General features: G+C 38.1%; 387 protein-coding genes, 11 tRNA genes, 3 rRNA genes, 50 pseudogenes, 3 riboswitches and 1 other annotated feature (1 of these 455 running past the window's edge). Of the genes and pseudogenes, 246 read left to right on the forward strand and 205 right to left on the reverse strand.

What is annotated here, in order from left to right; genetic code table 11:
• The 7 genes and pseudogenes from rlmB to cysQ form a co-directional block, all read left to right on the forward strand.
• A protein-coding gene (rlmB, locus tag AACL31_RS02135) for a 23S rRNA (guanosine(2251)-2'-O)-methyltransferase RlmB (RefSeq protein ID WP_310511520.1) crosses the window boundary here: on the forward strand, window positions 1–174 show its 3' end. It extends 564 nt beyond the left edge of the window; 174 of the gene's 738 nt are visible here — the last part of the coding sequence; the start codon falls outside the window, past its left edge; the stop codon is at window positions 172–174.
• 210 nt (window positions 175–384) lie between these two features.
• On the forward strand, window positions 385–777 hold the full coding sequence (gene rpsF / locus AACL31_RS02140; protein WP_032114365.1) for a 30S ribosomal protein S6: 393 nt from the start codon (window positions 385–387) through the stop codon (window positions 775–777).
• A gap of 8 nt (window positions 778–785) precedes the next feature.
• The gene (gene priB / locus AACL31_RS02145; protein ID WP_310511565.1) at window positions 786–1,103 is read left to right on the forward strand and encodes a primosomal replication protein N; all 318 of its coding nucleotides are present in this window, start codon (window positions 786–788) and stop codon (window positions 1,101–1,103) included.
• Between the two features lie 4 nt (window positions 1,104–1,107).
• On the forward strand, window positions 1,108–1,335 hold the full coding sequence (gene rpsR, locus AACL31_RS02150; protein WP_310511519.1) for a 30S ribosomal protein S18: 228 nt from the start codon (window positions 1,108–1,110) through the stop codon (window positions 1,333–1,335).
• A 38-nt stretch (window positions 1,336–1,373) separates the two neighbouring features.
• Entirely contained in the window at window positions 1,374–1,823 is a 450-nt protein-coding gene (rplI, locus tag AACL31_RS02155; RefSeq protein WP_310511518.1) for a 50S ribosomal protein L9, read from the forward strand.
• Between the two features lie 408 nt (window positions 1,824–2,231).
• The gene (locus AACL31_RS02160; RefSeq protein ID WP_310511517.1) at window positions 2,232–2,852 is read left to right on the forward strand and encodes an FKBP-type peptidyl-prolyl cis-trans isomerase; all 621 of its coding nucleotides are present in this window, start codon (window positions 2,232–2,234) and stop codon (window positions 2,850–2,852) included.
• Window positions 2,853–2,935: 83 nt separating this feature from the next.
• A pseudogene (cysQ, locus tag AACL31_RS02165) lies at window positions 2,936–3,675 on the forward strand (3'(2'),5'-bisphosphate nucleotidase CysQ).
• A 12-nt stretch (window positions 3,676–3,687) separates the two neighbouring features.
• Here cysQ and AACL31_RS02170 read toward each other — a convergent pair.
• Complete coding sequence (locus AACL31_RS02170) at window positions 3,688–4,248, reverse strand: YtfJ family protein (protein WP_310511516.1); 561 nt, start codon at window positions 4,246–4,248, stop codon at window positions 3,688–3,690.
• Between the two features lie 313 nt (window positions 4,249–4,561).
• On the opposite strand from AACL31_RS02170, the gene AACL31_RS02175 reads away from it, so the two are divergent.
• From AACL31_RS02175 to AACL31_RS02200, 6 genes and pseudogenes are all read left to right on the forward strand, one after another.
• Window positions 4,562–4,768 (forward strand): DUF1107 domain-containing protein, encoded by a 207-nt coding sequence (locus AACL31_RS02175; RefSeq protein WP_026821849.1) that lies wholly within the window; start codon window positions 4,562–4,564, stop codon window positions 4,766–4,768.
• Window positions 4,769–5,144: 376 nt separating this feature from the next.
• Window positions 5,145–7,142, forward strand: a complete 1,998-nt coding sequence (locus tag AACL31_RS02180; RefSeq protein ID WP_339053719.1) for a M13 family metallopeptidase — start codon at window positions 5,145–5,147, stop codon at window positions 7,140–7,142.
• 132 nt (window positions 7,143–7,274) lie between these two features.
• Window positions 7,275–8,189 carry a carbon-nitrogen hydrolase family protein gene (locus tag AACL31_RS02185; RefSeq protein WP_310511514.1) on the forward strand — a complete coding sequence of 305 codons (915 nt, stop codon included), beginning with the start codon at window positions 7,275–7,277 and terminating at the stop codon, window positions 8,187–8,189.
• Window positions 8,190–8,741: 552 nt separating this feature from the next.
• A pseudogene (gene tamA, locus AACL31_RS02190) lies at window positions 8,742–10,485 on the forward strand (autotransporter assembly complex protein TamA).
• Window positions 10,482–14,255: a translocation/assembly module TamB domain-containing protein gene (locus AACL31_RS02195; protein WP_339053720.1), complete on the forward strand. Its 3,774-nt coding sequence runs from the start codon at window positions 10,482–10,484 to the stop codon at window positions 14,253–14,255. Before tamA ends, AACL31_RS02195 begins: the two are co-directional and overlap by 4 nt.
• Before the next feature lie 2 nt (window positions 14,256–14,257).
• On the forward strand, window positions 14,258–14,608 hold the full coding sequence (locus tag AACL31_RS02200) for a gamma-glutamylcyclotransferase (RefSeq protein WP_310511512.1): 351 nt from the start codon (window positions 14,258–14,260) through the stop codon (window positions 14,606–14,608).
• A 62-nt stretch (window positions 14,609–14,670) separates the two neighbouring features.
• On the opposite strand, the gene ppa is transcribed toward AACL31_RS02200, so the two are convergent.
• The 3 genes from ppa to argR all read right to left on the reverse strand — a co-directional run bounded on the left by ppa (window position 14,671) and on the right by argR (window position 16,987).
• Window positions 14,671–15,201 carry an inorganic diphosphatase gene (gene ppa / locus AACL31_RS02205; RefSeq protein ID WP_310511511.1) on the reverse strand — a complete coding sequence of 177 codons (531 nt, stop codon included), beginning with the start codon at window positions 15,199–15,201 and terminating at the stop codon, window positions 14,671–14,673.
• Between the two features lie 139 nt (window positions 15,202–15,340).
• Window positions 15,341–16,348: a class 1 fructose-bisphosphatase gene (fbp, locus tag AACL31_RS02210; protein ID WP_310511510.1), complete on the reverse strand. Its 1,008-nt coding sequence runs from the start codon at window positions 16,346–16,348 to the stop codon at window positions 15,341–15,343.
• A 168-nt stretch (window positions 16,349–16,516) separates the two neighbouring features.
• Entirely contained in the window at window positions 16,517–16,987 is a 471-nt protein-coding gene (gene argR / locus AACL31_RS02215; protein WP_032114376.1) for a transcriptional regulator ArgR, read from the reverse strand.
• 401 nt (window positions 16,988–17,388) lie between these two features.
• Here argR and mdh point away from each other — a divergent pair, with 401 nt between their 5' ends.
• Complete coding sequence (gene mdh, locus AACL31_RS02220) at window positions 17,389–18,327, forward strand: malate dehydrogenase (protein WP_310511509.1); 939 nt, start codon at window positions 17,389–17,391, stop codon at window positions 18,325–18,327.
• 58 nt (window positions 18,328–18,385) lie between these two features.
• On the opposite strand, the gene AACL31_RS02225 is transcribed toward mdh, so the two are convergent.
• Together AACL31_RS02225 and AACL31_RS02230 are read right to left on the reverse strand one after the other, a co-directional pair.
• Window positions 18,386–18,661, reverse strand: a complete 276-nt coding sequence (locus AACL31_RS02225) for a helix-turn-helix domain-containing protein (RefSeq protein ID WP_032114572.1) — start codon at window positions 18,659–18,661, stop codon at window positions 18,386–18,388.
• A gap of 251 nt (window positions 18,662–18,912) precedes the next feature.
• Window positions 18,913–19,878, reverse strand: a pseudogene (locus AACL31_RS02230) (IS110 family transposase).
• Window positions 19,879–20,394: 516 nt separating this feature from the next.
• Between AACL31_RS02230 and AACL31_RS02235 the strand changes: the two are divergent.
• Window positions 20,395–20,787: a DNA-binding protein gene (locus tag AACL31_RS02235; protein ID WP_310511370.1), complete on the forward strand. Its 393-nt coding sequence runs from the start codon at window positions 20,395–20,397 to the stop codon at window positions 20,785–20,787.
• A gap of 21 nt (window positions 20,788–20,808) precedes the next feature.
• On the opposite strand, the gene ispB is transcribed toward AACL31_RS02235, so the two are convergent.
• The gene (gene ispB, locus AACL31_RS02240) at window positions 20,809–21,780 is read right to left on the reverse strand and encodes an octaprenyl diphosphate synthase (protein ID WP_310511117.1); all 972 of its coding nucleotides are present in this window, start codon (window positions 21,778–21,780) and stop codon (window positions 20,809–20,811) included.
• 278 nt (window positions 21,781–22,058) lie between these two features.
• Here ispB and rplU point away from each other — a divergent pair, with 278 nt between their 5' ends.
• From rplU to cgtA, 3 genes are all read left to right on the forward strand, one after another.
• On the forward strand, window positions 22,059–22,367 hold the full coding sequence (gene rplU, locus AACL31_RS02245) for a 50S ribosomal protein L21 (RefSeq protein WP_026821838.1): 309 nt from the start codon (window positions 22,059–22,061) through the stop codon (window positions 22,365–22,367).
• Between the two features lie 19 nt (window positions 22,368–22,386).
• Window positions 22,387–22,644, forward strand: coding sequence for a 50S ribosomal protein L27 (rpmA, locus tag AACL31_RS02250; protein WP_310511369.1), 258 nt, complete (start codon window positions 22,387–22,389; stop codon window positions 22,642–22,644).
• Between the two features lie 133 nt (window positions 22,645–22,777).
• A complete protein-coding gene (gene cgtA / locus AACL31_RS02255) occupies window positions 22,778–23,941 on the forward strand; it encodes an Obg family GTPase CgtA (protein ID WP_310511368.1) in 1,164 nt (387 codons plus the stop codon).
• A 50-nt stretch (window positions 23,942–23,991) separates the two neighbouring features.
• On the opposite strand, the gene dacB is transcribed toward cgtA, so the two are convergent.
• Entirely contained in the window at window positions 23,992–25,440 is a 1,449-nt protein-coding gene (gene dacB / locus AACL31_RS02260; RefSeq protein WP_310511367.1) for a serine-type D-Ala-D-Ala carboxypeptidase, read from the reverse strand.
• A gap of 264 nt (window positions 25,441–25,704) precedes the next feature.
• Here dacB and greA point away from each other — a divergent pair, with 264 nt between their 5' ends.
• A complete protein-coding gene (gene greA, locus AACL31_RS02265) occupies window positions 25,705–26,181 on the forward strand; it encodes a transcription elongation factor GreA (RefSeq protein WP_032114383.1) in 477 nt (158 codons plus the stop codon).
• A 113-nt stretch (window positions 26,182–26,294) separates the two neighbouring features.
• Here the strand turns inward: greA and yhbY are convergent.
• Window positions 26,295–26,575 (reverse strand): annotated as a pseudogene (yhbY, locus tag AACL31_RS02270) (ribosome assembly RNA-binding protein YhbY).
• 134 nt (window positions 26,576–26,709) lie between these two features.
• On the opposite strand from yhbY, the gene rlmE reads away from it, so the two are divergent.
• From rlmE to AACL31_RS02350, 17 genes are all read left to right on the forward strand, one after another.
• Window positions 26,710–27,339: a 23S rRNA (uridine(2552)-2'-O)-methyltransferase RlmE gene (gene rlmE / locus AACL31_RS02275; protein ID WP_310511366.1), complete on the forward strand. Its 630-nt coding sequence runs from the start codon at window positions 26,710–26,712 to the stop codon at window positions 27,337–27,339.
• Window positions 27,340–27,398: 59 nt separating this feature from the next.
• Window positions 27,399–29,342: an ATP-dependent zinc metalloprotease FtsH gene (gene ftsH / locus AACL31_RS02280; RefSeq protein WP_310511365.1), complete on the forward strand. Its 1,944-nt coding sequence runs from the start codon at window positions 27,399–27,401 to the stop codon at window positions 29,340–29,342.
• A gap of 84 nt (window positions 29,343–29,426) precedes the next feature.
• The gene (gene folP, locus AACL31_RS02285; protein ID WP_339053721.1) at window positions 29,427–30,275 is read left to right on the forward strand and encodes a dihydropteroate synthase; all 849 of its coding nucleotides are present in this window, start codon (window positions 29,427–29,429) and stop codon (window positions 30,273–30,275) included.
• The gene (glmM, locus tag AACL31_RS02290) at window positions 30,268–31,605 is read left to right on the forward strand and encodes a phosphoglucosamine mutase (protein WP_032114573.1); all 1,338 of its coding nucleotides are present in this window, start codon (window positions 30,268–30,270) and stop codon (window positions 31,603–31,605) included. Before folP ends, glmM begins: the two co-directional genes overlap by 8 nt.
• Before the next feature lie 240 nt (window positions 31,606–31,845).
• Window positions 31,846–32,184 carry a preprotein translocase subunit SecG gene (secG, locus tag AACL31_RS02295; RefSeq protein ID WP_310511363.1) on the forward strand — a complete coding sequence of 113 codons (339 nt, stop codon included), beginning with the start codon at window positions 31,846–31,848 and terminating at the stop codon, window positions 32,182–32,184.
• Window positions 32,185–32,240: 56 nt separating this feature from the next.
• Window positions 32,241–32,330 (forward strand) — tRNA-Leu (locus tag AACL31_RS02300).
• Window positions 32,331–32,389: 59 nt separating this feature from the next.
• Window positions 32,390–32,466 (forward strand) — tRNA-Met (locus AACL31_RS02305).
• 190 nt (window positions 32,467–32,656) lie between these two features.
• Window positions 32,657–33,109 (forward strand): ribosome maturation factor RimP, encoded by a 453-nt coding sequence (gene rimP, locus AACL31_RS02310; protein WP_032114389.1) that lies wholly within the window; start codon window positions 32,657–32,659, stop codon window positions 33,107–33,109.
• Window positions 33,110–33,132: 23 nt separating this feature from the next.
• On the forward strand, window positions 33,133–34,647 hold the full coding sequence (nusA, locus tag AACL31_RS02315) for a transcription termination factor NusA (protein ID WP_310511362.1): 1,515 nt from the start codon (window positions 33,133–33,135) through the stop codon (window positions 34,645–34,647).
• A gap of 21 nt (window positions 34,648–34,668) precedes the next feature.
• A complete protein-coding gene (infB, locus tag AACL31_RS02320; RefSeq protein WP_310511361.1) occupies window positions 34,669–37,359 on the forward strand; it encodes a translation initiation factor IF-2 in 2,691 nt (896 codons plus the stop codon).
• 264 nt (window positions 37,360–37,623) lie between these two features.
• The gene (gene rbfA, locus AACL31_RS02325) at window positions 37,624–38,040 is read left to right on the forward strand and encodes a 30S ribosome-binding factor RbfA (RefSeq protein ID WP_310511360.1); all 417 of its coding nucleotides are present in this window, start codon (window positions 37,624–37,626) and stop codon (window positions 38,038–38,040) included.
• Complete coding sequence (gene truB, locus AACL31_RS02330) at window positions 38,040–38,981, forward strand: tRNA pseudouridine(55) synthase TruB (RefSeq protein ID WP_310511359.1); 942 nt, start codon at window positions 38,040–38,042, stop codon at window positions 38,979–38,981. Before rbfA ends, truB begins: the two co-directional genes overlap by 1 nt.
• A gap of 122 nt (window positions 38,982–39,103) precedes the next feature.
• Window positions 39,104–39,373 carry a 30S ribosomal protein S15 gene (gene rpsO / locus AACL31_RS02335; RefSeq protein WP_310511358.1) on the forward strand — a complete coding sequence of 90 codons (270 nt, stop codon included), beginning with the start codon at window positions 39,104–39,106 and terminating at the stop codon, window positions 39,371–39,373.
• 293 nt (window positions 39,374–39,666) lie between these two features.
• Window positions 39,667–41,793: a polyribonucleotide nucleotidyltransferase gene (gene pnp / locus AACL31_RS02340; protein WP_310511357.1), complete on the forward strand. Its 2,127-nt coding sequence runs from the start codon at window positions 39,667–39,669 to the stop codon at window positions 41,791–41,793.
• 123 nt (window positions 41,794–41,916) lie between these two features.
• Complete coding sequence (gene nlpI, locus AACL31_RS02345) at window positions 41,917–42,795, forward strand: lipoprotein NlpI (RefSeq protein ID WP_310511356.1); 879 nt, start codon at window positions 41,917–41,919, stop codon at window positions 42,793–42,795.
• A 110-nt stretch (window positions 42,796–42,905) separates the two neighbouring features.
• Window positions 42,906–42,977: a protein YrbN gene (gene yrbN, locus AACL31_RS20885; protein ID WP_366212778.1), complete on the forward strand. Its 72-nt coding sequence runs from the start codon at window positions 42,906–42,908 to the stop codon at window positions 42,975–42,977.
• Window positions 42,970–44,799 carry a DEAD/DEAH family ATP-dependent RNA helicase gene (locus tag AACL31_RS02350; RefSeq protein WP_310511355.1) on the forward strand — a complete coding sequence of 610 codons (1,830 nt, stop codon included), beginning with the start codon at window positions 42,970–42,972 and terminating at the stop codon, window positions 44,797–44,799. Before yrbN ends, AACL31_RS02350 begins: the two co-directional genes overlap by 8 nt.
• Window positions 44,800–44,885: 86 nt before the next feature.
• Here the strand turns inward: AACL31_RS02350 and btsR are convergent.
• Together btsR and AACL31_RS02360 are read right to left on the reverse strand one after the other, a co-directional pair.
• Window positions 44,886–45,588 (reverse strand): annotated as a pseudogene (gene btsR, locus AACL31_RS02355) (two-component system response regulator BtsR).
• Window positions 45,589–45,590: 2 nt separating this feature from the next.
• Window positions 45,591–47,288: a sensor histidine kinase gene (locus AACL31_RS02360; protein WP_310511354.1), complete on the reverse strand. Its 1,698-nt coding sequence runs from the start codon at window positions 47,286–47,288 to the stop codon at window positions 45,591–45,593.
• Between the two features lie 286 nt (window positions 47,289–47,574).
• Here AACL31_RS02360 and AACL31_RS02365 point away from each other — a divergent pair, with 286 nt between their 5' ends.
• From AACL31_RS02365 to AACL31_RS02375, 3 genes are read left to right on the forward strand one after another with little or no spacing between them, the layout of a single operon-like run.
• On the forward strand, window positions 47,575–48,504 hold the full coding sequence (locus AACL31_RS02365) for an HlyD family secretion protein (RefSeq protein WP_339053722.1): 930 nt from the start codon (window positions 47,575–47,577) through the stop codon (window positions 48,502–48,504).
• Window positions 48,505–49,656: an ABC transporter permease gene (locus AACL31_RS02370; RefSeq protein WP_310511353.1), complete on the forward strand. Its 1,152-nt coding sequence runs from the start codon at window positions 48,505–48,507 to the stop codon at window positions 49,654–49,656.
• The gene (locus tag AACL31_RS02375) at window positions 49,656–50,816 is read left to right on the forward strand and encodes an ABC transporter permease (protein WP_339053980.1); all 1,161 of its coding nucleotides are present in this window, start codon (window positions 49,656–49,658) and stop codon (window positions 50,814–50,816) included. The genes AACL31_RS02370 and AACL31_RS02375 overlap by 1 nt, the downstream gene beginning before the upstream one ends.
• A gap of 3 nt (window positions 50,817–50,819) precedes the next feature.
• Here the strand turns inward: AACL31_RS02375 and AACL31_RS02380 are convergent, their stop codons facing one another.
• Together AACL31_RS02380 and ubiU are read right to left on the reverse strand one after the other, a co-directional pair.
• Window positions 50,820–51,698 carry a U32 family peptidase gene (locus tag AACL31_RS02380; RefSeq protein ID WP_310511352.1) on the reverse strand — a complete coding sequence of 293 codons (879 nt, stop codon included), beginning with the start codon at window positions 51,696–51,698 and terminating at the stop codon, window positions 50,820–50,822.
• 13 nt (window positions 51,699–51,711) lie between these two features.
• Window positions 51,712–52,707, reverse strand: a complete 996-nt coding sequence (ubiU, locus tag AACL31_RS02385; protein ID WP_310511351.1) for a ubiquinone anaerobic biosynthesis protein UbiU — start codon at window positions 52,705–52,707, stop codon at window positions 51,712–51,714.
• A 251-nt stretch (window positions 52,708–52,958) separates the two neighbouring features.
• Between ubiU and ubiT the strand changes: the two genes are divergently transcribed.
• Both ubiT and AACL31_RS02395 read left to right on the forward strand, forming a co-directional pair.
• The gene (gene ubiT / locus AACL31_RS02390; RefSeq protein ID WP_310511350.1) at window positions 52,959–53,477 is read left to right on the forward strand and encodes a ubiquinone anaerobic biosynthesis accessory factor UbiT; all 519 of its coding nucleotides are present in this window, start codon (window positions 52,959–52,961) and stop codon (window positions 53,475–53,477) included.
• Window positions 53,471–53,977 (forward strand): N-acetyltransferase, encoded by a 507-nt coding sequence (locus AACL31_RS02395; protein WP_339053723.1) that lies wholly within the window; start codon window positions 53,471–53,473, stop codon window positions 53,975–53,977. Before ubiT ends, AACL31_RS02395 begins: the two co-directional genes overlap by 7 nt.
• Here the strand turns inward: AACL31_RS02395 and AACL31_RS02400 are convergent.
• Window positions 53,936–54,259, reverse strand: a complete 324-nt coding sequence (locus AACL31_RS02400) for a GIY-YIG nuclease family protein (protein ID WP_409013895.1) — start codon at window positions 54,257–54,259, stop codon at window positions 53,936–53,938. The genes AACL31_RS02395 and AACL31_RS02400 overlap by 42 nt on opposite strands.
• Window positions 54,260–54,574: 315 nt before the next feature.
• Between AACL31_RS02400 and AACL31_RS02405 the strand changes: the two genes are divergently transcribed.
• Together AACL31_RS02405 and AACL31_RS02410 are read left to right on the forward strand one after the other, a co-directional pair.
• A complete protein-coding gene (locus tag AACL31_RS02405) occupies window positions 54,575–54,823 on the forward strand; it encodes a DUF1471 domain-containing protein (RefSeq protein ID WP_310511348.1) in 249 nt (82 codons plus the stop codon).
• A 105-nt stretch (window positions 54,824–54,928) separates the two neighbouring features.
• Window positions 54,929–55,369 carry a YhbP family protein gene (locus AACL31_RS02410; protein WP_310511347.1) on the forward strand — a complete coding sequence of 147 codons (441 nt, stop codon included), beginning with the start codon at window positions 54,929–54,931 and terminating at the stop codon, window positions 55,367–55,369.
• Here AACL31_RS02410 and nrdG read toward each other — a convergent pair.
• The 5 genes from nrdG to pyrB all read right to left on the reverse strand — a co-directional run bounded on the left by nrdG (window position 55,366) and on the right by pyrB (window position 60,274).
• On the reverse strand, window positions 55,366–55,830 hold the full coding sequence (nrdG, locus tag AACL31_RS02415) for an anaerobic ribonucleoside-triphosphate reductase-activating protein (protein WP_310511346.1): 465 nt from the start codon (window positions 55,828–55,830) through the stop codon (window positions 55,366–55,368). The two genes, AACL31_RS02410 and nrdG, sit on opposite strands and share 4 nt — an antisense overlap.
• Before the next feature lie 5 nt (window positions 55,831–55,835).
• Window positions 55,836–58,034 carry an anaerobic ribonucleoside-triphosphate reductase gene (gene nrdD / locus AACL31_RS02420; RefSeq protein WP_339053724.1) on the reverse strand — a complete coding sequence of 733 codons (2,199 nt, stop codon included), beginning with the start codon at window positions 58,032–58,034 and terminating at the stop codon, window positions 55,836–55,838.
• 346 nt (window positions 58,035–58,380) lie between these two features.
• Window positions 58,381–58,764 (reverse strand): RidA family protein, encoded by a 384-nt coding sequence (locus tag AACL31_RS02425; protein ID WP_310511099.1) that lies wholly within the window; start codon window positions 58,762–58,764, stop codon window positions 58,381–58,383.
• 98 nt (window positions 58,765–58,862) lie between these two features.
• Entirely contained in the window at window positions 58,863–59,327 is a 465-nt protein-coding gene (gene pyrI, locus AACL31_RS02430) for an aspartate carbamoyltransferase regulatory subunit (RefSeq protein ID WP_310511344.1), read from the reverse strand.
• A gap of 11 nt (window positions 59,328–59,338) precedes the next feature.
• Window positions 59,339–60,274, reverse strand: a complete 936-nt coding sequence (pyrB, locus tag AACL31_RS02435) for an aspartate carbamoyltransferase (protein ID WP_032114414.1) — start codon at window positions 60,272–60,274, stop codon at window positions 59,339–59,341.
• A gap of 807 nt (window positions 60,275–61,081) precedes the next feature.
• On the opposite strand from pyrB, the gene rraB reads away from it, so the two are divergent.
• Window positions 61,082–61,504 carry a ribonuclease E inhibitor RraB gene (gene rraB / locus AACL31_RS02440; protein WP_409013900.1) on the forward strand — a complete coding sequence of 141 codons (423 nt, stop codon included), beginning with the start codon at window positions 61,082–61,084 and terminating at the stop codon, window positions 61,502–61,504.
• 136 nt (window positions 61,505–61,640) lie between these two features.
• Here the strand turns inward: rraB and AACL31_RS02445 are convergent, their stop codons facing one another.
• The 3 genes from AACL31_RS02445 to pepA form a co-directional block, all read right to left on the reverse strand.
• Complete coding sequence (locus AACL31_RS02445; RefSeq protein ID WP_310511343.1) at window positions 61,641–64,538, reverse strand: valine--tRNA ligase; 2,898 nt, start codon at window positions 64,536–64,538, stop codon at window positions 61,641–61,643.
• A 16-nt stretch (window positions 64,539–64,554) separates the two neighbouring features.
• Window positions 64,555–65,004 carry a DNA polymerase III subunit chi gene (locus tag AACL31_RS02450; protein WP_032114416.1) on the reverse strand — a complete coding sequence of 150 codons (450 nt, stop codon included), beginning with the start codon at window positions 65,002–65,004 and terminating at the stop codon, window positions 64,555–64,557.
• A 63-nt stretch (window positions 65,005–65,067) separates the two neighbouring features.
• Entirely contained in the window at window positions 65,068–66,576 is a 1,509-nt protein-coding gene (pepA, locus tag AACL31_RS02455) for a leucyl aminopeptidase (protein WP_310511342.1), read from the reverse strand.
• Between the two features lie 290 nt (window positions 66,577–66,866).
• Here pepA and lptF point away from each other — a divergent pair, with 290 nt between their 5' ends.
• Both lptF and lptG read left to right on the forward strand, forming a co-directional pair.
• Complete coding sequence (gene lptF / locus AACL31_RS02460) at window positions 66,867–67,964, forward strand: LPS export ABC transporter permease LptF (RefSeq protein WP_310511341.1); 1,098 nt, start codon at window positions 66,867–66,869, stop codon at window positions 67,962–67,964.
• Complete coding sequence (gene lptG / locus AACL31_RS02465; protein WP_310511340.1) at window positions 67,964–69,040, forward strand: LPS export ABC transporter permease LptG; 1,077 nt, start codon at window positions 67,964–67,966, stop codon at window positions 69,038–69,040. The genes lptF and lptG overlap by 1 nt, the downstream gene beginning before the upstream one ends.
• A 77-nt stretch (window positions 69,041–69,117) precedes the next feature.
• Here the strand turns inward: lptG and ampH are convergent, their stop codons facing one another.
• The 22 genes and pseudogenes from ampH to AACL31_RS02570 form a co-directional block, all read right to left on the reverse strand.
• Window positions 69,118–70,410 carry a D-alanyl-D-alanine-carboxypeptidase/endopeptidase AmpH gene (gene ampH, locus AACL31_RS02470; protein WP_339053725.1) on the reverse strand — a complete coding sequence of 431 codons (1,293 nt, stop codon included), beginning with the start codon at window positions 70,408–70,410 and terminating at the stop codon, window positions 69,118–69,120.
• Between the two features lie 295 nt (window positions 70,411–70,705).
• The gene (locus AACL31_RS02475) at window positions 70,706–71,917 is read right to left on the reverse strand and encodes an IpaD/SipD/SspD family type III secretion system needle tip protein (RefSeq protein ID WP_339053726.1); all 1,212 of its coding nucleotides are present in this window, start codon (window positions 71,915–71,917) and stop codon (window positions 70,706–70,708) included.
• A 116-nt stretch (window positions 71,918–72,033) separates the two neighbouring features.
• Entirely contained in the window at window positions 72,034–72,858 is an 825-nt protein-coding gene (locus AACL31_RS02480; protein WP_310511337.1) for a hypothetical protein, read from the reverse strand.
• A 13-nt stretch (window positions 72,859–72,871) separates the two neighbouring features.
• Complete coding sequence (gene sctE / locus AACL31_RS02485) at window positions 72,872–74,452, reverse strand: type III secretion system translocon subunit SctE (protein WP_339053727.1); 1,581 nt, start codon at window positions 74,450–74,452, stop codon at window positions 72,872–72,874.
• Window positions 74,436–74,864 (reverse strand): hypothetical protein, encoded by a 429-nt coding sequence (locus AACL31_RS02490; protein WP_310511335.1) that lies wholly within the window; start codon window positions 74,862–74,864, stop codon window positions 74,436–74,438. Before AACL31_RS02490 ends, sctE begins: the two co-directional genes overlap by 17 nt.
• The gene (locus AACL31_RS02495) at window positions 74,861–74,998 is read right to left on the reverse strand and encodes a hypothetical protein (RefSeq protein ID WP_310513267.1); all 138 of its coding nucleotides are present in this window, start codon (window positions 74,996–74,998) and stop codon (window positions 74,861–74,863) included. Before AACL31_RS02495 ends, AACL31_RS02490 begins: the two co-directional genes overlap by 4 nt.
• 7 nt (window positions 74,999–75,005) lie before the next feature.
• Window positions 75,006–75,521 (reverse strand): type III secretion system translocator chaperone SicA, encoded by a 516-nt coding sequence (gene sicA, locus AACL31_RS02500; RefSeq protein WP_310511089.1) that lies wholly within the window; start codon window positions 75,519–75,521, stop codon window positions 75,006–75,008.
• Window positions 75,522–75,605: 84 nt separating this feature from the next.
• Window positions 75,606–76,682 (reverse strand): EscU/YscU/HrcU family type III secretion system export apparatus switch protein, encoded by a 1,077-nt coding sequence (locus AACL31_RS02505; RefSeq protein WP_310511334.1) that lies wholly within the window; start codon window positions 76,680–76,682, stop codon window positions 75,606–75,608.
• Window positions 76,682–77,449, reverse strand: coding sequence for a type III secretion system export apparatus subunit SctT (sctT, locus tag AACL31_RS02510; protein ID WP_310511333.1), 768 nt, complete (start codon window positions 77,447–77,449; stop codon window positions 76,682–76,684). Before sctT ends, AACL31_RS02505 begins: the two co-directional genes overlap by 1 nt.
• A 5-nt stretch (window positions 77,450–77,454) precedes the next feature.
• Entirely contained in the window at window positions 77,455–77,715 is a 261-nt protein-coding gene (gene sctS, locus AACL31_RS02515; RefSeq protein WP_032114424.1) for a type III secretion system export apparatus subunit SctS, read from the reverse strand.
• Window position 77,716: 1 nt separating this feature from the next.
• Window positions 77,717–78,394: an EscR/YscR/HrcR family type III secretion system export apparatus protein gene (locus AACL31_RS02520; RefSeq protein ID WP_339053728.1), complete on the reverse strand. Its 678-nt coding sequence runs from the start codon at window positions 78,392–78,394 to the stop codon at window positions 77,717–77,719.
• A 5-nt stretch (window positions 78,395–78,399) separates the two neighbouring features.
• The gene (locus AACL31_RS02525) at window positions 78,400–79,296 is read right to left on the reverse strand and encodes a FliM/FliN family flagellar motor switch protein (RefSeq protein ID WP_310511331.1); all 897 of its coding nucleotides are present in this window, start codon (window positions 79,294–79,296) and stop codon (window positions 78,400–78,402) included.
• Window positions 79,293–80,486 (reverse strand): hypothetical protein, encoded by a 1,194-nt coding sequence (locus AACL31_RS02530; RefSeq protein WP_310511330.1) that lies wholly within the window; start codon window positions 80,484–80,486, stop codon window positions 79,293–79,295. The genes AACL31_RS02525 and AACL31_RS02530 overlap by 4 nt, the downstream gene beginning before the upstream one ends.
• Window positions 80,479–80,928 (reverse strand): hypothetical protein, encoded by a 450-nt coding sequence (locus AACL31_RS02535; RefSeq protein WP_310511329.1) that lies wholly within the window; start codon window positions 80,926–80,928, stop codon window positions 80,479–80,481. The genes AACL31_RS02530 and AACL31_RS02535 overlap by 8 nt, the downstream gene beginning before the upstream one ends.
• Entirely contained in the window at window positions 80,912–82,210 is a 1,299-nt protein-coding gene (sctN, locus tag AACL31_RS02540; RefSeq protein ID WP_310511328.1) for a type III secretion system ATPase SctN, read from the reverse strand. The genes AACL31_RS02535 and sctN overlap by 17 nt, the downstream gene beginning before the upstream one ends.
• A 6-nt stretch (window positions 82,211–82,216) precedes the next feature.
• A complete protein-coding gene (locus AACL31_RS02545; RefSeq protein WP_310511327.1) occupies window positions 82,217–82,633 on the reverse strand; it encodes a type III secretion protein in 417 nt (138 codons plus the stop codon).
• 19 nt (window positions 82,634–82,652) lie between these two features.
• A pseudogene (locus AACL31_RS02550) lies at window positions 82,653–84,700 on the reverse strand (EscV/YscV/HrcV family type III secretion system export apparatus protein).
• A gap of 22 nt (window positions 84,701–84,722) precedes the next feature.
• Window positions 84,723–85,799 (reverse strand): type III secretion system gatekeeper subunit SctW, encoded by a 1,077-nt coding sequence (gene sctW / locus AACL31_RS02555; RefSeq protein WP_310511326.1) that lies wholly within the window; start codon window positions 85,797–85,799, stop codon window positions 84,723–84,725.
• A gap of 5 nt (window positions 85,800–85,804) precedes the next feature.
• On the reverse strand, window positions 85,805–86,104 hold the full coding sequence (locus AACL31_RS02560) for a hypothetical protein (RefSeq protein WP_310511325.1): 300 nt from the start codon (window positions 86,102–86,104) through the stop codon (window positions 85,805–85,807).
• A gap of 23 nt (window positions 86,105–86,127) precedes the next feature.
• Entirely contained in the window at window positions 86,128–87,486 is a 1,359-nt protein-coding gene (gene sctC, locus AACL31_RS02565) for a type III secretion system outer membrane ring subunit SctC (protein WP_310511324.1), read from the reverse strand.
• Entirely contained in the window at window positions 87,476–87,748 is a 273-nt protein-coding gene (locus tag AACL31_RS20890) for a helix-turn-helix domain-containing protein (RefSeq protein ID WP_422389279.1), read from the reverse strand. Before AACL31_RS20890 ends, sctC begins: the two co-directional genes overlap by 11 nt.
• Window positions 87,745–88,230: a hypothetical protein gene (locus AACL31_RS02570; RefSeq protein WP_310511323.1), complete on the reverse strand. Its 486-nt coding sequence runs from the start codon at window positions 88,228–88,230 to the stop codon at window positions 87,745–87,747. Before AACL31_RS02570 ends, AACL31_RS20890 begins: the two co-directional genes overlap by 4 nt.
• Window positions 88,231–88,467: 237 nt before the next feature.
• Here AACL31_RS02570 and AACL31_RS02575 point away from each other — a divergent pair, with 237 nt between their 5' ends.
• From AACL31_RS02575 to AACL31_RS02655, 17 genes and pseudogenes are all read left to right on the forward strand, one after another.
• Entirely contained in the window at window positions 88,468–89,124 is a 657-nt protein-coding gene (locus AACL31_RS02575) for a hypothetical protein (protein WP_310511322.1), read from the forward strand.
• Window positions 89,125–89,219: 95 nt separating this feature from the next.
• Window positions 89,220–89,525 carry a hypothetical protein gene (locus tag AACL31_RS02580; protein ID WP_310511321.1) on the forward strand — a complete coding sequence of 102 codons (306 nt, stop codon included), beginning with the start codon at window positions 89,220–89,222 and terminating at the stop codon, window positions 89,523–89,525.
• 40 nt (window positions 89,526–89,565) lie between these two features.
• Complete coding sequence (locus tag AACL31_RS02585; RefSeq protein WP_339053729.1) at window positions 89,566–89,787, forward strand: EscF/YscF/HrpA family type III secretion system needle major subunit; 222 nt, start codon at window positions 89,566–89,568, stop codon at window positions 89,785–89,787.
• A 9-nt stretch (window positions 89,788–89,796) separates the two neighbouring features.
• A complete protein-coding gene (gene sctI, locus AACL31_RS02590) occupies window positions 89,797–90,063 on the forward strand; it encodes a type III secretion system inner rod subunit SctI (RefSeq protein ID WP_339053730.1) in 267 nt (88 codons plus the stop codon).
• A gap of 2 nt (window positions 90,064–90,065) precedes the next feature.
• A complete protein-coding gene (locus AACL31_RS02595; RefSeq protein ID WP_310511318.1) occupies window positions 90,066–90,491 on the forward strand; it encodes a hypothetical protein in 426 nt (141 codons plus the stop codon).
• 23 nt (window positions 90,492–90,514) lie between these two features.
• Window positions 90,515–90,817 (forward strand): hypothetical protein, encoded by a 303-nt coding sequence (locus tag AACL31_RS02600; protein WP_310511317.1) that lies wholly within the window; start codon window positions 90,515–90,517, stop codon window positions 90,815–90,817.
• Between the two features lie 17 nt (window positions 90,818–90,834).
• On the forward strand, window positions 90,835–91,392 hold the full coding sequence (locus AACL31_RS02605; RefSeq protein ID WP_310511316.1) for a hypothetical protein: 558 nt from the start codon (window positions 90,835–90,837) through the stop codon (window positions 91,390–91,392).
• Window positions 91,373–92,074: a hypothetical protein gene (locus tag AACL31_RS02610; protein ID WP_310511315.1), complete on the forward strand. Its 702-nt coding sequence runs from the start codon at window positions 91,373–91,375 to the stop codon at window positions 92,072–92,074. The genes AACL31_RS02605 and AACL31_RS02610 overlap by 20 nt, the downstream gene beginning before the upstream one ends.
• Window positions 92,075–92,172: 98 nt before the next feature.
• A tRNA-Leu gene (locus AACL31_RS02615) sits at window positions 92,173–92,257 on the forward strand.
• An 879-nt stretch (window positions 92,258–93,136) separates the two neighbouring features.
• A complete protein-coding gene (locus tag AACL31_RS02620) occupies window positions 93,137–93,316 on the forward strand; it encodes a hypothetical protein (protein WP_310511314.1) in 180 nt (59 codons plus the stop codon).
• Between the two features lie 13 nt (window positions 93,317–93,329).
• On the forward strand, window positions 93,330–93,902 hold the full coding sequence (locus tag AACL31_RS02625; protein ID WP_310511313.1) for a restriction endonuclease subunit S: 573 nt from the start codon (window positions 93,330–93,332) through the stop codon (window positions 93,900–93,902).
• A gap of 6 nt (window positions 93,903–93,908) precedes the next feature.
• The gene (locus AACL31_RS02630) at window positions 93,909–95,432 is read left to right on the forward strand and encodes a type I restriction-modification system subunit M (RefSeq protein WP_310511312.1); all 1,524 of its coding nucleotides are present in this window, start codon (window positions 93,909–93,911) and stop codon (window positions 95,430–95,432) included.
• Window positions 95,422–96,600 (forward strand): restriction endonuclease subunit S, encoded by a 1,179-nt coding sequence (locus AACL31_RS02635; protein ID WP_310511311.1) that lies wholly within the window; start codon window positions 95,422–95,424, stop codon window positions 96,598–96,600. Before AACL31_RS02630 ends, AACL31_RS02635 begins: the two co-directional genes overlap by 11 nt.
• Complete coding sequence (locus AACL31_RS02640; protein ID WP_310511372.1) at window positions 96,597–97,640, forward strand: virulence RhuM family protein; 1,044 nt, start codon at window positions 96,597–96,599, stop codon at window positions 97,638–97,640. Before AACL31_RS02635 ends, AACL31_RS02640 begins: the two co-directional genes overlap by 4 nt.
• Window positions 97,637–100,921 (forward strand): type I restriction endonuclease subunit R, encoded by a 3,285-nt coding sequence (locus tag AACL31_RS02645; RefSeq protein WP_310511310.1) that lies wholly within the window; start codon window positions 97,637–97,639, stop codon window positions 100,919–100,921. The genes AACL31_RS02640 and AACL31_RS02645 overlap by 4 nt, the downstream gene beginning before the upstream one ends.
• A 3-nt stretch (window positions 100,922–100,924) precedes the next feature.
• Window positions 100,925–101,674, forward strand: a complete 750-nt coding sequence (locus tag AACL31_RS02650) for a SprT family zinc-dependent metalloprotease (protein WP_310511309.1) — start codon at window positions 100,925–100,927, stop codon at window positions 101,672–101,674.
• 175 nt (window positions 101,675–101,849) lie between these two features.
• A pseudogene (locus tag AACL31_RS02655) lies at window positions 101,850–101,936 on the forward strand (hypothetical protein); the annotation flags it as partial.
• Window positions 101,937–102,000: 64 nt separating this feature from the next.
• Here the strand turns inward: AACL31_RS02655 and AACL31_RS02660 are convergent.
• The 4 genes from AACL31_RS02660 to AACL31_RS02675 form a co-directional block, all read right to left on the reverse strand.
• Window positions 102,001–102,918: a restriction endonuclease gene (locus AACL31_RS02660; RefSeq protein WP_310511308.1), complete on the reverse strand. Its 918-nt coding sequence runs from the start codon at window positions 102,916–102,918 to the stop codon at window positions 102,001–102,003.
• 1,167 nt (window positions 102,919–104,085) lie between these two features.
• On the reverse strand, window positions 104,086–104,889 hold the full coding sequence (locus AACL31_RS02665) for a nitrilase-related carbon-nitrogen hydrolase (protein ID WP_310511307.1): 804 nt from the start codon (window positions 104,887–104,889) through the stop codon (window positions 104,086–104,088).
• The gene (locus AACL31_RS02670; protein WP_310511306.1) at window positions 104,886–106,184 is read right to left on the reverse strand and encodes a cytosine permease; all 1,299 of its coding nucleotides are present in this window, start codon (window positions 106,182–106,184) and stop codon (window positions 104,886–104,888) included. The genes AACL31_RS02665 and AACL31_RS02670 overlap by 4 nt, the downstream gene beginning before the upstream one ends.
• 21 nt (window positions 106,185–106,205) lie before the next feature.
• Window positions 106,206–106,886: a PAS and helix-turn-helix domain-containing protein gene (locus tag AACL31_RS02675; protein ID WP_052044779.1), complete on the reverse strand. Its 681-nt coding sequence runs from the start codon at window positions 106,884–106,886 to the stop codon at window positions 106,206–106,208.
• A gap of 1,163 nt (window positions 106,887–108,049) precedes the next feature.
• Between AACL31_RS02675 and AACL31_RS02680 the strand changes: the two genes are divergently transcribed.
• From AACL31_RS02680 to AACL31_RS02690, 3 genes are all read left to right on the forward strand, one after another.
• Window positions 108,050–109,684 carry an SIR2 family protein gene (locus AACL31_RS02680; RefSeq protein ID WP_310511305.1) on the forward strand — a complete coding sequence of 545 codons (1,635 nt, stop codon included), beginning with the start codon at window positions 108,050–108,052 and terminating at the stop codon, window positions 109,682–109,684.
• Between the two features lie 5 nt (window positions 109,685–109,689).
• The gene (locus AACL31_RS02685) at window positions 109,690–110,436 is read left to right on the forward strand and encodes a hypothetical protein (protein ID WP_339053731.1); all 747 of its coding nucleotides are present in this window, start codon (window positions 109,690–109,692) and stop codon (window positions 110,434–110,436) included.
• A 61-nt stretch (window positions 110,437–110,497) separates the two neighbouring features.
• Window positions 110,498–110,674 (forward strand): hypothetical protein, encoded by a 177-nt coding sequence (locus AACL31_RS02690; protein ID WP_339053732.1) that lies wholly within the window; start codon window positions 110,498–110,500, stop codon window positions 110,672–110,674.
• A gap of 122 nt (window positions 110,675–110,796) precedes the next feature.
• Here the strand turns inward: AACL31_RS02690 and AACL31_RS02695 are convergent, their stop codons facing one another.
• The 9 genes and pseudogenes from AACL31_RS02695 to AACL31_RS02735 form a co-directional block, all read right to left on the reverse strand.
• Entirely contained in the window at window positions 110,797–111,429 is a 633-nt protein-coding gene (locus AACL31_RS02695; protein WP_310511303.1) for a M10 family metallopeptidase C-terminal domain-containing protein, read from the reverse strand.
• On the reverse strand, window positions 111,420–111,674 hold the full coding sequence (locus tag AACL31_RS02700) for a hypothetical protein (RefSeq protein ID WP_310511371.1): 255 nt from the start codon (window positions 111,672–111,674) through the stop codon (window positions 111,420–111,422). Before AACL31_RS02700 ends, AACL31_RS02695 begins: the two co-directional genes overlap by 10 nt.
• An 86-nt stretch (window positions 111,675–111,760) precedes the next feature.
• A pseudogene (locus AACL31_RS02705) lies at window positions 111,761–112,756 on the reverse strand (M10 family metallopeptidase C-terminal domain-containing protein); the annotation flags it as partial.
• A gap of 534 nt (window positions 112,757–113,290) precedes the next feature.
• Window positions 113,291–114,657 (reverse strand): annotated as a pseudogene (locus tag AACL31_RS02710) (NCS2 family permease).
• Window positions 114,658–115,062: 405 nt separating this feature from the next.
• Window positions 115,063–117,932, reverse strand: a pseudogene (locus AACL31_RS02715) (molybdopterin-dependent oxidoreductase Mo/Fe-S-binding subunit).
• Window positions 117,929–118,708, reverse strand: a complete 780-nt coding sequence (gene ygfM, locus AACL31_RS02720; protein ID WP_310511301.1) for a molybdopterin-dependent oxidoreductase FAD-binding subunit — start codon at window positions 118,706–118,708, stop codon at window positions 117,929–117,931. Before ygfM ends, AACL31_RS02715 begins: the two are co-directional and overlap by 4 nt.
• 50 nt (window positions 118,709–118,758) lie before the next feature.
• A complete protein-coding gene (gene ssnA, locus AACL31_RS02725; protein WP_339053733.1) occupies window positions 118,759–120,081 on the reverse strand; it encodes a putative aminohydrolase SsnA in 1,323 nt (440 codons plus the stop codon).
• 2 nt (window positions 120,082–120,083) lie between these two features.
• A complete protein-coding gene (ygfK, locus tag AACL31_RS02730) occupies window positions 120,084–123,182 on the reverse strand; it encodes a putative selenate reductase subunit YgfK (protein WP_339053734.1) in 3,099 nt (1,032 codons plus the stop codon).
• A gap of 287 nt (window positions 123,183–123,469) precedes the next feature.
• Entirely contained in the window at window positions 123,470–124,111 is a 642-nt protein-coding gene (locus AACL31_RS02735; protein WP_310511298.1) for an NTP transferase domain-containing protein, read from the reverse strand.
• 18 nt (window positions 124,112–124,129) lie between these two features.
• Here AACL31_RS02735 and yqeC point away from each other — a divergent pair, with 18 nt between their 5' ends.
• The gene (gene yqeC / locus AACL31_RS02740) at window positions 124,130–124,900 is read left to right on the forward strand and encodes a selenium cofactor biosynthesis protein YqeC (RefSeq protein WP_310511297.1); all 771 of its coding nucleotides are present in this window, start codon (window positions 124,130–124,132) and stop codon (window positions 124,898–124,900) included.
• Here the strand turns inward: yqeC and AACL31_RS02745 are convergent.
• Entirely contained in the window at window positions 124,863–125,000 is a 138-nt protein-coding gene (locus AACL31_RS02745; RefSeq protein ID WP_339053735.1) for a hypothetical protein, read from the reverse strand. The two genes, yqeC and AACL31_RS02745, sit on opposite strands and share 38 nt — an antisense overlap.
• Window positions 125,001–125,123: 123 nt before the next feature.
• Between AACL31_RS02745 and AACL31_RS02750 the strand changes: the two genes are divergently transcribed.
• A complete protein-coding gene (locus AACL31_RS02750; protein WP_339053074.1) occupies window positions 125,124–126,092 on the forward strand; it encodes an IS110 family transposase in 969 nt (322 codons plus the stop codon).
• Window positions 126,093–126,285: 193 nt separating this feature from the next.
• Here the strand turns inward: AACL31_RS02750 and AACL31_RS02755 are convergent, their stop codons facing one another.
• From AACL31_RS02755 to fruB, 5 genes and pseudogenes are all read right to left on the reverse strand, one after another.
• Window positions 126,286–128,541 carry a pentapeptide repeat-containing protein gene (locus AACL31_RS02755; protein ID WP_310513138.1) on the reverse strand — a complete coding sequence of 752 codons (2,256 nt, stop codon included), beginning with the start codon at window positions 128,539–128,541 and terminating at the stop codon, window positions 126,286–126,288.
• A gap of 62 nt (window positions 128,542–128,603) precedes the next feature.
• Window positions 128,604–128,840, reverse strand: a pseudogene (locus AACL31_RS02760) (PfkB family carbohydrate kinase); the annotation flags it as partial.
• Between the two features lie 157 nt (window positions 128,841–128,997).
• Window positions 128,998–130,210: pseudogene (locus AACL31_RS02765) on the reverse strand (IS91 family transposase).
• A gap of 88 nt (window positions 130,211–130,298) precedes the next feature.
• Window positions 130,299–130,661 (reverse strand): annotated as a pseudogene (locus AACL31_RS02770) (PfkB family carbohydrate kinase); the annotation flags it as partial.
• Window positions 130,658–131,761 (reverse strand): annotated as a pseudogene (gene fruB, locus AACL31_RS02775) (fused PTS fructose transporter subunit IIA/HPr protein). The pseudogenes AACL31_RS02770 and fruB, both read right to left, overlap by 4 nt.
• Here fruB and AACL31_RS02780 point away from each other — a divergent pair.
• The gene (locus AACL31_RS02780; RefSeq protein WP_339053736.1) at window positions 131,732–132,562 is read left to right on the forward strand and encodes a heparan-alpha-glucosaminide N-acetyltransferase domain-containing protein; all 831 of its coding nucleotides are present in this window, start codon (window positions 131,732–131,734) and stop codon (window positions 132,560–132,562) included. The pseudogene fruB and the gene AACL31_RS02780 sit on opposite strands and share 30 nt — an antisense overlap.
• Window positions 132,563–132,881: 319 nt before the next feature.
• Here AACL31_RS02780 and AACL31_RS02785 read toward each other — a convergent pair whose 3' ends face one another.
• Complete coding sequence (locus AACL31_RS02785) at window positions 132,882–135,317, reverse strand: pentapeptide repeat-containing protein (protein ID WP_339053737.1); 2,436 nt, start codon at window positions 135,315–135,317, stop codon at window positions 132,882–132,884.
• Window positions 135,318–135,915: 598 nt separating this feature from the next.
• Between AACL31_RS02785 and AACL31_RS02790 the strand changes: the two genes are divergently transcribed.
• Window positions 135,916–135,991: transfer RNA gene (locus AACL31_RS02790), tRNA-Ile, on the forward strand.
• Between the two features lie 389 nt (window positions 135,992–136,380).
• On the opposite strand, the gene rpoD is transcribed toward AACL31_RS02790, so the two are convergent.
• The 3 genes from rpoD to rpsU all read right to left on the reverse strand — a co-directional run bounded on the left by rpoD (window position 136,381) and on the right by rpsU (window position 140,483).
• On the reverse strand, window positions 136,381–138,228 hold the full coding sequence (gene rpoD, locus AACL31_RS02795) for an RNA polymerase sigma factor RpoD (RefSeq protein ID WP_310511218.1): 1,848 nt from the start codon (window positions 138,226–138,228) through the stop codon (window positions 136,381–136,383).
• A 181-nt stretch (window positions 138,229–138,409) separates the two neighbouring features.
• A complete protein-coding gene (dnaG, locus tag AACL31_RS02800) occupies window positions 138,410–140,155 on the reverse strand; it encodes a DNA primase (RefSeq protein ID WP_310511219.1) in 1,746 nt (581 codons plus the stop codon).
• Between the two features lie 112 nt (window positions 140,156–140,267).
• The gene (gene rpsU / locus AACL31_RS02805) at window positions 140,268–140,483 is read right to left on the reverse strand and encodes a 30S ribosomal protein S21 (protein ID WP_026821546.1); all 216 of its coding nucleotides are present in this window, start codon (window positions 140,481–140,483) and stop codon (window positions 140,268–140,270) included.
• A gap of 325 nt (window positions 140,484–140,808) precedes the next feature.
• Here rpsU and tsaD point away from each other — a divergent pair, with 325 nt between their 5' ends.
• Window positions 140,809–141,849 (forward strand): tRNA (adenosine(37)-N6)-threonylcarbamoyltransferase complex transferase subunit TsaD, encoded by a 1,041-nt coding sequence (gene tsaD, locus AACL31_RS02810; protein WP_310511220.1) that lies wholly within the window; start codon window positions 140,809–140,811, stop codon window positions 141,847–141,849.
• Between the two features lie 29 nt (window positions 141,850–141,878).
• On the opposite strand, the gene plsY is transcribed toward tsaD, so the two are convergent.
• Complete coding sequence (plsY, locus tag AACL31_RS02815; protein ID WP_032114515.1) at window positions 141,879–142,535, reverse strand: glycerol-3-phosphate 1-O-acyltransferase PlsY; 657 nt, start codon at window positions 142,533–142,535, stop codon at window positions 141,879–141,881.
• A 360-nt stretch (window positions 142,536–142,895) separates the two neighbouring features.
• Here plsY and folB point away from each other — a divergent pair, with 360 nt between their 5' ends.
• Entirely contained in the window at window positions 142,896–143,252 is a 357-nt protein-coding gene (folB, locus tag AACL31_RS02820) for a bifunctional dihydroneopterin aldolase/7,8-dihydroneopterin epimerase (RefSeq protein WP_310511221.1), read from the forward strand.
• A gap of 6 nt (window positions 143,253–143,258) precedes the next feature.
• Here folB and AACL31_RS02825 read toward each other — a convergent pair whose 3' ends face one another.
• The gene (locus AACL31_RS02825) at window positions 143,259–144,497 is read right to left on the reverse strand and encodes a multifunctional CCA addition/repair protein (protein ID WP_310511222.1); all 1,239 of its coding nucleotides are present in this window, start codon (window positions 144,495–144,497) and stop codon (window positions 143,259–143,261) included.
• Window positions 144,498–144,507: 10 nt separating this feature from the next.
• A complete protein-coding gene (locus tag AACL31_RS02830) occupies window positions 144,508–145,131 on the reverse strand; it encodes a TIGR04211 family SH3 domain-containing protein (RefSeq protein WP_310511223.1) in 624 nt (207 codons plus the stop codon).
• A gap of 482 nt (window positions 145,132–145,613) precedes the next feature.
• Here AACL31_RS02830 and AACL31_RS02835 point away from each other — a divergent pair, with 482 nt between their 5' ends.
• From AACL31_RS02835 to hldE, 3 genes are all read left to right on the forward strand, one after another.
• Window positions 145,614–146,456, forward strand: a complete 843-nt coding sequence (locus AACL31_RS02835) for an inorganic triphosphatase (RefSeq protein WP_310511224.1) — start codon at window positions 145,614–145,616, stop codon at window positions 146,454–146,456.
• A gap of 122 nt (window positions 146,457–146,578) precedes the next feature.
• Window positions 146,579–149,422, forward strand: a complete 2,844-nt coding sequence (gene glnE / locus AACL31_RS02840; protein WP_339053738.1) for a bifunctional [glutamate--ammonia ligase]-adenylyl-L-tyrosine phosphorylase/[glutamate--ammonia-ligase] adenylyltransferase — start codon at window positions 146,579–146,581, stop codon at window positions 149,420–149,422.
• A gap of 107 nt (window positions 149,423–149,529) precedes the next feature.
• Entirely contained in the window at window positions 149,530–150,957 is a 1,428-nt protein-coding gene (gene hldE / locus AACL31_RS02845; RefSeq protein ID WP_310511226.1) for a bifunctional D-glycero-beta-D-manno-heptose-7-phosphate kinase/D-glycero-beta-D-manno-heptose 1-phosphate adenylyltransferase HldE, read from the forward strand.
• Window positions 150,958–151,009: 52 nt separating this feature from the next.
• Here hldE and ubiK read toward each other — a convergent pair whose 3' ends face one another.
• Window positions 151,010–151,276 carry a ubiquinone biosynthesis accessory factor UbiK gene (ubiK, locus tag AACL31_RS02850; protein WP_310511227.1) on the reverse strand — a complete coding sequence of 89 codons (267 nt, stop codon included), beginning with the start codon at window positions 151,274–151,276 and terminating at the stop codon, window positions 151,010–151,012.
• Window positions 151,277–151,513: 237 nt separating this feature from the next.
• Window positions 151,514–151,679: riboswitch (FMN riboswitch) on the forward strand.
• Window positions 151,680–151,799: 120 nt separating this feature from the next.
• On the opposite strand from ubiK, the gene ribB reads away from it, so the two are divergent.
• The 3 genes from ribB to AACL31_RS02865 all read left to right on the forward strand — a co-directional run bounded on the left by ribB (window position 151,800) and on the right by AACL31_RS02865 (window position 154,501).
• A complete protein-coding gene (gene ribB / locus AACL31_RS02855; protein ID WP_310511228.1) occupies window positions 151,800–152,453 on the forward strand; it encodes a 3,4-dihydroxy-2-butanone-4-phosphate synthase in 654 nt (217 codons plus the stop codon).
• A gap of 257 nt (window positions 152,454–152,710) precedes the next feature.
• Complete coding sequence (locus AACL31_RS02860; protein WP_310511229.1) at window positions 152,711–153,607, forward strand: hypothetical protein; 897 nt, start codon at window positions 152,711–152,713, stop codon at window positions 153,605–153,607.
• A 93-nt stretch (window positions 153,608–153,700) separates the two neighbouring features.
• Window positions 153,701–154,501, forward strand: coding sequence for a hypothetical protein (locus tag AACL31_RS02865; protein ID WP_339053739.1), 801 nt, complete (start codon window positions 153,701–153,703; stop codon window positions 154,499–154,501).
• Between the two features lie 132 nt (window positions 154,502–154,633).
• Here the strand turns inward: AACL31_RS02865 and AACL31_RS02870 are convergent, their stop codons facing one another.
• The 3 genes from AACL31_RS02870 to tolC all read right to left on the reverse strand — a co-directional run bounded on the left by AACL31_RS02870 (window position 154,634) and on the right by tolC (window position 158,125).
• Window positions 154,634–155,794 (reverse strand): glutathionylspermidine synthase family protein, encoded by a 1,161-nt coding sequence (locus tag AACL31_RS02870; RefSeq protein WP_310511231.1) that lies wholly within the window; start codon window positions 155,792–155,794, stop codon window positions 154,634–154,636.
• A gap of 5 nt (window positions 155,795–155,799) precedes the next feature.
• Window positions 155,800–156,528 (reverse strand): DUF1190 family protein, encoded by a 729-nt coding sequence (locus AACL31_RS02875; protein WP_310511290.1) that lies wholly within the window; start codon window positions 156,526–156,528, stop codon window positions 155,800–155,802.
• Window positions 156,529–156,739: 211 nt separating this feature from the next.
• Window positions 156,740–158,125 carry an outer membrane channel protein TolC gene (gene tolC / locus AACL31_RS02880; RefSeq protein ID WP_310511232.1) on the reverse strand — a complete coding sequence of 462 codons (1,386 nt, stop codon included), beginning with the start codon at window positions 158,123–158,125 and terminating at the stop codon, window positions 156,740–156,742.
• Window positions 158,126–158,345: 220 nt separating this feature from the next.
• Here tolC and nudF point away from each other — a divergent pair, with 220 nt between their 5' ends.
• From nudF to folA, 8 genes are all read left to right on the forward strand, one after another.
• Window positions 158,346–158,993 carry an ADP-ribose diphosphatase gene (gene nudF, locus AACL31_RS02885; protein WP_310511233.1) on the forward strand — a complete coding sequence of 216 codons (648 nt, stop codon included), beginning with the start codon at window positions 158,346–158,348 and terminating at the stop codon, window positions 158,991–158,993.
• A 104-nt stretch (window positions 158,994–159,097) separates the two neighbouring features.
• A complete protein-coding gene (gene cpdA / locus AACL31_RS02890; protein ID WP_310511234.1) occupies window positions 159,098–159,937 on the forward strand; it encodes a 3',5'-cyclic-AMP phosphodiesterase in 840 nt (279 codons plus the stop codon).
• Window positions 159,937–160,521, forward strand: coding sequence for an esterase YqiA (yqiA, locus tag AACL31_RS02895; protein WP_310511235.1), 585 nt, complete (start codon window positions 159,937–159,939; stop codon window positions 160,519–160,521). The genes cpdA and yqiA overlap by 1 nt, the downstream gene beginning before the upstream one ends.
• 96 nt (window positions 160,522–160,617) lie before the next feature.
• Window positions 160,618–162,513, forward strand: coding sequence for a DNA topoisomerase IV subunit B (gene parE, locus AACL31_RS02900; protein WP_310511236.1), 1,896 nt, complete (start codon window positions 160,618–160,620; stop codon window positions 162,511–162,513).
• 36 nt (window positions 162,514–162,549) lie between these two features.
• Complete coding sequence (gene parC / locus AACL31_RS02905) at window positions 162,550–164,805, forward strand: DNA topoisomerase IV subunit A (RefSeq protein ID WP_310511237.1); 2,256 nt, start codon at window positions 162,550–162,552, stop codon at window positions 164,803–164,805.
• A 50-nt stretch (window positions 164,806–164,855) separates the two neighbouring features.
• A complete protein-coding gene (locus tag AACL31_RS02910) occupies window positions 164,856–165,590 on the forward strand; it encodes a 1-acylglycerol-3-phosphate O-acyltransferase (protein ID WP_032114531.1) in 735 nt (244 codons plus the stop codon).
• A gap of 209 nt (window positions 165,591–165,799) precedes the next feature.
• Window positions 165,800–167,215, forward strand: coding sequence for a cell division protein FtsP (gene ftsP, locus AACL31_RS02915; protein WP_310511238.1), 1,416 nt, complete (start codon window positions 165,800–165,802; stop codon window positions 167,213–167,215).
• A gap of 219 nt (window positions 167,216–167,434) precedes the next feature.
• Window positions 167,435–167,929, forward strand: coding sequence for a type 3 dihydrofolate reductase (gene folA, locus AACL31_RS02920; RefSeq protein WP_310511239.1), 495 nt, complete (start codon window positions 167,435–167,437; stop codon window positions 167,927–167,929).
• 258 nt (window positions 167,930–168,187) lie between these two features.
• Here folA and apaH read toward each other — a convergent pair whose 3' ends face one another.
• From apaH to lptD, 6 genes are all read right to left on the reverse strand, one after another.
• The gene (gene apaH / locus AACL31_RS02925) at window positions 168,188–169,006 is read right to left on the reverse strand and encodes a bis(5'-nucleosyl)-tetraphosphatase (symmetrical) ApaH (RefSeq protein ID WP_310511240.1); all 819 of its coding nucleotides are present in this window, start codon (window positions 169,004–169,006) and stop codon (window positions 168,188–168,190) included.
• A 2-nt stretch (window positions 169,007–169,008) separates the two neighbouring features.
• Window positions 169,009–169,386 carry a Co2+/Mg2+ efflux protein ApaG gene (gene apaG / locus AACL31_RS02930; protein WP_310511241.1) on the reverse strand — a complete coding sequence of 126 codons (378 nt, stop codon included), beginning with the start codon at window positions 169,384–169,386 and terminating at the stop codon, window positions 169,009–169,011.
• A gap of 23 nt (window positions 169,387–169,409) precedes the next feature.
• Window positions 169,410–170,219 carry a 16S rRNA (adenine(1518)-N(6)/adenine(1519)-N(6))-dimethyltransferase RsmA gene (rsmA, locus tag AACL31_RS02935; RefSeq protein ID WP_310511242.1) on the reverse strand — a complete coding sequence of 270 codons (810 nt, stop codon included), beginning with the start codon at window positions 170,217–170,219 and terminating at the stop codon, window positions 169,410–169,412.
• A complete protein-coding gene (pdxA, locus tag AACL31_RS02940) occupies window positions 170,212–171,207 on the reverse strand; it encodes a 4-hydroxythreonine-4-phosphate dehydrogenase PdxA (RefSeq protein ID WP_310511243.1) in 996 nt (331 codons plus the stop codon). The genes rsmA and pdxA overlap by 8 nt, the downstream gene beginning before the upstream one ends.
• Before the next feature lie 5 nt (window positions 171,208–171,212).
• On the reverse strand, window positions 171,213–172,514 hold the full coding sequence (gene surA / locus AACL31_RS02945) for a peptidylprolyl isomerase SurA (RefSeq protein ID WP_310511244.1): 1,302 nt from the start codon (window positions 172,512–172,514) through the stop codon (window positions 171,213–171,215).
• 83 nt (window positions 172,515–172,597) lie between these two features.
• Complete coding sequence (lptD, locus tag AACL31_RS02950) at window positions 172,598–174,937, reverse strand: LPS assembly protein LptD (protein WP_310511291.1); 2,340 nt, start codon at window positions 174,935–174,937, stop codon at window positions 172,598–172,600.
• Between the two features lie 182 nt (window positions 174,938–175,119).
• Here lptD and djlA point away from each other — a divergent pair, with 182 nt between their 5' ends.
• Window positions 175,120–175,938, forward strand: a complete 819-nt coding sequence (gene djlA / locus AACL31_RS02955) for a co-chaperone DjlA (RefSeq protein WP_032114539.1) — start codon at window positions 175,120–175,122, stop codon at window positions 175,936–175,938.
• Between the two features lie 40 nt (window positions 175,939–175,978).
• On the opposite strand, the gene rluA is transcribed toward djlA, so the two are convergent.
• The 6 genes from rluA to thiB form a co-directional block, all read right to left on the reverse strand.
• Window positions 175,979–176,626, reverse strand: coding sequence for a bifunctional tRNA pseudouridine(32) synthase/23S rRNA pseudouridine(746) synthase RluA (rluA, locus tag AACL31_RS02960; protein WP_310511245.1), 648 nt, complete (start codon window positions 176,624–176,626; stop codon window positions 175,979–175,981).
• Window positions 176,627–176,677: 51 nt separating this feature from the next.
• Entirely contained in the window at window positions 176,678–179,584 is a 2,907-nt protein-coding gene (gene rapA / locus AACL31_RS02965; RefSeq protein WP_310511246.1) for an RNA polymerase-associated protein RapA, read from the reverse strand.
• Window positions 179,585–180,127: 543 nt separating this feature from the next.
• On the reverse strand, window positions 180,128–180,475 hold the full coding sequence (locus AACL31_RS02970; RefSeq protein WP_310511247.1) for a hypothetical protein: 348 nt from the start codon (window positions 180,473–180,475) through the stop codon (window positions 180,128–180,130).
• A 1,219-nt stretch (window positions 180,476–181,694) separates the two neighbouring features.
• Complete coding sequence (thiQ, locus tag AACL31_RS02975; RefSeq protein WP_310511248.1) at window positions 181,695–182,396, reverse strand: thiamine ABC transporter ATP-binding protein ThiQ; 702 nt, start codon at window positions 182,394–182,396, stop codon at window positions 181,695–181,697.
• Window positions 182,389–183,993 (reverse strand): thiamine/thiamine pyrophosphate ABC transporter permease ThiP, encoded by a 1,605-nt coding sequence (gene thiP, locus AACL31_RS02980; protein ID WP_310511249.1) that lies wholly within the window; start codon window positions 183,991–183,993, stop codon window positions 182,389–182,391. Before thiP ends, thiQ begins: the two co-directional genes overlap by 8 nt.
• Window positions 183,966–184,955 carry a thiamine ABC transporter substrate binding subunit gene (gene thiB, locus AACL31_RS02985; RefSeq protein ID WP_310511292.1) on the reverse strand — a complete coding sequence of 330 codons (990 nt, stop codon included), beginning with the start codon at window positions 184,953–184,955 and terminating at the stop codon, window positions 183,966–183,968. The genes thiP and thiB overlap by 28 nt, the downstream gene beginning before the upstream one ends.
• A 99-nt stretch (window positions 184,956–185,054) precedes the next feature.
• Window positions 185,055–185,166, reverse strand: a riboswitch (TPP riboswitch).
• A 112-nt stretch (window positions 185,167–185,278) separates the two neighbouring features.
• Between thiB and rppH the strand changes: the two genes are divergently transcribed.
• From rppH to AACL31_RS03050, 13 genes are all read left to right on the forward strand, one after another.
• On the forward strand, window positions 185,279–185,809 hold the full coding sequence (gene rppH / locus AACL31_RS02990; protein ID WP_180816234.1) for an RNA pyrophosphohydrolase: 531 nt from the start codon (window positions 185,279–185,281) through the stop codon (window positions 185,807–185,809).
• 236 nt (window positions 185,810–186,045) lie between these two features.
• Window positions 186,046–186,945: a prolipoprotein diacylglyceryl transferase gene (gene lgt, locus AACL31_RS02995; protein WP_310511250.1), complete on the forward strand. Its 900-nt coding sequence runs from the start codon at window positions 186,046–186,048 to the stop codon at window positions 186,943–186,945.
• Window positions 186,946–187,011: 66 nt separating this feature from the next.
• Window positions 187,012–187,863: a thymidylate synthase gene (locus AACL31_RS03000; protein WP_310511251.1), complete on the forward strand. Its 852-nt coding sequence runs from the start codon at window positions 187,012–187,014 to the stop codon at window positions 187,861–187,863.
• A 267-nt stretch (window positions 187,864–188,130) separates the two neighbouring features.
• Window positions 188,131–188,610 (forward strand): prepilin-type N-terminal cleavage/methylation domain-containing protein, encoded by a 480-nt coding sequence (locus AACL31_RS03005; RefSeq protein ID WP_310509574.1) that lies wholly within the window; start codon window positions 188,131–188,133, stop codon window positions 188,608–188,610.
• Window positions 188,604–189,227: a prepilin peptidase-dependent protein gene (locus AACL31_RS03010; protein ID WP_339053740.1), complete on the forward strand. Its 624-nt coding sequence runs from the start codon at window positions 188,604–188,606 to the stop codon at window positions 189,225–189,227. Before AACL31_RS03005 ends, AACL31_RS03010 begins: the two co-directional genes overlap by 7 nt.
• 68 nt (window positions 189,228–189,295) lie before the next feature.
• Window positions 189,296–189,688: a YgdB family protein gene (locus AACL31_RS03015; RefSeq protein ID WP_310513266.1), complete on the forward strand. Its 393-nt coding sequence runs from the start codon at window positions 189,296–189,298 to the stop codon at window positions 189,686–189,688.
• The gene (locus tag AACL31_RS03020) at window positions 189,685–189,846 is read left to right on the forward strand and encodes a type IV pilus modification PilV family protein (RefSeq protein ID WP_339053741.1); all 162 of its coding nucleotides are present in this window, start codon (window positions 189,685–189,687) and stop codon (window positions 189,844–189,846) included. Before AACL31_RS03015 ends, AACL31_RS03020 begins: the two co-directional genes overlap by 4 nt.
• Complete coding sequence (locus AACL31_RS03025) at window positions 189,819–190,076, forward strand: hypothetical protein (RefSeq protein WP_310511255.1); 258 nt, start codon at window positions 189,819–189,821, stop codon at window positions 190,074–190,076. Before AACL31_RS03020 ends, AACL31_RS03025 begins: the two co-directional genes overlap by 28 nt.
• Entirely contained in the window at window positions 190,054–193,446 is a 3,393-nt protein-coding gene (gene recC, locus AACL31_RS03030) for an exodeoxyribonuclease V subunit gamma (RefSeq protein WP_339053742.1), read from the forward strand. The genes AACL31_RS03025 and recC overlap by 23 nt, the downstream gene beginning before the upstream one ends.
• 4 nt (window positions 193,447–193,450) lie before the next feature.
• Window positions 193,451–196,345: a pitrilysin gene (gene ptrA / locus AACL31_RS03035; RefSeq protein ID WP_310511257.1), complete on the forward strand. Its 2,895-nt coding sequence runs from the start codon at window positions 193,451–193,453 to the stop codon at window positions 196,343–196,345.
• Complete coding sequence (gene recB, locus AACL31_RS03040; protein ID WP_310511258.1) at window positions 196,342–199,950, forward strand: exodeoxyribonuclease V subunit beta; 3,609 nt, start codon at window positions 196,342–196,344, stop codon at window positions 199,948–199,950. The genes ptrA and recB overlap by 4 nt, the downstream gene beginning before the upstream one ends.
• On the forward strand, window positions 199,950–201,788 hold the full coding sequence (gene recD, locus AACL31_RS03045; RefSeq protein ID WP_310511293.1) for an exodeoxyribonuclease V subunit alpha: 1,839 nt from the start codon (window positions 199,950–199,952) through the stop codon (window positions 201,786–201,788). Before recB ends, recD begins: the two co-directional genes overlap by 1 nt.
• A 282-nt stretch (window positions 201,789–202,070) precedes the next feature.
• Window positions 202,071–202,454 (forward strand): hypothetical protein, encoded by a 384-nt coding sequence (locus AACL31_RS03050; protein ID WP_310511259.1) that lies wholly within the window; start codon window positions 202,071–202,073, stop codon window positions 202,452–202,454.
• On the opposite strand, the pseudogene argA reads toward AACL31_RS03050, so the two are convergent.
• Window positions 202,440–203,576: pseudogene (argA, locus tag AACL31_RS03055) on the reverse strand (amino-acid N-acetyltransferase); the annotation flags it as partial. The gene AACL31_RS03050 and the pseudogene argA overlap by 15 nt on opposite strands.
• Window positions 203,577–203,823: 247 nt before the next feature.
• On the opposite strand from argA, the gene amiC reads away from it, so the two are divergent.
• Window positions 203,824–205,074, forward strand: coding sequence for an N-acetylmuramoyl-L-alanine amidase AmiC (amiC, locus tag AACL31_RS03060; RefSeq protein WP_310511260.1), 1,251 nt, complete (start codon window positions 203,824–203,826; stop codon window positions 205,072–205,074).
• A 60-nt stretch (window positions 205,075–205,134) separates the two neighbouring features.
• Here the strand turns inward: amiC and AACL31_RS03065 are convergent.
• Both AACL31_RS03065 and AACL31_RS03070 read right to left on the reverse strand, forming a co-directional pair.
• Window positions 205,135–205,211, reverse strand: a tRNA-Met gene (locus tag AACL31_RS03065).
• A 26-nt stretch (window positions 205,212–205,237) separates the two neighbouring features.
• Window positions 205,238–205,314 (reverse strand) — tRNA-Met (locus AACL31_RS03070).
• Window positions 205,315–205,840: 526 nt separating this feature from the next.
• On the opposite strand from AACL31_RS03070, the gene tcdA reads away from it, so the two are divergent.
• On the forward strand, window positions 205,841–206,653 hold the full coding sequence (gene tcdA, locus AACL31_RS03075) for a tRNA cyclic N6-threonylcarbamoyladenosine(37) synthase TcdA (protein WP_310511261.1): 813 nt from the start codon (window positions 205,841–205,843) through the stop codon (window positions 206,651–206,653).
• Between the two features lie 17 nt (window positions 206,654–206,670).
• On the opposite strand, the pseudogene AACL31_RS03080 reads toward tcdA, so the two are convergent.
• A pseudogene (locus AACL31_RS03080) lies at window positions 206,671–207,545 on the reverse strand (aminotransferase class V-fold PLP-dependent enzyme).
• A gap of 506 nt (window positions 207,546–208,051) precedes the next feature.
• On the opposite strand from AACL31_RS03080, the gene AACL31_RS03085 reads away from it, so the two are divergent.
• The 3 genes from AACL31_RS03085 to rlmM are packed head-to-tail and all read left to right on the forward strand — an operon-like array spanning window position 208,052 to window position 210,509.
• A complete protein-coding gene (locus tag AACL31_RS03085) occupies window positions 208,052–208,975 on the forward strand; it encodes a transcriptional regulator GcvA (RefSeq protein WP_310511262.1) in 924 nt (307 codons plus the stop codon).
• Between the two features lie 48 nt (window positions 208,976–209,023).
• Window positions 209,024–209,419: a DUF423 domain-containing protein gene (locus AACL31_RS03090; protein WP_310511263.1), complete on the forward strand. Its 396-nt coding sequence runs from the start codon at window positions 209,024–209,026 to the stop codon at window positions 209,417–209,419.
• Complete coding sequence (gene rlmM / locus AACL31_RS03095; RefSeq protein WP_310511264.1) at window positions 209,412–210,509, forward strand: 23S rRNA (cytidine(2498)-2'-O)-methyltransferase RlmM; 1,098 nt, start codon at window positions 209,412–209,414, stop codon at window positions 210,507–210,509. The genes AACL31_RS03090 and rlmM overlap by 8 nt, the downstream gene beginning before the upstream one ends.
• Before the next feature lie 40 nt (window positions 210,510–210,549).
• On the opposite strand, the gene xni is transcribed toward rlmM, so the two are convergent.
• Genes xni through queF form a run of 3 tightly spaced genes read right to left on the reverse strand, consistent with a single transcriptional unit; the run spans window position 210,550 to window position 213,557 of the window.
• Window positions 210,550–211,308 carry a flap endonuclease Xni gene (gene xni / locus AACL31_RS03100; protein WP_310511294.1) on the reverse strand — a complete coding sequence of 253 codons (759 nt, stop codon included), beginning with the start codon at window positions 211,306–211,308 and terminating at the stop codon, window positions 210,550–210,552.
• 22 nt (window positions 211,309–211,330) lie between these two features.
• Window positions 211,331–212,701, reverse strand: a complete 1,371-nt coding sequence (gene ppnN / locus AACL31_RS03105) for a nucleotide 5'-monophosphate nucleosidase PpnN (RefSeq protein WP_310511265.1) — start codon at window positions 212,699–212,701, stop codon at window positions 211,331–211,333.
• A 10-nt stretch (window positions 212,702–212,711) separates the two neighbouring features.
• Entirely contained in the window at window positions 212,712–213,557 is an 846-nt protein-coding gene (gene queF / locus AACL31_RS03110; RefSeq protein WP_310511266.1) for an NADPH-dependent 7-cyano-7-deazaguanine reductase QueF, read from the reverse strand.
• A 186-nt stretch (window positions 213,558–213,743) separates the two neighbouring features.
• On the opposite strand from queF, the gene syd reads away from it, so the two are divergent.
• From syd to truC, 3 genes are all read left to right on the forward strand, one after another.
• On the forward strand, window positions 213,744–214,307 hold the full coding sequence (syd, locus tag AACL31_RS03115; protein WP_310511267.1) for a SecY-interacting protein: 564 nt from the start codon (window positions 213,744–213,746) through the stop codon (window positions 214,305–214,307).
• 784 nt (window positions 214,308–215,091) lie between these two features.
• Window positions 215,092–215,433, forward strand: coding sequence for a YqcC family protein (locus tag AACL31_RS03120; RefSeq protein WP_310511268.1), 342 nt, complete (start codon window positions 215,092–215,094; stop codon window positions 215,431–215,433).
• The gene (truC, locus tag AACL31_RS03125) at window positions 215,426–216,181 is read left to right on the forward strand and encodes a tRNA pseudouridine(65) synthase TruC (protein WP_339053743.1); all 756 of its coding nucleotides are present in this window, start codon (window positions 215,426–215,428) and stop codon (window positions 216,179–216,181) included. Before AACL31_RS03120 ends, truC begins: the two co-directional genes overlap by 8 nt.
• Before the next feature lie 98 nt (window positions 216,182–216,279).
• On the opposite strand, the gene AACL31_RS03130 is transcribed toward truC, so the two are convergent.
• From AACL31_RS03130 to map, 4 genes are all read right to left on the reverse strand, one after another.
• The gene (locus tag AACL31_RS03130; RefSeq protein ID WP_310511270.1) at window positions 216,280–216,651 is read right to left on the reverse strand and encodes a DUF3461 family protein; all 372 of its coding nucleotides are present in this window, start codon (window positions 216,649–216,651) and stop codon (window positions 216,280–216,282) included.
• Between the two features lie 99 nt (window positions 216,652–216,750).
• Window positions 216,751–217,575, reverse strand: a complete 825-nt coding sequence (gene dapD, locus AACL31_RS03135) for a 2,3,4,5-tetrahydropyridine-2,6-dicarboxylate N-succinyltransferase (protein ID WP_032115718.1) — start codon at window positions 217,573–217,575, stop codon at window positions 216,751–216,753.
• Between the two features lie 26 nt (window positions 217,576–217,601).
• On the reverse strand, window positions 217,602–220,262 hold the full coding sequence (glnD, locus tag AACL31_RS03140) for a bifunctional uridylyltransferase/uridylyl-removing protein GlnD (RefSeq protein WP_409013892.1): 2,661 nt from the start codon (window positions 220,260–220,262) through the stop codon (window positions 217,602–217,604).
• A 139-nt stretch (window positions 220,263–220,401) separates the two neighbouring features.
• Complete coding sequence (gene map / locus AACL31_RS03145; protein ID WP_310511272.1) at window positions 220,402–221,199, reverse strand: type I methionyl aminopeptidase; 798 nt, start codon at window positions 221,197–221,199, stop codon at window positions 220,402–220,404.
• 607 nt (window positions 221,200–221,806) lie between these two features.
• Between map and rpsB the strand changes: the two genes are divergently transcribed.
• From rpsB to tilS, 18 genes are all read left to right on the forward strand, one after another.
• Window positions 221,807–222,532 (forward strand): 30S ribosomal protein S2, encoded by a 726-nt coding sequence (gene rpsB, locus AACL31_RS03150; RefSeq protein ID WP_310511273.1) that lies wholly within the window; start codon window positions 221,807–221,809, stop codon window positions 222,530–222,532.
• Window positions 222,533–222,686: 154 nt separating this feature from the next.
• The gene (gene tsf / locus AACL31_RS03155; RefSeq protein WP_310511274.1) at window positions 222,687–223,538 is read left to right on the forward strand and encodes a translation elongation factor Ts; all 852 of its coding nucleotides are present in this window, start codon (window positions 222,687–222,689) and stop codon (window positions 223,536–223,538) included.
• Window positions 223,539–223,828: 290 nt separating this feature from the next.
• Entirely contained in the window at window positions 223,829–224,578 is a 750-nt protein-coding gene (gene pyrH / locus AACL31_RS03160; RefSeq protein ID WP_339053744.1) for a UMP kinase, read from the forward strand.
• Window positions 224,579–224,674: 96 nt separating this feature from the next.
• Window positions 224,675–225,232, forward strand: coding sequence for a ribosome recycling factor (gene frr, locus AACL31_RS03165; protein ID WP_290605906.1), 558 nt, complete (start codon window positions 224,675–224,677; stop codon window positions 225,230–225,232).
• Between the two features lie 145 nt (window positions 225,233–225,377).
• Complete coding sequence (gene ispC, locus AACL31_RS03170; protein WP_310511275.1) at window positions 225,378–226,580, forward strand: 1-deoxy-D-xylulose-5-phosphate reductoisomerase; 1,203 nt, start codon at window positions 225,378–225,380, stop codon at window positions 226,578–226,580.
• 220 nt (window positions 226,581–226,800) lie between these two features.
• On the forward strand, window positions 226,801–227,556 hold the full coding sequence (uppS, locus tag AACL31_RS03175; RefSeq protein WP_310511276.1) for a polyprenyl diphosphate synthase: 756 nt from the start codon (window positions 226,801–226,803) through the stop codon (window positions 227,554–227,556).
• 9 nt (window positions 227,557–227,565) lie between these two features.
• A complete protein-coding gene (gene cdsA / locus AACL31_RS03180) occupies window positions 227,566–228,426 on the forward strand; it encodes a phosphatidate cytidylyltransferase (protein WP_310511277.1) in 861 nt (286 codons plus the stop codon).
• Between the two features lie 5 nt (window positions 228,427–228,431).
• A complete protein-coding gene (gene rseP, locus AACL31_RS03185) occupies window positions 228,432–229,787 on the forward strand; it encodes a sigma E protease regulator RseP (protein ID WP_310511295.1) in 1,356 nt (451 codons plus the stop codon).
• A 33-nt stretch (window positions 229,788–229,820) separates the two neighbouring features.
• On the forward strand, window positions 229,821–232,229 hold the full coding sequence (gene bamA, locus AACL31_RS03190) for an outer membrane protein assembly factor BamA (RefSeq protein ID WP_310511278.1): 2,409 nt from the start codon (window positions 229,821–229,823) through the stop codon (window positions 232,227–232,229).
• Between the two features lie 60 nt (window positions 232,230–232,289).
• Window positions 232,290–232,781 carry an OmpH family outer membrane protein gene (locus AACL31_RS03195; protein WP_032115730.1) on the forward strand — a complete coding sequence of 164 codons (492 nt, stop codon included), beginning with the start codon at window positions 232,290–232,292 and terminating at the stop codon, window positions 232,779–232,781.
• Window positions 232,782–232,784: 3 nt separating this feature from the next.
• On the forward strand, window positions 232,785–233,813 hold the full coding sequence (gene lpxD, locus AACL31_RS03200; RefSeq protein WP_310511279.1) for a UDP-3-O-(3-hydroxymyristoyl)glucosamine N-acyltransferase: 1,029 nt from the start codon (window positions 232,785–232,787) through the stop codon (window positions 233,811–233,813).
• 113 nt (window positions 233,814–233,926) lie between these two features.
• On the forward strand, window positions 233,927–234,379 hold the full coding sequence (fabZ, locus tag AACL31_RS03205; RefSeq protein WP_032115732.1) for a 3-hydroxyacyl-ACP dehydratase FabZ: 453 nt from the start codon (window positions 233,927–233,929) through the stop codon (window positions 234,377–234,379).
• A gap of 14 nt (window positions 234,380–234,393) precedes the next feature.
• On the forward strand, window positions 234,394–235,191 hold the full coding sequence (lpxA, locus tag AACL31_RS03210; RefSeq protein ID WP_310511280.1) for an acyl-ACP--UDP-N-acetylglucosamine O-acyltransferase: 798 nt from the start codon (window positions 234,394–234,396) through the stop codon (window positions 235,189–235,191).
• 49 nt (window positions 235,192–235,240) lie between these two features.
• Entirely contained in the window at window positions 235,241–236,389 is a 1,149-nt protein-coding gene (gene lpxB / locus AACL31_RS03215) for a lipid-A-disaccharide synthase (protein WP_310511296.1), read from the forward strand.
• A complete protein-coding gene (gene rnhB / locus AACL31_RS03220; RefSeq protein ID WP_290605887.1) occupies window positions 236,386–236,988 on the forward strand; it encodes a ribonuclease HII in 603 nt (200 codons plus the stop codon). The genes lpxB and rnhB overlap by 4 nt, the downstream gene beginning before the upstream one ends.
• Window positions 236,989–236,992: 4 nt before the next feature.
• Window positions 236,993–240,475 (forward strand): DNA polymerase III subunit alpha, encoded by a 3,483-nt coding sequence (gene dnaE, locus AACL31_RS03225; protein ID WP_310511281.1) that lies wholly within the window; start codon window positions 236,993–236,995, stop codon window positions 240,473–240,475.
• Between the two features lie 11 nt (window positions 240,476–240,486).
• Complete coding sequence (gene accA / locus AACL31_RS03230; RefSeq protein WP_310509607.1) at window positions 240,487–241,446, forward strand: acetyl-CoA carboxylase carboxyl transferase subunit alpha; 960 nt, start codon at window positions 240,487–240,489, stop codon at window positions 241,444–241,446.
• A 235-nt stretch (window positions 241,447–241,681) separates the two neighbouring features.
• On the forward strand, window positions 241,682–243,025 hold the full coding sequence (gene tilS / locus AACL31_RS03235) for a tRNA lysidine(34) synthetase TilS (protein ID WP_310511282.1): 1,344 nt from the start codon (window positions 241,682–241,684) through the stop codon (window positions 243,023–243,025).
• 35 nt (window positions 243,026–243,060) lie between these two features.
• On the opposite strand, the gene rof is transcribed toward tilS, so the two are convergent.
• The gene (gene rof, locus AACL31_RS03240) at window positions 243,061–243,327 is read right to left on the reverse strand and encodes a Rho-binding antiterminator (RefSeq protein WP_032115737.1); all 267 of its coding nucleotides are present in this window, start codon (window positions 243,325–243,327) and stop codon (window positions 243,061–243,063) included.
• Between the two features lie 269 nt (window positions 243,328–243,596).
• Here rof and AACL31_RS03245 point away from each other — a divergent pair, with 269 nt between their 5' ends.
• Window positions 243,597–244,259, forward strand: a complete 663-nt coding sequence (locus AACL31_RS03245) for a copper resistance protein NlpE N-terminal domain-containing protein (protein ID WP_310511283.1) — start codon at window positions 243,597–243,599, stop codon at window positions 244,257–244,259.
• Window positions 244,260–244,320: 61 nt separating this feature from the next.
• Here the strand turns inward: AACL31_RS03245 and proS are convergent, their stop codons facing one another.
• The 6 genes from proS to metN form a co-directional block, all read right to left on the reverse strand.
• Entirely contained in the window at window positions 244,321–246,036 is a 1,716-nt protein-coding gene (proS, locus tag AACL31_RS03250) for a proline--tRNA ligase (RefSeq protein WP_310511284.1), read from the reverse strand.
• 107 nt (window positions 246,037–246,143) lie between these two features.
• Window positions 246,144–246,857 carry a tRNA (N6-threonylcarbamoyladenosine(37)-N6)-methyltransferase TrmO gene (gene tsaA, locus AACL31_RS03255; RefSeq protein WP_339053745.1) on the reverse strand — a complete coding sequence of 238 codons (714 nt, stop codon included), beginning with the start codon at window positions 246,855–246,857 and terminating at the stop codon, window positions 246,144–246,146.
• Window positions 246,850–247,110 carry an Rcs stress response system protein RcsF gene (gene rcsF / locus AACL31_RS03260; RefSeq protein WP_310511286.1) on the reverse strand — a complete coding sequence of 87 codons (261 nt, stop codon included), beginning with the start codon at window positions 247,108–247,110 and terminating at the stop codon, window positions 246,850–246,852. Before rcsF ends, tsaA begins: the two co-directional genes overlap by 8 nt.
• A gap of 285 nt (window positions 247,111–247,395) precedes the next feature.
• Window positions 247,396–248,217: a MetQ/NlpA family lipoprotein gene (locus AACL31_RS03265; protein ID WP_310509613.1), complete on the reverse strand. Its 822-nt coding sequence runs from the start codon at window positions 248,215–248,217 to the stop codon at window positions 247,396–247,398.
• Window positions 248,218–248,262: 45 nt separating this feature from the next.
• A complete protein-coding gene (metI, locus tag AACL31_RS03270; protein ID WP_310511287.1) occupies window positions 248,263–248,913 on the reverse strand; it encodes a methionine ABC transporter permease MetI in 651 nt (216 codons plus the stop codon).
• On the reverse strand, window positions 248,906–249,937 hold the full coding sequence (gene metN / locus AACL31_RS03275) for a methionine ABC transporter ATP-binding protein MetN (RefSeq protein ID WP_310511288.1): 1,032 nt from the start codon (window positions 249,935–249,937) through the stop codon (window positions 248,906–248,908). The genes metI and metN overlap by 8 nt, the downstream gene beginning before the upstream one ends.
• A gap of 171 nt (window positions 249,938–250,108) precedes the next feature.
• Here metN and gmhB point away from each other — a divergent pair, with 171 nt between their 5' ends.
• From gmhB to rrf, 6 genes are all read left to right on the forward strand, one after another.
• Window positions 250,109–250,672 (forward strand): D-glycero-beta-D-manno-heptose 1,7-bisphosphate 7-phosphatase, encoded by a 564-nt coding sequence (gene gmhB / locus AACL31_RS03280; protein ID WP_310511289.1) that lies wholly within the window; start codon window positions 250,109–250,111, stop codon window positions 250,670–250,672.
• 412 nt (window positions 250,673–251,084) lie between these two features.
• Window positions 251,085–252,628, forward strand: a 16S ribosomal RNA gene (locus tag AACL31_RS03285).
• Between the two features lie 66 nt (window positions 252,629–252,694).
• A tRNA-Ile gene (locus AACL31_RS03290) sits at window positions 252,695–252,771 on the forward strand.
• A 67-nt stretch (window positions 252,772–252,838) separates the two neighbouring features.
• Window positions 252,839–252,914, forward strand: a tRNA-Ala gene (locus AACL31_RS03295).
• A 336-nt stretch (window positions 252,915–253,250) separates the two neighbouring features.
• Window positions 253,251–256,154 (forward strand): 23S ribosomal RNA (locus tag AACL31_RS03300).
• A 154-nt stretch (window positions 256,155–256,308) separates the two neighbouring features.
• A 5S ribosomal RNA gene (gene rrf, locus AACL31_RS03305) occupies window positions 256,309–256,424 on the forward strand.
• The 16S, 23S and 5S rRNA genes sit together here with 2 tRNA genes alongside, the layout of an rRNA operon.
• A 112-nt stretch (window positions 256,425–256,536) precedes the next feature.
• On the opposite strand, the gene pssA is transcribed toward rrf, so the two are convergent.
• Both pssA and AACL31_RS03315 read right to left on the reverse strand, forming a co-directional pair.
• Complete coding sequence (gene pssA, locus AACL31_RS03310) at window positions 256,537–257,898, reverse strand: CDP-diacylglycerol--serine O-phosphatidyltransferase (RefSeq protein WP_339053981.1); 1,362 nt, start codon at window positions 257,896–257,898, stop codon at window positions 256,537–256,539.
• Between the two features lie 193 nt (window positions 257,899–258,091).
• Window positions 258,092–260,724 (reverse strand): annotated as a pseudogene (locus AACL31_RS03315) (bifunctional acetate--CoA ligase family protein/GNAT family N-acetyltransferase).
• A gap of 533 nt (window positions 260,725–261,257) precedes the next feature.
• Between AACL31_RS03315 and AACL31_RS03320 the strand changes: the two are divergent.
• Genes AACL31_RS03320 through AACL31_RS03330 form a run of 3 tightly spaced genes read left to right on the forward strand, consistent with a single transcriptional unit; the run spans window position 261,258 to window position 263,499 of the window.
• Window positions 261,258–262,490, forward strand: coding sequence for a pentapeptide repeat-containing protein (locus AACL31_RS03320; RefSeq protein WP_339053746.1), 1,233 nt, complete (start codon window positions 261,258–261,260; stop codon window positions 262,488–262,490).
• A complete protein-coding gene (locus AACL31_RS03325; protein ID WP_310512919.1) occupies window positions 262,457–263,131 on the forward strand; it encodes a hypothetical protein in 675 nt (224 codons plus the stop codon). Before AACL31_RS03320 ends, AACL31_RS03325 begins: the two co-directional genes overlap by 34 nt.
• A 23-nt stretch (window positions 263,132–263,154) precedes the next feature.
• Complete coding sequence (locus AACL31_RS03330; protein ID WP_310512922.1) at window positions 263,155–263,499, forward strand: hypothetical protein; 345 nt, start codon at window positions 263,155–263,157, stop codon at window positions 263,497–263,499.
• A 291-nt stretch (window positions 263,500–263,790) separates the two neighbouring features.
• Here the strand turns inward: AACL31_RS03330 and AACL31_RS03335 are convergent, their stop codons facing one another.
• Together AACL31_RS03335 and AACL31_RS03340 are read right to left on the reverse strand one after the other, a co-directional pair.
• Window positions 263,791–264,192, reverse strand: a complete 402-nt coding sequence (locus AACL31_RS03335) for a hypothetical protein (protein ID WP_310512920.1) — start codon at window positions 264,190–264,192, stop codon at window positions 263,791–263,793.
• Window positions 264,189–264,527 (reverse strand): hypothetical protein, encoded by a 339-nt coding sequence (locus AACL31_RS03340; RefSeq protein ID WP_339053747.1) that lies wholly within the window; start codon window positions 264,525–264,527, stop codon window positions 264,189–264,191. The genes AACL31_RS03335 and AACL31_RS03340 overlap by 4 nt, the downstream gene beginning before the upstream one ends.
• Window positions 264,528–264,650: 123 nt before the next feature.
• Between AACL31_RS03340 and AACL31_RS03345 the strand changes: the two genes are divergently transcribed.
• The gene (locus AACL31_RS03345) at window positions 264,651–265,619 is read left to right on the forward strand and encodes an IS110 family transposase (protein ID WP_339053748.1); all 969 of its coding nucleotides are present in this window, start codon (window positions 264,651–264,653) and stop codon (window positions 265,617–265,619) included.
• 159 nt (window positions 265,620–265,778) lie between these two features.
• Here the strand turns inward: AACL31_RS03345 and AACL31_RS03350 are convergent, their stop codons facing one another.
• A complete protein-coding gene (locus tag AACL31_RS03350; protein ID WP_310512714.1) occupies window positions 265,779–266,153 on the reverse strand; it encodes a CesT family type III secretion system chaperone in 375 nt (124 codons plus the stop codon).
• Between the two features lie 351 nt (window positions 266,154–266,504).
• Between AACL31_RS03350 and AACL31_RS03355 the strand changes: the two are divergent.
• Window positions 266,505–267,041: pseudogene (locus AACL31_RS03355) on the forward strand (RNA methyltransferase substrate-binding domain-containing protein); the annotation flags it as partial.
• Here AACL31_RS03355 and mprA read toward each other — a convergent pair.
• The 8 genes and pseudogenes from mprA to nrdH form a co-directional block, all read right to left on the reverse strand.
• A pseudogene (gene mprA / locus AACL31_RS03360) lies at window positions 267,036–267,401 on the reverse strand (transcriptional repressor MprA); the annotation flags it as partial. The pseudogenes AACL31_RS03355 and mprA overlap by 6 nt on opposite strands.
• Before the next feature lie 518 nt (window positions 267,402–267,919).
• Window positions 267,920–268,909 carry a glycine betaine/L-proline ABC transporter substrate-binding protein ProX gene (gene proX / locus AACL31_RS03365; protein WP_310512715.1) on the reverse strand — a complete coding sequence of 330 codons (990 nt, stop codon included), beginning with the start codon at window positions 268,907–268,909 and terminating at the stop codon, window positions 267,920–267,922.
• 74 nt (window positions 268,910–268,983) lie between these two features.
• A pseudogene (proW, locus tag AACL31_RS03370) lies at window positions 268,984–270,028 on the reverse strand (glycine betaine/L-proline ABC transporter permease ProW).
• Window positions 270,021–271,219 (reverse strand): annotated as a pseudogene (gene proV / locus AACL31_RS03375) (glycine betaine/L-proline ABC transporter ATP-binding protein ProV). Before proV ends, proW begins: the two co-directional pseudogenes overlap by 8 nt.
• Before the next feature lie 547 nt (window positions 271,220–271,766).
• Window positions 271,767–272,732 (reverse strand): class 1b ribonucleoside-diphosphate reductase subunit beta, encoded by a 966-nt coding sequence (gene nrdF / locus AACL31_RS03380; protein ID WP_310512716.1) that lies wholly within the window; start codon window positions 272,730–272,732, stop codon window positions 271,767–271,769.
• A 16-nt stretch (window positions 272,733–272,748) separates the two neighbouring features.
• Window positions 272,749–274,877: pseudogene (nrdE, locus tag AACL31_RS03385) on the reverse strand (class 1b ribonucleoside-diphosphate reductase subunit alpha).
• 19 nt (window positions 274,878–274,896) lie between these two features.
• Window positions 274,897–275,310 carry a class Ib ribonucleoside-diphosphate reductase assembly flavoprotein NrdI gene (gene nrdI, locus AACL31_RS03390; RefSeq protein ID WP_310512721.1) on the reverse strand — a complete coding sequence of 138 codons (414 nt, stop codon included), beginning with the start codon at window positions 275,308–275,310 and terminating at the stop codon, window positions 274,897–274,899.
• Window positions 275,311–275,319: 9 nt separating this feature from the next.
• Window positions 275,320–275,547, reverse strand: a complete 228-nt coding sequence (gene nrdH, locus AACL31_RS03395) for a glutaredoxin-like protein NrdH (protein WP_310512717.1) — start codon at window positions 275,545–275,547, stop codon at window positions 275,320–275,322.
• 285 nt (window positions 275,548–275,832) lie between these two features.
• On the opposite strand from nrdH, the pseudogene AACL31_RS03400 reads away from it, so the two are divergent.
• Window positions 275,833–276,316 (forward strand): annotated as a pseudogene (locus tag AACL31_RS03400) (methylated-DNA--[protein]-cysteine S-methyltransferase).
• Between the two features lie 195 nt (window positions 276,317–276,511).
• Window positions 276,512–276,721 (forward strand): transcription antiterminator/RNA stability regulator CspE, encoded by a 210-nt coding sequence (cspE, locus tag AACL31_RS03405; RefSeq protein ID WP_032116217.1) that lies wholly within the window; start codon window positions 276,512–276,514, stop codon window positions 276,719–276,721.
• Between the two features lie 29 nt (window positions 276,722–276,750).
• Here the strand turns inward: cspE and lipA are convergent, their stop codons facing one another.
• From lipA to AACL31_RS03445, 8 genes and pseudogenes are all read right to left on the reverse strand, one after another.
• Window positions 276,751–277,725 (reverse strand): lipoyl synthase, encoded by a 975-nt coding sequence (gene lipA, locus AACL31_RS03410; RefSeq protein WP_310512718.1) that lies wholly within the window; start codon window positions 277,723–277,725, stop codon window positions 276,751–276,753.
• Between the two features lie 128 nt (window positions 277,726–277,853).
• Entirely contained in the window at window positions 277,854–278,483 is a 630-nt protein-coding gene (lipB, locus tag AACL31_RS03415) for a lipoyl(octanoyl) transferase LipB (RefSeq protein WP_310512719.1), read from the reverse strand.
• Between the two features lie 154 nt (window positions 278,484–278,637).
• Window positions 278,638–278,901, reverse strand: a complete 264-nt coding sequence (gene ybeD, locus AACL31_RS03420; RefSeq protein ID WP_032116219.1) for a DUF493 family protein YbeD — start codon at window positions 278,899–278,901, stop codon at window positions 278,638–278,640.
• A 152-nt stretch (window positions 278,902–279,053) separates the two neighbouring features.
• Window positions 279,054–280,265: a D-alanyl-D-alanine carboxypeptidase DacA gene (gene dacA / locus AACL31_RS03425; RefSeq protein ID WP_310512722.1), complete on the reverse strand. Its 1,212-nt coding sequence runs from the start codon at window positions 280,263–280,265 to the stop codon at window positions 279,054–279,056.
• 148 nt (window positions 280,266–280,413) lie between these two features.
• The gene (gene rlpA, locus AACL31_RS03430) at window positions 280,414–281,367 is read right to left on the reverse strand and encodes an endolytic peptidoglycan transglycosylase RlpA (protein ID WP_310512723.1); all 954 of its coding nucleotides are present in this window, start codon (window positions 281,365–281,367) and stop codon (window positions 280,414–280,416) included.
• Window positions 281,344–281,634 (reverse strand): annotated as a pseudogene (locus AACL31_RS03435) (ABC transporter permease); the annotation flags it as partial. The gene rlpA and the pseudogene AACL31_RS03435, both read right to left, overlap by 24 nt.
• A gap of 9 nt (window positions 281,635–281,643) precedes the next feature.
• Complete coding sequence (locus AACL31_RS03440; protein ID WP_310512720.1) at window positions 281,644–282,801, reverse strand: ABC transporter permease; 1,158 nt, start codon at window positions 282,799–282,801, stop codon at window positions 281,644–281,646.
• Window positions 282,798–283,617: pseudogene (locus AACL31_RS03445) on the reverse strand (ABC transporter ATP-binding protein); the annotation flags it as partial. The pseudogene AACL31_RS03445 and the gene AACL31_RS03440, both read right to left, overlap by 4 nt.
• Before the next feature lie 176 nt (window positions 283,618–283,793).
• Here AACL31_RS03445 and AACL31_RS03450 point away from each other — a divergent pair.
• A complete protein-coding gene (locus AACL31_RS03450) occupies window positions 283,794–284,762 on the forward strand; it encodes an IS110 family transposase (protein WP_339053074.1) in 969 nt (322 codons plus the stop codon).
• Window positions 284,763–284,784: 22 nt separating this feature from the next.
• Here the strand turns inward: AACL31_RS03450 and AACL31_RS03455 are convergent.
• A pseudogene (locus tag AACL31_RS03455) lies at window positions 284,785–285,702 on the reverse strand (ABC transporter ATP-binding protein); the annotation flags it as partial.
• Between the two features lie 10 nt (window positions 285,703–285,712).
• Complete coding sequence (hlyD, locus tag AACL31_RS03460) at window positions 285,713–286,708, reverse strand: secretion protein HlyD (RefSeq protein WP_310512470.1); 996 nt, start codon at window positions 286,706–286,708, stop codon at window positions 285,713–285,715.
• A gap of 248 nt (window positions 286,709–286,956) precedes the next feature.
• Between hlyD and AACL31_RS03465 the strand changes: the two are divergent.
• The 3 genes and pseudogenes from AACL31_RS03465 to AACL31_RS03475 all read left to right on the forward strand — a co-directional run bounded on the left by AACL31_RS03465 (window position 286,957) and on the right by AACL31_RS03475 (window position 289,674).
• Window positions 286,957–288,253, forward strand: a pseudogene (locus tag AACL31_RS03465) (DEAD/DEAH box helicase).
• Window positions 288,254–288,260: 7 nt separating this feature from the next.
• Window positions 288,261–289,202, forward strand: coding sequence for a tRNA dihydrouridine(16) synthase DusC (dusC, locus tag AACL31_RS03470; protein ID WP_339053749.1), 942 nt, complete (start codon window positions 288,261–288,263; stop codon window positions 289,200–289,202).
• Between the two features lie 220 nt (window positions 289,203–289,422).
• Window positions 289,423–289,674: a GlsB/YeaQ/YmgE family stress response membrane protein gene (locus tag AACL31_RS03475; protein WP_026822154.1), complete on the forward strand. Its 252-nt coding sequence runs from the start codon at window positions 289,423–289,425 to the stop codon at window positions 289,672–289,674.
• A 72-nt stretch (window positions 289,675–289,746) separates the two neighbouring features.
• Here AACL31_RS03475 and sseA read toward each other — a convergent pair whose 3' ends face one another.
• Window positions 289,747–290,529, reverse strand: a complete 783-nt coding sequence (gene sseA, locus AACL31_RS03480) for a 3-mercaptopyruvate sulfurtransferase (protein ID WP_339053982.1) — start codon at window positions 290,527–290,529, stop codon at window positions 289,747–289,749.
• A 58-nt stretch (window positions 290,530–290,587) separates the two neighbouring features.
• Window positions 290,588–291,298: pseudogene (locus AACL31_RS03485) on the reverse strand (EamA family transporter); the annotation flags it as partial.
• A gap of 273 nt (window positions 291,299–291,571) precedes the next feature.
• Here AACL31_RS03485 and AACL31_RS03490 point away from each other — a divergent pair.
• Window positions 291,572–291,919, forward strand: a pseudogene (locus AACL31_RS03490) (TIGR00730 family Rossman fold protein); the annotation flags it as partial.
• 101 nt (window positions 291,920–292,020) lie between these two features.
• On the opposite strand, the gene moeB reads toward AACL31_RS03490, so the two are convergent.
• Window positions 292,021–292,782 (reverse strand): molybdopterin-synthase adenylyltransferase MoeB, encoded by a 762-nt coding sequence (gene moeB / locus AACL31_RS03495; protein ID WP_339053750.1) that lies wholly within the window; start codon window positions 292,780–292,782, stop codon window positions 292,021–292,023.
• Between the two features lie 2 nt (window positions 292,783–292,784).
• Window positions 292,785–294,026: a molybdopterin molybdotransferase MoeA gene (gene moeA / locus AACL31_RS03500; RefSeq protein ID WP_310512468.1), complete on the reverse strand. Its 1,242-nt coding sequence runs from the start codon at window positions 294,024–294,026 to the stop codon at window positions 292,785–292,787.
• Window positions 294,027–295,049: 1,023 nt separating this feature from the next.
• Between moeA and folE the strand changes: the two genes are divergently transcribed.
• Both folE and AACL31_RS03510 read left to right on the forward strand, forming a co-directional pair.
• The gene (gene folE, locus AACL31_RS03505) at window positions 295,050–295,718 is read left to right on the forward strand and encodes a GTP cyclohydrolase I FolE (RefSeq protein WP_032115368.1); all 669 of its coding nucleotides are present in this window, start codon (window positions 295,050–295,052) and stop codon (window positions 295,716–295,718) included.
• Window positions 295,719–296,396: 678 nt separating this feature from the next.
• Window positions 296,397–296,869, forward strand: a pseudogene (locus AACL31_RS03510) (DUF418 domain-containing protein).
• 6 nt (window positions 296,870–296,875) lie between these two features.
• Here the strand turns inward: AACL31_RS03510 and sanA are convergent.
• The 4 genes and pseudogenes from sanA to metG all read right to left on the reverse strand — a co-directional run bounded on the left by sanA (window position 296,876) and on the right by metG (window position 301,242).
• Window positions 296,876–297,571: an outer membrane permeability protein SanA gene (sanA, locus tag AACL31_RS03515; RefSeq protein ID WP_310512471.1), complete on the reverse strand. Its 696-nt coding sequence runs from the start codon at window positions 297,569–297,571 to the stop codon at window positions 296,876–296,878.
• A gap of 355 nt (window positions 297,572–297,926) precedes the next feature.
• Window positions 297,927–298,621, reverse strand: a pseudogene (locus tag AACL31_RS03520) (CidB/LrgB family autolysis modulator).
• A 5-nt stretch (window positions 298,622–298,626) separates the two neighbouring features.
• A complete protein-coding gene (locus tag AACL31_RS03525; protein ID WP_310513374.1) occupies window positions 298,627–299,079 on the reverse strand; it encodes a CidA/LrgA family protein in 453 nt (150 codons plus the stop codon).
• A gap of 135 nt (window positions 299,080–299,214) precedes the next feature.
• On the reverse strand, window positions 299,215–301,242 hold the full coding sequence (gene metG, locus AACL31_RS03530; RefSeq protein WP_310512465.1) for a methionine--tRNA ligase: 2,028 nt from the start codon (window positions 301,240–301,242) through the stop codon (window positions 299,215–299,217).
• A gap of 218 nt (window positions 301,243–301,460) precedes the next feature.
• Between metG and apbC the strand changes: the two genes are divergently transcribed.
• The 4 genes from apbC to asmA all read left to right on the forward strand — a co-directional run bounded on the left by apbC (window position 301,461) and on the right by asmA (window position 306,015).
• The gene (gene apbC / locus AACL31_RS03535; RefSeq protein WP_310512464.1) at window positions 301,461–302,576 is read left to right on the forward strand and encodes an iron-sulfur cluster carrier protein ApbC; all 1,116 of its coding nucleotides are present in this window, start codon (window positions 301,461–301,463) and stop codon (window positions 302,574–302,576) included.
• 187 nt (window positions 302,577–302,763) lie between these two features.
• Entirely contained in the window at window positions 302,764–303,405 is a 642-nt protein-coding gene (gene udk / locus AACL31_RS03540) for a uridine kinase (protein ID WP_310512463.1), read from the forward strand.
• A gap of 43 nt (window positions 303,406–303,448) precedes the next feature.
• The gene (dcd, locus tag AACL31_RS03545; RefSeq protein ID WP_032115375.1) at window positions 303,449–304,051 is read left to right on the forward strand and encodes a dCTP deaminase; all 603 of its coding nucleotides are present in this window, start codon (window positions 303,449–303,451) and stop codon (window positions 304,049–304,051) included.
• 140 nt (window positions 304,052–304,191) lie between these two features.
• Entirely contained in the window at window positions 304,192–306,015 is a 1,824-nt protein-coding gene (asmA, locus tag AACL31_RS03550; protein WP_310512462.1) for an outer membrane assembly protein AsmA, read from the forward strand.
• A 52-nt stretch (window positions 306,016–306,067) separates the two neighbouring features.
• Here the strand turns inward: asmA and AACL31_RS03555 are convergent, their stop codons facing one another.
• Entirely contained in the window at window positions 306,068–307,657 is a 1,590-nt protein-coding gene (locus AACL31_RS03555) for a TerC family protein (RefSeq protein WP_310512461.1), read from the reverse strand.
• Window positions 307,658–307,890: 233 nt separating this feature from the next.
• Between AACL31_RS03555 and gndA the strand changes: the two genes are divergently transcribed.
• The gene (gene gndA, locus AACL31_RS03560; RefSeq protein WP_310512460.1) at window positions 307,891–309,303 is read left to right on the forward strand and encodes an NADP-dependent phosphogluconate dehydrogenase; all 1,413 of its coding nucleotides are present in this window, start codon (window positions 307,891–307,893) and stop codon (window positions 309,301–309,303) included.
• 648 nt (window positions 309,304–309,951) lie between these two features.
• Here gndA and AACL31_RS03565 read toward each other — a convergent pair.
• Entirely contained in the window at window positions 309,952–311,157 is a 1,206-nt protein-coding gene (locus AACL31_RS03565; protein ID WP_310513469.1) for an IS91 family transposase, read from the reverse strand.
• A gap of 219 nt (window positions 311,158–311,376) precedes the next feature.
• On the opposite strand from AACL31_RS03565, the gene AACL31_RS03570 reads away from it, so the two are divergent.
• Window positions 311,377–312,849 carry a DASS family sodium-coupled anion symporter gene (locus AACL31_RS03570; protein WP_310512776.1) on the forward strand — a complete coding sequence of 491 codons (1,473 nt, stop codon included), beginning with the start codon at window positions 311,377–311,379 and terminating at the stop codon, window positions 312,847–312,849.
• 144 nt (window positions 312,850–312,993) lie between these two features.
• Window positions 312,994–313,683, forward strand: a pseudogene (locus AACL31_RS03575) (aldo/keto reductase); the annotation flags it as partial.
• A gap of 82 nt (window positions 313,684–313,765) precedes the next feature.
• On the opposite strand, the gene AACL31_RS03580 reads toward AACL31_RS03575, so the two are convergent.
• From AACL31_RS03580 to AACL31_RS03615, 9 genes are all read right to left on the reverse strand, one after another.
• The gene (locus AACL31_RS03580) at window positions 313,766–314,854 is read right to left on the reverse strand and encodes a glycosyltransferase (protein WP_310512777.1); all 1,089 of its coding nucleotides are present in this window, start codon (window positions 314,852–314,854) and stop codon (window positions 313,766–313,768) included.
• Window positions 314,855–315,118: 264 nt separating this feature from the next.
• Window positions 315,119–315,664, reverse strand: a complete 546-nt coding sequence (locus AACL31_RS03585) for a DUF924 family protein (protein WP_310512778.1) — start codon at window positions 315,662–315,664, stop codon at window positions 315,119–315,121.
• Between the two features lie 423 nt (window positions 315,665–316,087).
• Entirely contained in the window at window positions 316,088–316,183 is a 96-nt protein-coding gene (locus AACL31_RS20895; RefSeq protein WP_409013950.1) for a PsiF family protein, read from the reverse strand.
• Complete coding sequence (locus AACL31_RS03590) at window positions 316,180–316,398, reverse strand: PsiF family protein (RefSeq protein WP_310512779.1); 219 nt, start codon at window positions 316,396–316,398, stop codon at window positions 316,180–316,182. The genes AACL31_RS20895 and AACL31_RS03590 overlap by 4 nt, the downstream gene beginning before the upstream one ends.
• 199 nt (window positions 316,399–316,597) lie before the next feature.
• On the reverse strand, window positions 316,598–317,455 hold the full coding sequence (locus tag AACL31_RS03595; protein ID WP_310512780.1) for a hypothetical protein: 858 nt from the start codon (window positions 317,453–317,455) through the stop codon (window positions 316,598–316,600).
• A gap of 57 nt (window positions 317,456–317,512) precedes the next feature.
• Window positions 317,513–318,097: a chorismate mutase gene (locus tag AACL31_RS03600; protein WP_310512781.1), complete on the reverse strand. Its 585-nt coding sequence runs from the start codon at window positions 318,095–318,097 to the stop codon at window positions 317,513–317,515.
• An 82-nt stretch (window positions 318,098–318,179) separates the two neighbouring features.
• A complete protein-coding gene (locus tag AACL31_RS03605) occupies window positions 318,180–318,917 on the reverse strand; it encodes a DJ-1/PfpI family protein (protein WP_310512782.1) in 738 nt (245 codons plus the stop codon).
• A 321-nt stretch (window positions 318,918–319,238) separates the two neighbouring features.
• Window positions 319,239–319,715: a hypothetical protein gene (locus AACL31_RS03610; RefSeq protein ID WP_310512783.1), complete on the reverse strand. Its 477-nt coding sequence runs from the start codon at window positions 319,713–319,715 to the stop codon at window positions 319,239–319,241.
• A 789-nt stretch (window positions 319,716–320,504) separates the two neighbouring features.
• Window positions 320,505–320,804 (reverse strand): phage holin family protein, encoded by a 300-nt coding sequence (locus tag AACL31_RS03615; protein WP_032116003.1) that lies wholly within the window; start codon window positions 320,802–320,804, stop codon window positions 320,505–320,507.
• A gap of 437 nt (window positions 320,805–321,241) precedes the next feature.
• Here AACL31_RS03615 and AACL31_RS03620 point away from each other — a divergent pair, with 437 nt between their 5' ends.
• Window positions 321,242–321,637: a winged helix-turn-helix domain-containing protein gene (locus AACL31_RS03620; protein ID WP_310512784.1), complete on the forward strand. Its 396-nt coding sequence runs from the start codon at window positions 321,242–321,244 to the stop codon at window positions 321,635–321,637.
• Between the two features lie 1,479 nt (window positions 321,638–323,116).
• Entirely contained in the window at window positions 323,117–323,914 is a 798-nt protein-coding gene (thiD, locus tag AACL31_RS03625) for a bifunctional hydroxymethylpyrimidine kinase/phosphomethylpyrimidine kinase (RefSeq protein WP_339053751.1), read from the forward strand.
• A 266-nt stretch (window positions 323,915–324,180) separates the two neighbouring features.
• On the opposite strand, the pseudogene AACL31_RS03630 reads toward thiD, so the two are convergent.
• The 4 genes and pseudogenes from AACL31_RS03630 to hxpB form a co-directional block, all read right to left on the reverse strand.
• Window positions 324,181–324,630: pseudogene (locus AACL31_RS03630) on the reverse strand (cation:dicarboxylate symporter family transporter); the annotation flags it as partial.
• Window positions 324,631–324,896: 266 nt separating this feature from the next.
• Window positions 324,897–325,792 (reverse strand): annotated as a pseudogene (locus AACL31_RS03635) (cation:dicarboxylate symporter family transporter); the annotation flags it as partial.
• Window positions 325,793–325,994: 202 nt separating this feature from the next.
• A complete protein-coding gene (locus AACL31_RS03640) occupies window positions 325,995–326,546 on the reverse strand; it encodes a metal-dependent hydrolase (protein ID WP_310512786.1) in 552 nt (183 codons plus the stop codon).
• Window positions 326,547–326,733: 187 nt separating this feature from the next.
• A complete protein-coding gene (gene hxpB / locus AACL31_RS03645) occupies window positions 326,734–327,399 on the reverse strand; it encodes a hexitol phosphatase HxpB (RefSeq protein WP_310512787.1) in 666 nt (221 codons plus the stop codon).
• 179 nt (window positions 327,400–327,578) lie between these two features.
• Here hxpB and AACL31_RS03650 point away from each other — a divergent pair.
• Window positions 327,579–328,147, forward strand: a pseudogene (locus AACL31_RS03650) (YniB family protein).
• On the opposite strand, the gene AACL31_RS03655 reads toward AACL31_RS03650, so the two are convergent.
• Entirely contained in the window at window positions 328,098–329,066 is a 969-nt protein-coding gene (locus tag AACL31_RS03655; protein WP_339053403.1) for an IS110 family transposase, read from the reverse strand. The pseudogene AACL31_RS03650 and the gene AACL31_RS03655 sit on opposite strands and share 50 nt — an antisense overlap.
• Window positions 329,067–329,189: 123 nt before the next feature.
• On the opposite strand from AACL31_RS03655, the gene AACL31_RS03660 reads away from it, so the two are divergent.
• A complete protein-coding gene (locus tag AACL31_RS03660) occupies window positions 329,190–329,552 on the forward strand; it encodes a hypothetical protein (RefSeq protein ID WP_339053752.1) in 363 nt (120 codons plus the stop codon).
• 439 nt (window positions 329,553–329,991) lie between these two features.
• On the opposite strand, the gene AACL31_RS03665 is transcribed toward AACL31_RS03660, so the two are convergent.
• Genes AACL31_RS03665 through AACL31_RS03680 form a run of 4 tightly spaced genes read right to left on the reverse strand, consistent with a single transcriptional unit; the run spans window position 329,992 to window position 333,540 of the window.
• Window positions 329,992–330,855, reverse strand: coding sequence for a metal ABC transporter permease (locus AACL31_RS03665; protein ID WP_310512105.1), 864 nt, complete (start codon window positions 330,853–330,855; stop codon window positions 329,992–329,994).
• The gene (locus AACL31_RS03670) at window positions 330,848–331,738 is read right to left on the reverse strand and encodes a metal ABC transporter permease (RefSeq protein WP_310509129.1); all 891 of its coding nucleotides are present in this window, start codon (window positions 331,736–331,738) and stop codon (window positions 330,848–330,850) included. Before AACL31_RS03670 ends, AACL31_RS03665 begins: the two co-directional genes overlap by 8 nt.
• Before the next feature lie 3 nt (window positions 331,739–331,741).
• Window positions 331,742–332,626 carry a manganese/iron ABC transporter ATP-binding protein gene (locus AACL31_RS03675; RefSeq protein WP_032115975.1) on the reverse strand — a complete coding sequence of 295 codons (885 nt, stop codon included), beginning with the start codon at window positions 332,624–332,626 and terminating at the stop codon, window positions 331,742–331,744.
• 2 nt (window positions 332,627–332,628) lie between these two features.
• Window positions 332,629–333,540, reverse strand: a complete 912-nt coding sequence (locus AACL31_RS03680; RefSeq protein WP_310512104.1) for a metal ABC transporter substrate-binding protein — start codon at window positions 333,538–333,540, stop codon at window positions 332,629–332,631.
• 245 nt (window positions 333,541–333,785) lie between these two features.
• Between AACL31_RS03680 and AACL31_RS03685 the strand changes: the two genes are divergently transcribed.
• The 18 genes and pseudogenes from AACL31_RS03685 (at window position 333,786) to AACL31_RS03765 (ending at window position 351,515) form a co-directional block, all read left to right on the forward strand.
• Window positions 333,786–334,445 carry a transglycosylase SLT domain-containing protein gene (locus tag AACL31_RS03685; protein ID WP_310512103.1) on the forward strand — a complete coding sequence of 220 codons (660 nt, stop codon included), beginning with the start codon at window positions 333,786–333,788 and terminating at the stop codon, window positions 334,443–334,445.
• 445 nt (window positions 334,446–334,890) lie between these two features.
• The gene (gene thrS, locus AACL31_RS03690) at window positions 334,891–336,813 is read left to right on the forward strand and encodes a threonine--tRNA ligase (protein WP_310512102.1); all 1,923 of its coding nucleotides are present in this window, start codon (window positions 334,891–334,893) and stop codon (window positions 336,811–336,813) included.
• Window positions 336,814–336,816: 3 nt separating this feature from the next.
• Window positions 336,817–337,356, forward strand: coding sequence for a translation initiation factor IF-3 (gene infC, locus AACL31_RS03695; RefSeq protein ID WP_310512109.1), 540 nt, complete (start codon window positions 336,817–336,819; stop codon window positions 337,354–337,356).
• A gap of 87 nt (window positions 337,357–337,443) precedes the next feature.
• Window positions 337,444–337,641, forward strand: coding sequence for a 50S ribosomal protein L35 (rpmI, locus tag AACL31_RS03700; RefSeq protein WP_026821653.1), 198 nt, complete (start codon window positions 337,444–337,446; stop codon window positions 337,639–337,641).
• 43 nt (window positions 337,642–337,684) lie between these two features.
• Entirely contained in the window at window positions 337,685–338,041 is a 357-nt protein-coding gene (gene rplT / locus AACL31_RS03705) for a 50S ribosomal protein L20 (protein WP_026821652.1), read from the forward strand.
• A 93-nt stretch (window positions 338,042–338,134) separates the two neighbouring features.
• Window positions 338,135–338,257, forward strand: a sequence feature (Phe leader region).
• The gene (pheM, locus tag AACL31_RS20900; protein WP_225507512.1) at window positions 338,139–338,183 is read left to right on the forward strand and encodes a pheST operon leader peptide PheM; all 45 of its coding nucleotides are present in this window, start codon (window positions 338,139–338,141) and stop codon (window positions 338,181–338,183) included. It overlaps the preceding feature by 45 nt.
• A 65-nt stretch (window positions 338,258–338,322) precedes the next feature.
• On the forward strand, window positions 338,323–339,291 hold the full coding sequence (pheS, locus tag AACL31_RS03710) for a phenylalanine--tRNA ligase subunit alpha (protein WP_310512101.1): 969 nt from the start codon (window positions 338,323–338,325) through the stop codon (window positions 339,289–339,291).
• A 14-nt stretch (window positions 339,292–339,305) separates the two neighbouring features.
• Window positions 339,306–341,693, forward strand: coding sequence for a phenylalanine--tRNA ligase subunit beta (gene pheT, locus AACL31_RS03715; protein WP_339053753.1), 2,388 nt, complete (start codon window positions 339,306–339,308; stop codon window positions 341,691–341,693).
• A 4-nt stretch (window positions 341,694–341,697) separates the two neighbouring features.
• Complete coding sequence (gene ihfA, locus AACL31_RS03720; RefSeq protein WP_032115967.1) at window positions 341,698–341,994, forward strand: integration host factor subunit alpha; 297 nt, start codon at window positions 341,698–341,700, stop codon at window positions 341,992–341,994.
• A 382-nt stretch (window positions 341,995–342,376) separates the two neighbouring features.
• Window positions 342,377–343,522 (forward strand): UDP-4-amino-4-deoxy-L-arabinose aminotransferase, encoded by a 1,146-nt coding sequence (gene arnB, locus AACL31_RS03725; RefSeq protein WP_310512099.1) that lies wholly within the window; start codon window positions 342,377–342,379, stop codon window positions 343,520–343,522.
• Entirely contained in the window at window positions 343,522–344,514 is a 993-nt protein-coding gene (gene arnC / locus AACL31_RS03730; RefSeq protein ID WP_339053754.1) for an undecaprenyl-phosphate 4-deoxy-4-formamido-L-arabinose transferase, read from the forward strand. Before arnB ends, arnC begins: the two co-directional genes overlap by 1 nt.
• Entirely contained in the window at window positions 344,514–346,514 is a 2,001-nt protein-coding gene (gene arnA / locus AACL31_RS03735) for a bifunctional UDP-4-amino-4-deoxy-L-arabinose formyltransferase/UDP-glucuronic acid oxidase ArnA (protein ID WP_310512097.1), read from the forward strand. Before arnC ends, arnA begins: the two co-directional genes overlap by 1 nt.
• Complete coding sequence (arnD, locus tag AACL31_RS03740; RefSeq protein ID WP_310512096.1) at window positions 346,514–347,407, forward strand: 4-deoxy-4-formamido-L-arabinose-phosphoundecaprenol deformylase; 894 nt, start codon at window positions 346,514–346,516, stop codon at window positions 347,405–347,407. The genes arnA and arnD overlap by 1 nt, the downstream gene beginning before the upstream one ends.
• A 6-nt stretch (window positions 347,408–347,413) precedes the next feature.
• Window positions 347,414–349,078: a lipid IV(A) 4-amino-4-deoxy-L-arabinosyltransferase gene (gene arnT / locus AACL31_RS03745; protein ID WP_310512108.1), complete on the forward strand. Its 1,665-nt coding sequence runs from the start codon at window positions 347,414–347,416 to the stop codon at window positions 349,076–349,078.
• Window positions 349,075–349,413: a 4-amino-4-deoxy-L-arabinose-phosphoundecaprenol flippase subunit ArnE gene (arnE, locus tag AACL31_RS03750; protein ID WP_310509140.1), complete on the forward strand. Its 339-nt coding sequence runs from the start codon at window positions 349,075–349,077 to the stop codon at window positions 349,411–349,413. The genes arnT and arnE overlap by 4 nt, the downstream gene beginning before the upstream one ends.
• Window positions 349,410–349,802 carry a 4-amino-4-deoxy-L-arabinose-phosphoundecaprenol flippase subunit ArnF gene (gene arnF, locus AACL31_RS03755; protein ID WP_290607529.1) on the forward strand — a complete coding sequence of 131 codons (393 nt, stop codon included), beginning with the start codon at window positions 349,410–349,412 and terminating at the stop codon, window positions 349,800–349,802. Before arnE ends, arnF begins: the two co-directional genes overlap by 4 nt.
• A gap of 142 nt (window positions 349,803–349,944) precedes the next feature.
• On the forward strand, window positions 349,945–350,427 hold the full coding sequence (locus AACL31_RS03760) for a C40 family peptidase (protein ID WP_310512095.1): 483 nt from the start codon (window positions 349,945–349,947) through the stop codon (window positions 350,425–350,427).
• A gap of 71 nt (window positions 350,428–350,498) precedes the next feature.
• A pseudogene (locus AACL31_RS03765) lies at window positions 350,499–351,515 on the forward strand (lipoate--protein ligase).
• 139 nt (window positions 351,516–351,654) lie between these two features.
• Here the strand turns inward: AACL31_RS03765 and AACL31_RS03770 are convergent.
• The 10 genes and pseudogenes from AACL31_RS03770 to pabB all read right to left on the reverse strand — a co-directional run bounded on the left by AACL31_RS03770 (window position 351,655) and on the right by pabB (window position 360,494).
• Complete coding sequence (locus AACL31_RS03770) at window positions 351,655–352,011, reverse strand: helix-turn-helix domain-containing protein (RefSeq protein ID WP_026821639.1); 357 nt, start codon at window positions 352,009–352,011, stop codon at window positions 351,655–351,657.
• Window positions 352,012–352,383: 372 nt separating this feature from the next.
• Window positions 352,384–352,947: a manganese efflux pump MntP gene (gene mntP / locus AACL31_RS03775; RefSeq protein ID WP_310512094.1), complete on the reverse strand. Its 564-nt coding sequence runs from the start codon at window positions 352,945–352,947 to the stop codon at window positions 352,384–352,386.
• A gap of 47 nt (window positions 352,948–352,994) precedes the next feature.
• Window positions 352,995–353,147, reverse strand: a riboswitch (yybP-ykoY riboswitch).
• 139 nt (window positions 353,148–353,286) lie between these two features.
• On the reverse strand, window positions 353,287–353,745 hold the full coding sequence (locus tag AACL31_RS03780; protein ID WP_310512107.1) for a DUF986 family protein: 459 nt from the start codon (window positions 353,743–353,745) through the stop codon (window positions 353,287–353,289).
• A gap of 116 nt (window positions 353,746–353,861) precedes the next feature.
• Complete coding sequence (locus AACL31_RS03785) at window positions 353,862–354,719, reverse strand: PTS mannose transporter subunit IID (RefSeq protein WP_310512093.1); 858 nt, start codon at window positions 354,717–354,719, stop codon at window positions 353,862–353,864.
• A 15-nt stretch (window positions 354,720–354,734) separates the two neighbouring features.
• Window positions 354,735–355,535: a PTS mannose/fructose/sorbose transporter subunit IIC gene (locus AACL31_RS03790; RefSeq protein ID WP_310512092.1), complete on the reverse strand. Its 801-nt coding sequence runs from the start codon at window positions 355,533–355,535 to the stop codon at window positions 354,735–354,737.
• Between the two features lie 73 nt (window positions 355,536–355,608).
• Window positions 355,609–356,576, reverse strand: a pseudogene (gene manX / locus AACL31_RS03795) (PTS mannose transporter subunit IIAB).
• Window positions 356,577–357,024: 448 nt separating this feature from the next.
• Window positions 357,025–358,389 (reverse strand): L-serine ammonia-lyase, encoded by a 1,365-nt coding sequence (locus AACL31_RS03800; RefSeq protein ID WP_310509148.1) that lies wholly within the window; start codon window positions 358,387–358,389, stop codon window positions 357,025–357,027.
• Window positions 358,390–358,558: 169 nt separating this feature from the next.
• Window positions 358,559–358,795: a hypothetical protein gene (locus AACL31_RS03805; protein ID WP_310512091.1), complete on the reverse strand. Its 237-nt coding sequence runs from the start codon at window positions 358,793–358,795 to the stop codon at window positions 358,559–358,561.
• Window positions 358,795–359,139, reverse strand: coding sequence for an NUDIX domain-containing protein (locus AACL31_RS03810; protein ID WP_310512090.1), 345 nt, complete (start codon window positions 359,137–359,139; stop codon window positions 358,795–358,797). The genes AACL31_RS03805 and AACL31_RS03810 overlap by 1 nt, the downstream gene beginning before the upstream one ends.
• Complete coding sequence (gene pabB / locus AACL31_RS03815; protein WP_339053755.1) at window positions 359,133–360,494, reverse strand: aminodeoxychorismate synthase component 1; 1,362 nt, start codon at window positions 360,492–360,494, stop codon at window positions 359,133–359,135. Before pabB ends, AACL31_RS03810 begins: the two co-directional genes overlap by 7 nt.
• Before the next feature lie 124 nt (window positions 360,495–360,618).
• Between pabB and AACL31_RS03820 the strand changes: the two genes are divergently transcribed.
• Both AACL31_RS03820 and yebF read left to right on the forward strand, forming a co-directional pair.
• Window positions 360,619–360,789, forward strand: a complete 171-nt coding sequence (locus AACL31_RS03820; protein WP_310512088.1) for a YoaH family protein — start codon at window positions 360,619–360,621, stop codon at window positions 360,787–360,789.
• 111 nt (window positions 360,790–360,900) lie between these two features.
• The gene (gene yebF / locus AACL31_RS03825) at window positions 360,901–361,272 is read left to right on the forward strand and encodes a protein YebF (protein ID WP_339053983.1); all 372 of its coding nucleotides are present in this window, start codon (window positions 360,901–360,903) and stop codon (window positions 361,270–361,272) included.
• A 56-nt stretch (window positions 361,273–361,328) separates the two neighbouring features.
• On the opposite strand, the gene AACL31_RS03830 is transcribed toward yebF, so the two are convergent.
• A complete protein-coding gene (locus AACL31_RS03830; RefSeq protein ID WP_310512086.1) occupies window positions 361,329–361,553 on the reverse strand; it encodes a DNA polymerase III subunit theta in 225 nt (74 codons plus the stop codon).
• Window positions 361,554–361,815: 262 nt separating this feature from the next.
• Between AACL31_RS03830 and ftnA the strand changes: the two genes are divergently transcribed.
• Together ftnA and AACL31_RS03840 are read left to right on the forward strand one after the other, a co-directional pair.
• On the forward strand, window positions 361,816–362,319 hold the full coding sequence (gene ftnA, locus AACL31_RS03835) for a non-heme ferritin (RefSeq protein ID WP_032115947.1): 504 nt from the start codon (window positions 361,816–361,818) through the stop codon (window positions 362,317–362,319).
• 183 nt (window positions 362,320–362,502) lie between these two features.
• Window positions 362,503–362,850, forward strand: a complete 348-nt coding sequence (locus AACL31_RS03840; RefSeq protein WP_310512085.1) for a YebY family protein — start codon at window positions 362,503–362,505, stop codon at window positions 362,848–362,850.
• A gap of 386 nt (window positions 362,851–363,236) precedes the next feature.
• Here the strand turns inward: AACL31_RS03840 and AACL31_RS03845 are convergent, their stop codons facing one another.
• Entirely contained in the window at window positions 363,237–363,470 is a 234-nt protein-coding gene (locus AACL31_RS03845) for a DUF1480 family protein (protein ID WP_032115945.1), read from the reverse strand.
• A gap of 556 nt (window positions 363,471–364,026) precedes the next feature.
• Between AACL31_RS03845 and AACL31_RS03850 the strand changes: the two genes are divergently transcribed.
• From AACL31_RS03850 to prc, 3 genes are all read left to right on the forward strand, one after another.
• The gene (locus AACL31_RS03850; RefSeq protein WP_334468467.1) at window positions 364,027–364,524 is read left to right on the forward strand and encodes a GAF domain-containing protein; all 498 of its coding nucleotides are present in this window, start codon (window positions 364,027–364,029) and stop codon (window positions 364,522–364,524) included.
• 95 nt (window positions 364,525–364,619) lie between these two features.
• Window positions 364,620–365,342: an RNA chaperone ProQ gene (gene proQ / locus AACL31_RS03855; protein ID WP_032115943.1), complete on the forward strand. Its 723-nt coding sequence runs from the start codon at window positions 364,620–364,622 to the stop codon at window positions 365,340–365,342.
• A 19-nt stretch (window positions 365,343–365,361) separates the two neighbouring features.
• Complete coding sequence (gene prc / locus AACL31_RS03860) at window positions 365,362–367,404, forward strand: carboxy terminal-processing peptidase (protein WP_310512083.1); 2,043 nt, start codon at window positions 365,362–365,364, stop codon at window positions 367,402–367,404.
• A gap of 298 nt (window positions 367,405–367,702) precedes the next feature.
• Here prc and AACL31_RS03865 read toward each other — a convergent pair whose 3' ends face one another.
• The gene (locus tag AACL31_RS03865) at window positions 367,703–368,044 is read right to left on the reverse strand and encodes a hypothetical protein (protein WP_310512082.1); all 342 of its coding nucleotides are present in this window, start codon (window positions 368,042–368,044) and stop codon (window positions 367,703–367,705) included.
• A gap of 60 nt (window positions 368,045–368,104) precedes the next feature.
• Window positions 368,105–368,533: a hypothetical protein gene (locus AACL31_RS03870; RefSeq protein ID WP_310512081.1), complete on the reverse strand. Its 429-nt coding sequence runs from the start codon at window positions 368,531–368,533 to the stop codon at window positions 368,105–368,107.
• A gap of 672 nt (window positions 368,534–369,205) precedes the next feature.
• Between AACL31_RS03870 and htpX the strand changes: the two genes are divergently transcribed.
• Window positions 369,206–370,090, forward strand: a complete 885-nt coding sequence (gene htpX, locus AACL31_RS03875) for a protease HtpX (RefSeq protein ID WP_032115940.1) — start codon at window positions 369,206–369,208, stop codon at window positions 370,088–370,090.
• 39 nt (window positions 370,091–370,129) lie between these two features.
• On the opposite strand, the gene AACL31_RS03880 is transcribed toward htpX, so the two are convergent.
• Window positions 370,130–370,351: a DUF2594 family protein gene (locus tag AACL31_RS03880; protein WP_310512080.1), complete on the reverse strand. Its 222-nt coding sequence runs from the start codon at window positions 370,349–370,351 to the stop codon at window positions 370,130–370,132.
• A 348-nt stretch (window positions 370,352–370,699) separates the two neighbouring features.
• Between AACL31_RS03880 and AACL31_RS03885 the strand changes: the two genes are divergently transcribed.
• From AACL31_RS03885 to AACL31_RS03900, 4 genes are all read left to right on the forward strand, one after another.
• Window positions 370,700–371,128, forward strand: coding sequence for a universal stress protein (locus AACL31_RS03885; protein ID WP_026821621.1), 429 nt, complete (start codon window positions 370,700–370,702; stop codon window positions 371,126–371,128).
• A gap of 140 nt (window positions 371,129–371,268) precedes the next feature.
• Window positions 371,269–371,706, forward strand: a complete 438-nt coding sequence (locus AACL31_RS03890; protein WP_310509158.1) for a universal stress protein — start codon at window positions 371,269–371,271, stop codon at window positions 371,704–371,706.
• Window positions 371,707–371,941: 235 nt separating this feature from the next.
• Entirely contained in the window at window positions 371,942–372,739 is a 798-nt protein-coding gene (locus AACL31_RS03895; protein WP_310512079.1) for a threonine/serine exporter ThrE family protein, read from the forward strand.
• Complete coding sequence (locus tag AACL31_RS03900) at window positions 372,730–373,200, forward strand: threonine/serine exporter (protein ID WP_310512078.1); 471 nt, start codon at window positions 372,730–372,732, stop codon at window positions 373,198–373,200. The genes AACL31_RS03895 and AACL31_RS03900 overlap by 10 nt, the downstream gene beginning before the upstream one ends.
• Here the strand turns inward: AACL31_RS03900 and AACL31_RS03905 are convergent.
• Window positions 373,197–373,373: a hypothetical protein gene (locus tag AACL31_RS03905; protein ID WP_187290960.1), complete on the reverse strand. Its 177-nt coding sequence runs from the start codon at window positions 373,371–373,373 to the stop codon at window positions 373,197–373,199. The genes AACL31_RS03900 and AACL31_RS03905 overlap by 4 nt on opposite strands.
• A 246-nt stretch (window positions 373,374–373,619) precedes the next feature.
• Between AACL31_RS03905 and AACL31_RS03910 the strand changes: the two are divergent.
• The 4 genes and pseudogenes from AACL31_RS03910 to AACL31_RS03925 all read left to right on the forward strand — a co-directional run bounded on the left by AACL31_RS03910 (window position 373,620) and on the right by AACL31_RS03925 (window position 380,404).
• Window positions 373,620–374,575, forward strand: a pseudogene (locus tag AACL31_RS03910) (endonuclease).
• 457 nt (window positions 374,576–375,032) lie between these two features.
• On the forward strand, window positions 375,033–375,824 hold the full coding sequence (gene phoH / locus AACL31_RS03915; RefSeq protein ID WP_310512077.1) for a phosphate starvation-inducible protein PhoH: 792 nt from the start codon (window positions 375,033–375,035) through the stop codon (window positions 375,822–375,824).
• Between the two features lie 366 nt (window positions 375,825–376,190).
• Window positions 376,191–379,094, forward strand: coding sequence for a filamentous hemagglutinin N-terminal domain-containing protein (locus tag AACL31_RS03920; protein ID WP_339053756.1), 2,904 nt, complete (start codon window positions 376,191–376,193; stop codon window positions 379,092–379,094).
• Window positions 379,085–380,404 (forward strand): hypothetical protein, encoded by a 1,320-nt coding sequence (locus AACL31_RS03925; protein WP_339053757.1) that lies wholly within the window; start codon window positions 379,085–379,087, stop codon window positions 380,402–380,404. The genes AACL31_RS03920 and AACL31_RS03925 overlap by 10 nt, the downstream gene beginning before the upstream one ends.
• Window positions 380,405–380,413: 9 nt before the next feature.
• Here the strand turns inward: AACL31_RS03925 and AACL31_RS03930 are convergent, their stop codons facing one another.
• Window positions 380,414–381,382, reverse strand: coding sequence for an IS110 family transposase (locus AACL31_RS03930; RefSeq protein WP_339053074.1), 969 nt, complete (start codon window positions 381,380–381,382; stop codon window positions 380,414–380,416).
• Window positions 381,383–381,505: 123 nt separating this feature from the next.
• On the opposite strand from AACL31_RS03930, the gene AACL31_RS03935 reads away from it, so the two are divergent.
• From AACL31_RS03935 to AACL31_RS03945, 3 genes are all read left to right on the forward strand, one after another.
• Complete coding sequence (locus AACL31_RS03935; protein ID WP_339053758.1) at window positions 381,506–381,796, forward strand: DUF637 domain-containing protein; 291 nt, start codon at window positions 381,506–381,508, stop codon at window positions 381,794–381,796.
• 32 nt (window positions 381,797–381,828) lie between these two features.
• Window positions 381,829–382,374 carry a DUF637 domain-containing protein gene (locus AACL31_RS03940; RefSeq protein WP_310512146.1) on the forward strand — a complete coding sequence of 182 codons (546 nt, stop codon included), beginning with the start codon at window positions 381,829–381,831 and terminating at the stop codon, window positions 382,372–382,374.
• A 626-nt stretch (window positions 382,375–383,000) separates the two neighbouring features.
• The gene (locus AACL31_RS03945) at window positions 383,001–384,092 is read left to right on the forward strand and encodes an SGNH/GDSL hydrolase family protein (protein WP_310512145.1); all 1,092 of its coding nucleotides are present in this window, start codon (window positions 383,001–383,003) and stop codon (window positions 384,090–384,092) included.
• 123 nt (window positions 384,093–384,215) lie between these two features.
• Here AACL31_RS03945 and ychF read toward each other — a convergent pair whose 3' ends face one another.
• On the reverse strand, window positions 384,216–385,307 hold the full coding sequence (gene ychF, locus AACL31_RS03950) for a redox-regulated ATPase YchF (RefSeq protein ID WP_310512144.1): 1,092 nt from the start codon (window positions 385,305–385,307) through the stop codon (window positions 384,216–384,218).
• Between the two features lie 119 nt (window positions 385,308–385,426).
• Window positions 385,427–386,017, reverse strand: a complete 591-nt coding sequence (pth, locus tag AACL31_RS03955) for an aminoacyl-tRNA hydrolase (RefSeq protein ID WP_290604572.1) — start codon at window positions 386,015–386,017, stop codon at window positions 385,427–385,429.
• 295 nt (window positions 386,018–386,312) lie between these two features.
• Between pth and ychH the strand changes: the two genes are divergently transcribed.
• Complete coding sequence (ychH, locus tag AACL31_RS03960) at window positions 386,313–386,570, forward strand: stress-induced protein YchH (RefSeq protein ID WP_310512143.1); 258 nt, start codon at window positions 386,313–386,315, stop codon at window positions 386,568–386,570.
• 107 nt (window positions 386,571–386,677) lie between these two features.
• Here the strand turns inward: ychH and prs are convergent, their stop codons facing one another.
• The 3 genes from prs to lolB are packed head-to-tail and all read right to left on the reverse strand — an operon-like array spanning window position 386,678 to window position 389,207.
• Window positions 386,678–387,625, reverse strand: a complete 948-nt coding sequence (gene prs / locus AACL31_RS03965; protein ID WP_310512142.1) for a ribose-phosphate diphosphokinase — start codon at window positions 387,623–387,625, stop codon at window positions 386,678–386,680.
• Between the two features lie 53 nt (window positions 387,626–387,678).
• Window positions 387,679–388,557 carry a 4-(cytidine 5'-diphospho)-2-C-methyl-D-erythritol kinase gene (gene ispE, locus AACL31_RS03970; RefSeq protein ID WP_310512141.1) on the reverse strand — a complete coding sequence of 293 codons (879 nt, stop codon included), beginning with the start codon at window positions 388,555–388,557 and terminating at the stop codon, window positions 387,679–387,681.
• Window positions 388,554–389,207 carry a lipoprotein insertase outer membrane protein LolB gene (gene lolB / locus AACL31_RS03975; RefSeq protein ID WP_052044920.1) on the reverse strand — a complete coding sequence of 218 codons (654 nt, stop codon included), beginning with the start codon at window positions 389,205–389,207 and terminating at the stop codon, window positions 388,554–388,556. Before lolB ends, ispE begins: the two co-directional genes overlap by 4 nt.
• 244 nt (window positions 389,208–389,451) lie before the next feature.
• Between lolB and hemA the strand changes: the two genes are divergently transcribed.
• Genes hemA through AACL31_RS04005 form a run of 6 tightly spaced genes read left to right on the forward strand, consistent with a single transcriptional unit; the run spans window position 389,452 to window position 395,283 of the window.
• The gene (gene hemA / locus AACL31_RS03980) at window positions 389,452–390,714 is read left to right on the forward strand and encodes a glutamyl-tRNA reductase (protein ID WP_310512140.1); all 1,263 of its coding nucleotides are present in this window, start codon (window positions 389,452–389,454) and stop codon (window positions 390,712–390,714) included.
• Between the two features lie 28 nt (window positions 390,715–390,742).
• Window positions 390,743–391,825 carry a peptide chain release factor 1 gene (gene prfA, locus AACL31_RS03985; RefSeq protein WP_310509170.1) on the forward strand — a complete coding sequence of 361 codons (1,083 nt, stop codon included), beginning with the start codon at window positions 390,743–390,745 and terminating at the stop codon, window positions 391,823–391,825.
• A complete protein-coding gene (gene prmC, locus AACL31_RS03990) occupies window positions 391,825–392,676 on the forward strand; it encodes a peptide chain release factor N(5)-glutamine methyltransferase (protein ID WP_310512139.1) in 852 nt (283 codons plus the stop codon). Before prfA ends, prmC begins: the two co-directional genes overlap by 1 nt.
• Entirely contained in the window at window positions 392,660–393,469 is an 810-nt protein-coding gene (gene sirB1 / locus AACL31_RS03995) for an invasion regulator SirB1 (protein WP_310512138.1), read from the forward strand. The genes prmC and sirB1 overlap by 17 nt, the downstream gene beginning before the upstream one ends.
• Window positions 393,470–393,515: 46 nt before the next feature.
• A complete protein-coding gene (gene kdsA / locus AACL31_RS04000) occupies window positions 393,516–394,370 on the forward strand; it encodes a 3-deoxy-8-phosphooctulonate synthase (protein ID WP_310512137.1) in 855 nt (284 codons plus the stop codon).
• 10 nt (window positions 394,371–394,380) lie between these two features.
• A complete protein-coding gene (locus tag AACL31_RS04005; protein ID WP_310512136.1) occupies window positions 394,381–395,283 on the forward strand; it encodes a TIGR01212 family radical SAM protein in 903 nt (300 codons plus the stop codon).
• Between the two features lie 44 nt (window positions 395,284–395,327).
• On the opposite strand, the gene AACL31_RS04010 is transcribed toward AACL31_RS04005, so the two are convergent.
• A tRNA-Ser gene (locus AACL31_RS04010) sits at window positions 395,328–395,417 on the reverse strand.
• Window positions 395,418–395,639: 222 nt separating this feature from the next.
• Here AACL31_RS04010 and AACL31_RS04015 point away from each other — a divergent pair.
• Window positions 395,640–396,185: a molecular chaperone gene (locus tag AACL31_RS04015; RefSeq protein WP_310512134.1), complete on the forward strand. Its 546-nt coding sequence runs from the start codon at window positions 395,640–395,642 to the stop codon at window positions 396,183–396,185.
• A 76-nt stretch (window positions 396,186–396,261) separates the two neighbouring features.
• Here the strand turns inward: AACL31_RS04015 and AACL31_RS04020 are convergent, their stop codons facing one another.
• Together AACL31_RS04020 and mdtH are read right to left on the reverse strand one after the other, a co-directional pair.
• A complete protein-coding gene (locus AACL31_RS04020; protein ID WP_310512133.1) occupies window positions 396,262–396,822 on the reverse strand; it encodes a lipoprotein in 561 nt (186 codons plus the stop codon).
• A 44-nt stretch (window positions 396,823–396,866) separates the two neighbouring features.
• A pseudogene (gene mdtH, locus AACL31_RS04025) lies at window positions 396,867–398,069 on the reverse strand (multidrug efflux MFS transporter MdtH).
• A gap of 124 nt (window positions 398,070–398,193) precedes the next feature.
• On the opposite strand from mdtH, the gene rimJ reads away from it, so the two are divergent.
• The 3 genes from rimJ (at window position 398,194) to murJ (ending at window position 401,214) form a co-directional block, all read left to right on the forward strand.
• Complete coding sequence (gene rimJ, locus AACL31_RS04030) at window positions 398,194–398,772, forward strand: ribosomal protein S5-alanine N-acetyltransferase (RefSeq protein ID WP_310512132.1); 579 nt, start codon at window positions 398,194–398,196, stop codon at window positions 398,770–398,772.
• Between the two features lie 130 nt (window positions 398,773–398,902).
• The gene (locus tag AACL31_RS04035) at window positions 398,903–399,514 is read left to right on the forward strand and encodes a hypothetical protein (protein WP_310512131.1); all 612 of its coding nucleotides are present in this window, start codon (window positions 398,903–398,905) and stop codon (window positions 399,512–399,514) included.
• Between the two features lie 164 nt (window positions 399,515–399,678).
• A complete protein-coding gene (murJ, locus tag AACL31_RS04040; protein ID WP_310512130.1) occupies window positions 399,679–401,214 on the forward strand; it encodes a murein biosynthesis integral membrane protein MurJ in 1,536 nt (511 codons plus the stop codon).
• A gap of 124 nt (window positions 401,215–401,338) precedes the next feature.
• Here the strand turns inward: murJ and AACL31_RS04045 are convergent.
• The 3 genes and pseudogenes from AACL31_RS04045 to AACL31_RS04055 form a co-directional block, all read right to left on the reverse strand.
• Window positions 401,339–401,415: transfer RNA gene (locus AACL31_RS04045), tRNA-Val, on the reverse strand.
• Between the two features lie 25 nt (window positions 401,416–401,440).
• Window positions 401,441–401,517: transfer RNA gene (locus AACL31_RS04050), tRNA-Val, on the reverse strand.
• Window positions 401,518–401,683: 166 nt separating this feature from the next.
• A pseudogene (locus AACL31_RS04055) lies at window positions 401,684–403,059 on the reverse strand (MATE family efflux transporter).
• Between the two features lie 197 nt (window positions 403,060–403,256).
• On the opposite strand from AACL31_RS04055, the gene AACL31_RS04060 reads away from it, so the two are divergent.
• The 4 genes from AACL31_RS04060 (at window position 403,257) to AACL31_RS04075 (ending at window position 407,195) form a co-directional block, all read left to right on the forward strand.
• The gene (locus AACL31_RS04060; protein WP_310512129.1) at window positions 403,257–403,868 is read left to right on the forward strand and encodes a riboflavin synthase subunit alpha; all 612 of its coding nucleotides are present in this window, start codon (window positions 403,257–403,259) and stop codon (window positions 403,866–403,868) included.
• A 766-nt stretch (window positions 403,869–404,634) separates the two neighbouring features.
• On the forward strand, window positions 404,635–405,237 hold the full coding sequence (locus tag AACL31_RS04065; protein ID WP_339053759.1) for a thiamine pyrophosphate-binding protein: 603 nt from the start codon (window positions 404,635–404,637) through the stop codon (window positions 405,235–405,237).
• A complete protein-coding gene (locus tag AACL31_RS04070) occupies window positions 405,137–406,234 on the forward strand; it encodes a thiamine pyrophosphate-dependent enzyme (RefSeq protein ID WP_310512128.1) in 1,098 nt (365 codons plus the stop codon). Before AACL31_RS04065 ends, AACL31_RS04070 begins: the two co-directional genes overlap by 101 nt.
• Window positions 406,227–407,195 carry a 3-oxoacyl-[acyl-carrier-protein] synthase III C-terminal domain-containing protein gene (locus AACL31_RS04075; protein WP_339053760.1) on the forward strand — a complete coding sequence of 323 codons (969 nt, stop codon included), beginning with the start codon at window positions 406,227–406,229 and terminating at the stop codon, window positions 407,193–407,195. Before AACL31_RS04070 ends, AACL31_RS04075 begins: the two co-directional genes overlap by 8 nt.
• Window positions 407,196–407,385: 190 nt before the next feature.
• Here the strand turns inward: AACL31_RS04075 and punC are convergent.
• Window positions 407,386–408,596 (reverse strand): annotated as a pseudogene (gene punC, locus AACL31_RS20905) (purine nucleoside transporter PunC).
• Window positions 408,597–408,716: 120 nt separating this feature from the next.
• Here punC and punR point away from each other — a divergent pair.
• Window positions 408,717–409,622 carry a DNA-binding transcriptional activator PunR gene (gene punR / locus AACL31_RS04090; protein ID WP_310512124.1) on the forward strand — a complete coding sequence of 302 codons (906 nt, stop codon included), beginning with the start codon at window positions 408,717–408,719 and terminating at the stop codon, window positions 409,620–409,622.
• Between the two features lie 19 nt (window positions 409,623–409,641).
• Here punR and purR read toward each other — a convergent pair whose 3' ends face one another.
• Both purR and argS read right to left on the reverse strand, forming a co-directional pair.
• Entirely contained in the window at window positions 409,642–410,667 is a 1,026-nt protein-coding gene (gene purR, locus AACL31_RS04095; protein WP_310512123.1) for an HTH-type transcriptional repressor PurR, read from the reverse strand.
• A gap of 450 nt (window positions 410,668–411,117) precedes the next feature.
• Window positions 411,118–412,866: an arginine--tRNA ligase gene (gene argS, locus AACL31_RS04100; protein ID WP_310512122.1), complete on the reverse strand. Its 1,749-nt coding sequence runs from the start codon at window positions 412,864–412,866 to the stop codon at window positions 411,118–411,120.
• 522 nt (window positions 412,867–413,388) lie between these two features.
• On the opposite strand from argS, the pseudogene cutC reads away from it, so the two are divergent.
• Window positions 413,389–414,128, forward strand: a pseudogene (cutC, locus tag AACL31_RS04105) (copper homeostasis protein CutC).
• Between the two features lie 41 nt (window positions 414,129–414,169).
• Here cutC and cmoB read toward each other — a convergent pair.
• The 3 genes from cmoB to AACL31_RS04120 form a co-directional block, all read right to left on the reverse strand.
• Window positions 414,170–415,141 carry a tRNA 5-methoxyuridine(34)/uridine 5-oxyacetic acid(34) synthase CmoB gene (gene cmoB, locus AACL31_RS04110; protein WP_310512121.1) on the reverse strand — a complete coding sequence of 324 codons (972 nt, stop codon included), beginning with the start codon at window positions 415,139–415,141 and terminating at the stop codon, window positions 414,170–414,172.
• On the reverse strand, window positions 415,141–415,896 hold the full coding sequence (gene cmoA, locus AACL31_RS04115; protein WP_310512120.1) for a carboxy-S-adenosyl-L-methionine synthase CmoA: 756 nt from the start codon (window positions 415,894–415,896) through the stop codon (window positions 415,141–415,143). Before cmoA ends, cmoB begins: the two co-directional genes overlap by 1 nt.
• Before the next feature lie 127 nt (window positions 415,897–416,023).
• A complete protein-coding gene (locus AACL31_RS04120) occupies window positions 416,024–416,422 on the reverse strand; it encodes an MAPEG family protein (RefSeq protein WP_310512119.1) in 399 nt (132 codons plus the stop codon).
• Between the two features lie 263 nt (window positions 416,423–416,685).
• On the opposite strand from AACL31_RS04120, the gene aspS reads away from it, so the two are divergent.
• The 9 genes and pseudogenes from aspS to AACL31_RS04170 all read left to right on the forward strand — a co-directional run bounded on the left by aspS (window position 416,686) and on the right by AACL31_RS04170 (window position 423,888).
• The gene (gene aspS / locus AACL31_RS04125) at window positions 416,686–418,449 is read left to right on the forward strand and encodes an aspartate--tRNA ligase (protein WP_310512118.1); all 1,764 of its coding nucleotides are present in this window, start codon (window positions 416,686–416,688) and stop codon (window positions 418,447–418,449) included.
• A gap of 5 nt (window positions 418,450–418,454) precedes the next feature.
• Window positions 418,455–418,892, forward strand: coding sequence for a dihydroneopterin triphosphate diphosphatase (gene nudB, locus AACL31_RS04130; protein ID WP_310510632.1), 438 nt, complete (start codon window positions 418,455–418,457; stop codon window positions 418,890–418,892).
• 30 nt (window positions 418,893–418,922) lie between these two features.
• Window positions 418,923–419,666 (forward strand): YebC/PmpR family DNA-binding transcriptional regulator, encoded by a 744-nt coding sequence (locus AACL31_RS04135; protein ID WP_310512117.1) that lies wholly within the window; start codon window positions 418,923–418,925, stop codon window positions 419,664–419,666.
• Window positions 419,667–419,755: 89 nt separating this feature from the next.
• On the forward strand, window positions 419,756–420,277 hold the full coding sequence (gene ruvC / locus AACL31_RS04140) for a crossover junction endodeoxyribonuclease RuvC (RefSeq protein WP_310512116.1): 522 nt from the start codon (window positions 419,756–419,758) through the stop codon (window positions 420,275–420,277).
• 71 nt (window positions 420,278–420,348) lie between these two features.
• Window positions 420,349–420,948 carry a Holliday junction branch migration protein RuvA gene (ruvA, locus tag AACL31_RS04145; protein WP_310512115.1) on the forward strand — a complete coding sequence of 200 codons (600 nt, stop codon included), beginning with the start codon at window positions 420,349–420,351 and terminating at the stop codon, window positions 420,946–420,948.
• A gap of 21 nt (window positions 420,949–420,969) precedes the next feature.
• Window positions 420,970–421,986, forward strand: coding sequence for a Holliday junction branch migration DNA helicase RuvB (ruvB, locus tag AACL31_RS04150; RefSeq protein ID WP_310512114.1), 1,017 nt, complete (start codon window positions 420,970–420,972; stop codon window positions 421,984–421,986).
• 401 nt (window positions 421,987–422,387) lie between these two features.
• A pseudogene (locus AACL31_RS04155) lies at window positions 422,388–422,995 on the forward strand (lytic polysaccharide monooxygenase).
• A gap of 332 nt (window positions 422,996–423,327) precedes the next feature.
• Window positions 423,328–423,465, forward strand: coding sequence for a hypothetical protein (locus AACL31_RS04165; RefSeq protein ID WP_339053761.1), 138 nt, complete (start codon window positions 423,328–423,330; stop codon window positions 423,463–423,465).
• Between the two features lie 60 nt (window positions 423,466–423,525).
• A complete protein-coding gene (locus AACL31_RS04170; protein WP_339053985.1) occupies window positions 423,526–423,888 on the forward strand; it encodes an Ail/Lom family outer membrane beta-barrel protein in 363 nt (120 codons plus the stop codon).
• Between the two features lie 109 nt (window positions 423,889–423,997).
• Here AACL31_RS04170 and znuB read toward each other — a convergent pair whose 3' ends face one another.
• Entirely contained in the window at window positions 423,998–424,783 is a 786-nt protein-coding gene (znuB, locus tag AACL31_RS04175; protein WP_310512112.1) for a zinc ABC transporter permease subunit ZnuB, read from the reverse strand.
• Window positions 424,776–425,540 (reverse strand): zinc ABC transporter ATP-binding protein ZnuC, encoded by a 765-nt coding sequence (znuC, locus tag AACL31_RS04180; protein WP_310512111.1) that lies wholly within the window; start codon window positions 425,538–425,540, stop codon window positions 424,776–424,778. Before znuC ends, znuB begins: the two co-directional genes overlap by 8 nt.
• A 74-nt stretch (window positions 425,541–425,614) precedes the next feature.
• Here znuC and znuA point away from each other — a divergent pair, with 74 nt between their 5' ends.
• Both znuA and mepM read left to right on the forward strand, forming a co-directional pair.
• Entirely contained in the window at window positions 425,615–426,571 is a 957-nt protein-coding gene (gene znuA, locus AACL31_RS04185; RefSeq protein ID WP_310512110.1) for a zinc ABC transporter substrate-binding protein ZnuA, read from the forward strand.
• A gap of 14 nt (window positions 426,572–426,585) precedes the next feature.
• Entirely contained in the window at window positions 426,586–427,944 is a 1,359-nt protein-coding gene (gene mepM, locus AACL31_RS04190; protein ID WP_409013925.1) for a murein DD-endopeptidase MepM, read from the forward strand.
• A 44-nt stretch (window positions 427,945–427,988) separates the two neighbouring features.
• On the opposite strand, the gene AACL31_RS04195 is transcribed toward mepM, so the two are convergent.
• A complete protein-coding gene (locus AACL31_RS04195) occupies window positions 427,989–428,957 on the reverse strand; it encodes an IS110 family transposase (RefSeq protein ID WP_339053762.1) in 969 nt (322 codons plus the stop codon).
• Between the two features lie 123 nt (window positions 428,958–429,080).
• Here AACL31_RS04195 and AACL31_RS04200 point away from each other — a divergent pair, with 123 nt between their 5' ends.
• Both AACL31_RS04200 and lpxM read left to right on the forward strand, forming a co-directional pair.
• The gene (locus AACL31_RS04200) at window positions 429,081–429,215 is read left to right on the forward strand and encodes a hypothetical protein (protein WP_339053763.1); all 135 of its coding nucleotides are present in this window, start codon (window positions 429,081–429,083) and stop codon (window positions 429,213–429,215) included.
• A 93-nt stretch (window positions 429,216–429,308) separates the two neighbouring features.
• Entirely contained in the window at window positions 429,309–430,280 is a 972-nt protein-coding gene (gene lpxM / locus AACL31_RS04205; protein ID WP_310512549.1) for a lauroyl-Kdo(2)-lipid IV(A) myristoyltransferase, read from the forward strand.
• A 186-nt stretch (window positions 430,281–430,466) separates the two neighbouring features.
• Here the strand turns inward: lpxM and AACL31_RS04210 are convergent, their stop codons facing one another.
• The 3 genes from AACL31_RS04210 to hexR all read right to left on the reverse strand — a co-directional run bounded on the left by AACL31_RS04210 (window position 430,467) and on the right by hexR (window position 434,326).
• A complete protein-coding gene (locus tag AACL31_RS04210; protein WP_310512548.1) occupies window positions 430,467–431,570 on the reverse strand; it encodes a filamentous hemagglutinin N-terminal domain-containing protein in 1,104 nt (367 codons plus the stop codon).
• Between the two features lie 275 nt (window positions 431,571–431,845).
• The gene (pyk, locus tag AACL31_RS04215) at window positions 431,846–433,288 is read right to left on the reverse strand and encodes a pyruvate kinase (RefSeq protein ID WP_310512547.1); all 1,443 of its coding nucleotides are present in this window, start codon (window positions 433,286–433,288) and stop codon (window positions 431,846–431,848) included.
• Window positions 433,289–433,480: 192 nt separating this feature from the next.
• Complete coding sequence (gene hexR / locus AACL31_RS04220; protein ID WP_310512546.1) at window positions 433,481–434,326, reverse strand: transcriptional regulator HexR; 846 nt, start codon at window positions 434,324–434,326, stop codon at window positions 433,481–433,483.
• A gap of 341 nt (window positions 434,327–434,667) precedes the next feature.
• Between hexR and zwf the strand changes: the two genes are divergently transcribed.
• The 4 genes from zwf to AACL31_RS04240 all read left to right on the forward strand — a co-directional run bounded on the left by zwf (window position 434,668) and on the right by AACL31_RS04240 (window position 437,694).
• Entirely contained in the window at window positions 434,668–436,143 is a 1,476-nt protein-coding gene (gene zwf, locus AACL31_RS04225) for a glucose-6-phosphate dehydrogenase (protein ID WP_310512545.1), read from the forward strand.
• Between the two features lie 425 nt (window positions 436,144–436,568).
• Window positions 436,569–436,979: a multidrug/spermidine efflux SMR transporter subunit MdtJ gene (gene mdtJ / locus AACL31_RS04230; RefSeq protein WP_310512544.1), complete on the forward strand. Its 411-nt coding sequence runs from the start codon at window positions 436,569–436,571 to the stop codon at window positions 436,977–436,979.
• A gap of 1 nt (window position 436,980) precedes the next feature.
• Window positions 436,981–437,313 carry a multidrug/spermidine efflux SMR transporter subunit MdtI gene (mdtI, locus tag AACL31_RS04235; protein WP_310512543.1) on the forward strand — a complete coding sequence of 111 codons (333 nt, stop codon included), beginning with the start codon at window positions 436,981–436,983 and terminating at the stop codon, window positions 437,311–437,313.
• Window positions 437,314–437,436: 123 nt separating this feature from the next.
• Window positions 437,437–437,694 (forward strand): M10 family metallopeptidase C-terminal domain-containing protein, encoded by a 258-nt coding sequence (locus AACL31_RS04240; RefSeq protein ID WP_339053764.1) that lies wholly within the window; start codon window positions 437,437–437,439, stop codon window positions 437,692–437,694.
• Between the two features lie 168 nt (window positions 437,695–437,862).
• Here AACL31_RS04240 and AACL31_RS04245 read toward each other — a convergent pair whose 3' ends face one another.
• On the reverse strand, window positions 437,863–438,138 hold the full coding sequence (locus AACL31_RS04245) for a Rid family hydrolase (protein ID WP_310512541.1): 276 nt from the start codon (window positions 438,136–438,138) through the stop codon (window positions 437,863–437,865).
• A gap of 242 nt (window positions 438,139–438,380) precedes the next feature.
• On the opposite strand from AACL31_RS04245, the gene AACL31_RS04250 reads away from it, so the two are divergent.
• From AACL31_RS04250 to AACL31_RS04275, 6 genes and pseudogenes are all read left to right on the forward strand, one after another.
• Window positions 438,381–440,216 (forward strand): ATP-dependent DNA helicase, encoded by a 1,836-nt coding sequence (locus AACL31_RS04250; RefSeq protein WP_339053765.1) that lies wholly within the window; start codon window positions 438,381–438,383, stop codon window positions 440,214–440,216.
• Between the two features lie 114 nt (window positions 440,217–440,330).
• Window positions 440,331–441,026 (forward strand): tRNA (adenosine(37)-N6)-threonylcarbamoyltransferase complex dimerization subunit type 1 TsaB, encoded by a 696-nt coding sequence (tsaB, locus tag AACL31_RS04255; protein WP_310512539.1) that lies wholly within the window; start codon window positions 440,331–440,333, stop codon window positions 441,024–441,026.
• A 40-nt stretch (window positions 441,027–441,066) separates the two neighbouring features.
• Window positions 441,067–441,669: a Slp family lipoprotein gene (locus AACL31_RS04260; protein WP_310512538.1), complete on the forward strand. Its 603-nt coding sequence runs from the start codon at window positions 441,067–441,069 to the stop codon at window positions 441,667–441,669.
• 373 nt (window positions 441,670–442,042) lie between these two features.
• Window positions 442,043–443,763 (forward strand): annotated as a pseudogene (gene fadD, locus AACL31_RS04265) (long-chain-fatty-acid--CoA ligase FadD).
• A gap of 75 nt (window positions 443,764–443,838) precedes the next feature.
• Window positions 443,839–444,963, forward strand: coding sequence for a ribonuclease D (rnd, locus tag AACL31_RS04270; protein WP_032115993.1), 1,125 nt, complete (start codon window positions 443,839–443,841; stop codon window positions 444,961–444,963).
• Between the two features lie 247 nt (window positions 444,964–445,210).
• Window positions 445,211–446,365, forward strand: a complete 1,155-nt coding sequence (locus tag AACL31_RS04275) for a filamentous hemagglutinin N-terminal domain-containing protein (RefSeq protein WP_310512537.1) — start codon at window positions 445,211–445,213, stop codon at window positions 446,363–446,365.
• Window positions 446,366–446,442: 77 nt separating this feature from the next.
• Here AACL31_RS04275 and minE read toward each other — a convergent pair whose 3' ends face one another.
• From minE to minC, 3 genes are read right to left on the reverse strand one after another with little or no spacing between them, the layout of a single operon-like run.
• Complete coding sequence (gene minE, locus AACL31_RS04280; RefSeq protein WP_310512536.1) at window positions 446,443–446,709, reverse strand: cell division topological specificity factor MinE; 267 nt, start codon at window positions 446,707–446,709, stop codon at window positions 446,443–446,445.
• A 3-nt stretch (window positions 446,710–446,712) separates the two neighbouring features.
• Window positions 446,713–447,525, reverse strand: a complete 813-nt coding sequence (gene minD, locus AACL31_RS04285) for a septum site-determining protein MinD (RefSeq protein ID WP_310510657.1) — start codon at window positions 447,523–447,525, stop codon at window positions 446,713–446,715.
• A 22-nt stretch (window positions 447,526–447,547) separates the two neighbouring features.
• Window positions 447,548–448,234, reverse strand: a complete 687-nt coding sequence (gene minC / locus AACL31_RS04290) for a septum site-determining protein MinC (RefSeq protein ID WP_310512551.1) — start codon at window positions 448,232–448,234, stop codon at window positions 447,548–447,550.
• Window positions 448,235–448,368: 134 nt separating this feature from the next.
• Here minC and AACL31_RS04295 point away from each other — a divergent pair, with 134 nt between their 5' ends.
• The 5 genes from AACL31_RS04295 to AACL31_RS04315 are packed head-to-tail and all read left to right on the forward strand — an operon-like array spanning window position 448,369 to window position 451,147.
• Complete coding sequence (locus AACL31_RS04295) at window positions 448,369–448,671, forward strand: YcgL domain-containing protein (protein WP_032115884.1); 303 nt, start codon at window positions 448,369–448,371, stop codon at window positions 448,669–448,671.
• Between the two features lie 37 nt (window positions 448,672–448,708).
• Window positions 448,709–449,731, forward strand: coding sequence for a lytic murein transglycosylase (locus AACL31_RS04300; protein ID WP_339053766.1), 1,023 nt, complete (start codon window positions 448,709–448,711; stop codon window positions 449,729–449,731).
• Window positions 449,732–449,769: 38 nt separating this feature from the next.
• Window positions 449,770–450,429, forward strand: coding sequence for a fumarylacetoacetate hydrolase family protein (locus tag AACL31_RS04305; RefSeq protein WP_310512533.1), 660 nt, complete (start codon window positions 449,770–449,772; stop codon window positions 450,427–450,429).
• A 20-nt stretch (window positions 450,430–450,449) separates the two neighbouring features.
• Complete coding sequence (locus AACL31_RS04310; protein ID WP_310512532.1) at window positions 450,450–450,881, forward strand: YcgN family cysteine cluster protein; 432 nt, start codon at window positions 450,450–450,452, stop codon at window positions 450,879–450,881.
• A 14-nt stretch (window positions 450,882–450,895) separates the two neighbouring features.
• Complete coding sequence (locus AACL31_RS04315; RefSeq protein WP_310512531.1) at window positions 450,896–451,147, forward strand: hypothetical protein; 252 nt, start codon at window positions 450,896–450,898, stop codon at window positions 451,145–451,147.
• A 16-nt stretch (window positions 451,148–451,163) separates the two neighbouring features.
• Here AACL31_RS04315 and AACL31_RS04320 read toward each other — a convergent pair whose 3' ends face one another.
• The 4 genes and pseudogenes from AACL31_RS04320 to ydgH form a co-directional block, all read right to left on the reverse strand.
• Window positions 451,164–451,751: a YjaG family protein gene (locus AACL31_RS04320; protein ID WP_339053767.1), complete on the reverse strand. Its 588-nt coding sequence runs from the start codon at window positions 451,749–451,751 to the stop codon at window positions 451,164–451,166.
• Between the two features lie 74 nt (window positions 451,752–451,825).
• Complete coding sequence (nfi, locus tag AACL31_RS04325) at window positions 451,826–452,494, reverse strand: deoxyribonuclease V (RefSeq protein ID WP_310513629.1); 669 nt, start codon at window positions 452,492–452,494, stop codon at window positions 451,826–451,828.
• A 120-nt stretch (window positions 452,495–452,614) separates the two neighbouring features.
• A pseudogene (locus tag AACL31_RS04330) lies at window positions 452,615–453,164 on the reverse strand (amino acid permease); the annotation flags it as partial.
• 74 nt (window positions 453,165–453,238) lie between these two features.
• Window positions 453,239–454,213, reverse strand: a complete 975-nt coding sequence (ydgH, locus tag AACL31_RS04335) for a DUF1471 family protein YdgH (protein ID WP_339053768.1) — start codon at window positions 454,211–454,213, stop codon at window positions 453,239–453,241.
• A gap of 380 nt (window positions 454,214–454,593) precedes the next feature.
• Between ydgH and pntA the strand changes: the two are divergent.
• Window positions 454,594–454,872: pseudogene (gene pntA / locus AACL31_RS04340) on the forward strand (NAD(P)(+) transhydrogenase (Re/Si-specific) subunit alpha); the annotation flags it as partial.
• Window positions 454,872–455,294 (forward strand): annotated as a pseudogene (locus AACL31_RS04345) (NAD(P)(+) transhydrogenase (Re/Si-specific) subunit beta); the annotation flags it as partial. The pseudogenes pntA and AACL31_RS04345, both read left to right, overlap by 1 nt.
• 44 nt (window positions 455,295–455,338) lie before the next feature.
• Here AACL31_RS04345 and AACL31_RS04350 read toward each other — a convergent pair.
• Window positions 455,339–455,701: pseudogene (locus AACL31_RS04350) on the reverse strand (universal stress protein); the annotation flags it as partial.
• 216 nt (window positions 455,702–455,917) lie between these two features.
• Here AACL31_RS04350 and AACL31_RS04355 point away from each other — a divergent pair.
• The 4 genes and pseudogenes from AACL31_RS04355 (at window position 455,918) to ahpF (ending at window position 460,057) form a co-directional block, all read left to right on the forward strand.
• Window positions 455,918–456,934, forward strand: a pseudogene (locus AACL31_RS04355) (NAD(P)H-quinone oxidoreductase).
• A 72-nt stretch (window positions 456,935–457,006) separates the two neighbouring features.
• Window positions 457,007–457,624, forward strand: coding sequence for a hypothetical protein (locus AACL31_RS04360; protein ID WP_310512910.1), 618 nt, complete (start codon window positions 457,007–457,009; stop codon window positions 457,622–457,624).
• A 217-nt stretch (window positions 457,625–457,841) separates the two neighbouring features.
• Window positions 457,842–458,429 (forward strand): alkyl hydroperoxide reductase subunit C, encoded by a 588-nt coding sequence (ahpC, locus tag AACL31_RS04365; RefSeq protein ID WP_339053769.1) that lies wholly within the window; start codon window positions 457,842–457,844, stop codon window positions 458,427–458,429.
• 70 nt (window positions 458,430–458,499) lie between these two features.
• Window positions 458,500–460,057, forward strand: a pseudogene (gene ahpF / locus AACL31_RS04370) (alkyl hydroperoxide reductase subunit F).
• Window positions 460,058–460,275: 218 nt separating this feature from the next.
• Here ahpF and AACL31_RS04375 read toward each other — a convergent pair.
• Entirely contained in the window at window positions 460,276–461,049 is a 774-nt protein-coding gene (locus AACL31_RS04375) for a hypothetical protein (protein ID WP_310512912.1), read from the reverse strand.
• Window positions 461,050–461,373 lie beyond the last annotated feature (324 nt).

Genomic DNA, 461,373 nt, shown 5'->3' on the forward strand with positions numbered 1-461,373 from the left:
GGGGCGGTTGCATTGGTGATGGGTGCTGAAGGTGAAGGTATGCGTCGTTTAACAAGGGAACATTGTGATGAACTGATTAGTATTCCAATGGCCGGTATGGTTTCGTTTTTAAATGTCTCTGTTGCGACCGGCGTTTGTTTATTCGAAGCAGTACGTCAACGGCACAGTTATTGAGAAAAAAGTAAGAGCATTGATAATCTTGGCAAGATTACTTAACCCAATTCAATGGCGATAAGTGATGATTTAATCTATTGCTTGAGTTTTAACTAAAGGATAGGTATAGTTACGCGTCGATTTTTCAGCCGCACTTAAATAAGTTCCTTGCCTCCATGGGATGCGGCTGACCCTGACAGGAGGCTGATTAATCCGTAAGGAGCAAAACTCATGCGTCATTACGAAATCGTTTTTATGGTTCATCCGGACCAAAGCGAGCAAGTTGCAGGTATGATTGAGCGTTATAGTAGTTCTATCACCGAAGCGCAAGGTCAAATCCATCGCTTGGAAGACTGGGGTCGCCGTCAATTGGCTTATCCAATCAATAAATTGCACAAAGCACACTATGTTCTGATGAACGTTGAAGCGCCGCAAGAAGTGATTGATGAGTTAGAAACAAACTTCCGCTTCAATGATGCCGTTGTCCGCAGCATGATTATGCGTGTTAAGCATGCGGTTACTGAAGCTTCTCCAATGGTTAAAGCCAAAGACGATCGTCGCAGTCGTGATTTGGTTGATGAAGACCTGGAAGGAATTGAGGTTGCTGAGGATTCTGAAGAGTAAATTTGGTTGTGAATACTAATCGATTGGTGCTGTCAGGCAAAATCTGTAATGCGCCGATAAGAAAAGTCAGTCCAGCTGGGGTTCCTCACTGCCAGTTTGTGCTCGAACATCGTTCACAGCAGCAGGAAGCCGGTTTTGATCGGCAAGTATGGTGTAGAATAACCATCATCGCCAGCGGACAAAAATTACAACAGTTTACTCACAGTATAACGGTCGGTAGTTGTATCACAGTTATCGGTTTTATTAGTAGCCATCAGGGCGCTAATGGCTTGAATAATTTGGTGCTTCACGCCGAGCAGATTGAATTGATAGATTCTGGAGACTAGCCAAATGGCACGTTATTTCCGTCGTCGTAAGTTCTGCCGTTTCACAGCGGAAGGCGTTCAAGAGATTGATTATAAAGATATTGCAACGCTAAAAAACTATATCACTGAAAGTGGTAAAATTGTACCAAGTCGTATCACTGGTACTCGTGCAAAATACCAGCGTCAGCTCGCTCATGCTATCAAGCGCGCGCGTTACCTGTCTCTGTTGCCATATACTGATCATCATCAGTAATTGGTACGGTCCATTAACGACTTAAAGAGGATAAGGTAATGCAAATTATTCTACTGGATAAAGTAGCAAACCTGGGTAGCCTGGGTGACAAAGTTGATGTTAAAGCGGGTTATGCTCGTAACTATTTAGTTCCGCTGGGAAAAGCTGTTCCTGCAACTAAAAAGAATGTTGAATTTTTTGAAGCACGCAGTGCCGAATTAGAAGCTAAATTAGCCGATGTTCTGGCTGTTGCGGAAGGGCGCGCTGAAAAAATTAATTCATTAGCAACAGTAACCATCGCCTCTAAAGCCGGTGATGAAGGTAAACTGTTTGGTTCGATCGGGACTCGTGATATTGCTCAGGCAGTCACTGCTGCCGGTGTTGAGGTTATGAAAAGCGAAGTTCGCTTACCAAATGGTGTATTGCGTACTGTTGGTGAACATGAAGTTCATTTCCAAGTGCATAGTGATGTATTTGCAAAACTGAATGTGAATATTATTGCTGAATAATTGCTTTCTGATTATTATGCACAAACAAAAACACCAGCTGATGCTGGTGTTTTTGTTCCGATTTCTATCAGCTAAATCATTGTTGCTATTAATCAATCGTACAAAGTCAATTGTTTTACTTTTTTATCTCTGCCGAGTGTTAGAGGAATTTTTGGCTGGTAGTCGATAATTTTAATTCATGAAATTGTCACTGTTCATATATTATCATTTATAGATATTATATTTAGGAATAAAATTTATTTTTCAAACTGAAATCCCACCTTTAGGTTTTTAGTATTATAAAATTAATGAATTGATATAAAATTAGAATATTATTTTTAACTAGATTTATTTTATATGGTTATTTACCCATTTATTTGAGACTGTTATTCTTTATTATTATTTATAATTTAATAAATAGGAGCTGTTATGACAGATCAGGCATTTGATTCAATTGAAACTCAGGCAAGTTATGGCATTGGTCTTCAAGTTGGTCAACAGCTTTTAGAATCAGGCTTGGAAGGCATTCAGCCAGAAGCTTTACTTGCGGGTTTATGTGATGCATTACATAGTAAAACGCCGGTGGTTCCTGTTGAAGCTTTGCATAGAGCATTACGAGAGATCCATGAACGCGCGGATGCTCAGCGGCGTGAATTTCAGCAAGCTGCGGTGGTGGAAGGACAAAATTTTTTGGACAACAATCAGCAACGTGAGGAAGTCAATACTACGGAATCAGGATTACAATTTAGTATATTAAAACAAGGTGAAGGCCCGGTCCCGGCTAAAGCAGATCGGGTTCGTGTTCATTATACTGGTCGATTAATCGATGGTACGATTTTTGATAGTTCAAAAGATCGAGGGCAACCAGCAGAATTTCCTGTTAATGGTGTTATTGCTGGCTGGATTGAGGCGTTAACATTGATGCCTACAGGATCAAAGTGGGAACTTTATATTCCGCATAATTTAGCCTATGGTGAATGTGGTGCTGGTGCCGCTATTCCACCTTTTAGCACGTTAATATTCGAAGTTGAATTACTAGAAATTATATAATTAAGTTTTACTTGTCATCGAGTTAGTTGGTGTATTAATAAGATAATTCGATAAATAATCTATGCCGTTTTCCGAGATATATTATGCTTGAGCAAATATGTGATTTGGCGAAAGAAGCAGGTAGCGCAATTATGACTATCTATGAAAGTGCACAACAACTTGCTGTTAAGCACAAAAAAGATAGCTCACCGGTGACTGAAGCCGATCTTATTGCTCACCAAATTATTAAAACTGGATTGACAAGTATAACGCCACATATTCCGCTACTCTCTGAAGAAGATCCACCGGCTTGGCAAGAGTGCTGTCATTGGGAAAGCTATTGGTTAGTGGATCCGCTCGATGGAACTAAAGAGTTTATTCATAGGAATGGTGAATTTACCGTTAATATTGCTTTGATTCAGTCGGGTTCTCCTGTTATGGGGATTATTTATGCGCCAGCAAAAAATGTGCTTTATGCTAGTGAGCAAGGGGCGGCATGGAAAATAGTGGATGGAGTAAAACAATTACTTCATGTTGCTAATGGGCATCCCCCGCTAATTGTTATTAGCCGTTCTTATCAGGATAAAGAATTGACTGATTATTTAGCACAAATGGGGCAGCATGAAATTATGTGATGGGTTCTTCACTAAAATTTTGCCTTATTGCTGAAGGCAAAGCACAGCTTTATCCGCGATTTGGTCCCACTCATATTTGGGATACTGCCGCAGGACATGCGATCGCCCAAGCGGCAGGTGCTAAAGTGACGGATTGGAATGGTAGAACATTAGACTATTCCCCCAGAGAATCATTTATTAATCCGGGATTTAGAGTGTCAATATTCTGATGGTTTAATTAATTATTTTTTTAATTGTGTTTCAATCAATTTAATAACGTTATTTGTCTCTTCAGATGTTAGAGCACCATCTTTAGCAAATAATACGTCACCCTTTTTATTTAATACGATGATGGTAGAACTCTTGGGTTTTAGCTGCCAGGTTTTTTTAACTACACCATTATTATCCACAATAATTTGAGAAAACGGGAATTCTCGCTTACTGTCTTCAATACTACTGCGAACAAAAAAACCGGTTCCAAGAATTGTATCATCAGTATTTATTATTGTTGTTGTCTGATATTTTTTCTGATCAAATTTCTTTTGTTTAATTGCCTCTATTAATGGCTCATTCAGCTCTTTAGCGGAAAGGCGCCCGGCAATATGCAGGATCGTTCTTGTTTTGCCAACAAGTTCCTTGCTGCGCCAATCTTGATAAATAAGTTTACCCTTTTCGTTTAACAAAAGTTCACCTCGATCGGTGACAGTTACGGCAGGCACCGGCTTATTAATTTGTAAGGTGGCAGTTAATGCAGAAAAAGGGTGAGTTAATAAAATTACTATTGGTATGATCTTTTTTAACATAGTACTCCTCGTTAATTTTTTCTAAACTGGTTATTGATGATTATCCTCGTTTATTAGCATAGTCAATCTTAAATATAATGTCTTTGTTATAGAGAGCTGCTTTAGCACATACAGCAAAAGTTGTTAAGGCTTCAAATGAAAAATATTGTAATGATTATTCAAAACTATTTAACCCGTTATCATGTTATGTAAAATCGTTAAATCTTATTGGAAAAGGAGAACTAAAGCTTGTAACCAGAGTCTATGATTATAAAATGTGTCATGAATCACATTTTTGTGACTTCAAGATCAACAAAGGGGAGGAAAAAGTTGAATGAAGATTTTTCACCGTTATAACCCACTGAAGATTGCGCGTTACGTTAAGATATTATTTCGTGGTCGATTGTATATCAAAGATATGGGAGTATTTGAATTTGACAAAGGAAAGATATTACCCCCTAGAATTAAAGATAAGCGGCATTTCAACATAATGAATGAAATCAATAAAGAAGTCCTTATCCTCCAGACAGAAATAGGTTAACTCATCTGATAAGTTGTGCGCCACATCCTCAGTGGCGCAAATAAAATATAAACTAATCATGACCTAACAATTTTAATCCATAAGTTTTACGACAGATCGGATTAGCAAAAAGTGTTTTACTATACTTCGCTTTACTCGCTTCATGTTAAATTTAATGCTTACCAACCACATTTCATTTTGTGGCTGGCGTTTAATAATTTGGTCTTGGATCTGTCAACAGCGATGTTTTGATTAGTATAAAGATTATAACTTTAAACAAAATTAAATTTATGTGTGCGTTTTTGTTAAAAAATTGAAGTAGTATATATACTTTATCAGCTTATCAACACTTGTTGATGGAACATATCAATCTCAAAGAAGAGAAAGGTTTTCTCCTATGCAAAAAACTGTTTTAGCACTACTTATTAGTCTGTCTGCTCTGACAGTCTCCTCCTTTGCTGTTGCCAAAGACGTTACTTACGGTGAACAAAAAATCATACTGTCTGATTCCATTTCTCCGGGTAATGATTTTTATCAATATGTTAATCAAGATAGGATAGCTCATACAAAAATCCCAGCTGGAATGTCACGTATTAATTCCTTTGTTGAGTTATATCTCAAAACAGAAAAACAGCTGCAAGCACTGATAAATAAACTTGAAGTTCAACCGGAAAGTGAGCTTAATCATAATCAACGCAATATTCGTAATCTTTATCGCAGTTATTTAAATGAAACGGCAGTTGAAAAAACAGGTTTAACGCCGGTACAAAATGCCCTGAATGCTATCAAGCAGGCAAAAACTCACGCTGATATTACTAATTTGATGGCAAAACCAGGTTATATGCCATTTATTTCCTATTGGGTTGGATTGGATGCAAAAGTACCTGATACCTATGTTCTTTATCTGGGACAAGGTGGTTTAGGCCTACCAAATAGAAATTACTATCTGGATAACACTAAACAGATGGAGACTATCCGTCACGATTACGTCGCTTATATTGCCACTATTTTACATTTAGCGGGAGAAGGCGAAAAAGAAGCACAGTTAAAGGCTAAGCAGATTTTTGCGTTAGAAAAATCGTTGGCAAAAGTTCATTGGACACCAGAAGCTGAACGTGACACGTTGAAAAATTATCATCCGATGACGCTTAGCCAATTGAAAAAGTTTACGCCAGATTATCAATGGCAGGGGTTTATTCAACAATGGAAACTTTCAGATGAACAGCTGGCAAAAATATTGGCTAATACCCCGCTATCTACCCTACAAGACTACTTAGTTTTCCATTATCTGAGTAGTAAAGCCAATTACTTGAATCAAGCGTTTTCTGATGCTCGATTTAATTTTTATTCAACTCGATTAAATGGTATTAAACAGCAGCGTTCACGTAAAGAACGGGCATTGGAAGTCGTGAATAAACTACAAGGGGAGCCGTTGGGGCAGCTTTATGTTGCAACATATTTTGATCCTGATGCTAAAAATAAGATCCAAAATCTGGTGAGTTATGTTAAAGGAACGTTTAAAACACGTTTGCAAAATAATGACTGGATGGATAAACGGACTTGCCAAGAAGCACTCAAAAAGCTTAACCAATTTACGGTTAAAATTGGTTACCCTGAAAAATGGCATGATTTTAGTACGTTGCATTTGCAACCAGATACATTATTCGACAATTATCTGCAAGTACAAAACTGGCTCTATCAAGATAATATGAGCCGGATCGGTGAAAAAGTCAGAAAGTGGGAATGGGGGATGACGCCACAAACAATTAACGCTTACTATAATCCAGTTCAGAATGAAATTGTTTTCCCGGCGGCTATTTTGCAAGCGCCATTTTTTGATCAAAATGCTGATCCTGCTTATAACTATGGTGCCATTGGTGCGGTGATCGGGCATGAGATGGGACATGGTTTTGACGATCAAGGCCGTCTTTATGACGGAACAGGGCAATTAAGAAACTGGTGGTCAACGGCTTCACAGCAGCATTTTAAAGAAAAAACCGCCAAACTTATTAAGCAGTATAACGGGTTTAAAATTGATGGTTTAGCTGTTAACGGTAAACTTACCCTAGGTGAAAATATTGGTGATCTCGGTGGATTAAATATTGCCCTCAATGCTTATAAGCAATTTTCTAAAGAACATTATCCGAATGATGAACCGCCGATTATCGATGGAATGACGGGATTACAACGCTTCTTTATAGCCTGGGCGAGAACTTGGCGCGAGTTAGCTAATAAAGAGTCAGAGCGTAATAAGATTATGGCTGATCCCCATAGTCCGAACCCCTATCGCGCCAACGGTGTGGTACGCAATATGGATGATTGGTATGCAGCATTTAATGTAGAAAAAGAGCATAAGCTTTATCTGGCACCTAAAGATCGAATCCATATCTGGTAGACTTCAATATCAGGCTCTATAGCGTAGAGCCTGATAAACTTGCTGCTTTCGGGTAATAACGTTAGAAACACTTCATTTGTATAATCGCAAACATAAACGATATGTGATATTCAACAATGAGGTGAATTAATAATGGATAAATCAATCACTGTTGCTTGTGTACAGGCAGCTCCTGTATTTATGGATTTGGAAGGAACTATTGATAAAACTATCGATTTAATAAAAGAAGCGGCCAGTAGAGGGGCGGAATTGATCGCTTTTCCGGAAAATTGGCTACCTGGTTATCCTTGGTTTCTTTGGTTGGACTCACCTGCCGCATTAACTCCATTGGTTTATCAATATTATCAAAATTCTTTAGTATTAGGCAGTGAACAGGCAAAGCGTATCGCTTCGGTTGCTAAAGAGAATAATATTTGGTTGCTATTGGGCTTGAGTGAAAGAGATCATGGTACGCTTTATATGGCTCAATGGCTCATCAGTAATACGGGGGAAACGGTCGGTGTGCGGCGAAAACTTAAACCGAGTCATGTTGAGCGCACTCTATTTGGTGAAAGTGATGGTTCATCGCTAAAAACGTTTACCACTGAATTAGGTGTGATTGGGGCATTGTGTTGTTGGGAACACATACAACCGTTAACGCGTTATGTTATATATGCTCAGCATGAGCAAATTCATATTGCGTCTTGGCCTAGTTTTAGCCTTTATCGCGATATAACAGCTGCTTTGAGCCCTGAAGTCAATATCGCGCTTTCACGATCCTATGCAGTAGAAGGGCAATGTTTTGTTATTGCATCGTGTGCCATTGTGTCAGAGCAGATAATTGAACAGTTATGTACAGATAAAACTAAACGGAACTTGTTAAAAGCAGGTGGCGGCTATGCACGTATATTTGGTCCAGATGGCAGTGAGCTAACAACCCCCTTGGCAGAAAATGAGGAAGGATTACTGTTAGCTACGCTTGACCCTGCTTCAATTACCTTCGCCAAAGCGATCGCCGATCCGGTCGGGCATTATTCACGTCCAGACGTAACTAGCTTACTTATTTAATCCTGCGGCTAATCGCCCGTTATCGATTAAAGCCGCTTCTTTTATTGAACTAATAGATACAAAACAGATTGTACTGCCAGGGAGTGAAGAAGTTCAGGAGAATTAGAATATTCTGACTGTTAATTGAATAAATGTAGTGATCAATTCTAATATATCCACTTGACTGTATTTATCTGTTTTAACGGTGAGATAGTGACTAAAATTTGTGGTTAGGTGGTAATTATTTTTTCAGTCTATCTTCTATTTATATGCCTTTCTAAACTTTTTCATGGTTAAGAAAATTTTTGCATTTCGTTTTTTTGCAAGAAAGTTGCTATTTTTTAATAAGGTATTTCGTGCATAAATTTTGGCTTGACGGTATAAAAATAAACAGACCGATAGTCTTATCAGTTAAAAATGTTTTAGCGTGCTATTCAATAGCCATTATTGGGGCTTAAATGGACAGAGAAAGATTGCATTATTTATTATTAATGTCTTGTATATCTTGTTTAATTTAACCAAAATGAGTGAGTTTTTTATCGTTATAAAGTCTATTTTCCATTAGGAGTTGGCGTGCCAAGATATTCTTTGCTTTGTTTTCTTTGTATGTCGATGGTAGTGTCAGTTGCCAATGGTGCCAATCTTCGTTTAAAAGTTGAAGGATTGACAGGAGAACTTGAAAAAAACGTTCGTATTCAGCTCTCAAATATCACTCAGGATGAAATTGCCCCAGATGGCCGTTTCCAGGTCAGAGTTGATAAAGCAATTCGTTTAGGGTTAAGGCCGTTAGGTTATTGTGAACCCACCATTGAATTTTCTTATCAGGAATTTAAGCTTCCTTCTCGACCCGTTTTGACAGCTAAAGTTGATCCTGGAAAACCTATTCGTGTTGAAAATGTTAGTATAACGTTAAATGGGGAGGCTAAATATGATAAAGATTATGCGGAAATGATAGCTCGCAATACGCCACCAAAAGGAATTATTCTTAATCATGGCGATTATGAAGATTTGAAACAGGGATTTAGTCGGCTAGCGGTGCGTAAAGGTTATTTTGATGCAGAAATGGAGAAAAGTCAGTTAGGGGTCTCATTGGTTCACAGGGCTTCTTACTGGATATTTAATTTCAATAGTGGCGAGCGTTATCGCTTCGGTGCCATCAAATATGAAGGCTCTCAAATTCGCGAAGATTATCTAAATAATATTGTTCCCTTTAAACAGGGAGACTATTATGCCTCTGAACAATTGGCTGAATTCAATCAACGGTTAGTCAATACCGGTTGGTTCAATTCCGCAATTGTGACCCCTGATATTACTAAAGCTCGTGAAAAAGGCACGCATATTCTTGCCAATGGACGCAGTATTAACGCCACGTGCGCGTAATCATGTTGAATTAGGTGGTGGTTATTCGACCGATGTAGGTCCCCGAGTCAAAGCTACTTGGAATAAACCCTGGATTAATTCTAGAGGACAGAGTTTTACTTCCAGCCTTAGTCTTTCGCAACCTGAACAAATTATTGATGCCAGCTATAAAATTCCGCTAAAAAAGAGTCCATTAGAACAATATTATGCCGTTCAAGCGGGCTTTAAACGTACTGATCTAAATGATACTTAATCTGATACCACAACGCTGAATTTATTAAGGAATTGGGATTATTATAAAGGTTGGCAATATGGCGTTAATTTGCGCTGGAGTCTTAGCCATTTTACCCAGGCAAATATAACCAATACTACTATGCTTCTGTATCCTGGAGCCAGCCTTAGCCGGATGCGACAGCGAGGTGGTGCTATGCCCTATTGGGGGGATAGCCAGCGATATACTATTGATATTTCTAATACTACTTGGGGTTCAGATATCGATTTTGTGGTATTACAAGCACAAAATGTTTGGATAAGAACACCCTGGAAAGGGCATCGTTTTGTGGTAAGAGGCCATCTTGGTTGGATAGAAACTAATCGATTTGACAAAGTCCCACCTGATCTGCGTTTTTTTGCTGGTGGTGATCGCAGTATTAGAGGTTATGGTTATCAAAAAATTTCACCCACCAATAGCCAAGGAAAATTAACCGGTGCTTCAAAATTAGCCGTTGGCTCACTGGAATATCAATATAATGTGACAGGTAACTGGTGGGGCGCAATATTTGTTGATGGTGGTGAGGCGGTAAATGATTTTAGTAAAGATGATTTTAAAGTTGGCGCTGGCGTTGGTATTCGCTGGGTTTCACCGGTTGGGCCTATTAAACTGGATATTGCTGCGCCGGTCGGTGATCCTGATTATAGCAAAGTACAATTTTATATTGGGTTAGGTGCTGAGCTATGAAATGGGTAAAACGCATTAGCCTGGTCTTATTGTTTTTGTTACTAATATTATTAACGATGATTGGTTGGATAGTTACCACCCAATCAGGCTTACATTTTGCCCTTAATACAGCAGTGCGTTGGTTGCCAGGATTAGAAATTGCGACCATTTCCGGTGGCTGGAGTGATTTAAATTTGCAGGGAGTTCGTTATCGAACCAAGGGTATTAATGTTGATGTTGATAAGTTTAATCTTTCACTCGAAGTTAACTGTTTAAAACGTTTTCAATTGTGTGTTAATAATATTTCAACTGACGGCGTCGATGTTAAGATTGATAGCAAAGCCTTTGCATCTACCGAAGAGCCGGCCAACTCAACTCCATTGACTAAATTGTCAACGCCCTATCCTATTTTGTTAAATCAGTTAACACTAAAAAATATCAATATTCAGCTCGATAACAGCCAGATTTCGCTGGCTGAATTAACCATGGCGGCTGATTGGCAAGCTAATCTGTTAACAATTAAACCAACGACAATTAATAGATTAGTGGTTAATTTGCCAAAAACTTTAGTGGAAGAAAATAAAGCGACAGCAAAAGCAGTAATAAAAACCAGCGATGAAGTAGCCGATAAATCACCTGCGGAAACATTAAAAGCATTATTTGCTGAGCCTTTATTAGCTAACTTACCTGAAGTCGTTTTACCTATCGATATTAATATCGAGCAGATCCGAGGGGTAAGCTGGCATTTAAGTGGTGATACTAAGGTGGCAATTGATAATTTGACATTAATGGCGAGCGTACAAAATCAGCAGATAGCTATCAAACAATTTGTTGTTGTGATGCCTGAAGGCAAGATCACTATTACCGGTGATGCTAATTTGGCTCAGCAGTGGCCGGTCAATATTGCTGTTCAAGCTGAATCCTATCTTAACGATCTTAAAGGGCAACAAGTTGATTTAAAACTGGAGGGGGCTTTATTACAACAACTTAAATTAATGTTAAGTTTAACGGGTCCCATCAAGGCTAATTTGGTCGCTGAAGCAGCCTTGTCACAGGCAGGATTGCCAATTCAATTAACCTTAGAGAGTCAGCAGCTTAATTGGCCACTACAAGGTGAGCCAGAATATCGTTTAAAAGATCTACGTTTACGTTTAAATGGTATGGTGACAGGTTATGATCTCTCATTCCGAACTGATATTAATGGACGGGATTTGCCACCGACGTTGTTAACGCTTGATGCTAAAGGGAATGAACAACAGTTTCGGTTAACGCGTTTGCGATTGAATGCGTTGCAGGGAAAAACAGAATTAACCGCTATTATCGATTGGAGTAAAGCGATAAGTTGGAATGGGTTATTAACTTTATCCGATATTAATACTGCAAAACAGTGGCCACAATGGCCAGCTAAATTGCAGGGTAAAATCGTCACGACTGGCAGTTTACATGGTGGTAGCTGGCAATTAAAAATTCCTGAAATTACCCTTGATGGTAATGTAAAAGGTCATTTATTACGCACACGCGGACAGATAAGTGGCAATGCCACAGGTCAATGGAACATTCCCGTTTTCAATATCTTACTCGGACGCAACAAATTAGATATTAATGGACATCTGAGTGACAGCTGGCAACTAGATGGGATAATTGATGCGCCAGCTCTCGATGGTGTATTACCTGGTTTAGCCGGAGTAATAAAAGGACAATTAAAATTACGAGGTGATTTAAAGTCACCTCAATTACTGGTTGATATCGCAGCTCATAGCGTTAAATGGCAAGATAACTTAGCTATCGATAAAGCAACTATTCAAGGTGATATCCGTTCTGATAAACAGATCCATGGCCAACTAACCGCTGCTGTTCAGCAGTTGAAACAGGCAGATTTAGTTGTTCATAATTTCACCTTGGATGCTAAAGGTTATGAACAGCAGCATAGTGTTAACATCAATATCGATGGAAAACCCATTTCAGGTCACTTAACCCTGAAAGGCAGTTTTGATCGACAGAAAGCGTTATGGCAAGGTGTGTTAGATAATACGTTATTTAACACCCCGATCGGTGAATGGCAGTTAAGTCGGGCGGTGTCAATTGAGTATGCCAATCAGCAACAGGAAGTCACAGTTTCACCTCATTGTTGGCTAAATACTAAAGGGCACTTTTGTTTGTCTAAAATGGCTAAAATTGGTAAATCCGGTAATGCAGATATTCTGCTACAGCAGTTTGATTTAGCACTACTCAAACCCTTTTTGCCAGCGGAAACTCAGCTAACTGGCAGTTTTGATGGTGATGCGAAAGTGAGTTGGTATGCCGATGGGCATTCGCCGCAGGTGAAAGTAAATTTGTTTGGTAATGGCGTCAAAATTAAACAATTGATTGAAGGATCATTGTTACCCGTTGAATTTCAAACGCTAAGCTTGAATGCAGATATGAGTAATGGTAAGGCAGTATTACAGTGGTTAATACAAATTACCAATAATGGCAAATTTTCAGGCAATATACGGATTGACGATCTGGAACAAAGTCGTAGATTATCGGGTAGTATTAATATTAACGATATTTCATTAGCCTTAATTCGTCCAATTTTAAGTAATGGTGAAAGGTTAGATGGCAATTTGAATGCCGATTTAAGGTTATCTGGCAATATGAAGCAGCCGTTATTAAATGGTAATTTGGCGCTTTCTAATGTAGCAGCAAAAGGACACTGGTTTCCATTTGATATCAATCAGGGGTTCCTCAAACTGGATTTTATGGGAACTCGCTCTCAATTGACAGGACGTATTAATACACCTGAAGGTTATTTGAAGTTAGTTGGAGAAGCGGATTGGCGTAATATTAAAGCCTGGCAAGCGAGAATTTCTGCCACAGGTAACAAATTGCGGATAACATTACCGCCAATGGTTCGTATTGACGTGGAGCCGGATATTGTTTTTGAAGCTACGCCTAATTTATTAAGTCTCAATGGCAATGTAAATATTCCTTGGGCACGTATTACGGTACAAGAATTACCAGAATCAGCAGTTGGCGTTTCATCAGATGAGGTGATGTTAGATGCAAATTTACATCCAATTGAGAAAAAAGGTATATCAATTCCGATATTAACTAATCTACAGATTAAAATTGGAAATGATGTTCGTTTGTATGCATTTAGCTTAAAAGCGCGATTAACAGGAATATTGAAAGTTATCCAAGATAAGCAAGGGCTGGGTTTAAATGGCCAGATTGATATTCCTGAAGGTCGATTTCATGCATATGGGCAAGATCTAATTGTGCGAAAAGGACAAATTTTATTTTCCGGCCCCGTTGATCAGCCATTCTTAAATGTAGAAGCGATCCGCAATCCAGATAGTACCAATGATAATGTGATTGCGGGGGTAAGAGTTACAGGCTTGGCTGATAAGCCAAAAGCAACGATTTTCTCTGAACCAGTTAAATCGCAGGAGGAAGCTCTGTCTTACTTACTGAGAGGTGAAGGGTTAAATAGTAGTGGGGCAGATAGTACTCATATGGCTGCTTTGCTGATTAGTCTGGGAGTTTCCAAGAGCGGAAAATTATTGGGAAGTATTGGTGAAACATTTGGTGTTTCCGACTTAGCATTAGATACTCAGGGCGTTGGTGACCAATCTCAAGTTGTCGTGAGTGGTAAAATAACTAATGATTTGCAAGTTAAATATGGCGTAGGGATATTTAATTCTCTTGCTACATTAACACTACGCTATCGTTTGATGCCAAAATTGTATCTAGAAGCTGTGTCTGGCGTGGACCAGGCACTAGATCTGCTTTATCAGTTTGAGTTTTAATTATGCGTATAATTGTTTATGGTAGTTTAAGGCGTAATCAGGGAAATCATCATTGGATGACTTATGCTCAGCTGTTAGGAGAGTATAGGTTGGAAGGTTATGAGATTTATGACTTAGGTTATTACCCTGCAGTAATGCGTGGTGAAGGGACGATAGAGTGTGAAGTTTATCGTATTACACCATCCATTTTGACTGAACTTGATGAATTAAAAAGGAACTCTCAGGATTATGTAAGAGAATTGATACCTACACCTTATGGTAATGCATGGATTTATCTTTATAAACTTTCGGTAGATGGTTTACGCCGAATTGAAAGTGGTGATTGGCTAAAGCGTGATGGAAAAAGCAAATAAAATTTTCTAACCAGATCCCATTTATCGCTGATAAAGGGGATCTAATTAAAACTCTATAATGGTTATTTTTTAGCTGTGCGTTCAAAAGAAGAAAGAATTTCAGCTTTTGCCGCATCAACATTTTCCCAACCATCCACTTTTACCCATTTGCCTTGTTCTAAATCTTTATAGTGTTCAAAGAAATGTTTAATTTGAGCGCGTAATAATTCAGGTAAATCGTTAATATCTTTAATATGATCATATTCTTTAGTTAATTTAGAATGAGGCACCGCAACCAATTTTGCATCTTCACCCGATTCATCGGTCATTTTTAATACCCCGATTGGGCGACAACGAATTACTGCTCCTGGTTGTAGCGGATAAGGTGTTGGAACTAAAACATCAACGGGATCGCCATCCAGGGAGAGAGTATGATTGATATAACCATAATTACAGGGATAAAACATAGCGGTAGACATAAAACGATCGACAAAGATGGCGCCAGATTTTTTATCTACTTCATATTTTATCGGATCCGCATTCGCGGGAATTTCTATAATAACATAGATATCTTCAGGCAGCTCTTTCCCTGCCGGTACATTATTTAGGCTCATAAAAAATGTCCTTTATTTAAAGCTAAAAATTGAGTAGCGGTTATTATAGCCGTAAACGAAACAAAAACTCATTATCACTATAAAAATAAGCTTAACAATAAAGGCCGGATCGTTTGCCTTTATTGCGTATGATAGGATGTTATTCATTAACTGAAAATTCAAGCATAAAGCTTTCGGCTTTTTCTACCATAGATTTTGTTCCAACAAAGAAAGGTACACGTTGATGTAGTTGTTCTGGGACGATATCTAAAATTCGATTAGTACCATCACTTGCTTTACCTCCTGCCTGTTCGGCTAAAAAGGCGATCGGATTGCATTCATATAGCAAGCGTAATTTACCTTTAGGGTGACTTGCTGTACTTGGATAAATATAAATCCCACCTTTTAGTAAATTTCGGTGAAAATCTGCCACCAAAGAGCCAATATAGCGGGTGGTATAAGGGCGAAGCGTTGCGGGATCTTGTTCCTGGCAATATTTTATATATTTTTTTACCCCTAATGGAAATTTACTATAATTTCCTTCATTGATTGAATACATATTGCCTTGTGGTGGAAACATCACTTTTTCGTGAGATAGACAGAAGACGCCCAGAGAAGGATCATAGGTAAAGGCATGCACACCATAACCGGTTGTGTAAACCAGCATGGTTGAAGAACCATAGACAACGTAGCCGGCAGCGACTTGTTGATGGCCCGGTTGTAAAAAATCTGCTTTAGTAACCGATTGGCCAATTGGTGTAATACGGCGGTAAATAGAGAAAATAGTTCCAACGGAAACATTTACATCGATATTTGATGAACCATCTAATGGATCCATTAGCACAACATATTTGGCATTTTCTGCCCGATCACCAGCAAAAATTACGATTTCGTCTTCTTCTTCGGAGGCAATGCCAGCAACCTCTCCTCGCGCTTTCAAAGCGGCTTTTAATTTTTTATTAGCGTATAGGTCAAGTTTCATTTGAACTTCGCCTTGAGTATTAGAGGCACCACTTGCGCCTAAAATATCCACCAAACCGGCTTTATTAATATCGCGGTGAATGATTTTTGCACCTAATTTAATTGCTGATAATAATGCGGTAAGTTCACCCGTAGCATGAGGAAAATCATGTTGTTTTTCAACGATAAATTCGTCTAATGTTTTCATGACCAAGGTCCTGAGTCTAATTTTATAGAGATTTTGTAAGGAATCGTGTTCCTTGTGTGCGTGCAGTTTAGCCAAATTAGGCCAAGATTAATAGTTGGATTATTTTTACTGATCAAGAGAACGATTCATTTCATATTATCGCGCTGATCAGCGCGATAACTTTGGCTTTTACAACTCTTGTTCAAACAAATTCAAGATGGCTTCATAAAGTTGTTCGGTGGAAAATCCCAAAGTTGGGGTAGAAAAAATGGTATCATCGCCGGCGATACTACCTAAAATTCCTTCTGAAGTTCCTAACGAATCTAATAAACGAGCAATGAGCTGTGCAGCGCCAGGACTAGTACGAATAACCACAATTGATTGATTGTAGTTAACATCTAATACCAAATTTTTTAGCGGGCTAGTTGTTGTGGGAACAACCAGTTCAGCAGGTAGGCAATAAACCATTTCCATTTTAGCATTACGGTTACGCACCGCACCAAACTTTGTCAGCATTCTAGAAATTTTTGACTGGTTTATATTTTCAAAGCCTTGCTCTTGAAGTGCTATAACGATCTCACTTTGGGAGCTAAATTTTTCTTCCTTGAGCAAAGCTTTAAAAGCTTTCACGAGATCTTCTTGTTTAGAAGAAACATACATAAATCACCTTTTTCAAGACGTTAAGTAGAGCGGTATTATGTATAAAGGTGAATTTTTATGCAACAAGCAGTTCTAGCCTGGTGCTATGAAAATAATAAAAATAGCAATAATAAAAATTATTAGTCAGTTATTTGCCTACTTTGTGGAAATTAGCGATAAATTATTGTTTAAAAAATGGCAGTCGTGCCTCTAAATTACGCTGCTACCTAAGCAATATTAAAAAAGTGCCCCTTATCGCATTAGTCGATAAGAATTTTATTTAAAATGAAAGAAAAAATTTACAAGATTTATTTATTAACAAGAATTAATCGTAATTAATAGACTGTGTTATGAATAACGTATGTAATAGGTTGAAAGTTTTTAAGCCATTTTGAAGTGTCATCATATAAAGGAGTATCAGCATGAAATTAGCTATTCTTGGAGCAGCAGGTGGTATCGGCCAAGCACTTGCACTTCTTCTTAAAAACCAGCTTCCATCAGGCTCAGAGCTTTCTCTTTATGATATTGCTCCTGTGACCCCTGGTGTTGCTAAAGATTTAAGCCATATTCCAACAGATGTAAAGGTAATTGGTTTTGCTGGTGAAGATCCGACACCCGCACTTGACGGTGCTGATGTAGTATTAATTTCGGCAGGTGTTGCCAGGAAACCAGGTATGGATCGTTCAGATTTGTTTAATATCAATGCCGGTATCGTTCGTAATCTGATTGAAAAAGTTGCTCAGAGCTGTCCTAAGGCGTTAATTGGTATTATTACTAATCCGGTTAATACTACTGTTCCGATAGCAGCAGAAGTATTAAAAAAGGCCGGCGTGTATGATAGAAATCGATTATTTGGTGTAACAACCTTAGATATTATTCGTTCTAATACTTTTGTTGCTGAATTAAAAGGTAAAAAACCTCAAGAAATCGAAGTGAAGGTTATTGGTGGTCATTCTGGCGTAACGATCCTACCGTTACTCTCTCAAATTGCCAATGTTAGCTTTACCGAGCAGGAAGCTGAGGAGCTAACCAAGCGTATTCAAAATGCCGGCACTGAAGTTGTTGAAGCAAAAGCTGGTGGCGGATCAGCGACACTTTCTATGGGCCAAGCCGCTGCACGTTTTGGTTTATCATTAATTAACGCTTTAAATGGTAAAGAAAATATAATCGATTGTGCATATGTGGAAAGTGATGGTGAATATGCTCGTTTTTTTGCTCAGCCAATACGTTTAGGTAAAAATGGGATTGAAGAAAGATTACCTATTAATATTATGAATAAATTTGAAAAAAATAAATTGGAAAATATGTTAGAGACACTCAATAAAGATATTAAATTAGGCGAAGATTTTATTAATAAATAATATTATTAACTTCATTAAATAATAAACCACAGATATGAGTCTGCGGTTTTTTTATAATTTATTCGTTATTTTTATTAGTAGGCCGACGAATATTTCGTTCTAATAATTCTCCTGTATTGAAATCGTAATAACGGCTTGGCCATATTTCAGAAGGATGAAGGTTTAAAAAGTTCGCAATTATCCATTCTCCTTTTGGCCAGGGCCGAGATAATGCATTGGCTAGTGTTGAAGAGCTTAAACCTGCTTGTCTTGATATAGCTGCTAATGTTGTTCCGCGTTTTCTTAGCGCTGCAATAATATCCGCAGGATGCCAATCAGATTTCTGTGAAATCATTTTTAATCCTTTTTTTATTAAATATATTGCTGTATTAGTGGTATAAATAACAGATAGTTCTGACATGTATTTCGAACTAGAACTTGTTATTAGAAATAAAATAACATTTTTTTTCTTTAATAGTTTCTTATTTTTTTCTTAAAAATCTCTTTTTTGAACTTGATTACAAAAAATAGAGAAATTTTACAGATATTTTAAGAAATATAGTGAGGCTCTCTTCAATTTATTAGCAACTGTCTTGAACGTTAAAATTATGGAGAAACGTGATGGTACGACTCATTCCATTCTTCGTTCTTTCTGAGCATCGCGTTCAGGATAGTCAGCAGCTTGCGCATACAGGCGACCAGCGCCACTTTTTTGGCTTTTCCCGCTGCAAGCAGACGCATGTAAAAGGCTTTTATCACCGGATTAAAGCGAGTTGCTACAAGCGCGGCCATATAAAGTGCTGTTCGGACTCCGTCCCTTCCGCCAAATATGGTTCGCCGACCACGCATGGTACCCGAGTCCCGGTTTATGGGGGCAACGCCTATAAGCGCGCTAATAGCTCGCCTCGAGAGGCTGCCCAGTTCGGGAAGCTCCGCCAACAACGCAGCAACTGTCATGGTACCAACCCCTTTAATGCTGCTCAGCCTAGCGGCCAGATCCTTAAAGTGGTTCCTTATGTGGTTGTTCATATCCTCATCGATTCTGGCAAGTTCATCTTCCAGCGCCTTGATGATGATGATGCTTTTTCTATTCTGTGGATGTGCGGTATACAGCCTATTACGTTCTGCCACCAACATTGTAATCAACTGGCGTCTGCGTACGACCATCGCAGCAAGAACCTGACGTTATGCATTTGGCAGAGTCCGGATAAAGCGCTCTCGCTCCGGATGTCGATTAATAACCTCTGCCATTTGTGCAAGCACTTTGGCATCAATACGGTCAGTTTTTGCCAGATAGCCCATAGCGCGGGCAAAGTCTCGGGATTGTCTGGGATTGATCACAGTGACGTCAAAGCCTTCAGCCTGGAGCGAGCAGGCCACAGTAGCTTCAAGCCCGCCAGTTGCCTCCATCAGAACCAACACCACCGAATGCTTTCTCAATTCGGCGATAATGGCATCAAAACCGTCAGAGTCATTACTGACCGTAAACTGTGCAATATCACAGCTGGCTGCTATGTCCAGCGTTGCTTTAGAAACATCAATACCCACACAAAGTGGATTTGGCTGACTCATGATTACCCATCCTTGCAAATGCGTTATGGAGTACGGACAACTGTTCGGGTTTCAGATGAGTGGCTCAGTGTATGCGCCGGTCGCTAATTAACGGGCTTAAAACCCTAGGAGGAATCGGGCTGCATGCACCTTGCCAAATCTAATCGTAACTATTTTAAACCGTTTTCAAGATACAAGGAGTATAAATAATTAATTCTAGTTATGTTAATTCAGTATAATAGAATGACAAAAATAAAAATCTTTAATTTATATTAATTCCTTAGAATTAATATAAATTAAATAATTTGTCCGATATTAATAGAAAAAAAATTAGTTAATAATGATAGTGAAAAGGAGAACAATATTTGCAAGAGATAAAAAAAGAAATAACCCTACAATTTTATTCAATGCTTTTTCTATGGTTAGAAAATTGGGAGGATTTTAAAAGAAAAAAATAATCTAAAAGGCCACCATTTTTAACAATTAGATTTGCAGAATTAGGTTATGTATTAATACCAAAAGTGATGCGAGAAAATTATGAAAAAAGAATGGTATACCGCGAAAGAACTCGCTGGATTGGTTGGTTTGCCTTCATCACCACAAGGTATCAACCTAATGGCTCGCAGGGAAGGATGGGAGCAACGTCGAAAACGTGGGGTTCAAGGCAAAGCTGTTGAATATCATGTTAGTAGTCTACCTGAAGATGTATTTAATGTATTATCGCTAAATGATAACTCTATTGATTATCGCGACAAAGGAAAACGACAAGATGCTTTTTTAATTTGGGTCGAAGCTTATAAACAATTAACAAAAAAAGAGCGTGAAAAGATTATTAAATTTATTTTACGGGAAGGATTGGAAAAGTTAATTGGTTATATCAATTGTTGTGAAGCGATATTGGTGGAAGAAGATAACTCTGGAACAGGATGAGCTGTTCCAGAGAAGTTTTTATTACGAGGGGCGTTGAACGGAAATGCAAGCCAAGCTGATTAGAGCATCTTTATAAGATGTATCAGGTAAGATATCGAGAGCTTTAATTGCTTTATCAGCTTCCTCTCTAGCTCGGCTGCGGGTATATTCAAGAGAGCCACAGCGTTTCATGGTAATTAATATGATACTGAGTAAATGGCGCCCATTACCTTTTTCTATTGAGTTACGAATAAGTGCAGATTCTTCTGCGCTGCCTTTTTTCATTGCATGAAGTAGAGGTAGTGTTAGTTTTCCTTCATCCAAATCATCGCCAATATTTTTGCCAATAGTGGTACTATCCGCGTCATAATCCAGAAGATCATCAATCAGTTGGAAGGCAGTACCAAGATAACGGCCATAATCTCGTAAGGCTTGCTGTTGGATTTCATTGGCACCTGATACGATCGCTGATGCGTGTGTCGCTGCTTCAAATAGGCGTGCAGTTTTACTATATATTATTTGCATATAGGTACTTTCGGTGATGTCTGGATTATTACAATTGATTAATTGTGAAACCTCACCTTCTGCGATGATATTTGTTGCATCAGACATCAGCTTTAAAACAGGCATAGAATCAAGCTCTGTCATCATTTGAAATGATCGGGTATAAATGAAGTCTCCTACTAATACACTGGCAGCATTACCAAAAACAGCATTTGCTGTTTTTTTACCGCGCCGCAAGGTGGACTCATCAACAACATCATCATGTAGTAGTGTTGCGGTATGAATAAATTCAACCAATGCTGCTACATTAATGTGTTTTTCTCCTTGATATCCTAAAGCCCTTCCAACCAGGATAGCAATCATGGGCCGAATTTTTTTTCCACCACCGCTAATAATATAGTGACCCAGCTGATTAATGAGATGGATATCTGAATTTAATTGATTCAAGATTGCTTTATTAACCGCTTCCATGTCTTTTGCGGTTAGATTTATAATTGATTCTAAATTCATTTTATAAATTCTTTTATCAATTTGGTTTTACCTAAACATAATATTTAGTCAAGTGATTTCGTGCTGTTAATCTGCCGCTAATTGTACTGTAAAATTAATTACAAATGAACGGCTACGGAATAAAAATACACTTCAGAAAGTAGATTTTTTATTATTAGATTGAATTCTAGGCTTGTCTTCTGATGCTTTTTTGCGTAGAATTCGCGCCCTATTGTGAATATTTATAAAATGCACTCTGAAATCAAATATGCTAAGGGAGTGTGTTAAGCGGAGTTTATATGTACGCGGTTTTCCAAAGTGGTGGTAAACAACACCGAGTCAGCGAAGGCCAAACAGTTCGCCTGGAAAAGCTAGACATTGCGACAGGTGAAACTGTTGAGTTCGATCAAGTATTGATGATCGCCGACGGTGATGATATTAAAATCGGTGCTCCTGTCGTTGAAGGCATCAAAGTTAAAGCTGAAGTTATTGCGCATGGTCGCGGTGAGAAAATTAAAATTGTTAAATTTCGTCGCCGTAAACATAGCCGTAAACAACAGGGCCACCGTCAGTGGTTTACTGATGTTAAGATCACTGGTATTGCTTAAGAATTAGGAGAGCAGATTAATGGCACATAAAAAGGCTGGCGGCTCAACGCGTAACGGTCGCGATTCCGAAGCAAAACGCCTAGGTGTAAAACGTTTTGGTGGTGAATCTGTGTTGGCAGGTAGCATTATTGTTCGTCAGCGTGGTACGAAATTCCATGCTGGTAATAATGTTGGTTGTGGTCGCGATCATACCCTATTTGCATTGGCTGACGGAAAAGTTAAATTTGAAATTAAAGGACCAAAAAATCGTAAATATATCAGTATCGAAACTGAATAAGTTTTTTTGATCTTTAAATAGCGTTTAAAAAAGCCCTGCAATTTTGCGGGGCTTTTTATATTACCTTATGTGATACCATCTCTGGGTAAAACTACCATCTAGCGTATAATGTCTAGTATGCGGAGAAAAGATAATGAAATTTGTTGATGAAGCCAAAATATTAGTTACAGCTGGCGATGGTGGCAATGGCTGCGTTAGCTTCCGCCGTGAAAAATATATCCCTAAGGGCGGGCCTGATGGTGGAGATGGTGGAGATGGTGGAGATGTTTATCTGTTGGCTGATGAAAATCTTAATACGTTGATCGATTATCGATTTGAAACAATCTTCCAGGCTGAGCGGGGACAGAATGGTCAAAGTCGTGATTGTACTGGCAAACGTGGTCAAGGTAAGACCATTAAAGTCCCGGTTGGCACGCGAATACGTGATTTTTTAACCAGAGAAATCGTTGGTGATATGACGCGTCACGGGCAACGTTTAATGGTTGCGAAAGGTGGATTTCATGGTTTAGGTAATACCCGATTTAAATCATCAGTCAACCGCGCTCCCCGTCAAAAAACGATGGGAACGAAAGGTGAAACAAGAGAATTGCTACTTGAATTGATGTTATTGGCTGATGTAGGCATGCTAGGTATGCCGAATGCTGGTAAATCGACTTTCATTCGCTCAGTCTCGGCGGCAAAACCCAAAGTTGCTGATTATCCATTTACTACTTTGGTGCCGAGTTTGGGCGTAGTACGCATGGATAGTGAGCAAAGCTTTGTTATTGCTGATATCCCTGGCTTAATTGAGGGAGCGGCAGAAGGAACAGGTCTTGGCATTCGTTTCTTAAAGCATTTGGAACGTTGCACGATACTTCTGCATCTTATTGATATTTGCCCTATTGATGGTTCTGATCCGGCTCAAAATGCCAAAATAATTGATGCGGAACTGGAAAAATATAGTGAGAAATTAGCACAAAAACCGCGGTGGTTAGTTTTTAACAAAGTTGATCTTTTGACCCCCGAAGAGGCTAATGACCGTATAAAAGCCATTGTTGAAGCATTAGGATGGCAAGATAAGTATTATCAGATTTCTGCGGTAAATCAGCTAGGTGTTAAAACACTTTGTTGGGATATTATGACGTTTATCCAAGCCCATCCTCAAAATATATCGGTAGATAGTGCAGGATCCGATAAAGCTGAATTTATGTGGGATGATTATCACAAAGAACAACTACTTGATAATGAAACGGATCTGGATGATGACGATTGGAATGAAGACGATGAACAGGGAATCGACTTCATTTATAAGCGTTAATTAATGCGAATTATTTTTTAGCGGGTATCGAATAGATACCCGTTTTTCTATTAGTAATTACGATAAAGATCTTTATAGAGATGGCTTTCAAAACGGACAAGCGGAATACGGCGACTATTATATTGCGCTGGTGGCAAGCTATAAGCTGAAATAAACTGCACGAAAGCGATACGCTGACCACTTTGCGCGGTAATGAAGCCGACGAGATTATATACTCCCTGCAAAGCACCGGTTTTAGCTGAGACCTTACCATTAACGCCTGCATTGTCTAAGCCTCCACGATAACGTAAAGTGCCATCATGACCAGCTAATGGTAACATGGCAATAAAGTTCAGTTGACTATCATGTTTAGCAATATATTGCAAAATAGACATCATAGCCGTTGGTGTAATTAAATTGTGACGAGATAGTCCTGAACCATCTACCATAATCGTATTGGCTAAGTTAATATTGGCTTTCTGTTTTAAAATCTGGCGGATAGCATCGGAGCCAGAAGACCAAGTACCCGGGACACCATAATATTCACGGCCTATGGTTCTAAAGATCGCATCAGCTATCATATTATCAGATTTTTTTAACATTATTGTCAGCAAATGGTGTAGCGGTTTAGATTTTGTAGTGGCCAGGATATTTCCTGCTATGGTAGGCAAGTGGCGTTGTTTAATGTGCCCGGTAAGCGTGATTTTGGCATCTATCAGGTTAGTTTTTATAATAGCTCCTGCATAGCTTGCGCCGTTTTGAACGGCAAATGCTAATGGTAGCGGTTCAGCGCGTTGAGTTAAGCAACCCGTTAATATATAACGGTTTAGTTCTCCTGGTATAACGTCTAATGCGCAATAACGTGCATCAGTTGAACCTTTTGCTAGCGTAATAACTTGACTGAACATATTAATAGGGTAAAAAAAGGCAGTATGGACATGTGCGATATCGCCAGGTTTCTGACCACTATGTAAAGTGGCTGAAAAACAGTTTTTATCGATAATAGCGGCGCTTGGTGGAGCACTAAAACATTGTGTCATATCATTCCATACCCACCCTGGAGCCTTATCTTGGCCAGCGAAGGCTGATATATCGATGATTAAATCGCCGTCAACTTGTTCAATACCAAGTTGCTTTAATTCAGCTACCATGTTGCGAATTTGTTGGCGTGTTAAGGTTGGATCGCCAGTGAAGCGTACAACCAAATTACCTTTTAAACGATGATCGATAATTTTTCCTTCAGTTTCGAAATGGGTGACAAATTGATAATCGCGACCTAATTGAAGTAATGCAGCTAGTGCGGTAATAATTTTTTGAGTACTTGCAGGTAGTGCCATTTGTTGGCTATGGTAATCGAACAATGGAGTATCACTCCCCACTTTTTGCGCGATAAAAGAGAGATTTGTACCTGCAGGCAGATAATTAATATAGTTTTCAATTGGCGCTGATAGCGCCTGATTGAATATGAAAAGTAGGTTAAATAACCAATATGATCTTCCAATTTTTTTTAAAAAAGCCATAAGTGCTGTATATAAAAGTAGACATAATAGACATACTAAAGTGTAATGCAGAAAAAAGTAAACGGTGACCTAGCATTAAGTGTGCGTTAGAATGGTTAATTAAATGATAGAATAATAAAGTTATAAATTAATAGTTAACAAGGTTTGCCCCCTTTTTTGTTTGCCCAGAATGTTGTTTTGTCAGAAGTGCTAATTTGCTTTAATGACAGAAAAATCAGGAAGATATTTAATTTTTATTTAGGAAAGAATCAGAGGCATTTATTAATGAAACAGATTCCAATGACGGTACGTGGTGCAGACAAGCTGCGTAAAGAGTTAGAATTTTTAAAGAATATTCGCCGTCCTGAAATTATTGCTGCTATTGCAGAAGCACGTGAACATGGTGATTTGAAAGAAAATGCAGAATATCATGCAGCGCGTGAGCAGCAAGGGTTTTGCGAAGGGCGTATCCAAGAAATTGAGGCTAAATTGTCTCATGCGCAAGTTATTGATGTAACAAAAATGAAAAATGAGGGCCGTGTAATATTCGGCGCGACAGTTACCGTATTTAATGTAACGACAAATGAAGATCAGATTTATCGTATTGTGGGTGATGATGAAGCCGACATCAAAGAAAATCTCATTTCTGTTAATTCACCAATAGCTCGAGGCCTGATCGGTAAGACTATGGATGATGTGGCAGTTATCAACACCCCTGGCGGTGAAGTTGAATATGAAATTTTACGAGTGGAATATATTTGATTTTCATTTTATCTTAAAGTGTTATGTTCTTGAGTTAATTCAAAAGTAAAAGAGGCCAAAGCGGCCTTTTTTACCCTGAAGTGGGATGGCATTTTTGTATAAATGTAGAAAACTTATTTAGGTAAAATGATCTTGCGTGCTTCAGAAGGGCGATAGAGTATCAAAATTTTACCAATAATTTGCACATTGATAGCATCGGTTTCTCGAACAATAGCGTTAGCTATCAAATTTTTGCTTTCGCTATCTTGATTTTAATAAGTTCATGATATGACAAAGATTGTTCGATTTCAGCTAAAACACCTTCAGTTAAACCATTGTTACCTATCATTACAACAGGGTTTAGATGATGAGCAAGGCTTTTTAGATATTGTATTTGCTTTTTATTAAGAGTCATTGTTTTTTGCTTTAGTGGGATTGAAAACGGTACATTCTACCGCCATCTTTTAGTTATCACCATAAATTCTATAATTTTGGTATATCGAAAATGGTAGAGATCAGTGTTATTTTATAAGTATAGTTGGAAAAACAATGGCTAATAAAAAGCGTTCAGCAAGCTCTAGTCGTTGGTTGCAGGAACATTTTAGTGATAAATACGTTCTTCAAGCACAAAAAAAGGGGTTTCGCTCGCGTGCATGGTTTAAATTGGATGAGATCCAGCAGAGTGATAAAATATTTAAACCTGGTATGACCGTTGTTGATTTAGGGGCAGCGCCTGGTGGTTGGTCTCAATATGCAGTAAGCAAAGTTGGCCAGACGGGGCGGGTTATTGCATGTGATTTATTACTAATGGATCCCATCGTAGGTGTTGATTTCTTACAAGGAGATTTTCGGGATGAGCAGATATTGAAGGCATTACTTGAACGAGTTGGTGATAAAAAAGTCCAGGTTGTTATGTCTGATATGGCTCCCAATATGAGTGGGACACCTGCGGTCGATATTCCTCGATCCATGTATCTGGTTGAGCTAGCGTTGGATATGTGTCGCGATGTACTGGCTACTGGGGGAAGTTTTATTGTTAAAGTATTTCAGGGAGAAGGCTTTGATGAATATCTGAGGGAAATTCGCTCTCTATTTTTGAAAGTTAAAATTCGTAAACCAGATGCTTCACGGTCACGTTCACGTGAAGTGTACATTGTAGCGACAGGACGCAAAATATAGTACCCTGTACGTTATTTATTTAACATAGTTGTAATGAAGAGGTTCATCCCTTGAGTGACATGGCGAAAAACCTGATTCTCTGGGTAGTCATTGCGGTAGTCCTGATGTCTCTATTCCAGAGTTTTGGTCCTAGCGATTCGAATAGTCGCAGGGTGGATTATTCTACCTTTATGAATGAGTTAACTCAGGATCAGATACGTGAAGTGCGGATTTCTGATCGTGAAATTAGTGTTAAGAAAACGGATAACAGTCGTTATACGACTTATATTCCAGTGAGAGAGGATCCAAGATTGTTGGATACCTTGCTTGAAAGGCGTGTCACCGTCATTGGTGAACCACCTCAAGAGCAAAGTTTCTTAGCGACTATTTTCATTTCCTGGTTCCCAATGCTATTACTAATTGGGGTTTGGATCTTTTTTATGCGTCAGATGCAAGGAGGAGGTGGCAAAGGTGCTATGTCCTTTGGTAAGAGTAAGGCGCGCATGCTGACAGAAGATCAAATTAAAACCACTTTTGCTGATGTTGCCGGTTGTGATGAAGCGAAAGAAGAAGTTGGTGAACTAGTTGAATATTTGCGTGAACCGGGTCGTTTTCAAAAATTAGGTGGTAAGATTCCTAAGGGAATTCTGATGGTAGGGCCACCGGGAACAGGTAAAACTTTATTGGCAAAAGCCATTGCAGGTGAAGCAAAAGTTCCCTTTTTTACTATCTCCGGTTCAGATTTCGTAGAAATGTTCGTTGGTGTTGGTGCTTCTCGAGTTCGTGATATGTTTGAACAAGCAAAGAAAGCCGCGCCTTGTATCATATTTATTGACGAAATCGATGCGGTTGGCCGCCAACGTGGCGCAGGTTTGGGAGGAGGGCACGATGAACGTGAACAAACTCTTAACCAAATGTTGGTAGAGATGGATGGATTTGAAGGTAATGAAGGTATTATTGTTATTGCTGCTACCAATCGTCCCGATGTGTTAGATCCGGCATTATTGCGTCCTGGACGTTTTGATCGGCAGGTTGTTGTGAGTTTACCTGATGTACGTGGTCGTGAGCAGATTTTGAAGGTTCATATGCGCCGTGTACCTTTAGATCCTAGTGTTGATGCTTCAGTATTGGCACGAGGCACACCTGGTTTTTCTGGTGCTGATTTAGCTAATTTAGTTAATGAAGCCGCCCTTTTTGCAGCACGCGGAAATAAGCGTGTTGTCACGATGGTGGAATTCGAAAAGGCAAAAGACAAGATCATGATGGGTGCTGAACGTCGCTCTATGGTGATGACAGAGGAACAAAAAGAATCTACGGCTTATCATGAGGCTGGCCATGCAATTATAGGACGTATTGTTCCAGAACATGATCCTGTTCATAAAGTGACAATTATCCCACGAGGTCGTGCGTTAGGTGTCACATTCTTCTTGCCAGAAGGTGATCAAATTAGTGCCAGTCGGCAAAAGCTAGAAAGTCAAATTTCTACGCTTTATGGCGGCAGATTAGCTGAAGAAATTATTTACGGTTCAGAAAAGGTATCTACTGGCGCGTCAAACGACATTAAAGTAGCAACTAATCTTGCTCGTAATATGGTGACGCAATGGGGTTTTTCTGAGAAATTAGGGCCATTGCTCTATGCCGAAGAAGAAGGTGAGGTTTTCCTGGGCCGCTCGGTTGCTAAAGCTAATCATATGTCAGACGAAACTGCGCGAGCAATTGATGAAGAGATCAAGGCAATTATTGATCGTAATTATAAACGAGCTCGTCAGATTTTGAATGAACACATGGATATTTTGCATGCGATGAAGGATGCATTGATGAAATATGAAACCATTGATGCACCTCAAATTGATGATTTGATGAATCGCCGTCCAGTTAGAGCTCCAGCTGGCTGGGATGATAATGATAGTAATCTTACTACAACATCCTCATCACAAGGAGAGCCAGAAAAGAATATTTCTGCCGCTCAGGGTGAAGATAATGTGCAAGAAAATGATAATGGAAGTAACACAGAGAATCGTTAATGATCATTGATTCTCTATGTGAAATGAATAAATGATTGAAACCCCAGGACAACCTGGGGTTTTGTTTGGTTGAGTAAGGTGATTATGAAAATTACTGCCCGAAAAATAGAGCTTGATCTTAATTGTCCTGTTGTTATGGGAATATTAAATGTTACTCCAGACTCTTTTTCTGATGGTGGTATATACAATCGTTATGACTATGCGCTCAAGCATGTAGCTAGTATGGTTAACCATGGTGCGGCAATTATCGATATTGGTGGTGAATCAACCCGTCCGGGTGCTAGTGAAGTCAGTCTACAGCAAGAACTTGATCGAGTTATCCCAATAATCGAAGCAGTAACTGACCGTTTTGATGTTTGGGTTTCTGTTGATACATCTAAAGCTGTTGTCATGACAGAGGCAGCTAGAGCAGGTGCGCATATTATTAATGATGTTCGGTCGTTACATGAACCGGGTGCATTAGAAGCTGCGGCTGAAACAGGATTACCAATCTGTATTATGCATATGTTAGGTCAACCTAAGACAATGCAACAAACACCCGATTATAAAAATGTGGTTGTAGAAGTAAAACAGTATTTATCAGATGAAATTGAACGCTGTGAAGTGGCTGGCATTGCGAAAAATCGTTTGATTATTGATCCAGGTTTCGGTTTTGGTAAAAACTTGGTGCATAATTATCAATTATTAGCGAAATTGAATAAATTTCATGCTTTCGGAGTGCCACTACTAGTTGGTATGTCACGTAAATCTATGATTGGTGAACTATTAGATGTACCACTAGAGGAACGGCTTATTGGCGGTATCGCATGCGCAGTTATCGCAGCTATGCAGGGAGCACAGATTATTCGTGCTCATGATGTGAAAGAAACTGTACAGGCTATGAAGATTGTTCAAGCAACCCTTTCAGTAAAGGAAACAGATGATTATGAGTAAGCGCAAATATTTTGGCACCGATGGTATTCGTGGCAAAGTAGGAGAAAACCCAATTACCCCTGATTTTGTTTTGAAATTGGGTTGGGCAGCGGGTAAGGTTTTAGCGCGTCATGGTTCTCGTAAAATAATCATAGGTAAAGATACACGCATTTCAGGTTATATGTTGGAGTCATCTTTAGAAGCGGGTCTTGCAGCAGCGGGGTTATCAGCTGCATTTACAGGTCCTATGCCTACACCAGCGATTGCTTATTTAACACGCACATACCGTGCTGAAGCGGGCATTGTTATTTCTGCTTCCCATAATCCCTATTATGATAATGGTATTAAATTTTTTTCGATTGATGGCACTAAATTACCTGATGATGTAGAAGAAGCAATAGAAGCTGAGATGGAAAAACCACTTACTTGTGTTGAGTCTGCCGAATTAGGACGAGCGAGTCGCATTGTTGATGCTGCTGGGCGTTATATAGAGTATTGCAAAGGGACGTTTCCCAGTGACCAAAGTTTAAGTGGATTAAAAATAGTTTTAGATTGTGCTAATGGCGCAACCTATCATATTGCCCCGAATGTTTTAACTGAGCTTGGTGCGGAAGTCATCGCAATCGGCTGTGAACCAAATGGACTGAATATTAATGAGGGCTGTGGCGCGACTGATGTTACGCTATTGCAAAAACGTGTGGTAACAGAAAAAGCGGATATTGGTCTTGCTTTTGATGGTGATGGTGATCGGGTAATAATGGTTGATCATCGTGGTAATAGAATAGATGGTGATCAAATTCTTTATATTATTGCGCGTGATGCACTTCGACAAGGTCAATTGCACGGTGGAGTTGTTGGCACTTTAATGAGTAATATGGGATTAGAATTAGCCCTGCAACAGTTGGATATACCTTTTATCAGGGCAAAAGTTGGCGATCGTTATGTTCTCGAAAAATTACAAGAGCAAGGATGGCGGCTTGGTGCTGAAAATTCAGGCCATATTATTTTGTTAGATAAAACGACAACAGGTGATGGAATTATTGCTGGTTTACAAGTTCTAAGTGCGATGCTCCGTAATAATATGAGCCTTTATGATCTCTGTTGTGAGATTAAATTGATGCCTCAAGTATTAATAAATGTGCGTTTTTCCGGTAGCCATAATCCATTGGCCACAGAAGAAGTTTTAAATGTGGTAAACCAAGTGGAAAAAGAACTAGCAGGTAGAGGACGGGTTTTATTGCGTAAATCAGGTACCGAGCCTTTAATTCGTATCATGGTGGAAGGTGAGAATGAAAAGCAGGTTACCGCAATGGCTAATCGCATTGCTGAAGTTGTCAAGCAAGTGAAATAGGTCAAATATTTTTATAAAAGATCATATGGTTGTATAAGTATTGTGTCATTTTTCGTCAACTGGCTTTGGAGAACAACTTTTGTTGTTTTTTTCTACAAATAGTACGATGAGATAAAAATAATCTTGCTTGTCAGCTAAGGTTTGGTTAGTATTCAAAACCGCTCCTTAAAGTAACGACTTAAGGAGCAAGTTGCAGTAGATAGGTTTTTCCGAACTTTATTGTCAAATAGGTAGTTAGCTATGTACATAACCCTTTTGGTTATCTTTTTATTAGTCTCAATTGCGCTGATTGGTATGGTCATGCTGCAACAAGGGAAAGGTGCTGATATGGGAGCTTCATTCGGTGCAGGTGCTTCTGCAACATTATTTGGTTCATCAGGATCAGGTAATTTTATGACGCGGATGACGGCTATCTTTGCAACATTATTCTTTGTTATCAGTTTAATTTTAGGGAATTTAACTGCTAATAAAAGTGTGACTGGAAGCAAATGGGAAAACATTGGTGAACCTGTTAAAGTTGAGAAACCAGTGGGAGTTCCTACAGCGCCTGTAGCACCAACAAGTGATATCCCTAATTAATTAAGCAACAGTTTGTGTAGTGAGGCGGTTTTATTAAAAAATTGTCTTACTGGTGTGCCGAGGTGGTGAAATTGGTATACACGCTACCTTGAGGTGGTAGTGCCTATAAAACGGGCGTACGGGTTCAAGTCCCGTTCTCGGCACCATTTTAAAAGATAGCTTGCGTTTCGCATATTATCAGCGTAAAATTTGCGGAATTTCCGAACGCGGGATGGAGCAGCTTGGTAGCTCGTCGGGCTCATAACCCGAAGGTCGTCGGTTCAAATCCGGCTCCCGCAACCACTTCTTAGCATATGATCTATTTCAGGCGTCTTATTGGATTATTTTCGTTTGGAAGAGTGCTGAGTCAGGGGTTAAACCTACTGGCAGTGTATAGGGTCCAGTTGCATAAAGCCCCGGTTTTCGGGGTTTTTTGTTATTTAAAACAGAATTACTGGGCTTTTAGCCCTTTTTTTATGTCTGGGGGTGGGGTTTGTCCACGTTAGAGCAAAAATTAATATCGATGATTTCAGTGCCGGTAGAAGCTCTAGGTTTTGAATTTGTTGGTCTGGAGTTTATTCGAGCACGGGTTTCGACATTACGCGTTTATATTGATAACGAAAATGGTATTACCGTTGATGATTGTGCCGAAGTTAGCCACCAGGTCAGTGCAGTACTGGATGTTGAAGATCCGATATCAGAGCTCTATAACCTGGAGATATCTTCACCAGGACTTGAGCGTCCACTCTTTACTGTTGCACACTATCAGCATTTTATTGGTAAAGAAGTGAATTTAATATTAAGAATAGCAATGCAGAACCGTCGTAAATGGCGAGGTATAATTAAAGCTGTTGATGACGAAATGATTACGGTTACTGTGGATGGCAAGGACGAAGTGTTTGCACTAAAAAACATCCAGAAAGCTAACCTGGTACCCCACTTTTAATAAAGTTCAATGAGGCAACTAGGATGAATAAAGAAATTCTGGCTGTTGTGGAAGCGGTTTCTAATGAAAAATCGCTTCCTCGCGAAAAAATCTTTGAAGCGCTTGAAACCGCATTAGCAACAGCTACTAAGAAAAAATATGAACAAGAGATTGATGTTCGCGTTAATATTGATCGTAAAACGGGAGATTTTGATACATTTCGTCGTTGGTTGGTGGTTGAAGAAGTTACACAGCCGACACGGGAAATTACTTTAGATGCGGCAAAATTTGAAGACTCAGAGATTAATTTAGGCGATTATGTAGAAGATCAAATAGAGTCTGTTACCTTTGACCGCATTACCACTCAAACTGCAAAACAGGTTATTGTTCAAAAGGTACGTGAAGCTGAGAGAGCGATGGTTGTCGAGCAATTTCGTGAGCAGCAAGGTGAAATCATTACCGGGGTGGTAAAAAAAGTCAATCGTGAAAATATTACCTTGGATTTAGGTAATAATGCAGAAGCGGTAATTTTACGGGAAGATATGTTACCACGTGAAAACTTTCGACCAGGTGACCGTGTGCGTGGTGTATTGTATGATGTACGCCCAGAAGCGCGTGGAGCGCAGCTGTTTGTTAGCCGTTCTCGTCCTGAAATGTTAGTAGAATTATTTCGCATAGAAGTACCGGAAATCGGTGAAGAAATTATTGAAATTAAAGCCGCTGCTCGTGATCTAGGATCGCGGGCAAAAATTGCCGTAAAAACGAATGATAAACGCATCGATCCAGTAGGCGCTTGTGTTGGGATGCGTGGTGCAAGGGTGCAAGCAGTATCAAGCGAACTTGGAGGAGAGCGTATTGATATTGTTTTGTGGGATGATAATCCTGCACAATTTGTGATTAATGCGATGGCGCCAGCTGACGTTGCCTCTATTGTCGTTGATGAAGATAAATGTACGATGGATGTTGCCGTTGAAAGTAGTAATTTGGCTCAGGCAATTGGCCGCAATGGACAAAATGTTCGCTTAGCTTCCCAGTTACTGAAAAAGCATCGTGGAGATGACAGATGGGAATTGAATGTAATGACCGCGGAAGAACTTGAAGCTAAACATCAAGCAGAGGCACATGCATCTATTGATTCTTTTGTTAAGCACCTTGATATTGATGAAGAATTCGCTACTGCTCTCGTTGAAGAAGGTTTTTCTACATTAGAAGAATTAGCTTATGTACCAATCAACGAACTATTAGAAATTGAAGGTCTTGATGAGACAACGATTGAAGTTTTGCGTGAAAGAGCGAAAGCAGCGCTGACGACATTAGAATTGGCTCAAAAAGAGAGTATGGGTGATAATCAGCCAACTGAGGATCTGTTAAATCTACCAGGTATGAATCATGCTTTAGCAATGAACCTAGCTGCTCATGGTATTTGTACATTGGAAGATCTTGCCGAGCAGGGGATCGACGATCTGAGAGATATTGAAGAAGGGCTGAATGATGAACAGGCTGGTGAAATTATTATGGCTGCGCGCAATATTTGCTGGTTTGGCAACGATCCAAAATAATTTGTAGCAGGAAGGAACAGAATGGCAGATGAAACTGTAAAATCATTGGCAGCAGAGATTCAAACTTCAGTTGAACGCCTGGTACAGCAGTTTGCTGATGCCGGGATAAAGAAAACTGAAAATGATGCTGTTACTCAAAATGAAAAAGAAACTTTACTTGCATACTTAAATCGTGAAGATGGGACGACAGGTAACCAGACTGGCAAATTAACACTACAGCGAAAAACTCGCAGCACACTAAGTGTGCCGAGTACTGGCGGAAAAAGTAAATCAGTCAACATTGAGGTCCGTAAAAAGCGCACATATGTTGACCGCGATGCCTTGGAAAAAGCGAAAGCTGAAGAACAAGTGAAGCATGAAGCGGAAGAGCAAGCAAAGCGCGAAGCAGAAAAAAAAGCAAAACGTGAAGCTGAAGAGAAAAAAGCGAAACGTGAAGCAGCTGAAAAAGCAAAGCGCGAAGCAGCGGAAAAAGAGAAAGTGAAACAAAGTAAAAATAATCCAAAAACAGCTAAATCCAGTCAAGATTCGGCTGCTTATACTGAAAAACAGCGTCGCGAAGCTGAGGCAGCAGAGCTTAAACGTAAAGCTGAAGAAGAGATGCGACGTAAGGTTGAAGCGGAAGCTAAACGCGTTGCCGAAGAAGCTCGTCGTATGGCAGAGGAAAACTCCAATCGTTGGAGTAGTAATGACGAAACGGAAGATAATGTAGATTATCATACTACGACTTCTCGTCATGCTCGTGAAGCAGAAGATGAAAATGATGCCCAAGAAGAAGGCCGTCGCGCCCGAAATCGAGCTGGAAAGGCTACTCGGCAGAAAAAAAATAATAAACATTCTGAAAAAGCTGATCGCGAAGAAGAGCGAGCGGTTGGTCGTACGAATAAAACCAAAGGTAAACAGAAAAAAACCAGTTCATTCCAGCAAAGCTTCACAAAACCGGTTGCGGTTATTAACCGTGATGTCGTGATTGGCGAAACTATCTCGGTTGCTGAATTAGCGAATAAGATGGCAATCAAAGGCTCACAAGTTGTCAAGACCATGATGAAAATGGGCGCTATGGTGACCATCAATCAGGTTGTTGATCAAGAAACAGCGCAACTTGTGGCAGAGGAAATGGGGCATAAAGTTATTTTACGGCGTGAAAATGAGCTGGAAGAAGCGATTTTAAATGATCGTGATACCGGTGAAGCAGTTGCAGAACCTCGGGCGCCAGTCGTAACCATCATGGGGCATGTTGACCATGGTAAAACTTCATTACTTGACTATATTCGTTCAACTAAAGTTGCATCGGGTGAAGCTGGCGGCATTACGCAGCACATAGGTGCCTATCATGTTGAAACAGATAAAGGCATGATTACCTTCTTAGATACACCAGGACATGCTGCATTTACTTCAATGCGTGCCCGCGGTGCTAAAGCAACGGATATTATTGTTTTGGTCGTTGCGGCGGATGATGGTGTGATGCCTCAGACGATAGAAGCTATTCAGCATGCCAAGGCCGCTAATGTGCCGGTTGTCGTTGCAGTTAATAAAATTGATAAACACGAAGCTGATCCTGATCGCGTCAAAAATGAGCTGTCGCAATATGGTGTTGTGGCTGAAGAGTGGGGTGGCGAAAATCAATTTATCAATGTATCTGCCAAAAAAGGGACAGGGATTGATGAATTATTAGAAGCTATCTTATTACAAGCTGAAGTATTAGAACTCAAAGCGGTTCGTACTGGAATGGCAAGTGGTGTTGTTATCGAGTCTTATTTGGACAAAGGTCGCGGTTCGGTTGCGACGATTTTAGTTCAGGAAGGCACCCTTAATAAAGGTGACATTGTACTATGTGGTTTTGAGTATGGCCGTATTCGTGCAATGCGTAATGAATTAGGTGAAGATATTCAGTCTGCAGGGCCATCAATTCCGGTTGAAATTCTGGGGTTATCAAATGTACCTTCAGCAGGTGATGAAGCAACGGTTGTCCGTGATGAAAAGAAAGCGCGTGAGGTTGCACTTTATCGTCAAGGTAAATTCCGAGAAGTAAAATTGGCACGCCAGCAGAAGTCAAAACTAGAAAACATGTTTGCTAATATGGAAGATGGTAAGATTTCTGAGTTAAATATTGTATTAAAAACCGATGTACAAGGTAGCTGTGAAGCCATTACTGATTCGTTGCAAAAATTATCAACTGATGAAGTGAAAGTGAAAATTATTGGTTCAGGTGTAGGTGGTATTACAGAAACCGATGTTACATTGGCTGCTGCTTCTAATGCAATTATCATTGGTTTCAATGTTCGCGCCGATGCTGCAGCAAGACGCATTGTTGAAAGTGAAAATTTGGATCTACGCTATTATTCGGTTATTTATAGTCTTATCGATGAGATCAAACAGGCGATGAGTGGTATGTTGGCGCCTGAATATAAACAGCAAATTATCGGATTAGCCGAAGTCCGTGATGTGTTTAAATCACCTAAGTTTGGGGCCATTGCTGGTTGTATGGTTGTTGAAGGCATAATCAAGCGTAATAACCCTATCCGTGTATTGCGGGATAATGTGGTTATTTATGAAGGTGAATTGGAATCATTACGTCGCTTTAAAGATGATGTCAACGAAGTACGCAATGGCATGGAGTGTGGTATTGGTGTGAAGAATTATAATGATGTACGTCTAGGTGATATGATAGAAGTATTTGAAATCATTGAAGTGAAACGTTCTATTGATAATTAATGCCTGCTTTATTGATGCTTATTAAAAGGCCATAACTGATGTTATGGCCTTTTAGTTAAAGAGTTATAGATAACCATTTAGATCGGGTATATTGGTTATCGATTGTTGCGATGGGATTAATTCTATTATGATAAATAATAGTTAATATTTATTTTATATAAAAATCAAATAGATATAAGTATTGAATTTTATTTTTCTAATATATATATCATAATAATTAATGGTCATTATATTTTAGTTTTACCCTTGTGAGGAGATATCATAATGGCAAGAGAGTTTGGTCGTGCTCAGCGTGTTGCCCAGGAAATACAAAAAGAGATCGCCATTATTCTTCATCGAGAAATTAAAGATCCACGTGTTAAAATGGCTACTGTCTCAGGGGTGGAAGTTTCTCGTGATTTGGCTTATGCCAAAGTGTTCGTGACTTTTTTAAACATATCAGCAAAAGAACATGAAACAGATATGGTTAAAAATGGTATTAAAGTATTGAATGGTGATATGGCGAAACATATTCGTTCTTTGTTGGGTAAAGCGATGCGTTTACGTATTGTTCCTGAATTAACTTTTTTTTATGATAGCTCTTTGGTGGAAGGTATGCGTATGTCTAATTTAGTTAGCAACGTGATCCGTGATGATGAAAAGCGCCGTTATACTACAAAAGATGATAAAGAGAGGAAGTAATGAGGCGTCGTCGTGGTCGTGAGGTTCACGGAGTATTGTTATTAGATAAACCGGCAGAACTTTCATCTAATGACGCTTTGCAGAAAGTACGTCGTTTATTTAATGCAAAAAAATCCGGTCATACAGGAGCACTCGATCCTTTAGCAACCGGCATGTTACCGATTTGTTTGGGTGAAGCAACCAAATTTTCACAATTTTTGCTTGATTCTGATAAACGCTATCGGGTTATTGCTCGTTTAGGACAGCGTACTGATACTTCAGATGCGCATGGTAAAATAATTTGTCAACGCCCTATCGAAATAACACAGCTGCAACTTGATAAAGCATTAGATAAATTTCGTGGTAATTTAATCCAAATACCGTCTATGTATTCTGCGCTTAAATATCAGGGTAAGCCACTTTATGAATATGCCCGTCAGGGGATTACTATTGAACGTGAAGGCCGACCGATTACTGTTTATGATTTACAATTTGAGCGCTGGCAAGAGAATGAACTGGAATTAACAATTCATTGTTCTAAAGGAACTTATATACGAACTATTATTGATGATTTAGGTGAATTGTTGGGTTGTGGTGCTCATGTGATTAATCTAAGGCGCTTACAGGTAGCTAGTTATCCCAGTGAACGTATGGTAACAATAGAACAATTATATACGCTTAAGCAGCAAGTGGAATTAGGGACAACTTCTCTGGAGGCACAATTAGATCCTTTATTATTACCAATGGATACAGCAGTTAATCATTTTCCTGAAATCAATATTTCATCGATTGTTGCAAGCTATTTTAAACAAGGGCAAGCGGTTGTTGTTGCTAACCATCGGCTTTCCGAAGGTAATAAAGTTCGCGTAACAGAAGGTGATATGCATAAATTTATTGGTATTGCTGAGATCGATGAACAAAATAGGATAGCACCTCGTCGTTTAGTGGTGGAAAGTGTTTGATAGGATTTAGATGTAATCTTGCGTTATGATTAATTGAAGCGTAAAATAGGTGAGCATTTGTTCGGGAAGGCTGAATTAGAGATTGGCTTTCCTTATGTTTAATGGAAAATTTGGAGTTATTTATGTCTCTAAGTACTGAAGCGAAAGCGCAAATTATCTCAGACTATGGCCGTGATAAAAATGACACGGGTTCTAGTGAAGTTCAAGTTGCTCTATTGACTGCGGAGATCAATCATTTACAAGGTCACTTTGTAGAGCACAAGAAAGATCACCACAGCCGTCGAGGGCTGTTGCGTATGGTTGCTCAGCGCCGTAAGTTATTGAACTATCTTAAGGGTAAAGATGTTGCTCGTTATACCACACTTATTGAGCGCTTAGGATTACGTCGCTGATTAGTTGGTTTCAAAAGAAAAGGGGCCAGTAGGCCCCTTTTCTGCTAGAAAGCGGAAAAAATTTTTAGAATTGGTTTACACTTACAAAATGATTTTAGGAAATAGATTTTTGTCAATTTATTTCTAAATAATGTGAGCTTCTTTAGCTACAACCGGTTCGCGCGGCTAATGAGAATACTGATATTCACAAAATAAGTAAAAATATTCAGTATTGTCATTAGTCGCGAGGATGTAGCAAGAAAGGAAATATTGGTGTTGTTATATAAATAAACAGCTATTAAAAGGGTATTATTTTGCTTAATCCTATTGTTCGTAAATTTCAATATGGCCAGCATACCGTCACTATCGAAACGGGTATGGTGGCGCGTCAGGCGACTGCTGCAGTTATGGTTAATATGGGTGATACAGCCGTATTTGTCACTGTTGTTGGGCAGAAAAAAGTGAAAGAAGGGCAGGATTTCTTTCCACTGACAGTTAACTATCAGGAGCGATCTTATGCTGCCGGCCGGATCCCCGGTAGTTTTTTTCGTCGTGAGGGTCGTCCTGGTGAAGGTGAAACACTGATAGCCCGGCTGATTGATCGTCCACTTCGTCCCTTGTTTCCAGAGGGATTTGTCAATGAAATACAAATTATTGCTACGGTTGTATCCATTAATCCGCAAGTGAATCCAGATATTGTTGCTATGATCGGCGCCTCTGCTGCATTATCTATATCGGGTATTCCATTTAATGGTCCAATTGGTGCAGCTCGTGTTGGTTATATTGATGACCAGTATGTTTTAAATCCCACCGTTGATGAATTGAATAGCAGTCGCTTAGATTTAGTTGTCGCAGGTACGTCGAGTGCGGTATTAATGGTAGAGTCTGAAGCTGATTTATTGACGGAAGAGCAAATGCTTGGTGCGGTTGTTTTTGGTCACGAGCAACAGCAAATCGTGATTGATAATATTAATGCCTTGGTAGCCGAAACAGGTAAAGAGAAATGGGATTGGCAGCCTGAAGCGATTAATGAAGAATTACATAATCGTATTGCTCAATTAGCTGAAGAGCGCTTAGGTGATGCTTATCGTATTACTGAAAAACAAGAACGTTACACTAACGTTGATGCAATTAAAGAAGATGTCGCTAATGCGCTTTTGGCAGAAAATGAATCTTTAGATGTTGCTGAGATAAACGACATTCTTTCCGGTTTAGAGAAAAAAGTTGTCCGTACTCGGGTATTAAAAGGTGAACCGCGGATTGATGGGCGAGAAAAAGACATGGTACGTGCACTTGATGTCCGTACGGGTGTATTACCTCGTACCCATGGTTCAGCATTATTTACGCGCGGAGAAACGCAGGCGTTGGTCACGGTAACTCTTGGTACTGAACGTGATGCGCAAGTTATTGACGAGCTGATGGGTGAATATACCGATCGTTTTCTATTCCATTATAATTTCCCTCCTTATTCAGTAGGTGAGACAGGCATGGTCGGTTCGCCAAAAAGGCGTGAAATTGGCCATGGGCGTTTGGCTAAGCGTGGAGTATTGGCGGTGATGCCGAATCAGTCAGAGTTTCCCTATACTGTACGTGTAGTGTCTGAAATCACTGAATCTAATGGCTCTTCTTCTATGGCTTCCGTCTGTGGGGCATCACTAGCATTAATGGATGCCGGTGTTCCAATTAAGGCAGCGGTAGCAGGTATTGCAATGGGATTAGTGAAAGAAAACGATGATTTTGTTGTGCTTTCCGATATCTTGGGTGATGAAGATCATTTAGGCGATATGGATTTTAAAGTCGCGGGTAGTCGTGAAGGTATTAGTGCTCTGCAAATGGATATCAAGATTGAGGGCATTACGCGTGAAATTATGCAAGTTGCGTTAAACCAGGCAAAAGGGGCTCGTTTACACATTTTAAGTGTTATGGAAGAGGCTATTAATGGCCCTCGTGAAGAGATTTCTGAGTTTGCGCCACGTATTCATACTATCCACATCAATCCTGATAAGATCAAAGATGTAATAGGTAAAGGTGGTTCTGTCATTAGAGCATTGACTGAAGAAACCGGTACTACGATTGAAATTGGTGATGATGGTACCGTAAAAATTGCTGCTACCGATAGTTCTAAAGCAGAAGCGGCTATTCGTCGTATTGAAGATATTACCGCAGAAGTTGAAGTTGGTCGTATCTATCAGGGCAAAGTCACACGTATCGTTGACTTTGGTGCTTTTGTTGCCATTGGTGGTGGTAAAGAAGGGCTGGTGCATATCTCTCAGATAGCAGAAAAACGCGTTGAAAAAGTTACTGATTACTTACAGTTAGGTCAGGAAGTGCCAGTCAAAGTATTGGAAATTGATCGGCAGGGTCGTATTCGCCTTAGTATTAAAGAGGCGGTTTCTGCTGAAAAGCCGGCTGAAACAGAAACACAGATTTCTGCAGAATAATTTGACGTAAGGCTCGGTGTCCTGTAAAAAGAGCACCTACTCAGTTTTTTTAATAGCTGAGTCTCCGGTAATTGTGGGGATTGACGGGATATATTGATTAGTTTCTGTCTTTGGGAGAAGGAAATGAATTCTTTTCTGCGCTGGCTTTATACTGCTGCTATTGTTTATATTGTCGGTTGCAGCAGTGAAAACTGGCGTAAAAATGAAGTCTTTGCTGTCCCATTGCAACCCACATTGCAACAAGAAGTAATATTGGCTCGTATGGAACAGATCCTTGCGAGCCGGTCGTTGTCCGATGATGAATATGCACAGCTTTTATATGAACGCGGTGTGTTGTATGATAGTCTCGGATTGAGGGCGTTAGCGCGCAATGATTTTACCATGGCGCTAGCTATACGTCCTGATATTCCGGAAGTTTTTAATTTTCTGGGAATATATTTTACACAGGCAGGCAATTTTGATGCTGCCTATGAAGCGTTTGATTCTGTTTTAGAGCTTGATCCAACTTACAATTTCGCGCGTATGAATCGGGGTATTGCACTGTATTATGGTGGGAGATATCGATTGGCGCAGGGTGATCTGCTGGCGTATTATCGACAAGATCCAAATGATCCTTTCCGCAGCTTATGGCTTTATTTAGTGGAGAAAGAGATAAAACCAAAAATGGCGCAAGCCAATTTGTTATCTCGTTATAACCAAGCGGAAAAAGGGCAATGGGGCTGGAATATAGTTGAATTCTATTTAGGTAAAATCAGTGAAAAAACATTGATAGTTCGTCTGAAAGAGAATTCAACAGATAACACTTCGCTCGCTGAGCATCTTAGTGAAACTAACTTCTATTTAGGTAAATATTACCTAAGTCTGGGGGATAATGATAACGCTATAGCGTTATTCAAGCTTACGGTAGCTAGCAATGCACATAGCTTTGTTGAGCACCGCTATGCTCTGTTGGAACTGGCTTTGTTAGGTCAGGCACAAGACGACCTTTCAGAATCAGGCTAACAGTAGCGACGAACATATCATCACTGCTTTTTTAAGTCTTCATCGATTGTGATGAGGGCTTGTTGTTCTTTTAATAACATAATTTGAGCCAGTTCACATTTTAAATGAAAATGACCGAAATTTTTTTCGCAGAGTTATGTAAACTGGCCGCCATAATAAATGAGGCACTTTTGCATGATTAATGAGACTGAAATCTCTTTTGCTGATTTAGGTTTATCAACACCGATTCTTTCTGCACTAAATGACCTTGGTTATGAAAAACCATCGCCAATCCAGCAGCAATGTATCCCCTATTTATTAGATGGGTGTGACGTATTAGGTATGGCACAAACCGGTAGTGGTAAAACCGCCGCTTTTAGTTTACCGCTATTACATAATATAGATATCACATTGAAAGCCCCTCAAATCTTAGTGTTGGCACCAACGCGTGAGTTAGCCGTACAAGTTGCGGAAGCCATGGGTGAATTCTCCAAACACATGCGTTCAGTAAATGTAGTCGCACTTTATGGTGGGCAGCGTTACGATTCGCAACTACGCGCACTAAGGCAAGGCCCGCAAATTGTAGTAGGAACTCCGGGCCGCTTATTAGATCACTTGAAACGAGGGACGCTAAATTTATCCCATTTACGTGGCTTGGTTCTTGATGAAGCGGACGAAATGTTACGTATGGGGTTCATTGAAGACGTTGAAAATATCATGAGTCAGATCCCAACCGAGCATCAAACGGCACTATTTTCTGCCACAGTGCCGGAAGCGATCCGTCGTATTACCCGTCGTTTTATGAAATCACCAAAAGAGATCAGCATTCAATCCAGTGTGACGACGCGTCCAGACATTACCCAAAGTTATTGGTCTGTCTATGGCATGCGTAAAAATGAAGCATTAGTTCGTTTTTTGGAGGCTGAAGATTTTGATGCGGCAATTATTTTTGTACGCACTAAAAATGCCACATTAGAGGTTGCTGAAGCGCTTGAACTTAGTGGCTATAATAGCTCGGCTCTAAATGGCGATATGAATCAAGCTCTACGTGAGCAAACTTTAGAGCGTTTGAAAGATGGCCGTCTTGATATATTAATTGCCACCGATGTCGCAGCACGTGGTCTAGATGTTGAACGTATTAGTTTAGTTGTTAATTATGACATACCGATGGATGCAGAATCTTATGTGCATCGAATTGGTCGTACCGGTCGAGCAGGTCGAGCTGGGCGTGCTATTTTGTTTGTCGATAATCGTGAACGTCGACTACTACGCAATATTGAACGTACCATGAAGCAGCCAATTGCCGAAGTTGAGTTACCAAGTTCTGTGCTTTTAAGTGAACGTCGCCAAGCTAAATTTGCTGAAAATATTCAAAAGCAATTAGAAAGCGGTGATTTAGAAAAATATCGTGCATTACTGGCTAAATTAGTTGTTGATGATGATCTGGATATGGAAACCTTAGCTTCAGCACTATTAAAAATGGCGCAAGGTGATCGGCCGCTAATATTGCCACCTGATCCTGTTCGTCGTGCAAAACGTGAATTTAATTCACGTGATGAGCGTCGTCGCAGTAACGGCACTTCTGAACGTAGTCCGCGTCGCGAGCGTCGTGATGTCGGTGATATGGAATTGTACCGTATTGAAGTTGGTCGTGATGATGGCGTTGAAGTTCGCCACATTGTCGGTGCAATTGCTAACGAAGCAGATATTAGTAGTCGTTATATTGGTAATATTAAATTGTTTGCTTCACACTCAACAATAGAGTTACCAAAAGGTATGCCAAATGAATTACTTAATCATTTGACACGTACACGTATTTTGAATAAGCCAATGCAAATGCAATTGTTAGGTGAAGCACAACCGTTTGAACGTCGTGGTAACGGTGGGCAGCGTAATGGTGGTGAATTACGTGAGCGAGGACGTCGCTTTGGTAATGAACGTCGTAGTGAGCGTGAACAGTTCCGTGGTCGTAACGAAGGGAATAATAACGCTGGATTACGCCGTCGTAGCAATCACAATATCTAATGTAATAGGATTATTGTCCTATTTAGCGCCAAAAGCTGAATTCAATTGAATTCAGCTTTTTGTTTATTAAAAGGTTATCAACCGAATTAGCATAATCCTAACGCTTCTTTAAAGACTTTCAGGTAGCGACGGCTGATCGGAATATGTTGACCATTACTTAATACCAGTTTTGCCTGATTATTTTCAGTAAAAGTAATTTCTTTTAGTTGGGCCATATTGATCAAATATTGGCGGTGGCAACGAACCAATGTGGTACGCATTTCAATAGTGCGTAGTGTCAGCTCGGTAAATCCTTCTTGATTTTTGTTATTCATAACATATACACCATTCATACGAGATGTAATGTAGAGCACTTCGCCAAGGGGTATCAACCAAATACGATTGTGGCCTACACAGGGAATGTATTTAAGGGAGATATTACTCGACAATTGTTCAATATTCTGTTTTTGTCGATAGTGATGTAACCGCTGAAGGGTTTTTGATAAACGGTTTTAGCAAATAGTCAAAAACGTGCTCCTCAAAAGCTTGAATAGCGTATTCGTCGAAAGCGGTAACAAATATAATATAAGGCCGATGTTGCGGACCGAGCATTTGTACCATTTCAAGTCCTGTAATGCGAGGCATTTGAATATCAAGGAAAACAACATCCGGTTTTTTATGATGAATAACCCTGAGCGCTTCAATGGCATTAGAGCATTCGCTAATAATATCAATATTGGCTTCCTGCTCTAATAGGTAACGTAAATTCTCGCGTGCAAGAGGTTCGTCATCAACAATTACAATCTTCATTGTTAAGCCGCCTGGTTTGTTACGTTAATATCGGGGATACACAGCCTGACACAAGTAAATTGTTCTGGTTGGCAGAAGATATTGATACCATATTGTTCACCGTAGTGGAGTTTCAGACGCTTATCTACCAGCTTTATGCCTAATCCATCATTTATTTCCGCAGGTTGATATAATCCTGTATTATCTTTAATTTCAATATAAATATGCCCATGTTGTTGAAAGGCACGAAGGCTAATTCGGCCAGTATTTAATAAATGTGCGGTTCCATGTTTGATCGCATTTTTAACTAGGGGTTGTAGTGAAAACGTCGGTAATTTAGTGACTTGCAATTTTGGCGGGATCTGGATTTTAATTTGCAGATGCTCACCAAAACGCGCTTTTTCAATTTGTAAGTAAGTGTTTACATGTTCAATTTCGTCATACAATGTTGTTATCGTTTCAGGGCGTTTTAAATTTTTACGCAAGAAGGTAGAGAGTGAGTTTATCAGTTCAATAGCTTGTTTGCGGTCGTTACGTATCACGGCTTGTAGGGTATTGAGTGCATTAAATAAAAAATGAGGATTAACTTGTGCATGAAGCAATTTTATTTCTGACTTTAACAAAGATTGTTTATTTCGTTCATATTGGCCGGATAGAGTTTGGGCGGATATGAGGCTAGCAATAGCCTCTCCTAAAGTAAGATTAATTGAACTAAATAATCGATTTTTTTCCTCATAAAGCTTAATGGTACCAATAACTTGTTGATTTTCTGCTCGTAACGGGATCACTAAAACTGAACCAATTTTACAGTTGATACTCATTGAGCATTGATAGGGTTCTTCATTTCCGTCTGCGTATACCACCTGATTATTTTTAATCGCACGCATTGTTGGTTTAGAAGTAAGTTTAGCTCCGGCAATATGATGATCAGAGCCAATGCCAACAAAAGCGAGATTTTTTTCTGTATCAGTGATTGCAACCGCACCAATTTGTAATTGTTGATAAATAATATTAGCAACATGCATACTATTATGAGTATTAAATCCTTGGCGCAATATTCCTTCGGTATGAGCCGCAATTTTTAACGCTTGGGTAGAAAAGGCCGTGGTATATTTTTCAATAATAGCTCGCCTATCCAACAAAATACGAATAAATATCGCTGCACCAATGCTATTGCTAATAATCATCGGCAGGGCAATATTTTTAACCAGGGCGATAGCGTTAGCAAAGGGTTTTGTTAGTAATAAAATGATTAACATTTGCAGAATTACAACTAAAAAAGTCACACTGGCAGCAGTATAGGGATTAAACAGCTTGTTGATTTGCATCTGTTTTATGTAATAACGATGTACCAGTCCGCCAATTAAACCCTCCATAATCGTTGACAGCATGCAACTAGTTGCTGTTGCACCACCGAGTGAATAACGGTGTATTCCGCCGGTAATACCAACCAATATTCCCACACTGGGACCGCCGAGGAAACCGCTTAATACGGTACCGATGGCGCGAGTGTTAGCAATTGCATCACCAATATATAACCCCAAATAGCTACCGATAATTGAAAAAGCAGCAAAGATAACATAACACATCAGCTTATGAGGGGTAAAAATCGTGACTTTTAATAATGGAATAATGAGCGGGGTTTTACTAAGTATCCAGGCGATAATTAAATAAACACATATTTGTTGGAGTAATAATAGTAATAAATCAAAGGCATACATAGTTAATCCAGTAAAAAATACATTTCATGGTATCGCATAACTGAATGAGCAAGACTAAAATTGAATGGTTACTAGTCAAAATATGCGTAGGATAAAGATTAGATTGTACAATAGTAAAGGTATACCGTCTGTTTTATGCGATTTAGAGCACGAATTTATTAACAACTTACATTTTAAAAGCGCATACTGAATTGTTTGTTAATTGCAAACAGTATAGTTGCATGTGAAATAGTTATGGTATGTTATAGTTAATAAGAAAAGAAGAATCTCATTTTTAGTGCTACTGATGCTGATCGTTGTTGCGATTGCTGTGTTGCTTTATACACAGAATAAGCACCTTTTGTTACAAGGGGAGGTAGATGCACCTGAAGTCATCGTTACCTCTAAAGCTAGAGGACGTGTAATTGAGCGTCATATTGAACGCGGTGACATGGTACAAAAAGGACAATTATTGATCACCTTGGAAAGCCCGGAGTTGCAAGCGCAACTAGCGGCATTGAAGGCAGTACGTGATCAAGCTAAAGCGCAACTTGATTTATCTTTAAATGGTACTCGCGAAGAGACGATCCGTAATGTTCAAGCTGTATTAAAACAGGCCCAATCCCAATATACCAATGCAAATAACGAATATATCCGACTGAATAATTTATCGGGTAAAGGCTATGTTTCGGCTAATGAGTTAGATAAAGCACGGCGGGCGAAAGATGTCGCTTTCCATCAGGTAAATAGCGCTCAGGCGCAATTAGATGAAGCTAAAAATGGTGATCGCATTGAATTGCGGAATAAATATGCTGCTGCATTACGGCAAACCGAGCAACAAATGATTGAGTTGCAGGTGCAAGTTGATGATTTACTTGTTAAAGCACCGGTTGATGGTGAAGTTGGCCCCATACCGGCCGAAGTTGGCGAATTATTTAATGCCAATAGCCCACTGCTGACACTTGTTCGTTTGCCACAGGCCTACTTTATTTATAATTTACGCGAAGATATTATGGCCTACGTTCGTAAAGGCGATAAGGTATCGATACGTGTTCCTGCTTTACAGGACAAAATTATTGTAGCGGAAATACTCTATATTGCACCAATGGGAGACTATGCAACTAAACGCACAACTGGAGACTTTGATTTAAGAATATTTGAAGTACGCCTTTATCCACTAGAGCCTATTGATGGATTGCGTCCTGGGATGAGCGCACTGTGGGCTTGGGATAAATAGATGTTTTTTATAACAATAAAAGCAATATGGGCTAACTTTAGTTTTGCTTTTAATCAAGAAATGCAGATTGCTGTTCGTAGCCCGATCCTACACTGGTTAAGTTGGATATTTCCATTGCTTCTGTTTATATTAGTAAGCGCTAACTTTTCTGAAGGAACCTTGTTAAATCTTCCTGTTTCAGTGGTTGATCATGACCATAGCCTATTATCAAATAAGTTAATTCGTAATTTAAATGCAGCGCCACATGCTGATATTAAAGCGATTGATGGCACAATCAATACTTCGTTATTACGTTTAGGCAGTGCTAAAGATTATGCTTTGCTCTACATTCCCTCTCATTTTGAAAAGGATGTTCTTACGGGTCGGCAACCGACAGTCAGAATGTATTATAATGCCTTATTTTATGCCTCTGGCAGTTATGCCATCCAAGATTTTAGCGGGGTAATCGCTCAACTGAATGCACAATTCCGTCCAATATTAGCTTCATCAATGGGGCGTAGTATACCTCCTTTGGCCAGAGTTACTCTCTCTTATGATAGTCTGTTTAACCCTAGTGGAAACTATATCTATTATCAGCAATTTGCTGCTACTATCCATATGTTACAGTTGTTTGTTATCACTTGTACTATCTATATTATGTCGCGTGGCACGGCATTATTAACCAACAAAACATTTACCAGTGCATTATTAGGCAAATTGGCGCCTTACACCCTGTTTTTTACCACATTATTATTAATTGAAATTGCTGCTCTCTCTTTTTTCTTTGACGCCAAAATTACCGGTAACCCATTTTACCTTTTGCTGGTGGGCTTTTTTTATGTCATTGCCGCCCAGAGTGTCGGTATGTTGTTATTCGTTTTTACCAAAAGTATTTTTACTGCCTATAGTTTGATCGGCATGCTGGTTAGCCTGGCATTAGCTTTTTCCGGTTTTGCCATGCCAATAATGGCAATGGCTTGGCCCGCGCAGATTGTGGCAAATATTCAACCACTTACTCATGCATTAAATGTGATGTTTGATATTTTTTTGCGAGAGGTTTCTTTGCTACGCGTCATGCAAGTCTGTTTAATGTTACTAATTTACCCTGCTATTTGTGCCTTTTTGATCCGTAATCGCCTGTTAACAAGGCTAAGAATGCAGGAGGCCTTTTGATAAAGCTATATTTGCGGACTTTTTATCGGGTATTACTTGGCATGTTGGCAAAGCCTATGTGGTTATTGTTGTTGATTTCGTTATCGATTATGAGTCTGGTTTATATTCGGCCAGTACTGTGGGATTTGCCGGTAGCAATTATTAATCAAGATCATAGTTCTGCTAGCCGCTTACTGATGAACCGATTGGATACGATACCAAAAATAAAATTACACAGTTATGATGATTTGGCCAGAGCAAGGGCTGATATGCGTGAACGGAAATTGTTTGCCATTATTCTTATTCCTATCGATTTTGAAAAGCGTTTACTCAATGGTAAAAATATTACGGTACCCGTTTATGGTGATGGTACTAATCGACTTGCCAGCGGCCAAATACAGCAAGAAATTTCCTCTGCTTATATTCAGTTGTTAAACGAATATAATACTCAACGGCTAAGAAATGCAGGGTTTACTGATCAACAGGCCAGTACATTATTAACACCCATTAAAGGAATAACAGAACCTTTATTCAATCCGGGCCCGAGTTTTGCTGCGATTGTTTTTCCAGGTTTATTGGTCATGTTATTACAACACTCATTGTTAGTCGCTTGTGTGAAAGCCTATATTGACGTTTACAAAGCGGCAAACGGCAAAATTTCATCCGCTGTTTATCTGGGGGCATGGTCAGCGTTGCTACCCATTTGGTTATTCCTGTCGGCCATCTTTTTTGCACTTTGGCCTTGGGTATTGGGTTACCGACAAGAAGCACCACTTTATCAGCTTGTGATCGTCACCTTACCATTCTTATTGGCGGTTTTAGGATTAGGTAAGTTTGTTACCGAATTTTTACGTAGTGTCGAAATGATTTATCTAACACTGGCTTTTCTAACCACGCCGGTATTTTATATTTCAGGCGCTATTTGGCCATTACAAGCAATGCCGGATTGGGTAAGAATGGTTGCTTATTCCTTACCTTCAACATGGGCAATCAAAGCGATAGCGGGTATTAACCAACTTGATTTAAGTTTATCTGACGTAGGTATTGATATCTTGATGATGCTAATGTTAGGCACAATTTATGCGTTACTGGGCATATTGATCAATATGTTACGTAGTGGCGAACTGCGCCAGTTCAGCCACCATTTGCGTTGTTTATTGAAAAGAAAAAAACGTTATTAATTTTTATGGTATAAGCGATAAACCGGCGGCGCGCCGCCAAAAGCCGTTACAGTTTGTATCATTAGTTAATGTTAGTGGATACTGACCTTGCTGATTAGCTCTAAATTGTTCCAAAATACTGAGTGAATCTAGATTTTCAGCGGAGATCCGCACGATATCGACTAATCCGGCTATTGACGTTTGTTCATTGCCTAGATTATAGCAGTAGCCACTTTGCGTCTGGGTACCATTTAGGGTAAAGAGTAATTGGTTTTCCTGCGAAAAGATTTTTCTACCCTGGGGATATTTTTCACAACAAGTATCACAGTTATCTTTATGGCGATTTTCTGAGCGGGCAGTAAAACAGCGAGCTGACAGTGCTAGTGGTAGATGTCCATAACCAAATACTTCGACTTCAAAATTGTGGCGAAATCCTAGCTGTTCACATTGATAAAGCAGATCTTGTAACCAATCACGAGAAAGTTCAATCGGTAAGCACCAACGTATCATTCCTTGGCGATAAAGCAGGCGTAAGGTATAGGCATTGTAGCAATTGAGTCCATATCCTGCCATAAAGGGTATTTTTTGCTCAATAAGCTTATTAACGACACCGAAATCGTGTGCTTCAACTAAAAATTCACCATTATCGACCAATTTAGCTATTTGTCGAAGCTCGGCCGCGTTTTGCAATAAAGATAAACTAGAGATTACTACTTGTTTACCGTGTAAAGTTATTTCTTTTGCCAGTTCAAGCCAGTCTGCTGCTTGCATTTCTCGACGCTTACTACAAACCGTTTCACCAAGATAAATAATATCGGCGCTACTGTTCATCGCTTGTTGATAAAACTGAATTAATGTTTCTTTTGACCAATAATAAAGTACTGAACCTAAGGAATATTTCATTTTTCGCCTTATCCTATTGCCATTTACGATGATAAGCACCTAATGTGGTCTGTTTACCTTCAGAGAGATTTTCCAATACATTGCTCCAGTTTTGATTGGTAATGAATTTTTTAGGATCATTTTTGCAATAATCAATAGCTTGCCGCCAGATATGGGTAACGTCGCCAACATAAGTTGGGCTTCGCTGGCGGCCTTCGATTTTGACAGCGGCAATATCTGCCAGCATCAATTCTGGTAACAATTCCAGCGTATTTAGGCTAGTAGGCTCTTCTAATACATGATATTTTTTTCCATTGAGACAGTATCTTCCTTTACAAAGAGTTGGGTAACTAGCATTTTCATTATTTGAATAGCAATCGATTAAAATGTTATTTAAGCGCGACTCCATACCTTGGTCGGTTTGTTGCCAGCGTACAAATCGGGCTGGAGAACAAGCCCCCACGGTATTGGGTGATTCTCCTGTCAGATAAGAAGAAAGATAACAGCGTCCCTCCGCCATGATGCAAAGGCTGCCGAAAGCAAAAACTTCCAATGCTACCGGGCTGGTTTTGGCTAACTGTTTAACTTGATGTAATGATAGAACACGAGGAAGCACTATTCGTTGGACAGCGAAATTACGGTGATAAAATTCAATCGCTGCAATATCTGTCACTGAAGCTTGAACGGAAACATGACGTTCAATATGGGGATATTTATTGGCCGCATATTCTAAGATAGCCAGATCAGCCAGGATCAGCGCATCAACACCGATTTGCGCAGCCATATCAACGGCGGATAGCCAGCGATTAAAACCATTGGGGTGAGCAAAGGTATTGATAGCAACATGTAATTTGCAATTATGATCATGAACGTATTTGACGGCTTCAACCAATTTTTTTTCGCTAAAATTTAAACCAGCAAAATGACGTGCATTAGTGTCATCTTTAAAACCAATATAGACCGCATCGGCGCCATTATCGACAGCTACTTTTAAGGCAGGTAGGTTGCCTGCCGGACATAATAATTCCATTGATGATCCTAGCGTATAGTTAGATGTCTATCGATTGTAGTCAAGGTGTAATATGGTTGTTTTGACTTAAACCAGATTACTTTCTTTTGTGAATTGATTTTGCTAGATGGAGCATAAAATTGAACGGACTTAATCGATTGTTGGTTAAATTTTGATGTGGATTCAAGGATATTAATTAATAATTTGGCAGAATGGATGATTATCATTAATGCTTAAAAATATATCATAAAAGTGTAAGAGGAATTTGCAACGTGTTAAAAAAAATTCGCCAGCAGATTATCCAACAAGGGCCTAAATTGATGCGTTTACCATTAAAAGCTACGCCTTTTATATTAGAGCGTCAAATTCTGGAGCAATTACTAAGTTGGCAATTTCAGCAGGCATTAAACGATGGCGAACTGGATTTTTTGCAGAATAAATGGCTAAGAGTTGAGGTGCAAGATGTACAACTTGTTTGGTATATTAGCCTGCAGGCAGGTAAAATCATAGTTAGTAGGGATCAACAAGCAGATGTCAGTTTTTGTAGTGATGCGAATGATTTAATTTTAATTGCCGCGCGTAAAGAAGATCCTGACACCTTATTTTTCCAACGTCGATTGCATATTGAAGGTGATACAGAACTTGGTTTGTATGTAAAAAACCTGTTAGATGCATTTGAGTTAGAGACCATGCCGGCAATTTTACGTTTTGGTTTATTGCAATTAGCCGATTTGATTAAACTAGTACAAAATGAAAATATTGATTATAAAGAGCGTGCATTATCATGCTAATTCGAGTTGAAATTCCTATTGATGCGCCAGGTATTGATCAATTATTACGTCAAACTTTTCCCACCGATGCTGAGGCTGATTTGGTGCAGAAATTGCGTCAGGACGGTTTATTGGTATTGGGAATGGTGGCGACTGATGATAAAGGAAAAATTATTGGCTATATCGGTTTTACGTTAGTAGATGTCAACGGTGATAAGGAGTGTCAATGGGTGGGGTTAGCGCCATTAGCTGTTGATAGCGCTTATCAACGACAAGGTATTGGGGCAAAATTGGTTTGTGAGGGATTAGATAGTCTAAACGAATTTGGTTATAAAGCGGTAGTAGTGTTGGGTGATCCAGACTATTACCGTCGTTTTGGTTTTACGCAGGCTTTACCGCATCAATTAACATGTAAATGGCCTGGAATGGAGGCCTATTTTCAAGTTTATGCGTTAGATAATGGTAATTTAGCCGATTATTCAGGATTGGTAAATTTTTCGTCTTATTTTGATGATTGCTAATTTGGCAAGATAACCAACCAGATCTAAAGGTTGGTCTGCGACAAGTTGTTCTTTTTGTGCTTTGGTTAATTGTTTTATTTGATATTCTAAGGACAATGCCTCTGAATGACTTGTTAGTTGGCATTGGTAGACTAATAAAAGAGGGGGTTTACCTCTTAAAGCTTTAGCACCTTTGCCTAAGAGATGTTGTTGTAGGCGGCGCTCGATATCTGTGGTGATACCAGTATAAAGCGCATTTTGTCTATTTCTTATCAAGTAAATTGACCAATGCTTTTTCATCATATTGGTTTGATTAAATTAGGTTTTAGTTAATTTTATAGAAAAAATAAGTCAATTTTCTATACTGATTTTGTGGTGATTATGTGCCCTGTAAGGTGTGTAAACGCTATTTTAACAAAATTAAAAGAATTATTTTTTATATGTTATTCATTTTTTTTGAAAGACAGCAACAAAAAAAACTAATCCAAAATTTTAACTAGTGCCTATACTATGATCTATATCACAGGAATAACCAATAATATTTCTGAATGATAATAATCAATTAAGGAGTTTATGATGAAAAAATTACCAGCTGCTTTAATTTAGGTTTTAGGTGCGTTGTCATTCGGTACAATCGCTGATGAGGCAAAACAAGTCATGCAATTTCCTGCTCAGCAGCCAATGGATGTTGTCTCTGTTGTTGTGGGAGAAACGCCTACTAGTGCCGTTGAGCAGTTAGCTAAAGAAGCTACCAAAAAAGGGGCAACTAGCTATTATGTTACCTTTTTAGCCTATACACAAAATAAAGTACAAGCTAATGCCCGCATCTATGGTAACAGTCAAGCTACTTCTCCAGCCTATAGATAATTGGTAGTATAAATTATCGGATGATGATAGCGCTTTAATTTTTGATAAAAACACGCTGAAGAGTTATTCTCAGCGTGTTTTTACTTAAGGATATATATTACGACTATGTTAGCTGATCAATCATCATTAGCTATTATGCAACAATATCTTTCGCGTCAGCATGTTTTTTCGCTATTTACCTCTTTTCAGTCAGATGTCTGGCCTGCCATTTGTTTTTATACCTTTAACTCCCAAACGATGTCGTTATATTTTTTGACTGAAACCAGTACTTGCCATGGGCAACTGATGCTTAAAAACCCGCTTGTGGCTGGCACTATTTGTTGTCAAAACAAAACAGTGGCCAACATACAAGGAATACAATTTATCGGTAAAGTCGATTCTCTAACCGGCAAAGAAGAAAAGCAAGCCAGGCAAGATTATAATCGACGATTTCCAGTCGCTATGGCAGCCAGTATCCCTATTTGGCAATTATATTTACAACAGATCAAAATGGTCAATAATAAGTTAGGTTTTGGCACTAAACTGGTCTGGCATCGTGATAGTTAATTCAGTCTATGGATCACTTGATTATGACTACCTCGCCATAATAGATTGGGGTCATAGCGCGCTTGAATAAATTTACCATCAACTAATACATCAAGATAGTTAACCACGGCTCGTTGATTATCAGTTAATTGGTTAAGGGTATAACCGGTCCACAACCAAATATCTTTATCTGGGCATTCGTGTTTAATGCGTTTAACCAGTTGTAAAATCGTCTCTACATTTTGTGGATGTAATGGGTCGCCGCCAGAGAGGGAAAGTCCCTGACGAACGATCCTTTGGTCTTGCAAATCAGTGATGATTTGATTTTCTATTGCTTGGGTAAACGGTTTACCCGAATCAATTTTCCAGGTGCTTTTGTTGTAACAACCTTTGCATTGATGGAGACAGCCAGCGACAAATAACGTACAACGTGTTCCTGGGCCATTGACCACATCAACCGGGTAATATCGATGATAATTCATAATCATTATCCAAGTTGACCATTTTTCAAATGTTTAACGCGTCGTTTGACTTCTTCTTGTTTACCGCTATTGAATGGTCTAGCATCGGGACTGCCAAGATAACCACAAACGCGGCGAATAACCGAAACGCGGGTTGGATCATGATTGTCGCAAGATGGGCAGACGAATCCTTTACTGGTACAGGCAAATTCACCTGCAAAACCACATTCATAACACTCGTCAATTGGGGTATTGGTGCCATAATAGGGGATATGGTGGTAACTGTAATCCCAGACATCTTCTAATGCTTTTAAGTTATGCTGTAAGTTTGGATATTCACCGTAGCAGATAAAGCCGCCATTGGCTAAAGCTGGGTAAGGGGCTTCAAAGTCAATTTTATCGTAGGGATTGACTTGTTTTTCGACATCCAGATGAAAACTATTGGTATAGTATCCTTTATCAGTAACCCCCTCGATTAAACCGAATTCAGCCACATCTAAGCGACAAAATCGGTCACATAAATTCTCACTGGGGGTACTATATAAGCTAAATCCATAGCCGGTTTCAGCTTTCCAGTGATCTGTCGCTGCACGTAGCTGCTTAATGATCTGATAGGATTTTTGTCGCAGAGTTTGATCATCAAAAACATGTTGTTGCGTACCATAAAGTGCATTGATTGTTTCATGCAGGCCGATATAACCTAAAGAGATCGATGCACGACCACGTTTAAATATTTCAGCAATATTGTCTTCTGCTTCTAAACGAACGCCACAAGCACCTTCCATATAAAGAATTGGGGCGACACGCGCTTTGACATTTTCCAGTCTGGCGATACGCGTCATCAGTGCTTTTTTGGTAATTGCCAATCTGTTATCCAATATTTGGTAAAATCGTTGTTCGTCACCTTTTGCCTCAATTGCTATCCGGGGCAAGTTAATACTGATCACACCGAGATTATTACGTCCTTCATGAATAGCTTGACCTTGCTCTTCATAAACGCCCAAGAAACTGCGGTAACCCATCGGTGTTTTGAAAGAGCCCGTGACGTTTACCACCTGCTCGTAGTTAAGAATATCTGGATACATCCGTTTACTGGCACATTCAAGTGCAAGCTGTTTAATGTCGTAGTTGGGATCGCCATATTGGTGATTGACCCCCTTACGGATAGCAAAAACTAATTTTGGAAATACCGCGGTTTTACGATTTTTACCTAATCCAGCTAAACGATTTTGTAAGATAGATTTTTGGATTAATTGTGACTCTTTTGAGGTTCCTAAGCCAAACCCAAAGGTAACAAAAGGTGTTTGGCCATTTGCAGTGTGCAGTGTATTGACTTCATATTCTAGTGATTGAAAAGCGTCATAACACTCTTTTTCTGTTCTGCTCTCAGCATAGGCAAATTGGTCGGCAATTTGCCATTCTTTGGCAATTTTTAAGTGTTTTTTATAGCTCGCCTGAACAAATGGAGCCAGCACTTCATCGATACGATTAATGGTAGTACCACCATAAATATGGCTGGCCACTTGGGCTATAATTTGTGCTGTGACGGCGGTGGCGGTTGAAATTGATTTTGGTGGCTCAATTTCAGCATTGCCCATTTTAAAACCTTTGGTTAACATGCCTTGCAAATCGATCAGCATACAGTTAAACATTGGAAAAAATGGTGAGTAATCCAGATCATGATAGTGAATTTCACCACGTTCATGCGCCATAACGACATCACGCGGTAAAATATGTTGTTTAGCATAATGTTTAGCATAATGTTTAGCATAATGTTTAGCATAATGTTTAGCATAATGTTTAGCATAATGTTTAGCAACAATACCTGCTAATAAATCGCGTTGAGTTGGAATAACCTTACTGTCCTTATTCGCATTCTCATTAAGTAACGAAACATTACTTTGCTCAATTAAGCCGCGAATTTCGTGAGTAAGACGGCTACGTTGTTCTCTGGCAATGTCCCGTTCATGGCGATATTCAATGTAATTTCTGGCCAGATCTTTATAAAGACCCGCCATCAGTTGATTTTCAACTGCATCTTGAATTTCATGAATATCAACGGCTTGGCGGTTGCCTAATTGTTGTTCGACGACTGAGGCGACAACTGCACAATATTGATCATCGCAAATCCCAGTGGTAGTGGCTGCACGCATGACGGCTTCTTTGATCCGATTTTTATCAAAAACGACCTGACAACCATCGCGTTTAATAACTACTGTTTTCACAATAGGCTCCTCCAATTATTATCCACAACTTAATCACAATTAATCAGGTAGCATTAAATTGTGGATAACTTGTCTATAAATTCTATATCTAGTACTTTTAAGTATATTAAAGCACAATATATAGTATCTGGAGGTTATTTAGCAGGGCTTTTATTGATCTAAAACAAAGAAGTTTGATGTTGTTTGCTTTTTAGCTAAATGTTAATAACAACAGAGAGGTTTAAGTTGCTAATGATTTAAAAATCTTTATAGAAAAAGTTTCTATAAAGATTTGGTTAAGTAAATGGTTAAATCACAAGCGTTAGCTAAGTTTGATTAGGCATAATATCAAAGTTAGGGGTTTTTATTAACGAATAGCTATCGCTTCAATTTCAATGCCAACATCTTTTGGTAAGCGAGCAACTTCGACGCAAGAACGAGCAGGATAAGGCGCATTATGTTGGTTAAAAAACGCTTCATAAGTGGCATTTACGCTCGCAAAATCATTCATATCTTTAACAAAAACGGTAGTTTTAACAATATTAGCCACACTGAGCCCCGCTTTTTCTACGATAGCCTGAATATTTTTCAGTGACTGTGTTGTTTGGGCAATTATGTCTTCAGCTATTTCACCGGTTTTCGGATCAATCGGAATTTGGCCGGATGTAATAAGCATGTTGCCAAGATCAACACCTTGCACATAAGGGCCGATAGCTGCTGGTGCATTTTCAGTTTTAATTTCGTATGACATAAGTTGTTATTTACCTTGTAGTCTAAAAGTTAATTATAAATTTACTACCACCACTATTCTAGTGGTCGACATGAATGAGAGGGTTATATAATACTGCATTACATATTATTAATTACCGCATGTCGATCAAAGGTTTTTTCACAATATTTGCATGTCAGAATGACTTCATTATGTCGCTGCTTAATGGTAAAACTGCTACTGACCGGTTCATTATTGCTAATGCAGTTACTGTTAGGACAGATCAAAACTGCATCAATTTGCTCAGGTAAGGTAATTGATAGCTTTTTTTCCACTTTATAGTCTTTAATACAGTTAACGGTGGCATGGGGAGCATACATTGCCAGTTCGTTTGCTTGTTCAGGGGTGAGAAAGGTATTTTCAATTTTAATCAGATCTTTTTTACCTAAGTGATTAGAAGGTAGATTTAAACCTATGGTAATACGCTGATCAGTTTGCGTTAATTTAAACAACGAAAGTAATTTAAAACCCATTTGGGCAGGAATATGGTCGATAACGGTGCCACAGCTAATTGCTTCTACTTGTAATTTGTGGTTATTTGCCATAATTGAATGCCTCAGAAATTAATGGTTTTATTTAAGATCAGTGCTAGAAGTGCTTGTCGTGCATAAATACCATTACCGGCTTGCTGAAAATAGTAAGCATGGGATGTTTTATCAACATCTGTAGTAATTTCGTCCATGCGTGGTAGAGGATGTAAAACTTTCATGCCAGGTTTAGCGACGGCTAATTCATGGCTGTTTAAAATGAATTGGGCTTTAACATTAGCATATTCAGAAGGATCTAAACGCTCTTTTTGCACTCGAGTTATATAGAGAATGTCCAGTTTTGGCAAGACCGCCTCTATGTTGTCATGTAAGCTATAAGTTACCCCTTTTTCTTCTAGCAGATGAAGGATATGAGCTGGCATCGATAAAGCTTCAGGTGCAATAAAATAGAGATGATTATTATCAAACTTCGATAATGCTTGGGTTAATGAATGAACGGTTCGGCCATATTTTAGGTCACCAACCATCGCAATATGCAAATTATTTAAGCTGCCTTGGCTCTCTTGAATGGTGAATAGATCGAGTAATGTCTGGGTAGGATGTTGGTTGGCACCATCACCGGCATTGATCACGGGAATTTTTCCTGAAAATTGAGCCGCTAAACGTGATGCACCCTCTTGTGGATGACGGATAACAATGGCATCAACATATTGGCTAATAACCGATATCGTATCTGCCAAGGTTTCGCCTTTTTTACCTAACGAAGTATTATTACTGTCGGAAAAACCCACCACCGAAGCACCTAAGCGGTGAATGGCTGTTTCGAATGAAAGGCGTGTACGGGTGGAAGCTTCAAAGAAACAACTGGCAATCACTTTATGTTTTAGCAGATTCGGTTGGGGATGTTGTTTTAGTGATGTAGCAACTTCAAGTACAGTGAGTAGATCTTCACGCTTTAAATCATTAATCGAGATTATGTCTCGAAGATACAACGGATTAACCATCGTGTTGTTCCTCCTTTCTTTGTACCATATCTAAGTATTGTTATGCCAAAAAAAAAGCCCCTCATTGAGGGGCTTGAATAAATAGGGTTAATTGAGGAGGAAATGCAATAACTAAATAGCCCAATGGCAGCAATGCATATATTGATTCTTTTAAGCATTGGTTATGCATTTCTTCTCCCACAAAAATTTTGGCGTATTATACGCCGCTCTGTCAGTATAGCAAGTGATTACAGAAAGAAAATTGAAAAAAATGGTTAAAAATATAATGCATTGAATTTAGAAAAAATTTTTTGCGCGGTAACAAAATAATTGTTACTGAACCTACTGAGGAATATTTTGGCAACATTAAACCTACAATTCTTAGCTGCCAATAATCAAATGGGTGGTCTATTTTTCGTTATCTGCTAATCGAAAATCAATTTTTTTTGTTGATATTCACTTAAATAATCATACCCGAGTTGCTTTTTATTAAACAGAACTCGGTAATTTTACTTATTTTTTTATATTGAACTTATATTCAAATCATGATCATAAAAAATCCAAATCAATCTGAATATAAATTTCTTTGTTGTAATAGTAGCTCTCCTTCGTTGGCTATGGGAGAATGCAAAAGTTACTGTCATATTAATACAGAGGGAGCGCGACATGGTTAATAAAAAAGTACTAGGAGAGCAGCACGCAGATACCCGTTTGGATGTTGAAAATGTAGCGACGGATAGCAGTGATCCTAATGTGTTTTATGAAATAGAGCAGTACCTTTCAGCTGAAGAGTTGACGTTGTTTAAAAAAGCATTATCAGAACAGCAAATTTCCACAGAAAATTTGTTACTGGAGCAAAAAGCAGTTGCAGAGCAGCGAGCAGAAACGCATTCAATCATCGAAGAATTATTGGAAGATGGTAGTGATCCGAATGCTTTGTATGAAATAGAACATCACTTTTCGGCCAAAGACTTTAAGTTATTGGAAAAAGCGGCAATAGTGGCATTTAAATTGGGTTATGAAGTGCATGATGCTGAAGAGCTAGAAATTGAAGATGGTACAGTACTGATGTGTTGTGATGTCTATCGAGATAGCGCGCTTGATGCAGAATTAATTGATAAGCAAGTCGTACAATTGATGATGTTAACTGAGAAAATTGGCATTAACTACGATGGTTGGGGTACTTTCTTTGAAGATCCTAATTATGATGATGCGGAAGAAAAAGACGTTGAACCGAAGGAATTACACTAGAATCAAATTGTTAGAATAGAAAGGACAGGGATTATAAATCAGCTGATGATGCATATTGAGTTGAGTAAGTAGGGTGGTTAGAGTAAGTTTGTCAGCTAACAACACTGCTATATAAGGTAGCAGTGTTGTTTCTTATTTAAAGTGAGCTAATAGTTACTTTTTGATTAGTCAGTTTTTGTTTTGCTGCTAAATGTCCCGCCAGGCGCTCTCGTTCTTTTTCAACAGCAGCAGCAGGTGCTCGGCCAACAAAACTATCGTTAGCTAATTTGTTTTCAATCGCCGCTATCTCTTTGGTTAATTTATCCAGCTCTTTATCAAGCCGCGCTAATTCGGTATCTTTATCGACTAAATCTGCCATTGGGATCAACACTTCTGCTCCATCTATCAGTTTAGTTACAGCAAGTGGTGTTGGTTGCTGTTCATCCAAAATAGTAATAGAACTAAGGCGGGCCATTGCTTGAATAAAATTCAGATTTTCTGTAATACGTCGTTTGGTTGCATGATTAGCACCGCGTAGTAGCAGATCTAATGGCTTACCGGGTGAGATATTCATTTCTGCCCGAATGTTACGTATGGCAATAATCAGTTCTTTGATCCATTCCAGATCATAACGCGCCTCTTCATCAACTTTGGCTGGTTCAAAGATTGGGAAAGGCTGTAACATGATAGTGTCTTGTTGGATGCCTTTAATCACTTTCACCCGTTGCCAAATCGTCTCGGTAATAAATGGAATAATAGGATGTGCCAGCCGTAATAGGCTTTCCAGTATTTCAATCAAGGTATAACGTGTGGCACGAATTTCTGCCTCATTTCCTTTATGGATAGCCGGCTTAGACAGTTCTAAGTACCAATCGCAGAACTGGTTCCAGGTAAACTCATACAAAATATTGGCAGCGATATCAAAGCGATAAGTATCCAATGCTTCACGATACAATTTTACCGTTTGGTTAAATTCTGCCATGATCCAGCGATCAGCCAGCGAAAAAGTCATTTCCCCACCATGCTGACCACAATCTAGACCTTCTGTATTCATCAGGACATAACGACTGGCATTCCAAAGTTTATTACAAAAATTGCGATAACCAGTAAGACGTTTCATATCCCAATTGATGTCTCGCCCGGTCGATGCTAATGCTGCAAGCGTAAAGCGTAAAGCGTCAGTACCATGCGCTTCGATGCCTTGCGGATATTCTTTACGGGTACGTTTAGCAATTTTTTCGGCTAATTGGGGTTGCATCATATTGCCAGTACGTTTTGTCAGTAAATCTTCCAGCGAGATACCATCGATCATATCCAATGGATCGATGACATTGCCTTTGGATTTTGACATTTTTTGCCCTTCTTCATCGCGGATCAGGCCTGTCATATAGACGGTTTTAAAAGGAATTTGCCCTTGGCCATTTTCATCTTTGATGAAATACATCGTCAGCATGATCATGCGGGCTATCCAGAAAAAGATAATATCAAAGCCACTAACCAACACATCCGTTGGATGGAAAGTTTTTAACGCCTCGCTATTTTCTGGCCAGCCTAATGTTGAAAAGGTCCACAGACCAGAAGAGAACCAGGTATCTAATACATCTTCATCTTGATGTAGGCTAATATCAGCGCTGAGGTTGTTCTCTCGACGAACTTCCTCTTCGTCATGTCCGACATAGACGTTACCGTCTTTATCATACCAGGCGGGTATTCTATGTCCCCACCATAATTGGCGTGAAATACACCAATCTTGAATATCCTGCATCCAGGAAAAATACATATTCTCATACTGTTTAGGAACAAACTGAATACGGCCATCTTTTACCGCCGCAATGGCTTGCTCTGCTAATGGTAGGGTACGAACATACCATTGATCTGTCAGCATGGGTTCAATAACAACACCGCCACGATCGCCATAAGGGATGGTAAGTTGATGCGGCTTTACGGCAACTAATAATCCTAATTTTTCTAATTCGCTGACCATCGCTTTACGGGCAGCAAAACGTTCTATTCCCTGATAGTTTGCAGGGATTGTTGTGGTATAAATAGTGCTAGGGTTGCCTGCTTTGTCGAATACTTCAGCTTGTTGGCGGATATGGCCATTGAAATCGAAAATATTGATCATTGGCAACTGATGACGTTTTCCCACTTCATAGTCGTTAAAATCGTGTGCTGGTGTGATCTTCACACAGCCGGTGCCTTTTTCCATATCGGCGTGTTCATCACCGACGATAGGAATACGGCGATTAACCAATGGCAGTATAATTTGTTTGCCGATTAAATCCTTATAGCGCGGATCAGCGGGATTAACTGCAACACCCGTATCACCAAGCATGGTTTCTGGTCGAGTCGTGGCAACAACCAGATAATCTTGGCCTTCGGCAGTTTTTACCCCATCAGCAAGGGGATAACGTAAATGCCACATAAAACCGTTAACTTCTCGATTTTCAACTTCTAAATCGGAAATTGCGGTATGTAGCTTAGGATCCCAGTTAACTAATCGTTTACCGCGATAAATAAGATCATCTTGATAGAGCCGAATAAATGCTTCTTTTACTGCTTTCGAGAGGCCTTCATCCATGGTAAAGCGTTCACGTTGCCAATCAACAGAGTCACCCAGTCGTCGCATTTGCTGAGAAATATTACCGCCAGACTCGGCTTTCCATTGCCAAATTTTTTCAATAAACGCTTCTCTGCCATAGTCATGACGAGTTTTATTCTCTTCTACATCAATTTTGCGCTCAACAACCATTTGAGTGGCGATCCCCGCGTGATCTGTGCCACTTTGCCATAGGGTATTTTTCCCTTGCATGCGCTGGTAGCGAATTAAGGTATCCATGATCGTTTGCTGAAAAGCATGCCCCATATGCAGGTTACCCGTGACATTAGGCGGCGGGATCACGATACAAAAACTCTCTTTGCTGTTATCACCGTGTGGTGCAAAATAGCCGTTTTTTTCCCAGTGTGCATATAAAGGTTGTTCAATTGCAGCTGGCTGATAAGTTTTGTCGAGTGATGGCTCAGACTGAGTTTGATTTGCGGGTTTCTTTTCCATCTTGCTTCGTTATTTATTAAGTGGTTGGAGGTGGTGCCATGATCAAATTAAAACCCATACTGCGATAAGTTTTGTATCTTTCACGTGCCAACTGTTTCAAATTTTCATCAATGGGTACAAAGTCTATCACTTCATGGAAGGCTGTGGCAAAGTTTGCAAATGTTGATTGTAGATTTATCAATATATCTCTTGCTGAGCTACCACGTTTTGTTGGCCAACAAAGCTCAACCGGCGCCCCATAGCGAGGGCCCTCACCGGCTAAATTGTGTGGGACAAATTGATAAGGTTCTCTTTGCCAAAGTATTTCATCCAATTTTTCGGCTTGTATTTGATCCTCACAAGCAATTAAAACACGTTTACCCATCCGCCAGTTTTCTGCTGCTAGCTGACAGGCTAACCATTCATGACTTTCAAGTTCTGCTTGTGAAGATAGCTGCGCTATTAAATAGAAAGTTGCTTTTTTCATCGCATTACTATTATAGAAAAAGGGTATTGCTTACAACACCCTATTATAAATTCACTGGTGCGATTATTCGTCACAGTTTATATAAGCACGATTTAACAGAAATTGAGCAAGTAAAGCCACCGGGCGGCCTGTTGCTCCTTTTGCTTTTCCTGATTGCCAAGCTGTTCCTGCAATATCTAAATGTGCCCAGTGATATTTAGTAGCAAAATGTTCCAGGAAACAGCCAGCGGTAATTGCACCACCAGAACGGCCGCCTATATTGGCAAGATCTGCAAAATTTGATTCTAACTGCTCAGAGAACTCTTCAGCCAGAGGCAGTCGCCATGCTTTATCGCCTGCTTGCTTAGCGGCATTCAGTAATTCATGTGCTAAGGGATTATGGTTTGACATTAATCCACTATAGTGATTACCAAGTGCAATAATACAGGCTCCGGTTAAAGTTGCAACATCAATTACCACATCAGGATCAAAACGTTCTACATAAGTTAGTGTGTCACAAAGAACCAATCTTCCTTCCGCATCAGTATTAAGGACTTCTACTGTCTGCCCTGACATGGTGGTTAAAATATCACCAGGGCGATAAGCTTTACCGCTCGGCATGTTTTCACAGCCGGCCAACACTGCGGTGACGTTAATCGGCAGTTTTAGTTCGGCCACAAAGCGCATAACGCCATAAACAGTTGCGGCTCCACACATATCGTATTTCATTTCATCCATGCCATCGGATGGTTTAATAGAAATCCCACCAGAGTCAAAAGTTAATCCTTTACCGACCAACACAATCGGTTTAGCCGTTGGATCGTCACTTCCTTTATATTGCATGATCGACATTAGCGATTCGTTTTGTGAGCCTTGGCCTACGGCTAAATAGGCATTCATCGCCAGTTCTTTCATCTGTTCTTCGCCGATCACTTTGGTGATAAGATTTTCATAATCATCGGCTAATTGACGTGCTTGTGAGGCTAAATAGGCTGCATTGCAAATATTGGGCGGCATGTTAGCCAGATCTTTGGTTGATTTTATACCCAGCGCGACAGCCAGGCCGTGTTGAATAGCGCGCTCGCCATTAGGTAAATCACGGCGTGTTGGAACATTGAAGACAATTTTACGTAATGGCCGTCGTGGCTCGCTCTTATTGCTTTTAAGTTGGTTAAATACATATAATGTTTCTTTTGCAGTTTCTACTGCCTGGCGAACTTTCCAATAATTATTGCGGCTTTTTACATGCAATTCAGTTAGAAAGCAGACGGCTTCCATTGAGCCGGTTTCATTCAAGGTATTAATTGTTTTTTGGATAATCTGTTTATATTGACGCTCATCGAGTTCACGTTCTTTACCGCATCCAACTAACAGAATGCGTTCAGATAATATATTAGGAACATGGTGAAGTAATAGCATTTGGCCAACTTTACCTTCCAGTTCTCCGCGGCGTAGTAAGGCACTGATATAGCCGTCACTGATCGTATCCAGTTGTTCGGCTATAGGGGATAAGCGGCGAGGTTCAAATACCCCAACAATAATACAGGCGCTACGCTGTTTCTCTGGGCTACCGCTTTTTACACTAAACTCCATGCATTCTCCTGAATTTTAAAGACAAAGATTAATACTATCGCTAAAATTAACGAACAGTATAAATTTACCTTATGAAATAGCTGCTTTATATTAAACTAACCGAATGGTTTACGGATAGTAATAGGTAACGATTAAGCATATTCTGTTTGGTGATCGAATAGTTAATGCTGCATTTATCATCATGATACATTGTAACCATTAAGAAAACCAAAATATTGTACGTAACTGTAACTATACGACGAAGTTAGCTATTTTGCTGCAAAAAACAAATTTTCACAGGTGTAATTAGTGTGATTATAATTCGATACTTAGTTAAGGAAACGCTGAAAAGTCAAGTTGCAATACTTTTTATCCTGATTTTAATTTTTTTTAGTCAAAAAACAATCAATATATTAAGTTCAGCGGTTCAGGGAAATATTCCTTCCGATTTAGTTTTTCCTCTTCTGGGGCTTGGAATTCCTGAAATGGCACAATTGATTTTGCCATTAAGTCTGTTTCTTGGCCTGTTAATGACCTACAGCAAACTCTATATCGATAGTGAAATTACTGTCATGCATGCCTGTGGCTTAGGTAAACGGGTATTAGTGACAGCGGCTTTAATTTTGGCATTATTTACCGCTCTGATTGCGGCAATAAATGTAGCCTGGATGTTACCCTGGTCGGCAAAATATCAAGAGCAAGCATTAGCCGATGCGAAAGCCAATCCTGGTTTGGCCAGTATGGTTGAGGGACAGTTTAAAACCACTAAGGATCAAAATATTGTTCTTTATATTAGTGATGTAAAAGGCAAAAATTTTACTGATGTTTTTATGGCGCAATTACGCCCGGTTAATAACCAACGTCCTTCCGTGGTGATTGCTGAAAGTGGACGTATCCGAGAGGATCAAAACGGTAATCAAATTGTGGTATTAGATAAGGGAACCCGCTATGAAGGTACAGCACTATTACGTGATTTTCGTATAACGGATTTTAAAGATTATCAGGCGGTAATCGATCATAAAGAAACCGCAGTTACAGGCGATAAAATCGAGCAAAAGGATATGTTGCAATTGTGGCGTGCTACAGATGCTGAATCAAAATCAGAATTTCACTGGCGCTTAACATTAGTCGTTTCGGTACTTATTATGGCCTTGATGGTTGTGCCACTAAGTGAAGTTAATCCCAGACAGGGACGAGTCTTAAGTATGTTACTTGCGATGTTGCTTTATTTAATTTTCTTTTTATTACAAAGTACCCTGCACTCTAATGCTGAGAAAGGTGAAATTGATCCCAGAATAACAATGTGGCTAGTTAATGGGGCTTTTTTGCTATTAGCTATCATATTGAATATTTGGGATACCGTTTCGATGCGTCGAATACGTGCTAAGTTCTTTAAAGGAGTCGTCTGATGTTTGGTGTATTAGATAAATATATTGGGCGTACTATTCTTTCCTCGATCCTAATGACCCTTTTTATGTTGGTTTCATTATCGGGCATTATTAAATTTGTTGAGCAATTAAGAAAAGTCGGTGATGGTGACTATACCACCTGGAGTGCCGGAATTTTTACTTTATTAACCGTTCCGAGAGATATTGAAGTATTTTTTCCGATGGCAGCACTGTTAGGCGCATTACTTGGATTAGGAACCCTGGCAACCCGTAGTGAATTGGTAGTGATGCAGGCGGCTGGTTTTTCTCGCTTACAGGTTGCGATGTCAGTGATGAAGACCGCGATCCCTTTAGTGATTTTGACGATGGTTATTGGTGAATGGGTTGCGCCTGCAGCAGAGCAGTGGGCACGTAACTATCGGGCTGAAAAGATTGTCGGTCGATCGCTAATGGTGACAGATCGTGGATTATGGGCTAAAGATGGTAATAATTTTGTTCATATTCAGCGCGTTATCGATCAAAATGACATAAAAGAAATTTCTATCTACCAATTTGATGCGCAGAAAAAACTGCAAGCGGTCATTTTTGCCGCTTCAGGTCGCTATAATTCTGATACTCACCAGTGGCAATTGTCACAAGTAGATAAGTCATTGATTAACAATGAAAAAGAAATTACTGGCTCTCAGAGTTTATTGATGGATTGGAAAACCAACCTAAGCCCAGAAAAATTAGGGGTAGTTTCTCTGGAACCTGATTCGTTAGCAATCAGGGGCCTGTATAAATATGTTAAATATCTTAAGGAGAGTGGTCAAGAAGCATCAGTCTATCAACTAAGTATGTGGAAGAAAATCCTGTCACCACTTTCTGTCGCTGTTATGATGTTAATGGCACTATCATTTATTTTTGGCCCGCTGCGCAGTGTCGCAATGGGGGTAAGGGTATTGATCGGTATCTCAGGGGGATTTATTTTCTATCTGCTAAATGAGGGCTTTGGTAACCTAAGTTTAGTCTATGGTGTTCCTCCTCTGATAGCAGCAATGTTACCTAGTGTATTATTTCTGGGATTTAGCATTTTATTATTAATGCGACGCCAATAATTAGTTTTGACAGCATGGTTAGGTATATTTTCAATGCGCTACCATGCTGATAAAAAATTTATTTCTTATTATTTGGCTTAACCATGATCAGGGCTTTCTAGCAGTTTTTTGACCAGATTTGCCGCAAAATCTTGTTTGGTTGGCTGGAAAGGATTGTTATTGTGATTTATGGTTAACGCGGCAGTTAAATCATTAACTCCTTCGGTTAACCGACTAAATTTACTGCCTTTTTTGCGTGAAATCACGGCAAATATACCAATACGTTGTTGTGGGATCATGGTCATATAGGTATTAAAACCACCACCGCCACCCGTTTTTTGATAGATGCCGGGAATGCCATCGCGGGGATTCATATAAACCCATCCAAGGCCAATACCATCGGCATGTCCAGCGACGTCCATACCTTTAATGTCGGTAAGCATATCGCGAGCAAAATAGATCGCTTGTTCACGTTGAGCGGTTTTTTTACTTACTTGTGTATGGGTTGACAGAAATTGTTGCATCCATCTTTGCATATCAGCTGGCGTTGAATAAACCCCTCCACTACCGGCGGCAGCTAAGGTACTAATACATGGACTGGATTTATAACCCACCATTAGGTGAGAACATTGATTGGTAGTTGGTGTAAAGGTGGTATCATACATTTCGGCTGGTAAGGTAATTTTTTCGGCAAATAGTTGCTTATAAGATTTTCCTGCCGCTTTTGCCAAGGCATCGGCTAATAGATCATAAGCCAGATTAGAATAAGCAGCTTTGGTTCCTGGTAAGCATTTAATTTTTGCCTTTTTGAGCCATGTCCAACGGTTTGATTGGGTTGGCCAAACAAATACCGGCCGGCCGATTTTACCGCCAGGTTGCTCTCTTGGTAAACCACTGGTATGACTCGCTAGGTGATATAATCGAATAGGCTGTTTGCCATGATAAATAGGAATATGAGTACCGAAATAGCTGTAGTTTTGTAGGGGATCAGTAATACGTAATTTTTTATCCGCTTCTAATTTGATCATGACTTCACTGGTCATTAGTTTGGTTAATGAAGCAATGCGGATCAGTGAATTAGGGCCCGGCTTTTGTCGCGCTCCGGGGGCAGTTTCACCGTAATAGCGGGTCACTATCTGATCATTATCGATGACAACGATTGCCATCCCTTGTGGATTTGTTTCAGCAAAAATTTGGCTAGCAAAACGATCAACCAAATCAGTGGTTTTTTCTGTAGCGGGTTGATGACGATTAAGAATTTCTAGTGCTGTTGGTGAAATTGATGAAGTTTTGGCTGAAGGAAGCTTTGTTTCTGTTGTCGATGACGAGCAACCAGTGAGCGATAAAAATAGTGTCAAGGCTGAAAAGAATTTTAGGCAAAATAGTTGCATTCTTAATAAACCAGTATCAATAAATTTTTATAAACAATCGCCTGATAAATACTTAATTTTTCATTAACGCCTTCATCAGGCAGCAGGAAAAAATAGATTATGTTATCGATGCTAAACGTATTATATAATATAACTCTCTAATTATAGAAAAATTGTGAATATAAGCTACAAAACTATTTTCTAATGTTTTATTGACAGCACAAAAATCTAATTCTTATAGTGGTTAATATTGAATCGATAAAAGAGTAGCCATAACACACTACTCTTTATTATTTAATTGGAAGCTGGTAAGGGATTAACGTAAAAAACTTTTGGCACTATCTAACATAGCATTGATGGTACTGCTTAAAATTTTAACGAAGTTATCATAGTTATCATAGTTATCATAGTTATCATAGTTATCATAGTTATCATAGTTAGCATTGGCGGTATTATAGCGTTGTGACATTTCATCTAGCATGGCTTGATAATCTTTTTTAGTGGTATCAATGGAGGTATTAATCAGATTGAAACGAGCCTGGGAGATCTCAAGATTATCTCTAGTTGGTTGTTGCAGATTTTTCACTACTTCTATAACACGTTCTAGTGGCTTGATATCAATTTTAATTGTAATACCTTGAGTTAAACTATTGGCATTGATTTGATCCAAATTGGGTGCTTCAATCAAAGTGCCAGTAACTTTTTGTTCAAATGATTGGCGATAGCTTTGCATCAGTGCCAATGCTTGTGCTTCGGTGTAACGCACATTGCTGTCATCGCCAACTTTTTGATAATCTCCATCCGCATGTTGAATAAATTTAATTTCTTGTTGATAGATGATCCCCTCGGGCTCTTGCGATAATTTAGTTTTCAATTGTTGGAAATCATCCAATATTTTTTGCTGTTTAAGAGTGATAAAGTTATCTTTTGAGCTTTCGTTAACATAGTTACTGACTTCGGAAAGTAAGCCACTAATTTCCTGGAATTTTTCCATACTATTTTTAAACACATCGCGATAACTATGCAGATAACTTTTATTAGCATCTCTAATAGTTTGCTGAATATCATTAAACATCACAATTAATGAGTGATAGCTATTTTCATCTAATGTGTGTTGCGCTTGCGTGAGTTTTTGTTGGCTAGCGGCTAATAACGCCTGATGTGACTGTTGATAACTTTTTGCAACAGGCGCAGGATTTTCATCAGATAATAGTCGGTTAAGGTTAATTAGGCCGTTATCTCTTAGTGCTTGACCTTGCTCTACTAATGTTTGGCCGTTTTTTATTAATGTCTGATCTTTATTTATTTTTCCACTTATTATATTTTGAGTCCCATTCTCTATATCTCTATTACCATTTTTTATATCGTTTAGTGATCCCTCTATGACATAAAAATAGAAATTTTGTTTGTTTTGCAATTTATCATCTGGCTTAAGGTAAATGAGATGATCTTTTATTATTTCAGGCGGTAAAATAGTCAAACTTGCCGGTAGAATAGGTTGAGTATCGGTTTTGATAAATGCAGACACAGTGTTTTTGTGCTCTATACTAGACGAAAACCCGGCAGAATGTGACGTGGAATAATTTATTGCTGTGACCATAAAAATTCTCGTTTCAATCATCGATTATTAAGTAAACGCTAATATTAAGCTCTAATATTGCCTGAAATAGTGGATACAGTTTGTTGACTATATTCGATCATTTTATTAAGAATTTGTATCAGTTTGTTTTTTACCTCGTCATTGATATTTTCTTCCCGCTGATGGGTCTCTCCGGTGGCATTATTAATTTGTTGCTCAGTTTCTAAAATACGTTGGTTACCCTGTTCTTTGACTTGTCCAGAAGCTAGGGGTTGTTGCGCAATTTGGCTGATTGGGTTTGATAAGCTGCTAATGGCATTTCCAGCTAACAGGGAGCTATTTTGTAGGGTGCCAACATTATTGGTGGTGGTTTGCGACAACCCTTTATAACTGATCCCTGCGCCGGCGATTGTCATTCCCAGACTTAAAGAGCTACCCGCGATAGCACTTGTCAATAGTGAACCGGCTTCGGTGTACTTACTATCTTTGACTTTTTCGCTGGATTGTAGGGTGGTGATTTTTAGTTGGTCTCCGTTGTTACGGCTTTTGGCGTTAAGTTCTCTTAATGTAGCTGATATTTTGTTCAATAACGATAGCAATTGCACATCAGTAATTCCTAATAAATTCATTACGGTAGGCAATAATTTTGTTAAACGATCGATTAACGCTTGCTCATCTTTTTCCACTGTTGGTGGTGTAAGTAGCGGTAAATTGGTTTGATTGATTTGCTCTTTGGTTGTCTGTTCAATCTGTAGCTGTGCTGTTTTGTTAGCTAAATGCTGAGAGACTAATTTGTCAGAAACTTGATTAGATTCCGTCGCGTTTTTAGCATCCTTTACCGCTAATGACGGAATAAAATTTTTAGTTACTGAAGGAGTAATAGTTGTCATGGTTAAGTCCTTTTTATGCCATAGTGTTTAAATTATGAGTAATATATTTACCGGTATGCAGGCTTTGGCTGCCCATTTCGCCTATTTTACGCATTAACTCAGCGATCGTTTCCATCTCTTTGGCAAAGTTATCCATCACTTGGCTAAGCAGTTTATCCAGTTGAGCCATTATTTGATTAATGACGGTCAAATCACCTAATCGTTTAATAACATCGACTTCCAGATCAGTGGCGTGGAGATTTAAGGCAGCATTTGTGCTGGCATTGGTAACGGAAAGGCCAAGCAGACTTTTTTGCATCGCTGAGGCACTGATATGTTGGGCTAATTTATTTTTCATGGTATGAATTAATGAATTATTGATGGTTTTATCCAGCAAGTTATTGAATGCTTGTTTGATAGCGATAGCAATCATTTTGCTGGTATTGTTGCTTACCATACGTGCTAAGTTAGTTAATAGATTATTGATCATTTTGTCCAGCAAGTGATTTAGGGCACGTTTAAGCTTGTCAGCGATAATTTTACCGATCATTTTACCGGCTACACTGGCTAATTTCGCTGAGCCAATGGCGGCAGCAACCATTGTTACTGTAACGATAATGGTAGCAACAATGTCGGTTATTTCCTTGGTCTGTTTTTTCAGCTCGGCGATTTCACTTTCTGATGCTCCCCGTAATTTAGCTTCGCTAATTGCGATATTGCATAAAAAGTTGGAGATCTCTTGAGCTATTTTCATCATCAACTCACCGACTGGCGCTAATGCTTTATTCATAAAGGAGCCGCCTCCTGCTGCCTGGCTGATGGTATCAGCAGCGAGTAAGGCGATGCCGACTGCGGCTAGCGCCAGGCTGGCACCACCGGTAAAGACGGCGGCAACCACCCCAACCGCGGCAATTAGCCAGGAAAAAATTTGGCTGCCAATCGCCAACCATTTACGCGCTTCTTCTGCTTTACGGATTTTTTCATCAATATCCTGCGCTCGTTTTTCTGCCTGAATTTCAGTCATTCGTTGCATTTCTTGCAAAATTTCCCGTTGACTATTCATACTTTCTAGGGTGAGGGAACCGAGCAATTCACGCATTTTGGCCATTAGATAAGTGAGTTTGGCGCTGCTTGGCAAATGCTGTGATTCCAGCTCGATTAAGGTTTTAAAGCTAGCTAGTTTTAAACTGAATAGGCTTTTTTCTGCTTCATCAAGTTGGTTAACGATGTTAGTGTCGTTTTTGAGATCAGCCAGTCGAACACGCTGATGTTCGGTATCTCGCACTAGGCTTTTGTAAGCGCCTTGGGCGACTGAGATAGAATATAATTTCCGTTTATCCTCATCCATCGAGTAGAGAACAGCGTTATACCATTCGGTATAGATAACACCATTATCACGCCATTTTTTATCGGTTTGGCTGGTGCTATCGCTAAAGATAGGTTTCAGACGATTACGTTCAATGCCTTGGAGGAATTGCGTGATGGCGAGTTTTTTTTGCTTGAGTTCATCAACTGACAGTTTGATATTAGTTAAATCTAACTTAAGCCATGGAAACTCTTGCTCTAACAGGTTGCTCATCTCTTGCCGGTCAGTGAGTCTATTTTTTTCCTGCAATAGCCTGCCTAAACTGTTCGCTGAGTCCTTGATTTTCAAACAGATTGGCCAGTGCATTAGTATCAGCCTCGGTTTGTTCATGTAACTTTTTGGCGACATGCAGCCAGCTGTCGATAAAATCATCTCGATACTGGCTGAGATTTTTTTCAATTTTCAGGTAGATTTGTTCCACTTTTTTAGCTTGTTGAATCTGATTATTCAATTGGGCTTGAATTTTCCACTGAGTTAGATTTTCGCGTAGATTTTTAATCTCATTTTTACCGATAACTTGTTGATATTGTTTAATAAGTAACAGTAGTTGGGCATTATTATCTGCGTTAGATAAAAGATTATCTGCCGGTGGAGTAAGGATAGGTATATCTTTACCAGATTGATTTTGACTGGTGGTCTTTTTTTGTTCGTTTTCAATCACACTATTGACTTGTTGAGTAATTTTTTTTGTAGCGTGGTTAACTGGTTGACTAGATTATTATCTACAATTATATCTTGCTTTTCGGCAGTAAACGGGTGTGTTTTGTTGGCCGTTAGTCGACTAATGTCTATCATCTTTAGGTCATCCTTGCTTATCGTCATTTGCTAAAGAGCTTGCTAAGAATTCAATGTAGGCTTGTGCTCTATGCTTTAATTCTTGATCGTTGGCATGTTGATAGACTTTCTGAAAACAGTATTTAGCTTTCTCTTTTTCACCGATGATAAGATTACATTGACCACCGTAGAACATCGGGCGATAGTCATTATCACCATGTACATAAGCTAGAGCGTAAAGATCAAGCGCTGTTTCATACTGTTTCTGTAACTGCTTAACCGCTGCTAACCCCATAATGTAATCACTATTATTGAAATCATATAAGCAGAGAAAACGAAAAAAAGTCTCAGCTTCTTCCAGTTTACCTTGTTGATAAAAATCATAAGCAAAGCGGTAAACACCATCCATCAGTTCATCAGGTATGCCTTCTAAATCTTTTAGGCTGGCACCTTGCTGAAGGGCTTCTGTCACCAGTTCAGTATACTCATTCAGTTGAGCATCCATGTTATTATCATTTGTGTTGGTCGTATTTTGCTGTTCCATAGCATCTTCTCGCTTTATTTATGACAGAGTAAATGAATTTAAGCGGTTTAACTTGCAAAAATCCGCCAAGTTAAAGCATAAATATTAAGGTTTTTGCTCACGGTTTTCTGTTTCTATAGGTGAATTTTCAAGTACGGCAGCCATTTCTACCTGCTTTAACCAGATAAAAATATCAATCACATCCAGTAAATCTTGTTTTACCACGGTTTCGTACAATCGATAGCGGTGATAAATTTGGCGTGCCAGTTTAATGTTACGCACAATTGGGATACCGATCTCTTTGGCATAGGCTTGTACCGCCAGTGCATATTGGTTCGCCATGCGAACTGCCACCAGCGGTAATATGCTATTGTCAGGATCAAAATAAATACCGACAGCAATATGGGTCGGATTGGCTAATATCATTGATGATTGTGCTATTGCTTGTTTGGTTTCAGCGTTGAGTAGTTCTTGATGAGCTCCGCGACGGGCCGATTTTATTTCTGGATTACCTTCATTTTCTTTGTATTCTCGTTTTACTTCATGCTTTTCCATTTTCATATCGTTGTGATGGAGAAAATATTTACACAGGGCATCTAACAACAAAATAGGTAGTGAAAATAGCAAAAAAAACAAAACAAATTTCAGCGTTAAGATACGCCAATCATAAATAATATGCCAAATCATTTTTCGTTGGGTGAATAATAGTGTCGATTGATATGATTGAATGAAAAAATAACAACTACTGATAAAAATAGTTAAAAATAGTAATGCTTTGAGCAGGTTTTTGAGCGCTCGTTTATCTACTAGCCGTTTTATTCCTTGCACGATATCCAGTTTTTTAAAATCTAGTTTAATAGCTTCGGTTGCCAGGATAAATTTTGCTTGGATCAATGATGGGATAATGGCAGCTAATGCACTGATAAAAATTACCGGTAGGACAGTCGATAAAAATAATGATATTAATGCATTGAAAAAACTTTGCGGGTTAATATTGTATGGATTTAACAAAATATGTTGATAAAAATTAATAAATTGCTCAAACTCGAGATAAAACCCTAATACACAGATGCCAGCAAAATAGGCACAAGCGGAAACTAAATCTTTGCTTTTAAAGGATTGTCCTTTTTTAGCTGAATCACGTAATTTTTTGGCCGTTGGTTTTTCTGTTTTTTCTGCCATCAGTTACCCACTATGATTATTGATGAAATTGACGGCGGGAGCACCGAAATAAGTGTTTGTGGTAGCGTCGTATTGAACAGAATAAATAGCAGGCTAAAAGCCACGATGCTTTTAACAGTCAACGATAAAGAGAATGCGTTTAATTGCGGGCAAAATAATGAATAAACACCCAAGCCGATTTCTAGTATAAATAGAGCGATTAATATCGGCGCTGATAGGGTTATTGCTAACATAATGAAACGGGTTAACCATTTGCCTAAAGCGAATAAATCAACATGATCAATTGGGCGGCCGATAGGTAATTGTTGGTAACTTTCGGTTATTGTGGCGATGAATTCGAGCATACCGCCTTGATTGAGAAACCATGCAACACAGAACATATTGATTAATGACGCAAGTGAAGAAGATTCAGAACCGGTCGCTGGATCAAGCATATCGCCAATACTGGCTCCCCTTTGATTATCAATGAATTCACCTATCGCTGAGGCTAGCCAAAAAGGTGCCGCCATCAAGATACCCATAGTTAAACCGATAAATAGTTCAACAACAGATAATGCAATGAATTGACTGGTTGATTGCCATGTTGGGATAACTATCAATGGCGATAAACAGAGGGTAAGTAATAAAATGATAATTCCTTTTAAGGATAAATTGGTCAGTATGCGATCACTCAAAAAAGGCAACATAAAAAATAGTGGTGCCAACCGGGCAAAAATTAATAAATAATTGAACAATGAATTTTGTAGTTGTAGATAGAGTTCTATCATTGCGGTCAGATCCCAGTGGTGAGACCTAAATTGAACATTTCAGTGGCATAAGCGATCACTTTTTCCGCCAACCAACCGGCTTGCATTAATAAGCAGATAAAAACAGCCACTAGTTTTAAACCAAAAGGTAATGTTTGCTCCTGGATCTGGGTGACGGTTTGTAATAGTCCAATCAGCAAGCCGATAGCAGTAGCAACCAGCACAGGTAATAATGACAGGATCAGAATCAAATAGAGGCCTTTACTCATTGCATAGCTCATGTCCATATTATTTGACCGCCATTAAATCTAAGTATTGCGAAATAAGCCCTTTTGATAATAAAGACCAGCCATCCATCGCGACAAATAAAATCAGCTTAATAGGTACCGATAGGGTAATCGGGCTCATCATCATGCCTAAAGCTAGTAGAATACTTGATACAACTAAGTCAATGACCACAAAGGGTAAGTAAAGATAAAAGCCGATGATAAATGCGCTTTTGATTTCACTCAGCGCATAGGCGGCTAATAGAGGGATAAAAGCACCATTTTCTATCGAATCATCGATTTGGCTTTCTGGTTGGGGAGTATGTTTTTGCGCAGCGACAAAAAAATTAACCAGTTCTGGATCGGCGTATTTGCGTAAATAGTGGCGATAATCCTGTAAACTTTCATCTAAAAACTGATCGAGTAACACTGGATCAGCAAAACCATGCGGGTTTTCTGTTTGAAAATTAACACTACAGAGATAAAAATTTTTAGCTAATGGTGCCATGATAAATAGTGACAAAATTAAATCAATCGCATTTAACACCATATTGGATGGCACTTGCTGTACCCCTAAGGCATTCCTCACCATAACAAACACAATGGAAAACTTTAAATAACAAGTTCCTGCTGCTATCAAAAAGGGAAGTAGCGTGGCAATTGACAGCAGGATGATGATAGAAACAGGATTATCTGTCATGGTGGCTAACCTTCTCGTTCGGTAGATAACAGGGTGTGTAATTCAACCGCAAGTTGTTCGCCGACCTGGATCAATTCTCCTTTAGCGAATGGTTGACCGTTAATTTCCAAAGCGATTGCACAATGTGCATCACTATTAAGTATCAGTTGTGTGCCGCTTTGCCAGGATTTTATCGTATTCAAACTAAAGGTCTGGCGTTGTAAGATAAAATCCACTTTTAACGGTAACTGATTTAAATCAAAAATAGTCGCAGAGGATTCAGGGCTGGCATTTTGAGCATCCTGATCAGAGACAATAGGCTGTTCTAACATAATATTTCCTTTAGGTTGCCAGGTGTAATGAAATAGCGGTAACGTTTCTACGCTAAGAGATGTTTGGGATTGTTGCAGTAATAAAATATCATCCGTTTGTAAAGTGCGAAAAAGTTGCTGTTTTAATCGACTATAGCCAATAGAAAATCTGACCTGTAAAGGTAAATTGGCATAGCCATTCTCTTTTAACGGTGCAGTGCCATTGGCGTCAACAATCAATATCTGGCCTAGCGAACTTGTTATTCTAATCGCATCAATCGGTTCTTGCAGACAGGCAAATTGTGTGACTTGAATTTGAAATTCACCTAATTGTGGAATTGAAATAGTGGTTAGTTGTTCTTGTAGCAATTCAATTAGATAGCTGGCAGGAATAGAAAGCCAGGGCAGTGATGCTAACATCGTTAAGTATTGACTGAGTGCGACCTCAATCGGTAAATAAACGGTTAACTGTAATTTCGGTTGTTGTAACACTAATACGAAGTGGTGGCTATCAGTAACAATTTGTTCGTTGGGGTAATGGGCTGTAAGTGCGACAAATAACGCGCTTTTATCTACATATCTGCTGGTTCTAAGTGATAATTTGCCTTTCATGATGATGGCTCACCTGATTCTTCACTATTATCGAGTACTTCATTGAGTGTGATATTAAGTGTGTCAGATAAAGATACTGACCGTGCAGATATTTTCTCGTTTAAATGGCGCTGAAGTATCGACATAACATAGTTATTTGATGCCATAAGTTGAAGATGGTGATCTGCAATTCGGTAAATATCAACGTGATGAGTACCTTGCCATTGAGTGAATGTATAACGTAATTCTGCTTCAGGTGATGGATGGCTAAATGGTACAGCGATTGTTGCCGTTTTGGCGGCTGGTTCTGCCGCTATGTCACTTTGGTAGCCGGCTGAGGCTTGGAAGGTTGGCCAGCCAGCCAAAGGAAGTGCACTATCGTTATTAGCTAAGTTATTACTATCTATAGGAGAGCGGTAATTTTCTTGCGCTGCTGGTTCTATGCTATTTAACTCATTTGCAATCGTTGGTGATAAATTGTGTTCTGTTACCGTTTTATGGCTAGTGTTTTTCAAATGAGCACTGTTAGCGGTTAAAGTAACTATTTCTGTGTCAGCAGCTTTGTTGTCATATTGTTGTTTGACTCCGATTGTTGATTTAACTTTTTCGCTGATTTGATGGTTTTCCTCAATATCGAGGACGATGTCATTTTTTTTCATCAATGGGCGATTAACTGGATAATTGTTTTTATCGGTATCGACTATTGTGGAATAGTGTTGATAGTGTGACTGAAGGAGATCAGTGGTTATTTCAGTGGTGGAGAACGGCGGATTGATGGGGATTATTATGTCGGTGGTAACTAACACTTCCTGCTGTGCTGGTTGCTGTTTTTCATAACTCGTGTTTATTGGATAATTGTTTTTATTGGTATCAACGATTGTGGAATAGTATTGATAGTGTGACTGAAGGAGATCAGTGGTTATTTCAGTCGTGGAGAACGGCGGATTGATGGGGATTATTATGTCGGTGGTAACCAACTCTTCCTGCTCTTTTGGTCGCTGTTTTTCATAAGTCGTATTTTCGGCTGGTAGCGCTGTGGCAAGAATAGAGTGTAATAAGGTTAATTTTTCATCAATTGCTATTGAGAAATCGGCATTATTAATCTGTTCATCATGGCTATCCGATAAAGAGCAGGTGGTGGACGGATTATCTGGTAAATAAGAGAAACTACTAATAATCCGTTGGCTTTGATGAGTAACAATATTAACCATAAATTGCTAATTCCTGTAATTGTATCTCTTCTCGCGAAGCGGTTTTTAAACGGTGGCATTTTTTTGCCTGCTGATAGCAATGGCTTAATTTTTTCTCTTTTTTTATCAATTCGAACTGCTGTTGTTGAAGTAAGCTTTTTTGTTGTTCCAATTGGGCTATCTTCTGGTCGATTAGTGCTATTTCTGCCTGCACTTGATTGGTTTGTGCTTTAACTATCGCTTGCTTCCTTTTTCCATCAAATAAGGCGTTATAGGCTAATTGTCCAGCAGGCTCTAAGGTCTTCGCTTGTTCGATTAGTTGAGTAAATAAAAAATAAGATTGTTGCTGTCGCTGCTGTTCATTGGCTATTTCTCCTTTAATTTGGACGATGGCTGACGCTACTCTAGTTTGCTTTTGTTGAAGCAGTTTGATCGGAGTTTCAAATTTACGCCACGATGTCATAAAGCTCCTTAACGGATTGAGAAAACGAATAAGATTGTTGCCATGATTGTTGCAGAAACTGCTCGATGGCATTTTTCTTATTGATGATTTGGTCATGCTCACGATTTTCTCCCGCGCGATACTCGCCCAACTCCCGTAACAGTTTTAATGATTCTAACTGGGTAAGATAATGACGAAAATTTCGTGCCGCTGTTTGCTGTTGTTGCTCAGTGATCTGTTGAAACAACCGACTGGTACTACGCAAAATGTCGATGGCCGGGTAATGCCCTTGTGCGGCTAATTGTTGAGAAAGGTAAATATGACCATCCAGAATAGAGCGTATTTCATCGCCGATCGCATCGGGTTCTTCTTCATTTTCCAGTAAAATGGTATAAAAAGCGGTTAATGCACCTTTTTGGGTATTGCCGGGCCGTTCAAGCAATGAGGGTAGCTGCTCAAAAACCGAAGCTGGAAAACCTTTACGAGCAGGTAGTTCACCTGAAGCCAGGGCCACATCACGCAAGGCACGGCAATAACGGGTAATGGAATCGATAAAAAGAACGACATATTTATTTTGGTCACGAAAATATTCTGCCACGGTGGTAGCTACTAAGGCGGTATTGCAGCGATCAACCGCCGGCTGATCGGAGGTTGAACTGATAAGAATAGTTTGGCTGCCACGTGCTGAACGCTTTAATTCATCAACAAATTCAGTAACTTCTCGTCCTCTTTCACCAATCAACGCGATAATGAAGATATCCGCTTGTGCATAATTGATTAGCATATTCATTAACATGGTTTTGCCACAACCTGCGGCGGCAAATATGCCTAATCTTTGCCCTATACCGCATATTAATAGCCCGTCAATCGCCCGAATACCGGTGGCAAAATAGTTGGTGATAGGTTTTCTACTTAAAAAATCAGGGGCGTTGGCATTAACTGAGCGTCGACAGCTAGTAGTTGTAGATGCAATTGGTGGCGCAAAACGTAAGATTGGTTGGCCCGCAACATCTAACATGGTTCCTAATAGCGTTTCATTTAATTGAATGGAGAGCGTATTGCCTGTTGGCTCAATGACTGTCGTTAAAGAAAGGCCATACGAAGAACCCATTAAGCTAAGTAATGCTTGTTGTTGATGAAAACCGATTACTTGAGCTTGTCCAATAGTTTTAAGACTGCCAGGATAGGGTTTTAATAAGCAAATCTCGCCGATAAAAACTTTTCTTAATGGTGCCTCAATAATATTTCCCTGAATGCGTACCGGATAGGCAGCTTGATAGAAAGGCGTAAAGTTACTATTCATTGCCAGTTAACCAATAAACAATGTGTTGATAGTGAGCATATGTTGGAAAAAATTGTCGATGGCTTCGGTAAATTGCGTCGCATTTTCTAGCGCTGTGATTGAGAAGGTTGCACGCAACTCAAGCACATTTTTATCATTGAGAAAATAAGCGGGTTGTCCTGGATAAAAAAAGGGCGAATGGTTACTAATCATCGTCTCGAATAAGCGTTCACTTAATTGTGGGATAACATTTGGCTCTACATATCCAAGATTAGTCCATATCATCGGTAAATCATTTATCATAGCGATATGAATATCAGGTAATTCTTCTAATTCAAGCGTGATAGTAGAATGATTATTGAGTTGATGCCCTTGGGGAAATAAATGCGGTTTTCCCATTATTTTTATTGCATCGGTGACAAGTGAAGCAAGATCCATTTGCATAATTCAGTCCTTGAATTTATTAAATTGTTTTTATGATATTGACCTCAGTTCCTTCTGTGATCTCGGAAAACGAGAGGACATTCAGTTCCGGGTAATGTCTGGCTAAAATTTTTGTTATAAAACGACGTACATCAACTGAGCAGAGTAAAACTATCTTAGGAATAGTATAATTTTCTTTAATTGCGACTAATAACCTATCTTGTACAACATCTAATTGAGCAGGTTCGAGATTTAAAAAAGAGCCTGACGAAGTTTGTCGTATTCCTTGGCGAATAATCTCTTCTAGTTCTGCTGAAACGATTAGTACATGCAATTTTTGTTGAAAGATAAAACTAGCTGTAATGTAACGTGCTAAAAGTGCTCGAATTTGTTCAACTAACATAATCGGATCTTTTTCTTTCGGCCCCCATTGCACCAGCCCGCCTAAAATTATCTTAATATTACGAATCGATATCTGTTCTTGAAGTAGACGTTGTAATACTTCGGTAATTCGTTGGATCGATACATGGCGGTAGCACTCTTTCAATAATTCAGGATATTTCTTTTCTAATTGATCCAATAAATCTTTCGTTTCTTGAATACCAAAAAACTCACCGATATTACGGGTTATTACCTGACTGAAGTAACCGTAAAATTCGTTGATATCACTTTCAAACAGATAGTCTAGCGGTTCTAATCTATTTTTTTCTTTTTGTTGTACCCAGTAGCAAGTTTTGCCTTGTTTCAGGGTTATTTGGCTGTTAAGACCCAACTGAGCAAATTCACTGCTTTTATTGAGCACTCGATAACTTTCAAAGATAATATCAAATTCTGCGCTTCTAACTTCATTGACTAAGACAATGACTTTATAGGGTTCTAATTCGGTAGAATAGTTGATAATAAAGTCAGGTAATAACAAACCATATTGAATTAGGATCTGATTTTTTAACCACTGGGTTAATCGATTATTTTCAATATAATTTTCATGCTGCTCTGAGATTGAAATAATCAATGGCAGCGCTTCATGATAAGAGACATCTACATTAGATTGCGATTGAATATTATTTTCTCTGTTACTAATACTACTATGCTGGCCACTAGTTTTTTTCTGATTTTTAGCCTTTTTTTATTAAGTAAGGTTTTTCTTAAATAGGAACCGCTGATTAATATTGATAGTAAAATAAATATCAGTGTTGGAAAACCAGGTAAGAACCCCATAATAAACGTTAGAGCCGCGGTAATAATTAAAGAAAAATCATGAGAAAACAGTTCTTTGATAATATTTTGACCCAAATTTTTCTGCGTGCCTCCCACTCTGGTGACGATAAAACCGGCACTAATCGAAATGAGTAAAGCGGGGATCTGGGCGACTAACCCGTCACCGATGGTTAGCATGGTATAAGTTGTCAATGCTTCACTGAAACTAAAACCCATCTGCACCATTCCAACTGAAATGCCACCTAAAAAGTTGACAAAAATAATCACAGTGCCAGCAATAGCATCTCCCTTAATAAATTTCATTGCACCATCAAAGGCGCCATATAATTGACTCTCCTGCTCAAGTTCTATGCGGCGGTGTTTGACACCTTCATTGTCAATAATGCCAGATTTTAAATCAGCATCGATGATCATCTGTTTACCGGGCATGGCGTCAAGAGAAAAACGGGCAGCAACTTCGGCTACCCGTTCAGAGCCTTTGGTGATTACGATAAACTGTACTACGGTTACGATAGCGAAGATCACCAATCCCACGACTAGATTGTCACCAATCACAAATTGACCAAAGGAAGTAATGATGTCGCCGGCATCGGCATCGAGTAAGATCAGACGGCTAGTGCTAATAGATAATGCCAATCGAAATAAGGTAGTAATCAACAACAGAGCTGGAAAACTGGTGAAATGAATGATTTTGGTAATATAGAAAGAACTCATTAACACTAATAGTGAAATGACAATGTTTAAGCCTATCAACAGATCAACAATATACGTAGGCAATGGCAGTATTAGCATGGCAATCCCTAAGATCATGATACCAAGAACGATAAGTTCAGGCTTGTTTCTAATTTGCAACAAAACTGATTGCAACATATTGCTTTCCCTGCTTTGAAAATTAAAGGCGACGTAAGGTTTTTTCTTTTTGATAAAGTAAGTCAAGTAATGAAAGTAATTGTGATAGTGTTTTTTCCCTGATTTCTGCGCTTAAGTAGATTTCTATGGTTATAGATTTAAATGCTGCAATAAGTTGTTTAAGCAACATAATATGTTGGCTGATAACAATATTTAGCTGTTTATTAGCGATAATATCTTGAATGATAACCATCATCGCTTCTGGATCACTTAATCCCTTAATAAAAATGGTTAACCAACTAACTTGAACCTTCGGCTGTATTAAAAAGGGTAGATTAGAGCAGTAAGCGAAAAAGATTTTGTCAGCAGAAGAGAGTTGTTTGATCCGGCCTAAAGAGGATAGATAGACAGCAAATTCGGGCATAAAAGAGCAACTAGGTGACAACGCTTGCATATCACAGAGTAACGACTGCAAAACAAAATCAATAATTAAAAAACGTTTATCATAGCCATATTGATTAACCCACTCCTCATAAAACCATAGCGGCTCAATATCTTGGCTAATAAAATCACGGTATAACTGGCGCAATTGCATGGCACTTAATGCCGTTTGATAGCTAAATTGTTTAGCTTTTAGTGCAATATTGATACCCGCTCGGGTTGCTTTTGCTCGTTGATTAGTACCCTGGCAAAGTGAATTGATTTCGGCTTCAATCTCAATGGCCAATGAGGCAGAAAAATAGCGTCGGCGTAAAAGCTCTTTTAGCACTGAGACAAAGTCACTATCATCAGGAAAAAACTGGCGCAGTAAGGCTAAAATATCGGCTAATTTATTCTTTTGGTTGTGTAATAATTTGATCACGGTGGCCAGTTTTCTATCTGCATTATCTTCCAATATACGGCTATTTATTTCGCTACTATCCTGTTGTTTCTTTTGTAGATCTTGTCGGCGATTAAATTGACTCATAGCCATTGACATATCATCCATAATATCTAACAGCTGGTGGTGGTGGCTTACTACCATTGGCGTAGGTTTAGCTGTTTCAATGTCAGATAAATGTTGGGTTTTTGGTTGCTGGTGCAACAAAACTGATGAATTAATTTTATTGATATCTACCATTTTTATTACCTATTCTCTCCATTGATATAAGTATAAAGCAGGTCAATAGCAGCCTGTGTTTGCGGATCAACCGGCTGAAATGGATTTTTTCCCAGCGAATCATTCAATAGATTTTTTTCTTTAACCAACCTGGGTTGCAGCATAAAAATACGTACCATTTTTTTATTGGTTGTACTGCTATAGCGAAATAATCCACCTATCCATGGAATATTGCCAAGTAATGGGATCTTACTCTCGCTGGCATCGATATCTTCTCTGGTATAACCGCCAATCAGCAAACTATCGCCTTGGGTAACACGAGCCACTGTACTGATATTGGTGCGATTAATTACTGGCAGCGCATCGATTTTTTCTGTTTCACCGTTGTTGGTTTTTTTTCAGCGCCATCTTCTAAATTGATAACCATCTCAATTTCATTGCCGGCGGGAGAAAGGCGAGGGAGGACACTGATCATAGTACCAAATGTGGCTGACTCTAAGGTGGCAGTACGCTCTCCACGTACTTGAGTATAGAATGTGGTGCTGTTATCAAAGATGGCAGGCGTATTTTCTTGCGTTAGGATAATCGTGCGGGAAACCATTTGAGCATTTCCTTCCAGACTCATTGCTCGTATTTTGGCTAAAAAATGTACCCCGGCCGCAGCACTAATATCGCTGGTATTAAGTAAAAAGTTACCGTGTTTAGTGTGGTAACTGCTTTGCCAATCAATACCCAGGAGATCAGCTTCATGTTTGGCAATATCGATGATCCACAATGACAGCTCAATTTGTCGTTTTGGTTGATCAAGCCGTTGGATCATTTCATTGATCAATTGAATACCTTGAATACTGCCTTTGGCTAACAGACTGCTAGAACCGGGTAAAGGCATTAACTCGATTGATTCTTTGCCAACACGGGTAACAAAGGAGGGTTCAGGTTGATATTGTTCGTCAATGTTAGCAATTTTTGTATCCGTTTGACTTGCCCTTTGTTTGTTGGATTGAAAAAGTTGTTGTAAAACGGTACTGATGCCAGGTAAGACTAATTTTTCTCCCCGGATAGAGTAGCTTCTATCGGTGACAAAGGTATTTTTTAAAGCAAAGATGTGAACATAATCATTACCAAAGCGTTTTTCTTCAATAATATCCTGTTTTAACTGCCGTGCTTCTTGATCCAGATATTCTGCCGCAGCTTGAACTAACTTCACATAAATTGGTGGCTCAGAGACATAAAAGGTTTTGTTATTGCTGCCACCACGTAAGGGATAACGTGGATCGTAAAGACCGATAGCATGCAAATACTCTTTTACGCGCTTGAAATCGATCTTTTTTAGATTCAGCATCTGTTGTTTCATTTCACTGCCATCGTAAACATAAATGACGTTACCATCATTAAAATAGATAAATGCCATTCTACGTATGAAAGTATCAAAAGCGGTTTTGGGGGACGAAACATCAAATCGACCTGAAATTCGCTTCTTTTTCACTGCGGAACTAAGAATAAAAGGTTTATTTAATTTATCGGATAATACGTCAAAAAATTGTTCAACCCGACTATCAACGGCAATAAAAAGATCATTGTCCTGTTCAATATGATCTTTAACTAAAACGTCTTCTTTTAAATTTGAAAATGTCGTTGCTTGATTAGGAAAAACAATCAATAGAAAACAACATGAAAGGATGGCCTTAAATAACGGGCTAATCTTCATAAAACGACTTCCTTATCAATCTAAATGACTTAGGTGTGGCGCCAAAAATAACTTTTATCTCTTTTGATAGGTGTGAAGCGGAACTAAAACCGTAATCCAGCGCTATATTGGTTAGCGGTTTATTTTTTAGAATAATTGATAAGATTGCTGAAGTAGCTCGCCATGAACGTAGCTGTTTTTTACCACATAGACCTAAATATTGATGACAAAGGCGCCGAAAGTGAGTCTCTGAAACGCCATACTTCAGGCGAATTTCCGTTATATTATAACGTTTTGTTTCATTTGATTAAGTAAGTGATGGGTTATCCAGTAGCATTCATGATTCCTCATCGCTTCAATTAATGGCCGCAATGGTGTCTGATAAGGAGTTAGCAGTGAATTGATAAGTAAAGTTTGAATATCCTTTCCGATGCTAGAATCGAGAATAAACATATGATTTTTAGTTATTATTGATTGGTTAGAATAATGAGGAAGATTGTGGTTAGTTAACGCATAATCGATATAAGCAACCAGTTTTATACAAGAAAAAATATCTGATTTTTCTATTGTCCAATGATTATGAATTGGTTTTATTGTTGAGACTTGTTCCAAGGATAAAAATATTTGTTTATCAGTTAAATGATAATATTGATTCTGTTTGTCTTTTATAATTCCAAATGAATTATTATGGATATATAAAAATAAAAAACATTTGATATTTATATTATTAATATTTATTTTATTTTTAGGTATAAAATAATTCATATACTCCTTCCCTGATAAATCTAATTTATAATATAAGTGATTTGTATAATATGATGTTTAACTTGTTAGCTTTAAATTTTTTGGTAAAATGATACACTACTCCGCATAAGAAAAAAATATAAATAAGTATATAAATAAAAAATAAAATTTAGTCTTTAAAGTATTTTCTTTATTTATAACATCTCAAATTAAATAATCATAAAAGTATATTTAATTACTTTAAAATAGATAAATCCCATGAATATAAATAATAACTATATGATTCGTTTTTTTACTGGAAAACTCAGTGGTATGGTCTTTTCGCTAATACCCGGTCACTATCAAATTATTGTTGGTAGTGATCAATGTATTCAACAATGGTCTGAGCAACATGATAAAAATGATGATGATTTTATACAACTCTATGTACCCATCAATCAGCAAAATAAGCTGATTATTATTGACACTATCTTGCCTGAAGTGGATAACCAACGAGATAGTTTTGGCTATACTTTAAATGAACAAAATGAATCTATTAAGTCATTTGAAGCTAAATTTAATTACTCGACTTTCTGGCAGAAAATACCACTATTTGCGATAAAGCGAGTCGATGAAGAATGGTGTGATGAGTGTGAGAATTTGTCTTATTTAATTGAGAAATCAGATAAGTCAAATAAGAATCACTTGATAAAAATAGGAGCCATTTTTTTATTGCTTGTTTTATTTTTATTCTGTTATTATGTGTTCTCTTATGAAGTCAATATTAATAAGAAATCTTTATTTCCTAATGAAGCCATTAATAACTCACTGCCATTTGATTGTGAACAATTTTTGAGTAAAAAAAATAATATAAAAAAATTATTGATGAAATTAATAGATCGATTCCTAATACTGAATATTTTTATTTCCATATAATAAATTATAATAGTGTTTCTTTTATTTATAAAAATAAACAAACAAAGAAAATAATTGAAGAATTATTTAGCTAATATCAATTATGTCAATTTAATATGAATGCTATTTTATTATCTGATTTAATTGATTATGTGAATAATAAAATTTCAAATAAAGTAAAAAATTATAAATTATGGTTATCAGAAAAAGGATTAATAATTCAGTTGAGTGAAATGTTGACGGAAGATGAGATTTATCAATTGAAATTACAATTAAAACCTTATCAAGCTCAACTGGGAAAAAGTTTTTTTCAATTTCTATTACCTGAAGAGCGGGAAATAGAATCAGAAAAAACGCAACTTAAAAGTACCAAGGGATATATTTTTGTTCAACCGGAGCACCGATACTTTCCCGCTGGTTAATTATTAACATTATTGGAAAGGAGATCCTTTATGGCAGTCAATGATAGTACTATCGGGGAAATACTTAAAGAGACTCAAGCAACATCTGATGAATATCAAAAAAGTATTAAAGATACTATTGAAAAAAGATCCATCTAACTCAGCAGATTTGGCTGAATTTCAGGCAGCGATGGCGGCACATAGTGTTTTACTGAATTTCATGTCAACAACCATTAAAGCATACAAAGAGAATGCACAGACTATATTAGGTAATATGCGTTAAGGATAAATGATGAATATTAGTAGCATAAATAATATTTCTGTTCTGACTGAATCAGCAGAGGGTGGAGCGATGACGTTACAGCAAGCCATTAGTCAGCTATATCGACAACATAATCAAGTTGAACAGCAAGTTACTGATACATTACAAACAGGCGATCTCTCTTCACTGCTTGCTATTCAGCGAACTACAAGTGATTATCAGGTTGAAATGTCATTGCTAAGTACATTAGCACGTAAAGCACTAACAACTGTTGAAACAGTTATAAAGGCGCAATAACAGTGACAATACTCTTTCGCCACCTATACTTTTTTATCACCATATCTCTTTTCACTTTTCTTTTATCAGGTTGTCATGATGAAGCGTTACTTAATTCGCTGAATCACCGACAGGCAAATGAAGTACTGGCAGTTTTACAAAAGCATCAAATTATGGTCAGTAAAAGTGCACAAGGAAAAGGGCTCTATAAAATTAATGTGGCGAAAGAGGACTTGTCGGCTGCGGTACAGTTATTACAAGAATATCAATTACCTTCACCAGAACGGCTTGAGATCTCTCAATTATTTCCTGCTGATGCCTTAGTTAACTCGCCGCAAATTGAAAAAGCCAGATTAATTTCAGGTATTGAGCAGCGGCTTGAACAATCTTTAATGGCACTGGACACCATCGCTGATGCGCGGGTACACCTCACAGTTACCCTATTGTAGTTAATAGCCGCAGTCAGACACCGATGAAAGCCTCTGTCATCGTATTTTATCATGATGAAAAGCAAGATATTGATGAATTTAAAATGGGTATAAAAGCATTTATTAAAAATGCGATTAGTGAATTGGAACCTCAATATATTACGGTATTTTTAATTCATAAAATATCACCACCAATTTCTTCTCAGCCGAAAAAAAATACATCAGGTGAGGGATATTATTTTTATATATTATTGCTTTTTATCTTAATTATCGGTGCTGGGCTAATATATTGGGCAATTAAACGTAAAAAGCTCGCGCAATCAATAATAAAATCTCAACAGCAATGAAACAGCAAACTTTTAATTTGATAAAAACAATAATGTATCAACCTGCCAGTTATATTCATCACTCATTTGGCTACCCACCATATGATAAGCTAACAATGGCTGAAAAACGGATATATGACCAACAGGTAATGATGCACTTTCAATTGCCAACCACGGTCGATTTTGAATTTGCTGATAACTTACACGTACAGTTATATATTAATTATTGGTCTAGGCTACCAATAGCAGCTTTATACTTAGGTGGATTATATCAATCACCACAGCTGATGATCGCCAATCAACTCAAACAGTTACCAGAGCCATTCAGTCAATTTTTATCCTGGGCTAAGTTACTGTTACCGCCACAAAAACAACAAATTATCCCGATAACTGCCACGTCCTATTTACAAGATGAACTAACAAAGTTCGGCATGTGGGCAATGAAACCATTAATTGAAAAATGCTCTTTGGCATTAGCTGCTCGTTTTAGTCTACTGTTTAATAAAAATTATCCACAGTGGCAACTTGCTACCATTTTACCGATTAATTACTCATTATTAAAAACAACGCTTAATTATGTTACCTACACGACCTGAAAAATTATTGACTCAAGCGATAGATAATGTCTTGATCCGCGCTAAGTCCAAACAGAGCCATGATTATCATCAACTACTTATAAGCCAGGCCAAAAAACAGGCGAAGAAAATAATTATTGCTGCGCAAGCAGAAAAAGAACAAATATTTAGCCAGGCTAAAATCCACGGTTATTGCCAAGGGATCAGCCAGACATCTACTGCGCTTGCCTTATTTATTCAGGCATACCAAACCATCAACCACAACCTTTATAACGATATAATTAAACAAATAGAGCAAACATTAATTCAATTTCTATTAACAGAACCGGTGATTGAGCAGCTACTGTGTAATTTAGTGGCCAAAGTTGACCTCCAGCAGCAAAGCAAAATTTACCTACCGGAAAAGCTGGCAACCACATTATCTGAGCATTGGTCAGACAAATTTAGCAATATCAAACTCACTAGCCACCAACAAAATTGCATAATGCTAGAAATGGGTAATGAAATTCTTTACTTCTCGCCGGAAAAAAGTGTTACCGAGATGATGAAAAGTATCATTGCAGATAAACAGATCGCCGCCAGCAACCAGCAACAAATAGCCTGCATCACTGAACTGAAAGATAACTTCGTTAAAACGCTACAACAACAGTTTGAGCACTATCTGACAGCCAGCGACCAAAGCTTGCCTGAAGCAGATAGATGATTGCTTTTTAAGCACTTAATGTCATTGGTGAACAATAACAGTTGCGCCTGACGAGATGACAAGTATAATGGCGCCGTTTTCCGCGATTCTCCCTCAATGCCGAAGTGGCGAAATCGGTAGACGCAGTTGATTCAAAATCAACCGCCTTCGGGTGTGCCGGTTCGAGTCCGGCCTTCGGCACCATAAAACATTTCTGGACATCAGGTGATGTCTTTTTTTGTGTTTGGAATCCTAGTTTTACCAAACGTTCAATCGATTATAACTCCCAAAATATGGCCGATTCATCTCAGCAGCTAAACAAAGAGATAGAGCAGCACTAAAACTTAAACGCTTAGCTGAATTTTTATAGCGAATTGATAGCTATATAAGCATGCGTGTTAATCTCACTGGTTGTCAGACTCATTTTATGATTATTTATTTGTTCCTTTGAGCTAATATTTATCGATGAACATGCTCTCATAAGCCGATGGTTCAAAAATATTGAATAAGGTACTTCAAGTTATAGATTATGAGACTAAAGTCAAAGTTTGTGGCATGGTTTCAGGACGATGGCCTGTGATTAGTTGATTGAGTTAAATTTGTGGTCTAGGAAGCGGTAAAGCGGCAGATGTGGTATTAGGAATGAAGCTCAAAGCGTGTGGATTTTGTTAATGATACGCAGCATCTGGGTAAGCGCAAGCCTTATGCTGCAGTGGTACAGGGATTATCTGGATGTGGTTCGGAAAAAAGGGTTATTCCGTAGAATATTGATAAGCTTAATTCTTAATTTATATCATTAATGATGCTAACCCAATTTTGTTAGATGCCTTAATTAGTGATTGTGGTTACTTTGTCACAAGATTAGCGGCCGCTGTTATTTTTTGTTCCTTACTCTAAATTAGTGTTATGCTATAGAGGTTCTACTGCGTTTATTTTCTTGACTCAGTGAAAAGTTTGCACGATAATTAATGTTGTTTTATTTTTATCTCTGTAGCAGTTCTATAGAGTTAAGCAAAGTGATGCTACAGGCGGCCACCTGTAACTATCACTTAAACTCCAACTTGCCAGAAGGAAATAGAAGTTATGTCAGTATATCAAATTAATTACCATTTGCCTAAGCAGCGTGACTATTCGTCTCTTATCGAACGTATCCAACCCTATGGAGCCTGGTGCCTTCTCTCAAATCGGCCTGGATTATCGTCACCGAGTAAATCGCAGACCGGTTCGTGGATTACCATATTGCTGCAACAAATAGCGCAATAACTAAGAGGTAAGCATGCCGACAAACTTAGTGAACCTGGAGAAAATTGCCGATGTCCGTTCAGGCTTTACCTTGCGCGAGGCGATAAAACCAAGCTCAGGGGGCGACGTTCGTATTTTGCAGATCAAAGATCTCACCCAGGGTTTGCAAATAGAACCAAATGCGCTGCCAGCAGTGGTGTGGGAGCAGAATTCTACTCCCCCGTTACTTGAACCGGGGGAGATCGTCGTTGCTGCGCGCGGCAATCGCAATATTGCCGCGGTTTATAGCGCTAAAGTGCCCGTTGTGGCGACGAATCAATTTCTTATCATCAATATCAAAACAAAAACGGTGTTGCCTGAGTATCTGTGCTGGATCATCAATCAGCCAAAGATCCAGCAAATGTTTCATCGTAGTGGCACAAATATTCAGCTACTGACAAAATCTGCGCTGCTCAAGGTGCAACTGCCCATGCCGCCAATAGAAACTCAGCGCAGTATCATTGGCTTACAGCAGGCATGGGAACAAGAAGATCAACTGATTAATCAGCTACAGACCAGTCGTCAGAAGCTGCAATGCGGAATTTTGCAAAATTTATTTAGGGATTAATCCATTATGAGCAACAAGATAGACCAGAATCGTATTAATAGCGTGTTATGGAGTGTTTGCGACATTTTTCGCGGCACTATCAGTCCGGACACTTATAAAGATTTTATTCTTACCATGCTGTTCCTCAAATACATCTCGGACGTGTGGCAGGATCATTACGATAACTATAAGGCTGAGTATGGTGATGAGCCGGAGTTGATCGAAGAGATGATGAAGAACGAGCGTTTCGTTCTGCCAAAGAAAGCCAGCTTTTATACGCTTTTTCAGCACCGCAATGAGCCAGGCAACGGTGAGCGTATCGATCAGGCGCTGCACGCGATTGAAGAAGCCAACGGTACCAAGCTGAAAGATGCGGGAAAAAGCGTGTTTCAGGATATCACTTTCAATACCGACAAGTTGGGTGAAGAGAAGCAAAAGAACGGCATTCTGAAAGACCTTTTGGCAGAATTTGCCAGTGCTGAACTTGACCTGAAACCCAGCCGGATAGGTGGTTTGGATGTCATCGGTAATGCCTATGAGTACCTGATTGGTAAGTTCGCGGCTAATAGTGGTCAGAAAGCCGGTGAATATTATACCCCGCCGGAAGTGTCCGATTTGATGGCAGAATTACTCGATCCGCAACCGGGCGATACCATTTGCGATCCGGCCTGCGGATCTGCCTCGTTATTGATGAAATGTGGCCGAAAAGTGGTACAAGATCACGGCAGCAAGCAGTATGAGTTGTATGGCCAGGAAGCGATTGGTTCGACCTGGTCGCTGGCGAAAATGAACATGTTTTTGCACGGCGAGGATAACCACAAGATCGAATGGGGTGACACTATTCGTAACCCTAAGCTACTGGATAAAAACGGTAACTTGAAGCTATTTGATATTGTCACCGCTAACCCGCCGTTCTCGCTGGATAAGTGGGGGCACAGCGATGTGGAAAGCGATAAATTCGGCCGTTTCCGCCGTGGTCTGCCGCCGAAAACCAAAGGCGATTATGCCTTTATTTCACATATGATCGAAACACTAAAACCGAAAACCGGGCGAATGGGCGTTGTGGTGCCGCACGGTGTGCTGTTTCGTGGCTCCAGTGAAGGTAAAATTCGACAAAAGTTGATTGAAGAAAACCTGCTGGATGCAGTGATGGGCCTGCCGGAAAAGTTATTTTTTGGCACTGGTATTCCAGCTGCGATTCTGATCTTTAAAAAGCAGAAAGTGGACAATAAAGTATTGTTTATTGATGCTAGTCGTGAATTCAAGTCAGGTAAGAATCAAAATCAACTGATTCCAGAAAACATCTCTAAGATAGTTAAAATATATAGAGAAGGAGATAGTGTAGATAAATATTCTTATCTTGCTAGCCTTCAAGAGATCAGTGATAACGATTATAATCTAAATATTTCCCGTTATGTTGATACTTTCGAAGATGAAGAAGAAGTTGATTTGATTGAAGTACGTACCGAACGAGAAAAGTTGAAAATGCAATTAGCTGAACTTGAAATTCAGATGGCTAAGTATCTAGAGGAGCTTGGTTATGGTGCCTGATGGATGGAGGTTAACAGGACTTGATGGAGTTAGAGCCAGTATAATTGATGGTGATAGAGGGAAAAGCTATCCCAAGAAAGATGATTATCTTTCGAATGGGCACGCCTTATTTATTGGCGCTGAAAATATTGCTAATGGATATTTTTCTTTGAATAAGACGGTTTTCATTTCAAAAGAAAAGTATGAGGAGATGCGTAAGGGTATAGTACAGGATAAAGACATTATTCTAGTTATGAGAGGTAATGGAACAGGTAGGTCTTGTATATTTTTTTCTGATAAAATTCATGGAAAAGTTGCAAGGATAAATTCAGGTCTTGTCATCATAAGGGCAAGCGAAGAATATACGGATGTAAACTTTTTACATCAGTTATTTCTTTCTGATATAATAAAAAAACAATTTGATGGTTTTATTTTTGGTAGTGCCCAGCCGCAGTTAACCGTAAGTTTGCTTAAATCTTTGGTTATTCCAATTCCTCCGTTTTATGAGCAAGTTAAAATTGCTTGTATACTCTCTGTTTGGGATAAAGCGATTGCTACCACTGAGCAACTGCTTGCTAATAGTCAGCAACAGAAAAAAGCATTAATGCAGCAATTGCTTACTGGTAAGAGACGTTTTTTGGATTTTAGTGGGGAGTGGAATCAGGTTTACTTGGGAGATATTTGTCAGCCCCGGCAATGGGCAACCATATCATCGTCCGATTTGATTGATAGTGGGTATCCTGTATATGGTGCGAATGGTTTTATAGGATATTTTACCGAATTTAATCATCCGTTAGAAACGGTTGCAATCACTTGTCGAGGCTCAACTTGTGGTGAAGTTTCATTAATACCAAAAAAAAGTTATATAACTGGGAATTCAATGTGTTTAGATGAGATAGATACAGATAAAAATCATCATCTTTTTATATTTTATCTTTTGAAATATAGAGGATTTAATGATGTGATATCTGGATCGGCTCAGCCTCAAATTGTAGGAAAAGCAATAAAAAAGATAAAAATCACTGTGCCTGAACTTGAAGAGCAAAATAAGATTGCATCTGTTTTAGCTATTGCAGACCAAGAAACCCAAACCCTAAAACAAAAACTCCACCACCTAAAACAAGAAAAAAAAGCCCTGATGCAGCAACTGCTTACCGGTAAACGCCGGGTGAAAACGGAGGCGGCATAATGGATAAACAGTTGGCCCCGGCGGGTGAATTTCTGTTATTTCAAAGTGACGATGACCGTGTGCGGGTTGAATGCCGATTTGAAGCGGAAACGCTCTGGCTCTCTCAGGCAACAATGGCAGAGCTATACGCTAAAGATGTGCGCACCATCAATGAACATCTGGTCAACATTTTTGCTGAAGGTGAACTTGCTCAAAATTCAACTCTCCGGAAATTCCGGATAGTTCGTTTAGAGGGTAAGCGGCAGGTTGCCAGGGAAATCGACCACTACAATCTTGAAGCTATATTGGCCGTCGGTTACCGTGTTCGTTCCACTCGTGGTACCCAGTTTCGCCAATGGGCCACTCAAATCTTGCAGGAATATCTGATTAAAGGTTTTGTGATGGACGATGAGCGGCTGAAAAATCCGCCGATCGGCTCATCGATAATACCCGATTACTTTGGTGAGATGCTGGAACGCATCCGTGATATTCGTGCCAGCGAGCGACGTGTTTATTTGCGGGTACGGGAAATCTTTGCCCTGGCGGCGGACTATCAGCCCTCACTGAAAAAGACGAGCCGTTTTTTCCAGGCCATTCAGAATAAGCTGCATTTCGCTTGTACAGGGAAAACGGCTGCTGAGCTTATCCATCAGCGGGCCGATGCTAGTCTTCCGCATATGGGGCTGACCAGTTTTAAAGGTGGCGAAGTGCGTAAAGGAGATGTGACTGTCGGCAAAAATTATCTCAATCAAGATGAAGTTAATGAACTAAACCGGGTGGTCAATATGTGGCTGGATTTTGCCGAAGATCAGGCCAGACGACGGCAGCAGATATTTTTACCTGACTGGCAGGAAAAGCTGGATCAATTTCTGCAATTTAACGATCGCGAAGTGTTGCAAGGTGCAGGCTCAATCAGTAAAAAAATGGCAAACAACAAAGCCCAGACTGAATATGAACATTTTGCTGAACAGCGGCGTCGTTTAAAAGAGGCTGAAGGCGAGCGGGATATCAGCGAGCTATTGCAGTGGCAAGCTAAACCAAAAGCTAAGGATGAGTCATGAATATACAGCACCCGCCAAAATTTCAGGAGGAGTTCAGCGCTAAAATTCCGGCGCTGGCATTGCTTTCTAATCTCGGCTGGTCATATCTTACACCTGAAGCGTCGCTGATTGTCCGAGGTAATAAGCCAGATCAAGTGTTATTAAGCCAAATTTTGCGTCAACAACTGGCGAAGCGTACTTTTACCTTTGCCGGTCTGGACTACCCACTTTCTGATAAATCCATCGATAACTTGGTAGCCGAAGTAAATAGTCCGGCATTAAATGAAGGTTTGCTCACTGCCAATGAGCGGCTCTATAACCACCTGATGTACGGCATTTCTGTCACTGAATTTATCGACGGTAAAAAGGCTAATCCTACGATTGCTCTGATTGACTGGCATAATCCGACCAATAATAGCTTTGTGTTTACTGAAGAGTTCAATGTCACCCGTGCCAGCGGGATTGAATCACGCAGGCCGGATATTGTTTGCTTTGTTAATGGTATTCCTCTAGTTGTGATTGAAGCCAAGCGGCCTGATGGCAATGCTAAAAAAGGGCCAACTATTGATGAAGGGATTTCGCAAAGCCTGCGTAATCAGCGCCACGATGAAATCCCGTATTTGTTTGTCTATAGCCAGTTGCTGTTATCCATCAATGGTCATGAGGGTCGCTATGCTACTTGTGGTACGCCTGCCAAGTTCTGGGCAAACTGGCGCGAAGAAGACATCTCCGACGCGGAAATGTATGCCATCAAGAATCGCTCCTGCTCTACTGAACAATTCACTAGGTTGTTCAGGCATCGTTCAGCTGAGGTTGTGGCCTGGTATCAACAACTGGTTTCTAATGGTGAATTGGCTGTCACCGGCCAGGATCAGATGTTAATCAGCCTGTTGTCGCCTACTCGTTTGTTGGAGATGACGCGTTTCTTCACTCTGTTTGATAAAAAAGTGGGTAAAGTGGTAGCCCGTTATCAACAGGTGTTTGGCATAAAGCGCCTGCTTGAACGTATCAATACTCATCGACCTGATGGCGGCCGTGGAGGCGGAGTTATCTGGCATACCACCGGTTCCGGAAAATCATTCACTATGGTTTTCCTGAGTAAGGTGCTGATCCTGCATGAAACTCTAAAGCAGTGCCGTATTGTGGTAGTGACTGATCGTATCGATCTGGAGAAACAACTCAGTCGCACTTTTATTTCGGGTGGCGAACTGTCAGGGAAGCGAGATAAAGCGTCAGCTATCGCTACCTCCGGCACGCGGCTGGCGGAGCAGATTGGTAAAGGGACTGAGCGCATCATCTTTTCGTTGATTCAGAAGTTCAATACCGCCACCCGGTTGCCTGAATGCGTTAATACCAGCTCGGATATCATCGTATTGATTGATGAAGGCCATCGTAGCCAGGGGGGTGAAAATCATATCCGAATGAAGCAGGCGCTGCCTAATGCTGCCTTTGTTGCCTTCACCGGCACGCCGTTGTTGAAAGAAGATAAAACCACCAATAAGTTTGGCCCTATTGTGCATGCCTATACCATGCAGCGAGCGGTAGAGGACAAAACGGTCACCCCACTGCTTTACGAAGAGCGTATTCCTGATCTTGATGTTAATGAACGCGCAATTGATAGCTGGTTTGAACGTATTACCGAGGGTCTGAGTGACGAACAAAAAACTGACCTTAAGCGTAAGTTTGCCCGAAAGGGGCAAATTTATAGTACCGACGATCGTATCCGCCTGATTGCACTAGATATCGCCAATCACTTCGTGAAGAACATTGACGATGGTTTAAAAGGCCAGCTGGCCTGTGACAGCAAAGCTTCTGCTATAAAATATAAAAAGTACCTTGATGAAGCCGGGCTATTTGAATCGGCGGTTGTCATCAGTCCCCCTGATAGCCGTGAAGGCAATACTGAGGTTGATGAATCTACCACGCCTGAAGTGACTCAATGGCGGAAAGATAATATCGGTTCGCAGAATGAGCAAGTTTATACGCAGCATGTTATTGAACGTTTTGAAAAAGACGACACGTTGAAAATGCTGATTGTGGTCGATAAGTTACTGACTGGCTTTGATGAGCCGAAGAATACGGTGCTCTATATCGACAAGCCGCTAAAAGGTCACAACCTGATCCAGGCGATTGCTCGTGTTAACCGTCTGCATCCGCAAAAGAAGTTTGGCTTGTTAATCGATTATCGTGGCATTCTTAGCGAGCTGGATACTACGATTGAGAAATATCAGAAGCTTGCATCCCGCACCCAGGGCGGTTACGACATCAACGATCTGGTAGGCCTTTACAACCAGATGAGCACGGAATACAAACGTTTGCCCCAACTGCATAAAAACCTGTGGGCGATTTTTGCGGCTGTAAAGAATAAACATGACATTGAGCAACTGCGCCAGGTACTGATACCGCATATTGAAGAACATGACGGCGAACTGGTGGATATCCATCTTAAGGTACGTGAAGATTTCTACGAAGCGCTGACGGCGTTTGCCAGTTGCCTTAAGGTGGCGTTGCAATCTGCCACTTTCTTTGAGGATAAGAGCTTTAGTGATGACGATCGCCGTCTCTATAAGGAGACGGTGAAGCAGTTCTCCAGCTTGCGTCAGCTAGTGCAGCAGGATGCTGGTGAACGCATTGATTACGACGTGTACACTGAGCAGGTGAAAAAACTGTTGAATAAGCATGTGGTTGGCGTGGAAGTCCGCGAGCCCGATGGGGTATATGAAGTTAGCCTAATGGGGCAACGTCAGCAACCAGAAGAGTGGAGTGAGGAGAAAACCCGCAACGAAACCGATATTATTAAAACCCGCGTCACCCGGATGATCGAGCAGCAACTATATGACGACCCCTACGCGCAGGAGGCTTTTTCTAAACTGTTGCGTCAGGCAATTGAGGAAGCAGAAAAGCTTTTTCACCATCCGCTGAAACAATATTTGCTGTTCCGTGAGTTCGAAGAGCAAGTGCAGAGGCGTCAGCTTAGTGATATTCCCGATGTGTTTTGCGGTAATCATCATGCTCAGGCTTATTTTGGCGTATTTAGAAAGATTTTGCCGGAGGTTTTCACCATTTCCGACCCCCAGATACAGGAAAAGTGGGTGAAGTTGGCATTTACCCTCGATCAACTTGTTGATCGTTCGGTTGCAGAAAACTCGATTAACCCACAAAACATTGAGGCGGATATTCGTAAGAAGCTGCTGCCATTGATGTTTAAAGAGTGCAAAGTTATTGGTGGCGGGATGGAACAAGCCAAAAAGATTGTGGAAATGATCGTGCAAATTACCCGTGTCGGGTTGAGTGGGGTTTAAGTTTTGTCTGTTCAATGTTCACCGCGATCAATGTGTTTTCTCTATGGTGATGAGCGAATTTACTTCGACTGCATTCCCCGCCACCAGGTAACCGAGCGCGTGTTAATTAAAGTGCACCCGAATTGCCGGGTGATAGTTTCCGCCCCTGAGGGAGCCGACGATCAGGCAGTACTAAATGCAGTGAAAAAACGTCGCCGTTGGATTTATCAGCAATTGCGTGATTTTCGCCAACAGCTGGCTTACATCACTCCACGCAAATATATTAGTGGGGAAAGCCACTATTACTTGGGTAAACAATATCAGTTAAAGGTTTTGGAAGAGCCCGCCAGTACACGGGGCGTAAAAATGCTACGAGGCAAACTGGAAGTCATTTCGCACCATCGGGACGCAGAAAAGGTCCGGCAGTTGTTGACTCACTGGTATAAAACCCGAGCTAAAGAGGTCTTTAGCAGACGATTGGATGCGATGCTTGAGCAGGCGCTATGGGTAAGTGAACGTCCTCAACTGCGCCTTTTAACCATGCAGACTCAATGGGGCAGTTGTTCATCTAATGGTCGGCTGACACTAAATCCCTATTTAGTCAAAGCTCCGCGCGAATGCATCGATTACGTGATCCTGCATGAGTTGTGCCATATCGCCGAACATAATCACAGCGAGCGCTTTTATCGGTTAATGGGGCAGGTTATGCCGGAATGGGAAATTATAAAAACGCGACTGGATGAGATGGCGGGGGTGATATTTTCTGATTTATGATGTGGAGATTAGATTTTCCCTTGGTCAGCAAAATGGGGAACAGTGGTTTATATGTTCATCTTCGTCTTCATCTTCTTCATAAGTTGCAAGTATATTTAGTTGCTGAGCAACTAACTAATTTATATCTGATTGGTTTGATAACCAATCTAATAAAAACATTATCAGGGATGTATCTATGGCCGTTCCTACTTACGATAAATTTATTGAGCCAGTACTCCACTTTCTGGCTGGTAAACCTGATGGTGTGCCGGCTCGCGATCTTCAATATCTTTTATGTTAGACCTACAGTCATCTTTATTAAGCTTTGAAGGAATTGATAGTTAAAATTATTGTTCAAAATAATCCATATCAAGTTTTGGCAGTTTAATTAGTTGTGAGCTAACGCCAACTTCATTATCCATCATTAAATTAACCAAACGCTTGCCATCAATTAGCACTAATCCTTCAACCGATTTGGCAAAATCGATAGCATGAGCGGTATAGCCTGAGGTGGTAATAAAAATACCACGTTTCGCTTTTTGCCTTGCAAGGGCTCCATAGAATGCTTGTAGTTCAGGGCGTCCGACAGTAGTTTGCCAACGTTTCGCCTGTACATAAACTCTTTCCAGTCCTAGCTTATCCAGCGAAATAATACCATCGATGCCAGCATCTCCTGTGCCACCTACACGCTGTAGGTCATCGCGATGACCACCATAGCCAAGCTTGTGAAGAACATCTAAAACGATCACTTCAAATCGATTAGAAGATACTTGAAGTAAATTTTCCAGTAAATCAATGGCTATCGCATCGCGAATTTCTTTTACTGCATCTGCTAAGCGATCATCTGGGCTACTAACTTGTCGCGAACCATTTGCTTTTACTGGTGTATCTTCATCTAAGGGTACTGCATCTGGATTTGTTTTTAATCTCACGTCTATAAAATCAAAGGCAAGGTGGTCGATCTGCTCTTTACTAAGAGGAAAAGGGTTGTTTTTAATCCATTCTAAACCTGCATCCGTTAAACACCATTTTCCGCGTGATAAACTTTGTGAAAGTCCAGCGCGTTTTAGTCGATCGTGTGCCCAACCTGAACGATTTTTATAAATGAGTTGACCACTGGAAACAAGTTCAGAGCGTTGGTTTTCATCAAGTCCTAAAAGTTCTGCTGCACCTTCATGAACCACTTTCGCGGCTACGCCTTCAGGATGATGTTTTAAAAAACACAATACAGGCTCAATAAATTTATCATAAGTTGGGACCGCCATAGAAATCCTTTATCAAGGTGATACTTAACGTTAATTTCTCTACTATGACATCTAATTTTTCTGATGTTAAGTTTGATCTTTGTTTTTGAAAGAATTAAATGGGAATATTCATCTAGAAATTTTATTTAATATATTGAATGGTAAAACTATTTGGCGGTCTTCGGTTAATATTCATCCATTATATTACTTGCTTGAATATTCTCAATACCTTAATCACAAAGTAGTATGTAGTACCACTTTACTGAGTTTTTATTTACAACATCAAAATATTGTTATCTTGCTCCAGTTTGTGTAAGAGATAATTATTTTTTTAGAAGAAGTGTTATCAACCAAAAAACACATACTCATCCATAATCCAAGTCAATCTAAAGTATCCGGTTTAGCTTCCAATCAGCCCTGTCACCAACTGCTATTCAATTATCATTTTCAATCTATTAGGCCAATTGGCTAATGGGAAGTTTAGCGGCAAACTATGCCAACGTAGCTACATCAGCTTAGTACGTTAGTTAAAAGCGATAAAGACAATCAAGCCTAGTAATAAACGGATAAATTAGCTGCAACTGGAGGATTATATTTAATCTAAGGGGAATTTTGAAAACTAACATAATTAACCCAAAAGCTTGATCAAAAAGAGATCAAATCATTAAAGTAGATTGAGTATTACTATTTTTTAGCAATCAATAAGCTAACTTTTATTTAATTAAACTAGATAAAAACATAAGTGCATAAACGGAGGTATTTTATTTTAAATTATATAGTACTGTTAATTAACGAATCAATTTGATAGATAAGCAGTGATATATGTTGTGAAGGATCATATCCAGCAATTTTTTTGTACAATACTTATTACAAATATCGTGTTATTAATAAAATTTATTAAATTAAAATAAATAAGTGATATTTAATTTGATTAAATAAAATAAATAATACATATAAGTTATAATAAAGATTAATTATTAATCTTTATTATTTTTATTTTTGTGATAATGAATTTAATAGACAGGCTATTTCATAATATAAATAAAAAGTTTAAATAGCTAAAAGCAATAATATGCATTTTAGCTATTAATTTATAACTAATTATATTAATTTTATTATGTTTTTATGCTCTACATATACTACAGTGTAAAAATATGAAAGCGATAAAAGAGAACATCTTTTAGACTATTATAAATAGGTTGTATAGTTTATTTTTTTATCTTTTAAGTAGTTTAATGACTTTCTGATCTCTGTTTGCGTTGTTAAATCTATTTCATAACTGATCATGTCTTCTGCTTTTTCCGAGGCGTTGGCAACAACCGTTCCTCTGGGATCGATAATTCGGCTGCCGCCAAATAGGTTTATATCACCTTCTTTGCCCCATCGATTGACTGCTACCAAATGCGTTGTATTCTCTAAAGCACGACAAGGCGTATTTATATACCAAAGATCTTTATCTTGTTGTGACCAAGCCGATGGCATAAATAAAATATCTGCCTTTTTAGTTGCCAAAATTCTGGCAACTTCAGGAAATCCTGCATCGTAACAAATTATTATTCCAATACGACAAATACCAATATCAAAAACTGGCAAGCTATCACCGGGTGTAAACCATAGTTTTTCATGATGAAATAGATGCATTTTCCGATATACAGCTAACCAGTTTTTTCTATTTGGAATCCAAATACCGGCAGAATTATAAATTTTACCGGTTGGATCATCTCGTTCTATAAAACCACAAATAATAACTAAATTAAGTTTGCTGGATAATTGGCTAAATAGCTTATCTGTCTGTTCATTTTGGGTTTCACTAAGTGAATAATATTGTTCTCCTAGTATTGATGGTGAATATCCAGTAGTCGCTAATTCAGGAAAACAGATAATTTGCGCATTGTTTTCCTTAGCCTTATAGCAATAGTTTTCTAAACATCGTAAATTTTCATCTTTGTCACCTAAAATTGCGTCCGTCTGAGCTATTGTAACTTTGATCATTTTTTATCTCTTTGGGTTTTATTGAAAAAATTCTTTAAAATAGACAAGCAGAAATATATCACAGTAGAGATAAATATCGAGTTAACTGATGGAATACCCATAGTTATGGTCATCCCAGCGATAGAGCCTAAAGCCCAAGCAATGAGAGATGGGTAATTTATCCATGGTGTAGCAGCATTATTTGGCAACTTGCCATCTTTACGCGTTGAATCAAGTAAATCTCTATTAGTACGAAGGATATAGTAGTCAGTGAGCATAATCCCAGTTATTGGTGGGAAAATAACACCCGCTATTATCAAAAAATTAATAAAATTATCTAAAATACCGATAACGGTAAAGAAAGTTCCTATACTGCCCGCGATTAGCGTTAATGTAACATAATTGATTTTCTTGCCTATCATACACTCAATAACATTGCTCATGCTAAGCGAGACACTATAAAGATTAATATCATTTATTTTAACCACCGCTAAGATGGTACAAATGACGCCGATCCAGCCTGCATTTTGAATAAGGATATTAACCACATCATCGGTACCCATCGCTTTAGCGATCAATATAGAAACGCCATTAACAATAAATTCACCAACAATGATTGAAATTGTTAACATCCAAAAAACATCTTTTGAATTCTGACAATATCGACTGATATCAGGTGTTATTAGCATTGCAACAATACACCCACCGGCGACCATTGTTGCTCCAGCGCTTAATGTCATCGAGTCCTGCTCTGCTGGAATGATATTGATTAATTCTTTAATGTCGATGGTGGTTAATGAATTAAATGTCACGCAAATCATAACAGCAAAAAATAAAGGTACCGCTATTTTGGCGGTTAGACTTAATCCTTTAAATCCGTATGCAACTAATACGGTAATAAATATGCCTGAAATTGTGGCACACCAGCCGAAGTCAAGCTTGCCGTTTAATGCATATTCTAAAGCTTTGGCACAAACTCCATTTTGTACGCCGAACCAACCGAGCGAGCTTATCGCAATAGCAAATCCGATCATGGCAGAGCCTATTCGCCCAAAGCCGCACCATCTGGACAGAATGCTGGTAGGTAGCCCTTCCCGACATCCTATAAGACCCAATCCTAGCCCTACAAATTCAAGAATTAAGCTACCCAAAAGTGTTGCTAACATTGCCTGCCAAAATGTCATTGCATGGCCTAATGTAGCACCCAGTATAAACTGCGATAGTGCAGTATTGGCGCCGATACGAATTAAAACAATAGAAAATAAATCAGAGCGTGCTGAAGGTGGAATCCTTTCAAGGGAGTGTTCTTTATCCATGTTTATATTTCTCTATATTATTTAGTTAAATAAATAGCTGCGCGGTCTGAGAAATCGCATCGGTATTTTATTATGAATATTTTTATGAATACAATATTCTATAAGTTGTTCCCGAAAGCTAATCCCCAATTTTTGGTAGATAGATTGTAATTTATTGTTAACGGTATGATGACTAACACAAAGCATTTTAGAAATTTCTTTTGGGTTAAATGAATGTGCTACCAGAAACATTATTTCTAATTCTTTTTTGGTAAATTTTGTTTCAATCAGGCAATCTGTTGTTCCATGAATTTTACCAAAATTTTTAAATTTCCTAAAAGGCATTAGTTCCATCTTTCTTGAATGAAACATAACGCCAACACATTCTCCGTCGACAATAAACGGAAATTTTTCACAAATGTAAGGTTGTAATAGTGAATCTTCACCATAAGGATAAATATCAATCGAAATGATATTTCTTTTTTGTTTCAATGTTTCAAAATCATGTGCTTGAAAGTTTTCTGAAAATTCAGCTGTGGGATGAGGTATTTCGCTATCATTTTTGCCGTATAAGTTAAAATTTGTAGATAAATTAAATAACCTGTAGTTTTGTGGATTGCTATAAAAATGAATAGATTGGTCGCCGTCAAATATTTTTATTCCCCACGGATCGCTATTGTTTTCAAACATAGCAATAAGTTGAGGTGATATTTTCACATCCATTATTTCCTCCCGCCGATAGGACTCAATAATACTCATGAATTACCTATAAACAATCTGTTTATTCCTTGTAGAATAGCGTCTTAATATAAATAAATTCTGGACATAATGGAAATTTTTCTAGCAAATTATTTGTCTGTTATTTCAATAACATTATGTAAATAATTGTTTTTATTTAATTATTTTTTATTAAGTCGGATAATTTGATATCAGACAGATTAATGAATTTATCTGAACTATTAAAACAATATATTGACCAATTTTTAGCCGAATAAATACCTATATAATCAGCAAAATGAATAAAAAAATAATGCTTCAGTTCACTAAGAGAAGACCAATAAAAAGTCACTATCCATTGCTTATGACAAGAATAAATTGCTGCAAAATTTAGTTGTTTATTATCTGCAATGACAATGACAATGAAAATAAAATATTAACTAGAAACATATAAAACCAATATTGAAAAAATACTCACTACAGGTGTGCAGCGAAATAATATTTTTCGAATGGCTAATTAATCAAATAATGACTAATAGAGTAAATTAAAAATGTCATTATTGGTGAAGAAGCAGAGGGCTGGTTATTTTCACTTATTACATAAAATTGAATAAAAACCAGTCAATATAATATGGCGAAATTAATTTGGCGGCAAATACGAATATCGAGCACAAAAAATCGCATGATAAAAAATTATTATATGGTATGTAACTAAGCGGTGTTTGGGGTTGGTTTTTGGCTCTGATAGTATATTTTTACTATTGGCTCATATTCACAAATTTCTATAAAAACGAGATAAATAAAAATGTGGTACCTAGCCCTTATATTTATCACAATTTACCTATCGTTAATTTCCTTCATATAAGTATGCTCGATACTTGTACTTTAAGAGTACATTATTTAATAAATTCTATAACTTATTCATACGATAGAAAATATGATGTAGCACAAAGAACATTACTATGAACTAACGTTATTATGGATTATACAGTTCAAACGGTGATGTCGGGTTTAATTTTTCTAAGACTAACCCTCAATTTAGACAAAAAATATTAATAAAATTGTATGGTTAATATGTTTTTGTATCTCTATTTTTCAACTTATTGATTTTTATTAATATAAAAAATTATTTGTTATTTTATTTCTTTGTGTATATGAGGTTATAACGCATGGTTGCCAAATATGATTTACAAGCAAAATTAAAAGCAAAAAAGAGAACAATTAGAGATTTAGCTGAGTATATAAAAATAAATCCCGGGACAACCCCTAATTATTCTCTTTTTTTGGGGGCCGGTGCGTCTGTTACATCTGGTATTAGAACAGCTTCTGATCTGGTGGATGAATGGCGAGAAGAAATTTATAAGAGGTTATCATCGGCTGAATATTCTGGAAAAGAAAATGCAATTGAATGGTTTAAACAAAACCATACTGATTGGTTCGATTCATCGAATGAATATTCATCTTTGTTTGAAATGAAGTTCGATTTAGCATCACAGAGAAGAAGGTTTGTTGAAATTCAAGTTGATAAGAAACTACCATCAATCGGCTATGCTTATTTGGTTGAGCTTTTTGAAACAAACTATTTTGACACGGGATTTACCACTAATTTTGATGATCTTATAAATGAAGCTTTCTACCAATTTTCTTCTAATAGACCCTTATTGTGCGCTCATGATTCATCTATTAAAGGAATATCAATAAGTTCTGCAAGGCCAAAAATTATTAAATTACATGGAGATTATCTATTTGATAGTATAAAAAGCTCGTTAAAAGAGACCGAGAATTTAGAAGCCAATACTAAAGAAAAATTAATGGATTTTGCGAAAGAGTATGGAATTATTTTCGTCGGATATGCAGGTAATGATAATTCTATTATGAAAGTTTTGAAATTCCTCCTTAAACAAGATGATTATTTAAAGAATGGGGTATATTGGTGCAAAAGAGCTGGTGATGAGTTTTCCCCTGAGGTCTTAAAGTTACTTAATAATGATAGAGTATATTGGGTCGAAATAGATGGTTTCGACGAGTTCATGGCTGAATTGACACACAAGCTCGGTGTTGAGCTTTCTCTCGGAGGGAATCAGAAATCAACAAAAAGGGAAAAGATGATAACTAACTTTATTGATGATGAATATCGTCTTACTAATAATGAGGTAATAAGCACAGACATCAAAAAGCTAAAGAAACATGCTTACACTCAAGATATATCATCGTTAATTAATGAATTATCTGATAAAGAGTTTGATGATTCAAAAGTACCTGAGAACGAATTCAAAAAACTACTTTCTGTTGATTCTTTAATAAAAAATAAATCTTATGAACAGGCAGAACTCAAAATTATAAAGCATCTATCAACTGATCTGAGTGAAGGTATTTATGTAAAGTATGTGCAGAGACTTATAAAGATTTATGTTGAAAGATTAGATTTTAAAAAATCTCTTGAATATAGCGAAAAACTCATTGCTATCGACCCCAATAATGTTTCCTATCATTTCACGAAAGCACAACAAATTCAAAAACCAAAAGAAAAAATTATCTACCTGCGAGAATGTCTCGATAAATTTAAATATAGCTTCTCATTGAGGAATTTTTTATCGAAGTGTGTACTGAATTATCTTAGTAATACCATTGATAATGATGCTGATGTAACTTATCAAGACATAGCAAAGTGGTTAAATGAAAGTTTGAGATTTGACGGTAGTTTTGATAATAAAGCTTGGTATATAAAATATAATTTAATAGTTGATATGCATGCTGGAGATATCGATAAAAAAACGCGCATATCGCATTGCAAGAGTTATTGAAAAAAATGGAAGATATAAATCCGCATCATGAAAATTTTCTTACTTTGAAAGGAAAGTTTCTGGCCAAGAAAAAGGATTTAAAAGAAATACAAGATTTTGTAGACGAGTTGCACGATATATACAAAACTTCATCTAACAAAAAGCAGAAATATATCTTGCACATTTTAAGCAAGCTACATTTGTATCTTAATGAATTGCAACAAGATGAAAATTTTGATTTCAGAAAAATAGCTGAATCTTTCTTTGAAAAATATGATACCAATACTAGCTCTGAAACAATAGCCTCCTATCTTCTGTTCAAGGCTTCCTTTGAGATAGGGCAAAATAAAGACATTCAAGAAGGAATTAAAATTGCCAAAAGAGCTCTTGAGTCGAAGTGGCGAACCGGTCACTTGAAGTCGATAGCGCGTATTTTATGTATTGATAAAAATAATATTTCTATCTTACGAGAAGCAATAAATTCTTCTGGCGGTGATCTTTATCCTCCAACCGTGGCCGATCTTAATGCTGACATATATGTTACCGAAGGTGAGTTTGAAAAAGCGCTTGAAATTATTGATGAACAGCGTGCTAACAGTCATTTAAGTCTCGCAGAGTTTTTGTTGTCGAAAAGCTATATGCTACTTAGAATAGGCAGAAATTCTGAAGTAATTAAACTCATTGATTCAAAGATTGATAGTGTTAAAGGTATAAGTGAAAAAGATATTTTAATCATTAATAGAGAAGTTGCAAAAAAAAGCATTAGGGCATAAGCTGAAAGAGAATGAGTTATTGAGTGTAATTTCTCATAATCACTCAAAAGGTCATAAGTCAATGTGTGCGTTTTTCTTGCTAAGTAAATTAAAAGAAGCAAGAAAGATACTAAAGGCATCAATTGAAAAGGATTACCTGAATTATTACGTGATTAAAGAGTGGCCAGCCGTTTCGCAGGAAGAACTTGATCAATTTACCTATCTAGAGAAAGTTGCCGAAGAAGATTTAAAAAAATAAAAATTTTTTAGAGAAAGGGGTGTTATGTTGCATTTTGCGCGTAGCTATGTCAAATATCGCGGCATAACGCTTATTTACTCCACCATCCCAAAAAACGGTGAGCTAAGCTCACCGTTTTACTATTATGCCAGAATAAGATCGCTTTGTTCGACAACGCCAAGGATATGCAGTTCAAAGTCGGGGATGGCATCACCGTCACCATCTATAAATAATCGACTTAAGTTACTTTCTTCATTATAAGTCAACATCATATCTCCCACTTGTTTAGTAAAATAGTCAACAAAATAGAGTTTAGGGTTGCTATTGATATAACTATCCAGCCTAATGGCAGAGAGATCAATTAAGTCAATGCCAGTTTCAAAATCCATAATTTTATCTGGATTGTCGTAAGGTGAATCTTTGATACTGGAAAAAACAAAGGTATCTTTGCCGCTACCATTGTCTAGCTTCTGTGGCTTTTTGTTGTCGCTATACCAATTATTAACATTATTGCTGATATAGTTATTGCTCATCATGCGACTATTTTGTGTTGGCCAGAGTGTGGATTGCTGTTGGTTACAGTAACCATAATTGTTACAATTGGTGGGTTGATTGGGCAATGCGGCATTGTAAGTAATAGAATATTGCCAGGGAGAGCTATAATCATAACTATAACCATTAAAATTGTTCATCATCGGGTAATAAAATATGGGAGTACTGCTATAGCATGATGTCGGTGTTGTCCAATAACAAGTGTTAGTGTTATTCACCACCATGGTGAGGTTATGCAGTTGTTAGGGATGCTGGTAACTTCATTATCATTATCCTCTTGTGGCAGCTCATTATCGGCATCTTGCGGTAATTCATCATCATAATCATCTTTTGGTTGTTTATTATTAATATCTTGTGTTGGTTGATGATCATGAATATTGTTGGGAGGTTGGTCATCTGTTTTTTTATCTGGCATGATAGTGTCACGATTGCCACCCCATAATATATCTTTGCCTTCCCCTCCATAAATACTATCTCTACCTTTACCCCCTCGATGATATTGTCAGCACTGTTGCCGATAATAACGTCATTGCCTGAGCCACCGATTGCATTTTCAATAATGACGCCCCGAGCAATTGAGACATTGGCTTTTAAGCTGCCAATATCGGAGAAGGAGGCTTCATTTAAGTTAATGCGTTGGTTTTGATAATAACCAGAAAAATCTAGTGTATCGTTACCGCCGGCATCCCAGACACAAAAAACCACTTTCTGGTTACTGTTGGTTATGGTATAGAAATCTCTATCGCTATTGGAATGAAATCCGTAAATGGTATCGCCAGTTCGAGTAGTAGTATTGGCACCATGAATTTTTTGTATGGCGGCAATATTATGCATTAGTGGCCCGGTTGGGTAATAGGTATTGTTATAGATATAGTAACCGAGACTCTCATCATAATGATGGTTAGCGCCAGTATTTGTTTCTTCCCAATAGCTCATAACGCTATATTGGCGTGAGTCTTGTTTATAGGAAGCATTCAGTGCGTAACCGCCGTTTGATGATTCATAATTGCCAGGATGGCTAAGCCCTAATGTATGACCTATTTCGTGAGTGTAAGGATTGCGACCATAATTTCCCAAGGCTGGCTGTGAGTTATCATTACTATCAAGGTTGAACCAAATGTGGTTTTCCATATGGCTATTGGTAGTATTGCCATAGTAATCTTTTTTAATATGTGAGTTGGTCTCTGTAAAGGCATGATCAAAACCATGATAATTACCGAAGGTGATCATGGCTTCTTCCGTAGATTCTACTTCAATTAATTCTATATTAGCGACATCTTGCCAGGTTTGTAAGATTAGTCTGGCTTGCTGTTGTTGGTATGCGGTTAGGCCGCTTGGGTTAGGATTATAGCCATGATAAGTCAGACTTTGGCTGCTTTCTCTCGGATATTTAGCCCAATCCGGAAAGGAGTAGGTGATTTTTAAGGTTTTATCGTCCGTCTGTTTATGGGCTTCTTGCCAACCTTTGGTTGCATATCCTTTGGTAAGCTGTTTAACTGCTTGATCAATCGTGTAAGATTCTTTGTTTTTTCCATATAAGGAATTATCCATAATTTTTACTTTCTCCAATTTACAAATTATTAATTTTGATTGCTCCCTTTTGTGCTCGCTAGGTTTCTTATTTTATGGTTATTTGCTATTGATAAGTTGTTATCTGGCACCTTTTTGCTTTTAGTTTATTGATGTTCAAATGTTTAATAATTGTTATTTAAATGCGGTATTATGACCTTGTTTATGATCAACTTATTCACCGATTCATTAGCAAATAAAAAGTTATCATCAAATTCTTTTGGTTTTTAGATTAAAAAAATATCTTTTTTACCCTTTTGAGTAACAAAAAACCTTACTGGTCATACCTAATTTAAATTTACTAATCAATCACTTACGAATGAAATATTCACTTATATAGTGTTGATTTATTTATGTCAGGCTAGCTGATTGGTTAAATTGAATAAAAAATGACGCATCAAATGACTGATAATTTGATTTTGTTATGGATAATAATCTGTAATATTGTTGCAATAAAAAATTATTTAGTCGGAGAAGAAATTTTTTCCGAATCATCTTTCAGATTCGGAAAAAGAACTAAATCGCTAAGCCGCCATAATAAAAAATGACTAACAGTAGTGTTAGGAGCAGGGTGCTGGCATTAAGGCAATGCCATTCTTTGGCAAAAATACGGCCGATAACCAGGGTAACAAAACCAAACATTAGGCCGGTTGCGATATTACAAGTGAAAACAATAAAAACAGCGAACACCAGGCCAGACATGGTGTCAACAAAATCATTAAAATTCAGTTTTGAGACATTCTGTAACATTAGTAAGCCAATGTACATTAACGCTGGTGCGTGGCGTAATGGGGAATTAACAGTGATAGCGGTGCTAAAAATAACATCAATAAGAAAAGAGTGCCTACCATCACGGCGGTTAAGCCGGTTTTGCCACCTGCTGCTGTGCCTGCTGTTGATTCTAGGTATACCGCAGCAGGTGATGCGCCCATTACGCCCGCAAAAATAGAGCTTACTGAATCTATGGTAAATGCTTTGCCGCTATCGATAACTTTATCCTTTTTATCTAGTAAATTGGCCAGACCGGCTACTGCGCGTAGGGTGCCGGTCGCATCAAATATGGCGGTGATAATCAGTGCTAACGCATAGGGTAACATTTGTGGTTGTAAGGCGGCGCTAATGTTCAAGCTAAAAGTTAGTGATTGGCCACTATCATCAGTTAGCTTGGGTAAGGCAAATACGCCTTGAAATTGTATACTGGGATCAAATATCAGCCCCACAATAGAAATAGCAATGATCACCAATAAAATACTGCCGGGTATACGGTGTTTTTCTAGACCAAAAATAATAGCCAGACCCAATAGCGACATAATGGCCGGGAATGAGGTAAAGTCGCCAAGGGCAACCGGTAATCCGGCTAGTGGGTTTTTGGTGATTAAACCAACACCATTAGCCGCAATCAACAGAATAAAGAGTCCGATACCGATACCAGTGCCATAGGCAATACCTTGTGGTAAATGGCGTAATATCCAGGTACGGATGCCGGCAATTGAGATAATGACAAGAACAATACCCATTAAGAAAACAATACCCAGTACAATTGGGATACTAATTTGTTGTCCTAATACCAGACTGAAAGCGGTAAAGGCGCACATTGAAGTGGTGCAGCCTATTGCCATCGGTAAGTTTGCCCATAACCCCATCAATAATGAACCAAGGCCAGCAACTAAACAGACCACCGTGAAGGTAGTGTTTGGCGGAAAACCCGCCTGGCTCAACATGTTTGGAATAACGACCACAGAATAAACCATGGCTAGGAACGTGGTGATGCCGGCTAAAATTTCTTGCCGAACATTGCTGTCACGTTCAGTAATTTTGAAAAATGTTTCGAGGGCTGTTGCCGTCTGTGTTTCGGTTGGCGCCTCCGGTAAATTGGCAGACATAGTGCTGACCTCTTAGCGTGATTATGTGAAAGACGATGTGTTTGCAGGTGAACCATTCAAATTGTCGATTAGTGGTTTTAGGCGGGTTGTAATAAGCCGGTTGGCAACATGATAAAATAGGCTGAAGATAGGGATTGTTATTAATCTGAGCGTATGATAGATGAGCGTGGTTGAGTCATTTTGGTTATTTTTACATAGTATCCGACCTATTTTTTTATAATGACAATCAGAGCTGTCGGTAATTTTATTTTGCTGACCGATGACCAAAAAATCGTCAATATTCGCCTTCTGCTGTTATTTGTCGGCTAAAAAATTGCTTATTTAAGTCTGCTAAGTGAAGCAAATTAAAATAGTTAATTGATGGTTGCAGCCTGAGTGGGAGGCTGCTAAAGCAGCCTCAATTAATTACAGTTTTCCCAAGGCAGTTAATATTTTCTCTGGCGTAAAAGGCCAATCGCGCAACCAAATATTACAAGCATCATGGATAGCAGAGGCAATAGCTGGTGCGGCGCCATTGACGCCAATTTCAGAGATAGATTTGGCACCAAACGGCCCAACTGGATCGTCACTGGGAACCAGGAAAGCACCAAAGTCAGCCGGAATATCGCCGATCTTGGGTGCACCGTAGCTGCGCAGATCGCGCGTTAGTGGATTGCCTTGGCTATCATATTGGATCTCTTCGGTTAGACTGTGGCCGATGGCGCGTAATGTGGCACCATAAATTTGACCAAGCGCTAAATCTGGGTTAATCGGGGTACCACAATCGAGTAGTGCGTAGAATTTGTCGAGCCGAATTTGGCCAGTTCGTAGATTAACTGCGACCTCAGCAAAATTGGCACCAAATGGAGAGGCAAAATCATTGGTGACGTAGCTGGCGGTGGCTACCAGTACACCAAATCCGGTGCCGGTTTCCGCTTGATGGGCAATTTCGGCATAACTGATTTGACCCTGTTTTCCACAGACGATGCCAGGGTGTGCCAACGAAACATCCTCTTTGGGCTCGTTGAGTATTTGCGCGCCATGAAAAAGTATTTTTTGGCGTAAGTTTTCCGCCGCTTTTTTGGCGGCATTACCCGAGAAGCAGGTGCCGGATGAGGCATATGCCCCTTTATCAAACAGGGCATGGTCGGTGTCGCCAGAAATGACATGGATTTTATTCAACGGGCAGCATAATACTTCGGCACACAGTTTTCCCAATACGGTATCTAAACCGGTACCAATATCGGCGCCCCCAGAATGAACAATAAAGGTGCCATCAGATTCTAGCTTGATCATGCAGTTTGCCTGATCAATTTCTGGAATACCCGATTTTTGCATAATGATGGCAACCCCTTTACCGATCCACCAGTCGCCTGAAGCAGGTTTCGGTCCCTGCCAGTCAATCAATTGGCGTCCTTTACGCAGGATTGGTGTTAAGGCACAACTGGCGGCGGTGGGCGCGCTGGGGGGCATTTTCCCTTCACCGATAGCGCCAAGGATCTTCAACTCTTGGCCTTCTTGAACCCGATTAAGCTCAATCAGATCCAGCTGATCAATACCTAATTTTTCCGCCAATTCAGCCATGGCCATCGTTAGCGCAAAATTACCTTTAGGTGCACTATAGCCTTGATAGGCGCCGGCTGGACAGATGTTACTGTAATAAGTGGTGACTTGAAAATTAACATTATCGCAGGGGTAGAGAGGCAATGACAGCGCTGGGCCATTACTGGGTACGGTTAGCGCATGATTGCCATAAGGGCCGGTATTGGCGCGGAAATTCATGTCGATCGCAGTCAGTTTTCCGTCGTTAGTCGCACCGAGTTTAACGGTCACCTTAGCCACGTGGCGTGAAGTATTGGCAATAAACTCTTCTTCACGGCTATAACGGAAGTAGACCGGTCTACCCGTTACGCAGGTAGCCCAGGCACAAACTTCTTCTAATAGCATATCTTGTTTGGAGCCAAAGCCGCCACCAACTCGTTCTTTAATGACATGGATTTTATGCTGTTTTAGCCCAACGATACGTGCAACCTGGCGACGGAGGTGCCAGGGTACTTGAGTTGAGGCGTGGATCACTAAGCGATCACCATCCATATAGCTATAGCAAATATGTGGCTCGGCAGGACACTGTTGTACTTGTTTAGATTGGTAGGTACGTTCGATAATTACATCGGCTTTAGCAAATCCGTCAGCAATATCACCGATGCTACCATGAATACTAGCCGCAATATTGTTGATTGGGCGGGCACCGATCGGAAAGTTGATGATCATCTGCTCGCCGCGATTTACCGCCTGTTGATTTTGCTGTACCAGATCAGCAGGTGCACCTTTGATATAAAATACCGGCTCATCATGGACAATCGGGGCATCTGCAGCCATCGCTTCGTCAATTGGCATGACAGGTTTTAATACCTGGTATTCCACTTCGATAAGTTTTAGTGCTGCCAGCGCAATTTCCTCATTTTCTGCCACAACGGCCGCCACGCGATCGCCAACATGGCGTAGTTTCTTGCCAAACATCCGACGGTCAAGGGGGAGGGTTCTGGCGCGCTTTGTCCACCAGGGGTGTAGTAGATATCTGGGCAGTTAAGGTGGGTAATGACATGGATGACACCAGCTAGTGCTTCCGCTTTGGTGACATTAAGTTGTCTGATCACGGCATGGGCATGGGGACTGCGGAGCATTTTTATCACGCAGGCATTGTGGGCAATGCGATCTTCGACATAACAGGGTTTAGCTTGCACCATTTTGGCCGAATCGGTTTTAGGATGGATTTTGCCTATTAAGGTCAAGTCGTCGCGAAAAATGGGGGCAACGGTTATTTGATGAGCAGGATCTATCAGCCGATTTTTGGCTAAATCGACGACCGTATAAAACTGTTGGTAGCCGGCATCGCGACTAAATAAGCCAGACAGAGCGTCATCGATCTGTTCACGATCAGGATCAGTAATGCGGTTTAGTAAGTCAGTGATGATCAATGCTGCAGCGGGATCATTGTAGCCAGATTGCACAATGCCGACATCGATCATCGCTTGTTGAACAATACTGAGTTGATTCCAACTAGCGAGTGATTCAGCCGTAACAATGGTTGCGTTATCCAGTTGTGCGGCGATCAGTAGTGAAGCATTATGGATGGTCTGATTAAATAAGATAGCATCAGAGCCATCGAAGCCAAATCCATCGTCACTATTACGAACTGAATGCATGCCAAGATTGAAAAGCAGTTGCTGAACATTGTCACCCGCTTTGCACTCCAGTTCTTTGGGGCCGCCATTTAGTGTGAAACGAACCATCATTTGCTTCTCTCCTCTTTTTGCCGGCAATCGGTCAATAGATCAGATATCAAAATGCCGGCAATGTAACGTTGGTATGCTGCGCTTCCTAATAAACTATCTGTTGGATGAATTGCATTACTAACCGCTTTTTCCAGTTCTTCTCCTGCTAATGTTAATGATTCGATAGCATGCAAGCGGCGTGCTTTCTCACCGACACCATCCAGGGCGATGCGGTATTCCTGATTATCGCTGATAGCCACCGCCGCCGTAATAACTGCCCAACCGGCGGCTGAATGGCTGATTTTGCCGGTGCTACAATGGTCAAAAGGTTTCTTGATAATAATTTCACTTAACAGTCGATCATCAGGTGCGGCTAAGTAATCTTCCAGCGACAAGAGTTGCCCATCGGCACACAGTAGCTGTGTATCTAACACTAATAAGACTGGAAGTAGAACTGATTCCGTTTGTTGGGCGGCTATCTCACCACCAATGGTAGATTGATTGCGTAGATGGCGAGAGTAGATAAAGCCTAACGCCTCATACAGTGCTTGGGGAATAGACGGTGTATCGCGTAATTGCTGTAACTTAGTGAGTGCTCCAATACGTAATGTACCGTTATCCCAATCAATACTATTCATCGGTAAGTTTTGTAGCGAAATGGCTATTTTGCATTCAGTTTTAGTCGGTGTTGCGTTTAATTTGCTGCCACCAGCAAACCAGACTGCCTGATGTTGAAAACGGCGCTTAAGATCCATTGCCTGTTCAATGGTGGTTGGTCGGAAAAATTGCTCAATCATAATCCACCTGTTAATAGCTATTTTTTGTTGTAAGAGAAGGTGTTAGGTTTTTATTTCAGTGTGTTTATTCGTTGCCACAATTTAGCGGCAATTTTTCTGGCTTCAGCGTAAATAGGTTGATGATCGAAAGTAAATTGTCGATTTTCATAAACCATAACACCGTCTATTATTACGCTATCAACACTGGCTGAACTTAAACCAAAGGCCAGATGTCCGGCGATATTTTCTGCTTGTAGTGGTGTTGGTGCTGCATAATCACAAATCGTTAAGTCAGCTTTATAACCCTTTTCTAGCCGGCCAAATTTGGCATTGAAGTTGCGTGCTAGTAAGGTATTACCACTCCACAGATAGCGCGTAAAACTATCTGGCCATAGTGATCCGCCGGCATCGCGATATTTAAAAAAGGCAAATTTCAATTCTTCCAGCATATCTGAACCGATGCCATCAGTGCCTAAAGCGACATTGTGGTAATTCGCTAATTGCGCGTTATAACCGACATGATTATTCATATTAGAGCGGGCGTTATGTACCAGGAAACCACCATTTTGATTAAGGATTTGTATATCGTTGATAGACAAATAGAGCCCATGAGTAATTAATGTTTTGTGATTGCTCAGATTGTATTCGGCTAAACGTTGTAAGGGATCTTTACCGTATTTATCATGGCTATGGGAGACATCATAGTGATCTTCTGCTACATGAATGTGCAAACCGCGTTGGGTTTCTTTGATGGCGTTTTGTAATAGACCAAGTCCGTCATTGGATACCGTAAAGGGGGCATGAGCACCAATGTGGGCTTCTACCAAATAACGTTCTTTGTCTTTGGTGCTATCAATATATTTGGCGAAGTTAATATTTTCTTCAATACCAGCCTCGAGCTCTTGCAGACCACCATTGCGATCAGTGGTTTCAAAGCAGGTCATGCCTCGTAATCCGGCTTTCAAAAAAGCGTTACGTAAAGTGTGCAGTGAGCCATGAATAAAATTGGGTGAGGCGTGATGGTCGATAACGGCAGTACAGCCACTTTTAATCGCTTCTAATGCGCAAATCAGGCCACTATAGTAAAGCGCTTCTTCATCCAAAGCTCTGTCCAGTCGCCACCATAAATTTTTTAGAGTAGAAATAAAATCTGGGCAGGGAGGAATTTGCGCCATGATGCCCCGGGATAAGCCAGAGTAGAAATGGTTGTGGGCGCAGACAATACCAGGCATGACAATGCGGCCATTCATCTGTTTAATTTCTGCGGTTGGAAAACGGGCGGTCAAATTTGGGCCAATAGCCAAGATCTCTGTATCCTGGATAGCAATATCGATATTTTCTCTCACCCGGGCAGGCTCAAATTCTACTGTCGTGGCATTTTTTAAAATTAGCATAATCAGGCATCCATACGGGTTAATAGATATTGATGGTGTTTGTGTACATGGCTAATGATTTGACACAGGTTATGCAGCTCTGGCGGTATTTTTTGAAATTGACTGTCGTTATTGATGCGTAATAGCCAGGTTCGGCTATTGAGTCGGACAGAGATCCGATCGCCTTCGGCCCAAAAACCAGGGTTAGTACTGTTAATGAAGTCCTCTTCCAGGCTAAAGATAGTCACTTTATCTCGATAGGGTTTGCCTTGCCATGGACAGAATTGCGCACAATTGCCACACTCATTGCACATGGCATCTAAATGCAGTGTTTGATAGCGATTTTGAAAGCCAGGTATGGCGATCGAGACATTGGCGCGATTTGGGCAGACATCAACACATTTACTACAAATGTAATTACATTCCAGGCAGCGATCGGCTTCCTGTTCAACGAAAGCCTCACTGTGCTGTTTGTCAACCAACTTGACGGTAATTTGACCTTTACGTTGATAAAGATGCTGAGGATCAACGTTACTCCAGTATTTATTACCATGATGGCTATAAATATTTTCCCGCCGCAAAATGGTATCGACAGCGCGACGTGCAGTACTGATTGCCGCAACAATGGAAGAAGGCCCTTGTTGAACATCGCCGATTAAAAATATGCCAGATTGCGTAGTTTCTCCACTGGCCAGATCAATAGCTGGTTTACCATTTTGATCGAGTGGAACTCCCATTGCGGCAAGCATTTGGCTATCTTGTTGCTCACCTATTGCTGTGATTATACTATCGATTTTTAAGCTGGTGGGTTGTTCGGTTGCCACCGCCTGAGGACGTCCGGAACTATCAATTTTACCTAATTTCATCAGCCTGACTGTCAGTTTACCGTTAATGGCAAAATGTTCAGGATTGGCGAGGAACATAAATTTTACGCCATCAGCTAAAGCTTCTTCGTATTCTTCTGGCCAGGCGGGCATTTCAGCTTTTGAGCGGCGATAGATGATAGTGACTTGTTCTACATCAAGTATACGTAGCGCTGCCCGAGCGCAGTCCATGGCGGTATTACCGGCACCAATTACCGCTACATGTTTACCCATATTCGGTGTAAAACCACGATTATAGTCACGCAGGAAGGGCAGAGATTGGTAGATATTATGATTTTCACCGGCCAGTTTGATGCCACTATTTTTGTCGGTGCCAACGCCAATCAAAACATAATGAAAGCCGGTCGCTTTCAATTTTTCCACGGTTAAATCAGGCTGACATCCAAATTCAAATTTGACGCCATGTTCAGCAATAAAATTGATATCATGCTCGATAAGCTCTGCTGGAATACGAAATTGGGGAATAATATTTTTTACTACCCCACCGGCGCTGGATTCACGCTCAAAAATTGTTACTGGATAGCCTGCTCGGGCTAAAAAGTAGCCCGCACTGAGACCGGCAGGGCCGGCACCGATTATGGCAACCGGGTGGCGAGTACCTGTACCGGCAGGTTTATGCCAACGCTGTTTGTACTCTTGCCAGCCTTTTTCTAATGCAATTTTCTTCAGTTGACGAATATTTAGCGGGCTATCATAGTCCAAACGAGTACAGTTATATTGGCATTGATGATCGCAAATATGACCGGTAATGGCCGGTAGCGCGTTGCGTTGGTAGATAAGTTCTAACGCATCGGTATAACGCTTTTCACCCATTAAACGGATATATTCGGGGATATCCTGTTTAATGGCACAGGCATTAATACAGGGAGCCGCATAGCAATCTGTTAATGGTAGTGAATCATCAATATTTATCTCATGATCAGCCTTCCACTCTTTTTGGCTATAATCCATACTGATTGCTTGTTTTGCCAATTTTTCTAACCGTTCTACATCAATTTTTTCTGCCTGCCAGGCCGCGCTATCCGTTAATTCGCGTAGGCATTCAGTCATACGTAGATAACCACCGGGTTTTAATAGATCGGTTGCCATAGTGATGGGACGAATGCCGGTTGCGAAAATATCACGTATAGTGATCTGGCTAGCACCACCTGAATAAGAGATCGGTAGCATGCCGTCAAAGGCACGGGAAAGAACCGCAGCAACATTGATTGATAGTGGAAATAGTGCGCGGCCAGACATGTACATCTCTTCGCCGGCTAGTTTACCTTTATGATTGATAACGCCTAATGTGTTAGTCAGTTTCACGCCAAACCCTAGCTGTTTCTCACTGGCCAGTGTCATTAAGCGGCGCAGCATCGCCAGGGCTTGCTCAAGCTGTAGATCATGCTGGAATGAAGCCTCTTTTAAGCCAATATAATCGAAACCGCAGCTATCGAGGATCGCTCTTACCCGTTGATAACCGAGTAGGGTAGGATTGAGTTTGACAAATGTATTGAGTTTTTTGTCTTGCAACATATAACGACAGATAGCTTCTATTTCATCAGGTGGGCAGCCGTGCATGGTAGATAGGGTTACACCGCTTACCATTTGAGCGGGAATACTTTCGGCTAATGTTGTCAGCGCAGTTTGTTGACTTTCAATACCTAACTGACTAATAAAGTCAGGGTTTTCGATCCATGACTGTAAAAGCTGACGGTAGCGGTTAAAAGTGGGATGATGAGAAGCATTCATCATGTTATCAATAAATTGCTGCATAGCTGGTTGCTGAATACCAGCTAAATCGTAACCGACACTCATGTTAAATATAAAGGCTGCTTGGCGTGGCTCAAAAATAGCTTCGAGCAGATGCAAAATAAACCAGGCTTTCAGATATTCATCCCAGGCTTTTACTAGTGTATATTCAGTTGACCACTCAGTGTTAAAGCATTCATCTTCAGCGTCAATACAGGGTTTATCTATTTCTAATTGATCAAGGATCTGCACTGTTTTCAGTTCGATAAAGCGGCCACCAGTTAACCAGGAGACGATAATATTTTGGGCTAACTGGGTATGCGGTCCGGCAGCAGGGCCAATTGGTGTGGCACACGTTTCACCAAATACATTAATTAATGGATGTTGATTTTGCTGACGATAAAATTGTTGTTTGGGAATACCAAATATTGATTGATTTTGTTGGTATTCATCAAAGATGCGCTTCAAAAGTTTATCGAATGGAATTGGGCGCATGATATCTCCCATGAGACTCTCCTTGCTGCGATTTAATTGGGCAAATTGGCAAACAGTTGTCATAAACTTTGCAACAATCACGCCAGAAACAAATAACCGAGGAATGGTGAATAAGAAATGTGATTAATATCTAATCTTGCTTTTTATTTGTGAAATAACTCACGCTCAGGCAAATAAGAATGATAATCAATAGAAAATAGCTAACTTCAACAGATAGTTATCAATTTTTTAATTCTCAAAAAAATAATTTCACTATCACTTTGATAAACCAAACAGGCAGAGGATGTTTTTTGTTGTCTTTAAGTGGAGGCAAGCAGATTTTCTGTTGCTAGTAACGTCAAATAAATCTCAGGAGTGTCAATATCTGCGGTGATTGCCGATTGATCTAAGTCTAAATATTGCCATTGACCTTTTCGTAAAGCTTGCTGCATTGAGCGGCAATGGGTTTGTTTTACCGCCATATTAAGGCAGTGATAAGGCAATAAAACTGGATGACCAGGTGTTTTTTGATAGCGAGGGATCAACGCATAAGCGCCGCGTTGGTGCCAAATTTGCTGAAATATATTGCTATTCAGGCAAGGCATATCACCGTGCGTAATAAAGCAGTAGTCGCTATTGACAGCCATAGCGCCAGCGCTGATGGAGCTAAATAGTCCCTGCTGATAATCAGCATTATAAACAATGCTGATTGTTGGATGTTGCTGGTAGCGCGCGCTCAATTCTGCCGCCCGATAACCAATCACCAAAATAATGCGAGAACAGAAGGTTAATGCATTTTTGATACTTGCATCAAGTATTGTTCCATTCTGCCAGGGTAACATCATTTTCCATTGTCCCATACTGGAAGAAAGACCGGCAGCTGGAATAATGCAATCGATATTTTTGATTATTTGTGCCGATTTTTTGGCCATTAGGGGGACCGGAATAGCAGATTTATTCATTTTATGGACTCTTAAGTTATGCCACCGGCAAATATACCTGAACCGCTCACTCAGTTTTGTGATGGATCATTAAACTCATCATCTGTTGTTATTAGTTTGATTGGCGCAGGTGGCAAAACCAGTACTTTATTTTGGCTGGCACGACAGTTTTCGTTGTTAGGTAAAAAAGTGATTATCACCACAACAACAAGGATGTATTTACCTGATGAAAATATCCCACTATTGATGTGTTGCGATCCGGCTCATTTACCTGCGGCGGTATTTGCTTCACCAATTTGTGCTTGTTATTCCGCTTGGCAACCCAGTAGTGGGAAAGTACGTGGTTTTTTACCGCAGCAGGTCGATGCACTTGCTCAGCGACACTACGCGGATATCATACTGGTCGAAGCCGATGGTTCAAGAGGTCTGCCATTAAAAGCGCCTGCTTTGCACGAACCTTGCATACCGGTTAGTAGTCGCTGCGTAATTGCCGTAACTGGAGGACAGGTTTTAGCCAGGCCATTAGGCCCTGATAATGTACACCGATGGCCAATATTTGCTTCTATAACGAAAATTAAAAGAGGAGATAAAGCAGATATTGCGGTATTGGAGCATTTTATTCGGCATCCGGCAGGAATGTTTAAAAATGTTCCTCTTGATGCCCAGCGTATTTGGTTGATTAATCGTTTTTCTCAATCTGAGAATTTTATCACTAACAAACTATCAGCATTGTTAATAAGCACAGGGTTAGATGCGATTTGGTTGGGAGCTGTCAGAGAGTTTCCTCCTTGTATCTTGAAAACGGTTTAAAATAGTTACGATTAGATTTGGCAAGGTGCATGCAGCCCGATTCCTCCTTGTATCTTGAAAACGGTTTAAAATAGTTACGATTAGATTTGGCAAGGTGCATGCAGCCCGATTCCTCCTAGGGTTTTAAGCCCGTTAATTAGCGACCGGCGCATACACTGAGCCACTCATCTGAAACCCGAACAGTTGTCCGTACTCCATAACGCATTTGCAAGGATGGGTAATCATGAGTCAGCCAAATCCACTTTGTGTGGGTATTGATGTTTCTAAAGCAACGCTGGACATAGCAGCCAGCTGTGATATTGCACAGTTTACGGTCAGTAATGACTCTGACGGTTTTGATGCCATTATCGCCGAATTGAGAAAGCATTCGGTGGTGTTGGTTCTGATGGAGGCAACTGGCGGGCTTGAAGCTACTGTGGCCTGCTCGCTCCAGGCTGAAGGCTTTGACGTCACTGTGATCAATCCCAGACAATCCCGAGACTTTGCCCGCGCTATGGGCTATCTGGCAAAAACTGACCGTATTGATGCCAAAGTGCTTGCACAAATGGCAGAGGTTATTAATCGACATCCGGAGCGAGAGCGCTTTATCCGGACTCTGCCAAATGCAGAACGTCAGGTTCTTGCTGCGATGGTCGTACGCAGACGCCAGTTGATTACAATGTTGGTGGCAGAACGTAATAGGCTGTATACCGCACATCCACAGAATAGAAAAAGCATCAACATCATCATCAAGGCGCTGGAAGATGAACTTGCCAGAATCGATGAGGATATGAACAACCACATAAGGAACCACTTTAAGGATCTGGCCGCTAGGCTGAGCAGCATTAAAGGGGTTGGTACCATGACAGTTGCTGCGTTGTTGGCGGAGCTTCCCGAACTGGGCAGCCTCTCGAGGCGAGCTATTAGCGCGCTTGTAGGCGTTGCCCCCATAAACCGGGACTCGGGTACCATGCGTGGTCGGCGAACCATATTTGGCGGAAGGGACGGAGTCCGAACAGCACTTTATATGGCCGCGCTTGTAGCAACTCGCTTTAATCCGGTGATAAAAGCCTTTTACATGCGTCTGCTTGCAGCGGGAAAAGCCAAAAAAGTGGCGCTGGTCGCCTGTATGCGCAAGCTGCTGACTATCCTGAACGCGATGCTCAGAAAGAACGAAGAATGGAATGAGTCGTACCATCACGTTTCTCCATAATTTTAACGTTCAAGACAGTTGCTATTAGATTAGATGACAATATTATTTAAACATCTATCTTTCATTAATATGATCCTAACTATAGATGATTATTAACGGATCGTATAAAAAATTTAAATTTTTCATTATATTTAATATCTTTTGCTACCGTTAATAATCATTTTTTAGGCTATTATAAAGTTTTTTGCAGCATTTATCGCCAGGCGGATGGTTGAATTTTTTTCAAAACATCATGACAGTGCTCTATTGCATAATCAATCATCAGATCATATAAAACGGCAGTGCAAGAAAAAGCGTTTTCGCAGCCAAGTAATCGATTCTTCCAATTATTAAAGGTATCTTGCGCAATCAGCGTGGGATCAAGTTTATGGGCTTTTTCCATTAAGGCGTAAGCATGATATCTTAGCATCAGAGGAGAATCCAATTCGGTACCAAACACAGCACTGGATGAATAACGGGTAAAAACAGCGGATAAAGCCAGCAGATGTTCAGCTTTATTTCGTTCGTTACTGTTAGCCAAATTATATAGTTCTATGATTTTATTATAATTTTCATTTTTTAAGCTATAGCCATGCTCAAAATCAAGCACATGAGTAAAAATCTCTTTTAGTGTCTGTTGCGACGCCTGATCAACTAATTTAGTGGTAGAAATATTGGATTTTTGTGCATTAAGGAATAGCGTGTCCAGCTGTTCGCCTAAATTTAGTGCTTCAATCAGCTTATTGAATGTTGCTTGGTGTTGGCTATAAGAAAAATGACTAGAAAATAGCGGGAAATCTTGGTTGAAGCATTCATCTAGACTGAATTGTTGCGGGCCTAAATTTTCGCCATCGTGAAAAATAAAAATGTTATTCCACTTGGTTTCCAGATCAGGATGTAGCATTTTTGTCAGAATATTTTCCGCAACCACTAATGTTCTACCTGCCTTTTTCGGTGAAAGTAACAGATAGTTTTGCGCATTGCTCTCTGTCCAATCTGCCTTTCCATCATAATTGCCAAATATTTCCTTAATTTGTTGATATGCTAGTTGTTGTTTTATTTCAGAAAGTTGTAGATATTGTTCATATAATTGGTTAGCCATTGTGGCGATTTTGCTATCAATATTTCCTCCTGTTCTAGCCGCCAATATAGTTTGAATAAAGCTACTGTTAAATTGGGGGGAAACCATCAGTTCTGGTTGATGGTTAAAATAATCGAGAAAAATATTAATATTAGCAGGACGCGCTTCCAGCATATTAATTAATTGTGTTGAGGGGGTTGCCAGGTAATTATCCATCAGTTTATTGATAAAATTGCTAATTTCTTCATTGCTAATAAACGGCGGTTTTCCAAAAATATCTAATAGTGGTAAAGTGACATGGCTGAGATTAATGTCTGGCTGGTCAAGGGAATGAACGAGCTGTAGAGCCAATTTGTTTTTTAGTTCACTATACCGATTATCAATCGTATTAAGGCTAGTTAGCAGACTGCTTTGGTTGTTGAAATGATTCAGTAGTGCATCTAGGCTATCCTCATCCCACTCGCCAGGCAGGTGAAGGGTAAAACTGTCGTGTAAAGAAGCACCGGCAAAATTAGTGTTACTAATTGTTAACTCTTTTAAGATAGTATTACTCAGATCAGCGTTGCTAGCATCGCTGTTCGCAAGGTTAGCCCCGGTTAGGTCAGCTTGATCAAAAATCGCCTCACGTAGTGTAAGGCCATTCAATTTGGCTTGCGTTAAATTGGCACTAGTGAAATTTACACCATTGAGGTTAGTATCAACTAATATCACACCTGTTAGATTAGCCTTGGTCAGATTGGCGTCAGTCAAGTTAGCGTTCGCTATCTTAGCTTGCGCCAAATTGGCGCCAGTCAAATCACTATTAGTCAAGTCACTATTATTTAAGTAAGCTTCTTGCAGTATAGTTCCGTTCATTGCAGAGTTGATTAAATTAGTGTTACATAAATTAGCCTTAGTTAAGTTAGCTCCTGCTAATTGTGCTTCATTTAGATTAGCCATGAGTAGATTAGCATTAACCAGCTGAGTTTGATTCATTATCGCTTTTGTTAGGTTAGCTTCCACGATGATAATGTTTTTCAGGTTAGATCTGCTTAGATTAGTACCTTGTAAATTCGCGTGAGCAAGGTTATGGTAGCCACCAAAAACTTGGGTAAGATCCATGTAACTTAAGTCTTCACTTGATAAATTAAGTTTGCTCCCAATCCGGCGTTTTGCCAATTGTGTGCTTAATGCTTGCAGTTTTTGTTGTTGTGATTGGTAGAAAGAGGAAACTTCAGATTGAAGTGGCCAATTTTTAGCGGCTTCATTCGCCCGTTTGCCGCCCATTCCTTGAGTTTTTAATTGATAAAGCCGCTCGCGGATTGACACTGGTGCTAATTTCAGCTCACCTATCGAATTGCGCAGATATTTACAGCCAAAAAGGGTATTTGTTTCCAGATTGATCTGCACCCAAATGTCTTTACCCCGCTGTTTACCGATCTTAACTACCTGAACCTATTTTTCCAAATCAGGACGGTAAGCCACCGGTGGCCAATCCAGCTTTCTAATTCATGTCGATTTGGTTTTACCAACCAAGGATTGGCTTTTAAACCAGCAATCAATGCTTCTCGGCTACTATCAAATATGACGCACATACATTGATCACGTAGTTGTTTCATCCAGTCAGTAAAATAATCTAAATCGATACCTTTGGGTAAACTACCACTTACACATACCATATCAAATTGGCTTAACCAGCTCAGTGAATCTTGATGGTTAGGAAATTGAATGTTAATTATTTCTTTTTTTCTGACCTTAATTGCTGATACGGATGACCGATCTCTAGTTTCACCATCAAGTAGTCGCCTGGCTTTTCGTCAACCAGAGGTTTTTTTATATAATAAATTGAATTTAGTTAGATCTTCCCTACGCGGTTTTCCGTAACCATCGCGCCTTTTTGACTATCTTACGGCGCATTTCCAGTAATACTTCTGCTCTGATACCCACCTGTACGCTGTTAAAAATCATCCGGCTCCCACATAATATGCATTGATACGGATCCACATTCGTAAAGTGTTTCATCAGCGACGCAAAGCCCGGTTTATGCGGTTTTTTCTTCACCTGCATACCCAGTGCCGCATAGACTTTCGGCAGCAAAATACTCCGTTTCCGGTTGGCCAGAAAGCCGTAATACCGCACCATCTTAAAATGCTGTGACGGGATATGGCTGATGTAGCGCAACAACATTGCTTCCTGGCTCAGATATTGGGTGCGGTGCTTTCCCGTCCGGTGATCATAGTAATGATGGACAACAGTGCCGCCGTTATAATGACGCAGTTTTGAGGCTGCAACCGGCGGGCGTTTCAGGTAACGGCCAAGATAATTGACATTTTGTCGGGCATGTTTGGTTTTTTTCGCAAAGTGAATTTTCCAGCGCCGCTGGTACTGTGATTCCAGAAACTGACACCATTCCCGGTAGTCGCGGATATGCACATAGCCGGCAGCAGGTAAATTCAGCCCGCCGTAATTCTCTCGAAGTAACGCGATGACAGCCCGGCGCCAGTACCGCTCTACTACATTCTTTTTGAAGAAAACCGGTCGCCAGACGTCGTGTTTGCGGCATAATCCGCCGCGGGTCACCGATAAATGGATATGCGGGTGTTGGTTAAGCTGACGCCCGTAAGTATGCAGGGCGACAAACAACAAACAACCCGATTTCGATATTGAGTTTTTCTGCCCATTTCAGCAGGGTTCGAGCGGCACAGGCAAACAACTGATTCAGTAATGGCCAGTTGTGATTAAATGCCGGCCAGAGTTTATCGGGCATAGTGAAAGTGATGTGCTGCCATTCGCAGTCTGGCAAAATGTGTTGCTGCTCGGCTATCCACTGTTCGGTGGCTTTCATCCCGCAGGCGCTGCAGCCTTTGCTTTTGCAGCTCTGACAGAAATATTTGGTGTGCGGGCAGTCAGGGGAGTCGCAGCAATAACGACGGATACCCATAGCACCGGTGCCACAGGCGAGCATCCGTTCGACGACCAGTTTAGTCCATTCGGGAACGGAAGAGCCGTATTTCATGAGTAACCGGTTCCAGCCGTCATCTATCTGGAAGAGAAGTTTTGCGGGTCGGGGAATATACATACACCGGATTATAACGGGAGGCGGTTACTAAGGACAGCCATTTACTTACAGCGTCTTAGCTCCCGACGCAGGCGGGCTACTGTCCAGCAAAATGCTGCCAATCCTGTTTGTTGACTTCAAAACCGGAAAAATTAAAATCACTAACTACACTATTTTTTTCTGTCAATTTGACATTAATTCGAGTTCTACCTTCGATAACATGAAAACGATTTATGATCCCGCGTTCCTTAAAATCCTGTTGGAAACCGGTTAGATTTTCTTTCCCTAAAAAACCACCAACAGTGACATTAATATTTAGATTTTTTAATGTATTAGCAACATTAATGCCTTTACCTGCTGGATATAATCCATGGGTTTTAACTAAGTTGACGGCACCTTTTTCAATATTGTCTAGCATACCGACTAAATCATAGGCGGGATTTAATGTAATGGTAGCAACCTTACTTTTCATGCAATTTCCTCATCCATATTAGCGCTAATGACCTGTTCAATAGCATGTAAGGTTGCTTGGGCGTCAGGGCCACTGATCTTAAATTGGATACGATGATTTTGACGTGCAACTAATCCAATGACACTCATTATATTATGGCCATTGGCGGGAATTCAGCTCCCATCCAAATTAGTAATAGTGACTTTGCTATTAAATTTTTTTATTGTATTAACTAATTGCGAACTTGGGCGTGCATGTAATCCATGTTTATTGTTTAACGTAAACTCCACGGATAGTGTCTCTTTTTCTTCGTTTGTTTCAGTCGTTAGCAAGCTAAATACTTGTACGGCATCTGATGCTTGTAATAATTTCGCTATTTTTTTATCGATCAATAAATTGGCCAAGTGATTTAAAGTATTATTAGCTAGATTATCTTTGCATGATAGCATGATAAGTAGGCAAAGTTGATGATCTTGATAAGATAAAGGCTCTTTAGGGCGTGCAATGGCCATTGCTGTTTTTAGATTACCTTTTTTACTATCACTCAGCCAGATACCTTGGCCTAAATAAAGCGGTGGATTAGTGATCACATCAACGATAAAATCATTATTAATGGCATTTGCATCCTGTAAGTGATTAATATTTAACGCTTGCAGTGTCATGATATGGTCGGTATCAACATCTAAAGAGATCATGGAAGCGTTGAAAATGAAGTCATCAATCGACTCTTGGGCAAGCAATATATTATATATTGTGTCTATTGATGTCGTGGTTGCCAATCGCTTGGCAATATTTTCATCACTTAGAATATGTGTCAGTTGTCGTAATAAGGTTAAATGTTCCTCTGATTTAGCGGCGATACCGATGACAATATAAGCTTTGTGGCCATTATCCCAATCTATGCCCTGTGGAAACTGAAATACTTGTACACCTGTCTGTAATACATTATGGCGCGTTTCTACGGTACCATGAGGAATCGCAATACCATTGCCTAAATAAGTTGACGCTTGATTTTCCCTTTTTTGCATACCGATTAGATAATCTGGCGTAACGTAACCCGCATTGATCAATGCTTGGGCAACTTGTGCTAAATGGATATCTTTTTTAGGCACATCAAACATGTTTTCTCCTATTCACAAATGAGTGAAACGCTGCAGTTTTTATACAGTCAAACCACAAAAGCTATGTTACCAAGATGGCTGCTGGTAGTACTGACGGTTTTATTGATTGCGGGTCATAATCTATTAGATACATTGCATTTCCCAACCGATCATTTTATGCATATTCCTTGGGCAGTACTGCATGATAGAGGATGGATTGAGATTACTGACAGTATCAAAGCGCGTACATCTTATCCAATACTACCATGGATTGGTTTTATTATATTTGGTTATTTGGCTGGTTCATGGTTTACAGAAAGTTGTAATCAGCAACAGCGATTAAAGAAACTAAATTGCTGGGGTGTTGGCCTGTTAGTTGGTTTTATTTGTTTAAGAACAATTAATATCTATGGTGATAAACCATGGATATTAGCGGGCTCTTGGCTGGATACCGTGATGAGTTTTTTGAATATTACCAAATATCCGCCCTCTTTATTATTCATTATGTTGACGCTGGGTATTGGCTTACTACTGCTTCGGTTACTTGAGATAAAACAAAATTTACCATGGTTAAAACCCTTAGTAACCTATGGTTCAGTACCGATGTTTTTTTATATTTTGCATCTTTATGTATTGAAATTTCTCTATTTGATCGCGGTGGCTATTTGGGGAACAAATCAAGGTGAGTATTTTGGTTTTGATCATGTTGCTATGATCTGGTTAGTGACCATCATATTAGCGATACTTTTTTATCCGTTTGTGAAGCTGTTTAGCCAGTTTAAGGCGCGCCGCAAGGATTTAATTTGGCTAAAATATCTATAAATTATTTGGCAAAATTACCTAGTGTGATGGGACGGAACTGGATGGCGAGAATTGATTCTAGTTAAAATAATTACCTACAGCAATTGTCCATCTGTGATGAGTTAAATCTTCTGTTTATCATTTAGCCCACTTGATGTGGGCTTTTTTGTTTATTGATAGGTATCACTAAGCGTAATAATAGGGCGTAGCCGTTTGCCTGCCAACTTTGAGTTACCATAAAAAAGTTAGCAGTAATTTTATTTAATGATTGCGAATATATTGTGTTTTATAACCATAAGATTTACCTGTTTTCAATGGAGTAGTTTATTGAACTTGTTTTTTATTTTTTTGCTTTCTCTTCAATCTTTTTGGTAGCTATATTAATGTCTGCCAGAAATTCTCTTTTGGTATCATTTTTAGAAAACTTTGTATCCTGTAGGTTTGCTTCAGCAAAATTTGTTCCTGCTAAATTTGCTTTACTGAATTTAGCTTTTTGACAGTTAGCATTAGTTAAACTTGCATCAGTAAGATTGGCTTTTTTTAAGTTAGCGTTTATTAAAATTGTATCGTTGAATTTGGCTTTTTGACAGTTAGCTTGGGTTAAATCTGCATCAGTGAAATCTGCCTTTTCTAAGTTAGCGTTGATTAAAATTGCAGCAGAAAGATTTGTTTTTTGTAATGAGATCGCATTTTCTAGGCTGCTTTTAGTGATATTTGTTTGTTGTAATAAGCTTGCTGCTGAATTTATATCAGTAGGACTTGTTGTTTGTAATAAAGCAGTGGCTGCTGATTTTGCTTTAATGAGACTTGCATTAGTGAGCGTTATGTTATTTAAATCAATGTTATTTCTTTTATGTAATAAGATAGCCGCTGCTAAATATCCTGCCACGGCATCTGTTTTTTGTGACAAGGTAGCTGTTATATTTTCTTCGGTGATCTTTAGTTCGTTAATATTTATTTTTTGTAAAAAAATAGCTGCCGCTAACTTTGCTTCTGTTAATTTTTCTTTAGGAACAACAATTCCTTGTAATGAAATGCCCGGAGTAAAATCTGCTTGCATTAAATTAGCGTCAGCGATATTTGCTTCTTTTAATATAGATCCAGTTAAACATGTATTTTTTAAACTAACACTTTTTAAGGTAGCTTGATATAAACTAGCAAAACTTAAATCGGCATTGTCAAGTACTGCTTCTGATAGGTTTGCTTTTTCCAGAACAGCGCCTACAAGATCTGCATTATTAAGCTTTGCTTCAATTAGAATGGCCTCTTTTAGACTGGTTTTTTTTAAAGTCGTATTGTTTAAATCTGCTTGATATAGATTTGCGTTATTTAGCGTCGCTCCGGTCATATTTACAAAAAACATTTTTGCCTTCGTTAGATCAGCTCTGCTCATATTGGCTAAGGTAAAAGCTGAACCGAGAAAATCAGTGTCATTTAATTTTGCATCCTGCATATTTGTGTCAGATAAATTAGACAGTCTTATGTTTGATTGGCTTAAATTGGCTTCAGTGAATATTGCTTTTTGAAAAGTACTGCGTTTTACGTTTACTTCGTTCAATGAAGCATGATCGAAATTTGCATTGTTAAATTTAGAATGAAAAATATACGCTTGATTTAAATAGGCTTTACAAAATGATGCCCCTTGTGAATCAATTGAATCTAAAGTCGCGTTATTTAACAATGCTGAATCTAGACATGCATTTTTTAATGTAGTGGCTTTAATTTCTCCGTTGGGTAGTCTTAATCTGGCCAGTTTTGCATTACTCAAGTCAGCCTTAATCAATGTTGCGTCATCCAGATTAGTGCCCGCTATGGTAGCTCTTACTAACAATGCTGAGTCTAATACTGCATGATTGAATGTCGTGTTTTGAATGGTTGCATCGACCATGTTTACGCGAGTAAGTGTTGCGTGATCAAAATTAACGCCAGATAGGGTGGTTTTTTCTAACAATGCAGAATCTAACTTTGCATGATTGAATGTATTGGTTTTAATTTCTCCGTTGGCTAATTTTAGGGTAATAATTTTTGTGTCGGTCAAGTTGGCATAAGTAAGTTTTGCGTGATCAAAATTAGCGCCAGCTATAGAGGCTCTTTCTAATAATGCTGAATCTAATTTTGCATATTTGAATGTCGTTTTTTCAATTTTTGCGTCGTTTAAATTTGCTTCAATTAATTTTGCATTATCAAATGTTGTATTTATAATATTCGTGTTTTGCAGATTTGCGCCGGATAAGTCTGTTCCGTTTAGATTTACATTTGAAAAATATGCCCCGCTTAAATCAATTCCTTCTAAAATTCTGGCAGATAGATCGGTATTTAATAAATGAATCTTTCCTTCCTTTATAAATATGTTTGGATCAATCCTGTTATTTAATAACATTAAAGTGGCGGTATTTTTAAATCCTTTTACATCAATATCTGAAGTAAAACTCTCTCCTGTCTGTCCTTCAACGGTAACAGATAGTTTGTCTGAATGATATTCAGAGGGTTTAATAGCTACCGTGCAACCATCAAAATTAAATTTGAGTTCTTTAGGAATATGATAACAATTTGAATTGGCAATTTTTTCTTCTAGTGCGGTGGTCATTGTTTGCATGAAATTATCGTATTGTTTAGATAATTTTCTTTCCACCCCGCCTAGGGTAAAAAAGTTTATAATATGTTCATGTAAGCCTTTCGGTGACGTCGCTAATTCTTTTCCTTCTATCGGGTTAATATTTATTGCGTAATTAGTAAACATTGAACAACGATTGGTATCCATATTTATATATGCCATACTTTCTATTTCCCTAATAGTATTAAATTTAAAATAAACGCAATTGGCTTATTTTTGATTAATGGTATTACAACAATAGATATATATTAATATTACTGAATATGTTATTAGTATTGATATATAATCAGATATATCGAATTTATACTATATAATTTTTCTAATGTTTTCTTTAAATTCAACATAATAATGCCATACAATAATTTATATTAATTAGATTATTTATTTTATCCAGATCGTTATTTCTTATAAGATAAGACGTATAAGCTTTTTAATATTCATATTTATTTTCTTGATGTTGTTCAACATCAATTATGCTCATAACCTATTATCAATACTTAAATTCTATCAATAGACTTTTGCAGATTTCCTAATGAGTTAGTTTATATTTCATCCATAACTTGGCTGTTAACTTTTGAATGCAAATTTATCAATAAGTTATTTTTGTTCAGTTATTGGCCATGAATTTAAACTGAAATAGTTAATAAATAAATTACACACAGCAAAATCATTAATTTCACTGATTTTGTTTATAAAACAAGCATATGATTTATAAAGACTAGACCCGCACTAAAACAGCACGTATAATGCACCCCACTTAGGCCCCTTGGCTCAGTGGTTAGAGCAGGCGACTCATAATCGCTTGGTCGCTGGTTCAAATCCAGCAGGGGCCACCAAATTTTAGCTATAATAGCAGCCAATTGATACCACTCTACTATGAGTGGTTTTTGCTATTCTAAAGCCACAGATTTTGCTTGTCTTTGTAGGCAACGGATTTATCACTAACGGCCAGCAGCTAGCGGTGGCGACAATTATCGACGACATCAGTGCAATTAAAACAACCATTTCTGCTCTATAACTGGCAATAATTAATATTGATGGATAACTAAATATCAGATTGGAAATTGAATCGAGGGTGTTTAGGCAACATTTTGTTAGCGTTTTTACCATGTTATCTAATTACAGTGGCTAAAACTTTTACTAATGATCTGCTGAATTAACATAACTATCAATAAAAAAGCACCTATCTAGAGGTGCTTTTTATTACGCTAAAGAGAAATAAGCGTTATTCATCCAGGAAACTACGTAACACTTCTGAACGACTTGGATGGCGCAGTTTACGTAACGCTTTTGCTTCTATTTGTCGGATCCGCTCGCGAGTAACATCAAACTGTTTACCCACTTCCTCTAGCGTGTGATCCGTATTCATATCAATACCAAAGCGCATGCGCAGAACTTTTGCTTCACGGGTCGTTAAGCCAGCTAGAACTTCGTGGGTAGCTGATCTTAGACTTTCCGAGGTAGCAGAGTCTAACGGTAATTCTAGAGTAGTATCTTCAATGAAATCACCAAGATGTGAATCTTCATCATCGCCAATAGGTGTTTCCATCGAGATAGGCTCTTTAGCAATTTTTAGTACTTTACGGATTTTATCCTCAGGCATTAACATGCGTTCTGCCAATTCTTCAGGCGAGGGTTCACTACCCATTTCCTGTAACATTTGGCGAGAAATGCGGTTCAGTTTGTTGATCGTTTCGATCATGTGCACTGGAATACGGATTGTGCGCGCCTGATCAGCAATTGAACGGGTGATCGCCTGTCGGATCCACCAGGTTGCATAAGTTGAAAACTTATAGCCACGACGGTATTCAAATTTATCAACCGCTTTCATTAGACCAATGTTACCTTCCTGGATCAGATCAAGGAATTGAAGGCCACGATTGGTATATTTTTTAGCAATAGAGATAACTAACCGTAAGTTAGCTTCAACCATCTCTTTTTTCGCTCGACGCGCTTTTGCTTCACCAATAGACATTCGGCGGTTAATATCTTTAACCTGTTCAATGGTTAAACCAGTCTCTTCTTCAATTTGTTGTAGTTTTTGCAACGAGCGTTGTATCTCTTCTTCGACTTCAACTAATTTTTCAGACCAGGGTTTATTCATTGCTTTTGCCGCAGCTAACCAATTACCATTGGTTTCATTACCTGAGAATAGGGTAATGAAGTTTTTCTTCGGCATCTTGCATTGTTCAATACAGAGTTTCATGATGAGACGTTCTTGAGAACGAACACGTTCCATCATATCACGCATATTGTTCACTAAATAATCAAACTGTTTTGGTACTAAACGGAACTGTTTGAAAATCTCGGACAACTGCTCGATTTCTGCTACTGAATTAGCATGGTTACGGCCACTTTTTTGGATTTCAATGGACGTACGTTCATATTGCTCACGAAGTTCTGAAAATTTCTGTCGAGCGAGTTCTGGATCGACATTGTTTTCATCACTGTCGTCACTATCGTCGTCTTCGTCTTTATCTTCATCTTCGTCATCATTTAAGGCTTCTTCCGGTAACACCGAACCGATATGTGTTGCTGTCGGTGCTAAATCCTCTTCAGCGTTTGGATCAACGAAGCCGGTAATAATATCAGATAGGCGGATTTCACCTTTTTCAACACGTTCGTATTGGTCTAATAGATAAGCGATAGCCTCAGGATATTCAGCAACAGAACACTGAACCTGATTAATGCCATCTTCGATGCGTTTAGCGATATCAATTTCACCTTCACGGGTCAGTAGTTCTACGGTGCCCATTTCACGCATATACATCCGCACAGGATCTGTTGTGCGGCCTATTTCACTTTCAACACTGGATAATACCTGGGCAGCAGCCTCAACAGCATCATCGTCAGTATCAGTGGCGGTTTCTGCCAGAATAAGATCGTCGGCATCAGGCGCTTCTTCCATCACTTGAATGCCCATATCATTAATCATTTGGATGATATCTTCGATCTGATCTGAATCGACGATATCTTCCGGCAGATGGTCGTTGACCTCAGCATAGGTCAGGTAGCCTTGCTCTTTACCTTTGGTAACTAGTAGCTTCAGCTGTGACTGCGGGTTTTGCTCCATAAGACGGTATCCACACTTCATAATTTGGGTTGGTGTTGGTCGGCGAAAACAAGTCAGCCAACAATAAAATTAAAGGGAATTTAATTATTTTATGTGCCATGCCCTTTACATCATGGCAACTTACAGGCGCTTGCCCTACGTTATACGGCACTTAAGCCGGATGTTTTTTACTTTTTCAAGATTACTGTTTTATTCTTGCAACAGTAATTAAACGAACTTCTTCACGTTCTTCACTGGTTAAGCCTTCTGCTCGTTCTTTTGCCATCAGAAATGCGAACCTTTCATCAAGCGCGGTAATAAATAAATGCTCCAACGCATCCTTGAACATTTTTTCCGCTATCTCTTCTATCTCTATATCGTTCCAAGTTGCCAGTTTTTCAAGTTGTTTAACAAATTTATTATTACGATAGCATTCCAATAATTGACCAGTATTTATGCCAGGATGAGATTGACAAAGTTCAACTAACTCTAAAAACAGCGCTAATCCTGGTAATTGTGAGTGCTTAATTCCATCAAGAGTAGGAATTAGGCTGACAAAATTTGGATTTTGTACCAATAATGCGATCAATATTCGCATTGTTGTCGGTTTAATTTTTGGTGTCTGATAATTTGTTTTTTCCGCCGATCCTTTTTCGATCATGGCAAAAATACGCGAAGTATCAGGAATACCAATAAAATTACCTAATTCTTGTGCCAAATATAACTGTAAAGTATCACCAGGCACTTTTTTAATTAAAGGGATAGCAAGACGATTGAATTTTGCTTTACCTTCATGACTGCTTAAATCAACTTGTGCAACCAATGTATCAAACAAAAATGTAGACAAAGAGTGGGATTTATCCATCCGTTGTTCAAAATTTGTTTTACCTTCTTTACGTATTAGTGAATCAGGATCCTCACCATCAGGTAAAAACATAAATTGTAGTTGGCGGCCATCACTCAAATAGGGAAGTGCCGTTTCAAGCGTTCGCCATGCGGCTTCGCGACCTGCTTTATCCCCATCATAACAACAAATAACCGTATCTGTTGTCCGAAAAAGTAACTGGATATGCTCTGCCGTGGTTGATGTACCTAATGACGCTACGGCATAATTAATACCAAATTGCGCCAGAGCGACAACATCCATATAACCTTCGACAACTAATAGTTTAGAAAGTGCCAGATTATTTTGTGTTGCTTCATATAAGCCGTATAATTGACGGCCTTTATGAAAAATCTCAGTTTCTGGTGAATTGAGATATTTTGGTAATGTGTCATCTAAAACACGGCCACCAAATGCCACGACACGTCCTCTACGATCTCGGATTGGAAATATTATACGTTCACGAAAGCGATCGTAAGTGCGGCCATTATTATTGGTAACTAACATACCAGCAGCATCTAGCTGTTTATGGCTATCAGCGTGTTTAGCGAAATGCTTGAGTAGGTTGTCCCAGCCGCTTGGGGCAAAACCGATAGAAAAGCGATAAATAACTTCATCACTTAAGCCGCGCTGTATTAAATATTGTTTTGCACTCTGCGAGTCTAATTTATTCAATAAATGTTGATAAAATTGATTAATTTCATCCATTAATTGATAAAGATTTTGTCGCTGATGCCGCTCTATTTGGTTTGAACTATTGCCGGTTTCATAAGGAATTTCCAGTCCGTGCATGGTAGCCAGTTCTTCAATCGTTTCGACAAAATCAAGCTTGTCATAGTTCATCAAAAAATCAATGGCATTACCATGAGCGCCACAGCCAAAACAGTGATAAAATTGTTTATCGCCATTAACTGTAAATGAGGGCGTTTTTTCATTATGAAATGGACAACACGCGTGATGGTTTTTGCCTTGCTTTTTTAGCGGCACTTTAGTATCAATAAGATCAACGATATCGGTTCTGGCCAATAAATCATTGATAAATGTACGCGGGATTCGTCCAGCCATAAACTCTTCATTGATGAAAGATAACAAGCCGTGCTTCCTGTTAGAAAGCACGGCCTTCTTGTAATCACTTAATCACTGCTGTCGAATTGTTACGATTGTTGAACCGTAGCAATTAGTACAAACGAGTACGACGTGCGTTCTCGCGAGCCAATTTTTTAGCGTGGCGCTTTACTGCTGATGCTTTTTCACGTTTACGTACAGTCGTTGGTTTCTCATAGAACTCACGACGGCGCACTTCAGCTAATATTCCTGCTTTTTCGCAAGAACGCTTAAAACGACGTAGTGCTACGTCAAATGGCTCGTTTTCACGTACTTTAATTACCGGCATGTGCCTTTCACCTCAAAAAAATCGGTTTTTGCTAGCAATATCATAGCCAGCTGCCTTTATTAAAATGGTGCGGAATTTTACTTCAATGTGTAGGGCTTTGTAAAGTGCTGTATAAAAACGAAACGCACAAAATCACCCAATTATTTATTTTTAATAACAAAATAGTTGGCATAGTCTAGATGATAATGAATAAGCCCTACAAATTATTTATATTAATTATAACTGATTTAATTCAGATAGACAGTTATTTATTTGCTGAGAAGTTGCACCTTTTTTACATAAATAGTGATAAACTTGCGCTATTAGCGAAGGTGGTGAGTAATATATGCGTGTTTTAGGTATAGAAACATCATGCGATGAAACGGGTATCGCGATTTATGATGATCAATTAGGTTTATTAGCCAATCAATTATATAGCCAGGTAAAATTGCATGCCGATTATGGCGGAGTGGTGCCTGAATTAGCTTCTCGCGATCATATTCGTAAAACAATTCCTTTAATTAAAGCGGCACTACAACAAGCGGATTCAACTGCTGGTGATATTGATGCGGTTGCTTATACCGCGGGTCCTGGTTTGATCGGTGCTTTATTGGTGGGAGCAAAAATCGGGCGTTCATTAGCATTTGCTTGGCGAGTGCCGGCTATTCCTATTCATCACATGGAAGGGCATCTACTGGCGCCAATGCTGGAAGAAAATAGTCCTGAATTCCCTTTTGTAGCATTATTGGTCTCTGGTGGGCATACTCAGTTAATTAATGTAATAGCGATTGGTCAATATCAGTTATTAGGCGAATCAATTGATGATGCTGCGGGTGAAGCTTTTGATAAGACAGCAAAATTATTAGGTTTGGATTATCCGGGCGGGCCAGCACTCTCATTGATGGCAGGGCAGGGACAGGCTGGCCGTTTTGTATTTCCTCGTCCGATGACAGACCGCCCGGGACTGGATTTTAGTTTCTCAGGGTTAAAAACTTTTGCTGCCAATACCATTCGTAATAATAGTATGGATCAACAAACCGCTGCTGATATTGCTCGGGCATTTGAAGATGCTGTTGTGGATACATTAGTGATCAAATGTAAACGTGCTTTAGAACAAACGGGTTCTAAGCGTTTGGTTATGGCAGGTGGTGTAAGTGCAAATCGTACCTTACGGCTAAAAATGGCAGAATCGATAACAAAAATTGGCGGCCAGGTTTTTTATGCTCGACCAGAATTTTGTACTGATAATGGCGCAATGATAGCGCTGGCCGGCATGATCCGTTTAAAAAATGGCGTAAGTAATAGCCTGGATATCACCGTGAAAGCACGTTGGCCACTAGCAGATTTATCACCGTTAGCAACAACAACTGTGCATAAATCGACTTAAAGTCTAAAAATTAACACAGTAATCAGTAGTTAATCATTTTTTTCTTGTTTTTTAGTGGCTTGAATCAGTTCTTTATTTGTTTTTTCGCTTTTTTTCTTCATTTTTTGCCATATACGGCTTTCTTGGCCTCTCCACAGACGCTGAATGTTATCATGATGGCGAAAGAGTATGAGACATGAAAGCATCGCAACCGGGAAGGTGAATTCCGGTTTAAACCACCAAACATAGAAGGGAGCTAATAGAGCAGTGACAATAGCTCCTAATGATGAATATCCACTGAGTAGTACAGTCAGTAGCCAGGTACCCGCGACAACGCCAGATAAACCCCAGCCAATGGCAACAATTGAGCCAAAAGCAGTAGCAACGCCTTTTCCACCTTTAAAACGAAAGAAAATGGGGTAAATATGGCCCAAACAGGCGGCAATGGCAATAATTCCAAGGTAAAAAGGAGGAATATTTAAATAATAGGCTAGCCATACTGGGATCATCCCTTTTAGGATGTCGCAAATGAGCACAGCTAAAGCAGCCGCTTTTCCACCAATGCGTAACACGTTGGTTGCTCCAGGATTCTCGGAACCATGGCGTCTGGGATCAGGAAGACCTATCAATCGGCAGATCAAGACGGCGCTGGAGATTGAACCACAGAGATAAGCGAAGATAATCATGCCAAGTGCGATTGCACTCATATCATTACTCCAAATAATCAAGACCTTTTTAACTTAACGTATTAATAATACATGTATTTTATCGAAGTATTATTTGCATGCCGTGTTTTAAAGATCATAGGGATATCAGATCATTAATAAAATATACAGTATAGTTGTTAGTAAAACTAAGGAATATCTTTGCTAAATTTATTTTTTAGTTATAGTGAATTATTTTTCAACTTTTTGGGCAAAATCTGTCAGCATGATAGTCGTTAATCTCCTATTATTGCCGCAAATTTTACTAAAATGTGTGATCATTGGGCCATTTTTGTCAATGATAATAGAGAAGTATCTGGAAAGCGATTATTTATCGCAATTAAAAAAATGAGAGAAGGTTAAATGGACATTATATTTATTGAACAGTTATCAGTATTCACAACCATTGGCGCTTATGATTGGGAACAAGCGATCCAACAGAAATTGTTGCTCGATATTGAGATGGGATGGGATAATCAGCAGGCAGCCAAAAGTGATCAAGTGGAAAATTGTTTAGATTATGCGCAGGTTAGCCAAGTGGTAATTAATCATATAGAAACACAAAAATTTGCATTGATAGAACGGGTTGCGCAGGAGATTGCTGATATTATTTTAAATCAGTTCAATAGTTGTTGGGTCCGCGTTAAAGTTTGTAAGCCAGGTGCGGTGGCGCAGGCTAAGCAGGTTGGTGTGATTATAGAGCAGACAAAATCTGTTTAGGTTAGCTTAAATCGGTAAAATGGTTTGTTGCTGCCACCAGTCAGTTAATGTCTGGATACGTTTTCGGTTAAGCTCATCCCTGATCGCGATCCCCGTTATACCCTGCTCAATAAGATCTTTGCTTGATATTTGTTGTACAGCCTTAAATGCTTCAATAACAAATTTAGCTTGTGGATAAGTGATATGCTCTCGCCCTATCCGGCCGCGGGCATCTGCTTCACAGGCGATGACCAATTGATTGATACGCTCCGGCTTGCGCCAACTATCTAATTGATTAAATAGATTAATAACAGTTTCTGGTGTTAACTGATGAATTTGGTGGATTTGTTGATGAAAACGAGCCACTAATTTAGCTAACTCTTTCATTCTATTAGGAATACGTAGTCGATTGCACATAGCCTCAATTAGCGAAATACCTTTGCTAACATAATCGTCATGAGCGGGACATTGTTCAGATGGGGTCAGCGCTTTACCAAAGTCATGGCAGAGAGCAGCGAAGCGAGTTTCGACATTGTCAGTTAATGAGGCCGCTACCTTTAAGGTTAAAAGCGTATGTATTCCGGTATCTATTTCGGGATGTGATTTTGCCGCTGCGGGTGTGCCAAATAATTGATTAATTTCAGGAAAAAGAATAGCTAGCGCGCCACAATCATATAAGACACGAAAATAGATTTCAGGCGATAATGATTGTAGTGCTTTTTCCGTTTCTCCCCACACTCTTTCTGCGCTAATTGTACTAACCTCATGATTAAAAACCATTTTTTTCATCAACGATTGTGTTTCATTGGTAATAGTAAATTTTTGGTTAGCTAGCCGAGCAGCAAAACGTGCCACTCTGAGTATTCGCAAAGGATCTTCGGCAAAAGCAGCGGAAACGTGGCGTAATAGGCGATTTTTTATATCCCGTTCACCATGGTAGGGATCAATCAGTTGGCCATCTTCAGTTTGCGCAATCGCATTGATGGTCAAATCTCGACGTAACAGATCCTCTTCTATCGTGACATCAGGTGCGGCATAGCAAGAAAAACCGGTATAGCCGACACCCGTTTTGCGTTCTGTACGAGCCAGGGCATACTCTTCACGTGTTTTTGGATGGAGAAAAACGGGAAAATCCTTACCTACTTGCTGGAAACCTAATTTGATTAAATCATCTGGGGTAGCTCCGACCACTACCCAGTCACGATCAGAAACAGGCAACCCTAATAGCTGATCTCTTACCGCGCCACCAACAAGATAAATCTGCATGGTATTTTTTTTAATTCATCCAGCGTTCATTACGTTTTTTACGTCGTGGGATGAGATGAGGTAATAATAAACCAAAAATTAAACCTGCACCGGCAACGCCACCGCCATACATAAACCACTGTAAAATGAGCTCACGGCGATTATTATCAAGATTGATTCGTGCAATCTCTAATTTTTTTCCTGAGCGGATTAACTCATTTTTCAGTTTTTCGTTTTCTGCGGTTAGATTAGCAATAGTTTGATCACTGGCTGCCACTTTGCTTTGCATTTCACTGGTTTGATTATTCCAGTTACTATCAATGCTGGTCAATTTTTCACGTAATTCTTGATTTTCCTTTTCAAGTAAGGGAATACGTGCTTTTACACTGGGTGTTTTGCTGAGTTGATTTTTGGGTAACCAAGCAACTCGTCCTTTATAATCACGAACTTGGGCGTAGCCGGTTTCAGCATCTGTGTTCAATAACTGAACTTGATCACCACTTTTAAGGCTACCAATAATGCGATAATCGGTTCTAGGTCCTCGATGGATAAAGGTAGGCAGTTCATCAGAAACATAAAGCGTTTCTTCTGCTTGAGTCGTCATTGGCAGGTTAAATCCTATCAATGCTAAGATATATAAAGGAAATTTTCTCATTGTATTCAACTATCTTCAAACTGTGAAAAAAGTGCTATTAGCTGATACTAATGCGTTAAATGTATTGATGCAAATCTAAAAAGGTAAAATAATAATTCTTTTAATTGATTTGCCATTATTAATAATATTTCATTTTTTATTATTTTCAGGTAAAAACCATAGAATAAAATTCTTTGTTAGTTATTTTTCTGGTGTTTAGTTATTAATATAGACTTAATTAATATTAGAATTGTTTGTTTTTAGAAAAAATTTTTTACTGTTAGTAAGGAAAAATGAATCACGCTTTGGCTGCTGTTTTCTGGCTTATTTATGTTAAACTTAAAACTCCTTTCTATCGTTAGTCATGAAACTGTCCGTTTTTAATCAGCGACAGAGTAAATAGAAAAAATAACAATCTACATTAAGTATGCGTCTAGACAGTATAAATAAAAATAGAAACGTTTATCCTTCGGGGGAGAAATATCAGAAAATCTGGACTAAATATGCGTCAGCTAGAAATTGAATTAAAATTATCTGTTCGCCCGGAAGCTATTAAGCGGATCCGTGAAAAAATAATATGTTTTCGCTATACACATTTTTCCTTACATAAACTGTCAAATATCTATTTTGAAACAGTGGATCATCAATTACGTCGCTGGGATATGCGGTTAAGGATCCGCGGTTGTGATGGTCGTTATGAAATGACGATAAAAACCGCCGGTAAGGTTATTGGTGGTTTACATCAGCGGCCTGAATACAATGTAGAAATTAATAAACCTGAGCTGAATCTTTTGGCATTTCCACGCGAAATATGGCCAAAAAATACCAATGTTGCTCATTTACAGTCACAGTTAACAACCTTGTTCTATACTGATTTCTCTCGTGAAAAATGGATTGTTACTTATCAGGGGAGTGAAATTGAAATTGTATTGGATCAAGGTAGCATTTATGCCGGTGCCAGAAAAAAACCAATTATGGAAATTGAACTGGAACTAAAAAAGGGCACATTGATCGAGCTGTTAGCGTTTGCAAAAGAGTTTGTTAACATTCAAGGGTTACGTTTAGCAAATAAAAGTAAGGCTGAACGAGGCTATTCGTTAGTTCAACATAGCGACTATATTGATACTAAATACTTTTTGCCACACTGTAACTGGCATACTATGCCGATTGAACAGGGCTTAAACCAGTTATTAGCGTATTGGCAGCATTATGAAGAGTGTTGGTTAGATAATCAGCTACAAGCAAAGCAAAATTTGAGTCATTTGCTGGTATTGATACAGGCATTTTTAGTCCATTATTCTCATTCTATTCCTCATTTTGTTCAAGCATCGCCATTAAAAAAATAACGGCATTATTGGCTACTGCGGATATTCAACCCCAGCAACTCTGTGTGCGGATTGGTTGCGTTGCAAACTTGCTTTTACCCAATGGCTTACGGCTTTAACATTATCCTAATGAAAGGCATTTTATGAAATTGCTGCCATCAATCTTGGTTCAGCAGGCGCAAAGGGTGGTAGATGATTTTCAGCGTTACGCGCCTGAACTTTTACCTCTATCGTCACAGGAAAAAATATTTTTTGCCTTAAGTGATTTTGCCTACTTGCAGATCAAAAACCATCCTGCCTGGTGGACGGTTATACGTCAACAGCCACCGCAAATAGGCGAATGGCAACATTATCATCAATGGTTAATCGAACAGCTAGCCAATATAACTGCCGAGGAAGGGTTGCAGCGGATCCTAAGGCAATTTCGCCATCAAATGCTGATTAGAATAGCGTGGCTACAGATATTACATAAGGATAGTACGCCGCAAATATTGCAGCATCTGAGTGTGCTTGCCGAAACGTTAATCATCGCTGCGAGAGATTGGTTGTATGTCCAGTATTGTCATAATTGGGGAACACCTTGTGATAAACTAGGGCAACCACAACCATTGTTGATCCTTGCTATGGGTAAGTTAGGCAGCGGAGAGTTAAATTTTTCATCTGATGTTGATTTGATTTTTGCCTTTCCTGAAAATGGAGTTACCCAAGGGGGTCGTCGTCAGATGGACAATGGCCAGTTTTTTACCCGATTAGGCCAAAAATTAATTAGCCTATTAACGCAAAAAACGATAGATGGTTTTGTCTATCGCGTTGATATGCGTCTACGTCCGTTTGGTGATAGTGGACCATTAGTTTTTAGTTTTGCTGCTTTAGAAGATTATTATCAGGAGCAGGGGCGCGACTGGGAACGTTATGCCATGATCAAAATGCGCATGATAGGTAATGATCGCTCAATTTATACTGATGGATTAAAAAATATGTTGCGCCCCTTTGTTTTTCGACGTTATATCGATTTTAGTGTTATTCAATCGTTGCGTAATATGAAAAACATGATAGCGCGTGAAGTACGCCGTCATAGTTGGCAGAATAATATTAAATTGGGTGCAGGTGGTATCCGTGAAATCGAGTTTATTGGCCAGGTTTTTCAGTTAATTCGAGGTGGTCGTGAACCTAAATTGCGCTCACAGGCTTTGTTACCTACATTGATTGCAATCGGTGAGCTTTCATTGCTGACAACGGAGCAGGTCACGCAATTAACGGATAATTATCTGTTTTTGCGTCGAGCAGAAAATATATTGCAATCGATTAATGATCAACAAAGCCAGACGTTACCTGAGCAAATTTTACATCGCGCGCGACTGGCATGGGCGATGGGGTTTGACGATTGGTCGGCGTTTTATCAGCAACTCATCGCCAGAATGCAAAGTGTCCACGCTATATTTAAGCAAATTATTGGCCAAGATGATGAGAAAAGCGATGATACGGAGTTAACATTTTTTGTCCATTTTTGGCAACAAATTGCTAATGAAAGTGAATTGCCCCCACTATTTTCTGAATTTAATGACGAAAAAAAGCAAAATATTATTAAACAGTTATGGCTATTTCGCCAAGATTTAGCTAAGCGAACTATCGGTCCCCGTGGTCGCGATGTTCTTGATCAATTGATGCCAAAATTGATAGCTAAAATCTATCATAGAGATGATATTAATAGTATTTTGCAACGAATTATTCCTTTGCTACTTAGTATAGTTAGCCGAACAACTTATTTAGAATTAATTTTAGAGTCTGAACAGGTATTAACCCATGTGATCCGTCTTTGTGCGGCTTCACCAATGATCGCTGAGCAATTAGCTAGTCATCCGTTGTTACTGGATGAATTAATCGATCCCTTCTCACTATACCAGCCTTTACCTGTTACGGCTTATCGCGATGAATTGAGACAATATTTATTGCGTATTGATGAAGATGATGAACAGCAACTTGAAGCATTGCGGCAATTTAAACAAGCACAGCTGTTACGCATTGCCGCAGAAGATATTTCTGGTGTTCTTACTGTTATGAAAGTGAGTGATCATTTAACCTATTTAGCGGAAGCCATTATTGATGCAGTGGTAAGGCGGGCGTGGAATAAGTTAATTAAGCGTTATGGTAAACCTACTCATTTATCTCAACAACAAGCTGTTGTAACCGGTTTTGCAGTGGTTGGTTATGGTAAGCTAGGTGGCTTTGAATTGGGTTATGGTTCTGATTTAGATTTGGTTTTTTTGTTTGATTGCCCATTGGGTGTTGTTACCGATGGGCCACACATAATCGAAGCTCGCCAGTTTTATTTACGATTAGCTCAGCAAATTCTTCATCTTTTTAGTACGCGAACTTCTTCGGGTATTCTTTATCAGGTAGATGCTCGTTTGCGTCCATCCGGTGAATCTGGCATGTTGGTAAGTACTTTCCAATCATTCGAGGATTATCAGAAAACGCAAGCATGGACCTGGGAGCATCAAGCTTTGATCCGAGCACGAACGATTTTCTCTGAACCGTCATTAGAACAAGAGTTTAATCGAATTCGACGCGAAGCACTGCTCATACCAAGAGAAGAAACGATATTACGTCAACAGATCGTTGAAATGCGACAAAAAATGTATCAGCATCAAGCTAATCGGCAGCAGGCATATTTTGATTTAAAAACCGATCCTGGTGGTATAACTGATATTGAATTTATTGCTCAATATCTGGTATTACGTTACTGCGCAGACAATGTAGCATTACTCCGTTGGTCAGATAATGTGCGTATTTTTACCATGTTAGCTGAATATGCCGTAATGCCTACCGAGGAAGCTGAAAAGTTAATTCAAATTTATACTGAAATGCGAGATACCTTGCATCATTTGTCATTACAGGCGTTACCCAGTAAAGTGTTAGTCTCTCAGTTTGAACAGCAACGTAAAAAAGTTCTGCTTAGTTGGCAAAAATGGTTTTATGCTAGTTAAGTTGAAATAGAATTGACTCGCCGTACTTTTAGTATGATTGATAGAGTTGGGCTATGTTACTATTGGTAGCAATCTTGATTGCGGTAATTTATTTGTTTGGAGTATGGATGAAAATCACTCTCCCTGATTTTAAACAGGCTAGTATTTTGGTGATCGGCGATGTTATGTTAGATCGTTATTGGTATGGATTAACTAACCGAATTTCACCAGAAGCGCCGGTTCCGGTTGTTAAAGTGGAAATGAAAGAAGAACGTCCTGGTGGTGCTGCTAACGTTGCCATGAATATTGCAGCTTTGGGCGCTAATGTTCGTTTGCTAGGGCTGACTGGTATTGATGATGATGCTGAAGTATTAACCGAGAAACTTAATCAAGCTAATGTATGTTGTGATTTTGTTACATTATCAACGCATCCTACGATTACTAAGCTGAGAATTTTATCGCATAATCAACAACTTATTCGACTGGATTTTGAAGAAGGATTCGGTGATGTCGATATAAATCCGCTGTTAGATCGGATTCGGCAAGCTTTGCCACGCGTCGGGGCACTGGTATTGTCTGATTATGGTAAGGGTGCGTTAGCACAAATTTCGCAGATCATTGCATTAGCAAATGCTGCTCAAGTGCCAGTTCTTATTGATCCGAAAGGTAGTGATTTTGAACGTTATCGTGGAGCGACTTTATTAACTCCCAATATGTCTGAATTTGAAGTTATTGTTGGTAAATGTGCAAACAATAGCGAAATTGAGCAGAAAGGAATGAAGTTAATTGATTCCCTTGATCTTAAGGGATTACTTATCACTCGTTCAGAACGCGGGATGACACTGTTGCAGCGTGAAAAACCGCCTTTACATTTACCGACCCAAGCGCAGGAAGTTTATGATGTTACTGGAGCTGGTGATACGGTTATTGGTGTTTTGGCAACGGCGTTGGCGGCTCGACTCGATTTTCATCAAGCTTGTGTTTTAGCTAATGCGGCTGCTGGAGTCGTGGTTGGAAAACTGGGTACTTCAACGGTATCACCCATTGAGCTGGAGAATGCCATTCATGGTCGAACTGATGATGGTTTTGGTGTGATGAATGAGCAGCAGCTAAAGCATGCGGTTGCAGCTGCCCGTAGCCGTGGCGAAAAGATTGTGATGACCAATGGTTGCTTTGATATCTTACATGCTGGGCATGTTATCTATTTAGCCAATGCACGTAAGTTAGGCGATCGATTAATTGTTGCGGTGAATAGTGATGCTTCAACTAAACGGCTAAAAGGTGATGATCGTCCTATTAATCCATTAGCTCAGCGTATGACCGTGTTAGGGGCGCTAGGTTCAGTAGATTGGGTGGTCTCTTTTGAAGAGGATACTCCTCAACGCCTGATCAGTGAAATCTTACCCGATGTATTAGTCAAAGGTGGCGATTATAAGCCGGAAGATATTGCTGGTAGCCAAGAGGTCTGGGCGGCAGGTGGTGAAGTTAAAGTGCTTAATTTTGAAGCGGGGTTGTCGACGACAAATATTATTAATACCATTATGAAAAGTGATTAATATTTTGAGATAAAAAATAGCGATGCCACGATAGTAGTATCGTGGCATTTTGTTATTCATTCTTGTTTTCGTTGGCTAGCCGTTTTTTTTCTAATTGTTCAATGCGTTTTTCCATTTGTGCCATTTTTTCACGGGTTCGCAGTAAAACTTGTGTTTGAATATCAAACTCTTCACGTGAGACTAAATCGAGTTTTCCTAACTGGGACTGTAATATTGCCCGTAGCTTTTTATCAAGATCATCGCCTAAGTCGCGTATTCCTTGCGGTAAGGTATCTTTGATCTGGCGAACAACTTGTTCAATTTTTTTCGCGTCAAGCATTACGCTATCCTTTTAGGTCACAAATTATAATCTATAGGTTATTTAGTAGCAGATCTTAAAATAATCAGCTTACTTTGACAAAATTATTTTTAATAAATTTGCTGAGAATAATGGGTCTAAATTAGCGCAATAACCACTTAATACTAAGTTGGCTGACTATATAAATGAAAATACTATTCCATGATATATTTTGTTATTGTTGATTGCTATAGAATTATATTCACGATATAGTTTAGCTGTTTATCTCAGGGCGGAGTGAAATTCTCCACCGGCGGTGATATTTATTCTGTTAATTGAATAATTAAGTCCGCGAGCGTTCCATTATAGCATTTTGTGATGGAAGTCAGCAGATCCAGTGAGATTCTGGAACCGACGGTTATAGTCCGGATGGGAGATAATAACGATATCTGTAGTTTTGAGGCCTGCCAATTGTGTGCAGATTTTTAAGATACTGATTTGATTTTTTATACTCCCACGTTTGCCCTGGTTCTGGTAATTTAGTATTTATTGATGAGGTTTTACCATGAATCAGACGTCACTTTCCGCGTATGGCAATCCGATCGAACGTATAGAACGTGCTCTTAAGGCATTACGTCAAGGTAAAGGTGTTATGGTACTTGACGACGAAGGCCGTGAAAACGAGGGTGATATTATTTTTGCTGCTGAAACTATGACTGTTGAACAGATGGCATTAACTATCCGCCATGGCAGTGGAATTGTTTGTCTTTGTATAACGGAAGAACGCCGTAAGCAGCTAGCATTACCGATGATGGTTGAAGAAAATTCTAGTCAATTCCAAACCGCATTTACTATTACCATCGAGGCTTCCGAAGGTGTAACAACCGGCGTTTCAGCCAGTGATCGTTTAATGACTATCCGTAAAGCAATTGCCGATGATGCAAAACCGACCGATCTTAATCGGCCTGGACATGTTTTTCCGTTGAGAGCCCAAGAAGGAGGGGTATTGCAGCGTCGTGGTCATACCGAAGCTACCATTGATTTGGTGACTTTAGCCGGTTTTAAGCCAGCAGGTGTTTTATGTGAGTTGACAAATGACGATGGTACCATGGCCCGTATGCCAGAAGTACTTATCTTTGCCAAGCAACATGATATGCCGGTAATAACTATTAAGGATTTGGTAACTTATCGTCAGCAATTTACCAAAAAAGCAGGTTAGCAGTTTGAATAAGCTATTTCTGGTGATTGAATTTTATCCTATCTGAGTTTTATGTTTAAACCAGTATGTTCAATACTGGAAAGTTTTCTCTCAAATTCCTGCCATATTGAAATATATCGCCATAATGGAAAACTATGGCGATTGAAGAATGATGCGTAAATTTGCTTTGCCGGTAAAACCGGATTGTTTCAATTGGCAGCTCTATATTATTTCAATTATTCCATCATGATCATCATATTTTAAAAGGAATTTTAAACATGAGTCAGATAGATAATTTGTTGGAAAAACTTAAAAAATATTTTCATCGTCTTAGTGGTCCAAATTATGTTCGCCTAATGGATACACCACACGCTTGGGGAAGCTCATTCGATGAACAAATTATGCCCCATTCTTTTAAGCGCCAGCAAGAGTTTGCGACAGCTATCATTGAGATAATCAAAAAAGCACGTTACCGCTGTGATATTTCTTCACTTAACAGCCCTGATGCTGATTGGCGTAAAATTATATTGCAGGCGATTGATAATGGGTTGTCAAAAAAAATGGGGCGAACCAGACCAACTCAATTTCGTTTTCTTTTTGGTCAGTCGCCAACGGTATTTTTAGATAGATTGTCGGCGGTAGAAACAGGTTCCGTTGATTACGTTGCTTTTAAAGATGAGCTATTAAAACTTATTCAATCAAGAGCGCAAGATTGGGAATTAATGCCTGAAATTTGGATAAGTCGCTTTTTCCGCCTTGATGAAGGAATGATCAATTCTTTTATAAAAAACCTTTTTCCAGATTTTCTGCCAATTAATGATACCAGAATGACCTGGAATCATACGAAGATCATTGCTGTTGATGGGGTTGAATCTCTGGTAGGGGGGCATAATTTGAATATGGATTTATTCAGGAATTATCCTCCGGTGCATGATGTATCGGTTATTGTTCATGGAGCGGCAGCGCTTGATGCTCAGTGTTACTTAAATGAAATGTGGTTATGCAATAGTGATCTGCTCAAGAAAGAATATTTTGATGTAAAAAGTATGTCTTGGCAAATTGGCAGTGAATTACAAGGAAAACCGGAAGATCCATTACAAGATCCAGCTGTGATGATGTCGGTAACCGAGCAGCAAAAATATCTGCTTCAGCTGCATGAAGATATTGATAATTAATGCGGAGCAAAGGGAGACGACTATAGTAAAATCGAAGAATATAAGCGAGCTGATAGGATATTGTCTGTTGGCAAATACTGGACTGGGCCTAATATGAATACCGATTATCATCACGGCTCAGAAATTATGAAAGAACATCTGATTAAAAATGCCCGCTATATGATTAGGATCTCGCAGCAAGATTTAATTAGTGCATGGAAAAAAAGATGGGTTGATCATACTGTTTGCCGGTGGCTTATTGAAGCATTGCTTACTAATAAATCATTACAACTCCATGTGGTTGTGTCTCCTTTGGATGCCGCCGTCGGGGCAGCGGGTGATCAATACTCTTTTGGCTCCGGTGCTGAACGAACCTTTGAATTGTTAAAATATTACATCACTCATGATCTTCATACCGATGAATTATTGAGTGATGAAAATGGCGATCGTGCTGATGCATTGAAGCGAGTATTGATAGCGCCCTTTTTTTTCACTGATAGGCTATCAGAACAACAAACTACGGAGGGAAAAACCTATCAATGGCCGAATCTCGATTTGGCGGCATATACCGCCACGCTTAAGCAGCAGCCTCTGGCAAAAAAGCCGCCATTACGAGGTATAATTGGTAGTTCTCTTATGTCAACCATTGAAGGCAGTGGGTTTATTTACCCTAAGGTGCCGGCTGCTCCGGCAAATCATGCCAAGTTAATGATTATTGACGATGAACTATATGTTGTCGGCTCTGACAATCTTTATCCAGGTCATCTTTCTGAGTTTAATTATGTGATAGAAGGTAAAAAGGCGGTGGAAGAATTAATTGCAGAATATTGGCAGCAGGTATGGAAATACTCAAGTCCCCATGTTTTTCCCAAGTTAAATCAAGATTTGTATTGTTCATCTGGCAATGCCAATTAGAGAAAAAATAGCTTGTAATTAATTAGCTGGCAATGGAATTTTACTTGTTATTTTTTCAACTCATTAGTCATAATAGTAAAAACAGCAAGATAATGATTGCTTTATCATTATCTTGTTCTTATGTTGCATGGATTAATTTAGAATAATATGCGGGTAAAAGCGGGATAGATCTTGGGTAATTAATTGTTTGTCTTCTCGAATACCAATTCCTGCCGGTTGATCATTTACCAGCCAACTACCGATTAATGTATAGTTATTTTCAAATTGTGGTAGCGGATAAAATTGTTGAATAATCATCCCCTCTTCGCCATATGGACCGTCTACTGAGGCAATTTCACGTTCATTATCGATGATACGAATATTTGCTCCTTCTCGTGAAAAAATAGGTTTGATTACATAGCTGTCCAGTTTTGGCGGATTAGCTTCTGCAAAATAGGCCGGTAACAAATTGGGGTGATTAGGAAACATTTCCCATAGCATAGGTAGTAATGCCTTGTTAGAAATAATGCTTTTCCAAGCAGGTTCTAACCACCTTACGCCAGCATCTGCTAACTTAGTAGAAAAAATCTCTCTAAACATAAATTCCCAAGGATATAATTTAAACAGATTGCTAATAACCTGGTTATTAGGATCGGTAAATTGTCCTTTTTCACCTAAACCGATTTGATCAATATAGAGAAATTCGGTGGGAATATTGGCTTCGTGAGCACAGTCTTGTAGGTATTGTATGGTGCCGCGATCTTCGTCACTATCTTGGCAGCAGCTGAAATGTAACCAATTAAAACCAAATGATTCACGCAAAAGCGCAAAGCGTTCAATAAGTTGTTCTTGTATGCTATTAAATTGATCAGCATTTGCCGGCAAATTGCCAGCATTGATTTGATCTTCTAACCAAATCCACTGAAAAAATGCGGTTTCATATAAAGATGTTGGTGTATCTGCATTATTTTCTAATAATTTTGCAGGTCTTTTACCGTCATAAGCTAAATCCAATCGAGAATAAAGTGAAGGTTGGTTAGTTTTCCATGAGTGATTAACAAATTCCCAACAATGTTTAGGGATCTGAAATTTTATCAATAATTCCTCGTTACTAACCACTTTTTCGACCACTTGCAGGCACATTTGATGTAATTCAGCGGTGGTTGCTTCAAGATCTTCGATTTGTTGCATAGTAAATTGGTAATAGGCATTTTCACACCAGTAAGGTTCACCGTATAAGGTGTGAAAATGAAAACCAAATTCAGCTGCCTTTTCTTTCCAATCAGGGCGTTCAGTGATGGGCATCCTTATCATCGCTATCAACCTCCCATAGAACGCTGAGAAGGCGTTGTGGCACTTTGATGCTGCATGCGAGTCTGTTGTTTAGCGACTGATTCACCGAAACCGCCACGAGTGATAGTGGTGGTCGTTGCCGGTTTAGGAGCAAGAGCTGATGGAGGTACGGCCATAGTTCTACCTCCCGCTACAGCCGGCCCATAGTTTTTGCCACTAGCATCAACAAATTTTCCATTGGCGGGACGACTTGCAGGATTGCTTGAGCTAAAGAGAGGTTGCGCTGCAGGGGCTGGCGCAGCTGTACCACCACCCATTAGACGTCCCATCATGTAACCTGCCATTAATGGCATCCAGAAACTACCACTTTGTCCACTAGCTTGATTTTCTGTCGCTAAACCAGCTTGAGCTTGAGATGCAGTTTGGGTTGTAGTTGTGGTTTGAGTGGAAGCCTGAGTACATTTTTCTTCCTCAAATTCGGCCACACAGTCTTCACGTGTCGCATATTTAGGTGCAGTTTTAGCCGCTTCCTGCAATGCATTTTTATAAGCCAGCGAACATTGTTCACTTTGAGCCGGGTTTTTTTGGGCACAATCCTCTGCGTTAGTATATAAAGAGACGGTTTCGTCGCTTTGCTCACAAGCGGACAACATAAATACCGTACTAATAGCTAAGGCAACAGGCGCTAAGCTGTAGACGCGCCAGCTTTTGCGAAAAGCACCTTGATTAATATTTTTCGTGCGCTTTATTTTCATCATCATTTACCTATCCTAAAGGTCGAAATAAAAATCGTGAAACTAGGATAGAATAGGGTAATTACGCTGGAAATTAAAGCATAAAACGGGTAGAAAGATGGCTATCAACCTGATTATTTATTTTAAGTGGTAAAAATACAACTTTTCTAATTAAATTTCGTTACAATAAAAAATACCCACAATATATGGGTATTAATAGTGGGTTATTTATTTAGTGTATTTGCGGAACACTCATCGGATTGATAATAGTATCCGGTGAGGTGGATAATGTTTTTCCTAAGCTACTATTTAAACGGAGCAGATCGCCTTCATTTAAAGTCCCACGGGCATACTGAATTTTCAGATCATTAATCAGATAATCATAACGTGCATTGGCTAAATTCTGTTTCGCCTGAAAAAGGGCTGTTGTTGCGTTCAATACATCCACGATAGTCCGAGTGCCGACCTGATAGCCTGCTTCCATCGCATCTAACGAACTTTGTGCTGAAACAACCAATTGTTGGTAGGCTTTAATGCTACTAATAGAAGAAATCACATTATTATAGGAAGAGCGTACTATCTGAATAACATTGCGATAAGTACTTTCAAGCTGTTCACTGGCACTAATATAACCATACTGTGCTTGCTCAACGCGTGAGTTAGTTCGGCCACCTGTATATAAAGGCACACTCAACGTTAGTCCGACACTATTTTGGCCAGTATAGCTAGGACCATTTCTATTCCATATTTGTTGATTAGCACTACCATGATACTGGGTGTTACTAACACCGGTTGACGCTTCTAATCCAAGGGTAGGTAAATGTCCTGATTGTTCATAACGAATATTTTCTCGCGCCAGATCTTGTGATAAACGGGCGCTAAGTAAACTTAAGTTGCGTGTTTCAGCATCTTTTAATAGCTTCTCTACTCGTGCGGGTGTCTGGGTACTGAAATGAGCAATATTTAAAGCCGCTAATTGACTGTAATAGATGCCGCTAACTTGACGTAACTTTTCCAGCGAATTTTCTAATTGATTACGGCTCGATACTTCTTGAGCTAATACGCTGTCATAATTAGCGCGGGCGTTTTGTACATCGGTAATCGCGACTAATCCTACGTTGAAACGTTGGGTTGTTTGATCTAACTGGCGATAAACGGCTTTTTTCTGTGCTTCAATATAGTCTAATAAGTCAATAGCACGTAATACGTCAAAATAAGCTGTGGCGGTATCAAGAATTAATTTTTGTTGGTTAGTTTGATAAGTGACATCTGCAATACCGGCGGTTTTTTCCTGCATGTCTAACTGTTGCCATTTTGACATATCAAAGATGGTTTGGGTGAGTTTAAGATTGGCGCCAAGTTGGTTGTTTTCCGTGTCACGATTATCACGATAACCGCTGTTATAGGTGAAATTTGCGCCTAAACCTAATTGTGGTAGCAAAGGACTACGAGATTCATTAATTTTTTCAAATGCTTGATTACGTTCTGCTAGCGATTTACGTAAATCCGGATTACTTTCTTTTGCTTTCTGATAGACTTGCAATAAATTTTCAGCTTGCCCAGTGGCACTTAGTCCAACTAGGCTAATGGTGATAAAAAGAGAGATAAATTTTTTCATTCTGATTCCTTGATTATACAATTTTTTGCTTTAGTTATCTCAGAAAAACATGAACACCGCTAATTTTAGCAGAATATGTCATTATTCCATGGTAGCTGTTTGTGCCATCTATCATGTTAAATCTGGCCAATGCTACATTATTTATAAGCTAATTTCCTTAAAAAACGTTATACAAGTCTCACTTTTTGTCAGTTAGTGCATATAAATTCAGAGAGTTTCTATGGGCGATAAAAAAAATTTACCTTTCAAGTTTAGCCAAAATGATGTGGAAATTACCGCTAAATTCGATCTTTATAATGGTTTTTTTCGTTTTGTTGAATACCGTTTTCGACATAAGTTGTTTAATGGTGATTGGAGCAAGGAAATTCGGCGAGAAGTTTTGGAGCGGGGTAATGCTGGCGTTATTTTACCCTATGATCCCTGTCTTGATAAGGTAGTGTTAGTTGAACAAGTACGGATCCCGGCGATGGATACGAGCGAAACACCGTGGTTGTTAGAAGTTATTGCTGGCATGGTAGAACAAAATGAAAACTTAGAACAGCTAGTTCATCGTGAAGCAAAAGAAGAAGCGGGTATTACCATTCAGCGTTGTTACTATGCTCTAAGTTATCTTACCAGCCCGGGGGGTACAACTGAGCGTATTTATGTTCATATCGGTGAAATTGATGCATCCGCTATCAAACCCGTTAGTGTACATGGATTAAGCAGTGAAAATGAAGATATTCGTGTCCATGTTGTTAGTCGTGAACAAGCTTATCAATGGATGGAGTTAGGGGTAATTGATAATGCGGCTACCGTAATCGCAATACAATGGTTACAATTAAATCATCTTAGGTTGAAAAATAACTGGTTGAAGAACTTAAAATAACGGTTTGTCATAACATGAAAAAGAAGTGTGTATCAGCCTACAGATATTAATAAAGTATTAATGTTAAAATAACGTATAAAGTAGGTAGAAACTAAGGAAATTGCTTGGATAGTCTGTTTAAATTAACAACAAAGCAAAAAAGCCTGGTGAGGATCTTGCAAATTACCGATACTCACCTTTTTGCTAATGTTGATGATACTCTACTTGGCGTCAATACTTTTGGTAGTTTTCATGCAGTAATTGATGCAATTTTAGCGCGCAATGAAAATGTTGACTTGGTTGTTGCTACCGGTGATTTGGTTCAAGATCAATCGGCATCAGCTTATCAGCATTTTGCGGAAGGGATCAAACGGTTATCTGCTCCTTGTGTTTGGTTGCCGGGCAATCACGATTATCAACCGGCAATGGTTGCTACTTTAGCAAAAGCAGGAATTTTACCCTCTAAGCAGGTGCTAATTAATGATAATTGGCAAATCCTGATGTTGGACAGCCAAATTCAAGGTGCTGTGCATGGAAAATTATCTAAGCAACAGCTGTTATGGATGAAACGCTGTTTTGATGCATACAGGGAGCGTAGTCATTTACTAATGTTACATCATCATCCTTTGCCTTCGGGTTGTACCTGGCTTGATCAACATAGCTTGCGTAACTCTCATATTTTGGCTGACTATTTAAATCAATATCAACAAGTTAAAGCGATTTTATGTGGGCATATTCACCAAGAAATAGATGAATATTGGCAAGGGGTTCGCATGATGGCAACACCATCAACCTGTATACAATTTAAACCTCATTGTACTAATTTTACATTAGATACAATGGCACCGGGGTGGCGTTATCTTGATCTTTCTATCAATGATAACGGTGAAAATGTGTTGGATACACAAGTTTTCAGATTGGATAGTGATAAATTTCGCCCAGATTTCGACTCAGGTGGTTATTAATGTCAACATTAATTTATATACATGGTTTTAATAGTTCCCCCTTATCGCAGAAGGCAAATAGCTTAAAAACTTGGCTAGAGCGACAATATCCAGCAGTTAATATGTTGATACCCCAGCTTCCTTGTTATCCAGCAGAAGCGATTGAATTATTACAGAATCTCGTAGCAGCCCATGCGGGAGAGCAGATTGGGTTGTTAGGTTCTTCATTGGACGGTTATTTTGCTATTTGGTTATCGCAGAAATTTAATTTACCCGCTGTGGTTGTCAATCCAGCGGTACGTCCTTTTGATTTGTTTGAGCAGTATTTAGGTGAGCAAGTCAATCCTTATACAAAGGAACGCTACATTTTACAATCCCACCATTTAAATGAACTACAAGCAATACAAATTGATGCATTAACCGCGCCTGATTTGATTTGGCTATTACAACAAACAGGTGATGAAATATTGGACTATCGTCAAGCTGTTACCTATCTTATGGAGTGTAAGCAAACAATAGCGCCAGGAGGTAACCATGCTTTTGTTGGATTTGACTACTATTTTCCACAAATTATGCGTTTTTTAGCTTTGGCAAAGACAAAATAAGTAAAAAATTATCCAAAATAGCTAAATGACTGTTATTATCATCAGTATCTCAGCATTTATTTGCCTAATTAATCGTCAATTACCGCAGAAAATAATATGACTCAATCTAGTTATAATGCAGAGGCAATCGAGGTCCTCAGTGGTTTAGAACCTGTACGTCGTCGCCCAGGCATGTACACCGATACTTCTCGACCAAATCACCTGGCACAGGAAGTAATTGATAATAGCGTGGATGAGGCGCTTGCTGGTTATGCTAAACGTATCGATGTAATCTTGTATGAAGATCAGTCACTGGAAGTGATTGATGATGGCCGAGGTATGCCGGTTGATATTCATCCAGAAAAGAAGGTACCGGCTGTAGAGCTGATTTTGGGGCAGTTACATGCCGGGGGAAAATTTTCTAATAAAAATTATCAATTTTCTGGCGGGCTACATGGTGTTGGTATTTCAGTGGTCAATGCATTATCAAAACGTATTGAAGTAACTGTTAGTCGTGATAGCCAAATATACCGAATTGCTTTTGAAAATGGTGAAAAAGTTCAGGAACTTGAGGTTATTGGTAGTTGTGCTAAACGCACGACCGGTACCGGTGTCCGTTTTTGGCCTGATAGCCATTTTTTTGACAACCCACGCTTTTCCATTTCGCGTTTAGTGCACGTATTAAAAGCCAAGGCTGTGCTATGCCCTGGTGTTGAAATCGTCTTTAAGGATAAAATAAATAATACTGAGCAGACATGGCGTTATAACGATGGCTTGACCGACTATCTAATGGAAGCAGTGAACGGCTTAGTTATTTTACCTGAGAAAGCGTTTGTCGGTAATTTTACCGGCCAAATAGAAATGGTCGATTGGGCTCTGCTTTGGTTACCAGAAGGTGGAGAACTATTAACCGAAAGTTATGTTAACCTTATTCCAACCCCACAGGGGGGTACCCATGTTAATGGGTTACGCCAGGGCTTACTGGATGCGATGAGGGAGTTTTGTGAATACCGTAATTTACTTCCGCGCGGTGTTAAATTGACAGGTGATGATATTTGGGAACGCTGTGCTTATGTCTTATCAGTCAAAATGCAAGATCCACAATTTGCCGGCCAAACCAAAGAACGTCTTTCTTCTCGCCAGAGTGCTGCGTTTGTTTCCGGTGTAGTAAAAGATGCTTTTAGTTTGTGGTTAAACCAAAATGTTCAAGAAGCTGAGCAATTAGCGGAACTCACCATTTCAAGTGCACAAAGGCGTCTGCGAGCAGCGAAAAAAGTCGTGCGCAAGAAACTGACCAGCGGGCCTGCGTTACCCGGCAAGTTAGCTGATTGTACTTCTCAAAATCTTAATTTTACTGAGCTATTTTTAGTTGAAGGAGATTCAGCCGGCGGCTCGGCTAAGCAGGCTCGTGATCGAGAATATCAGGCGATTATGCCGCTAAGAGGGAAAATATTGAATACTTGGGAAGTCTCTTCCGATGAGGTTTTAGCTTCACAGGAAGTCCATGATATTTCAGTAGCTATTGGTATTGATCCAGACAGCGATGATCTTAGCCAACTCCGTTACGGTAAGATTTGTGTGCTTGCCGATGCAGATTCAGATGGATTGCATATTGCAACCTTACTCTGCGCGCTTTTTGTTCGCCACTTTCCCGCTTTAGTAAAAGCAGGCCATATTTATATTGCTATGCCACCCTTATACCGTATTGATCTAGGTAAAGAAGTCTATTATGCCCTCGATGAAGGTGAAAAAGCCGCGGTCCTCGACAGACTAAGCTATAAGCGCGGCAAACCGAATGTCCAGCGTTTTAAAGGGTTAGGCGAAATGAATCCGACTCAATTACGCGAAACCACACTTGATCCCAATACACGACGTTTAGTGCAGCTCATTATTAATGATGAGAATTATCAAGAAGCACTAGCGATGATGGATATGTTATTGGCGAAAAAACGGGCAGAAGATCGTCGAAATTGGTTACAAGATAAAGGCGATACGATAGAAATTGAAGTGTAATCGACACTGTTAACCAGAGATTAAGGAATCAAATGAATGAGTGAGATAACTCACGATGGTGTAGAGCAGCAACCACTTTATACCTTTACCGAAAATGCCTATCTCAATTATTCCATGTACGTCATCATGGACAGAGCATTGCCATTTATTGGTGATGGGTTAAAACCTGTTCAGCGACGAATTGTTTATGCCATGTCTGAGCTTGGTTTGAGTAATGCCGCTAAGTATAAAAAATCAGCTCGTACAGTCGGTGATGTATTGGGAAAATATCATCCGCACGGTGATAGCGCTTGTTATGAAGCCATGGTATTGATGGCACAATCATTTTCCTATCGTTATCCATTAGTTGATGGTCAGGGAAACTGGGGAGCCCCTGATGATCCTAAATCGTTTGCTGCGATGCGTTACACTGAGTCAAGATTGTCAAAATATGCTGAAACGCTACTCAGTGAATTAGGATTGGGAACGGTATCCTGGACACCTAATTTTGATGGAACATTAACCGAACCCAAAACACTACCGGCAAGATTACCCAATATTCTGCTAAATGGCACGACAGGAATTGCCGTTGGTATGGCGACCGATATTCCGCCGCATAATGCTCGTGAGGTAGCAAGCGCGTTAGTTGCTTTACTGGAAAATCCAAAAGCTGATCTTAAAATGTTGATGGGTTTTATTCCCGCTCCTGATTATCCAACAGAAGCAGAAATTATTTCATCAAAAGAAGATATTCAAAAAATTTACCAAACAGGCCGTGGTTCTATTCGGTTACGTGCTGTATGGGAAATGGATGATGGCAATGCCGTTATTACTGCACTACCTCATCAAGTTTCAGGTGCTAAGGTGTTGGAGCAGATTGCTTCACAAATGCGTGCCAAAAAATTACCGATGGTAGAAGATCTACGTGATGAATCAGATCATGAAAATCCAACACGTTTAGTGATTGTACCTAGAAGTAATCGGATTGATTTAGAACAAGTGATGACACATTTATTTGCCACGACCGATCTAGAAAGAAGTTATCGGGTCAATTTGAATATGATTGGCCTGGATAATCGTCCGGCAGTTAAAGGACTGGTAGAAATTTTAAATGAATGGTTATTATTTAGACGAGAAACTGTACGTAATCGCTTAAATCATCGTTTAGAAAAAGTATTAAAACGCTTACATATCCTTGAGGGTTTATTAATAGCTTATCTTAATATAGATGAGGTTATCCATATTATCCGTAATGAAGATGAGCCTAAAGCAGTATTAGTGTCCCGTTTTGCGCTTTCAGAAACTCAGGCTGAATCTATTCTGGAATTGAAATTGCGTCATTTGGCTAAACTGGAGGAATTTAAATTACGTGGTGAGCAAGATGAATTAGCTAAAGAGCGTGATCAACTGCAAGCTATTTTAGGCTCTGAGCGTCGTTTAAACACCTTGATCAAGAAAGAAATTGAAACCGATGCCCAGACTTATGGTGATGATCGTCGCTCACCACTTAAGGAGCGTATTGAAGCAAAGGCCATGAATGAACATGATATTTTGCCTTCTGAGCCGGTTACTATTGTTCTTTCTGTTATGGGATGGGTGAGAAGCGCAAAAGGCCATGATATTGATCCGACTAATCTTAACTATAAAGCCGGAGATGGTTTCCGTAGCGCAGCAAGGGGCAAAACGAATCAACCGGTTGTTTTCCTTGATAGTACTGGACGTAGTTATTCCCTTGATCCGCTTGATCTTCCTTCTGCCCGCGGACAAGGAGAGCCACTTACTGGTAAATTAGCATTACCACCTGGCGCAACGATTGAACATGTATTGACTGCTCCCGAAGAGCAAAAATATTTGTTAGCATCGGATGCAGGTTATGGTTTTATTTGTACTTTTAGCGATTTAGTGGCAAAAAATAAAGCAGGTAAGGCATTAATTACCTTACCTAATAATGCAAAGGTACTGGCGCCATTAGAAGTCAATAATGAACAGCAAGATTTATTATTGGCAATTACTAACGCAGGGAGAATGTTAATATTTCCTGTTAGTGATCTCCCTCAGCTCTCTAAAGGTAAAGGGAATAAAATTATTAATATTGCAGCGGCTCAATCAGCCAGCAGAGAGGATTTGCTAGTTTGGTTAATGTTTTTGCAGCCTCAGTCTTCAATTACCCTCTATTTTGGCAAACGAAAACTGAAATTAAATCCAGAAGATTTGCAAAAATATCGTGCTGAACGAGGTCGTAAAGGTTCTTCATTACCTCGTGGATTACAGAGTATTGAACGTATAGAAGTAACTCCTCCCAGTAATGGATAATTTTTGATTTTTTTATAGGTGTGTGAAGTTACTTATTACTTGAGGTAAATATGTTAGCTATTGTTCGTATTATTATTGTGATCCTATTTACGATATTGGTTTGCGTGTTAGGTTGTTTTTATTGCTTATTGAGTCCAAGAAATCCACACCATGTTATGCGCTTTGGCCGACTGTTTGGCAAATTATCTTATGTCTTTGGTATTACCATTATTAATCGGGTGCCTTCTGAAGCGAAAGATTACGGTCCCAGTATTTATATCGGTAATCATCAAAATAACTATGATATGGTAACTATGTCAAATGCAGTACAGCCAAATACCGTTACTGTTGGAAAAAAGAGCTTAGTATTTATCCCTTTTTTCGGTCAACTATATTGGTTGGCCGGTAATATTCTCATTGATAGGGCTAATCGAACTAAAGCGCACAATACCATTTCACAGGTTGTTAAGCAGATAAAAAAAAGAAAAATTTCTGTTTGGATGTTTCCTGAGGGAACCCGTAGTCGTGGTCGAGGTTTACTGCCATTTAAAACCGGTGCATTTTATGCAGCAATTGCAGCTGGGGTTCCGATAGTACCAGTCTGTTTATCTGAAACAGAAGGGCGCATTAAACTGAATCGTTGGAATAATGGAGTAGTGATTGTCGAAATGCTACCGCCTATTGATACAACAAAGTATAATCGGGAAAACGTGCGTGAATTAGCAGAATATTGCCATGATTTATTCAAAGTTAAAATTGCAGAATTAAATAAAGAAGTGGCAGAAATAGAACAAAAAATGAAATAAAGTTTAAGTTTATTTTTCAAGCAAATTAGTTTCTAAATTGTCATATTTAACAATATATTAATATTTGGCGTTGTATCAATCTATCGTCTTAATGGAATATAGTTATCAAACAATTGTGATCATACAATTACTAGCGGATAGTAAGATAAGGATCTTTCCTGGATGAACAATAAATGGCGCTAGCTTATTAATGATTTTGTGGAGAAGATATGTCACTAAGTCGGCGTCGATTTCTTAAGCTATCAAGTATAGCTATGAGTGTTTCTATGCTTCCTGCTGCGGTTAGAGCAGAAAAAAATGAAGGGTATCCATTATTGCCAATCCCACCTTTATTGGAATCTCATGTTGGTCAACCGCTGTTTCTTACGTTGAAAAAATCTTATTGGTCTTTTGATGGTAGCCATCGCACTAATACTATTGGTTGCAATGGTTATTATTTGGGGCCAACCATTCGAGTAGAAAATGGTAGTGATTTGAAATTGGTATATAGCAATCGACTTTCTGAAGAAGTAGCTATGACAGTCAGTGGGTTGCAAGTTCCAGGAACTCAAATTGGTGGGGCGGCAAGATTAATGTCACCCAATGTTGATTGGTCGCCGGTACTGCCGATCCGTCAACCGGCTGCGACCTGTTGGTATCATGCTAATACACCTGGCAAGATGGCAAAACAAATTCATGATGGCTTGGTTGGTATGTGGATTGTGTCAGATAAAACCAGTAAGAATTTAAATATTCCTAATCATTACGGTGTTGATGATTTTCCTATTATTATGCAAGATAAACGGCTAGATAGTTTTGGCGCACCTCACTATAAAGCAACAGCTGAAGGTTTTTTAGGTGATACTTTATTAGTTAATGGTGTGCAGGAGCCGTATATTAAAGTTGCTCGCGGCTGGCTCCGCTTACGGCTGCTTAATGCATCAAATTCAAGGCGTTATATATTGGAAATCAGTGATAAGCGGCCATTTTATTTGATAGGTAGTGATCAAGGGCTGCTACCTGCTCCAGTAAGTATCGAAAGATTACCTATGGCGCCTGGCGAGCGTCGAGAAGTGTTGATTGATATGTCCAAAACAGAGTTATTGACGATAACGGCTGGAAGAGCAGCAGGGGTTATGGATCGTATTAAAGGACTTTTCGAACCGTCAACTTTATTAAATTCAACCAAAGTTTTAACCATTTGTTCTTCAGGATTATTATCCTTAGTAACAGATAATTTACCAGAAACGCTGGTTAATGACACGAACCAAATCACATCGACGATCCGTAATCGTGAAGTGATCCTTAGCAAACCTTTTGGCATTAATGGTATGATGCGGGATGTAAATCGTATTGACTTAATCACCCAGCAGGGAGCATGGGAACGCTGGACGGTAAAAGCGCATGAGCCGCAAGCATTTCATATTGAAGGTGTTCGTTTCAAAGTTATTAATCATAATGGCGTTGTACCAGGGCCGGAAGATTATGGCTGGAAAGATACAGTATGGATAAATGGATACAGTGAATTATTAGTTAATATGCTACAACCGTCTTATGATCATTTTCCTTTTTTGTATTTTAGTCAAAATTTAGAGAAAGCGGATAAAGGCTCAGTTGCGCAGATGGTGATCAATCCATCAGCTTAATTTATTTCTATAATATAGAATATTTTTGTGGCTGATTATAAAAAAAGTGATTGTATTATTTTATGTTTTGTTATTTTGATTGTTATTTATTATTTAAAATTATCTATATAATAGTAATTAATAATTTGATCGTTTTTATAAAAATGTAGATTTATCGAAGAGTGATTGGATTTATTAAATGTAAAATCCAATTTTCTATTATGCCAATATGGTGACCTAATGAATATTAGTTTAATCGCGGCAATGGCGGCGGATCAGGTGATTGGTTTGGAAAATAACATGCCATGGGTGTTATCCGGTGATTTAGCCTGGTTTAAGCGTAATACGTTAAATAAGCCAGTTATAATGGGACGTATAACTTATGAATCTATAGGTAAACCTTTACCTCAACGTTTGAATATTATTCTTAGTCATACTCATTCGAGTGATGATAATGGCGTTGTTTGGGTTAACTCAGTTGATGAGGCACTAGCTGCAGCAGGAGAAGTAGAAGAAATAATGATTATAGGCGGGGGAAAAATTTATGAATTATTCTTACCTCTGGCGAATCGTCTTTATTTAACGCATGTAGATGCGGAAGTGATTGGTGATACCTATTTTCCTGTTTATAAGCCTAATGAATGGGACTCTGTATTTACTGAATACCATGAAGCAGATGATAAAAATTCTCATAATTATTGTTTTGAAATATTAGAACGCCGTTCACAAAGCTAAGAGAGATTCTTGGTGGTAATAAAAAATCGAAGGCTAATACTTCGGTTTTTTATTATTAATTTGAATTAGGGGATGTTAAATATATAAATAAAAATTAAATTTGTATTATTAATTAAATAATTTAAGTCAAATATTTATAAATAAGGGTCTATTAAAATAGCTTTTATAGCTATTATTTTAGTCATATTAAAACAAAATTAATTAATTTATTACTTATATTACATTATTTGTTGCATAGCAAAATAAGCATAGTATTAGTTATCTTTTGGTAAATGCAGGCTGGTGAAAATATTTTTTATCTTCCCAGCGTAATAAAGTCAGTTTTCCTCCCCAGCAACAACCGGTATCAAGCCCATAAATACCTTCAGGTGTTCCTTTCCCTTCAAGGGAAGCCCAATGACCAAAAATAATGGCATATTCTGGTGGTATTTTTCGCGGCAGATCAAACCAAGGCTTTAAAGGAGGAGGTGTGTTTTCAGGTTTATTTTTCCAGGTCATTTTTAACTGACCGTCAGGAAAGCAATAACGCATACGAGTCAGGACGTTAGTACTAAAGCGTAAACGGGATAACCCTGTTAAATTGGGTGACCAGTTGTTCGGTATATCGCCATACATGGAGTCGATAAATAAAGGATAGCTATCACTACTAAGAATAGCCTCTACTTCTTTGGCACACATCTGTGCTGTTGTTAAATCCCATTGTGGTGTGATCCCAGCATGTGCCATGATGATTTTTTTCTTATTGTCAACTTGTAATAATGGTTGACGTCGTAACCAATTAACTAATTCATCAGCATCAGGCGCTGTCAGTAATTTTTTCAGTTTGTCTTTGGGTTTATTATGGCTAATATTGGCATATACACCGATAAGGTGGAGATCATGATTACCTAGTACCATTCTGACGGATGAGCCTAATGTTTTAATGTAACGTAAAACTTTGAGTGAATCCGGGCCTCGGGAGACGAGATCACCGGTGAGCCATAAAACATCCTTTTGTGGTTCAAATTTCACTTGTTTGAGAAGTGCTTTAAGTTCACGATAGCAACCGTGAATATCTCCTATAAGATAAGTAGCCATAATTAGTTTATAACTGTTGGGATAGCAAGACGAAAGACTGGGATATCAACATAAAAATTTTTACCATCATTATCTAACATCACATAATGGCCCTCCATGGTTCCCATTGGCGTTTCTATAATAGCACCACTGGTATAACGAAATTCGGCGCTTGGTTGAATGATAGGTTGCTCTCCTAACACGCCCTGTCCTTGTACTTCGGTACGTTTACCATCACTATTGGTAATTAACCAATAGCGACTTATTAGCTGTACCGGCGTGCGGCCTAGATTGCGAATATAAACCGTATAGGCAAAAACAAATCTGGCTTCTTCCGGTAAAGATTGATTTTCAATATAGACACTTTGAACTTGTATACAGATGTTAGGTTCATTTAGCATAGTGCCCCCAAAGTTTATCACTATTAGCGAGAGGTTTTAGCCAATTTGCTGGCTAACTTGCAATAATTTTCTACTGAAATATTTTCAGCGCGACAATTTGGATCAATACCTAATTGCTCAAAATCTTGCACGCTAAATAAATCACTTAAACTATTACGAATAGTTTTACGTCGTTGATTAAATGCCTGTGTAGTAATACGACTTAATAATTTGACATCACAAATAGGGTAAGGGTTTCGTTGATGAGGAATTAAACGCACGACAGCTGAATCCACTTTTGGCGCAGGTGAAAAAGCCGACGGCGGTACTTCTAAGATAGGGATTATCTGACAATAATATTGCGCCATAACGCTAAGGCGACCATATGCTTTAGTATTCGGTCCTGCGACTAATCGATTTACAACCTCTTTTTGTAGCATAAAATTCATGTCAGCAATAGCATTAGTATATGTAAAAAGATGGAACATTAGCGGAGTTGAAATATTGTAAGGAAGATTACCGAACACTCTAAGGGGTTGACCTTTTTTTTTCGCTATTGCGCCAAAATCAATCGTCATTGCATCGTTTGCTATAATTGTTAGTTTAGCACTCAGCGCAGGGTGTGCAGCTAAACGGGCGGCAAGATCACGATCTAACTCGATTACCGTCATATTCTCTATAAGTCCACTAATAGGTAATGTTAGGGCGCCTAGACCCGGGCCAATTTCAACAATAGCTTGATCAGGCTTTGGGTTAAAAACAGTAACCATATTGTCAATAATAAATGGATCAGTTAAAAAATTTTGCCCAAAGCGCTTACGGGCAAAGTGCCCTTGATGGATTCGTTTATTCATTGTTATTTTGTATCATGCTAATAGCTAATTTTAAGGCGGTTATAAAACTGTTAACATCTGCTTGCCCACTTCCTGCTAGCTCGATCGCTGTACCATGGTCAACCGATGTACGAATAAAGGGTAAGCCTAAAGTAATGTTTACCGCGTGGCCAAAACCTTGATATTTTAGCACAGGCAGACCTTGATCGTGATACATAGTTAAAATCACATCAGCTTGGTTCAGATATTTGGGTTGGAATAGAGTATCCGCCGGGAAAGGGCCATAAAGCTGCAATCCTTCATGACGCAATTTCTCGATAACTGGGATGATAGTATCGATTTCCTCATGTCCCATATGTCCGCCTTCGCCGGCATGAGGATTTAATCCACAGATATAGATGGCGGGTGTTTTAATGCCAAATTTAGATTTTAATTCTTCATTTAAAATATAAATAACTTCTTGTAAGCTTTGAAAAGTAATTGCAGCGGGAACCTGTTTGAGAGGTAAATGGGTTGTTGCTAGCGCAACACGCAGGGTTTCTGTCGCTAACATCATGACGACTTTTTTTGTTTTACTTCTGTCAGCAAAAAATTCAGTATGCCCGGTAAAGGGAATACTTGCATCATTGATAATTCCTTTATGAACAGGGCCGGTAACTAATGCTGAAAATTCACCAGTCATACAGCCATCGCAGGCGCGGCTAAGTGTTTCTATTACATAAGTGCTATTTCGTTTATTAAGTTGGCCTGCTTTGACCGGCGCAGGTAATTTTATTGGTAACACGGTCAATGTTTTGGCAGCTTGGTTGTTATTCGAAGTTCCTGGCGAATAAATAGTTAATTCTAATTCTAAGCCGAGTTGATCCGCTCGGCTTATTAGCAGGTCTGGATCAGCACAAGCAACTAATCTAACCGGCCAATTTTGTTGAGCGAGTTGGATCAAAAGATCAGGACCTACCCCGGCCGGTTCACCGGGGGTGAGAACGATAGTATTAGTTTTTTTTTCCATAAAGATTACTGTGCATCGCTATCATTAAGAATTTTTACATAGGCAGATGCGCGTAGTTCTTGCATCCAAATTTGCGCTTCTTCGTTAAATTTACGATTGAATAATAGACGATAGGCATGATCTTTCTGGGCTACATCGGTTTTATCAACTTGGCGAGTATCTTCCAGCTGAATAAGATGCCAGCCAAAAGAGGACTGGATTGGTTGACTTGTTTCACCTTTATTTAAACGCATTAAACCATCACGAAATGCTGGATCATAAACATTGGGCATATTCCAGCCAAGTTCACCGCCACGTAATGCAGAGCCAGGATCTTGTGAATATTTTTTAGCTGCTTCGGCAAAGGTTATTTGACCCGTTTTAATTTGCTGTGCAATTTGTTGTATTTTTGCATATGCCTGTTCGCTATTCATAATAGGTGAAAGTTTAATAAGTATATGGCGAGCTTTCACTTCGGTAACCGAAATCGGCATATTGCCACTTTGTATATCATTAAGTTTTAGGATATGAAAACCGACACTAGAACGTATAGGTCCAATGATAGCGCCTTTTTTAGCATGCTGAATTCGTTGAGCAAAAACGGTTGGCAATTCTTCAACTTTACTCCAGCCCATTTGCCCGCCTTTTAAAGCATTAGGATCGGCAGAGTAAGTAATGGCCAGCTTACCAAAATCAGCGCCTTGCTTTAATTGGGCGATAATTTTATTTACCGTATCCATCGCTGATTGACTTTGTTCATTAGTTGGATTTTCTGGTAATGGGATCAAAATATGGCTTAAGTTAACATTAGCATCTTGGCCAGCTTGTGAATTAAGTTGGGCAGCCAGTGAGTCTACTTCTTGCGGCAGGACGGTTATCCGTCGACGAACCTCATTATTACGTACTTCTGCGATCATCATTTCTCTACGAACATCGCTGCGGTAATTTTGTATATTAATACCATCCATTGACAATCGTTGTTGTAGTTGGCCAACCGTTAATCTATTTTGGGCTGCAATATTGGCGATAGTAGCATCTATTGCTTGATCAGGGATCTGGATCTGCATTTTTTCGGCTATTTGCATAATAATTTTGTCAATGATCAAGCGTTCTAATATTTGGTGACGTAATGCATTTTCATCGGGAATTTGTTGTCCTGCATTTCTGGCGTTTATTCTTACTATATCTAGCATATTATCTACGTCACTTTGTAGCACAACGCCATCATTAACAATAGCAGTCACTTTATCCAATGGTTGTGGCGCGGCCAGTGTGGTAGTGCTAACTGTGAACAACAAGCCAATAATCAGTTTTCTCCAATAATTCATAAAGTTCTCATTTTGTTCGATTATATTAAGGTTTGATCCTATTTCAGGTTTCTTCTATTTGATAGTTGAAAATATCAATTTTATTAGAAGGCTCGTTGATAAGGTAAAATACCACTAGCAAGCATATCCTGACTTCCCAAATTATGATTATTATTAAGGCCTCTTAGTTCCACATTGATTGACCAGCGATTATCATAGTCACTATTGAAGTTTTGTTGTTGCCAACCGACGATTTTACGCTCATAGCCCATATTAATTGACCAGCAGCACGTACTATATTGTAAACCGATTAATCGACTGGCGGGTTGGTTTTCTTTTAGATCATGATAGTATGAGCCAACAAAGCCCCAGCGATCACCTAAAGGCCAACTCACTACCACCCCCATTTGAGAAATTCCTTTTTGAAAGGCTGGTGCGCTTCTAACTGTTGCTTGAATATAATCGCGATCGACAAAGCGGTAATTTAGCTGAATTAAACGATCTGAATCCAGGCGATATTCGGTCACAACATTCCCCATTGTAATATCACCCAGCCGTCTATCATACTGGAGCCCACCACGCAGTCCCCAGTTATCCGTTAAGCGTAAATAAGTATCACCGGCCCATAATAATGAACCGGTATTACTTTTATCTTCAATTGGTAAATCGGAATCTTCAGTTCTGGGCCGCTCAAAATAGTATATTTGTCCGACAGAAAAATTAAAACGTTCGGTTAATTCTTCATCATAAATACGCGTAGTGATACCGGTCGTTAATTGGTTAGCTGAAGCGATACGATCTAAGCCGCTATAAATGCGGTTACGAAATAAACCGTTATAGTCAGCCTGTAGCAAGGATGAATCATAATTATTAATATCACTTTGGTCGCGATAAGGTATATAAAGATATTGCACCCGAGGTTCTAACGTTTGTACATAATTGCTATTTGTCAGCAGGTCACGTTCGAAAACCAGTTTCGCATCAGAAGTTACTGACGGTAAGACGCGAGTAACATGTTTTTTTAGCGTGCCATTAGCCAGTTTGTCAGGGATATCCTGATCATAATAAGTTGCCATTACCCTTACAGTATTGTTAATACTGGCCCAATCATTTGCTAGTGGTAGGTTCAATTCTGGCTCGATATGTAACCGAGTGGCATCAGGATTATTGGCCCCAACACTGGTAATACGCGCTGCTTGGGCATAAGTTTTCAGATCAAATGGCCCCAGATCATATTTATAAAAATTTAGATCTAATTGCGGTTCAGCTTTGTAAGCTTTACTATTCGGTGAATCGACAAAAACCTGAAACTGTTTATGTGTTAAGGTTGCATTCCAGTTAGGTTGTGCATAACCGACACTGAATTTCTGAGTGGCATAGCCGTCAGTACTATTACCATATTTAGAGGTAAAATCGGTGAAATATTTTGGATCACTGACTTTGGTATAATCGATATTAAAACGCCATACTTGATTGAGTACGCCCGAATGACCCCAATATAGAAGCCAGCGATCATCACTATCACGAGCGGGATACTTGCCACTATTTTTATCTTTAATATAACTGCGGTCGTGTTTTAGCCAGTCAACGGCAACGGTACCGGTTCCAGCTATCGTCAGATAACGAAACTCGTTATTCAGTTTTACGCCACGAAAGGTCATAAATTGTGGTGTAATGGTTGCATCGTAGTTAGGTGCAATATTCCAGTAAAAGGGTAGCGCAAAGTCTAAGCCTGAACCTTTAGAATAACTACCATTAGGTAGTAGAAAACCGGATCGACGTTTATTGCCAATCGGTAATTGTAAATAAGGGCTATAAAAAACAGGTACATTAGCAATGCGAAAACGTGCATTCCATATTTCGGCAACCTGTTCTTGGCGATCTAAAATAACTTCTGAGCCAACAACGCTCCAGCTATCATTACCTGGAAGGCAGGCAGTAAACATGCCTTTTTCTAAAATGGTGTAGCGATTTTCTCCGCGCAATTTCATTTTATTTGCGTAGCCGCGACCCTGACGCCCGACCATCAAATAGTCACCTTTTTCGACATCGGTATCTTTATTACTAAGATTTGACCATGCTTTTGGCCCTTTTAGGATGATTTGTGGATCATCATAATGTACATTTCCTGTTGCTACTACCGTACGCAATGGATTTTTACTTGTCGTCTCTGTTTGGGTCAATTTAACTTCATCGGCGGTGAGAGTCTGGTTACCTTGTTGAATATCTACATTACCTTTATACTCGATGAAATGAGGATATTCACCAGCCACATCTTTTGCGGTGATATGGATGGGTAGATCATTGGGATTACCTTTCACGATGGGTTTAGTATATACCGGTACCCCTAGCATGCATTGTTCTGTTAGATCAGCATGGGCCTGTTGGCTATGAACAGCTATCCAAATCATGGTAGCAAGTAGTGTCGGGTGACTTTTTTTCATCATTCTGTATGTAGTTCCTTCATCGATATTATCGTGTAGGCAAAAGTTCAACAATTAACGTACTTAACGGCTCTTGTCTGTATAAGACCATCAGCTATATATTCAGGTTATTAGGCACAGAGTAGAATGAGTAGTATGATAATGCAAAATTATACTCAGGGCATTGGGGAATTGAGAAGTTTATGCGGTATTGGGGAAAAATTATTGGTGTTATGTTGGGGATCATGTCTGGCACTCATATTTGGGGTGTTATCATCGGTTTCATTATCGGTCATGCATATGATAAAGCATCAGAACAGCAAAATTTAGAGAAAACAGGCACTAAGCAGAGCCGTCAGGCACTTTTTTTTGTCAGCACATTTCAGATTTTAGGCCATTTAACGAAAGCAAAAGGCCGAGTCACTGAAGTTGATATTCAACTAGCAACAAACCTGATGGACAGAATGCAGTTGCATGGTGATGCCAGAATTTCAGCACAAAATGCATTTAGAGAAGGTAAGGAGCAAAATTTTCCTCTAAGACAAACGCTGAAAAAATTACGCCGAGCTTGTTTCGGTCGATTTGATCTTATCCAGATGTTTCTGGAAATTCAAATACAAGCTGCTTTTGCCGATGGCGCTTTACATCCAAATGAGCGAAAAGTACTGTTTATTATTGCTGAAGAGTTAGGAATTTCACATAATCAGTTTGAACAATTCTTACATATGATGGAAGGCGGTCGACGGTTTGAGCATAGTAGTAACTATTCTTATGGTTCCAATCGCTATCGACATACTGCTCAAGGACCAACATTAGCGGATGCTTGTAAGGTATTAGGTGTGCAACCTGATGATGAACAAACCAAAATTAAACGTGCTTATCGTAAATTAATGGCTGAACATCATCCAGATAAATTGGTTGCTAAAGGATTACCACCAGAAATGATGGAAATTGCCAAACAAAAAGCACAATCCATTCAATTAGCTTATGATTTAATTAAAAAAGAGCGTCATTTTAAATAGTATATAATATTAAACGTTAGTTGAATAAGTTTTCCAGCTGTTAAAAATCGGCTTTACACGTGAAGTGGATAGGTGACCCATAAACTGGGTGCGTAATGTAAAGTGCTTCTGCATGTAATTGTAGACGTGAAGAGAGTATTAGCGCTGCTTGATGAGCATAGAATCGATCACCAATAATAGGATGACCTAGTGACAGCAAATGAACACGTAGTTGATGTGAGCGACCTGTAATCGGAATAAGTTTAACTCGCGTTGTTTGTTCTTCATAAGCTAACACTTCGTATTTAGTTTGTGCTTGTTTACCGGTTGTAAAGCACACTTTTTGTTTAGGCCGATTAGGCCAATCGCAGATCAGAGGCAGATCAATAAGTCCTTTTTTATTGGTAATATGACCCCAAACCCTTGCTTGATAAATTTTTTGTGGCTCTCTTTCACGGAATTGACGTTTTAACTCTTTTTCTGCGCTTTTATTCAATGCCACGACCATAACTCCGCTGGTTGCCATATCAAGGCGATGAACGGATTCAGCTGTTGGAAAATCCGCCTGAACCCGTGTCATAATACTGTCTTTATGTTCGGCGGCTTTACCAGGTACTGATAACAAACCACTAGGTTTGTTCACCACAATAATATGCTGATCTTGATAAAGAACGTGTAGCCAGGGATCGATAGGCGGATTGTAAAACATATCAGTTGCTCCAACGTGGCCAAAAATTTTATTGTTTCTGGCGATAAATAATTACTGATGGGTAACAATCACCAGGCGTATAGAATCTAATCGCCAATTAGCTTGATCAATATTGAGCAATAATTGTTGGCGTTCATATTCAATAGCGCTTAATTCATCAGGACGAATATTCGGATTGACAGATTTTAATGCCTCTAATCGCGAATACTCTAACGATAATATTTTATCCGCTTGTGTTTTTGCTTCGGCAATCAACATACTTGTTTCTTTTTCTATCATAGCTTTAGAAAGTTGCAGTATGTTATGTACCTCTTTTTGTACGGCATTTACCAGTTTACTACCAGTATGGCGATTCACAGTATTTAGCTGACGATTAAAACTTTCAAATTCTACTTGCTTAGCCAGATCATTACCTTTTAAATCCATTAGAATACGAATTGGCGTTGGCGGTAAAAAGCGAGTGACTTGTAGATTTTTGGGTGCTTGTGCCTCAACAACATAAATTAATTCAGTAAGTAGTGTACCGACTGGTAAGGTTTTATTTTTCAATAAAGACACAGCACAACTGCCAATTTCGCCAGAAAGGATCAAATCCATACCATTACGAATAATCGGGTGTTCCCAGCTAATAAATTCGGTATCTTCTCTAGACAATGCTTGAGTACGATCGAAGGTAATAGTACAACCATCTTGCGGCAAGCCAGGAAAATCAGGTATCAACATATGTTCAGCAGGCGTAAGAACGATCAGATTATCACTGCGATCTTCTTGGTTAATACCAATGATATCGAAAAAATTTAATGAAAAATTAATCAAATCAATACTATTATCTTGTTCTGCAATTTGTTTGGCTAAATCATGACCAATTTCGCCACCATTAGAATTCATTTCTAATAAGCGATCGCGCCCTTGTTCTAATTGGGTTTTGAGTTGGTTATGTTTAGCTCGGCAAGCCTTAATAAAATCGTCAAAGTTATCAAGGACGGTGGGTTTAGCCAAATACTCAACCAGTTGCTGATAATATTGATCATAAATAGCGCGACCAGTTGGACAAGTATACTCAAAGGCATCAAGCCCCTCATGATACCAACGTAGCAAAATAGCTTGGGCAGTATTTTCAAGGTAAGGTACGCTAATTTGGATATCCCGATTTTGACCGATACGATCCAGACGCCCAATTCTTTGCTCAAGCAAATCAGGATTAAAAGGCAAATCAAACATAACTAACTGGTTGGCGAATTGGAAATTACGTCCTTCAGAGCCAATTTCAGAGCATAGTAATACCTGAGCCCCTTGTTCTTGGGAGGCAAAATAGGCAGCCGCCCGATCCCGTTCGAGTAATGATAGATTTTCATGAAAAACGGCCGCTCTGATCGCTTCTTTTTCTCTTAGTACCTGTTCCAATTGTAAGGCAGTAGTTGCTTGAGAGCAGATAACTAAAACTTTTTCTTGCCGATGAGTTGTTAAGAAATGCTTTAGCCATTCAACCCGGGGATCAAAATTCCACCAAGTTGCATTTTCACCTTCAAACGTCTGATAGGTTTGTTCAGGATAGAGCATCTCCCGCGCACTGATATCAACGGATTTTTTAGCATTCATGATGCCAGCAACTTTAATCGCCGTTTGGTACTGTGGGGGTAAAGGTAATTTAATAGCGTGTAATTCACGCTGAGGAAAGCCTTTAACTCCATTACGGGTATTGCGAAATAGTAAACGGCTCGTTCCATGACGATCCATCAACATGGTAATCAATTCGCGACGTGCTTTTTCACTTTCTTCATTATCACTGTTACTGGCTTTAAGAAGAGGCTCAATATCCTGCTCCTTAATTAATTCTGTTAGTAAATTTTGTTGCTTATTATTTAATTTTTCACCAGAAAGGAGCAAACTAACGGCTTCGGCAACCGGGCTATAATTTTGTTGTTCTTCAATGAAGTGTTGATAGCTATGAAAGCGATTAGGATCCAGTAAACGTAGGCGAGCAAAATGGCTCTCTTGACCCAGCTGTTCAGGAGTAGCGGTTAATAACAGCACTGAAGGAATTTGCTGAGCCAGCGTGTCGATAGCTTGGTATTCACGGCTAGGCGACTCTTCACTCCATAACAGGTGATGAGCTTCATCAACAACCATCATATCCCAACTGGCTTCTAACAGATGATCAAAACGTTTTTTATTGCGGCGAACGAAATCAAGAGAACAGATGACCAGCTGCTCTGTTTCAAAAGGATTCTCACTATCGTGTAATGATTCGGTATAACGGCTGTCATCAAACAGCGAAAAACGCAAATTAAAACGACGTAGCATTTCGACTAACCATTGGTGTTGCAAACTTTCAGGTACGATAATCAGTACTCGTTCAATACGTCCAGCAAGTAACTGTTGATGAATGATCATTCCTGCTTCAATAGTTTTGCCTAATCCAACTTCGTCCGCTAATAAAACACGTGGATGGTGGCGTTTACCTACTTCTTGAGCAATATAAAGTTGGTGAGGGATCAAATTGGCACGCATACCTCTTAGTCCACCGGTTTGGTGACCAAATTGTTGGTATTGGAAACGCAAGGCGCGATAGCGTAATGCAAAACGATCCATTCGATCAAGTTGACTGGCAAACAAACGATCTTGTGGTTTATTAAAAGTTAACTTGCTATCAAGAAACACTTCGCGCAGGCTGACGTTTTTTTCATCGGAATCGATACGAGTTCCTGTATAAATAAGTACTCCCTCGTCTTGTTGTACATTGTCAACTCTCAACTGCCAGCCTTCATGGCTGGTGATCAGATCGCCTTCATTAAACATAACGCGTGTAATTGGTGCATTATTTATTGAATAAAGGCGATTTTCTCCACTTGCAGGGAAAAGTACTGTAACCATGCGGCTATCAATAGCTACCACGGTACCTAATCCAAGTTCACTTTCTGTATCGCTTATCCAGCGTTGACCAAGAATAAATGGCATAAATTTTAACTCAGTTTATCCGTATGTTTGAGAAAATTATGGGTTGTTCATTTTGAAGAGAGTAATTATATTAATCATAAAACAATATCTTACTCTCTTTTTGAAAGGACTGTATGTTAATAAATGCGGTGCCAATAGTCACCTATAAAAATGCTTTTTTATAAGATATTATTATTTATTTGTGTTTTAACAGAGAATGTTAAGGTATTAAGCAGATGGAAAAAAGAACAAATCACCATTTTTTATTATTCTGCATCCTACTGTTTTTGCTCATTAATTTATAATTAACTAATATATAAAGAAAATTATATAGATGTTATGGCTAATTTAATATTGATAAAAATAAAGCATAGAAATAAAAATGCTATGTTATTTGAAATTTTTTACTGGGGGATAAATATTTTTATCACATGTATTAAAATTATCTGCTTAATTTCTAAAACCCAACTTAATCTAATAAATATTAGTATAAATAATACATCAATATTAGATTAAGATTGGGTAGTTAATTAACTTTGTTCTATGATTTCTGAAAAAATAACATTAATCATCATTTTTTAAGATTAAATCAAAGCGGAAGCCATCAACTCTTTCGAATTCTAATTCAAATGGTAAGGTATCTGAATTGACTTCAATTTGATTTTCTACAGCATTATATTCAAAGTAAGTAGCAGTGTTAAATTTAACTATATTATATCTATCATAAATGACGAGATGAGCAACATGTTGCATACCATCATCAAGAATATCACCAACTGTTACAAAATCTTTGTCTGAATCGATATATGCTGGTTCGTCGATTCCATGTACGCGGATAAAAGCCCGGTAAGGAAAACCATCACCAGTTTTGTTTAAAAAACGAATGGCTAATTGTTCTTTATTATTTGACATATATAACCTCATCTAGTATTTGGTATATTAAAATTTTGCTAATTAGATGCGCATCTATATTTTATATAACACATGAGCTACATTGCTTTAAGTTATATATAAAATCAAATTCAAAATTTAGAATTTTCATTATTAAATTTTGTTATTATTTTTTTATTGTTATTGAAAAAATGGATTTTTATATAAAATATAAAATATAAAATATAAAATATAAAATATAAAATATAAAATATAAAATATAAAATATAAAATATAAAATATAAAATATAAAATATAAAATATAAAATATAAAATATAAAATATAAAATATAAATTTTATTTATATAAAAATAAAAGTAATGATATAATATCATGATGAAAATTTTTATATGATTAATGAAGTTATTATAATATTTTTAATCTTCAATTATTAATTCTTGAAAGTATAAAATAAACATGGTTATAGTTAATAATAAATTTAATAAAGTATTTGATATCACTCTTTAATAATTTTTTAGTTATTTAACAAATTAAAATTAGCTTTATTATTTTTGGTTAATTGCTTTCATATATTAGTCATTTTTATTTTTTTAATCACTAAAAATAATTAGTTAAGTTAGTGATTTTGTAATTAGTGAGCAACAATCTTAGCTTTTTATAATAATATTATATGTAATAAAATTTTTCGTTTAATATATCCATTCATTTAATAAAATTTTGTGCTATTTTAAATAATCTTTTTAAAAAAATGTTTTTTTATCGATATTATATAATAAGTTATTTAATTTTTTGTTAAATTGATAGAGTGCTATAATCGCTTATATCTATGTTATTCTTGCTAAAAGCGAGATGAAATAATCAATATTAAGATAAAAAATGATGAAAAAAGTTACGCTTAATTTTATTTACTTAATTATTGATTCTTCTATATCATATAAAAAATAAATAATTATTAAATTTTGTTATAATTTGTGATATGTAGGTATTTTGTTTTAAATATTTATTTTATGTTCTCAATTTATTGAAAAAATAAATTTTTTGTTGATTGATTTTTTAAATAAAAAATAAAAAATAAAAAATAAAAAATAGATACGTTTTTAATAAAATTGTGACAACATATATCTTTGTATTAGAAAAAGTAGTCTTAGTATTAATACAACAAATAGTATTATAAAGGTCGAAAAATACCATCCAATTATTTGCCAAAGTGTGAATTAATAATTAATTATTATAAATAATGTCAAAAATGAGATATACCCAGCAGTTTACTTGCGGGTGTTAATCCATTAATTAAACAATCTGGTTGACCATCATAGGCAATTTTTCCATCTGCAATTACGATAGACCGAGTTGCTATTTGGCTAGCATCTTCCAAATTATGGGAAACCATCAGTAAGGTTAATTGGCGTTCATCACACACCTGTTTAAGTAATGTTAACATTTCATTACGTAAAGCTGGATCGAGAGCAGAAAAAGGTTCATCTAACAATAAAATCGGTTTTTGGCGGATCAAACAACGCGCTAACGCAGTACGTTGGCGTTGTCCGCCTGATATTTGTGCAGGTAAACGAGCGATACAATTATTAAGAGAAACTTGTTCTATGATCTGTTTTACTGCGCGATGTTGAGCTCTTTCTAATCTTAAATTTGGTGAAATGCCTAACGCAATATTTTGCCAAACAGTTAAATGAGAAAAGAGATTATTTTCCTGAAAAAGGATAGAAACTGGCCGCTTGGCGGGTGGTGTAGCAGTATGATTTTGGCTATTTAGCCAAATTTCCCCCTGTTTGGGATATTGAAATCCAGCGATCAAATCCAGTAGAGTACTTTTCCCTGCGCCACTAGGGCCTAATATAGCCACCCTTTCAGCTCTATTTACTTGAAAATCAAACTGCATTGTTAGATTTTCATAACAATAGACAAGTTGATCTAATTTAATCATGCTCTTTTCCTGATAAATATTCTAATAAACTGAATAAGCTGAAACAAAGTAATAGCATTAACAACGTGGTAACTGCCGCATCATTATTACGGTAAGAGCCTAATTGTTGATAGAGATAATAAGGTAGGGTACGAAAGTTCTCATTACCAAACAGTGCAATAATACCAAAATCACCGATTGAGAGTATACAGGCAAAAGCGAAGGCTTGTCCTATTGTACGTTTCAAAGCTTTTAATTCAATTTGAGCTAGTCGATTTATGCCTTTGATCTGTAATGAAAGGCATAATAAATTATAGCGTTCAGCTAAGTCATACATCTGATTTTCTAATATTTTTAAGGCATAAGGAATAGCCATTAAAGCATTCGTCAAGATGATTAAACTATAAGGCGAGTAGGTTAAATTAATAGTATTATTTAGCAATAAAAAGAAGCCGGTAGCTAAAACTATGCCTGGCATTGCAAGTATTAATAATCCACTTAATTCGAAAGTTCGATAAAGCAGTATTGAGCGGCGCAGACGTAATTCACGACTACTCCAAAGCAACATCATAGTAAGAATAATACAAAGTACGCCAGCACTAATAGCGATAAAAATCGAATTAATGGCTGCTTGCCATAAGCCTGGCTGTTGTAACACGTGTAATAGCGTTAAGTTTAAACCATCAACGATAATAGCCAAGAAAGGCGGAATTAAGAAAAATAGGGTCATACTAATCAGTAATGTATCCCACCATTTCTGCCATCGACTATCAGCTGGATTTGTCCACCGCAATTGTCGACTAGCACCGACGGAAAAGACGACATTTAATTTTTGACTTAATAATACTAGCCCTAAACAGCAAAAAAGTTGGATCAGAGCCAGCAAAGCAGCTTTATTGAGATCAAAATCATAACTTAATGATTGATAGATAGCGAGTTCAATGGTGGTTGCAGCAGGCCCCCTGCCAAGCGTCATTACGGTAGCAAAACTGGCGAAGCACAACATAAAAATCAGAGCCGATGTTGGTAAAATCTGTCGTCTAAGATAAGGCCATTCAACAATCCGAAAATGTTGCCATTGGTTCATGCCGAGTTGTGCGGCAAGCTGACGTTGCTCAACTGCAATATTCTCTAGCGCAAGCAACAGCATCCGCATAGCTAATGGTAAATTAAAAAAGACATGTGCTAATAAAATGCCTTTTAGGCCGTAAGGAGTAAATTGGTAATTAATACCTAACCATTGACAAAATTGAGCAATCCATCCCACCCGACCATAGACGGTTAATAAGCCAAAAATGGCCACTAGTACTGGCAATACCAGTGTCATCGAACATAAGCGTAAAAACAGTATCCGACCTGGAAAATGGCGTCGAAAAAGGGCTTTGGCGAGAAATATTGCAGGGATAACGGATAAGACGGTCGATAGTAATGCTTGCCAAAATGTAAAGCCAATGACGTGCCATAAATAGCTGTCATCAATAAATTCTTGCCAGCTTATTTGCGGGGCATGTAACCATAAAGTGCTGAAAGTAACTACCGCAATAGTGATTAATAGGCCGGACACAACTATGCCAGGCCAAAGTGAACTCCCTATTGGTGGCTGACGGCATTTTGCCATAAATTGATCCATTGATTGCGATGTTGAGTAATATCTTCTGCATTAAATTGTAATGATTTTTTTGGCACAGGTATTTGTTGATAAACGTCGGGTAAGGGGATATCAATGACTGGATACATCCAATTGGTTGTCGGCAACGTTTTTTGGAACGTTGGTGATAGCATAAATTGCATGAATTGTTGAGCTAGTTTAGGCTGCTTGCTGGTTGCTAATTGGGCCGCCACTTCAATTTGCAGATAGTGACCCTCACTAAATAGTGCCGCAGCATAATTATTTTTTTTATCATTTAACAGATGAAAACCTGGTGAAGAGCTATAACTGAGGACAAAATCGCTTTCACCTTTTAAAAACAATCCATATGATTCGCTCCAACCTTTAGTAACGGTTACGGTTTTTTTGGCTATTTTTTGCCAAGCCTGAGCACTGTTTTGCCCATAAATTTTTTGTATCCAAAGTAGTAGCCCTAAACCTGGTGTACTGGTACGTGGATCTTGGTAAATAATTTTCCATGGCTGGGGGCTATTAATAAGTTCATCAAGACTTTTAGGCACTTCAGTGATCCGCGTCTTATCATAAATAAAAGCAAAATAACCATAATCGTAAGGGATAAAAATATTGTTATCCCATTTTATGGGTAATTTCAGTTGACTGATGTCAATTTTACTTTCAGTAAATAAGCCCGTTTTTTTTGCTAGATCAATTAAGTTATTATCAAGTCCGAGCACAATATCAGCTGGGCTATTTTTTCCTTCCATTCTAAGGCGATTTAATAACGCAACCCCATCACTTAGGCCAATTAGCTTCAGTTCACAGTGACAGATTTGTTCGAAGGCAGGCTTTATTGTAGGCCCTGGCCCCCAATCTGCGATAAAGGAATCATAAGTGTAAACGGTTAATATAGGTTTTGCCTGGAGAGCAAAAGCTGAACAACAAATTAAACCAATACTAACTATTTTTAGCAGTACATTCTTCAATACTGAGTTCTCCTATATAATTAAATAAAAGTGATGTTCTAGGATCTGAGGAATGGACAGTAATGAAGCTATTTATTGATGAATAAATCATTAGAGTGGCTCAAATCCCTACGCCGATGTTAATCGGATCAGGTTCGACGAGTTTTTCTCAGCCAGCTATTAACAATATTAATCATAGCTGGCACCCCGTTGAGATGGCCTTATTGTAAGATGTTATCTTATAATTGCAAATACTATATTTGATAAAGGCTTACCATATAGAGTAGTATGAAACAATAAGTTATCTTTTAAATTTTTAACGAGGTAGTCAGATGGTTGACAATGATGGCTACCGCCCGAATGTAGGAATTGTAATTTGTAATCGGCAGGGCCAGGTATTATGGGCTCGTCGCTATGGGCAACATTCATGGCAGTTCCCTCAAGGGGGCATTAATCCTGAAGAATCACCAGAACAGGCAATGTATCGGGAATTATTCGAAGAGGTTGGGTTGGATCGTAAAGATGTTAAAATATTAGCATCTACCCGGAACTGGTTACGTTACAAATTACCTAAACGTTTGGTGCGTTGGGACACAAAGCCAGTTTGTATAGGGCAAAAGCAACGTTGGTTTTTGTTACAATTGGTTTGTAATGAACATAATATTAATGTGCAAACAAGTAAAACGCCTGAATTTGATAGTTGGCGTTGGGTGAGTTATTGGTATCCTGTGCGTCAGGTTGTTTCTTTTAAACGTGATGTTTATCGGCGCGTTATGAAAGAATTTGCTCCGATGGTTATGTCACTGCAAAATAGTACAATGACATCAAATAAAAGCCATACCTATAGGCGTAAACGTGGCTAAATAAATTTAGCGGAAGAAAGTAGGTTTATGTTTATTTTAATAGCCAACTTTTGTCGTTTTGAAAGCGAAGTGAGAGTAGTGAAAGCTACTCTTGTTTATTTTTTGGAAAATTTACTAGCCAAAGTATGCATTAGATAGATTTGTTGATGAATTTAATCAATAAAATACTATTAGATTTTAAACCGCATGCAGTCATGCAATTCTATCAAGCTCTATAAAACTAAAGAGTGGAGACGATGAATAATAGTTATATTGTGTTTCCTGATATTGATCCTGTTATATTCTCGATTGGTCCAGTAGCCCTTCATTGGTATGGTTTGATGTATTTGGTGGGATTTGTTTTCGCTCTATGGTTGGCAAAACGGAGAGCCGGAAAAGCAAATAGTGGCTGGACCAAAAACGAAGTTGAAAATTTGCTCTATATTGGTTTCTTAGGTGTCTTTATCGGTGGACGTTTAGGCTATGTTTTATTTTATAATTTGCCGGCCTTCCTGAGCAATCCTTTGTATCTATTTAAAGTTTGGGACGGAGGAATGTCTTTTCATGGTGGGTTAATTGGTGTGATATGCGCCATGTGGTGGTATGCACGCAGAACCCATCGCCATTTTTTTCAAGTTGCCGATTTTGTTGCTCCATTAATCCCATTTGGATTAGGTATGGGACGTATTGGTAATTTTATTAATGGTGAACTTTGGGGACGTGTAACATTAGATACACCATGGGCAATGTTATTCCCAGGCTCACGAGCAGAAGACATTCAGATTGTTAGTCAAGACCCTTCTTTATTACCGATTTTAGAGCAGTATGGCGTATTACCACGACACCCTTCCCAACTTTATGAGATATTTTTTGAAGGGATCATTTTATTTATTATTTTGAATCTGTTTATTCGTAAACCACGCCCAATGGGCAGTGTTTCAGGATTGTTTTTGATTGGTTATGGGGCTTTCCGTATTTTTGTTGAATTTTTCCGTCAGCCGGATGCGCAGTTGGGGCTATTTGGTGGTGTAAGTATGGGACAAATTTTGTCAGTCCCTATGATCATTATTGGTATTTTAATGATGATCTGGGCCTATAAGAAAGATAGCCATTGTACGGACTATTCCATTGCTAGCAAGGCAGAAAAGAGTAAGTAGCAGAAAATTTTAATACAGTGCTTTTATTTATAGTATTAAATAATAGATTCTAAGCGAGTAATAATAATGAAACAATATCTGGATTTATGTCAGCGTATTATTGATAAAGGTCAGTGGGTAGCAAATAAACGCACAGGAGTTCGGTGTTTAACGGTTATTAATGCTGATCTTGAATATGATGTCGCAAATAACCAGTTTCCTTTAATTACGACTCGCAAAAGTTTTTATAAAGCGGCTATTGCTGAATTATTAGGTTATCTAAGAGGTTATTCTAACGCTGCACAATTTCGTGATATTGGCTGTAATACATGGAATGCCAATGCGAATGAAAATCAGGCATGGCTCAATAATCCGAACCGTAAAGGTGAAGATGACATGGGGCGGGTTTATGGTGTTCAGGGGCGTTCATGGCGACGGCCTGATGGTACTTATTTAGATCAGCTGCAAAAAGTCATTAGCAACCTTTCGGTAGGAATAGATGATCGTGCCGAGATAATCACTTTTTACAATCCGGGTGAGTTTGAATTAGGTTGTTTACGCTCTTGTATGTATACGCACACTTTTTCTCTGCTAGCTGATACGCTTTATTTAACTTCATATCAACGTAGTTGTGATGTTCCTTTGGGACTAAACTTTAATCAAATTCAATGTTTTGTTTTACTGGCACTGATTGCTCAGATCACGGGTCACAAACCAGGTAAGGCTTACCATAAGATAGTGAATGCTCACATTTATGAAAATCAACTTTCGATTATGCGTGATATCCAGTTGAAGCGTACTCCTTATTCTTTGCCGCAACTACGTATTAATCCTAATATTAAAACATTAAAAGATATTGAAACCTGGGTGACTAGTGATGATTTTGAAGTCATTGGTTACCAATATCATGATGCAATTAAATATCCATTTACGGTATGACATTTTTTATGGGTTGCTTTGATCATTAACATCAACAAGGTGACTACCATCTTATTTGCTGTTTTTAATTAATATTATGGTTTAATTAATAAATAGCCACTAAAAACATTAAAATCTGGGAGGCGTTTCTATCTTTGCTCCCCAGTTTTTTGTAATACCAATTTTTTAATAGATCTGTTTCCCTTCTATCTTATTTGAGCATTTATTTTTTTATCCTAAATACATAACAATAGTTTGCATTAATTGTGCTACATATGGCAAAAATATATGCGCCAACAAGGGTTCACTCTGCTTGAAATTATGATTGCGATTGCCATAGCAGCCTTGATTGCTGTTGTTAGCATTAAGGGGTGGCGAAATTATCAACAAAAAATACATTTAATTGTTGTTACGCAAAAAGTTGCCGCTTTTATTGCCCGTCATCAAATGCAGGCGGCTTATTTGAATCAAGAGAGGCAATTGATAGTTCAAACGGATAAAACTTCAAATTGGATGCTGATAGTTGCAATTAAAGGTAAAAAAGATACCCAGCAAAGTACAGAGATGAAGTGGATTAATAGGCATAATGAAGTAGTGTTGCAAAACTACAGCCGAATATCGACCTTGTTGCTAGGTAAAAGAGGAACGGCATTACCGACTACTTTACGTTTTAGCAATCAATCAGCAGAGATCTCGATCATTATTTCGGGTTTGGGACGAGTGCGTTTATGTAGTAATCAAAGGCTGGGGGGAATAGCTAAATGCTAAATAAACACATTTCCTTTAATTGTAAGCAACAAGGTTTTTCTCTGATAGAAGTCCTAATCAGCTTAATAATAAGTAGTATTGTTTTTCTCGCTATCATAACGCTATATCCATTACTGACGCAGCAAATCAATCGATTATATCAAGCTTATCATCTTGATATTGTGGCGAGACAATTCTTATTAATGTTGGAAAAAGATGTTCGACTTTCAGGTTATTGTTTTGGTGATTGTGTCGGAGTGGCATTGAAAATTAGTGAAAAACGAGGCGAGGCCAAGCATTCCTGTATTCATCTTATTTACGATTACAATTTAGATGGCAAATGGCAAATGGCAAATGGCAAATGGCAAAAAGCAACAGATGAGACTTCTGATTTCTTTATCTATCGTATTCATCGAGGTAAGATGGAAATACACCGTAGCGGAGTAGATTGTGAAGGGCAAGGATGGATAAACCTATTTGATCCCAAACAGATAATAGTTTCACAATTTGCTTTAAAAGAGGTGATCATGGATGAAAAACGTTTTTTAGCTGTATTTTTAAGTCTATCTCCGCGAGCATATCCAGATCTATTAAGGGAATACCAACTAAAAATTTATTTAAGAAATCAATCGATATGAAACAGATAAATTGGTTTTTTCCTCACAAGTTTGAACAGCAAGGGAGCGTTTTATTAATGGTAATAATAATGCTTATTTCTATGAGTTTATTAATGTTAAAAGCGTTGCATCATCAGAATAATATATTGCAGATGTTGGAAAGTGAACGAAGTTATTGGCTTTTTTTTGAGCAAGCTGAGTCTGCATTGGCTTGGGGAAAATATCAACCTTGGGTTATGACTAAGGAAAAAAATGCCTCATGGTCTTGTCTGCAACCGTTAGGCGCGGATTTTAAAAGTTGTTTGCGTTACTATAAAAATGATTATTATCTATTAGCCGGCCATGCTTATTTTGAGGGTAAAGCTATATTTACACTTTATCAATGGCTTAAGAAAGATAAAAATGCCATATCTGGTTTTGTTCCTCTAAAACAGGGATGGTTGGATTTTTGTCCAGTTAAAAGAGCGGAATTTTGTCAATGAAAAATTCTAAGCCTAACAGGCAATCTGGAATGGCAATAACAGAAGTTATGGTAGCTATAGCCTTATTTGCGATTTCAGCTATCGCATTAATAAAATATGTTCATAATCTAATGGCTGGATTTTCTCTCGCATGGCAAAAACACAGCAATTTCGCATGATGCACACTTTTTTTGAAAGTGGAGAAGCGATGCTAGGCATTGACTCTATTAGTGCCGATATAACAAATGATATGCCTAAAAATATTGACTTATCATATCGTTACGTGAACATTACAGATAATTGTAAGCAGATATTAGTTACATTTAAGATGCCTTATAACCAATTAACTGCTGCATCAAGGTGGTACTGTTTGTCAGGAAAAGATTATGCTACAAATTTATCATTCTAATCAATTAGATATTCACAAAGAGCTTATTTCTAGTTTGATCAAAAATAATCCCTTGACCCAGCCGTTTGAGCAAGAAATTATTTTGGTTCAAAGTCCAGGTATGTCGCAATGGCTAAAAATAGAGCTTGCGCAAAGCTTGGGAATTGCCGCTAACATTTCTTTTCCGCTACCGGCAACTTTTATTTGGGACATGTTTACTCGGGTTTTATCTGATATCCCATCAGAGAGTGCTTTTACCAAAAAGGCAATGACTTGGAAATTAATGACAATTTTACCTTCCTTGCTACAAGAACCTGAATTCAAGCCTCTTAGACAATATCTTAATGAGGATATGGGTAAACGTAAGTTGTATCAGTTATCAGCTCGGATTGCGGATCTGTTTGACCAATATTTAGTTTACCGTCCCCAATGGTTAGAAAGCTGGCGTAAAAAACAACTAATTGAGGGATTAAGTGATAATCAGCAATGGCAAAAACGTCTTTGGTTAGCGTTGACAGAGTATACGGAAAAGCTTAATCAATCTAAATGGCATCGGGCAAATCTCTATCAACAATTTATACAAAGTTTGCATGCTAATCTGCCTTCACATATTAGGTTGCCAAAACGTGTATTTATCTGTGGTATCACCGCATTACCTCCGGTTTATTTGCAGGCATTAAATGCCCTTGGCCAGCATATAGATATTCATTTAATGTTTACTAACCCATGTCGTTATTATTGGGGAGATATTCAGAGCTATGCTTCTTTGGCAAAACTTGAACGACACAAGTTAAAAAATTATCGAAATAACCATGAAATTGCGCGTTTCAAGGGAGAAAGTTCACCTGATACGTTATTTAATCAACAAGGTGAACAATTTCTGACTAATCCGCTATTAGCTTCTTGGGGTAAATTAGGCCGTGACAACCTCTATTTCCTGTCTCAGTTGGAGCTATCTAATGAAGTTGCTGCCTTTGTAGATTTACCACGTGATTGTTTGTTGCACCAAGTGCAGCGAGATATTTTAGATTTAGAAGATCATGCGCAACTTGGCTTAACCGAAGCGAGTTATAATAATAGTCTTTCAAAAAGACAATTAAGCAAACAAGATAAATCATTAACATTTCATTCATGCCATAGCCCACAACGTGAAATTGAAGTATTGCAAGATTATTTATTGCGTCTCTTTGAAGACGATCCAAATTTAACACCCAAAGATATAATTGTAATGGTGGCAGATATTGATAGTTACGCACCTTATATCCAAGCGGTATTTAGTCATGTGTCCCCTGAACGTCGGTTACCTTTTTCTATTTCAGATAGAAAAGCCAGGCAGGTACATCCTATTTTGCAAGCTTTTATTTCGTTACTTGATTTACCCCAAAGTCGTTTTACCACAGAACAAGTATTAGCTTTATTAGAAGTGCCTGCACTGGCTCGTCGATTTTCTATTTACGATGATGAATTACTTTTATTGCGACGATGGATTAACGAATCAGGTATCCGTTGGGGGCTTGATGATGAAAACATTGCAATGCTGGAATTGCCAGCAACAGGGCAAAATACCTGGGCTTTTGGTTTAAATAGAATGTTGCTTGGTTATGCGATGGATAGTCATGTAGGGACTTGGAATAAAATTTTACCTTATGATGAATGTACAGGGTTATCCGTGAAATTAGCTGGGCAGCTTGCCGCATTTATTGATTCATTGGCTAGTTGGAGAAGTAAACTTAATCAGGAAAGGAAATTGTCAGAATGGTTGCCATTATGTCAATGCCTGTTAGATGCTTTTTTTGAGACTGATGAACAAATTGAAGCGATATTCATATTTATGCTCCAGCAATGGCAAAAAACGATTGAGACTGGAATAGCGGCAAAATATGAAGAAACAGTTCCTCTATCGCTTATTCGTGATGAATTAGCAACCTGTTTTGATGATGAAAAGATCAGTCAACGTTTTCTTGCAGGGGCAATTAATTTTTGTACTCTAATGCCTATGCGTTCTATTCCTTTTAAGGTTGTGTGTTTATTAGGTATGAACGACAGGATATATCCACGCTCAATACCACCACTGGGTTTTGATTTAATGGCTGAGCAGCCCCAACGCGGTGACAGAAAGCGTCGGGATGATGATCGCTATCTATTTTTGGAAGCTTTAAATTCCGCTTCTCAACTATTTTATGTTAGCTATATTGGGCATGCTATACGTGACAATCAAGCACATAATCCCTCGGTGCTAGTAAATGAATTACTTGATTATATTAGCCAAAGTTTTTGTTTAGAGGGTGATGAACATTTAAATATTGATCTTAGTGCTGATAGAGTAAAAGAACATTTAGTGATTAAACATACGCGAGTACCTTTTGCGACAGAGAATTATTTGCCTAATAGCATTCATCAGAGTTATGCCAGTGAATGGTTATCAGCAGCCAGAAAACAAGGTAATCCACGGCCTGAATTCTGTACTCTGTTAATGCCAATGATAGAACATGACAATGAAATATTATTAGAGCAGTTACTCTCTTTTTATCGACACCCGATTCGGGCTTTTTTTCAACAAAGGTTAAAAGTTAATTTTTTTAATGAAGAAGTACAATTACCGGAAGATGAGCCTTTTATTGTAAATAATTTACAACGATATAAATATAATGAACGCTTACTTAAGGCGATGATTTATGAAGAGTCACTGGAGGAGCTGTTAACGACTTTGCGTGCAACGGGTGGATTACCAGCAGAACATTTTGGTCAAATTTATTGGGAAAAACAGATCCAAGATATGCAGCCATTAGCTGATAAAGTAAAGATAAATTGTCATGAATATTTTAATAAACTATTCGTTGAACCCTTTGAGAATATTCGTTTGGCTGGACAATTACGAAATATTCAGCAAAACGGTATTATTCGTTATCGTCCTGCAAATTTAACGATTAATGATGGTTTATCTCTATGGATAGAACATTTAATTTTTTGTTTAACTGTTAGATCTGGTGAAAGTTACTATTGGGGAAGAGATAATAGTGAATGGTGTTTTGAGTCAGTGGACAAATATCAGGCGAAAATATATTTACAACAGCTCATTAATGGTTATCAAGAGGGGATGAATTCGCCATTACCACTTTTTAATAAAAGTGGCTGGAATTGGTTAATGTCATGCTATAACAAAAAAAGTGAACAATTTGATTTTGAGTCTGAGGCTGTTTTGCAAAAAGCAAAAATGCAGCTTATCCACTCCTTACAAGGTACCTATAATCAGCCAGGTGAAATGGAAGATAGCTATATTGGTCGTGCTTTCAGTAAAATAGATAGTAATTTGCTTGAAACAATACAAAAAAAGGCACGTACTTATTTATTGCCAATGGCAATCTATAGAAAAAATAAAAAGAGGATGTAATAAGATGCTTAAAGTAACAAGGGTTGTTATGAAAAACATGATAGTCGTGCTCTTATTACTATTTGGTACGGTAAGTTTTGCTAAGCAGAATTGGCAAGTTTTGCCTGATAGGATAAACAAAAGTGAAAAAGATACTCGAGGGTATCAGGCGATAAAACTTTCTAATAATATGATTGTATTGCTAATATCTGATCCGAAGGCCAGTAAATCATTAGCTGCGGTTACCTTACCAGTTGGCACAATGGAAAGTCCTGATCAACAACTTGGTTTGGCACATTACCTTGAACACATGGTATTGATGGGCTCTAAACGCTATCCTGAGTCAGGTGAAATATCAGAATTTTTGCAAAAACATGGTGGCAATCATAATGCTAGTACGGCTTCTAATCTTACTGCTTACTATTTAGAAGTTGAAAATGGTGCTTTAAAAGCAGCCACAGATCGCTTGGCAAGTGCATTAGCCGAGCCATTACTTGATCCTAAAAATGCCGATCGAGAACGTAATGCAGTCAATGCAGAATTAACAATGGCACGTGCTCGTGATGAAATGCGATTATGGCAAGTGCGTTCTGAAACACTTAATCCGGCTCATCCTAATTCACGTTTTTCCGGTGGAAATTTAGAAACCTTAAGCGATAAGCCTGGTAGCCATTTACAGACTGAGCTCAAGAATTTTTATTATCGCTATTACTCAGCTAATTTAATGAAAGGTATTTTGTATGGCAATGACTCATTGAGTCAATTAGCCAAAATCGCAGCTGAAACTTTTGGTCGTATTCCAAATCGAAAGGCTATTGTTCCTGAAATAACGGTACCCGCCATAACCGATAAAGAAAAAGGAATAATAATTCATTATGTGCCAGCACAACCTAAAAAAGTTTTGCAACTTGAATTTAGTATTGCAAATAATTTAACAGAATTTCGCAGTAAGTCAGATGAATATATTGGCTATTTGATAGGAAATCGAAGTCAAAATACCCTTGCTGATTGGTTACTAAAGAATGGTCTTGCTGAAGAGATTAATGTTGACGTTGTACCAGATGTTGATCGTAATAATGGCATTTTTTCAATAAACGTTTTATTAACGGATAAGGGATTGGGAAATAGAGATAAGATTATTGCGGCAATATTTTCCTATATTGATTTATTAAAAGAACAAGGTATTAAGAGTGGTTATTTTAACGAGATCGCAAATGTTCTGAAGCTTTCATTTCAACATAATTCTATTGTTCGTGATATGAATTATATTCAGCAACTATCTAATCAAATGTTGAATATCCCAATTGCACATGTGCTTGATGCTAATTACATTGCTGATCGTTTTGATCCAAAAGCAATAAGCAGCCGTTTAGCAGAATTAACTCCCTATAATGCCAGAATTTGGTTTATCGCACCGAATGAACCACATAATAAAGAAGCCTATTTTCTCAATGCTCCTTATCAAGTTGATAAAATTAACAGCCAACAATATCAGCGATGGGCTGATTTAAAAGAAGCAATGCATTTTTCGTTACCTGAATTGAACCCTTATATTGCTGATGATTTTTCTTTAATTAAAAGTTCTCGTCATTATCAGCATCCAGAATTGGTATATGAGCAAGGAAATGTGCGGGTAGTCTATATGCCAAGTCAATATTTTGCTGATGAACCTAAAGGTGGGATTGCGATAGATTTACGTAATGAGCAGAGCAGTAAAACGGCAAAAGCTCAAGTTAGTGCAGCGTTATTAGAATACCTGGCCTCTTTAAAATTGTCTCAATTAAGTTACCAAGCTTCCGTCGCCGGAATGGAACTGGTTGTGTCTTCAAATTTAGGCCTGCAATTGAAAACCAGTGGTTATACTCAACATCTAGCGGAATTGACGACAAAAATGGTTAAGGAATTTCTTACCTTCACAATTTCTGCTGACGAAGTTACACAAGCAAAATCATGGTATAGGGAACAGCTTGAAGTTAGCAATAATCTTAAAGCCTTTGAGTTGGCAATGCAGCCGAAACAACGTTTAGAAAAAGTACCTTATTTTGAGCAAGAACAGCGCTTAAAGGCCCTGGAAACGATCACAGCAGATGACATCCTAAACTACCGTCAAGAGACTATTGACAATGCTGCTTTACAAGCGATTGTATTCGGCAATCTAACACAAAAGCAAGGCATTGATATTATTAAGTCTATTGCCCATTTATTGAATAATAAAGGCAAGAATTGGTGGAGAGGGAATATTATGGTTGTTGATAAACAGAATAAAGTAAATTTCCAACATCAGGCAAATAGTACAGATAATGCGTTAGCAGAAATATTTATTCCGACAGGATATGATCGTTATAGTGGATTTGTCTTATCAAATATTTTGGCCAATATTTTACATCCTTGGTTTTTTGAGCAACTTAGGACGCAAGAACAATTAGGCTATGCTGTTTTTGCCTTTACTACTAGCCTTGGTGAGCAATGGGGATTAGGTTTTTTATTGCAAAGTAATAATAAAACCCCTGCATATTTGAATACACGCTATCAAAACTTTTATCAATTAGCTTTTAAAAAATTAAATGCAATGCCAAAAAAAGAATTTGAGCAATACAAAAAGGCACTATTGACGGAAATGGAACAGCCTCCGCAAACTTTTTATGAGGAGATAGATCGTTTTTTACCAGATTTTGTGAGGAATAATTTTGCTTTTGATAGCAGAAAAAAATTAATCAAAGTATTGAAAACGGTTACACAGCAAGATCTATTAACTTTTTATAACAATGCCGTTTTGCAACAAACAGGTTTAGCTTTTGTTTCACAAATTATTGCCAAAGAGGTTAATAAAGAAGGCTATGCTCAATTGAAAGATTGGATAACTTATCCGACTGCATCTGAATTACAAAAGATTTTGCCAATTGAGGTAGATGCTAAGTGAGTAATCGGCGAATACAGGCTTATCAACTGGATCCTTATTGTTTGCCTCTCTATGGCCAGCGATTGATAGAAGCTTCAGCAGGAACAGGAAAAACCTATACGATAGCTTTACTATATTTGCGATTGTTATTAGGTGTTGGGCAAAAAAATGCATTTTCTCGCCCATTAAGTGTTGAAGAGATTTTAGTCGTCACTTTTACTGAAGTGGCAACCGATGAGCTACGATCACGGATTCGCCACAATATTCATCAGATGAGAATGGCCTGTATTAGAGATGGTATTGGTTTTGATGAAAATTCAATATTCCGAATCTTACTATCTTCTATTGCAGATAAAGAGGTGGCTGCTCAATGGTTACTTGCTGCTGAACGTCAAATGGATGAAGCGGCAATTTATACTATCCATGGATTCTGTCAACGCATGTTGGTGCATAATGCTTTTGAGTCAGGTATGCTATTTGAGCAATCAATAATAAAAGATGAACATACCATACAAAAACAGGCTTGTGCTGATTTTTGGCGCTGCAACTGCTATCCACTGAATTATTCTATATCAAAAGTTATTGTTGATGAATGGAGTGACCCAGAGGCACTTTTAGCCGAAATAAAGCCTTATTTACAAGGCGATATTCCGAATTTTGTTAACCAATCGATTGAAGCGCAATCAATAAAACAGCGTCATCAGACCCTAATTGACACGATAAAAAAAGTAAAAGAGTTGTGGCTTTTAAATTCAGCAAGTTTCATTGATTTAATTACTGATTCCGCTATTAATAAACGTAGTTATAGTCGCCGTAATTTACCGGGTTGGATAGCCGCGGTCACTGGTTGGGCTCAATCAGCAACAGTCGATTATAAAACCCCTAAAGAACTAGCTCGTTTTTGCCAATCTCAACTGATAGATAAAACACCGACAGGTCAAGTACCTGAACATGAGGTTTTTCTTGCTATTGATAATTTGATGCAACAATCACTTACATTACGCGATATCATTATTTCAAAAGCGATTATTGACGTTCGTCAAACAATTGTTAAAGAGAAAAGACGACGTGGAGAGATTGGATTTGATGATTTATTAAGTCATTTAGATCAGGCACTACATGCAGAAGGTGGTGAGCGATTATCTAACACGATCCGTAATCGTTACCCGGTTGTTATGGTTGATGAGTTTCAAGATACTGATCCGCAACAATATCGCATTTTTCAACGTATTTATCAGGGGCATAATCATTGTGGTTTGTTATTTATTGGCGATCCTAAACAAGCTATTTATGCTTTCCGTGGGGCGGATATTTTTACTTATCTTAAAGCTAAAGATCAGATTGAATCACACTATACTCTTGATACTAATTGGCGCTCTTCACCAAGTATGGTAGCAGCTATTAATCAATTATTCAGTCGGGCAACAAAACCGTTTTTATTTGAGCAAATACCTTTTAACACAGTTGATTCAGCTTCTTCAAATCAGCATTTAGCATTTATTCATAAAACAGCAAAATTATCAGCTTTAAATTTTTGTTATTTAGATAAAGAAGCGGTTTCAACCTTGGACTATCAACAAACGATGGCCTATCAGTGTGCTAGTCAGATTTGTGATTGGCTTAAAGGGGGAGAGAATGGAACAACCTGGCTGTATCGAAATGATGTAAAACAGCCGGTAACAGCTGCGGATATTATGGTGTTAGTCAGAAGTCGTCGCGAAGCAGTAATGATACGAGAAGCATTAAGTAAATTTAATATTTCGTCAGTTTTTCTTTCTAATCAAGAAAGCGTTTTTGCTACTGATGAAGCGCGCGATCTATTATGGTTATTACAAGCCGTGCTCTCACCTGAAAAGGAGCGTACGCTGCGTTGTGCATTAGCTACTCGTTTAATTGGACTAAGTGCACAAGATATTGAGCAATTAAATCAAGATGAAAATCAGTGGGAGATACGGGTTGAAGAGTTTGCAAATTATTTATTGATTTGGCAGCGACATGGTATTTTGCCTGCATTACGAGCTATTATGGTTAACCATCGGATTGCTGAAAACCTACTGATGGATAATATAGATGGTGAAAGGCGCTTGATGGATGTGATGCATCTGAGTGAATTGTTGCAAGAAGCTGAATTACAGCTTGAAAGTGAGCATGCTCTAGTTCGCTGGTTAGCTCAGCAGATCGATCACCCCGATCCGTTAGTAGAAAATCAGCAAATACGTCTAGAGAGTGATAGTCACTTGGTGAGTATTAGTACGATCCATAAATCTAAAGGTTTAGAATTCCCGATTGTTTGGTTACCTTTTGCCTGTCAATTCTCGCAGCAAAAATTGGCAACGTTCCATGATCGTGATAATTTTCAAACTTGTCTTGATCTGACCCAACAAGAAGAGAGCATCAGGCTGGCTAATGAAGAGCGTTTAGCCGAAGATTTGCGGCTGTTATATGTTGCACTAACGCGCTCAAAATATCATTGTAGTGTTGGTATTGCACCTTTAATAAAAGGTCGTCCTAGTGGGGAAAGTGGTAATACGGATTTGCATCAAAGCGCATTAGGTTATTTATTGCAAAATGGACAGCCAGGTAATGCGACTTTATTGCGTGATGCTCTAGGTGCATTAGCGAGTGAAAATATTAGCATCACACCCGTTAGTGATATTAACTTATCGCCTTGGTACCCGAAAGAAAATACACCCGTGAAGTTATTGGCTCGAAATTTTACAGGACAGATCCAAAATACCTGGCGGGTTACGAGTTATTCAGGATTAACCTATCATGATATGTATTCTGATAAATTTACTGCTAGTGATATAAGTATTGAGATTGCTATACAAGATTTGGCACCTAAAATGGACGTTGATGCACAAGGTGACAGCTCATTGGTTCAAGGTGAAATAGCAGAGTGGAGTGTTCATACCTTTCCTAAGGGGGCCACAGCAGGAACTTTTTTGCATTCCCTGTTGGAATTACTGCCATTTAATCAACATCCACAAGAGTCTTGGTTAGCTGAAAAATTAGAGCAAGCCGGTTTTTCCGCTGATTGGGCACCGGTGCTTAAAATGTGGCTAATAAATATTTTTGACACCCCTTTACTTAGCGATAGCCTCAGCTTGTCAAAGATCACGCCTGAGAATCAATTAAATGAAATGCAATTTCATTTACCGATAGAAAAATTGTTATTGCCATCTGCATTAGATAGGCTAACTCATCAATATGATGTTTTATCTCAACGTTGCCCACCGCTTAGTTTTGAGCCAGTAACGGGCGTTTTAAAAGGTTATATTGATTTAGTTTTTTGCTGGCAAGACAAATTTTATCTGCTTGATTATAAATCAAATTGGTTAGGGGAAAATGGTCTGGCATATAGCCAGGAGGCCATACAGAATGCCATGATTGATCATAGATATGATTTACAGTATCAGCTTTATACATTAGCTATGCATCGTTATTTACGGAATCGTTTACCTAATTATGATTATCAAAAACATTTTGGTGGGGTTATCTACCTTTTTTTGCGTGGATTTGATGCGAAAAACCCTGGTTATGGTATTTATCACACTATTCCTCCTTATGCGTTTATTAATAGCCTGGATGAGTTATTTAATGCAACTAATCGAGGTGAGCAATGATGATAACTTTACTAAAGAGAGCTGCTGAGCTTAATTTGTTTAGTTGTTTAGACATACAACTTGCTATTCGGTTAGCTGATGATGAAAACCCATTATTGTTATTAATATTTGCAATATTAAGTGCTGAAACTCGAGCAGGTCATGTTTGTTTATTTATTGATAAGCTCGAACCCGCTTATTTATTTGAAGGTAGACAGGCGGAAATGGCTTTTATGCTCTGGGAAATGGCAGGAGCACCTGATAGTAACAGGATTTATACTGAGCTTAAACAATGTAATGCAGTTTGTGAGGCACCGCAATCAGCAGCAAAACCATTAGTATTATCAGATAACAAACTTTATTTTCAGCGGATGTGGGCTGATGAAGGATTAGTGGCTGATTTTTTTTCTCGCCATTTGTTAGAAACCGTTGATGAACAGCGATTAGCGACTATTTTAACTGGTTTTTTTGCGTCCTCGAAAACGCAAGATTGGCAAAAAATAGCTGTTGCTGTTGCAGTAACCAGTCGGATCGCAGTTATTTCTGGTGGGCCGGGTACAGGAAAAACCACGACAGTGGCACGTTTATTAGCTACTTTAGTCCAATTAAGTGATGAAAAGTTAATCATTCAGCTAGCGGCGCCGACAGGAAAAGCGGCTGCTCGATTAACGGAATCATTAAATAATGCATTATTAAAACTGAATTTATCTGCTGATGAGTATGCGGTTATGCCAGAACAAGCGCAGACTGTGCATCGATTATTAGGCGCTCAACCCAATAGCCAATTATTACGTTATCACAAAGACAATCCACTTTTGCTAGACGTTTTAATTATTGATGAGGCATCGATGGTTGATCTGCCTATGATGGCTAGATTAATTGAAGCTCTACCAGATCATGCCCGTGTCATTTTGCTAGGTGATAAAGATCAATTAGCTTCTGTTGAAGCGGGCGCTGTCCTAGGCGATCTTTGTCGTTTTTCAGAATCGGGATACAGTCGTGAAAGAGCGGCACAACTGACTAAAATCACAGCTTGTAATTTATCTGATTTTATATCGAATGATGGGCCAGAGGTTAAAGATAGGATTTGTTTATTACGAAAAAGTTATCGTTTTGATGCGCAATCAGGAATTGGTCGACTAGCTACTGCAATTAACAAAGGTAATATCAGACAGGTTGAACAACTATTAGCGCAGCAAAATGCGGATATTGCTTTTCATTCAATTGCTTCGTCTGAGAAATATGGCAAATTACTTTTTGATGCGGCTGAATGTTACCGTTGCTATCTGGATATGATAAAAATGGGTCGAGATCCCGAAGAAATCCTGACTACTTTTAATCGTTATCGTTTATTAGCTGCTTTGAGGGAAGGACCATACGGGGTTACAGGGTTAAATGATAAATTAGAACAGCTTTTACATCGTCAAGGAAGTATTCGACGGCCTGCCTATAGCTGGAATAAAAATTATGAAGGTCGCCCAATAATGATCACCAAAAATGATCGTCCTCTTGGCTTATTTAATGGTGATATTGGTGTTATGTTACGGGATGGTCAACAAGATTTAAAAGCCTATTTTCAGCTGCCTAATGGGGTGATAAAAAAAATACAACCCAGTCGTTTACCTCAGCATGAAACTGCGTTTGTTATGACAGTACATAAATCTCAAGGGTCAGAATTTGAACATGCCGCATTGGTTTTACCGCCGATTTTTACTCCTATTATTAGTAAAGAGCTTATTTACACTGCAATTACCAGAGCAAAAATTCAGTTGATGATTTATGCTGAGCGTCATGTTTTTGCTAAAGCGTTAATGACCTCAACGGAACGGCACAGTGGTTTGATTGAGCGCTTACTTTAATGGAAGTAGAACCCATTTTATTCGTTATTTTGTTTGATATTATTAATAGTGAATATCAATAGCGATAAAAGTAAAAAATAATAAATATTTAATTGTAGCGAACTGAATTGAAGTATTGCGATATATAACTTTAGTTTTTGCTTTAATTAATTAGTAACTTATTGCTATCAATTATTTTAATTCTGCTATTGATTGTTTTTTATAAGTATAAATGATTGATATTTGAGATGCTGCAAAATATCTTTGCGATTTATTCTTATTCAATGGGAGGATACAAATAAAATGTTAAATTCAGCACCTCAGATTGGGAATTATTCATCTCAAATAGTTAATCAACAGGTTGCTTCTGCGCAAATGGATACGACTACGAATACAGAGAATAAACTTAGCTCTCAATTAAAAACCGTAGGAAATTCTAGTATTGATCTACTTGCGGTAAAAGAAAAGGAAAATGATTTATTTGAGGTAATTAAAAGTAATGAATATCTTCTAATTATTGCCAATACATCTCAATCTACTGAGCAAGCTGATAGGTTTTATCGCGCTGGATTAGCTGTCGGGATTGTTAATGATTTTTCAACCACTGATAAAGAGGTACAAATAGACCACGCAAAAATTAAGACTAATAACATTTGTGGAGCTTTTCCTGTAGATTTCACCCCTTGATAAATTACGATAATCAGGATGTACAGCCAGGCAAGCCATTTCTCCAGACTTTTCTTCTAAATAGTCATAAAGTGCTACGCAAGCGATGATCATATTTTCTCGCTCGATGATAGTAAATTTGTCAATTTCTATTTCTAATTGTTCACGTGAACGGCAAATTAATATTCCTTGCTGTTCCAACGGTTGAATTAATTCTAATATTCCTGCTATATCATTGATATTAGCTCGACGAATTTGTTCACAATTTTCCATGATAATTTGGCTACCGATACCTTCATGAGAGAAAAGTTCTTGTAATAAAGCACCATTCTCTTGATAGCTTATCAAATGGCTACGACGAACACCTTGCCGGCATGCTTTAATTGCGCTATATAAAAAATGCAGTATGTCAGAATGATTATTTGGCTGTTTTTCCAATTCAGCAATATACTTTTCAGCTTCATTCGGCGAGAGTTCCGATAATATATTGCCATTTTTATCACTAATTCCTTGTGAAGAGCAAAATCCAATTAATTTTTCTGCTTTTAATTTTATTGCCAATTGTGTTGCGATTGTTTCTGTCGACAAATTAAAACTTTCTCCGGTGACCGAAACAGCAATTGGGCTAATTAATACAATGGAGCCGTTTTTTAAATGATGGTTGATGGATACTTCATCGATTCTTCGTATACCTCCGCTATGACAGTAATCAACACCATCGTCAATCCCTAAAGGTTGAGCAATAATAAAATTACCACTGACGACATTTATATGGGCACTTTGCAATGGGGTATTGTTGAGACTCATTGATAACAGAGCAGTAATATCTAATTGTAATGTCCCCGATATTTGTTTAGCTAACTCTAGGGTATTTGCATCAGTGACGCGAATATTTTTATGGTAGATTATCGGATATTGTTGGTTTATGAGTTTTTTATCTATCTGTGGGCGTATGCCATAAACAATAACTAGCCGAATACCCAGACTGTGTAATAAACCGATATCGCTAATGATATGAGCAAAATTTTTATCTGCGATAGCGTTACCGTTTAATGTAATAACAAAGGTTTTATCGCGATGTATATTAATATAGGGATCAGAGTGGCGAAATCCATTAACTAAATCAGTACGACGTCCTTTCATATGTTCCTCATATAAATGACTGTTCTTAATGAAAGTATTTTTATGATTTTTGACACAAAATAGCAAGAAGAAATGCATGAAAAATCATCATTATTGCTTCAGAATATATTAGTAGCTAATTATTCATAAAGAGCAATTTATTAATGACAGTTCATTAATGATTGGTTAAAGTTTTCTATAGTTATTTTTTTGTTGTTGATAATATTGAGCGGTTTATAATTATTTGATGCTTTAAGTGGATTTTTCGATGGATCATTCAAATCACGGTTTTTCAAGACGACGTCTTCTGCAAGGTGCAGTGGCTACTATGCTGTTAAGTATTAGTCCATTCGGGCTAGCTTCATCTTCAAGTATAGTTGCTATTCGTATCTGGCCTGCCTCTAGTTATACTCGAGTAACGTTAGAATCGAATATTGCTTTAAAATATCGTCAATTTGCTTTATCTGGGCCTGATCGTATTGTTGTTGATTTAGAAAATATGCAGTTAAATAGTGTGTTGCAGGGTATTAGCCAGCAAATCAGTTCACGTGATCCTTATTTAAAATTAGTCAGAGTAGGCCAATTTGATCAAAAAACGGTTCGCTTAGTTTTTGAAGTAAAAACTCATGTTGAACCACAAATGTTTACTATTGTGCCTGTTGCTGGTTTTAAACATCGTTTAGTGGTTGATTTTTATCCTGCTTCAGGTGTTTACACTGATGATGATCCGTTGTTAGCGCTATTAGAAGATTATAACAAAGGTAAATTGGATAATACGTTGCCGGTTAAAGCGAAAAAGCCAGCGGGTAAAGCCGGGAGAGATAGGCCAATTATCATCATGATCGATCCTGGTCATGGTGGAGAAGATCCTGGTGCTATAGGAAAATATAAAACGCGGGAAAAAGATATCGTATTGCAAATTGCACGTAGATTAAAAATATTAATTAATCGTGAACCTAAGATGAAAGTTTATATGACTCGTAATGAAGATGTTTTTATTCCTTTAAAAGTGCGAGTTGCAAAAGCGCGGAAAATGCAAGCTGATTTATTTGTTTCTATTCACGCTGATGCCTTTACTAATCGTAAGGCGAGAGGTTCCTCAGTATTTGCATTATCGACCAAAGGAGCAACCAGTAATACCGCCCGTTATTTAGCTCAAACACAGAATGAGGCCGATCTGGTTGGTGGTGTCAGTAAAAGTGGTGATAAATATCTTGATCACACCATGTTTGATTTAGTTCAGACTGCGACTATTAATGATAGTTTGAAATTTGGGACAGAAGTGCTTAAACGGATGGGTAACGTTAACAAATTGCATAAAAACATTGTTGATCAAGCGGGTTTTGCGGTATTAAAGGCACCAGACATCCCGTCAATTCTAGTTGAAACTGCTTTTATCAGTAATATTGAAGAAGAGCGAAAACTAAAGACAGCAAAATTCCAACAGCAGATGGCAGAATCCATTTTTCGGGGTATTAAAGCTTATTTCGACAACGGCGGAAAACTGGCTTTGCGTTAAGCGAGTTAATTAGATAGATGATAGTCTTGTTGGGAAACTAATTTGATATTGAATGAAAGGTGGTTGCGGGGGCCGGATTTGAACCGACGACCTTCGGGTTATGAGCCCGACGAGCTACCAAGCTGCTCCACCCCGCGTCTGAAATGATTAAGGTTTTTGATATTGGTTGCGGGAGCCGGATTTTAACCGACGACCTTCGGGTTATGAGCCCGACGAGCTACCAAGCTGCTCCATCCCGCGTCCGATAGCGGCTCACTATACTCAGGATCAGATCCGATGCAAGTTTTTTTCTTAAATATTGCGATATTTTTTTATATTTTGTACATAAAAGAGACTTGATGATTGTTTTTTGTTCTTTTATGCAAATTAGCCATCATGCTTATTGATATACTTTGTCAGCAAAAAATCGATAGCGAAATATGTAATCAACAAACATAAATTCATAACTTTTTTAATGGTCATATAAAAATAGTTATTTAATGATTAGCTTAAATCAGTAAAATATTTTATCGGAAATTATCTTATCAAATGGGGTAGGGTATAATTTATTGCTAATTTAAAAATACATAATAAGATGCAATTCAGTTGATAAGTATGATACAGATAATATGCTCTAATCGTTATCACATGATTGGCTATGCCATGTAGATGAATAGATAACGAATTAGTTTTTGTTATCATAATAGATTAATCAGGATTTGAATTAATAAATTAGTTTCTTTTTTATTATTGGTGAACACGCTATTTTTGTTAGCTAAGGTTAGACATGCAATTACTTCTTTCAGATGCTTGGTTGCGGCGCTTCGCAGGTATTGGCCGCCTCTATGGTCAAAAAGCATTAATGCTTTTTGCTCGTTCTCACATTTGTGTTGTTGGTATTGGCGGCGTAGGCTCATGGGCAGCGGAAGCATTAGCAAGAACCGGGATCGGCACTATTACTCTGATTGATCTGGATGATGTGTGCGTGACAAATATTAATCGACAATTGCATGCATTAAGCGACACTATTGGTCAATCAAAAGTTGAAGTGATGAAATCACGTATTTTGCAAATTAACCCTGAGTGTCAAGTTAATATTATTGATGATTTTGTCTCGGCCAGCAATCTAGCTGAGTTGATATCTATTCAATTTGATTATGTGATTGATGCTATTGATAGCATGCGGCCTAAAGCTGCTTTATTAGCTTATTGTCGCCGTCATAAAATACCTGTCGTCACAACGGGAGGGGCTGGTGGGCAAATTGATCCGACACAGATCCAAGTCAAAGATTTAGCAAAAACGATCCATGATCCCTTAGCAGCAAAATTACGTGAAAGATTAAAAAGTGATTTTAAAATAGTTAAAAATAGTAAAGGTAAATTGGGTATTGACTGTGTTTTCTCAACCGAACAGTTAGTTTACCCACAAAGTGATGGAACCGTTTGTAAGGCTAAAAGTAATGCCGGAGGAACAATGCGTATGGATTGCGCCGCTGGTTTTGGTGCGGCAACAATGGTAACTGCTAGTTTTGGTTTTATTGCTGTTTCTCATGTATTAAAAAAATTGCAGCGTAAAATGATAGCTAGCGAAAAAGTATGAAATAATTTTTTTAATTATTAGCGATCAAAGCTCGTTTTGGGCAATTTAGAGAGTTGATTTTCAGTATAATCTGTTAAGGCAATAGCGTAATTTTCAGCTTGTTGCCAATTAATGGCTTTCATCCAGTCTATAACAGTGTTGAACGCCAACACTCCGGCAATATTTGGCGTACCTGCTTCAAATCGATACAGATACCTAATCCTATTGGGCCATACAGTTTATGGGCTGAGAAGACAAAAAAATCAATGTCTAAAGCTTGTACATCAATACCACGATGCACAATACCTTGTGCACCATCAACCATGACTAAAATATTATATTGATAAGCTAGCCGAGTGATAGCCTGAATATCGGGTTATTCACCGGTAACATTCGACATTTAGCTAATGGCAATGATCCGAGTTTTTGTGTTAATAAGTGTTGTTAGGTGTTTAATTTACAGTTGTTTAAGTTCTTATAAGGGCCATTTAACGACTTTAGCACCAGTCTGTTTAGCCATTATCAACCATGGGATCAAATTGGCATGATGTTCAATTTCACTAACAATTATTTCGTCATTAGGTTGCAGGCGAGCGCGAAAATAGCCTTGTGTAATAAAATTAATCGATTCAGTACTACCTTTTGTCCAAATAATTTCCTCGGCTTGATTGGCATTGATAAGTTCAGCAACTTTCTTGCCAGTTTGTTCATAAATATGTGTTGTTGTTTGTGCTGTAGGATGTTGGCCTCGATCAACGGAGGTATTAATATGTTGATAGTAATCAACCGTTGCCGCGATCATACTCTTGGGCTTAAGGGCTATTGCTGCGCTGTTTAGAAAAATAGTTTTGTCTTGTTGTTGAGTAGCAGGAAAATATTGGCGAAATTGTGTTATAGAAAATGTTTTTGTCATGAAAACCACAGCTATCAGAATATTTAGGATCTATATTGTGTAATTATTACAATTTTATCTTGTCCTAAATGATCTTTTTCATAAGGTTTGTTATATTTATTTAAATTAGAAAAGTAGTATTAGTCCTGATTAATAATATCTATTCTATCAGTATCATATGTATATCATCCGATTATATTCGGCGATGAGAAAGATATTTATTTAGCGAATATAAAAAAACGCCGCAATAAATACGGCGCGTTAAATTAACTATGGACAGACAAGGTAAATGTATAGGAGTGAAAATAGTAGTATTAACTACTCAACCTGGAAAAACCAGATAATTTGTAAACACAACACCACAACCATAAAGCCAAGAACTTTAAATAAATTAATTGCTTAGCGATTCATTCAGGCCTAGGAAGCAGCCTTACTATAGACATATACTGGTTTCTCTACAATGGACAATTTATAATGCTTCAGATTATAAAAACTAATGGATATATAAGGATGAGTAAGACGCGATCATGTCAAAATGTATGCCTCCTCTTAATGCATTAAGGGTATTTGATGCGGCAGCACACCATTTAAGTTTTACTAAAGCAGCAGAGGAGCTTTTTGTTACTCAGGCTGCAATAAGTCATCAAATAAAAGGTTTGGAAAATTTCTTGGGTTTGAAATTATTTCGTCGGCGTAATCGTTCATTATTATTGACTGAAGAAGGGCAAAGTTATTATTTAGATATTAAAGAAATTTTTTCTTCGTTACGTGAAGCTACTCGGAAACTACAGGCTCTCAGTGCAAAGGGAGCATTAACCGTCAGTTTATTACCAAGTTTTGCTATTCAATGGTTAGTGCCGCGCCTATCGAGTTTTAATCGTGCTTATCCTGATATCGATGTGCGTATTCAGGCTGTTGATCACGAGGGGGCTAAAATGGCTGATGATGTTGATGTGGCAATCTTTTATGGTTATGGTAATTGGCCAGGCTTAAGAACAGATCGTTTGTATGCGGAATACTTAATACCAGTCTGTGCGCCAGCCTTATTAGCGGGGCGTTACCCATTGAAAAAACCGCAAGATTTGATTCATCATACATTGCTACATGATTCTTCTCGACGTGATTGGCAAGCTTATGCACGTCAATTATCATTACAAGACATTATTAACGTAGAACAAGGACCCATTTTCAGTCATAGTGCTATGGTTATTCAAGCCGCAATTCATGGTCAAGGAATCGCCTTGATTAATAACGTTATGACAAAAAATGAACTTGATACCGGTCGTTTGGTATGTCCGTTTAATGATGTTTTAGTCAGTAAAAAAGCTTTCTATTTAGTTTGTCATGATAATCAAGCGGAGTTAGGTAAGATTGCTGCATTTCGTCAATGGATCCTCGCAAAAGCAGCTAGCGAGCAGCAAAAATGGGGATTTGTTACCGGTGAGTTGTAAACTATATGGCAAGTAAAATAATTAATTTAAAAAGAAAAGGATATTAACGTGAATGCTCGTTTAATGTTGATATTTTCAGGAATTAGTGGATTTTTTTGTGTCGCATTTGGCGCAATAGGTTCACATTTATTATCACCTCTACTAAACCATGATCAAATAGAATGGATTCGTATTGGTTTACGTTATCAGTCAATGCATACTTTAGTTCTTATGATATTAGGCGCTATCTTATTGCGTAAAGTTATTTTATGGTTTTATTGGGGGGGAATTTTCTTCAGTATAGGCATTTTATTGTTCAGTGGCAGTTTTTATTGTATGGCACTTTTACAAGCAAAATATTTTGCCCATTTGGCACCAGTAGGCGGTTTTTGCTTTTTAATTGGCTGGATATTAATTGTTATTGGTGCAACTCGGCTTAGGAATCCAACAATACGTCATGAATAATAATATTATTTTATATTGTCGTTCAGGATTTGAAAAAGAGTGTGCGGCAGAAATTACTGATAAGGCTACCCAGATCGGCGTTTATGGCTATGCCAAAGTAAAAGATAATAGCGGTTATGTTTTATTTGAATGTTATCAGCCTACTGATGCAGATCGTCTAGCTAAAGATATACCCTTTGGTACATTAATATTTGCTCGTCAACTAGTGGTTGTTAGCCAGTTATTGAAAGATTTGCCATCGAACGATCGCGTATCGCCGATTGTTGCGTTATTGCAAGGTGTGGTTGAACGAGCTGGTGAGTTACGAGTTGAAGTGCCGGATACCAATGAGAGTAAAGAGCTACTGAAATTTTGCCGTAAATTTACTGTGCCTTTACGCCATGCGCTTCGTCAACAAAAAATATTGTTGCTGAAAGAAAACCATCAACGTCCGGTTATACATGTATTTTTTATTGCTGCCGGCTGTTGCTATGTTGGCTATTCTTATGCAAATAACAATTCACCTTTTTTTATGGGGATCCCGCGGTTAAAACTGCCAGCGGATGCGCCAAGTCGCTCAACATTAAAACTGGAAGAAGCATTTCATCTATTTATTCCTTATGATGAGTGGGAAGAGCGTTTAGCATCGGGTATGAAGGCTGTTGATCTGGGCGCTTGTCCAGGCGGATGGACCTATCAATTAGTGAAGCGCAGTATGATGGTCGATGCGGTTGATAATGGATCAATGGCCGAGAGTTTAATGCAAACAGGTCAGGTACGGCATTATCGAACTGATGGTTTTAAATTTACTCCACACACTAAGAATATTAGTTGGTTGGTGTGTGATATGGTTGAAAAACCGGCAAAAGTTGCTGCTTTGATAACAGATTGGTTGTTAAAAGGCTGGTGCCGGGAAGCGATATTTAATTTAAAGCTACCGATGAAAAAACGTTATCAAGAAGTTTCATCAATTTTGAACAAAATATCACAGACACTAAACGAAAATGGTATTAATGCTCAAATCCAAGCGAAGCAACTCTACCATGATCGCGAAGAGATCACGGTACATATAAGACGAGTTTGGTCAGCCTCTATACCAGAGCGGGATTAGAAGAGCAGTGATTAACAATAAAGTTTTTATTTTTATTGTGTTATGGCGTAAATCTGAGTTGTTGTAAATTTCCATTTAACTGTAGATCGGTTTTGAGAGAGGCAACCTGTCGGCTAATAAAGGCTATTTTTTGCGCCGGTTCAATCCGTTTACGCCATTTTTCGGGTAAGGAATGGATATTAGCAAAAATGGCCTCTAATGTGGGATATTGCTGAAGTAAAGTTGCTGCAGTCTTCGGGCCAATGCCGGTTATGCCAGGGATTTTACTACTATTTATGCCAGTTAGTCCCCAATAATCCTGTAGCTGTTCAGGTTTAACCCCAAACTCTTTATTAACAAAGGATAAATCAAGCCAACGTTTTTGAAAATAATCACGAATATAGATCGATGATGAAAGTAGCTGACAATAGCCTTTATCTGTTGAAATGATGGTAATCCGATAGCCAGCGGTGGCCACTTTAATTGCTAACGTTGCCGCCAGATCGTCAGCTTCATTTTCAATGGCATGCCAACAAGCTAATCCTTGCGCCTTAAATGCGATTTCAAGGTTTTTTATTTCGTGATAAAGATCATCTGGCATTGCTTGTCTGCCAGCTTTGTATTGAGGTAAAAGTTGTTGCCGCCAGTTATTTGTCTGATGTTCTTTGTTATCGAATATTGCCACAGCGTGGGTAGGCGAAGTATGGTTAATTAGCTGGCGAAGAGTTGAAACGCAAGCTTGTTCGCAAGGGCTTCCTTGAACAGCATGAATTCGTCTGATTAGATTTAAAGCATCAACGATAAGTAAGTGGATCATAATTTTTTGTGCATAGTCTTGTCAGTTATTTAATAATTTCATAGCAGGGTATATAGGCTGCCTTACTAGGTAGTTTCATTCTATGTTGACTAACAAACCCTCGTAATAATGTATCCATATGAGCCATAATTTTGGCATCACCATGAAGTTTATAGGGGCCATGCTTTTCAATTTCTTTCATACCCACTTCTTTCACATTACCGGCAACAATACCCGAAAAGGCTCGTCGTAAGTTAGCGGCCAATTTTTCCGGCTGTTTTGGATCACAAAATAGGTTAAGTTTTGCCATATTATCATGGGTTGGTGTAAAGGGTTTTTGTAATTCTGAATTAACTTTTATTGACCAATTAAAGTTATAGGCATCACCAGTATTGAGACGATTTTCTTTTACTTGTGGCATCTGTTTTTTCATTTCACGTGTTACAGCTGCTGGATCATCAATAATAATCTGGTAATAATTGCAGGCCTGTTCACCGAGGGTATGCTTAATGAAATCATCGAGGGTGTCAAAATAGGCTTGGCTCTCTTTTGGGCCAGTTAAAATTAATGGTAATGCCTGATTATTATTGGCAGGATCCATTAAAATTCCCAATAAATAAAGTAGTTCCTCTGCAGTACCAGCACCGCCAGGAAAGATAATGATACCATGAGCAACTCGAACAAATGCTTCAAGGCGTTTTTCAATATCTGGCATGATAACAAGTTCATTAACTAGAGGGTTAGGTGGCTCAGCAGCGATAATGGAAGGTTCAGTTAAACCAAGAAAGCGGCCATTTTTATAACGCTGTTGTGCATGGCCTACTGCGGCACCTTTCATCGGCGCTTCCATTGCGCCAGGGCCACAGCCAGTGCAAATATTTAATTCACGTAATCCTAATTCATTTCCAACCTTGCGGGCATAAAGATATTCAATTTCATTTATTGAATGGCCTCCCCAGCAAACAATAGTATTCGGATCTTCATCGAGATGTAGTGCTCGGGCATTACGCAGAATGGTAAAAATAATATTAGTGATACTGATGCTGTCATGCAGACTTAATGCCAGCAGTTTTTCTGCTGAAATAATCTGGGTATGAACAAAAAGAATATCTCTTAACACAGAAAATAAGTTTGCTTGTAGTGAACGGATAATTCTGCCATCGACAAAAGCTTTTTCAGGCGGGTTAATTAATTCCAGTTTGACACCGCGTTCACGTTGTAGAACATTGATATCAAAATTGAGATATTTAGCGATTAATTCTTTACTATTATCTGTCTTGCTACCTGAGTTAAGTACAGCTAAGGAGCAGTTTCTAAATAGCTGATAAAGATCGCTACTGGCAGTACGTTTAAGGATACTAACTTCAATTTGAGATAGTAGATCCATTGAGCCTAACGGGCTGACATGTGTTATCAATTTAAACTCCTCACTGCCGTGCTAATCGCATCATTGTTGGCTGAAAATTCTCATTACTACGCCAAGGATTGATGTCCAAGCCGCCCCGACGTGTATAACGGGCATAAACGCTTAACTTATCGGGTCGACATAGCTGAAGAATATCATTGAAAATTCGCTCGACACATTGTTCATGAAATTCGTTATGGTGTCTGAAAGAGACTAAATAACGGAGTAGTTTTTCTCTATCAATTTTAGCGCCACAATAATGAATTTGTATTGAACCCCAGTCAGGTTGGTTAGTAATTAAGCAATTAGATTTTAGCAGATGGCTAACTAATGTTTCCTCTGCCTTTATATTCGTGGTTGCGTTGTTAAGATAATCACGATTAAATTCATAATCAGTAATTTCTATCTCTTGCTCATCAATACATTCACCAGACAGATTATGAATAGTTTGATTAGCGAACATGGTGAGTGGCTGTAATTTTACTGTCACTTCTCCTGCAGCGCATGCAGTCAAATCTTGGGTTAGTTGCTTTTCAACTTCTTGCCAGCTAATAAATTGGGTTTGATTGAAACTATTTAGATAGAGTTTAAAACTTTTAGATTCAATCAGATTTATGCTATTAGCATTAATGGTAACATGGCCGATAGCCACTTGAGGAACTCCTCGACTGTTTAGCCACGAAAGCTCATAGAGTGTCCAAATATCTGCGCCATGGAAAGGCAATCTGTCTGATGATAACCCTAAAGGTTGTCGATTTAGGCGACGAGGAACCGCTTGTAGTAGATGAGGTGCATAGTTATCTTGATATTCGGTTTTTTTTCCGAGCGTTAGGTGTTGTAGCTCACCATTATCTTGATCAAGTGGCATGTAGTTCCTTCCTAAAATAGAAAATCAGTAAGATAGTTGCTAGCATAATCAATATATTAGAGTAAGTTTGTTGTTTAATGTATAGCTTAACAACAAATTGAACAGATAGATAATAATACCTAATGATACTTTTATATATTAGAATGATTTATTTCTATAATTAGTCACCAATAAGAATAATTGACCATGGAAGTAACGATTTCTCAGATATTAACGGAACTCACACAGAGTTATATTGCTTATTGGCAACAGCAGACGGGTGATTTACCGGCGAGTGATGCTTTTTACAGTATTCCTTCACCTTGCATTGAATATAGCAAAGATGATGCCGTTTATTGGTTACCTAAACCGTTTCCGATGCCAAATGAAAAGTTAGAATCTGTTGAAAAAGCGTTAGACATCCATTTTTATCCTAATATTCACCAATTTTATACAACACAATTAGCCGCTGATATGCGAGTAAAATTTCAAGATCAACAACTTGATTTAATTCAAGTATGGAATATGACCGATTTTACTCGTTTACAAGAAAACTTAATTGGGCATTTAATTACGCAAAAAAGACGTAGACTGACCCCAGCTCTCTTTATTGCAAGTTTAGATTCTGAATTTGAAATTATTTCCGTAGATAATATTAATGGCCAAGTTATATTAGAAACATTAGGTCAAACAACACGTCGCGTCTTAGCTGGTAGTCTGATTGAATTTTTACAACAACTTACTCCTGTAATTAAAAAGCAATGTGATTAAGATATTTACTTATTTTTTTGTGAGATATAACTTACAAAATTATGTAAGTTATATCTGCGTTTATTGCTTTTTAAACCATGAAGCGAGATGAAATATTTTTTTATTTCAGTAGGATAAAAAAATATTCTGTTATTATCGGAAAAAAATGATTAAAAACTATTTTTTCTATTCTTGTGTTCCTCAGATAAATCCGACATTCTTATGCCCGCCGATAAGTTAGCATTTATCAAATGAGCCATAAATCGAAATAAGAAGTGGAAATGATTTAACGGGCGTTTATTGCACGGAATAAATTTAGTCATTGTTACTAATAATAAATGGTGAATGTTAGTTTATTTTTTAACTTTGATGTTTAATAATATAGAGGAATAAGAAAGGTAGTGTTAGGGATAACGAATGATAAGTATTAGTGCTTACAAATTACTACCTCGTAAGTAGGAAGATACATTCAGCAGGAAGCTGATAATGCAGGATGCATAAATATTCTATTTAATAGCGTTACATATTATATAACCAGTCGATTTTATAGACTGGTTTTTTTATGGTTATATGGCTTTGCAAAAAATTGTTTTTAGCTGCAGTCGCGGATAGTAATATAACCCTATAAGTCAGTGATGTTGTGCATAATTAGTAAGTCTATTTAAATGATTATAATTTAGATAGATTGAATATTTTATATAGATTTACTAATGAGTAATGAAATTAATATCACGTGCTGCTTTTTTGTTTGGTAACTAATAATGTTATGATTCATTTGTTTTTACTTATGATACTAGTGTTGGAAATGAATATTAATCTTATCGTTGCTGAAAAACTTCGTCTCATTGAAGTTGAAATGAAAAACCTTAATCTTTGGAGTAATACCCCACCACCAGAGGAAGCTTTTGCTAGTGATTTGCCTTTTGCTGTAGACACCATGGCGGCACACGAATGGTTGCAATGGGTACTATTGCCAAAACTATATAAGCTTATTGAACAACATATTGATTTGCCAAAGGCATTCGCTATTACTCCCTATTTTGAAGAAATCTATCAAGAAGAACGAGAAAGTCGCTATTGCCAATTATTGGAATATTTACGTGCGTTAGATGAAATTTTTTCACAAGGTAACTCAACAAATGCTTGAAGTGCTTTATCAGGATCAACATTTGATTGCAATAAATAAGCCTGCTGGATGGCTTGTACATCGTAGTTGGCTTGATCGTCATGAAACTCGTTTTGTTATGCAAACAGTGCGTGACCAAATTGGTCAGCATGTATTTCCTGTTCATCGTTTAGATAAACCGACTTCAGGGGCGTTATTGATGGCGCTTTCGAGTGAAGTTGCTTGTCTTTTAGCGCGGCAATTTGAACACCATACAATCGAAAAAAAGTATCATGCGATTGTGCGAGGTTATGTTAATCAAGCTGATATTATTAATTATGCACTGACGGAGGAAAAAGATAAGATTGCTGATAAATACGCCAGCAAAATAAGTCAACCTCAACCGAGCATTACTCATTATTCACCGTTGGCTAAGGTTGAATGTCCGATCGAGATAGGTCGTTATCCTACTTCACGTTTCTCTCTGCTAGCTCTAAGACCAATAACCGGCCGCAAGCATCAATTAAGACGTCATATGGCACATATCCGTCATCCCATAATTGGTGATACTACCCATGGTGATCTGCGCCAGAATCGCGGTGTTTCACACCATTTTGCCAGCAGCCGGTTGATGTTACATGCGAGTTATTTATCTTTTAAGCACCCAATGACAGGCGATAAATTGCAGCTAATTGCAAAGTGGGATGATGCTTGGATGCATTTGCTATCACAGTTTGGTTGGTTAGGTATAGTGCCTGAACTCGAGCGTCAACATTTATCGATGGTATGAATTATATTGTTAAACGGTTATGCGAGTTTATCTGCTTAAAATACAAATTTGGCCTACCGGCCAGTTGGTATAAGCATAAATACGCAGCAGTGAGTTATTCAGGAAAGTTTTTTTAAATCTGATTTAATTTCCGCAATTTTGCTTATTACGACAGATTCTAAATGGCACAAATCATTTAATATTTTACTTTTTAAATCATGGTTGGTTTGGTCATGTTGACAAATTTGATTTAATTCTTCGATCACATCCCGTAGGTGGAGATTAATTTCATTGATCTCTTTGAGATTGTTATCTAGATTAACCAGCTTTCGTTGCAGCGGATATTTGAATTTTACACTTTTAGCATAGTGTTCATCTTTATCTTTGCGAAAATAAATCTTTAGAATGTCATGATTTGCTTCTTGGCGAAGGGTGTAGTGATCGATATCTTCAGGTTGAGTGATCCCTAAGCTTTTTAAGTTATCATACATATTAATACCTGACGGAATAAGGTTATCTAACAATTGTTACAGATTAGCATAATAATAAGACTAAGCGGATATTCAATTGATAATCCGCTATGATAAATTTTAGTCTATTGTTCTTAGTAACTCATTAATGCCAACTTTCTTTCTAGTCTTGTCATCGACTTTTTTGACAATCACTGCGCAATATAGGCTGTAGTTGCCATTTTTGGCCGGTAAATTACCCGCGACGACGACCGAGCCGGCTGGAATTCGGCCATAGAGAATTTCACCGCTTTCCCTATCATAAATTTTGGTGCTCTGGCCAATATAGACGCCCATTGAGATAACCGAGCCTTCTTCAACAATGACCCCTTCAACAATTTCAGAGCGAGCACCAATAAAACAGTTATCTTCGATAATAGTTGGATTAGCTTGCAAGGGTTCTAGCACACCACCAATACCAACACCACCGGATAAGTGAACATTTTTGCCAATTTGCGCACAAGAGCCAACTGTTGCCCAGGTATCTATCATCGATCCTTCGTCAATATAGGCACCAATATTAACGTAAGATGGCATTAAAACGGTATTTCGGGCGATAAACGCACCTTTTCGAGCCGTTGCTGGTGGAACAACTCTAAATCCTTCTTGTTGAAAACGAGCATGATCATACTCAGCAAATTTCATGGCTACTTTGTCAAAATAGCGGCTTTCTGCACCTTCGATTAATCGATTATCATTGATACGAAAAGAGAGTAGCACGGCTTTTTTAAGCCATTGATGTGTTGTCCATTGTCCATCTATCTTTTCAGCGACTCTTAACTGGCCTTTGTCAAGTTGAGTGATCACCTGATTGATTGCATCACTTAGTTGAACATTGGTCGTTGCGGGTGTGATTTCTGCGCGATGTTCAAAAGCATTTTCAATAATGGTTTTAAGTTGCTCCATAAAATTACTCATCCTCTGGGTTGTAATTATTTAACATGTTTACTATTTTCTTTATCTATTGCAGTCAGGGCTTGGGTCAATTTTTCTGCCAGTTTATGTTGTCTATTTTGATCGAGTGCCTGGTTGTTTTGATCAGTAAGTACAAACAAATCCTCAACTCTTTCTCCAATCGTTGTGATCCTAGCTCCGTGTAAGAGCACGGCCATTTCAGTAAATATATTACCGATCTGTGCCAATAATCCGGGTTGATCGAGGGCGACAAGCTCCATATAAGTCCGCCTGCCATTAAAATTGGGCAAAAAATGTACTTTAGTTGGTACGTTAAAATGGCGAAATCTATGATGGGCGTTACGTGTTTTCAAGGTTTTGCTATTTGGAGTCTTAATAACTTTTAATAAGGCTTGGCGAATATTTTCATAGCGATCATGAGCCAACGGTTGTCCTTTAGGATCTAATACCACAAAAGTATCCATCGTCATATTATCTTTGTTAGTAAAGATTTGGGCGCTATGGATATTAAGATTTCGTCTATCAAGTTCTCCAGCAACCGCGGCAAATAGAGATGGTCGATCTGGACACCAGATAAAAATTTCAGTACCACCATGCACAGATACGGTACTGATCAGTATTAATGGTTCATTTAAATTGTGTTTTAATAAAGCGCTAGCGTGCCAGGCAAGTTGCTGGGGAGTATGGCGTAAAAAATAATCAGCATGGCAGCGTGACCATAATTTTTTTAGCTCACCTTGCTCAATATTTTTTTCGCCTAGCTGGGTTAACGCTTGCAAGCGATTGGATTGGATCCGTTGACGTAAAGTGGGTATTGCTTGCGTATCTTGATTTAATTGATTTTTAGTTAATAGATACAGCTCTTTTAATAGACTCTGTTTCCAGCTATTCCATAAGCTATTATTGGTTGCACATATATCGGCAACAGTCAGACACAAAAGATAATCCAGCCGGTTTATTGATTTCACTTCACTGGCAAATTGTTTAATAACAATCGGATCTTGAATATCACGCCGTTGGGCGGTCACTGACATCAAAAGATGTTGACGTACAAGCCAGGCAATTAAGGATGAATCATGTTCAGATAGGCCGTGTGCTAGGGCAAATTGTTTTGCATCTTCCGCGCCCAGTTCAGAGTGATCACCTTTTCTGCCTTTAGCGATATCATGAAACATAGCCGCCAGACGTAAAATTTCAGGCTGAGCCAGCTTGGTATAAATGGCAACGCACAAAGGATGTTGGTGACTATTATTTTGGTCAGCAAATTGATCAAGTTTTTGTAATACGCGAATAGTATGTTCATCGACGGTGTAAGTATGAAAAAGATCAAATTGCATTTGGCCAACAATATTTTGCCAAACTGGCGTATAAGCACTAAGTACATCGTGTAAGTGCATGGGTATAATGGCACCTTTTACCGCTCTGGGGTGGCGCAAAATAGTAATAAAAATTTCACGAGCAATTGGGATTTCACACAGAGGTTTAGTCAGTTTTTGACAAGCAAAACGCAATTGACGCAGTGTAGCTGAGTATATTCCTTGAATATTTTCCTGTTCGGCCATTTGATAAAATAGCTGCAATATGGCTGCGGGTTGACGATCGAAAAGTGTGCTATCAATCAGATCGATGAGATCTCCTCTAAGTTGAAATTGATTATCAAGTTTGTGTGGCGCGGCTAGGTTTTTTTCGCTAAGGATGGCTTCATCAAACAGTTGTAGCAGCATGCTATTGAGTTCTCGCACACGTCGTGTGACACGATAATAGTCTTTCATCATTTGCTCAACGGGCTGATTGTCTTTACCTTGATAACCAAGTAAGCGGGCAACATTTAATTGATGTTCAAATAGTAGGCGATTGTCATAACGTTTTATCATTAAATGCAGCGCAAATCGAATACGAAGCAAAAAATTTAAACATATTTTTAATTCTCGATATTCTGCTTGACTTAGAAAGTCGAAATGAACTGTCTGCTCAATGGTGGTTGCACCAAAATGTCGGCGTGCGACCCATAACAGTATGTGAATATCACGTAAACCGCCGGGACTACTTTTGATATCTGGCTCAAGGTTGTAACTAGTACTATGATAACGTTGGTGGCGCAACTGTTGTTCACTACGTTTGGCAGCAAAAAATTTATCAGACGGCCAAAAATTATCGCTATATATTGCTTGCTGTAATGATAGAAACAGAGCTTGATCACCACAAATTAACCTTGATTCAAATAGATTAGTTGCGATAGACAGATCTGTTTGTCCTGCCTGTAAACATTCTTCTAATGTGCGCACACTATGGCCAACTTGAAAACCTAAGTCCCATAGTAGAGTAATAAATTGACCAATCTTAGTGGTGATAGCGGTAGCTAAAGGATGTTGACTTAAAATTAATAAATCTATATCTGAAAGTGGATGTAATTCTTGTCGGCCATAACCACCCACGGCAATTAATGATAATTGGGGAATTAGCTCGAAACGATTAATTTGCCAAAGACGCTGGAGCAATTTATCAAGATAATTGCTACGGACGGCAATAAGTTCAGCGGCGGTAACTCCCTCCTTGAAAGATTGTTCTAACCATTTTTGCAAGCGCTCTACCTGTTGTTTTAGTAAAGGTAAAGTAAAATCCTCTTGAGATAATTTATCAAGCGCAAGGATGAGAGGGACAGGCTGATTACTTTTCATCATGGTGTTATAACCGCGAAATTGCTGGAGGAGATCTGATTATGCGATCACTAGTAAATGGTATGAATAGACAATAAAAAGCAGTAAAACAATATCATTAAGGTAAAAGCCTCCAAAATTATGGAGGCCAATCTGAAAATTATCTATTCACTAATATAGCCGAAATAAATGGCTCTTCTTCTTTCCGTAAGGTAAAAATTTCACACCCATCGTCGGTGACAGCTAAAGTATGTTCATATTGTGCCGACCAACCTCGATCTTTTGTTTTTACTGTCCAGCCATCTTTCATTGTTCTAATACGATGATCGCCGGTATTTACCATTGGTTCGATAGTAAAAGTCATGCCTTTTTGCAGTATCACACCACCGTCATCAGCATCGTAATGTAATACTTGAGGTTCTTCATGAAAGACTCGACCAATACCATGGCCACAATATTCGCGCACGACAGAAAAATGATGCTGTTGAACAAATTGCTGAATTGCCTGACCTATCGTTCGTAAACGAATACCAGGTTTGACCATTTTTAAAGCAAGATAAAGGCTTTCCTGTGTTACCTTACACAACCGTTCGCCTTGAATGGTTGGTTTGCCCACAATAAACATTTTGGAGGTGTCGCCATGGAAGCCATTTTTAATAACGGTGACATCAATATTAATGATATCACCTTCTTTTAAGATTTTTTCATCACTCGGAATACCATGACAAATAACATCATTAACGGATGTACAGATAGATTTAGGAAAGCCATGATAATTTAAACAGGCTGGGATAGCTTGCTGTTTTTCGACGATATGTGAGTGACAGATGCGATCAAGTTCACCGGTGGAAATGCCCGATTTTATGTAAGGTTCGATAATTTCTAACACTTCTGCCGCCAAATGTCCGGCGATACGCATTTTCTGAATATCTTCTTCCGTTTTAATTGAGATAGCCATGAATTCTACCTATTTATGCTGATTTAAGTGAGTAAAAATGCACTTATCAGCCAATTATGTTGATTAAATATAAATACTGTATGTTGACGGTTATGTTAGCAGCGAAGCGCAGTTATGCCAACTAACGACTTAACATATCAATTTTTTTTTTAAATATGAAAATAGCCAAAAAGTAATGTTTGGTTATTTTAAATTGAATTATCACTAGTAAACTGTAAAAAAATCATAAAAATTAAGATATTAGCAATAGCACACAATAAAATTTTGTTAAAGTAAATTTTATTCAGAAATGAATATTATTTATTTCAAAATAGGCAATACTAATTGTCGGTGTTATTTTTTTAATTCAGCTAAATGACTTAAGCGTAGAAAAATATAACTATAGCTGGTGCTTTTGGTTATTTTATGATATAAAGTGCGCCGGCATTCTATGTATTTTATAATAGAAAAACATAGATTAGCTCTAACATAAACTTAACTGTGTTATAACACACACAGATCGGCACATTTTCCGGGGTGCTCTTATGTAGGAAAATCTACAGCTAATGAGTCGGGGAATGGGATCTGTGGAGGCATAACCCCAATTTACTAAATTATAGAGGTTTAAATGGCAACTGTTTCCATGCGCGATATGCTTCAGGCGGGCGTTCACTTTGGTCACCAAACTCGTTACTGGAATCCAAAGATGAAAACTTACATCTTTGGTGCGCGCAACAAAGTGCATATCATTAATTTGGAAAAAACTGTTCCAATGTTCAATGAAGCATTAGCTGAATTGACTAAAACTGCTTCACGAAAAGGCAAAATTCTGTTTGTTGGCACTAAGCGCGCAGCAAGCGAATCGATAAAAGAAGCGGCTAATAGTTGTGATCAGTATTTTGTTAACCACCGTTGGTTAGGTGGTATGCTGACTAACTGGAAAACCGTTCGTCAGTCTATTAAGCGCCTGAAAGATTTAGAAGCACAATCTCAGGATGGTACTTTTGATAAGTTGACCAAAAAAGAAGCGTTGATGCGTACTCGTGAGCTTAGCAAGTTAGAAAATAGTTTGGGTGGTATTAAAGAGATGGGCGGTTTGCCTGACGCTTTATTTGTTGTTGATGCGGAACATGAGCATATTGCTATAAAAGAAGCAAACAACTTAGGTATCCCTGTATTTGCGGTTGTTGATACTAACTCTGATCCAGATGGTGTTGATTATATCATCCCTGGTAATGATGATGCGATCCGTGCAGTTAAACTGTATCTGGATGCAGTTGCGAAAGCTGTCCATGAAGGTCGTTCTAAAGATCAGGCGATTAAACCAGAAGAAAACTTGATAGAGACTGAATAATAAGGCCAGCTCTTCGTTAGTATAGAAGAGCCCTTATGGACCAGTTATTACAATATATTGGTTATAGGGGCCTAATTGGCTCCTTTTTACTTATCAGAATGAGAATTGTCTGCATGGGATGATTTCCCATCAGATAGATTGAGGAATAAATCACATGTCTGGAATTACCGCTGCTTTGGTAAAAGAACTGCGCGAACGTACTGGTGCAGGTATGATGGAATGTAAAAAAGCATTGGTTGAAGCTGATGGAAATATTGAATTAGCTATCGATAATATGCGTAAATCAGGTCAAGCAAAAGCGGCTAAGAAAGCCGGTCGAGTGGCTGCCGAAGGTGTAGTAATGGCGGAAATTTCTGCCGATGGCAAATTTGGTGCATTGCTTGAGTTGAATTGTGAAACGGATTTTGTGGCTAAGGATGCGAGTTTTGTAGCATTTGGTAATGAAGTACTAAAATTCGTTGTGGCAAATAAATTGTCAAATATTGAAGAATTAAAGGCAAAATTTGAAGAACAACGTACAGCAATCGTTGCCAAGATTGGTGAAAATATTAATATTCGCCGAGTCGAGATCCTAGAAGGTGAAAAAATCGGCTGTTATTTACATGGTGCTCGTATTGGCGTTCTTGTGTCTGCAAACGGTGCGGATGATGAGCTTATTAAACATATTGCTATGCATATTGCGGCGAGCAAACCCGAATATGTTACACCAGCAGATGTACCAGCCGATGTTGTCGCTCATGAGCATCAAATTCAATTAGATATAGCAATGCAATCTGGTAAACCTCGTGAAATTGCGGAAAAAATGGTAACTGGCCGCATGAATAAATTTACCGGTGAGATCTCTTTAACTGGCCAACAATTTGTTATGGATACAAGTAAAACAGTTGGTACGTTGCTAAAAGAGAAAAATGCAACAGTGACTAACTTTATCCGGTTTGAAGTTGGTGAAGGTATCGAAAAAGTAGAAACTGATTTTGCTGCTGAAGTCGCGGCAATGAGTAAATAATGATACCAATTGTTAAATAGAGCCGCCAGTAGGCGGTTCTGTTTTATCTAATATCGATAATTTATTTTTATCTGTCTGATAATACATTATCAATGATAATTTATGTGTAAATATGCCACTAAATTATTTAATTCAGCATATGCTTAATTCAACGGATTAGGGTTAGTATTTAGACTAAATTATCTTTTTCTAAAGTAATGAAGAAAAGTAATTAATCAAGTATTTTACATTCAGACTTTGAACTAAGAATTTTAAACCTTCAATAATTTATCTGCTCAGGACGAAACACCATGGCAACTAATGCAAAACCAGTATATCAACGTATCTTGCTTAAGCTTAGTGGCGAAGCTCTACAAGGTTCAGAAGGTTTTGGTATTGATGCGAGCGTTTTAGATCGTATGGCACAAGAAATTAAGGAACTGGTAGAGTTAGCGATACAAGTTGGTGTCGTTATTGGTGGTGGCAACTTATTTCGTGGTGCAGGGCTAGCCGATGCTGGGATGAATCGTGTAGTTGGTGATCATATGGGAATGCTAGCGACAGTAATGAATGGATTAGCCATGCGTGATGCTTTACATCGTGCATATGTTAATGCCAGACTCATGTCTGCAATACCATTAAATGGTGTGTGTGACAATTATAGTTGGGCTGAGGCGATTAGTTTGCTTCGTAATGGCAAAGTTGTTATTTTCTCGGCCGGAACGGGCAACCCTTTCTTTACAACAGATTCAGCGGCTTGTTTACGAGGGATAGAAATTGAGGCGGATGTTGTTTTAAAAGCAACCAAAGTTGATGGCGTCTATTCTGCTGATCCATCGAAGAGTTCAGATGCGGTTTTTTATAATAAATTAACGTATCAAGACGTATTAGAACGCGAATTAAAAGTGATGGATTTGGCAGCATTTACGCTGGCTCGTGATCATAATTTACCTATTCGCGTTTTTAACATGAATAAACCCGGTGCGTTACGTCGAATTGTGATGGGTGAAAATGAAGGCACGTTAATCTCGTGTGATTATTCTCCTGAGAGACATGGATGATTTTTGGCGGTATGATATTATCAGCATCGTTAAAATAATTGAATTGGGTTATCGGTTATAGCCTAATATTTATAACCAGTTGCTAAGGGTTTAAATGTGATTAATGAAATCAAAAAAGATGCTCAAGAGCGTATGGAAAAAAGCGTCGAAGCATTGAAAAGTCAAATTAATAAAGTTCGTACCGGCCGTGCATCGCCAAGTTTATTGGATGGTATCATGGTTGAATATTATGGTGCTGCAACGCCGTTACGTCAGTTAGCGAATATTACCGCTGAGGATTCACGTACACTCGCCATTACCGTGTTTGATCGTACGTTAGCACCAGCAGTGGAAAAGGCCATTATGGCATCAGATCAGGGTCTTAATCCTTCTTCAGCAGGAACCATAATACGGGTGCCTTTACCACCGTTGACGGAAGAACGACGTAAGGATTTGATTAAAGTTGTCCGTAATGATGCTGAGCAGGGACGTGTATCTGTTCGTAATGCACGACGTGATGCGAATGATAAAATCAAGGCATTACTAAAAGATAAAGAAATTAGTGAGGATGATGAACGTCGAGCACAAGATGAAATCCAGAAGTTGACCGATAATTTTATCAAAAAAGTTGATGAAGCTCTGGAACAAAAAGAAAAAGAATTGATGGAATTTTAAACATTTTTATAATAAAGCCATAAGCTATATAAAAGTAAGTATGGCTTTATTATATCTTTAAATTTATTGCTCCATTTTATATTATGCTATATGGCTGAGTTAAGAATAATTCTTTTTAATTAAATAGTAGAGCATATATATCACAATGATACGTCTGACAATTTTAGGCTCGACGGGTTCAATTGGTAAAACGACACTATCAGTAGTCAAAAAAAATCCAGCGAAATTTGAAATTATCGCATTAGTTGCACATAAAAATGTGGCTACTATGGTTCAGCAATGCTTAGAATTCCAGCCACAATATGCTGCTATGTCAGACGAAAAATCAGCCAATAATCTAAGAAGCATACTAAATAAACACGGATGTAAAACTGAAGTTTTAGCAGGCCAAAAGGGAGTTTGTGAACTAGCGGCGCTTGATAATGTTGATCAAGTGATGTCCGCAATTACCGGAATTGCTGGATTAATGCCAACATTAGCTGCGATTCGTCAAGGTAAGCGTATTTTATTAGCCAATAAAGAGTCATTAATTACTAGTGGGCAACTGTTTTTCGACGCAATTAAAAAATATGGTGCTCAGGTCCTGCCTATTGATAGTGAACATAATGCGATATTTCAAAGTTTACCGACTGAAATTCAGCGTAATTTAGGTTTTGCTAATCTTGAACAACATGGAATAACGCGCATAGTATTAACTGGCTCGGGTGGCCCTTTTCGTGAAATTCCGCTCGCTTCTCTTAAGAACATGACGCCTAATGAGGCTTGCAATCACCCTAATTGGTCTATGGGGCGTAAGATCTCGGTTGATTCGGCAACGATGATGAATAAAGGGCTTGAGTATATTGAAGCGCGGTATTTTTTTAATGCTTCAGCCGAACAAATTGAAATTATTATTCATCCACAATCTGTTATTCATTCCATGGTACGCTATCAGGATGGAAGTGTGATCGCTCAATTAGGTACGCCTGATATGAGAACACCGATTTCCTATAGTATGGCTTATCCAGATCGTATCCCTTCAGGTGCAGCGGCACTTGATTTTAAACAATTATCTTCATTAACTTTTATTGCTCCAGATTACCAACGTTACCCCTGTTTGAAATTAGCGATTGATGCTTGTCATCATGGGCAAGCAGCAACCACAATTTTAAATGCTGCGAATGAAGTTTCTGTTGCTGCATTTTTGGCCGGCAAGCTTCGATTTACTGATATTGCGCAAGTTAATTTGGATACAGTAGAAAGGCTAAGTTTGGCCGAACCTGATAGCATTGATGCAGTGTTAGCGATTGATAGCGAAGCGCGTCAAATGGCAATTAATTATATTGAAACATTAGCAATATCCTATTAATAAAGAATTTTAGCTGCTCAAATGTTTCTATATTTATCTCAGATTAAATTTTTATAAAATTATAATGGGTTAAGGATATCAAAAATGAATAAAAAGCTAACTATTAACTTATTAGTAAATATGGAAATTTTTTGATTCATCTTAAGTAATTTTATTTTTATTATCCAAAATAATTAAGCGCAATAGTTATGTTAGCTTATAGTAAAGGAACTTTTTTGGCATGAAACTTATGTATGATAATGATAGCTCACAGCAACGAATTCCGAGGCATGTTGCTATTATTATGGATGGTAATGGACGCTGGGCGAAGCAACATGGAAAGTTAAGAATTAAAGGGCATCGAGCAGGAACAGTAGCGGTACAAAAAGCGGTTAAATTTGCTGTTGAAAATGAGATTCAGTCTTTAACGCTCTATGCGTTTAGTAGTGAAAATTGGAATCGACCAGAAACTGAGGTTAGTGCTCTGATGGAACTTTTTACTTGGTTTCTGGATGATGAAGTTAAAAATTTAAATATTCATAATGTTAAATTAACGATTATTGGCGATATCAGCCGATTTAAAACTAAATTACAAAATCGTATCAAACACGCGGTTGACTTAACCGCAAATAATACCGGATTACAACTCAATATTGCCGCTAATTATGGTGGTCGTTGGGATATTACCCATGCAATGGGACTTATTGCAGAGAAAATTAAAGCGGGTTCATTATTACCAGAAAATATTAACGAAGATACGGTAAATGAATTTATTAGTCTACATGATCAACCAACCGTTGATTTAGTTATTAGAACTGGGAGAGAATATCGCATCAGTAATTTTCTTTTATGGCAGATTGCTTATGCTGAATTTTATTTTACCGATGTGCTCTGGCCGGATTTTGATGAGGAAGCTTTCAAAAGTGCAATTGTGGCTTTTAATCAGCGTGAACGACGTTTTGGTAACACTGAGCCTGATGATATCAATGAAGAATAGGGGACTCTTTTGCTAAACTTAAATGCTCGTATCATAACAGCTATCATACTTATTCCATTAGTTATCGCGGCACTTTTTTTCTTACCTCCTAACTTGTTTGGTTATGTTATCATTGTTATTTGCTCGTTAGCTGCTTGGGAATGGAGCCAATTTATTGGTTGGACAGTGCAGATTAAACGAATTATATCTGCTGTTTTATTTGGTATTTGTTTATTGGGTTTACAATTGTCATTTCAGGATCTCAGTCAATTAACAACAGAGCCTTTGATTATTTATATTTTATCGGCTGGGTTAGTTTGGTGGTTAGTTGCGATAATATTGGTTGTCACTTTTCCTACTTCTGCTCGATTCTGGTCTCAGTCAGTAATATTAAAAATTTTGTTTGGTGTTTTAACCATTTTACCTTTTTACTGTGGCATGTTGGTGTTAAAAAGCGTCGATTATCATATTGACAATTTTATCGGTGCTTGGTGGGTGCTTTATGTCATGCTATTAGTTTGGAGTGCAGATAGTGGCGCTTATTTTTTTGGACATTTATTTGGTAAACATAAATTGGCGGCGAAGGTTTCTCCTGGTAAAACCTTGGAAGGTATGCTCGGTGGAATGCTGACAGCAGGTGTTATAGCCTGGCTATTTAGTTTATTTGTTCCTGTTTTATTAATATCCAAGAATTTACTATTTTGTTCTGTTATTGTTGTAATTATTTCTGTTTTTGGTGATTTAACGGAAAGTATGTTTAAACGTCAGGCTGGCATCAAAGATAGTAGTCATTTAATTCCAGGACATGGTGGCGTATTAGATAGAATCGATAGTTTGACCGCGGCTATACCTGTTTTTGCAGGATTGACATTGTTATTTTTTAGTTTTTAAGGTATATCATGGGATTTGTTTGGAGTTTAGCGGCATTTATTATTGCATTAGGTGTGCTAATTATCGTACATGAATTTGGCCATTTCTGGGTGGCTAGGCGCTGTGGTATTTATGTTGAGCGTTTCTCCATTGGTTTTGGCAAAGCGTTATGGCGTGAAGTCGATCGTCATGGTACAGAATTTGTTATCGCCCTGATCCCGTTAGGTGGCTATGTTAAAATGCTAGATGAGCGAGTAGCCGCTGTAGCACCAGAGCGTCGCCACTTTGCTTTTAATAATAAAACAGTAGAACAACGTGCTGCAGTGATTAGTGCAGGGCCAATAGCCAATTTTTTATTGGCAATATTTGTTTATTGGTTAGTTTTCATTATTGGTATCCCTTCCGTGCGCCCAGTCATTGAAGATATTCAGTCAAACTCGATTGCTGAGCAAGCAAATATTTCACCAGGTATGGAACTAAAATCAATAGATGGTATCGAAACCCCTGACTGGAATGCAGTTCGTCTCGCCTTAATTAGTAAAATTGGTGATGAAGAATTAAGCATGAAGGTTTTACCTATTGGAAATTCAACGCCGATAAAAAAAGTGATTGATTTGCGGGAATGGCATTTTGATCCAGAAACTCAGGATCCGGTTTTATCTTTGGGAATTATGCCAGTTAGTGCCAGGCAAGATCCCATTGTGCGTAATATTCAACCTGGCTCAGCGGCGGCATTATCAGGTTTACAAGTAGGAGACAGAATTGTAAAAGTGGGTGATCAGATAATAGATGTTTGGCATCCATTCACCTATTTTGTTCGGCAAAGTCCTAATATTCCATTGTTATTGACGATCGAAAGACAAGGTGAACAGCAGCAATTAACGTTAACACCAGAAGTAAAAACGATAGCTAAAGGGCGGCAAATTGGATTTGCCGGGCTTGAATTATCAGTAATACCACTTGCAGATGAGTATAAAATCACTCAGCAATATGGTCCGTTTTATGCGTTGTACCAGGCAACGGATAAAACTTGGCAGTTGATGAAGTTGACAGTTAGCATGATAGGTAAATTGGTCACTGGTGATATTAAACTCAATAATCTTAGTGGGCCTGTTTCTATTGCAAAAGGAGCCGGCATTTCCGCTGAGTCTGGGTTAGTGTATTATCTGATGTTTATTGCATTAATTAGTGTCAATTTAGGGATCATTAACCTGTTTCCTTTGCCTGTATTAGATGGTGGGCACTTACTTTTCTTGTTAATCGAAAAGATTAAAGGAAAACCAGTGTCTGAGCGTGTACAAGACTTCAGCTATCGTATTGGTGCTATTGCATTAATATTATTAATGGGGCTTGCACTTTTCAATGATTTCTCTCGTCTTTAAGAGAGAGACTAGTTAGGAATACTCATAACAACAATGGCGATGAAAAAGTTGCTCATAGCATCGCTGCTATTTGGCAGCGCCACTGCATACGGTTCAGACGGGTTTGTAGTTCAAGATATTCATTTTGAAGGTCTTCAACGCGTCGCCGTTGGTGCAGCACTATTGAATATGCCTGTTCGGGTAGGAGATACGATTAATAATGACGATATAGGTCGTACTATTCGAGCGCTATTTTCAACGGGTAATTTCGAAGATGTTAGAGTTTTGCGTGATGGAAATACGCTTATAGTTCAAGTAAAAGAGCGGCCAACTATTGCAAGCATTACATTCTCTGGTAATAAGTCGGTTAAAGACGATTTATTAAAGCAAAATCTTGAGGCTTCCAATATTCGCGTTGGTGAAGCCCTTGATCGCACAAAACTGGCGAATATCGAAAAGGGTCTGGAAGATTTTTATTACAGTGTTGGTAAGTATAATGCGACAGTTAAAGCAGTAGTCACACCGCTACCGCGTAATCGTGTTGACTTAAAATTAATCTTTTCTGAAGGCGTTTCAGCTAAGATCCAACAGATTAATATCGTCGGTAATAAAGCATTTACCACGGGTGAATTGGTAAATCGTTTTCAATTACGTGATGATGTACCCTGGTGGAATTTTATTGCTGATCAAAAATATCAGAAACAAAAACTGGCAGGTGATTTAGAAACCCTACGCAGTTTTTATCTCGACCGAGGTTATGCCAAATTTAATATCGACTCAACCAATGTTAGTCTGACACCTGATAAGAAAGGTATTTATGTCACTATCAATGTGACAGAAGGCGATAAATATACCATATCCGGCGTTGAATTAAATGGCGAAACTGCTGGCCATTATGATGAAATCAACCAATTAATCACCATCAAACCTTCTTCGCTTTATAATGGTACTGAAGTTACTAACATGGAGAACAAAATTAAGGATCTCCTGGGTCGTTATAGTTATGCTTATCCTCGTGTTATTACCCAACCTGAAATCAATGATGAAGATAAAACCGTTAAACTGCATGTGAATGTTGATGCAGGTAGCCGTTTTTATGTTCGCCAAATCCGTTTTGGCGGCAATGATGTTAGTAAAGATTCTGTTTTACGTCGTGAGATGCGTCAGATGGAAGGCGCTTGGTTAGGCAATGATTTGGTTAACCTAGGCAAAGAACGATTAAATCGGACCGGTTTTTTCGAAACCGTTGACGTTGAAACGCAACGTGTACCTGGCACACCTGATCAAGTTGATGTGGTCTATAAAGTTAAAGAACGTAATACCGGCTCGATGAACTTCGGCATTGGTTTTGGTACTGAAAGTGGTATCAGTTTCCAAGTCGGTGTTCAACAAGAAAACTGGCTTGGTACTGGTAATGCTGTTGGTATTAGTGCAAGCAAGAATGATTATTCGACTTATGCGGAATTATCATTAACCGATCCTTATTTTACCGTTAATGGTGTCCGCTTGGGTGGCCGATTATTCTATAATGATTTTAGTGCCAAGGATGCCGATCTTTCACGCTATAATAATAAAACTTATGGTGTTGATAGTACCTTGAGTTTTCCTTTTAATGAAAATAATGCGTTTCGAATTGGGGCAGGTTTTGTTCATAACTCCCTGTCTGATATGAAAGCTCAAGTTGGAATGTGGCGTTATTTACAAAGTATGGGCGAAAATCCTAATTTTGATGATAAAGCGCGCTATAATGCTAATGATTTTACCCTTAATTTAGGTTGGACTTATAATAACCTAGATCGTGGTTTCTTCCCGACAGCGGGCAATAAAACTTCATTAAATAGTAAAATCACCATTCCCGGTTCTAATAATCAATACTATAAGATTCGGTTTGATACATCGCAATATTATCCCATTGATGAGGATAACAAATGGGTATTATTAGGCCGGGCACAGTTAGGTTATGGTAATGGTTTTGGTGGAAAAGAATTACCATTTTATGAAAACTTTTATGCTGGTGGTGCTGGTACGGTACGTGGTTTTCGTTCCAATAATATCGGCCCTAAAGCAATTTATCTTGAAAAAGATAAAACAACTGGGGAAATCAACCCAAAATCGGGTAGTCCCTCAACGGATGCTGTTGGCGGCAATGCAATGGCAACAGCGTCCTTGGAGTTAATTACGCCAACCCCGTTTATTGATGAAAAGTATGCTAATTCGATCAGAACTTCTTTCTTTATTGATGCGGGTACTGTTTGGGATTCGAATTGGAGTAACACCCCCGCAAGCTGGAGAGCAGGAATGCCTGACTATGGTAAGGCATCCAATATTCGAGTTTCGACAGGGATTGCATTACAATGGATATCACCACTTGGTCCGCTGGTCTTTTCTTATGCCAAGCCAATAAAAGATTATGAAGGTGACAAATCTGAAGAGTTTCAGTTTAATATTGGTAGGACGTGGTAAAACGTCAATTCAATTCATCGATTCGCTTGTGGTCAGATCATAAGAGATAAGGAGTTTAGTGTGAAAAAATTGTTGTGTGCAGCAGGTTTAGGTTTGATTTTATCTGTATCTGCCAGTGCTTATGCAGAGAAAGTTGCCGTTATTAACGTCGGTGAAGTTTTTCAGAACATAGCAACCAGTAAAGCGGTAACTAAGCAACTTGAAAAAGAGTTCAAAGGACGCGCTAATGAGTTGCAAAATATGGAAAAAGATTTACAGGCTCGGGCAGAAAAATTGCAAAAAAGCGCCGCTAAGCCTAATGAAAAAGATCTTCAAGCGTTTGAGGCTAAGCGGAAAGATTTTCTTCAAAAAGCACAGCAATTTGAACAAGATAACCAACGTCGTCAGCAAGAAGAGCGCAATAAAATATTGCAAACGATAAAGACGGCAACTAAAGCGGTTGCAGAAAAAGAGCGTTACGACGTGGTTGTTGACGTAAATGCAGTTCTCTATCCGGAAAACAGTTCTAGCCTGAAAAATATTACCGATCTGGTTATTAAGAAGGTTAAATAATAGATGGTTTCTATTCGATTAGCTGATTTAGCCCAGCAATTGGACGCGCAGCTACATGGTGATGGTAATATTACCATTACCGCTATTGCGCCTATGCATTTAGCGAAGGAAGGGCAAATTACTTTTTTATCGGATAGCCGTTACCTAACGCAATTGGCAAAATGCAAAGCTGCTGCTGTGGTATTAAAGCAAGAGGATCTAGCCGAGAGTAAAATAGCCGCATTAGTGGTTAAAGATCCTTATCTTGCCTATGCTCGATTAGCTCAAATTTTGGATACCACGCCAAAACCTGCACAAAATATCCATCCTTCAGCGGTTATTGCGGAAGATGTTAAGCTCGGCGAAGATGTTGCCATTGGCGCTAATGCCGTTATTGAGTCAGGGGCGACATTAGGTAATCAGGTTATTATTGGCGCAGGTTGCTTTATTGGTAAAAATGTCAAGATCGGTCAGTTTACGCGTTTATGGGCAAATGTTTCTGTCTATCATAATGTCGAGATAGGTGAACAGTGTCTTATCCAATCTGGAACAGTTATTGGTTCAGATGGTTTTGGCTATGCAAATGAAAAAGGCCAATGGATAAAAATACCTCAATTAGGTACAGTTATTATTGGAAATAATGTTGAAATTGGTGCTTGTACCACCATTGACCGCGGTGCACTAGAGAATACAATAATTGGTAATGGGGTTATCATTGATAACCAATGTCAGATTGCTCACAATGTGATTATCGGTGATCATAGTGCTATTGCTGGTGGTGTTATTATGGCCGGTAGCCTGAAAATAGGCCAATATTGTATGATTGGTGGTGCCAGCGTGATTAATGGACATATGGAAATTTGTGATAAAGTTACTATAACCGGAATGGGAATGGTAATACGTCCAATTAGTGAGCCGGGAATATACTCTTCTGGCATCCCATTACAGCCAAATAAGGTTTGGCGAAAAACAGCCGCTTTAGTCATGAATATTAATGAAATGGCTAAGCGTATGAAGGCACTAGAACGTAAGGTATTTAGTAAAGATAACTAAATACTGCTGTGTAGATTTGTTAATTGCAGCCTGCAGATTACCTTATTGAGGGTTAAAGCAGGCCGCATTATTAATATATAATTTTTTAAATTTAAACAAGAAGAGTCTTTTCTATGAGTGATAAACATACTCTGGATATAGAAGAAATTTTAGGTTTGTTACCCCATCGCTATCCTTTTTTGTTAGTTGATCGTGTATTGGATTTTGAAGAAGGTAAATTTTTACGAGCAGTAAAAAATGTCTCTTTTAATGAACCTTTCTTTCAAGGTCATTTTCCGGGTAAACCAATATTTCCGGGGGTATTAATTCTTGAGGCAATGGCTCAGGCGGCTGGTATTTTAGCTTTCAAGAGTGTGGGAAAATTAGAGCCTGGCGAACTTTATTATTTTGCTGGTATTGACGAAGCAAGATTTAAACATCCGGTGCAACCTGGTGATCAGATGATTTTTGAGGTAACGTTTGTTAAAACTAAGCGTGGTTTGACGCGTTTTAAAGGTATTGCAAAAGTGGATGAAAAAGTTGTTTGTGAAGCGACAATGATGTGTGCTCGCAGCCAAGAAGCGTAAAAATGAGGGCTGATATGATTAATAAAACAGCGATTATTCATCCCTCTTCTATTATTGAAGAGGGCGCGATTATCGGTGCAAATGTCCACATAGGCCCGTTTTGCTATATTGGTTCTCAGGTTGAAATTGGTGCAGATACCACACTGAAATCTCATGTGGTTGTCAATGGCAATACTAAAATTGGTTGTAATAACCAGATATTTCAGTTTGTCACGATAGGTGAAATTAATCAGGATCTAAAATACCAAGGAGAACCAACTCGAGTTGAGATTGGTGATCGCAATCGTATTAGGGAGAGTTGTACCATTCACCGTGGAACCCTACAAGGCGGAGGTTTAACCAAAATAGGTAATGATAATCTATTGATGGTAAATACCCATATAGCCCATGATTGTTTGCTAGGCAATTATTGTATAATTGCTAATAACGGTACGCTTGGTGGACATGTTAAACTAGATGATTATGCCATCATTGGTGGTATGAGTGCGGTGCATCAATTTTGCCAAATTGGTGCTCATGTTATGGTTGGTGGCTGCTCTGGTGTTGCCCAAGATGTTCCGCCTTATGTCATTGCGCAAGGTAATCATGCGACTCCTTATGGTGTGAATATTGAAGGTTTAAAACGTCGTGGCTTTGATAAAGAATCACTACATGCGATTAGGAATGCGTATAAAATCCTTTACCGATGTGGTAAAACGCTAGATGAGGCCAGACAAGAATTGGTCGTTCTAGGTGAAAAAAATCAACAGGTAAAAATACTGAGTGATTTTTTAGAAAATTCAGCGCAATCTAACCGCGGGATTATTCGTTAACAAGCAACCTGAATAGGAGAAATCTTTGGCGAATAGTCATCAAGTTGCAATTCAACAACGACCTTTGACTATTGGTCTCGTTGCAGGAGAAACATCAGGCGACATACTTGGTGCAGGTCTTATTCGTGCGCTAAAACAGCAAGTCCCTAATGCGCGTTTTGTCGGTGTCGCAGGCCCATTAATGCAAGCTGAGGGCTGTGAAGCCTGGTATGAAATGGAAGAGCTTGCTGTGATGGGGATTGTTGAAGTTTTGGGTCGACTAGCGCGATTATTAAAAATTCGAGCTGACCTAACTAAACGTTTCACTAAATTGCGACCTGATGTATTTGTTGGCATAGATGCGCCTGACTTTAATATTACCCTTGAGCGAAAATTAAAGCAAACAGGGGTCAAAACCATTCATTACGTCAGTCCTTCTGTTTGGGCGTGGAGACAAGATCGTGTTTTCAAGATAGAGGAGGCGACCGACCTGGTGCTTGCTTTGTTACCCTTCGAAAAAAGGTTTTATGATCGTTACAACATTCCCTGCCGTTTTATCGGTCATACGATGGCTGATATCATACCGCTACAGCCTGATAAACAGGCTGCCAGAGCACAACTAAATATAGCCCATGATGCTAAGTGTTTGGCCATTTTGCCGGGTAGCCGTCGGGCCGAAGTTGAAATGTTAAGTGCAGACTTTTTGCACGCAGCCCAAATTTTGCTAAAAGACTTTCCTCATTTGCAAATCTTAGTTCCTATCGTCAATCAACAGCGCCGGCAGCAGTTTGAAGCGATTTATCGTGAGATTTCGCCAACCTTACCACTGAAAATTTTAGATGGCCAAGCGCGGATAGCTATGATCGCAGCCGATGTAACTTTATTAGCTTCGGGAACAGCTTCATTAGAATGTATGTTAGCAAAATGTCCGATGGTAGTTGGATATCGAATGAAATCAGTGACTTATTGGCTAGCTAAACGTTTGGTTAAAACCCCTTTTATTTCATTGCCTAATTTATTGGCGGGCGAAGAATTGGTTAAAGAATATATTCAGCAAGATTGTCAACCAGAACAATTATCTGGCTCACTTAAGTCTTTACTAATCGACGAAAAAAAGGTTGAGCAGCTAAAACAAACCTTCTTGCAACTACATGAAAGTATCCGTTGTCATGCTGATCAACAAGCGGCAGAGGCTGTCTTGGAGCTAAGTATAAAATGAATAATTTTATTTATCCTAAAGCAAAATTTATTGCGGGTGTTGATGAGGTTGGTCGAGGACCTTTAGTTGGAGCAGTAGTGACAGCCGCCGTGATTTTAGATCCCAAACAGCCAATAATAGGATTGGCGGATTCAAAAAAATTAACCGAAAAGCGGCGTAATGCACTTTATATTGAAATTCAAAACAAAGCATTGTGTTGGAGCATTGGGCGTGCAGAGCCTGAAGAGATTGATAAAATCAACATATTGCAGGCAACTTTTTTAGCCATGCGCAGGGCAGTGGCGGCACTTACCACTATGCCTGATTTTGTTTTGGTCGATGGCAATAAGAGCCCAGGCTTTGCTGTACCTTCTCAGGCGATTATTAAAGGTGATAGTTTGGTGCAGGAAATTAGTGCCGCGTCAATATTAGCGAAAGTGACCCGAGATAGGGAAATGCGCGAGTTAGATATCCTTTATCCAGAATATGGTTTTGCTCAACATAAAGGCTACCCAACGGCATTTCATTTAGAAAAACTGGCTCAGCATGGTGCAACACAGTTTCATCGCAAAAGTTTTGCGCCTGTTCGCCGAGTACTGAGTTGCAAAGAGTATAGCTAAGAAAATGGCCGAACCACGTTTTATACACTTACGCGTACATAGTGACTATTCCATTATTGATGGATTAGCAAAAATTAATCCACTCGTTAATCGAGTGGCAGAATTAGGTATGCCTGCATTGGCAATAACCGATTTTACCAATCTTTATGGTTTAATAAAATTTTATGGCGCGGCACATTCTGCCGGAGTGAAGCCAATTATTGGTGCAGATTTTTATCTAGAAAGTGAATTACTCGGCGATGAAGTTGCCCATTTGACTATCCTGGCCAGGGATAATAAAGGTTACCATAATCTAACCCTGCTTATTTCCGCAGCCTATCAAAAAGGCTATGGCGCGATCGGACCAACTATCAAACGAGACTGGCTAGTAACCCATAAAGAGGGACTATTATTACTCTCTGGTGGCTGCATGGGAGATGTGGGTAAATTTCTGTTGCGCGGAAATCAGCAACTAGTTGAACAATGTTTGGATTTTTATCAAACCCATTTCCCAGATAACTATTATCTAGAAATTGCCAGAACTGGACGGCCTGATGAAGAGAGTTATTTGCATGCCGCAGTCGAATTGGCTGCACAAAAAGGTGCGCCAGTCGTTGCCACGAATAATGTACGCTTTATTAATAGCGATGATTTTGCTGCCCATGAAATACGGGTCGCGATCCATGATGGTTTTACACTCGCTGATCCGAAAAAACCAAAAAATTATAGTCCTCAGCAATATCTACGCAGTGAACAGGAAATGGTTGAGTTATTTGCCGACATTCCTGAGGCGTTGGAAAATAGTGTCGAAATTGCTAAGCGCTGTAATGTAATGATGCGTTTAGGCGAATATTTTTTGCCGCAATTCCCGACCGGCGATATGGTAACGGAAGATTTCCTGATCAAATGTGCAAAAGCCGGGTTAGAAGAGCGTTTACAATTTCTTTATCCCGACGAGAAGGAGAGAGCTGAGCGACGGGTTGAATATGATCAACGTTTAGATATCGAGTTACGAGTGATTAATCAGATGGGATTTCCTGGTTATTTTCTGATCGTAATGGAATTTATTCAATGGTCAAAAGATAACGCTATTCCGGTAGGCCCGGGACGAGGATCAGGCGCAGGCTCATTAGTCGCTTATGCATTAAAAATTACGGACTTGGATCCGCTTCAATTTGATCTGCTATTTGAGCGTTTTCTTAATCCTGAGCGTGTTTCCATGCCTGACTTTGATGTTGATTTTTGTATGGAAAAACGCGATCAGGTCATTGAACATGTGGCGCAAATGTATGGTCGTGATGCTGTCTCACAAATTATTACTTTTGGTACCATGGCCGCAAAAGCGGTTATTCGAGATGTTGGTCGGGTACTGGGGCATCCGTATGGATTTGTTGATCGTATCGCCAAATTAGTTCCGCCGGATCCCGGTATGACGCTTGAAAAAGCATTCGTTGTAGAACCACAGTTGCAAGAAATTTATGATGCTGATGAAGAAGTTAAAGCATTAATAGACATGGCGCGCAAACTTGAAGGTGTGACACGTAATGCAGGTAAACATGCGGGTGGAGTAGTTATTGCGCCGACCAAAATAACAGATTTTGCCCCCCTTTATTGTGATCCTGAAGGACAAAATCCGCTTACCCAATTTGATAAAAATGATGTTGAATACGCCGGGCTGGTAAAATTTGATTTTCTTGGTCTAAGGACTTTGACAATTATTAGTTGGGCGTTAGATATGATTAATCAACGTCGGGCAAAACAAAATTTAGCCCCCATCGATATCGCGACCATCCCTCTCGATGATCAAAAATGTTTTGAACTATTGCAACGGGCCGAAACGACAGCGGTATTCCAACTGGAATCTCGGGGTATGAAAGACTTGATTAAGCGATTACGCCCTGATTGCTTTGAAGATATGATTGCTCTGGTTGCACTTTTTCGTCCCGGCCCATTACAGTCAGGGATGGTGGATAATTTTATTGATCGTAAGCATGGACGAGAAGCCATCTCTTATCCTGATGTTCAATGGCAGCATGAATCATTACAACCGGTTTTAGAGCCTACTTACGGTATCATTCTTTATCAAGAACAAGTTATGCAGATTGCTCAGGTGCTTGCTGGTTATACGCTAGGGGGAGCAGATATGCTCCGTCGGGCGATGGGTAAGAAAAAGCCTGAAGAAATGGCACAACAGCGCTCAGTTTTTGAGGCAGGGGCGGTTAAAAATGGTATTGACGGTGAGTTAGGCATGAAAATCTTTGACCTGGTAGAAAAATTTGCCGGTTACGGATTTAATAAATCACATTCTGCTGCTTATGCCTTAGTTTCATACCAGACCCTTTGGTTAAAAACACATTATCCGGCTGAGTTTATGGCAGCAGTGATGACAGCGGATATGGATAATACCGAGAAAGTGGTTGGTTTAGTTGATGAATGTTGGCGTATGGGGTTGAAAGTATTGCCACCGGATATCAACAGTGGATTATATCATTTTCATGTCAATGATAGCGGTGAAATTGTTTATGGCATTGGCGCCATAAAAGGTGTTGGTGAAGGCCCAATAGAAGCTATTATTGAATCACGTCAAAAAGGTGGTTATTTTAAAGAAATTTTTGATCTTTGTGCACGGGTTGATACTAAAAAGCTTAATCGTCGCGTGATGGAAAAATTGATTATGTCCGGTGCTTTTGATCATTTAGGTCCGCACCGTGCTGCATTAATGTCTTCATTAGAAGATGCCTTAAAAGCGGCAGATCAACACGCTAAAGCTGAAGCAATTGGACAAACTGATATGTTTGGCGTATTAGCTGAAGCGCCTGAGCAGGTTGAACAATCTTATGCTAGTGTAGCTAAATGGCCTGAACAGCTTATATTAGAAGGTGAACGCGAAACATTGGGTCTCTATTTAACGGGCCATCCTATTACCGCTTATTTGTCTGAAATTGAACGTTATACTAGTGGATTAAGATTAAAGGATGTGAATCCAACGCCTCGAGGACAGATGTCAACGGTGGTTGGTTTAGCGCTGACCGCTAAAGTAGTAACCACTAAACGTGGCAACAGAATAGGTATATGTACTTTGGATGATCGCTCTGGACGCTTGGATATAATGTTATTTTCAGATGCGTTAGAAAAGTATCAGCATCTACTTGAGAAAGATAAAATATTAATTGCCACAGGTCAGGTCAGCTTTGATGATTTCAATGGTGGTAATAAAATGTCTGTTCGTGAACTGATGGATCTTAGTGAAGCTCGTGAGAAATATGCTAGAGGTATTGCTATTTCATTGACAGATAGACAAATTGATGACCAATTATTAAACCGTCTTCGTAGCACATTGGAACCTTATCGTTCAGGAACAATACCGGTTCATCTTTATTATCAGAAGAAAGACGCTCGCGCTAAATTAAAATTAGGCGTCACTTGGCGGGTTACTCCGACCGATAATCTTTTGACTGAGCTGCGAACTCTGCTAGGTAATCAGCAGGTAGAATTAGAATTTGACTAAATAGGAATATTATGAGCCTTAATTTTCTGGATTTTGAACAGCCGATTGCGGAGTTGGAAGCAAAAATAGACTCGTTAACGGCAGTAAATCGTCAGGATACCAAGCTAGATATTGACCTAGATGAAGAGGTCGCTAGACTTCGCGAAAAGAGTTTAGAGTTAACACGCAAAATTTTTTCTGACTTAGGTGCTTGGCAAATAGCACAACTTGCTCGTCACCCGATGCGACCTTACACTCTGGATTATGCTGGACGTATATTCACGCATTTCCAAGAGCTAGCGGGTGATCGTGCTTATGCTGATGATAAAGCCATTGTTGGTGGATTGGCTCGATTGGATGGGCGTCCAGTAATGATTATTGGTCATCAGAAAGGACGTGAAACAAAAGAAAAAATTCGGCGTAATTTTGGCATGCCAGCACCGGAAGGATACCGTAAGGCTTTACGATTAATGGAAATTGCTGAGCGTTTTAAGTTACCGATTATTACCTTTATCGATACACCGGGAGCTTATCCAGGAGTTGGAGCGGAAGAGCGCGGTCAGTCCGAAGCGATTGCCCGTAATTTACGTGAAATGTCCCGGCTCTCTGTTCCTATTATCTGTACGGTAATTGGTGAGGGCGGCTCTGGAGGGGCATTAGCGATTGGCGTTGGTGATAAAGTCAATATGCTGCAGTACAGTACTTATTCTGTCATTTCACCCGAGGGTTGTGCTTCTATTCTTTGGAAAAGTGCGGATAAAGCCCCATTAGCTGCAGAAGCGATGGGGATCACTGCTTCACGTTTAAAATCACTTAATCTGATTGACAACATTGTTGAAGAGCCGTTGGGTGGCGCGCATCGTAATTATGAACAAATTGCGCATAATCTTAAACAGCGTATTTTAAATGATTTGAGTGATATCGATGTATTTAGTCCTGAAGAGTTGAGAAACCGCCGTTATCAACGTTTAATGGAATGTGGTTATTGCTAATTTTACGCTAGCTAAGGTATAAAAATGGAAATAACTATCAATGGTTATTTCCATTTTTTAATATTTAAAATTTTTTCATCTTTGATCATCATCAGATATCATGATTAAAAAATTTATCCCTCAATTTATTTTTTAAATAAATTTTACTTAATACAATAAATTATATTAATACTAGTAATATAATAAGTAGAAAATAGAGCAATAAATAATTACGACAGAGGTAGTTAGAATAATTATGAATGTTGATGAGGCTGCATTACTGAACCAAATTATAAAAACCATCGGCTCAACACGCCGAATATTGGTAGGCTTCAGTGGTGGACTAGATTCAACAGTTTTATTACATGCCTTAGTGTCATTACGTCAAACCACAGTGCCAAACCTTAATATCCGTGCGGTTTATATTCATCATGGACTTAATGATAAAGCTGATGATTGGGCTATCCATTGCCAGAAAGTTTGTTTCGACTGGCAGGTAGAGTTTTCTTCACAGCATGTTTATATCGACCCAACTAAAAAAGGGATAGAAGCAGCGGCGCGGGATGCACGATATCAAGCGTTTCGTGAAATACTATTACCTGAAGAAATTATTGTTACTGCCCAACATTTAGATGATCAAGCAGAAACTTTTTTATTAGCATTAAAACGGGGCAGTGGGCCAGCAGGTTTATCTGCGATGCCAATTTCTATTCCGTTTGCTGATACCTATTTAATTAGACCACTATTATCATTCAGCCGTCAGCAATTGGTTGTTTATGCTGAAAAAAAATCGCTTTCTTGGATAGAAGATGATAGTAATCAAGATCAGCGCTATGATCGTAATTTTTTACGTTTAGCTATAATGCCGCATTTTAACCGGCGTTGGCCGCATTTTTCACAAGCAGTGGCCAGAAGCGCCAGTTTGTGTGCAGAACAAGAAGCTTTACTCAATGAATTACTACAAGATTATTTATCTCAGCTAGTAACGGCAGAAGGAGCTTTGCAGCTTGATACTTTAGCAAGTTATTCTGAAATGAAACGTAACGCAATATTACGTCGTTGGTTGAGTTTACATCGGATTTTGATGCCTTCTCGTGTTCAATTAAAACAAATTTGGCAAGACGTCATCTGCGCGCGTCCAGATGCAGAGCCGCAATTTATATTAGCTAACAACAATGTTATTCGGCGCTTTAAACAACAGCTTTGGTTGCTGCCACAATTTAACGATCTCACTAAAATTTGTTTAGCGTGGCAGCTGCCTGCTGCGGTTAAATTGCCTGATAACTTAGGCACGCTAATAGTCACAGATAAGGGAACCGGATTCCGGGCGCCGTTACCAAATGAGCCGGTTACTATTCGATTTGGACTAAAAGAAAATATTAAAATTATTGGTCGTCAGCACGCCAGACGGAGTAAAAAGCTTTGGCAGGAGTTAGGTGTTGCGCCTTGGTTAAGGGAAAGAACGCCTTTAATTTATTATAATGATGAACTTATTGCGGCCGTTGGTGTATTTATTACTCAATCAGGACAATCTATTCAAGGCCAGTCTGAATTGAAAATAAAATGGATAACGGATAAAAAACCCTTACTTTTCAAGTAAGGGGTATTATTGTGCAAGTATAATCAAGATTTCTTTTATGAACCAGAATGATCAATAACGATGTCGCCAATTTCCGGATGACTAAAACTAACAATATGATCTAATCGCAGTTGTTTTTTTTCACTAGCAACATCAACAACCAGATATTCAACCTGTTTTTTTAACAGCAAATCAATTGCTTTGCCTTCAATAATTTCTCCATTATCCAGTTTTATGGTTAACTGAAGACTATGCTGACAAGCGAGTTCTAAATAATCATAGTCATCGCAGTTAATTGGTTTGTATTCAGTATCTTTAGACATAATCCCTCACCACTATTGTTAAGTGGCGGTTATTGCCGCCTTTGAATATTTGTAATTATAAGCATTTACTGATTAAAGCGCATAATAGCACCATACTTTTTTTCAACCGAAGAGAGAAAAATTAGCATGACGCTTGCTAATATTTATTGTACGTAATGAAAATCAATAAATGGTTTTAAATATTGTGTAACTAGGTAAAATGATTTGGCGAAAATAACCAAATGTTATTGTAATAGATCTATTTTATCGAATGGATTTTGGAGCGGATAATGAAGCGAAAAGTATTGAATATATTGCTCACAATGAGTGCGATGATCCTTGCTGGCTGTCAGCATAAATTGCCACAATTACAAAGCCAAACAATGGATAAAATTTATACTGGCGTACTCCCTTGTGCAGATTGTTCAGGTATTGAAACAACAGTTCTTTTCAATCCGAATGGTAAATTTATTGAGCAATTAACCTATTTGGGTAAGGAAGAACAAAAAAATACTTTTTTTACTACAGGAAATTGGACTAAAAAAGGCACTAAATTCTTTTTGATTGATTCTGATGAGCAAAAAACCTATTTTCAACCTAGCGTTGATGGTAAAAAAATAGAATATCTCGATCAGGAAGGAAATCGAATAGAAAGTAATTTAAATTATACCTTAGAGCAAGTAAAGCCAGATAAAAAGAGCGGGGAATATAGTTATATCGCTGACGCGGCATTATTTAAAGAGTGTAAAAGTGGACGTACTTACAGTGTGAGTAATATCGATTTAGAAAAGGGATATCTGGCAACCGGTATTGAAGCGGGTAAACCTGTTTATGTCGAAGTTGAGGGCTATTACACCATCCGCCCATCAATGGAAGATGGCTTGTTTGATGCAACCTTGATCCAGACCGGCGAGATTAAATTTGATAAACTGCGAACTTGTCACTCTCACTAATTATCAGATATATCAAATGCCCAGCTATTTTTAGCAGGGCATTTTGCATCAATAAAGCTGATTAGTTAAGTTTTGTTTTTAGAAAATCAACTATCTCAGCAAGATCAATAAATTCTTTCTCATTATCTCGCCGCTGTTTATACTCAACCTTATTGTCATCTAAATTACGATCACCGATCACGATGGTATGAGGTATTCCAATAAGCTCCATATCAGCAAACATCACACCAGGCCGTTCTTTGCGATCATCAAAAATGACATCAATACCATTGGCTTGCAAATCACAGTAAAGTTTTTCAGCAACTTCTTTAACGCGATAGGATTTATGCATATTCATTGGTAAAATAGCAACTTGGAAAGGTGCGATCGCATCAGACCAAATAATTCCTTTATCATCATGGCTCTGTTCAATTGCTGCTGCTACAATCCGCGTGACACCGATACCATAACATCCCATCGTTACCGTTTGATTATGTCCATCTTCATTTTGAACGCTGGCCTTCATTGCTTCAGAATATTTGGTTCCTAGTTGAAAAATGTGGCCAACTTCAATTCCACGTTTAATTTGAACAGTTCCTTTACCATCGGGACTAGGATCGCCATCGACTACATTGCGTAGATCATAAACGTCGGGTAAAGGTAGATCCCGTTGCCAATTGATACCAAAATAGTGTTTATGATCAATATTGGCGCCGGCACTAAAATCACTCATCACGGCAACGCTGCGGTCGATAATTGCTGGTATTGGCAAGTTAACCGGGCCTAATGAACCAGGACCTGCATGCAGGATTGCACGTATTTCTTCTTCTGTTGCGAATTTCAGTGGACTTGCAACCAGAGGATGTTTTTCTGCTTTAATCTCATTTAATTCATGATCACCACGGATCAATAAGGCAACAAGCTGATGACCACTCTCTTTTGCTGCACTGACAATTAGGGTTTTAACTGTTTTTTCAATAGGTAAATTATGTTGATTAACTAGCTCGGCAATAGTTTTGGCGTCAGGGGTATCGATAAGTCGCATATCTTCAGCCGGTGCAGCACGTTCTTCCGTAAGACAAATTGCCTCTGCCAGCTCAATATTAGCGGCATAATCTGAAGCGGTAGAAAAAACAATATTATCTTCACCACTATCAGCTAATACCTGAAATTCATGCGAAGCATTGCCACCAATAGAGCCAGTATCTGCTTGTACTGCCCTAAAATTGAAGCCAATACGGGTAAAGATTGTACTATATGCCTTGTACATTGCATCGTAAGTTTGTTGCAGCGAGTTTTGATCGGTATGAAAAGAATAAGCGTCTTTCATAATAAACTCACGGGAGCGCATCACACCAAAACGTGGCCTTACTTCATCACGAAATTTTGTTTGGATTTGGTAAAGGTTTAACGGCAGCTGCTTATAAGAAGTCACTTCATTACGAATAAGATCGGTAATTACCTCTTCATGAGTCGGGCCCAACACAAAAGGTCGTTCACCACGATCAACAAAACGAAGTAACTCTGGGCCATATTGCTCCCAACGCCCACTTTCTTGCCATAAATCTGCTGGCTGAACTATCGGCATGGAAATCTCAATTGCACCCGCGCGATTCATTTCTTCACGAATAATGTTCTCAACTTTGCGCAGCACACGAACACCGGTTGGTAGCCAGTCATATAGCCCTGAAGCAAGTTTACGGATCATACCTGCGCGAAGCATCAGTTTATGACTGATCACTTCTGCGTCGGCGGGAGTCTCTTTTAAAGTAGAGAGAAGATATTGGCTTGTACGCATTATTAGCTTCCATCAACAACGAATTACTTCCAGTTGGTATTAACCAACCATTAAAACAAAATTATCCTCTAGTCTACCAGCGAGTTGCTAATGTCTAAAGAGATAACTTAATTTTTTAGCGTATCTATAGCGAGAACGGCAGTGATATTTGCTGAAACCTGCCATCTAACATTAAAATCAAGCAAATGGGCAGCGTAGATTTTTTCGTCAGCTTCGCTTTTTTTATAAGCTGGACGTGGATCTTGCGCTAAAACTTGACGAATAAAACGCTCAAGGAAAGGATAGCAGGTTTGTTGCTCAATCAACTGTTTTTGGGCAGTAGCTGAAAAAACCACTTTCATTTCACTGGCCGGTGCAGCTTGGGCAAATCCAGCAACCGCTTTTGGTAAAGATTCCGCAAACGGCAGATAGGGTTTTATATCAATCACAGGGGTGCCATCAACTAAATCCAGACTACCTAAAGCTAAACCTACTTCGTTATCACGGATAATTAAATTTTTCAATTCTATTAATGACATACCTATTGGATTAGGACGAAATGGAGAACGAGTGGCGAAAACACCCATTTTGGTATTACCGCCTAAACGGGGAGGCCTTACTAATGGACGCCAACCTTCAGTCATGGTTTGATGAAAAATGAAAATAAGCCAAATATGACTAAATTGTTCTAATCCACGAACAGCATCAGGATGATTATAAGGCGGAAATAGGCGCAAATAACCCTGTCCATCATCAATTAAGCCTGGTTGTCTCGGGATGGCAAATTTTTCTTTATAAGGTGATTCTATCACCCCAATCACGTTAAATTGAAAATTATCCATTAATAATATTCAGCGCAGAGCCTTCACAAATAGCAGTTTGATAACAATCTGGTGTACTAATTATTTCACAACGGTGCAATAACACGCTATTCGCGCCGAGAGAAGAGGCCTTTTTTAGCATGTTTTTTTTCGCTACGGGAATACTTACACTTGGATCTTGTCGGTTAGGTTGGCATGAAATACCGGAAACAATGCCCAGATCCTTAAATGGTTTACCCAGTAATGCTTCTGTTTTATCACCAATTTTTACCACAGAGCGCTTTTGTGGTGATTTTTTTTGATAATATTTTTTGGATTTTTTAGCGAGTTATCTGGTTTATTATATTCAGCTAGAGAAAGTACACTACAGCCTGAGATACAGAGTGTAAGACAACAGAGTAATAGGCGCATATAAATTCCTTATTAAAGAAATCAAATAGAACTACAAATCAGTTTTAGCCATAATAATAGAAACAATTGACTGTATAAAATTTATAATAAAACCAGCGAATATAATCCGCTGGTTTTATTATAATGTCATTTTTTTTTGAAAAAGCGATCACCAGCCTGGAATAGCACCACCGTCAAAAATTTTATTGGCTGCTTCAGCTACTTCTTCGGATTGATAGGCTTTAACAAACTTTTTCACATTTTCATTATCTTTATTATCTTCACGACTCACAATGAGATTTACATAAGGTGAATTTTTGTCCTCAACGAACAATCCATCTTTTGCGGGCGTTAATTTAGGTTCGGCGCTACTAGCCCAAGTTGAATTAATAATCGCTAGTGCAATTTTCGGATCATCTAAACTACGGGGTAATTGCGGTGCTTCAAGTTCAATAAAGTTTAGCTTTTTTGGATTTTCGGTGATATCCAATATAGTGGGTTGTAAACCGGCACTGGCATTTACTTTGATTAGCCCTTGTTTTTGTAGCAACAATAGAGAACGTCCTAAATTGGTAGGATCATTCGGGATCGCGATTTGGGCTCCATCAGGTAGTTGTTCAACAGATTTAATTTTTTTAGAATAAGCCGCAATAGGATAAATAAAGGTGTTTCCAACAGCGACTAATTTATAATTGCGATCTTTAATTTGTTGCTCTAAATAAGGTTTATGTTGAAATACATTAAGATCAATATCGCCTTTGTCCAGGGATTCATTTGGCAATACAAAATCATTAAAGGTAACTAATTCAACATCTAACTGATATTTTTCTTTGGCAACTTTTTGTGCGACTTCAGCCACTGCTAACTCTTTCCCCATAATGACACCCACTTTGATGTGATTAGGTTTTTCTGTTTTTTCACCACAGCCACTAAAAACTAATATGCTTAATAGCGCTGCAACAGCGGTGATGGTTTTTATTTTGATAGACATAATTACCTCTATAAGACTAAATCTTAGTGCTTTTAAGCAATAATTTTATTTACGGGTTTTTTTCATTACGTGATTACCAACAAATTGAATAGCAAAAACCAAAATAATCAGTAAAGCAAGAACCGTATTCATAACAGTTGGGTTATAGGTATAATAGCCGTATTGCATAGCAATCTGACCCAGTCCACCAGAACCCACTGCGCCGCCCATTGCAGAGTAACCTACTAACATAATTAAAGTAATGGTCGCTGCATTGACTAAACCGGGTAAAGATTCAGGTAACAGAATTTTACCAATGATTTGTAGCGGTGTTGCACCCATTGAACGAGCAGCTTCAATTAAGCCATTAGGGATCTCTAACAGCGTATTTTCAACCATACGGGCAATGAAAGGTGCTGCACCAATAGTTAACGGAACGATCGCGGCCTGAATACCGATAGATGTGCCGACAATTAATTTAGTTAATGGAATAATCCAAACCAATAAAATAATAAATGGAATGGAACGAAACACATTAACCAATGCAGACACTATTTGATAAAGGGTAAGATTTTCCATAACTTGCCCGGGGCGGGTCACATAAAGTAATATGCCAATAGGAAGCCCTAATAAAAACCCCAAAAATCCCGACACAAAAGTCATGATAAGTGTATCTAACGTACCATTTAGTAGCAGAATGATCATTTTTTCAGACATAACCTAAGATCTCCACTTTTACATGGTGCTCTTCTAAAAAAGTAATTGATTTTTCAATACCTTCGTCAAGACCATGAAATTCAGCAAGCATAAAACCAAATTTAACACCACCGGCGTAATCTATTTGTGAGCTCAATATATTGATGTCGATATTAAATTTTCTAACAACCATTGAAATTAATGGTGCATCTACTGACTTACCGGTAAATTCCAATTTCAATAATGGCGATAAATCTGGCGCTGGCACCATCTGCAAACGCGTTTGATAATCTTCTGGAATATCTAATACGAATGTTGATTTAATAAAATTTTGCGCAATTGGTGTCTTAGGATGAGAAAATACCTCACTAACGCTATCTTGTTCTATTAAACGCCCTTCACTGATAATCGCGACTTGATCGCATATACGTTTTACAACATCCATCTCGTGGGTAATAAGCAAGATGGTTAAACCTAAATGTCGATTAATATCTTTTAATAGCTCAAGAATAGAACGGGTTGTTGCTGGATCTAATGCACTTGTCGCTTCATCACATAATAATATTTTAGGCGAATTGGCTAAAGCTCGAGCTATAGCAACGCGTTGCTTCTGTCCTCCAGATAGACTGGCTGGATAGGCATCTTTTTTATTTGCTAAACCGACTAGCTTTAATAACTCTGTTACGCGTTGATGGATCTCGGCTTTTGGCGTGTTATCTAGTTCTAGAGGTAAGGCAATATTATCGAAAACATTGCGTGATGAAAGTAGATTGAAATGTTGGAAAATCATGCCGATAGTACGACGCGTTAAGATTAATTGTTTTTCAGAAAGATCTGTCAACGCTTGCCCATCAATCAATACTTCACCTGTCGTTGGGCGTTCAAGCATATTGACACAACGAATTAGCGTACTTTTTCCGGCACCGGAAGCACCGATAACTCCGTAAATTTGGCCTTGAGGAACATGCAGATTAATATTGGTTAATGCGTGAATTGCATGTGCTCCTTGGTGAAAAATTTTATTAATGTTAGAAAGTCTTATCATTATTGTGATCTACTAAATAATGGAAATAGAGTGGTAAGAAAATTCGACTATATTTAACACGGATGTTAAGGCGTCTAGACGTCTAAGTCAACAAAAATATAAATACGACTCTTGTTCTTATTTAGCTGCTTTTCATATAATGAACAAAGTTAAATTTAATGGAGTAATGTGGTGAGTCAAAGTATTCCGGCAATTTTCCTCGATCGTGATGGTACTATTAACCTCGATCATGGTTATGTTTATGAAATAGATAATTTTCAGTTTATCGAAGGCGCAATTGAAGCAATGCTTGAATTAAAAAAAATGGGCTATGCATTGATTCTTGTTACTAATCAATCAGGTATTGCAAGAGGATTCTTCACAGAAGCACAATTTCTTGAACTGACAGAATGGATGGATTGGTCTCTTATTGATCGTGGCGTTGAGCTTGATGGTATTTATTATTGTCCTCATCATCCTGATGCAATTGAACAGAAATATAAACAAATATGCGATTGCCGTAAGCCGAAAGCTGGTATGCTATTGGCAGCGCGAAAACAACTTAATATTAATATGAAGGCCTCTTACATGGTGGGCGATAAGCTTTCTGATATGCAAGCCGGCAAAGAAGCGCATATTGGTACTAATGTATTGGTAACTACAGGAAAATCTGTCACTGAAGATGATAAAAAGTCTGCTGATTGGATTATAAATAGCCTGGCAGATTTACCTAATAAGATAAAAAATCGGCAATAAAAAAATAACAGTATTGTTCATAAATAAAGCAAATTTATTTTTTTCAAAAAAGTACTTGTACAAAGCTAAAATCAATCTATAATGCCCTCCCGTTAACGCAATTTACTCATCAATTGATGAATAAAAGCGAAAAGGAAAATTAAGGTGAAAAGCGTAATATACGCCACCTCGCGGCCTGGGTCGCACGCTCTTTAACAATTAATCAGACAATCTGTGTGGGCACTCGCAAGACATCATCAAAAAATATTTGATTTTAAAGTCTTGAAGAGTGACAAAACAGTTAATTCATATATGAACTAATATGCAGTAACGTTATTTTGGTCGGCAGCGGCGAAGGTGGTCAAACACTGGCAAAGCGAGTTGAACAAAAGGGCGTTACGGTCAGTAAAACATTCTTTGAGCATCAAGCTTTTAATTGAAGAGTTTGATCATGGCTCAGATTGAACGCTGGCGGCAGGCCTAACACATGCAAGTCGAGCGGCAGCGGAAGGAAGCTTGCTTCCTTGCCGGCGAGCGGCGGACGGGTGAGTAAGGTATGGGGATCTGGCCGAAGGCGGGGGATAACCACTGGAAACGGTGGCTAATACCGCATAATCTCTAAGGAGCAAAGTGGGGGACCGTTCTGGCCTCACACCTTCGGATGAACCCATATGAGATTAGCTAGTAGGTGGGGTAAGGGCTCACCTAGGCGACGATCTCTAGCTGGTCTGAGAGGATGATCAGCCACACTGGGACTGAGACACGGCCCAGACTCCTACGGGAGGCAGCAGTGGGGAATATTGCACAATGGGCGCAAGCCTGATGCAGCCATGCCGCGTGTATGAAAAAGGCCTTCGGGTTGTAAAGTACTTTCAGTCGTGAGGAAGGTGTTAGGGTTAATAACCTTAGCAATTGACGTTAGCGACAGAAGAAGCACCGGCTAACTCCGTGCCAGCAGCCGCGGTAATACGGAGGGTGCGAGCGTTAATCGGAATTACTGGGCGTAAAGGGCACGCAGGCGGTTAATTAAGTTGGATGTGAAATCCCTGGGCTTAACCTGGGAATGGCATTCAAGACTGGTTAGCTAGAGTCTTGTAGAGGGGGGTAGAATTCCATGTGTAGCGGTGAAATGCGTAGAGATGTGGAGGAATACCGGTGGCGAAGGCGGCCCCCTGGACAAAGACTGACGCTCATGTGCGAAAGCGTGGGGAGCAAACAGGATTAGATACCCTGGTAGTCCACGCTGTAAACGATGTCGATTTGGAGGTTGTGGTCATGAACTGTGGCCTCCGGAGCTAACGCGTTAAATCGACCGCCTGGGGAGTAAGGCCGCAAGGTTAAAACTCAAATGAATTGACGGGGGCCCGCACAAGCGGTGGAGCATGTGGTTTAATTCGATGCAACGCGAAGAACCTTACCTACTCTTGACATCCAGCGAATCCTTTAGAGATAGAGGAGTGCCTTCGGGAGCGCTGAGACAGGTGCTGCATGGCTGTCGTCAGCTCGTGTTGTGAAATGTTGGGTTAAGTCCCGCAACGAGCGCAACCCTTATCCTTTGTTGCCAGCGAGTAGAGTCGGGAACTCAAAGGAGACTGCCGGTGATAAACCGGAGGAAGGTGGGGATGACGTCAAGTCATCATGGCCCTTACGAGTAGGGCTACACGCGTGCTACAATGGCGTATACAGAGAGAGGCGAGCCAGCGATGGGAAGCGGAACTCAGAAAGTACGTCGAAGTCCGGATTGGAGTCTGCAACTCGACTCCATGAAGTCGGAATCGCTAGTAATCGCGGATCAGCATGTCGCGGTGAATACGTTCCCGGGCCTTGTACACACCGCCCGTCACACCATGGGAGTGGGTTGCAAAAGAAGTAGGTAGCTTAACCTTTTGGATGGCGCTTACCACTTTGTGATTCATGACTGGGGTGAAGTCGTAACAAGGTAACCGTAGGGGAACCTGCGGTTGGATCACCTCCTTACCTAGATAGATGGAATGTGAGTGTTCACACAGATTGTCTGATGAAGATTGAGCAGAAGGTATCATTAGGCTTGTAGCTCAGGTGGTTAGAGCGCACCCCTGATAAGGGTGAGGTCGGTGGTTCAAGTCCACTCAGGCCTACCAACATTGCTGATGGAAGTGGCTGAAAGGCAAGGTTAGCAGTAAGGTGTAATGATACGACAATCTTAATGGGGCTATAGCTCAGCTGGGAGAGCGCCTGCTTTGCACGCAGGAGGTCAGCGGTTCGATCCCGCTTAGCTCCACCATATTGCAAGATAAAAATAGAAAAAAAGTTATTCAGAGCAGGCTGGCAACAGTATGCTGCGAATAATAATGCTCTTTAACAATCTGGAACAAGCTGAAAATTGAAACACACATTATTGAAAAAATAGTGTGGAGAACTCTCAAAACTCCAATCAGTTGGGTTTTTGTTGTCATGATGAAGCGTTATGAGCGAGCAGTCAGCAATTCGAGGCGGCCAGCGCACAGCAAGCGCAGCGTACTAAAGTACGTGAGCATTGCGCGCACTGCCCAACAAAGAATTGGTGGACGCGCAGCCATAACCCAACAAAAAGACAGTAGAAGACACCTTCGGGTTGTGAGGTTAAGCGAATGAAGCGTACACGGTGGATGCCTAGGCAGTCAGAGGCGATGAAGGACGTGCTAATCTGCGAAAAGCGTCGGTAAGCTGATATGAAGCGTACTAGCCGGCGATGTCCGAATGGGGAAACCCAGTGCATTAATGCACTATCGTTTGATGAATTCATAGTCAAACGAGGCGAACCGGGGGAACTGAAACATCTCAGTACCCCGAGGAAAAGAAATCAACCGAGATTCCCCCAGTAGCGGCGAGCGAACGGGGAGCAGCCCAGAGTCAACATCAATATTTACCGCAGGAGAAGGGTCTGAAAAGGCTGGAAATAAAGGGTGATAGCCCCGTATCTGAAACGGTAAGTGTTGTGAACTCGAAGAGTAGGGCGGGACACGTGTTATCCTGTCTGAATATGGGGGGACCATCCTCCAAGGCTAAATACTCCTGACTGACCGATAGTGAACCAGTACCGTGAGGGAAAGGCGAAAAGAACCCCGGCGAGGGGAGTGAAATAGAACCTGAAATCGTGTACGTACAAGCAGTGGGAGCACCCGAAAGGGTGTGACTGCGTACCTTTTGTATAATGGGTCAGCGACTTATATTCTGTAGCAAGGTTAACCGCATAGGGGAGCCGTAGGGAAACCGAGTCTTAACTAGGCGTTAAGTTGCAGGGTATAGACCCGAAACCCGGTGATCTAGCCATGGGCAGGTTGAAGGTTGGGTAACACTAACTGGAGGACCGAACCGACTAATGTTGAAAAATTAGCGGATGACTTGTGGCTGGGGGTGAAAGGCCAATCAAACCGGGAGATAGCTGGTTCTCCCCGAAAGCTATTTAGGTAGCGCCTCGTGAATTCATCTTCGGGGGTAGAGCACTGTTTCGGCTAGGGGGTCATCCCGACTTACCAACCCGATGCAAACTACGAATACCGAAGAATGTTATCACGGGAGACACACGGCGGGTGCTAACGTCCATCGTGAAGAGGGAAACAACCCAGACCGCCAGCTAAGGTCCCCAAGTCATGGTTAAGTGGGAAACGAAGTGGGAAGGCTTAGACAGCCAGGATGTTGGCTTAGAAGCAGCCATCATTTAAAGAAAGCGTAATAGCTCACTGGTCGAGTCGGCCTGCGCGGAAGATGTAACGGGGCTAAACCATGCACCGAAGCTGCGGCAGCGACATTTAGATGTTGTTGGGTAGGGGAGCGTTCTGTAAGCCGTAGAAGTTGGACTGAGAGGTCTGCTGGAGGTATCAGAAGTGCGAATGTTGACATAAGTAACGATAAAGCGGGTGAAAAACCCGCTCGCCGAAAGACCAAGGTTTCCTGTCCAACGTTAATCGGGGCAGGGTAAGTCGACCCCTAAGGCGAGGCTGAAAAGCGTAGTCGATGGGAAACGGGTTAATATTCCCGTACTAAGGGTTACTGCGAAGGGCGGACGGAGAAGGCTAGGCTATCCGGGCGACGGTTGTCCCGGTTTAAGCGAGTAGGTGGGTAGTGCAGGCAAATCCGCACTGCTACAACACTGAGACGTGATGACGAGCCACCAAGGTGGTGAAGTAGTTGATGCCCAGCTTCCAGGAAAAGCCTCTAAGCGATAGGTAATCATTAATCGTACCCCAAACCGACACAGGTGGTTAGGTAGAGAATACTCAGGCGCTTGAGAGAACTCGGGTGAAGGAACTAGGCAAAATGGTGCCGTAACTTCGGGAGAAGGCACGCTGGCATTAGGTGAAGGGTCTTGCATCCGGAGCTGAAGCCAGTCGAAGATACCAGCTGGCTGCAACTGTTTATTAAAAACACAGCACTGTGCAAACACGAAAGTGGACGTATACGGTGTGACGCCTGCCCGGTGCTGGAAGGTTAATTGATGGGGTAAGTCGTAAGGCGAAGCTCTTGATCGAAGCCCCAGTAAACGGCGGCCGTAACTATAACGGTCCTAAGGTAGCGAAATTCCTTGTCGGGTAAGTTCCGACCTGCACGAATGGCGTAATGATGGCCAGGCTGTCTCCACCCGAGACTCAGTGAAATTGAACTCGCTGTGAAGATGCAGTGTACCCGCGGCAAGACGGAAAGACCCCGTGAACCTTTACTATAGCTTGACACTGAACATTGAGCCTTGATGTGTAGGATAGGTGGGAGGCTTTGAAGTGTGGACGCCAGTCTGCATGGAGCCAACGTTGAAATACCACCCTTTAATGTTTGATGTTCTAACTTAGGCCCGTAATCCGGGCTGAGGACAGTGTCTGGTGGGTAGTTTGACTGGGGCGGTCTCCTCCCAAAGCGTAACGGAGGAGCACGAAGGTTGGCTAATCACGGTCGGACATCGTGAGGTTAGTGCAAAGGCATAAGCCAGCTTGACTGCGAGCGTGACGGCGCGAGCAGGTACGAAAGTAGGTCTTAGTGATCCGGTGGTTCTGAATGGAAGGGCCATCGCTCAACGGATAAAAGGTACTCCGGGGATAACAGGCTGATACCGCCCAAGAGTTCATATCGACGGCGGTGTTTGGCACCTCGATGTCGGCTCATCACATCCTGGGGCTGAAGTAGGTCCCAAGGGTATGGCTGTTCGCCATTTAAAGTGGTACGCGAGCTGGGTTTAGAACGTCGTGAGACAGTTCGGTCCCTATCTGTCGTGGGCGAAGGAAGATTGAGGGGGGCTGCTCCTAGTACGAGAGGACCGGAGTGGACGCACCACTGGTGTACAGGTTGTCATGCCAATGGCATCGCCTGGTAGCTAAGTGCGGAAGAGATAACCGCTGAAAGCATCTAAGCGGGAAACTTGCCTCAAGATGAGTCTTCCCTGACAGTAATGTCCCATAAGGGGTGTTCGAGACGAGGACGTAGATAGGCTGGGTGTGTAAGCGTAGCGATACGTTGAGCTAACCAGTACTAATGACCCGAGAGGCTTAACCTGACAACACCGAAGGTGTTTTGAGAGAGAGAATTTTAGCTTGTTTTGAGATTGAATCTGGTCGAATTTTGCTGAAGGCAGAGGTGTGTTCGCTACTGAGGTAGGTGAGCAGACTGTAAGGCAGCGAAATAAGACGGGATAAATAGAAAAGAATTTGTCTGGCGCTAATAGCGCGGTGGTCCCACCTGACCCCATGCCGAACTCAGAAGTGAAATGCCGTAGCGCCGATGGTAGTGTGGGGTCTCCCCATGTGAGAGTAGGGAGCTGCCAGACTTTGATTATGTTAAGAAAGCCACCCAAGGGTGGCTTTTTGACGTTTTAATTATTGATAACACATTGATTCAAAAAAGCTTATTATTTTGTAGTTGGAAATTGAGCTAACCTATTAAAGAATGCGACGTATTAGCCTATCAACGCGGATCCTGCGTAAACGGCGAATAAGTTTTTTAATTTTTACTGGATAGCGCTGGATATTTTCAAGCTCTTGATAGTGACTTACAATATGAGTATTAGTTGTTATACATTTTAATTCTTTGTTTTTTTGCTGTAACAAAACTTTTTGGGGATCATGAATTAATATTGCATTCTCCAAATCCAGTCCCCATGCACGAGGATTTAGATTATTACCGGTTATTAATTGCCAGTTATTATCTATCCAAATTCCTTTTAAATGATAGCTATTTTCTCCGTCTTTCCATAATCTAATAGTTAATTGCTGGTTATCTACAAAGCGTTGTAACCGACAGATAAAACGGCGTAGGTTAATTTCATATAAATAAGGTAATGCACTGATAATTTTAAAAGGTTCTTCTGGTGGAATGTAAAAGTCATTAGCCGTTTTATCGCCAATGATAATTTCAATTTGTTTGCCGTCACGCAATAATTTACTAATTATACGCGTTAAAATAGTGGGTAAATTAAAATAGGGTGTACAGATAGTCATTTTCTTTTCTGTACTGTTCATTAAATGCGTAATAGTTTTATTTAATTCGTTTTTTTTGCCTAAACCGATTAATGGAGTTACTGCTAACTCTTCATTTGTGGCATTATTTTGCAATTGATAGTGGCAACTTTTTAAGCTATGGCGAAATTGTTTAATTAAACTTTTAATTTGAGTATTGCGGGGACAATGAGCTTGATCTAGACGCTGGATGGCGGGTGAAGATAGCAAGCTTTGGTCGATAAAGCTTTTCATCGTCGCAGCTAATTGGGCATTATCTAATATATGATAACGATCGTAACGATAACGTTGGTGTTGCTGGAGATAGACATCATTAATGCTGGCGCCGCTATAAATAACCGTATCATCGAAGATAAAACCTTTTAGATGTAAAACACCTAATGCTTCACGTGTGTTGACCGGGATACCAAAAATAGCGATTTCTGATCCTGGGTGTGCCATTGCCATTGCCATTTGATAATACCAATCGGCATTAGTTGCGCTGGCATCTGCACCAATGCGACCACGTTGAGCACGATGCCAGTCAACCATTATTTTGATATCTAATTCTGGTCGTACCATTTTTGCTTGATAAAGCGCATTTAGTATGTCTCGTCCTGCATCATCATGTTCGAAGTAAAGTGCAGTAATATAAATATACCGTTGAGCGTTGGCAATTTTGTCCAACAGAGCTTTTCGAAAATTTTCTGTTTGGTATAAGGTGACAACTCCAGCAGCAGACTGAGGTAATTTTGCTAATTGCTCAAGATATTGTTGATGCTTTGCTTTTTTTAATTTGGACAACATCACAGTGTAAATTTTCTCTTTTTTATTAAAGGAGTAGATTACATACTCTGGTTTAGGTTTATTGAAAATTGGTGATTCATGATACCATTAGTTTAATTTTTTGTATCTGTTAATCCTAGCTATGTTGACCGATTGTTCAGCCACTATTTATTGCATTATTAGTTCTATTTATTTAGTTATAAGATTATTTTCTTCATAGTGTTAGATCAAGATTGACAATACTATCTTCAAATTGAATATCGAGACTAAAACCTAATTTTTGTGCTAACTGTAGCATTTTTTTATTTTCAGGCATGGTGATTGCAGTAAGTCGTCGAGTGCCTCGACTACGGCTATATCTAATAATTTTGTCCATTAACTGATATCCAAGTGTATTACCTTTCATATCAGAACGTACTAAAACGGCAAATTCTGCTTGCTGATTGTCGGATCTTCTACCACACGAACCACTCCAATAATCTCGGAATTTTTTTTAATAGCGATAAAGGCCATTTCTTGGTCATAATCGATTTGTGTCATATTCGCTAAGTCATCATGGGTAAATTCGCTAATTTCACTAAAATAACGATAATAAAGATCTTCTTTTGTTACCTGAGTAATAAAATCTTTGAGTAAATGTTCGTCTTCGGGCAGGATAGGTCTAAGTTGACATTTTATGCCATTTTTAAGAGAGATAATTTCTTCTAATTCATTAGGATAGGGTCTAATTGCTAATCTTGCTTTAGGATCACCGACTATTGGACAGAGTTCCATAGCAACATCCAGTAAAGTGAATTCTTCATCACATGCTAAAAGTGGGTGAATATTTAGTCGTACAATTTGCGGGCAATCTATTAGTAAGTTTGAAACGCGGACGAGTAATTGGCAGAGACCATCAATATTCAATTGATGGGATGAATTGGTTGATTTTATTTTGTGATTTTTAATTGCTTGAATAACTAAATATCTGGCTAATGTCATGTCAAGAGGAGGGATTGCCACCGCAGCATGGGTTTCTGGCTGCCATTCGATATCTCCATCACCTAATAAGATCAAAGGACCAAAAATAGGATCTTGTTCAATGGCTATTTTTAACTCGAGAGCGCCTGCTTTATTTGCCATACTTTGTACTAATAAACCTTGGATCATGGCGTTAGGAAAGTGTTGCGCCGCGCGATCAAAAATTCCCTGGCTAGCATCTGCTACCTCTTGGGCATTACGTAAATAGAGCATAACGCCTTGAATATCAGATTTGTGAGGAATATCTGCAGAGCGTAATTTTAAAGCAACAGGATAGCCAATTTTTTCAGCGATAGTGATTGCCTGATCACTGTTATGAGCTATCCAGGTAGGTAAAATTTTTAAGCCATATGCGCGTAAAATGGGTTCCACTTCGTGTGTATCAAGTTGGGTGATCCCTTTTTTTAATGCTTTTTGGATTAATGCATGGGCTTTTGTTGTGTTAGCTGTTAATCCAATAGGCAGTGCAGGTGTTTCAGTCAATTGTTTTTGGTTACGGCGATATTCTACCATATGCATATAAGCAGTAATGGAGCCTTCTGGTGTTCGATAAGTTGGAATACTCGCTTCACTAAAACGTTTACGTGCATCTTGTGATGAATATTCGCCACACCAGTTAGTTAATATGGTTATCCACTTGCTGCGGGGATGTGATTGAATGGTTTGAATAATCCTTTCAGCAGTAAATAAACTGGGGGCAATGGTACTAGGTGAATGAATAAGTAATATAGCATCATGATCCTGGCTATCTAGCATAATATTTAGGATTTTGATGTAACATTCTATGGTTGCATCATCACCGATATTAATTGGATTTTGGTTCGAGTGAAGATTGGGAAAAATGGCTTGAATTTTTTGTTGAGTATTAGCATTAAGAGTTGCTAGTTTTCCTTTGCGCCGAAAAAGCTCATCGAGTGCCATTGCGGCAGGTCCGTTACCATTACTAATAATAGAAAGTCTATCTCCCTTTAGAGGAGACATGTGACTGAGTGTTTCAACAGCAGAAAACATTTCATGGGTATCTTGTACTCGAAGTAATCCTGCCCGTTGAATAGCTGCGTCATAAGCAGCATCAAAACTTTGTACTTCACCTAGTAAATATTGGGCTTGTTGGGTACTCCCGCTTTTAACAACCAGAATGGGTTTATTACGTGATGCACTGCGAGCTGCTGAAAGGAATCTCCGTGCCTGTTGTATATGTTCTATATAGAGTAAGATGGCGCTAGTTTTATTATCTCTGGCAAGAAAATCAAGTAGATCATCGATATCAATGTCTAAACTGTTTCCCAGTGCGATAAAGTAAGAAAAGCCAATTTTACGTTGTTGTGCCCAGTCCAGAATAATATTAGAAACTGCTGCAGATTGTGAAATGAAAGCCAGTTTGCCTTTTAGAATTGGAATTGGTGAAAAGCTGGTATTTAGTTGCTGCCAGGGGGCAAGGATCCCCAAACTATTGGGTCCCAATAGTCTTATATTGTACTGCTGAGTTAATGCTTTAAGTTTTACAAACTGAGAGGGTGGTGATGAGAGGATAATTGCCGCTTTACAACCCATTTTTCCCAGTTGCTTTAGGCAGGTTAAATTTCTGTCTGAATTTGTGCAGATAACAGCTAAGTCTGGTGAGAATGGTAATTTATCAATAGTAGGGTAAGTGAGTATTCCCATTACCGCATTTTTATTTGGTGTAACCGGCAGGATCGGGCCTGTAAAGCCACTAGAAAGTAGATTCTTTATAATAACGGAACCCGCTCGTTCTGGTTTTTCTGAGGCACCAATAACTGCAATGGATTTAGGTCGCAATAATGCGTCGAGTCCACGCTGGCTCATAGATATTTACCTTTTTATGGGTATTGTCTATCAATGTAGCTGATTTTTTCGCATTTTTCTGTGATTTTTGCTGCTTGAAGACAAAGTATGTTTGCTGGAAATTATTTGTAAAAATAAGTTATGCAGTGATAATTTCATAATTATTAGTTTTTTATGGATTTTCTATTCTTAAATGGTGGTTATTTTAACGTCGCATATATACACGATAAAATTGAACGGTGTTAAAAAATTAGCTTGCTATTGAGAGCGGAATTTAAAAGCAAAAAAATGATAAAAGTTTATCATTTTAAATAGCGCAGAATATTATATTGTCATTAATAAAAAATAAAACCATTTCTTCATGTTACTATCAATGACTATTGCCCTAAACAAAATTAATAAGATGGTGTTTTAAGCGATATACTATTGGCAACAATCGAGAATTCAACATCATAGAGGTTAATATGTTTAGGATCTCAAAAGAGGAAAATATTTTATTTTCGTCTTTGGAGCCTGATCTTATTACGGAAGAGCAGGCTAAAATAACAACCAATTTGGAAATTTTAACAGAAAAATTAGCTTTAGATTGTAGTTTAGCTGATAGGCAAGATTGGCAAAATAAAAAATTAGCCAGTTTAATGGAGCAATTACAAATAAGAGAAGCCGGTGATTGTTTTGAGCTAGCTGAAATTGATTTGACGGGCATACAGTTACCAGAAGAGATTGATCTTAGTCACGTTAATTTAATGCATAGTAAATTAATCGCGGTTAAAATGAAAAATGCCTATTTACAAGACAGCAATTTATATGGAGCTGATTTGAGCAAAGCAGATTTAAGTAATGCCAAATTAAATAATGCTCTTTTGGACTGGTCGGTTCTGACAGATGTGAATATATCTAATGCGGATTTGCAAGGCGCAAATATCAATAATGCTAATTTAAAATACTGTAATTTAGCCATGGCTAATTTGAGCGGAGCTCAACTAAAATATGCTGATTTAACCCATGCTAAATTAATGACAGCAAATTTGTCGCAAACATTTTTATTATGTAGCGTTATGTCGAGGGTTGATTTAACAACCGCAAATTTGTCAAACGCTCAGTTGTACCATATTGATTTAACTGATGCTAATTTGACTAACGCTAATTTAGAACGCACTAATGGTGAAAGTTCAATATTAACAAATGCTAAATTAATAGGTGCAAATTTAACGCGAGCTCATTTTCGTTGCGCTAATATGCAAAATGTAGATTTGACTAATGCGATTTTACTAAATACTGATTTATGGGGCGCGGATTTGACTGATGCGAATCTCACGGATGCTAATTTAAAAAAAGCCAATCTAATAAATATTAATTTTACTAACAGCAAGTTAACTGGTGCGACGATATCTTTGGAGTCGTTAATTAATTTAGACCTCAATTCGATCGTGTTGAATAAAGCAATCATTTTATCGATAGATTTTAAGTGGGATCAATATCACCTTGATCGATGTTTAAATCATATAAATAATCGAGAGACAAATAGTGTATTAATGCAGATAGCTAGCATTGATAAAATGTATGATGTTGCAAAAATAGACATGATAAAGCAAATTATTTCATCATTAACAAAACAGAAAGTTGATACTTCTACCATTGAAGTATCATTAATCGATATTTTAGTTGAACAACCCTATTATGCAGATACTGAAATTTCAAATTGGCTAAAAAGTGTTTGTATTAACTATATGGAAAATTTAATGATTGGCCGATGTCATTACAAAAAGACTCTGTTATTAATTTGATGATAGATACTTTCCAACATTATCCTGATTTATTTTTTAATTATAATTCAGCCTTTATACAGACTATTTCCCAAGCTATATATGAAACTAATTCAGAGGAATTAAAACCAAAAGCGATAGCTATTTATGATCACTACTTGAAAAGTAGTCAAACCCAGCCTTATGTACAGATGGATGATTTTGGTCATTATGGCAATAATAAAACCGATTGGTTAGACAAAAATGCGGCAAACTATATTCTCTTCTCTTCTAACGAAAATTTTTATGTCATGATGCTGTCGCAAAATGTATTAACTGAAATGCTTAAACCAAATCTGACAGAAAAAGATCAAGTATCAAATCAATTTTTTCTCTATCAGCAACAAAATAATTTAACTCAAGCTGATTATCAATTAGAGGATATTTTTAAAAATAAATTTCCAATATTTTATAGCGGATATCAATCTCGGCAACGAATAAATACTTTTAACCGTTTGCTAAAGTTGTTAGATCTTGGTGAAACGTTGCAAGATTTATTTATTGAGGCAACAAAAAAATCTATTTCAATAGAGAAATTAGTTGATCCAGAAGCACAAATGCAGCTAGAAAAACTATTCGCGCAGAACATTATCAATTTATTGAGCCATATGATTATAAATTAACTGAAAATTTTTATCAGGATATTATCAATACCTATGAATTAAAAGAGGCAACCGATAAAGAAAAAGCAGAAAAAATTTTTAGCTTAGCAGCTGTATTTGTCAAATATACTTCGAGTGCTATTTTTGGTACGGAGATGGAATCGCCTAATGCATTAAGATTTTTTTCCTGCGCGATGTTGAATAAAGCTTATCAACTTTGCCCGACCATTTTTAATTCTGAACAACAAATTAAAGAGTGGAAAAATAGATTGCTTGGCTTAGATAAAAGTTTTTCTTGTACTGCCGTATTGTCCAGTGTAATGATATGTCATGCAAGGGAGCAATTTTTTAATGTATTAGCAACGGTATTGCCGCCTAATTGGTATTAACTGTTAATCTTAGATTTTTACCGATAGAATCTTTTTAGCTTTAAACTGTATATTGTTTAATAGTGTTATTAGCAAATAATAATAGCGAGTTCTCTGAGTTAGGGTAAAAATATATCTTCATATTGCCATTTACCCATCAACATTTGATTTGCATGGTGTAGTATTAATGTCATGATGTAACGCTAAACCTTAACATAATACCGATAACATGCAGGCCAAAATATTGGCTAATGATAAGAATTAATACTCATAGAACTCGCAGTAATATATGTATATGGCTATTTATTTAACTTAAACTAACTTCTCCATACGGAGAATATTTCCTGTAGTATAATTAGTGCCATCTATTGCGCCGGCTAATAATGCTCCGCCAAAATTCATTATGGTACCAGCAGGATCACCAATTTGGGCCCAACCTACCGATGATCTGGCAAAGGCAGAGGTATTTGACCTGAGACCATTTTCAACATCAGTGCTATCTTGCGCATACTGTCTGGCTTTCCAGCTGGGTATATCTGCGCCATGAGTTCCCATACTACCGTTTATATTATAAACTGCTCTGCCAAACGGTTGATGGCAATTCTGTGTCTGCTCAGAAAGCAGCTGTCGAGTTTGGTTTAATTGCTGAGGAGTGGCTTGGTTTGGAAATAGCGCTTGATTAACGCCGGCAATAAAATCATTCAATATCTTCATTTTTCCCCCTTGTATCTTGAAAACGGTTTAAAATAGTTACGATTAGATTTGGCAAGGTGCATGCAGCCCGATTCCTCCTTGTATCTTGAAAACGGTTTAAAATAGTTACGATTAGATTTGGCAAGGTGCATGCAGCCCGATTCCTTGTATCTTGAAAACGGTTTAAAATAGTTACGATTAGATTTGGCAAGGTGCATGCAGCCCGATTCCTCCTTGTATCTTGAAAACGGTTTAAAATAGTTACGATTAGATTTGGCAAGGTGCATGCAGCCCGATTCCTCCTTGTATCTTGAAAACGGTTTAAAATAGTTACGATTAGATTTGGCAAGGTGCATGCAGCCCGATTCCTCCTAGGGTTTTAAGCCCGTTAATTAGCGACCGGCGCATACACTGAGCCACTCATCTGAAACCCGAACAGTTGTCCGTACTCCATAACGCATTTGCAAGGATGGGTAATCATGAGTCAGCCAAATCCACTTTGTGTGGGTATTGATGTTTCTAAAGCAACGCTGGACATAGCAGCCAGCTGTGATATTGCACAGTTTACGGTCAGTAATGACTCTGACGGTTTTGATGCCATTATCGCCGAATTGAGAAAGCATTCGGTGGTGTTGGTTCTGATGGAGGCAACTGGCGGGCTTGAAGCTACTGTGACCTGCTCGCTCCAGGCTGAAGGCTTTGACGTCACTGTGATCAATCCCAGACAATCCCGAGACTTTGCCCGCGCTATGGGCTATCTGGCAAAAACTGACCGTATTGATGCCAAAGTGCTTGCACAAATGGCAGAGGTTATTAATCGACATCCGGAGCGAGAGCGCTTTATCCGGACTCTGCCAAATGCAGAACGTCAGGTTCTTGCTGCGATGGTCGTACGCAGACGCCAGTTGATTACAATGTTGGTGGCAGAACGTAATAGGCTGTATACCGCACATCCACAGAATAGAAAAAGCATCAACATCATCATCAAGGCGCTGGAAGATGAACTTGCCAGAATCGATGAGGATATGAACAACCACATAAGGAACCACTTTAAGGATCTGGCCGCTAGGCTGAGCAGCATTAAAGGGGTTGGTACCATGACAGTTGCTGCGTTGTTGGCGGAGCTTCCCGAACTGGGCAGCCTCTCGAGGCGAGCTATTAGCGCGCTTGTAGGCGTTGCCCCCATAAACCGGGACTCGGGTACCATGCGTGGTCGGCGAACCATATTTGGCGGAAGGGACGGAGTCCGAACAGCACTTTATATGGCCGCGCATGTAGCAACTCGCTTTAATCCGGTGATAAAAGCCTTTTACATGCGTCTGCTTGCAGCGGGAAAAGCCAAAAAAGTGGCGCTGGTCGCCTGTATGCGCAAGCTGCTGACTATCCTGAACGCGATGCTCAGAAAGAACGAAGAATGGAATGAGTCGTACCATCACGTTTCTCCATAATTTTAACGTTCAAGACAGTTGCTAGTTAAGTATTTAATCGCAGATCTTAAAATTAGTTATATCTATTTAAACTTTTCGCTAAAAACTTATTCAATATGCTTAAGTAATGGCAATAGATTGCTATTTTTACTAGCAAGTAAGTTTATTGTGGCAAATTTATTATGTTATTATCTTTAGCATTAATTCAGAAAATTGAACAAAGTCATCGAACCTGCCGTTTAAATTTTTTTCAGAAAAAACAATATCGCTAAGTCCTTGCCAAATAACTAGCTGTTTATCATCACTGATTGCTAATACTGGTTGATAGAGCTGGTGGCTTATTAAATTATATTTCATTAAATCAATAATTTTTTCTTGACTGATATTTTGTAAAACTGTGCACATAACTAATCTACCCACAGGGTATTCAATCAATCTAACGGAAAATTTCCCATCTACTCTGATAGAAAAATCAATTTGGTTAAAATTTACCGGCAATTTCAGTCCAATATTTTCATACAGTAATGTTAATTGAGCCGCAAATTCGTCTCTCATATATTTATCTCTTTCAAATAATACAAATTAGATGGTTTAATTATTCAATGAATAAAAATCAATCATGATCAGGTGTAGACCTGAAATATTTCAAATTATGTCAAAATACACATTGGTAGCTAAAAATAAGGTAACTTAGGCGTGATCAAATGATTAAATAGTTAACAACATGTCAGGTAAATATCTTTTATGCTTGAATTGGCTAAAAATCCTTCTAAACAATCTAAATTTAATCATCTTGTGTTAATGCATAAGCTTTCTATCTTGTGCTAATGATAAAGTACAAAAAGTCAGTAGCGTTAGATCCTAACATCATGTAATCTGCCTGGCATAACGTGGCTGGAGGCACTCATGAACGATTCATATAGCGGTAAAAACGGTAAAGTAAAAGTGAGGTATGTTCGTAATAGAGAAAACAACACAAATAATGATCGACGAAAGAATAAACATCTTTCGGCTAAAAATAGAAAATTGTCATCACGCCGTAGTGATCGTAATAATGAACGTTTAACTGATGATCCCTGGAAAGTGGTTTCTCAACGGAAAGAACCTATTACTAGCCATAGTGGTATCAGTGGTAAAAGCCAGGTTGATCCCGAACAAATTCGTCGTCAGCGTTTAGAAGAGACGCGTATTTACGGCGAATATGCCTGCCAAGCAACGTTTAAACATCGCCCGGAAGCAATTGTTCGTGCCTGGTTTGTTCAGTCCATTACCCCGCATTTTCGCGAAGCCCTTAAGTGGATGGCGGCAAACCGTAAAGCCTATCATGTGGTTAGTGAAGAAGAGCTAGTAAAAGCTTCTGGTACTGAGCATCATGGTGGTGTTTGTTTCTTAATTAAAAAACGGATCGGATTTGACGCTGAAGCCTATCTAGCCCAGTCGACTAACATTGTGACTTTCTTTGCGTTCAATCCATTTTCGATTTTCCAATTCATCTGCAATGCGCGTTGCATTTGTTCTCGAGGAGCCTAAAGCATCGCTAAGTTCAGACGGTTGAATACTATGTGTTGTTTGGGTGTCGAGAATGATTAATGCCATAAATAACGTTTCATTAATTCCTTGTTTTTTAAGCATATTATTTCTATTTTCTAACAATTTCCCTTGCACATGCATACATAAACGCGTTAGCAAAATTTGCTGATAGGGTAGCGGAATAGTTGATTTTTGTTGTTGCTGTTTGCGTTCATTAAGTAATTGCTCTATGGGAGAAAATGAAGTTTCTTTTTGTGTTTGTGTGCTTTCCATTATTTATATACCTTATTAGTTTCAGTTGGTAAGATAGCAACTGTCATAATCAATCTAAATGGTATATCAAAAGCTAAAATTATCAATTATAGTTATTTATTATCGCGAAATTTATTTTGTTATTGGTATTTAATTCATAAATATTTTAAATGTTAATATAAGAAAAATAGCTTTAAATAATCTATAACTTTTTATTTGCAAAATAATTTCATTATCTAATTAATAAAAAATAAATATCATTTGCAATAAATTATATACATTTAATATTAATTAATTGTTTTGTTATAACATTAATGTCAAATTAAACATAGATAAATTAAAATAAACAATGGTTAATCTAAACTGGCTATCTACTTGATTGTTAGATGATAAGTCAAAAATTAATTTCCTTATTCATTTAAATAAAGGCGAATGTCTTTATTGCCATTAAGTTGCCATATAATATAAAAAAGGCTAAAAAGATAACATTCAGCCTATTTATAGAAAATCACATAAAATGTGTAACGACAGAATTTTTGCTAGTTAGTTTTTAAAGCAATCTTTATCCAGTTATTAAAAAGTTGTTGATGAGCTTTTATCCAACCTTGAGCATGACGTTCAATGTCAGCTTGCGAAGCTTCCCCATCATGCATACGAAGATTTTGGGCATTAATATCTGTAATTGGAATTTCCATAATGGCAAATAGTTTTGCCGCCGCAGGATTTTTTGCTGCCCAAATTTTATTGGCGACGATATGCATTGTACTAGGTGGAAAACCATAATTTTTACCATTTGCTAACGTGGTATCACTTTTATCATCATTTGGTAGTGAAGAAAAAGGAACTTGCAACCAAACAACGTCTTTACCTGGTTTAAGCACGGCGTTGACCCAATAAGGTGCCCAGGTATAATAGAAAATGGGTTTACCTTCTTTGTAACGAGTGATGGTATCCTCTATCATCGCTGCATAATTACCCTGATTATGCTCAACGGTTGTGTTTAGTTGATAAGCATTTAAATGGTTATTAATGGCGGCTTCACAGCCCCAATCTGGATTACAACCAGTGAGATCGGCTTTGCCGTTACCATTGGTATCAAATAATTTAGCAGTATTAGCATCTTTAAATTGCGCTATGTTGGTGATGTGGTATTTATCCGCCGTTTTTTTATCTATCAGATAACCTTGAACGGCATTACTGACATAAATGCCTTTACGGTATAGGCGGTTATCTCCACCAACTGCTGCATATTGGGCATTGTGTAATGGTTGCCAATTGACAGCCATAAACGTCGCATCACCGGCCGCAATTGATGCGTAAGCAACGGTATAGTCGACCTCTTGGATGGGTAAAATTTGATAGCCTAATTTTTCCAATGCTTTATTAACAATCAAAGTTTGGAAAGTCTCTTCTGCAATTGTGCTTTGTATCGGTTGTACTTTTATACCTTTACCTGGTAGTTCAGTGGCGGAAAGTTTAATACTGATTAATGTTGTTAAAGCCGCAGCCAGCAAAATAGTTTTACGCATGTGATTTCCTCTCTAGGGGGTATCGACAAAATGAATAGGCTAAAATTGTTTATATGATAAAAATGACATCATGTTTATTTGCAGAAACGAGTTTTAGTTTTTTGCAATAAACAGGTCACTAAGCCAATAGGCCCCGAGTGATACCAAGCGGTATTTTTTTAATGCAGGCTTTTTCACCTAATGATTGGGTTAGCCGATCCAGAATAATAGCCAATATAACAATACCAGTACCACCTACCGCTGCTAGTCCCATATCTAATCGACCAATTCCCCTTAGTACCATTTGCCCTAACCCGCCAACAGCAATCATAGATGCAATCACAACCATTGAAGGTGATAACATCAATGTCTGATTAACTCCCGCCATGATAGTAGGCGCAGCAAGCGGTAACTGAACTTTAAACAAAAGTTGATTTCGACTGGCACCAAACGATTCTGCAGCTTCAATAAGATCATCGGGTACTTGCCTTATTCCCAAAATAGTTAGTCGAATAATTGGCGGTAGAGCAAAAATAATTGTGACGACAATACCAGGGACATTACCAATACCAAATAACATAACAATAGGTACCAAATAAACAAATGCTGGTGTAGTTTGCATTGCATCTAGTAGAGGCCGAATTATTTGGCTTGCTGGTTTGCTAACCATATTCCCAATGGTAAACCTATTAACAGACAGAAAAATAAGGAAGTCAATACCAGAGATAAAGTTATCATTGCTTCTGGCCAGGCGCCAATAGCTCCAATGAAGACCAATGAGATGAAAGTTGCTACTGTCACTTTTTTATTTGATAACTGCCAGGCTAATAGAGCGAAACAAACAATGATAAAAGTAGCAGGTAATGTTGTTAGGATTTGTTCAAAACGACTTAACATAAAATCAATCGGCAGACGGATCCCTTGAAATAATGGGCGGAAGTGTAAAACTATCCAATCGATAGCATGTGAAACCCATGAGTCTAACGGTATGAGTGGCTGTTGAAAGGGATGCATGATATCAAAATGTTTTATTGGTACATCGGTTACCGGGATGTCTAACCAATCTGTAGAGGTTTCTGTTGTTATAGTGTTCCAAGGATCATGAATTATTTCTTGACTTATGTGAGTTTGGTTATCCATTTATTGTCTCCTTATCCAATGTTTGCAGTAAGATTCCTTTAGAAATAACGCCAATATAATGTTGATTATCACCAATAACAGGAACTGCACAGGGAGATTGAGCAATAGTTGAAATAAGTTCATTAAGTGGAGTGTTGGCATCAATAGCACAAGGTGAGGTTAAGATTGCCTGTTCAATATTTTTTTTATCGAATAATGCTTGTTCCAATGAGTTGATTGAAACGATACCGACAAATTTTTGACCTCTTTCAATTAAATAACCATAATCACGATCTTCATCATTCAGTATTTTTAGTGCTGAACGTGGGCCAAAACCAGGAGCAATATGTAACAGGGCGTCGGGTCGACGGCGGGCAATATCTTTGGCAGAGAAGACTTGGCTAATATCGACGCCACGAAAAAACGTTTTAACATAATTATTAACCGGATTATTTAAGATCTCATCAGGGGTACCAACTTGAATAATAACACCATCTTGCATAATTGGGATCCGGTCACCTATCCGCATAGCTTCATCCAGATCATGAGAGATAAAAATAATCGTGCGTTGTTTATCACCTTGTAATGACAGTAATTCATCTTGCATTTCTGTTCTAATTAGTGGATCTAGCGCAGAGAATGCCTCATCCATCAGCAAAATATCAGGATCATTAGCCAATGCTCGTGCAAGGCCAATACGTTGGCGCATACCACCTGATAATTCGTTTGGAAAAGATTGTGTCCATTGTTCAAGATTAACTTGTCGCAAAGCGGCTAATGCTTTTTCAGTTCGTTCTGGTTTGGCAACACCAGCTAATTCCATACCAAATGCGACATTATCTAATACATTGAGATGGGGCATTAATGCGAAGGATTGAAATACCATACTAATTTTTTTACGCCGTACTTTACGTAATTTTTCCTGCGAAATATTAGCAATATCTCGCCGTCAATTAAGACTTGGCCTTTGGTCGGTTCAATTAGGCGATTGAGGAGGCGCACTAGGGTAGACTTTCCTGAGCCCGATAGACCCATAATGACGAAAATTTCGCCTTCTTCAATGGCCAGATTGGCGTCTTTAACACCAATAGCTAAACCGGTTTTATTAAATATTTGTTCTTTAGTTAAGCCTTTATTGATAAGTTTAAAAGCTTGGTTAGGATGATCTCCGAATATTTTGTACAAATTTTTCACTTCTATTTTAAATGACATGCAATAACAATATCCTATGGTTAGTTAATTAATTGGCGTATTAATTTTTCGTATCCTTATTTAAATTTATGTTTTATATAACCTAACATAATGAAATATGCTGGCAACCCTATGTTTAACAAAATTAATCAAAAAGGCGGGTGTAATTTTTAGCAAATATTGCATAAAACGTTATTTTTATTGCCAAATTATTTTTTAATAAATGAGATTTTTGTTTTTAACTGGTTGTTATTACTGGAAATGCACTGACTTTTACTTTGAGGATGACATTTTTTTATTATCAAATAATTTTTAATATGATTTTTTATTTACCAATTAAATTAATTTATAAATTTAATTATTTTTTGTTTTTTTATAGAAGAATAATATGAGTAATTGATTAATATAAAGCGTAAAGATAGGTTTGCTTTGTGTTATCAACTAAAAAATTGATTTGCTAGCTGTTATTGATAATAAAAAGCAGGCTAAATAAAATATAGATATATAATATTATATGTCGTATTTATTTAACTGCTTTTTTATCATTATTTAATAGAATATTAATAAATTAAAAGTTCCAATCCTCATCTTCTGTGGTGATCATTTTACCAATGATGTAAGAGGAACCTGAACCAGAAAAGAAATCGTGGTTTTCGTTAGCATTTGGTGAGAGTGCTGACAAGATTGCCGGGCTGACATTAGTCGTATCTTCTGGGAAAAGAGACTGATAGCCTAAATTCATTAATGCTTTATTGGCATTATAGTGAAGAAATTTTTTGACATCCTCTGTCCAACCAACGTCATCATATAAAGATTCGCTATATTTAATTTCATTATCGTATAAGTTTAATAATAATTCATAAGCGAAATCTTTTATTTCATTTTTTTCTTTATCACTATATTTGATGAGTGATTTTTGAAATTTATAGCCGATATAGTAGCCATGAATCGCTTCGTCGCGAATTATTAATCGAATAAGATCGGCCGTGTTGGTTAGTTTTCCTCGGCTTGACCAGTACATTGGCAGGTAAAATCCGGAATAGAAGAGAAAGGATTCGAGAAAGACACTGGCAATTTTTTTCTTAAGAGGATGAGTGTGACAATAGTGCTCCAATATTAAATGGGCTTTTTTTTGTAAAGCGCTATTTTCTTCACTCCATTGATAAGCATCATCAACATCGGAAGTCAGACAAAGGGTTGAAAAGATAGAGCTATATGAACGAGCATGGACTGCTTCCATAAAGCTGATATTTGACATGACGGCTTCTTCATGCGGTGTTAAGGCATCCGTCATCAGTGCAGGCGCTCCTACGCTATTTTGAATAGTATCCAGTAGGGTTAAGCCAGTAAAAACACGTATTGTTAGTTTTTTTTCCTGTTTTGTTAATGTATTCCAAGTTGGAATATCATTTGAAAGTGGAATTTTTTCTGGTAACCAAAAATTGGTGGTTAATTTATTCCATACTTCTAGATCCTTATCATCCTCAATACGGTTCCAGTTGATTGCTCGTACTATCGAATTTTTTATCGCCATTTGATAAACCTATAAATTATAGTGCACATGAAACGCAGCCTTTGACTTCTGTTCCTTCTAATGTTGATTGGCGGATCCGTATGTAATAAAGGGTTTTAATCCCTTTTTTCCAAGCATATATCTGAGCACGATTAATATCTCGCGTGGTTGCGTCATCAGTAAAGAAAAGGGTCAATGACAGCCCTTGATCGACATGTTGGGTAGCAGCAGCATATGTATCAATGATTTTTTCAGCACCTATTTGATAAGCATCTTGATAATACTCTAAATTTTCGTTCGTCAGGTAAGGGGCTGGATAATAGACGCGGCCAATTTTTCCTTCTTTACGAATTTCAATACGCGCAACAATAGGATGAATGCTGGAAGTTGAATGATTAATATAAGAGATAGAGCCTGTGGGTGGAATGGCTTGTAAATTCTGATTATAGATCCCGTGCTCTATAATAGATTGCTTGAGTTTTTGCCAATCTTCAGTAGTTGGGATATGGATGGCTGAGCGTTGAAATAGCTGTTTTACTTTTTCAGTTTTAGGTTGCCACTGCTGATTAATATATTTATCAAAATATTCGCCAGAGGCATATTTAGAGTGCTCAAAACCGCTAAAATATTGTTGGCGCTCAATAGCTAGCTTATTCGATGCCTGTAATGCGTAGTAAGTTACGGTATAAAAGTAAATATTGGTAAAATCAATTCCCTCGTCTGAACCATAATGAATATGCTCACGTGCCAGATAGCCATGTAAATTCATTTGTCCTAAACCAATAGCGTGTGATTTTTTATTACCTGCTTGAATCGAGGGCACTGATTGGATCTGGCTCATATCTGAAACAGCTGTTAATGCTCTAATGGCAATCTCAATTGAATGAGCAAAGTCAGGGGAATCCATCGTTTTGGCAATATTCATTGAGCCAAATTACAGCTAATATCTTTACCTACATGCCGATATTCTAAATTCTCGTCGTAGATACTGGCATCATTGACTTGTAAGATTTCTGAGCACAGATTACTCATATTAATCCGACCATAAATAGGATTTAGACGATTGGCATTATCCTCAAATAAAATATAGGGATAGCCTGATTCAAATTGAATTTCTGCTAAGGTGAGGAAAAACTCACGGGCGTTGATTTTCTGTTTGCGAATGTTTTTATTATTTACCATTTCTGAATATTTTTCAGTAATGTTAATTTCCGACATAGGGACACCATAACAGCGCTCAATATCGTAAGGTGAGAAAAGATACATATCTTGATTATTTTTAGCTAGATGAAAGGTAATATCCGGGATCACTACACCCAGTGACAAGGTTTTAATCCGGATTTTTTCATCGGCATTTTCACGTTTAGTATCTAAAAAGCTTAAAATATCAGGGTGATGGGCGTGCAGATAGACTGCTCCAGCCCCTTGTCTTGCGCCAAGTTGATTGGCATAAGAGAAGGCATCTTCTAGCATTTTCATTACAGGTACTACGCCAGAAGATTGGTTCTCAATCAGTTTTATCGGTGCTCCAGCTTCACGTAAATTAGTCAATAAGAAAGCTACGCCACCGCCACGTTTTGACAGTTGCAAGGCGGAATTGACAGAACGGCCTATCGATTCCATGTTATCTTCTATCCGTAGTAAGAAACAAGATACCAGTTCACCACGCTGTTTTTTACCGCAATTTAAAAAAGTGGGCGTTGCTGGTTGGAAGCGGCCACTAATAATTTCATCCACCAGTTGACTAGCTAACTCTTGATTTCCTTGGGCAAGCGTCAAAGCAACCAGGCAAACTCTATCTTCATAACGCTCTAAGTAACGCTTACCATAAAAAGTTTTTAAGGTGTAGCTAGTATAATATTTAAAGGCACCAAGAAATGTTTGAAAACGAAACTTGTGGTTATAGGCTTGCTGGAAAAGTTTTTTAATAAAAGTAAATGCATATTGTGCCACTATTGCCGAGTCGTAATAATTTTCTGCTACTAAAAAATCCAGTTTTTCTTGTAAATTATGAAAAAAAACCGTGTTTTGATTGACATGGTGGCGAAAGTAATGATGAGCCGCCTGCTTATCTTTATCGAGTTGAATTTTGTTATCTTTATCATACAGGTTTAGCATGGCATTGAGTGCATGATAATCGAGTTGTTCTTGAGGCTGTACTGTCATAAGGAAGCTCCGTATTACTTCACTGCATTTGTTGTTGCCAAAATTGTTGTAACCCTTGGCGTACTTGTTGAAGATCCCGTTCAGTACCGAGTAATTCAAAACGATAGAGTAATGGTACTTGGCATTTAGCGGAAATAATGTTGCCTGCTATAGCGTAAGTTTCACCAAAATTACTATTTCCTGATGCAATGACGCCCCGTAGAAACTTTCGATTTTGGGGTTGATTTAAAAAGTAAATAACAGCTTTGGGCACAGCACCGGTTGTACCACCGCCACCATAGGTAGGGAGCAGTAAAACGTAAGGTTGGGTCGCATTTGGTAGTATCTCATTCGTATCAATAGGAATGCGTGTAGAAGGGAAGCCCAATCTTTGCACAAAGCGATGGCAATTTTCCGATTTACTGGAATAGCAAATAAGTGACTGAATTTTCATCATATTATGTTAATTACTAGCTAATTGATTGATCATATCAGGGCGAAAGCCTGACCAATGTTGCTTACCGGCTATAACAACGGGTACTTGCTGATAGCCCAATTTGGTAATAAAACGCAATGCTTCATGATCTTGGGTTAAATTCACGACATCATAAGGTAAATTTTTACGTTTTAGTGCTAGACAAGTTGCATTGCACTGTACACAATCTGGTTTACTGTAGACGATAATATTCATTGTTGGCTCCTTAATTTGGTAATAACTAAGTTTACAATTGATCAGCCATTATAAATACTATATCTTGATTTATTTTTATTCAACCATACTATATATAGTGTTATCTAATTTGTGGTGGGAATTTTATCTAACTTATTATTTCAACAAGAAATAAAAAATTAGTATTTTTATTATATTTTTTTAACAAATATTCCAATAGGCAGAAATATTTTTGCCAACAGCGGTAATTTTGCTTGCGGGATAAAATGAATTGTTAAAATAGTTTACTATTTTAAGGAAGTTGTTATGTACCACCATTATTTTTCTACCCCAAAAGGTTTTCCAAGACCTTTCATTCACATTACCGCTGATCATAATGGAATAATCGGTGTTGATTTTGTTAACCAAGTAAATGAAAAAGAACGTAAAAATGTTCATACCGAACAGTGTATAAAAGAATTAGAGCAATATTTTAATGGTGAAAGAGACAATTTTTCTGTCATCTTGAATCCTTTCGGTACCCATTTTCAGAAAAGAGTTTGGCAGCAACTTGGTGAAATTCCTTATGGCCAATGCTGGAGTTATAGGGAACTCGCAATTGCACTAGGTTCTGCTAATTTCTGTAGAGCAGTTGGTATGGCAAATTCGCGTAATCCTATTGCGCTTATTATTCCGTGTCATCGTGTTATTGGTCATGATGGTAAATTTAGTAGGTTACAGCGGTGGGTTAGATATAAAAAGTTGGCTTTTAGATTATGAAAAGAATGGAAATAGTCAAAAAATTGGCTAAAAATGTTATAATAAACATTTATAAACACTATTATTGGTTTTTTTGATTGTTTTTTTAGGTTTTTATCCTATATTACAATGATAATTTAAGTTTTTAATTAATTTCGTGATCTTAGTAGTAGACAATGAAGCATAATTTTTGCTGTACTATATAAGACACAAACTGTGTGTTTTTATTTATGTAAAGGTAATATTGATGTCAAAAGTTAAAGGTAGCGTTAAGTGGTTCAACGAAGCAAAAGGTTTTGGTTTTATCACTCCAGAAGATGGCAGTAAAGACGTGTTCGTTCACTTCAGTTCTATTACAACCGAAGGTTTTAAGACTTTGGCGGAAGGTCAGAAAGTTGAGTTTGATATTACTGAGGGGGAGAAAGGGCCATCTGCTATAAACGTTGTCGCTATTTGATTTACTATAAGAATTTATAATAGTCCGTCTCAATTATTGAGACGGGTTTCTATGCCTTTCGCTTGTAAATCTGCATGATAAGATGAGCGTACTAATGGGCCACATGCTGCATGCGTGAAGCCCATTGCTATTGCCTCTTTTTTCATTTCTTCAAATTCTTTAGGGCTGACATAACGTTTTATTGATAAATGATGCCGACTGGGTTGGAGATACTGGCCTAAGGTTAGCATGGTAACGCCGTGGCGGCGTAAGTCTCGCATAACATCAACTATTTCTTCATTAGTTTCACCTAGTCCAACCATTAATCCTGATTTTGTCGGTATTTCAGGATGCATTTGCTTGAATTTTGCTAGTAGTTGTAATGACCATTCGTAATTAGCGCCAGGGCGTACTTGGCGATAGATACGCGGAACATTCTCAAGATTGTGATTAAAAACATCGGGTGGCGCAGCGGCTAAAATTGCTAAGGCGCGATCCATACGACCGCGGAAATCAGGCACTAGCGTTTCTATTTTGATGTTTGGATTTTTCTCTCGAATAGCGGTAATGCTGTCAGCAAAATGTTGGGCTCCTCCATCGCGCAGATCATCACGATCTACTGAAGTAATAACAACGTATTTTAATCCCATATCTTTAATGGTTTCTGCTAATTTTGCTGGTTCATTAGGATCAGGAGCATTAGGACGTCCATGGGCAACATCGCAGAATGGACAGCGACGAGTACAGATAGCCCCTAAAATCATAAAAGTGGCGGTACCATGATTAAAGCATTCAGCGAGGTTAGGACAAGAGGCTTCTTCACAGACTGAGTGTAAGCCATTCTTACGCATTGCGTTTTTTATCTCTTTTATTCTGCTGGAATCAGCGGGAAGTTTTATTTTCATCCACTCAGGTTTAGGTAAAATTTCTGTATGATCCGTTCTTATTGTTTTGACAGGGATCAGTGCCATTTTATCAGCGTCATGATATTTAACGCCACGCTCCATTTGAATTGGTCTACTCATAATTATGCCAGTTCCATTAGGTTCCTGCTGCGGATCAATAATAGATATATTTTATGCTATCACATGTGATCATTATTTATGTCATGTTTCAATTTTTTTTTTAATAATTATAAAAAAATTATAACAACTTATTCTGCAAGTTGAAATCCTAGTAGGTTGCAGAAATGTTTTATTAATAAAGGTTCGACATCTTTAACCTGGCTGCCAGGGACTAAATCATTTAGTTGCGTCATTTGCATGCCGGCATAGCCACATGGATTAATACGTTCGAAGGGCGCAAGATCCATATTAATATTTAATGCTAAGCCATGAAACGAACAACCTTTATGGATACGTAACCCGAGAGAGCATATTTTTTTTTGTTCAACATAAACCCCGGGGGCTTCGCGCTGTGCGTAGGCGGTAATACCAAATTCGGATAAAGTATTAATTACCGTATTTTCCAGTGTAGTTACCAGCTCTCTCACACCAATTTGATTACGCTTTAAGTCTAATAAAATATACATTATTTGCTGACCGGGGCCATGATAAGTGATTTGTCCACCACGATCAGATTGGATAACTGGAATATTCCCAGGCGCGAGTAGGTGCTTTTTTTTACCCGCTTGGCCTTGGGTAAAAACAGGGTAATGTTCCACTAGCCAAAGTTCATCTGGTGTATCAACCGCGCGTTTTTTAGTAAACTGATGCATCTCATCAGAAATGGGTTGGTAAGCATGCAGCCCAAATTGACGTAATATAATGGTTTTTTTTAACAAACTTTTTCTCCCACTGATAGGGATATGCAATAATTATGCAGTATAACCTGCATAAATTATTCTTGCTAGTATAGTTAGCGTGACGCTTGAAATTATAAACCCGAAAATCTGCTATCTTCGGGTTTATAATTTCAAGCGCATCAATAACTTGTGTCTACAACACCATACGAACTAATTCTAGTTTAGCTAATTCTTCGTACAGTTTTTCTATTTGTTCAATGTTGGTTGCTGTGATGGTAATTGATACTGAGTGAAAGTTACCTTTACTACTTGGTTTAACCGATGGTACATAATCACCCGGAACATGTCGTTGAACCACTTCAACGATTTGATCTGTTAACTCAGGTTTAGCAAGCCCCATCACTTTGTAGGTAAATGAGCAAGGAAACTCTAGGAACTCATGCAGTTTGGTTTTCATAGCTTCTCCTAAAATACTACCACCACGCTTATTGCCATATTAAATGTTATATGATTTAGATAGTATATTTATTCATATTTCTTAAATAAAAAATTAAGTTATAAATTGAACATATTTACCATAATGGAGGTTGCAATGTTATTTTTCAATCTTTAGCCAAACCAGCGCTGAAAAAACAATTTAATATAATCTAATATGTTACTAAAAAATCCACCTTCATCGACCTCTTTCAAGACAACAAGCGGCCGTTGTTCAATGATCTTATTATCTAATTGTAAGTTAATGGTGCCAACAACTTGGTTTTTCGCTAATGGTGCCTGTAGTTCAGTATTGTTTAATGTATAGCTAGCTTTTAAATCTTTCATACGACCACGGGGAATGGTCAGATAGAGATCGTTTTCAATACCTAATTTTACCTGATCAGTATTAGCAAACCAAACCGGTTGAGAGGCAAACTCCACCCCGCCTTCTAATGGTTTGACGGTTTCAAAAAAGCGAAAGCCCCAAGTGAGTAATTTTTTGCTTTCGGTGTCCCGACCTTTACTGCTATGGCCACCTAATACAACAGATATGAGTCGCATATTCCCTTCGGTAGCGGAGGCAACCAGGTTGTAACCTGCCGCGGCAGTGTGTCCTGTCTTAATGCCATCTACATTCAGGCTTTTATCCCATAACAAACCATTTCTATTTAATTGGCGGATCTTATTAAAAGTGAACTCTTTTTCTTTGTAAATGGCATATTCTTCCGGAACATCGCGGATCAGCGCTTGGCCGATTAGCGCCATATCGTGTGCGGAACTATATTGTCCATCAGCATCTAAGCCATGGACAGTAAGAAAGTGGGTGTTTTTTAAACCAAGGCGTTGAACATTGTTGTTCATTAATTTGACAAAACTCGCTTCGTCACCCGCCACATACTCAGCCATTGCCACACAAGCATCATTACCAGATTGTAAATTAATACCACGTATCAATTGAGATACAGAGACACGATCACCGGGTTTTAAGAACATCAGCGAGGAGCCTTTAAACACGGGGTTACCTGTGGCCCAGGCATTCTCGTCGATAGTGACGATATCGTTCATGCTAATTTTACCTGCTTTAATTGTTTGACCAATGATATAACTCGTCATCATTTTAGTCAGACTGGCAGGGTCACGACGTTGATCGGCATTTTTTTCCGCTAACACTTTGCCTGAATAATAATCAATAAGAACATATGCTTCAGCGTCAATATTTGGTGCAGAAGGGATCACGTTGATTTGCATAGCATTATTGCTATTAGCAAATAGAGTGCTGGAAAATATAAGGCTAATATTAAGTATTAGGCTACCGATAGAACGGGAGAAAATTGCATATTTCATAATAATATACGGGATCTGCTGGCAATATGTTAATAGAGTGGGCATCGTAATATCAGCTTAAAAAGTCATATACTATTTCTGAAATAGAGATGCCTGGTTAGTTGTTTTTTATTTTACTCTAATGAGATTTTATTGATTAATCAATAGATTATTCGGTATTTATGATAATGCTCGATTGATTTAATTCTATTAATATTTTGTTTTGTATTTGTTCCGCTATTTTAGCATTTTGAAAAGGGCCAAGCTGCACACGGTAGATATTATTAAATGGTTGAATACGCCCAGGTGTGTTTAGCTTTTTTGAAACAGACTGTTGCCATGCTGCTGCTTTAGCCTGATCACTTAACGCACCTATTTGTACGAAATAACGTTCAGTAGCCACGCTTGCTGATTTCATTGACGACGGATTAGCAGGATTATTTTGACTCACCATATTGGTTGATACCGTACTAGGAATTTTTGTTGATTGTATTGATTGAGATAAAGCGGGTTGGTGAGTGTGATTTTCTGCTGTTGATTGATTGCTGCTTGAGGAGTGGGCCTCTAATTTTGGTGGTTTAGGCAAGGCATAACTCTGCTTGGTAATATTAACACCAATCGTGCCAGGTCCAGTTAAGGTGCCGGTAGGGGAAACCAAAATCGGATCAATTTTAATACGTGTTGTTAGCATTAAATTTAACCGATCGGCAGCTGCCTGTGATAGCGCTATATTTTTACCGGCTATATAGGGGCCTCGATCATTAATGCGGACTATCATCATTCTGCCATTGATTAAATTAGTAATACGGGCATAACTTGGAATAGGTAAAGTAGGGTGTGAAGCTGTGAACTCATAAGGGCTGGCTTTTTCACCCGTCGTAGTTGTTTTACCGATAACTTCAGAGCCCAAAATGCTAGCAAAGCCTGTTTCACTGAAATGGGCAGGATCTTTTATTATTTGATAAGTTTGGCCATTAAGTTGATAGTCATTATTAGCGCCAGAGTGATAAGGTTCGTAACGCGGCTCTGCTCCTGATATATCTTGTACCGGCGCCATAGGCATATTGGTATTTTGTTTAGTTTGAGAAACACAGCCTGCTAAAAGTGCTTTACGATTATTGATTGTTTCAGCAACTTGTTGATTATTATTGAGTAGTAAGACTTTAGAGAAAGTCGTCGATTTTGCCAATCGTTATGTTAATTCAATCGAATCTTGGCCTTTATCCGCATTAAAGATAGCTATTGTAGTGTTAGTGACATCTAAAGTAGCGGCCAGTGGAAATAAGATCATTTGGAAAATAACCGGTAGGATCAATATTGCGCGGGTTTGAGGCTCTTGTAGTAGTGACTGTAATTCTTTGATAATCAGTGTATAGAGACGATGTAGCATATTCTCTCCCTAATCAAGTCTGCGACGCGTTTTTAATGCAGTGAGCCCAATAAAGATGATGGCGGTGGTGGCTAATAAAAGAAAATTGGTCAACAGGACAACATAAATGTCACCGGCCAGAAATAGAGTTTGTAAACTACTAACAAAGTAACGAGCCGGGATCAAATAGGTTACCCATTGAATAACTATCGGCATACTATCAATTTTAAAAATAAACCCTGACAACATGATGGCAGGTAAAAAAGCGGCATTTAATGCAACGATAGCGGCGTTAAATTGGTTACGGGTTAAGGTAGATATTAGTAATCCCATACCAAGGGCAATAGCCAGGTAGAGACTGGTAATAATAAATAACAACCAAAGTGAACCACGATAAGGAATATGCAAAATAAAGACCGTGACTAACATGCAAAGTAGCATGACAAAGGTGCCTAACAATTGATAAGGTAATAGTTTGGAAAGCAGCAATTCTGTGCGGGTTATTTGGGTGGCAAGTAGGGCTTCCATTGTGCCACGTTCCCACTCGCGGGCAACCACCAATGAAGTCAGAATGGCACCGACTACGGTAATAATGATACTGATTGCACCTGGAATAATAAAATGTTGGCTAATGGCTGCCGGATTAAACCAGAAGCGTAATTCAGTAACAATTAATGGTTGAGTAGCATAACCGGCGTTTTCTCCTTGCTGCTGCTGCCAGGTTTGCCAAATGCCTTTAGTATAAGCCTGTACAAAATAGGCGGTATTTGGCTCACTACCATCGGTAATAACCTGGATCGATGCATGCCCTGAGGGACGATTAAGCTGGCTGGCAAAATCGACCGGGATCACTACCATACCGCGGATTTCGCCTGCTTGCATTTTATCTATTAGCAATTTTCGATTATCGCTAATTGTCGCATCAATAAAAGGGGACCCGGTAAAGGCAGCGACAAATTCTCGCACTTGATTATTTTGTTGATTGACCAAAATGCCAAGCCGTAATTTACTTGAATCCAGATTAATGCCGTAGCCAAAAATAAATAGCAGCATTAATGGAATAACGACGGCAATCAGCGCACTACTGGGGTCACGTAAAATCTGTTTACTTTCTTTAATACACAGGGCCTGTAAACGACGCCAGGAAAACTGCGCTTCGTGGGCTGATTGTTTTTCTGTTTGGCTCATTGTTTCCCTCGGTCATAGTTAACTATCAAACTAATAAAAGCCTGTTCCATCGACGGATCCGGATTTTCTGCCGTGGCGATTTGGCTTTTTAATTCATCGGGTGTGCCAGCAGCAATAATTTTACCGTGGTAAACTAAGCCAATTCGATCGCAATATTCCGCTTCGTCCATAAAGTGAGTGGTAACCATTACGGTAACGCCTTTATTTACCATGCCGTTAATATGTAACCAAAATTCTCTTCGCGTCAGGGGATCCACACCTGAAGTGGGTTCATCCAAGAAAAGTATGTCCGGTTCATGCATCAACGAGCAGGCTAAGGCTAGTCGCTGTTTGAAGCCTAATGGCAATTCATCGGTGGTTTGTTGCAGTATTGGATTTAAATTAAAGGCCTTGATCATGTTACTGATTTTTTGCTGTTGCTGACTGCCACTAAGGCCATAAATACCAGAGAAAAATTTTAAGTTCTGAGCAACTGTTAAATTACCGTACAGTGAAAATTTTTGCGCCATATAGCCAAGATGTTGGCGGGCTTTATTCGAGCTTATTTTTAGATCCATCCCCCAAGACTAATGCCCTGCCTGCGCTTGGTACCATTAATCCGCACATCATTTTAAATGTTGTTGATTTGCCGGCGCCATTAGGACCTAGCAAGCCAAAAATTTCACCGCGTTTAACCGTAAAGTTAACATTATCCGTAGCGGCAAAGTCACCGAATAGTTTGCTAAGATTTTGTGCCTCAATGACGGTTTCAGTCGGATCAGCTAGAATTTGCGGCATAATTTCCGCAAGCTCAGAACGTTGCGATGGGCTACCACCTTGTATCTTGAAAACGGTTTAAAATAGTTACGATTAGATTTGGCAAGGTGCATGCAGCCCGATTCCTCCTAGGGTTTTAAGCCCGTTAATTAGCGACCGGCGCATACACTGAGCCACTCATCTGAAACCCGAACAGTTGTCCGTACTCCATAACGCATTTGCAAGGATGGGTAATCATGAGTCAGCCAAATCCACTTTGTGTGGGTATTGATGTTTCTAAAGCAACGCTGGACATAGCAGCCAGCTGTGATATTGCACAGTTTACGGTCAGTAATGACTCTGACGGTTTTGATGCCATTATCGCCGAATTGAGAAAGCATTCGGTGGTGTTGGTTCTGATGGAGGCAACTGGCGGGCTTGAAGCTACTGTGGCCTGCTCGCTCCAGGCTGAAGGCTTTGACGTCACTGTGATCAATCCCAGACAATCCCGAGACTTTGCCCGCGCTATGGGCTATCTGGCAAAAACTGACCGTATTGATGCCAAAGTGCTTGCACAAATGGCAGAGGTTATTAATCGACATCCGGAGCGAGAGCGCTTTATCCGGACTCTGCCAAATGCAGAACGTCAGGTTCTTGCTGCGATGGTCGTACGCAGACGCCAGTTGATTACAATGTTGGTGGCAGAACGTAATAGGCTGTATACCGCACATCCACAGAATAGAAAAAGCATCAACATCATCATCAAGGCGCTGGAAGATGAACTTGCCAGAATCGATGAAGATATGAACAACCACATAAGGAACCACTTTAAGGATCTGGCCGCTAGGCTGAGCAGCATTAAAGGGGTTGGTACCATGACAGTTGCTGCGTTGTTGGCGGAGCTTCCCGAACTGGGCAGCCTCTCGAGGCGAGCTATTAGCGCGCTTGTAGGCGTTGCCCCCATAAACCGGGACTCGGGTACCATGCGTGGTCGGCGAACCATATTTGGCGGAAGGGACGGAGTCCGAACAGCACTTTATATGGCCGCGCTTGTAGCAACTCGCTTTAATCCGGTGATAAAAGCCTTTTACATGCGTCTGCTTGCAGCGGGAAAAGCCAAAAAAGTGGCGCTGGTCGCCTGTATGCGCAAGCTGCTGACTATCCTGAACGCGATGCTCAGAAAGAACGAAGAATGGAATGAGTCGTACCATCACGTTTCTCCATAATTTTAACGTTCAAGACAGTTGCTAATAAATCAATAAAAGCATCTTCGAAACGGGGTTTAGCGGTAATAAGTTTACTATCCGCTAAATTCAGACTGGCAAGGAAATCGGTTTGCTGGCTGTTTTGTTTTAAGATCAGGCGAATACAGTGCCCTTGAATAACACAATCGGTAGTTTGTGGTAATAATAGTGCATCTTGTAAGTATGCGCGGCGTTTTGATGCTGGAACTTGCAGTAAAAATGAGCGTCCAGCCATTTTATTAGTTAATGCCTGCGGTATCCCCCGATAAAGTAGTTGCCCTTGATTTAACAGTAAAATATCTCGGCATTGTTCAGCTTCATCTAAGTAGGATGTACTCCAAAGGATCAGCATACCATCGCTTGCTAGTTCATGAACCATTCGCCAAAGCTCTTGACGAGCAATAGGATCAACACCCACGCCAGGTTCATCTAGCAACAGGATTTTTGGCCGACTGATTAATGTACAGGCCAGGCCAAGCTTCTGTTTCATGCTCCCGGACAGTTTACCTGCCAGTCGTTGGGTAAAACGGCTAAGGTCGGTAAAATTTAGTAATTGCTGATAGATTTGTTGGCGACTTTCACCTATCACGCCACATAAACTGGCATATAGATCCAGATTTTCTTGTACGGTGAGATCTTCATAAAGACCAAATTTTTGTGGCATGTAACCAAGATGGCGACGGACGTCAACACCTTGACTAATCGGATCTAAGCCCATAATAGTGATATTACCGCTATCGGGTTTTAATAAACCAGCCAGCATACGCATTAGCGTTGTTTTTCCTGCACCATCAGGTCCAACTAAGCCGGTCACTGAACCTCCGGTGATCTCAGTGGTGAGTTTTGCCACCGCAGGTGAAGCTAAACCAGAAAAGCGTTTTTCGACCTCAGTCAATGTAATCTTATGAACAGTATTGACCATTCATTAAGCCTTAGTGTTTTTTTTCTGCAAAATGAAGCGTCACCGGCATACCCTGGCGCAACATATCGTCAGCATCATTAACAATGACCCGAATACGATAAACTAAATCGGTACGTAAGTCGGTGGTTTGTACACTTTTAGGCGTAAACTTTGCGGTTGGTGAGACAAAACCGATAGTGCCATGATAGGGTTGATCTGGACGACTGTCGGTATAAAGTAATACTTCTCGCCCAGGTATTGCTTCGCCGAGATGAGGTTCACTGACATAAGCTCTAACCCAGACAGGTCGGATCAACGAAACGGTAAAAACAGTGCTGCCGGCAGTAAGAATAGTCCCTGGCTCAATGGCACGGGTTAGGATAGTACCCGGCGAGGGTGTGGTTAGTATCGTATCTGCCAGATCCAGCTTTGCTTGCGCTAATGCAGCGACTGCCTGTTCCCATTCACCTCGCGCGGCGGCTATTTCTTCAGTACGATAGCCGGTCTGAAATTGATTTAATTTATCTTTTGCTGCATTTAGCGCTGCAAGCGCTTGGTTTCGATTATTTTTCGCATTTTCCAAGTCATTGGCGGAAATCACCCGTTGTGTCCAAAGCCCTTGTTGGCGTTGGTAAAAACTATTAGCATACTTCCAGGCTGCTTGCCGTTGCGCCACTTCGGCTTCAACCTGAGCAATTTCTTGGCTACGATAACCACTTTCTAACATATCTAATTTGGCTTTTGCGCTAGCAAGAATACCTGTCGCGCGTTGCAGGCTATTTTGATAGGGAGTATTATCAAGAGAAGCTAAGATCTGACCGGCGCTAATTTTATCCCCTTCATCGACATTCAGTGTCTGAAGTTTACCGTTGACTCTGAAACTTAAGTTGACCGTTCTAATATCAACATTACCATACAGAATGAGCGTTTTATTCTGATAGGTTTGATAGTAGTAGTATCCAGCCACTATAATAACGATAAGTAGGCAGATGATAGCAATAGATAATAAGCGCAGATTTTTTTTCATAGCATCCTTAAAATAGTTCAATAATATGGAATAAAATAAGGTTATGCATATTTAATTTTATCAGGTTAATGGTTATTTGATGAATTTATGTTAATTATTTTATTTCGTTTTTATTAGTTGGTGATAGCGGTTGCCAGTAATCAGTTATTTTACTGTCATTAACCGCCATTTTTAATAGCTTATAGTGATGGTTTTTATATTCAGTTGACTGAAATTAAGTCAACTGAAACTTGGAGTATTTTATATTTATGTGTTTTAACTCATTGGGTTTATCTGAAGAGATCTTATCGGCGATTAAAGCGGTCGGATACGAAAAGCCGACTTTAATTCAGCAGCAGGCGATCCCGGCCATATTAGCTGGAAAAGATCTGTTGGCCAGCGCAAACAGGAACAGGTAAAACCGCCGGATTTGTTTTACCCATATTACAGCATCTTAGTCATACGCCTGTTGTTGTAAAAGGCAGAAAACCGGTTAGGACGTTAATTTTGGCACCAACTCGTGAATTAGCCGCTCAGGTTGGAGAAAATGTGCGTGAATATAGCCAATTTTTGCGCTTAAAATCGCTGGTGGTTTTTGGTGGTGTTAGTATCAACCCACTAATGATGAAATTACGGGGAGGAGTTGACATTTTAGTGGCAACCCCAGGTCGTTTGCTTGATTTAGTGCAGCAAAATGCCGTTAGTTTGTCAAAGGTTGAGATTTTAGTATTAGATGAAGCTGATCGAATGTTAGATATGGGATTTATTCATGATATTCGACGGATATTAAATAAATTACCGGCAAAACGCCAAAATTTACTTTTTTCAGCCACTTTTTCTAACCAAATTAAACAGTTGGCAAATAGCTTACTGCATAATCCGACCATATTGGAAGTGGCACCACGTAATTCCGCTTCACAGCAGGTCAAACAGCTTATTCATTTTGTTGATAAGCGACGTAAAGCTGAATTGCTTTCTTATCTGATTGGCAGTGAAAACTGGCAGCAGGTATTGGTTTTCACCCGCACTAAATTTGGCGCTAATCGCTTAACTGAACATTTGATTAAGGATGGCATTAAAGCGATGGCGATCCATGGTAATAAAAGCCAAGGCGCGCGAACGCGGGCGATGGCAGATTTTAAATCAGGCGCAATTAGAGTTCTGGTAGCAACCGATATTGCTGCCAGGGGATTGGACATTGAACAGCTACCCTATGTGGTGAATTACGAATTACCCAATGTAGCAGAGGATTATGTACATCGCATTGGGCGTACTGGGCGGGCGGCAGCCACCGGTTTGGCAGTTTCGCTAGTTGCTATTGATGAGCAAAGTTTATTAACAGCGATTGAGCGATTGTTAAAACAGAGTATCCCGCGTATGGCACTCGCAGGCTATGGACCTGATCCGACTATTAAGCCAGAACCAACGCCAAAAAAGAGCCCAGCAAGCAAACAACGCAGACGTAAATCGGTAGCAAAAGCTTCTCATGCTAAGAGTAAACCACTAAAACAACCGACAACCAGCAACGTTAATACTAAAGCTTTAGCACCAAAAAAATCCAGGTAGCGGATAAATGCGAATATTACTCGCCCCGATGGAAGGGGTTCTCGACTCTTTGGTGCGTCAGCTATTAACTGAAGTTAACGAATATGATCTTTGTATCACCGAATTTTTGCGGGTGGTGGATAGTTTATTGCCAACCAAAACATTTTATCGAATTTGCCCTGAATTATATCAAGCAAGTAAAACTGTATCAGGTACATTAGTACGTATTCAATTACTGGGTCAGCATCCGCAATGGTTAGCTGAAAATGCGGCACGAGCAGTAGAGTTAGGCTCTTGGGGGGTGGATTTCAATTGTGGCTGCCCGTCTCCGACAGTTAATGGTCATGGCGGTGGGGCGACACTACTAAAGGATCCTGAGCGGATATATCAGACTGCTAAGGCGATCCGGGCGGCAGTACCTACGAGTTTACCTACTTCAGTAAAAGTCAGGTTAGGTTGGGATGATCGTTGTTTGGCATTTGAAATTGCCGATGCGGTGCAACAGGCTGGCACGACAGAAATTATCATTCATGGTCGAACTAAGGCAGAGGGGTATCGGGCAGAAAAAATCGATTGGCTAACCATCGGCCAGATACGCCAAAAATTAACTATACCGGTTATCGCCAATGGCGAAATTTGGGATTGGCATAGTGCAAATGAGTGCAGGACGATAACCGGCTGTGACGCGTTGATGATTGGCCGAGGTGGATTACATGTTCCTAACCTGGCTCAGGTGATCAAATATCAAGCTGAACCGCTGGCTTGGCCGCAGGTTATGCAAATTCTATTTAAATATATTCAGCTGGAAAAACAAGGTGATAGAGGTCAATATCACGCAGCGCGTATTAAACAGTGGTTAGGTTATTTGCGTAAAAAGTATGTTGAAGCGGCTGAGTTATTTAATCAGATCAGAGTAGAGAAAAAATCAGCCGCTATTGCTAATATAATTGAACGTCATACTTTTTGTTGAGCTGTCACAACATACTTAAAAAACAGTATAAAATACAACATATTATAAGACGCCTAATCGACTAATATAAAATGATTATCACAAATTTTTGATAAAAAATAGCTTATCTATTTGCATTTCTGGCGGTTAGGTTCTTTACTAAAAAGTGTTCATATATTTGAAATGTTAGCAAGTTAGTTTTTTAACTTATTTGATATGTTGGATATTTCGGAGGGTGTGTATGGGTATTTTGTCCTGGGTTATTTTTGGTTTGATCGCTGGTATTATTGCTAAGTGGGTCATGCCAGGTGCTTACAATATGGGGATTATCATGACCATTATCCTCGGTATTGTCGGCGCAGTTGTCGGCGGTTATATCAGTACCTTCTTTGGTAAAGGCAAAGTGGATGGCTTTAATTTAAGCAGTTTTATTGTTGCCGTAATTGGTGCTATCGTTGTCCTTTTTATCGCCGGAATGGTCGGTCGCCCATAGCCCACTATCTAAAGATAATAAGCATTTCTCATATAAAAACATAACTGCTAAACTGGCAGTTATGTTTTTATCTTACTTCGTTTCAATCGGTAATCCATTATCTTGGCCCCATTCAGCCCATGAGCCATCATAAAGTTTGACATTCTTATTACCTAAAAGTATTAAAGCAAGTAACACTACAGCGGCAGTCATACCAGAACCACAGCTAATGACTGTGGGCTGCATAATGTCAACCTGTTGTTTGGCAAAAATAGCTTTTAACTCTGCCGGTGATTTATAACAACCTTCATTGACTAACCAATCCCAAGGGACATTTTTACTGCCTGGCATATGTCCCATCCGTAATCCTGGGCGCGGTTCTGGCTGCTGTGCGCAGAAACGGGCAGTGGGGCGTGCATCGATAAATTGGACATTAGGTTGTTGAAGAAGGGTGATGACTTGTTGTTGGGATAAAGCTTGATCAGTAATACATTTAGCAATGAACTGCTGTCTTTCACGTACCACAGACAGACCGGAGTCTAGCGAATAGCCCGCTTTTTTCCATCCGCATAGCCCTCCGGCTAAAATTTTAACATTATTACAGCCTAATGTTTTAAAGGTCCACCAGGCGCGCGGGGCGGAAAATAGTGCGCCTTGATCATAAATAACAACTTGATGATGATTGCTGATGCCTAATTGTTCAACCGCTTGAGTGAAAGTTATTTCATCAGGTAGCATATGAGGCAGATTATTACTTTGGTCAGCAACAATATCCAAATTGAAAAATTGCGCACTGGGAATATGTTCTTGATAATATCGTTGTTGATAATCAGTTGGATCGGTAGGTGGCGGCGCAGAAGCATCAACTAGGACAATATTTTCATCCGTTAAATGCCGATGAAGCCATTGCGGGCTAACAAAAAATGCTTCGTACCGCCGGCATACGTGTTAGAGCAAACATTTCAAGCGTGTAAGGGAAGGCCGTTGACAAAATAGCCACCGCAAGTGCAATTGGTAGAATTGACAGATCAAATAGCGGTCCAATGCCAACGGTAAGAAGACCGACCGGAAAAAAAATCAATGTCGAGATAAACGAACCTAAAGCCACTGTTGCTGTACCATAACCCGCCCCAGCCCGCTGACCAAAGATGATATACGTTCCCCAGCAAATACCGGCAGCTAAAGCATAAGTAATACCAACTGGATCTAAACTATTAATATTGTTTCCAAAAGGTAGTAGAAAGGCTAATCCAACAATAACCATTAATATCCAAACAAAGTCAATCGCGCGGCGAGATGAGAACATTGCTACGGCTAAAGGGCCGGTGAACTCTAATGCCACAGCGATCCCTAATGGGATCCTTTCTAGCGATAGATAAAACAGCGAATTCATTGAGCCTAAGGAGATACCATAAATAACTAAATGTTTTAATGAATGGCTGCGTAACTTTTTTCGCCAAGGTTTAAAAATTATAAAAAGAATAATCGTTGCCAAAAATAGTCTTAAAGCTGTTACGCCAAGTGCACCGATAGTTGGAAATAGACTTTTTGCTAATGAAGCTCCACTTTGTATTGATATCATTGCGCATAGCAATAACAATACGGGCAACAGCGTTTTACGCTTTTGATTTAAGACAAATGACATCTGGAGGTAACCTCAAAAATAGAGAACAAAATAAATGTTAGAAAACTAAATAATAACTCAGTAACAGCAAGATTTGCTTAATGATATTGTGTAATTATTACATAAAAGATAAGTAAACAAATATTCTTTTCAATGCCGATTGTAAATAGGATATTCACTATAATAATTGTTAATTTTAAAAAAGAAATGACATGAAAAATATTTATGCGTTTGTTAGATTTGATTAATGTCTGCTAAGGCTGACATTAGTAAATTTAAGTTAAGGAGGATAATGTGGATAAGATAAATAGTGTAACAGTTTATTGCGGATCTAGTGTAGGAGCCAGTGATATTTATCAACAGCAGGCAATTGCATTGGCATCCGAACTGGTTAACAGAAAAATAACGCTGGTTTATGGCGGTGGCCGCGTCGGTATTATGGGTGTTTTAGCTAACTCGGTATTGGAGCAAGGTGGTCGAGTGGTTGGTGTAATGCCTAATTTATTAGTTGAACGTGAGATTTCTCATACTGGTTTGAGTGAAATCCATATTGTCGATACTATGCATCAACGTAAGCAGAAAATGATTGATTTGGCTGATGGGTTTATTGCGCTACCGGGGGGATTTGGTACCCTGGAAGAATGATGATCTATAGCTGTGTTAAGTTTCCATCACTTGGTTAGCACTAATAAAATAAATAATTAAAAAGTGATATATTGGTTTCACAGCTATAAAAGTTAGCTCTATATGGTGGTTGCCTGACAGACTTCACAATTAGGATCAGGCATTAAATTAATCGTTCGAAATTCTGTTGACATAGCATCATAAAATAGCACTTTTCCGCTGATAATTTTACCATAGTTAGTGAGTAATTTTAGTGTTTCCATCGCTTGCAAGCTACCAATAATACCAACCAGTGGAGACATAACGCCGGTTTCGATGCAAGAGAGATTATTTTCACCAAATAAACGACTTAAACAGTGATAGCAGGGGGTATTATCTTGATAAGTTAATACCACCAGTTGTCCTTCCATGCGAATAGCAGCACCTGATACTAAAGGGCGTTTTAACGTTAAACATAGGCGGTTAAGTTGTTCGCGAATAGTCACATTATCGGTACAATCAACAACTACATCTTGTTGTTTGATTAAAGTATTCAGTTCATATTCTGCCAGTTTTCTATTAACTGTAGAAATTTCTATGTGCGGATTTATTTTAAGTAATGCGGTTTTGGCCGAGTCAACTTTTGCGTTACCGATAGATTGGTCGTTATATAGGATTTGCCGTTGCAAATTTGATAGAGAGACGGTATCAAAATCCAATAGTGTTAGCTGCCCGATGCCTGCTGCGGCTAAATATTGAGCGGCGGCACAACCTAAACCACCCATTCCGACAATTAATACTTTTGCTGCTTTTAATTTTTCTTGTCCGTCAAAATCGAAATTTTGTAAAATAATTTGGCGATTATAACGGAGTAACTCTTGGTCAGATAATTCAATAGCCATATTTATTCACTTATTAATAAATGATTAAAATACTCAATATCAACTAATTCACCTGCGTTAACCGCGCCACGATTTTGCTCTAAAACGATAAAACAGTTACTTTGGTTAAAGGAACTCAAAATGTGTGAACCTTGCTGTGGCATGGGGGTTACCTCTAACTCGGCTTGAGAATTTACCCTGGTAACCCCTCGTTGGAACTCAAGGCGTCCTGGTGATGTTTTTATCAGGCTGGTGGTGCGCGCTTTTAAATAGGGTGTTCTTTGCCATTGGCTAAAAGCGGAAAGGTGATTGATAATGGGTTGTACCAGTTGATAAAAGGTGACTATAGCGGATACAGCATTACCGGGTAAACCACAAAACCAGGCAGATTTTAGTTTACCAAAGGCAAATGGTTTACCGGGTTTGATTGCCAGTTGCCAAAAATTGATGCTGCCTATTTCATTAAGGATCTGCTTGGTATAATCAGCTTCCCCCACCGACACACCACCGCTGCTAATAACCAGATCGGCTTGTTGGTCCGCTTGTTCAAACGCTTGATAGAGTTTGTCAGGCTCATCGGCAATAATCCCTAAATCAATCACTTGGCAGTTCATTTTTTCTAACATTAAGCGTATTGCCAGCCGATTGGTATCATAAATTTGACCGGCAGCCAATGGCTGGCCAATAGTTTGTAGTTCATCGCCAGTAGAGAAAATAGCCACTTTCAATTGGCGAAAAACTTCAATCTCGCTGATCCCCAATGATGCAACAAGGGATATCTGAGTGGCGGAAAGTTTGCTGCCTATTGTCAAGACCGTATCACCTTGTCGAATATCTTCGCCGGCAAAACGAATATTACTAGCTGGTTTTATTGGCTGAATGAAACTAATGGCATTATCAACTAACCGGGTGTTTTCTTGCATGATGACCGTATCAACGCCAGAGGGGATCGGCGCTCCTGTCATAATGCGAATACAAGACTTGGCTGGCAGCGGATCGCGAAAAGCAGAACCAGCTAGCGCTGTACCCGCAACAACCAATGGGGCGGCGTCATGCCAATCATTAAAGCGTATTGCATAACCATCCATGGCTGAATTATCGAATGGAGGGACATTAATTGGCGATATAATTTCTCTGGCAGTAATGCGATTAATTGATTCTATTAGTGGGATAATTTCTTTTTCTGCAATTGGGGTGATTAGGGTAAATATATTATTTAATACTTCCTTCAGCGATAATAATTGGTCGGTATGATAATGCTCCATATCTGGCTCCAAATAATACTACCGTTTTAACTGATATTGGCATAATTTTGCCAAATATTTTCAGTGCATTATGACAACAATCTCACTTATTAACAAAGAAGTTATCTACTATAAAAAATAATAAAATATTAGATAAAAAATAGAGCTGACTGAAATTACACGCTTAATATTAAAATTTGCCGCCGCAAATTATTTTTATATTAGGCGTGCATCAAGCGAAATGTTTTTTATAAATTTATTCATCAAACCGATCTGTTATAAACATGTAAGATAAAAGAGATACTGAGTCCGTTTAATTTATCACCAGAATAGTTATTAATTATGAAATATTTATCGGAAGAGGATGGAATCAATTAAAGCATTATTTCTGATAAGTTAATTCAACATGTTAAAAAATCAGTTATGGATCAACTGAAAAAGAAATTAATAATCTGATAGAAATACTAACAAAAATACAAAATAGTCTAAATAATGCCGATCTTTTTTAAATAATTATTCAATTTCGACTATTGTTTGCGTTCTTATCGATTTTGCGCTCTTAATGATCGATCAGCCAGTCTTTCATAACAGGAAAACCATCACCGAACATTTTTTAATCTTTACATGCTTAAACAATAGGCTATTAAAAATCTGAACGCTATGGTTAAAATAATTTCTTTGCTGCCACCCACAATAAATAACAATATAAATATACAAAAACGACGGCCACTATTTATTGTGTTGTGATATTAAAGCAATCAATTTTGCTAGCTAACAGGCTCATCTGTTTTGATAAAATATTTAGTCGCAACTCGATGGGTTTAAAATGAGGCTATAGTCAGTAAATCGATTATTTGTAGTAATATAAATTGATGTTTTTATATAAATGAACAGAAAAAACAAAAAATAAATAGTGACTCTGATATGAAAATTAGCGCGATATAAAAAATATTTTGTTAGGATAGGATATTGTAATGGGATAATGGTATCCATTTATTGAATGTTTAGTTAAATTAATGTTGAATTTTATTGTTGGAGAAATGCATGTCATCGCTCAGTCAAGAAGCGCATCTTGTTCGTAAAGCACTAGAAGCTCGTGGTCTTGAAACCCCTCTTTGCGGGCAATCTCTTTCCTCAAATGAGCGTAAACAACAGATTGAAGGGCACATGAGTGAAATTATGCGTTTACTTAATCTCGATCTTAAAGATGATAGCTTAGTGGAAACACCTAAACGCGTTGCTAAAATGTATGTTGACGAAATTTTCTCAGGACTCGATTATAATAACTTTCCTAAAATTACTTTGATCGAAAATAAAATGGATTTCGACGAAATGGTAACGGTTCGCGATATTACGTTAACGAGTGTCTGTGAGCATCATTTTGTTACTATCGATGGTAAGGCAACAGTGGCCTATATTCCAAAGGATAAAGTGATTGGTTTATCTAAAATTAATCGTATTGTTCAATTTTTTTCTCAACGGCCACAAGTTCAGGAACGTTTGACCCAGCAGATTTTAATTGCGCTACAAACTTTATTAGGTACAAGTAATGTCGCAGTTTCAATTGATGCTGTTCATTATTGTGTGAAAGCCAGAGGCGTTCGTGATGTAAGCAGCAGCACTATGACAACCTCGCTAGGTGGTTTATTTAAATCAAGTCAAAATACCCGTCAGGAGTTTTTACGCAATATTTCTCGCCTGCGTTACCGCTAATTAATGTTTGTTATTAAAGCCAGGCGGCAGCGGATTGAACAAATTGATCTGCTGCGTGCAAGCGCTATTTTTGCAATTTTGCTGGTTAATATTTTTGCTTTTGCGCTACCTGAATTAGCTTATGTGAATCCAGTTTATATTGCTAGCACAACAGCCGGGGATATTTGGTGCTGGGTATTTTTGAATATCTTTGTGCAGGGAAAATTTCTGGCAATTTTTAGTTTGTTATTTGGTGCAAGTTTTGAATTTTTGTCTAAGCAGGGTTTATATTGGAATCAAATTCGTCTGTTTGTATTGGCTATTATTGGTCTGCTGCATGGCATTGGGTTATGGGATGGGGATATTCTATTGCCTTATGCTTTGACGGGGCTATTGGCAATAAAATTTATTCATTTTAATAACACTAGGCAGCTCTATTATAAATCTATTGTTATTTATTTATCCGGCTTAATTATTTTTGGCAGTTTTAGTTATTTTACCGATGTTTCGTCATTTTGGTATCCAGCAGAAAATGATTTTACTAATGAGATCAACATTAAAATAGCGGGCGGATGGAAAGCGTTCTTATATCGGGCTGAATCGGTAGCACAAAGATTAATTATGTTAGTGATCCATTATGGTTGGCAGTTATTGGCATTAATGATGGCTGGTGCAGCATTAGTGAGAATTGGCTGGTTAATGGGAAATTTTTCTTTGTTTCATTATCTCTATGTTGCTTATTGGACAATCCCATTAACTATTTTTATTCAACTCTGTTCTAATGCCATCCAGTATTACTATGACTGGAGTTATATTGTAACTGGGTTATTAGGTTTTATTATTAATCAGATTATTATTCCGGTTCAAGTTATTGGCTATATTGCTATTATTTATGGTTTTTGGCCACAAATAAAAAATATCTTCATTATTAAATGGCTGCAATCAGTTGGCCGTATGGCTTTAACTAGCTACTTATTACAGACGCTGATCTGTACCACTATTTTTTATCGGTTTGTTTTTTTGCTCAATTTGGCCGTTTAGCATTACTTAGCTTTGTGCCGCTGATTTGGTTCATTAATATTATATTTGCCATCAGCTGGTTGAAATATTTTACGCAAGGGCCAATAGAGTGGTTATGGCGTTATTTAACCAATAAATTCGCTACTTGCTAGCTGAAATTATTTCAGCTCTTCAGGTAAAACGGCAGGATATCCTTTGATACCATCAGGCATTTTTATCGGTGCGGGGATAGATTCCTGTTGTCCCAAAAAGCGGGGTTCACTTTTTAATATATAGAGATCAATTAGGGCATTAATACGGGCAAAAACCTCGCGTAAACGAACTTTAATGATTTTTTTGGGTGAGGAAACTGCATAGCACTGTGCATCAATCCCTTTTTTCATAGCGATAAATAATGCTCTTTCACAATGGAAACGTTGGGTAATAATAGTAAAATTGTTAGTGGCAAACACTTGGTGAGTTCGGACAACCGAATCCAATGTTCTGAAGCCTGCAAAATCTAACACAATTTTTGCCGCTGGGATACCAGCTGAGATCAGATCTCTACGCATGGTGATAGGTTCATTATAATTGTAATGGGCATTATCACCGCTAACCAGTAAGTATTTTATTTTACCGCTATTATAAGCGTTAATGGCACCTTGAATTCGATATTTATAGTACTCATTAGGTAAACCGGCAGAATAATATTTTGACGCACCTAAAATCATACCAACGCTGCGAGGTGGTAATTTTTTTACATCATCATAGATATAGTCAGCAGTTTTCCAACTAATCCAACGATCGAATGCTAGAGTAGCAACGATTGCTGTTACTATAATGGTAAGTAAGCTATAAATAAGGAATTTCCTCATCATTTATGCCTATAGATTACAGGATAGAGAAAGTCAGCTTAATAAGGGCTATTTTACTTATTATCATGCGCGGCCCCTGATTAATTCAACAGCTTATTGCTAGATAAGACTTATAATAGTCAGAAGGCAGCAAGTTTGTAAATACGATATTCAGACTAGCTGAAATTACCTCCAATTAGTTGCTTTAACACATTGTTCAAGGCTACTGTGGCAACTGGCTAGATTTGATTTAAATTTATTCAGCCAAAATAACCTAAAAATTAAAGTTACCGCCCGCCAGTGAGATTAATTTTTCTACATAAAATAGACAGAAAGTGATTACTATGTTGTTGATTCATTTTTTATAGCTAATCATTTAATGTAATAAATCGATTATTAAAGGAAAAATGAAAGGGGCAATTAATGAGGTGATTATGCCACACGTCATTAATGCGAGAGAACTATAGGCACCTTCAATGTAGTTTATCTCGGCGCTACGCGCAGTACCTACTGCATGTGAGGCTGCTCCCATCGCTAATCCTCGAGCAATAGGGTTTTTTATCCGCAAAAAATTAAACAGTAAATGCCCAAACATAGCACCAAAAATGCCAACTAAAATCACACAAGCTGCACTGATGGCTGGTATGCCGCCAATCCCTTGTGAAACCGCCATCGCAATCGGTGTTGTAACAGATTTTGTAATATTGAAGCAGCCATTTCGACGCTCGCGCCTGTCCATAACGCAATAGCGGTTCCTGTGACCATAGCAATCAGACTCCCAATAAAACAAGCACTAATAATGGATTTCCATTGGGCACGAATTTGATGTAATTGCTCGTATAATGGCAAAGCCAAGGCGATAACTGCTGGCTGTAACAAATCATTGAGAATACGGCTACCAGAGAAATAATGGCTATATGAAGTATGTGTTATTAGTAAAGTAGCAATAATGATAGTGATTGAAATTAACAGCGGATTTAAAATAGTTAATCGGTATTTTTGGGATAATTTTCTCGCTAATAAGAAAACGATAATGGTAAAAGGTAGTGACCACCATATATGATTTAACATTGTTGTTACTCGTTATTTGGCCTATTTTTTTGCTTAATTTGTTTTTTCTGCTGCTGCTTACCAGCATCCGAGGTATTTATATTAGGGTCACGATGAATACAGTGTGAGCTATAAGCAACAATAATCATAATAATTAAGGTACTAATAATGCAGGAGAGTAAAATAGGGATAATTTGTTGGCTAAGCATATCATAATAATTCATTATGCCTACCCCGATTGGAATAAATAGCAATGTCATATTTTTGAGCAGCAAATGACAGCACGGTTGTATCCAGTGGACAGGTATGATTTGGACGGTTAATAAGCTAAACAACACCAGCATACCAATTATACTTCCTGGCAGAGAAAAAGGCAGTAAATTTGATATTAGGTTTCCTATTATTAGGCAGAGATAAATGAGTAAAAAAGCGCGTAAATATTGCCAACTAATATAAAGAATATTTTTGCAAAACAACATCATACCAGTCCTATAACAAAACATACTGATAATACAATTAGCCCACTTAATGTGCCAGGCTGGTGTAGTCACTGGGATTAAAAATGGCGAAAATGCAATTGTCGCCATTTTAATTTAATGCTTTTTATTGTTAATCTATTTTACTTGCATACCGGGCTTGGCGCCAGCATCTGGAGTTAATAGAAAGATATCTTTGTTACCAGGACCGGCGGCTAATACCATCCCTTCTGAAACGCCAAAACGCATTTTTCGTGGTGCTAAATTAGCGACCATGATCGTTAAGCGCCCTTCAAGTACTTTCGGATCAGGATAAGCCGCGCGAATACCAGAAAAAACTTGTCGGTTGCTATCACCTAAATCTAATTGGAGTTTTAGCAGCTTATCGGAGCCTTCGACTAAATCAGCTTGCTTAATTAAAGCAACTCGTAAGTCGACTTTGTTGAAGTCATCAAAACTGATGATATCTTGGAAGGAATTTTCGCAATCTTGTTGATTAGTCATTGTTTTCGCCGTTATATTTTCGCTAGATGCCGCTAACATAGCGGTTACATTGTTCATTTCGATTCGCTGGAATAAGGTTTTAAATGGCGTAATTTCATGATTTAGCAAAGGGTCGCTAATATCATCCCAGTTTAGTGAAATATTTAAAAAAGTTTCTGCCCGGTTGGTGAGTCCCGGTAATATAGGTTTTAAATAAGTCATTAGCACGCGAAATAAATTGATACCCATCGAACAGATATCATGTAAATCTTGTTCGCGACCTTCCTGCTTAGCAACTACCCAGGGTGCTTGCTCATCGATATAACGATTGGCTAGATCGGCAAGTAACATAATTTCACGAATCGCCTTATTGTATTCACGATGACAAAATTGTTGACCAATTTTGTCTGCTGCGGCAATAAATTGCTGGTAAAGCTCAGGAGCTGCAAGTTGCGATGATAACTTACCATCAAAGCGTTTATTGATGAATCCAACATTGCGAGCCGCGAGGTTGACGACTTTATTCACGATGTCGCTATTTACCCGTTGGACAAAGTCTTCTAAGTTAAGGTCAATATCATCAATGCGGGAAGAAAGCTTAGCGGCATAATAGTAACGTAAACAATCAGCATCCAGCTGATCTAAATAGGCGCGCGCGGTAATAAATGTACCCCGTGATTTGGACATTTTTGCGCCATTTACAGTGATATAACCGTGAACAAAGATATTTGTAGGCTTACGATAACCACTACCTTCTAATATTGCTGGCCAAAATAGGCTATGGAAGTAGACAATGTCTTTACCGATAAAGTGATAAAGATCGGCAGTAGAATCTTTGTGCCAATAACTATCGAAATCAATATTGGGTTGTTTGTCACATAGATTTTTAAATGTCCCCATATAACCAATAGGAGCGTCTAACCAGACGTAAAAATATTTGCCATGCTCATTAGGAATTTCAAAACCGAAGTAAGGGGCATCACGAGTAATATCCCATTGCTGTAAACCCGCCTCAAACCACTCTTGCATTTTATTTGCCACTTGTGGTTGCAAAGCCCCTGAGCGTGTCCAAGTTTGCAGCATATGACTAAATGCGGGTAAATCAAAGAAAAAATGCTCTGTTTCACGCATTTCAGGCGTTGCACCAGAAATCACCGAGTGGGGATTGATAAGTTCTGTTGGGTTATAAGTTGCTCCACAGACCTCACAATTATCACCGTATTGATCAGCGGCTTGGCATTTTGGGCAACCCCCTTTAACAAAGCGATCGGGTAGAAACATACCTTGCTTAGGATCATAAAGTTGCGAGATAGTTTTGTTTTTGATATAGCCACTCTTTTTTAGTGTTAAATAACTTTGTTCAGATAATGTTTTATTTTCTACACTATGAGTTGAATGGTAATTATCATAACTAATGGCAAAGTCAGCAAGATCGTGTTGATGTTCCTGATTTACTTTACTAATCATCTCTTCAGGCGTTATACCTAATTGCTGAGCTTTTAGCATAATTGGAGTGCCATGGGCATCATCGGCACAAATAAAGTAAACCTGCTTGCCGCGCATTCGTTGATAACGAACCCAAATATCGGCCTGAATATGCTCTAACATATGGCCAAGGTGTATTGAACCGTTAGCATAAGGTAACGCACAGGTTACCAAAAGTTTTTTCGCGACTTGAGACATAGTAAGGATCTAATTCCCATAAAAATTGAACAATAATTTGATGTTAACTGATTGCGTTTTTTCCGGCTAGGCCTGAACATGAATAATCAATCATTATTTTATCGTAATTTTGCTTGATAAGCGTCGTTTTTATTATCTATTTATCTTAATTAAATTGTTCTTTGGTATGATGTAGTGATTAATTGTTGATAATTTAATACTAAATAAAAGGAGCTGCGATGAATTCAGGATCCTTCAAACAAACAAAAGCAAAAAAGTTAACTCAGCAAGTCGCTGAGGTTTTAGACACATTTTCTCATCCGACACTGCAAAGTAATCTGAGTACATTAAAGGCATTATGTCATTGTGTATTACTCGATGATGTTTTACATATTGAATTAGTCATGCCCTTTGCCTGGAAAACACCTTTTAAGTTATTAATTGAGCAGCTGACACCGCAATTACGAAAAATAACTGGCGCGCAAACAGTAGAGTGGGAATTACGTCATAATATCAATACATTACGTAGAGCGAATAATTTGCCTGGTATTAATGGGGTGCGTAATATTATCGCTGTCAGTTCAGGTAAAGGAGGGGTTGGCAAATCAACCACGACAGTGAATTTGGCGTTGGCATTAGCGCAAGAAGGAGCGAAGGTAGGTATTCTGGATGCTGATATTTATGGTCCCTCTATTCCGACTATGTTGGCAACTAAAAATCAGCGGCCCACATCACCTGATGGGCATCATATGGTACCTATAATGGCTTATTATGGGCTAGCGACTAATTCAATTGGTTATTTGATTAATGATGATAATGCGATGATATGGCGTGGTCCAATGGCTAGCAAGGCTTTGATGCAAATGTTACAGGATACCGAATGGCCAGATTTAGATTATTTAGTGGTTGATATGCCACCTGGAACTGGTGATATTCAATTAACCTTAGCACAGAATATACCCGTTACCGCGGCGATTGTCGTTACCACACCACAAGATATTGCTTTGCTTGATGCGATGAAAGGCATCGCGATGTTTGACAAAGTAAAAGTGCAGGTATTGGGTATTGTTGAAAATATGAGTCTACATATTTGTAGTAATTGTGGTCACGTAGAGCCTATTTTTGGTTCAGGTGGAGCAGAAATATTGGCAGAAAAATACCAGTGCAAGCTGTTAGGTAAGATCCCATTACATATTTCTCTGCGTGAGGATTTAGATCAAGGTCAACCGACAGTAATGCGCGATCCTGATGGTGAGTTCGCTGATATTTATCGAGAAATAGCATCGACAATTTCTGCTCAGATGTATTGGGCAGGAGAAAAAATTCCCACTGAAATTGCTTTCCGAGCTATTTAAACTGATTAATTTCATAGCTTATTGATTGAAAATAAATATGAAGTGATAATTATTATTAGGTCTTGTTATGAAAATTAGCCAGACCTAATTTTAAATGCTGGCAGATACTACAATAACCCCTTATAATTCCGGCGCTCATAATATTTAATTATATTAATTTCTATTATTTAAACTCAGGTTATTTAAAATGGCTGATCCAGCACATAAGTGCGCTATTGTCGGTATATCAGGTGCTTCAGCATCGGGTAAAAGTCTTATTGCGAAAACGCTTTATCATGAATTACGTACTCAAGTGGGTGACCACAATATTGGTGTGATTACTGAGGATTGTTACTATCGAGATCAACATGACATGCCGATGGAAGAACGAGTGAAAGTAAATTACGACCATCCCAACTCAATGGATCATGATTTGCTTTTTCATCATCTTCAATTGTTGAAGGCAGGAAAAGGCATTGATGTGCCACAATATGATTATACTCAGCATACACGTAAGCGAGAGACCATTTTTTTTCAGCCTAAAAAAGTGATTATTATTGAAGGTATTTTATTATTAACCGATAAGCGCTTACGTAATAATATGGATTTTGCCATTTATGTTGATACGCCACTGGATATTTGCTTAGTAAGAAGAATTAAACGGGATGTCAATGAACGAGGAAGAACATTAGATTCTGTTATTGAACAATATACTAAAACTGTTCGTCCAATGTTTCTTCAATTTATTGAGCCATCGAAACAATATGCAGATATTATTGTTCCTCGTGGCGGAAAAAATCGAGTGGCGATTGATATTCTAAAAGCTAAAATAGGGGAGTTCTGCCAATAATTATCTATAAATAGATTAGGCATTCTCGCAAGGAGATGGAAAAATGCGACTTTGTGACCGTGATATAGTTAAATGGCTTGATGAAAAGAAATTGGTTATTGAACCACGCCCATCAATCGAACGGATCAATGGGGTAACCGTTGATGTTTGTTTAGGCAATAAATTTCGAATATTTCAGGGCTATACTGCACCTTATATTGATCTTAGTGGGCCCAAAAATGAAGTTAATGCTGCATTAGATCGGGTGATGAGTGATGAAATTACCTTAAGCCATGATGATGCGTTTTTTTTGCATCCAGGTGAATTAGCATTGGCGGTCACTTTAGAATCAGTCACTTTGCCTGATAATGCTGTTGGTTGGCTTGATGGCCGTTCTTCTCTTGCCCGCTTGGGATTGATGGTGCATGTTACTGCTCATCGTATTGATCCCGGTTGGTGCGGTCAGATTGTGCTAGAGTTTTATAATTCAGGTAAACTGCCATTGGCACTACGGCCGGGTATGGTTATTGGCGCATTAAGTTTTGAAGTTTTATCCGGTTCAGCTGAGCGCCCCTATAATCGCCGTCAGGATGCAAAATATAAAAATCAACAAGGTGCGGTAGGGAGTAGAATTAGTGAAGATGATAAAAGTAATCATAAATTGTGATATTTTAAGTTAATTAATTCGGTGTTTAGCTGAAATCATGCTATAACCAAAATAATTTTATTTTCTCAGGTCACGGAAAATAAGCTATCTAAAGATGAAGTCATTAATTGTTTGTTTGAATACCATTGATGGAGACAGTGATGAAACGATTTTTGACCACATTAGCTATTCTGATGGTGGTTATTTTAGCAGGCTTAACGGCGCTAGTGTTGCTCGTTAATCCCAATGATTTTCGTCACTATTTAATTGATAAAGTTGAACAAAAAAGCGGCTATCATTTAGTTTTTCAAGGCGAAATGCGTTGGCATGTATGGCCTAGGCTAAGTATTATTACTGGGCCGATTTCACTCACCGCGCCGGGCGCGACTAAGCCGGCCATTAGTGCAGATAACATGCGGCTTGATGTCTCCTTATGGCCGTTAATTTCCCACCAACTGTCTGTTGAACAGATTGTAATCAGTAATGCAGTTTTGCGCGCTACTCCAGATAGTGAAGCAAAATCAAATCCAGATGCCCCGATTGCTCCAGAAGGTCTTAACCGTATTAGTAGGAAAAATAATAATGATAGCAAATGGTTATTTGAGATTAATAAAATAAAACTAACTGATAGTTTGTTAATTTGGCAGTTGGATAATGATACCCAGCTAAATATGCGTAATATTATGTTGTCGCTCAGCAGGGAAGATGATCATTTTATTAGCGTTAATTTTAGTAGTAATGTAAGTAAGGATCAGCAAGATCTCACTTTTTCTTTAAAAAGTAAGTTAAATATTGCAGATTATCCGCATCAGATTGCTGGGGAAATTAATCAATTAAAATATAAAATTAGTGGTATTAATTTACCAACAGATGGCATTAGCGGCAATGCAACTTTATTGTTTGATTATTTGCATGATCAGCAACCAATATTAACCCTGTCTAATTTAGCTATTGACGTCAATGATAGTAATTTAACTGGAAATTTAGTGGCTCATTTAGGTAAATCACCAGATTATCAATTAAATATTACTTCCACAAAACTGGATCTAGATAAGATTTTAGGTTGGCAATCTTTATTACAACCTTTAATAGAGACAAAGATAACGCCTCAAGTAAGTCCTAAGCCTGTTATTGCGACGGTTGAAACCGATAGTTATGATTTAAGTTATTTAAAGCAATTCCCATTTCAAGCAACAATCTCTGCCGATAAACTTATATATCGAGGTTTAGTTGTTGATAGCTTTAAATCTAAGATAACCAATAAAAAAGCGTTATTAAATGTTAGTCAGCTAGAAGGTGGATTATTAGGTGGAAATTTTGAATTACCTATTAGTTTAAATTATCAAAATAGTCCGGTTATTGTCACGGCTAAGCCCAAATTTAATCATGTTAGGTTGGCTCCTTTGTTGCAATCCTTTGACATGCCGACCAAACTAGATGGTTCATTGATGTTAGCAGCAAATTTATCAGGACCTGGATATGATAAATTTGCGCTGCTAAATTTGTGGTCCGGTAACGCTAATGTAATGTTATCCAAGGCACAGTTAACAGGATTAAATATAGCTTCACTGATCCAACACGCCTTTTCACGCCTTACTGATAAAATTGATACCCCGCAAAATCTTGACGATAATACCCAAATTGAAAATTTAACCGTTGATACAAAACTTAATAAAGGCATGCTATCGTTCTCAAATCTGGTTGCTTCTTCAGACGCTATGAGTATCGATGGTAACGGTTGGCTAAATTTAGCCGGGAAATCAGCAGACGTCAAATTGCTGGTTAATATCAATAAAGGCTGGCATGGAAATGATAATTTTATTAATAAAATTAATCAATTGGCCATTCCTCTGCGTATTTATGGTAAGTGGAAAAATTTACAATATCAATTGAATATTGAAAAATTGCTGCGTGATGAGTTTCAATCGCAAGCTAAAAAAGCACTAGATAGTTGGTTAGAAAAAGAAGTTAAATCGAAAAATTAGTTTTAGCTTAATATTCAACAAATGTAACGCGCCATGATTAGCGCGTTATGTTTTATGTTAAGGTAATATTCTGTTTAACATCATTTTTAGCCAGTTGCAGGGGAGTAATCAACACTTTTTTAAGGCGGTGGCTGGTGACTTCCAACGGTTCAAAAATCCAATTTTCAATTTTGATACGTTCACCTACCACAGGCATTCGTTGTAGATACTCCATTAATAATCCGGCAATCGTCTCATATTCACGTTTTTCATCAAGCGTAATTGGCACATACAGGATCAGATCCTCTAAAGGCATAAAGCCATTAGCAACCCAACGGCTATCCTCTAATTGTTGAATATCATGACGAGAATCCACCTCTGCTTCGCTGATTGGCATATTACCGGCAATAGTTTCCATAATATCCGTCAGCGTAACAATTCCCTCGACAGAGCCAAATTCATCAACAATAAAGGCAAAATGGGTATGAGCTTTACGAAACTGCTCTAATGCCTGAAGTAGTGATAAGCCTTCAGGGAAAATTAGTGGCTGGGTAATTAAGGCATGTAGGTTAAGTTTTTGCTTTTTTAATTGTTGATTTAATATGTCGATAACGTGTATAACCCCGACTGGTTCATCGCTTATCGATTCATCCGTAACAACAAGACGGGTATGTGGTGTTTTTTCTAGCAATGAAAGTAGCTTATCCGCAGGCTTGTTGATATCAATGTATTCAACGTCATGGCGCGAAGTCATAATACTACTAACATTACGTTGAGCGAATCCTAATAAACGAACAATCATTTGTCGTTCTTGTGGATCAAAAATACCATTATTATCAGCGATTAAATCAGAGGTGCGATGATCTAATTCAGCGCGTTCATGTTGACCATCTAAAACCCGCAATACTGCTTCAGCGGTTCTTTCCCGCAGTGATTTGGTGCCTTTTAAAAAACGGCGTCGATTAAATAATGCAAATTGGTTAAGTGATTCGATCATAATAGAGAAACCAATAGCAGCGTATAAGTAGCCTTTCGGTATCAAATAACCAAATCCTTCAGCAACTAAGCTAAAACCGATCATCAGTAAGAAACTGAGACAGAGAATAACAATAGTTGGATGAGTATTCACGAACAGGGTTAATGGTCTACTAGCGATAATCATTAAGATCATAGCAATAGTGACTGCAGCAATCATAATGCCAATATGTTCAACCATACCTACGGCAGTGATTACCGAATCAAGTGAAAAAATAGCATCTAATATAATAATTTGCGCGACAACAGCCCAAAATTTAGCCGTTTTTCGTTGCTTGCCAGATCGTTCATCTTTACCTTCTAATCGTTCATTAAGCTCCATAGTGGCTTTAAAAAGCAGAAACAGCCCGCCACCAAGCATCAGAATATCCCGCGCACTAAATGGGTGACCCCAAATATTAATGATAGGATTGGTTAGTGAAACGAGTAAAGTGAGACTAAACAATAAGATGATGCGCATAAAAAGTGCGCAGGTTAAACCAGTTATTCTTGCTTTATTACGTAATTTAGCCGGTAATTTATCAGCTAAGATAGCGATAAAGACTAAATTATCAATGCCAAGCACGATTTCGAGTACGATAAGAGTAAGAAGCCCCGCCCACATCGTAGGATCAGCGATCCATTCCATAAAATTTATTTTACCTTCTAATATGACGGCTTATGCCGACCTCTAGAATAATGGGCACTTTGAACAAAAATTTCAATATAATAACGTTTTTTTAATCGTTTTTAGCCGAAATATCGTGTCCTTGAAGGTATGAAATCACTATCACCAAACTATAGAGTAAGTTAATATATCAATACGTAAAAATATATTTGCTCGTTAATTGTGGGTAATAAATTGTCAGACAGGAGTTTTTCATGTCAAAACAACAAATTGGTGTAGTTGGTATGGCTGTTATGGGACGTAATTTAGCGCTCAATATTGAAAGCCGAGGTTACTCTGTTTCGATTTTTAATCGTTCTAAAGAAAAAACCGATGAAGTGATCGCAGAAAATCCAGGTAGAAAATTAATCCCCTGTCATACAATTGAAGAATTTGTTGATTCATTAGAAAAACCACGTCGTATTTTATTAATGGTAAAAGCGGGTGAGGCGACAGATAAAACCATAGCTTCCTTAACACCCTATCTGGATAAAGGTGATATCCTAATCGATGGTGGTAATACTTATTTTCAGGATACTATTCGACGTAATCAAGAACTTTCAGCACAAGGGTTTAACTTTATTGGAACCGGCGTTTCTGGTGGTGAAGAAGGTGCATTAAAAGGGCCTTCTATCATGCCTGGTGGACAGAAACAGGCTTATGATTTAGTGGCGCCTATCTTGCAACAAATTGCAGCTAAGGCCGATGGTGAGCCCTGTGTCAGCTATATTGGTCCCGATGGTGCAGGTCATTATGTAAAAATGGTGCACAATGGTATCGAGTATGGTGATATGCAGCTTATTGCTGAAGTATATTCAATACTTAAAAACGCATTAAAATTAAATAATGAAGAATTAGCCGATATTTTTACTGAATGGAATAAAGGGGAATTAAGTAGTTATCTAATCGAAATTACGGCCGATATTTTTCGTAAAAAAGAAGACCAGACTGGTAATTATTTGATTGATGTCATATTGGATGAAGCCGCTAATAAAGGAACTGGAAAATGGACCAGTCAAAGTGCTTTAGACTTGGGAGTACCTGTTACGCTTATTACTGAATCAGTATTTGCGCGTTATCTCTCTTTTTTAAAAGAGCAGCGGGTGGCAGCAGCAAAAATCCTGACTGGGCCGGCTGTTAGTTCATTTAAAGGTGATAAGCAGGAATTTATTGAAAAAGTTCGTCGGGCACTTTATTTAGGTAAAATTGTTTCCTATGCACAGGGTTTTCAGCAATTAAAAGCAGCATCGGATGAATATCAATGGCAGCTAAATTATGGTGAAATTGCCAGGATTTTCCGAGCTGGTTGTATTATTCGGGCGCAATTTTTGCAAAAAATTACCGATGCCTATAGCCAAAACCCATCTTTAGCAAACTTAATGTTAGCGCCTTATTTTAAGAATATTACTGATGAATATCAGCAATCATTACGGGATATTGTCTGTTTTGGTATACAAAATGGTATTCCATTACCTACGCTTACAGCAGCAATTTCTTATTATGATAGTTATCGCTCTGCTTTTTTACCGGCAAATTTAATTCAGGCACAACGTGATTATTTTGGCGCTCATACTTATAAGCGGATTGATAAAGAGGGTATCTTTCATACTGAATGGATAGAGAAATAGGTCTAGCTGAACTGATATAAAATCATATTGGATGGTCTTTATCATTAACGATAAAGACCATCTTTCTTGGCTTTGGGTTAGCACAAATGGACATATTGATTTGCTGCTTTTTTTTTGACTTTAATTTTATATCTATTCAAAAATAAATAGATTTACACATTATATTGTAATATAAAATATATTATTTTTTATAAAGTAATTCTGATTTTCAAATAAATCTATTGTTTTTTAATAAAACAAATAAACTTATTTGTTATTTGATAAAATTAACCATAAATAATTATGATTAATTTGCTATATTATGAAAATCACTAAGACTAAAAGAAATAGTTTATCTTAGTGAATTAATGAATAAAGTTTATTGTGATTTTTGTAATACATATCACAGTCTTAACATATGAAAATAACTTATTCTTACAATAAAGAGATAAAAATTAAAAGAATAAATTGGATAATTTAATAAACTTATAAATTAATATTTATTATTAAGCTTGATGGTTAGGAAATTGAATGTTAATTATTTCTTTTTTTCTGACCTTAATTGCTGATACGGATGACCGATCTCTAGTTTCACCATCAAGTAGTCGCCTGGCTTTTCGTCAACCAGAGGTTTTTTTATACAATAAATTGAATTTAGTTAGATCTTCCCTACGCGGTTTTCCGTAACCCTCGCGCCTTTTTGACTATCTTACGGCGCATTTCCAGTAATACTTCTGCTCTGATACCCACCTGTACGCTGTTAAAAATCATCCGGCTCCCACATAATATGCATTGATACGGATCCACATTCGTAAAGTGTTTCATCAGCGACGCAAAGCCCGGTTTATGCGGTTTTTTCTTCACCTGCATACCCAGTGCCGCATAGACTTTCGGCAGCAAAATACCCCGTTTCCGGTTGGCCAGAAAGCCGTAATACCGCACCATCTTAAAATGCTGTGACGGGATATGGCTGATGTAGCGCAACAACATTGCTTCCTGGCTCAGATATTGGGTGCGGTGCTTTCCCGTCCGGTGATCATAGTAATGATGGACAACAGTGCCGCCGTTATAATGACGCAGTTTTGAGGCTGCAACCGGCGGGCGTTTCAGGTAACGGCCAAGATAATTGACATTTTGTCGGGCATGTTTGGTTTTTTTCGCAAAGTGAATTTTCCAGCGCCGCTGGTACTGTGATTCCAGAAACTGACACCATTCCCGGTAGTCGCGGATATGCACATAGCCGGCAGCAGGTAAATTCAGCCCGCCGTAATTCTCTCGAAGTAACGCGATGACAGCCCGGCGCCAGTACCGCTCTACTACTTTCTTTTTGAAGAAAACCGGTCGCCAGACGTCGTGTTTGCGGCATAATCCGCCGCGGGTCACCGATAAATGGATATGCGGGTGTTGGTTAAGCTGACGCCCGTAAGTATGCAGGGCGACAAACAACCCGATTTCGATATTGAGTTTTTCTGCCCATTTCAGCAGGGTTCGAGCGGCACAGGCAAACAACTGATTCAGTAATGGCCAGTTGTGATTAAATGCCGGCCAGAGTTTATCGGGCATAGTGAAAGTGATGTGCTGCCATTCGCAGTCTGGCAAAATGTGTTGCTGCTCGGCTATCCACTGTTCGGTGGCTTTCATCCCGCAGGCGCTGCAGCCTTTGCTTTTGCAGCTCTGACAGAAATATTTGGTGTGCGGGCAGTCAGGGGAGTCGCAGCAATAACGACGGATACCCATAGCACCGGTGCCACAGGCGAGCATCCGTTCGACGACCAGTTTAGTCCATTCGGGAACGGAAGAGCCGTATTTCATGAGTAACCGGTTCCAGCCGTCATCTATCTGGAAGAGAAGTTTTGCGGGTCGGGGAATATACATACACCGGATTATAACGGGAGGCGGTTACTAAGGACAGCCATTTACTTACAGCGTCTTAGCTCCCGACGCAGGCGGGCTACTGTCCATAAAAATAAATATAGTTACTAATCTATAAATTTATATAATAAGTAGTTGTATGATTTGTTAGCGTGATTTTTTAATTTATAAGTTATTAATTATTTTTTGTGTAGATATATTTCACCAATTGGATAATACAATATGGATAAATTGACCCCATTCAAACCTTTACCAACCATAATTGCTATTACAATCACTCTCATCATCTGGTTTATTATTCCTACTCCTGACGGTGTTGAGGTAAATGCTTGGCAATTATTTGCGCTTTTTATTGGGACTATAATAGCTATCATAGGTAAAGCCTTACCAATAGGTGCAATCTCCATTATTGCAATTGCATTAATTGCTATTACGGGGGTAACTAATCCTAATAATCCGACGGAAGCCATTAATGATGCATTGAGCGGTTTTTCAAATCAACTTATTTGGTTGATAGGTATTTCAATAATGATTTCTGTTAGTCTAAATAAGACCGGCTTAGGTGCCCGTATTGGTTATTATTTTATTTCTTTATTTGGCAAAAAGACCTTAGGCATCGCTTATTCATTGGCGATTGCAGAGACAATATTAGCACCAGTTACACCAAGTAATACTGCGCGGGGTGGTGGCATTATTCATCCTATAATGCGCTCAATTGCAAAGAGTTTCGGCTCTGATCCCGAATCAGGTAACTCACACAAAATTGGCCGTTATCTTTCATTGGTTAATTTTAATATCAATCCAATTACATCTGCGATGTTTATTACGGCAACTGCCCCTAATCCATTGATTGTTAGTTTGATTATGGAAAATACCACACCTCCATTTGAGATAAGTTGGGGAATGTGGGCAATAGCCGCTTTTATACCAGGTATTATTTCGTTATTGATTATGCCATTAATTATCTATTGGATTTATCCACCTGAAATTAAAGTAACACCCGATGCACCAAATTTCGCGAAACAAAAATTACACCAGTTAGGGCCTATTTCAGTAGCAGAAAAAATTACTTTAGCGGTATTTGCCATGCTTTTGCTGATGTGGGCTGGTGTGCCTGCGCTTATTTTTGGTAGCGCTTTTACTATTAACCCTACCGCTGCGGCATTTATCGGTCTTTCCGTTTTACTTTGTACCGGGGTATTAGCTTGGGATGATATTTTGAAAACCAAGGGGGCATGGGATACAATTACTTGGTTTGCTGCACTGGTCATGATGGCATCTTTTCTAAGTAAGCTTGGGTTGACTAATTGGTTTTCTCAAACAGTTGGAAACGCTATTGATCATCTGGGGATCGGCTGGATTGATGGCATGTTGTTACTTGTTTTAATATATGTCTATTCCCATTACTTTTTTGCCAGCACCACAGCCCATATTATGGCAATGTTTGCAGCATTTTTTACTGCTGGATTAGCATTGGGCGCGCCACCTATTTTGCTTGGTTTGATCCTGGCTTTCTCTTCATCATTAATGATGTCGTTAACCCATTATGCTACAGGTACTGCGCCGATTATTTTTGGTTCTGGTTATACAACCTTAGCTGAATGGTGGAAAATGGGTTTTATATTAAGTGTGGTTAATATTTTAATTTGGTTAGTCATTGGTGGTTTATGGTGGAAGTTATTGGGCTATTGGTAAGTTATAATTAACATATCTAAATTGCTGTACTATATCTGTAAGTTAAATAGGGTTTAACATTTAATAAATACAATCTTGCTGTAAAAGTACCACTAGAATCTTCTAGCTATTACATTCGCTTTATTTAAAAACAAGTGAGGAAATATGCAATTGCGTAGGTTAGGTTCAACTGGATTTGTTATCCCACCACTTGTTTTTGGTGGTAACGTATTTGGTTGGACTATCAATGAAAAAGAGAGTTTTACCATCTTAGATGCTCTCTATGATAACTGTTTAGTTGCAATTGATACGGCAGATGTTTATTCAAGTTGGGCAGCAGGTAATCGTGGAGGAGAATCTGAAACTATCATTGGAAATTGGCTAACTAAACATTCCATTGCCAGAGATAAATTAATTATTTTTACCAAAGTGGGCGCAGATTTAGGTTCGCCTGGTAAGCGTGGGCTTTCTGCTCGCTGGATTATAAACGCGGTTGAAGATTCATTACGGCGTTTACAAACAGATTACATTGATCTCTATTTTTCTCATTGGCCTGACATCAATACACCTTATGAAGAGACGTTAAACGCTTATCAGAAGCTTTTAACAACAGGCAAAATTCGTGCTATAGGCGCCTCAAATTTGGATGCGGGGCAATTGAAAACAGCGTTAGATGTGGCGAATAGTCAGAATTTACCGCGATACCAGGTATTACAACCGGAATATAATATTTACGATCGCGCCGCTTTTGATGATAAGTTGAAGAAACTCTGTATCAAAGAAAATATTGGGGTTGTTACTTACTATAGTTTGGCATCTGGTTTTTTAACCGGAAAATATCGTCGTCAAAGTGAATAGGGTTTTATAGTTTTGAGAGGTTGCCATCTAATATTGTTTTTGCACGGATTAATCATAATGATTAATCCGCTAAATGCTATCACGCTAGAATTTTCTTAAGGGATGAATTAACTCTGTCAAAATAGCTATCTTCATAAAAATCTGAGATAGAATTTTTTATGCTAACCTGTGAGGGTAAGGTTTTATTATCAACAATACTCTGCAATATATTAACGAAACCGGGTAGATCATTAACAGGAAATAATTTTCCATTAATATCGTTTTTAATGATATCCTCCGGCCCAGCTGGGCAATCTGAACTTATTGCATAAATACCATAGGATATGGCTTCAAGAAGAACCATGCCAAGGCCTTCAATGCTGGAAGTTAGTAGTAGGGCCGAAACTGTTTTTATATTATTGCGTATATAAAACCATGGATCTGGCTGCCAGCCATGCCAGTTAATTTTTTTTTCAATATTTAGTTTTTTAGCTAGCTGTTTTAATTGATTGATTTCGTGCTCTTCGCCACTACCGACAATATTGAGTTGCCAATCACCGCTGATATTTGCCAAGCTAGTAAATAGAAAAGCCAGTTGTTTTTGTCCCGCAAAAAATATTCGCCCTAAATAGAGAAAAACAGTTTTGTCCTTAGGTCGCGGGATAACAATGTCTTGTTTTTTTATTGGATTAAATAAGGTAAAAATATTATTTTCATCGACGCCGAGGGCAACTAATTGCCTCGCTATACCTGAGCTTATCGCGTAATAGTAATCTGCTTTTAAAAGATATTCTTTTTTATAACTTCCATTAATGGCAAAGTGTGGCCAGGAAATTAGTGGTATTTGTCTGCCTAAGATAAGTTTTCTACTGATATTTGAGTTATAACAGGCAATCGAATCCAAGGCGATAATTGCGTTAATTTTTTGCTCGCTAAGTAGTTGTCGTAGCTGCAAAGCATAATGAATACGTCGCAGCTTGCCGTTTTTAATATTGGAATATAATCGACTATATTTTATGTTATCTAACCAATCATCATTCGGTTGCGTTTGTTTAGCATTAAAAAAGACAAAACTGACAGTTATATCTGGTCGCCGCTGTTTTAATAACAAAATAAATTCACGACAAACGGTTTCCATACCACCAAAACCACTAATGTTGTAGCTGGTTATTAATATTTTGTTTGGCATCGTCTGCTAATCTCATCAAGTTCTTGGTTAAAATAATATCTGTCAATCTTATCTATTTTAAAGAAATACCATTTCATTAATAAAATAGTTTGAATGGTGGTTATGACGCGTTTATTTATCGAAATATTGCGGTTATTTCAGTGTAATATTTAAAAAATAATTGAACAATAACTTAATTTAAAAGTTGCAAAAAAATCATTGTTTTGTTAATTCACAAAATAGAGTACATATTGCAAATATATACTCTACTGCTCTTCTTATAAGCTAAAAACTTGAACCCGATTTTTTTAAAAATAATATTTCTTCAGGAGTAGAAACTCTATTAAGAATTCCATTTCTGTGTGGATAGCGGCCAAAATGATCAATAATTTCTTTATGCCGCATTTCAAATTCAAGTGTTATTTTATCATTTAATGCAGTAAAAAGAGGAACAGCTTGTTGATGTATGAAAGGTGATTCTGAATGCATAAATGGCATTAAAATGAATTTACGTTCTTTTATTGGTAAGTGTGTATAATCTGGTTGTTTAATTGCTTCTTGAGCTAACATAAGCGCCATATTATCTTGTGAAAAAGCTTTTGCTGTATCACGCCAAATATTACGAGAAAACTGATCAAGCACGATAATTTCAGCTAATCTCCCTTTTATTGAACAACGCCAATGAGCAAGTTCACCACGACTCGCTTTTTCAGTAGTAAGTTTAAATCTATCTCGGATGATAGCGTCAAATTGTGGTTTTTTTTCGAACCATTGTTTATTGGTAGATTCCTTAAACCAGAAATCTAAAACTTCTTGCCATTCATTATGCATTATATTTATCTCTTTAGGTTAGCAACTTTCCCGCTGTAAACCATCTATAATTCTGAATAGTAAAATGAAGATGAAAATATAATATAGCTACTTTATAAGAAAAATTCTGTTAAATGAAGCAAATTATTTTATAAATTTGCTTGATATGTGACGATAATGTAATCTTATGTCACTCCATTAGTATGAGCAAAATGAATAACGTTATTATTTTAAATTATATTGCGTTTAGAAAATGTTAATTTTTTTTAAATTCTAATTATTATTTTTAATATATCAAAAGTGACAGTTTTTGATAAATAATTTACTATTTTATTTTTTATTAAATATTCAATGGTGTCATTTCTATTTTAATTAAAATAAAACAATATTCTAGAAATAAAAAATAAGCCACTAAAAAGAAAGTGGCCTTATTGATATATTAAATTAATTATTTTTATTACTTAGGCATTCTTGCATAAATTCTTGCCGTTTACCTTGTTTAAATTTCATTTTTTTAGCTTTTTTACTACAATTTTTCATTCTCTCATTTTGCTGATTTTTTTATTACGAAGGCAGGATTGCATAAAGAATTTTCTTTTTTCACCCGTTAATGATTGTTCTTTAGCTTTAGAATTACAACTCCCCATTTTACGTTGTTGCTCTGACATATCTTTTTGTGACATTTTTTCGGCAGCTAAAACAGGATTTATTAATAACACACTGATTAATGTAATAAATAATATTTTCAATTTCATAGTAGAACTCCGAATTTACAAGATATCAATACAACAATAGCAGTAAATTATGATTTGTGGAGAAAATAGTCATCAAATAATTAGAATAGTATTCTCTATAAAATAATTTCTGCTATTTTAGTGAGCTAAACTATCTTGCTTCTTTTGTTGTATAAGCTGGAGTATTCGCTTATATAGTAGTTATGTATAGTGAATTTTGCTATTTAGGATTAGATTGGTTGAGCCAATCGTTTTTGAGTTCCTGGAGTTCTTGTTTTATTGATTCGGCTATATAGAGTGATTTTTCTTTCATTAGCACCTCGCATTCGAGCTCTAATTGTTCAATATTAGTATTTTCATTTATGTTGAGATAATTATCATAAAACTTATTAACTTCCTTTAGTGCTATAAATAAAGCATTGTCTTTAGGACTTTCAGTAACAAAAGAATCCCTGCAAAGAATTAATGCACTGCGCGCATTTGCTATTGCAAAAATCTTATCTTCTGGTAAATTTTCTGCTTTTAATTTATCTACTATGGAATAATATTCAGTATGATATTTAGTATGATTTTTATCAGCTGGAGGGGCAACCTTATTGTGAGCTAATTCATAGGCAAAATTATATAAACAACAATACCAAACTTGATTTATATCGTTGTCGGTTATGTTTTGCCGTTGTTGCTCATCTAATGATAATCGACATAAATGCGAGTTCAAAAATTGATGATTATTTTTAAATATATCTTCGGAAAGGCCAAAACTTTCCCAGTCAGTATCAGCATATTTTATGGCGACCATCCCAAATTTTATTTTTAATATTTGTAACTCTGCTATAAAATTTTCGTTGTTTTTTTCACTTGATTCCAAATGACTATCATGCAATTTTTTAATTTCATTAATTAATCCTATAATTTCATTGTTAAATTCTATTTTTTGTTTCAATAATATATTCGTAGAATCATTAATTTTTTTATCAAATTCTAATAATATATTATTGTAATTGTCGATATTATATTCTTTATAATTTAATTGCTCAGATGGAAATGCTGGAACAGAAGTTAATGGTGATATAGGCATATTAATTTTTCTCAAGAATATAAATTAACTAAATGGACAATTTTGCCGATTGCCAGATTATTCTTTTGAGTTTGTATTTTTATTTTTTAAAGATATTTGCTCAAGTGATGAGCAGATTATTTTTTTATCAGCGGCTTTAAGATTATGCAGCTGGATTTTATTTATATATGAACAGATCTGATTTTTTATTTGACCGTTGTTTTTTAATTCTTTCGCAATTAATTGTATGATGTCATCAGTTAATTTGCTGATTTTTAAACGGATAACTGCTAAATCATCATGTTGAACTATCGTTTCTGGCATAGCTAGCCAGTCTGCCTTATAGCGATATTGAATAGCTTTAGCGGCATTTATTTGGGATATTATAAAAGGCTTTATTGATTTTTTATCCAGGCCTAAAATTTCTGCTTTATTAATAGAGTTTAAAATAACTTTATTTTCTTGAGTACGATCTTCGACTAACAGGTGTTTTTCAAATTTATACTTAGCAACATATTTCATGTAAGAAAGACGTTGCTCAATAAGAGCTGCAATTTCTTGGTATTGATTAGCCGTAGCTGTAAATGAAATGAAAAAAAGCGTAGATAAAGAGTACTTCAATATAACTGCACAGGGTTTATGGCGCTTAAACTTATTAATCATAATACATCCGGATGCTATATTGTGAAAATAACTTAAATGTATCAATAAATTAAATAATATTCAACATTATTGAATATATAATTTAATTATTTATAAAGTCTTTTTTTCTTTCAATAGCACGTTCAAGTATTTCAAGATAATCAGGTGTTTCTGTTTCAAATGATGTTTTAATATTATCACACGCTATATTCACTATTTCTGGTTCAGCTGTTGCCGGATTTCCTGATTGAAAGGGAGGTTGAGGATCATATTGGGTAAGTAGTTGCATTACCTTTGCATCAGTTTCTGATTTTATAATTGATAATATGCGCAGTCCAAAATCAATACCAGCGGTTACGCCTCCACCCGAAATTCTATTTCTATCAATGGTAACCCGTTCGTTAGAAACAGTAGCACCTAATTTTGCTAAAAATTCATTGCAACTCCAATGTACTGAAGATCTATAGTTATCTAAAAGATTTACCGCGGCTAAAAACATACTACCATTACATACACTAGTAATATACTTAGCATTTTGGCCAACTTTGTGTATCCATTTTAACATTTTAGTATCGTTAAGTGCTGGAAAAGGATTATGTGAACCGGTAATGCATAAGATATCTACAGCATCTAATTCATCAAATGTTGTGGTAGGTCTGAGTGTTACACAATTAATTTCTGTCGAGATTGGTTGTTTATCATGCCAAACATATCCTATTGTAAATCCTTGATTTTGTAATAGCGTGGCAGGACCAATAATATCTAATGGTGTCATTCCTGGAAAAAGAACAAATGCAAAAACTAAATCTTTTTTTTCAGTAGTAATTTTTTCTTCTTTCATATTATGACCTATTTAATTTTATAATGAGAAAGTTAAATGCCAAGTTAATACTTTTATGTTGTTAACTTAATTTATTACTATTAATCTTAAATATTTAGTTTTATTAACAGCAACAAAATAGAACTCAGCGGTATTGATAATAGCTTATTTTTGCCACTTAAAATTGATCTAATATTATTTATTATGGTTTTATTATGAGTAATACCCAGTTAATTTAAATGAGTGTTACTATTTATTGCTGTTACAACATTATTAAATTATCCGTTTATCGTAATATCTAATAGAATATTTTTACATAATCGCTCAGCAGAACCGCTTTCATCATGAGCAAGTTTCACCATAACCATTAAATGCGACAAAATGTACAGCGCGAGCTGGGTTAAAAAAAGGCGTATTTTTATACCACATATAGGGTTGTCGCCCATCATTACTATCTTCAACAATTTGTGTTAGATCAAGCGGAAGTGCTTCATAATAAGCAAGCTCCATTATTTGATTATTACTATAGTGATAATTTTTTGGTAAAATAACTTTAATATCTATGCAATTAGTATAAAAAGTTACATTTAGCGTAGAACCTTCATTTAGTGGAAAGATACGTGTATGTTGTCTCTTACGATCGATAATTTCTATGTATGAACCAGATGGCATATTGGCCAAAGTAAATACCAATCGTGTAAATTCAACATTTACTTCTTCAATAACAAAAGTTCTAATTAAGGAGCTTTGATTATCTTGTATAAAGTTATGATTGATATGTACTATTTTGCTATTTTCTGCATATTTTTTTATATTCATTTTTTTCCTGGGTCATTCTATTTACTATTTGCTATTTGCTATTTGCTATTTGCTATTTGCTATTTGCTATTTGCTATTTGCTATTTGCTATTTGCTATTTGCTATTTGCTATTTGCTATTTGCTATTTGCTATTTGCTATTTGCTATTTGCTATTTGCTATTTGCTATTTGCTATTTGCTATTTGCTATTTGCTATTTGCTATTTGCTATTTGCTATTTGCTATTTGCTATTTGCTATTTGCTATTTGCTATTTGCTATTTGCTATTTGCTATTTGCTATTTGCTAATATGATCAAAAATATGATTAAGGATCTTAATGTCTCAACAGAATAAAATGAAACTAATTTTGCTTAATATTATTAAATATATAAAAAATAAATTTTTTATATTATAAATGTTATTTTTTATTTTATCTTTTTTGCTTATTACGCATTAATAAATGCATGTGATAAATTTTATATTTTATATTTTATGATTTATAATGTATTATTAATGCAAAGGAGAAATAATATTAACAATTATAATTTCTTTTTACTATTTAAATGTAATAAGTTAATAATTATTATCTTTAAAACACATAATATAATAAAATTAACATCGCATTTAAATAAAATTATCTATTTGGTAAATAAGCTGTGAATACAAAACTTTATTTATCAGAATGATATAGTAGATATCCACTAAAAGTAGAATTTTATTTCAACACTACCCTTAGTGGTAATTAAAGTGAAAAGAAAACATAGCTAGTTATAATTGAATGTCTATAATTATGGCAGTTATAAAAGTAAATTATTTTTTATCAACCTTTAAATTGAAAACTTTTTGGTATAGTAATTTTAATCCTGTACCACCCATGGATCCTAGTAAGCCCGCAACTACTAGTGCAATATAGTCACTAGAGCCATATTCCATAGCTAATAAGCCTCCAATAAATCCAGTAAAGCAAGATATAATCATTTCAAATATCATCGCTATCCATCGTCGTTTTGATTTCTTTTTTTCCGTATTTAATATATATCTAGTAGCACCTCCCCATGCAGAAAACAAACCTATAAGACACCATAAAAGAACATCATTTTCTTTAGGCATATGGGTATAACCCCCAGATTCTAGATTTACTTTTTTAAAGGATTTTATTGAAACAAAAATAAGACAATTATTAAACTTTATTGTTACAACCATTACGATTACTGTAATGGTTCGTGCGTTATTTTATTTTATAAATATACTGTTTGGAAAGATATAATTGATTTTTTTTAATAAAAGAGATAAAGATGGCTTTAAAATTTTCCATAATTAGTAATAATATTTAGATACTATTAGGAACTAAAATTCATTAAATGAAATAAAATTTATGTTAATTAAACCTGTTATTGCTGTAAAATGAATTTAGTTAATTTAGTCTTTAAAAAAACTATTATCAAAATTTTGAACATTAGCTCAATAAAAAAGTATAGTTTTGTATTCTTTATTGATATAAGTATAACTATATTAGTTTATTTATATTTTATCAGGAGGAGGAAGCTATGAAGTCGTATATAGTTATCAATAGCGTTGGTAGGACGGTTGAAGTAGAAGATGAAGTTGTAAAATTAACCCCTAAAGAATTTCTTATGCTTGAAGTTATCCTCAATTTTTCTCATGGCAAGGATACGATGGATTTAGAACACCTTATTCAGTATGTGTGGATGGATAGATATAGGAGTATTACAGCAAATAACGTTAGCCAATTGTTTTCTAGAGTACGAAAAAAACTTTACAATGTTAGTGGTTTTCTTGATTTGAAAAGAATGCCAAATGGTATGATTTGTGCAATTATAAAAGATGGTACGGAAATATTATGGAATGAAAAACCCCCTAAACGATATCTTCTTATTACTCACATCTACAATTATTTAAAAAATTTACAAATTAAATTATAATTTATCTCAAATTATTATCTAAAATTAAAATAGTATTATCTTATAGTATATAATTCAAATCGCCATATTACACCAGGGAAATCACGGTAGCTTAAATGTATGTAAGATTGATTATAATTTGTTTTATTGAAAAAAATATAAACGTTAAATAAAATTTGAAAATTATATCTATATGTTAATTAAATGTTCGTTATTTAATTATACAATTTGGTAAAATAGCCCATTATTGCTCAAATTATAAATTAATTAAGTATTGTTAGTGTAAATCTTTTTTAAAAATATTAAATTGTACTAACAATGAATCAAATAAATTATCAAACTGCATTATTAATTTTATCAACTAATTTAACTAAAATCATAAAATTATTAATGTCATATTTTTAGTGTAAAGTTATGATTATCGACTAATAAACTAATCAATGTGTTTATAGTTTATTAGTTATATTTTTTTAGATAGAGGAAAGAATTGTTATATATTAACTTTCAAGTGAGTTATCTCACGATAGAATGAATTATTAAAGTTAAATATTTATTATGCTTAAAACATCTATAATATTTGGTTATGTATAGAAAATGTTTTAACTATATTTTACAGCCGTTGAGTTAGCCAAAGGATAAGTAATAAAAAATTTATATTAAGATAAGTTGAATATTAAAGCGTTGTTGAGAGTTTGGCATTTCAATAAAAATAACATTAGCATTAATAACAAGATTGTCGTCGCATTTTTTTTATTTCTTATACTTTATTATTCAATTTTCATTTAATAAACTGTATAATAAATGCCATTTTATGCGCTACATTAATTTTTTATGCAGTTAAATCATTTTATTAGTTATAAATGGTATTTGTTAATTAGTATTAGGTATCCAATTTTAAATGTACTATTATCTATATAAAATTTTTATTTAAATTAATAAAAACAGATAGTCTTGTAAGATTCATTATATTTCACGATTGAAAGATAATATAATCCAATAATAGTGTTATTTTTTTGTTTTGAAAAAAATTGATTTTAATTTTATTTTTGATAAAACTGGTTCCTATCAATAAACTTGTCAATATTGAATACTATCTTATGCTAAAGCAAGGGACTAATCTGTGATATCCATTGGCTTTATTTATTGTAAATGAGTGCTATTGATAGATAAATTATTTTTATAAATTATTTATTATTTCATTTTATAAAATACGATAAAAATTTTTAGCTTTAAAGTCACTCTTGTTAAGAAGAATATTATGCTTAAGTGCTACAAAATTAGTTGTATTTGGGTTATTTCATTAAAAATACAAAATTGATAAAAGATATATAATGAGAATGATTTTTATTATATCTTAACACTAAACAAAAAATAGTGAAATAGGGTAGTAAAGGTAATATATTCATTTGTTGTGATATAAAATAACTATTGGTTTAATCTAATAAGTCAAGTAAGGTAGCATAAATTATTCTGATTAATATTTTAATATTAGGAAAATTTATGATTTATAATTCCTTATCAATTGCTGGAACTGATCCAACGGGTGGTGCAGGTATACATGCTGATTTGAAAGTATTTTCCTCATTAGGAAATTATGGTGCAGCTGTGATAACAGCATTAGTTGCGCAAAATACTTGCGCAGTACAGTCAATTCATAATCTTCCTGGCGAAATTGTCGCTTCACAACTTGAATCAGTATTAACTGATGTTCGAATTGATAGTGTGAAAATTGGTATGTTATCAACTGCTACAAATATATCCATAGTAGCAGAGGCACTAGAAAAATATTCATTATCTTTTACGGTACTAGATACCGTTATGCTTGCGAAAAGTGGGGTACCATTATTGGATGCTGATGCAATCGATAGTCTTATTCATATTTTGTTACCTAAAGTGTCTCTTATTACCCCCAATTTGCCTGAGGCAGCAGTACTTTTTAATTGCAATATAGCTAGAAATGAACAGGAGATGGTATCTCAAGGAAGAAAACTATTATCATTTGGCTGCCCGGCTGTGCTTATAAAGAGTGGACATCTTGATAATAAAGAAAGCCCCGATTGGCTTATTACACATAGTGGTGAATGGCTATATTCATTACCTAAAGTAAGAACACAAAATACTCATGGTACTGGTTGTACATTATCTGCAGCGTTGGCTGCTAAGCGTCCTTACTTTGACAACTGGCAAGATACAATTATTGCAGCTAAAAATTATGTGCAAAATACCTTGAAGCATGCCAATAGATTAAATGTTGGCGAAGGAATTGGGCCTGTTCACCATTTTTATACCTGGTGGTAATTTTTCATCTAGTAAAAAAACTGTTAATAATTCTACAATTGTGAGAAACAGGATATTTATTTTATAGTATGCATTTATTGGTTATCTAGTGGATTTAAAATGAAAATTATGAATAGACAAAATAATTATTTAAGTTTCAAAATAATCGTTATTGTCAATCGTATTTAATAATAAAAATAATCTATTTCATAAAGTTGACTAGTTGTTTTAAAGTCCTAAAGAGATTTCTAATAGGACTTTTGGACAGAGATTATAAGTTTGAAATATTATTTATCGAAAATACTTTTATCCGTTTGATGCATCAATTGGCTAGTAATTGTTCCTGCAACCATTGAGCCATTAACATTTAATGCAGTTCTTCCCATATCGATCAATGGTTCAATCGAAATAAGTAACGCTACTAAAGTAATTGGTAATCCCATCGCGGGTAAAACCATTAATGCAGCAAAAGTTGCTCCCCCACCTACGCCGGCCACCCCGGCAGAACTTATGGTCACAATACCAACAAGTGTAGCGATCCATATAGGATCCAGGGGATTGATTCCTACCGTTGGGGCAACCATTACAGCAAGCATTGCGGGGTAAATACCTGCGCATCCATTTTGACCAATTGTTGCGCCGAAGGATGCTGAAAAATTAGCAATTGATTCAGGAATGCCCAGTTGCTGAGTTTGCGTTTCAACGTTTAATGCAATACTGCCAGCACTTGAACGACTACGTACTTGCATTAACTTAGCGGCGCATATTACCATCATGCAGGTCTAATTAATAGATTAAATCTGGGATAATAAGAATAAAACGCTAAAAAACTAGTGACAAAATAATTGTCAGCTAGTTAAATTTTGATTAATTAACTTAATTTAAATTTATTTTTTATTATACAATGAAATAGCAATAAAAAACTAGTTTAGTCTATCGCTAAAATTTTATTCAGTTCGGTTCGCTATAATTTTTAGTAAAAAATATAGTACGATAAGTAAATGCAAAAATTAATAATAGGAATGACTTTTTTAAAAAATTTTATCGGATTAATGCCAGAGAAAGAAAGAAGTATAGCATGGACAATAAACATTAAGGATAATGCTAAATAAGAAGCAATGACAAAACTGCCAAGTTTAATAATATCTTGTAGGTTTGAATTAGCAACAACTTTAATCATTAAAGCCATTACTCCATATGGTGTAAGCCGTATAACTAGCCGAACCAGGATTGAAAAATATCAATAGCAGATAATATTTTTTCACCTTTTTCGGGATTAGTTTTAGCTAATTGGAGAGCCGCTATGCCTAAAAACGTAGAAAAAATAACAACGCTAATAATAGATGTTGGATTAGCTCCTGCCAGATCGGCAAATGGATTTTTAGGAATAAATGATAATATTAATTGAGGTATTGTTAAATCAGAAACCTTGTGGATGTAGTTATTTTCTATTATCCCAAGTTGAATAGTTTCACTACTAGTTTGTACCAGACCTTCTGCAGTTAAGCCAAACCAATATGTAATAATAATCCCGATGAGAGCGGCAATGGCTGTTGTAAAAAGAAGGATCCCAATGGTGAAAAAACTGATTTTTCCTAATGAAGAGGTTTGATGCAAACGTGCTACCGCATTTAGTATGGAAGCAAATACCAAAGGCATAATAATCATTTGAAGTAATTTCACATACCCATTGCCTACAATATTGAACCAAGATAATGAATCATGCACTATTTGATTATTAATACCATATACTAAATGTAAAACAACACCAAAAACAGTACCAATAAGAAGACCCACAAAAACTTTTTTTGATAGACTCCATCCATCTGCACTTATTTTGGCCAATAACAGCAATAATAGGATAAAGATAAGTACATTCAGAATTACAGGGAAATTCATACCCACTCTCCAGCTCGGTTTATTGTTCTAGGTATAAGATTCTTTGTCATTGGTGAAGTAAGATGATGAAAAACTTCCAATGAAACTCATTTTCCCTTATATATTATTAGCAATAAAAATAATTTTCTTATAACTAAATGCAATTTTATATTCATAATGTTTCATCGTGAATAGAATAAAATTAAATCGTTTAATTCATTAACTACATATGTAATAACGTTTTTTTTGTTTCTTGTAACAGCGGTCGTAGTGGTAATTGATAGTTCGATGGAATTAATATCGCACAAATAGCTAATAATATGGCGATAGAATGTTCTGCTCTTTGATTAGAATTATTACCTAATATAGGAAAACAGAAAGAAATTTTTGCTGGCCATAAGAAAGGTATCCCTTTCGCGGTTAACATATCCCCGACTAAATGACTAAAATAACCTAATAAGAATGCTTGAATCAGGGCATCAGAAAGCCAGTAACTATTGGGCAATTGAGTTGATAATAACATAATGAGCAGCCATGCGAGTAAACTGTGGGTAAAACCACGGTGACCACATAAACGACAAATTGGCACAGAAATGAAACGAAATAAGCGTCCGAGAGAAGAGGATGGATGATCTATATCCGGTAGCAGTGCGCCAAGTAGCGCACCGGCTAATAAATGAAGCCAATCACCATGTGCAAACTCAGGTGTTATTGCTAGTTTATGCACAAGTATTAATGATGATACTGAAAAAAACAGATGCCCGGTGGCAGTCATAGCATATAATATCCAACTGTTTATTTATACAGTTTGCAAAGTATAATAGTTTTGGCTTAGTTTGAGTAGTGTAATCGAAAAAAATATCTTATTTATTAAATAATAAGAGCAATTTTTTGTAAGAGAAGTGATATTGCATTAGTTTGGCAGTATACTGATGCATCAAATTACTGCCAATTGAACAAATTTAAACGATATGCTTAGTTGTTAATTCAGCCAGCGTATTGAGTTTGACGTCTGCTAATGTCCAACGTGGATCAGTGAAATGATCTTTTGGTGGGACAACGATACTACGCATACGTGCAGATTTAACCGCAATCATACCATGAAAAGAGTCTTCAAAAGCCACACAATGTGTTGGTTCTATAGCTAGCAGTTTCGCTGCTTGTAAATAAACTTCTGGATGGGGTTTACTGTAGGGTAATGGTGTCGCTGATACTACGGCTGAAAAGTAATCGTGAATATTAAACATAGTGAGTACTTTTTCTAATATGTGCTTTGGTGAAGCTGATGCTAAACCAATTTTTAAATTATGATCCTGACATAGTTGAAGTGCATGTTTAACACCTGGTAATAAAGGTCGTTGTTCTTCTATAAGTTCAATAACCCGTCTAACAATTTTTTGTTCCACCTCTTCTAATGAGGTTCCTTGCCAGGGGGCAGCTAAATACCACAGTTGTACCACTTGATCGATACGTAATCCTAGAGTGTCGGGAAGTTGATTAGCAATTGAAGTATTAACGCCAAGTTTACTAAGAATTTCTTTTTCTGCTTGGCTCCAAAGGGGTTCAGAATTAATCAATAACCCATCCATGTCAAAAATAGCAGCTTTGATAGATAGCTCATGAGACATTAAAAGCACTCCTATTATTCATGATTTGTTGCTTAATTCTATCAATTTAAAATAAAGAAATCTTTTAATATAGGTAGGTGAGGTCTTATTTTGGTTAGTGATAAAATAACATTTATATGTTTTTGATAACATTTTATCATTTAATATAAATGGTAATATAAAAAATATGAGGAGATTTAATGAATTATCAAACAGCATTTTATATCGCTATTACAAAGTGTGTTTTAGGATGGATAATTTTTTCTTTAGCGCTGGTGTCTACTGTAGTTTCATTAGTTTTGCTAGCAGAAAAGCAAGGTTTACAAGGGGATGGCTTAAATGCTGTAGCCAATGATTTTATTAAAATTATGGCTCTTATTATACGGCAAAACACGGTCTTTTTAAATTTTTTTGGCATAATTCACCAATTCCCAGTACTCATATGGGACTTTCGACAGCTAATCTTGGCTTTATTTTACTATTTTTCTTAATGTTTGTTGGTCAAGCTTTGAGTGCTTCAGGTAACAGAATGAATCGTCAATTGAAATTTATTAAAGAAAGTATTGAAGATCATCTTATTTTTGAAAGAGCGAAAGGTACTGAAGTATCAAAAGAAGAGATAGAAGCCAAAATTACTATTCCTCGTCATACCATTTTCCAGCAGTTTTTTATTTTGTATATATTACCGATTATATTAGCAACTGTCTTGAACGTTAAAATTATGGAGAAACGTGATGGTACGACTCATTCCATTCTTCGTTCTTTCTGAGCATCGCGTTCAGGATAGTCAGCAGCTTGCGCATACAGGCGACCAGCGCCACTTTTTTGGCTTTTCCCGCTGCAAGCAGACGCATGTAAAAGGCTTTTATCACCGGATTAAAGCGAGTTGCTACAAGCGCGGCCATATAAAGTGCTGTTCGGACTCCGTCCCTTCCGCCAAATATGGTTCGCCGACCACGCATGGTACCCGAGTCCCGGTTTATGGGGGCAACGCCTACAAGCGCGCTAATAGCTCGCCTCGAGAGGCTGCCCAGTTCGGGAAGCTCCGCCAACAACGCAGCAACTGTCATGGTACCAACCCCTTTAATGCTGCTCAGCCTAGCGGCCAGATCCTTAAAGTGGTTCCTTATGTGGTTGTTCATATCCTCATCGATTCTGGCAAGTTCATCTTCCAGCGCCTTGATGATGATGATGATGCTTTTTCTATTCTGTGGATGTGCGGTATACAGCCTATTACGTTCTGCCACCAACATTGTAATCAACTGGCGTCTGCGTACGACCATCGCAGCAAGAACCTGACGTTCTGCATTTGGCAGAGTCCGGATAAAGCGCTCTCGCTCCGGATGTCGATTAATAACCTCTGCCATTTGTGCAAGCACTTTGGCATCAATACGGTCAGTTTTTGCCAGATAGCCCATAGCGCGGGCAAAGTCTCGGGATTGTCTGGGATTGATCACAGTGACGTCAAAGCCTTCAGCCTGGAGCGAGCAGGCCACAGTAGCTTCAAGCCCGCCAGTTGCCTCCATCAGAACCAACACCACCGAATGCTTTCTCAATTCGGCGATAATGGCATCAAAACCGTCAGAGTCATTACTGACCGTAAACTGTGCAATATCACAGCTGGCTGCTATGTCCAGCGTTGCTTTAGAAACATCAATACCCACACAAAGTGGATTTGGCTGACTCATGATTACCCATCCTTGCAAATGCGTTATGGAGTACGGACAACTGTTCGGGTTTCAGATGAGTGGCTCAGTGTATGCGCCGGTCGCTAATTAACGGGCTTAAAACCCTAGGAGGAATCGGGCTGCATGCACCTTGCCAAATCTAATTGTAACTATTTTAAACCGTTTTCAAGATACAAGGAGGAATCGGGCTGCATGCACCTTGCCAAATCTAATTGTAACTATTTTAAACCGTTTTCAAGATACAAGGAGGAATCGGGCTGCATGCACCTTGCCAAATCTAATCGTAACTATTTTAAACCGTTTTCAAGATACAAGGAATCGGGCTGCATGCACCTTGCCAAATCTAATCGTAACTATTTTAAACCGTTTTCAAGATACAAGGAGGAATACTTTACTTCATATGAATATTTTAGGCTGGTAGTTTTCTTATATTATAATCAATTGAAAAATAATTTTATTGAACAGTTGAATGAAGATCATCAGTAATAACTTATCTAGCAATAAAACTATTGTTTTGAATGTTATTATAGCAATTTAACAATAATAGCCTTGATATATCAATTAATGCTTATCAAAGCTGATAAGGAAATGTCAACTTCTGCGCGAGCCAGCTTTGACCAAATTCCGATTAATTATTTTTAAATCAATTAATTGGAATATTTATTTTGCTATGATTGTTAAATATATTGTTTTCTAATTTAGCTTTAGTAAAGATTTTTATGATGACAAAGTGTTAATTTGAATAATGAAATGAATTATTACCTATTTACATTCTAGTTATTGCATTATTCATTTCAATTCTTGAGATCATATTATGACAATTTATAGTTAATAAATAGAATTTGTATGAAAAACTAAGGATTATCATCTGTAATAAATAAGATAATCCTAATTTTTTCTGGTTATTTTTAATATATTTCTTAGCTTAAGGAAGAATTGAAATTTTATCGAAAGAAGAGCGCTTTTTTATTTTACTAATATAGCTGTGGATTAATGCAGCAATAAAATAAATTGCTTGAGTTATTACAATACAAGACCCCGTTGCTGCATCAATATGAAAACTCAAAATAGTGCCTATTAAAGAGGATGTGGTTGAGGCGATAACTGCAATAATTAACATTCGATTGAAATTTTGACAGAGTGTAAAAGCTATAATTCCAGGGGAAATAAGCATAGCAATGACCAGAATTATTCCTACCGCTTGTAAAGATGCCACAATGGTAAGTGCCAATAAAGAGAGTAATCCATAATGTAAAAGTTTAACGGGTAAACCAATAACCTTTGCCTGATTAGGATCAAAACAATAAAGCATAAAATCTTTGCGTTTTAACAGGATAATCGCGATAGTAAAAGCTGAGATCCAAAGCGTTTGTTTAAATTCAGCTTTGGTAATGCCAAGGATATTACCAAAAAGAATATGGGTAAGATGTTGATCTGTATCGATACAGGCAAATAGTACTAATCCAAAGGCAAACATACCGGAAAAAATAATACCCATGACAGTATCTTCTTTTATGCGGCTATTTTCTTTTAGATAACCGGTCGCGAATGCACAAAAAATTCCTGATATAAAAGCACCAATTGATAAAGGAATACCAATAACAAAGGCGATAACGATGCCGGGTAATACAGCATGAGAAATAGCATCACCCATTAAAGACCAACCTTTAAGTATCAAAAAGCAGGAAAGAATAGCGCACACTGTTCCGGTTACAAGGGCGGTAATGATAGCTTTTTGCATAAAAGGAAAAGTAAAAGGTGTTATTAATAATTCCATCAAATCATTCATTGTTGCTTACCTCTTGTTTTAACTGTTTGAGGTGTACAATTTCTTGTCGTGCTTTGCGGCGGGAAGCAAATAAACCATATTTAGGGGCAAAAAAGAAGGCATAAAGAAAAATCAGTGTTTGCAAAGTAACGATAATTCCGCCTGTCGCACCATTAATAAAATAACTGATATAAGCGCCAAGAGCACTGGAAGTAAATCCGATCAGTATGGCAATAATAAGTAACCGCTTGAATTGATCCGTGAGTAAATAAGCTGTAGCGCCTGGGGTAATAACCATTGCTATCACAAGTATGGCTCCCACAGTTTGTAAGGCAGCAACCGTACATGCGCTTAATAGGGTAAAGAAAATAATTTTTAATTTTAGCGGATTTAGTCCAATAGAACGGGCATGATTTTCATCAAAGAATACGGCAAGTAAATCTTTCCAGATAAACATAAGTATAATAAAAGAAATGGTAATAATAATTTCAACTTGTAATACATCTTCATCTGCAATACCTAAAATATTGCCAAAGATAATGGTTTGTACATTAACGGAAGTGGGATTTAATGAAAGAATTAGCAATCCTATGGCAAAGAAGGTGGAGAAAATAAAACCAATTACTGCATCTTCTTTTAGTTTTGAAATATGGCGCACCAATGTCATGGAAAGTGCGGCAAGAATACCGGTAAAAAATGCCCCTATAGAATAGGGAAGGCCAAGGGCATAGGCACCTGCGACTCCGGGAACAACAGAATGAGAAAGGGCATCGCCCATTAACGACCACCCCTTTAACATTAGATAAGCTGAGAGAAAAGCGCAGACTGCTCCAACGATAGCACTAACCCAGATTGCTTTAACCATGTAGTTATATTCAAAAGGTTGAAGTAATAGATCCAACATGATTTATTCCTTTGGTTGCTTTTTAATGACGGATGCTTGTTCATGGTTGCCATAAAAAACAGCTGCTCTTTCATCATCAGTAATAACAGTTAATGAACGAGGATCATCATCATCGTGAAGTTCTGCACCAGAGAGATTAATATGGCGTAGTACACCGCCGAAGGCGAGTTGAAGATTTTTTTGGGTAAAGGTTGTTTCGATCGGACCACTAGCCAGTATAGTTCGGTTTACTAAAATAACTTGATCGCAAAATTCAGGCACGCTTCCCAAATTATGTGTAGAAACCAAAATTAAATAGCCATTGCTACGTAAAGAGCGTAAAAGCTCAATAATCGCATTTTCTGTTTTTACATCGACGCCGGTAAAAGGTTCATCAAGCAGTAATACTTTTCCTTCTTGCGCAAGTGCTCGCGCAAGAAAAACTCTTTTCTTTTGGCCGCCAGAAAGCTCACCTATTTGTCGTTGTTCTAAACCGGTAAGATCAACCCGCGCTAATGCTTCAGCAACAATTTGTTTATCTTGCTGGCTTGGAATACGTAAAATACCCATTTTACCGTAGCGGCCCATCATAACTACATCGGAAACTAGAACCGGAAAGTTCCAGTCAACTTCTTCAGTTTGTGGTACGTAAGCAATAATATTTTGTTTAAGCGCTGTTTTGATCGCAGCATTGTTTAATGTTACACGTCCTTTTGTTGGTGTTACTAAACCCATTATTGTCTTAAACAGCGTTGATTTGCCACTACCATTAACGCCTACTAGCGCACAAATTGAACCACCAGTAATATTAAAACTGGCATCGTAAATAGCAGTATGCCCGTTATTGTATGTAACAGTAGCATTATCAACAACTAAGTTTGGTTTTTCGTAAAAAATATTGTTACTCATTATTATTGACCAAAACCTTTTGTAATAGTATCAACGGTAGTTTTTAATAATTCGATATATGTTGGAACTGGGCCATCGGGGGTAGACAAAGAGTCAACATAGAGTACACCACCATATTGGGCCCCGGTTTCTCGGCTGACTTGTTTCGCTGGTTTATCAGAAACGGTACTTTCGCTAAACACAACTGGAATATTATGTTTTTTCACAGTATCAATAACTTTACGAACTTGTTGCGGTGAACCTTGTTCTTCTGCATTAATTGGCCACAAATAAGCTTCTTTAAAACCATAATCGCTAGCCAAATAACTAAAAGCACCTTCACTGGTTACTAGCCAACGCTTTTGCTGCGGGATTTGTGCCAGTCTTTTCCGTAGTGGTGCATCAATTTTGCTAATTTTACTAGCATATATTTTCGCATTTTGGTTATAAATATCTGCATTTTTAGGATCATATTTTACTAGTGCTGCCCGAATATTTTCAATGTAGATCAATGCATTTTGGGCAGACATCCAGGCATGAGGATTAGGATTTCCTTGATATTCCCCTTCTCGAATAGGCATCGGTTTTATTCCTTTAGTAACTGTAACGGCAGGAATATGTTTGAAGTTTTCAAAAAAACGACTAAACCAGGTTTCAAGTCCTAATCCATTCCATAAAATTAAATCAGCATTATGCGCTTTTAATATGTCTTTGGGAGTTGGTTGATATTCATGAATTTCAGCCCCCGGTTTGGTAATTGATTGGACATTGGCTGCATTACCTGCCACATTTTGCGCAATATCCTGAATAATAGTAAAAGTTGTTACAACGGTAAATTTTTTTGCGTAAGCGATTGGATTAAAAAGAAGAACAACAGCAATTATTATTAAACCAGTAAAAGTGTGCTTAGATGAAAGGTTGGATCTTTTATACATAAGTGGTTTCCCGGTAAAAAAGTAGTAAATTGCACTTTAATGAGAATGATTATCAACTATATATGAAAGATGTCAATACGATCGATTATTGTAATTGTAATTGTAATTGTAATTGTAATTGTAATTGTAATGTAAGTAGCAGATATGAGAACCTCTTCACAACTCAACACTAAAGAGGGTAATTTTTTATTTTTATCTTATTAGGCTATGCTAAATAGATCATACCACTAGAGGATTGGTGTAAGGTGAAATTTAAAAGTTGTGGAGTCGTATTCATTATTTTATTAATCGGCTGTTCAAGCAAACAATCTAATAACCCCAAAACAGTCTATCAGAACGATTATCTACGCTATTTCATGGAAGAGCAAACCGAAAGTGTACCGTCAAAAACCCCTTACGATGGTGTAATTAAACAAGCGGCGCAACGCTATGCGATTGATGAAAATTTAATTAGAGCAATTATTAAAGTGGAATCTAATTTTCGGGTTAATGCTGTGAGTAAATCCAATGCAATAGGTCTAATGCAAGTTAAGGCTTCTACTGCTGGTCGTGATGCGTATCGGTTACAAGGCAAAGCGGGGCAACCTACCACGAGTCAACTTAAAGATCCGGCGATCAATATTGATGTGGGAACCGCCTATATTCGTTTTATTCAAGAAAATCATTTAGTTGGCATTCGTGATCCAAAAGTACTTTATTATGCAACGGTGGTTGCTTATGTTAATGGTGCCGGGGCATTATTACGAATTTTTGATAAAAATCGTCATGTTGCAATCGATAAAATTAATGAACTAACAGCAGAAGAGTTTTATCAACATATTCAAACAAAACACCCTAATGCGCAGGCACCACGCTATCTTTGGAAAATTAAAAACGCTTACAACTCAATAGCTATGATAGATTAATTATTGATTGATTTATAAGAAGAAAATTGATAATGACTTTTATCGTACTATATTTTTTACTAAAAATTATAGCGAACCGAACTGAATAAAATTTTAGCGATAGACTAAACTAGTTTTTTATTGCTATTTCATTGTATAATAAAAAATAAATTTAAATTAAGTTAATTAATCAAAATTTAACTAGCTGACAATTATTTTGTCACTAGTTTTTTAGCGTTTTATTCTTATTATCCCAGATTTAATCTATTAATTAGACCTGCATGATGGTAATATGCGCCGCTAAGTTAATGCAAGTACGTATTCCTTTTGCTCTATTTTAGGTATTTTATCACGTACATCACTTACAAGGTGAAGTAAGAAATTGCTTTAACTCACTTTTAATAAAAATATATTTCTATACATGTGATCTTGCGTATGGGTCACCACTGTAAATTAAGGATTTTAAATGCCAGTTATTACTCTTCCTGACGGAAGTCAACGTCAATATGAGCATGCTGTTTCAGTAATGGATATTGCAAAGGATATTGGCTCAGGTCTTGCAAAAGCCTGTATAGCCGGTCGTGTTAATGGTGAACTTGTTGATGCGAGTGATATAATTAATAATGATGCTCAATTAGCCATTATTACTAGTAAAGATCTTGATGGTTTAGGGATTATTCGTCACTCATGCGCACATTTACTTGGTCATGCGATTAAACAATTATGGCCAACGACTAAAATGGCAATTGGTCCTATCATTGAAAATGGTTTTTATTATGACTTTGATCTGGAACACGCTTTAACCCAGGAAGATTTAGAAAAACTTGAGCAGCGCATGCACGAACTTGCTGAAACGAACTATGATGTTATCAAAAAGCGGGTTAGTTGGCAGGAAGCTAGGGATACGTTTGTTGCTCGAGGTGAGGATTATAAAGTTAAAATTTTGGATGAAAATATTAATAAAAATGATCATCCTGGACTTTATTATCATGAAGAATATATTGATATGTGTCGTGGGCCGCATGTCCCTAATATGCGTTTTTGTCATTACTTCAAATTACAAAAAGTGGCTGGTGCATATTGGCGCGGTAATAGCGATAATAAAATGCTACAAAGGATCTATGGAACAGCCTGGGTTGATAAAAAACAATTAGCTGCTTATTTATTACGTTTAGAAGAAGCGGCTAAGCGAGATCATCGTAAGATAGGTAAACAACTTGATCTTTATCATATGCAGGAAGAAGCTCCAGGCATGGCGTTTTGGCATAATGATGGTTGGGTAATATTTCGTGAATTGGAAACCTTTATCCGGACTAAATTGACTGAATATCAATACCAAGAAGTAAAAGGTCCATTAATGATGGATCGCATTCTTTGGGAAAAAACAGGTCACTGGGAAAACTATAAAGAAAACATGTTTACCACATCATCGGAAAACCGAGAATATTGTATAAAACCGATGAATTGCCCTGGGCATGTACAAATATTTAATCAAGGCTTGAAATCATATCGTGATTTACCATTACGTATGGCAGAATTTGGTAGCTGTCACCGTAATGAGCCATCTGGCGCTTTACATGGTTTGATGCGAGTGCGTGGTTTTACCCAAGATGATGCGCATATTTTTTGTACTGAAGATCAGATTTTAACTGAAGTAAAAAGTTGCATTAAAATGATTTATGATGTGTATGCAACCTTTGGTTTTGAAAAAATTGCCGTCAAATTGTCAACCCGGCCAGAAAAACGAATAGGCACTGATGCTCAATGGGATCGCGCAGAAGCCGATCTTGCCAAGGCACTGGGGGATATTGTATTTGATTATCAACCCGGTGAAGGTGCATTTTATGGGCCTAAAATTGAATTTACCCTGTATGATTGTTTGGATCGGGCTTGGCAATGTGGTACTGTACAGCTCGATTTCTCATTACCGGGTCGTTTAGGTGCTTCCTATGTGGATGAAAATAATGAACGTCAGGTACCAGTAATGATCCATCGTGCTGTTTTAGGATCACTTGAACGTTTTATTGGGATTTTAACTGAGCATTATGCCGGTTTCTTCCCAACCTGGTTAGCGCCATTACAAATTGTTATAATAAATATCACGGATTCACAGGCTGATTTTGTACAAAAAATAGTAGAAAAATTGAGTAATTTTGGTATTCGTGCAAAAGCGGACTTGAGAAACGAGAAAATAGGCTTTAAAATTCGTGAGCATACTTTGCGTCGTGTTCCTTATATGCTAGTTTGTGGTGATAAAGAAGTTGAATCGGATCAGGTATCTGTTCGAACCCGTAATGGTAAAGATTTAGGAACATTTGACGTCACAGAATTTGCAGAAAGAGTGCTTGATGAAATTCGCACTCGTCGTATTTATCAACTGGAGGAATAAGGTATTAAAGGCGGAAAAAGAATTCAAACGGCGCGCCCGAATCGTATTAATACGGAGATTCGTGCTTCTGAAGTTCGTTTAACTGGTTTAGATGGCGAGCAGATTGGTATTATTAGTCTAAAAGAAGCTCTTGAAAAAGCCGAGGAAGCTGGTGTTGATTTAGTCGAAATCAGTCCAAATGCCGAGCCGCCGGTTTGCCGTATCATGGATTACGGCAAGTTCCTCTATGAGAAGAGTAAATCGCTCAAAGAGCAAAAAAAGAAACAAAGAGTTATTCAGGTAAAGGAAATTAAATTCCGACCTGGTACAGATGAAGGTGATTATCAGGTCAAACTACGCAACCTGATTCGCTTTCTGGATGATGGTGATAAAGCCAAAATCACGTTACGGTTTCGTGGTCGTGAAATGGCGCACCAACAAATCGGTATTGATATGCTTAATCGTATCAAAAACGATTTGGGTGAGATGTCAGTCGTCGAATCTTTTCCAAGCAAGATCGAAGGCCGTCAGATGATCATGGTGCTTGCACCGAAAAAGAAATAGTTAGGCAACCAAGTAATAGTGTTCTATCTAGATGGAAAACTATTCGCCTAGCTAGTTATAATTAACAATGCGAAGTGGATATTTAAAATGCCAAAGATCAAAACAGTACGTGGTGCGGCAAAGCGTTTTAAAAAAACTGCCAGTGGTGGTTTTAAACGTAAGCACGCTAACCTTCGTCATATTCTGACTAAAAAGTCAACTAAGCGTAAGCGTCATTTACGACCAAAAACCATGGTTTCTAAAGGTGACCTGGGTTTGGTAGTGGCTTGTTTGCCATACGCATAAGTTTAAGATTATCGAATTTAATTCGAAGTGATAGGAGGTATATATGGCTCGCGTAAAACGTGGTGTAATAGCCCGCGCACGTCACAAAAAAATATTAAAGCAAGCGAAAGGTTACTATGGTGCTCGTTCGCGTGTTTATCGTGTTGCTTTCCAGGCGGTAATTAAAGCCGGTCAGTATGCTTATCGTGACCGTCGTCAGCGTAAGCGTCAGTTCCGCCAATTGTGGATCGCACGTATTAATGCTGCTGCTCGTCAGAATGGTTTGTCTTATAGTCGTTTTATTAATGGTTTGAAGAAGGCCTCAATTGAAATTGACCGTAAAATCTTATCTGATATTGCTGTTTTTGATAAAGTTGCATTTGCAGCATTAGTCGAGAAGGCAAAAAGCGCGTTAGCTTAAATCAGTTAAATTAAGGGGGGACTTAGCTCCCTCTTTTTTATTATCGATGACCCGTTGTATTATAAGTAAGAGTTATTTTATGAATAGCCGCTTAAAGATGAAAATTGTTTTTTTTCGTTTCTTTTTTTATTTTAGCACCTAAAATTTGGGGCTTTCGCGCATTTAAGAAAAGAAACGAAAAACCGCGATAAGCCTCCAAATGGAGGCTTTTTTGTTAGTAATTGCTAAAAAATTTTATTTTCAACAATGATTAGGCCAAAGGGTCGTAAGAAGAGGGAACAATGCCACATCTCATCGAGTTGGTTGCGCAGGCAAAAGCAGCCATAGAAAAAGCTCAGGATGTTGCTGCGTTGGATTCAGTGCGTGTTGAGTTTTTAGGTAAAAAAGGCCATTTAACACTACAGATGTCAACGTTGCGTGATCTACCTGCAGCAGGAGCAGTTATTAATCAGGCGAAACAACAAGTTCAGAATTCATTGAATATACGTAAAGAGCAGTTAGAAAATATGATATTGAATGCTCGATTAGCGGCAGAAAAAATAGATATTTCATTGCCAGGACGCCAGATCGAACATGGTAGTCTTCATCCAGTAACCCGTACCATTGATCGTATTGAAGAATTTTTTGCTGAACTTGGTTTTTCTGTTGTTTCCGGCCCTGAAATAGAGGATGACTATCACAATTTTGATGCTTTAAATATTCCTGCTCATCATCCGGCTCGTGCTTCACATGATACTTTTTGGTTTGATACTACGCGTCTATTACGTACACAAACTTCTGGTGTGCAAATTCGTACCATGAAGGGTAAACAACCCCCAATTCGTATTATTGCCCCTGGTCGAGTGTACCGAAATGATTATGATCAAACCCATACGCCAATGTTCCATCAGACAGAAGGCTTGATTGTTGATAAAAATATTAGTTTTACCAATTTAAAAGGTACATTGCATGACTTTTTAAATCATTTTTTTGAAGAAAAAACCTGCGTTCGTTTTCGGCCATCATATTTTCCATTCACTGAACCTTCAGCTGAAGTTGATGTGATGGATAAAAATGGTAAATGGTTAGAAGTGTTAGGTTGTGGCATGGTACATCCCAATGTATTACGCAATGTTGGCATTGATCCTGACTTATATTCTGGTTTTGCCTTTGGAATGGGAATGGAGCGTTTAACGATGTTACGCTATGGTGTGACGGATTTACGTGCTTTTTTTGAAAATAATCTTCGTTTTCTTAAACAATTTAGATAAGGCAGGATTATCACATGAAATTGAGTGAATTTTGGTTACGTGAATGGATAAATCCAGCAATAAGCAGTGAAGCCTTATCAGAGCAGATGACGATGGCGGGTTTGGAGATTGATGATGTTAAATCTGTCGCCGGTCAATTCCAGGGTGTGGTAGTCGGTGAGGTTGTTGAATGTGTTCAGCATCCTAATGCAGATAAGTTACGGTTAACAAAGGTCAATATTGGCACTGAACAGTTACTTAATATTGTCTGTGGAGCACCAAATTGTCGTCAAGGGTTAAAAGTCGCTGTGGCAACAATTGGCGCGGTTTTACCCGATAATTTTAAAATAAAAGCGACAAAGCTCCGCGGTGAGCTTTCTGAAGGTATGCTTTGTTCTTATTCTGAACTTGGCATTTCGGATGACCATACTGGTATTATTGAGCTACCCCAGGACGCGCCTATTGGTACCGATATTCGTAACTACTTACAACTAGATGACCATATTTTTGATGTAAGTTTGACACCGAATCGAGCTGATTGTTTAAGTATTTTAGGTATCGCTCGCGATATTGCAGCTATCAATAACCTAGAGTTAAATACGATAGAAATTGAACCAGTTAAAGCCACTGATGCTAGTGTTTTTCCTATTCAGGTGGAAGCGCCTATGGCATGCCCACGCTTTTTAGGACGAGTAATAAAAGGCATCGATGTTACAGCGCAAACCCCTAACTGGATGAGAGAAAAATTACGTCGAGGGGGGATCCGTAGTATTGATCCGGTAGTTGATATTACTAATTTTGTGTTATTAGAATTAGGTCAACCCTTGCATGCTTATGATCTTGATCGCTTAAATGGCATGATCATTGTTCGAATGGCAAAACAGGATGAAACATTAGTTTTGCTCGATAACAGCAAGGTAACTTTGAAGCCAGATACTTTAGTCATTGCCGATGAGAAGAATTCCTTAGGGATTGCCGGTATTTTTGGTGGCAAGCACTCCAGCGTTAATGAAAAAACCACTAATATCTTGTTAGAGAGTGCTTTTTTCGATCCACTGGCGATTGCTGGCCGGGCACGTAATTATGGTCTTCATACTGAGGCTTCACACCGTTTTGAGCGGGGCGTTGATCCACAGCTGCAATATAAAGCTATGGAACGTGCGACTAGATTAATCGTTGAAATTTGTGGTGGCGAGGTTGGAAATATTATTGATGTTAGCCATCAAACAAACTTACCGAAAGTGGCAACAATAACCCTGACTCGGCAAAAACTGGATCGCTTGATTGGTCATTGTATTCCAGATATTAACGTTACCCAGATCTTTCAGCGTTTAGGATGCCAAGTGAATGGTGAGCAAGATAATTGGCAGGTGGTTGCTCCTTCTTGGCGTTTTGATATGCAAATTGAAGAAGATCTGATTGAAGAAGTAGCCCGTGTTTATGGTTATAATAATATACCTGATATACCGTTACATGCAGATTTAGTTATGACCCCCCGTTGTGAATCAGCGCTGCCATTAAAACGAGTGAAAACATTATTAATTGATCGTGATTACAATGAAGCGATTACCTACAGTTTTGTTGATCCTAAAATTCAGCAACTACTGCATCCAGATTCTGATGCAATGATTTTACCGGATCCTATTTCAGCAGATATGTCGGTAATGCGGCTTTCTTTATTGCCCGGCTTATTAACGACAGTAATTTACAATCAAAATCGTCAACAAAATCGCATTCGACTGTTTGAAACTGGATTACGATTTGTGCCGGATGTAACAGCAGAGCATGGTATTCGGCAAGAATTGATGTTAGCGGGTGTGATTACTGGCAATCGTTATGAAGAGCACTGGTCACAAGAAAAACGCGCTGTGGATTTTTTTGATATCAAAGGTGACGTCGAAGCAATACTGGCATTAACCGGAAAATTAGACAATGTTATTTATAAGGCTCATTCTGATCCTGCACTTCATCCTGGACAAAGCGCTGGGATTTATCTGAATAATGATTATATTGGATATATAGGCGTTATTCACCCTGAACTGGAAAATAAGCTAGATTTGAATGGTCGGACACTTGTTTTTGAATTGCTGTGGGATACTGTTGCGGAGCGTGTTATTCCTAAAGCAAATATGATTTCACGTTTTCCTGCCAACCGACGGGATATTGCTGTTGTAGTACCAGAAGAGGTAGCAACAGCCGACGTATTAGCTGAATGCAAGAAAATTGGCATAAATCATATAGTTGGCATAAACTTGTTTGACGTGTACTGTGGTAAAGGTGTAGCGGAAGGTTATAAGAGCCTTGCTATTAGCTTAATCTTGCAGGATACAAATCGTACTCTGGAAGAAGAAGAGATTGCCGCAACTGTTGATAAATGTGTTGCTGCGTTAAAACGGCGATTCCAAGCATCCTTGAGGGACTAAACCTATGGCGCTTACAAAAGCTGAAATGTCAGAAAGTCTGTTCGAAAAACTGGGTATAAGCAAACGTGATGCGAAAGACCTGGTTGAACTTTTCTTTGAAGAAGTTCGTCGTTCATTAGAAAATGGGGAGCAGGTGAAACTGTCAGGGTTTGGTAATTTTGATCTGCGTGATAAAAATCAACGACCAGGTCGAAATCCAAAGACTGGAGAAGATATTCCCATCACTGCTCGTCGAGTGGTGACTTTTCGACCAGGGCAAAAGTTAAAAGGCCGGGTTGAAAAGATAAAGCCTCATAAATAATGAATTATTATTCTAAAAAGCCGCTAAAGCGGCTTTTTTATTATTCAATTGTATCAATATAATCCTAAACAAAAGTTCGTTATTTTGCTCTATTAATCAAAAACACTTATTAACAAAATTGCACTAACATTGACTTTAAATTTACTTATTATTATTTATTCACTTTCTTATTGATAAGAATTATTAGGGGTTTTATTTTGCTTTTTAATTTACTTAACTAATATGAAATTCTCTTTAGCCAAGTATATTTAACAAATTAATCCGTTCTGATTAGTTAGATTGGAAAGTTATTGTCATGTTGATGTGTAGTTAAGCTATTTTATGATATTATAGACAACTGACTCTAAAAAAATATTAGATGAATTGCTAGTAGGTTAATCTCATGAATGATTTTCTTCCTTTTTCTCGCCCAGCAATAGGTGACGAAGAGATCCGGGCGGTAGAAAATGTATTACGTTCTGGTTGGATCACCACCGGGCCGCAAAATCATCAACTCGAAGAAGACTTTCGCCATAAATTTGGTTGTCGGCATGCGATTGCTTTTTGTTCGGCAACAGCGGGTATGCATATAACGCTTATGGCCTTAGGAATTGATCCTGGAGATGAAGTTATTACCCCCTCATTAACATGGGTTTCAACCATTAATATGATCACCTTGTTAGGGGCACATCCAGTCATGATTGATGTAGATCGTGACACTTTAATGGTTCAGCCTGATGTCGTTGAGAAGGCGATTACCCCTAAGACAAAAGCGATTATTCCGGTACATTACGCCGGGGCGCCATGCGATCTTGATGCGTTACGTGAGATTGCACAAAGAAACAATATCGCATTGATCGAGGATGCGGCTCATGCCGTAGGTACTCAGTATCAAAGTGAATGGATTGGTCAACAGGGCACCGCCATTTTTTCATTTCATGCGATTAAAAATATCACTTGTGCCGAAGGCGGTTTAGTCGCTACCGATGATGATGCCTTGGCCACACGTCTGCGATGTTTAAAATTTCATGGTTTAGGTGTAGATGCCTTCGATCGACAAATACAAGGTCGTAAACCACAGGCTGAGGTCGTTGAACCTGGATTTAAATATAATCTCTCTGATATTCATGCGGCAATTGCTGTTGTTCAATTAACAAAGTTAACACAGATAAATAAACGTCGTGCAGAGCTTGTTGCTTATTATCGACAAGCGCTTGCCAATCTGCCGTTAAAAATGTTGGATGTACCCGATTATCCCCATTTACATGCCAATCATCTGTTTATGGTTCGAGTCGATAAAGCTGTCTGTGGTATTGACCGTGATAGTTTTATGGAACGCTTAAAAGAAAAGAATATTGGTACTGGTCTACATTTCCGAGCGGCTCATACGCAAAAATATTATAGAGAACATTATCCATCGCTTTCTCTACCTAATTCTGAATGGAACTCGAAGACCTTATGTTCATTGCCACTATTCCCTGACATGCGTGTTCAAGATGTTGATCGCGTTGTTGCTGCTATTAATGAAATTTTTTCGGAGCCGAGATAGTGTCTTTTCAAAATGATTTTGAAGAAATAAAAAAAGTTTCTATCGTTATCCCTATTTATAACGAAGAGCAAAGCTTACCCCAGTTATTGGAAAGAACATTGGCTGCTTGTCAGAGATTGAAACAGCCATATGAATTAATTTTAGTTGATGATGGTAGTGCTGATAATTCAGCTAGATTGCTGATGGATGCTGCTGAAAATCCGGCAAATCACGTTATCGCAGTGATTTTAAATCGTAACTATGGTCAACATTCTGCCATTATGGCTGGTTTTAAACAGGCAACCGGTGATCTTGTGATCACCTTAGATGCTGATTTACAAAACCCGCCTGAAGAAATTCCACATCTGGTACAAGTAGCGGAAGAAGGCTATGACGTAGTCGGGACCAGACGGATGAATCGGCAAGATTCTTGGTTTCGTAAAACAGCGTCAAAAATCATTAATGCCATGATCACCAAAGCAACTGGGCGCACCATGGGCGATTATGGCTGCATGTTGCGTGCTTATCGGCGTAATATTATTAATGCGATGCTACAGTGTCATGAACGCAGTACATTTATTCCCATTTTAGCAAATACGTTTGCTAAAAGAACGATCGAAATTGATGTTGCCCATGCAGAACGTGAGTTTGGTGATTCAAAATATAGCTTGATGAAGCTAGTAAATTTAATGTTTGATTTACTCACTTGTTTAACTACTACTCCGTTACGTTTGTTGAGTGTAGTCGGTAGTTTTATTGCGGCAAGTGGATTTTTACTGGCGGTTCTGTTAATTATTTTGCGTCTTATTTTTGGTGCAATGTGGGCTGCAGAGGGTGTTTTTACGCTGTTTGCTATTCTATTCATATTTATTGGCGTGCAATTTATTGCCATGGGACTACTCGGTGAATATATTGGCAGAATGTACAATGATGTTCGTGCCCGACCCCGTTACTTTATTCAAAAGATAGTTGGTGTTCATCTAGATACTGACGAAAATCAGGAAAAAAAATAATGAAAGCTATTGTTTTTGCTTACCATGATATTGGTTGTGTGGGATTAAAGGCGCTACAGAAGGCGGGCTTTGAAATTCAGGCTGTTTTTACACATACAGATGATCCTAAAGAGAATCATTTCTTTTCCTCAGTTGCACGCTTGGGGGCTGAGATGGGCTTATCTGTATTTGCGCCAGAAAATGTCAATCATTCACTTTGGATTGAGCGTATTGAGAAAATGCAACCGGATGTTATTTTCTCTTTTTACTATCGCCACATGCTTAGTCAAGAGTTATTGGCGTTAGCCCCTAAAGGTGCTTTTAACTTGCATGGTTCTTTATTGCCTAAATATCGTGGTCGTGTGCCGATTAATTGGGCTATTTTGCATGGTGAAACAGAAACGGGTGTCACATTACATAAGATGATAGCCAAGCCGGATGCGGGTGATATTGTTGCACAGAAAAAAATTTCTATTGATGCAACAGATACCGCATTAGTGTTACATGAGAAAATTCGTCAGGTGGCTGAACAGCTTTTGGCTGATACATTACCCTTAATTAAAATGGGTGATTATTCAGCAACGCCACAAGATGAAAGTAAGGCAACCTATTTTGGCCGTCGTAGCGCTGAAGATGGTTTAATTGATTGGTCGAAATCTGCTACCGAAGTGAATAACTTAGTACGAGCGGTAACCGAGCCATATCCAGGTGCATTTACTTATTTGGCTGAGAGTAAAATGATTGTCTGGCGTGCCCGTGTGCTAGAAAAATCACACGATAAATTACCGGGTACAATCATTTCTACCGAACCATTGCAAATAGCTTGTGGTCAAGGTGTGCTTGAAATTCTGACCGGGCAGAGTGGAGCTGGATTATACGTTGAAGGATCGCGTTTAGCGGCTGAAATGGGAATTGTCAATGGCGTGCGTGTTGGTGCTAGACCGACGACACAGGTAAAACGGCGTAAGCGTGTTTTGATCTTGGGTGTAAATGGTTTTATTGGTAATCATTTAACCGAACGTTTATTAGCAGATGGTCACTATGATATCTATGGTTTGGATATTAGTTCTTCTGCTGTTGCACGTTTTATTAATGATCCCCGTTTTGGTGATGATCAGCGTTTTCATTTTGTTGAAGGCGATATCAGTATTCATACTGAGTGGATTGAATATCATATTAAAAAATGTGACATCATTTTACCACTGGTTGCTATTGCAACACCGATTGAATATACCCGCAATCCATTAAAAGTTTTCGAGTTAGATTTTGAAGAAAACTTAAAGATAGTGCGTTATTGTGTAAAATATAATAAACGTATTATTTTCCCATCAACTTCTGAAGTTTATGGGATGTGTGATGATAAAGAATTTGATGAAGATACTTCTCGTTTAATTGTCGGGCCAATTAACAAACAGCGTTGGATTTATTCTGTTTCTAAACAGCTATTAGATCGCGTTATTTGGGCATATGGTGTTAAAGAAGGGTTGAAATTCACTCTATTTAGACCGTTTAATTGGATGGGCCCACGTCTCGATAGTTTACATTCTGCCCGTATTGGTAGTTCACGAGCGATTATCCAACTAATTTTAAATCTGGTCGAAGGTTCACCGATAAAATTAGTTGATGGCGGCGCTCAGAAGCGTTGTTTCACCGATATTAAAGATGGTATTGAAGCATTATTTCGTATTATTGAAAATAAAGATGAAAAATGCGATGGTCAAATTATTAATATTGGTAATCCAACCAATGAAGCAAGCATTGCTCAATTAGCTGATATGCTACTTGACAGTTTTGAAAAACATCCGTTACGTAAACACTTTCCTCCATTTGCTGGTCTTAAAAAGATTGAAAGTAGTAGTTATTATGGTAAAGGATATCAAGATGTTGAGCACCGTAGACCGAGTATTGAAAATGCCCGGCGCTTGCTCGATTGGGAGCCAACTGTTGATATGAAACAGACTATTGATGAAACTTTAGATTTCTTTTTGCAAGCTGCGACGGAAGAATTAGGTAAAAAATAATGAAGAAAATTGGCTTAAGAATTGATGTGGATACCTATCAAGGTACCAAAGAAGGTGTGCCAAAGTTACTTAAAGTGCTCGCTAAATATCAAATTCGAGCCAGTTTTTTTTTCAGTGTCGGTCCAGATAACATGGGGCGTCATTTATGGCGCCTGTTTCGACCTAAATTTTTATGGAAAATGTTAAGATCGAATGCGACATCACTCTATGGTTGGGATATTTTATTAGCCGGTACAGCCTGGTCAGGTAAAAAAATAGCCAATGATCTAGGTTACTTAATGAAACAAACATTGGATGCAGGTCATGAAGTTGGGCTACATGCATGGGATCATCAAGGCTGGCAAGCTAATGTAGGTAAATGGCCAAGAACCAAATTAGTCGAACAAATTAAATTAGGCGTGGATGCGCTTGAAGCCGCAACGGGCGCTACCGTGAAATGTTCAGCTGTCGCTGGTTGGCGGGCCGATGAACGCGTATTAACGGCGAAAGAAAATTTTAAATTTGACTATAATAGTGATTGCCGTGGTACCCATCCTTTTCGTCCTATTTTAGCGGATGGTTCGATTGGTACTGTACAAATTCCAGTAACACTACCGACTTATGATGAAGTTGTTGGCACTTTGGTTAAAGATGAAAACTTTAATGATTTTATTATTAACGCGATGCAGGAAGATGCAGGAACGCCTGTTTATACTATTCATACTGAAGTAGAAGGTATGTCTAAATCGATGCAATTTGACAGCTTACTAGCGAGAATGATTGCAGAACAAATGGTATTTTGTCCGTTGCGTGAATTAATACCTAATGATATTGATTCTTTACCACACGGAAAAATTATTCGTTCATCTTTTCCAGGTCGTGAGGGTTGGCTAGGGTGTCAACACGAGGTATAGCGCTTGATGTTAACTAATCAGTTACAAAAAACAGGTGCTTTTTTATTAGCACTTTTTTTTATTTTTACCTATTTAGTACCGTTAAATGGCCGACTGCTGTGGCAGCCAGATGAAACGCGTTACGCAGAAATTAGCCGAGAAATGTTGCAAAAAGGTGATTGGATTGTGCCTTACTTGCTTAATATTCGCTATTTTGAAAAGCCAGTGGCCGGATATTGGATAAATAATATCAGTCAAATGATATTTGGTGATACCAATTTTGCTGTTCGTTTTGGTGCTGTGTTTGCAACTATGATCAGCGCTGGTTTAATTTACTGGTTAGCGATGGTAATGTGGCGTAATCGAAATGTCGCGTTTGTTGCTACTTTGATGTATGTTTCGATGTTTTTGGTTTTTGCGGTTGGCTCCTATAGCGTACTCGATCCGATACTTACCATGTGGCTTACAGCTTGTATGCTATGTTGTTTTTGGTTATTAAAAGCATCAACGGTTGCTGCAAAGTTACTTGCCTGGGCAGTTATGGGGCTTACCTGTGGTATGGCATTTATGACCAAGGGTTTTTTAGCCTTAGCTATCCCGGTTATTGTCATGCTGCCAATTATGCTGTATCAAAAACGTTTTACTGAGATGCTCAAATTTGGTGGCATAGCCATCATCAGTGCGACATTAATAAGCCTTCCTTGGGCATTAGCTGTCAATCAATATGAACCGGATTATTGGCATTACTTTTTCTGGGTAGAACATATTCAGCGCTTCTCATCAGAGGATGCCCAACATAAAGCGCCTATTTGGTTTTATATTCCCATTATTTTACTTGGTGTAATACCTTGGTTAGGGCTTTTACCTGGTACATTATTAAAAAGTTGGCGGGAACGAAAAATCAAACCGGATATGTTTTTTCTGCTTTGTTGGTTTATTGTCCCTTTTGTATTTTTTAGTATCGCTAAGGGTAAATTACTTACTTATATGTTGCCGGTGATGGCACCGCTTGCATTAATGATGGCAAAATATGCGGTTGATTGTGTTAAAAATCGCAATTTGACAGCCATTAAATTTAACGGTTTTACCAATATCGCTTTTGCCATATTGGCAATTATTACTTTGATTATTATGGGGTTATTTGTTGAGCATCCTTTATATACCCCGTTGGAGTGGCCAAAACTGGCATTAGGTATAACGGTTTTTTGCATTTGGCTGATTATTGGCTATTTTAGTCTGATATCCAATGCCAGGTATTGGCTGTGGGGCGCGGCATGTTCTTTAGCCTTGAGCTTATCAATAAGTTATGCATTACCGCAAGATACTATTGATTCTAAGTTACCGCAGCAATTAATTCGGCAAAATATATCTTTGTTGGAAGAAAGTAAGTTTGTGCTAGCAGATAATGTTGGATTAGGCGCAGCTTTGGCATGGGAATTACATCAAGGTGATATTTATTTATATGAAAGATCAGGTGAATTAAGATACGGCTTAAATTATCCCGATAGCCAATTTCGCTTAATCAAACAAGGAAATTTTGCTAAATGGCTTAGCTTGTCACGGAAAGAAGGACAAATTTCAGTGGTTCTTTTATTACGTAGAAATGAAGGGCTGCCTGATGATATTCCTAAGCCTGATCATGTAGTTCGCAATACAAGAATGGCAATAATGACCTATTATCAGCAACCATGACACATTTTTTCTTATTGATAATTGTTAGCCTGTTAACTTGCATTGGACAGGTTTGCCAAAAGCAAGCGGTGATATATTGGCAAAGTGGTTTGCCGGCAAAAAATAGTTTAGCCATTAAATGGCTGCTAATAGCGATTATTTTGCTTGCGTTAGGCATGCTATTTTGGCTTAAATTACTACAAATTTTACCGCTTAGTATTGCTTATCCTATGTTAAGTATTAACTTTGTTATCGTTACACTGATTGGACAATTTATTTATCAAGAGAAGATCAGTATCAAACATTGGATCGGCGTATTTATTATCATGTTGGGTATAGTTTTATTAAATATATGAAAGGCTACTTTTGGGGTATCGGTAGTGTAATATTGATCACTTTAGCTCAGCTTTGTTTAAAAGCTGGAGTAACTATATTACCTGAGTTTAAATTAAATCATCAGTGGATGGATGTTAATTGGTTACTTGAAAATCTTCCGGCGTTTGGGCTGATTTTTATCGGTTTAATTGGCTATGTGCTTTCGATGGTTTGCTGGCTATTTGCCTTGAAATTTTTAGCATTAAGTAAAGCTTATCCACTGATTAGTTTAAGCTATGTACTAGTTTATTTATTCGCAGTTACTTTGCCTTGGTTTAATGAATCGGCGACATTGATTAAATTTGTCGGTGTAGTATTTATTTTACTTGGTATTTGGATTATTTCTCGGCCTGAAGTAACGCGAAAATAAAGCTAAAAAACTGAGCAGAATACTTATTTTTATAGCCAGTGTATTGCTTAAAAATAGCGATTACCGATTAATAAAAACTTGTTTTTTATTAAACACTGATTAAAGTCTATTTAATTATCCTATTAAGCGATAAAGGTGCTTTATGCTAATAAGAATTAAACACCTGCTTTTTTTATTTTACCTTACTTTAATTGGCTGTTCTTCTTCAGTAAACAAAACAGCTCCGCCGTTAAAAAGCCAACTTTCTGATCCTATTATGACCATCGCTCAACTTAAAGAACAACTATCACAATGGTATGGTACGCCATATCGTTATGGTGGTTTAGCATCAAGTGGAATTGATTGTTCAGGCTTTGTTTATCGAACTTTTAGTGATCGTTTTGCCATTCAATTACCGCGCACGACAATAGCTCAAACCACTTATGGCACCCGTATTAATATTAAGGATCTTATGCCGGGCGATTTGGTTTTTTTTAAAACCGGCTCAGGTGAAAATGGTCTACATGTTGGTATTTATGATACGGATAATACTTTTATTCATGCCTCAACTAGCAAAGGTGTTATTCGCTCTTCGTTAAACAATATATACTGGCGCAAGGTTTTCTGGCAGGCACGCCGTATTTAAGTGTCATTTTTAGTTATAATAACTTTTTGGTTTTTGCTATAACAAAATGAATATAGGTTGGCAAAATTCTTATGGCTTCAATACGTCTTCTTATTTCTGAATCATTTGATCCCTGGTTTAATTTAGCTGTTGAAGAGGCTATTTTTCGCCAAATGTCAGTCAAGCAGCGGATTATGTTTCTTTGGCGCAATAATAATACTGTCGTTATTGGTCGGGCACAAAATCCATGGAAAGAGTGTAATACACGTAAAATGGCCCAAGATGGAGTCAAATTAGCTCGCCGCCGCAGTGGTGGTGGTGCGGTTTTTCATGATTTGGGAAACACCTGTTTTACCTTTATGGCGGGTAAACCAGCCTATGATAAAACTATTTCAACACAAATTATTATTGCAGGACTAGCTGAGGTTGGGATAAAGGCTCAAGTTTCAGGTCGAAATGATCTAGTTGTCCATTCCGCCCATGGTGAGCGTAAAATTTCCGGATCAGCTTATTTTGAAACACACGATCGCGGTTTTCATCATGGCACTTTACTTATTAATACAGATTTAAACCGTTTAGCCAGTTATTTAAATCCGGATCCGAAGAAATTAATTAGTAAAGGCATTACCTCCGTACGTTCTAGGGTAATGAATTTAGCTGAAATTGATGTTCAGATTAGTCATCAGGCAATTTGTAACGCCTTAGCAAACAATTTTTTTAACTATTATGATGAGGTAGTGAAGGCAGAAATAATTTCACCAACCAATTTTCCTGATTTACCCGGTTTTATTGACATTTATGCTGAACAATCTAGTTGGGAGTGAAATTTTGGTCACGCGCCAGCTTTTAGTCATATACTTGAAACCCGATTTGCCTGGGGTGGTGTTGAACTTCATTTTGATATTGATAAAGGAAAAATTTCAACTAGCAAAATTTATACGGATAGTTTAGATCCATCGCCATTAGAGCTTTTTGGTCAAAAGTTGATTGGCAAAAAATACCAACCAGCGACAATTAAGCAATTAATCGCTGAGATCCAGTTTCAATATCCAAATTTTCATCAGCAGCTTATACAATTCGAAAATTGGTTAGTCAATGAAATAGCATGAATCAAATTAATGATTGTTAATTATTAGCATCCATTGCTGGAAAGAGATATATTCAAGCATAATTTTATTGCAAACAGCCGTAAAGCCAGCATTTAGAATGGCATATAATAACTTAAGTCTAAAAATTAATAATTCTAGATTAGTCCATAAATTGATTAAAGTCGGGTAACTGCCCATTTTGGCGAAATTTAGCCGGTGTAGTATTAAAATGTTTTTTAAAAATGCGGGTAAAAGTTGCTTGCGAACTAAAACCGTATTGTAGGGCTATATCCAAAATAGAAAATTTATCTTCTCGTAATAACCTGGCTGCTTCCAGTAATCGACGTTTACGAACATATTCACCTAAAGTGCAACCTTTTAATTGTTTAAAGATCCGTTGTAAATGCCATTTAGAATAACCACTTTTATTAGCAATGGTATCAATCTTAATGCCTTCATTTCGTTGTAATTGGCTTTCTAGCCAATTAACAATATCATTGATTACATTTTCCGACATGTTCACCTTCCACAATCAGTGGGTAAATAGCCTAACTATAAAGAATTATTGATTTATTTATAAGTTCTATTTTATGATTTTTGATATTTATAGATAGGCAAAAAATGCCATTTGTAATTAATAAAAATTATTATCATCAGTCTATATTCTATTCTATTCTATTCTATTCTATTCTATTTTAAAATAATGTAATCAATCAATCAATCAATTAAATGGTTAGCTATTTTGTTAGTAAATATTACACATTAAAGATTTTCAATTAATAATTTTTGTTAGTAATGGTTAAAACTTTTATTGTTTAGTGTCTGTTTGCTATCATTTTTAACCTAAAAAAGCATTAAAAACATAGATGTGTATTAATTATTTAATAAATTAAATATTTTGATAAACGATACTAAATCCGATAATGATTAGGGTAACACCGCCAATCATTTCGGCTTTTTTTCCTAATAATGGACCAATATAACGACCTAATAATATTCCAAGTGTTGCCATAATCATGGTCATTAGTCCGATTGCCATCGCTGTATGGATGATATTAATTTGCAAAAAGGCCAGACTGACACCAATAGCCATTGCATCCAGACTGGTTGCTAAGGCAGTAGTAATAAGGGTAAAAGAATTGTGACAGTGAATAGGTTGAGGTTTGCTATTGTTTTTTGCATGATGGTAACTTTGATATATCATTTGGCTACCCAACATGAATAATAGACTAAACGCTATCCAATGATTCCACTTAATAATATATTGGTTGGCCAATAGTCCCAAACTCCAGCCAATGATGGGAGTGATGGCCTCAATAATACCAAAAATAAAACCAGTTCTTATTGCTTCACGTAAAGAGGGATTAAACAAGCTAGCACCTTTGCAAACAGATGCAGCAAAAGCATCCATCGATAATGCAAGAGATAAAGCTAGGGTTGCGTATAAGTTCATTATACCGTCTCAGTTGGAAAGTTATCCATACACATATTTTTACTTCCAACCTAGAGTAAAAATATGTGTATGGTCTCGCCAACCTTGTCAGGTATTCATGCCACGTTATGGATCATAACGAGTATGTTGACATGAAATTTCTAAATTAATCGCTAATAGACAATTTTATTTAGAACAGGCTACTCCCCAATGACTTATCACAAAAGATATCATAAAAATAATAAAAGGCAATTATTTAAATTTTTATTAATTTATAAAATTAATATCATTTAATTTTTAATAAAAATAATAATTCTAGTTGATTAAATGTATAAGAATAATTAACAATATTATTTATATTTATTTATTATTGATCATAAAATTGTAAATTTTATCTAAATCATCAAACTGTTTAACAGCAATATAAATTTTTCTTTTTGCTAAACCGACTATTAATATTCCATCTTTCGATAAATTAATTATTTTAATATTTTCGTACAATATATAGACATTATTGTAGTAAAAACCTTTATCTTTAAAATAAAGCTTAGGATAACGAATGAATGTTAAGTAAACAGCAATAATAATGGTAATCATTAATAAATAGGTTGTTAGCTGACTACCATATTGAATAATATTATGATAAATAACAATCGCGATCAGTATAATAAAAATAACGGCATCGATTCTATTTTTACGCCTTAACTTTATTTTTAATTTTGTTTTTCCATTTAATAAGTTAACAATCAATTCTTCATAGATAGCATAAGTTAGCATTAGTAGGATCAAGACAGTCAATACAATATTATTCATATTCATATTCATATTCATATTCATAAGCAAAGACTCCAATCGATTATTAATCTGCTGTAAAGATAAAATTAAAAACGGGAGGTTGCAACCTCCCGCAATTGACAATTAAGAAATTGAGTCTGTTAGCCTAAAAATCCAGCCCAATAGCCAACAATGCCTAGAATAAAGAAACCAATGATAATCCATAGTGGATTAACCTTGCGTCTCAATAACCACATACAACCAAAGGTTAGTAATAATGGCACTAAACCCGGTATTAATTGATTAAGGATAGTTTGTACGGTGGTAATTGTTACCTCACCAGTATTTGGATTTTTTATCTCTGATACGACTAAAGGGATATTAACATTAGTCCACTTATTGACTAATGCGCCCATGACAAATAGCCCTAGGATAGAAGCACCTTCGGTCATTTTTTGTAAAAAGCCACCCCCCATGTCATGAACAATATCGAGCCCTTTTTTATAGCCATAGGTAACACCGTAATAACGGGTTAATAAGCGAACTAAATTAAACAAAATAAAAAATAGTAGCGGTCCTAGTAGACTACCTGACATTGCAATTCCGGCGCCTAGAGCCGCAAATACTGGACGTACTGTGCCCCAAAAAATAGGGTCACCAACGCCCGCTAGAGGGCCCATTAAACCTACTTTGATACCATTAATTGCACCATCATCGATATCCGCGCCATTAGCTCTTTGCTCTTCCATCGCTATGGTGACACCTAAAACAGGCGCTGCTACATAAGGATGAGTATTAAAAAACTCAAGATGGCGTTTAATGGCTTGTTTACGTTCTTCACTGTTTTCAGGGTATAAACGGCGGATCACTGGGATCATTGAAAAACAAAAGCCCAGGGCTTGCATACGTTCAAAGTTCCACGATCCTTGAAAAAGATTGGAACGTAAAAAAACTCCGCGAATATCACCAGCAGTAAGCTTTTTTAGATTTGTTTGGTTTACTGAAGTTGTATCTGCCATTATTACATTCCTTAATTAATCTAATTCATTATCTAAATCACTATTGCCGTTATTTTGCGAAGCAGCAATTTGTGATTGGTTGTATTTTGGACTGAGTTGAATATAGAGAATAGCCATCACAACACCAATCACGCCTAGTGCAACTAGGTTGAAATTGGTAAATGCAGCAGTTACAAAGCCCAAGTAGAAGAATGGCATTAGATAACCTGCACGCATCATATTGATTACCATAGCGTAACCGACAACAACGATCATACCGCCAGCAATATTCAACCCTTTAGTGACAACCTCAGGAATTGAATCCAGTAGGTGTTGGACTTCTGAAGTACCTACAGAGATAGCAACAATTAAAGAAGGAATAGCAATACGCATAGCCTGTAATAACAGAGCTAAGATATGAATTATGGTTAATGCACGTAAATTAGCAGATAATGCAGCGCGATCAGATGCATGTTGGAATGCAACAGTGATTGTCCGAACAATAACGGTCAATACTTGTCCTGCGGCAGCTAAAGGAATTGCTAGTGCAATACCGGTACCAATATCCTGCCCGCCGGCAATAACCAGAATGGTAGAAATAATTGAGGCTAGGGCGGCATTGGGAGCCATGGCCGCACCGATATTCATCCATCCGAGCGCGATCATTTCCAGCGTGCCGCCGATAATTATCCCTGTTTTTAGATCACCAAGTACGAGACCAATTAGTGCACAAGCAATTAAAGGACGATGAAATTGGAATTCATCTAGCACAGAACCCATACCTGCAATACAGGCAACAAGGAAAACGAGTATGATTTGAACAACGGTAAGCTCCATTGTTTATCTCCTGTAACCAACAACGTTGGTGAATCTATTTTTAAGTCGTGAATGGATAACCAAAAAAGGAAACTCAGTTTTTTGCTTTTTTGATAAGAGCTAACATATCCAGTTTGTTGTCACTAGAAACTTTACGCGCTTCAAGTTCAATGCCTCGTTTGGATAATTGATTGAAAGCATCAATATCCTCATTATCGATCGAGATTGCTTTGTTAACCTGTGTTTTACCTTCACGGTATGCCATGCCACCAATATTAACAGATTTTATTTCGACACCGCCGTCCACAAGGCGTAAAACGTCTGTTGGATTGGTAAATAACAGCATAACGCGTTCACCGGCATACTTAGGATTATTGTAGACACGAATACATTTTTCTACGTCGACCACATGCGCAGTGACACCCGGTGGCGCAACTTGTTTTAATAAGGTGGAACGAACATGATCTTTAGCAACTTCATTACTGACTACGATAATACGTTTAACTTTTGTCTCTTTGGTCCAGCGAGTAGCCACTTGACCATGAATTAAACGATCATCAATTCGTGCAAGGGCAATAAACATATGGCCTTGCGTAGCTGAATTGGTTACCTTTGGAGGGGGAGTTGGCGTCGGTGAATTTTGCGGTTTATCGCTAGTCTGCTGATTGTTGAGCGCTTTAATTTCGCTGCGACCGGTTTCAATAGCAGTGTTGATTAATTCACTAAAAGTAGGATCATCATCACGGGATAGTAACGTAGCAACTAACATGGGGACGTTAACTCCGGTAACTATATCATATTTGTCTTTATCTTTACTTTCGATAATTCGACTAGCGGCGTTAAATGGACTGCCTCCCCACATATCTACTAAAAATAACACACCTTGAGAAACATCGAGCTCATTAAGCTTTTGATTATATTTTTCAATTAATGTATCAGCGTTTTCACCTGGAACAAAATCGATATAAGCGATATTTGTTGTTCGCCAATCAACATTTCAGCGGTCATGAGCAACTGTTTTGCAGCAACACCATGAGTGCTAATTATAATAGCTACACTCACTACTTTTCCCCTTAAGAAGTAGGTTAAATAATAAAAATGATTATTAGAGTGTACTCTCCGTTGACGGATGAATACAATCAAATAATCACTAATATGAATAGTTTTTCATGTTATAAAGCATTAACCATTATTGAAACTAATTAATTAGTTTATAGATTATCATTTAAATATAAGAAAAAATATGCCGCTGATCAGAAAATTTAAAATACATATAAATATATTTAGAGAAAGATAACTTTTATCAAGCAAGTTGATTTTGTTATAGTTGTTATTATCTTGTATGAAATAATAATAGAATTTAATTTGTAATTCTATAGATATAAACTGTACTTTAATACAGGTAAGATTTTTAACTAATTGGATATAAAAATGTGTAATAAATAAAAATAATCCTTTTTATGGAAAGGGTTATAAACGATAAGGAATATATTTTAAGATGCGTGATAAATCAATCACACTGAACTTTAATAGCTAAACCTCCGCGAGAAGTTTCACGGTATTTAGCATTCATATCTTTACCTGTTTCATACATGGTCTCGATAACTTTATCTAAAGAAATTCGGGGTTCACTTGTTCTACGTAATGCCATTCTTGCCGCATTAATAGCTTTTACTGACGCAATTGCATTACGTTCAATGCAAGGGACTTGAACTTGTCCTGCAACCGGGTCACAGGTAAGACCTAAATTATGCTCCATACCAATTTCAGCGGCAATACAGACTTGTTCAGGATTGCCACCCAGCAATTCCGTTAATCCAGCAGCGGCCATTGAACAGGCAACACCGACTTCACCTTGGCAGCCGACTTCAGCACCTGATATAGAGGCATTCATTTTGTAAAGAATACCAATTGCCCCTGAAGCTAAAAAGTAACGATTGTAAAGAGCCGGTGTAATAGGTTCTATACAATGATCATAGTAAGCTAACACAGCAGGAACGATGCCGCAGGCACCATTAGTGGGTGCTGTTACGACACGACCACCGGCGGCATTTTCTTCGTTGACCGCTAATGCAAACATATTGATCAGATCAACGACATCCATTGGGTCATTGGACATTTTTTGGGAAGCGGTCAGCATGCGATGTAATGCCGGCGCGCGTCGGGGGACGCGAAGCGGGCCGGGTAAAATACCTTCAGTATTAAGCCCTCTATCGATACAAGCCTGCATGGTATGCCAAATATTAGCAAAATAGTGGTCAATTTCTTCTTTCGTATGCAGTGCTAATTCATTTTTCATCATAAGACTAGAAACAGATAAACCGGTTTTCTTACAATGAAGTAACAGTTCAGCTGCTGAGTTATAGGCATAGGGTACTTTTTTATTAGTAGATATTTGTTGGCCAAAATGTTCTTCATCAACAATGAAGCCGCCACCTATCGAGTAATATGTTTTACTGAATATTTGCTTATCATTATTGAAAGCGGTAATGGTCATACCATTTTCATGTAATGGTAAATTATTATAATGAAAATTTATCCCGCCTTGGCGTGGAAAATCAACATAATGGCTTGTATTTGCCAAAGATAAACGTTCAGTTTGCTCAACATTGGCAATAAAATCTGCAATTGATTCAATATCAACGGTTGCTGGCAAATTACCCGCTAAACCCATAATAATAGCAATATCAGTATGATGTCCCTTTCCGGTTAATGAAAGTGAACCATAAATATCAACAGCGATACGAGTGACGGAGGAAAGTAGATTTTTTTCTACCAATTGATCGACAAATTCTTTACCCGCTTTCATTGGACCAACGGTATGAGAACTGGATGGGCCAATACCTACTTTAAACATATCGAAAACACTGATCACTAAGAACCCCCTGGAAAAATAAAAACGAGAAAGTAATCACTTAAGACTAAATGTTATGGTTGTAATATTACCGTGTTATAATGGATTGTCAGTTTATCGTTTTTTTTGAAATTTACTAGTAGCAGTGAATAAAATGTAAAATAAAAAGATTTTTTATTTTTTGCCTATTTTAAACAAGTTGTAAGGCCAATTTATTGAGAATTGTTGCAGTTAATCCCCAAATTAGATATTGATTGTAGCGATAAAAGAACAGACGCTTTTTATGGCCTGCATTATTGATCATAATGGAATGATGATGAGTTAAGGTGAGGGCGTGCTTCAGTGGGACTTCAAAAATAGCGGCTACTTCGGCTGGATTTTTGTAATAAGAAACCTTTGTTGATAGTAATCCAACAGTAGGCGTCACTAAATGCCACTATGGCTTTTTATTGGCTGCATTTTTCCGAGGATCTGCACCTGATTTGGCAAAATATTAATTTCTTCATAAGATTCACGTAAGGCCGTTTCAATTAAATTATGATCATCGGGTTCGCGAGCGCCACCAGGAAAAGAAATCTGACTAGCATGAAGACGCAAGTTATCAGTTCTTTTGGTAAATAGCAGAGTGGGTTCAGGTTTGCAAATAATGGGTAATAGTACAGCGGCACTTTTTTTTGCGCTATCGGTATTAACAGGTTGAGCGGTACCAGTAGCGATAGGTAATATTAATTGAAATCGGTTAATAAAATTATCTAACATATTCATTAACATTGATTATTTTCTAATACGGGTAATATTCTACTCAGTTTATCAAAAGTCTCTTGATACTCTTTTTCGGCGGTACTATCTGCCACAATTCCACCGCCTGCCCAACAATAAAGGTTTTGATTTTCAGTTAATAAGGTACGTATGCTGATGTTTGTATCCATCGTACCGCAGAAACTGATATAACCAATCGCTCCGCAGTAACTATGGCGACGATGAGGTTCAAGTTCATCAATAATTTCCATTGAACGTATTTTCGGCGCGCCGGTAATTGAGCCGCCTGGAAAGCAGGCTTTTAATAGATCAGTGGGATGATAGCTAGAAGGCAATTGTGCAACAATAGTGCTAACTAAATGATGAATAGCCGGAAAAGATTCAACCACAAAAAGTTCTGGTACACTGACTGTTCCTGGTATTGCAACTTTACCAATATCATTACGCAATAAATCAACTATCATTACGTTTTCAGCGCGATCTTTGGTTGATAATTGTAAACGTTTTATCTGTTTTTGATCTTCTTGGGCATCAGTCAGCCTAGGCAATGTGCCTTTGATTGGACGGGTTTGGATTGAATTGTCGTTCAGCCAAAGAAAGCGTTCAGGTGATACACTGAGCACGCAATGTTGTTCTAAACGAATGAAAGCAGAGAAGGGTGCCTGATTATTTTGATTAAGTTTAAGAAACGCTTCCCATTCATTACCCTGATATTTGGCTTTAAAACGTTGCGCTAAATTAATTTGGTAACAATCACCATCGCGCAAATATTGATGAATTTGGCTAATTTTATGGTGATATTGCTGTCTTGACATGTTACTTTGCCATGGTTCACACATTTGAAACTGTTCAGTTGGTATTTTCGTTTGGTTTTCTAGCCATGACAAGCGTTGTTCAACATTTTGATAACTGAGCAAAGTTACTATTTTTTTATGGTGATCAACAATTAATGCCCAAAGATAAATACCCATCGCCATATCGGGAAAGCTTAATTCTTTCTTAGCAAGTTCCGGCAGAATTTCTATTCGCCGGCCTAAATCATAGCCCCATATACCTAAAGCTCCGCCTTGGAAAGGAAGATCGCTATTCACTGTGAAAGTGAGATTCAAATGTTGCATTTCACTTTTTAATAGCTCAAATGGATCAAGTTCTGAGCTGATTTTTTCATTTTCACGGTGAATTTGCGTGATACTGTCTCTTGTTTCTAACGTGGTTACTGGATCAGCGACTACAATATCAAAACGGTTATGTGGATGGCTTGCATTACCCGAATGTAATAACATCGCCCATGGCTGGTTGGCGATAGCATTAAAATAATTTAAAGCGGCATCTAATGAATAAGGTAATTGAATTTTTTGCAGGCGCATATTTATTAGGCAACGATAAGGGTTATTAACGAATATACTACCATAAAATAACGTTTTTCATAGGTCAAACTATGCTAATGTTATATTGATAATGATGTTTAAATAAAAAATGAGTGAAAAATAAATGTTTTCAGATATGCCAACTTTAAATCATCAGGAGCAACAAGAAGCTGCTGAACGTATTCATCAATTGATAGCTGATGGAATGAGTAGTGGGGAAGCGATTGCTTTAGTCGCTAAGGAGATCCGTGCAAAGCATGCGGTTAAAAAGCAAACTGATAACGACCTTAAATAAGAGAAATAACATTTTTTATGTTATTTCATATTGTTGATATGATGGATATGCCTTTACACCTCTAATTATACTTACTTTTCATAAGAAAATGTTTAGGAGTAAATGAAAGTGATGAAGATGCTTTTTATGTTGCTAGCTATGATATTATCCACGTTATTATCTTTTTCAATAACAGCTCAGGATATTGAAATTAATGAGGGAAGAACGGCTAAATTTATCAATTGTGATAATTTAAACCCGCAGCAAATTGGCGCAAAAGTGAAGAATGATTTTATTCAAACTCGCTTGCCAAACTGGAATGAGGATAAAAAGTTACTTGGTAGTTCGAATGTAGTTGCATGGATAAATAATAATAACATTACAGCAATCAAACATGGTTATAGAATCCCTTTGAGCGTTAGGGGTGTGAAAAAAGATGTTAGCTATCAGGTGATTGTTAATTGCCAGGATGAAACCATTACTTATCAAATTAAAAGCGATTAGCGATTAATTAACAGCAAAAAGTTGTCAGAATATTAACATTTATGGTTATTTTTATATTATCCTTTTCGCGGATCGTAAGGTAATTGATCCAGAGTATGAGAAATTTTGCGAAATAGCTTAAGCCGCTTACGAAAATGCTCTCGCAAATGCACCGCTTGCGCTGCTTCAACTCTATCGGCAATAACCGGCATATTGTATCTTTCTTTAAATGCCACACTTGCAGCGGCAAGATTTAGTTTTTCCCTCTCCTCCTTTGCTAATTCGGCAAGATTGTAACTCATACTCGTATTTTTGACCCCATCAAATATGATTTCTACATTAATTTTAGTAAACGAGACATAGTTTGTCTTGAATAAATATGTAACTATTTATTATTTCTATAATATTTTAATAGTGATTGTAATGAAAGTGATCTATTTTAGGCTATTATTTTGATCAAATAATGGTTAATTTTAGTTTTATTTTAATTACAACACCTTTATCATTGGTATAACTGAAGATAATAAAATTGAACTTTATTTAAAAACATAGGAAGTGTGAACAATGTTACAGCAAGAGATGGTTAAAAAATTAAATAAACAGCTTAACTTAGAGTTTTTTTCAGCAAATTTCTATCTGCAAATGAGTGCATGGTGTAATTATAAAGGTTTTGAAGGGGCCGCGGTGTTTTTAAAAACGCATTCTCAGGAAGAGATGGGGCATATGCAACGTTTATTTAATTATCTTAGCGATACTGGTGAAATGCCGATATTAGGTCAAATTGATGCCCCGCCTGCGGAATTTAATTCTGTAAAAGAGGTTTTTGAAAAAACCTATCAACATGAACAAAATATTACACATGAAATTAATGCTCTTGTACATCTGGCATTGGAGATGCAAGACTACTCGACATTTAATTTTTTGCAGTGGTATGTTGCAGAACAACATGAAGAAGAAAAGTTATTCAAATCAATTTTGGATAAGTTTGAGTTAGTTGGCGAAGATGGTAAATCACTATTTTTATTAGATAAAGAGTTGAAAGCAATGTCTAGTGCTGTGCATGTTTAATTTATAACTTCCCACTTTGAGCACCAGTGGGAAATTTATTTTCTCTACTATCATTTAGCATTTTATTTTATCTTTTTTAAACAATTCAAAAATAAAAAACGGTTATAAAAATTATTTCTGATAATATGAATGATATTGTAAGTAATTGTATCTCATTATTATGAATTATAAGGAAATATTGATATGGTAAAGTTTAGTAGGTTGGTATTACTATTAACAAAAACAGCCTCTTTTCCGGTAATTTCATCCCCACCCATTATAACGGTTAGTAAAAAACAGTTTGGTGATAAATGGATTTTTAAGCGCGAGGAAGTAATGCTTGAGTGTCGCCCCAATGGCGCATTATTGGTTATAAATCCTAGTACCTTAATGCAATATCCTCTTAATAGTATAGCGGCAGAGCAGATGAAAAAGCGTGAAATTATCGCATCACCACTTTCAACTATATTACTCAAACCGGCAGATTTATCACAGCAGAAAATAGACATCACTCCGATACTCAAAACCGCGCAAAATCTTTGTAAAAACTAATTAAAAATTATTGTTTGCCTTATAATTTCTATTGAAATAGTTTTGTTTGTAATTTTATTTAAACGAATCCGATTTTTTAAAAAATTATTAATTTTGGCGACTGTCAACATTAAGAAAACATACCGAATATATTTCGAATTTGAGAGAAAGTAAGGGCAATTCAAATTTAATTTTGGGCTAGTAAATATTTTATTCTATGAAAACAATTAATGTTAATTTAATGTAATAAATATGTTTTTATCACTAGCTAATTTTGTAACTGACAGCTAGTATTAAATTGCATTTTGTTACGTCTCTATGACAAATTTTAGCGCACGGCTCTCTAGAGCCATTTCCCAAGACCGAGTATTGGAATTAGCTCGGTCTCTTTTTTAATTCTGATATGACTAAACTATTCTCATAATCCAATGATGCTTTTTTTTATCATAGTACTGGCGATAGAGAAGAACAGGTTTATTATCTAGTGTGGCCGGAATGCTTGTATTTTCATCCCAGCCATCAAGTTGCATACAAAATTCAGTATCTGATTCACAAGGAATACTGATAGTGTTTTCAGCTGCGTCAGCCAAGAGTGCATCATCAATAACGTAGGTGGAAATTTTTAGTTTTGCTCTCTTCATCTGTGATCCCCACTGATTATTTAAAATGTTAACAAATCGCTATAGATACTTTAAGTTTTTAGAATAGTATAAATGGAACGCTTTTCCAAAATTATTGGGATGGTGGTAAACGGGTGGCTTTTTTACTATTACTCATTGAAAATTAACAGTTTTAAATAACTTTTATGTTAATGAAAAATGTACCTTAGGCGAAATTATAAGCGACTAAATTACAAATAAATTGCGATGAATCAATATTGCTAATTTAAATACAAATAGGGCTTAGGTTAATAGAATAAAAAGATAGCCGAAAATGATTATCGCCGGTTTTTTTGTTATATGTTATTACTGAAAATGCTTATAATTTTTTTATTGAAACTTTTTTCATATTTAATAATTAGCTAAAATTTGAATTAATTTTCATTTATTGTGTGATTTGACCGGCCAGTTAAATTACAATAAGTTAAAAAACATAACGATTAATATAGCGAATTGTTAACCTAGAGAGATAAAAAATCGCCATATTGGTGATTTATCTACCAGATGAGTATATGTAGAATTTGACAAACGGGATGTTATGGGAAAAAAAGTCTTTTATCATGATCTTTCATGTGATTTAACTAGCTTAATTGCAGGTGAATATGATTTTATTGCCACGCTTGCAAATACGAGTGCACTGCTGTTTGAAAGATTGGATAATATTAATTGGCTAGGGTTTTATCTGAAAAGTCATGATACGCTTGTGCTTGGCCCTTTTCAGGGCAAGGTCGCATGTGTACGTATTGCGCAAGGAAAAGGTGTTTGTGGGACTGCTTTTATGGAAAATAGAGTACAGCGTATTGCTAATGTCCATTCTTTTACTGGGCACATTGCTTGCGATAGTCTCAGTCGTTCAGAGATAGTTTTGCCGCTAGCAGTCAATGGACAGTTAATTGGCGTATTAGATATTGATAGTCCTATTTTTGATCGTTTTGATGAAGAGGATGAAAATGGTCTGAAAGCCTTAGTTGTAATACTTTGTAACCACTTGAAAGCGTGTGTTATACCAAAATATCCACAAATTAATGTAATTTAACAGTTGGTTTGCGTGGCAATTGTCTGCAACGCTATTATAATATCGCCTGTTCATGCCTGCGTTGGTTGGCAAAACCGTTGTAATCAGGAAATTTCATGGAAAATCAACCTAAGTTGAATAGTAGTAAAGAAATAATTGCTTTTTTGGCTAAGCGTTTTCCTCAATGCTTTATTGCTGAAGGTGAGGCTCGTCCACTGAAGATTGGAATCTTTCAGGATATTGTGGCAAGACTGACTGAAGAGGATGGTATCAGTAAAACCCAATTGCGATCTGCTTTGCGAATGTATACTTCTAGTTGGCGTTATCTGTATGGTGTCAAAGAAGGTGCTAAACGTGTTGATTTGGATGGCAATGATTGTGGTGATCTGGAATCAGAACATGTGGAGTATGCGCGTCAGCAGCTAATGGATGCAAAGGCTCGTATTCAGGCTCAACGAACAGAGCAAAAAGTAAGAAAACGGGAATTTCAACAGAAAGTCCAGAAGGTAGACAACGAAAAGATCTTATCGGCAACTTCTAGTAAGAAAAGTGAGTCTTCTCGCTCAACGACTAAGACTAAGGAAATAAATAAAAAACATAAACATCATTCTTACTCTAAAAATCAAGCTAAAAAAACTCATAATAGTAAAATGGCCAATCTAGCCAAATTACAGTCTGTAACGGATATTTCTACATTAAAAGTTGGTCAAGTATTAAAGGTTATGGTTGGCCAAAGTATCGTAGATGCGTCAGTGCTTGAGATAGCTAAGGATGGTGTTCGGGTACAATTGCCGACAGGATTGGCAATGATTGTACGCGCTGAGCATTTAAAGTTCTGATACGGAGGCCAATCACGGCATGAATAATTATATTAAACTGGCTTTTGTGTTTGGTATAACTGCAATGGCTACGTCATTCGCAGATACTGTAGCGCCTCCAACACTAATAACAACTCAGAAGCTTCCTCAGCTTCAACAGGAACGCCAACATGCCATTATTAGCGAAAGAGTTGTTTCACGTTTTACCCGTTCTCACTATCGCCAATTTAATTTGGATGAAAACTTTTCTAGTAAGATTTTTGCTCGTTATTTAAATCTGTTGGATTATAGCCATAATGTTTTTTTACAATCGGATATTGACAAATTTGCTAGTGAGAAAAGCAAAGTAGGACAGCAGCTTGAAACCGGTCATCTAAATGAGCTTTATGCAATATTTAATTTAGCTCAACAGCGGCGCTATGAACGTTTTCAATATGCTTTATCGCGGCTTAATATGCCGCTAGATTTTGCTAATAACGATGTCATTGAAGTTGATAGAAGTAAAGCGCCTTGGCCTAAAACCGTTGAGGAGCTAAATAAGCTGTGGGATGCAAAAGTTAAGTTTGATTGGTTGAATCTTAAGTTGTCAAGTAAAAATGACAGCGAAATTAAGCCAATATTAACAAAACGCTATAATTTTGCATTAAAACGTCTTGCGCAAACGCAAAGTGAAGATGTTTTTCAGTTGATTATGAATGCTTTTGCTAGAGAAATAGATCCGCATACTAACTATCTCTCTCCTCGTAATACCGAACAGTTTAACTCAGAAATGAGTTTGTCATTGGAGGGTATAGGCGCAGTACTTCGGCAAGATGAAGATTATATTATTATCAACTCAATGGTGGCGGGTGGTCCGGCAGCAAAAAGTAAATTATTAAAGGTCGGCGATAAGATTATTGGTGTAGGCCAAACGGGTAAGTCGATGACAGATGTTGTTGGCTGGCGGCTAGATGATGTTGTTGCCCTTATCAAAGGACCTAAAGGTAGTAAGGTACGTCTTGAAGTTATTTCAGATTCGAAACGCGCCAAGCCCCATAGCGTGACATTAATTCGTGAACATATTCGACTGGAAGATAGGGCGGTGAAACTCACGATCAAAAATGTTGGCAAGAAAAAAGTTGGCGTACTTGATATTCCCGGTTTTTACGTTGGATTAACTAATGACGTTAAAACACAGTTACAAAAAATGGCTAAAAGTTATGTCACGGCACTTGTCATTGATTTACGTGGCAATGGCGGTGGTGCTTTAACCGAAGCAGTATCATTATCCGGTTTATTTATTCCAAGTGGTCCAATTGTTCAGGTACGTGATAACAACGGTAAAATTCGTCAGGATGTGGATGATGATGATGTCGTTTATTATAAAGGCCCACTTACGGTATTAATTGATCGCTTTAGTGCATCAGCGTCAGAAATTTTTGCTGCTGCAATGCAGGGTTATGGTCGTGCGTTAATTGTTGGAGAATCATCTTTTGGTAAGGGTACCGTTCAGCAATATCATCCTTTAAGTCGTGTCTATGATCATATGTTACGTCCAGATTGGCCGGCTTTAGGCTCTGTCCAATATACTATTCAGAAGTTTTACCGCATCAATGGTGGTAGTACCCAGCGCAAAGGTGTTACACCGGATATCGTTATGCCAACGGGTATCGATCCAGCTGAAACGGGTGAGAATTTTGAAGATAATGCCTTATCTTGGGATAGCATTATGCCTGCTAGCTATAGTGTTGTCGGTAATATTAGCCAATATGTTGCTAATTTAATTGCTAATTATAAGGAACGCATAGCCAAAAATCCTGAGTTTAAATATATTGAGGAAGATATTGCCCGCTATCGCGCTATGAAGGCGAGTAAAAATATTATTTCGCTTAATTATGTTAAGCGTGAAAAGGAAAATCGAGAAGCGGACACAATTAAATTAGGTCGTATTAATGAACGCTTTGCTCGACAAGGGAAAGCACCATTAAAAACGATAGATGATTTACCTAAAAATTATGAATTACCAGATCCCTATCTTGATGAAACAGTGAAAATTGCAGTTGATCTGGCAGATTTGCAAGCGGTGCATCAGACTAAAAAATAATTAAAATTCATTTTTAGTATAAAGAGTTGGTTAATGTTTAATAAAAATTTTCACATTAACTCAATGTTATTTATCTTTGCATTTTTCATCAGAAGAGATAACTCGCTTATTTAAGTGATTACTAGATCATTTTCGATATGACCTAAATATAGTCGTCTAAATGACATATTAAAATATCGGTTTATTATTTATGTTTGATATTATTTATTTCATACTCACTCTCTATTAGCGACAAATTCTTTTATGGAATTAGCTTATATTTATTTTTAACTCACCGACAATATTCGGTAATAACAAATTAATTTACAAAGCAGACTTTAGTAAAATCCTGTAAGTTTGGTGACCCTTTATAAACATTATCAATTTTAGCGGCGATTGCCATAATAACCGCACTAATAGGCACGCCATTTTTTCCACTACCTTGACGCAAACCTTCGATAATATTTGTTGTGGTTGCTAGTTTTTTTCCCATCACAATTGAGGTAAAGAAGGGGGTTGGAGCATGCACAATTAGTGTTGGACTCTGCCAAATAGCGCCCCAGCCTGAATAGGCAACATTCATATCTTGAGTTTGACCTAAAATGCCGTTTGACCATCCTATCGAGGTACATGCTGAGCCCTTTTTCGTTATTTCAGCCATTTTTTCAAGAGAATTATTGGTATCTTTTTGAATTTCATTAGCAAATAATCCCTCTTCTGATCAGGCAACTAAATAAATTTCCTCCAGTGTATGGTGTGTTGCGGCAGCGAGCCCTTGCCAAAAATTAATTAACTCAGGAAATTGTTTTCTTATAACAGCCAGATTTTGAATAATCGTATGTTGGTCATTGGGTGATATTTGTTTTTTTACTAAACTAAGCTGCAAATTTATAAAATCCCCCATTACATCACGTTTGAATGCTTGTTTATAGCCGTCAACAATTTGTTGTCCACCATGGGTAGATAATCCTTCAAATGGTATAACCGGTGTCATTTTTTGATTAATATCTGTTATATTTGGATGATAGTAATCACCAGTTAAATGGAATTCTGCGCCATTAAAGGTTTTTATAACATTATCATTTGGTATCGCTGTGGCATAATTAATTAAGATAAATAGTAAAGTTATTACATAGATTAATTTTTTCATTATAGTTTCCTTAACAAATATTTACTTTAATTTTTCACTTTTTTATTTTTTACTTTGTATTTATTATTTTATAAATTATTGCTTATGTAAGTTAATTGCTTCTCAATTTCACAAAAATACTAAGTTTTATATAATTAATTTGTTTCGTAATAGTAGAAGTTTTTTTATATTTTAATTAATTTGATTACTTATGAGTTAAATATTTAGTTAAAATATTAAAGTATATAATTGGGTTTATTTATATAGTAACATTTAATGTTTTTTAGCATATTATTAATGAGTTGTTATTAACTTAATGATTTGTTATTAATTTGATGATTAATTAATAAAATATGAATATTACTTTTTTTGCTGACTAGTTAAGTCGTTTTTGCTTAGCTAAACCAATTTTTTTAATTCATTGAGTAAAAAAAGAAGCCATAATTGACCCGCATACGGTTATTTTGTATAGTTTTTAACTATAGTGGTTTATAGAAAACAATAAGTTATATAAGAAAATTGTTGTTTTAAGATAATAAAAATGCCAGTTTGTGCTAGTTTTTTGTAAAAATGTAAAGTTGAGTGTTTTTTTCATATCTGCACAACAAAGGGCTTGAAAAGTAGTTAAAAAACATTATTTATATTACTAATTTAATGTTAATCATTGTTAATTAATAAAGGAAAGCAATTTTTATGATGCGAATAGCCTTGTTTTTACTTACAAACTTGGCAGTAATGTTTGTATTTGGAATTATTTTGAGTTTGACCGGCATCCAGGGACAAAGCGTTCCAGGGCTAATGATTATGGCTGGTCTTTTTGGTTTTGGTGGCTCATTTATCTCATTATTGATGTCAAAATGGATGGCATTACGTTCTGTTGGTGGGCAGGTGATTGAAAGTCCGACAACAGAAACGGAACATTGGTTGTTAAATACCGTCAAGCGTCAGGCTGATCAAGCTGGCATAAAAATGCCAGAAGTTGCTATTTATCATGCACCCGATATTAACGCTTTTGCCACCGGGGCTCGTCGTGATGCGTCATTGGTTGCTGTTAGTACAGGTTTGTTAGAAAGTATGGGACGTGATGAAGCCGAAGCGGTTATCGCCCATGAGATCAGCCATATAGCAAATGGTGATATGGTAACAATGACTTTATTACAAGGAGTAGTGAATACTTTTGTCATTTTTATTTCACGTATCATTGCTCAGCTGGCGTCTGGATTTTTATCAAATAGTAATAATGACAATGAAAGTAGCCAGGGTAATCCAATGATTTACTTTGCGGTATCAATGGTGTTAGAAATTGTATTTGGTATTTTGGCCAGTATTATTACTATGTGGTTCTCGCGTTATCGTGAATTCCGTGCAGATGCAGGTTCGGCGCATTTAGTGGGTAGAGAAAAAATGATTGCTGCATTACAGCGTTTGAAAACAAGTTATGAACCTCAGGAAGCTGGCAGTATGATGGCTTTTTGCATCAACGGACGTTCTAAATCTTTTAGTGAGTTGTTTTTATCCCATCCTCCTCTTGATAAGCGCATTGAAGCTTTACGTATGGGCACTTATCTTAATCGGTAAAACAATAATCAATCCCACCTGATGAGGTGGGATTTTTTATTAACTTCGATAGGCTGTTTTGATTTGTTCGATTATTCGTTGAAAAACTTCTGCTTGTTTAGGATCTTGCATAGCAAGAATTTCTTTTTCCATATTGAGTATAGCTCTTCCCGTATCGGCTTGATTTAGCGCTTTTAATATATAGGTTATAAAAGTTTTCAAGCAACTAATTTCAGTAGCAATGGTTTCCGTATCCGGTCTACTCGAGCAATCATTTGTCATTTTTTTGCCTCAATGAATTAAAAAATAAAGCAATAATTAATTTGGCGTATTTTACACAGTTGTGGAATTTTATATACGTCTTTATACAACTTTTTTAATTTAAATAATGTATTTAATATTATATTAACTATTTGATTTTAGTTTCTATAATATCTTGTGATTGCAATTATGTCGGACCTTTAAATGGCGAAGAATGGTAATCGAAAACAGGGTTGCTGTTAGGTGCAGCGATTATTGCCATTTAGGTAAAAATATTTAATTTATCCATGTAAAGATATTCACAATTATTTTATCACTTTTATCTTATACTTTAAAAGTTGGAATAAAAATTTTTAGATGGAGGTGTGTATGTATAAAGTTATTTTAGTAGCTGTTGATATTGCTCAAGAAGAACTAACGAGTAAAGCTATACGACAGGCTGTACAGTTTGCTAAAGTTTCAGGAGCTAAACTAAATTTTATCCATGTATTGCCTATTTCATCGGCAATCATAAATGCTTATGCTTTGGGATATATGGAAATAAAAGATCGTGCCACCCTAAAAGCAGAAGATGATATGCAAAACCTACTTGAACCGATCGATCTACCCGCTGATCGCCTGGGCTATACTATTGCTTTTGGTTCTCCGCGTGATGAAATTGTCAGTCGAGCGGAAGAAATTAACGCTGATATCATCATTCTTGGTTCAAGAAGTCCCAATATAACAACTCATCTGTTAGGTTCGACAGCAGCGGGTGTTGTACGTTATGCAAAAACCTCTGTATTGGTGGTGAGATAACAATCAATCATCAAAATTACAAGTTAATTATTTATTATTTTAACAGCTAATTTGATCAATTTTATGGCTTTAGTGTGCAGTATTTTATATTAATGATAAAGGAAACCAAGATTTAGTGCTTATCGTTTGAAGGAGTAAATATGTATAAAATAATTCTCGTTCCAATTGATATCTCAGAAAAAGAACTAATAAAAAAAGCACTCAAACATGCGCTTTATATTGCTAGATTATCTGATGCTAAATTGCATTTCTTGCATGTTGCCCCTGATATGTCTCGTTATTCAATGAGTTATAGTTATCATTATGATTTATTAGCTAATTTTGCCAAGAAAACGATCGAAAGTTCAGAAAAACAATTAAAACAAATAGTTAAGCATATTGACTATCCTAAAGAAAAAATTTCTTACTCGGTGGAGATGGGGTCACCTAGAGATAAAGTTTTATCAGAAGCAGAAAAAATAGGTGCTGATTTGATAGTAGTTGGCTCCCGTCGACCAAATATTGCCACGCATTTGCTAGGTTCGAATGCTTCGGCTATTGTTTCTAATGCCCCGATTTCGATATTGATAGTTCGGTAGCTAATATTATTATAATGCAAAAAATTAGTTAATTTACCTGCTTTTTAGTTAAGTTAATTATAGGAAATGAAAAAAATCGTAGTAATTATTCGTTGTTGTAAATCAGATTATTTGTGAAGAGTATTGCTAATTTTGATCTAAAAAGAGCGCTATTAATTATGTTGTCTGCTACTGAGCAATAACTTAATTGTTATCATTACTATTAATAAAATTCTGCAGGTTTATAGGCTACAAAATGGAATATATTGAATCTAATTATCATACTGAAACAGAAAGGCAGAGAAAAATTACTCGCCTTTGTATTCAATGCGCTCAGCTCCTTTTTCAACACGGCGCTGAAAGTATGTTAGTGGAACAATTATCAACCCGATTAGGTATTGCCTTAGGCGTGGATCAAGTTGATAGCGCAATATCTTCTAATGCGATTGTTTTAACAACTGTAATTAACGGTCGCTGTATGACGTCAACCCGCAAAAATATTGATCATGGCATAAATATGCATGTGGTAACTAAGGTTCAGCACACGGTGATATTGGCTAAATATAAATTGTTAGATTGCGATAAGGTTCAGCAGCGTCTGGCTGAAATAAAACCACTACGTTATCCTCGTTGGTTACTAGTGCTTATGATCGGATTATCCTGTGGCTGTTTTTGTAAGCTGAATGGGGGTGGCTGGGATGGTTGCTTTGTCACTTTTATTGCCAGCGGTTGTGCAATGTACATTCGACAAATTCTTACAGCCCAATATATGAATCCATTGATTAATTTTTGTATTACCGCCTTTGTGGCTACTACAGTATCTGGTTTTGTATTAAATATTCCTTATTTTTCCAATGCATCGACGATTTCAATGGCAGCCAGTGTTTTACTGTTAGTTCCTGGATTTCCATTAATTAATTCTGTGGCAGATATGTTTAAAGGTCATATTAATACTGGATTAGCGCGTTGGGCAATGGCGAGTTTGCTGACATTAGCGACTTGTATCGGTATAACCATGGCTATGGCGGTTTGGGGATTAAGAAATTGGGCATAATATTTTTACTCACCTTAATTGAAAAAATGTTATTAGCTGCCATACCTGCAGCCGGTTTTGCCATGGTCTTTAATGTGCCAGTACGGGCGTTAAAATATTGTGCTTTGCTGGGAGCTATAGGTTATGGTTTTCGTATGATACTGATGGAAATGAGCTTTAGTATTGAATGGGCAAGTTTTTGCGCGGCAATTTTAATTGGCATTATTGGTATTCAATGGTCACGCTGGTGGTTGGCACATCCCAAAGTGTTTACTGTTGCGGCGATTATTCCTATGTTTCCAGGTATAAGTGCTTATATAGCGATGATATCGTTAGTAAAAATTGCTCATTTGGGCTATAACGCTGAGTTACTTGAGACATTAGTAATACATTTCATTAAAACCTTATTTATTGTCGGTGCTTTATCGGTTGGTTTATCTATTCCTGGACTATGGTTATATCGTAAGCGTCCACGAGTTTAATCTTGTATTGAATTTAAGGTAATATCAAATTGTTGCTCACCGGATATTATAATTTGAATATTAAGTTCTTCTTCTGAATATTTAGCAATAATGACCTTAACATCATTTTCTTGAGCATGTTTTTTTGTCACATCAATTAATTCTTCTTTTAAATGTTTTATTAATGTATTCATTTTATTTCCTAAATGAAAATTAAATTTTATTTTTAAATAACCTATTTTAAATAGTTAGTTATATTTTTATACAAAAAAAAAGATAAGGTTTTTATAGATATTCATCATATAAAATTAAATTTTTTCATACAGTTGTCGATAATAATGAAAAAAATTATATGACTAAAATAGTCGATTTATTTATTAATTTTAACCAGGATGTTAATTTTGAAATTAATACATTTTTTAACGGTAATAATTACCGTGATGGTAGTTTTTTGTGCGCCATTTAATTTATTAGCAACACCGATTAGTTTTGATGAAGCAAAAAAATTGCCCGTAATGAAATTTATTTTGATCAAACTAGCGGAAATCAAGGAACGCTCTATTGTGGATGTTAATGGCAATGGATGGGTAAAAGTGGTGGTAGGGTAGATTTAACTAGCTGTGGTTATCAAGTAAGAAAACAAATAAATAGAGCACAGCGAATAGAGTGGGAACATATTGTGCCGGCATGGGTATTTGGTCATCAGCGCCAATGTTGGCAAAAAGGGGGACGAAAGAATTGTGTCAAGACAGATCCTGTTTTTCGCACCATCGAAGCCGATCTGTATAACATTGCGCCTTCTATTGGTGAAGTAAATGGTGATAGAAGCAATTTTAATTATGGTCAACTAGCCTCGTCAGTTTTATCGCCTTATGGCCAATGCCAAAGCCGGGTGGATTTTAAAAATCGTATTTTTGAGCCTAGAAATGAAGTAAAAGGCCAGGTTGCTCGTGTAATGTTCTATATGTATGACTGATATAATCTTACTATGTCAAAGCAACAACAACAGCTATTAATGGCCTGGGATCGACAATTTCCGGTTAATCGTTGGGAAAAGTTGCAAAATGAGCGAATTGGCAGAATTACCGGGCACTATAACCCGTTTGTAACCGGTGAATTAACCTGGCAATTAGGTCATAGAAATCAGGCGGCCGGTTTGTCAGTTGCAACTGCTGAAATAGAAAAAAAAGCAATTAAAACAAAAAGTAATATTTCTGCTATGGCGCGCAATTATCTTACTGCCGCGATTAAAGGTAATCAAATTAGCCAAATATACCACTTTTCTCATTGTCAGGGATATAAGGTTTTATCAGCCAAAAATAGTATTGTTTTTGAAAATGAGCAGGCCGCTATTGCTGCGGGTTATCGATTAGCCAAAAATTGCCCGCGACAATAAAAAAACACCTATTATCAAACAAATAGCATATTATCAAGTTGTTCACATTAACTGCGGTTATTAATAAATTAACAGGTGACTTGAAGTAATTGTTTGCGTAATAAAGTTGACAGGCAAGCAATAATCGACAATATTTTTTGTATCAGAGATGTTAAAATATTTTTATAGTCAATTAATGGATATAAAATAATATTAAGCTCTTGAGGATGTTTTATAGTCGTAGTTCTGTGTTTGATGATGTTCAGCATAGGGGATATAGATGATAAAATGCTTAAAATATACTCTTCAGTCATTAACCGGTTATAAGTTATCCATAACATGCAAGATGGAGAAATTTGTAACCGGTTTTTTCATGCAAATCATAAAATTGGAGACAATCCTCTGTTTTAAATAGCTTTTTTGTGTAGATATTCAAATATTATTACCATCGACATATAGACTATCGAAAGGTAAAACTATGAGTAGACAGAAAGCTGCAACAAGAGCACGCCGAGAATTAAGAAGATCTTTAAGAAAAGAGAGTCGCTCATCTCGTTTAAAAGAGATCAACAATGTGGCATCTTTTGCTGATTTTACAGGTATTGAAACCATTGGTATGGCATGTGAAACTCGTGATCGTTCCCCCATTATTCCTCGCAGTGAAGCACAAAGAAAATATATTGAAGCTATTAAGTGGCAAAAATTGATTTTGGCAAATGGTGAAGCAGGATGCGGTAAAACATTTATTAGTTCTGCAATGGCTGCTGATGCTCTCATTAATAAAGAAATCAATAAAATTATTGTAACTCGTCCGGTTTTGCAAGCAGAGGAGGATTTAGGTTTCTTACCGGGTGATATGGCAGAGAAATTCGCACCTTTCTTTCGGCCGGTATATGATATTTTAGCCAAAAGATTGGGACACTCTTTTCTACAATACTATCTACGGCCAGAAATAGGCAAAGTAGAAATTGCACCTTTTGCTTACATGCGTGGCCGAACCTTTGAAAACGCGTTTGTGATACTGGATGAAGCCCAAAATGTGACGGCTAATCAAATGAAAATGTTTTTAACTCGCTTAGGAGAAAATGTGACTGTCGTCGTCAATGGCGATGTTTCCCAATGTGACTTGCCGTTAGGGATCATGTCTGGTCTGGAAGATGCGTTACGACGCTTTGATTGTGACGATTTGGTTACCATCGTGAAATTTACCATTGGTGATTGTGTCCGCTCTGAACTCTGCCACAAGGCCTTATTAGCCTACGAGCTTTGATAAACAATCTATAGTTAATTTGAATAGCGCTCAGATCATCTGAGCGCTATTTATTTGGCTAGCAAACAGCAACGATTTAATTTATTAAACATAAAATTATTAAAATTATGTTTAATTTTAGGAATAAAAATTAAACAGCATTAATTAAATTTAACATATTGAATTACAACTAAAAAATAATCATTAATATTTTGATAGCTAATTAAATTATTGATTATTATATATTGCCTATTAAATTTTTCCTTTCTATTTTGAGGTGGTAACTTTCATCCACATATTTATGTAAAAATAAAATATAGGTAATGCTATGAAAAATAAAATATTTGCTATAGCAGAAACATAATTTATTTCATCGCCAGTTATCCGTTGTTACCGGTTTTCAGTTCCACCATCCAACCAGCGAACGATAAAACTCAACTAACTGTTAAAAATCAAATTCCTGTCATCAATATAACAGCACCTAATCAGGCCGGTATTTCTCATAACCGCTATAAGCAATTCAATGTACCGTCACAGGGTGCGGTGCTAAACAATGCGATCCAACCTGCCAACAGTGTACTGGCCGGCCAGTTGGCTAAAAATGAGCAACTTGGTGAACAGACGGCCAGTTTGATTATTAATGAAGTAACTGGTTTATCTTCTTCACAACTGAATGGCAAATTGGAAATTGCAGGCAAGAAAGCGGATGTGATCATCGCCAATCCGAATGGTATCAGCTGTGATGGTTGTCATTTCAGCAATATTGGTGGCTTAACCTTAACTACTGGCCAGCCGACACTAAATCAACGCGGCGAATTTGCCCATTTAAAGGTGGAGAAAGGCGATATTATCTTCCATAATAAAGGGCTCCATAGTGGTAGCCAAAATTATACTGAAATGATCAGCCGTACTGTTACTGTCAATGCGAGTATTCTCAGCAAAAATATTAGCTTTTTGCAAGGCACGAATGCGATTGACTATCAGACTGGAACAGTTTCTCAAATAACTAGCCCGGGCCTAAAACCCCAATTTGCGGTTAACATTACAGAGCCTGGTGGGATTTATGCTAATTGTATTAAAATCATTGCTACCGAACCAGACAGTGAAGTTAAGCTGGATAATATTAAAACCAGTGAAAATGAGTTATTTATTTCAGCTAAAGGTAAACTGACGCTAGGTCATATTACCACTAAAGGGCATTTAACCGCCAAAGCGTCAGCTATTATAATTCCGGCAAGCAGTGAAATTTTATCTCAGCAAGACCTATTACTTGAAAGCGATAGCCTAATTAATCAAGGTAAAGTAACGGCTAAACAAAATATTCATCTATTTAGTAATGTCATCAGCAATCAGGGTGAAAGCGCTAAAATTGAAGCCTATGATAATCTGTGGCTACAAAAAAATGCCCAGGGTGAGCTAAGTGAAAGGTTTGAAAATCGCGCGGCGACTATCTTAACGCAAACCGGTGATCTGTTCCTGAAAGTCAAATACGTGATTAACCAAAGCAATAACCCTAACATCACGCAACAATTAACAACGCCGGATAGTAACAAAGTTAAACCCTATGTTGTCAGGGCAAATGGTGGTGGCCTGGGTACAAGTGTCAACATAAATCTAAAACCTAATTATCAGATCAATGGAAAACAGCGCTGGTTTGGTGAAATCGATCCAGTGTTCACGCAATTTGTTCAATTGGAGAAAACGGCTTACACATTAGCTTCCCCTCTGGTGGTTGGTGGTATTTCTGCTGGTAACAATCTCTATATTAAAAGTAATCAATTAGTTAATAATAAATCTGTTATTTCTGCGCACCATGATAGTTATTTGCACAGTAAGTATATTACCGCCATTAATCAAAAACTGGGTGAAAAATCTGTTTGGGTGAGTTTGCAAAATGCACTAGATGAACCGACTAACTATCTTTTACTGCAAGGATTTTTACATCAGCTGTGGGGTTGGATACCCGCACATCATGCTTATGAACATCATTATTATGATGATGTTCGCATCCGTTATTTTATCGATCATGATCAATATCTTTCATTTATACCGGCAGACAAAGCACCTGATGCACTATCAACATTTAACAGTGTGACCGCCTTAATACCCATTAACCAGCCGGAAATATGGCTTTGGCGGGATAACGATTTTTTATCGGCCAGATTTTCTGCTGGCAATAACCTGGTTATCACTGCGGATAAAATAGAATCCAATAAAATCTATCCGCTGGCACTTAATTCAGTGCGTGAATTACATGAAAAGTATGATTATGAACCTCTTTTAGCAGGCAGAAATATTACTTTAAATAGCCAACAGCTCAATGCATCATTATCAGCTCAGGCGGATAATAACCTGTCTATTATGAGTGAAAATATTGCGCTCAATAACAGCCAGCTTCGCGCTAACAACGAATTGAACCTAATAGCTAAGAATGACATTGTGCTAACGGATACCAGCTTATCTGGCCATAATGTGCTGCTGCTAAGTAAAAATGGCGCTATCAGCTATCAGGCTGCTGAATATGACCGCTACAATATTGCTGATTTATGGCCATTTGATTTGTTTACGGATGAAGAAGATATTAGTTACATAGCTATGGAACCAAAATATAACTTGATTGAGGGGAAAAACCGGTTGGATATGATTGCCAGCCAGGATATCCAAATTGATAATAGAGTTACGCTGAATGTGCCTGTCATCAATATTACCACTAAAGGCAGTATTTATTTCAACAGCACGGAAAAAGCGTTATTTAAAAAACCGCTGCATTATGATCGATTAGCGCCACACTTGAAATCAATCTATGATTTACATGATAAAGAATATGATCGTAAATATGACATAAAAAATAGTGAGCAAGATCAACCTAAATGGCAAAAAGCGCGCCATATTTCATTTAATGCCGGTAAAGATATTGTATTTAATGGCATAGACTTAACGGCTGAACAAGGAATAGAAGTATTTGCCGGTAATGATATTCACTTAGCTCCGGCGGCATTTAAGCAACAAGACAATATCCATCTACTATTAACGCGCCGTTTTTCCCACTTTGAGCACTATATCGCATCGTTTTATTCTCCGCAGCTTAAATTGCCTTTTGATTTGTCCAATAATATAAAAGCACCCAGAACGCAATTATTTAAATCTTATTTGACATCCGAGGGTACTTTACTGCTCAATGCTGGCAGGGATCTTAACTTACAGGCTGCCAAATTATCGTCTAATCAAACCACTCATCTCTTTGCTGGACGTAACATTGATCTCCTTCCAAGATCCTGGCAGTGGATTTAATTGCCCAAAAAGAGCTCTATTATACTTACCAACCACAAAGTTTCACGCCGGTTGTACAATTTGGTGGGACATTACATATGGTAGCGGGTGAAAATCTTTTTTTACAAGCTGCTAATATCAATAGTGGTGCGGCAATGGCACTGACTGCTGGCAATCAATTTGTCATCGAGCACGTACCTTATCGAGCCGAAACGGGATCCGATGGCTATCATGAAAAACTTTGTCATTTGCATACGCAACTACACAGTGGTGGTCGCTTAGATTTACTCAGTAAACAAAACATGCTCATCAAGGGCGCTAAACTGCGTGCAACTGGCGATATTACTATGGTATCGGCAGGAAATACCGAATTAAAAGCGTTCAAAAATCGCGATCATGGTTGGCAGCACGGCAAATTAATTGATAAAACTTATCAACAAGGGGTCGAAATTCAAACTGATGGGGAGCTTAGCATTCGAGCTGGTGGGAATCTGCTTTTTCAGGCCGCTAAGCTGAGGGCACAGCGGACAATGGATATCGCTGCGCAAGGCGGTTATCTCTATGCTCAGGCGATGGAAGAGATTGAACATTATGAAGAAAAGCGTGAAAAGTGTAATCGCTGGACATTGTGTTTAACTAAAAATACTGAGCATCGTACCTATCATGAAGTAAAAAATAAGGTAACCGAATTTCATGCTGGTAATGATATCAATTTATTGAGTTATAATGATAGCATCTATGAAGCGACAAAAATTAATACCCAACGCAACGCGACCTTAACCAGTACCCATGGCCGTATTCTCTTTCACGCGGTGCAAAACCAAACTTTGAATCAAACCATAACAAACAAACGCGGTATCTTTATCACACAGCGTGATAAAGGAGCATATTCAGCGGTGTGGCAGTTACCCACTATCCAATATGCTGGTGAGCTAAAAGTAAATGCCGCACAAGGGATCGAAACTGATGTTAGCGGTCAAAATGAACAAACGCTAAAACAGGTTATTGCCAGCTTAGGTAATTCGCCTGAGTTTGAATGGTTAAAAGCTCTGAGGGATAATCCGGACGTTAACTGGCGCAAAGTGGAAAATGTTTATAAAAGTTGGGATATTCGCCAACAGCAACTGCATCCGGTTAGCGCAGCGGTGATAGCGATAGCGACGGGAGCCGCCGCCTCTGCGTTGGCTATCCCGGCAGGGATAAGCGCGGCATCGGTGTCGGGTTTGAGCGGCGCGAGTGCAATAGCCATGCAGGGAGCAGTTTCGGCTGGGGTCAGAGCGATTGCCGCTAAAGCCGCTGTTTCTCTGGCGAATAATCAGCAACTGTCTTGAACGTTAAAATTATGGAGAAACGTGATGGTACGACTCATTCCATTCTTCGTTCTTTCTGAGCATCGCGTTCAGGATAGTCAGCAGCTTGCGCATACAGGCGACCAGCGCCACTTTTTTGGCTTTTCCCGCTGCAAGCAGACGCATGTAAAAGGCTTTTATCACCGGATTAAAGCGAGTTGCTACAAGCGCGGCCATATAAAGTGCTGTTCGGACTCCGTCCCTTCCGCCAAATATGGTTCGCCGACCACGCATGGTACCCGAGTCCCGGTTTATGGGGGCAACGCCTACAAGCGCGCTAATAGCTCGCCTCGAGAGGCTGCCCAGTTCGGGAAGCTCCGCCAACAACGCAGCAACTGTCATGGTACCAACCCCTTTAATGCTGCTCAGCCTAGCGGCCAGATCCTTAAAGTGGTTCCTTATGTGGTTGTTCATATCCTCATCGATTCTGGCAAGTTCATCTTCCAGCGCCTTGATGATGATGTTGATGCTTTTTCTATTCTGTGGATGTGCGGTATACAGCCTATTACGTTCTGCCACCAACATTGTAATCAACTGGCGTCTGCGTACGACCATCGCAGCAAGAACCTGACGTTCTGCATTTGGCAGAGTCCGGATAAAGCGCTCTCGCTCCGGATGTCGATTAATAACCTCTGCCATTTGTGCAAGCACTTTGGCATCAATACGGTCAGTTTTTGCCAGATAGCCCATAGCGCGGGCAAAGTCTCGGGATTGTCTGGGATTAATCACAGTGACGTCAAAGCCTTCAGCCTGGAGCGAGCAGGCCACAGTAGCTTCAAGCCCGCCAGTTGCCTCCATCAGAACCAACACCACCGAATGCTTTCTCAATTCGGCGATAATGGCATCAAAACCGTCAGAGTCATTACTGACCGTAAACTGTGCAATATCACAGCTGGCTGCTATGTCCAGCGTTGCTTTAGAAACATCAATACCCACACAAAGTGGATTTGGCTGACTCATGATTACCCATCCTTGCAAATGCGTTATGGAGTACGGACAACTGTTCGGGTTTCAGATGAGTGGCTCAGTGTATGCGCCGGTCGCTAATTAACGGGCTTAAAACCCTAGGAGGAATCGGGCTGCATGCACCTTGCCAAATCTAATCGTAACTATTTTAAACCGTTTTCAAGATACAAGGAGGAATCGGGCTGCATGCACCTTGCCAAATCTAATCGTAACTATTTTAAACCGTTTTCAAGATACAAGGGGGATGTTTCTGCGACCCTCAAAGAGCTTGGTAGTAGCCAATCGGTTAAATCGATTATTGCCTCGATGGCTATCGAAGGTTCACTGGCCGGTTTAGATGCCACGGTATTAAATAGCAGTGGTGTAGTGCAAACAGCTCCCCCTATAACCCCACCTTTCCGCGCTTAAGTGATGGCGAATGGCAACATACCGTTCAACGGGTGGCGGCGCAATCACTGATTACTTCAGCTGTTGACACAGCGCTCAATGGTGGCAGTTTTAAAGATAGACTGGCAGAAGCGTTAGTCAGTCAGGCAAGTCGTCAATTACATGCTGAAGGAGTACATTTAATCGCTAAAAATGGCCAGGTACTAGGCAAACCAGGCAAACTGCTCAGTCATGGTGCGATGGCCGCCTTGAGTGCAGAGATAGGTGGCGGAGACCGTATTGGAGCAGCAGCTGGCGCGTTTGCCGCTGAGCTGTCGGCGATTGAATTGGGTGATAATTACTATGTTGATAGTTCAAACCGAGAGCAAAAAATCCTCGACACCAGCCGAGTGATAGGCGGCCTGGCGGGAGCCCTTGCTTCAGGAACCGCAGAAGGCGCCTATAGTGGTGAGGATGCGGGAGTGATCGCGGTGCAGAATAACTTTTTGAGCGCTAAAGATGTCATGGACATGAAAAAAGAGCTTGAGGAGGCAGATAAGAGCAGAACCGATAAACAAGTAATTTATCAAAACCCAATATATTCAAACAATTACCACTAATCCCTATCTGCGGGTTAAGGTTGAGTTTTTATCGGCAAAATGAATAACCGGTTGCATATCATCTTGATTTTACAGTTGGTTCTTTCGTCGTTTGGGGTTTTACTTTATAATCGCTTCTGACTATTGTGACTGATCTTATTAGTTGCGTGGTTAGCAGTGGTGGCAGGTAGCCGACTGTCATCACTGCATTGATCCGTTACTCATCTTTTTTATCTATATAACCGGTATTTTGATTAATTTCCGCTATACTCTGCCTGATTTAGCCCTCCATTATCATTGCTTTAATTACCGTTTTAACCACTTATTTGTTCTGCTGTTGATCCTGCGGCCAGCGTTGCAAAGTTCAGTTTTATATCTTCTGCCTGTTGACGCTTGCCTGGCTGAAACAATTGTTAGTAAACCCAAGTGCAAAAGGCCGGCAATAGTTGACGAGTTTTTTCGTAATAGTTCTATTTATTCAATAAAGTCACTCAATTTCTGCGAGTTGGATGTATAAAACTTACGGTAAGAAATGACAAACAAACTGGCAGAACAGTGATTGTCGGTCGTTCTTATCATTGACAAGAATGTTTTATTTAATCTATGACATCATTTTATGACGCTAAAATGCGAGCGAGGGAAAAGGAATGCAACCCACACGATTTCGTAATGTTATTGTTTTCGGTGACAGCTTGTCTGACACAGGTATTATGGCCAGTTCCTTTATTGGCAAGCTAGCGAGCGCATTCGGTGCCATGACTGTGAATCCGACAGGTCGTTACAGTGATTGCCGTAACTGGACAGATCATATGTATGAAGCTGCGACAGATGGAGGATCACTGGTGATGGCTAATGCTAGCACTTCGAAAAAATTAACTAGCAAGCATCAATCATTTTCTCAAGAATCCGGCTGGGGACAAGGTTCTGACCTGTGGTTTCGATATGCCAATTACGCCATTGGTGGTGCTACGGGGGGAATACCGTACGCTACTGTACATAAATGTTCACTTACGACTATGAAAAATGAGGTGAAGGCTTTCGAGAAAGATTTCTCATTACAAGGTATAAATAATGAAAACTTTCTTTTTATTGTTTGGTTTGGCGCTAACGACCTTTACACGGCAGGTTTGCCTGCCACCGAGATGCACAAAGTGGCAATTAAAATTGCTCATAAGCGTAGAGAAGAATTAGTTAAAATTGTTGGTTCAAGTAATGCACACTTTATTTATATAAATATGGGACTTCCATTATCGGCTGCGTGTTATCAGGAGATGGTTAGTTCTGCCAAAGCGAAATATCAAACGTCTACCAACGAGAAGAAAGCTAAACGTATTTATCATGAAGTTAGGAGACAAATTAATAACTTTGAAAGTGGGGCGATGTTATTTAACCACACATTAAGAGAGATTGCTGAAAGTAATGGCGATATGTACGTGGATATGGCGTCATTACTGAAACCAGAATCGATGTCAAACCTGTATGAAAAGTTACATTTATCAGAAGGGGTGCAAGAAGTTGGAACCAGCAATCAATTTATCGATAGCTGTAATTACGATATTATTATGGGTCATAACAGTAAAGTGTCTACTTCAGATAAAGCTCATCCGACAGATCGTGTCTATCGCGTGGTGTGGCAAAAAATTTGTGAGGCACTGTGGGAAAGAGGTTACACTTTTGGCACGCTTCCGGTAACCAAGGGTTGTAATCATAGTGATACTCAATTTTGCACTCGGCTTTGATTGAGCTAGCATAAAAAATTGAGCACGATCAATAGAAAAACCCCATGCAAATTGCGTGGGGTTTTAGTGTTTTTGCGGTCTTTATAGATTGTGTTGAGATGTCATAAAGCCGGCCAGAATGGATCAAACATTAAACAAAAAGTTCATTACATCGCCATCTTGCACAATATAATCTTTCCCCTCGGTGCGCATTTTGCCGGCTTCTTTGGCGCCTTGCTCGCCGTTATAGTGAATAAAATCGGCAAATGCTATTGTCTGGGCGCGGATAAAACCTTTTTCAAAATCGGTGTGAATTTTACCGGCCGCTTGTGGTGCGGTGGCACCAACAGGGATGGTCCAGGCGCGAACTTCTTTGACCCCGGCAGTGAAGTAAGTTTGTAAATTAAGTAACTTATAACCGGCGCGGATCACACGATTTAGTCCCGGTTCTTCAATACCTAACTCAGCCATAAATTCGTCGCGTTCATCTTCATCCAGTTCGGCGATATCGGCTTCAACGGCCGCACATACTGGCACCACCACCGAGCCCTCTTTTTCAGCAATGGCCCGCACTGCATCTAGGTGGCGATTGTTGTTAAAACCATCTTCACTCACATTAGCAATATACATAGTTGGTTTGAGGGTTAAAAAGCTGAGATAGCGGATGGCGGCTTTTTCTTCTTTACTTAACGCTAGAGTTCGTAGCATCGCTGCGTTTTCAAGATGCGGTAAACATTTTGTCAAAATGTCTAATTCAATTTTTGCTTCTTTGTCGCCACCTTTAGCTTTTTTCTGAATGCGATGAATAGTTCGTTCACAGGTATCTAAGTCAGCTAATGCCAATTCAGTATTAATGGTATCAATATCTGCTAGTGGATCAACCTGGCCGGCAACATGGATGATGTTATCGTTGTCGAAACAGCGAACAACATGGCCGATCGCTTCAGTTTCACGGATGTTAGTTAAAAATTGATTGCCTAAACCTTCGCCTTTAGATGCGCCTTTTACCAGTCCGGCAATGTCGACAAACTCCATTGTTGTCGGTAGTACTCGCTGTGGTTTGACAATTTGCGCCAATTGATCAAGACGAGGATCAGGCATCGGTACTACACCGGTATTAGGCTCAATAGTACAAAAAGGGAAGTTTGCTGCCTCGATGCCGGCTTTGGTCAGCGCATTAAAAAGCGTTGATTTTCCTACATTGGGCAGACCAACGATACCGCATTTAAATCCCATAAATATGTTACCTTAGTTTTTATCTGTTCAATCGCGTATCGCTAATTGATAAATATGAATGAATTTATCGATGATTATACACATAAAAGTTACCTTGCCGAAGATATGATGTAATAGTATTAACTCGATGCCTTAAAAGCGTGCAACTGATTTACTGCTTTATTAACGCCTTCATTAAGCAGGATCGGTGTACAACGTATTGCTTCATCAATGGTATCATCGATTAATTTTTGTTCCTGGAGGGTGGGTTTATTCAACACAAAGCCGACAACTTTATTTTTATCGCCGGGATGACCAATACCGATGCGTAAACGATAAAAATTAGGGTTGTTGCCTAGTTTATTTTGAATATCTTTAAGACCATTATGTCCGCCATTGCTGCCGCCTAATTTTATTTTGGCAGTGCCTGGCATTAAATCTAATTCGTCATGGGCGACAAGAATTTCAGCTGGCTTGATACGATAAAAACTGGCTAATGCTAACACTGATTTTCCACTAAGATTCATATATGTTGTCGGTATCAGTAAGCGAACATCATTATTTGCCAAGTTGATCCTGGCGGTATGACCAAAAAATTTACTTTCTTCTTTTAGTAATTGATTATGTTGTTTGGCTAATAATTCGACATACCAGGCGCCTGCATTATGCCGAGTTAACGCGTACTCAGAACCTGGGTTAGCCAGACCGACGATCAGTTTTATATTACTCACCATATTCTTTCACTATTGAGCGGTTTTAATTAAAGAACATAGCTTACCTTTTCTGACAACCGACTACAAAAAGTTAAATTTGATGACAGTAGAATAGGTTGATCAGGTTTGCTGCATAATGGCTACTATTTTTTCAATAAAAATAGTTTTATGTATAGATTTGTGAATAAAATATTATCTAATGTGATCATTTCCTCAATCTGAGTCGGAAAACTATTACTATAATATAGCAAAGGAGTAGGTATTTTTATTATTCAATATTGTACATAGTGATAAGTATTTTGGAGGGTATGATATGAAAAGAAAACAGTCTTTATTATTAGGTAATTGCTTGATGGTAACTGGCATGGCAATTATGGTGATCAGTATTGCATATAATATTTGCAATCATGTTTTTCAATTAGATCTACCCGAATATTTAGCAGAAATATCACTGATTAGTCTTTTTATTGGTGCTTTGATTTGGTTAGCTGGTGCCAGAGTGAGTGGTCATGAGGGCATTGCTGATCGTTATTGGTGGCTGCGAAATTTTGACGAGCGCCATCGTCGGTAATCTATCTTAAAGTAAAGAAAAACCCCGTGATAAATATCAAAGGGTTTTCGGTAGTACTAAGTTAATAAATGCGGCAGCTAAAAATTTAACTGAGCGTAATTTATTATTTAGTGTTCAAACATCGCTGAGATTGACTCTTCGTTGCTGATCCTGCGAATGGCTTCAGCCAACATGCCTGATAGCGTTAATGAGCGAACCTTGTTGAGCTGTTTGATTTCAGCTGATAAGGGAATAGTGTCACAAACAACCACCTCATCAATGACTGAATCTTTAATATTAGCGACGGCATTACCGGAAAATATGGGATGGGTAGCATATGCAAAGACCCGTTTAGCGCCTCGCTCCTTAAGTGCTTCAGCGGCTTTACACAAGGTACCTCCGGTATCTATTATATCATCAACCAGTACACAGTCTCGATTGGCAACATCACCAATGATATGCATAACTTGGGAAACGTTTGCGCGTGGCCGACGTTTATCAATAATGGCCATATCGGTATCATTTAATAATTTGGCAATGGCGCGGGCGCGTACTACTCCGCCTATATCTGGTGAAACGACGATCGGATTGTCTAGATTTTGTTGTAGCATATCTTCTAACAAAATCGGACTACCAAAAACGTTATCTACCGGCACATCAAAAAAACCCTGGATTTGCTCGGCATGCAGATCGACAGTTAAGACCCGGTCAACACCGACACTGGAAAGAAAATCGGCCACTACTTTAGCGGTAATAGGCACACGCGCTGAACGTACACGGCGATCTTGACGTGCATAACCAAAATAGGGAATGACAGCGGTGATCCGACCAGCAGATGCACGGCGTAGTGCATCAACCATGACAACAAGCTCCATTAAATTGTCGTTTGTTGGGGCACACGTTGATTGTATGATGAAAATATCACCACCACGGACATTTTCATTAATTTGTACACTAACCTCACCATCACTAAAACGACCAACCGCAGCGTCGCCAAGGCTCGTATACAGTCGGTTGGCAACACGTTGAGCAAGTTCCGGTGTAGCATTACCAGCAAAAAGCTTCATATCAGGCACGTAAAAAACCTCAGGCTTGCGTCTATAAAGATATTATCGCCCAAAAAATATTATTATTGATGGTCTCGATATCTGGAAATCCCAGCGCGGAATGTATGCAAAGGAGACTGGTTAACGCCTTGCGCAACGAAACCCTGCACCCACTCTGGAGCTTTATTTAACACCTTACGGGCAGCAGCTTCAGTTTCGAATTCAGCAAAAACGCAAGCACCTGTGCCGGTAAGACGTGATGATGTATATTCTAGCAGCCATGAAATAAGCTCTTCAACCTCAGGGAAACGTTTTCTTGCGATTGGTTCACAATCATTTGCGTATGGCCCTTGTAACAATGCGCTTAACAAGCGTTTTGCGGAATTACGTTTTAATTCCGGATCAGCAAAAATTTGTTGGGTAGCAATATTTATTCCAGGGTGGGCCACTAAATACCATTTTTCTGCAGGACTGGCTGGCAAAAGTTGATCACCGATGCCTTGCGCGAAAGCGGCATGACCTATTACGAATACCGGAACATCGGCGCCGAGCTGACGGCCAAGCTCGGCTAGGGTATTATCATCAATACGAGTTTGCCAATGGTGATTTAAGGCAATCAATGTGGTTGTTGCATTAGAAGAGCCACCGCCTAAACCACCACCGGTGGGTAATCTTTTCTTAACATAAATATCGGCACCTTGATGACTATCAGCGCGATCTACTTCAATGCAATAGCGCTGTAATAAACGCGCTGCTTTAACAATAAGGTTATTTTCTGCTGGCAGATTAGTAAAGGGTGTAAGCAGCCGAATTTGATTATCTTCACGTGGTTTGATGGTAATTTCATCACCATAGTTAAGAAATTGGAACAGAGTCTGAAGTTGATGGTAACCATCAGCTTGACGGCCGGTAATATAGAGGAATAAGTTAAGCTTTGCTGGAGAGGGCCAGGTTAATGTCATTCGTTTAGCGTCCAACTGTCCATTTTTAACTTAATACGTTGTTTACCTTGTGTTAATTCAATCCGGCTAGGTAGTTTAGGCTGACTATCCTGATGATAAGCAAGGTAGTTCAAATGCCAGGTTTCGCCATTTTGCCTATATTCGATGGTTTTTAACAGCCCATTTTCGTCTAGTGTGAATGATGTGGCATTAGTGGGTAAACCGATTAACCAATAGGGCAGGTTTTCAATTGGAATTTCCATACCTGTTAATTGATAAATCATCTGTGCTGGATGATGGTTGACATATTTTTTACCTTCTCTATCCATTAGCTGGGTAACGCCAGGGGTTACATTGAGCTCTAATTCTGTTGTCCCTAATGGATTGGTCAGTAACAGGCGGTAATTAGACAGCGTATATTGTTGCCAAAAGAATTTGGCATAGGTTTTATTATCTGGGCCAATATAGGCAAAAGCACCACGGGTTTGAAATTTTGTCAACTTGACCAGTTGCTGCTGGTGGTTTATCCATAATGGATTGGTTATTGAGCCGTTTTTTTCAGTTGTTAATTGTTGATTGAATGTACAGGCGGTCAAAAAAACAGCAATTAGTGGGATAAATTTGTAACAATAGTGACGTAAACTGGCAAACTGCTTGGCAATGAGTATCATTAAATATTTCCTATTCACACAAGTGGTATTAATTTGTTGATATCGATCAGAAAATTATTAAGGTAAATGTAACTACAATTGGGAAAAAATGCCCGAATTATTCATTTGCTTAGTTTAACATCTTTAATTGCCTAGTTGCATAAAGTAGAATACTACCTCAAAATTTCCTTATTAAAGTTATTGGTTTTATTTTTGTGTGCTTAACAGATGTTTAGAAACCATTTAGTTACTTGATTTAGTGAATATGACATTACTTGCACTCGGTATAAACCATAAAACCGCGCCTATAACGTTACGTGAACGGTTAATTTTTGGGCCGGAAAGAATTGAACACGCACTGGATAATTTACTTCAGCAGCCACTTGTTCATAGTGGCGTTGTGCTCTCTACATGTAACCGTACTGAGCTTTATCTATGCGTTGATTCACAAGAATTCCTACAAGATCAATTAATTGATTGGTTATGTAACTATCATCGTTTAAATTTAAATGATGTTAGAACAAGTATTTATTGGCACCAAGATAATGCTGCTGTTAGCCACTTAATGCGTGTTGCCAGTGGATTAGATTCATTAGTCTTAGGTGAGCCGCAAATTTTAGGTCAAGTTAAACAAGCATTTTCTAAATCTCAGCACTATACAAAGTTATCTAGTGAGTTGGAGCGTTTATTTCAACACTCATTTTCAGTTGCTAAACGTATTCGTACGGAAACCGAAATTGGTGCTAATGCGGTTTCGGTTGCTTTTGTCGCTTGTACGCTAGCTCGTCAGATTTTTGAATCACTGTCTGAATTGCATATTTTACTGGTAGGTGCCGGCGAGACTATCGAACTGGCTGCGCGCCATCTACGTGAACATCATGCTAAGCATTTGATTATCGCTAACCGAACTCGAGAACGCGCTGCACGTTTTGCTAATCAAGTTGGTGCGGAAGTTATCACTTTAGCTGAAATTGATACCCGTTTAGCCGACGCGGATATTGTAATTAGTTCTACTGCCAGCCCTTTACCGATCATTGGTAAAGGGATGGTTGAAAGGGCAATGAAAGTCCGCCGTAATAAGCCAATGTTGCTGATTGATATTGCTGTTCCGCGAGATATTGAACCTGATGTTGACAGATTAAATAATATTTATCTCTATAGCGTTGATGATTTGCATGCGATTGTGCAACGCAATGTCGAACAACGGAAAATGGCGGCAGTTCAGGCTGAGCTTATTGTTGAGCAAGAAAGTGCTTATTTTATGGATTGGTTGCGTTCTCAGTCATCAGTCAATACAATTCGTGATTATCGTGGTCAGGCAGAGCAAATTAGGGCTGAAATGGCAGAAAAAGCACTTGCTTCGCTGCGAAATGGTGCAGATAGCGAGCAAGTGATTAATCAATTGACCTATCAGTTAATGAATCGCCTGATCCACACACCAACCAAATCACTCCAGCAAGCAGCGACAGATGGTGATATTCACCGTCTTAATATTTTAAAAGATAGCTTAGGACTGGAGCAAAATTAAACTACCTTTGTAAGGTCTAACATAACGAATGAAGTCTTCAATAATTGCTAAGTTAGAAGCATTGCAGGAACGCTACGAAGAAATTCAAGCACACCTGGTTGATGCTGAAGTGATCGCAGATCAAGAGCGTTTCCGTGCGTTGTCTAAGGAGTATGCGCAGTTAACAGATGTAACCAAATGTTTTCAGTTATGGCGCACCGTTCAGCAAGATATTGAGACGGCTGAAATATTATTGCATGATCCTGAAATGCGCGAGATGGCTCAGGACGAATTAAAAGAAGCGAAAAAGCGTAATGAGGAATTTGAACAACAATTACAGATTTTATTGTTACCAAAAGATCCCGATGATGAAAAAAATTGCTTTTTAGAAATTCGGGCCGGTACCGGTGGTGATGAGGCGGCAATATTTGCCGGTGATCTTTTTAGAATGTATAGCCGCTATGCTGAATCCCGTCGCTGGCGGATTGAAGTTATGAATGCCAGTGAAGGAGAACACGGTGGTTACAAAGAAATTATCGCCAAAGTTTCTGGTGATAGTGTATATGGCCGTCTAAAGTTTGAGTCAGGGGGACATCGTGTCCAGCGCGTACCGGAGACTGAATCTCAAGGGCGTATTCATACTTCTGCTTGTACAGTAGCCATTCTGGCTGAAATTCCAGCAACAGAGCTACCGGATATCAACCCTAGTGACTTAAGAATTGATACTTTTCGTTCATCAGGCGCTGGCGGACAGCATGTTAATACCACTGACTCCGCGATCCGTATTACCCATATTCCAACTGGAATTGTGGTCGAGTGTCAGGATGAACGTTCTCAGCATAAAAATAAAGCCAAAGCGCTGTCAGTTTTAGCTGCCCGTATTCGTGCATCGGAAGTGCAAAAACGCCGTGAAGCAGAAGCGTCTGAGCGCCGTAATTTACTCGGCTCAGGTGATCGTTCCGATAGGATCAGAACTTATAATTTTCCCCAAGGCCGCATTACTGATCATCGTATCAATTTAACTCTCTATCGTTTAGATGAAGTGATAGAGGGAAAATTAGATATGTTAATTCAACCGATTATTAACGAATATCAAGCAGATCAACTCTCTGCTTTATCAGAGCAGGATTAATGAATTATCAGCATTGGTTAGCCTATGCGGCTAATAAACTTTGCCATAGTGATAGCGCTAAACGTGATGCTGAAATTTTGTTGCAATATATAACCGGCAAAACACGGACTTTCCTTATTGCATTTGGCGAAACAGAATTAACCGTTAAGCAACAACAACAGCTTGAACATCTATTAGCTCGTCGGGCTAAGGGTGAGCCTATCGCCTATTTAGTAGAAGAAAAAGAGTTTTGGTCGTTACCAATGAAAGTTTCACCTGTTACGTTAATACCTCGTGCGGATACAGAGTGCTTAGTTGAGCGAGCATTACAATTATTACCAGAAAAGCAAGCAGTAAAAATATTAGATTTGGGAACGGGTACCGGTGCTGTGGCGTTAGCTTTAGCATCAGAATGTCCACAAGCGCAGATAGTTGGTATCGATATTAGTGATGCGGCAATTACGCTAGCCCAACTTAATGCAAATAATTTGGTAATTAATAATGTCCAATTTTGCAAAAGTAATTGGTTTACTTCACTACCTATTCAGCAATTTGATATGATTGTCAGTAATCCACCTTATATTGATGAATGTGATCCACATTTACAACAAGGTGATGTGCGTTTTGAACCTAAAACAGCATTAATATCGGCTAATCATGGGTTGGCTGATATTCAATTGATAATTGAACAATCGCGTAACTATTTAGCTAATAAGGGATGGCTTTTACTCGAACACGGGTGGTTGCAGGGAAGGCAAGTAAGGCAGTTATTTTCCTGTCATCATTATCAACAGGTAGTAACTTTTCAGGATTATGGTGGTAATGATCGTATTACAGTAGGTCAATGGAAATGTGATGAAAACCATAGCTGATTTTGAATTTAATAAAGCACCACTGAGCGAAGGTATTATACTTGTTTCACGGATTATTCGGCCAGATTTTCCTGTTGAACAAGTCAATGCACAACTTAGGCTTCTGGTTGCCGAAGCAAGACAAACAATACAAGCTGGTGATGATATAGAAACGCAAGTATCTATATTACTAAAGTTATTTTATCGAGACTGGCTTTTTAGCGGTGTAACGGGGGTTTATTCGCTTTCTGAGGCCCTTTGGCTGGATAAAGTGCTAATAGCAAGACAGGGGGCATCTGTTTCATTGGGGACGATTTTTTTGCATGTTGCCACTCAATTGCAGTTGCCGGTGATGCCGATTATTTTTCTGACTCAGCTTATTCTATGTGTTCGCCGAGAAGATGGTACTTATTGGTATATTAACCCGATAAATGGTGAAACGCTCACCGAGCAGATGCTTGATTTATGGGTCAAGGGAACAATTAGCCCTTTTGCTCATCTGACGCGAAAAGACATAGAAGAAACTGCGCATAGAATTATCATACGAAAAATGTTTGATACAATAAAAGCAGCGTTGATGGAAGAAAAAAAAATGGAACAAGCGCTAAGAGTTTGTGAAACATTATTAATTTTTGATCCGAAAGATCCTTATGAAATACGTGATAGAGGACTTATTTTTGCTCATCTTGAATGTAATCATGTTGCCATTTCTGATTTAAATTATTTTGTTGAGCAATGTCCAGAAGATCCTGTTTCTGAAATGATAAAAATGCAAATCTATTCAATAGAAGGGCAGCAGATTATATTGCATTGATCATTAAAAATTGTCACTAATTTGCTGTCATAGAAAGGGTAAAAGCATGCAATATAAAGTAGTCGCCATTGATGATATCAAAGTGGCAAATAATCTACCATTTGTATTATTCGGTGGTATGAATGTGCTTGAATCGCGCGATTTGGCAATGAAGATTTGCGAACATTATGTCACCGTAACGGACAAGCTTAACATTCCTTATGTTTTTAAGGCCTCCTTCGACAAAGCGAACCGTTCTTCGATTCATTCCTATCGCGGCCCTGGGCTTGAAGAAGGAATGAAAATTTTTCAAGAAATCAAACAAACATTTGGCGTTAAGGTAATTACGGATGTTCATGAGCCAGCGCAAGCGGCACCGGTTGCTGAGGTGGTTGACGTTATTCAACTACCGGCTTTTTTAGCCCGGCAAACTGACCTGGTTGAAGCGATGGCCAAAACTGGTGCAATCATTAATGTTAAAAAACCCCAATTTGTAAGCCCTGGACAAATGGGAAATATTGTTGAGAAATTTAAAGAAGCAGGTAATGAAAAAGTTATTTTCTGTGATCGTGGGGTAAACTTTGGTTATGATAATTTGGTTGTCGATATGTTAGGCTTCAATGTCATGATGAATGTATCAAAGGGTTCTCCGGTTATTTTTGACGTTACTCATGCATTGCAATGTCGTGCTCCTTTTGGTTCTGCTTCCGGCGGTCGCCGTGCACAGGTTGCTGAGTTGGCGAGAGCGGGTATGGCAGTCGGTTTAGCGGGATTATTTCTGGAAGCACATCCTGATCCGGCTAACGCAAAATGTGATGGGCCATCAGCACTGCCATTAGCAAAATTAGCGCCATTTCTTGAACAGGTTAAAGCTATCGATGATTTGGTGAAAAGCTTTGCCCAATTAGATACCGCTAATTAATTGTTATTTTATGCAGTTAAATGATGTTGTTACTATGTTTGGCGCTGATCTTCAGCGCCGCTATGGTGAAAAAATTCATAAGATCAGTTTGCACGGTGGTTTTAATTGCCCTAATCGTGATGGCTCCTTAGGACGTGGCGGCTGTACCTTTTGCAATGTTGCTTCTTTTTCCGATGAGCAGCAACAGCAATTTTCCATCCAGCAACAGATTGCGCAAAAAGTAAAAAAAATCCATCGTGCTCAACGTTATCTGGCTTATTTTCAAGCTTATACCAATACTTATGCTGAAGTTTCAATTTTAAAGGCGTTATATCAACGGGCATTAAATCAGGCTAATATTGTTGGACTTTGTGTCGGTACGCGACCAGATTGTGTTTCGCAACCAGTATTGGATTTATTAGTAGAATATCAGCAGCAAGGATATGAAATCTGGTTGGAACTAGGTTTACAAACATCCCATGATAAAACCCTAAAAAAGATCAATCGAGGCCATGATTTTGCCAGTTATCAAAAAATTGCGCAAATTGCCGGCAAAAAGGGATTAAATGTTTGTGTTCACCTAATTGTTGGCCTACCAGGTGAAACAGCTAGCGAAAATCTGCAAACAATATCTCGTGTTATCGATACCGGTGTTGATGGTATTAAATTGCATCCATTACATATTGTTGATGGTAGTATAATGGCAAAAGCTTGGCGTGCTGGGCGTTTGTTATCACTTGAATTAACTGAGTACGTGGAAATGGCCGGAGAAATGATCCGTCACACACCAAAAAATATTATTTATCATCGTATTTGTGCCAATGCGCGTCGGCCGACTTTACTCGCGCCAGATTGGTGTGCAAATCGTTGGTTAGGCATGAATGCGTTATATCAATATCTCTGTCAGTATGGCGGCCAGGGCTCTGCAATTTAAGTTTGTGGAGGGAACTAAAATAGGTTGTTGGCAGATATTTTATATGGCGGTGAGGGAGGGATTCGAACCCTCGATACGTTTTCACGTATACACACTTTCCAGGCGTGCTCCTTCAGCCACTCGGACACCTCACCGGTTATCATTTTAATATAGTAGGATACTAGAATGATGGGGCGCTACTATAGGAAAAAGCAGACTAACCGTCAATAATATATTGCAACTTTTGTCTTTTTTTGCAGTTAACAAGATAAATAAAGAACAATTTGTTGAAAATATATTCGATATTACCGCCAAGGTTTTATTGTCCTTACTAATAAGTAAAATTATTAAATGCATAGCATAAGTTGGAAAAAATAATGAATGAATTTTCCGTGATTTGCCGAATACTAGGAACATTATTTAATCGTTCCCCAGAGGATCCTATTACTAAACCTTTATTTGAATTGATTAGTCAAAATCAATTGAAATTATCTTGGCCTTTAGAACAAGATGAATTATTAACGCAATTAGCCGCTAGTAGCCAGGATTTAGCGTTAGTAATTAAAGATTTTAAGCAATTGTTTCTTGATCCTACCTCAGCTATTGCTAACGGCATTAGTCAATATAGTGAAATATCAGCAACGGTAGTTAATGAATTTTTAGTGGCAAATGGAATACCATTATCAGCGGAAAAAGTTGATCATTTTGCGGCTTTATTATTGGCAGCATCTTGGTTGGAAGATAATGCAGCGCAGGATCCGCTATTAACACAAATTCAATTATTTGATCAGTTTATTTTACCTGCGAGTGAATCATTTTTTAGCCAAGTTGAAACCCATGCAGTGAGTGATTTTTATCCTACTCTCGTTATGATAACGCGTGAAGCTTTAGTTGCATTGCGCGAGGAGCTGGCTGAAAATTAGTGACGCTGTAACTTATTCTTTAAATCTAACAGGCGAGTACATAGCGCCTGTTATTTCCTATTGACTACTAAGTTATTTATTCTACTAATGGAATAACTAACTTACCCGGTTTGACTTCAAGTCCTTTAGCGATTTTCTTGGCCAATGCTTCTGCTTTACTTTTTTCTGGTTGCAATAAATAGATAGGATTTTTTTCAAAATAGGCTTTTAAGGAGTTATTAACAATCGGCAGTATTGTGGTAATTGTACTGGCCATTTTTTCCGGTGTAATTTTTTGATCAGAGATTGTCAATTCTTTTAAATAGATAGCACCGGTAGCTACGTCAAAATAGGGCAGTGAAGTGATAGCTAAAGAGACTTCTGCATGTGTTGAACCTAATAGTGTTTCAAGCTTAATTTTAGCTACTCCCGTTAAGGTAATTTTATTCGGTTCAGTCCGACCTATTTGAGTAGCAAGATTGGCTAGATCGATACTAGCATCAGCAAGTCCGGCAATACCTATTTTTTTACTATAGTGGGTATGTTTGCTGAGATAGTTATTAATGGTATCTTCACTAATACTGAATTCTGTTAATTGATCGCATCCGGCTATCACTCCAGATAGTAACAATAGTGCTCCGACAAAAAAGTGCTTCATGTTTTGTTTTTCTCCTATAATTTTGATAGCAAGATTGTACACAACTATTTATCGTTATAAATGATAGTTTCTTTCTGCTGATTAAATTGTTGGTGCAAAGCCCTAAGTTTAATAATCCTATTATGGTTAACAGATGCCAAGGTAGAGCCGGTAAACCCCACCGATGTCCGATATCATATAGCCACCCACCACCGATAAAGCCTATTGTACCACCTAAGGCATGGCCTAATCGGCTAAAACCCATATAACTACCGCGAGCATGAGGATCTGCCAGTGATGCGCTCAATGTTTCACGTGCTGGCTCAGCAGTGATGGTACCTAAATAAAACAGACTAATCAGGGCAAAAAGTAGCGTCAGTGAATGGGTAAAACCAATAGGAAGCATGGCCAGGCTCATCAGAAGTAAACCGGTCATTAACCGTTGTTCGACGCGAAAATGCTTTTCACTCCAACGGGCGATGGGATAAAGTAAAGTTAAAGAGATAATGGCTTCAATGGCATACATCCATTTAATAGCTGTCGGTGAGCCGGCTATCTCATTAACGACAATCGGAAACATTAACATAACTTGTACGTATAAAATAAAATAGCCAGTCAGAGTAAGCACATATTTTAAAAAACGTTGATCGCGAAAAACTTTACCCATCCCGGTACGAATCGATATCCGGCTAGCCGAGATACGGTAAGCAGGCAACAGCCAGGCGTTTGAAATGGCTGCGATAATGAAAATTATCGTACCTGCCCAACAAACAAACTGAAAATCATACAGTAAAAGCCAGCCACCGAGCAGGGCTCCGAGAACAGCGCCGGCACTATCTTGCATTAATAATAATGAATAAAAACGACCTCGTTCATGTGGTTTGGTCAGTTTAATGACTAAGGCGGTACGAGGAGGATCAAATAAAGTCCCGCCTAAGGCTGACAGAATGCAAGATAGCCACAAAATCCATGGAACGGTAGCCCATGGCCATTAAGGCGAAACCGATAGCACGTAATAACATGCCTAGCACTATCATTGGCTTAGCGCCGAAACGATCGGCTATAGCACCGCCAAAAATGCCTAAACCTTGTTGAAATAATTGTCTAAGGGCAAGGGCAAAACCAACCACCAAGCCAGGCCAACCTAATTGCTCAACAAAGTGGATCGATATCAGTGGAAAGACGACAAAAAAACCCAACACGACTAACATATTATCGAGTAAAAGAAAATATTTACCGAGGTTTCGCGCTTGCGTTACCGGAGACATTGAACACCATTTGGCATCATACAGTGATATTTTGTAAATATAATACTAGTAAATTAGATATACTTACTATTGTAAAAACAAAATATATTTATATTCAGCACCCAATATTCTGGAGTTGGCCGCGATGTTTGGATATCGAACCAGAAAGCCTGAATGTTATTCTGTTACTGGACGTTTGCTCCTACGGTTAGCTTGTGAAACCGATGCTTATCGTCTGGCTGATTATTATTGCCGGAATGAAAATTTTTTAAAGCCATGGGAGCCTATTCGTGATAGCAGTTATTATCAGCCTGCTGCCTGGAGTAAACGTTTGCATATTATGGCAGAAATGCATCGTCGTAAAAGTGCTTTTCATTTTATATTATTAGATAAACGGCAAACTGAAGTTATTGGTGTAATTAATTTCAGTAATATTATTAGAGGGGCTTTTAAAGCTTGTTATCTGGGTTATTCAATCAGTGAAATGTGGCAAGGAAAGGGCTTGATGTATGAAGCATTAATGCCAACGATTCATTTTATGCAAGAACAGCAGCAGATGCATAGAATTATGGCAAATTATATGCCGCATAATCATCGCAGTGGTAATTTACTGAAAAAGATAGGTTTTAAGCCAGAGGGATATGCAAAAGCTTATTTACAAATTAATGGTGAATGGCAGGATCATATTTTAATGTCACTAATTACAAAAAATAATCAGAGTTGAATTATTTTATATAAAAACAGAATACTAAGTGGACAAAAATCAACAGATTTAGACTTACTTTTAATATATTAAATTTTACTTGTTAATCATAATTTGCTTACTATTTTTTATCTTTAAAGAAGGCATTAATATGATAGGACAAGTCACGAATCATCAACCGTTTGTTACTAAAATTGGTCGTATTGAAGATTTGTTTTACTGCCATTTAGATATACATACGAACAATGTTCTGGCAGAAATGTTAAACAATAAGGTAAAAGCTCGATTAAATGATATCATTGTAAAAAACAACGAAATGTTTGGTTTTAATTATTACCAGCAAAATCCATATGAAGAAAAAATATTGCTGGAAAGTAGAAAAGGTTATTGTGGTGAATGTTGCGATGAAGTATTAAAACATATTAATAATAATTATTATGAAAAAGTTAGCCCAACAAAAGAACACTTTTTTGTTTTAAGTAAGGATCAAGCTGAAATTATTGAACCATCTTATAAGCAAATGTTTTTTAACGCAAATGCATTAGAAATGGAGTTTGATAAAATCAATGAAATTCTAAAAATATTTCCTGATGTCTTTGTTGGTAATAAAAATGATTTTAATAATATGATAATGCTAATTTGTGATATTTTAAACATTAGTAAACCACAGACCCTTCAATACTGGAATATATCAGATACAACGCGCCAATCGGATGATAAATACATGTTTCGAAGAGAATCAATCTCAGAGCCGAAAGCATAATTTACCAGACTCACTTTGTCTAACGGGTAATTAAAATATCGTTGGAAAATCTAAGCTACATCGCTTTGCTTTGGTAAAAATAGTTATTCTAATTCACGGTCATGCTCACAGGTCGCTGATACACTTTATCAATCTATTATGGCCATCATTAATAAAGATATTGCATGAATTTACTAAAATCGTTAGCAGCGATAAGCTCTATGACTATGTTTTCCCGCATCTTAGGATTTATTCGTGATGCGATTATCGCGCGTTTTTTTGGTGCTGGAGCGGCGACAGACGCTTTTTTTGTTGCTTTTCGATTACCAAATCTTTTGCGCCGAATTTTTGCCGAAGGCGCATTTTCCCAAGCATTTGTCCCTATCTTAGCAGAATATAAAAACCAGCAAGGTGATGAGGCTACTCGCACTTTCATTGCGTATGTTTCCAGTTTATTAACATTAATTTTGGCCATCGTTACATTGGCAGGAATATTAGCGGCACCATGGATTATTTATATTACGGCCCCCGGTTTTACTGATACACCGGATAAATTTGATTTAACCGTTCGTTTATTGAGAATCACTTTTCCTTATATTTTATTGATCTCTTTAGTATCGTTGGCTGGTGCTATTTTAAATACTTGGAACCGTTTTTCTGTTCCTGCTTTTGCGCCTACTTTACTTAATATCAGTATGATTATATCAGTACTGTTGTTGGCGCCATATTGTGAACCACCTATTATAGCGTTAGGGTGGGGAGTTTTTGCCGGTGGTATTTTACAGTTGCTGTATCAATTACCTTATTTACAAAAAATTGGCATGTTAGTTTTACCGCGTATCTCTTTTCGCAATAGCGGTGTGTGGCGAGTATTGAAGTTAATGGGGCCGGCGATTATTGGTGTTTCTGTAAGCCAGATTTCATTAATTATTAATACTATTTTGGCCTCATTTTTACAATCAGGCTCTGTCTCGTGGATGTATTATGCTGACCGATTGATGGAGCTCCCTACCGGTGTTTTAGGAGTGGCACTTGGTACTATCTTATTACCTTCTCTGGCGAAGAGTTTTTCAACCGGTGATCATAAAGAATATCAGCGCCTAATGGACTGGGGGTTACGGCTTTGCTTTTTATTAGCGCTACCATGTGCGATTGCGCTGGCTATTCTAGCCGAACCGTTGACAGTGTCGCTTTTTCAGTATGGCAATTTTACCGCCTACGATGCGGTAATGACTCAACGGGCATTAATTGCTTACTGTGTCGGCTTAATGGGGTTAATTGTCGTTAAGGTATTAGCGCCAGGGTTCTATTCGAGACAAGATATTAAAACACCGGTTAAAATCGCGATTATTACCTTAATTTTGACACAATTAATGAACCTTGCCTTTATTGGTTCGCTCAAACATGCAGGATTGGCCTTATCAATTGGCTTAGCGGCATGCTTTAATGCTTTGATGCTGTATTGGCAGTTACGTCGCCAGGCAATTTTTTCTCCCTTAGCTGGTTGGGGAAAATTTTTGCTTAAGTTAATCGCCGCTTTAATTGTTATGGTAGCGGTATTGTTGTTGCTATTAAATTTTATGCCGCCATGGGAGCAGGGAAATATGCTGATGCGGATCACGCGGTTGTTACTGGTGGTTTTTGCCGGTGCAATGAGTTACTTTGCTGCGTTGTTTATTTTTGGTTTTCGTTTGCGAGATTTTTCACAGCGGGCTATTTAATACAAATAAATCTGGTTAATTGATCATTTGTTGGATGAAAAAGCGTAACCGCGCTTTTTCATTACCAATCGAAGCAGGCTGGCTGACTTTACAATTTGAAAACGGTATTGGGAATAAACAGAATTGGTGCGTCCGAGTGGACTCGAACCACCGACCCCCACCATGTCAAGGTGGTGCTCTAACCAACTGAGCTACGGACGCACTAGATAGAAATATCGCTAACAATTGGTGCGTCCGAGTGGATTCGAACCACCGACCCCCACCATGTCAAGGTGGTGCTCTAACCAACTGAGCTACGGACGCAATAAAAATTGCTATGGCGATAATGTGGAAACGAATATTAACGGGCAGTTGCCATTCTGGCAAGGGAAAAAATGCAATTTTACGTCTAACTGCTCGTATTTAATGCTATTTAGCATAAAAGCGCAATTTTTCATTTTTTATACCTTATACCCGTTTGACAACATAGCTATCGAGTGGAATGTCGTAATACAAATTCGTTTGGCTGGCGTTGAAGCCATAATATGCGAGAAAGTATCATGATAGCTGATGCCGTTAAGCCAATAATAAAACCGATCCAAAAACCTTTTGGTCCCAGATGCGGCACAATAAAGTCAGTTAAACCAAGTAGATAACCTGTTGGTAGGCCGAGCAGCCAGTAAGCAATGAAAGTGATAAAGAAAATTGAACGGGTATCTTTATAACCGCGTAATATACCGGCGCCAATGACTTGAATAGCATCGGAAATCTGATAGATAGCAGCGAATAACATCAATTGTGAAGCCAATAGGACGACTTCCGGATTGCGATTATACATTAATGCGATCTGCTCTCTAAGTGACACTGTCACAATTGCGGTGCAGCAAGCTACCGTTAAACCTATCATAATGCTGGCATAGGCGGATATTTTTGCCTTTTCCGTTGAAGAGCTACCTAAATTATAACCGACCCGGATCGTTGCTGCGATACCAAGAGAAATAGGAAACATAAACATTAATGAACTAAAATTTAATGCTACCTGGTGTCCTGCGACAGCGATAATACCTAATGGCGCGACTAGTAAGGCGACAATAGCAAACAGAGTGACTTCGAAGAAATAGGCTAGACCAATAGGTAAACCTAACGCGAACAGGCGCTTTAATAAAGAGAAGTCAGATAATGCAAACTGTTTATATTAGCACGGATATCACGTTGTGAAGGAGTATGGCGTATATACTAGCGCATCAAAAGAAACATAGCCCAATATACCGAGGCAGTGGCTACCCCACAACCGACGCCACCAAGAGCCGGTGCCCCAAAATGGCCATAGATAAAAATATAGTTGATAGGTATGTTAATAAATAAACCAAGGAAACCAATAAACATGCCGGGTTTTGTTTTAGATAACCCATCGCACTGACTACGTAAAACTTGATAAAAAAGATAACCTGGTGCTCCCCACATAATAGCACGCAGAAACCGCACCGCTTTATTTGCCAGTTCAGGATCAATATTAGGCATATTATTTATAATATGGTGAGCATTATAAATAACAGCCATGACCAAAAGTGATAAAAAGAAAGCTAGCCATAAGTCTTGTTGTATATGATTGCCGATAACTTGACGTCGGCCTGAACCATTTAATTGCGCTACCACTGGTGTTAAAGCCATTAATAAGCCGTGGCCAAACAAAATAGCAGGTAACCAGATAGACGTTCCTACCGCAACGGCTGACATATCTATTTCACTGACTTTGCCTGCCATTACTGTATCGACAAAACCCATTGCGGTTTGTGAGAATTGAGCAAGAATAATTGGAATACCTAATGCTAATAGGCTGTGTGCCTCTTTAAAATATTTATTCACCCACCATATACCTTATTGAAAATGAATAGAAAACGAAAAGAATTGAACCCTTAAAAATTTGCTTATTGTATCGATTTGGTGAAGTTATAGCTATAAATAGATAGAAAGCTGCCATATTTATTGTTTCTAGAGTGCTTATCTAGCATAACTAGCGTAGAATGAGTTTTAATCTTTTATTAAAATTGGGAACTCAATATATGTATACAGGCATTGTGAAAGGAAAAGGAACACTAGTTGCGGTGGAAGATAGCGTTAATTTTCGTACTTATACTGTCCAATTTCCCACTGAATTACTCGCAGATTTAGAAACAGGTGCTTCTGTTGCTAATAATGGATGCTGTTTAACTGTTACCCATATTGATGGCGATAAGGTGAGTTTTGATTTAATGAAGGAGACTTTGCGACTGACAAACTTAGGCAGTTTAAAATTAGGCGATATGATTAATTTAGAAAGATCAGCAAAATATGGTGATGAAATTGGTGGCCATGTTATGTCGGGTCACATCATTACTACTGCCGAAGTAGCCAAAATTTTTAAAGCTGAAAATAATCTCCAAATTTGGTTTTATGTGCATGATAAACAATTAATGAAATATATTTTGCATAAGGGCTTTATCGGCGTTGATGGAATTAGCTTAACTGTAGGAGATGTGGTCAATAATCGTTTTTGTGTCCATCTGATCCCGGAAACCATTGCACGCACCACAATTGCAGAAAAGCGTCTTAGAGAAAAGGTTAATATTGAAATTGATGCCCATACCCAAGCGGTAGTTGATACTGTTGAGCGAGTGATGGCCCAAAAAATATAATCATAGAGCGTATTTTAAATAGTCGTCACGCTATTTTAATTAGGTTAAGTAATAGCTAAAAGAAGAAACAGGATTTGATAAACAATCGACCAAGGTTTCTTCTTATTAGAAAAGCGTTAATGTCAAAAGTGGTTTCCTATGTCTAATTTACTTATCTGTAACTAAGTGATATCTGCAAATAAGCTCTTCGATAAACATCAAATCGCTTCACTCAAAATGGCTCGCCAAGACAAGTTGGCTAATTGTTTTATCTTTCCTTTCCTAGCTTAGGCTATTGCTCATTCAAAAGCGTCTTTATAGAAGAAGTATGACTGAGCTATTGAATGAAATTGTCAAATAACTGCTATTTCATTTTCTCTATAACTAATTGATAATAATTGTAAATTCGCTCATTCAGCAAGCTAATGCAAAAAAATCAATAAAATTTATCATTGAGATAGAAAACCATAAGCAACGCTAATGACAATAGTGTGACCAATAGAAAAACAAGAATTCAAAAAGGTAACGTGAACGCATTCAGCAACGGATACCAAAGTGGTGTGGTTTTATCGTAATTTTGAGTTCTAGCGTGAACATTTTAATCTATTCAAATTATTAGAGGTTACAATGAAGATAACAATTGCCCGTGATTTGGTAGAGTTAATCGAGTTTTTAGGTGTTGATTTAGCATTTGGGATATCTGGCGGTTTTATAGTGCCGATATGGCAAGAGCTTACTAGATCAAAAAAAAATAAATGTTATACATTGCCGCACCGAGGCGGGTAGCGTGTTTTGCGCTTCAGAATATAGTCTTTGTCATAATAAAATATCTATATCTTTTGCGACAGCAGGCCCGGTAATAAGTAATGCATTGACAGGGTTAAAAACGGCAAAGCTTGATGGAGCCAGAGTAATCTTTATCTCAGTGATTACCACAGAATATCATGATGCATTATGGAGTTTGCAGGAAACAACGGCGTTAAACGTGAGTACCCTCGTACAAGATGATGGGCAAGGATATTTAGATAAAGTATTTGCTATCAAGAATGAAGATGAGTATTTACAAGCTAGAAATGATATTCAGAAACTAATTTCATCAAATAAACATTTTATTATCGGTGTTTTTTTAATGCCAGTGGTACAAACATTAACCATAGAAAAACGTATATTAGCTAATTTTCCAGCTCCGGCTAATCTTACCAACTTAGTTTCTTCTGCGGATTTTTCTATGCTTATAGAACTTTTATTAGCAAAAAAATCTTTATTCTGGCTAGGCTTTGGAGCCAGGTATGCAGGGAGCAATACACGTATTAATTCCTTTATTGAGTTATATCTCATTTGGAGCCAGGTATGCAGGGAGCAATATCCAAAAAATTATCCAACTGACTAACTCTGCTGTTATAACAACGCCGAGAGGCAAAGGTATCATTTCCGAATATAGCCTGGCCTCCATAGGAACAACTGGGATAGGTTCTATTAGTAAAGAAATAGCTAAGCAGATAACTGGTGATAGCTCTCGCTATGTGGTCGTAATTATGGGGACGCGTCTCGGAGAATTCAGTTCATTTTATTTACAAAAAAATTTTAGCAATATAGATTTATTTTATATTGGTCTGGAGGCAGATAAAGTAAGAAATAACCTTCCTTCTAATGCGATTGTTTTTAAAAGTGACATTCAATGCTTTACTGAAACTTTGCTTAGTGCACTTCAGAATAAGGTGATTCATAAACCAGCTGTTCAATACCCAGCGCTGATGGTTGAATTTGTTGATTATATTATTAAAGATAATAATGATTCTGATAAAGTTATCCATCCATTAGCGGTTATGAATATTATTCAGCGTGTCGCAATTAATAAGAATAACTGTTACATAGCTGCTGAGGCTGGAAACTCATTTTGTTGGGCAAGTCACTACCTGAAATTTTCCCAATCTGGGCGTTATCGGCTAGGAACTGCATTTGGGGCTATGGGGCATTATGCCTGTGGATTAGTTGGTATTGCAGCTGGTTTTAAAGAGTGTGCGATTGGGATTATTGGTGATGGTGCTATGTTAATGGCAAATGAAGTCAGCACAGCAGTGCACTATCATCTTCCTGCCATTTGGTTGGTGATGAATGACAGCAGCTATAATATGTGCCCTCAAGGGCTGGAAATGTTAAATAGCGACCCACTCGATTGTGATATACCAGTGACTGATTTTGCCTTGTTTGGTCGTGCGTTAGGGGCAGATGGCTATCAGGCCAATAATTTTCGACAATTAGAGGATGCTATTGTTGAGGCGATCAAAAATAGAAACCCAGCAGTAATTGATGTCAGAATTGATAAAAATGCGGTTCCCCCGCTTAAAGATAGGAATGAAACGATTAAAGGATTTATAAATGATTAATAATATTTCGTTAATTTCCTGTGCTGGCGCATTACCAAATCAGCAGCTAAACATATTGAGAGAAAATAATAAAAAGACAATATTTTCAACAAATGACAATTATTTACCTGGTAAACGTAGTTTATGGCGACTGGATGAGAAGGGCGCGGTGACTAAATTAATGGTAAATTGCTTATCTAAAGCTCTAGACCAGGTGAATATGAATATCAATCAGCTCGATTGTATTATTATTAATCTGGTTTGGCCTGGGAACATCCTGTATGAAGAAGTTATTGCTATTGTTCGGGAGTTAAATATTGTTTGTCCGGTTATTCCTGTCAATTTGGGCACGTCTGGTGGAATGACTGCACTTGAGTTAGGTTGGAGCCAGTTTTCTAATGCAAAGTGTAGGCAAGTAGCAGTACTCGCTGCCTGTAATTATGCTCATTGGTTTTCTGCTGAAGACCCAGTAAGTTCTTTACTAAGCGATGGTGCTGCCTGCGCTATACTTGGTTACGACTCAGGTATTTCCCTTGTCCATAGTAAGACAATTCAAACCTATGATTATGATCCCTTAATATTTATTGATAATCATGTCGAATATATAAACGAACCTGGCAGATCTATATTTTCTAAACTGCCTAAAACAATTTTTAATAGCTGCAATCAAATATGTCGAGATGTTGGTAAAGATATTAGTGATATTCGATATTTTCACATTTATGATCCAACATCTTGGGTCGCTGAGGTAGCAGCAAAAGTCCTTCAGGTAAGTGAAGATAAAATTTTAACCCTATTTGATAAATATGGCAGCTTGGGGCCCGCGCAAAATTTTTTCGCACTGATAGAATTGAATACGAGTTCAGATGTTTTTCCTGATGATTTGATTATTCTGTTCGGATTTGGGCCCTCATCCACATCAACTTCTTTCCTATTGAGTTGGAGGGAAATTCCTACCGCTATTGATTTTATCTCAGTTTAAAATAACGGCTTAATATTTTGTTTTATAAATTAAGATGGATGATATTGTAATTTTAAGCCGACCAATCTTCGTTGAAATGGGAAAGTTGGACTTTCCCATTTGATCAATGAATAAAATTTTACCCATGACTAGAATATACGCTGTCAGTTGACGTCAGAGATTCTCACATGGGTTTGTTTAAAAATTTTTCTTACTGTTCGAAGGCTCCCGACTTGGTATTAATTGAAGCTTTTCTATTTTGCAGCCAGTAACCAATTAACAGAGGAATAATAGTGGCAACCATAACACCGCTTGTTGCTAATAAAGGATTGGCAATGAGGCTAGATACTGCCAGACTTGCGGCAAAACATAAACCAAGCTGGAGAGTATTTTGTAAAGCGGTGGCTTTACCACTGTCTTGAGGAAAGACACTTAATGCATTTGATACCACAATAGGATAGCAAGCTCCGTTCATCGCCGTCATACAACAGAAAGGCAGTAATAGAGCAAATAAATTAGGTTGTGAATAGATAGCAAGGATAAAAATGACAAATACACTTATTTCATAACCGATAAGAATAATTGGTAGCAAGATTTGGTTTTTTATTTTGGCTATTAAATAACGCTCACCATAGCCACCGAACATAAAAGCGATAGTTTGTGGTACATAACTGATGCCTATATCCTGCGGATCATATCCCATTTGAGTTAAAATAAAGGGAGATCCCGTTAGCCAGGCAAAAAAACCGGCGCTACAGGCAGCATAAATTAATACATTACCGCTAAAAATAGCAGAATGTAGAAAGGTGATAAATGTGGTGGTGGATTTTATTTTGTCAGTTTTTTCAGAATATTTTTTTCCTGTAACAAAATTGTGGCCAGAAAAAGCAATATCCCAATGATAGCTAAGGCAAAAAATATCATTTGCCAGTTGTTACCAGTTAGAAGCCAGGCACCTAACAGGGGAGCTAATGCCGGCGACAGTGCAACTAAAGGCATGATGGTAGCAAAGACCCGTTTAGCATATTGACCGCTAAAACGATCGATGACCAAAGCTTGCCAAATTACTGCGGTTGAGCAAACACCAACACCTTGAATAAATCGCAAAATAAGTAATTGTGTGTCGTTAGTGATCCACAGTGTTGCCAGACAACTAATAATAAATAGAGACAAGCCAATTAATAAAACCGGTTTTCTACCAATACGGTCGGAAAGCGGCCCCCAACTAAGTTGCGCAAAGGCAAAGCCACATAAAAATAGGCTAAGACTTGCACTAATGGTATTTGCTGAGGTGTTGAGTTGCTGTTGCATTATACTAAAAGCCGGTAAGTACATATCAATGGCCAAAAAGCCAAGCATACTTAAACCAGCAAGATAAAGCATAAAGCCAAAATTGGCTTGATTGGGGTTATTTTTATTCATATTGGTATCAATAAATTAAATAATATCTAACATCGCTATTTATTGTATAAGAGATGAATTTTTGTTGTGAAGCGTTATTATTTGCATATTGTTATCAAATATTTTGATAGGTGAAGGGCTATGTGGTTAGAGTATTCCCTGGAAGTGATTGATGCCGTTGAGAGAACGGGCAGTTTTAGTGCAGCTGCCACCGAGTTACATAGAGTTCCCTCTGCGGTCAGTTATACCGTAAAACAACTGGAAGAGTGGTTGGCGGTTCCTTTATTTGAACGGCGTTATCGTGATGTTGTACTTACTGATGCTGGTAAATTCTTCGTTAAAAATGCGCGTAATATTATTAAAACAATGCGTGAAACTCGTCATCAGTGTCAACAAATTGCAAATGGCTGGCATGGACAATTTAGTATTGCCATTGATCGGGTAGTTAAACCAGATAGGATATTGCAATTAATATTAGATTTTTATCGCCATTTTTCTGATATCGAACTTTTTATTCAGCAGGAAGTTTATAATGGTGTATGGGAGGCGTTAGTCGATGGCCGAGTGGATATAGCAATTGGTGCAACCCGTGCGTCACCGATTGGCGATAGATATAGTTTCCGCGATATGGGATTTATGCCCTGGTCATGTGTTGTCAGTATAAATCATCCTTTAGCACACATAAGCGGGCTAATTAGCGATCAACAATTACGTCTCTATCCCAGTTTATGTTTAGAAGATACTTCTCGCTACTTACCAAAACGAGATACTTGGGCATTAGATAACCAAAAAAGGCTTATTGTGCCAGATTGGGAAAGTGGTTTAGCATGCTTAAAAAATGGATTATGTTTAGGATTTGCGCCTAAACATCGGGTAGAGCAACTTTGCCGCAAAAATGAATTAAAGACATTGCAGATTAAGCAACCCTTACCTGATAGTCCGTGCTGTATCATATGGAATGAAGAAAAACGTTCCCCGACATTGAGTTGGCTACTGGATTATTTAGGTAATAGCGAAACACTCAATGCCGAATGGTTAACTGATTGATAGCGTTTAAATCCAGGGATCATCTTCGGTAGTCAATAAATGGACCATCGACAACTGAACGACGTTCAATAAGCTCTGGGTGTATTTCAATCGTTTGCGCATCTTGGCGTTTATTAATAATGCGATCAAGCAGCATGGTAAGGGCCATTTGACCTAAACGTTCTTTGGGCTGATGAATGGTAGTTAATGCTGGGGTAAAAAAACGCGCATTACGCACATTGTCGTAGCCAATAATAGATATATCTTGTGGCACTCGAATTCCTAATTCATTCGCAGCGCTGATAGCCCCCATCGCCATAATATCACCGCCACAGAAAATGGCAGTCGGTTTTTGTTGGTGACTTAATATTTGTTTCATTGCTTCGTAGCCGGAAGCGGGTTCGAAATCACCCTCGACAATCCATTTGTTATGTGGCTGGATGTTAGCTTCCTTCATGGCATTGAGAAAACCTTGCCGCCGGCCATTGCCGGTATTGCGTTTTAATGGTCCAGAGATAATACCTAAATCACGATGACCTTGTTCGATAAGATAACGCCCGGCAAGATAGCCACCATAAACTGCATTATCAATGATGACATCGGTAAAATCACCATGGGCTTGTCCCCAATCCATCACCACCATTGGAATATTGCGGTATTCCTCTAACATCTGGAGTAGTTGGTTAGGGTATTCTGAGCACATGACAAGTAAACCATCAACCCGTTTTTGCGCTAACATTTGTAAATAGGCTTGTTGCTTATTTAGGTTGTTGTGCGAATTGCACAGGATCAATGTATATCCTTGGCTAAAACAGTTGTTTTCGACTGATTCAATGACTTCTGCAAAGTAAGGGGCTTCATTAGATGTGGCTAATAAGCCAATGGATTTAGTATGATTAACTTTCAAACTACGAGCAACGGCACTGGGAGAGTAATTAAGTGTTTTAATGGCTGTCCTGACGATCGTTTTTGTCTCTTCGGCGACAAAACGGGTATTGTTAATTACATGTGATACGGTGGTAGTTGAGACACCCGCAAGCTTTGCCACATCCTTAATTGTTGCCATGATTATAAAGACTCCTGAACCATTCCCAATTCCTTTACTATTGTTTAAAAATTACTGTTATTGATCTATAAAAATAGATAATTAAGTTATCAGTAAACTGATCATTTTGTCTGATTTGCAGTAAAAACAAAAGTATTAATCAATCTTTACTAGATGATATAATAGAAAATAGCTTTTATTGTTGTATGATATTATGACATTTAATGATTTTTCATTAATTAATTTATGACTAAGACAGTGAGAATAGTGAGGTGAGGTTATGGATACCGATTTTAAATATGGTTTATGTACTGCGATAGTTGCATTATTAATGATCGTATCGTTTGTTTCTTTTATTTTATGAGCATCATATTGGCTTAACTGTCTGCATTTTATCGCTACAATATTTTGTCTTAAGCAGCATCATGGACAGCAGGCTGCACTACTGGCAGCCTATAGTCTAATAAGGGATTACATTTTTTCTACCGTTTCAATCCCTAATGTGTCTAAACCAATTTTTAAGGTTTTTTGCGTCAGTAATGCCAGTTTTAATCGACTTTCTTTTGATGCATAATTTCCTGCACCTAAAATTGGGCAATGTTCATAAAAACTAGAAAATAAACCTGCCAGATCATATAAGTAAGCACACATAATATGGGGTAAACCGTCGCGAGCAACGGTTAGTATTGTTTCTTCAAATTGTAATAAACGAGTCGCTAAGGCTTGTTCATACTGATTTGCTAAAATCACCGGCTCGCTTAGTGCTGTTGGATTAATATTAGCCCGTTTAAAAATGGAGGCCACACGGGTATAAGCATATTGCATATAAGGCGCGGTATTACCTTCAAACGCTAACATATTGTCCCAGTCAAAAATATAATCAGTGGTACGATTTTTCGATAGATCGGCATATTTTACTGCACCAATACCCACCGCCTGACTAATTAATTGTAACTCGTTTTCTGGCATAGCTGGATTTTTTTGCCGGATAAGATCACTGGCACGCTCAATTGCCTCATCAAGTAAATCGGCGAGCCGGATCGTTCCGCCGGCTCGAGTTTTAAACGGTTTACCATCTTTACCTAGCATCATACCGAACATATGATGCTCTAATGACATTGTATCGGGAATATAGCCGGCTTTACGCACAATAGCCCAAGCTTGCATTAGATGTTGATGTTGTCGTGAATCTATATAATATAACACCCGATCAGCGTGTAACATTTCATGACGATATTTAGCGCAGGCAATATCTGTTGTCGTATAAAGATAACCACCATCTTTTTTCTGGATGATAACCCCCATGGCATCACCGTCTTTATTCTTAAATTCATCCAGATAGACAACCATAGCGCCATCACTTTTAACGGCTAACTTTTTAGCTGTTAAATCAGCGACAATATCAGGCAGCATATTATTATATAAGCTTTCACCCATCACATCGTCTTCCGTCAGTGTGACATTTAAACGATGATAGGTGTGTTGATTTTGCGCCATGGTAATATCGACCAATTTGCGCCACATTTTCCGACAATATTCATCACCAGATTGTAGTTTAACCACATAATTACGTGCAAGTTCAGCAAAATTTTCATCTTCATCATAATGTTTTTTAGCTTCACGATAGAAAGTCTCGAGATCAGCTAAAGCCATATCGGTAGCATTTTCTTGTTGAACTTTTTCCAAGTACGCAATTAGCATACCGAACTGGGTACCCCAATCGCCGATATGGTTAGCACGTATTACTTTATGACCTAAAAACTCTAATGTACGAGCAACAGCATCGCCAATGATAGTAGAACGTAAATGACCAACATGCATCTGCTTTGCTACATTGGGAGCGGAATAGTCAATAATGACGGTTTGTGGCGTAACGGTGCTAATTGCCAATTTTTCATGTTGCAAGGTAAGTTCAATTTGTTCGGCTATCCATTGCTTATCAAGAAAAATATTAATAAAACCGGGTCCTGCTATTTCAACTTTACTGGCAATATTTTCCAGATTTAGTAGCGGCAGCATTTTTTCAGCTAATTGACGTGGAGGAATGCCGATTTTTTTAGCTGCAGACATGACACCATTAGCTTGGTAATCACCGAATTGGGCTTTTGTTGAAGGGCGGATATGAGCCTCACTACCTTTAGGAGCCTCACTACCTTTAGGAGCCCCAGCGGCAATTAATGCATTACTAATTTTTTCTGAAAGAAGAGCCTGAATATTCACCTGATTACCTTAATGATGAAGATAGCTGTCGTATTCAACTTAGTCAGATACAGCTATGAGGATCGTGATAAAAATAGCTGGCTTTATACCATAATTAGCTATTCACATGCTACTATCAACTATTTGATCGATAACTCTATTGTAAAAATAATATCAGATAGGATCGCTTTTTATCATCTTGCTAAATGACAATAGAGGATTTTTGATTTATCTAACTTTAAAAAATTACACGGCTGCAAAAATTGCAATTTTGATTAGAAATATTAATTTAAAAAAAGGGCTATGTTAAGTCTCTTTATTTTCCAGATTAAAATTTATCTTTATGAAAAGTTAAAAATATATTGAAAATTTGTTATAAAAAGTTAATGGTCTTTTATAATAAAATATTATCCTTTTCCATTAAAATTAATTACTTGTCTCAATTACTGTTTGAAAAACGGGTATTTTATTTGCAGAATAGTATGCTTATTAATTGATAATTAAAAATAGAAATAACAATAATTAATCAGAGGTGGCAGTATTATGATAACCCTGGAAATTTGCTGCTATGGAGCTGAATGTGCGCTAATTGCGGAAAAATGTGGCGCAGATCGTATTGAACTTTGTTCCAGTCCAGCTGAAGGTGGATTAACGCCTAGTTATGGTTGTTTAAAACAGACTAAAGATACGATAAAGATCCCCGTTCATCCAATTGTACGTCCTAGAAGAGGGGATTTTTGTTACAGCGATAGTGAGTTTGAAACTATTAAACATGATGTTAAATTTATCAGGCAGTTAGGTTTTCCTGGTGTGGTATATGGCATATTGATATACCGCGTATGCGTATTTTAAAAGCATTATCTGGAGATATGGCGATTACTTTTCATCGTGCGTTTGATATGTGCATTAGCCCAAAACAGGCCTATATACAGCTGACAGAACTCGGTGTTGCCCGTATATTAACCTCAGGCCAGCAGCAGAATGCGGAATGTGGTTTACCGTTATTGAAAGAATTAAATGCATTATCTAGTAAAACTCCAAATGGGCCGATAATCATGGCGAGTGCTGGGGTGAAATTGTCAAATTTGCAGAAATTTATTGATGCAGGTTTACCGGAAGTACATACATCTGCTGGGAGAGTAATGCCATCGACTATGAACTACCGCAAAGCAGGGGTAACGATGAGTCCCAATATGGAGATGGATGAATTTACTCATTATTGTGTAGATAGTGATGTGGTGGAAGCAATGAAAAATTTATTAGCGATTGCTAATAATGACTGATTATAAATTTAGTGCAATGACGGTATTCAATACCGTCAAGTTTACCTTTTTTTGGCAACTAAAGTTGCGCGTAGAGGAGCCGGATAACCTTCAACTGTCAAATGCATGTTATTTGGGTCAAGAAAATTTGCTAATGATTCGGTTTCCATCCAGGCTGTTTTTCGCTGTTCTTGTACGGTTGTTACTGTTTGATCAACAATATGCACATCGCAAAAGCCACACTTTTCTAGCCAGATTTTAAGCATTTTGGCTGAGGGAATAAAATAAACATTACGCATTTGAGCATAACGTTCTTCAGGTATTAAGCATTGGTTTTCATCACCTTCAATAACTAAACTTTCCAGTACTAGCTCACCACCGGAAACTAATTGATTTTTTAGCTGATAGAGATGATCTAACGGTGAACGCCGATGATAAAGTACACCCATTGAAAATACAGTATCAAAGGCAGCTAGCGTCGGTAGTTGCTCGATACCTAGAGGCAATAGATGTGCTTGTTGATTATTGCCAATTAATTTACGTATGGCTTCAAACTGACATAAAAATAGTTGGGTAGGATCAATACCGATGACAGTTTTTGCGCCTTCACCAACCATTCTCCACATGTGATAGCCATTACCGCAGCCGACATCAAGTACCTGTTTATCTGTTAATGGTGACAGATGAGGCAGTATACGTTGCCATTTCCAGTCCGAACGCCATTCGCAATCAATATTAATATCGTAAAGGGAAAATGGGCCTTTACGCCAGGGCATTAGGCTTTTTAGCAGTAAAGTGATCCGTTGCTTATCTTTTAAACAAAGTGGTAACTCATTTTTGGCTATTACTGCGGTTTTTAGATCTAAGTGAGCGGGTGTCATAGCGGGCAGATTTTGCACTATTTTTTGCCAACAATTAAATTGCCCATGTTGAGTGGTTTTTTTCCATTGTTCAATTTGGCATGGCAGCGTTTCTAACCAATGGCTAAGTGATCCTACGGCGATTTGTTGATAAAAATGGCCAAAATCTATCATCAAACTTGTTCCTTGATAGCGAGTAGTGAACCGAAATTGAAACATTGAAACCATAAGTCACAATGATTAAACCCAGCTGCGAGCAAACGTGATTTATGTTTGCTAATCGAGTCCGTTAACATGCTATTTTCTAGCATATTGCGTTTTTGACTTATCTCTAATTCACTATAGCCATTGGCACGCTTGAAATCATAATGCATATTAAACAGTAAATTGCCAATTTTCTCGTCGCTAAAATTAAATTTTTCTGATAACACTAAGACACCACCAGGATTTAGTCCTTGGTAGATCCGGTTAATTAATTGTTGTCGAACGTTTGGCGCAATAAATTGTAAGGTAAAATTTAATACCACCATTGAGGCATTTTGTATGTTGATATCAAGAATATCGCCTTTAATGATTTCAACCGGCGTATTCGCTTTGTAAGCATGAACATTTCGTTGGCAACGCTCAATCATGGCCGCTGAATTATCAATAGCAATTATTTTACAATTTTTAGCCTCAATATTACGACGAATTGATAATGTCGCTGCGCCTAAAGAACAGCCCAGATCATAAATAGTGCTATTGGGTGTGACGAAACGTGTCGCGAGCATACCAATCATAGTAATAATATTTGAATAGCCAGGAACAGAACGTTTGATCATATCAGGAAAGACTTCGGCAACTTTTTCATCAAATTGCCAATCACCTAAATTGGCAATAGGAGTGGCAAATAAGGTGTCTTTCTGTTTATCTAAAATTTGGCTGGACATAACCTGTGAATTAATTAAATAGCAAACGGTGATTAATTCTAACAGATTTTATGTTAGGACATAAATTAAAACTCATTAACATGGCAAAGCGTATAATGATGACCATGTTAATGAAATAAATCTTGCATTAAAGATCAAACGAAAAAATTTGTATCCAAGGCAAATAATAAATGTTAACCAGGATCATTAAAATCATAGAACTATAAGTCGTTATTTGGCCAAAATGGCGCCAAGTTCGTTCTCTATGTTTTAGGCCAAAGTAATGAAAAATTCTGGCGATGATAAAAATTGACCCACAAAGATGAATAGCCCAAACGGGTGCACCATCCATCTCCATCATCAATAATAACAGCATAGAGATAGGAATATACTCAATCGCATTACTCTGAACGCGTAATGCTGTTTGTAATTCACAAAAACCACCATCACCGTAAGTAACTTGATACTGAGTTCTGAGTTTAATGACTTCCAAAGATAACTTAAACAATATTAAAGCACTAAATACAATGTACAGAGAACTAACCATTTTTTTCCCCAATTTTATTAGGCAAAACAGTGAAATAATGATACATCTCAAAACTTCAACAGTTACCATAAATATAGTATTTAAATCAGTAAAAAGCTTTCAGATTGCGAATACGTTAAAAGTTATCTGGCCAATATGATAAGGCGTACTTATTTCCCAGTAGAAATTTCTGTATAATAGCGATATTTTTTGATTATGTTTAAATTGATAGCACTAAAACGGCTAGTGCAAGCGACTCTGTATGATGAGTAAAAGGATATCGTATGCGGACAAATTATTGTGGGCAATTAGGTGTTGCTCACGTTGGCCAAAAAGTGACTCTCTGTGGCTGGGTTAACCGCCAGCGTAATTTAGGTAAATTAATTTTTGTCGATATGAGAGATCGCGAAGGTTTAGTTCAAGTTGTTTTTGTGCAGGAAAATCATGCCGAACTTTTTACCCAAGCGTCACAGTTACGCAACGAATTTTGTATCCAGATCACAGGTATGGTACGAGAACGTGAACAAATCAATAAAGAGATACCGACCGGTGAGATTGAAATTGTTGCACAAGCATTGACGATTATTAATCGTTCTGAACCATTACCGATAGATAGCAATCAACAAAATTCCGAGGAAATAAGATTAAAATATCGTTATCTTGATTTAAGGCGGCCGGAAATGGCAACGCGCTTAAGAGAGCGAGCCAACATTACTAGTTTTGTGCGTCGTTTTATGGATGCAGAAGGTTTTGTTGATATTGAAACGCCCATTTTGACCAAAGCAACACCAGAAGGTGCGCGTGATTATCTTGTTCCAAGCCGCGTTCATAAAGGTGAGTTTTATGCTCTGCCGCAATCACCACAACTTTTTAAACAATTATTGATGATGTCGGGCTTTGATCGCTATTATCAGATAGTAAAATGTTTTCGTGATGAAGATTTACGAGCTGATCGCCAGCCTGAATTTACTCAGATCGACGTAGAAACCTCTTTTATGACTGCCGAGCAAGTTCGTGAAGTGATGGAGCGTTTGATCCGTCAATTGTGGCAGGAAAATAAAGGTATTGAGTTAGGCACTTTTCCGGTAATGACTTTTGCTGAGGCCATGCAACGTTATGGTTCAGATAAACCAGACTTACGAAATCCTTTAGAATTGGTTGATATTGCTGATTTGGTCAATGCCGTTGAATTTAAAGTTTTTGCTGAAGCTGCCAATGATCCAAAAGGCCGTGTGGCTGCACTTTGTGTTCCAGGCGGGGCCACATTAACGCGTAAACAACTTGATGGTTATACTGAATTTGTTGCTATTTACGGCGCCAAAGGATTAGCTTGGATGAAGGTTAATTCGCTGACTGAAGGCCAGGTAGATATTCAAAGCCCGATAGCTAAGTTTTTACCACCATCGGTGATTGATAATTTGTTAGCACGTACCCAAGCTAAAGCGGGTGATATTTTGCTATTTGGTGCTGGTAAACAAAATGTTATCAATGATGCAATGGGAGCGTTACGGTTGAAAGTAGGGCGTGATTTAGCAATCACACAAAATAATAGTTGGAAACCGTTATGGATTGTTGATTTTCCAATGTTTGAAGAGGATGAAAATGGTGAGCTTCATGCTATGCATCATCCTTTTACTGCACCGAAAGATTTTACCCCGGAGCAACTACAAGCCAATCCTCTAGCGGCCGTGGCTAATGCCTATGATATGGTCATTAATGGTTATGAAGTTGGTGGCGGCTCAGTGCGTATCCACCATAATAAGATGCAACAAGCTGTTTTTGAAATTCTTAATATTAGCCAATCAGATCAGCAAGATAAATTTGGCTTCTTGCTTGAGGCATTACAATATGGAACACCGCCACATGCCGGTTTAGCATTTGGTTTAGATAGACTTGTTATGTTATTAACGGGAACAGAAAATATTCGCGATGTGATTGCGTTTCCAAAAACAACCGCAGCAGCTTGTTTGATGACCGATGCACCCAGTGTGGCTAATCCGTCCGCATTAGCGGAATTGGCGATAACTGTTGCTCCAAAAACTAAATAGATACTATGCAATATAAACGGCCGGAATCAGTATTAGTTGTAGTTTATGTGCAATCGAGTCGCCAAGTACTGATGCTACAGCGGCGCGATGATCCTGATTTTTGGCAATCAGTTACCGGTAGTCTTGAGGATAACGAAACACCCAGAGAGACGGCATTGCGTGAAGTTAAAGAAGAGATAGGCATTGATATTATCAAACAGCATTTGACGTTAGTTGATCTGCAACACAGTCTCTATTTTGATATTTTTTTAAAATTTCGCCACCGCTATGCTCCGGGTATAACCCAATGCAAAGAGCATTGGTTTTCTTTAGCCTTACCGCAAGAGCAGGATTTTTTATTGAAAGAACATTTGGCTTTTCGTTGGTTACCTGCTGCTCAGGCAGCAGCATTGACCAAGTCATGGAGTAACCGTCAGGCGATTGAACAATTTGTTCTAAAATGATTTTTATTGACGTATTTTGGGAGATATTTCATGGCAGGTCATAGTAAATGGGCCAATACCAAACACCGAAAAGCGGCGCAAGATGCTAAACGGGGTAAAATTTTTACTAAAATTATTCGTAAACTGGTAACAGCGGCTCGTTTAGGTGGCGGTGACGCTGCATCAAACCCACGATTGCGTGCGGCGATTGATAAGGCATTATCTAATAATATGACGCGAGATACGTTAAATCGAGCAATCGCACGTGGTGTAGGTAGTGATGACAATGATAATCTGGAAACGATCATTTATGAAGGCTATGGCCCAGGCGGTACGGCTGTTATGGTTGAATGCTTAAGTGATAATCGTAATCGTACAGTTTCTGATGTCCGCCACGCCTTTACTAAGTGCGGTGGTAATTTAGGTACCGATGGTTCGGTTGCTTATTTATTTACTAAACGTGGCGTGATCTCATATGCACCAGGCATTGATGAAGATGATTTAATGGAAGCGGCATTAGAAGCGGGTGCAGATGATGTCGAATCTTATGATGATGGGGCCATCGATGTTTATACTACGCTGGAAAGCTTTGGTGATGTAAAAGATGCTTTAGATGCGGCCGGTTTCAAGGCTGAAGCCGCCGAGGTGACAATGATCCCGTCAACCAAAGCAAATTTAGATGCTGACACTGCACCTAAACTTTTACGTTTAATCGACATGCTGGAAGATTCTGATGATGTACAAGAAGTGTATCATAATGGGGAAATTTCAGATGAAGTTGCGGCTCAGCTATAATTAAATCAACTTTTTATATTAAGAGATAGCATGCTGATTATCAGTATGCTTTTTCTTTGCATGTTTAACCTACTCAGTGAGTCAAGAATATGGCAATTATTCTTGGGATTGATCCTGGTTCGCGTATTACCGGTTATGGTGTTATTCGTCAACAAGGTCGACAGTTGATCTATTTAGGTAGTGGCTGTATACGTACTCAGGCAGACGATCTGCCAACACGCTTACAACGTATTTATGCAGGTGTCACTGAAATCATTACCCAATATCGACCGGACAGTTTTGCTATCGAACAGGTGTTTATGGCAAAAAATGCCGATTCTGCTCTAAAATTAGGTCAAGCAAGAGGCGTGGCGATTTTAGCCGCAGTTAATAATCAATTACCAGTTTTTGAATATGCGGCGCGACAAGTAAAACAATCCGTTGTTGGCACGGGAGCGGCGGAAAAAAAACAAGTTCAGCATATGGTCTGCTCAATATTGAAATTGTTATCGCATCCTCAAGCTGATGCTGCTGATGCTTTAGCTATTGCGATCACGCATTGTCATTTTAATCAAAATTTGGCTCGAATAGGTGAGCCAGAACTATCATTGGCTAAAAGACGATTGCGTTAATAACTGGATATAAATCCAGTATTTTTTTATAATATAAGCATTAGCAGAATAACCTAAAAGAGGAAATCGATGTGATTGGTCGCTTGCGAGGCACTATTTTGGAAAAACAGCCGCCTATTGTTTTACTCGAACTAAATGGTGTAGGTTATGAAGTTCATATGCCAATGACCTGTTTTTATGAATTACCAGAAATTGGTCAGGAAGTGATCTTATGGACTCAATTTATCGTGCGTGAAGATGCGCAGCTACTATATGGCTTCAATGATAAGCAAGAAAGGGCATTATTTCGTGAGTTAATTAAGGTTAATGGGGTAGGTCCTAAATTAGCGCTGGCCATTTTATCCGGTATGTCAGCTTATCAATTTGTTTCTGCGATAGAACAAGAAGCGATTTCTAGCTTGGTAAAATTACCGGGTGTTGGCAAAAAAACCGCAGAACGGCTGGTGGTTGAAATGAAAGACCGCTTTAAAGGACTTAATGGCGATCTATTTAATAATAGTGCGATAGATTTACCTGGCTCATCAGCGGCAAAACAAAATAGTCATGATATTGAAGCAGAGGCAGTTTCGGCATTAATTTCTTTAGGCTATAAACCACAAGATGTGAGCCGTATGATCGGCAGAGTTGCTAATGGAGCTACTAACTGTGAAGCATTGCGAGCTGCATTATAAATAATAAGTAAGGACCAAACTATGATTGAGGCTGATCGTTTAGTTTCTGCTGAGAATTTACCTGATGAAGACGTGATTGATCGCGCTATTCGACCAAAACTCCTTACTGAATATGTCGGGCAACCTCAGGTTTGCCAACAGATGGAAATCTTTATCCAGGCAGCTAAATTACGAGCTGAAGCACTTGATCACTTGCTGATTTTTGGTCCACCTGGGCTTGGTAAAACGACATTAGCGGGTGTTGTGGCGAATGAATTGGGCGCAAATTTACGTACCACCTCCGGCCCAGTGTTAGAAAAGGCAGGGGATTTAGCGGCAATGCTAACCAATTTAGAACCGCATGATGTACTCTTTATTGATGAAATACATCGTTTATCGCCAGTTGTAGAAGAGATCCTTTATCCGGCAATGGAAGATTACCAACTGGATATAATGATAGGAGAAGGGCCTGCTGCGCGTTCAATTAAAATTGATCTACCTCCTTTTACTCTAGTTGGTGCAACAACCAGAGCTGGCTCACTGACATCCCCGCTTAGAGATCGTTTTGGTATTGTCCAGCGTCTTGAATTTTATAATGTCGATGATTTACAGACGATTGTATTACGTAGTGCTCACTTTATGAGGTTAGAAATTTCTGATGCCGGTGCGAGACAAATTGCGATGCGCTCACGGGGAACGCCGCGGATAACTAATCGTTTATTACGGCGAGTAAGAGATTTTGCCCAAGTTAAAGGCGATGGTATTATCGATGGCGACATCGCTTCACAGGCATTAGATATGCTTAATGTTGATTCAGCCGGTTTTGACTATCTTGATCGTAAGTTATTGATAGCTATTATTGATAAATTTATGGGAGGACCGGTAGGATTAGACAATGTGGCTGCTGCAATTGGTGAAGAAAGGGAAACCATAGAGGATGTTCTTGAACCTTTCCTGATTCAACAAGGCTTTATTCAGCGTACTCCCCGTGGTCGAATTGCGACTGATCATGCCTACCGCCATTTTGGAGTTAATAAAGATCATGATGATGCCAATTAAGCTTATTAATGGGGTTAAATTTATTGCTTGTAATTTGCTAATATAATCATGCTAATTATTTTCAATACAGCCTAACACCGGGTTAGGCTGCTATTTATAATATATGAATAAATAATAATTATAAATAAATTATTATTTGTTATTTTTATTAACCATTTTTATTATCAATGAACTTCTTATTTAATTAATGGATTATTAATATAAATTGATGATATTTAACTCTCAAAAATAAGCAATAGTTTAATATTAATGTAATTAATAATTAATTATTTTTTATTAATTAATTATATTATTTTTATTGATGTTTTTGCTGTTGTTAAATAATAATTTTACGGTAGTTTTTATTATGTCTACTAACTATTTTTTAATAAATAAAATTAGCTAATTACGGAATAAACTGAATGAAAATAAAATTATTATTATCAATGTTATCATTAGTAATGTTAGTATTGATTAGTATTATAAGTTTTGCCAGAGCAAATACTCTCCTCAATCCTATGCATGGTTATATCGATTTTCCTACTAGTCGAGCTTATCTGTGTTCGTTAGGTAAAAATGGTAATTGTGGTGCGGTTATGGTTGAACCACAATCGGTTGAAGGTCGTAAAGGTTTTCCTCGGCGTGGGCCAGCTGATGGTAAAATTGCCAGTGCTGGACATCGTTGGTTTGGTGAGTTAGATGAACAGACTGCTATTCGTTGGACTAAAGTTGATGTTTCACCCGGTAAAAATACCTTCCATTGGACGTTGACCGCACCTCATCGAACTACCGGTTGGGAGTATTTCATCACTAAACAAAATTGGGATCCTAATGCGCCGTTAGCCCGTAGCTCATTTGATCTACAACCATTTTGCAGTCGTACAGATGGGGGCAAGTGCCTTCATTTGAGGTCTCAATTGATTGTAATGTACCATATCGTACCGGTTATCAGGTTATTTTAGGTGTATGGACAATTTACGATACTGGCAATGCATTTTATGAAGTGATAGATGCTAATATGAAACCTTAGTTATTTTTCACTAACTGGCTAAATATTGTCATCATTGTATTTAATAAAATTGTCATTTTTTTGGAGGTAAGCTAAAACTTGCCTCTACATTATTTTTAGTTTCGATAGCTAGAGCAGGACGATTTATTTTTATTTTTATTTTAATTGCTGCTTATTTATCAATGATAAGTTAAATATATCTTCTAACTAAATATCATCAGTCAAATTTTATTTTTTAGTTTAAATTAAATTTAACAAAAAATTATTTAGTTTTATATATAGAGTAATCGATTTATTTCATATCTTATAAAGACTATTGAATTAAATATTATTCTATTAGGAATAGAAGATAAATGAAAAAAATATTTATTAGATCTGTCATTGCTACTATATTTGCCTGTGTTTCTGCGAATGCCTGTGCAGCAAGTAAAAATACTCTATCACTAGATTATACACAAAGTCATCTACAATTTAAAGATGAAGAATTTTAGGATAAACCAAAGGGTATTAATATTAAATATCGTTATGAAATTGATAATCACTGGGGTTTTATTGGTTCGTTGACTTATACTAATCAAGAAGATTATTTGAAAATTTATGATATTAAAGTTGCTAATGTAGATATAATTTATTCTTCATTAAGTTTTGGTCCTAGCTATCGTTTTAATCGCAATATTAGTCTCTATGGCTTGATTGGAGCGGCTCGTGGTAGAGTTGAGGCAAAATCACCATTCGCAAATGCTTTTAAAGACACTGAAATTGAATTAGTTTATGGTGCGGGTTTACAAATTAATCCGGTGGAGAATTTAGCTATTGATGTTACATATGAACATACCAAATTATCTTTCGAACATACTAATTTAAAAAATATAAAAGTCGGCACATGGATGCTTGGTGTCGGTTACCGGTTCTAATTTGATTAGCAAAATAAAAACTCACTACAAGTCATAATTGATGGATTTGTAGTGAGGAATAGGGTGTTTGTGCAATTTTAAAAATAATTTATTTTATCGCATGAATAGATTAGTTTTTTATTTTAATAAATAAACTTAATACAAATAAAGCACTGGCACAGATCACAACCGAGGGCCCTGCAGGTGTATCGTAATAGGCAGAAAGAGCAAGTCCAGCCGTCACCGCAAACATACCGATAATAATAGCAACTACTGCCATTTGCTCTGGTATTTTGGCAAATCGTCTACCAGTAGCGGCAGGAATAATTAATAATGATGTAATAATTAAAGCCCCAACAAATTTCATGGCAATACCTATGGTAAGGGCAGTAACCAGCATTAATAATACCTTAAGCTGCTGTATTTTTACGCCATCAACAAAAGCTAAATCCTGATTAACTGTTATTGACAGTAAATTACGCCATTGCCAGACAATAATTGAACAAACAATAGCAACACCTATTGCGATTGAAAAAACATCCTCGCTGGTTACCGATAATAGATCACCAAATAAATAAGCCATCAAATCCATACGAACATTGTCCATTAAACTGACGACGACTAATCCAAGTGATAGGGCACTATGCGCCATTATGCCTAATAGGGTATCGATGGCCAGATGTGGGCGCTTTTCTAGCCAGGCTAATAAAATTGCAAGAAGAAGGGTGATAGCAATAACGGCATAAAACAGATTAACATTGAGTAATAAACCAAAAGCGATACCAAGTAATGAAGCATGAGCGAGAGTATCACCAAAATATGACATACGCCGCCAGACAACGAAAGAGCCTAGTGGTCCTGCGGCAATGGCTAACAGCATACCAGCTAACCACCCAGGTAGTAATAGTTCAATCATGATGACAGTTCCCTGTAGGTTTATCATCAATCTCATTATTTAAATCGCATTGATGATTATGATGATGGTGGCGATAGATACCGATCTGTTCTATCCCACGATGGCCGAACATAGCAATAAATTCGGGATCTAAAGCCACATCCTCTGGCCGGCCAGAGCAGCATATTTGTTTATTAATACAGAGTACTTTATCAGTTTTTGCCATCACAAGGTGGAGATCATGTGAAATCATAAAAACAGCACAATTTGATTCGGTACGAATATTATCAATTAGATTATATAAAGCGACTTGACCATTGATATCTACGCCTTGTGTAGGTTCATCTAAAACAAGTAATTGTGGTTGATTCAGTAAAGCACGGGCAAGTAGAACACGTTGAGTTTCCCCGCCTGATAGTTTTTGCATTTGTTGCTCGATAAGATGATCAGCGCCGACACGTATTAAAGCAGGAATAATATTAGTAGTTTTTACTCCAGGTTTTAATGTCATAAAACGTTTAACGGTCAAAGGCATTGTCATATCCAGCGATAATTTCTGTGGCACATAACCGATGCGCAATTTGGCTTGGTAAATTATTTCTCCTTGACTAGGGGTAATTAGGCCGAGGAGTATTTTAGCTAGCGTAGATTTACCAGCACCATTTGGCCCCAATAGTGTTAATATTTCTCCAGCATATAGATCAAAGGAGATGTTTTCGACAATTTGGTGTGAACCAAAACTAACAGCAATATTTTTTAAGCTTAATAGCGTTTGCATGGTAAATAATTCTTGCAGGATGGTTAAAGTGTTATAATATAACATTATCAAAATTAGTCTATGGAAACTATTCTATGTTACACAAAACAAAAAAAATTGTTCAAAAAATTATGGAAAAAAAATACATTCTTGCTGGACTATTACTCAGTTTCTTATCTACTACTCAAGCTGATGTAGTTACGTCAATTCGTCCGTTAGGTTTTATTGCCGCAGCCATTACTAATGGTGTTACTGATGTACAAATATTATTACCTGATGGTGCTTCACCCCATGATTATGCTTTAAAACTTTCCGATCTGGAAAAAATCAAAACTGCTGATCTTTTCATTTGGGTTGGCTCAAATTTAGAAACTTTTTTAGAGAAACCATTAGCACAATTACCCACTGAAAAACGGATCACATTAGCTGAAGATCCAGCTATAAAAGCACGCTTACTGAAAAGCAGCGAAGATAGCACAGCGGTAAATAATAAAAATTCTCATGGTCATCATCATGAGCATCATTCACATGGTGAGTATAATATGCACATCTGGTTGTCACCAGACATTGCACGTATTGCTGCTAACATTATCCACCACCGATTAGTCGCTTTATATCCTAAATATAAAAAACAGTTGGACGTAAGCCTTCGTAAATTCGATGAGAAATTGACGCAAACTGATCAAAATATTGCTAAGATGTTACAGTCGGTTGGAGATAAGCGATATTTTGTTTTTCATGATGCTTATGGTTACTTTGAAAAACGCTATCATTTAGCCTCATTAGGTTATTTTACTATTAATCCTATCATTCAGCCTGGCGCCCAAAGACTATATCAAATAAGAACAATGTTGGCTCAGAAAAAAGCAGTTTGTGTTTTTGCTGAACCACAATTCAGGCCAGCGGTGATTAAAGCTGTTATAAAAGATACCGATGTATATATGGGGACATTAGATCCATTAGGGAGCGGCATCGGATTAAGTAAGGATAGCTATGTGGAATTTTTAACAGCGTTATCTAATCAATTTAAAAGCTGCTTGGATAAGAACTAGAAGGAATTTAATACGTGCAGCAGATGGCGAAGACTATCGTTCAGGTATATGGCAATTTGCCTAAACCGCATAAAATTATGCTAGGCACATTAACCATAGCAACATTGGCTGTCGCAATTTGGCGGCCTGTTGTTATTCAACCCGATGATAAAGATGAAAATATTTCTCAAGAATCATCGCCAATAAAACCAGGTATTATTCTTGGTAGTAAAGATAAAAGTGAAACTAATACCAGCCAAGTAGATAACTCGGATACTGATGATATTATCACCGATAGCAGCGAACAGTTACCTGATGAAGGGGTAACTGATGAAAAGGGAGCTGATACACCTGATGAACATGTTGTTTCAAACGGTGATAATCTGACTAGTATTTTAACTCAGTATGGTTTAGATGCTGGTGATGTGGCCGCTCTTTCTAATCAACACCGAGCGTTACGGAATTTGCAAATAGGGCAAACGTTAAGCTGGGAATTGAATAAAGATGGAGAATTACAGACACTGACATGGATTATTTCACAGCGTGAAACACGTGTTTATACTCGCCAAGGTGCCTCTAGTACTTTTAATGAAGAGAAACAAATTCGTCAAGGTGTTTGGGCTGATAAGGTTATCCAAGGTAAAATAAACGGTAATTTTACCTCTAGTGCAGTTAATTCAGGCTTAACATATAACGAAGCACGTGAAGTGTCTAAAGCACTACAATGGCAGATCGATTTGCGTAAGCTAAAGTCAGGCGATAAATTTTCGGTCTTGTTAAGTCGTGAAATGCTTGATGGGCACAGTGAACAGAGTCGTTTGTTGGGGGTTCATTTATTAACTAATGGTAAGAATTACTATGCCTTTCGAGCTGAAAATGGTCGCTATTATGATAGTGAAGCTAATGGCTTAGAGCGCGGTTTCTTACGTTATCCTACAGCCAAAACCTTTAGAGTCTCTTCTCCTTTTAGTTTGCGTCGTATAAATCCGGTAACAGGGCGTCCAGCTCCTCATCAGGGAGTTGATTTTTCTATGCCCGTCGGGACACCAATATTAGCGGTTGGTGATGGTGAAGTTATTGTGGCGAAATATAGTGGAGCGGCCGGTAATTTTATTGCTATTCGTCATGGGCGTCAGTATACCACTCGTTATATGCATCTACGTAAATTATTGGTTAAACCAGGTCAGAAAGTAAAAAGAGGTGAACGCATAGCATTATCAGGTAATACTGGACGTACTACCGGCCCTCATCTTCATTATGAGTTATGGTTTAATCAGCGCGCAGTTAACCCATTAACAGCTAATTTACCTCACTCAGGTGGATTAACAGGTAAAGATCGTCAACTCTTTCTGGCATCCGTTAAAGAGAATAAATCTAAGCTGGCAAGCGATTAATATGATTTTTGTTAGCTAATTAGCAACTGTCTTGAACGTTAAAATTATGGAGAAACGTGATGGTACGACTCATTCCATTCTTCGTTCTTTCTGAGCATCACGTTCAGGATAGTCAGCAGCTTGCGCATACAGGCGACCAGCGCCACTTTTTTGGCTTTTCCCGCTGCAAGCAGACGCATGTAAAAGGCTTTTATCACCGGATTAAAGCGAGTTGCTACAAGCGCGGCCATATAAAGTGCTGTTCGGACTCCGTCCCTTCCGCCAAATATGGTTCGCCGACCACGCATGGTACCCGAGTCCCGGTTTATGGGGGCAACGCCTACAAGCGCGCTAATAGCTCGCCTCGAGAGGCTGCCCAGTTCGGGAAGCTCCGCCAACAACGCAGCAACTGTCATGGTACCAACCCCTTTAATGCTGCTCAGCCTAGCGGCCAGATCCTTAAAGTGGTTCCTTATGTGGTTGTTCATATCCTCATCGATTCTGGCAAGTTCATCTTCCAGCGCCTTGATGATGATGTTGATGCTTTTTCTATTCTGTGGATGTGCGGTATACAGCCTATTACGTTCTGTCACCAACATTGTAATCAACTGGCGTCTGCGTACGACCATCGCAGCAAGAACCTGACGTTCTGCATTTGGCAGAGTCCGGATAAAGCGCTCTCGCTCCGGATGTCGATTAATAACCTCTGCCATTTGTGCAAGCACTTTGGCATCAATACGGTCAGTTTTTGCCAGATAGCCCATAGCGCGGGCAAAGTCTCGGGATTGTCTGGGATTGATCACAGTGACGTCAAAGCCTTCAGCCTGGAGCGAGCAGGCCACAGTAGCTTCAAGCCCGCCAGTTGCCTCCATCAGAACCAACACCACCGAATGCTTTCTCAATTCGGCGATAATGGCATCAAAACCGTCAGAGTCATTACTGACCGTAAACTGTGCAATATCACAGCTGGCTGCTATGTCCAGCGTTGCTTTAGAAACATCAATACCCACACAAAGTGGATTTGGCTGACTCATGATTACCCATCCTTGCAAATGCGTTATGGAGTACGGACAACTGTTCGGGTTTCAGATGAGTGGCTCAGTGTATGCGCCGGTCGCTAATTAACGGGCTTAAAACCCTAGGAGGAATCGGGCTGCATGCACCTTGCCAAATCTAATCGTAACTATTTTAAACCGTTTTCAAGATACAAGGAGGAATCGGGCTGCATGCACCTTGCCAAATCTAATCGTAACTATTTTAAACCGTTTTCAAGATACAAGGTTGTGAACTAGCATTTTATTTACTGCCATAATTATTTTCTGTAAATCATAAGGTTAATATTATAATGTATTTTAGATTTTTATACGTTGTATTTGAGTGTACTAATGAATAAAGAACAGGATACAGATAGTAAACTTGGTTATATTCCTACCTTTCATCGTATTTACCTACATCCCAGATATTGGGGGATGTGGGTTGGTGCATTGCTATTAGCTGGAACAGCTTATTTGCCTATTAAGTTACGCGATCTGTTACTGGCAAAAATGGGTAAGTTAATTGGTAAGTTAGCAAAAGGCTCGCGTAGGCGGGCAAAAATTAATTTGCTTTATTGTTTTCCAGAATTGACGGAGCAGCAAAGAGAGAAATATGTTGATGAAATGTTTACTGTAGCACCGCAATCTTTTGCAATATTAGCCGAATTAGTTTTACGCGGCGTAGATAAAACTTTAGCACGAACTCATTGGCATAATGAACAAATTATTGAACAATTAAAAGAGCAACAGCGTAATATTATTTTTATGGTACCTCATGGTTGGGCGGTTGATATTCCAGCCATGTTATTAGCGGCTCGAGGCCAAAAAATGGCAGCCATGTTTCATCATCAAAAGGATCCTGTGGCTGATTATTTATGGAACAAAGCGCGTCATCATTTTGGTGGTCGTTTACATTCTCGTGAAGCGGGCATTAAACCTTTTATTACTAGTGTCAGGCAAGGTTATTGGGGATTTTATTTACCAGATCAAGATCATGGTGAAGAACATAGTGAGTTTGTTGATTTTTTTGCAACCTATAAAGCAACCTTACCGGCAGTAGGGCGGTTGATGAAGGTTTGTAAAGCGGAGATTGTGCCATTATTTCCGGTTTATGACTATAAAACTCACCAATTACATATCTATATTCGTGAGCCAATGGCTGATATTGCTGGGCAAAGTAATCACTATATTGCCAGGCGCATGAACGAAGAGTTGGAATATTTAGTTAAACCTTATCTGGCACAATATACCTGGATATTAAAATTATTAAAAACGCGCAAAGCCGGCGAGATAGAGCCTTATTGCCGCGATGATCTTTATTGATAAAAAATACCGCTTGATAGCTAATCAAGCGGCGCAAGATAGCAATAAAATTATTTATAATATATTTTTACTTTTTTTATCCCATAATAAATGTAATAAAAAAATAATATTTTTGATGAAATAAGACCTATTAATAAAAACAATTAGATATTTTGTTAGTCAGTTAAATTATGGCTAAGCAACTAATTAATTAAGTTTATAAAATTTTTGTTTTATATTTTTATCAAAATAACCTTTTCCTTTATAAGTCTCAAGTGTGACGATCCCTTCGGATGCTTTAATGCCTGCATCCTGGTGGTTAATTAAATATTTAGTGGTAATATTTATTGAAGATGGGATCGTATATTCATTATCTTTAATAGCGCCTAAAGCAGAAATTATATGTTTATTAGAAATATAGTCTACTTTAATCGACATAACACCTATTTCCACCTTATTTGCTACAACGCCAATCGTGCCTTTATTATTTAAATATGAGTTTTTACTGGTAAAGATCCTTAATTGATTCGCGTAAATATAGCTATTTTCTGCAAGTACAAATGTTGTTTTATCTCCGGTCAATCCGGAAATTTTTCTATTATTATAATTATAACCATCGATTTCAGTTTTAACATTACCAACAACATAATACTGCTTAGCGACATTAACTTTGGCAGCATTATTAAAACGAACATTTCCTGCGTATACAGTGAGGTTGGATAAAAATTTGTTTTTTTCATTTATTGATGAATTTCCATTCCCCCATATTCCTAAACCAGTAAAAATTATTTTTCCTTTATCAGTCTGGTAGTTTATTGTGTTATTGGTATAATTCATTTTACCAGCAACCAAATCAACTCCGGTTGTATTGCTAAACTGACAGTCATCGCAGGTAATACCATTAGGATTGGCAATAATAACTTTTGCTGGAGATCCTTTTATATTTAGCAAACCATGTAAATTTGTTTTTTCGCTAGAATTAATTTGATTAATAATTAATTTTGCTGATAGTGCGCCTTGAGCAAGCATATTTTTATTTTGATTTGCATCGTTATTAAGTTGTACTATTACGCCTTTATTAGTATTAAATCGCCGATATTGATTATATGATATACCATTATTATCAGGTGCTTTAATGTCGATATTAACTTCACCTTGATCAGATATTGTAAACTTATTTAATTTGTTTTTTTCTATTGTAGAATCAATTATTATTCCGTTATATTTTATTCCTTGATTGATTGCTAATGTTGGTGTTGATAATAAACTAAGAGCCAATAAACAGTAGCTGAAATTATTTTTTTTATGCATATCAAAATCCCTTTAATAAATAAATGCTAAAGAATCTCTTTTTCTTTAGTGGGAAGAAAAGTAAAAAAAGTCAGATATTTTGTCAATTAAAATCTAAATTTTATTAGTTTAATTAATTTAATATTCAATTAATTTATATTATTTTTTTTCTAATTCATTTATTAGAAAGAATAATGACTGGGTCATAAAAAAAAGCGGTAAAAAATGATAGTAATATTTTAGGTAATTAAAAACCCCGTGTATATAACGGGGTTAAATGTATTTATGATGTGAAATTATTCGACTTTTAATATTCGGCAGGTATTGATGCTACCAATCTGACCCATTTGATCGCCCTGGGTGACTAAGACTAAATCAGCTGGCTCAATATAATTTTTTTCCAGCAGGCATTGAATGGCATTTTTAACAGCATTAATCGTATTAGTTTCTTTATTACAATAAATCGGGGTTACGCCACGGTATAGAGCACACTGATTTAATGTCTTTTCATGATATGAGATAGAAAATATTGGTAAACCTGAACTGATCCGAGACATCATACAAGCGGTACGGCCTGATTCTGTCATGGCAATAATCGCTTTTACTCCTTTTAAGTGATTGGCGGCATACATAGCTGACATCGAAATCGCTTCTTCAACGCTGTCAAATATATCATCGAGGTGATGTTTGGCAATATTTATGCCAGCCATCTTTTCTGCTCCAAGGCAAACCTGAGCCATGGCTTCAACGGTTTCAGCAGGATATTGGCCTGCTGCTGTCTCGGCTGATAACATAACGGCGTCAGTGCCATCCAGCACAGCATTAGCAACGTCCATTACTTCAGCTCGGGTAGGCATCGGATTAGTGATCATCGATTCCATCATTTGGGTGGCAGTGATGGCAATACGATTTAGTTGGCGTGCCCGGCGTATTAGTTTTTTTTGTACGCCGACCAGCTCAGGGTCGCCAATCTCAACACCTAGATCACCTCGAGCAACCATGACCACATCTGAGGCTAAAATAATTTCGTCAATAACTTTGTCATTGGCAACCGCTTCAGCTCGCTCTACCTTAGCGACAATTTGACAATCACAACCCGCTTCACGAGCCAGGCGTCGGGCATAATTTAGATCTTCTGCTGAGCGGGGGAAAGAAACTGCTAAAAAATCGACACCGATCTGAGCTGCGAGCAAGATATCGGCTTTGTCTTTATCTGTTAGTGCTTCTGCGGATAGACCACCACCAAGTTTATTGATCCCTTTATTGTTTGATAGTTGTCCACCAACAGTTACTTCAGTAAGAATTTGCTGATCTTTTACCGTAAGTACTTTTAATTGAACGCGTCCATCATCGAGTAACAGAATATCACCTGATGCCACATCATTGGGTAAACCTTGATAGTCAATGCCGACTTTTTCTTGATTACCTTCACCTTTGGCTAAATTGGCATCTAAGATAAATTTATCGCCAATATGAAGGAAAATTTTTCCTTCTTTAAATGTTGAAACGCGAATTTTAGGTCCTTGTAGATCACCAAGAATAGCGACATGTTGTGCTAATGATTTCGCAAGTTCACGTACTTTTGTTGCCCGTTGTAAGTGATCTTCTGCTGAGCCATGAGAAAAGTTTAGACGAACAACGTTTGCGCCGGCTTTAATCACTTTTTCCAGGTTATTATCACGATCAGTCGCGGGACCGAGAGTAGTAACAATTTTCGTTCTTCTAAGTCGTCTCGACATTTATGACTCCGTTACTTATTAAAATTGGTGTTGGTTGATAGGTTATTACATAGAAATGAAATTAATCCCTTTATTAAAGTGTGCTGTTGTATCTATCATTTAAATGCCTTAGCTAGAGAGAATATTTTTTGCAGTAAAACGAACGGATCTATAGTTTGCTGATATTGATCTGTTTGCTAAAGGTAAATAGCACTAGAGTTTATCAGGATATACATCATGTAATATATCTTTTACGCGCTTTAAGTTATCTCTAAAATTTTGCCCTCGACGTAAAATAAAGCCAGTTGCTAGCACATCTATTAATGTCAACTGTGCTAGTCGTGATACCATCGGCATGTAAATATTGGTATATTCAGGTACAGTAATCGCGATAGATAAGGAAGCGATTTGTGCCAGAGAGGAATTAGCGGTAGTAATAGTAATGATTATAGCATCATTGGCTTTAGCAACTTTAGCTTGTTCAACCAAGTTTTGCGTGCGCCCAGTAGGCAAAATGCAAATCACAACGTTACCATAGCGATAGTTAATACAATATATGTGTTGCATCATGACATCAATGAAATAGAGCACTGGGATATAAAAACGAAAAAATTTACTCATAGCTCCATGGGTAACTGCTGCTGAGGAAGCTAAACCAAAGAAAGCGATCTTGTTTGCTTGGGTTAATAGATCGATAGCACGATTAATGTTTGTGGTATTTAGGTTATCTTTTACAATACCTAATTGCGCGATGGCGGAATCAAAAACTTTTTGCGTATGGCAACTGACAGTATCATCTTGATCAACCAAACGATTAACATAGGATGCTCCATTGACGAGGCTTTGTGCTAATCGTAATTGAAAATCAGGAATACCCTTGGTATCTATTCTACGGCAAAAACGATTTACAGGGGGTTCGCTCACATTAGCCAATTTAGCTAGGCTTGCAATACAAAGGTGAATCGCTTTTTGCAGGCTTTCAAGGATTGAATTGGCAACTTTCTTTTCTGATTTACTGAAATACTCAAAGTTATTATTTATTTGTTCTAATGTGTTCATACTGAAAAGCTACCCGTTTTACTAATATTGCCAAAGGGGGAATCTTGTTACTTAAGTCAAAATATACTACGCGTTGTTTGGTCAGTAATGAAAAAAAGGAAGTTATTAACTGAATTTTTATTAAAAATATGACGGGCGTCTAATTTACTTTGCATTTTAGTTTAATAAATATGAAGAATTAAAAATTATATATAACTAATCAAATTTGTTGCGAATTATTTTTTGAGCAAAATAAAATATCATGGCTTTGTTTACCTGGTCGAGTCAAAAAGGTACATTTATTTTCTCGATTGAAGCTATCATAGCACTACAGAATTGGTATTTAAGGAGAATCCCATATCATGGCAATTAATAAAGCTGTTCAGGCATGTAATTTAATTATTTTCGGCGCAAAAGGAGATTTGGCTCGCCGCAAATTATTGCCTTCCCTTTATCAATTGGAAAAAACGGGCTATATCCATCCTGATACGCGTATTATAGGGATTGGTCGGGCTGAATGGGATGCTGCCGCCTATATAAAAGAAACTAAAGATGCGTTAGAGACTTTCCTAAATGAGGAAATCGAGCCCAGTTTATGGCAAAAATTAAGTAAGCGCCTTGATTTTTTCAATTTAGATGTTCAGGATCTGAACAAATTTAATTCACTAGCAAAATATCTTGAGGGTGATAGTAAACCCGCTATATATTATTTTGCTATGCCACCAACGACTTTTGGTGCGGTTTGCCATGGCTTAGGCCATGCTGGCCTCAATAAGAAGCCCAACCGGGTTGTTATGGAAAAACCATTAGGCAGTGATCTTGCCTCTTCTCAAGATATAAATAATGAGGTTGCTAAGTATTTTAAAGAGAGCCAGATTTATCGTATTGATCACTATTTAGGTAAAGAAACAGTACTCAATTTATTAGCTTTACGTTTCGCCAACTCTTTATTTATTAATAATTGGGATTATCGAACGATTGATCATGTACAGATCACAGTTGCTGAAGAGGTTGGTATCGAAGGACGCTGGGGTTACTTTGATCAAGCTGGGCAGATGCGTGATATGATCCAAAATCATTTATTACAGATCTTGACTATGATTGCCATGTCACCGCCTGCGGATTTAACGGCAGATCGCATACGAGATGAGAAAGTTAAAGTATTGCGCTCATTACGTCGGATTGATTATCGTAATGTACGTGAAAAAACCGTCCGAGGTCAATATACATCAGGTTCTATTCAAGGCAAAAAAGTGGCTGGCTATCTTGCGGAAGAAGGGGCTAATAAATCCAGTAAAACGGAAACTTTTGTGGCAATTCGAGTTGACATTGATGATTGGCGTTGGGCTGGCGTGCCATTTTATTTAAGAACTGGCAAACGATTAGCGGCAAAATGCTCTGAAGTGGTGGTTTATTTTAAAAAACCGGCGTTAAATATTTTTTCTGATTCTTATCAGGATCTACCACAAAATAAATTAACTATTCGATTACAACCTGATGAAGGAATTGATATTGAAATTTTAAACAAAGCGCCGGGCCTTGAGCATAAACATCATTTACAGACGACAAAATTAGATCTGAGTTTTTCTGAAACATTTAATCAAATCCATTTGGCTGATGCATATGAACGTTTATTACTAGAAGCTATGCGTGGCATTCAAGCTTTGTTTGTCCGTCGGGATGAAGTAGAAGAAGCTTGGAAATGGGTGGATTCTATTATGGACGCTTGGGAAAAGGATGATCAGCCACCTAAACTTTATCAGGTGGGTACATGGGGACCTGAGGCATCTGATGCGATGATCGCCAAAGATGGTCGTTCATGGAATGAGTTCGAATAGTTTTTGTCTACGTAATAGGGTAATGTGTTTAGGTTTATTACCCTTATTTTGGTAGCTTTTTGCATTTTAGCTGGAATTTATTATAATTATTTGAGTAAATACAATGGTTATGATATAAATAGCTTTGTATTTATTCTATCAATAGTGAGGATTCATAGTATATCATACGGATTGGCCGTGTGATGCATGAATAAAATATCATGTCTAGCGCCAAAAGCGTCAAAAATCAATGTAGTAGCTATCATTTTTTCTTATCAAAAATATCTATTATTTCTAGTGAACATCACTGGTGTGGTGCATTGTAGCGTCTCCTGTTGCTAATCGGTTTTACCGTAAATGTGCTTTTAATTTAAATCATCACTTAGTTATTACCAATTTAGGTATTTATCTATTGCTTTGGTAATTGCCAATAACAGGAGAATATAATGATTTATTGGATATTTTTAGCATCAGCGATTGTCACAGAGGTCATTGGTACTTTATCAATGAAGTATTCTAGCGTCAGCGGTGATATGACTGGCTTATTGGTAATGTATTTTATGATTGCTTCATCTTATATATTATTGGCAATGGCAGTAAAAAAAGTTGCTCTTGGAGTAGCTTATGCTCTCTGGGAAGGTATTGGGGTAATTTTTATAACAGCATTTAGTGTTTTGTTATTTAATGAATCATTACCACCAATGAAACTTATTGGATTAGCGTTACTTATTGTGGGTATAGCGCTAATAAAATCGGGTACTAAAAAAAATAGCACACTACATTCGATAAAACAGGGAAAAAAAATTACGCCAAAAAGGCCATTAAATAAAATGACTAAAGTTGTTAAGGAGGCATAATATGTTAGCGGAATATCAAAGGTGGCATGGTGCCTTTCTATTTCTGGCCGTTATTTTAGAAATAGTGGCTAATATTTTTTTAAAGTTATCAAATGGATTTAAGCGACTGTGGATAGGTGTATTATCTTTAATTGCCGTTTTAGGTGCTTTTAGTGCATTAGCTGTAGCGGTGAAAGGTATTGAGCTTTCGATTGCTTATGCACTTTGGGGGGCTTTTGGTGTTGTAGCCACGGTTGCCACCGGTTGGATTTTGTTTAATCAACGGCTAAATTATAAAGGTTGGGGCGGTATTATTTTATTGATTACCGGCATGGTCGTTATCAAGCTGGCATAATTGTATTTTAGCTGCTAGGACATTGTAGATCATTCTTCACCGTTGAGAACTGGCCCAGTAGAAAGAAATATTTTTGTTTATCTGTCGTTTGAAGATTCAAAATCGAGTGCCCCGGATAGGATCATGGATTTTCAAACAGGAGAAGATAAAATTGATCTATCTTGTCTAAATAAAATCTTATACGATAACTATAGCGGGCAGCATATTCTTAATTTTGTTAATGATTTTGACAGAAAGCCAGGAGAAATGAAGATCATTTATGATCCAGTAAGTCACTGGAGTAGACTCTTAATTAATACAAATAATGATGATATATCTGATTTTGCTATTGATATTTATGGTTATGTTAATAAATTCACTGACTTTATCTTAAATCAATAAAAAGCCTATTTCTGAATAGATCAAAAGTAGGTTATTGACAACTCACTCACTCTGTTTTTTATCAACATAGCTAAGATAGGATTATTTCTATATTGAGCAAGTTGTTCATTTATCTTTACCAAGCTATTAGAGCCGGTTTGCAGGCTCTAATAAATGCCTTTAAGATTATTAATCCGCCAGTGCGGCAACAATTTTGATCTCTATTTTATATTTAGGATTCATTAAAATTGCTTGTACTGTACAGCGAACGGGGGCTTTACCAGCGACAACCCAGTTATCCCAGACTTGGTTCATGCCCGCCAGATCCGCAGCATGCAAAGCGCTGGTTGTTTGTTGATGAATATCACCTTCAAGATTTTCAGGAACGCTGGTGTAATAGAGGGTATTGTTAAATATGGTAGCTTCGGACCAGCGATTTTCTGGATCAAGATATTGAATAGACATTGTTATTCCTAATTTTTTAAATATAAAGTCATGGCTATATTGTCTACTAAAATCTATTTTTTGTCATGGTAATAGGTTATTTAATATAATAATGAATAATGCTAAGTGAGCTTTTATTACCTAGGCTAGTGTAACCATCAGCAACATATTTTCGCTAATTAAAATAGTTAGACGATTTTTCTATTAATGGCCCATTGGTTAATGCCATCCCTGGATTTCGGCCACGTGATGCGCAAATTGAAATGGCTCGCGCCATAACGACGGCAATTCAATCTCAACAAACGCTTGTGGTTGAAGCAGGGACAGGAACGGGTAAAACTTATGCTTATTTAGTGCCGGCCTTACGTTCTAACAAAAAAGTCGTGATCTCAACCGGCTCAAAAACTTTGCAGGATCAACTCTATTATCGTGATTTACCGATTATTAAAGCGGCTTTAGCCTATTCAGGTCATGTCGCTTTATTAAAAGGGCGGGCTAATTATTTGTGTTTGGAGCGGCTTGAGCAGCAATCCTTAGCTGGAGAGCAACTAGCTGCTGAAATGATTGCTGATATTGTTCGCTTACGTAGTTGGGCAATAGAAACTGAAGATGGTGATATCAGTAATTGTCATCAGGTAGCTGAAGATAGCGCTGTTTGGCCATTAGTAACCAGTACTAATGATAATTGTATCGGCAGTCATTGCCCCCATTATCAGCGTTGTTTTGTACTTAAAGCGCGCAAAAAAGCGCTAGAAGCCGATGTAGTGGTTATCAATCACCATCTATTTATGGCTGATAAGGTGGTAAAAGATACTGGATTTGGCGAGTTACTTCCGCCAGCGGAGGTAGTTATTTTTGATGAGGCGCATCAGATCCCCGATATTGCCAGTCAATACTTTGGCCAACCGCTTAGTAGCCGTCAATTATTTGAACTTGCACGTGATATTACCCTCGTTTATCGGACAGAAATTCGTGATCAGATACAATTACAAAAGTGTGCCGATAGCATTAGCCAGGCTACTTTAGATTTTCGATTAGCATTAGGTGAAAATGGATTTAGAGGGGATTTGCAGCAATTACTTAATCAACAGTCGGTTAGCAGTGTGTTGCAGCGTCTTGAGGATGCATTGGAATTTAGCTATGAGGTGATGAAACTGTCGCTGGGGCGTTCTATCGCGTTAGATGCTATTTTTGATCGAACAACGACTTATCGTAATCGTTTAAATCGGTTAAAAGAGACAACAATACCTGGGTTTAGTTATTGGTTTGAAAGTTTTGGCCGCCATTTTTTATTAGCATTAACATCATTAACGGTGGCGGATAAATTTCATGACATGATAACCACTGAAAAAGGCAGTTGGATCTTTACTTCAGCTACCTTAGCAATCAGTGATAAATTAAGTTATTTTAGCCAGCGTCTAGGATTGGAGAAAGCCAATAATTTAATCTTACCAAGTCCATTTGACTATCAGCGCCAAACATTACTTTGTGTACCCCGTTATTTGCCAGATATTAATCAAGCTGACTTTGCTCAGCAATTAGTTGTCATGCTAAAGCCAGTTATCGATCATAATCAGGGGCGTTGTTTCTTTTTATGTACCTCACTTCATATGATGCGTGAATTAACAGCAATGTTTCGCGATTGTTTGAATTTACCTGTTTTGATGCAGGGAGAAACCAGTAAAGTGCGATTGTTGTCACAATTTACAGCAGCAGGTAATGCATTATTAATAGCCACCAGCAGTTTTTGGGAAGGTGTTAATGTTAAAGGCGATGTTCTTTCTTGTGTCATTATCGATAGATTACCCTTTACGTCGCCTGATGAACCATTATTGCGAGCGCGTATGCAAGATTGTCAGCTCCAAGGCGGCAATGCATTTTATGATGTCCAATTACCTGATGCGATACTTAATTTAAAGCAAGGGGTTGGCCGGCTTGTGCGTGATGTTAATGATTCAGGGGTTATTATTATTTGTGATAAACGATTAGTATCGCGACCTTATGGTGAAATTTTTTTAAATAGTTTACCGCCTTCACCTAGAACACGCAGTTTGCAAGCGGCGATTGACTTTTTAGCAAAAACGTCCTTAAGTAATTAATTAAATAAATAGTGGAGGTAACATATAAGTTTTTTCTTATTGATACCTTCCTATTCAACAAAATATGTTAGTATTAGCAATTATTTAGTCATAAAAATAGCCAGGATCTAAAATATGGCAACCCATATATTAGCGATTGATACCGCTACTGAAGCGTGTTCTGTCGCCCTATGGCGCGATGGAGAAATTTTTACTCAATTTGCCGTTTCACCGCGGGAGCACACCCAAAAAATATTACCGATGGTAGAGCAGTGTCTTATTGATGCGCATCTGGATTTACAACATATCGATGTTTTAGCTTTTGGACGTGGGCCAGGCAGTTTTACTGGCGTTCGTATTGCTGTCAGTATTGCTCAGGGATTGGCATTTGGGGCTAATTTACCGATGATAGGTATCTCTTCGCTGTTAACTATGGCGCAAGGCGCTTATCGTCAATTAGGTGCAAAAAAAGTACTGGTAGCGATAGATGCCAGAATGGGCGAAATTTATTCTGCTTGTTATGAACTTAAACCAAATGGGTTTTGGCAAGGTGCAGAAAGTGAGGCAGTACTCAAGCCAGAGCAGTTTTTAGCCAAAATAAATGGCTTAAGTGGACAATGGGCTATTGCCGGGACAGGTTGGTCAGCCTATCCTATATTAAGAACGACAAATTTAAATTTATTGGAAAGTGGTATTTCTTTACCTGATGCGCAAGATATGTTGCTGTTAGCTCTACCAGAGTGGCAACAAGGTAAAACAGTTGACGCTGAAGAAGCCCAGCCGGTTTATTTACGTAATGAGGTTAGTTGGAAAAAATTACCCGGCCGTTGATACTTGTTTAAAATTATTATGCCGTTTTAAGGGGTGGTTTATGAAAATAAAGTTAAACTACCAGGCTGCCATAAAGGTTGCTCTGTTGGCTGGTGTTGTTTTATTAGCTGGCTGTGTTTCAATTCCCGCGTCAATTAAGGGAACGACACAAACACCGGTTGAAAGTTTATCAGCAGTGCGTGAGGCCCCTGAGCTTTATATTGGTCAAGAAGGGCGCTTTGGCGGTAAGGTGATCTCTGTTTTAAACAACAATAACCAAACTCGGCTTGAAATAGCAGCGATGCCATTAAGCAAATATGACGCTGCGCCAAGGTTAAATACACCATCGGTAGGACGTATCTATGCTTATATTGGCCGTTTTTTGGAGCCATCAGATTTTAGCGGTCGCTATATTACTGTCGTTGGGACAATTACTGGCATTGAAGAAGGCAAAATTGATTTAGTTTCCTACCAGTATGTCAAGATTGCTGTATCAGGTTATCAACGTTGGAATCAAATGCAATCAGTTGTATTACCACCTTCAGGTTGGGGATATGGATCGCCATGGTATCCAAACTATCCTAATTCGCCTTATTATTGGAATTGGGGCCCTTGGGGTTATCCTGTTGGTGAGGCTGAAATACGAACTTATTTAACCGAATAATTATTAGTTTTATCAATCAATCAGGGTAAATATTTTGCCATATTTACCCTGATTGGTTTTTAGGCTGAGCAAATTTTGCGCTGCTAAAAGATGCGGTTATGCGCTAATATGATAAAAAGCATTGTTTTTTCGAAAAAAAGTCGAATGATATATAATTATTACGCTAATTTTTATAGCTAACTGAAAATTAATCAAAATCTAGAAGCTGATAAATTAGCTTAGTTTAAACTTATTCGAGATTTGAAATTAAATAGTGATACATATCTCAGCATTAGCACAGAACGGTTCTCAAACTAGTATGCTGAGTTAGTATTTTGTTAACAAATTAATTTTTGTCGGTTACTTCACTTAGTTTCAAATCAGGAGTGTTACAGTGGAAAAAATCTGGCTAAAAAATTATCCATCTGATGTACCGGCTGAAATAGGACCGGTATCTGAAACATCATTAGCAGACTTACTAGAAAATGCGGTTACTGCATATGCTGATCGTCCAGCTTTCATTAATATGGGTGAAATAATGACCTATCGTAAGCTGGAAGAGCGTAGTCGAGCGTTTGCGGCCTATTTATACAAAATGGCTTAGGTCTGCAAAAAGGCGCTCGTATTGCGCTGATGCTACCTAATTTATTACAGTATCCGGTTGCACTTTTTGGTATTTTACGTGCAGGTATGGTTGTCGTTAATGTTAATCCGCTTTATACCCCAAGAGAATTAGAACATCAACTTAGTGATAGTGAGGCTATTGCGATTGTTATCGTATCAAATTTTGCCCATACATTAGAAAAAGTCGTTTTTAATACTCAAGTTAAACATGTCATTCTGACCCGTTTAGGCGATCAACTGTCTCGGCCAAAGGGGACGATTGTTGATTTTGTTGTTAAATATATAAAACGTCTGGTACCTAAATATTATTTGCCACAAGCGATCTCTTTTCGCCGTGTTATGCAATTAGGCTATCGTATGCAATATGTGAAACCTGATATTTCTGGCGAAGATTTGGCTTTTCTCCAGTATACCGGCGGAACCACCGGCTCAGCGAAAGGCGCAATGCTTAGCCATTATAATATGTTGGCAAATGTTGAGCAGGGCAGAGCTACTTATTTGCCTGCTATGCAGTTAGGTAAAGAAATTATTGTGACGGCGTTGCCGCTGTATCATATTTTTGCCTTGACAGTAAATTGTTTGTTATTTGTTAAAATTGGCGGTACTAATTTGCTGATCACTAATCCGCGGGATGTTGTCGCAACGGTTAAAGAACTTGCGCGTTATTCTTTTACTGGCATTACAGGTGTTAATACATTATTTAATGCCTGGTTGCATAATGAAGAATTTCGAAAACTTGATTTTTCCCATTTGAATGTTTCTATTGGCGGAGGTATGCCGGTACAAAAAACAGTAGCGGAAGAGTGGCAACAACTGACGGGTAAGTGTTTACTGGAGGGCTATGGTTTAACTGAGTGTTCGCCATTAGTGACGGTTAACCCATACAATTTAAGTAAATATAATGGTAGCATTGGTTTGCCTATGCCTTCAACTGAAGTCAAGTTTATTGATAATAGTGGTAATGAAGTTCCAATTGGCCAGCCAGGTGAGATGTTGGTACGTGGTCCTCAAGTCATGAAGGGTTATTGGCGCTCTCCTGCTATGACCGACGAAGTGATGAAAGATGGTTGGTTAGCGACCGGTGATATTGCCAAGATCGATGAAAAAGGCTTTATTAAAATTGTTGATCGCAAAAAAGATATGATTTTAGTTTCTGGTTTTAATGTATACCCGAGTGAAATTGAAGAAGTTATCTCTAATCATCCCAAAGTCATTGAAAATGCAGCAATTGGTGTGGTAGATGAAAATACTGGTGAAGCGGTCAAAGTCTTTGTGGTATCTACTGATCCTGCTTTGACTGCTGAAGAATTAAAAATCTATTGCCGTCAATATTTGACTGCCTATAAAGTGCCTAAGTTTTTTGAGTTTCGCTCTGAGTTACCTAAATCGAATGTAGGTAAAATTTTACGACGACAATTAAGAGAAGAAGAGCAGAAAAAATATCAGACAGCGACAGAAAATCATCAAGTAACACAAACATTAGATAGTTAATTTTGATAAACAGCATCGCTAAAATGGCGGCCAAGAGTGATGTTGTTAAAAATAAATCACAAAGAGAAAGACGTTTTGAATTATCAGTTGATTACCACAGATGCTCAACTTAAGAAAGTTTGTCAAGCAGCAGCGAAGGCTAACAAAATAGCTTTAGATACAGAATTTGTACGAGTAAAAACTTATTATCCACAGTTTGGTCTTATTCAGCTATATGACGGTGAGCAACTGTCATTAATTGATCCTATTGCCATTACTAATATGGAGCCGTTTAGAAATTTATTAACAGATGGCAAAGTGACTAAAATCTTGCATGCTGGTAGTGAAGATATAGAAGTATTTTTACATCATTTGGCTTGTGTTCCACAGCCGATGTTAGATACCCAGATTATGGCAGCATTTCTTGGTCATCCCATTTCTAGCGGGTTTGCAAGCTTAGTGAATGAATATTTAACGATTACGTTGGATAAGAGTGAATCACGAACAGACTGGCTTATTAGGCCGTTGAGTGATAAACAGTGTCAATATGCGGCCGCTGATGTGTTTTTTTTATTACCTTTAGCCGAAAAACTACTGTCGTTGATTAATCAATTAGGCTATTTACCGGCGGTAACCGATGAATGCCAGCGGATTTTGTTACGTCGACAAGAGATATTATCACCCGCAGATGCATATAAAAGTATTAAAAATAGTTGGCAATTGCGGGCTCAACAGCTTGCCTGTCTTAAACAATTAGCAGCCTGGCGCCTTAATCAGGCTCGACGGCGTGACTTAGCGGTCAATTTTATTGTTAGAGAAGAACATCTATGGAAAATAGCGCGTTATTTGCCTAATTCATTGACACAACTGCATACTCTTGGTTTAACTGGGCAGGAGATCCGCTGCCATGGTCAGGATGTGTTGCAAATTGTCGCAAACTGTTGTGATATTGAGGAAAATGCCTGTCCACAGCCGCTTTATCATCTTATCAATCATCCTCAATATCGAGAGGCATTTAAGGCGGTTAAAACTTTAACTAAACAAATTGGTGAACAAGCAGAGTTGAATTCAGAGTTATTAGCTTCTCGACGTCAAATTAATCAACTGCTAGCGTTCCATTGGGGGTTGAAAAAATCAGACTATAAGCCCGATTTGTTGGCTGGCTGGCGTGGGCAATTATTAAGTGTTCCTTTAAAGCGATTATTGGAATTATATTGTTAGCTGATTTATTTTTAAAATGTATTTTTTGTTATCTTTTTATTAATTGAACTAATTCATTGATTTGTAATAAATCTTTGAATTAGTTTGTCTGAGGTATAGTGTAATTAATTTAAAGCTGTATCTTGAGACATGAGATTAAAAATATCTTTTCTTTCTGTGTTTCTCTTTCTATTAATTTAAATAAGTTATTTTTTATAACAATATAAATAATTTTATTTTATTATAACCAGGTTATTAAGAGGCTGGAATGAAAACAACACTGATATTTATAATGGCGATAACAATAATTTTTAATAGTTTTGCTGATGATCTCCATCTTATAAAAGATAGGTTACCAACGGAAAATAAAAAATTAAAAACCAATAATAAATATAAAGATGATGGTACATATATCATTATTGATGAAAATAATATAAAAAATTCTACTGCTAGTATCACTAAATATAAAAGCTATAGTAAATTAAATAGGTTACTATCCGACTCTACTAATAAAAATAAACCAGTTATTAATATTAATCCTGTTGATAATAAAGGAGTATCCCATATTTTTTTTAACAAAATGGATATAGGCAAAAAAGGGATTTATTTTAATAATAATATTGAGCACAGTGCTAAATTGATTATTGCTGAAATTGATAGCAATGAAAAAACCAGGCTGTTGGGAGAATTAGCTATTCTAGGAACAAAGGCAGCTATTCTGATTGCTAATCAGCAGGGAATTAGTTGCATAAGCTGTTCATTTTCTGGCACTGATCGGGTAACTTTGCTGGCTGGCAAAATTAATCTTGGGTTATATGAAAAAATTGCTAATATTAAATTAAATCAATCAATGAATAAGTCGATTAGTTTTTCAGGAAATATTAATTTTAATAATATTAAAGATATTGAAGTATTGGCTTATAATAATATTATTAATGCTAACACGCAAATTAAAGCAGATAGAATAACTTATCGAACAGGTAATATGCCGTTTTTTATAGAGTATAATAATATTAATGATAAAAATGTTCATATAAATTTATCTTATTTTAAACCTTGGTTAGTTGATGATTTTGGTTATTCAAAATTTCAAATAAAACAAGGTAGTCAATTAAGTGCTAATGAAATGAATGTTTATGTAACAGGTGGTTCATTTAGAAATGCTGCTGAGATAGATATTAATTCATTATTTTATTTTAATGTTTATAAAGTAAGAGATATTAGGGAAGTCATTAATCGAATAACAAAAAATTATCAATTTAATAATCAAATAAAAAGTGAGTACCAGATCTTAAAGCAAGCCAGGAAAAATTATCTTATTGTTAATAGGGGAAAAATAATCACAGGTGATTTTGTAAATGGAAATGCTTTTACTAGTGAAATGATAAACAAAGGAAATGGAATTGTTAAAATTAAGCAATGAAAATATTTATTTTTAAGTCATTATGGCACAAGCCCATCATTATTGATGGGCACACTTGGTGTTAAAAATTAGCTATTTTATTTTTTTTCGTCCGTTTCAGGTAAAGTTACATTTAACTCTAAAACCGAGATATCATCATTTTTTTGTTCAAATTGTACTGTGAGCATTTCTGGATCAATTTGGACGTATTTACAAATGACATTTAAAATATCACGTTTCATTGCGGGTAGGTAAGCCGGCCCACAGTCATTACGTCGGCGTTCGGCAACAATAATTTGTAGCCTTTCCTTGGCAATATTGGCCGTTGATTTTTTTTTCGACAGGAAAAAATCTAATAAGGCCATATTTTATCCTCCAAACAAGCGCTTTAAGAAGCCTTTTTTTTCTTCTTCAATAAAACGAATAGGGCGGTTTTTACCTAAAATTCGATCAACGCAGTCACTGTATGCTTTGCCTGCATCAGATTTGGCATCGAGAATAACAGGCTCTCCTTGGTTAGAGGAACGTAAAACGGATTGATCTTCAGGGATCACACCAATCAGTGGGATACACAGAATTTCAAGTACGTCTTCCATACTCAGCATATCACCATGAGTGACACGACCTGGATTATAACGGGTAAGCAAAAGTTGCTCCTTGACGGGTTCTTCGCCACGTTCTGCACGGCGTGATTTAGAAGCGATAATACCGAGTATGCGATCTGAATCACGTACAGAAGAGACTTCAGGGTTGGTGGTAATAATTGCTTCATCGGCGAAATAAAGTGCCATCAATGCACCACTTTCGATACCTGCGGGTGAATCGCAGATAATGAATTCGAAATCTAATTTTTTCAGTCCATTTAGCACTTTTTCAACGCCTTCACGTGTTAATGCATCTTTATCACGTGTTTGTGAAGCAGGAAGTATATGAAGATTTTCAGTCCTTTTATCTTTAATAAGTGCTTGGTTGAGTGTGGCATCACCTTGGATCACATTCACAAAATCATACACTACGCGGCGTTCGCATCCCATAATTAAATCGAGGTTACGTAGACCAATATCAAAATCGATCACAACGGTTTTTTTTCCTCTTTGGGCCAGGCCGGTAGCGATGGCTGCGCTGGAAGTAGTTTTGCCTACGCCACCTTTACCTGAGGTTACAACAATAATGCGTGCCATGAAGTCATTCCTGTAATAAGGTCTAAATGATATTATTAATCGTCAATTCATTATTTACCAAACAAAGTCTAGCTGCTTTCCCGATAAAATCTGCAGGAATTTGTTCACTTAACCAAAATTGTCCAGCAATAGAAACTAATTCCGCTTGTAAGTGTGTACAGTAAATTTGACAATCATTATCGCCAGATGCGCCAGCAAGTACTCTACCACGCATCATGCCATAAATATGTATATTGCCATCAGCAATCAATTCAGCACCAGCACTAACATTAGCATTAACAATTAAATCACAATTAGCGGCATATATGCGTTGTCCTGAACGAACATGGGTGGTAATAATACGCGTCTTACCATGTTCAGTGGTAGCGATATTGGCAGTTTTTTTATTTTGTGTTTTTTGATTTTGACCTTCACTAAGTAAAGGTAGGCCAATATCAGTGATAGCCTGGCGCAATTTAGTATTGTTACATCCACTAACACCAACTATCTTTAAACCTGCCTGACTAATAATTTTATAGCAGGATAAAATAGTATTTACATCTAATAGACCAGCAACATTGAAGACAACAGGGGCATTTCTCAAAAAATCAGGCGCTTGGTCAATTTTTTCCTGAATTGCTTTTTTAATAGCTTCAGGATCTTCATTATGAATATGAAGAACGGTGAGAGTGAAGCTACTGCCTTTTAGTTCGATTGGTGATTGCGCCATCTGCATTCGACTCAGCATGTTGAACTGACCCATAGTGGAATTTTGGACGATGATATAAGGAAATACAATATTATGTTATAGTTACTTAATTAGTCAGGCAAGTCAAAAATGTTAATAAAAAAGAGCTAAATTGAATGTTTTGTGTCATTTATTGTAGTGCAAAGAAGGAACAAACTTATCTTTTTGTAGAAAAAAAAGACAATTTTTCCCGCGTTCCCAAACCATTATTACAGCAATTTGGTACCCCCCGATTTGTCATGACTCTCAGTTTGACAGATCGAAAAAAATTAGCCAATGCTGATATTGATAGGGTTAAACGGGAGCTTATCGAGGTTGGTTATTATCTCCAGTTTCCGCCTCCGGTTGAAAATATAATGGAAGATTATCGCTATCTGATTGACAAATTGGAAAATCAACTACTGGCAGAGCAAAAATAAGATAATACTGAATTAAAAATTTTTGAGGATTATCGCTATGAGACTCAAACTTATTTATACAGTAATTGGTAGTTTCTTATTGATAGGTGATTTGCTCATTGGTAGTTTCTTATTGATAGGTGATTTGCTCATCGCAATGCTGCCTAAAGTGATTTTCTTAATATCAGTACCGCAAGCAATAGCGGCGCAATCTAGTGAAGTTTCTTTAAGTAAGGTATTTCCGCATAAAAAACTTAGTTTGGCGCAATTTCCAGCTTATGTTCAATATTTAAAGCAAATGGCAAGGCAACAAGGAATAAGCGAAGCAACGATCGCCCGGGCTTTTGCCAATATTTATTTTGTTCAGCGAATTGTGGCCGCAGATCGTAGACAGCCGGAAAAGCGTGCTAACGTCAATTTAGAAAATTATTTACAAAAAGTTTTACCATCATCCCGTATTAGCATGGCAATACAGCAATATCATAATAATAAGCATCAACTGGATATAACCAGTAAGCGGTTTGGTATTCCGGTGCAATATTTTGTTGCACTTTGGGGATTAGAGAGTAAATTTGATGAAATCCAAGGGCAAGAAGATGTGATTTTCGCCTTAGTCACTTTGTCCTTTGATGGCCGCCGAGAACTTTTTTTTAGTAAACAACTGATGGCCGCACTCAAAATTATGGATAAGGGCTATGTGTCGAAAAACCATCGTTTAAAAGGCTCTTGGGCCGGTGCAATGGGACAAACTCAGTTTATGCCCACCTCTTATCTACAATATGCTATAAATGGTTTACCTTGGGGCACACAGGTTAAGTTACCAATAGGTTTTGATGTTGGTTTCGCAGGGATAAAGAAAAAAGGAAAATTGGTAGAACAATGGAAAAAGCTTGGCATAGAAGTTTCTGTGATGACTAATTTGGCGTTAACTACACAGACTTGGTTAATTATTCCAAAAGATCCGCAAGGCAGGATCTATCTGGTGACCGATAATTTTCGCACCATTATGCACTGGAATCGTTCTTACTATTTTTCATTATCTGTCTGTTTAATGGCTGACGGTATTGCTCAACAAATATAATAAATTGAGTATAAGCAACAATAAATAGGAGTAAGACTATGTATCAACACCATGATTGGCAGGGCGCTTTGCTGGATGTATCTGCTAATAAAGTGGTTTGTGTAGGCAGTAATTATGCCGAACATGTGCAAGAAATGAACGCAAAGCAGCATAAAGAGCCGGTCATTTTCATTAAGCCGGAAACTGCGCTTTGTGATATCACTCAACCTATTTTGTTGCCAAAAGGGCTAGGCACAGTACATCATGAAATCGAGTTAGCTGTTTTGATTGGCACGACGCTGAAACAGGAAAATGATCAAGAGAGAATTAAATCAGCAATTAAAGGGTTTGCCGTGGCACTTGATTTGACTTTACGTGATTTACAGCGAACATTAAAAACATCTGGCCAGCCATGGGAAAAATTCAAAGCTTTTGATGGTGCTTGCCCAATATCCGGATTTATTGCTGCTCATGAGTTTGGTGACCCACAAAAAGCGAGCTTAAGTTTATTGGTTAATAACGAAATACGACAGGAAGGAAACACCGCCGATATGCTGACAGCCATATTACCTTTGATCAGTTATATATCGCGTTTTTTTACTTTACGCCCTGGGGATGTTATTTTGACAGGCACACCCAAAGGTGTTGGCCCACTAGAAGTGAACGACGAGCTTACCCTTCATTTAAATGATCGAATTTTAAAAACACGAGTTATCTAATAAGAGGATTTTTATTTTATATGTCTCAGTCTTTTTGGCAGCGAAAAACGTTAGAACAGATGACCGATGAAGAGTGGGAATCGTTATGTGACGGTTGTGGGCAATGCTGTATGCATAAGTTACTGGATACCGATACCGATGAAATTTATTTCACCAACGTGGCATGTGATCAATTAGATCTTAAAAGCTGTCAGTGCAAAAACTATGCAGAAAGATTTCGTTATGAACCAGATTGTATCAAATTGACAAGGGATAATTTGACTACCTTCCGTTGGTTACCTAACACCTGTGCTTATCGTTTAATTGCTGAAGGAAAACCGCTGCCAACCTGGCATCCATTAAAAACCGGTTCAAAATTAGCTATGCACCAAGCTAAAATATCCGTTCGGCATATTGCGGTTAGAGAAATTGAGGTGATGGATTGGGAAGATCATATTATTAATACCTTTTGATCCTAGAGAAAAAAATGGAAAACCATTATTTAGAACAACATGTCAGATTAGCTAATGTTAATGATATTGCATCACTTTTTGCTATTCGAACCAGTGTAAAAGAAAATCACCTTTCCAAAAAACAACTCATTGATAAAGGAATTACACCTGACGCATTACGCGATATTTTGTCTGCGTCACCTTGTGCCTGGATTGCGGAAATAGCTGGCAATCCTATCGGTTTCTCTATGGTGGATATCATTTATGGTACCAAATCACGTTTTTAAACACTATGAACGGAAATTAGGTAACCTTAATGCCAATATTGCTGATCCCTACTTCACGGAGGTCGGATTTTAATCCTTTAATCAGCGCTACATCCCGCTCTTCACAAGCGGCAAGTAAACGGTAAATCTCCCATTGAATATCCCATTCTTCTTCAATGGTAAGCAATTCTTTCAGTTCTTCATCAGACATCTCTTTACCTGTCTGAGTCATCTCAAACATTGCGATAGTTCGAATCGAAATTTTACTTACTTCAATAGCACTTTCTAATGTTTCCCCACTTAAGTAAGAATGAATTATTTCACTTAACGCAATACATGCATCAATAGCAGGATGAACTCCGTATATATCAAAATCATTTGCGACGGGAATAACTTCCTCTAACTTTTCCAACTGATTATCAAAATCAATTTTACTATCTTTAATAATCAGTGATTCCCAGATTAAATCTAAAATAATACGATAACGTATTGGATTTAAAAAGCTCGTTTGTTTACAAAACAATTGATAATTAGGATACATACGCTCACATAAACAGGCCATGAAAGTAATATGCCGCCAACTATCTAATTTTGCCAACCGCAAATGAATTGGGTTTCTTAACATCAAATTTCTACTCACTTACCTTTTACGCCGAAGTTTACCTGAAAATCAACAGGTTCCACATATTTTAACTTTAATTATGCCAAATTCTGTTTCATTTGATTAAAAAACGCTCTATTAGAAGCGATTCCATCAGCCCAACGAGTAGGTTCAGGTAAACGATAACCTTTAATACAATGCTTAACCCATAATAGTGAAGCATCTAAACTGATTTTATGGCCAGGTGAGATATAAAGTGGTTTACATCTTTTTTTACTACGAAACACCCAACCAATTTGCTCATTATTATCATTCAATGGTTGGCAGCTTTCCACTATTTCATCTAAAGCTTCATGGTGACCACATAGACGACTTTTTGCTATACCAATCGTTGGAATATCTAATAAAAGACCCAAATGACTAGCTACTCCAAAACGACGAGGATGGGCAATTCCTTGGCCATCAACCATAATAAGATCGGGTTTATGTTGCAGTTTTTCCCAAACCGCCAGTAGTGCAGGATACTCTCGAAAAGAGAGTAAACCTGGAATATAAGGAAATTCAGTCGGTATACGGGCAATATGATATTCAACAATAGCAAGTGAAGGCCAGTGCATAACAACCATTGCGGCTCGGGTTATGGTACCTTTTTCTTCAAATCCAACATCAGCACCAGCAATAAGATTAGGGGTAGCAAAATTATCCGTAAGAATAATTTGTTTAGCTTTTGTGGTCTGTTCCTGACGTAATAATTTGGTATCAATCATATTTATTTTTACTTAAAAAATTTTTATATAAATATATTTTATTATTTGTTTTATAACACAAAATTTAAAAAAATATATTTAAATAATTGTAAAGTGCCGCCGGGCCCTTTTGTTATTAACGATCATATGGATCATAAGTGATGCCATTGAGAGATTTTTCATTGCAGCAAGTTCTGCTCTGGGAACGATGCCTAAGGAGAGCAAGGTAACTAATATATAAATACATAAGGCTGAGATTACGGCAAGTAACGTTGCTCAACCAACAACTTTACGTCTTTGAGCGCGTGCTGAAACAACCACAGCCCCTTCGATACCAATAAATACCCATAACGTATTTAGCTAAAGTCGCTAATTTATTGATACCGGCGGCAGTCTGTGTACCTCTTAATACTAACCAATGAATGATCCATAGTAAGATAGACTCACCGATCAAAGATTGCCAAGTATTACCATCACCAAAAACCACATTACCTGAGTGATCAGTAAAAAAACTCAGGGCTGCAAAGACGATCACCAAATAGGAAACATTAGCGATAACAGCACATAGCCAATAGCCCCAGGCTGAACAAAAACCAACTAGTTCACCAAAACCTTCTTTGGCGTATGTATAAATTCCTCCATCTAGATCCGGTCTAATACGTGAAAGTAATAGCAAAGATATGGCAAGAAATTAAAACACAGTTATTTATTATTTTATCTCTTACTGAAAAGAAAAACGGACAATTAAGTCCGTTAAATACTTATTTATCTAACTATAAGATAATATTGTGATTTTTTATTATTTATAGAGATAGTAACGCTACCACCATTAGCTTGCCATTCACGTGTGATATGAAAATATTTTGCCCCTTTTTTCTCTGCACGTTTCGCAATTTGATATCTTATCTCTGGAGTGGAAGTATAGAAACCGGAGAAAGTAATTGAATCGAAAGGAACCATTTGCGCAGTTGCTGCTTTATTTACTTCTTCAATATGATATCCACTAGGTAGCGTTACGTCCGTTTTACCCGGACCTGACATTGACGTTTCAAAAAAGCGGCCTACGTTTTCCTTTGGCGCTGAAGATGAAGCCACACCAGGTATTTTAACTTTTTTAGCTTCTTCACCTCCTTTAGCTAATAAAGCTTTACCCGTTTCTGTATCGGCAGGTACTACGGCATTATCATTTTGCACTATTCGTTTTGGTGCATCTGCGGCATAAATATAAGCAGTAGCAAGTGTGTTACCACCATCATTTAAAGCAACATTGCGGACGACATAAAAATAAGCAGCACCTTTTTGCTTGGCTTTTTTAGCTAGCGCCTCATTAAGTGCGGCTTCAGAGCTATACAAACCACTGACAGTAACAGTATCAAATGGCAATAATCTTACTGCTTCTGCTTTCGGCAATTCTTTGATGCCAGCAAAGATACGATAGGGGGGATTAGTTACTTTTGCAGCATCTTTACAATACAAATCAGCAACTACTCGTAAATTACCACTATCGCCTACATCATCTAGGCTTTGAATATAGTAAGAGTAGGCGCCTTCTTTATCCGCTCGACGAGAAACTGAATCGGATGCTTCATAGATGGCATTAAAGCGGCCTGTGACAGCGATCCTTTGATAAGGCTTTAATTCTTGAGCTTGTTCCGGTGTTAATTCTACAGCGGCTTGCACAGTTATTATACTGCTTAGTGAAAGTACCTCAGTTGTGATGGCCGTTATTTTCAGCTTCATACAAAATCCTTCCGCATTACACAATTTACTATCAAAATGCTGAATTAATAGTCGTATCATACAGATAATAATTATTACATGTAATAACTGCAATTGTCCCATTGTTTTCTTATGAAACTATTAATTTAGTTGAATACTCACTACTTTTGCTAATTATTTTTATAAATTAATATCAAGTCTTAAGCTATTTGACTAATATCATTTTTTGACAAAAAAATTTAATTTAATGTCGTGGAAATCCGATAGATTATGGCTCATGATTACTATTTTCAGTAGGTTTCAATAATGTTTTTTCACTCAATATGACAGATATATAATATAATTAGTTATGTTAGCAGGGAATAAACATCAAGCAATTTTGAACTAGATAAGGGATCATTATGCATATTGGTGTACCAAAAGAAAGAATTACCAATGAAACACGTATTGCAGCAACACCATCAACAATAAAGCAGCTAATAAAATTAGGTTTTTCTGTCATCGTTGAGCGAGAAGCTGGTCAGCTTGCTAGTTTTGAAGATACTGCTTTCGAGCAAGCAGGTGCTGAAATTGTCGAGCAACAATCTGTATGGAATGCAGATATTATATTTAAAGTTAATGCGCCGCTAGAAGCTGAAATTGCCCTTATTAAAGAAGGTGCAATATTAATTTGCTTCATCAATACCCGATTCACGATATTACGGCAAAATTACGCGAAAAAGGGATTAATGTTCGCTTTGCGATCCATCCTGTTGCCGGACGCCTGCCTGGTCATATGAATGTATTATTAGCTGAAGCGAAAGTACCTTACGACATCGTGTTGGAGCTCGATGAAATAAATGATGATTTTGCTAATACAGACACGGTATTAGTGATCGGGGCAAATGATACCGTTAACCCAGCCGCACAAGATGATCCCAATAGCCCAATAGCGGGAATGCCCGTCCTGGAGGTTTGGAAAGCGCAAAATGTTATTGTATTTAAACGCTCAATGAATATCGGTTATGCAGGCGTTCAGAATCCGTTATTTTTTAAGGAAAATACCCAAATGCTATTCGGTGATGCCAAAGTTAGCGTAGAAGCTATTTTGCGCGCTTTATAAATTTTTTAATAATAATGGCCCTATTTGAATGGGCCATTGGGTTGTTAATCATTTGCTGGATTTATTGGACAGACAAAACCATCCGGTTTAATGGCCAATAAATCACATTTTAACTTATCAATGTTCTGTTCAGCAGTATTGCCTAAAAACGCCGCTGAAATACCTGTTCTGCCTAAAATACCCAATACAACAATACCTGCATGTAATTCGTCACAGGTTTCAGGGATTTTTTTCTCAGCGGATCCTTCAACAACATGGGTATATTTTTCATCAATGGTAAATCTTTGCCTTAATTTTTTCATTGCAACAAGATGCTGTGCCCGCAGAGCCTGACTATAGATATTTGGATCAAAATCTGGTAATTCAATAGCGATATTTATTGGCGCGACAGGGTAGGCACTAGTTAGTTTTGGGACGAGATTTCTTAATGAAATAGATGGTATTAATTATAGATTAACTGAATTTGATTTAATTGCGCAGTGGTATTTCTAATCAAACTATTGTTTTATTTTTCTATTTTACCAAAATAAAATATTAAATATTGGTTAAATTATTAGAGGAAAATTTTACGGCTCTCAAGTACAATAATTAGTTGATTGACTCAGCAATGGAGTTATTATTGAATGCCGCACCTCATAGATCCTTTACCAAAAACGATGCTTGCTATTGAAATTATTGAACCTGGCGGGCCGGAAAAGCTAAACCCCACCCAATTACTACTAATAAAACCACCAAAATCACATTTACTTGTTAAAGTTGCCGCCGCGGGTGTCAATCGTCCTGATATTTTTCAGCGTATGGGGGTTTATCCACCACCAACGGATGCATCTCCAATACCAGGATTAGAAATTGCCGGTCAGGTAGTTAGTGTTGGAGAAGGTTGTCAGCGTTGGAAAAAAGGCGATAAAGTTTGTGCTTTAGTTGCCGGTTGAGGATATGCTGAATACTGTCTGGTACATGAAGCGATCGCTTTACCTGTTGGTGATCTTAGTTATATCGAAGCGGCGGCATTGCCAGAAAACTTTTTTACTGTTTGGGCTAATGTTTTCCAAATTGGTCAACTCAAAAAAAATGAAACTGTTCTCGTTCATGGTGGCACCTCTGGTATTGGTAGTGTTACCATCATGTTAGCAAAAATTTTTGGTGCTAAAGTATTTACTACTCTCGGTTCAGTGGAAAAAATGAAGGTGGCATCTTCTTTAGGTGCTGATAAAGTTATTAACTATATGACAGAAGATTTTGCTGAAAAAATAGCTGAATATACCCAAAATAAAGGGGTCGATATGGTGGTTGATCTGATTGGTGGCGATTATGTTAATAAAAATTATCAAATTGCCGCTAAACATGGCCGTATCATTCAAGTTGGTATGATGCGTGGGGCACCTCAGCAGTTAAATTTAATGCCATTAATGGTTAAACAATTAGTTCATACTGGTTCAACAATGCGAGCAAAAACTTTAGCGGAAAAAATAGCGATTGCAACAGCGTTAGAAAATAAGGTTTGGCCACTGATTAATTCAGGTAAGATAAAACCCATTATTGCTAAAACTTATCCATTAGAACAAGCAGAAAAAGCGCATCGTTTTATGGAGTCAGGAGCTTTAATTGGTAAATTAGTATTAGTTAATGAACACTTTTAATATTGGTATTTTAAGCATTATTTTCACTTTATTGAGAGCTACTCTGTAGTTAAAAATTTATGGTTAAATTATATGAATAAACAGTCTAATTACCTGAAATTACTTCTAATATTATTACCTTTACCAGCTTTAGCCTATGATGAACAAGCTTCGTTAGAACAGTATCCGACTAAAGATATTGTGGCTTATTTCAAGCAAGCACAACAAAAAGGTTTAACTGGCATTGCTCAAAAAAGTAAGTCGGTCTATGCGCGACTTGCTGCGCCGGGTGAAATTATTAAGACAATCATTAAAGGCGTTGGAACTGAGGTAATATCGTCGCCCGCCGAGGAGGGTGATTGGGTAGTGGAAAATATTTGTCCTGCCACAGGTAATGAGCAATATTTGGTTGAAAAAGCAAAATTTCACCAGTATTATCATGATCCTGTTACCGTATCAAGCAAGCCCAATTATTTACGTTTTATTCCGACCGGTAAAATGATGAATTATTTTATTGTACCTGAAACCGAATCGGCGTTTACCTTTATTAATAGCTGGGGAAAAAAGCAATTATTGCGTGCCGGTGACATTGTTATTCAACCTGTTAGCCAGCCTCAAAGTTTTTATCATGTGCCAAAACAGTCTTTTTTTTGTACTTATAATATTCTGGTCACTGCACATAAATCGTCTAATAACTTTGCCAGTAATTAGTAATGTCTGCGCTGGTGCTTATCATGTTCTAATTGATATTCTTAAAGTTAATCTGACGCATTATTTCTCAAATCAAAATCGATTTATTCATCGGTTTTTTTTATATTATATTTATTTACAATAGGTAATACCTATTGAATTAATAGTAAAAAGGAATTAGACGTAATACTTTTATGTTTATATATTAAATACCTATCAAATAGAAGGGAGCAGCAAAATGTCTTTGGTTAATACAGAAATTAAACCTTTTCAAAATACCGCCTTTAAAGATGGAAAATTTATCGATATATCTGAAAAAGATATTAAAGGCAAATGGAGCATTTTTTTCTTTTATCCTGCTGATTTTACCTTTGTTTGCCCAACTGAATTAGGTGATTTAGCTGATCACTATGAAGAGTTTCAAAAACTAGGCGTCGAAATTTATTCTGTTTCAACGGATACCCATTTTACTCATAAAGAGTGGCATAGTCATTCAGACACGATTGGTAAAATTAAATATACCATGATTGGCGATCCTAGTTGGACATTAACGCGTAATTTTGAAGTGATGCGCAAATATCAAGAAAATGATGAACAAAAAGAATTAGGATTGGCAGATCGTGGCACATTTATTGTTGATCCAAAAGGTATTATCCAGGCAGTTGAAATTACTGCGGAAGGGATTGGGCGTGATGCATCCGATTTATTACGTAAAATAAAAGCTGCGCAACATGTAGCAAACCATCCAGGGGAAGTATGTCCAGCTAAATGGAAAGAAGGGGAAGCAACCTTATCACCTTCACTCGATTTGGTAGGAAAAATTTAATTAAAATTTTTTGTAAGTAATTTTACTGTGTTCGGGTGCATTAGCACCCGTTTTTTTCGGGGATAAAGCAATGCTTGATAGCAACATGAAATCTCAACTTAAACTATATTTAGAAAAATTAACCCAGCCAGTTGAGTTGATAGCAACCTTAGATGATAGTAAAAAATCTACCGAGATAAGCACATTATTACAGGACATTAGTACACTGTCAGATAAAATAACTTTTAATAAAGACAATAATCTAACAGTACGTAAACCCTCATTTTTAATTACTAATCCAGGTAAAGATAGCGGATTACGGTTTGCCGGCTTGCCATTAGGTCATGAATTTACCTCATTAGTTTTGGCATTATTGCAAGTTGGCGGCCATCCAGCGAAAGAAGCGGTTGAATTATCAGATCCGTCAATTAGAGGGAAAGTTTCATTTTGAAACCTATTATTCATTGTCATGTCATAATTACCCGGATGTTATTCAAGCTTTAAATCTAATGGCGGTCTTGAATCCTAATATTACGCATACTGCCATCGATGGCGCTATTTTTCAGTCTGAAGTTCAGCAACGGAATATTATGGCAGTGCCTGCTGTGTTTCTAAATGGCAAAGAGTTTGGGCAGGGGCGGATGACTTTAAGTGACATTGTCACTAAAATTGATGTTAATGCTGAAAAAAATACTGTCCAAAAATTAAATCAGCAACTGCCTTATGATGTCTTGATTGTTGGTAGCGGACCGGCCGGTGCTTCAGCCGCTATTTATGCGGCTCGTAAAGGTATTCGTACCGGTATTATCGGCGAACACTTTGGTGGGCAGGTCTTAGATACTATTGATATTGAAAATTATATTTCTGTGTCAAAAACCGAAGGACCCAAATTAGCTACTGCACTACGTGGCCATGTCAATGATTATGATATTGATATTATCGACTCACAAATGGTAGCAAAACTTATTCCCGCCGATGCGGCTGAAAAGTTGCATAAAATTGAAACAGTATCGGGTGCTACTTTGCGTTCCCGCAGTATTATTATTGCGACAGGGGCTAAATGGCGTGATATGAATGTGCCAGGCGAAAAAGAATATCGTACCAAAGGAGTAACTTATTGCCCCCATTGCGATGGGCCATTATTTAAGGGTAAACGAGTCGCTGTGATTGGTGGAGGTAATTCTGGCGTTGAAGCCGCGATTGATCTTGCCGGAGTTGTTGAGCATGTTACTTTATTAGAATTTGCTCCAGAAATGAGAGCCGACGCAGTGTTGCAACAGAAACTAGCGAGTTTAAGTAACGTGGATATTATTTTGCAGGCCGAAACCCTCGAAGTCAAAGGGGATGGTGTCAAAATGACTGGCTTACAATATAAAAATCGGCAGGATGGTTCAATCCATGATTTAGCAGTTGCTGGAACTTTTGTCCAAATTGGTTTACTACCTAATACCCATTGGTTAGATGGCGTAATTGCACGTAATGCAATTGGTGAAATCAAGGTTGATGAAAAAGGTGAGACCAATATTAAAGGTATCTTTGCTGCCGGCGATTGCACAGCTGTGCCTTATAAACAGATCATCATTGCGGCAGGAGAAGGGGCGAAGGCATCACTTAGCGCTAGTCACTATCTGATGAATGTAATGGAATAAACAGTTATTTATATTGATAACGATATATCGACTAAATTTAACGATTGCCCCCTCGATGAGGGGGCTTTTTTTATTAAGTGTTTCATTAGCATTTAGCTTTAATAGCATTATCGCCAGGCGGGAGGAATAATTTTTTTAAACGTGTCATTACAATGCTGTCTTGCGTAAATAGTCATATTGTCAGTTTACTTGTTTCTCCAGGGCTTCGACTAGGGGAGCTAAGCGATGATTTTTTGGTTCAATTTAATTGCTGCATCTTTTAAGCTATTGATACCCTTTAAACCTCCCGATGCCAGCAATTCAAATCCCGGATCTGCGCTACGAATAAAATCAATACCTAATCCAATGTAGGCTTCTGCTGGTACACTTTTTGTTATATGAGGAATGCCAACACTTACAAACTGTTTGCCACCTTGCTTTAAGGCCTGTGCAATCGTTGCCTGTTTTGCTGCGATTTTAAGCCCTTGAGTGATGGCTTCTCCCATCGCAATACTAAATCGTCCACCAATTTGTAGTCCTTTGCCCAAAAAGGGTAAAAAACTTAAGATATCAAATACTCCAGCCACGATAGCTTCTCTAATATTGCCTTTTTGCGCTTCGGTAATGCAGCTATAAAAAGGAATGAGACTTAAGAAAAAAGCCGCTACTTTTTGCTGGGTGGTTTTTTGGTAACCTTCATCATCTAATTTTTTAAATAGCTTGTTAGCATGTAATTCAGCCAGTTCTTCTAATGCCATTTTCGGTTGTTCTGTTGCTTTTTTTAGTAAGGAAGGAGAGTGGATCTTCAAAGCAAAATTTTTGTTATAACGGGTATTTTTGTGATCTTTTATCAAGTTAAAGATTAGATCTCGTTTGCGGTCAACTCGCGATAATTTATAGTTCCCCATTTTTTGATCTTTTTCCAGGGCATAAATACGCTCTTCTCCATTAAACGAACACATCAGCATATCAATTGCATCAGGCACAGGAATAATCAGTCCATCTTCAGCCACTAGTCCAGCTACGCCAGGTGGCAGAGAATGAATGTTATTATCGCGGGCATTATATTCAACTTTGAGTTGATTTATTTCTGCTTGTTGAATAAATAGTTGTTCTTCTTCACTCAGTGAATTAAATACTTGAGGTAAAAGAACATACTCTTCTTGTATAAGTAGTCATTTAACCAATCTTCAGCAATATCATGTTGCTTTAATTGCTGGCGAGCGAGCTCAGGCCGGCTTTGCCAGTCTTGCAATAAATGACTGAGTTGAATAAAAGGATTATTCTGGCTGAATTGATGTAAGTAATTAAAATATTGCTGATAAATAGTGCCGCTT

The sequence above is a fragment of the Arsenophonus endosymbiont of Crataerina pallida genome (assembly GCF_964020125.1).
GTDB classification, from domain to species: domain Bacteria; phylum Pseudomonadota; class Gammaproteobacteria; order Enterobacterales; family Enterobacteriaceae; genus Arsenophonus; species Arsenophonus nilaparvatae.

Excerpts from the sequence above, each read along its gene's own strand:
- rpsF (WP_032114365.1), top strand. The coding sequence starts at position 385 with ATGCGTCATTACGAAATCGTTTTTATGGTTCATCCGGACCAAAGCGAG.
- rpsR (WP_310511519.1), top strand. The coding sequence starts at position 1,108 with ATGGCACGTTATTTCCGTCGTCGTAAGTTCTGCCGTTTCACAGCGGAA.
- rplI (WP_310511518.1), top strand. The coding sequence starts at position 1,374 with ATGCAAATTATTCTACTGGATAAAGTAGCAAACCTGGGTAGCCTGGGT.
- AACL31_RS02160 (WP_310511517.1), top strand. The coding sequence starts at position 2,232 with ATGACAGATCAGGCATTTGATTCAATTGAAACTCAGGCAAGTTATGGC.
- AACL31_RS02170 (WP_310511516.1), bottom strand. The coding sequence starts at position 4,248 with ATGTTAAAAAAGATCATACCAATAGTAATTTTATTAACTCACCCTTTT.
- AACL31_RS02175 (WP_026821849.1), top strand. The coding sequence starts at position 4,562 with ATGAAGATTTTTCACCGTTATAACCCACTGAAGATTGCGCGTTACGTT.
- AACL31_RS02180 (WP_339053719.1), top strand. The coding sequence starts at position 5,145 with ATGCAAAAAACTGTTTTAGCACTACTTATTAGTCTGTCTGCTCTGACA.
- AACL31_RS02185 (WP_310511514.1), top strand. The coding sequence starts at position 7,275 with ATGGATAAATCAATCACTGTTGCTTGTGTACAGGCAGCTCCTGTATTT.
- AACL31_RS02195 (WP_339053720.1), top strand. The coding sequence starts at position 10,482 with ATGAAATGGGTAAAACGCATTAGCCTGGTCTTATTGTTTTTGTTACTA.
- AACL31_RS02200 (WP_310511512.1), top strand. The coding sequence starts at position 14,258 with ATGCGTATAATTGTTTATGGTAGTTTAAGGCGTAATCAGGGAAATCAT.
- ppa (WP_310511511.1), bottom strand. The coding sequence starts at position 15,201 with ATGAGCCTAAATAATGTACCGGCAGGGAAAGAGCTGCCTGAAGATATC.
- fbp (WP_310511510.1), bottom strand. The coding sequence starts at position 16,348 with ATGAAAACATTAGACGAATTTATCGTTGAAAAACAACATGATTTTCCT.
- argR (WP_032114376.1), bottom strand. The coding sequence starts at position 16,987 with ATGTATGTTTCTTCTAAACAAGAAGATCTCGTGAAAGCTTTTAAAGCT.
- mdh (WP_310511509.1), top strand. The coding sequence starts at position 17,389 with ATGAAATTAGCTATTCTTGGAGCAGCAGGTGGTATCGGCCAAGCACTT.
- AACL31_RS02225 (WP_032114572.1), bottom strand. The coding sequence starts at position 18,661 with ATGATTTCACAGAAATCTGATTGGCATCCTGCGGATATTATTGCAGCG.
- AACL31_RS02235 (WP_310511370.1), top strand. The coding sequence starts at position 20,395 with ATGAAAAAAGAATGGTATACCGCGAAAGAACTCGCTGGATTGGTTGGT.
- ispB (WP_310511117.1), bottom strand. The coding sequence starts at position 21,780 with ATGAATTTAGAATCAATTATAAATCTAACCGCAAAAGACATGGAAGCG.
- rplU (WP_026821838.1), top strand. The coding sequence starts at position 22,059 with ATGTACGCGGTTTTCCAAAGTGGTGGTAAACAACACCGAGTCAGCGAA.
- rpmA (WP_310511369.1), top strand. The coding sequence starts at position 22,387 with ATGGCACATAAAAAGGCTGGCGGCTCAACGCGTAACGGTCGCGATTCC.
- cgtA (WP_310511368.1), top strand. The coding sequence starts at position 22,778 with ATGAAATTTGTTGATGAAGCCAAAATATTAGTTACAGCTGGCGATGGT.
- dacB (WP_310511367.1), bottom strand. The coding sequence starts at position 25,440 with ATGGCTTTTTTAAAAAAAATTGGAAGATCATATTGGTTATTTAACCTA.
- greA (WP_032114383.1), top strand. The coding sequence starts at position 25,705 with ATGAAACAGATTCCAATGACGGTACGTGGTGCAGACAAGCTGCGTAAA.
- rlmE (WP_310511366.1), top strand. The coding sequence starts at position 26,710 with ATGGCTAATAAAAAGCGTTCAGCAAGCTCTAGTCGTTGGTTGCAGGAA.
- ftsH (WP_310511365.1), top strand. The coding sequence starts at position 27,399 with ATGGCGAAAAACCTGATTCTCTGGGTAGTCATTGCGGTAGTCCTGATG.
- folP (WP_339053721.1), top strand. The coding sequence starts at position 29,427 with ATGAAAATTACTGCCCGAAAAATAGAGCTTGATCTTAATTGTCCTGTT.
- glmM (WP_032114573.1), top strand. The coding sequence starts at position 30,268 with ATGAGTAAGCGCAAATATTTTGGCACCGATGGTATTCGTGGCAAAGTA.
- secG (WP_310511363.1), top strand. The coding sequence starts at position 31,846 with ATGTACATAACCCTTTTGGTTATCTTTTTATTAGTCTCAATTGCGCTG.
- nusA (WP_310511362.1), top strand. The coding sequence starts at position 33,133 with ATGAATAAAGAAATTCTGGCTGTTGTGGAAGCGGTTTCTAATGAAAAA.
- infB (WP_310511361.1), top strand. The coding sequence starts at position 34,669 with ATGGCAGATGAAACTGTAAAATCATTGGCAGCAGAGATTCAAACTTCA.
- rbfA (WP_310511360.1), top strand. The coding sequence starts at position 37,624 with ATGGCAAGAGAGTTTGGTCGTGCTCAGCGTGTTGCCCAGGAAATACAA.
- truB (WP_310511359.1), top strand. The coding sequence starts at position 38,040 with ATGAGGCGTCGTCGTGGTCGTGAGGTTCACGGAGTATTGTTATTAGAT.
- rpsO (WP_310511358.1), top strand. The coding sequence starts at position 39,104 with ATGTCTCTAAGTACTGAAGCGAAAGCGCAAATTATCTCAGACTATGGC.
- nlpI (WP_310511356.1), top strand. The coding sequence starts at position 41,917 with ATGAATTCTTTTCTGCGCTGGCTTTATACTGCTGCTATTGTTTATATT.
- AACL31_RS02350 (WP_310511355.1), top strand. The coding sequence starts at position 42,970 with ATGATTAATGAGACTGAAATCTCTTTTGCTGATTTAGGTTTATCAACA.
- AACL31_RS02360 (WP_310511354.1), bottom strand. The coding sequence starts at position 47,288 with ATGTATGCCTTTGATTTATTACTATTATTACTCCAACAAATATGTGTT.
- AACL31_RS02365 (WP_339053722.1), top strand. The coding sequence starts at position 47,575 with ATGCTGATCGTTGTTGCGATTGCTGTGTTGCTTTATACACAGAATAAG.
- AACL31_RS02370 (WP_310511353.1), top strand. The coding sequence starts at position 48,505 with ATGTTTTTTATAACAATAAAAGCAATATGGGCTAACTTTAGTTTTGCT.
- AACL31_RS02380 (WP_310511352.1), bottom strand. The coding sequence starts at position 51,698 with ATGAAATATTCCTTAGGTTCAGTACTTTATTATTGGTCAAAAGAAACA.
- ubiU (WP_310511351.1), bottom strand. The coding sequence starts at position 52,707 with ATGGAATTATTATGTCCGGCAGGCAACCTACCTGCCTTAAAAGTAGCT.
- AACL31_RS02395 (WP_339053723.1), top strand. The coding sequence starts at position 53,471 with ATGCTAATTCGAGTTGAAATTCCTATTGATGCGCCAGGTATTGATCAA.
- AACL31_RS02400 (WP_409013895.1), bottom strand. The coding sequence starts at position 54,259 with ATGATGAAAAAGCATTGGTCAATTTACTTGATAAGAAATAGACAAAAT.
- AACL31_RS02410 (WP_310511347.1), top strand. The coding sequence starts at position 54,929 with ATGTTAGCTGATCAATCATCATTAGCTATTATGCAACAATATCTTTCG.
- nrdG (WP_310511346.1), bottom strand. The coding sequence starts at position 55,830 with ATGAATTATCATCGATATTACCCGGTTGATGTGGTCAATGGCCCAGGA.
- AACL31_RS02425 (WP_310511099.1), bottom strand. The coding sequence starts at position 58,764 with ATGTCATACGAAATTAAAACTGAAAATGCACCAGCAGCTATCGGCCCT.
- pyrI (WP_310511344.1), bottom strand. The coding sequence starts at position 59,327 with ATGGCAAATAACCACAAATTACAAGTAGAAGCAATTAGCTGTGGCACC.
- pyrB (WP_032114414.1), bottom strand. The coding sequence starts at position 60,274 with ATGGTTAATCCGTTGTATCTTCGAGACATAATCTCGATTAATGATTTA.
- AACL31_RS02445 (WP_310511343.1), bottom strand. The coding sequence starts at position 64,538 with ATGGAAAAGAAACCCGCAAATCAAACTCAGTCTGAGCCATCACTCGAC.
- AACL31_RS02450 (WP_032114416.1), bottom strand. The coding sequence starts at position 65,004 with ATGAAAAAAGCAACTTTCTATTTAATAGCGCAGCTATCTTCACAAGCA.
- pepA (WP_310511342.1), bottom strand. The coding sequence starts at position 66,576 with ATGGAGTTTAGTGTAAAAAGCGGTAGCCCAGAGAAACAGCGTAGCGCC.
- lptG (WP_310511340.1), top strand. The coding sequence starts at position 67,964 with ATGTTTGGTGTATTAGATAAATATATTGGGCGTACTATTCTTTCCTCG.
- ampH (WP_339053725.1), bottom strand. The coding sequence starts at position 70,410 with ATGCAACTATTTTGCCTAAAATTCTTTTCAGCCTTGACACTATTTTTA.
- AACL31_RS02480 (WP_310511337.1), bottom strand. The coding sequence starts at position 72,858 with ATGACAACTATTACTCCTTCAGTAACTAAAAATTTTATTCCGTCATTA.
- AACL31_RS02495 (WP_310513267.1), bottom strand. The coding sequence starts at position 74,998 with ATGATAGACATTAGTCGACTAACGGCCAACAAAACACACCCGTTTACT.
- sicA (WP_310511089.1), bottom strand. The coding sequence starts at position 75,521 with ATGGAACAGCAAAATACGACCAACACAAATGATAATAACATGGATGCT.
- AACL31_RS02505 (WP_310511334.1), bottom strand. The coding sequence starts at position 76,682 with ATGGCAGAAAAAACAGAAAAACCAACGGCCAAAAAATTACGTGATTCA.
- sctT (WP_310511333.1), bottom strand. The coding sequence starts at position 77,449 with ATGATAGAACTCTATCTACAACTACAAAATTCATTGTTCAATTATTTA.
- sctS (WP_032114424.1), bottom strand. The coding sequence starts at position 77,715 with ATGGACATGAGCTATGCAATGAGTAAAGGCCTCTATTTGATTCTGATC.
- AACL31_RS02520 (WP_339053728.1), bottom strand. The coding sequence starts at position 78,394 with ATGACAGATAATCCTGTTTCTATCATCATCCTGCTGTCAATTGCCACG.
- AACL31_RS02525 (WP_310511331.1), bottom strand. The coding sequence starts at position 79,296 with ATGAAAGGCAAATTATCACTTAGAACCAGCAGATATGTAGATAAAAGC.
- AACL31_RS02530 (WP_310511330.1), bottom strand. The coding sequence starts at position 80,486 with ATGGTTAATATTGTTACTCATCAAAGCCAACGGATTATTAGTAGTTTC.
- AACL31_RS02535 (WP_310511329.1), bottom strand. The coding sequence starts at position 80,928 with ATGACATCGTGGCGTAAATTTGAAACTCCGATCAAACTGCTTCAACAA.
- sctN (WP_310511328.1), bottom strand. The coding sequence starts at position 82,210 with ATGAATAGTAACTTTACGCCTTTCTATCAAGCTGCCTATCCGGTACGC.
- AACL31_RS02545 (WP_310511327.1), bottom strand. The coding sequence starts at position 82,633 with ATGCAAATGGATCTTGCTTCACTTGTCACCGATGCAATAAAAATAATG.
- sctW (WP_310511326.1), bottom strand. The coding sequence starts at position 85,799 with ATGGTAGATATCAATAAAATTAATTCATCAGTTTTGTTGCACCAGCAA.
- sctC (WP_310511324.1), bottom strand. The coding sequence starts at position 87,486 with ATGAAGATTAGCCCGTTATTTAAGGCCATCCTTTCATGTTGTTTTCTA.
- AACL31_RS02570 (WP_310511323.1), bottom strand. The coding sequence starts at position 88,230 with ATGAATTATTTTATACCTAAAAATAAAATAAATATTAATAATATAAAT.
- AACL31_RS02575 (WP_310511322.1), top strand. The coding sequence starts at position 88,468 with ATGAATATAAATAATAACTATATGATTCGTTTTTTTACTGGAAAACTC.
- AACL31_RS02580 (WP_310511321.1), top strand. The coding sequence starts at position 89,220 with ATGAATGCTATTTTATTATCTGATTTAATTGATTATGTGAATAATAAA.
- AACL31_RS02585 (WP_339053729.1), top strand. The coding sequence starts at position 89,566 with ATGATAGTACTATCGGGGAAATACTTAAAGAGACTCAAGCAACATCTG.
- sctI (WP_339053730.1), top strand. The coding sequence starts at position 89,797 with ATGAATATTAGTAGCATAAATAATATTTCTGTTCTGACTGAATCAGCA.
- AACL31_RS02600 (WP_310511317.1), top strand. The coding sequence starts at position 90,515 with ATGAAAGCCTCTGTCATCGTATTTTATCATGATGAAAAGCAAGATATT.
- AACL31_RS02610 (WP_310511315.1), top strand. The coding sequence starts at position 91,373 with ATGTTACCTACACGACCTGAAAAATTATTGACTCAAGCGATAGATAAT.
- AACL31_RS02620 (WP_310511314.1), top strand. The coding sequence starts at position 93,137 with ATGTCAGTATATCAAATTAATTACCATTTGCCTAAGCAGCGTGACTAT.
- AACL31_RS02625 (WP_310511313.1), top strand. The coding sequence starts at position 93,330 with ATGCCGACAAACTTAGTGAACCTGGAGAAAATTGCCGATGTCCGTTCA.
- AACL31_RS02630 (WP_310511312.1), top strand. The coding sequence starts at position 93,909 with ATGAGCAACAAGATAGACCAGAATCGTATTAATAGCGTGTTATGGAGT.
- AACL31_RS02635 (WP_310511311.1), top strand. The coding sequence starts at position 95,422 with ATGGTGCCTGATGGATGGAGGTTAACAGGACTTGATGGAGTTAGAGCC.
- AACL31_RS02645 (WP_310511310.1), top strand. The coding sequence starts at position 97,637 with ATGAATATACAGCACCCGCCAAAATTTCAGGAGGAGTTCAGCGCTAAA.
- AACL31_RS02660 (WP_310511308.1), bottom strand. The coding sequence starts at position 102,918 with ATGGCGGTCCCAACTTATGATAAATTTATTGAGCCTGTATTGTGTTTT.
- AACL31_RS02665 (WP_310511307.1), bottom strand. The coding sequence starts at position 104,889 with ATGATCAAAGTTACAATAGCTCAGACGGACGCAATTTTAGGTGACAAA.
- AACL31_RS02670 (WP_310511306.1), bottom strand. The coding sequence starts at position 106,184 with ATGGATAAAGAACACTCCCTTGAAAGGATTCCACCTTCAGCACGCTCT.
- AACL31_RS02675 (WP_052044779.1), bottom strand. The coding sequence starts at position 106,886 with ATGGATGTGAAAATATCACCTCAACTTATTGCTATGTTTGAAAACAAT.
- AACL31_RS02680 (WP_310511305.1), top strand. The coding sequence starts at position 108,050 with ATGGTTGCCAAATATGATTTACAAGCAAAATTAAAAGCAAAAAAGAGA.
- AACL31_RS02685 (WP_339053731.1), top strand. The coding sequence starts at position 109,690 with ATGGAAGATATAAATCCGCATCATGAAAATTTTCTTACTTTGAAAGGA.
- AACL31_RS02690 (WP_339053732.1), top strand. The coding sequence starts at position 110,498 with ATGTGTGCGTTTTTCTTGCTAAGTAAATTAAAAGAAGCAAGAAAGATA.
- AACL31_RS02695 (WP_310511303.1), bottom strand. The coding sequence starts at position 111,429 with ATGGTGGTGAATAACACTAACACTTGTTATTGGACAACACCGACATCA.
- ygfM (WP_310511301.1), bottom strand. The coding sequence starts at position 118,708 with ATGATTGAGCAATTTTTCCGACCAACCACCATTGAACAGGCAATGGAT.
- ssnA (WP_339053733.1), bottom strand. The coding sequence starts at position 120,081 with ATGCTAATTTTAAAAAATGCCACGACAGTAGAATTTGAGCCTGCCCGG.
- ygfK (WP_339053734.1), bottom strand. The coding sequence starts at position 123,182 with ATGGGAGATATCATGCGCCCAATTCCATTCGATAAACTTTTGAAGCGC.
- AACL31_RS02735 (WP_310511298.1), bottom strand. The coding sequence starts at position 124,111 with ATGAATAAATCTGCTATTCCGGTCCCCCTAATGGCCAAAAAATCGGCA.
- yqeC (WP_310511297.1), top strand. The coding sequence starts at position 124,130 with ATGCCACCGGCAAATATACCTGAACCGCTCACTCAGTTTTGTGATGGA.
- AACL31_RS02745 (WP_339053735.1), bottom strand. The coding sequence starts at position 125,000 with ATGCACCTTGCCAAATCTAATCGTAACTATTTTAAACCGTTTTCAAGA.
- AACL31_RS02750 (WP_339053074.1), top strand. The coding sequence starts at position 125,124 with ATGAGTCAGCCAAATCCACTTTGTGTGGGTATTGATGTTTCTAAAGCA.
- AACL31_RS02780 (WP_339053736.1), top strand. The coding sequence starts at position 131,732 with ATGGATATCTTTTTTAGGCACATCAAACATGTTTTCTCCTATTCACAA.
- AACL31_RS02785 (WP_339053737.1), bottom strand. The coding sequence starts at position 135,317 with ATGGCATATATAAATATGGATACCAATCGTTGTTCAATGTTTACTAAT.
- rpoD (WP_310511218.1), bottom strand. The coding sequence starts at position 138,228 with ATGGAGCAAAACCCGCAGTCACAGCTGAAGCTACTAGTTACCAAAGGT.
- dnaG (WP_310511219.1), bottom strand. The coding sequence starts at position 140,155 with ATGGCTGGACGAATCCCGCGTACATTTATCAATGATTTATTGGCCAGA.
- rpsU (WP_026821546.1), bottom strand. The coding sequence starts at position 140,483 with ATGCCGGTAATTAAAGTACGTGAAAACGAGCCATTTGACGTAGCACTA.
- tsaD (WP_310511220.1), top strand. The coding sequence starts at position 140,809 with ATGCGTGTTTTAGGTATAGAAACATCATGCGATGAAACGGGTATCGCG.
- plsY (WP_032114515.1), bottom strand. The coding sequence starts at position 142,535 with ATGAGTGCAATCGCACTTGGCATGATTATCTTCGCTTATCTCTGTGGT.
- folB (WP_310511221.1), top strand. The coding sequence starts at position 142,896 with ATGGACATTATATTTATTGAACAGTTATCAGTATTCACAACCATTGGC.
- AACL31_RS02825 (WP_310511222.1), bottom strand. The coding sequence starts at position 144,497 with ATGCAGATTTATCTTGTTGGTGGCGCGGTAAGAGATCAGCTATTAGGG.
- AACL31_RS02830 (WP_310511223.1), bottom strand. The coding sequence starts at position 145,131 with ATGAGAAAATTTCCTTTATATATCTTAGCATTGATAGGATTTAACCTG.
- AACL31_RS02835 (WP_310511224.1), top strand. The coding sequence starts at position 145,614 with ATGCGTCAGCTAGAAATTGAATTAAAATTATCTGTTCGCCCGGAAGCT.
- glnE (WP_339053738.1), top strand. The coding sequence starts at position 146,579 with ATGAAATTGCTGCCATCAATCTTGGTTCAGCAGGCGCAAAGGGTGGTA.
- hldE (WP_310511226.1), top strand. The coding sequence starts at position 149,530 with ATGAAAATCACTCTCCCTGATTTTAAACAGGCTAGTATTTTGGTGATC.
- ubiK (WP_310511227.1), bottom strand. The coding sequence starts at position 151,276 with ATGCTTGACGCGAAAAAAATTGAACAAGTTGTTCGCCAGATCAAAGAT.
- ribB (WP_310511228.1), top strand. The coding sequence starts at position 151,800 with ATGAATCAGACGTCACTTTCCGCGTATGGCAATCCGATCGAACGTATA.
- AACL31_RS02860 (WP_310511229.1), top strand. The coding sequence starts at position 152,711 with ATGAGTCAGATAGATAATTTGTTGGAAAAACTTAAAAAATATTTTCAT.
- AACL31_RS02865 (WP_339053739.1), top strand. The coding sequence starts at position 153,701 with ATGAATACCGATTATCATCACGGCTCAGAAATTATGAAAGAACATCTG.
- AACL31_RS02870 (WP_310511231.1), bottom strand. The coding sequence starts at position 155,794 with ATGATAAGGATGCCCATCACTGAACGCCCTGATTGGAAAGAAAAGGCA.
- AACL31_RS02875 (WP_310511290.1), bottom strand. The coding sequence starts at position 156,528 with ATGAAAATAAAGCGCACGAAAAATATTAATCAAGGTGCTTTTCGCAAA.
- tolC (WP_310511232.1), bottom strand. The coding sequence starts at position 158,125 with ATGAAAAAATTTATCTCTCTTTTTATCACCATTAGCCTAGTTGGACTA.
- nudF (WP_310511233.1), top strand. The coding sequence starts at position 158,346 with ATGGGCGATAAAAAAAATTTACCTTTCAAGTTTAGCCAAAATGATGTG.
- yqiA (WP_310511235.1), top strand. The coding sequence starts at position 159,937 with ATGTCAACATTAATTTATATACATGGTTTTAATAGTTCCCCCTTATCG.
- parE (WP_310511236.1), top strand. The coding sequence starts at position 160,618 with ATGACTCAATCTAGTTATAATGCAGAGGCAATCGAGGTCCTCAGTGGT.
- parC (WP_310511237.1), top strand. The coding sequence starts at position 162,550 with ATGAGTGAGATAACTCACGATGGTGTAGAGCAGCAACCACTTTATACC.
- AACL31_RS02910 (WP_032114531.1), top strand. The coding sequence starts at position 164,856 with ATGTTAGCTATTGTTCGTATTATTATTGTGATCCTATTTACGATATTG.
- ftsP (WP_310511238.1), top strand. The coding sequence starts at position 165,800 with ATGTCACTAAGTCGGCGTCGATTTCTTAAGCTATCAAGTATAGCTATG.
- folA (WP_310511239.1), top strand. The coding sequence starts at position 167,435 with ATGAATATTAGTTTAATCGCGGCAATGGCGGCGGATCAGGTGATTGGT.
- apaH (WP_310511240.1), bottom strand. The coding sequence starts at position 169,006 with ATGGCTACTTATCTTATAGGAGATATTCACGGTTGCTATCGTGAACTT.
- apaG (WP_310511241.1), bottom strand. The coding sequence starts at position 169,386 with ATGCTAAATGAACCTAACATCTGTATACAAGTTCAAAGTGTCTATATT.
- rsmA (WP_310511242.1), bottom strand. The coding sequence starts at position 170,219 with ATGAATAAACGAATCCATCAAGGGCACTTTGCCCGTAAGCGCTTTGGG.
- pdxA (WP_310511243.1), bottom strand. The coding sequence starts at position 171,207 with ATGGAAAAAAAAACTAATACTATCGTTCTCACCCCCGGTGAACCGGCC.
- surA (WP_310511244.1), bottom strand. The coding sequence starts at position 172,514 with ATGAATTATTGGAGAAAACTGATTATTGGCTTGTTGTTCACAGTTAGC.
- lptD (WP_310511291.1), bottom strand. The coding sequence starts at position 174,937 with ATGAAAAAAAGTCACCCGACACTACTTGCTACCATGATTTGGATAGCT.
- djlA (WP_032114539.1), top strand. The coding sequence starts at position 175,120 with ATGCGGTATTGGGGAAAAATTATTGGTGTTATGTTGGGGATCATGTCT.
- rluA (WP_310511245.1), bottom strand. The coding sequence starts at position 176,626 with ATGTTTTACAATCCGCCTATCGATCCCTGGCTACACGTTCTTTATCAA.
- rapA (WP_310511246.1), bottom strand. The coding sequence starts at position 179,584 with ATGCCATTTATTCTTGGTCAACGCTGGATAAGCGATACAGAAAGTGAA.
- AACL31_RS02970 (WP_310511247.1), bottom strand. The coding sequence starts at position 180,475 with ATGTCAAATAATAAAGAACAATTAGCCATTCGTTTTTTAAACAAAACT.
- thiQ (WP_310511248.1), bottom strand. The coding sequence starts at position 182,396 with ATGATTAAATTAGATCAACTTGTCTATTGTTATGAAAATCTAACAATG.
- thiP (WP_310511249.1), bottom strand. The coding sequence starts at position 183,993 with ATGGCAAAATGCCGTCAGCCACCAATAGGGAGTTCACTTTGGCCTGGC.
- rppH (WP_180816234.1), top strand. The coding sequence starts at position 185,279 with ATGGTTGACAATGATGGCTACCGCCCGAATGTAGGAATTGTAATTTGT.
- lgt (WP_310511250.1), top strand. The coding sequence starts at position 186,046 with ATGAATAATAGTTATATTGTGTTTCCTGATATTGATCCTGTTATATTC.
- AACL31_RS03000 (WP_310511251.1), top strand. The coding sequence starts at position 187,012 with ATGAAACAATATCTGGATTTATGTCAGCGTATTATTGATAAAGGTCAG.
- AACL31_RS03005 (WP_310509574.1), top strand. The coding sequence starts at position 188,131 with ATGCGCCAACAAGGGTTCACTCTGCTTGAAATTATGATTGCGATTGCC.
- AACL31_RS03010 (WP_339053740.1), top strand. The coding sequence starts at position 188,604 with ATGCTAAATAAACACATTTCCTTTAATTGTAAGCAACAAGGTTTTTCT.
- AACL31_RS03015 (WP_310513266.1), top strand. The coding sequence starts at position 189,296 with ATGCTTATTTCTATGAGTTTATTAATGTTAAAAGCGTTGCATCATCAG.
- AACL31_RS03020 (WP_339053741.1), top strand. The coding sequence starts at position 189,685 with ATGAAAAATTCTAAGCCTAACAGGCAATCTGGAATGGCAATAACAGAA.
- AACL31_RS03025 (WP_310511255.1), top strand. The coding sequence starts at position 189,819 with ATGGCAAAAACACAGCAATTTCGCATGATGCACACTTTTTTTGAAAGT.
- recC (WP_339053742.1), top strand. The coding sequence starts at position 190,054 with ATGCTACAAATTTATCATTCTAATCAATTAGATATTCACAAAGAGCTT.
- ptrA (WP_310511257.1), top strand. The coding sequence starts at position 193,451 with ATGCTTAAAGTAACAAGGGTTGTTATGAAAAACATGATAGTCGTGCTC.
- recD (WP_310511293.1), top strand. The coding sequence starts at position 199,950 with ATGATAACTTTACTAAAGAGAGCTGCTGAGCTTAATTTGTTTAGTTGT.
- AACL31_RS03050 (WP_310511259.1), top strand. The coding sequence starts at position 202,071 with ATGTTAAATTCAGCACCTCAGATTGGGAATTATTCATCTCAAATAGTT.
- amiC (WP_310511260.1), top strand. The coding sequence starts at position 203,824 with ATGGATCATTCAAATCACGGTTTTTCAAGACGACGTCTTCTGCAAGGT.
- tcdA (WP_310511261.1), top strand. The coding sequence starts at position 205,841 with ATGCAATTACTTCTTTCAGATGCTTGGTTGCGGCGCTTCGCAGGTATT.
- AACL31_RS03085 (WP_310511262.1), top strand. The coding sequence starts at position 208,052 with ATGTCAAAATGTATGCCTCCTCTTAATGCATTAAGGGTATTTGATGCG.
- rlmM (WP_310511264.1), top strand. The coding sequence starts at position 209,412 with ATGAATAATAATATTATTTTATATTGTCGTTCAGGATTTGAAAAAGAG.
- queF (WP_310511266.1), bottom strand. The coding sequence starts at position 213,557 with ATGCCACTTGATCAAGATAATGGTGAGCTACAACACCTAACGCTCGGA.
- syd (WP_310511267.1), top strand. The coding sequence starts at position 213,744 with ATGGAAGTAACGATTTCTCAGATATTAACGGAACTCACACAGAGTTAT.
- AACL31_RS03120 (WP_310511268.1), top strand. The coding sequence starts at position 215,092 with ATGAATATTAATCTTATCGTTGCTGAAAAACTTCGTCTCATTGAAGTT.
- truC (WP_339053743.1), top strand. The coding sequence starts at position 215,426 with ATGCTTGAAGTGCTTTATCAGGATCAACATTTGATTGCAATAAATAAG.
- AACL31_RS03130 (WP_310511270.1), bottom strand. The coding sequence starts at position 216,651 with ATGTATGATAACTTAAAAAGCTTAGGGATCACTCAACCTGAAGATATC.
- dapD (WP_032115718.1), bottom strand. The coding sequence starts at position 217,575 with ATGGAGCAACTTAAAACCATTATTGAAAATGCTTTTGAACATCGCGCA.
- glnD (WP_409013892.1), bottom strand. The coding sequence starts at position 220,262 with ATGAAAAGTAATCAGCCTGTCCCTCTCATCCTTGCGCTTGATAAATTA.
- map (WP_310511272.1), bottom strand. The coding sequence starts at position 221,199 with ATGGCTATCTCAATTAAAACGGAAGAAGATATTCAGAAAATGCGTATC.
- rpsB (WP_310511273.1), top strand. The coding sequence starts at position 221,807 with ATGGCAACTGTTTCCATGCGCGATATGCTTCAGGCGGGCGTTCACTTT.
- tsf (WP_310511274.1), top strand. The coding sequence starts at position 222,687 with ATGTCTGGAATTACCGCTGCTTTGGTAAAAGAACTGCGCGAACGTACT.
- pyrH (WP_339053744.1), top strand. The coding sequence starts at position 223,829 with ATGGCAACTAATGCAAAACCAGTATATCAACGTATCTTGCTTAAGCTT.
- ispC (WP_310511275.1), top strand. The coding sequence starts at position 225,378 with ATGATACGTCTGACAATTTTAGGCTCGACGGGTTCAATTGGTAAAACG.
- uppS (WP_310511276.1), top strand. The coding sequence starts at position 226,801 with ATGAAACTTATGTATGATAATGATAGCTCACAGCAACGAATTCCGAGG.
- bamA (WP_310511278.1), top strand. The coding sequence starts at position 229,821 with ATGGCGATGAAAAAGTTGCTCATAGCATCGCTGCTATTTGGCAGCGCC.
- lpxD (WP_310511279.1), top strand. The coding sequence starts at position 232,785 with ATGGTTTCTATTCGATTAGCTGATTTAGCCCAGCAATTGGACGCGCAG.
- fabZ (WP_032115732.1), top strand. The coding sequence starts at position 233,927 with ATGAGTGATAAACATACTCTGGATATAGAAGAAATTTTAGGTTTGTTA.
- lpxA (WP_310511280.1), top strand. The coding sequence starts at position 234,394 with ATGATTAATAAAACAGCGATTATTCATCCCTCTTCTATTATTGAAGAG.
- rnhB (WP_290605887.1), top strand. The coding sequence starts at position 236,386 with ATGAATAATTTTATTTATCCTAAAGCAAAATTTATTGCGGGTGTTGAT.
- dnaE (WP_310511281.1), top strand. The coding sequence starts at position 236,993 with ATGGCCGAACCACGTTTTATACACTTACGCGTACATAGTGACTATTCC.
- accA (WP_310509607.1), top strand. The coding sequence starts at position 240,487 with ATGAGCCTTAATTTTCTGGATTTTGAACAGCCGATTGCGGAGTTGGAA.
- tilS (WP_310511282.1), top strand. The coding sequence starts at position 241,682 with ATGAATGTTGATGAGGCTGCATTACTGAACCAAATTATAAAAACCATC.
- rof (WP_032115737.1), bottom strand. The coding sequence starts at position 243,327 with ATGTCTAAAGATACTGAATACAAACCAATTAACTGCGATGACTATGAT.
- AACL31_RS03245 (WP_310511283.1), top strand. The coding sequence starts at position 243,597 with ATGAAGCGAAAAGTATTGAATATATTGCTCACAATGAGTGCGATGATC.
- proS (WP_310511284.1), bottom strand. The coding sequence starts at position 246,036 with ATGCGTACAAGCCAATATCTTCTCTCTACTTTAAAAGAGACTCCCGCC.
- tsaA (WP_339053745.1), bottom strand. The coding sequence starts at position 246,857 with ATGGATAATTTTCAATTTAACGTGATTGGGGTGATAGAATCACCTTAT.
- AACL31_RS03265 (WP_310509613.1), bottom strand. The coding sequence starts at position 248,217 with ATGTCTATCAAAATAAAAACCATCACCGCTGTTGCAGCGCTATTAAGC.
- metI (WP_310511287.1), bottom strand. The coding sequence starts at position 248,913 with ATGTCTGAAAAAATGATCATTCTGCTACTAAATGGTACGTTAGATACA.
- metN (WP_310511288.1), bottom strand. The coding sequence starts at position 249,937 with ATGATAAGACTTTCTAACATTAATAAAATTTTTCACCAAGGAGCACAT.
- pssA (WP_339053981.1), bottom strand. The coding sequence starts at position 257,898 with ATGTTGTCCAAATTAAAAAAAGCAAAGCATCAACAATATCTTGAGCAA.
- AACL31_RS03325 (WP_310512919.1), top strand. The coding sequence starts at position 262,457 with ATGTCATTACAAAAAGACTCTGTTATTAATTTGATGATAGATACTTTC.
- AACL31_RS03335 (WP_310512920.1), bottom strand. The coding sequence starts at position 264,192 with ATGAAGATATTGAATGATTTTATTGCCGGCGTTAATCAAGCGCTATTT.
- AACL31_RS03340 (WP_339053747.1), bottom strand. The coding sequence starts at position 264,527 with ATGCACCTTGCCAAATCTAATCGTAACTATTTTAAACCGTTTTCAAGA.
- AACL31_RS03345 (WP_339053748.1), top strand. The coding sequence starts at position 264,651 with ATGAGTCAGCCAAATCCACTTTGTGTGGGTATTGATGTTTCTAAAGCA.
- AACL31_RS03350 (WP_310512714.1), bottom strand. The coding sequence starts at position 266,153 with ATGAGAGACGAATTTGCGGCTCAATTAACATTACTGTATGAAAATATT.
- proX (WP_310512715.1), bottom strand. The coding sequence starts at position 268,909 with ATGCGTAAAACTATTTTGCTGGCTGCGGCTTTAACAACATTAATCAGT.
- nrdF (WP_310512716.1), bottom strand. The coding sequence starts at position 272,732 with ATGGCGATAAAAAATTCGATAGTACGAGCAATCAACTGGAACCGTATT.
- nrdI (WP_310512721.1), bottom strand. The coding sequence starts at position 275,310 with ATGAAAATTCAGTCACTTATTTGCTATTCCAGTAAATCGGAAAATTGC.
- nrdH (WP_310512717.1), bottom strand. The coding sequence starts at position 275,547 with ATGAATATTATCGTCTACAGTAAACCAGATTGTGTACAGTGCAATGCA.
- cspE (WP_032116217.1), top strand. The coding sequence starts at position 276,512 with ATGTCAAAAGTTAAAGGTAGCGTTAAGTGGTTCAACGAAGCAAAAGGT.
- lipA (WP_310512718.1), bottom strand. The coding sequence starts at position 277,725 with ATGAGTAGACCAATTCAAATGGAGCGTGGCGTTAAATATCATGACGCT.
- ybeD (WP_032116219.1), bottom strand. The coding sequence starts at position 278,901 with ATGAAAACCAAACTGCATGAGTTCCTAGAGTTTCCTTGCTCATTTACC.
- dacA (WP_310512722.1), bottom strand. The coding sequence starts at position 280,265 with ATGAAATATGCAATTTTCTCCCGTTCTATCGGTAGCCTAATACTTAAT.
- AACL31_RS03440 (WP_310512720.1), bottom strand. The coding sequence starts at position 282,801 with ATGAGCCAAACAGAAAAACAATCAGCCCACGAAGCGCAGTTTTCCTGG.
- AACL31_RS03450 (WP_339053074.1), top strand. The coding sequence starts at position 283,794 with ATGAGTCAGCCAAATCCACTTTGTGTGGGTATTGATGTTTCTAAAGCA.
- hlyD (WP_310512470.1), bottom strand. The coding sequence starts at position 286,708 with ATGAAAAAAAATCTGCGCTTATTATCTATTGCTATCATCTGCCTACTT.
- dusC (WP_339053749.1), top strand. The coding sequence starts at position 288,261 with ATGCGAATATTACTCGCCCCGATGGAAGGGGTTCTCGACTCTTTGGTG.
- AACL31_RS03475 (WP_026822154.1), top strand. The coding sequence starts at position 289,423 with ATGGGTATTTTGTCCTGGGTTATTTTTGGTTTGATCGCTGGTATTATT.
- moeB (WP_339053750.1), bottom strand. The coding sequence starts at position 292,782 with ATGGCTATTGAATTATCTGACCAAGAGTTACTCCGTTATAATCGCCAA.
- moeA (WP_310512468.1), bottom strand. The coding sequence starts at position 294,026 with ATGGAGCATTATCATACCGACCAATTATTATCGCTGAAGGAAGTATTA.
- folE (WP_032115368.1), top strand. The coding sequence starts at position 295,050 with ATGTCATCGCTCAGTCAAGAAGCGCATCTTGTTCGTAAAGCACTAGAA.
- sanA (WP_310512471.1), bottom strand. The coding sequence starts at position 297,571 with ATGAGGAAATTCCTTATTTATAGCTTACTTACCATTATAGTAACAGCA.
- AACL31_RS03525 (WP_310513374.1), bottom strand. The coding sequence starts at position 299,079 with ATGTTGTTTTGCAAAAATATTCTTTATATTAGTTGGCAATATTTACGC.
- metG (WP_310512465.1), bottom strand. The coding sequence starts at position 301,242 with ATGTCTCAAGTCGCGAAAAAACTTTTGGTAACCTGTGCGTTACCTTAT.
- apbC (WP_310512464.1), top strand. The coding sequence starts at position 301,461 with ATGAATTCAGGATCCTTCAAACAAACAAAAGCAAAAAAGTTAACTCAG.
- udk (WP_310512463.1), top strand. The coding sequence starts at position 302,764 with ATGGCTGATCCAGCACATAAGTGCGCTATTGTCGGTATATCAGGTGCT.
- dcd (WP_032115375.1), top strand. The coding sequence starts at position 303,449 with ATGCGACTTTGTGACCGTGATATAGTTAAATGGCTTGATGAAAAGAAA.
- asmA (WP_310512462.1), top strand. The coding sequence starts at position 304,192 with ATGAAACGATTTTTGACCACATTAGCTATTCTGATGGTGGTTATTTTA.
- AACL31_RS03555 (WP_310512461.1), bottom strand. The coding sequence starts at position 307,657 with ATGGAATGGATCGCTGATCCTACGATGTGGGCGGGGCTTCTTACTCTT.
- gndA (WP_310512460.1), top strand. The coding sequence starts at position 307,891 with ATGTCAAAACAACAAATTGGTGTAGTTGGTATGGCTGTTATGGGACGT.
- AACL31_RS03565 (WP_310513469.1), bottom strand. The coding sequence starts at position 311,157 with ATGTATATTCCCCGACCCGCAAAACTTCTCTTCCAGATAGATGACGGC.
- AACL31_RS03570 (WP_310512776.1), top strand. The coding sequence starts at position 311,377 with ATGGATAAATTGACCCCATTCAAACCTTTACCAACCATAATTGCTATT.
- AACL31_RS03580 (WP_310512777.1), bottom strand. The coding sequence starts at position 314,854 with ATGCCAAACAAAATATTAATAACCAGCTACAACATTAGTGGTTTTGGT.
- AACL31_RS03585 (WP_310512778.1), bottom strand. The coding sequence starts at position 315,664 with ATGCATAATGAATGGCAAGAAGTTTTAGATTTCTGGTTTAAGGAATCT.
- AACL31_RS20895 (WP_409013950.1), bottom strand. The coding sequence starts at position 316,183 with ATGAAAAATTGTAGTAAAAAAGCTAAAAAAATGAAATTTAAACAAGGT.
- AACL31_RS03590 (WP_310512779.1), bottom strand. The coding sequence starts at position 316,398 with ATGAAATTGAAAATATTATTTATTACATTAATCAGTGTGTTATTAATA.
- AACL31_RS03595 (WP_310512780.1), bottom strand. The coding sequence starts at position 317,455 with ATGCCTATATCACCATTAACTTCTGTTCCAGCATTTCCATCTGAGCAA.
- AACL31_RS03600 (WP_310512781.1), bottom strand. The coding sequence starts at position 318,097 with ATGATTAATAAGTTTAAGCGCCATAAACCCTGTGCAGTTATATTGAAG.
- AACL31_RS03605 (WP_310512782.1), bottom strand. The coding sequence starts at position 318,917 with ATGAAAGAAGAAAAAATTACTACTGAAAAAAAAGATTTAGTTTTTGCA.
- AACL31_RS03610 (WP_310512783.1), bottom strand. The coding sequence starts at position 319,715 with ATGAATATAAAAAAATATGCAGAAAATAGCAAAATAGTACATATCAAT.
- AACL31_RS03615 (WP_032116003.1), bottom strand. The coding sequence starts at position 320,804 with ATGCCTAAAGAAAATGATGTTCTTTTATGGTGTCTTATAGGTTTGTTT.
- AACL31_RS03620 (WP_310512784.1), top strand. The coding sequence starts at position 321,242 with ATGAAGTCGTATATAGTTATCAATAGCGTTGGTAGGACGGTTGAAGTA.
- thiD (WP_339053751.1), top strand. The coding sequence starts at position 323,117 with ATGATTTATAATTCCTTATCAATTGCTGGAACTGATCCAACGGGTGGT.
- AACL31_RS03640 (WP_310512786.1), bottom strand. The coding sequence starts at position 326,546 with ATGACTGCCACCGGGCATCTGTTTTTTTCAGTATCATCATTAATACTT.
- hxpB (WP_310512787.1), bottom strand. The coding sequence starts at position 327,399 with ATGTCTCATGAGCTATCTATCAAAGCTGCTATTTTTGACATGGATGGG.
- AACL31_RS03655 (WP_339053403.1), bottom strand. The coding sequence starts at position 329,066 with ATGAGTCAGCCAAATCCACTTTGTGTGGGTATTGATGTTTCTAAAGCA.
- AACL31_RS03660 (WP_339053752.1), top strand. The coding sequence starts at position 329,190 with ATGCACCTTGCCAAATCTAATTGTAACTATTTTAAACCGTTTTCAAGA.
- AACL31_RS03665 (WP_310512105.1), bottom strand. The coding sequence starts at position 330,855 with ATGAATGATTTGATGGAATTATTAATAACACCTTTTACTTTTCCTTTT.
- AACL31_RS03670 (WP_310509129.1), bottom strand. The coding sequence starts at position 331,738 with ATGTTGGATCTATTACTTCAACCTTTTGAATATAACTACATGGTTAAA.
- AACL31_RS03675 (WP_032115975.1), bottom strand. The coding sequence starts at position 332,626 with ATGAGTAACAATATTTTTTACGAAAAACCAAACTTAGTTGTTGATAAT.
- AACL31_RS03680 (WP_310512104.1), bottom strand. The coding sequence starts at position 333,540 with ATGTATAAAAGATCCAACCTTTCATCTAAGCACACTTTTACTGGTTTA.
- thrS (WP_310512102.1), top strand. The coding sequence starts at position 334,891 with ATGCCAGTTATTACTCTTCCTGACGGAAGTCAACGTCAATATGAGCAT.
- rpmI (WP_026821653.1), top strand. The coding sequence starts at position 337,444 with ATGCCAAAGATCAAAACAGTACGTGGTGCGGCAAAGCGTTTTAAAAAA.
- rplT (WP_026821652.1), top strand. The coding sequence starts at position 337,685 with ATGGCTCGCGTAAAACGTGGTGTAATAGCCCGCGCACGTCACAAAAAA.
- pheS (WP_310512101.1), top strand. The coding sequence starts at position 338,323 with ATGCCACATCTCATCGAGTTGGTTGCGCAGGCAAAAGCAGCCATAGAA.
- pheT (WP_339053753.1), top strand. The coding sequence starts at position 339,306 with ATGAAATTGAGTGAATTTTGGTTACGTGAATGGATAAATCCAGCAATA.
- ihfA (WP_032115967.1), top strand. The coding sequence starts at position 341,698 with ATGGCGCTTACAAAAGCTGAAATGTCAGAAAGTCTGTTCGAAAAACTG.
- arnB (WP_310512099.1), top strand. The coding sequence starts at position 342,377 with ATGAATGATTTTCTTCCTTTTTCTCGCCCAGCAATAGGTGACGAAGAG.
- arnA (WP_310512097.1), top strand. The coding sequence starts at position 344,514 with ATGAAAGCTATTGTTTTTGCTTACCATGATATTGGTTGTGTGGGATTA.
- arnD (WP_310512096.1), top strand. The coding sequence starts at position 346,514 with ATGAAGAAAATTGGCTTAAGAATTGATGTGGATACCTATCAAGGTACC.
- arnT (WP_310512108.1), top strand. The coding sequence starts at position 347,414 with ATGTTAACTAATCAGTTACAAAAAACAGGTGCTTTTTTATTAGCACTT.
- arnE (WP_310509140.1), top strand. The coding sequence starts at position 349,075 with ATGACACATTTTTTCTTATTGATAATTGTTAGCCTGTTAACTTGCATT.
- arnF (WP_290607529.1), top strand. The coding sequence starts at position 349,410 with ATGAAAGGCTACTTTTGGGGTATCGGTAGTGTAATATTGATCACTTTA.
- AACL31_RS03760 (WP_310512095.1), top strand. The coding sequence starts at position 349,945 with ATGCTAATAAGAATTAAACACCTGCTTTTTTTATTTTACCTTACTTTA.
- AACL31_RS03770 (WP_026821639.1), bottom strand. The coding sequence starts at position 352,011 with ATGTCGGAAAATGTAATCAATGATATTGTTAATTGGCTAGAAAGCCAA.
- mntP (WP_310512094.1), bottom strand. The coding sequence starts at position 352,947 with ATGAACTTATACGCAACCCTAGCTTTATCTCTTGCATTATCGATGGAT.
- AACL31_RS03780 (WP_310512107.1), bottom strand. The coding sequence starts at position 353,745 with ATGAATATGAATAATATTGTATTGACTGTCTTGATCCTACTAATGCTA.
- AACL31_RS03785 (WP_310512093.1), bottom strand. The coding sequence starts at position 354,719 with ATGGCAGATACAACTTCAGTAAACCAAACAAATCTAAAAAAGCTTACT.
- AACL31_RS03790 (WP_310512092.1), bottom strand. The coding sequence starts at position 355,535 with ATGGAGCTTACCGTTGTTCAAATCATACTCGTTTTCCTTGTTGCCTGT.
- AACL31_RS03810 (WP_310512090.1), bottom strand. The coding sequence starts at position 359,139 with ATGTTAATGAATATGTTAGATAATTTTATTAACCGATTTCAATTAATA.
- pabB (WP_339053755.1), bottom strand. The coding sequence starts at position 360,494 with ATGCGCCTGCAAAAAATTCAATTACCTTATTCATTAGATGCCGCTTTA.
- AACL31_RS03820 (WP_310512088.1), top strand. The coding sequence starts at position 360,619 with ATGTTTTCAGATATGCCAACTTTAAATCATCAGGAGCAACAAGAAGCT.
- yebF (WP_339053983.1), top strand. The coding sequence starts at position 360,901 with ATGAAGATGCTTTTTATGTTGCTAGCTATGATATTATCCACGTTATTA.
- AACL31_RS03830 (WP_310512086.1), bottom strand. The coding sequence starts at position 361,553 with ATGAGTTACAATCTTGCCGAATTAGCAAAGGAGGAGAGGGAAAAACTA.
- ftnA (WP_032115947.1), top strand. The coding sequence starts at position 361,816 with ATGTTACAGCAAGAGATGGTTAAAAAATTAAATAAACAGCTTAACTTA.
- AACL31_RS03840 (WP_310512085.1), top strand. The coding sequence starts at position 362,503 with ATGGTAAAGTTTAGTAGGTTGGTATTACTATTAACAAAAACAGCCTCT.
- AACL31_RS03845 (WP_032115945.1), bottom strand. The coding sequence starts at position 363,470 with ATGAAGAGAGCAAAACTAAAAATTTCCACCTACGTTATTGATGATGCA.
- AACL31_RS03850 (WP_334468467.1), top strand. The coding sequence starts at position 364,027 with ATGGGAAAAAAAGTCTTTTATCATGATCTTTCATGTGATTTAACTAGC.
- proQ (WP_032115943.1), top strand. The coding sequence starts at position 364,620 with ATGGAAAATCAACCTAAGTTGAATAGTAGTAAAGAAATAATTGCTTTT.
- prc (WP_310512083.1), top strand. The coding sequence starts at position 365,362 with ATGAATAATTATATTAAACTGGCTTTTGTGTTTGGTATAACTGCAATG.
- AACL31_RS03865 (WP_310512082.1), bottom strand. The coding sequence starts at position 368,044 with ATGGCTGAAATAACGAAAAAGGGCTCAGCATGTACCTCGATAGGATGG.
- AACL31_RS03870 (WP_310512081.1), bottom strand. The coding sequence starts at position 368,533 with ATGAAAAAATTAATCTATGTAATAACTTTACTATTTATCTTAATTAAT.
- htpX (WP_032115940.1), top strand. The coding sequence starts at position 369,206 with ATGATGCGAATAGCCTTGTTTTTACTTACAAACTTGGCAGTAATGTTT.
- AACL31_RS03880 (WP_310512080.1), bottom strand. The coding sequence starts at position 370,351 with ATGACAAATGATTGCTCGAGTAGACCGGATACGGAAACCATTGCTACT.
- AACL31_RS03885 (WP_026821621.1), top strand. The coding sequence starts at position 370,700 with ATGTATAAAGTTATTTTAGTAGCTGTTGATATTGCTCAAGAAGAACTA.
- AACL31_RS03890 (WP_310509158.1), top strand. The coding sequence starts at position 371,269 with ATGTATAAAATAATTCTCGTTCCAATTGATATCTCAGAAAAAGAACTA.
- AACL31_RS03895 (WP_310512079.1), top strand. The coding sequence starts at position 371,942 with ATGGAATATATTGAATCTAATTATCATACTGAAACAGAAAGGCAGAGA.
- AACL31_RS03905 (WP_187290960.1), bottom strand. The coding sequence starts at position 373,373 with ATGAATACATTAATAAAACATTTAAAAGAAGAATTAATTGATGTGACA.
- phoH (WP_310512077.1), top strand. The coding sequence starts at position 375,033 with ATGAGTAGACAGAAAGCTGCAACAAGAGCACGCCGAGAATTAAGAAGA.
- AACL31_RS03930 (WP_339053074.1), bottom strand. The coding sequence starts at position 381,382 with ATGAGTCAGCCAAATCCACTTTGTGTGGGTATTGATGTTTCTAAAGCA.
- AACL31_RS03935 (WP_339053758.1), top strand. The coding sequence starts at position 381,506 with ATGCACCTTGCCAAATCTAATCGTAACTATTTTAAACCGTTTTCAAGA.
- AACL31_RS03945 (WP_310512145.1), top strand. The coding sequence starts at position 383,001 with ATGCAACCCACACGATTTCGTAATGTTATTGTTTTCGGTGACAGCTTG.
- ychF (WP_310512144.1), bottom strand. The coding sequence starts at position 385,307 with ATGGGATTTAAATGCGGTATCGTTGGTCTGCCCAATGTAGGAAAATCA.
- ychH (WP_310512143.1), top strand. The coding sequence starts at position 386,313 with ATGAAAAGAAAACAGTCTTTATTATTAGGTAATTGCTTGATGGTAACT.
- ispE (WP_310512141.1), bottom strand. The coding sequence starts at position 388,557 with ATGACATTAACCTGGCCCTCTCCAGCAAAGCTTAACTTATTCCTCTAT.
- lolB (WP_052044920.1), bottom strand. The coding sequence starts at position 389,207 with ATGATACTCATTGCCAAGCAGTTTGCCAGTTTACGTCACTATTGTTAC.
- hemA (WP_310512140.1), top strand. The coding sequence starts at position 389,452 with ATGACATTACTTGCACTCGGTATAAACCATAAAACCGCGCCTATAACG.
- prfA (WP_310509170.1), top strand. The coding sequence starts at position 390,743 with ATGAAGTCTTCAATAATTGCTAAGTTAGAAGCATTGCAGGAACGCTAC.
- prmC (WP_310512139.1), top strand. The coding sequence starts at position 391,825 with ATGAATTATCAGCATTGGTTAGCCTATGCGGCTAATAAACTTTGCCAT.
- sirB1 (WP_310512138.1), top strand. The coding sequence starts at position 392,660 with ATGAAAACCATAGCTGATTTTGAATTTAATAAAGCACCACTGAGCGAA.
- kdsA (WP_310512137.1), top strand. The coding sequence starts at position 393,516 with ATGCAATATAAAGTAGTCGCCATTGATGATATCAAAGTGGCAAATAAT.
- AACL31_RS04005 (WP_310512136.1), top strand. The coding sequence starts at position 394,381 with ATGCAGTTAAATGATGTTGTTACTATGTTTGGCGCTGATCTTCAGCGC.
- AACL31_RS04015 (WP_310512134.1), top strand. The coding sequence starts at position 395,640 with ATGAATGAATTTTCCGTGATTTGCCGAATACTAGGAACATTATTTAAT.
- AACL31_RS04020 (WP_310512133.1), bottom strand. The coding sequence starts at position 396,822 with ATGAAGCACTTTTTTGTCGGAGCACTATTGTTACTATCTGGAGTGATA.
- rimJ (WP_310512132.1), top strand. The coding sequence starts at position 398,194 with ATGTTTGGATATCGAACCAGAAAGCCTGAATGTTATTCTGTTACTGGA.
- AACL31_RS04035 (WP_310512131.1), top strand. The coding sequence starts at position 398,903 with ATGATAGGACAAGTCACGAATCATCAACCGTTTGTTACTAAAATTGGT.
- murJ (WP_310512130.1), top strand. The coding sequence starts at position 399,679 with ATGAATTTACTAAAATCGTTAGCAGCGATAAGCTCTATGACTATGTTT.
- AACL31_RS04060 (WP_310512129.1), top strand. The coding sequence starts at position 403,257 with ATGTATACAGGCATTGTGAAAGGAAAAGGAACACTAGTTGCGGTGGAA.
- AACL31_RS04070 (WP_310512128.1), top strand. The coding sequence starts at position 405,137 with ATGCAGGGAGCAATACACGTATTAATTCCTTTATTGAGTTATATCTCA.
- AACL31_RS04075 (WP_339053760.1), top strand. The coding sequence starts at position 406,227 with ATGATTAATAATATTTCGTTAATTTCCTGTGCTGGCGCATTACCAAAT.
- punR (WP_310512124.1), top strand. The coding sequence starts at position 408,717 with ATGTGGTTAGAGTATTCCCTGGAAGTGATTGATGCCGTTGAGAGAACG.
- purR (WP_310512123.1), bottom strand. The coding sequence starts at position 410,667 with ATGGCAACAATTAAGGATGTGGCAAAGCTTGCGGGTGTCTCAACTACC.
- cmoB (WP_310512121.1), bottom strand. The coding sequence starts at position 415,141 with ATGATAGATTTTGGCCATTTTTATCAACAAATCGCCGTAGGATCACTT.
- cmoA (WP_310512120.1), bottom strand. The coding sequence starts at position 415,896 with ATGTCCAGCCAAATTTTAGATAAACAGAAAGACACCTTATTTGCCACT.
- AACL31_RS04120 (WP_310512119.1), bottom strand. The coding sequence starts at position 416,422 with ATGGTTAGTTCTCTGTACATTGTATTTAGTGCTTTAATATTGTTTAAG.
- aspS (WP_310512118.1), top strand. The coding sequence starts at position 416,686 with ATGCGGACAAATTATTGTGGGCAATTAGGTGTTGCTCACGTTGGCCAA.
- nudB (WP_310510632.1), top strand. The coding sequence starts at position 418,455 with ATGCAATATAAACGGCCGGAATCAGTATTAGTTGTAGTTTATGTGCAA.
- AACL31_RS04135 (WP_310512117.1), top strand. The coding sequence starts at position 418,923 with ATGGCAGGTCATAGTAAATGGGCCAATACCAAACACCGAAAAGCGGCG.
- ruvC (WP_310512116.1), top strand. The coding sequence starts at position 419,756 with ATGGCAATTATTCTTGGGATTGATCCTGGTTCGCGTATTACCGGTTAT.
- ruvB (WP_310512114.1), top strand. The coding sequence starts at position 420,970 with ATGATTGAGGCTGATCGTTTAGTTTCTGCTGAGAATTTACCTGATGAA.
- AACL31_RS04165 (WP_339053761.1), top strand. The coding sequence starts at position 423,328 with ATGAAAAAAATATTTATTAGATCTGTCATTGCTACTATATTTGCCTGT.
- znuB (WP_310512112.1), bottom strand. The coding sequence starts at position 424,783 with ATGATTGAACTATTACTACCTGGGTGGTTAGCTGGTATGCTGTTAGCC.
- znuC (WP_310512111.1), bottom strand. The coding sequence starts at position 425,540 with ATGCAAACGCTATTAAGCTTAAAAAATATTGCTGTTAGTTTTGGTTCA.
- znuA (WP_310512110.1), top strand. The coding sequence starts at position 425,615 with ATGTTACACAAAACAAAAAAAATTGTTCAAAAAATTATGGAAAAAAAA.
- AACL31_RS04195 (WP_339053762.1), bottom strand. The coding sequence starts at position 428,957 with ATGAGTCAGCCAAATCCACTTTGTGTGGGTATTGATGTTTCTAAAGCA.
- AACL31_RS04200 (WP_339053763.1), top strand. The coding sequence starts at position 429,081 with ATGCACCTTGCCAAATCTAATCGTAACTATTTTAAACCGTTTTCAAGA.
- lpxM (WP_310512549.1), top strand. The coding sequence starts at position 429,309 with ATGAATAAAGAACAGGATACAGATAGTAAACTTGGTTATATTCCTACC.
- AACL31_RS04210 (WP_310512548.1), bottom strand. The coding sequence starts at position 431,570 with ATGCATAAAAAAAATAATTTCAGCTACTGTTTATTGGCTCTTAGTTTA.
- pyk (WP_310512547.1), bottom strand. The coding sequence starts at position 433,288 with ATGTCGAGACGACTTAGAAGAACGAAAATTGTTACTACTCTCGGTCCC.
- hexR (WP_310512546.1), bottom strand. The coding sequence starts at position 434,326 with ATGAACACATTAGAACAAATAAATAATAACTTTGAGTATTTCAGTAAA.
- zwf (WP_310512545.1), top strand. The coding sequence starts at position 434,668 with ATGGCAATTAATAAAGCTGTTCAGGCATGTAATTTAATTATTTTCGGC.
- mdtJ (WP_310512544.1), top strand. The coding sequence starts at position 436,569 with ATGATTTATTGGATATTTTTAGCATCAGCGATTGTCACAGAGGTCATT.
- mdtI (WP_310512543.1), top strand. The coding sequence starts at position 436,981 with ATGTTAGCGGAATATCAAAGGTGGCATGGTGCCTTTCTATTTCTGGCC.
- AACL31_RS04240 (WP_339053764.1), top strand. The coding sequence starts at position 437,437 with ATGGATTTTCAAACAGGAGAAGATAAAATTGATCTATCTTGTCTAAAT.
- AACL31_RS04245 (WP_310512541.1), bottom strand. The coding sequence starts at position 438,138 with ATGTCTATTCAATATCTTGATCCAGAAAATCGCTGGTCCGAAGCTACC.
- AACL31_RS04250 (WP_339053765.1), top strand. The coding sequence starts at position 438,381 with ATGGCTCGCGCCATAACGACGGCAATTCAATCTCAACAAACGCTTGTG.
- tsaB (WP_310512539.1), top strand. The coding sequence starts at position 440,331 with ATGGCAACCCATATATTAGCGATTGATACCGCTACTGAAGCGTGTTCT.
- AACL31_RS04260 (WP_310512538.1), top strand. The coding sequence starts at position 441,067 with ATGAAAATAAAGTTAAACTACCAGGCTGCCATAAAGGTTGCTCTGTTG.
- AACL31_RS04275 (WP_310512537.1), top strand. The coding sequence starts at position 445,211 with ATGAAAACAACACTGATATTTATAATGGCGATAACAATAATTTTTAAT.
- minE (WP_310512536.1), bottom strand. The coding sequence starts at position 446,709 with ATGGCCTTATTAGATTTTTTCCTGTCGAAAAAAAAATCAACGGCCAAT.
- minD (WP_310510657.1), bottom strand. The coding sequence starts at position 447,525 with ATGGCACGCATTATTGTTGTAACCTCAGGTAAAGGTGGCGTAGGCAAA.
- minC (WP_310512551.1), bottom strand. The coding sequence starts at position 448,234 with ATGGCGCAATCACCAATCGAACTAAAAGGCAGTAGCTTCACTCTCACC.
- AACL31_RS04295 (WP_032115884.1), top strand. The coding sequence starts at position 448,369 with ATGTTTTGTGTCATTTATTGTAGTGCAAAGAAGGAACAAACTTATCTT.
- AACL31_RS04300 (WP_339053766.1), top strand. The coding sequence starts at position 448,709 with ATGAGACTCAAACTTATTTATACAGTAATTGGTAGTTTCTTATTGATA.
- AACL31_RS04305 (WP_310512533.1), top strand. The coding sequence starts at position 449,770 with ATGTATCAACACCATGATTGGCAGGGCGCTTTGCTGGATGTATCTGCT.
- AACL31_RS04310 (WP_310512532.1), top strand. The coding sequence starts at position 450,450 with ATGTCTCAGTCTTTTTGGCAGCGAAAAACGTTAGAACAGATGACCGAT.
- AACL31_RS04315 (WP_310512531.1), top strand. The coding sequence starts at position 450,896 with ATGGAAAACCATTATTTAGAACAACATGTCAGATTAGCTAATGTTAAT.
- AACL31_RS04320 (WP_339053767.1), bottom strand. The coding sequence starts at position 451,751 with ATGTTAAGAAACCCAATTCATTTGCGGTTGGCAAAATTAGATAGTTGG.
- nfi (WP_310513629.1), bottom strand. The coding sequence starts at position 452,494 with ATGATTGATACCAAATTATTACGTCAGGAACAGACCACAAAAGCTAAA.
- ydgH (WP_339053768.1), bottom strand. The coding sequence starts at position 454,213 with ATGAAGCTGAAAATAACGGCCATCACAACTGAGGTACTTTCACTAAGC.
- AACL31_RS04360 (WP_310512910.1), top strand. The coding sequence starts at position 457,007 with ATGAATAAACAGTCTAATTACCTGAAATTACTTCTAATATTATTACCT.
- ahpC (WP_339053769.1), top strand. The coding sequence starts at position 457,842 with ATGTCTTTGGTTAATACAGAAATTAAACCTTTTCAAAATACCGCCTTT.